Below are 461,373 nucleotides of genomic sequence, written 5' to 3'. Positions count from 1 at the left end.
CTGCTAATATCAGCATTAGTACATTCACTATAAATACTGTCACTGACCGATTTATTCCCCAAACAGCATCAACTAAAATAGAGATTCCTGTAGACCCTCCGGCCGCAATATTAATCGGGCCATAAAACAAGTTAATAGATACTGCAATAATTTCTAGACCTGCTAAAAATACAAGCCAACGCATCCAAGAACGTTTTTTTATATTTTCTTTCATTATCAACCGTCCTTTCTTTTTGTTAGTTATTATTGTATCTAAAAATAGGCTATTTACTCAATTAAATTATCAAATTATAATAATTTATTTAACTTTATAGTCAATTTGTTGATTTCCTTCATATGCTGGGAGCCCATTTTCTGCTCGATAAAGGGCTCTTTCAAAAGATTGATAGCCCTTACTAGAACTTACAGCAAACTTAGCACCATATTTGCTAGCAAATTCTCGAATATTCCAGGTTGAATCATGAGCCGCAAAAGCCGTTACTAAGATCACAATATCCAAGTCCTTGATTTGATTTTCAATGACCTTTTTCTTACCTTCAAAAGCATCAATTGGGATAGGAATACCATTATAGCGGGTCACAATACTTTCAAGCATAGCCTCGTTTTGATTATCGCCAATCGCAATTCCCACCCGCTGATAATGAAGATCCATATCTAGCTTAGTTAACTGCTCAGCTGTCTGCTTTTTACTTTTATCTTTTTTAGATTTATTTGCTTTTCTTTTAGGCTGATCAGTTTGATAAATCCAGCGAATTTGTACGGCATCAGCTGGATTTTTCTTTAAACGCACATCCCCACTATACCAGGCAAGATCGACAATTGAGCCATCTTCTAGATGAATATTTTCGCCTTGATAATAGCTGGTATCAACTGGAATCACAACAGCTTTACCTCTAATTTTCAACTTCTCACCATGAATATTACGAGTAATTGCTAAACTATTAGCCTTTCCTTGAACTACTGCGTACTTAAAATCTTCAATTTGATCATAATCACGCTTGCGTAATTTACGAAAACCAACCACTCGTAAAATCTCAGCCTCATAATTAGGATTATCCTTATCTTCTAATGCTTCAACTACATCCCCAGTCTTCAAATTTAAAGGATGAACCTGTGATTCTTTCACCGTATAAACCGTATCACCATTATCATTGATCAAATCTGCCCCTGATACTAAACGAATTACTGTATAACGCCGACCTTTACGATAGTCACGTTTAACTGCCTTTTTAGGCTTAACTGCATCTTCAAAAATCTTCTTATTAACTGCTTCTTTAGTCTCAACAGAATTTTGAATTGCTTGATCAAGCCTTCCTAATAAATCGCCATACTTTTTGCCAACCTCTGGTTCAAAAGTTAATTTATGAATAGCTGAAATTGATCGAGTTTTCGCATTTGAATCACCTGGCTTAGTAATTAACTCAGTTAAAGCAGACAATAGATTTCTAACTTGCTTACTATCAATTGACTTAGGATTTAACTCTCTAGGTGCATTTTTAATTTCATCCCCAGTCATATTAATAATAGCTTTAATCGCATTTAAACTATTCTGCAGACTTTTATCATCTGCACTTGTATTATTCAAAATCTTCTTTATATTATTTCGATAATCAAACATTCAACTTTCCCCTTCTTCAATCACAAAAAGATATAAGTATATCTATGTGTGCTAATATATTAATAAATAATAGTTATCCTAGAGGCAAAATATGCAAATTAATGATCACAAATCCAATTGGTGGTTAGCTGACATCGGCGACTATTTAAAAGTTCTTGCCAACGGTGTTGTCATGCTACAGCCAATCATTGCTTTGGCAATTACATTTCCACTTGATTTAAAAAAACAGATCTTTTTAGCTTCACTATATAACCTAGTCAAGTTTACTTCTCCCGCCTTTATTTTCGGGATTGTTTTTACCGTGACTAGAAAAAGCGATTCACAAAATAAGCTAAATCTGAAATCGTATTCTAAAACCCAATGGGACAATAATTTCTTTCCTACTTTTGCTTGGACCTTAATTTATTTAATTACAATGCCTAATTTGCAGCAACACGGTTTTTATCATAATGTAAGAACGTTTATCTGGCAATTCTTTAGTGGAAATGCTGCTCCGCATCTTTGGTATAGTGTAATGATGCTACAATTTCTACTGATTATGCCCTTAATTAAATGGGTTTGTAGTTTTGTTGGTCATAATTATCAGCGCCTATTTTGGGCAGTCATCATTATTGGAGCGATCTATTTTAGTTGGCTACTGTTTTATGATCATTTTGTTTTAAATGGAACACATACTAAAAATTGGTATCTACTAGATCGAGTTTTCATTAGCTTCCTTATTTTTGGTTTTTATGGCGGTTTAAGCTGGAATTTCCATGAAGAATTGCAAAACTTCCTGTTTAATTACTGGTGGCTAGTAGTAGCAATTTATCTTGCTACCTACTTTTGGACAAGACAAGTGTTTCTTTCCTCTCACCAAATTACAAACTTAATGAATGACAGCTATTATCGTCCTTCAATGGCAATTTATGCCTTAGCAGTTATCTTTTTGATCTATTTAATCTGTATTGCTCAAAAGGTCTTCAATATGAATCATTGTCTAAAAAGCATTCACTTTCTTGCCTTTTATGCTTACCGCGCCTTTTTAGCCAACGTTTTCTGGGATCGAATTCTGTGGAAGTTTTTCAATTTTCAAAATTTGGCTCATTTCAACATTTACTTAGGCGTTTTTGGCACTTGGATCTGTACTTGGATTTTGTCTTACTTATCAGTTTATCTAATTCACCAAATTTGGCTTAAAATCCACCCTTTAATGAAAAAGGTCATATAAAAACCTCGAAATTTAAGTAACAATTTCGAGGTTTTATACTATGTTAATAATTTTTCGATTTATAAATATTCTTTAAACAATGACTGTCATAGCGGCAGCACCAATAATAAGTATTAATCCTAAGATAGTAATGACCATTTCTTTCTTAGTTTTAGTTTCATGCAACATCCAAATTCCTGTTAAAGTTGCTAAAACTACAGAAGTTTGTGAAAGAAGGAATCCAGTTGCTAAACCATTCATATTTGGTTGAGCTGAAATCAAGTATGTTAAGGCTGCAAAAGCAAAGAAGAAACCGGAAATAATTTGCTTATATGACACTGCCTGTAAAAGCGCACATTTTTCGTCTTTGTTTTTTAACTTCAAGAATAAAGCATAAACAATAGCTACGATACACATTCCAATAGATTGTGGTAAAAATGCACGTGAGCCATCAATGTGGGCAGCTTGCGGAGCAGCTGAGTAAGCCCAATAACCAATTTCACCAATCAGTAAAACGATAACTGCCTTTTTCATTCTACTTGCTTTATCGGCAGTTTTATTTTCTGACCAAGTTGTCATCCAAGCACCAATTACAATTAAAACTAGTGCAAAGAAGCCAATACACTTGTCTGCCATAGTTGGCCAATCACCTAAAGCAAATACTCCCCAAAGTGAAGCACCTAAAAGCTGAAATGCAGTAGTAATTGGCATAGCACGTGATGAACCAATTAATGTGAATGAATAAAAAGTAATAATTTGTGCACTTGCCCAACCTATTCCAGAAATAATAGACCAACCAAGAGCTGCTCCCGAAGGAATACCTAGGCCCTGAATCAAATCATAAACTAGAGCAAAAATAAACGTTCCAAAGGTTGCCCCAATAATCTGATTTACAGGTTTACCACCAATTTTTGAAGCAATAGTTGGAAAGAAGCCCCAACCAATTAACGGCCCCAAACCAACTAAAATAGCAATACCATTCATATTATCACCTATTCTAAAAATAATCGTCTTACACGATTATTTAAATCAGTTTCAACTTTAAAAGATTACGCCACTTTCCAAAATAATGTTTGAATATGGTGTCTCTTCACCAGTCCGAATAAATGCCTTTGAAACTGATAAATCTTTCTTCAATTGTGAATGTGGAATAAATTCAATTTCAACATCTGGTAAGACCTTCTTAATTTCTTCAAGTTGTTTCGAATTTTCAGTCTTTATTTCTTCAGCAACATAAACTTTTTGTACTTCTAATTCTACTAAAACTTCCTTTAAAACATCAATAAAAGATGGTAAGCCTGATCTAACTGAAAGATCAATCTTTTCTGTGTCCTTTGGTACAGGAGTTCCTGCATCCCCAATCCCAAGCCAATCCATATGACCCATATCAGCAATTACGCGTGAAATATTTGAATTCATTACACCAGTCTTTTTCATTTTAAAATTCCTTTCCATATACTTCTTCAACTTTATCCTTCGTAGGAATTGATGGCATTGCACCTAAAGTCTGAACTGTAATTGAAGATGCCTTTTGGCCATAACTAATTGCTTTTTCAATGTTGGATAAATCCTTCTTTAGTATTGCAGTTAACCCTCCAATAAATGTATCGCCGGCTCCAGTAGTATCAACTGCTTTTACCTTGTGCGCCGGAACTAAAGCATGATGAGTTCCATTTGCATAAAATACACCGCGTTCACCTAAAGTAATTAAGGTAGTATTGACACCTTTTTGCTTAAAGTATTCTGCTGTTTTAAGCATATTTTCTTCATTATTTACTTCAATACCTGTAATCAAAGCACTTTCTGTTTCATTAGGAGCAATAATATCAGTTACAGCTAATAAAGCATCACTAACTTTAGTTGCAGGAGCGGGATTTAAGATCGTGACAACGCCATTTTTCTTGGCAATTTTGAAAGCTTCAATTGTTGCATCAATTGGGGTTTCAAATTGAGCGATAATATAATCACTATTTTTAATAGTCTCTTCAGCATTATCAATTTGATTCGGAGTAACTTCAGCGTTAGCTCCTGCATCAACTAAAATACTGTTTTGTCCCTTTTCATCAAGCATAATTGTTGCAGTACCTGTATCAATATTTTCTTTTATTAAAACTTGCGTTAAATTTATGCCTTCATTCTTCATAGTAGTAAGCATAAACTTACCACCATAATCACGTCCTACTGTACCAATAAAACTAACTTCTGCGCCGCTTCTTTGAGCAGCTACAGCTTGATTTGCTCCTTTACCGCCAGCGGCCGCAGTTTTCTTGGTAACATGAATAGTTTCACCAGGTAATGGAATATGATTAATATGCAATGTTGAATCTAGGTTAATACTACCTAAAACAGAAATCTTATTCATATTATTGTTCCCTTCTCTACTAAAATAGCTTTTAGACTTTGTTTTCCTTCTTTCTAAAATCATTATTCCATATGCTGTCAGCGCTTTCAATAATAACTAAAATAAAAAATCTTATTTTAGTTATTATTTTAGTTAAAGACTTTGTCTAACTATCAAATGAGTCCCTATCAATGACTTTTGTGCATCCCAATCACTCGTAGCCACCTGGGATTGCAATTGAAAAATAACTTGATTCACAATCTGATCTATTGGCACATGAATCGTTGTTAATGATGGACTAGCCAATTTTCCTTCACTAATATCATCAAAGCCCATAATTTTTACATCATCTGGAACCTTAATATTGTTTTTAGTTAAATCCTTAATAATTCTCAGAGCCATATAGTCAGTTTCACAGAATATTACCTCAGGTAAATTCTTGTAAGAAAACCCAGATAACGGTCCTATTTTAGTTAAAGAAGCAGGATCAATTTTATATAAATTTTGTAAAGAGATTTTCTTATTCTTTAATGCATCAAGAAAACCTGCTCGTCTTTGTAAAAAATTAGCATTTTCTTTAATAGAAGCAGCATAACCAATTTTGGTATAACCTTTTTCTAAAATATAATTAGCTGCTTCATAAGTTGCACGATAATTATCCATAGTTACAAAATCACAGTTTAATTCTTCAAAATAAGTATCTAAAAATACAACATGTTTAATTTTCGAAGAAATATATTTTACTTGTGTACTAGTCAAATCTGTGCCTAAAACTATCGCATTAGTAATCGACTTTGTTTGAAGTAAAAATTCTAAATCTTGAATTAAATGATTAATTTTCAAATTATCAATTCGCAAATCTGTACCAAACCCGGTCACACTTTGAGTAAGATTAGCAACTAAATGGTCAAAAAAAGGCAGACTGTAATAATGTCGATTAACAATCCCTTTTTCATCACTAATAATCATCAAGTCGCAACTAGCTACTTTTCGACTTCCTCCCTTACGTCTCTTGCGTAAAGGTTCATATCCTGTTTCATTAATTATTTTAAAAATTTTCTCTCGAGTTTCTTGACTAATTCCTGCCTTACCATTAAGAGCCAATGATACAGCACTAGTTGAAACATGAGCCATTTTTGCAATATTAGCCATTTTCAATGTCATAAATTCACTTCCAAACTAAAAAGCGTTAGCTTGCACTAACGCTTTAAATTTTAAGCTCGCCATTCACCATTATTACCGTATGAATGCTTATCAAGTTCATTAATAATTACATGAATATGTTCTTTAGGAGCACCTGTATCCTTATGAACTGCTTCAGTTACATCTTTCATCAACTTAGTTAATTGTTCGTCAGTTCGACCCTTAATTAACTCAATATGTACAAATGGCATAAAATTTCCTCCATAAGCTTTAATTCTTATTTAATTATACTCAAAATTACGCCTTTTTCATCACAAGTTTTAAAGCTGGCATAATTATCGGTGTTAACAGGCCCGTAAAAATCATTTCAACAATCCCATTGACACCTAGAGCTACAATTAAAATCATGATTAAAGGCTGACTCGTATTCACAGAGCCTAAGTATTTTGTCAAATGAGTTGGATCCCCCATAAATACTAAACTAGTCATAATAATTACAAAAGCAGTATTCATAAAGGAGGTCGCAAATCCGGCTAGCAGATAACTAACTTTTTGCATTTTAGGATTATCCGTTTTAAAAAGATTTACAATTATTCCCGGAGTTACTCCAGCTAAAACACGCGGAACGATCGAAATTAACGGATTCTGGAAAAGTAACAAACTTACCATATCACTTGGCATAGCATAAGTTGCGATAAAACGAGTAATTCCCCAAAACAGGCCGAAAATAAATCCGGCTTTAGTGCCCATCAGCGCCCCATAAATTGCAACTGTTAGAGGCACAGTAGTGATTGCAGGTAAGCCTGGAAAAATATGGATATAGCCAATATTAGGTACAATTGTCTGTAAGATTAAGATTGCTGTAAAGATCGCTGTAATTGTCAAACGAACGGTACTATTTCTCTTCATTGATTTCCCTCAACTCAAAATTTTCTTAATTATATCATGAAAAATAGTTCGGTGGTCAAAACGGTGGTCACTTGTAAAAGAGCAACAAAAAAGGCAACATATAAATGTTGCCTTAGTTGGTGATCCGGGTGAGATTCGAACCCACGACCCACAGTTTAGAAGACTGTTGCTCTATCCAGCTGAGCTACCAGACCAATGTATGTTTGTATGTCCTCAACAGAACATAAATTATTATAGGGAATCTTTTGGAAAAATGCAAGCATTATTTTTAAAAAAGTTAATTTTTTATTTTGAAGCAATTTTTGGGTTAAAATAGAATAAAATGAAAATGTTTTCAATATAGAAAAGAGATTCAATATGAGTGAAAACTATTTAAAAGAACTTATCAATAAATTTAGAAATGGTGCTAAAGCAAGCGACGATAAGCGTGACAGTGGATTGAATCCAAACGATCCTGATGTTGAACGTATCGATAATTTACAATATGGCCCAGATAAGCAATGGCATACCCTCGATGTTTATTTACCAAAACACATCGAACCTCCCTTTCCTACTATTATCAACGTTCATGGAGGTGGCTGGGTTTATGGCACTAAAGAAACCTACCAATACTATGGTATGGGAATGGCTAAACGTGGATTTGCTTTTATCAATCCTAACTATCGTTTAGCTCCCGAAGATGCAGAATATCCTGACGAATTAAATGATGTAAATGCCTATATTCAATGGGTAGATCAACATGCTGAGGAATATCGTCTTGATCGTAAAAATGTCTTCTTAATCGGAGATTCTGCTGGCGGACAGATGGTTGAGCAATATGCGACGATTCTTTCTAACCCAGACTATGCTAAGAAGTTTTCTTTTAAAGCCATCAATTTAAAGATTAGGGCCATTGGTTTAAATTGTTCTGCAGCTTTCGTTTTAAACGATTTAAACAGCCTAGAAGCTGCTTATTTTACCAAAAATGCAGTTGAAAAATATCATGAGCAATTGAATGTAGAAAAGTATATTAACCAAAACTTCCCTCCTACTTTCTTAATTACTGGAAATGAAGACTTCTTACGTGATGTTGATCATACTCTCTTTGGCTTCTTGCTAGGACGCGGCGTAGAGGCGGATCTTAGAATGTACGGTGATCAGCAGCATCCCTGCTACCATGTATTCTTTGTCGATCAAAAGAGTAAGATCGCAGCTAAAGCAACTGACGATGAATTAGAATTCTTTAGACACTTTGAGGAAAAATAATGATCAAATTTTACGGTTACAAAAAATGTTCTACTTCAAGAAAAGCTCGCAAGTGGTTTGATGATCATCAAATTAAATACGAATTTCAAGATTTGATAGAAGATCCTCCCACTAAAGTTGACTTAGCAAACTGGTTAAACACCCATCAAGACCGAGGGTTGCGCTATTTTTTCAATACTAGTGGCCAACATTATCGCCAAATGAAGAGAATTACGAAAAAACTTGGTTATCATCTACTGAAAACTAGTAAACTTAAGGTATAGATTTGAATAAGGAGAAATCAATGAAATACAATCAATATGCTTATGTAAAAACCGATTACCCTGAGCAAGCAAAGGAATTAATTGATATTAATTTTTTGCCTCGTAATTACCAAGAATGGTCATTTAGCGATTTATTAGCCAAGTTAATCAAAACCGTGATCGTCGAAGCTAAAAGTGACGAAGCAAAAACTGCTAAATTATCCGAATTTGCAGTTTCTGATGAACTTACTTTAGCTAATTTTTTAAAGCAAAATCCTACGCAAATTGGAACTAATCAATTTTACAATGTAGCATTGCAACTTCTGGGTTACCATGTTCATTATGATTACCAATTAGATAATCCTACCGGTTTTATGCAAAAACAAAACTTACCTGTAGTCAAAGATATCAACAACATTGAAAAGCTAGTTTTTGCCTTTTACCGTTTGCTTAATACTCGCGCTAAAAACGGTCAGCTCTTAATAGATGTAATGGCAGGAAAGGGTTATTTCACTCAATTCTGGGGTCAAAACAAGTTCATGTTCTTTAATGGAAAGTCATTGCCTGTTTTTGACACTAACAAAATTATTCGAGAAGTTGTTTACGTGGAAACTGATCTTGATACTGACCAAGACGGAAAAAGCGATCTAATTCAAGTTACTATTTTTCGCCCGAAGGAAAGCGATCAAGGACTCAAAGTTCCGACTCTATATACTGCCTCCCCATATTTTGGCGGAATTATTGCAAATGAAAAGCGCAACCACAACGTTGATGAAAATCTTTCAGATAGTACTCTCTGGACAGATCCTAAATATCAACCTATGCCAAAAGTTGACGCTCCCAAGCCCAACGGCGAAAATCATATTTCTACAGAAGAAGCCGTTCACAAATCTTCCTACCCACTAAATGAATATCTTCTTGCCCGTGGATTTTCTAGCGTATTTGCCGGCGGAATTGGTACCCGAGGTAGTGACGGTTTAAGAATCACCGGCTCTCCTGAAGAAACCGAATCGGCTAAAGAAGTCATTGAGTGGCTGCATGGTGACCGCGTTGCTTATACCGATCGCAGTAAAGAACATGAAATTAAAGCTGACTGGTGTAATGGCAACATTGGAATGACAGGTCGCTCTTATCTAGGCACTTTACAAATTGCTGTTGCTACAACTGGTGTTAAAGGCTTAAAGACAGTAGTTTCAGAAGCTGCAATTTCTTCTTGGTATGATTATTATCGCGAACATGGTTTGGTAGTGGCTCCAGAAGATTGTCAAGGAGAAGACTTAGATTTACTTGCTGAGACTTGCCAATCAAACTTATGGGACGCAGGCCAATATTTAAAGATCAAACCAAAATACGAAGCCATGCAAAAAGAACTTCTTAAAAAAGAAGATCGCGTAACTGGGCAGTATTCTGACTTTTGGGATGTAAGAAATTATCGCAACCATACTGATGGAATAAAATGTTCCTGGATTAGCGTTCATGGTTTAAACGATTGGAACGTTAAGCCAAAGAATGTTTACAAAATTTGGCAAAAGGTTAAACACTTACCAATTAAACACCATCTCTTCTTGCACCAAGGTCCTCACTATAATATGAACAATTTTGCTTCGATCGACTTTACTGATTTAATGAATCTTTGGTTTGTTCATGAGTTATTAGGTCTGGAAAATAACGCTTACCATCAATGGCCAACAGTTATGGTCCAGGACAACCTTCAATCAGATAAGTGGCACGAAGAAGATGACTGGTCTGATGAAATTGGCCAGACAGTCACTTATTACCCTACTGATGACCATGAACTCTTTAAAGATGGAAATGGTAAAGAAAAGCAAAAATTTACAGACGTTGGTGGAATCGACTTTAAAGAAGCTAACATTTCCGAAAATGAGTGGCAATATAAATTTATTTCTGGTGATGAAAAATGGGCTAAGCGGAGTTTACGTTATACAACTGATGAATTTATTCATCCGGTAACCATTGTCGGACGTCCAGAGGTGAAAGTTAGAGTTAGTGGTTCTCTGCCAAAAGGTCAATTATCTGTAGCTTTGGTTGATCTAGAAACTAGAAGACGCCTCACCCCTACTCCTAAATTTTTAATACGCGGTGGTCAAGAATTAGGCTATCGTTTTGGAACCGATACTTTGCAAGAATTTGTTCTTGATAAAAAGACCAAGGCTAAATTAATTACCAAAAGTCACATGAACTTACAAAACTACCAAGATCTGAGAAAACCAAGCAAGATTGAAGCTGGACAATTTGTTGATCTTACCTTCAAGCTGCAGCCTACTTACTATCATCTTCCAGTAGGTGCTCGTCTTTGCTTAATCATCTATTCAACCGACGAAGGAATGACTAAACGTCCCCTTGAAGAAGAAACTTATACTATTGACTTAGCTAATACTGAAATCAAGTTTAGTCAAAAATAAAAATGAATAAAAAAAGATGCGATAGGTATTTCTATCGCATTTTTTATCTAAAAAATCGAAGTTAAGATGGCACCAACTACAATCAAAGCCAAACCTATGCCAGTATAAATGTAGCCCTTCTTAGTTTTGGCTTCATGAAGAAAAATCATGCCTCCTAAAGTTGAAATCACTACACAAAGTTGTGACATAACAAAAGCTAAATTAACTCCATTATCTTTAACAGAAATAATATAACTAATCGCAGCAACCGCATATACAAGTCCCGCTGGAATAACTTGATAACTCTTCTTATCTTTCAACGCATCCAAATGTTTTGTTGCTAATAGGTAAATAAACACAGCAATAATCATTCCTACAGTTTCACCTAAGAAAATCATTACTCCTGAGCCTTTTAATACTTTTGGAATTGAAGAAGAAGAAATATACCCCAAGGTAGTCAAAACTAAAATGATCAAAGTAGAAACTTGATTTTTCTTATTTCCTTCACTGGTTCCTTCATCAGTTAAAGAAGTGAAAATTACCCCAACTACTAAGGCGATTATTCCTAAAAAACCAAATAACTTTGCTTGTGGGCTACTCCATTCACCAAAAATGATTACTCCAACTAAGGGTACCCCAATCAGCTGCAACCCTGTTGAAATCGGCATTGTCTCAGACACACCAATATTGGCATACCCCACATATTGACCAACTTGCCCAATCGTCCATAAAGCTCCAGCAAGCATGGCTAATAAAAAGGTAGTTGCATCAAAAGCAGGTCTTAAAATTGCAGTTACGATCGCTGCAAAGATGAATGCTCCAAGCACTGAACCAACAATTTGGTTGTAAATTGAACTTTTCTTAACACCTGCTACAAAAAGTGGCATTAAGCCCCAACCAATGGCTGGTAAAAACAAAAAAACGTACTTCATTATTTCTCTCCCTTTAAAAGTATATCGGAAAAGATTTTAGCAATGGAATACGTTTTCATACAAGCTATTTATTTTTACTAAGCCGTGTTGCTTTGAATAAAATAGACTGCCGTAAACATATTGATCAGCAATCCAGCAATGTAAATCAAACGATTTTTGCTATAACGATTAAAATACAAGGTTTGATATAGCCAAATTTGCATTACCACAATCACAACAAGTAAAAATTGCAAATATGTAATTAATGGTATTTTACCAGATATAGGATGATGAATCATTGCAGTAATTCTTGAAATAGCATAGACAAACACTAAGTCATAGAAAAGTTCAAGCATCCCCACGGCTTAGCAATTATTCTATTCATTTTTCTCCCTCCATCTACTACCATCTTGCCGAAAAATTCTTTCTAAAGCAAGAATTATTACCAAAAAAATAGGAGATAAATCTCCTATTTTTTATTAATCTAAACTTTCAGTAGCAAATGATCTATTTTCTAGTGCAGTTAGAAGTGCATCTGCTGTATCTAGAGCCGTCAAAAGTGGAATGTTTTGCTGAATAGCAGTTTGACGAATAATGAAGCCATCTGAATTCTTTTCTAAATCATGACCCATTGTATTAATTACCAAATCAATCTTTTCATTTCTTAATTCATCCAAGATGTTGTTATCAACTTGCTCATTAAGCTTTGCAACTTCATCAACATGTAAGTCATGTTCACGCAAAAAGTTTGCTGTACCTTTAGTTGCAAAAATTCGATAACCAATTTTTGCGAAACGTTTGGCAATTGGTAAAATTTCTTCTTTATCGCGATCTTCGATGGTTAAAAGCACATTTCCATTTTCCGGTAATTTCATCTTAGCTCCTGCAAAGGCTTTAAATAGGGCCTTGGCAAAATTATGATCACTTCCCATAACTTCACCAGTTGACTTCATCTCAGGCCCAAGGTATGAATCAACATCAGCTAATTTACTGAAGCTAAACACTGGAGCTTTTACACTAATCATTTCAGGTTCAGGCGCTAAGCCATCGCTATAACCTTGTTCGGCTAAACTTTCGCCCATAATTACTCGCGTAGCTACTTGAGCCATTTCAATTCCAGTAATTTTACTTAAAAATGGAACTGTTCTTGATGCTCTTGGATTTACTTCAATTACATAAACTTCCCCATCTCGAACGATGAATTGAATATTCATTATTCCAATACAGTTAAGCTTTAAGGCTAATTTTCTCGTGACATCCGTAATCTTTTGCTTAATTTCTTCATCAAAAGTTTGTGGAGGATATACAGCCATTGAGTCTCCTGAGTGGACTCCAGCATGCTCAATATGCTCCATAATTCCTGGAAGGAGGACTGTTTTACCATCAGAAATTGCATCAATATCACATTCTCGTCCATCTAAGTAATCGTCCACCAAAATTGGGTGGTCCGCCGCAATATCAACGTGATCATGAAGATACTCTTCAAGCTCATTTTGATTATAGACAATTTCCATCGCCTTTCCTCCAAGAACATAACTTGGACGAACTAAGACCGGATATCCAAGTTTATTAGCAGCTTCAATTACTCCTTCATGAGTAGTTGCAGTTAACCCTTGGGGTTGATTCAAATGAAGCTCTTTGATAATTTCATCAAACAATTCTCTATCCTCAGCACGGTTCAAATCTTTTACACTCGTACCAAGAATCTTAACGCCATGTTGTTCAAGACCAGCTGCTAAATTAATGGAAGTCTGCCCACCAAATTGAACAATTACTCCTTCTGGTTTTTCCAAATCGCAAACATTCAAAACATCTTCAAGGGTAAGAGGTTCAAAGTAAAGCTTATCTGAAATTGAGAAATCAGTTGAGACCGTTTCCGGATTAGAATTAATAACGATTGCTTCATAGCCCATCTTTTGCAACGCTTTAACACAATGGACAGTGGCGTAGTCGAATTCTACCCCTTGACCAATTCTAATGGGACCTGAGCCAATTACAATTACGGACTTTTTGCCACTTCGATGGCTTTCATTTTCTCCATCATAAGTAGAATAAAAGTATGGAGTTTGTGATTCAAATTCAGCGGCACAGGTATCTACCATTTTATAAACTGGGATAATACCATTTTCTTTTCTTAACTTGCGAACCTCGTCTTCATCTTCGTCCCACAAATTAGCAATAGTATGATCACTAAAACCATACTTTTTAGCAATCCGTAAAACATCCACATCATCTTCATGGTGTTCAATTGTTTTTTCCAATTCCACCATGTGCTTCACAATATCAAGGAAGTAGAAATTGATTTTAGTTAATTCATGCAAATCTTCTAAACTATATCCTCGTCTAAAGGCTTCTGCTAAGTAAAATAGACGATCATCTTGGGCTTTTACTAATTTTCTCTCAAGTCTAGCATCACTTGCTGCATGAGCTTCAGGTGAATATAAATCCTTTTCATCAATTTCAAGAGAATGAACTGCTTTTTGGAAAGCTTCTTCTGCTGTTCTCCCGATTGCCATAACTTCTCCCGTAGCTTTCATTTGAGTTCCTAAAGTACGGTCAGCCTTTGCAAACTTATCAAATGGCCAGCGAGGAATTTTACATACTACATAATCTAAGGCAGGTTCAAATTCTGCATATGTAGTTCCAGTAACTGGATTTTTAATTTCATCCAAGGTCATTCCAACTGCAATTTTGGCAGCCATCTTAGCAATTGGATAACCCGTAGCTTTTGAAGCTAAGGCTGATGATCTCGACACTCTTGGATTTACTTCAATTACGTCATAGTCAAAGCTGTTTGGATTAAGAGCAAGCTGAACATTGCATCCTCCCTCAATCTTCAAAGCTCGGATTAGTTTCAAAGAACAATCTCTGAGCATTTGATATTCTTTATCACTTAAAGTTTGTGACGGAGAAAAGACAATTGAGTCTCCTGTATGGATTCCTACTGGATCAAAGTTTTCCATACAGCAAACAATCATGGCATTGTCTTCACTATCACGCATTACTTCAAATTCAACTTCTTTATATCCAGCAATTGATTTCTCAATTAAACATTCCGTAACCGGTGATAATTCAAGCCCATTTTTACAAATTCGTGTTAATTCATCGCGATCGTTACAAATTCCGCCTCCAGTTCCGCCCATAGTAAAAGCAGGACGCACAATGATAGGGTAGCCAATTTTATCCGCAAAATCCAGAGCTTCTTGAACTTTATGAACAGTTAATGATGGGGGAACTGGCTCTCCTAAAGACTTACATAACTCCTTAAATTCCTCACGATCTTCTGCTTGTTCAATTGATTTTAATTTTGTGCCTAAAAGTTCAATATTTAATTCATCTAAAATTCCAGATTTGGCTAAAGCAAGAGCCATATTTAACCCAACTTGCCCACCTAAAGTTGGTAAAATCGCATCTGGATATTCTTGACGAATAATTCTTGAAATAGATTCAACAGTTAAAGGTTCAATATAAACTTTATCTGCAATAGTGGTATCAGTCATAATAGTGGCAGGATTAGAGTTAACTAAAACTACCTTGTATCCCTCTTCGCGGAGTGCTAAGCAGGCCTGAGTCCCAGAATAATCAAACTCAGCCGCCTGACCAATAATAATGGGACCTGAACCAATTACCATAATTTTATGAATATCTTCTCTTTTAGGCATGACGCTTTTCTTCCTTTCTTTGATCAATCATTGACATAAAGTCATCGAATAATGAATCTTCATCATGAGGGCCTGGAGTTGCATCGGGGTGAAACTGAACTGAAAAGGCAGGATATTTTTTATGACGCAGTCCTTCGACAGTATTATCATTTACTTCCATGTGGGTCACCATTAAATTATCTTTATCAATTGACTTAGCATCAACTGCATAACCGTGATTTTGTGAAGTAAAGCCAATATTACCTGTAGCAATTTCTCTTACTGGATGATTGAATCCACGATGGCCAAACTTCATTTTGTAAGTTTTAGCACCGTTTGCTAAGGCAAAAACTTGATGCCCCATACAAATTCCAAATAATGGAATATACTTTTCAACTTCGCGTACCATCTTAGTAGCTTCACTCATTTCTTCAGGATTACCTGGCCCATTTGATAAAAGCACACCATCAGGATGTAAAGCTAACACCTCTTGAGCAGTTGCTGTATATGGAAGCACAATACAGTTACAATCTCTTTGAGCAAGTTCACGTAAAATACTATGTTTAATTCCAAAATCAATTACCACAATATTTCTCTTAGATCCTGGAACTGGATATGGAGTCTTAGTTGAAACACGACTAATAATTCCTTGAGTAACATTTTTACTTTTCAATTCTGTCGCAATTTTCTCAGCATCTTCTTTAGAAGCTGCAATTTTCCCACGAAGAGTCCCGTGAATTCGAAGCTTTTTAACTAATTCCCGCGTATCAATCCCTTGAATTCCGGGAATGTCCAATTGCTTCAAAAATTCTGGCAAAGTAGTTTGCATGCGCCAATTATCAGGATGACGTGCTACTTGATGGCAAATCACACCCTTGATTTGAGGTTGAAGAGATTCATAATCAGCTAAAGTAATTCCATAGTTACCAATTAAAGGATTAGTAAACACCAAAATTTGATTGGCATAAGATTGATCCGTAATTGCTTCTTGATAACCGGTCATCCCAGTAGTAAAAACTACTTCTCCGATAGTTTCTTTATCCGAACCAAATCCTTCGCCAACATATATGCTGCCATCTTCTAAGATTAAGTATCTTAACACTTTCTTACCTCTCATATACAACTTTTCCGCTCACCAAAGTCATTACTGTTTCACCAAATACTTTATTTCCTGTAAAAGGAGTATTGACACCTTTTGATAAATAATCTTTTTCTTTTAATTCGGTTTCCTGCTCTAAGTCAAAAATTGCAATATCTGCTTCAGCATCTGGTTCCAAATATCCACAATTTTTAAGATTAAAAACTTTAGCTGGTTGATCTGTCATTAAGCTTAATAACTGTTCAAGTTTTAGCACTCCCGTTTTAACAAATTTAGTATACAAAGTGCTAAAAGCAGTTTCACTTCCGGTAATTCCAAAAGCTGCATCTCTCATATCGCCAGTCTTTTCTTTTCTCGCATGGGGAGCATGATCAGTTGCAATTAAATCAATCGTTCCATCAAGCATTCCCACAATTAGAGCTGCTTGATCTTTTTTACTTCTCAAAGGAGGATTCATCTTATAGTAAGGGTCATTTTTAGGAATATCACTATCTGTCAACAAAATGTGATGTGGTGCAACTTCGCAAGACACATTAATGCCTCGAGCCTTAGCCATCCTCACTAGTTCTACACTCATAGCTGTTGAAACATGACAAATGTGATAATGGACGCCCGTTTTTTGAGCTAAGAGCAAATCACGTGCAATTTGCGTAGTTTCTGCGAGTTCAGTAACTGGAGGTAAATCGAGTTCTTCTGCTTTTTCACCTTCATTTATTACACCATGATTGAAAAGTGAATCATCTTGAGCATGAGCTGCAATAATTAAGTCATTTGCTTGGGCTTTTTTCATAGCGAGATACATGGTTTGAGCTGTTTGAACCCCATGACCGTCATTACTTAAAGCAAAAGCTCCCGCTTTTTTTAAAGCTTTGTAATCAGGAATAATATCTGTCGTTTCATCATTAGTAACTGGTCCATATTGCAAGATGTGAACCATACCTTTTTCCTGATTTTCTTTGACCATCTTTTTCATTAAATCCGGAGTATTGGGCACCGGCGTAACGTTAGGCATTGCGCCAACTGTAGTAAATCCTCCGCAAGCAGCTGCCATACTTCCCGTACGAATATCTTCTTTATATGTTTGACCAGGATCTCGATAATGAACGTGTACATCAACTAAACCCGGAGTCACAAGCTTGTCTTTAGCATTAATTACTTTATCAGCCTTCAAATTTTGGCCAATTGCGGCAATTTTATTATCTTCAATTAAAACATCAGCATTAATTAACCGGCCATTTTGATAAACTGTTCCATTTTTGATGACTGTTTTCATTATCTTAATCCTCCTAATTTTCTTCCTCGCAAAACCGCCTCAATCATGGCCATCCTCATAAAGACACCATTTTGCATTTGACGATAAAACATACTCTTTGGAGCTTCAACCAACTTACCCGCAAGTTCCACATCATGATTAATTGGACCAGGATGCATGATAATTGCATTTTCTTTTAATTGATCGTAGCGTCTTTGGTTAATTCCGTACTTTTCATGATAACTTTCAGCATCAAACTTACTCTCGTTTGGATCTCCACTATGACGCTCATGTTGCACTCTGAGAAGCATTAAGATATCCATTTCTGGAAGCAATTCATCTAGTTCTTTATACTCTCCATATTTATCAAAACTATGATCGTACCAATATTCTGGACCTGAGAAATAAACTTTAGCACCTAATTTTGTTAAAAGTTCCATATTACTTCTTGCTACACGTGAATTAGTGATGTCACCCACAATAGCAACTTTGAGATTTTCAAAATGGCCAAAATGTTCATGAATTGTCATCATATCAAGCAAACATTGTGAGGGATGCTGCCCACTTCCATCACCTGCATTAATAATGCCAATATCTAGGTTTTGATTATCTTTAGGATGAATTAAATCGCGATAATACTCATTTTGTGAATGGCGGATTACTTCTATATCCACCCCAACTGCATCCATAATTAGCGAAGTATCATATAAAGTTTCGCCTTTATTTACAGAACTATGGGCCGAATCAAATGGGATAACTGTTAAACCCAACTTTCTTTCTGCCATTTCAAAACTTGTATGGGTTCGACTTGAATCTTCAAAAAACATATTAGCTACATAAACTGGCTTGTTTAAAGCTGGGGTTGCGCCACCTTCTTTAAAATATTCAGCTCTTTTAATTAAGGCTGTAACTTGAGCTTTATCCAGGTTTTCCACACTTACAAAATGCTTTAAATTAACAAAATTGATACTTTCCATTGTTTTTCCTCAAAAAAATAAGCTTGAAGCATTTAATTGCTCCAAGCTTAGGCTAAAAAGTTCATTTTTATACATCAAAAACGAACAACCCTTCTGGCCCTCTCTGGAGTCAATTAAATGGTTGATTTATTGATTGTTTTATTTATTTTGGCAAAGCCATTAATTCTACGCTGTCTTGATCATCGATTTCTTTAACCTTGACAGCAACTTGTTCATCATTTGAAGTCGGGATATTTTTACCAACAAAGTCCGCACGAATTGGCAATTCGCGATGACCTCGATCAACTAAAACTGCAACTGCAATTGAACTAGGACGTCCTTGATCCATCAATGCATCCATTGCAGCACGAATTGTGCGTCCAGTATAAATTACATCATCAATCAAAACAACATTTTTATCGTTAATATCTACACCGATTTCTTCAGAATTAACAACTGGATCTTGTTTTAAAGATGCATCATGACGATCATCACGATAAAGAGTAATGTCAAGTTCACCAAGAGGAACATTAACATTTTCTAGCTTTTGAATTCGATCATGAATTCTTTGAGCTAAATAAACGCCACGTGTTTTAATCCCAACAAGAACTAAATTATCAGTTCCTTTGTTCTTTTCAATGATTTCGTAAGTAATTCTGGTTAAAGCGCGTTTAATTGCAAGCTCGTCCCAAATTTCTTTCGCCATATTATTCTCTCCTGACTTCACAAAAAAATGCTCCCAAGTCTACATGAAACTAGGAGCATTCATAAAAGTTTAAAATAACTTAGTTGATTGCCTTACTAGCCTCACGGGACTAATTTTAAAGACATTTGTTGAATTAAATATACTGTTCTTAGTTGCCTTTGTCAACTACGATTCCTAATTAAATTCAACTTTTCCCACTAAATCATTGATATCATTAACTTCTAATTTTTCTAAAAGTTCTGGTAATTTTTCAGCTAAGTGCGGAATAATTAATTCATCGTGAAAATGAGCAGACCCGACTTCAACCGCACTTGCTCCAGCAAGAATAAATTCAACTACGTCTTCAGCCGTCTCAATTCCGCCCACACCAATAATTGGCAAAGAAGTAGCTTGATGAACTTGAGCTACCATGCGCACTGCAAGTGGCTTAATAGCATGGCCAGAAAGTCCACCCATATTGTTACCTAAAAGCGGTTTTCTAGTTTTAATATTAATTCCTAAGCCTAGCACCGTATTGATTAAAACTAACCCATCTGCGCCACCTCTTTCAGCAGCTTGAGCAATTTCCACTACATCAGTCACATTAGGTGTTAATTTTACATAAATTGGCGTGTCAACCGCCGACTTAATCTTTTTAGTTAAATCCTCTACTACTTGAGGATGAATGCCAAAGCTCATCCCTCCTGTAGCAACATTGGGACAAGATACATTAAGTTCAAGGGCATTAACCAAATTGGAACTAGCTAATTTTTTAGCAACTTCCACATAATCCTCTTCACTGTCTCCCCCGACACTAGCCACAATAGGTAAATTAGGATACTGCGCACGCAATTTTGTCAATTTTTGACTAATTACTGCATCAACACCGGGATTCGTCAAACCCACTGAATTCATTACCCCATCATCAAGTACTGCAATTTGCGGTTGAGGATTCCCAGTTGTCGCATTAGGAGTGGTGGTTTTTATTACCATAGCACCCATTTTATTTAAATCAAATTTCTTTGCCATAGCTACATCCCCAAAACCAAAAGTTCCACTGGCTGGCATAATTGGGTTCTTTAAATCAAGTCCTGGTAACTTTACACTAATCTTTGTCATAAAAATCCTCCAAAACGAATGCTCACTGTCATTCAATTATTTTTTGACTAATTGTACACGCATTTTTAATTTTTTCAATCAAAAAAGATTTGTCTTTTTGAAATTTAGGTGGTACACTCTCTTCAAACAAACTTTAAACGGTACAGAGAGACCGCAAGTTGAATATGACTTAAATTCACTAGTACAAGTCTATACTTGTTCGCTTTCTCTGCGCCAGTATAGGCTTTTTTATTAGTGGAGGAAAAATATGGAAAAACCTGTAATCGTGGCGTTAGATGTCGATAATGATCAACAACTTGATCGAATTTTATCCCAGTTGGGAGAGCCTGAAGAGACAACCATTAAAATTGGGATGGAACTGTTTTATCATTCAGGAGCTCAGCTTATCAAAAAATTAGCTGATCAAGGTTATGATATCTTCTTAGATTTAAAAATGCATGATATTCCTAATACGGTCTATAATGGGACAAAACAAGTTGCCCGATTAGGAATTAAATACACTACTGTCCATGCCTTAGGGGGTAGTGAAATGATCCATGCAGCTAAACAAGGCCTGATTGCAGGGACTCCAAACGATAAAAGTGTACCTAAACTTTTAGCTGTCACAGAATTAACTTCAATTTCTGATGATATTTTAAAACATGAACAAAACTGCATCCTTCCAATGGCTGAACAAGTAATTAGCTTAGCCAAAACAGCCAAAAATTCTGGAGCTGATGGCGTAATTTGTTCTCCTTTAGAAGTTCAAAACTTAAGAAAAGAGATCGGGGATGACTTTCTTTACGTCACCCCTGGTATTCGACCTAAAGAAAATTCAAATGATGATCAAAAGCGTACTGCTACCCCACAAATGGCAAAAGAATTTGGCTCAAGTGCAATTGTAGTCGGAAGGCCCATTATGCTAGCAAGTAATCCCCAACAAGCATATCAAGCAATTAAGAAGGAGTTTAACTAATATGTACCAAAATCAAATTATTAACAAACTAATTGACGAAAAAATTATCACTATTTCACCCGAAAAATCCTTTACCTATGCTAGTGGGATGAAATCTCCAATTTATACTGACTTGCGATTAACTATTTCTTACCCAGATTTAAGAGATTGGATCGAAACTGATTTAGCTAATTTAATTAAAGAGAAATTTCCAGATGTAACAATTATTGGAGGTGTGGCCACTGCTGGAATTCCTCATGCAGCTTTAGTTGCGGAAAAACTTGGTCTACCAATGATTTATGTTCGTCCAAAACCCAAAGATCATGGTAAAGGGCGTCAAATCGAAGGACGCTTTACTGAAGATGACAAAATTGTTTTAATTGACGATTTAATTACCACTGGCGGCTCAGTTTTAGACGCTGTTAAAGCCACCAAAAAAGAAGGCGGTAATGTAATTGGGGTAAGCTCAATCTTTACTTATTACTTACCAGACGCCAGAAAGAATTTTGAACAAGCTGCAGTTAAATTCGCTCCTCTACTTTCTTATCCGGAACTAATTAAAAAAGAGAACGAATCACAGCATATTACTGATGAGCAATATGCAGCTTTGAATACTTGGCACGAAGATCCATGGAACTGGAAATAAAGACAACAAAAAAGCTAGGAATTAAATCCTAGCTTATTTTTATGCTTCAGTTACTTCTGAGGCATCTTTTCTTTCGCGGTAATCATAGTAGATCCATGCGATTAAACCAAAGGCAACTGGCCCAATTGCGGTCCAGAATGAAGTTGAATAGTCTCCTGTAAAGAGCGGTTCAATACAAGTGAAGACAATTCCAATCGCAACCACTAACCAAACCACGATTGTTGTTGCCCAAACCTTCTTTTGTCCTTCAATAAAGACAAATGGACGATCAAGCCCCTTCTTCATCTTAAAGAATGGATATGCTGCAATTAAGAACAAGTAAGGTGCAGATGATGAAACATTCATCATATCCATTAAAATAGTATAGAATTGACTGGCTGCATTACCACCAAATGAAATAAATAAAATAATGACAGAAACGATTGCAGCTTGAATCCACATTGCACGTGCGGGCATCCCGTGCTTATTAACTTCAACTAACTTTTTAGGTAAAAGTCTTGGATCACACCCTTCGATGAAGGATTTGATTGGTGAATAAACCATCAAAAATGCAGCGGCGATTCCAGATAATACATCAGCAATTCCGGCAAAGTGTGAAAAAGCTGAACCTAAGGCTAAAGAGGCAGATTGAGATAATCCCAAACTATGTCCAGTCACAACACCTAAGTTATTGATCAAAACATATTCAACATTAGCTAAATCTACTCCTTTACCCCCTAATAACTTTCTCCAATTTGCAGCTACCCCACACATTAAGATGTTAACTACATATAGAGCAGTCATCATAATCATAGCAGTTACTAAAGCTCTAGGGTAAGTTTTTTCAGGTTTGTCAACTGAATCAATTACTCCAGAAGTAGTTTCAAGACCACCATATGCAAACAAAGCATAGACTATAAATGATACAACTGCAATTGGTGACTGAAAGGCAGTATTTGGTGAGTGAGTTAAAGTAGCAGGGTTAACTGGTTCCGCCAGTTGGCCTTTGTTTAAAATAAATACCAAAAGTGAAACAACAGTAAATCCAATAGCAATCGCTAAGGTAAAGACACCCCCGATGTTGTTAACAACTTCGATCTTGTCGATCCCTTTACTTGCACAAAGAGTAACTATTACTAAGAAAACTACTTCCAATACACCTAATAATTGAGTAGAACTCAATGCACCTAAATGCCAGCTTTGAGTAGTATCATGACCAAACACAGCTGTGGAAACAGAAACCAAGAAGAATTGAGTTGAAGATACTAACCAGATTACCCAAGCAGACAACCAAATGAAAGTTCCAATAAAGGCAACTTTTTCATTAGTTGAACCTTGAAGCCAAGAAAAGATTCCTCCCTTAGCTCCTTTAAAGGTAGCCCCATACTCTGCAAAAATTAATGCAGATGGTAAAAAGAACAAAATGGCAGTGACAATATACCAAATGATACTTGAATAGCCCATTTGGTAATATGCGGTCAATGAATTACTAAATCCAAAGATCGATGAGAAAATCATCAAAACTAAACTGCTAAGCTTAATTTTGACATCGACTTTATCTTTTTTCATAAAATTAAAAAAACTCCTTTTTCATTCAGACAAACATCTTTTATTATGCGCCTTTTAGACCAATTATTCAAAAAAACTTGGCAAATCCTTAAATCGATCTTGGATTTTTGTAAAAATAATATATGAAAAAGCTTGGAAATTCATCACACTTCCAAGCTTTCTTTTTATCTAAATGCACCGCAAATACCAGCTACGGCAACAATAATTAATATAACTCCGAAAAAGTATCCGTACCAATCCACAATTTCACTAAAAGTGATTGCACCCGATGCCTTTAAAGGTTTAGTACCTGCAATGGACATGCGGATTGCACATGCGCCACCAATTATAAACAAAACAGCAATAATATCTTCAACAATTATTTCCCAGGACATAATTTCCCCTCAAAAAGAAAAATCTTTGCTTTTTTATTAATAACTATTTCGACTTTATTATACAACCATTTGCACAAAAAAAGCGCTAGAAATCTCTTTCTAACGCCTTATTCCCTAGCCTAATTTAACATCCATTTCAACTACTTTAGCTAAAGTATTATAAACAGTTGAAACATGAAGAGCATGTCTTAAAAATTCTTCCTTTTCTGATTGAGGAATATTTCCTTCAAAACTTACCTTAATGGTCATCTTTGAAACAACATTTCTCTTAGTGTGGACAATAGGTTTTAATTCAACGTGGTTTTCAACGTGGAAATCAGTGATTGTTTGAGTATTTGCCTTTGCAAGTGCACCAGCGGAAATTGCGATACATGAGTTAACTGCTGTAGCCAAATATTCTACAGGATCTGGACCTGCATTTTGACCGCCCTCAGCCATTCTTTCATCACTAATTAGTTTATGATCTCCAATCTTGGTATCAACTTGAATAGTGCCATCCTTTAAATATGAATTTACAATATATTTTTCCATATTAACACTCTTTCCTAGAAAAACATTACGCCTTTATGCGCTTTCACACCTTAAGTATATCAGTCTTGATTTAATAAATATAATTTTATGACTTCAAAATTTAATGATTATCAATGGCAGCATTCAACCGCTTTTTATAAATAACATAAACAATGATCACCAAAGGGATTAATATTAATTCTACTGGGTAAAAGTATTGAATTGGTAAGATACTATCAATAAAGCCTGATAAAATTGGTCCCAAAGCCATTCCGATATCTAAGCCTAAATAGAATGTGGAGCTAGCAAGTCCTTGTTCACTAATTGGTGCTAATAAAAGCGCAGTTGACTGTAAAACTGAATAAATAATTCCATATCCCATAGCCATCCCTGCTGCAGCCAATGCCATCATCCAATTGTTAGTCATAAATGCTAACATTAAAATATAAAAGGCAGTTGAAACTGTACTAATCCAAAACCATACTCCAAATCTTACCGTATCAAAAAATCGCTTTAACCCGATTCTAATAACTAGTAAAACTACCGCATAAATCATAAAATACATCCCAACGGCAACATCAATATGCTTTTGTTCTACATAAGCTACAATATCGGCCTGCGTAGTAAAATATGGCAAAGCAAACAAAGTAGTTAAAATTGCAACAGGAAGCACATTCCATTGAATAATTTTAAAATGAGTGTGCTTAACCTCTTGAAGTTTTTGGTTAGGTTGAGCATGATTACCTACAAATTGAATAGAAACAATCATCAAAAAAGCAGCTATCGCTGAAGCAATTAAGGCTTCACGATAACCAATCTTTTGATAAATATTTATCGCAATCGCTGGTGCTAAAGCCATTGCTAAAGCATTCATTAAACCGTAAAATCCCATTGCTTCGCCAACACGTTGCCGCGGAACCAAAAAAGCTAACCAAGTTGTCATACAAACTGTACACAACACATAACCAGTTCCATTAATCAAGCGAAACAAAAGTAGCCATCCACTAGATGGCGTAAAAATATAGCCTAATATTCCAATTAAAATTAAAACTCCACCAATAAATGATAGCTTATATTTTGAAAACTTATCAGTTAAATTACCTGCTACAGGACGCAAAAACATAGCGGCAATACTCATAATCCCTACAATAAAGCCCGCAAATGCTGAGCTTGCCCCTAAGTCTTTAGCATAACCGTTAATCAATGGATTAACAAACATCGTACTAAACATAAAAAAGAAAGATGCAGCCATTACCAAAATTACATCTTTACTATAAATCGATTCTTTTTTAGCCATTTTTTACCTCATCTTTTTCTTCTCTATAGTTTAGCACTCATTTTAGAGTAAAAAAAAGAAGACTTTCGCCTTCTTTTTCATATTAATTTGCAGGTTGAAGATTATCAGCGATAGTCTCTTTTTCAGGTTCAGTCTTCAATTCCAAAATATTGTCCTCAGCTTGAACACTTTGGCCAGCTTTAGCAGTCATTTGAATGGTAGAGAATTTATCTGAATTTGTGACCACGACAATTACTGTATCATCAAGACGCGCCTTTTTAATAGTGGGATCCCAGAATTCAATCAACTCTTGACCCTTCTTTACTTTTTGACCTTGTTCAACATATGATACAAAGCCTGTTCCCTTTAATTTAACTGTGCCAAGTCCAATATGAATTAATAAGACTACTCCATTATCGCCAACTAAACCGACAGCATGACGCGTGGTAAAGACCTGTCTAACAGTTGCATCAAATGGGGCTAGCACCTTACCATCACTTGGTTTAATTGCAAAACCTTGGCCCACTGATCCTGAAGAAAATGTTTGATCATTAACTGAACTTAGATTCATTAACTTGCCTGAAATTGGAGTTGGAACAGCAATTTCGCCGCTAACTTGAGTATCATCAGTCTTATCAAATTGTTTGCCCCAAGTCTTTTCCAGTTCGTCAACGATTTCTGCGTGCTTCTTTTCGCTCAAAATAACCTTAGCTCTAAAAACTGCTACCGCAATAATTAACATAACAGCTGGCAAGCCAAACATCATTAACTTGAACTTAAATTGACCTGCAGCTGTAATTGAAGAAGCAGTTGCTCCTGTCGTCATGCCGGCAATGATAGCAATTTGACCAACAACACCGTTAGAAATAGCTCCACCGAACTTATCAACTAATGGTCTGATGGATAAAGCAAGTGATTCGTCACGGTGACCAAGCTTTAATTGACCATATTCAACTGAGTCGGTCATCACCATCAAGACGATCAAGAAGACCATTTGTTGAGGGAAACCGAACATTGAAGCAGCAAGTAAAACAAGTGGTAAATTGCTACCAGCAACGGCAAAGAGTGCAATTCCGATTAACATTAAGCCTAAACAGCAGGAGAATAAAGTCTTTCTAGTAATCTTTTTAGATAAAATTGGAAAGAGTGAAGTAGAAATAATTCCTAAGAAAATGTTGATAGTTGAGAAGATTGAGAAAGCTTTTGGCATCCCCATGATATAAGTGAAGTAATAAACTTCAAGAGAGTTAGTGATGTAAATTGCCACACAATAGAACAAGTATGCCAAAGCAACCCACATCAATTGATCGTTTCCAGACAAAGCTTTAAAAATGGCAATGATTCCTTTAGTATCCTTCTTATTTTCACGGATTTCGCTATGATTTTCACGGGTAAAAATTCCCACACCCCATGCAGTCAAAAGCGCAATCAAACATACAATTAAGGCAAAAATAAACCAACCACGATCGTCACCAGTACTGGTTGCTTTAGCGGAGAAAAAGATTGCTGCTGGCATAACTAAGACACCAACTAATCCTTGACCCACTGTCGAACCAATCCGAGCATAAGAAGCCGTCTTTTCACGTTCTCTTGAACTAGTCGAAAGTGATGGCAACATGGACCAGAAGCCTACATCTTTAAATGAGTAGAAAATATCCATTGTAATGTATAAAATTCCAAAGACAATTACATATAAAAGTGCATTCTTCTTATATAATCCGCCCATGTTAGTGAATAAAATCAACAGAATGATTGATGAAACTGTCCCACCAGCTACAACCCAAGGTCTGAAGTGACCCCAGCGAGTTTTGGTTCTATCAATCGCATTCCCGATAAATGGATCGATAAACAATTCCACAATTCTCAAAATCATAATTGTCATGGTAATGATACTGATCATCTTCGCATCAGTTTCCGCATTGCCTGTATTAAACAAGTGCGAAGTAATAAACATAATCAAGTATCCAGATAGCAGCGCAAAGAACGCGTCGTTACCAAAGGCCCCTAAACTATAGGCCCATCGTGCCGTTTTCGACATCGTTTTTTTATCATCCATAGAGATTACCCCTTCTCTATTTTCTAACTATTTAAATGACCAACAAATTTTGCGGTCAAATTTTTCAAATGGAAGCAAAGTGATTTCACCTAAGTCTGAATTTTCAGATGGTGGACATTGCGCTTCGAGCGTAATGCCATCATATTGGTCAATATTGTTTGCCACGCCCGTATGGTTAAAATGATTGGCCGTATAAGTGACAATAGCTGGCGCATTGGTCGTCATCGTCATTTGATGATTTTCACCAATTAAAGTAGCAGCTGGCCGATTGCCGTTTAAAATAAAAGGATGATCAAGACCATTACGCAATTTAATCTGCTTATCGCTAGAGTTTAGCGCTTCACCAATTTTCTTCACTTTTCTAAAATCAAAAGCTGTTTGATCAACACTCTTCATCCCTTGATTTGGCAAACCATCTTCACCTACCGGTAAATAGTAATCTGCGTTCAGCTGCATCTTTAAATCTTTAGCCTTCTCACCTAAAGTGAAGTAAGTATGATTGGCTGGATTAAAAATCGTCATCTTGTCGCTAACTGCGATCAATTCATAGCGTAAATTGTTATCATTATCTAATTCATAAATAGCGTGCAATTTTAAGTTTCCAGGATAGCCATTATTGCCATCTGGATCGACTAAAGTTAAGTCAGCTCGTGCCACTTGGCTACCAGCATAAAGTTTAAAATTCCAAACTTGCATATCTAAGCCAATGCCACCATGGATATGATTTTCACCATCATTTTGTAGAAGTTGCAAAATATTCGCACCCAATTGCCACTTTCCTTGGTAAACACGTCCACAAATTCGGCCGACCGTTCCACCCAAAAAATTCCGTTCTTTTGAATAATCTGCTGGTGAATTCAATGACAAAATTAGATCGTCACCAGAAAGAAGAACTTTTTCTAAAGTGGCACCATAATTGAGGATTTTGACTTCCATGCCAGAATCATTCAAAAGCATTAATTCACATAGATCGTGATTATCTTTGCGCCCATATTTCTTAAATGCTGTCTTCATCTTATTCGCCTACTTCTTTTGTCAAAGCATCGATGAATTCTTGCCAACCTTGATCACCATCAGTATTATTCTTAAAGACGCCTGCACATTGTAAAACTTCTTCAAAAACTTCAACTAAACCTTGATGCAAGATATTTTCTACATTGGCTGCTGTGATTTGATTGTTTTGCTTCAATTCATCAGCCCATTCCTTATGACTCTCAGCCATTTGATTGTCTTGATCAAGCAAGTATTTCTTAACTTCTTCGAGTTCGCTCTTTAATCTACCTGGTAAAATTGCGCGGCCCATTACTTCGATCAAGCCAATATTTTCTTTTTTAATGTGCCAAAGCTTTTCATGTGGGTGGAAAATTCCTAATGGATATTGCTCACTGGTATTGTTGTCCCGCAACACTAGGTCCAAGATGAACTTTTTGCCTTTACGGTGCATGATTGGCGTAACTGTGTGGTGACGAGTTTCACCATCAAAGGCCTTAATGTGACGCTTCTCATCGCTGTAATGATCCCAGAACTTAATAATCTGACTGCCTAAATCAATCAAAGCTAAGGAATTATCGCTACTTAAGCGCAAGTCACTCATCGGCCAATCAACAATCCCGGCTTCGACGTCTGGATAATTGTTAAACTTAACTGCCTTCTTGACCTTAGCTTTCATCATTGGGAAAATGTGTCGACCACCCTGATAGTGCTCGTGAGCTAACATTGACCCACCAACAATTGGTAAATCAGCATTTGATCCTACGAAATACTTAGGAAATTGCTTTTCAATATCAACTAAATTGATTAGAGTTTGTTGATTAATCACCATTGGAATATGCTTTTCATCAAGAAAAATACAATGTTCATTAAAATAAGCATACGGTGAATATTGAAAACCCCAAGGGCGTCCACCAACATTGATTCGAATAATTCTCAAATTAGAGCGGGCATTTTTACCATAGCCACCAATATATCCTTCATTTTCAAGACAAAGAGCACATTGGGGATATTTTTTACCAGTGGCATGAGCTGCAGCAGCAATTGCTTTAGGATCTTTTTCAGGCTTTGATAAATTAATCGTAATCTCTAAACCATGACCCTTTGAACTAGTCCCATCAAAGACAATGTTTCTAGCAATTGCTTCTTTTTTAACGTAGTTATTATCTACACAAAGCTTATAAAACCAATCAGTAGCTTTTTTAGAAGATTCTTGCATCTTATTCCAAAAAATATCATTCACTTGACTAGGAATTGGTGTCATTAAATCATAAAGCTCATCGTTCAAAACTTCTCTTGAAGTAATATCATCAGGAATCTTTTCACGCTTAACGGCTAAATCAACCAATTGCTTAACGACGGGCTTGTTCCCTTCTACTTCGGCATCATCATCACCAACCAAAGCCTTAACTTTATTGATGATATAAACACGATCCAGCTCCTTGTAGCTTCCATGTTCAATTACTTCATCTGCAAATTTTTCAAATAAATCCATTATTTTTGCCTACTCCTTTAAATCTTCTTAGTACCATCAACAATTTCTGCATCGTAAAAACTTGCATCATAGCCAATCGTATCACGATAAATTTTTCCAACAGCTTTCTTAAAGTCCTCAGCTTGATCTTTTTTGACAATGGCAATTGCTGAACCACCAAAGCCGCCGCCGATCATTCTTGCACCAAGGACTCCGGCTTGTTTCCATGAACTTTCGGCTAAAGTATCAAGTTCTTTACCTGTTACTTCATAATCATAATGAAGAGAAACGTGAGAAGCATCAATTAAACGACCGAGTTTCTCTAAATCGTTATCTTCCATCGCTTGAGTAGCACGAAGGGTTCTTTGATTTTCATTGACTGCGTGACGCGCACGCTTCAACTCCGTCTCATCATTAATAAGATAAGAGTATTCATCAAAAGTATCGCTATCAATTTCGCCTAAACTCTTAATATCAAGCTTAGTTTGCAACTTCTTTAAAGCATCGTGACATTCTTGAACGCGATCATTGTAAGCTGAATCAGCTAAGGTATGTTCCTTGTTAGTCGACATAATCACGATTTCATAATCACCGAGCTTCAATGGCTTATATTCATATTCCATCGTGTTGCAATCTAAGAAAATTGCACTATCTTTTTTACCCATAATGCAGGCAAATTGATCCATAATTCCTGAATTTAAACCGACAAATTCATTTTCAGTTTTTTGACCAAGCTTAGCCAAAGTTACACGGTCCACATCTAAATAGAATTCATCTTTTAGAATGATTCCCATCAACATTTCAATCGCAGCTGATGAAGAAAGACCTGAACCAGATGGAAGAGTTGCCTTGATGTATAAGTTAAAACCATGATCAATCTTGTTACCATCTTTTCTTTGACGAAGATATGTCAACATCCCCTTGAAATAATTGGTCCAAAAGCGATCATCTTTTTCAACGCTGTTATCATCTAGATCAAACTCAACAACATCACCATCGATATTACCGGAATACAATCTAACTTTTTTGTCTTCGCGTGGTCCATATACACCATATACACCTAAACTAATTGCTGCTGGAAATACATGTCCCCCATTATAATCAGTGTGTTCACCAATCACATTGATTCTACCTGGTGAGAAAAAGACATCCTTTCCTTCTTCACCATATACGTCTTGATAAGCATTAAGTAATTCTGTTTTATCCATTTTTATACCCTCAGTTCCGTTCTGTAATCGTTTTCATAAGTTAGTATAAATCTTTTTGCTTAATTAGTAAATAATTTACTTATAAAAATAAAACGCTTTATTTTAAGCAAAAAATAAGGAACTAAGTATTTTTACTCAATTCCTTATTCTCTAAGAGAGGGGAGATAATTTTTATTTGTTTAAGATTTCTACATCCCAAGCTTTCAAAGTTTGACTAGCTATCTTGCCAGTTAATAAATCTTGATAAGCACTAAATTTATCGGGCAATTTGCGCTTATCATTACTCATATTAAGAATGAAGTATAATTCTTTACCATCTTCCGTAATGCGTTTAGTGATTTCAAGTTCATTATTTTCATTGGCTAGGGGTTCAATATGAGTTATTTCAAGAATTTGATCAAATAAGTGACTTAAGCCAGCATGATCTAGCCAAGTGCCAACATACCAGGCATTTCCTTTACCATATTCATTTTGAGTAATTGCTGGGGTCTCTGCATAGCTGGCAATTTACTTAATAATTTACTAACCTTTTGGAACAAAACTTTTTCTTACAATGAGTTTAGTATTCATATTCACATCAATATGCGGCCGATCTGGTCGAATAATCAAAGATGTTAACATTCTAAGCGCCATATCAACCATTTCTTGTTGATCGATATCATATGAAGAAAGTGGCGGAGAAACATATTTAACAATATTGCTGTTATTAATACTTAAAATTTGCGTGTCACGAGGCACAATCACATTTTCTTCGTTAAAGGCTTGTAAAACTCCTACAGCCAAAGTATCAGAAGCCACCAAAAAAGCTTCCGGTAAGTCATCTTTACACTTCTTAAGAATTTCTTTTCCAAGTTTGTAACCATTATCAACACTAAATGGTCCATTTACAAACATGGGATGAGTATTTTTATTCAAAGATCGAACATATTCAGAAAAAGCAACTGCGCGAATGTCTCTTTCTTGGATATGATCATGCTTCACCCCGTCTCCACCAATAAAACCAAAACTCTGCAAGCCTTTTTCAATAAATAAATTAATGGCGTTTTTGACAGTTAAAGCCAAATTAGGCCGAATCAAATCAAATAATTCAGGGGCTGGATTAGTATCAACAAACACTCCATTGGGTAAAACCTTATGCAAAGTTTCTAATTTAGATTGCTCGATTTCATCAGCCCCTACTCCAATAAAACCTTGAAATAAATCAGCATGTTCGATCAAATCATCGATATTGTAATAGGTCTTCATTTTTAACGATTCATGTTCAACAGTTGAAATCAAAGCCTCTTTAAGAGAAGTAAAGTATTCATCTTGAATTTGCTCTTTATTATTTACGCGGTATAACAACGCAATAGTTGGGCGAATTCGCTTCTCTTGGTGATCCTTCCAATAACCAAGTTTATTGGCTATCTCCAAAATCTTATTTTTAGTATCAGCAGTAATTGATAAGTTTGGATCATTATTTAACAGTCGTGATACTGTTGCTGGCGAGTATCCCGATTCATATGCAATTTCTTTGATAGTTGTCATAGTTCATCATTTCCATTAAAAAATCTTTTCAACTTTATTATACAAAACATTTACTACTTTATTATACAAAACATTTACTACTTTCCAATAAATATCTAAATCAATTTTTAAATAATTTATCAAAATTAGTAAATTCTTTACCAGATATGTGCTATAATGTAATCGATTTCAAGAAAAGGAGCACTGCTTATGCGAGTTTTAGTTATCGGCGGAGCGGGCTATATTGGCTCTCACGCTGTTAAAGAATTAGTTAAAGAAGGCAACGATGTTGTTGTTTTAGATGCTTTGTACACCGGCCACAGAAAGGCTGTTGATCCTAAGGCTAAGTTTTACCAAGGCGATATTGAAGACACTTTTTTGGTAAGCAAGATTTTGCGCGATGAAAAAATTGACGCTGTTATGCACTTTGCAGCTTATTCATTAGTTCCAGAATCTGTCAAGAAGCCACTCAAGTACTACGACAACAATGTTTCGGGCATGATCTCACTTTTAGAAGCTATGAATGATGCCAATGTTAAATATTTGGTTTTCTCAAGTTCTGCAGCTACTTATGGTATTCCAAAGAAATTGCCAATTACCGAAGACACACCGCTTGATCCAATCAACCCATACGGCGAAACCAAGATGATGATGGAAAAGATCATGCACTGGGCTGACAAGGCTGACGGTATCAAGTCAATTGCTTTGCGCTACTTCAATGTGGCTGGGGCTTCTAGTGACGGCAGTATTGGCGAAGATCACGCTCCAGAAACTCACTTAATTCCAAACATTTTAAAGAGTGCAATTTCCGGTGATGGCAACTTCACTATCTTCGGTGACGATTACGACACCAAAGACGGTACCAATGTCCGTGACTATGTGCAAGTAGAAGACTTGATTGATGCTCACATTTTAGCTTTAAAGCATGTGATGGAAACTAACAAGTCTGACGTCTTCAACTTGGGGACTGCTCAAGGCTACTCCAACTTGGAAATCCTGGAAGCAGCCAAGAAAGTCACCGGCATTGACATCCCTTATACAATGGGACCAAGACGCGGCGGCGATCCAGATAGTTTGGTAGCCGATTCAACTAAGGCTCGCGAAGTTTTAGGCTGGAAGCCAAAGCACGAAAACGTCGAGGATGTAATTTCCACCGCTTGGAATTGGCACCAAGGCCATCCAAAAGGCTATGAAGACAAATAAATAATACCCTAATATAACTATTTTCTCCCTAAAAAAGGCTAGCAAAAATTTTGCTAGTCTTTTCTTTTATTCTTCACCAATCAATTTATTGAAAGCTTCATTAGTATCAACAACTTCACCCATCATCTTGTTGATCCAATCATTGAGCTTTTCATCATCATATGATTCAAGTCCAACCGAAGCAATATCAGCGATTCCATTATTAAAGTCAACCATTTCAGTAATCACAGCTTCAGCAAAAGTTTTAGTATCCCCAAAAAAGTTGTCTGCAAATTGATTTACATCGCCATATTCTTCAGTAATTTGAGTAAATGTATCAACTGCCTTTTTAAAAGTATCATTCAAGTTTTGAACATCTTCTTCATTAGGAACGGTAATTTCACCGTCGCCACTTAATTGCTCATTAAGTCTAAAACCGATGTCATTCAACACCAAGTGGCCATCATATAACTTGTTGAGAAGCTTCACACTACGCGGATTGCTAGCTTGAAATTCTACATTAATATCTTCCATTTATCATAACCTCGCTTTTTATTATTATGTACTATTTTACAGTTTTCTTTTCTTAACTACAAAAAATACGGTGAAAAAATCACCGCATTAGTTCTATTTGCTGTAGTTGCCATCATCTTTTACAAATAAAGCAATAATAAAACCTACTACCGTCAATGCAATCGTGAAGTACATTCCATAATGAATACCATTTGTAAATCTAAAAGCTTCAGCTCCACCAACACTGTTTCTTCCCAGAGTTAAGAAGCTTGTAGCTAAAGCTGTTGCCAATGCCCCAACAATCTGTTGCACAGTATTCAAAATTGCAGAGCCATCAGCCGATTCAATTCCTTTCAAGGAGTTCAAAGCAGAGGTTTGAGCTGGAGACATCGCAAGTGGTGTCCCAATCATCAAGATAATATGAGCTAAAATCACATACCAAATTGGGCTGCTGGTAGTAACAATACTAAGCAAGAATGCCCCAACAAAAGCAATCAAGAAGCCAATTCTAGTTGGCCACTTTGCGCCAAAATTGTCATACATTCTACCAGCTACAGCTGAGACCAAAGCATTTACTAAACCCCCTGGAAGCATAATAATTTCTGTTAGAGCAACAGCGACAAGCAAACCGTTTTGTAAATATTGTGGTAAAAGATACATGGCAGAAAGAATAATGCCAAAGTCAATCATGACAAGACCAGCACCCAAGGTGAAGTTGTAGTGCTTGAAGACTTTCATGTTTAAAATTGGAACATTTAACTTTAATTGGCGTCTAACATAAAATACCAAGGCGAGAATTCCAACAATTAAGCAACCTAATACTTGAATGGAAAGCCAACCTGCATGACTGGCGAAGCTTGTACCTGCAATCAAACCTGAAAAGCCAATAATTGAAAGAATAATTGATAAGAAATCAATTTTAGGTTTAGTAATTTGGTTAACATTTTCAACGGAAAAAAATGCGATAACTAAAGCAATTACCAAGAATAAAACAAAGGTATAGAAAATATCACGCCATGAACCCATCGCTAAAATAAAACCAGTAATAGTTGGACCAATTGCAGGTGCAAACATGATAACTAAAGCCAAGATTCCGTTAACAGAACCTAATTTATTTGGTGGGAACACAAGCATTGCCACTGTAAACATTAATGGCAAAATAATCCCGGTGCCCACACCTTGGATCATTCTTCCTACTAGAACCATAGAAAAACTTACTCCAAAGCCAGAAATTAGTGATCCAATAATGAAAAATGCTAATCCTGAAATGACTAATTGTTTGGTCGTAAACCACTTAGTCAAAAGACTTGAAAGCGGAAGGACAATGCCGATTACTAACATGTATCCAGTAACCAACCATTGAATTGAAGACTGACCAACTGCAAGAGCCTTCATAAGTTGCGGAAGCGCAATGTTAAGGGCCGTTTCACTAAACATACCCACAAAGGCTCCGAGCATTAATGGTAGAATTGCAAGCCAAGGGTTTCTAACCTCTACCCGTGCCTGCATTTCATTACTTACTTCTTCCATTAAAAATTCCTCCTTTTTTCAACAACGTTGATTACTTTACCAGAAAAAAATTTTCTTCGTAAGTAAAACTTTTCCATGTAAGCGATATTATTTTTTTAAAATAAAAAGGCTATCTTAGATAGATAACCTTTCAAATATTTTTCTAATCTTTATCTAAATATTCTTGAAGAACTTTGAAAACTCCATTCTCCGTATTAGCAGGAGCAACATATTTAGCATGATCTTTAACTTCTTGCATCCCATTAGCCATCGCATATGAATATTCCGCAAAGTCGAGCATGTCAATATCATTGCCGCCATCACCAAAGGCAATCAAGTCTTTTCCGGTCATGCCCAATTTTTCAAGCAATCTCTTAAGCCCAGTTCCCTTGCTAATCCCCTTTACGTTCACGTCAATAGCGGTGTTAGCTGAAGCAAAAGCAGAAATTTGGTTAACATGGGTCTTATTGAAAGCATCTTCAATTTCCTTAGCCTTACTGCTATCCATATTAAAAGTGATTTGATAAATATCGCCTTCTGGCAAATCACACCAAGCATCAACGACATCACTTTTACCAGCAAAATATGCCAAAAAGTCGCGCTCTTCTTTAGGAATCTCAGTATTTAAATATGCAATCCCTTCTTCAAAGACCATCGTTGCCATCTTACCATACTTATCATGAACCTCATGAATCAAGTCCAGCACGTCTTGACGATTCAAAGGATAGCCACCGGCATCTTTTCCTTCAATAATCAAACGAGAACCGTTTAAAGTCACAAAATCCATTCTATCAGCAAATTCACTAAAATCTTGCTTAAGTCGTGCATAAGGACGACCAGAAGCCACAATGAAGTGAACCCCCTGCTTTTCAAATTCAGTCAGAATCTTATCAAATTGCTCATGATTATATTGCTTTCTATCGTCTAAAAAAGTGCCGTCCATATCAACGGCAACTGCTTTAAATGGTAATGTCATGTTTTTCACCTCTATAAAATTTAACCATAGAAAAAAGCCGTTGCCAACTTTTTGACAGCGACTTTTTTATTGACCTAATTAATATTAGTAACCCATGTAACGGTCTCTTTCCCAATCTGAAACAGATTGAGTGTATTGTGCCCATTCTAATTCTTTAGAATCGATGAAACTTTGAGTTAAGTGTTCACCTAATGCACTTTGGATAAGTTCATCAGCCTTGAATGCCTTGATAGCATTGTGAAGAGTTGATGGAAGTGGCTTAATACCACGTTGTACACGTTCTTCTTCAGTCATTTCAAAGACGTTGGAAGTAATTGGATCCATAGGTCTTCTACCTTCCTTAATGCCTTGAAGGCCGGCAGTAAGACAAGCTGCAAGAAGCAAGTATGGGTTAGCAGTTGGGTCTGCTGAACGCATTTCAAGACGAGTATTAATTTCTTCAGCGTCTGGAATACGTACGAGTGGTGAACGGTTCTTTGAAGCCCATGAAATGTAAACTGGAGCTTCAAAACCAGGAATTAAGCGCTTGTATGAGTTAACAGTTGGGTTGCCGATTGCAGTAATTGCACGAGCATGTTCCAAAATACCGTTCAAGAAGTGAAGGGCAGTATCTGATAAGTGGAATTCGCCATCCTTATCATAAAATACATTCTTACCATCCTTGAATAATGACATGTTAGTATGCATACCGTTACCAGCTTCGCCTTGAATTGGTTTAGCCATAAAGGTTGCAAATAATCCATGCTTTCTAGCAACTTCACGAACAACCATCTTAAAGGTTTGAACACGGTCGGCAGTAGTTAAAGCATCATCAAATCTAAAGTCGATTTCTTGTTGACCGTCACCTACTTCGTGGTGAGCTGCTTCAACTTCAAAACCAATATTTTCTAAAGTTTCAACAATATCACGACGACATCTTGCACCTTCGTCATCTGAAGTCATGTCAAAGTATGATGCGTGATCTGGAACTTCGGTAGTCCAATTACCATCTTCACCTAATTTGAAGAGGTGGAATTCAGCTTCAAAACCAATATCGAAATCTGAGAAGCCCATTTCTTCCATTTCTTTAAGCACACGCTTCAAGTTATTTCTTGGGTCACCTTCAAATGGTTCGCCATTGGTCTTGTGAACTGAACATACCAAACGACCAATCTTGCCGCCACGTTCATCGCTCCAAGGAAGTACTGACCAAGTTGAGAAGTCTGGGTAAAGAACCATATCACTTTCTTCAAGACGAACAAATCCGTCAATTGAAGAACCATCAAAACGAATATCGTTAGTCAAAACTTTATCCAATTGGCTCTTTGGAACTTCAACGGCTTTTAAAGTACCGTTAACATCAGTGAAAGCCAATCTCAAAAAATGAACATCGTTGTCTTCAACACTTTTTCTAATATCTTCTGCTGTAACTGTTTTACTCATAATTTTTCACCTAAAAATTAAAAATAACTATTAATTGGTACGGTCCTATTACGATTTCTTTTCTCTTCGTAGAACTGTCTAATAGAATAGCAGACCAATTTAAAAAAGTCAAATTGGTCTACTGTATTTTTTAATATCTTTATAAAATGTTTAAAAAGATTAAAATTCTCGCCAAATCCGAACCTTTAGCTATTAAAGTCCAATTTAATTAACTAAAAAACATATCTTTAACCGCATTAATAATGGCAACTTTATCATGGGCATAGGTCAAACCGCCTTGCATATAAACCGCATATGGTGGACGAATTGGACCATCTGCAGAAAATTCAATTGTGGATCCTGAAACAAAATTGCCGGCTGCCATAATAACTTTGTCTTCATATCCGGGCATATGATAAGCCTCTGGATTTACAAAAGAATCTACTGGAGAATATTTTTGCACTTCTTTAACAAATTTTTGCATTTTATCCGGATCTTCAAAAATAATGGTTTCAATGACATCACTACGCGTTTCATCCCAACGTGGTGTGACATTCATTCCCATTTTTTCAAAGATGGCAGCCGCAAAGATCATTCCTTCTTCAGCCATTCCAACTACATTAGGGGCGATAAAGAATCCCTCATAAAAATCATGCAAATTGCTCATGGTTGCCCCTTCATCAGCACACCCGGGAGCCGTCAAAGCAATCTTAGTATTTTCAATCAAATCTTTTCTTCCAACCACATAGCCACCTGTCTGAGCAATACCTCCACCAGCATTTTTAATGAGGGAGCCTGCCATAAAATCAGCCCCATATTCAGTTGGTTCATGTTTTTCAGAAAATTCACCATAACAATTATCAATAAAAATCAGACTCTTTGGACTTGTTTTCTTGATAAAATCAATCATTTCTTTAATTTGACGAACAGTATAAGTTTTTCTAGTGGCATACCCTCTTGAACGCTGAATAGCAACAATCTTTGGTTTATTTTTTAAAAGAACCTTTTTAGCTTCTTGATAATCAATCTCACCATTATCTTTTAAAGGAGCATAAGAAAACTTTACTCCACGTTGCATCAAAGTTCCCCGCTTTTTAGGAGTTAACCCGATCACTTCTTGCATCGTATCATAAGGCATCCCCGTCAAATAGGTTAAGTTCTCCCCATAATTCAAATTGCCGTTTAAGGCAGTAAACAAGGTATGGGTGCCAGATACAAATTGAGGGCGTACAACCGCCGCTTCCGTATTAAAAACACGTGCATAAACTCGGTCCAGCTTGTCACGCCCCATATCATCGTCCCCATAGCCATTTGCACCTATTAAATCCGCCTCTGCCACCTCTTCTTTTCTAAAGGCATCCAAAACTTTAGCCTGGTTATAAACAATTTGATCATCAATTTCCTTAAGTTTAGGATCAATTTGTTTATCAACTTCTACAACTAGTTTTTGTAATTCTTCTGGAATATCAAACATTTAACCACTCTTCCACTTTTTCTAAAATCTCTTGCTCACAATTTGGATCTTCTAAAGGATCAAACCACTCCACCGGCAACTTATTACGAAAATATGTTAGCTGCCTTTTTGCATATCGGCGTGATGCTGTTTTTAAACTTTCAATACATTCTTCCAAATTTGCGGTTTTCTCAAAATAGGGAAAGAACTCTTTATAAGCAATTGCTTGCAAGATCTGATGCTCCTGGGCACGATTTTCATAAATGAATCTGGCTTCATCCAGCATCCCCAAATCCATCATTTTATCCACTCTTTGGTTAATTCGATCATAAATTTTTGCTCTTTTTGAATTCAAAGCAATAATCAAATAATCATAGCGAGGCTCAATTTTTTCTTGTTGTTCAGAAAACTTTTTACCAGTTCGATCAATAACCGTAAGGGCTCTCAGAGTCCGACGACTATTAGGAATGGGGATTTTTTCAGCTGCTACTGGATCCTTATCATGCAGTTGTTGCCAGAGCTTTTCAGCGCCATTTTCAGTTAAATAGTTTTCCCATTTTTGAGTAACACTTTTTTCTTGATCAGTTTTTTCACCCAATTGCATTTTATTAAGCAATGCATTTACATAAAAACCAGTTCCGCCAACAATTATCGGTAGCTTACCTTTTTTACTTATTTCAGTAATAGCCGCTGTTGCTTGATCAACAAAGTCCTTAACTGAATACGGCTCAAAAACTGAGCGTGTATTTACTAAGTAATGTTTTACTTCAGCTTGCTCTTCTTTAGTTGCTTTTGCAGTTCCAATTTCAACTTCTTGATAAACCTGCATGGAATCACCAGATACGATTTCCCCATTCAATTTTTTAGCCAATTTAATTGCTAGTTCTGTTTTTCCAACAGCCGTTGGCCCTACGATTGCCAATACTTTTTGCATATTAATTCCTTTTCAAGATACTAAAAAAGCACATTTGAAAAAATCAAATGCTGCTTATTCATTAATATTTAGATGCCTTAGTGCGGCCTTTCCAGTTTTCAAAGCCGCCATCAAGCCAATGAATTGACTTAAAGCCCTTCTTCTTCAAAAATCTAGCTGCTCTTAAAGTTACAGTCACAGAATCTGAATAAAGATAGACGGGCAAATCGCTTCTAAGCTCAGTGTAATTGTATTTAAGCATGGTATATGGCAAATTGCGTGCACCATCAATATGCTTACGCTTAAATGGTTGTTTTTCGCGTAAATCAACGATTTGAGCCTTTCTCATGCCGTCTTTAAATTCTTCGTTAGTGAGTGCGCCACCAAGACGTTTAGCTTGAATTTTGTTAAAAAGCCACACTCCACCGATTCCAAGAATAATAATGATTAAAACGGTATCTAAGATAATCAAAAATTGTGACATAAATTTATTCTGCCCCTCTAAAAAACTTATACTATTAATAATACACTAAAGAAAATTAAATAGAACGATTTTTAGGATCTTTTTTCTTTACGCTCTTCAATTTCATGCTCACGTTGCAAAATAAGCTTAGCTACCAAATAATCATGCTTATCGATTAAACCTGAATGGTTGATATTATCTAGTTCAATTGCCATTAATTCAATATCCCAAATTCTTTTTCCAACATGAACTAAAACGCCATACTTTTCTAGAAATTGTTGAACATCATATAAAGTCTTCATTAGAATTTGACTACCATTCCTAATCTAACAGTCCACACTACATAAACAATCAATACAGCCGCTGCAACGACACGCCATTTTGGATTATATTTACGCATTGTTCGATCACCGACAATAATTGCCAGCAAGAATCCTGCCACAAAACCACCAATATGGCCTTGAATATCAATGTTCGGCGCAAATAAATCTAAAGCAATATTAACAATGGCCAAAACAAAAGCCTGGCGTCCTAAATAGCTGATCATTGGGTTTTTCATATTACGCAAACCAATTGCAGTCATTGCCCCAAATAAGCCGAATAAAGCTGTTGAAGCACCGGCGCTAATCACCTTATCACTACCAAAAGCTAAACTGAGCAAGTTTCCGCCAATTCCTGATAGTAGGTAAACAAGCAAAAAGCGCAGATGTCCTAACATAGGCTCCATATATTGACCCATGTAGTAAATAATCACTGCATTTGAGACTAAATGTAGAACCCCAATATGTAAGAATTGTGCAGTAAAAAGTCGCCACCATTGATTACCAGCAACAACTGCATAATTACTCATCGCACCCATTTTCATTAAAGTGTAGTTATTTTCAGAACCACCCATAAAAATTTCGACAATAAATACGACAAGCAAAACAATCAATATTCCAAAGGTCACAAAGGTCGTATTAAAGTTTAGTTTTCGATTCATAGCTACCTCTACTTATAAATTTTAGTTGGAGTGATAATAGTCTGAATTGGAACATCAAAATTTTCTACTGGCCATTGAGCATGTTCAAAAACCATCCGTGAATTAGCTAAAGCAATTGTTTTAGTAGGGTACTTCTTTAAAAAGCGATCGTAATACCCTCCACCAAAACCTAGACGGGCATGTGAATCAAGTGCAAATGCTAATCCTGGTACTACAATTAAATCTAATTCATTATTGATTTTCGCATCAGGATTTGCTACTTCATCTACTCCAAACTTAGATTTTTTAAGTTTGGTCATATAAGTATATTCCAAAAAGTCTTGAGTATGATTAGGATCATTATTTGCTCTAGCTAAATAGACATCTTTTCCTTCATCCCACAAACGGGCAATTAGTTCTGAAGTATCAACTTCAATAGGCAAAGAAGAAGTAATTCCAATAGATTGACTATTTTTCCATAAATTTGTTGACATAAACTTATCTAAAAGTTTTTTATCCTCAATTTTTTTCTGATTTTCGTCAGCAAACTCTTTTAAACTTTCAATTTGTTTCTTGCGTAAATCTATTTTTTTCATTTTTTCACCAATAACAAAAAATAGCAGGCATCTAGACCTGCTATCTTGGGTTTATTACTTAGTTTCACGATGAAGTGTTACGTGTCTTTCGACTGGGCAATACTTCTTTAAACTTAAACGTTCCGGATGCTTACGCTTGTTCTTCTTGGATAAGTAACTTCTATCGCCACATTCGGTGCATTCCAAAATGATGTTATCTGCCATTTCTTTCACCACCTACAATTTATATTCTGACTGTATTAGAATAGCATTTTTCTGAGCATTTGACCAGTATTTTTTTATTTATGTAACTTAAAGTAATCTTGGACCATTTCTTTAGCTACTTGTAAAGTGTACGTTCCTTCCATATCTGGATCTAAACCGGGGAATACCACCGCAATGGCAAGCTTAGGGTTATTTGAAGGAGCATAACCAACAAAAGTAGCGTTAATTAATTCTGGTGGATTCTTACGGTTAGGATTATCTGGATCATAGTAGAAAGTTTGAGCAGTACCAGTCTTACCTGAAATTGATGGCTTTACATTCTTTAATGGGTGGGCAGTACCCCAGCCATTAGTTCCGTGAACTACACGCCAGAAACCTTGACGAACCACATTTAATTCATCTTGAGTCCAAGGAATTTGTTGTTGGACATTAGGTGTCTTATTGTAGTTAATGTAAATCTTCTTCCCATCTGAACTAGTCTTACCTACTGATTGAACCACATATGGTTGCATTCTATAACCACCATTGGCAATTGTAGAAACATATTGTACTAATTGAATTGGGGTATAAGCATCATAGTTTCCATATGCCAAGTCCAGTACAGAACCAGATAAAATTTGGCCCTTTGAATTAAATGACTTACCTTGAATACCTGAAACTTCTCCTGGTAAATCAACACCAGTCTTTTGGCCTAAACCAAACATATTGAAATTACGTCTTAAAATTTCAAAAGAATCATTAGGCATATTGATATAGGTCTTAGGTACGTATTTAGCCTTTACCCAGTTCATAGCCAAGTGCATCATATAAATGTTACTTGAGACTTCCAAAGCCGTTTCAGCATCCAAAGAACCGAAAGTTCCGATTGGGTAAACTGACTTCTTAACTGAAGACCCTGGTAAATAAATTGCCGTATCTGGCAAAGTATTATTAGTTGGAGTAATAACTTTATTAATTAAACCACCTGAAACAGTTGCACCTTTAACAACGGATCCCATAACAAATGATTGGTTAATTGCTCCCAAAGCATTTTCAGTAGTTTTATTCTTTTTCGGATCATGACTTAAACCCGCAATTGCCAAAAGCGCTCCAGTTTTTGGATTCATTGCGATTGCGTAAGCCCCATTAGAATAGCGAGCAGCTCCAGCTGACAAAGCATTATTGTATACTCGTTTTAAAGTAGATTGGACTTCTTTTTGATACTTAGCGTCAATCGTCAACATCAAACTAGCACCGGCTTGTCCTTTATAAACTGTCTTAGTTTGTTGGATATCGCCACTACCCTTAGTAGTAACTTCACTAGTTGACTTAGTTCCCTTTAAAAGAGGTTCATATTCTTCTTCAAGATATGATGTACCTACACGATCGTTTCTAGAATAGCCCTGAGTTAAGTAATATTGTAAATTATCACTTGGCAAACCTGACTTTTCAGTAGAAACTGATCCAATGATACTTTGAATAGATGAACCATTTGGATATGAACGTTGCCAGTCAGTCCCAATACCCACACCTGGTAATTCAGAGAGGTGTTCACCTACTTCAGCAATTTCTTTATTAGTCAAATCTTTATTCTTAATATAGATTGTTGAAAGTGTATATGCTCCTGAAATCTTATTAAAAATTAAAGCCGCTGTTTTTTGTTTGCTATTTAATTTAATATGTTCTTTACGAACCTGATTTTCAACATTTTGAGTAATTTGTGCTTGCTCCAATTTTTGACTCTTTTGCGAAGCCGGTAATTTGGCAAGTTCACGTTTTGAGACCTCCGGATCAGCTAAGTAATATTCAATTTCCTGCTGTTCAGTTGGTTTCTCATTAGTAATTTTTATATAATTACTCAAAGCATTAGAAATCTTATAAATCTGTTCACTTGAAGTCGAGGCACCTTTGGTGTAAGTTATAGCGTTATTAGCCTTGTTTCCAACTAAAACTCGGCCTTTAGCATCATACATAACTCCTCGAGGTACTTGACTTGAAACTACAGTAGAATCAGATTTTTGAACTTCTGATTTAAAACGAGATCCATAAGCCAATTGCAAGTATGCTAATTGACCAATCAATGTTGCAAACAGAATAAAAATTATCCCTAGAATGATCTTCATTCTAAGTGGTGTTGAGGCCTGTTTATTTGAACCAGTGCCACTATTTTTTCTAAAATAATTCACGTACATCGTCCCTTACTAAACTGACAATTATTTTAACAAAAAGATCTTACCATTTCTATAACTGAATAAGGAGCTTTGACAAATTTTAATATGCTACAAGAAAAAGTTAACTATTTAAAGCAAAATTTATTTACCAAGTCTAAAATACCATACTATTTGAGTTTTTTTATTCCCTTTATCATATTTTTTATGTATTTTGCTCTCCATAAATTTAATATTTTGACTGTAGATTTAGGACAGCAATATGTAGATTTCTTTTCATTCCTACGAAATTCTCTTTTTACTCATCCTTCAAACTTGATCTATAGTTTCCAAAATGGTTTGGGCAATTCAATGCTGGGCACAGATGCCTATTATTTACTGAGCCCGTTCAATCTTATTTTATTTTTATTCTCAAAAAATCAGCTTCCAATTGCTATTCTTTTACTCATCACTCTAAAAATAGGCGCAATGGGGTTAAGCAGTTTTTTCTATTGGAAAAAGCGCATCCCTGATTATTATGCTCTCAGTAGCAGCTTAGCCTATGCCTTATGCGGGTATGTAATTGCCAATCATTTCAATTTAATGTGGCTGGATTCAGCAATTTTATTACCTTTATTGGTCAATGAAATTGATCACTGTCTTTATAACAAGCCCAATCATCTTATCTTGTTAACTTTTTTGCTTTGGTTCACTAATTTTTATACAGGCTTTATGGTGCTTTTATTTGGATTTTTATACTTTTTAAGCCAATTAACTTTTACCCAATTTAAAAAAGAAGCTTTAATAAATTACTTTAAGGCAAGTATTCTAGGCTCTTTAATTAGTGCATTTATTTTATTACCAGTTCTTTTTGAAATGCTAGCTGGAAAGGCATCGTCGCCAGCTCGCTGGAGCTTCGGTTTTCAATTTCCTCCTTTTGAAGAACTAAGTAAGTTAGCTTTGGGAGCTTATAGTTTTCATGAAATGGAAGCAGGTATGCCTAATATCTACCTGACTATGCCATTTTTATTATTTATCATGGCCTACTTTACTAGTAACAAAATTGACTGGAAACCAAAATTAGCTAATTTACTGCTATTTATTTTCTTAGTATTTTCCCTATTTTGGACTCCATTAGTTTTAGTTTGGCATTTAGGGCAATTCCCAGTTTGGTATCCGGGACGATTTAGTTTTATCTTGATTTTCTTTAGCTTGAACTTAGCTACTTTATTTATTAAAAAACAAAGTCAACTATCTATCGCTCAGAAAATCTTTATTGCAATTTTAGCCACTGGACTTAGTTTCTATCTTGCTTTTATTACCAACAAAATTGAATTTCTTAACAATACCAATCTGATTATTTCTTGTTTGTTCTTAGCTTTAGCTGTTGTTTATATTTGCTTTTTATACAATCAAAATCGAATTAGCGGAAAACTTTTATTTGGAATTATCATTATCGAAATTACTGTTAACACTATTTTATCTTTAAACAATTTGGCTTATCAAAATAATGCAGATTATCAAAATTTTAGTAAAACTACTAATCAAGTAACCCAATACCTCAAAAAAACTCATCCCGGATTTTATCGAGTAGAGAAAACCTTCTATCGCTCAGATGACGATCCCTTTACCGCCAATTATTACGGCATCAGCAATTTTAACTCCATTAGTGATCAAAAAGTTTTAACCCTTTTGCAAAATTTAGGCTATCTCCACAATAGTAATTCTTACACCAACTATGGGGGCAGCCCCATTACAGATAATATTTTAGGTATCAAATATTACCTTACTCCTAATTACGCTTATAAGAAATTGAGTTTTGATAATCAAAATGAACGTCTTGATGTAAATGGGTATCATTTTATTAAGCAATTTTCGGGATTAAATCTTTATCAAAATCAAACAGCTTTTCCATTACTTTTTTTGACCTCAGCTTCAGCTACAAGAATTCATTTTGATGAAGATAATCCCACTAGAAATCAGGCTCTTCTTTTTAACAAAATAACTGCAAATAAAAGTCCACTATTTCATAGCATTATTCTTCCGTCAACTAAAACTATTAACGCTACTTCTAGCCCCGATAATAATTTAGAATTTACTCAAAAAAACATCGCTAAACATGCCAGCATCTCTTTCACCCTCACTCCCTCTACTCAAAATTCTTACTATTTAGAGCTTCCTGATACTTTAAATAATGATCAAACTGATTTATTCATCAACGGCGCAAGTATTAATATTGATACTCGTGATCCTCAAAGTCGGCTGATCAATTTTGCCTATCGCCAAAAAGGACAAAAAATAAAAATAACTTTCAATATAAAAAATAGAAAATTAGACCTAAATGGGATTAATTTATGGGAATTGAATAATTCAGCAGTATCACAACTTAGTCAGCAATTTTTACAAAATCAGCCTTCCTTTTTCCAAAAAGGATTAGTGGTACGCAGTCACTTTTCTACAGATAGAGCGCAAACCTTAGCTACTACAATTCCTTTCAATAGAAATTGGCTCATTTTTGACAATGGCCATTTAGTTAAAAAGAAGTTATTTGCAAATACATTCTTATCAATACAAATAACTAAAGGAAAGCATGATCTAAAGCTAGTTTATGTTCCATTTACATTGATCATTGGAGCAATTATTTCGTTATTTACTTTAATTTTTCTAAAGAAACGTAAGTGTTAACGCTATCATTGTAATTTTTACTAGACCTAACTATTCACTTTGTAATAAAATGTATACGTTCACAAAATTTTAAATAGAAAGAAGAGTAGCTATGACTCTCAAATACCAAATTGGTGTTGACGCTGGTGGTACTCACTCCACTGCTATTGCATATGACTTAAATGGCAAGGAACTCGGCCGCGCAGAAGGTGGTCCTGGCCAAATTAATGCTGATTACGAAGGCGGTATTAACAACATCGCTAATACTGTAAATGAATTGCTTGATAAGATTGATGGCGATTGTATGCGTGTTCTTGTAGGAATCGCTGGTTTATCTGTTGTCGGAAACGCTCCAGAAGTTGCAGCCACAATTTCTTCAAGAATCAACAATCTCCCAACCCGTGCAATTACCGATTCCCTTCTTGCCCTTTACAGCGGACTTGAAGGCGAAGATGGTGCTTTAGTTATTGCCGGAACTGGTTCTGTATTTAACGGTTTACAAGATGGCCATTTAATCGCAGTAGGTGGTTATGGTAACATTTTAGGCGATGAAGGTTCTGGTTATGCAATCGCTAAGAGCGCAATGCAATCTGCCCTTCTTAGTTGGGATAAGCGTGAAGATAACGCCTTGATTCCAATGTTTACTAAATTCTTCAATGTTGAACACATGGATGAATGTAATGCTAAGTTCTACAAGATGACTAACTCAGAAGTTGCTGGTATGGCTGTTCACGTGGCTAAGCTGGCAGATCAAGGTGATCCAGATGCTTCTGCCGTTATCAAGGAACAAGCTCATCTTTTAGCTCGTGATATCATTATTGGTTTAGATCGTTACGAAGATCCTAAGCCAATGAAGATTGCTCTTACTGGTTCCGTTCTTGCAAATAATGAAATGCTTCGTAATTTAATGGAAGACGAAGTTAAGAGTAAATATCCAAAGGCTGAATTCTCCGTTTCAAACGGTGAAAACGCACGTGGTGTTATGTTCGATAAGAGTAAAGATTACCGTTACTTCACTAATCACGAAGATCATTAATAACTTAATAAAAATCAATAAAACACCTCATAATTGTATACTTATATCTGCAATTATGGGGTGTTTTTGTTATTTTATTTAATCCCAAAGTCGCATTCTATCAAAATTAACAGCTTTAAAAATTAAAAAGCGTTTGTTATTGAACGGCTCACATTCGGGTGTATACTACATGGTGAATAGAGACGAAATTTTGGTTTTAGTTAAGGAGAGTATCACTATGTTGTCTAAAAACAATTTTAACGAAAAAATCAGACAAACAGACGAAAAAAAAGATCATTTTTCTATTCGAAAATTAACTATAGGAGCTGCTTCAATTTTAATTGGGATGACTTTTATCGGGATCAATAGTCATACCGCATATGCTGCAAACCAGAATGATACTGTTGTAAACACCCAAAATAGTGCAAGTACCCCATCAGAGGGCAAAACGCCTAACGCTACAATTCAGCCTAAAAATAATATAATCTCCACTACATCAACATCGACAAAGTTGCGAACTACTAAAACAAACTCAAGCAAACCAACTTCTTCCACTATTAAAGATAATAAAAAAGAGAATGACGCTCTAAATGATCAAGCTACTAACAGCACAAATCAAGAAAGCAATTCTAAAAAAATAGAATCAAAAAAACAGTTTACGAATGTTGCAACTAATAATGATAAATCTTTTGGCCAAAAACAGACAACTACTCAGCAAATCAAAAATAAAACTGAACAAAAAAATCAACCTACTAATATTGAAAAATCTGAAAACTTAAATGAAAAACAAGAATCTAATAAGATAAATCCATCCTCTCTTAATAAAATAGTTACTAAAGCTGTTTCTACACAAAATAATCTCAAATATAATGTCAATGATTGGGATGGTAATCTTGATAACACAAACCACGAATATACATTAACTAGCTATCATGGAGTAGACGAGCAAAATATATATATTCCAAATACATCTGATTTTAATATAGCTGGTAAAATTTCAGATACCGACAAAGTTTACATCACCAAAGATTTAATGCAAAGCATAGTTAAAGATGGAGCAACTAATATCACTATTGATAACCAAGGAAATGAGGATAACAATAAAGTTTATGCTAAGGGTAATTGGGCTGGAGCTTTTGCAAATTCTTCCAGCTTAAAGAAAGTTGATCTTAGTCATTTAGAGACAAGTGGAGTTACTAATATGGGCAGTGCTTTCCAAGAGGATACAGTTCTAGAAAATGCTAACTTAAGTAACTGGAATATTAATAAGATTACTAATTTTGATAATCTATTTTCGGGTGACAATTGGCTCTCCAGTATCAACTTAAATAACTGGAATTTTGCAAATAATCCTTCCATGGAGGGAATGTTTAACTGGACTTGGAGAGTAAATACTCTTGATTTAACAGGAGCTAAAAATATCAATGAAACCATCTTAAATAAATATGTTGAAAGCTTAAAAACATCTCACGCTACCTCATTAGACCTATCTAAGATTAGCCTCTCTCCAGAAATAACTAGTCTATCAGGTAAATTTAGTGGGATGTCTGACCTTAAAACTGTAAATTTCACAGGTTTCAATGCCAGTGATATTACCGATATGAGTCAAATGTTCTCTGGAGATAATAATTTAACTGATATTAATTTTGGTAATTTGAATTTTAAAAATATTAATACAAATGGAATGTTCGACTGGGCTGCTAATAATATTAAAAGTGTTAATATCACTCAAACTCGTAACATCACTTCTGAAATTTTAGCCGAATATGCATCAAGTCTTAGAAATAGTCACATTCCTTCTGTTAATCTAAATGGAATTAGTGTTTCCCCTAATGTCATCAGTATAGCAGGTCTATTGAGTAACATGCCTAACCTTAAAAATGTAGATTTGTCTGGACTTGATATAGCACATATTACTGACATGCATGATTTGTTTAGTGGTGATACAAATTTAACAAATGTTAATTTAAGTGGGTTAAACTTTGCGAATATTAATACATCTGGAATGTTTAACTGGGTTAATGACATTAAGAATGTCAATATTAAAAACGCCAAAAATATTACTCAAGACATTCTTAATCAATATGTTCAGAGCTTAAGAAATACCCATGCCACCTCAATCAACTTTACTAAAATTAATCTTTCTCCTAACATTACTAGCTTAGGAGGATTATTAACCAATATGCCTAACCTTGAAAATGCAGATTTATCTGGACTGAATCTTAACCAAGTTAACAACTTAGCAGGTTTATTTACCGGTGATCACAATCTTAAAAAAGTTAATTTAAGCGGTTTAGATTTGGCAAATGTTAATACCTCTGGAATGTTTAACTGGGCAGACTGGAATATCGAGAATGTGGATATTACCAATACTAAGAATATTACCTCTGATATTTTGAACGAATATGTTGCTAGCATAAAAATCAGTAAATCTCCTTCTGCTGATTTGTCTACTACTACCCTTTCGCCAACTATAACAAGCTTAGCAAACCTCTTTAGCAATATGCCCTATCTGGAAAGTGTCAACTTAACTGGACTTGATACAAGTCATATCACTAATATGAGTTACATGTTTTTTAATACTCCTAAATTAGTCAAAATTATTGGGATTGAGTACTTAAATACTCATAATGTAACTAATATGGCAGGGATGTTTGAAAGTGTAATAAACGAAACGAAAAATAATCAGGAACCATTACCTCTTGAAAGCAACGGAAATTTAATTGAACTTGACTTATCAAATTGGGATGTATCCAATGTAACTAACATGCTTTACATGTTTGGAGGACAAGACAAATTAATTAGAATTGGTAACTTATCAAATTGGAATCCAAGTAAAGTTACTAATATGGCGGGGATGTTTTTTGGCTTACAAAGTTTACCAGACGATGTCCTTAAAAATCTTAACTGGGATACTTCAAATGTCACTGATATGAGTTACATGTTTGCTCAAATGCATAAACAAGAAGATTTGAGTTTTGTTAATAATTGGAATACTGCTAAGGTAACAGACATGAGTTACATGTTCTTTGAAGATTATGCCCTTGAAAAACTAAATTTGGTTAACTGGAATACTGAAAGTGTCGGTTTAAAGAAAACTGAACAAAATTACAGTTTAGCTGATATGTTTGCCGCTGATGTAGCATTAGTTTCAGTGGGAGATATTTCACATTGGAATACCTCTAATGTCCATGATACTCGAGCAATGTTTTATGGTACTACTAGTCTAAGTCAAGTCGATTTAAGCGGATGGAATACTGGTAAATTAGAAATTGCTGAAGGAATGTTCAACAACAGTGGAGCAAAATATATTGGATTAAATAATTGGGATCTGAGCCACATTAAACGTCTTAATAATTATGGTTTCGTTCGTGAAGATGGTGAATTAGGCGGAGTGGAAAATATGTTTAAGGATTTAACTAATCCTGCAGTTATTTCTATGAATAATATTTCTTTACCTAATGCTACCAATGCGTTTAAAATTAAAGATTTCATAGGTAATAATCCAATCGTAGTAATTGCTAACGGGGTAAATGGGGAACCACTCCCAACATTACTTGCTATTAATAATCAGAACTGGAAAGATATTAAAGGTGAAACAATTACTGGACGTCAAAATGCTGATATATTAACTTTTGTTAGAGCTAGCAATAATCAAGAGCTTTCACAAGAAGGACTAAACTTTATTTTTACTAACTTAAAAGAGATGCAAAATTACTTTAATCAACAAACTAGTATAAATGTAGTTAAAAATAATTTAGGCAATTTAGTTTCTGATTGGAATATCAAAGAAGATACTGTAGATGGTCATATTAAGGTAACCAATCGCATTTCTCCAGCGCCTTCATACGATCCCTATAATAATCCAAATGGTATTAAAGCGATAGTAAATGGTAACAACTTAGCTAGTTTAATGACTAGCATATATCAATTACATATTATTAATCCTCAAATTACTACAGAAACAGTTTCTCCCACTAGAACTATTATCATTGAAAATCCAGATGGCACTACATCTACTAAAACTCAAATTGTTAAATTCATTCGGACTGTAATTAAATATGCTGATGGAACTATTGAGTATGGAGCTTGGACACCTGCTCAAGGACAATGGGATAAGTTCGAAATTCCCCAAATTAAGGATTATGATTCCTATGTCGGACAAAATAAGGTTTCTACTATTAATGCCGTCAATGTTAGCCCATCTACCTCTAATATTACTATCACGGTATCTTATCATCAGATTAACAATAATAATCAAGTTATTCCTCCTATAAATCCCAATCTTCCTCATCCCCATCCAGAAAAACCTGTTATTCCAGATGTTCCAAGTAAACCAAATACCCTAGATATTCCAGCTAAACCAGTTATTCCAAACAAATCAAAAGACAATCCGAACTATCCAAAACCTCATAAAGAAGACATGCCTTCGATAAAGCCTGCTAAAGATACACATGTTCAACCACTTAAACAAAAAATTGAACATATGGGAGCGCCTAAAACTACTCAAATTAACGAGACTATTCAATCTAAACATAACAATAACCAAACTAATATGGAAGCCGTAAATATTCCTAAAACCAAAGATAAATTATTGCTTACATCTAAAACCCCCCAAAAAGACAATGTTAATATGACTAAACGAAAGGATAACCATCCTACGCTCCCACAAACAGGCGAAAGTCAAAACAAAATGAACATAATAGGTTTACTTTTAATAGCTCTTGCAAATCTAGGTTTGATCGATCGAAAACGCCGAGATAAATAATCAATTACTAAAAAACCATGTTCCAATTACATATTTATACAGGAACATGGTTTTTTATTGTATTTTTAATAAATTATCTTAACTTTGAAAATTCTCTATATCAACTAATTATTCAATTGCTTCTCAATAGCTTCCAAAGTTACTTCTCTAGTATCACCAAATTTCACATCAGCATTTTTTAAAGTGTTTCCGATACCAATTGAAGTTTCTCCAGCACGATTGATAGAATCGATACCAACTTGAGCATCTTCTAAACCAGCAACTTGCTCAGGAGATAAATTCATAATCTTGGCGGCTTCTAAATAAATTTCAGGATCAGGCTTGCCATGAGTTAATTTAGCTGGATCAACTATTCCCTCAAAGTAATCGCTAATTTGCAAATATTTCAAAACCTTAGGAGAGTTTTTAGAAGCGGAAGCTAAAGCCAGATGATAACCTTTATTCTTTAAATCTTCTAACAATTCACGCATTCCAGGTAAAACATCATCAGGAGTTAAAGTTTCTACAAGTTTTAAATAGTTGTCATTTTTCTCTTTGGCAATGGCTTCTTTTTCTTCTTGAGTATATTCATTTTCATGATGACCAGATTTTAAAATCAATTCCAATGAATCCATCCGGCTCATCCCTTTTAGACCATCGGCTAATTCTGGTGTCCACTCAGTCCCAACCTTGTCAGCGATTTGACGCCAAGCCTGACCATGAAATCTAGCCGTATCTGCAATAACACCATCTAAATCAAATGCGAACCCTTTTAAATCAGAAAAGCTCATTTTATCCTCCTACTTTAAATTAAGTTTCTTACCATCAAGATCAATTGTAATTGGATCACCCGAAATCAATTCAATCTTAGTGCCTGTCTTATCAACAGTAACTTCTAAAATTCGACCTCTAAATGTTTGACGGAATTTATATGAATCCCACCTCTTTGGCAAGAATGGAGCATAATGCAATTCACCATTTCGAACCCTCATTCCAGCAAATCCTTGAACAATATCTAACCATGATCCAGTCATCGAAGTAATGTGGAGTCCATCATCAGTATCATTATTGTAGTTATCTAAGTCTAATCTAGCTGAACGTTCATACAATTCAACTGCCTTATCTTCATAACCAATATCAGCTGCAATAATTGAGTAAACTGATGCTGAAAGACTTGATTCGTGAACTGTAAATTGTTCGTAGAAGTCAAAGTTACGCTTCTTTTCTTCCTTAGTGAAGTCATCAATAAAGTCCCAAAGTCCTTGGATAACATCCCCCTGCTTAACGTATGGTGAACGTAAAATTTTATCCCATGACCAGTTTTGGTTCAATGGTAATTGATCACTAGGAATTTCTGAAACTGGTGTTAAATCTTTATCTAAGAAGCCATCATTTTCTGGGAAAATATCTTTTTGTGGATCATATGGTAGATACATATTATCCGCAATTCCCTTCCAGCGACGTTTTTCATCTTCAGAAACGCCAAGCTTTTTAGCTGTCTCTGCATCAACTTCATCTAAAATTTCCAATGTATAGTTCAAAGTCCACTTACATAATAAATTAGTGTACCAATCATTATTAACATTGTTATCGTATTCATCAGGACCAGTTACACCATGAAGCATATATTTATTTTGTCTTTGTGAATAATGAACACGATCAGCCCAGAAACGAGATATTTCAGTTAAAACTTTTGCACCTTCATGAAGAACATAGGACTTATCTCCAGTGTAATTAGTGTAAAGATAAATTGCATAGGCAATATCTCCATTACGGTGAATTTCTTCAAAAGTAATTTCCCATTCATTGTGACATTCAATACCATTGAAAGTTACCATTGGGAATAAAGCACCGTCTAATCCTTGTTCTTTAGCATTTACATAGGCACCATCTAATTGTTTATAGCGGTACATTAATAAGTTGCGGGCAATTTCTGGATTTGCAACCCCAAGATAAACAGGAAGACAGTAAGCTTCAGTATCCCAGTAGGTAGCACCACCGTACTTTTCTCCAGTGAATCCTTTAGGTCCAATATTTAAGCGGTAATCTTGACCGTAGTATGTAGAGAAGAGTTGGAATAAATTGAAACGAATTCCTTGTTGTGCTTCTTCATCGCCATTGATAACCACATCGGATTTAGTCCAACGGTTATGCCATTCTTCTTCATGAGGTTTAAGTAAAGCGTCAAAGCTTTCTGCATCAAGTTTAGCTGCTAATTCATCAAGTCTTTGTTCAATTTCATTTTCTGTATCAAAATCACGTGAAGTAGCTACTACTGTTCTCTTTTCAAAGTTGATTTCAGAATTTGGCTTAATTTCACCAGCAAAAACATTATAAGCAGTTTTATCACTAGTTCCATCTTCAATATGCTTTAAATCAGTAACTGTTGTAGTCTTCATTCCTACTGTAAATTGAGGAACCCCAAAGTCATTTGGCTTAGTCTTTGACATTACTTCGGCATGAGTACCATCAGCTTTTTTACTTAAAACATCCCAGAATTGTTCATCATGGTTAGAATCTTCATTGTAAACATCAGCATCAATCATGCTAGTGATTTCAACATTAACATTAGAATCGCTCAAGTTTTTAACAGTGACTCTTTGGCCAACTAATTCTTTTTGAACTACAGATACAAAACGTTCAAAAGTAAATTGTAATTCACTACCACCAATTTCTACCTTAAAGGAACGCTTTAAGACACCTGATTTTAAGTCTAAGTCTAAATTGAAATCCTTTGGTGTTTGCTTATTAAGGTCTAATTGTTCTCCATTAACTTTGATAATCAATTTCATAAAGTTAACAGCATTGATCATCTTACCAAAGTACTTTGGATAACCGTTCTTCCACCAACCTACACGAGTTTTATCTGGGAACCAAACCCCACCTAAGTAAACTCCTTGCATATGATCGCCAGAATAACCTTCTTCAAAGAATCCTCTCATTCCGAGATTTTCATTGGCTAAACTAGTCATTGATTCTTGTAATCTTTTATCTTGAGGATCCCATGCTTTAGTAGCAACGTTCCAAGGTGAAATATCAAAAGTGCGTTTCATTATTATAAATTCCTTTCGCTATTAAAAAATTAGTTTTCAAACGTTTCTTTAATTGTTCCAACTGATAAAGCACCAATTAATAATACAATTCCAGCTAAAACAAACATATTAACTTGAGAATTTCCAAGTAATGGGAATAAACCAAAACTTAGAACTGAGGCAACAATTTGTGGTAAACAAATTGAACCATTGAATAAACCTAAATAAGTACCCATGTGCTTACCAGATAAGGCATTTGTAACAATAGTTAATGGATAAGTATTCATTCCAGCCCAAGCAATTCCAATCAAAGTATAGGAAATGATCAATGCCCATTGGCTATGAATAAAGAATACTGAAATAAATCCAAGACTTCCTAAGAATAAACTACCTGCATAACCAAGCTTGTGGTATTTATTTGGAACTTTAGCCAAAACATATGACCAAACTACAGCTGCAATTGATTGAACCGCAGCTAAAACACCATACCAGTTACCGGCTGCTTGATAGCCTGCAGAAGTTGCATTAGTAGTATTCCATACATTTTTAGCAATTGCACCTGCTGAATAAGTCCATAAATATTGAAATGCAAACCAGCAGAAGAATTGAACTAAAGTTACAGTCCAGAATGCTTTAGGTGCATGCTTTAATAAAGTGAGCCAATTTCCCCCTTCTTTATTATCTTCTTCACTAATGCCATGATATTTAGCATAAGTAGTAGGATCATATTCATGAACTCGAATTACAGTAAACAAACTGGTTACTACTAACAATGCAGCTCCCACGTAGAATGAAATTACTACAGATTGAGGAACCACACCTTTAGGCGCAATATTTGAAACACCTAAAAGAGTTAACAAAAATGGGAAAATAGCTGCTAACACGGCGCCAATGTTTGAAAGAAAACTTTGGATTCCGTAGGCATAACTCTTCTGGTTATCATTAACCATATCCCCTACCATCATCTTGAATGGTTGCATTGCCACATTAGATGACAGATCAAGAAGAGCAACAGTAATTGCACCAAACCATAATGCAGCTAATGACCCATACCCAAATCCAAAACTCCCAGAATTAGGTAAAAGCAACATAACTATAACTGCTACTAACATCCCCAATAATAAATATGGTAAACGGCGTCCACCTAATTTAGGTGCCCAAGTCCGATCTGAATAATATCCAATAATTGGTTGAACAATTATTCCTGCTAACGGTGGTAAAATAAAAAACCAGCCTAAATTATTTGGATCAGCACCAATTGTTTGAAAAATTCTACTCATTTGAGAACTTTGCAAAGTAAAAGCGGTTTGTACCCCTAAATAACCAAAATTGATCATCCAAATAGTACTTTTAGCAAGTTTAGGTAAACCTGCAGTTGAAGTATTATTCTTACTCATCAAAAACAACCCCTATCTCAATTCTTTATTTTTGAAAGCGCTTTTCATTTGCTGTAAATAATATACCAATCTATAGATAAAATACCAGTTTTTTGCATTTTGCGCAACCGTTTGCACAAAAATAATAAAAAAAGTATGCAACTTTTTCTAAATCTAATTTTCTTGCATACTATTATCAGAAAACTTGAACTTGACTATTTTCCGATGAGCATTCTGATTAAAGAGTAATTTAACTGCTTGTTGCCCTAGTTTTCGGGGTTGCATATCTATCTTTTCACTATCGCCAAGAATCATCCCCATTAAGCGACTACTATTAAAACAGACTGTAGGTAATTTGAATTTTTGCAAAGAACTATTTAGCTTAGCAAACAAGATATCATCAGCACACACAATACCATCTATTTTCGCATGATCTTTTAAAAAATCATCTATTTTTTGGGACGAATCATCTATCCAAACATTACCCTCATAACCATTCTGCTTTAAATATTGCTGATATCCTTTTAATCTACTAGTCTCATAAGGCCACTTCTTACTTGATTGAATAAAAAGCGGATGAAGCACATGATAGTTGTCGATTAAACATTTTGCAGCAGCTTCTCCAGCAGCCACATTATTATTATCGACATATCTATCCCCACTGTTATCACTAGGGTCACCAATAATCACAAAATTCAATTTTTTCTTACGTAAATAGGCCGTAATAGGATCATTTTTAACAGCATAAAAAATCAAAAAGTTATGAACCTTTGCTTGATTTACCATAGATTTAACACTAGATAATAGTTCTTTTTCGGTTGCACTGATTGCAACAAGCATTTCATAATGCATGGGGGTTAAAGCAGAACTTGCTCCTCTCATTAAATCTATATGAAATGGGTTGGCTGGCGCATCCCTGCTAGTGACTGGAAACACAATTCCTACTATATTAGCATCTCCTCGCGTTAAATTCTGAGCCGCATAATTAGGATAATATTCCATTTCATTAGCCATTTTTTTAATTTTTGTGACAGTTTCCTTACTAATTCGCGAATTGCCATTTAAAGCACGTGATACAGTAGATGGCGAAACATTTGCTTTTTGGGCAATATCTTTAATAGTTGCGATTTCCCTCACCTCCCTCAGTTTTTTCTATTTAAGTTTATCAGTTATTAACAATATAATACAATTTTTCTAATAATTAAATTTGCCTAAATACAAAAAATCATATCCCAAGATTCTATGGGATATGATTTCAAATCAGTCTTTACTTACAATTTGTATTAACGTAATTGTTCAAGATGTTCCTTAATCTTATTAGCAGCCTTTTCTAGCTTTTCATTTTCTTCACTAGTAAGCTTCAATTCAATTAATTCTTCAATTCCGTCACGGCCAATAATGGCTGGATAACCAATGTAAGTCTTGTATTGAGGATCATATGCAGAAACGGGCGCATAGAAATTGGCATCGCTAAAGACAGCTTCCATCAACTTAACTGCACAAGTAGCAATAGCATAGCTGGTATAACCTTTTCCATTTGCCACAATAAATGAATTCTTATTTGATTGCTCACTAATTTCTTCTTGTTGTTCTTCACCAAACAATTGGTAAGCAATCTTGTTGTTTACACGAACAGTTGACCAAGCTGTAAATTGAAGAGAGCCATGTTCACCTAATACCCATCCTTCAACATTCTTAGGATCTTGGTTTAACTTTTCACCAACGATTCTTTGCATTCTAGCAGTATCAAGGAAAGTTCCAGTACCAAATACACGATTCTTCTTAAAACCAGTAGTTTCTTGCAAAATTGCAGTAATAGCATCACATGGATTAGAGATATTAATAATTACTCCATGGAAGCCACTCTCTTTAATTTTCTTACCTACTTCTTTGGCATTTTTAGCATTTAGATCAAATTCGCCAAATCTATCATTATTCTTTACACTGGCAGCAATATCACCAAAAGCAGTCACAATGATATCAGCATCTTCAAGAGCGTCCCAATCTTGCTTTCTAATATTTACGTAATAATTGTTTCTAGCTAAAGTATCATGTAAATCATTGTATTCTGCATTAACCTTATCTTCATTCTTATCAATTAAAACCATCTCATCAACAGTTCCATGAGTAAATAAAGTATAAGCTACAGTAGCACCAACATGTCCGACACCGATAATTCCTACTTTTCTCATAATTTCACCTCATAAAAACAAAAAGAAGATAAGGCAAAACACCCTATCTTCTTATACATCATTTTACTTCATTAATGACAACGTCAAACTTGCCACCTGGAGTAGTGATAGAAACAGTTTCGCCCTTCTTTTTACCAAGCAAAGCTTGAGCAATTGGTGAATCGTTTGAAATCTTACCATTTAATGGATCAGATTCATCGCTACCAACAATTGTGTAAGTTTCTGGGTCGTCTTCGCCCACTTCAGTATAAGTAATTGTTTTACCAACTGCTACTTCATTAGGAGCAACAGCATCAGCATCAACAACTTGTGCATACTTAAGCATTTCTTCAACTTGTGCAATTCTGTCTTCCAAGTGACTTTGTTCATCCTTAGCTGCATCATATTCTGAGTTTTCAGATAAGTCACCATAAGAACGAGCAACCTTTATTCGTTTGATAACTTCTGGACGTTTAACTAATTTTAAATCTCTTAATTCTGCTTCAAGTTTTTCTTTACCTTCAGCAGTCATTGGAAATGATTTTTCTGCCATAACAACTGACTCCTTAGAAATTCAATTTTTTCTTGCACTTGAAATGATATTGGTTTACACCACTAAAGTCAACCTTTAACGAATTTTTGCTTCAAGATCTTCCTTCAATGAAGCTGTAATATCATCCATGGCCTTATTTACCACTTCATCTGTTAGGGTATCTTTTTCATTCAAGAATGTTAAGTTATATGCCAAACTCTTCTTGCCACTTTCAATGTGGGAACCTTGGTAAACATCGATCACCTTAAGATCTACCAAATATTTACCTGCATTAGCATGGATTACATTTTCAATTTCTTGGTTATCAACGTCTTTATTTACCAAAATTGAAAGGTCACGGCTGATTGCTGGGAATTTAGGTGCGGGCTTAGCAGTCATACCCTTAGAAAGCATTGGGATAATCTTATCAAGATCTAATTCGTAACCGTAAATTTCACTACCACGGAGTGATTTTTCTGCCATAGTTACTGAACGAGCAATCATTCCGATCATTCCAACGTATTCTTTATTGATATAAATGCCTGCAGTTCGAGTTAAGTGCATTCCATCAATTTCTTCAGCTTTATAAACAACATCTTCATCTTTAATGCCGATTGCTCTAAACAAGTTAGTCAATTGACCCTTGACGAAGTAAAAGTCAACATCTTGATTTAAGTGTTGCCAATTTTCATTGAAAATACTGCCTGAGTATAAGGTGGCAATATGCTCGTGTTCATTGAAAGTATCGTTTTCATTATCATAAACACGACCTTGTTCAAATAAAGCAAGTTCCTTTTGCTTACGAGCCATGTTATAGCTAGCAGCGTCTACCAAGCCAGTCATCAAGTTTTCACGCATTACTGAACGACTTGAGTTAAGAGGCATTTGAACTTCAACTAACTTCTTTGGATCCTTAGTGTATCTTACGGCCTTTTCAGGAGAAGTAAGTGAATAAGAAATTGCTTCCATTAATCCTTGGCCTTGAACAATGGCCTTAATGCGACGGATGGCAGTTTCTTTAGCAGAGTAGCCACCGTGAGTTTCAGCTGAAAGTGGTTGAGTAGCCTTTAAGTTATCGTAACCGTAAATTCGGCCAACTTCTTCTACCAAGTCGGCTGGAATTGAAATGTCCCATCTTCTATTTGGAACATTAACAGTTAACTTGTCTCCATCCACTTTTGCTTCAAAATTCAATCTATCAAAGATCTTAAGCATTTCATCGGCGGAAATTTCAGTACCTAAAACTTTGTTAATGTAAGAAACTGTAGTTTCTACCACAACTGGATTACGCTTTTTGTCAGTAGCTTTAATAATGCCGGCCATTACTTGAGCATCTGCATCATTTCTAAGTAACAAAGCTGCCATATTGATAGCTTTTTCGGTGTTATCCCAGTTTACGCCCTTTTCATACCGACTTGAAGCTTCAGTACGGTTAGCATGACGAAGAGCAGCCTTTCTCACCAAGGTTGGATCAAAAATTGCACTTTCCAAAATTACATCTTGAGTGTCATCAGTAATTTCAGAATTCAAGCCCCCCATTACACCAGCCATCATTACTGGTTTTTCACCATCAGTAATAATAATGTCGTTTGGATCTAAATCAACTTCTTTTTCATTAAGTAAAGTTAATTTTTCACCTTTATTAGCTTTTCTAACTTCAAGCTTGCCGTTTTCAAATGCACGAGCATCATAAGCATGCATTGGTTGACCAGTTAAAAGCATTACATAGTTAGTTACGTCAACGACATTGTTAATTGGACGAATACCTGCATTCCAAAGGCGACGTTGCATCCAAAGTGGACTTTCCCCAATCTTAACATTCTTTAACTTACGAAGATAAAACTTAGGAGCAAGTTTTTCATCAACCTTTGCTTCTAAAGAATTGGTCCAGTCTTCGCCATCTTCTTTTAGAACAACTTCTTCAATCTTAGGCTTTTCATCAACGATAGCACCAACTTCATAAGCTGCACCTTCCATTGATAAAGTATCAGCACGGTTTGGTGTAATATCGAAATCTAAAATGTAGTCATCCATGCCAAGTGCTTCATAAACATCTTGACCGGGCTTTACATCACTATCTTCTGGGAAAACAAAAATACCATCAGCGTATTTTTCAGGAACAACACTATCAGAAAAACCAATTTCTTGAAGTCCACAGATCATTCCGTTACTCTTCATTCCACGAATTTTTCCACGCTTAATCTTTTCATTACCCGCAATTCTTGCCCCATGAAGAGCAACAATCACATCTTCACCAGCAGCAACATTTGGCGCACCACAAACAATTTGAATTGGTTCGTCTTCGCCAACATCAACATGAGTTAAGTGAAGGTGAGTTCCTTCTACATCTTCACAGTCAACCACATGACCCACAACAAGCTTCTTCAAACCTTCTGCTGGATGATTGACATCAGCAATTTCTACACCAGTACGGGTGATTTTTTCAACTAAATCATGTGGATCTTCATCTAAATTAAGAAAATCTTGTAACCAATTGTATGAAACGAGCATTTAATCTTCCTCCTTACGGAATTGTCTTAAGAAACGAACATCATTAGTGTAGAAATCACGAATATCATTGATACCGTATTTTAAAATTGCGAAACGATCTAAGCCAAGTCCAAATGCAAATCCACCGTAAACACTTGAGTCAACACCCGCGTTTTCAAGAACATTAGGGTGAACCATACCAGCACCCAAAACTTCAATCCAGCCAGTATACTTACATACAGGACATCCCTTACCATTACACTTGAAACATGAAACATCCATTTCAACTGATGGTTCAGTGAATGGGAAGTAACTTGGACGAAGACGAGTTTGACGATCTTGACCGAAGACGTGTTTAGCAATCATGTCCAAAGTTCCCTTTAAATCACTCATAGTAACGTTCTTATCAACCACTAAACCTTCCATTTGCATGAATTGGTGTGAGTGAGTAGCGTCATCATCATCACGACGGTAAACCTTACCTGGACCAACCATCTTTAATGGGCCCTTAGAAAAGTCATGCTTTTCAAGAACACGAGCTTGATCACCAGAAGTTTGCGTTCTAAGCAAGTTTTCTGAATCAATGTAGAAAGTTGCTTGCATGTCACGTGCTGGGTGGTCCTTTGGCAAGTTCATCATTTCGAAACAGTAGTGGTCCGTTTCGATTTCTGGGCCTTGTACAACTTGGTAACCCATACCGATGAAGTAGCTTTCCAAATCATCTAAAATGACATTGATGGGATGCTTTGATCCAAGATGACCTTCACGACCTGGTAAAGTCACATCGATTTTTTCTTCTTCAAGCTTCTTAGCAATTAAAGCTTTAACAATTTCTTCTTTAGCATTATCCAATTGTGCATTGAACAAGTCACGTAATTCATTAACCTTTTGACCTACTTCACGACGGTTTTCAGGCGCAACATCCTTCATGGAGTGTAAAATTTGAGTTAATTCACCTTTTTTACCAATAAGTTCTACACGAACTTCGTTCAACTTCTTCTCATCTGCAGCCTTTTTGATCTCTTCAAGGCCCTGCTCACGCAGTTGTTTTAACTTATCAAATAAGTCCATATATCTTTTCCTTTCAAACAAAAAAGCTCCATCCCCATCTAGGGACGAAGCTTCGCGGTACCACCCTTATTTAGACAGAATCTGCCTACACTCAAGTTTTCGATAACGGTGAAATACCGGAATTGATTAGATTCTACTCCCAAGATGAAATTCACAAATTTCACTTAAGCCTTTCTCTCAGCTCAATAAAAAGGCCTCTCTTTTAAATTCCATTTGTTACTAGTCTTGTTCTTCGTAATTAAATAATAGAATAATTCTTTTTGACTAAAACTGCAAGTTTTTTAGACCCATTTATCTGCCCAATTATGAACTTGATCAAATACAGGCTTTAAATCTGATCCTTTTTCAGTCAAACTATATGAGATAATCCCAGTTTCGCCATCAACTGAGCGTTTAACGATTTTTTCTTCTTCAAGTTCTTTCAATCTTTCAACTAAGACACGGTCAGAACAGGCTTCAATACAGTGAGCCAAATCCTTAAATCGCATATCCTCAGTATCACATAAAGAACTAATAATTAAACCATTCCACTTTTTACCGATAATTTGAAAAGCATTGATGAAATGCTTACATAATTCATAATCTTCTGGTTTACAAGGTTTTTTAGCTTTTACTTGAGTCATTATTAATTCCCCCAATTAATTTAGTTTTTAACTTTATAGCAAGCTTTGCCTTCCAATTAAGAATATTATAAATAAATCACTTACTAAATACAAGTACTTAAGCAAAATGATAAATCATTATTCCTGCTGCAACTGCGGCATTCAAAGATTCAGCTTGACCTTTAATTGGGATATAAAGCTTTTCATCACTTAACTTAGCAATAAAATCGCTCACTCCATGGGCTTCATTCCCAATTACTAAACCTAATTGAGGGACTTTTTCAAAATCAGGTAATTCTTTAGCACTTTTATCAAGCATACTTGCATAAACGGGGATATCATATGATTTAAGCGTAGTGATGACAGAAGCAAGATCTTGCTTAATAAGTTCAATATGGAATTGACTTCCTTGCATTGCTCGTTGAGTTTTTGGATTATAGAGATCAACACTTTCTGGAGAAAGCACCACCCCGTCAAATCCAGCAGCATCTGCAGTTCGAATAATAGTTCCAACATTACCAGGATCAGCTAGATTATCAAGCAAAACCCATTTGCCATAATTGAATGGAAATTCTTTTGGTTGATCAATTTTAAGCACCATAAAAATCTCTTGCGAATTCTTAGTAGAACTCAAATGGCGCGTAATGGCTTTATTGATCAAAATAACCGATTTACTTGAGAGGTCCACCCCGTATTCTTCCACTTTATTTAAAGCTTCATCAGTTCCAAGCAAATATTGAAACTTGCGGCCAGCTTGTAAGGCTTCTTCAATTAAATGAAAACCTTCGATAATGTACATGCCAGTATCTTCGCGATACTTTTTCTTATTGAGTTTGGCTAAATCCTTGATAGTTTTATTATTGACTGAACTAATTTGTTGCATGGCAATCCTTCTTTCTTAATCCTATTTTATAGATTTTTTGCAAAAATAACATGGTAGAATTGAAGTAATAAACTAGAAAAGAGATAATTATGAGTTTATTTGATAAATTTCGTAAAAATAGTGAACCAACAGAGTACGTTGAAGCTTGGAAAGTGATCGTTTCAGGCACAGTGCAAGGCGTAGGTTTTCGCTATAGTGTAGCAACACTGGCTGATGCGATGTCAATTCCTGGCACTGTCAAAAACAACCCAGATGGGACAGTCACTATTGTACTACAAGCAAATAAAGGAAAAGTAGACGAATTTCTAAAAGATTTGCCCCACAATCTTTCTCCTTTTGCTAAAATTACCAATATGAAGGTTGAAAAACTAGAAAATGTAGGAAAATTACACAGTTTTCGTGTATTATATTAAATATTAAAGTTTTATAGAAAATAAGTGGTGATTAATCTAAATGAAAAAATATCGTAAATATTTTGCTCTGCTTGCAGTAGTTCTTACTGTAATGTTGATTGTTAGTGGCTGTTCTAGTGGTAATCCAAATACTAGCACCCCACCTCATGGAGGACCTTATGGCTGGATCTTTAAATGGATAAGTTTACCGCTTCAAAACATCATGCTTCAAGTCGCTCATTCAATTAAAGGAGCAAATGGAGCTGGTTGGGCAATCGTTATTATTACTTTGGTAGTTAGAATCATCTTACTTCCATTGATGCTCACCCAGCAAAAGAAGAGCGTTACTCAACAAGAAAAGATGTCTCGTTTGCAACCACAAATGAAGCTGATTCAAAATGCAATGAAGCACAAAGGATTAACTCCTGAACAACAGATGACTCTTTCAACTTGGCAACGTGAACTTTACTCAAAGAACAACGTTTCTCTAACTGGTGGAATTGGATGTTTACCATTATTGATTCAAATGCCAATCATGCTTGGTATTTATCAAGCGGTAGCCTACTCTGCAGTTTTGAAAGACGCAACTTTCTTTGGAATCTCACTAAGCAGCAAGTCACTAGTTTTAGCAATTGTTGCGACCGTCTTCGCCGTAATTCAAGGTTACATTTCCTTAATCGGCATCCCTGAAGAACAAAAGAAGACCATGCAATCGATGATGTTCATGAACCCAATCATGACCTTATTCTTCAGTTTGTCCTTCTCAGGAGCTTTGGCTTTATACTGGGCTGCAGGTAACTTTGTGATGATTATTCAACAATTAATCGTTACTTTCTTTATTCAACCTCGTGAAAAGGCTCGTATCGCTAGCGAATTGAAGGAAAAACCTATCGTTCAAGTTGTAACTCAAGCTAAGGTTGATGATTTATTTAGTACTCACAGTGCTGCCGCTGGAAACGATAAGAAGACTCAAGAATTGCACCAAGATTTGCGTAAACGTAATCAAGGTAAACAAAAGAATAAGAAATAACCTATAAAATAAAAAAGAACTAGGAAAATCCTAGTTCTTTTTTAATGCTCTAACTTCTTCTTTTGATCTAATTTCTTAAGTCTTTCAGCTTCTTTTTTAGTCAGAACTGGAAATTCCAACTTAAATTGGCTTCCTTGACCTTCAACAGAATCAACGCTAATTGAACCATGATAGCTAGTAACAAGTTTTTGAGCAATTGAAAGCCCCAAACCATTACCACCCTTTTCACGGGTTCTAGCCTTATCAACTCGGTAGAAACGATTGAAGATCTTTTCTTGATCTGCTTGAGAAATTCCTTCCCCAAAGTCCTGCACAATGATAGTAACTTCATCGTTAGAAACTCCAGCAGAAACATTAATTTGTTTTCGGGTAGTTGAATACTTAATTCCGTTATCAATTAGAATTACTAGAAGTTGCTCTAAGTGACCATGATAGATTTGGATTTCTGTATCGGGTGGCAAATCATCTGTATCTAGCTGAATCTTGAAATCTTTGTGAACTAAGGCCAAATCTGCTACCACACGTGTCAAAACGTCATAAACATTTGTGACTGCATTTGGATATTGTACATTAATTTGTTCAGCACGAGTTAAGTCAAGCATTTCTTGAATAAGGTGCTTCATCCGATCAGCTTCCTGCAAAGAGGCTTTAATAGATTCATCCAAGATTTCTGGATCATCCTTCCCCCAGCGTTCAAGCATGTTAAGATGTCCTTCAATGACGGCTACCGGGGTTCTCAACTCGTGAGAAACATCCCCTACAAATTCTTTTTGTTGATCAATATACCGCTGCATTCGGTCCAGCATCTCATTAAAAGTAATCGCTAATTCTTCCAATTCATCGTTTCGATGAAGCTCTTTGATTCTCATTGAACTGTTTGGATCATCATTAACTTCACGAGCAACTTTTGAAATTTCTTTAATTGGTTGAACTACATCCTTAACTACCACAAAGGCAATCCCGATAAATATTATAACTGCTATTAACGAAATAATTAGCATCCAGTGCAGTAAATTCTTCATTAGACGGTTATAATAGGTCATCTGGTTAGAAACCACGATATAGCCGATGATTTTGCCCGTACGGCTAGATTTAACTGTATGGTAGGTTAAAAGCTCCGCATGAGTACCATGCTGGATTTTTTCGACTTTATTTTCACCTTTAAATTTACGATATTTCGGGGTCGTATCTCCATTAGAAAAGACAACTTCATTATGTGTGTTATAGACAGCAACACTAATATCCGGATTAGTAATTGAAGCTAATAAATCATCATTAAATGCACTAGTTGCACTATTTTGATCATTAATTGCAGGTACTCCTCGCAATACTCGCTTAGTTGACGGTGAAAGCGACGGAATCACATTCGATATTTGCAATTCATTAGGAATGGATTCGAGCCGATTCTGCAAAGTTACTACCACATTATTAGAGGTCTCTTCCTGCTGATTTAAAGATTGCTGACTAACAATCGAATATATTACTACGGAGAAAATAACAAAAGAGACCATAATCGTCAAAGTAACGATACTGACCCATCTTGCAATTAAGGATGTGTGCTTGGTCTTTTTTTGCTTTTTATCTTTATTGGTCATCATCTTCATCTCTTACCATATATCCAGTTCCACGAACAGTCTTGATATATGAAGGACGGCCAGGAACGTCGATCTTGTTGCGCAAGTAACGAACATAAACTTCTACAACATTGGTTTCAATATTAGATTCAGGTCCCCAAATCTTATTTAAAAGTTGATCGCGACTAACCACATTGTTCTTATTTTGAATCAAAGTCATCAATAAATTATATTCGCGTTTAGTTAAGTCAATTACCTTACCATCGCCACGATGTACAATTCTGTTAGCTGTTTCAATAGTTAAATCTTTAAACTTAACAATCTTTTGTTTGGCTACAGTAGCACGAGAAGCATCCTTTTCAATCTTTACTCGGCGAAGAACAGCACGTAAGCGGGCAAGCAATTCTTCAATTGCAAATGGCTTAACAATGTAATCATCTGCTCCATGATCTAATCCAGAAACTCGATCGATCACAGAATCGCGTGCAGTCATCATAATAATTGGAGTAGTCTTTACTTGACGAACTCGACGTGCAATTTCCAAACCGTTTAAGTCTGGCAACATCAAATCAAGTAGAATAGCATCAAAATCTTGATTTAAAGCATCTTCCAAACCTTTACGGCCATTGTTCTCAACGACTGTTTCATAGTTTTCGTGTTTAAGTTCTAATTCTACGAAACGAGCCAAATTCTTTTCATCTTCAATAATTAAAATCTTTGCCATGTCTACCCTATTCCTCTTATATTTTTAGTTGTACTAAAATTAGATTAAAAAATGTTTTTATAATTAAAGGATACTTTAAAAATCGTTTCAAGACAAGACAAAAAATCACTCAAAGTGAAATTTACTTTGAGTGATTCAAAAATTATTTATTTATCTGAATTTTTATCATCTTGATTATCCAAAAGAATCTTCAATTTTGCAAAGGCTGGATTTACTTGGTTCTTTTTACCTTCTTCAAAACTTGATTCTGATACAACTTCCCAGCCATTGCCTTCTGGAAAAATATTATCTTTTTCTTCTTCAGGAGTAAGAATAGTTGTAGGAATATGAAGCAAAATATTATCTTCAATTGCAGTTTGCAAGTCAATCACATCATCCTCAACTTTAACAATTGGATCAGGATTGTCTTCAAGTTCTTGCTTGGTTGGAGTAGTTTCTGAATAATTTTCGGTGAAAGAAAAATCTTCATGATACTTCACTGGATCTAAGCTTCTACTTGATGGTACTACCAAATCTGCTGTGACATGGAAGTTACCTGTCACATATGGCTCATCGTAAAATAGATCTCCACTCACATGAACATTTTCAGCTTCAATCAAAAGGTCCTGACTTCGATTAAAGAACTCCGGACGCATTTCCAAATCTTTATCGATATGAGTTAAAGGATTTGGACTATTTTTAATATTAGAAAAGTTAATTGTTAACATCTTATTGATTACACCTCCACTGGACGTCGACCAAAGTTTTGATCGACATGTAATAATTCTTCAAATAAACGGTCTACACGGACTTGCAGACCTAAAGAGCCATCTTTGGCACTTCTCTTATCAACTTTAGAAACAATTTCAGTTTGAATATTCTTGCGATTTTTCTTCAAAAATTGTCTTCCAGTCTTACTGAATCCCAATAACATCAATGATTCATCATTAAAGCTATTGATCATATCGTCTTGAGTAACATTTAATAAAGTGTACAAACTAAGTCTTCGCAAACGCGAATATGTATATCGCTTAGATTTTACATGACGCAAAAATTCTGTGAATGTCTGGGCAAGATGAATCTCTTGCTTCATCTTATACTCAAGTCCTTCACTCATTTGATAAATCTTCTGTAATTCTTCAATTGAAGAAGACTCTAAGCGATATTTTAAAAATGGAAAGAGAATATTCCAATTTGGATAAATGGGCTGCTTAATTAATTCACTAGCTTCTAATTTAGGAAGCCAAGTTTTTAGTTCTTCTTTATCTTCATTATGTAATAGAATGTTCCGAATTGCACTCGCACTTTGGACAATATGCTCGCGATTAAGCAAATCATCATGACCCGCGCCAATTCGATTAATTGGATGAAGCTTTAACGGTTCACCCAAATTGTAATTGGCTACTGCATAGGCCAAGCCTAAAATTGCATTTGGCTGATTCACTTCATATCCCACTTCTCGAGCAATCATTTGATTATACTGAGTGGAATAAGTTTGACTATAATCCTTAAAATCCATATGATTTCGAGGAATTTGAGCAATTTTTTGACCTAAATAAGTAAAATTCAAATTGGCATCTTCCACGCCAAATACTAAGTCGGTTACACCAAGCTTAGCTAATTGATTAATGCTTCCTAATGAAAATAAATCAGCAGCTTGTACAGCAGTAGAGAATGGCAATTCAAACACTAAATCTGCTCCAGACTGCAAAGCAGCTTTGGCCCGAGCCCATTTATCCATGATTGCCATTTCACCACGTTGAACATAGTTTCCAGACATTACTACAATAATAGGATCTTTGCCCGCAATTATCCGAGCTTGATTCATTAAAAAATCATGTCCACTATGAAAAGGGTTGTATTCTGCAATTATTCCAACTGCGCCCATAATTTACTAGTCTTCCTTTATTTCAAGTTGCTTGCCATTGGCCCACAATTTTTCAAGGTTATAAAATTCACGAGCTTCGGCGGTAAAAATGTTTACTACTACATCTCCTAAGTCAATCAAAAGCCAGTTAGAATCACGAGTACCTTCAATTCGGTAATCAGTGTAGTTATTTTCATGAGCTTCATCAATAATTGCATTAGCAATCGCGTGTAGCTGACGGTTAGAACCAGCACTAGTTACTACATAGTAGTCAGCTAAGATACTGACACCGCGCATGTCAAAAGCTTCGGTATCTTCACCATGACGATCACTAACTGCTTTTAATGCAAAATCTAAAACTTGTGTACTATTCAATATATTTCTCCTTATTTAACACTCCACACATTGTACGCTGCAAGCGTGCGTGGGTATATCTTGTTTCTATTTTTAACTAAAAATTCTAATGTGTGAGCTAATTCATATCCCACCCCATCATCTAAATTATTGTAAGCGACTTTGCGAGCTTCATCTACACCAGGAAAATCGCGTCCAGGCTCGATAAAATCTGCCACAAAGACAATTTTATCTAAGGTAGTCATTTCTACATCAGCTGTCGTATGACGCCATACAGCCTGTAAAATTTCAGGATCAGTAATTTTCAAATCCCGTTTAATAAAATAAGTCCCAACAATTCCATGCCAAATTGCTCGATTCCAATTAAGCAAATCTGAATCAAAGCCTTGTTCTTTAATTACTTTGCGGTATTCTTCTACAGGAACCCGTTTAGCATAATCATGAATAAATCCAGCCAAGGCCGCCTTATCTTCATCGTACCCATTTAATTTTGCTAATTTACGCGCTGTTTTGCTGACCCCAATGCAGTGCTCAAAACGCTTTTTATCCATATTAGCTTTTTCTTTAGCGATAATTTCATCACTAGTTAAAGGAGAATAGGTCTCCTTGAAAAACAGCTTAGTCAAGATAAAGCCCCTTTTCTTCAATATATAATCTTACAGGCTCTGGAACCAAATATCTAATTGAAGTTCCTGTAGCTACCGACCGGCGAATTGCGGTTGAACTCAAACGGATATCTGGTGCATCTACCCAAATCATTGGATATTGTGGATCTTGCGGATAACCAGGGCGCCGAATTCCCACTAACGTTGCCATCTTAGCTAATTCTGGCGCTTCTTTCCAAGTATGGAAACTGTTAACCTGGTCACTCCCCATAATTAAATAGTAATTATTTTGAGGAGCTTTTTCTTTTAAATAGCGTAAAGTATCAATTGTATAGGAAACCCCACCACGGAATAACTCAAGCAACTTTACTCTAAAATGAGGATTGTCACGAGTAGCTAAATCTAACATCGTAGCGCGATCCTTAGCTGAAGTTAAAGGCGCGTTCTTATGGGGTGGAATATTATCGGGAATAAACCATACTTCATCAAGATGCAATTTAGTTAAGGCTTGTTCTGCAGCCACTAGATGTGCGATATGGACAGGATTAAAGGTTCCACCCATAATACCAATTTGTTTTCCTTTGTTTTCACTTTGTTCAAATTGGGGTTCCGCTTTTGCTGTAGGGATTTTTTCAACACATTTAGAATTTGTCATAATAATGTCCTCTAGATCAATGCTCGTCGAATACCTAAACCAATACCATCAGGAGTGTATGTCTTTACTACACAACCTTTTGGTACAGTAACAAAACCAATTCCACCAAAAAGCAAATCGCTCTTATAATCAGTATGGAATTCTTGACCCTTTAAAGGTGCAATTTTCTCACCTTTATTTGGTGGAGTTAAAAGTTCACCCACATGCTTTTTATAAAATTCATCGGCATTTTCAGTTTTAGTACGGTGAATATAAAGACCACGCGCCGTGTAAACTGTGAAGCTAGTTGGCTCACCCTTTAAATAGTCGATTCTTCCTAAACCACCCAAGAATAAAGTATTACCAGGCTTAAGTTGGTAAGTAGCAGGCTTAAGCGGCTTTTTAGGAGAAATCAACTCTAAGTCTTTTGGACTAAGATGGGTAGCCAATTGATTTTGGGTCATAATCCCAGGTGTATCAATTAAAAAGTGACCATTTTCAAGTGGAATTTCGATTTGATCAAGAGTAGTGCCAGGAAAACGTGAAGTGGTAATTAAGTCCTTTACATCGCCCATTTTATCAATAATGGCATTAATTAAAGTTGACTTACCAACATTGGTCATTCCCACAAAATAAATATCCTTATCTTGAGAAGCTTTGTCTAAATAAGCAATCAAGTCATCAAGATTCTTTTGTTTAGCTGCACTAATTAAAAAGATTTCCTTAGGATGAAGACCCATCCGATTAGCTTCTTGACGCATCCAATCCTTAATCTTTGATTGACGCGAATTCTTAGGAAACAGATCAAACTTGTTCCCTACTAAGATAAATTCATTATCACCAACAAAACGCTTTAATGAAGATAAAAGTGAATTGGAAAAGTCAAATAAATCAACCACATTCACAATCAAGGCCTTCTTATTAGCCAAAGAATTAAGCAAAGCTAAAAATTCATCGTTGTTTAAGTCAACTGGCATAATTTCGTTGTAATGTCTTAAGCGAAAACAACGTTGACAATATACTTCTTCACTTTCGCCTTCTTTAGCCTTTTTTAAAGCGCTAGCTGGTAAATAACCTGCTTTTTTAGGATCATCTGATTGCAAGACGGCCCCACAACCAATACAAATAATATCCTCATCCATTTTTCAAAGTCTCCTTAAACGTTACACGATGTGAAAATGATAAAAAGAAAAAGATGAACTTTTCTAAAAAACGATTAATTCTCGTATTCCATTTATCAGTTTCTACTAATGGTTTAACCAATACTGATTCTACACCTGCCAAGTTACCTGCCTGAATATCAGTAATTAACTGGTCTCCAACCATCATAACTTGATCTTTCTTTAAGCCCAAACGCTCACGTTCTTTAGTAATAGCAAAAGGAAGCGGCTTGCGTGATTTAGCTACAAAAGCAATGTGATAAGGATTGAGCACCTTCCCAACACGCTCAGCATTATTATTAGAAATCACTACTAATTTAATATTAGCCTTTGCGAGTCGCTGATTCAATTTATTCATCTCTTCTGCTGTTTCAAACTTATTCCAAGCCAATAAAGTATTATCTAAATCAGAAAAGACTGCTTTGATTCCCATTTCATGTAATTTATCTGTATTTAAATGATAAATTGTGTCGATCGTATATTTTGGTCGAAATAGCATTCAGTATTTTCCCTTCATAAAATTGCATAACTTTAATATACCAAAAAAATAGCAATTTTTGCATAAAAAAAGACGCGCCAGTAAACGCGTCATTTTTATCAGATTAGTTTAAAGCTTTCTTAGCAGTTTCTGCTAATTGAGCAAAAGTTTCTGCATCGTTGTAAGCAATATCTGCTAACATCTTACGGTTCATGTCAACACCAGCCAACTTCAAACCGTGCATTAACTTAGAGTAAGAAATGTCGTTTTGTCTTGCTGCTGCATTGATACGAGCAATCCATAACTTTCTGAAGTCACTCTTACGTCTCTTACGGTCGCGGAATGCGTATCTGTAAGATACAAATAATTGAGTGCTTGCAGCCTTAAATTGCATGTGCTTTGCGCCACGGTAACCCTTGGCAAGCTTCATAACCTTCTTACGACGTTTACGTGTTACAGTTCCACCTTTAACTCTTGGCATCAGAAATTCCTCCTAATATCGTTCTTAATTAGTAATAATTAACGCATTTGGGCAAGCATCTGTTTGATGCGCTTCATGTCACTGCGTGAAACCATAGCAGCTTTTCTCAAATGACGACGTTGTTTCTTAGTCTTACCGTGGAAACGGTGACCAGTAAATGCGTGGTGACGCTTCAAACCACCATTAGCAGTTCTCTTAAAACGCTTAGCTGAAGCGCGGTGTGTTTTCATTTTAGGCATTTTCTATTTCCTCCAATTAACTACTTTTTCTTTTTGTCCTTTTCACTCTTAGGTGCAAGCATCAAGAACATTGAACGGCCTTCCATCTTAGGTCTGCTAATTACATTAGCAATATCTGAGGTAGCTTCAGCCATTTTTTCTAAAACTTGTTGACCTAATTCCTTATGAGTGATTGCACGACCTCTAAATCTAATTGAAACACGGACCTTAGCTCCTTCTTTAGTTAGGAACTTACGAACATGCTTCAACTTAGTATCAAAGTCGTTACCCTCAATAGTAGGGCTCAAGCGGATTTCTTTGACACTAACTGTCTTAGACTTTTTACGGGATTCCTTAAGCTTCTTTTGTTGTTCAAAGCGGTACTTCCCATAGTCCATAATCCGGGCAACTGGTGGTTTAGCATTTGGTGAAATTAAAACTAAGTCCAAATTTGCGTTACTTGCTCGTTGCAAGGCATCATTTTTAGACATAACACCAACTTGCTCACCATTTTCATCAATTAAACGAACTTCGCGTGCGCGAATTCTATCGTTTAAAATCAAATTCCTTGGTATGATTCTTCACCTCCGTGTTAATTTGAGGACAAGAAAAAGGCGGGTAAAAGTTTTAACACCCGCCTTTAATCAACAGAAATTATCGATCAGCCTAGAGGTTAACTTAACTTAGGCGAGAAGCGGGAGCTTCTTCTTGTTCTCAACTAGTCGTATTATACTCGCTTCATAATTGTCCGTCAACTAAAATTTTAAAGTTGAAATTGATTATTTCTTTCAAACAAATATATTTACATTTTTACTAATTTAGCAAATGCTTCTTCTGGATCATGATGATCCGAATTTTTGATAAATTCTTCATATGAATCAAAAGATTGAATTTTTCCATCATTGAGCAAATGAATAAAACATTTTCCTCCAATCAAATAATCCAATTCATGTGTAGTTACGATGACATACGTATTTTCTTTCTTAGCTAAATCACTAATAATCTCTTCAATTTGAATTTTAGAAACAGGATCCACCCCACTAAAAGGTTCATCTAACAAAAACAATTTTTTATCTAATTTACTTTCTAAAAATAATAAAAGCCATCTTCTTTCACCAACTGACATTTCCCCAACTTTTTGCTTCATCAATTTCATATACAAATCACGAAAATGTGGGGATAATTTTTCTAATATTACCGGTTCATGGGTATTGGCAATTCCAAAAACAAAGTTTTGTAAGTCTTTCCCAGTTAAAGTTCCAAATACAACAGGATTTTGTGTTTGATATAAAATTTCATCTATGGAAGGTAGACCTTGAATACTTCCAGAATAATCCGTTCGTAAATTACTGAGAATATCAAATAAAGTACTTTTACCTGCACCATTATAGCCAATCAGATAATTTACTTGTCCGGGATCAAATTCAACATTTAATTTTTGAAAGATAGGAATTTGTCTATATTGAAAACTCAAATCTCGAATTTTAATACTCATGTCGTTCACCTCACCTTAGTTACGCATATTAAGAGAATTTAATCTCACTTTAGAAATTGAGCCAATGCCAATTCCTCCAAAAATAATTAACAAAATTAAGACTGCTAGTATCTGATAAGAAGCTACACTAGCTGCATTCCGAAATGCTTGATTTATTGTTAACAAAACTTGGCTTACATAATCTATAGGATTAAGGCCATACACGATTTCTCCTAAAATACTATGGGTATCATTTCTTAAGATCGAAAGCCATCCCATTCCAAATAAGCCAATATTTGCTACTGTACTGATTGTATTAATTTTTACCGGTAAAGTTCCTAAGAGAATGGCTAACAAGAAAACAGGAATGCCTGCGAATAAGTATGAAATAGTGTAGAAAGTCAAAATTAATAGTAGATTCTTTAAATAAAATAATCCGATCACAAATCCAAAAATAAAAACACTTAAATAGCCAAATAGCATTTCGCTTAACACTAATCCAATGACCCCATATTTTTTATTTCCACCTGAAATCATCGTATAAGTCTTTAAAAATCCACTTTCTCTAAAACTGATTAACTGCATCCCTACACCATTAATCGCTACAGAAACAATAATATAGCCTACATAATTTACGGTTTGATTTAATAATTGAGAAACAGACCAAGTTGAGGAAACCAAATTTTCAAAGTTGTTAAACATAAATATACATACAGGCACAACAACTGAATAAATAAATGGGATTTTTTCAGAAAGGATGACTTTATTGAATGTCTTAAAATAGTTAAAAATCAATTTCATACCTATTCCTCCTTATCATTTTTCTTTTTCAATTTAGTATTAATTTGCTTCACATCATTCCATAAGTTAAAGAAGTAAGTTCCATATGCAATAGCATACATGAGAATGAAATCCCCAATTACGATCGGCCATCGTTTTTCTATAACCGTTAATCCATTTACAAAGAAATTAAAAATTAACCAAGCAACTAAGCAAACAAAAAAGTTAATAATAATTTGTTTTCTTAATGACCAATTATCATTATTAAAAATCCAAGTAGCCAAAGCGAAGAAAATACCAATTAGAAAAGACGTTAAAACCCAAAATAAGAATTCTGAGAGCTGGAGTGTACTATTAGCTAAATTTTTCCAAGGACATTCCATAAGAATCTGAACAACTATCCAAGCCATCCCGATTCCAATTCCAATTAAACCACTTACTAATAATTGACCAATTTTTTTCATAATCCCAGTCTCTCCTTCAAAACTTTAATCTTTCTTCTTGCAACTTGAATGCGTAAACCATTCTCTAAAATTGCATCAATATTTCCACTACTGATAATCTCCAAATGATCAATAAAATGGTAATTAACAATTGAACTTCTTGAAGTAGTAACAAAATTACTAGGTAGAAGTTTTTCCACTTGATAAAGTCGTCCCTTAAAAATATAAACATCCCCTTCAGTACAAATCATTGTCTTCTCATCCTCTACTTGAATGACAAGAATTTCTGAAAACTTGATCGCATACGCATCCCCATCTTGATAACCCCAAAGAAAATCTTGCTTTGATGTTAATTCGTTTGTAATCCGCTTTATTTTACTGGTCATTTTTTTCAGCCAAAATTCAGCCTTTTCCTCGGATAAATTAGGATCAATATTAAACTCAACCTTCATTGTTTTTCCTCCTTACTTGGTTATTAAGTATAACGATTCACCTCTTAAAAAACAGAGATTTTCGGTAAACGGTAAAAATCTAGTGTTGAATGGTAATTTTACATAAAAAAATCCGCCAGGATCTTTTTCCTAGCGGATTTTTATTGTTTATTTTATTAAGACTAGTTTTCTCTTGAATATGACTTAACGTCTGCATCAATTTCGTTGATAAAGTCGTCAAGACTCTTAGAAATTTCTTCGTCAGTACCGTAGCGACGAACGTTTACTGAACCGTTGTTCATTTCGTTGTCACCTAATACTAAAGTGTAAGGTACCTTTTGGGTTTGTGATTCACGAATCTTGTAACCCATCTTTTCATTTCTATCATCAACTTCTACTCTGAAGCCGCGCTTAGCAAGTTCTTGACGAACTTTTTCTGCGTATTCGCCGTGAGCTTCATTGTTAACTGGAATGATTTCTGCTTGAACAGGTGCAAGCCAAGTTGGGAAGGCACCCTTGTAGATTTCAGTTAAGTAGGCAATAAATCTTTCCATAGTACCAACAATACCACGGTGAACCATAACTGGACGGTGTTCTTCACCATCTTTACCAACATAAGTTAAACCAAATCTTTCTGGAAGCATGAAGTCAAGTTGGATAGTTGACATAGTTTCGTCATTACCCAAAGCAGTCTTAGTTTGAATATCAAGCTTAGGACCGTAGAATGCAGCTTCACCTTCAGCTTCAACGTAATCAAGGCCAAGGTCATCCATAGCACCCTTAAGCATCTTTTGACTTCTTTCCCACATTTCATCGTTTGCAAAGTACTTGTCAGTGTTCTTTGGATCACGGTATGAAAGTCTGAAGTAGTAATCAGTAATATCGAAGTCTCTGTAAACGTCCATGATTAACTTCAAGATCTTAGCAAATTCGCTTTGAACTTGGTCAAGTTCTACGAAAGTATGACCGTCGTTTAAAGTCATTTCACGTACACGTTGAAGACCTGATAAAGCACCTGACTTTTCATATCTGTGCATCATACCAAGTTCAGCAACACGAAGTGGAAGATCACGGTAGGAACGAATGTGGTGCTTGTAGATTTGAATATGCGAAGGACAGTTCATAGGACGAAGTTCAAGCATTTCACCATCACCCATGTCCATTGGTGGGAACATGTCATCACGGTAGTGTGCCCAGTGACCTGAAGTCTTGTAAGCATCAAGGTTCATAAGTACTGGAGTGTAAACGTGCTTGTAACCATCGCCAACTTCACGGTCAATAATGTAACGTTCAACAACGCGACGAATAGTAGCACCCTTTAGCATCCAGTAAGGAAGACCTGCACCAACCTTAGGATCAACGAAGAATAAGTCAAGGTCACGACCAATAGTACGGTGGTCTCTTTCCTTAATTTCAGCACGACGCTTCAAATCTTCATCCAAAGCTGCTTGCTTAAAGAATGCAGTACCAAAGATTCTTTGAAGCATTGGGTTTGAAGATTTACCAAGCCAGTAAGCACCAGCAACTGATAAAAGCTTGAAGTGCTTAATCTTACCAGTGTTTGGCAAAAGTGCTTCAAAACCAAAGTCGATGAAATCGCCAAGGCGGTATGCATCAACCATTTCGCTATCAATTTTCTTCAAAAGTTCACTCTTGTATGGGTCATCCTTGAATTGTTCTTCAAGTTCTGATTTAGCTACTTGAACAAATTCAATCTTTTCGCCGCTCTTAACAGCTTTTTGCATTGCCTTTTCAAGTCTTGGTAATTCACCAACCTTAATTTGGTCGTCCTTATCAGTATCTACGAAAAAGCCACCTTCATCAGCAACATGTTCACCAAAGTGAAGGTCAGGGTAAAGTTTTTTAGCAACTGCTTCAAATACAAATGCAGCACTTGCACGTAAAACGTCTAAAGCTTCTTCATCTTTATCAGTTAAAATTGCAACTTCAGCATCATTATCTAAAACATAATCCAATGGTCTTAATTGGCCGTTAACCTTACCTGCTACAGCTGCTTTTCCAAGTGAAGTAGCGATACTTGAAGCCAACTTTCCAACAGTGATGCTTGAATCAAAATCTTTTTTTGAGCCATCTGGCAAAGTAATTGAAAAACTCATATTTACCTCCAAAAAATAGAAAATAAAAAGTCCCAGTGCCGGTAATAGCACTGGGACGTTAATTAGCGTGGTTCCACCCAAATTCAGATTATATAAATAATCTCTCATATACGGACTGATATTGGAGTCCAACCATTAATTATCAATTTGGGAAATAACGAGTGGGGTAGCTCTTTAATGGGAGCTTTCAGAACTAGGCCCCTCTCTCTGAGTCAAGAACTATCATGTTCGTTCATTTGAAATCAATTATACGCGTAGATTTTTGGGAATCAAGTCTTTTTTGAAAAAAATTAGATTCTTCTGTTTTCCCCTGAAACGACAACTTCTTTTGCTAAAAATCTTACTCGTTGCATCAAACGAGCTGCTTTTACAGGATCAACAGCATTTTTTGTTTCAGCAAAGTGCTTTTCAAGTTTATCCATGTCCAAATTAGATGAGAAAAATGTCGGAAGCACATTATCCATTCTTGCTTGCAAAATTACGCCTAAAACGTCATCACGCGACCATTGGCTGAGAGTTTCTGCCCCAATATCATCTAAAATCAAGACATCACACGCTGAAACGCGCTTGATTTCTTTATTTAGGCTGTTGTCTTCAAAGTGACTCGAAAGGCTTGCAATAAAAGTCGGCACATGTAAAAAGATGACGTTTTTGTTCGTAGCAGCAATCGAATTTGCAAGCCCAGCTAACATGTACGTCTTTCCTACTCCAAAATTACCACTTAAATAAAGACCTTTTTGATGATTATTTTCTTTATAGCTATTTAAAAACTGTCGAATAAGAATCATAACATCTGAACGTTCATCAGAGATATCAAGATTGCTTAATTTTACTGAGCGCAGGTTCTTCGGTAGATCAATTAATTCCAAGTGCTTTTGAGTATTTATCTCTTTATCCGCCTCAATTTTAGCTTTAGTTGGCGCATATCGAATATCAATTACATCCCCACTAATAAACAACTCTGGTTGGTAACCATTCATTACATGATCAGATTTTTGTTTTTGGGAATAATATTCATATAAATTAGCAAAACTTGTTTCTACAATTTTTTTATTCAGTTTATCTTTATGAGCTGCTAAAAATTCACGAACATCTTTATCATGTAAAACCTCATTTTGAATCTCTTGCAAAGAAGCTCCAAAATTTCGTTTTTTTACTATTTTTTTGAGAGTATCACCAATTGGCTCCATTTTTATCACCTACTTCATGCCATTTTGTTCTTCAAAATTCTTAAAGAAATTTCTTAGTTCTTCAGCACTAACTGATTTATTAACCTTAGCTTTCTTCTTACTCCAATCAGTTCCTTCTTCAACTCGCTTCTTACCATAAGATGTTTTCTTAGTCTCTTGCGTCTTAATCAGCGGTTCCTTATGGTTATCTTGCTTGCGCGCATTAATCCGCTTTAAGGCAGTTACGGCATCCCCAACTTGATTTTCAGTCCAATCCTCTGCAATTCTCTTAGCTAAATTGTACGACACAACCGAATTATAAGTTAAGCAAGTATAGACAACCATATTTAAAACAGATACAGGTAAGTGATATTTTCTATTAATCACATTAACAGTATAGCTTTCACTGGAATAAACTTGCCCTCCATACTGCTTTTTAACCTTATGCAAAAAGTCATAGGGCGATAGATTCATCGCATTTTTAACAATTTCTTGCTCATTGTGAGATAAACCGCTCAAATCCAGCTTTTCTTCTTTAGGGTTTTCCTTATTAGCCAAAAAACGCACATTTTGAGATTCTTCTGCAATCTTCTCTTCAATCAGCTGCATATTCAACTCATACTGGGTTGGCGCTTCCCGCATGGCATACATTGCTTTATCAGAAAACTCTTTTTCGTTCAAATTGTAAGTGGTCATGAGAGATGCAATCTCACGTTGATGAAGAGTTACTTGCTCGGGCGGAATTTGATACATTTCAAATTGTTGTTTCAAAAATTCCCAATCAATATTACTGTGATCATTGACTTGAGCTGGAACAATTTTTTGACCCGTATTTTCACTAGCAGCTTTTTTCACATCATCAGATGGAGTAATTGCTTCTGCTTGTGATAGATGGAAGACGTCAAAAAAAGATGCAGAAACATCTTGTGCATCTTTAATGGGTTTTTGAGCTCGTTTAAGTTCCTTAGCAAAAGCATGACTTAAAGCATGAAACTTAATTGCCCCTATTTTTTCTTTTAAAAGACTCGCTAAAAGCGCAGTTGAAAAGAATTCTTGTGCACTAGGCACATTCATCAACTGAAAAATAAGAATTTTATTAATAATACTATCAGCGAGATACGTCTTCACTAAACCGACAGCTTCCAGTTTATGCAAAGCAGAAAACATGTCTTTTAAACTGCAATCTAGTTCCTCCTGCAGAGAATAAATCCCCTGCGAATCTGAAACTATTGCATACGCATCATAATCCTGAATCAAAGTTTGATATAAAGAAACTGCCGTGGCGCCAACAATGGGCTGATAGAGTTTAATCAAAACCTTGATATCTCCTGGGAACAAATTGATTTTGTTAGCAACGTAAAATGGCTGCTTAGGATTAGATGTTTCAAACATCTCTAATTTCCTTTCTCACGCTTTGCCATCATATCTTCCATCGTCTTCATAAAGCTAGACATATCTTTAAATTCACGATAGATAGAAGCAAAACGAATATAGGCTACATCATCGATGTCAGCTAATTCATCCATGACAAATTGACCAATTTTCTTAGATGAAATTTCACTAACACCTTGCTTACGAACTTTATTTTCAACATGGTCCACCAACTGCTCAAATTGTTGACTAGTAATTGGTCTCTTTTGACAAGCAGCCATGACCCCATGCAAAATCTTCTTACGACTAAATGGCTCAAGCGTTCCATCATTCTTAATAACAAGTAATGGTGCAGTTTCAATTCTTTCAAATGTAGTAAAACGAAAGCCACAATTTTCACATTCTCGGCGACGTCTAATAGCTCGATTTTCATCGCTTGGACGAGAATCAATAACGCGTGAAGCATTTTGATGACAATTTGGACATTCCATAATTAAACCTCATACTTAATTTTCGTTAATAACTCATTCAATTTTTTATATAAATCTTCTACAGAACCAGTATTTTCAATCACATACGTGGCTCTAGCTTCTTTTTCTTTTAATGACATTTGACTGTTAATTCTACTAAGAGCTTCTTCTTTAGTCAAATTATTTCGTGCCATTAATCGTTTAAGCTGTAGGTCTTGAGGCAAACTAATTACTAAAGTTTCGTTATAATATTTTTCACTATGAGATTCAAACAAAACTGGGGCATCGACGATAATCAAAGAATAGCCTTCAGATTTATATTGTGCGATTTGTGATTCCATTTCTTGAAAAATCCGCGGATGAGTAATTTCATTCAAAATTTTCATTTTTGTGGGATCATTAAACACTAATTTGCCCAACTTTTTTCGATTAATGGTTTGATCTTCATTTAAATATTCATCACCAAAAACCTCTTTAATATCTTTCCAAGCCGGCTTATTAACATTCATGATGTTGTGGGCTATCTCATCACAGTCCACAATTGGAATATTTTTTTCCTCAAAAAATTTATCAGCAGTACTTTTACCAGTCGCAATTCCGCCGGTTAAACCTAACACAAGTGTCATTTATATATCACCTGACAATGCGGGCAAAATGTTGTTCCTCGCCCATTTACTTTGATTTTTTCTAATATTGTATTACATCTAGGACATTCTTCGCCACTATGACCATATACTTTAAGCTTATCTTGAAAACCGCCATAGTTTCCATTAGCATCAAGATAAGTATGGACTGTGGTTCCATGCAATTCAGTTGCCCATTTAATCGTATGATTAATATTTTTACGTAGTTCTTTTACTTTGTCTGCAGGAATAGCCCTTGAAACACTAAGCGGATGAATCTTTGCTTGCCATAAAACCTCATCCACATATATATTTCCAAGTCCTGCTACAATCGTTTGATCTAGCAGAGTATTTTTAATATTCTTTTTCTTTGTTTTGAGTTTAGAAATAAAATATTGATCAGTAAAATCAGCTGAATTTGGCTCTACGCCCAATCTTCCAATTGCAGTTGCTGTCTTTTCACTTCCGGTTAAAATAAGCTGCATTCGGCCGAATTTACGAACATCATTATATCTAAGTGCAGTATGATCAGTGAATTCAAATTGAACATGATCATGCTTATCTTTAGGCGTATCCACATCAACTAAGTGATACTTACCTTCCATCCGCAAATGAGACACAATAGTTAGATTATCACTTAATCTAATCAAGAGATACTTGGCATAACGATCGATGCCAATCACCTTTTTATTTACTAAATCATGAACAAATTCACTTTGATCACTGGCTACAATATTGGGATACCACAATGTTACATTTTTTATAGTTTTCCCTTTAATTAAAGGAATCAGCGATCTTCTCACTGTTTCCACTTCTGGCATTTCTGGCATAGTGTCACCTACTTTGCATCATACCAATTATGACCATAACCTGAATCTGCCACTAATGGCACATCAAGTTTGACTGCAGATTGCATTACTTCTGGGACAATCTTTTTAATAGTTTCTAATTCTTCTTTTGGCACATCAAAGACCAATTCGTCATGAATCTGCAAAACCATTTTAGTCTTCAAATGAAGCTCCTCAAGTTTCTTTTGCATATTAATCATTGCTATCTTAATGATATCCGCCGCTGATCCTTGAATCGGAGAATTAATTGCAGTTCTCTCAGCAAAACTACGTACATTAAAGTTCTTAGCATGAATATCAGGCAGATATCTTCTTCTATGCATGATAGTTTCTGCATAGCCATGTTCACGAGCAAACTTTACAGCCTTATCCATGTATTCCTTAATCTTAGGATATTGTTCAAAGTAATTATCAATAAATTCCTTAGCTTGTTTACGAGAAATTCCCAAGTTTTTAGCTAAACCATAATCAGAAATACCGTACACAATCCCAAAATTAACAGCCTTTGCATGTCGACGCATAAGGGGTGTAACTTGATCTGGAGAATCAAGATGGAAGATTTTCATGGCTGTATGAGAGTGAATATCATAGCCAGTCTTGAAGGCTTCTTGCATATTTTCATCCCCTGAAACATGGGCCAAAACACGCAATTCAACTTGAGAATAGTCACATGAGAAAATATAGCCATCTGGATCAGTTGGTACAAAAGCCTTTCTAATTTGCTTTCCTTCTTCAGTCCGAGTTGGAATATTTTGCAAGTTAGGATCAACTGAGGATAAACGACCAGTGGCTGTTAAAGTTTGGAGATAACGAGTATGAACGCGACCATCTGATTGAATTACATCAAGCAACCCCTTTACATAAGTTGATTGAATTTTTGCAATTTGACGATAATCCAAAATTTGATTAATGATCGGACTTTCCGTCTTCAACTTATCCAAAACTTCTACAGAGGTTGAATAGCCGGTTTTAGTTTTCTTAACAGGGGGCAGACCAAGCTTTTCAAATAAAATATGTCCCAACTGCTTAGGTGAATTAATATTAAATTCTTCTCCTGCTTGCTGATAAATCTTATTTTCAAGATCCTTTAATTTTATTGCAAAATCATTTTCTAGTTGCAAAAGTGTACTTGGCAAAACTTTCATTCCACTAATTTCCATTTTTGCAAGAACAAATGCAACCGGAATTTCAATTGCATCATAAAGATCATCTTGCTCATGATCTTTCAACTTTTTAAGTAGTTCAGGTTTTAACTTTTGAATCACGCTAACTTTAGCCGCTAAATGCTTGAAAAGGTCCGCATCCTCTGGCACAGCCTGCTTTTTGCCTTTACCATAAACTTCAAGATCAGTTTTTACGGAATATTCATCATATAAATGGGCAATCTCGCCTAAATCATTAGAATTATTTTCATTATTAACTAAATAGGAAGCTAAAAGCATATCATAATCAAAACCACCCGCTTCAATATTTAATCGATGTAGCCCTACATAGGTTCTCTTAAGATCAAAAACATTTTTCTTGATAGTCTTATTTTCTAAAATTCCTCTTAAAGGCATTTCTTGTAAAAGAGCTATATCTTTTGAAACATAGTTCTTTTTACCAACTCTTAAACCAAAACCAACAAACGGAGCAACATGATAATTATCGCCAAGCATTTCTAAATAAAAATCGACTTCTTTTTCTTTTATGTCAGCCAATTCGTCTAGATTATCTTTAGTTAACTCCACATATTCATATTGCTCTACCCCGGTATTTTCTCCTTGAGCATCAGCTGAAGAATTAAGTTCAGCCAAAAACTTCTTGAATCCCAAACGTTCATAAAGTTCACGCAACTTTTCATAATCGATATCTTTTTTCTCAGTATCTTCAAGAGTAACTTCAACTGGAGAATCACGATCAATTGTTGCTAATTTTTTTGCTAAAAAGGCCTTGTCCTTGTCATTGATCAAGTTTTCTTTTAGCTTTGACTTTTTCATTTCTTCTAGATGGGCGTAAAGATTTTCAATTGAACCATATTTTTGAATCAAGCGTGACGCTGTCTTCGGGCCAACTTTAGTAACACCGGGATAATTATCAGAATTATCGCCCATCAAAGCCTTCATATCAATGAATTCAATTGGTGTAACCCCATTAACTTCTTTCATGTGTTCAGGGGTGTAAGCTTCTGTATCACCAACCCCATTTTTAGTAATTAAAACTGTTGTCTTGTCTGAAGCCAGCTGAGTTAAATCTTTATCTCCTGTGACAATGGTCACTTCATAACCAGCTTTTTCACCCATCTTAGAAAGGGTTCCAATAATATCATCTGCTTCATAATTAGCTAATTCATAGCTTTTAATGCCCAAATCTTTCAACATTTCTCGAATTACCGGCAATTGTTCAAGTAATTCACTTGGTGTTTTTTGACGACCACCTTTGTAGTCCTCATACATTTTGGTTCTAAAAGTTACTTTTCCCGCATCAAATGCAACTAAGACGTTAGTAGGATCAACTTGTTTTAAGATTGCATCGAGCATATTTTTAAAAGTATAGATTGCATTAGTATGTAAACCATCAGGACTTACAAAACGATCAAGCTGACGGTATAAAGCATAAAAGGCACGAAAGGCCACTGAATTTCCGTCAATTAAAAGCAATTTCTTTTGTGCCATAAAAATCTCCTTAAAATAAAAAACTGTTCAATAGTACGTAACTATTTTAACAGTTTTCTTAGTCTTATATCATGGATTAGCAGTATTTTTAGTAGATCTTAGTTATCTTGAATAATTTCATTAATTCTATCTAAAGGTGTTTTATGTAAAAAGTCAAAAATGCTCTGTCTAACATCATAAGGAGATAGACGATCATCATACTTTAACAAAACACTTACCAAATCGATCATACAATGAACAAATACTTGAACATTTATATCAAAAAGCAATCTTTGTTTAGAGGATAACTTAATGCCAGAGGTACTCTTCATAGTAGTAGCTCTTTTTAAAAATTCATCACAACTAGTCTTATATATTAAATTATAGAATCTAATATCCCCATTATCAGAAAGCAAAGTTTGGATCTCTTCTTTTCGTTCAAAACAAAAAGCAATTGTATTTTTAGCCGAATTTAATACTGTTTCAAATTGTTTCTCTATAGGCAAACTATAATCAACATCCAAAATTACATCACGATCTTTTTCAATACTCTTCCTATAGCCCTCAATGAATTCTTTTTCAATTTCTTCAATTAAGTTATCTACATCTGAATAATACTGATAAAAAGTCCGAGTACTCACTCCTGATACTGAAATTATATCTTTAATTTTAACCTCTCTCAGGCTTTTTTCCTTTAAACATTCAAATAATGCTGCTTTTAATTGGCTTTTAGTATTAATAATTCTGATATCTACCATGCGAAATCTATTTATCCACCTTCCACTTAATCAAAATTTCTTTTAATAACTAAAAGAATCTTTTAGTTATTATTATAATCTTGTTACTTTTTCTTCAAAATTGCAATACCATTGAAAACAATCAAGACAAATTTAATAATATAAAGTAGATTATGAAAGCGCTAAAGGGGACTTTATAATGAATAACTTAACTCAAATCAAGGGCGAAGATTCAACTTTAACTGGGCTTCCTCAAAAATTCAATTTAAAATCACAAGATCAACATCAATTAAGTAAATTTGAAGAAATTTTGTTTAGCGATTCAATTTATTATCCATTTTCACCACTTCGACATATTAATGAAAAATTTGTCGATTTCATTACTGAATCAGGTAAAAACTTAATTATTGATTTTGTTTTTGCTCCAGAAACTAGCAATAAGATTTTAAATGAATTAATTTGGATAAGTAAAAAATATTTAGCAGCTAATAAGCAGCTGATCGATTATGATAAAATCAAGAACAATTGGATTTGGATCTTAAGTTTATCATTTTCTTATATTTCAAAAAGCATTCCATTTACCAAAGAAGAATTTTTAAATAAGATCAAAAACAACTAAGAAACAAAATGAGCCGTCAAAGCATCACAGCTTTTACGACTCATTTTTTATATTTAAATAATTATCAAATTACTAAAGCAACTTTTCAAAAGCATCTTCATACTTTGGAATATCACCAGCACCCATGAAGACAACTACAGAGTTTCTATTCTTAGTTAAATCAGCAATATTATCCAAATCAATTACTTCAGAATTTGGAATATTGTCAACCAAGTCTTGGCTAGAAATGTCACCACTTGCTTCACGTGCTGAAGCATAAATTGGCGTTACGTAAGCCTTATCAACATCACGTAAGATTTCTTCAAAGTCTTTTTGATATTTCTTAGTTCTTGAGAAAGTATGTGGTTGAAAGACAACAACCAACTTTTTATCTGGGAATTTTTGACGGGCAGCTTGAATAGTAGCTCTCATTTCTGTTGGGTGGTGAGCATAGTCATCGATTACAGCAATATCATCGAAGTCTTTTTCGCTAAATCTACGCTTAGCCCCCTTAAAAGTTAATAGTCCCTTCTTGATATCATCCATTGGAACTTTTTCAGTGTAAGCCACAGCAATTACAGCTGTCGCATTTAAAATACTGTGATCACCAAACAAATGAATTCCAAAACGACCCAAATCTTCACCGTGAGCTAAAACATTGAAACTTGAACCATCAGTAGTTTTCTCAATATTTACAGCTTGGAAGTCATCAGTATCTTTAAAACCATAAGTATACTTAGGAATATCAGTCTTCAAACTTTGCAAACGCTTGTCGTCACCCCAGACAAAGAGAGCCTTCTTAGTTTGATCAGCTGCAGATTGGAAAGCGGAAGTATAATCATCTTGATCCTTGAAGTAATCAGGGTGATCAAAGTCAATGTTAGTCATAATTTGGTAATCTGGATGATATGCCAAGAAATGACGACGATATTCATCTGCTTCATAAACAAAGAAACGTGAATCTTCTACACCCTTACCGCGACCATCACCAATCAAGTATGAAGTTGGTGCTACTTCACCTAACACGTGAGCCAAAAGACTAGTGGTTGAGGTCTTGCCGTGAGTTCCTGAAATACCAATTGAAGTATGCATTTGAACAATTTCTTCAACAGTATCTGGGTAACTTTGCCACTTAACATCCTTATCAAGGCAAGCTTTTACTTCTGGGTTATCTTCCTTAAAGGCATTTCCTTTAACAATAACTTGTTCATCATTTGACTTGATATTTGCTGGGTCAAAACTCTTAACTTCAATGCCAGCTTTTTCAAGAGGAACTTGAGTAAAAGTGTACTTTTCAATGTCACTACCTGCAACATTATAGCCTAAGTCATGCAATAAAAGTGCAAGTGAGGCCATTCCTGTTCCCTTAATTCCAGTAAACCAAATTTCTTTATTTTTATCTAACATAATTATTTCCCCGCAATGTCAAAAAATATTCGTCTTTCATTTTAACATTTTTTCGGTTTCATAAATCACTTAGGACCTATTTTTCAGTAGCAAAATCAGAAAAATTCAACAGTTTCTTCTTAGCTCCGCCACTTGGAATTAAGTAGTACCTAGTCTTATCGTTGCCTTTCCAGCCTTCTGCGGGATAATATCCTGGCTTGTGAGCCCATTTTTGATAAACACTCACCATTGGATAGTTCTTACCACTATAGTAAGCTTGGCGAATCACATTCAAGACTTGAGCTGCTTCAATAGCAGTTAAATTATTGATATCCTTAACCTTAACTTTAGCACCCTTTAAGTTTTTCTTAGCAAAGTCAACCTGCCACAAAGCTTCCTTAACTGCCATCTTGGTAGCATTTTTATCCTGAGCAATAGTTTGAGCATTTTCTACAGCTTGATCATATAGACTGCGATCGACCCAGTTATCTAAGCGATACTTGATTGAATCCTTAACGCTAGCTGCATCAGAAATTGCTTGCGTAAGTTCAGCTTTTTCTGAATTAGTTGCTAATTTACTATCTGCTTCAGCTTCAGAGGCAGTATTGAGAGTTGTAAGCTTTTGACCACTAATTGCGACATCATCAGCCTTTACATAAAGATTGCTAATTGCTGTATCATGACGATCATCTTCAGCTCCAGTTTTATAAACTAATGAATTTTGAACATGATAATATAGCTCTGCCTTATTTTCTTTGGTATTCCAAAGGTAAATCTTTTGGTTAACTGCTAATTGATCGCCGTCAGTCTTATAGTTCGTCTTTTCGCCATTGACATTGTAAAAGGCTACATTATTTCCTTTAAAGCTAGCTACGGTGTAGATCAAATCATTGTAGCTTTCAGGAAATAGATATTGCTTAGCTAAAGTTGGACCTTGATCCCCACTCCAAACATATGGGCTATCGGCATCTTCTTCATATAAGCCAGTGTTAATGTAAACAGGATCTTTACTTGTTCCTTTTACACGGAAATAACTTGCTTGAAAATCGCCCATGCCAGTAGTAATCATTTGATCGGCAGTTACTGTTTGGCCTTTACGATACATTTTATCGATTTGGGTAAGATCCTTATTGTAAGCATAGGTATCGGTAATTATCTTAACTTTAATTGGTTGCTTAGTATAGAGGGTTTCACCATTAATAGCATTGATATTGTTGGCCTTAATATATTGGTTCTTACCAATTCTAAAATAGTAGTTGCCTTTGATCTTGTAGTTTTTAATAGAATAGAAATTAGGTTGACGGTCTTTGTACTCAGTATAGAAGTATTGATTAGACTTATTCACTACTTTTCCAGTGTAAGGTACTAATTCTCCAGCCTCAATTAAGCGTTTTTGATGTTGACCCTTAGAATTATAGACATAGGAATTTTGGGAAACGAATAAAACCCCCTTGCCGTTTACTTTGCTGATTTGGCCACTGTTTACATAAGTGTTGTTGCCAATTCGGTAGTAAACATAAGGTTTGCGGTAGAATTCCTCGCTACCTGTATACTTAACTTTGGAATTGGTTGTGAAGTAGGCCCTCCCTCCGCGGAAAGTCTTTAGCCTTTTTCCATTTTTATCGTAAACATAAGAATTTTGGTTTAAGATAAAGAGTTTCTTTTGAGGTTGGACGGAAGCATTTTGCGCTTTTATATAGCCGCCATCGCCTAAATAGAAGTAATCATCACCATTGATGGTATACATTGTGGTGGAATTCGCATAAACAAATTTGCTACCAGCTGTTAAAGTAGGTTTGCCGTAGTATTTATAGTTTTTAACTTTAATTGTTTTATTAGCGGACGTAAATTTACCCTTTTGTCTAATATAAGGCAGCACGGTCTTATCATAGGTCTGATGAAGAGTCACGCTTTGCGCATGAGTTGTTTGCGCAGTTAATAAACCTGCAGAAGCTGTAGCAAGTAAAGCAACTGCACTAGATATAATTTTACGATTGAGCTTCATTTTTAATTCTCCTTCATCTTTATCTAAATTTTACTCTCTCTAACTTTTTTGGAAAACTTAATATTTGTACACAAAAAAGCGCTGAGATTAACTCAACGCTTTTTAAAAAATTATAAAGTAATTTCGCCACTAGCGATTAATTCATCACACTTAGTTGGTTCAAATTCAGCACCAACTTCAAAATCGTCAGGTACAACCATGATGCCGCGCTTTTGAGGTGCGTGTGGCAAACCAAGTTCTCTAGCTGAACAAATCATGCCATATGAATCAACTCCACGGAGTTCACCTGGCCAAATTTGCGCACCATTTGGCATTAAAGTACCAGGAAGTGCAACAACAACCTTTTGTCCTTGAGCAATATTTGGTGCACCACAAACAATTTGGTGTTCTTCTCCACCTACATCAACAGTAGTTACATGAAGGTGATCTGAATCTGGGTGCTTTTCACAAGTCTTAACGTAACCATATACCAAAGTTGGCTTGCCATATGCAAGTTCATCGTTAAAGCCATTTTCCTTTAAACGATCGTTCAACTTCTTAAGTTCATCATTGCTTAACTTAACTTGGCCGTTTGGCAACTTATCGTAATCGATAATTTCATCAACATTGAAGAAATTAAAGCCGATTAAATTACCATCTTTATCAGTAACGCGAGTTACATTATCCTTTTCTTCAAATTCACTTCTGCCGTTGTCTTGGCCCAAGATAACGATCAAAGTATTTGGATAAGCTTCTTTATTAATACTAGTGATCATTTTTTCTAAAAATCTCCTCTATGTTAGTCAAGTGACCGCAAGAAATCTTCAACTTGTTGTTTAGTTTTACGGTCCTTATTTACTAGTCTACCAATTTCTTGACCATCTTGGTAGACAACAAATGAAGGAATTCCCATAATATTTAATTTCTTTGCGATGTCAATTGAGCCATCACGGTCGATCTTGTAGAATTTAGCATTTGGAAAATCTTTTTCAATTTGTGGCATAAATGGATCCAAGAAACGGCAATCTGGGCACCACGCAGCCGAAAATTCCAAGACGGTACGTCCATTCTTAGTGATTTCATCTAATTTATCTTGTGTAAGTTCTTTAATTTCTTCCATTTTTCGCGCCTCACTTTACTTACTATTTATAAGTATTTTAAATGTTAAAGTGAAATTTTACAAGTTTTTTGTTTCAAAACTTGCATGAAGAGCATAAATCGGATTACCTTTAGCTGCAAACTTGTGCTCATATTCGGTTTCAATATTCTTTTCCAAAATTTCAGGCTTTTCATGATGTAGATCAACTGATACAAAATCAAAGTGCATCCCAAAATTATTCATACTTTGAACTGAATAAGCATAAAGTCCTGAATTATCTGTCTTAAATTCCAAATGACCTTCCGGCTTCAATACTTGTTGATACTTTGCCAAAAAGCTCTTATAAGTGAGTCTTCTTTTTTCATGACGGCTCTTTGGCCACGGATCACTAAAGTTTAAATAAACCACGCTAGTGCTGTTTTCATCAAAGAAATGATTAATTTCTGCCGCATCCCCGCGCAAAATTTGTAAATTATCTAAGCCTTTTTCCAATTTAGTTCTCAAAATAATTCCTGCAGCAGTGGTTTGCAACTCCAAAGCCACATAATTTTTATCCGGATTATTCTCTGCTAAAGTCGTAATAAAGTGGCCCTTTCCAGATCCAACTTCAATTTCAATTGGATTATTATTTCCAAAACGTGCAGCCCAATCAATATTCTTTTCTGGATCAGGATTTTGCAATACGCTTTCTGGATGTTCATTAACAAGCTTCACAGCCCATGGTTTATTTCTTAATCTCATGTTCTTCCCCTATTTCTTATTAGTTTTCACTTTATAAGGCAAATATGCCACTGTTAAGACCCATACAAAGACGAACAGGCCAGCAATTGCTTCAAAGACATTCAAGTTAATCGGTAAAATAATCAGCCAAAAGACACTGATAATGCCCCATTGTAAGAACAAGGCAGAATTTAGCACTTTAACTAAACTACGACCGCGATGCTCAGTAGAAATTGGATAAACGCGATACATAATATTGCCGTCAAATTCTGTTGCCATTGGTAATAATTGGTAAACTGTCAAAAATACTACTAGTGCTGAAAGACCTAAGGCCCATTTCCAATCTTGCACTAAGAATGAAATCAGCACGGCAAATGCAGTCATTCTTACCAGTAAGTTTAAATATTCTGGATTTCTCAATAACGATCTGCGATACAAGAATGAATTTGGATTTTCTTTCCCCAAATTCTTTGGCAGTAAGAAATCAAGATACTTTCTTCGTTTAATAGTAACTTGTTTTTCACTTACATCGGTAAACATACTGAAAATCGAATAGACACGATCTTTTCTCGCCTTTTCACTATCAACCGCATAACGCCAATCAAAGAATTTTTTGACATTCATTCTTTTGCCAAACATGGGTTGAAAGTTAGGCTCAATAAACATTCCGCAAATCGAAATTACCAAAGCACCAGTTTGACTATAAGCCGCTAAAATGGCCACAGCTAAGGCAAGAAGGCAGCTAACCCAAAAATCGATCTTTTTGCCAAAATATAGATTGCGCTTTTCTATAATTAACTGATCATCTTTCAAACTTAACATTGTAATGATCATTAAAATATAGCCCCAAACTGAAATTCCAGCCTTCACTGTCGCAAACGGAAATAGAATTCCCGCAACCAAAAACTCCAATATAAATGGCAAAATTAGACTATAGCGATACATTGGGCGTAAGTAGTCTTCCATCTTTTCATCTTGAGTAAACAAGAACTGCATATCCGCATCTTTAATTAAAGTCACTAAATGTCCTGTTAAAAGTGGCAAGAACAAAATTATACCAACTAATGGCTTATAAAACCACAGGTTATTAGGTATTGTTTTCATTGCTTGCGCATACCAAAACATCAAGGCTCCAAATAAGAAAATCAATGCCAAAATAAAGAAATCGTTGAAGACAAGCGTTAAATACTTAATTGACTGCTTAAGATTTTCGCTTAATCTTTTATTCGCTAACTCACGCATGGCCATTATCCTCTCTATTCAAAGCTAAATATAGTTGATCAAATGGATCGTCCGGCTTCAAGCCATAATGCGTGCGAATTTCTTTCAAACTGCCGATAATTTCAATTGTGCCGTTATTCAAGACGGCATAATTTGAAATTGCTTGTTGAGCATCAGCTAAAACGTGCGTAGTCATCAAAACCATTTTTTTATCCGCAATGGCCTTTTTGATCAAATCAATCAAGTTAGCCACTGCCAGTGGATCTAGCCCGGTGAATGGCTCATCAATTACCAAAAGACTTGTATCTGCTAAAAACGCACACACAATCATCACTTTTTGCCGCATTCCTTTTGAAAAGTGGATTGGCAGCCATTCCAGTTTGTCATCCAATCTAAACATCTTCAAAAGTTCATGTGCTCTCTTCCAAGCTTTTTCCTGGTCTAGATTGTAACTAAGCATAGTTAATTCCAGATGCTCTTTCAAAGTTAATTCCGGATACAAAACTGAAGTTTCCGGGATATAAGCTACTTCTTGCTTAAACTTGGTGGGCTGTTGTCTTAAAACTACGCCATTCAAAGAAATCGTCCCTTTTTGCGGACGAAGTAAACCTAAAATGTGTTTAATGGTCGTTGATTTACCTGCCCCATTCAAACCGATCAGTCCCAAAGCTTGGCCTGGTTTAATTTCTAAATTTATGTCTTTAATTACAGGAACGCCTGTATAGCCTCCTGTTAAATGTTCGATTTTTAAAGCCATTAAATATTCCTTTCTTTATTAATGCAAATATCTTTATATCATGATTTCTTCTATTTTGCGTCAAGAGGGTCAGCTTTAAGAAAAAATTATCTTCAAATTTACCAATTTTTACTAAATTGATAGTTTTTCTATAATTCTTTTCCACTAAACTCCCATTCCAGTTAAAGATATTGCCAGATTTATGATAGCATAATAACTATAAGATTCTAAAGACAGTGAGGATTTAACATGGAAAATAATAATTTAGTCGACGACTGTTTATTCTGTAAAATCATCCGCGGTGAAATTCCAAGCTACACCGTATTTGAAAACGATGATGTGAAGGCCTTTCTTGATATTTCTCAAGTAAATCCTGGTCATACATTGATGGTACCAAAAAAGCACATCGTTAACTTATTCGATTACACTAAAGATGATGCTAAACAATATTTGCAATACATACCAGAAATCGCCAACGCAATTAAGAAAGCTTTCCCAAATGTTACTGCAATGAACATCACCACCAACAATGGGAAGGCAGCTAACCAAGTGGTAATGCACTCACATATCCACTTCATTCCTCGCTTTGAAGGGGATGGCTTAAAGCTCATGACGCGTAACAACGCTGACGAATACGATGATGCAAAATATAAAGAAGTTGCAGAAAAGATTAAGGAACAATTTTAACTAGAAGTAATAAGGGGCAAACAATGAGCATAAGCAAGTTTGGATTTGGATTAATGGCTGGTTTTGCAGCCGGGATGGCTGTTTCACTATTTAAAGACGAAAACGGTCAACGTTTAGGAGCTCCGCTAAAACGAGATTTAGAAAGTTTCCAGCATGACGCAATGAGTCTTTTGGATGGAATCAACAAGGCTAAACAAGCTAGCGCAGATTTAATGGCAAATATGCCAGCTGCTGAAAGAGCCATTAGTGATATTGGTGACGATGTTCATCATTATGAAGAAAGAACCGCACCTATCATTAATAATATTAAGCGCGATGCAGATGAAGTAGACGATGATTTAGAAAATCCAAAATCTGAATAAAAGTTTAACTTTTCTGTGAAAATTTGCGATATTAAAAACGTAAAAGTTTAAATTATGGTATATTAGGTGACAGTTACTTAATTTTATTAAGGATGTGGAGAATTTAATTTATGAAGAATTATATTAAAAAGGCTGCTGCAGCAGTTGCAGTAGCTGGTGTTGCTTTATCATTATCTGCTTGTTCAAGTAACAGTAAGACTGTTGTTTCTTACAAAGGTGGTAAGATCACCCAAGAACAATATTACGATGAAATGAAGAAGTCTCAAGCAGGTCAATCAACTTTAGCTAACATGATTATCAACCGTGCCTTGGAAGAACAATACGGTAACAAAGTATCTCAAAAGCAAGTTGATAAGCAATACAACAACTACAAGAAGCAATATGGATCACAATTTAGTGCTGTTTTGCAACAAAACGGTATGACTCCATCAACTTTCAAACAAAACTTGAAGACTAACTTACTTTCTGAAGCTGCTCTTAAGAGTGTTAAGAAAATAACTAAGAAGCAAGAACAAGAAGCTTGGAAGAGCTACCAACCTAAGGTTACTGTTCAACATATTTTAGTTGCTAAGAAATCAACTGCAAACGACATCATTAAGCAATTAAAGGATGGTAAGAGCTTCAAGAGTTTAGCTAAGAAATACTCACTTGATACTGCAACTAAGAACAATGCTGGTAAGCTCCCTGCATTTGACTCAACTGATACTACTTTAGATTCATCATTCAAGACTGCTGCCTTCAAGCTTAAGAGTGGTGAAGTTACTGATACTCCAGTTAAATCACAATCCGGTTACCACGTAATCAAGATGATCTCTCACCCAGCTAAGGGTAAGTTTGCTGACCACAAGAAAGCAATTGATAATGAAATTTACGCATCAATGGCTCAAGACCAAGAAACTATGCGTGCTGTCATTGCCACTGTTTTGAAGAAGGCGGACGTTTCTATCAAGGATAATGACTTGAAGAACGTATTGTCATCATACGTATCAAGCAGCCAATTAAGCAAATAAGACTTATGACTAAGAAAAGCTTTGGAATAATCCAAAGCTTTTTCTTTTACTCTAATTTTCTTGAATTATCTAGTGCTTCATCCACTTTAGGACGATAGAATCGCTTGCCGTCTTGACTCATGAGTGGCTCGGTAAAGTTGCCCGGTTTAGTATGTTGTAGCGCATTTGTCACGGCATAAACTGTCGCATCTAAATCATCGATTCTATGCAGGAGTTCTGCCTCAAGGAGCCCAGGCAACTTTGGTGAACCATATTCAAACTTACCATGGTGAGACAAGACCATGTGTCTAAGCAAAAGCAAATCTTCACTTTCAAGATCAAGATGAAGTTTTTGCGCAGCCATCATAATTTGTTCATCAATTAAAACCAAGTGGCCAATCAAGTTTCCTTCTGCAGTATATTGGGTAGCTGCTGGACCACTTAATTCTAGAACCTTCCCCATATCATGCAAAATACATCCCGCAAAAAGTAAAGATTGATTTACTTGCGGATAATTTCTACTAATCCCATCTGCATCCCTAAGCATGGATAAAGTATGATATGCGAGACCACCTCTTACTGCATGGTGGTTGCTTTTTCCAGCAGGATAATCATAAAACCGCTTGCCCCACTTCTCAAGCAAGTAGCGTACAATTCGATTCCAGGTAGGATTTAGAATCTTAAACACATAATTATTGATTTCTTCCTTCATGTCGTCGACTTTTTCAGGGGCCGATTTTACAAATTGGTTCAAATCATATCCTTCATCAGGTCCCACCACTCTCAAAGAATAAATCTTAATTTGAGGGCGTCCTTGATACTCTTCTCGCTTACCATTCAGCTCCACAATTGTCCCTGAACTAAAGCTATCAGCATCGCGCTGGTCTGCATCCCAATAATTACCACGGATATCTCCTGACCCATCTGCAAAGGTCAAAGCCAGATACAACTTATTATTTTTGGTATGACGAAGTTGCGAATTCTTGATATAAACAACTAAATCTAGCTCCTCGCCATCATTATAGTCGATTAACCTTTTAAGCATCTTTCTATCCTTTCTTATAAGTTAATGGAGTTCTATTAAGTTTATCTACTAGGTTTTTCTGTGCGGTAAAGATCAAGACTTGATTATTTTCTGCAATTTTTTCTAGCAAATCCTTAATATAGCTAATTCGTTGATCATCAAAGTTAACAAAGGAATCATCAATTAAAATTGGCAAGTTAATTTGATCTTTAATCTGATCAATAAAGGCTAACTTCAAGGCAAAGTATAATTGCTCACTGGTTCCCCGCGACAAATACTTAACCTCAATCTTTTTGCCATCTTGATTGACAACTTTTAATTTTTTATCCAAAACTAGATCAACATATCGCCCACCTGTTAAAAGCTTAAGATATTCTTTTGCTTCCTGCAACATTTTTGGAAAACGTTCATTTGAAGCAATATCTAGGGTTCTTTGAATTAATTGCGCCGTCATTAAGTTAGATAAATATTCCTTGCTAGCATTGATAAATAAAGTCTTAGTATTAGCCAATTTTTGCTTAGCTTTAAAGAGAGCATCTGAATCGGCCAAGTTGGCTTTTTGGACTTCAGCTTTAGCAAAGCTAGCTTGAAGTAGATCAAGTTTATCCTTAACTTCTTGCATAGTGGTGGTAGCTTCACTCAATTTAGATCTGAGCTCATCAGGCTTGAATTTAGTTAAATCCTCTAAATCTCCCTCTAAACTATTTTCTAAAGCCACGATCTGTGCATCAAGCTTAGTTTGAACCAATGACTCTTGATATAAATCATCAAATTCTTCTAAAGTCCGAACTTTATTTTGGACTAAAATATCTTTCAATTCTAATTGCAATTTCATCAATTTCTGCGAGCTTGTCTTCAAACTTGCCTGAATCTCGTCTTTTCGTTGCTGCTTTTGTTGCAAACTCTTTAATTTAGTATCCACTTCGTTAATGGCATTAAGTTCATCATTAAAATCTACGTTTATAGGCTTTTCAAGAAGCTTTTGTAACTCTGCGGCCAATTTATCAAGTCGAGTCTTAATCTCGCTTATGTGAGCTTGATTATTCTTTTCTGATCGTTTTTTAAACTGATACTGGGTAAGTTGACTTAATAAGTTATTGAGGTCTAATCCTAAGGGAGAAATTCCATATTTTTCTTCAAATTTCTTCTGACTCTTATCTGAATTTGCCTGGAACTGATCAACAATCTTATTTTGCTTTACTACTTGATTAAGATTGTAATAAGCTCCTCCCATCATCAGAATTCCAGCAGCAATCAAAGTCCATCCAGCTGTAGGAACTCGAAGTAGTAGTCCTAAACCTAAGATAAAGATGGGCAATCCTAAATAAAAAATAGTCTGTGATACCACCGACTTAGGTTTCTTATCAGGAACTTCTTGCTTAACCCAATGTTGATAGTCTTCCTTCATTTGCGTAATTTTATCTTGATCAAAAGAAGCCACTTCTTTAACTTCAGGAGTTATAGCCAAAATTTGATCAACTTCACTTTCAAGCTCTTGCTCCTTCTGCAAGCAAGACTTGTAATCCGTTTGCCATTGCAAAAGCTCTGGCTTTTTCTGAACAATCTTTTCTGCCTGTTCGACATTTAAGTCAGACACTAAATCTAGTTGCGACATTTGATTTTGCAAAGAATCAATGCTCGTATTTAAGCTGCTAACCTTAGAATTTAAATTTTGCGCCTTTTGATAAGCCTTACTATCAAAGTCTAAGTTTTTTTGTTTCCTTTTAAGAGATTCTAAATCTGTAAAATTCCGTAGCTGCTTCTGCAAATTAAGCAAGTGATCCTTAGTTTTATTTAGTTGCTCTAACTGCTTTTTTTCTTGATCAAGTTGCTTTTTGAGCTTCTGGCTTTCTTCATCAATCCGTTTGTATTGATCGAATTCATGCTCAATTTCAGTCAATTCATGTTGCTCATCATCAATTTGCTTAAGAAGACGATTCACCTCAGGCTTTTTCCCAGTCTTTTTAAACAAATTATCGGCTTCTTTTTCAAAATTATTCCTAAGCTCAATTAACTCACTACTATTGCTAGCTCCCAAATAATAAATGCGCTCAAGTAAATCTTCCTGATTTAATTTAGCAATTTGACCTAAAGTTTCCTGATTAAAAATAAAACTATCGGCATAAAAATTACCATCAATGTTGTGGATCTTATCAAAAAACTCTCTCTCTGGCACAACTTCGCCATTCTTTTTAACGGTTAAAATCCCTTTTTTAGTCTTATCGCCTTTCGCCCACAAACGCTCAAGCTGATATTCATCTCCCTGATCTTCAAAAAACAAGGATCCTCCCATAGGGCTAACATGCGTAAGTGGTTTATAATCTTCAAAAAATGGGGAAGCACTGTTTCTTAAATAAAAGCCAAACATAATCTGTTTAATAAAGGCTACCGTTGTGCTTTTTCCAGCTTCGTTTTCGCCAAAAAAGACACTCAAATTGTCATTAGATAAGTTAAAAGTTAGATTAGACAAATGACCAAAATTGATGATATCAATTTTCTTCAATTTCATAGCTAACACCTCGCAACTTACTACTCAACTTAACCTGACTCATCTCTTTAATTTCCGTTAAGAACTCTGGATCATCAGCTAATTCTTGGGTTAAAGTACTCTTTTTAACCCAGCCAGCAGCAATTTCCTTTAATGCAGAATTAGTAAAAATCTCTTCTGATGCCTGCTTAGAAGTAGCTTGATCTTCTACACTTAAGCTTGGGAGAGATTGGGTTTTAAAACGAACATCAACAAGTTGAGAATTTTGACTCAATTCCAACGAAATTCCTTGCCAGTAACTGCTATCTTGAATCAATTCACGTTCTTCTTCAGTCAAATATTGGGCATTCTCAATAGTTAAACTAAAGTAAGTAGTGAAATTATTAGACTTTAAAGTTGCTAAAATTTTCTCGTGCAAAGTCTTTTTACTTACAGGACCAGCTAATTTAAGAGTAACTTTTTCCCAGACAATTGGACTCATAGGCTTAAATGAAATAGTTGTTTGTCTAGTCTTTTCATCAATTTCACCCAGGTAGCATCCCTTAAGAGCTGTTTCATTAATGTGACGCCCTTGAATATTGCCAGGGTAAACAACCCATGGCTGATCACTCAAAACGCGGCGCTGATGAATATGCCCCAAAGCAAAGTAATCATAATTTAAATCCGTCACTTCACTTAAAGCAAAAGGCGCATACACGTCTTGATGATCAGTTTTTTGCTGGGCATGCATGATCCCAAAAGTATAATTATTACTTTTCTCTGGAAAATCTGGAATTAAATCATGCGTAATATGATTATTCAAATATGAAAAACCCACTACATCATATTTAAAACCAGACCTAGTTTCATAACTAACACTTTCAACTTTTTCATCAGGGCCAAGCAGCTTAAAGTATGGACTAGGAGTTATTAACAAATCATCAACCTTCATATGATCGTGATTTCCAAAAATCATTACTACTTGAATTCCAGAGTCTGTCAGCCGCTTAATTTGCTTAGCAAAAAACAACTGACTATGCGGAGAAGGTTGATTACTGTCAAAAGTGTCTCCCGCAATTAAAACTAGATCCACCTTTTCTTTTAAGGCAAGATCTATAATTCTCTCAAGAGACTGATTGGCAGCTTGATATATTTGATTAAAACTATTAGATGGCAAAAAAGATAGCCCATGAAATGGACTATCTAAATGCGCATCTGCGAAATGAATAAATTTCATAATTGCTATTTTCTAAGATCTGCATAAAGATCGTTAATTGGGTTGGTGATTTCCTTTTGCAAATCGTTAATTAACTTGTAAATAGCTTGTTCACTTTGTAAAAGTGCGATGATCTTAGCATTCTTTTGAACAGTTTCGTTCAATTCTTGGTATGCCTTTTGATCTTCTTCTGCAAGTGGTTGACCTGATTGTTGAGCAGTCAAAATCTTAGTTTGAAGTGCATCCATCTTCTTGAATAAGTCAGCACTTTCTTGATCGTTTTGAACGTCAGCAATTGCCTTTTTCAAATTCTCGTATTCTTGAGTTTGTTGTAAGTCCTTTGCTAATTGGTTAGCAGAGTCATAAATATTTACCATAGATAAAAATCCCTTCTAAAATTAATTGCCAAAAAGGCCTTTGATACTATTATACCATTCATTTAGTTTTTCTCCGGCTGAACCGATTCCTTTTTGCAATTTATTTCCTAAATCACCAGTCCAATCCGAATTTGAGCCATTTTGTTTAATCAATTGGCTAGGTGCTTGCTCACTAAATTTGGTCTGGGCAGTGTACGGCAAGACTCCTTCCATTTCTGCTTTATAAAGACGCGTAATTCCAGTTTCTGAAACTCCATGCATATAATGATCCTGATTAGTTCGGTCAAATCCTACCCACGTAGCCATGACAATATCTGGAGTATAACCAACAATCCACTGATCTTTTGTCCCAAAGCCATATGAATTAGGCACTTCTGTTGAACCGGTTTTTCCAGCAACACGAAAGCCATTTGGTTGAGCGGACTGAGCAGTACCATTTTGAAAGACACCAAGCATCATGGTGGTCATTTCTTTGGCAGTATTAGCAGAAATGATTCGATGGGTGCCAGTATTATTGTTTTCGGCTAAAACCTTTCCGCTAGCATCCGTAATTTTAGTAATAAAGTATGAATTATTTGGCAAGTTTCCTTTATTAGCAAATGCGGAATAGGCACGTGCCATTTGCAGTGGCGACACCCCACTAGAGAGACCACCTAAAGCTAAAGCAAGATTTTGATCATCTTTTGGCACTTTAATCCCAAAGTTTTCCACCGATTGTACACCCTTGTTGACGCCAATTTTATCAAGAAGCCAAACTGCTGGAACATTCTTACTTTGAGCTAAAGCTTGATACATTGGAATTTTATCAGAATACTGATTGTCAACATTCCGAGGTTCATAATTATTCTTGCCAAATTTTTGCAATTTGTTAGAAAGCTCAGAATCATAGTGATAGCCATTTTGAAGAGCTGGTGAATAAACCGCCAATGGTTTGATAGAAGAACCAGGCTGACGCTTCATTTGCGTAGCTCGATTATAACCACGGAAGACATGCTTTCCTCGTCCTCCGATAACCGCTCTTACGGCTCCAGTGGTCGGATCCATGACTACACTTGCACCTTGAACTTGAGTACCATCAGTAGCTGATTGGGGGAAAAGCCAACTTTGCTCAAATTTATCTTGAAGTTGTCCTTGATAATTTTGATTCAAAGTAGTGTAAATCTTCAATCCGCGATTCATGACGTCTTCTTCTTTTAAACCATACCGATTAATTGCTTCGTCCACCACAGCATCAAAGAAATACGGATAACGATAACCATCTTTATTCTTAAAAGTATCATGTAATTCAAGTCCCGTTTGAGAAGCAGCCTTTGCTTCTTGCTGGGTAATTTTACCATTAGAAGCCATTAAGCTTAGAACTAGATTTCTTCTTGATAAAGCATTTGCCATGTGATCAATTGGATTATAGTAACTTGGGCTTCGCAAAATCCCTGCTAAAGTTGCTGCTTCACCTACCGTTACATCACTAGCATTTTTACCAAAATATTTGCGACTAGCGTCCTGCACGCCCCAAACACCATTCCCAAAATAAGCATTATTGAGATACATGGTCAAAATGTCTTTTTTGGAATAAACATGATTGATTTCAATCGCAAAAAACAACTCTTCGAGTTTTCTTGAAAAAGTTTGTTGCTGTGTTAAAAGCGAGTTCTTAGCTAATTGCTGAGTTAAAGTAGACCCCCCACCGGTGATTTGACCATGATGAATAATCAAATTAACTCCGGCCCGAGCCATCCCTTTAATACTAAAACCGGGATTAGTCCAGAAAGTGCGGTCTTCTGTTGAAATAACCGCATTCCGAATATTAGGTGAAATTTTATTATATTCTACAAACGATCCCTTTTGAGAATAGAGCGATCCAGCTTTTTTTCCCTTATAATCATAAATCGTAGTTGTCGTAGAAAGTGAAGCTTTCAAATTTGAAATATTGGAAGTTTTCACTTTGATTGTATAATATGTACAGGTAAAAAGGACCAAGGTAAGCAGGATTAAAATAATCCAGCGTCCAATGTAAAAGCGGTGGTCAAAACGGCGCCACGCACCTTTTAAACCACTCTCTTTTGGCTTATTAGATTGCATAAATCTTCTCCTTTAAAAACACTTACGATTGTATCATATTTAGAAAGTATATCTTTTATTCAGATTAGATTTAAGAAATATTTATGGCTTATAATTATACACTTATTTACCCAAACAATATCAACCCGATGTCAGTGAGTGAACTTTTACAAAAGTTGCTTATTCCACGCAAGTGGCGTCACTATTTAAGAAAAGATCAGAATGTAAAAATTAATGGTGAATACCGCTACTTTAACCAATTAGTTTATCCAGGCGACAAAATTTCACTCAAGCTTGATTTTGTCGAATCGCAACAACAATCTTATCCTCCAAGTGGTCATCTTCCAAAAATTGTCTACGAAGACAATGATTTGCTTGTCATTGATAAACCTAAAGGGCAAAAAACACATCCCAACCTATTTGAAACCGACACCGCCCTTAACGATTGCACCACTTATTTAAAACAAAGTCCCTACATTGTTCATCGTCTGGATATGCTTACAGGTGGCTTGCTTTTGGTTGCCAAAAATCCAGCAGTTGTGCCAATTTTAAATCGTGAATTAACAACCAAAATTTTTCATCGCGAATACATAGCGACAGTAGATAATGCTAATAAGTTAAAAGAAAAAGGAACTATTAATCTTCCAATTGGTCAAGATCCCACTGATCAAAGAAAACGCATGGTGCGTGCAGATGGTTTAAAATCAGTTACACATTATGAAGTCGTGCAGAAAAATTCTGATAATACGGCTCAAGTTAAACTCGTTTTAGAAACTGGTCGAACTCATCAAATTCGAGTTCACTTGGCTACACTTGGAACTCCTATTGTCGGAGATCCTTTATATAATCCAAATTTTAAAGAAACTGAAGAATTGCAATTGAAAGCTTATCAAATGTCCCTAATCAAGCCCTACACCTTTGATCGCATTCAAATTTCTCTTGAACAAAAAAATAAAGCCTAGCAAATTGCTAGACTTTATTTTTTATTAATTAGAAGATTATTCTTCGTTCAATGATGAACGGTCGAATGAAGCATCCTTGATTTCTTCATCGATAGTCTTAGTACCTAACCAAGCAATCATTTCCTTCATCTTGTCAGTGATTGCTTCAGTACCTGGCAATAACAACTTACGTGGGTCGTAACCCTTGTTTGCCTTGTCTTCGTCCTTGCCTTCTTCGATGTACTTACGAGTAGCTTCTTGGAATGCTAATTGGAATTCAGTGTTAATGTTAACCTTTGAAATACCAAGTTGAATAGCCTTCTTAATTTGGTCTTCAGGAATACCTGAACCACCGTGAAGTACAAGTGGAGTTTCAGGAACAGCTTCTGCAATTTCCTTCAAACGGTCAAAGTTAAGACCCTTCCAGTCTGCTGGGTAAACACCGTGGATGTTACCAATACCACAAGCAAGCTTATCAACACCAGCTTCAACGAATGCCTTAGCGTCTTCAACAGAAGCTAATTCACCACCGCCTTGGTTTTCACCAATCTTACCGATTTCTGCTTCAACAGAAATACCACGTTCGTGAGCCAACTTGATGATTTCCTTAGTCTTAGCTAAGTTTTCTTCAGTTGGAAGTGCGTGGCCGTCAAACATAACTGATGAGTAACCAAGTGCAATACATTCCTTAGCTGATTCAAAGTCACCGTGGTCCAAGTTCAAGATAACTGGAACAGAAATGTTCATAGCATCCATTTGATCTTCAACCATGTCCTTAACGAACTTGTAACCACCCATGTACTTAGCAGCACCAGTTGAAACTTGAATCAAAAGTGGAGTTCTAGTTTCTTCTGCTGCACGTAATTCTGCACGAGTCCATTCCAAGTTGTTAGTGTTGTATGCACCTACTGCGTAGTGGTGTTTACGAGCTTCTCTGAAGATTTCGTTACCGTTTACAAAATAAGCCATTAAAAATACCTCCTAAATATCTTACAGACACATTGTACCCTTTTAATAAGAAATGAACAATCTTTTTAATTAATGTAAGCGCTATTTTTAGATATTTGCTTATAAATTACATTTCTTCTGGAGCATTTACGCCTAAAAGTCTAAGTGCTTCAGTTAAAACGATAGAAGTTGCCTTAACTAGTGCAAGACGAGCGCCAATTTTTTCATCTTTTGTCAAAATCTTCACATTTGCATAGTACTTATTAAACTTCTTAGCAAGATCTAATGAGTATTTAGCAATAACTGAAGGTTCAAACTTTTCTGCACTTCTTCTAATAATTCTTGGGAAGTCTGCGATGTCCTTAGCTACGGCAAATGCCCAATCATCATCTAAGGCAAAATCAGTATCTGATGGCTTTTCACCCATAGCAGCAGCTTTTCTCAGTACACTTTGTGCACGTGCATTAGTGTATTGAACATAAGGACCAGTATCTCCTTCAAAGCGAACTACTTCATTTAAGTCAAAATCAAAGTTATCAAGACGATCGTTCTTCAAATCGTGGAAAATAACTGCCCCAACACCAACATCATGAGCTACTTGATCTTGGTTAGCTAAATCTGGATTCTTTTCTTCAATTTGCTTCTTAGCAAGATTTACAGCGTCTTTTAATACTTGATCCAAGAAGACAACGTTACCTTTTCTAGTTGAAAGTTTCTTACCGCCTTGGGTAATTAAGCCAAATGGTACATGGTGAATTTCATCTGACCAATCATAGCCCATTTTCTTCAAAACAGTCTTCAATTCTACAAAGTGTTGAGCTTGTTCGTTACCTACAACGTAAAGCATCTTCACAAAGTCGTATTCCTTCATTCTCCATTCAGCCGCAGCTAAATCACGAGTCAAGTAAATTGAAGTACCATCAGACTTAACAATGATTGCTGGGTTTTCATCTTCACCCATATCTACAACTTGCGCACCGCGAGATTCGTGAAGAAGACCCTTGTCCTTTAATTCATCAATTACTGGTTGCATCTTATCATTAAAGAAAGCTTCACCATTATAAGAATCAAAAGTTACGCCCAATTCTTTATAAATGCGGTTGAAGTCAGCTAAGGAAACTTCACGGAACCATTTCCAAAGTTTAACAGCTTCTGGATCGCCATCTTCAAGCTTCTTAAACCAGTCACGACCTTCTTGGTCTAATTCTGGGTTTTCTTCAGCTTCCTTATGGAATCTTACGTAGTAGTGGAAAAGACTCATGATTGGATCTTTCTTAACGTCTTCTTCATTACCCCAGTGCTTATAAGCAGCAATCAACTTACCAAATTGAGTACCGTAGTCTCCCAAGTAATTAATCTTGATTGGAGTATAGCCAACTTTTTCCATAGTTTTAGCAATTGAGTTACCAATTACAGTTGAACGAAGGTGCCCCATTGACATTGGCTTAGCGATGTTAGGACTAGACATATCGATTGGCACATTGCCGTGACCTACTTCTTGGTCACCGTAGTGGTTATTTTGTGCTAAAACATCCTTCAAAGTTGAAGAAACAAGCTTTTCATGGTCAATGGCAAAGTTTACATAAGGACCAACTGCCTTAATGCTAGCAAAGTCATCACTTGAGATATTGTCGGCAATATTTTTAGCAATTTCAACTGGATTCTTGTGTAATTCTTTAGCTAAAACAAAGCATGGAAATGCATAGTCACCCATTTTCGCATTCTTAGGACGTTCAATTAAAGCCGCAATTTTTTCTTTTGGCAAATCAACTTGACTTGAAATTAATTCAACAACTTCATTTTTAAAATCCATTTTTTACCCCTTTTCAATAAAAAAAGCCCCTTCCTACAACTTGTAGAAAGAGACGAGTTTAAACCCGCGGTACCACTCTCGTTGATACAAAGTATCCGCTTTATAATTATCAAACTTTTTAACTAAACACGCCTTCATAAGCGCCCTTGCCTACCTTGCACCAAATATAGACTCGCTAAAAAGAGCTAACTTATTACTACTTTTAGTCAATTCTTAGCATGATTATAACAGGTATTACCAAACTTGGCTAATATTTTTGAATTATTTGTCTTTAATGATTACTTTAGTGCCTGGTTGAGCATGTTCCATGAGCCAGCGTGAATCAGGAACGCTGAGTCTAATACAGCCATGTGAGCCTTGAGTTCTACCTAACTTCTTTGCTTCCTTTAAGTTGTAGTCTCCTAAAGCCATAGTTGGAACTGAGTGGAACAAGTAAACATTGGCATCCTCTGGATCCCAACTCACCCAATTATTGGCACCCTCATTTAAACCTTGGTTAAAAAAGCTTTCTCCCCGTCCTTCTTGAATACGATAAGTACCAGTAGGAGTGGCTGATTTACCATGTTTATAAACTCCAGCAGTTGAAAGCATGGTATAAGCTACCTTACCATTTTTCAAAACATAAACACGGTTGCCTTTAAGCGAAACACGCAAAACAACTTTTTTTGGATCGCTAATATCCGGATACTTTTTCTTTTCACTGCGTGATTTCCAGCTACCTGCTTTTCTTAAATCTTTTGGATCCTTATATGGACGTGCTAATTCAGCTTGAGATTTCGTCTTTTTAGGTTTTGATTTTTTATGTTCTACTTTATTCTTTTGTGCTTGATTATCCTGTGTGGTACTGGAAGCAGGGGAACAAACTTTTGCAAGTCCCACAATGCATAAAAGTCCCACTATTGTCGCAATAATATATTTTTTCATATAAACATCTCTTCATTAGTTTTCAATCCTAAATTTTAACAGTTAATCCTGTTCTTGGCTATCAAAAAAGACATGATTTACATCATGTCACAAAAACTTAATTTAAGCTTGAATATTTCTTCATAATCTGCGGCAGTAATTTAGAAATCTGCGTTGGTTTCACCACATAATTAGTTTGATAAATTATATCACCAGCCAGTGAATGAATATAAACAGCAGCCAAAATTGTTTCGAATTTTGCTCCAAATTGCGCACAAAAACCGCCGATAATTCCGCTGAGTGTATCGCCGCTGCCGCCAGTCGCCATCCCAGGATTACCAAGTGGATTGACCATCACTTCGCCGTTTTCACTATAAACATGCGTGTGGTTGGACTTTAAAACTAAGGTGATATTCTTTTTGGGACATAGACTAGCCAAAGCCTCTATATTAGCAGCGTCAGTTTGATAAGGAATCTTAATTTGGCTAACTCGCTGCCACTCCATCTGATGAGGTGTCATAATAATATGACCAGCATTTAGCGGTAAAAGACTATGATCTTCACCGATTAGGTCAAGTGCACTAGCATCAAGCACGATAATTTGCTTCTCATTAGTATTATTCTTTAACATTAAAAGAATCCGCTTAGCAAAATCACTCATTCCTAACCCCGGGCCACAAACTACCACGTCCATCTTTTTAATTAAATCTGCCAGCTTAGGATCACGATAGTCAATATACATGGCTTCTGGATCACGCGCATGAAGAGCAGTCAAATTGATTGAATGAGTCGCTGTTGCAATCAGACCTGCACCAGCATTCAAAGCTGCTTCAGTAGCCATAATAATGGCACCTCCGTAGTTTTCACTACCTCCAATCAATAGAATGCGACCATAATTTCCTTTATGTGAGTCGCTTTTTCTAACTGTAATTACCTGTTTTAAAACATCTTCAGAAATATCTGTCATTTTAATTTTCCCCTGTAATCCAGCGCCACACTTTTACAAACCAGTTTACTTCAGCTGTTGAGCTCATCGCTTGTGCCTTAACTGTCATTTGCTTAGTATTTGAAATTGAAACCAGCTTTTCTTTACCAGATTTAAATTCATAGTAATTGGCAACTTGCCCCTTTTTAACAGGAGCCTCAATTGCATCATATTTCAAACTAGCAGAAATTGACTTATTGTCTTTTGGATCCCACACAGTAACAGGAGAATCAATACCAATTTTTACACTTTGCTTATCTCCATTAATTACCTTAGTTGTAGTGGCACCCGTAATAGCCTCACCTGTTTTAAAAGTTACTGGAGTGTAGCTGTTATAAATATAATTTATGAGCTTTTTGGTTTCAATAAATCTTGAAGGATCAGTTCCATCTTGGTGACGCGCACCCATTACTACAGTGATGATTCGACCACCATTTTTAGAAACAGTTCCAATAAAACAAGCTCCAGCCTTATCAGTAGTTCCCGTCTTTAGACCATCAACTTGAAGATTGGAATCATATTGAGATAAACCTTTAAGCATCCAATTGAAATTATCCATCTTGGTGGTTTTATTTTCATCTTTAAAATCTTCATGGGCAAGCTTGGTAGTATTTAATACTTCTGGATAATCATTAATCAAGTGCATCCCAATAATCGCCATATCCTTTGCTGACAGGGTGTTTTCGATATTTTTAGAAACGCCTGGATAAGCATCAGCACCTACATTTCCATTAGGTAGACCGCAACTAGTGTAAATCTTGGCATCCTTAATTCCCCATGACTTAACTTTGTCACGCATTTGATCTACAAATTCTTTTTGATTCCCTGCCACTGCATTAGCTAAACACATTGCTGCTCCGTTAGCTGACTCGATTAAAGTCGCTTCAAAAAGTTGTCTAATGGTATAAGTATGATTCTTTTGCAAAGGCACATTAGAGTATTCGCTATTATTAGCCACCTTTAAAATTGCATCAGTAGGTTTGATAGTTGTATTCCAAGAAAGGCGTTTGTCTTTAATTGCTTCTAAAGTCAAATAGATTGTAATCAGCTTTGTCATGGAAGCAATTGGTAAATCCTTATCTTCGTTTTTGGCATATAAAATTTGTCCAGTTTGGCTATCAACAGCAATTGCCGATTTAACGTTTAAATTTAATTGGTTTTCACTATACTGACTCGCTAAAACAGGGGCGCTAGTAAAAGCACCTCCAACTCCAACTAAAGAAATTACCGCTACAAGGCTAATCAAAGTTTTCTTTATTCTGTTATGAAAAAACATAAAATCGCTAAATTCTCCTTTTTTAGTCAATAGATTCTAAATTAAGTAATTTTATGCTTACATTTTACCAAATATTTGGTATGATAATTCAAGAGCTATCAAATTATTCTAGCCCCGATGGCGGAATTGGCAGACGCGCAGCGTTCAGGTCGCTGTTCAGGTAACTGAGTGAAAGTTCGAATCTTTTTCGGGGCATCATTAAAAAACTGGTCGTCTGACCAGTTTTTTCTTTCTTACAAGTAGTATAATTTTAGTGAAAAAGTGAGGGATAAAAAATGAAAAAACAACTAACTAAATCACGGGATAAGATTGTTGCTGGGGTATTTGGCGGAATTGCTGATTATTTTGGCCTAGATAAAGCTTGGGTTAGAATTTTGGGTGCAGCCCTAATTATTTTTACGGGCTTCTTCCCAGGGGTCTTACTTTACATTGTAGCCGCAATCGTGATGCCGGATGCACCAACTCGTTCAAACACAATGGATGGTCATTATCGTAAAAAAGATTAGTTTTTTAAAGAATTTCAAAAAAATCCAAATTCTATGCTTCAGAGTTAAATTTTCATTATAAAATATACTTAGAATTTGAGTATAAGGGGTAATGGAAATGAAAGCTGCTAGAATTTTTAAGAAAGTATTTCTAACTGTTGTAGCTGTTTCAACTGTCGGTGCGACTCTCTTATGTAGCGAAACACAAATAGTTCAAGCTACGGGCTCAGAAAATATCAAAATTGAAAATTATAGATAAAGCAACAAATCCTAGGAGATAATTTCTAGGATTTTTTTGATACAAAAAATAGGATTGGGTGTTACTCGCTCAATCCTATTACACTTTCTTGATATGTTATGTGAATATCAAGAAACTCTGTTATGTGTGTGTAGTAATTCTAAGTGCGAATTACTTTTTGAAAATCTGTGGCAGGCAATTTTTATTCTTACTCATATCTTTTTATATTTCAGCCAACCTACATGATGATATTATCTTACCATTTTTTAAAATTTATAGCAATCCCAAATTTTAAACTTGACGATATTGACGGATATCATTTTTCACACCAGCAAAATACCAAACACCTTGACGTTCATCACTAGTAAATTCTCGATTATTAGCTACTGGCTCTAGGGCTTCGGTAAATACCTTTTCGTATTCTTCAACTGTTAATCTCTGACGATCATCAAGCAAAGCTGCATCCCCCTTAGGGTTAATCCATTCTTTATAACCATCAACAACATTTCCTGAGAAAAATTCCGCCATCGCACCTGAACCATAAGAAAATAGTCCAATTAAAGAATTAGGCTCAAGATCATAGTTTTCAAGCAAGCTTAACAAGCTCATGTATAAAGATGCAGTGTAAATATTCCCTACTCGCATACTTAATTGCTTAGAAGCTTCAAAAGTTTCACTTAAACGATCCTTAGTCACATCATCTTGATCTTCAATTGCAAGGCGATTAGCTTTTAATCCTTGCTTAGTAAATGGCAAATGATAAATCAAAGCACTAAAGTCACGGGTACTCCAGTCTTTTTGCTCTTTATAAGCATCAAAGGTCTTTTTGAAGAAGTCTAAATAAACTTGAGTTGAATACTTACCATCAACTTTAGCAACTGCAGAATCGTTAGGACGCCAAAAGTCATTAATATCCTCACTGTATGCACTGTGGCCATCATTTAAGGATAAAATCCTCGGTTCACTCTTTACTAATAAACTAATGCTTCCCGCACCTTGGGTAACTTCACCTGGCGTTTTAACACCATATCGAGCAATATCACTCCCAATAACAATCGCAGTTTGATCGGGATGTACCCTGACGAAATCACGGGCAGTCATTAAAGCTGCCGTTAAACCAAAACAAGCTTCCTTTACTTCAAAAGTTCTAACTTCTGGACGTAAATGCAAGGCAGACTTCACGAACAAGGAAGCTGACTTAGATTGGTCCACACTACTTTCAGTACCAAAAATTAACAAGCCAACCTTATCTTTGTCAATTTGATCTAAATATCTTAAAGTGGCATTAATCCCCATCGATACAGCATCTTGAGTCTTGTCAGCTACACTCATTTGTCTTTGACCAATCCCAATTAAAAACTTATTAGGATCTTCCCCTCTCGCATGAGCTAAATCTACCATGTCCACATATTTATTAGGAGTATAAAAACCTATCTGATCAATACCAATTCGCATTATTTATCCTCACTTATTTCTTTTAGTATTTCTTGAACGTGCTCTTTTGTATAAATCTTATCTTTTATCAATTGCTTAAGGACTTTTTCTTTTTCAGATTCAGGCACATTTAAACTTGCGACCAAGTTACGCGCTTGCAATTTCATATGACCTTCTTGAATCCCAACTGTTGATATTGCAAGTAGTGCCGCTAGATTATTAGCTAAACCAATACTCGTAATCACATTAGCTAAATCTTTTACAGAAATGCGATTTGTAGGATTTAAAATATTGAAAGCCTGCTTCACATCACTGCGAGCATTAATTGAACCACCAACTGCACCAATTGCCATTGGCAAAGTCAATTCGCCAACCAATTTTTGATCTTTAATCCTCCATCTGCTTAAACTGGTATAGCCATTTCGACTAGCTAGAACCGCACTTGCTGCTTCAATGGCCCGGTAATCATTTCCAGTGGCCAATAAGACCGCGTCCACGCCATTCATGATCCCTTTGTTATTGGTAACTGCACGGTAGGGATCGATTTGACCGATTTTACTTAATAAAACCACTCTTTCAGCAACTTTTCTGCCGCCCACACTGGCAAAATCAAGTTCTACTTTAGCAGTAGTGAGTTGACTTGGATAATTAGACAAAATTGCATAAAGTTTTTCACTGATTCCTCTTACGGCCAGCAAGTTTTGAGCTAAAAATTCTAAAATCGAATTAGCCTTGTTTGCCCCCATGGCTTCTGCTGGATCAATCAAGCACAAAGCATAGAGCAACTTTTGTTGATCGCCATTTTTTAAAGAAAATTCGATCTTGCACAATCCACCACCATGGTTAACTAAAGAAGAAAATTTATCATTGGCCTCTTTAATTAAAGCTGATTTTTTCTTTTCTACTAAAGCTAAGTCAAAATCATCTTCAATCGCCATCACAATCTGGCCATAAATTCCACTTCGATCACTTGAAGCAACCACCCCACCATTTTTATTAAAAATGCTAGCGCCGTGATTGGCTGCAGCAATCACTGAGGGTTCCTCAGTTGCCATTGGCACCATGTAATTTGCGTCATTTACATTTAAACTCTGAACGACGCCCAAAGGTAAACGAAGCTGACCAATGACATTTTCACTTAAGTTATTGAGCTTTTCTAAAACTTCCTCATCGATTTCTTCAAGTTCAATTCCTTCATCATCTAAAATCTTCCGACGATCCTTAGCCGACAATTGATAAAATTTCATCTTTAATCCCGCTTAATTTCATAAGCAATTGCTTGACCTCCACCAATACACAAGGTCGCAATTGCTCTTTTACCATTTACTTTATTTAATGCACTAATTGCAGTGGCGATTAATCTAGTACCGGTTGCTCCTAATGGGTGACCCAAAGCAATCGCACCACCTAAAATATTAAGTTTATTAGCCGGAATTTTCAAATCACGTTTTAAAGCTACTGCTTGGGAGGCAAAAGCTTCATTGACTTCGAAGACATCATAATCATCAACAGTAGTCTTATTTTTATCAAGTAATTTTCGAACAGCGTAGTAAGGAGTATATCCCATCAAAGCTGGATCAAAACCTGCTTCAGCGAAGGCACCTAGTTTGGCAATCGGCTTCAAATTGAGTTCTTTTACTTTTTCTTCAGTTGCTAATATCAACATACTAGCTCCATCATTCAAAGGTGAGGCATTCCCAGCGGTTACTTTACCATCTTCTTTAAAAACGGTCTTTAATTTACCCAATGCTTCTAAATTAGTGTCACTTCTTACACTTTCATCATGAGTCAAAGTTTGACCATTAATAGTAATTGGTAAAATTTCATCAAAATTATCTTCTTCAATTGCCTTAACGGCTTTTTGATGAGAATCCACACTAAATTCATCCATTTCTTGGCGAGTAATATTATATTCTTCAGCCACATTTTCGGCAGTGATTCCCATATGTTCACCAGAAAAAGCATCAATTAAAGCATCCACCAACATTGAATTTTTCAAGTGATTTTGAGCATCATCTTTATACTTTTTCTCAACAATAAAAGGAGCGTTGGTCATGCTTTCACTTCCACCGATGTTTCAAGCTATGGGGATGGCTTTGAATCAACGGGTAAAGTTGAAATTGTCAGCGATGTGGCAACTGATGTGAAAGATCGCGATGTTTTGATCGTAGAAGATATTGTTGACAGTGGTTTGACTTTGAAGTTTATGAAGATTTATTCAAAGAGCGCGGTGCTAAGAGTGTCAAGTGTTGCGTAATGCTCAACAAGGAAGCTAGAAGAACTACTGATGTTGAGATTGAATACTACGGTTCAAAGGTTGGCGATGAATTTGTTGTGGTATTGACGAAGTTCATCTTTAATTTCAGGGTGAGAAAGACCATATTCGATGGAAGTTTCAAGATAGCCTTCCTTGTTACCAACATCGTGACGTTCGCCATTAAATACATGAGCAAAAACTCGTTGAGTCTTATTCATCGTATCAATGGCATCAGTTAATTGAACTTCTCCACCACGACCTGGTTTTTGATGAGCCAAAATTTCAAAGATTTCTGGCGTCAAAAGGTAACGACCAATAATTGCGTAATCACTTGGAGCTTTATCAATATCAGGCTTTTCTACAAAAGACTTAACATTAATCAAGCCCGGTTCGATCTCGCTGGCTGGTTCAATTACCCCGTACTTTGAAACTTCTTCATGTGGCACTGGCATAACTGCAATAGTTGAAGCGTGCGTTTTATTATATCTGTTAATTAGTTGTTTAGTAAGTGGAACCTTATCGTCCATCAAATCATCACCAAGCATTACCGCAAAAGGTTCGTCTCCAACGAAGCTGCGTGCTCGTAATATTGCATCCCCCAAACCAGCTGGATGAGGTTGACGAGTAAAGTATAAGTTAATCCCTAAATTAGTAATTGATTGAGTTAAATGAAGCAAGTTCGTCTTGCCCTTTTCTTCCAAATCTTGTTCCAACTCAGGATTAGCATCAAAATGATCTTCGATTGAACGCTTATTTTTACCAGTTACGATTAAAATATCTTCAATTCCAGACTTCTTAGCCTCTTCAACAATAAATTGAATAGTCGGCTTATCAACAATTGGCACCATTTCTTTAGGCATTGCCTTAGTTGCAGGCAAAAATCTTGTACCTAAACCGGCTGCCGGAATAACAGCTTTTCTAACTTTCATAAAAAAACACTCTTTCTATTTTCTACCCTAAAATTTATCATACCAGAAATCGCTTACCTCATCTACGACTTTTTTGAATGTATTCTACCAGCCTTCCCGCGGAATAAGGAACCTTACCCACTCGCATTTGAACTATGGCTGCATTGATACAAGTTCCAAATAACAGCAACAATGCAGTTAAGTTCAGCCACAGCATAAACATAATAAACGTTCCTACAATCCCGTAGTTTTCCCAGCTAATATGGAAATTATGCAAGTAAAAACTAAACAGATAGGATAAAACAAACCAGCCAAACACTGTAGTCAAGGCCCCTGGCCAAATGACTCTCTTTTTAAGCTTAATATTTGGTAAAACATAATTAAGGTAAAAAACTGCAATCATCATGATGATAAAGACTACTGGATAGCGATAATTTAAAATTCTTTGGATTTCACCAATTGAAAAACTAAAGATTGGCTTTAGGAATTCCAAAACTTGTTGACCAAAAATAAATACTAAAGCTACTGCAGTAAATACAATAATCATCAAAGTAGTTAAAATCACTGTAATAGAGCGCGTCCAAACCACAATTAAAAGCTTCTGCTTAAGCTCAGCTTGATGAACACCATAAATTCGATTCATTCCAATCCTAATTGCATTAACTAAGGAAGAAAACGACCAAATCGCAAAGATAATACCAAAAGAAATGTATCCTGTTGAATTGCTTTTCAAAAGAGAATTAATGATTGGCATAATGAATTCTGAAACTTGATCCGGAAAAACTAACCTTAAATACTCCGCAATTGGGGCAGTATTGATATGAAATAAAGGCAAAATGTTTCCGACAATAATAATGATTGGAAAGATCGAAAATAAGATATAGTAGGCAATCACAATAGAACTGACCACTATTTCTCCATTAGAGATTTTACCTGAGAGTGTTTTATAAAAAAGTCCTATATTTTCACGAACTTCTTTATTAGATTTCATTCAGTTTTAGTCATCCATCTCATCAAAATGAGGCAAGTATTTTTCATAACCATCATATGGCTTTTGAAGGGTTAAAATCTTTGGACCATCCTTAGTAATAGCAAAGGTGTGTTCAAATTGAGCTGCATTTGAGCCATCTGGAGTTGCATAGTATACCCAGTCATCATTTGGATCATCAACTGTTCTTTGATCGATATGCCAATCTCCACCAGCTTCAACCATTGGTTCACAAGTAATGGTCATCCCTTCACGAAGACGAAGACCATGACCAGCCTTACCCCAGTGAGGAACTTCTGGATCTTCGTGGATAGTGGGTTGAATACCGTGACCCACAAGTTCACGAACATCACCATATGGGTGTTCAACTTCAACAAAGTGTTGAATAGCTGCACCAATATCCCCAATTCTGTTACCCAAAACAGCTTGGTCAATTCCAAGGTACATTGCCTTCTTAGTAGTTTCGATCAAGTCTTGGTCAGCCTTTGAAATCTTACCTACTGGATAAGTAGTGCATGAGTCAGTTTCATAACCGTCTAAATTGCAAGTAACATCAACCTTAACGATGTCACCTTCCTTTAAAATACGGTCTTTTCTTGGAGTTTGGTGGGCAATTTCATCATTAACTGAAACACAAGTACCGTACTTATAGCCTTCAAAGCCTTGTTCTGAAAGACGACCGCCACGGTCCTTGACGAATTTTTGACAAAATTCTTCAATTTCCCAAGTAGAAATACCTGGCTTAATTACATCGCGTAAGCCTTCAAACATTGAAGCAAGCAAACGACCGGATTTTTGCATGCCTTTAAGTTCACGAACAGATTTTATAGTAATCAAAATAAATTCCTCTCTTCATTTGCAATAATATACTCTTCTTATTATACATTTTTTGTAAAATTTGCTAAAGCAATACGAAAACTTGCCAAAGTTATGTATAATAAGACAAAGTGACTACTAATTTAAGAGAGGTTGAAGAGTATTCATGAAAGCAAGAATTGTCTACGCTAGTATGACTGGTAACGATGAAGACATGGCAGATATTTTAGAAGAGGACTTACAAGACTACGGCTTTGAAGTTGAAAGTAGCGATGTAAGTTTCACCGATGCTAGCGACTATTTAAAGAGTGATCTCTGTATCTTTATTACCTATACGTATGGCGAAGGCAAGATGACAGACGAAATTGCCGACTTTTATGAACAATTAAAGACTTTAGATTTAAGCGGCAAACATTTTGCTGTAATGGGTAGTGGCGATAAGACTTATGGTGAACACTTCTGCGAGAATGTTTTTGATTATGAAAAGGCATTTAAAGAAGCTGGCGCAATTGAAGCTACTGCTCCGGTAACTATTGAAAATGCACCGGATGACGATGCAATTGATAAAATTGATAACGCTGCAAAGGAAATGGCTGATTTATTAAATGGATAAAAAGAAACAAGCAGTAGTTTCTGATGAAGCCAATATTCGTAAGTTAGGTGAAAAGTTAGTCAAAAGACATCGAAACTTATGGGTTTACATGATTTTTGGCTTTGTTGCTGCTTTAATAAACACGGTTGCTTTCATGGTGCTTCATCAATGGTGGCATAGTGCAGTGGTGATTTCCAACACTATTGCCTTTATTATTTCTAACTTAGCTTCCTTTTTCTTTAATCAAAAGGCAGTATTCATTAACAATGTTGACCATGAGCACACAACCTGGCACAAATTAATCGTATTTTTCACCTATCGAATCATTAGTTTAATCCCTGATACTCTAATCATGTTGGTGGGACTCTCATGGCTACACCTTAATGCCCTTCTTGTTAAAATTATCGATCAAGTTTTAGTAGGAATTTTCAATTATTTAACTACTAGATCCGTTTTCCAAAAGCAAGAACACACTATGATTGAACGAGCAAAAATGCGTCTTCACGAACATCAAAAAAATATAAAAAAGTAAAAATGCTTAGTCATCATGACTAGGCATTTTTATTTATGTTATTTATTTCACAATTTATTCATATTTATCTGTTAAAATCATAGCCAAGGGAGTTGAATTTAATAGAAAGTGAACAATTAAATGACTTCAACTACTAAATTCGGACTACATACTAATGCACTTAAGAACTTAGCTGAACAAACAGATACACATTTAATCCAAAACAAGCTCCAAGCACAAGAAGCAAGGGATTATCAACTAGTGGAACATAAGGTTCGTGTGGCTGATTTTGAGAATTTAACTACTTATGAGTTGGTGAAGATTTACGAACGTTTATTGGAAGCAAATCCTCATGCAGATGCCATTAAAGTAAACAAAAATGGCGAAGCTTATCTATACTTTGAAGATAGATTTCCAGTTCACATTCCTTCTTGGGAGAATATTATTGGTCAGGCTAAGAAAATTCGCTTGCGCTATAACAAACGCACCGGCAAGCATGTTTTAAACTTGAAGGTTCAACCAGGAGTTCGCGTGCAAGTTCACCACCCTGCTTTTGGAAAAATAGCTTCACTAATTTCCAGTGACGAAAACATGTCAATTCCATTGAACACAAAATATGAGCTATTAAAGGGTAGTATTTTGACGATTAAAGTGAACTGTCTTAATGGGCAAAACGGATTTGATGTATTTTATCCAATTTAATGAAAAAAGCTGATGCATTATTACATCAGCTTTTTTCGTTATTCAAAATTCAAATTAATATGTCTGGAAACCACTAATTTTGAAGATCTTATTTTTATCTGTAAGTAAACTTTTATTTGCATGATGATATGCAAAACTGTTAAATATAAACTGTCTTCATCAATTACTTGAACACCTTCAAATTCAGTGTAGTAGCCTGAAATATCTAAATCAGAATTATATCCATCATAGTTTGCGACATACCAATTACTACTTCCAGTTTCACCCCATGGAATTTTTACAATTTGGCGAGGTCCGCGTTGACCTTTTGGCCAAACTGGATGAGGTTGACAAGAAACATAAATGTTATTCCTATTATCAATATCAAATCCTTGAAGAGAAGGAATAGTATTTGTAATTGCCGGAATAGTAAAAGAAGCTAAGGAAGTCACCTCATTTAATGGCACATGTCCTTGTTTAGATCCACTAGTTTGAACTCCATTGAGTCGACTATTAATGGTAGCCAAATCAAATAAACCAAAATGGGCATTTTTACTGTCATCAAGCGCTACAATCATTAATCTACGATAATCTGATAATCTGGAGTAACAGCTGCTTCAGTTCTATAAGCAGCACCGTCAAAGCTAGCCGTTCCTACCTGATTTAAATGCGAAAGTCTTACTAATTGCGTATTATCATTAGCGCTAGTTGGAAAATGAATTCTAGCTAGTTGAATATCCCAATCATATCCATCTGAAGCTCGTTGACCCTTAGTTCCAATAAATCAATCACCATTAAAGTTGTTTTGAGCAGCGCTTCCCGCATATTCCCATGTTTGAGTATGACCGCCTGCTGAACCAGTCAAATCGACTTCCTGAGACCTATTTACTTTTACAGTAGAAGAATTATCATTCCGACGTCCTCTTAAAACACAAGTATGACCTCTGTATAATTGTAAAGCATATACATAACTGGTTCCTACATTTCCTTTTTGAACCACTCTATCATATTCACCCTCAAAGGTAAATCTAGGTTTACTCAAAATTGTAGTGTTTAAGTTAATCATGATTATTCTCCTTTTCTATTTAATATCTTAAAGCTTGAATCGGATCCGACTTCAAATCACTTTGCGCAATATACTTATCAGTCCCTTTTACTCGATAAATCATCTCACCATCACCATCCTCTCCAATAGTGGCACGATCTACAATAATTTTTTGACCTTTTCTATATGGAAATACTTCATGAGTAAATTGGCCTTTACTATTCCATACATAATATTCACTGCGCCTACCGTAATCTGGGGTTCCAAGCGTAACTGTTGCTTCGGCAGTAAACAATTCTTTTCCGTTAATATATCCAATATTAGCTGCTTTAATGTAGCCACCGGAACCAATATTATAATATTGCTTACCTTTAATTGTTTTATAGCTTACCCACAACATTTTATCTGACTCGCGTTGAATATAATTATTAAAGTAATAAAACTTAGGCATGTCTTTATCCGTATTTGGCATTTCGTTTATCTTGCCTACATAATTTACAGCCGTTCCTTTTCTAATCAAGGTGTTTGACTTACTACCTTGATATTTCTTCAACCGTTTGCCATTTTTATCATATACATAAGCATTATGATAAACGCTCAAAACGCCTTTGCCATTCATTGAGGCAATGTTATAACCTAAGATATAGCCACCATCTCCAATATTATAAAAAATAGCTTTTTTATAATTTCTCCATCCTACATCATATTTATTCATATATAGTGGACCACTATAGTACTTCACCTCATCTCCTTCCTTAAGGTAGGGCTTACCTCCACGATAAGCGTTCAATTTCTTACCATCTTTTCCGTAGACATGTGCACCATCTCTTCTAATAGTAAGGGTGCCTTTTTCTTTCTTATTTTCTGTGCTAGCAGCCTGAACGGGAGTAGGATGTTCAGCCATTGCAAGCACCGGTGTAGTCGCCATCAATACGGCCACTGAACCAATTACTATCTTTTTAAAATTCATCTATCTGCTTCTTTCTAATCATTAATAACTATTATCTAAAGCAAGTATAACAGAATCCTGAAATTATTGCCTAAAATAACGACTCCAATTAGAGAAAAATTAATAAGTATATATTAATAGTGATTGAATACAAAAAAGCTGATGCACTATCACATCAGCTTTTTTCGTTATTCAAAATCTTCTGGTCTTTCTGCTGTATCTTTATTAAAGTAATAGTAAATTGCATCCATAATGCGCTCACTGGCACGACCATCACCATATGGATTCTTGGCATTCGCCATCTTATCATATTCACTCTTATTTTCGAGTAGCTTGACCATTTCATCATGCACTTTATCAACTTCAGTGCCAACAAGTTTCAAGGTTCCAGCCTTCACTCCTTCTGGACGCTCAGTTGTATCTCGTAAAACTAGTACAGGCTTACCTAAACTTGGCGCTTCTTCTTGAACTCCACCTGAATCAGTCATGATAAAGTAGGATCTTTTAGCCAAATTATGGAAATCCACCACATCTAGCGGATCAATTAAGTGAATGCTCGGATCGGCGCCTAATACTTCCTTAGCCACTTTTTGTACGCGCGGCGACAAGTGCACCGGATAAATAATCTCTACATCATCATGCGTGTCCACTACTTGCTTTATTACTTTAAACACTCGTCGCATTGGTTCACCTTGGTTTTCCCGGCGGTGCATCGTTACCAAAATCACGCGATTCCCTGGTGTAATTTCATCCAGCACATCATGATGATAATTTTTTTGAACAGTTTCATGCAAAGCATCAATCGCAGTATTGCCCGTCACAAAAATATTATCGGCATTATGATTTTCCTTAATCAGATTACTGCGGCTAAGTTCAGTTGGTGCAAAGTATAAATCAGCCAAATCATCGGTCATTTGACGATTCATTTCTTCAGGAAACGGTGAATACTTATTCCAAGTTCTTAATCCTGCTTCTACGTGGCCGAGCGTGGTTTGTTCATAAAAAGTAGCCAAACTAGCCGCAAAGCTCGTCGTAGTATCGCCATGAACCAAGACAATATCGGGCTTCTCTTTCTTAATTACCCTCGCCAAATCAGTCATTACTTTAGAAGTAATATCTTCCAAAGTCTGATTCTTATGCATAATGTTAAAGTCATAATCTGGCTTAATCTTAAAAATGTCGAGCACCTGATCCAGCATCTCACGGTGTTGAGCTGAAACAACTGTTACTTCTTCAAAACGTTGGTCTTCTTTTAATTTTAAAACTAATGGCGCCATCTTGATTGCTTCAGGACGCGTACCAAAAACTGTCATTACTTTTATCTTTTGCATAATTTCCTCAATTATCTCAGTGGATTCATCATAATTGCTGTTACAAGCCCCCATACAATAAAGACACAAATCAGTGCCGTATAAAGTAGCCGCTTTCTAGTCTTGAAAGGACGAGACTTATCCAAGCCAAATACTAAACAAAAACTACCAATTACAATTACTAAGGCAGCAGTCAATAAATATAACATGTTAGTTCACTTTCTAAATCTTGCTAGTTTAATTAAACCATACTACCAGCAAACAAAAAAGACTGGAAAAATCCAGCCCTCATAAATGATCCTGGTGAGATTCGAACCCACGACACACGGTTTAGGAAACCGATGCTCTATCCAGCTGAGCTACAGGATCATACCTAATTAACTTTATCAAAAAATCATGATAAAAGCTAATTATTTTTTACTAATATTGAGTATTAAAGAAAGTTTTTGGATTGTTAACGTCAGCAATCTTATCAGCCGCAAAAACAAACGGTGCCCAAATTGCCAGTCCAATTAACATATTCACTACGCTTAAAATAATCGCGCGCCAATCATAATTGCAGGCCAAGTATGGTCCAATCAATGGTGGCATGATCGAAGGAACAGCTACTTGCACTGGATTAACGAGCCCCATTTTAGTAATCCAATATGAGAAAGCCACATTAACTAATGGCGCTATTACAAATGGAATGAAGTAAACTGGGTTGAGCACGACTGGCAACCCAAAGACAATTGGCTCATTAATATTAAAAATTCCCGGAGCTAGGGCTACTTTAGCAATTGTACGATAATCACTTCTTTTAGAAAAAAGCAAAATCGCCACAATCAACATCAATGTTCCACCGGCGCCCCCAATCCACGCAAAAACTTCAAATGAGCCTTTAACCCAGAGATAGTTGGGTACTTGACCATTTTGCGCAGCAGTAATATTGACATTTTGCGCAGTTAGCCAAATTGAATCCATAATTGGTGACAAAATGCTCAACCCATTGATCCCAAAGAACCAAAAAACTTGAACTAGCAAAGTTACCAAAAGTACTACACCAAATCCTTGACCCAAGTTTACTAATGGAATTTGAATCGTCTTTAACAGCCAACTACCAAAATATAGACCGGTTGAAAGTTGAAAGACGTAATTGATTGCCCCCACACTAAAAATTGAAATAATTCCTGGAATTAAAGAATCAAAGGCTGCTTGTTCCGCATGGGGCATATTGGCCATCATATGCAAGCTAATGCGAGCTTTTACACATAGCACATAAATCCCCACCCCAATTGAACAAAAGAGGATCGCGGTAAAAATACCCGTTGATGAAAACTGTGAAATATCAAAAGCATTTTTGACAATCACATTATCCCCGTTCATCTTCAACTTCATGTAGTTGGCCACACTCATCATAAATGATGCTAGCGAAACAATAGAACCTGCTAATCGATTCACCTCAAAGGTTTTAGACAATTGATAGCCTAATGCCAATGCCAAAAACAAGGCAAAAAGAGAAAAGGTTCCGCGCCACACAATATCGCTAATTGCAACTAGTGGCTGCATTGCAAAAGCAAAAGTCTGCCAGCCCAAATGGTCGCGAGCTGCCTGAATCAGACTTTTAATTAAAACGGCTAAAGATCCCGCAATTGTAATCGGCATTATCGATACAAAAGCATTTCGCAAAGCTACAAGCCACCGTACTTGACCGAGGCGGCTAGCAATCGGCAAAATATAATCTTCAAGCCATGCTACTAATCGACTCATTTCTTACCTTTCAAATAATGAGGGTGATAACCCTTATTTTTATTTTTCCGCTTTTTATGCTTTTTCTTAGCCTTAGGCGTCACTTTCTGCTTTTTATTTTTAGCGGATTCATCATCATTTTTAGCCTTCTTCTCTTTTTTAGCTAAAGTTGTCGATAACTTGTAACCCGCAAAATATACTCGTTCAAGCTCAACTTCACCAGCTAAAAGTTTTTTCAAATCGCGGAAATCATGATCGTTTCCGAGTGTCACCACATAGCCCTCAGCATTCATACGTCCAGTTCGGCCGGCACGGTGAAGATAAGTATTAACTTCACTTGGAATGTCAAAGTTGATGACATGGGTAAGATCTGGAATATCGAGACCGCGCGCAGCTAAATCTGTTGCCAAAAGCAACTTAGTCTTGCCTACTTTCAAGTCATGCAAGGCAGCTTCGCGCTTTTCTTTACCAAATTCATTTGCTAAAATTTCAAATTTAGTTTTACTATGACCAAAGATTCCCGCAAACTTCATCATCGTCTTGTTAGAATCAAAGAACAAAATACCCTTGAAGTTATCCAATTTAGTCATTCTTTGCAAGAACTCAATCTTGTGAGAATTATCAACTTGTAAGAAATAGTTCTTACGTTTAGTAGTTTGTTCCCCGCGCACATCAATTAATAAGAAATTACGGTCAAACAAGCTCTCTGCATCCCTAGTGATTTCAGAATCAGTCGCACCAAATAATAAAATCTGCGCTTGTGAAGACAAATTTTGCCCAAGAGATGCTAAAAGTTCCTTTTTAGCAAATTCCAAAATATCGTCTGCTTCGTCAATGATTAAACTATGAATCTGATTAGTCTTAATCCTTCCACTTGAAAAGAAATCAAAGAAACGACCAGGCGTTGCGACAACTACTTCGGGATGGCGCTTTTTCAAATTTTCTTCTTGGCGTTTGCGATTCCCGGCTCCAACTAAACTTACACCTTTTAACCCTAAAACGTGCAAAAATGGATTAATCACATGCCGAATTTGTACTGCCAGTTCAGTGGTTGGTGCGATAATTACCGCAGAATTAGCTTCCCCTGCTTTTACATTTTCTAAAACTGGTAAGGCATATGCCAAGGTCTTCCCAGTTCCTGTCTTTGCCAACCCTACTACGCTAGCGCCATTCTTGATGGCGTCATAAGTGTTTTTTTGAATCAGTGTTGGCTGTGTTTTATGTTGTTTTGATAAAATTTCTCTTACTTTTTCTTGATACATTATTGTGTCAACTGCCCATACTTTTGTTTATACTGCTGAACCGTGCCGTTATAAGTAAACATTGTAACGCCTTGGTCCAGATTGCTTACATTTTTAACTCTACCATCTGTTGTATATTGCCAAAAGGAATATTTCAACTTATTAGGCGCCTTATTGCCAGTCTTCATGAATAAGGTTCCTTGAGGAAAATATCCATGATATTTGTAATTTTCTTCGACCATCACTGGCTTGCCAAGTTGCTTTAGCATCCCCGCAAAGCGTCCCATTGATCGTAAATATTTAGAACTAGTAGAACTGCTAGCTGGCCGAATTAAGATTGGCAAGGTGCCTGTGTTTCTGCCCACCTTTTTTAAAAAGTAACGGTAATGTTGATTGGAAGTCGATTCATTGCTATAGGTCACAATTACGCCGTATGCCAGTTGGGTGCCTAAAATCTGATCCCGATATAACAAAAAGTCATCATCAAAATATGACCGTCCCTGAGTTGCTTTCAAATAAACAAAGGAGACACCATTGGCTTGCAGCTTATGTAAATCAACATAATCTTGACTTTGATTTAACTCCACTCCAATTGCGCTACTATTTGAATTCGGTGGCAGAGTGGTTTGCTTTTCATAATTAAAATATCCAATTAATAAGCCAGCAATTGCTAAAACTAAGAGGGTTAAAATTGCTGGCAAGGTGAATTTATGATGAAATCGTTTCATCGGGCCTGTCCTCCTAAATAACCATTTTAACCAAAAACCAGCCATTCTCCAACAAAATAAATCAAAAAAAGAATCAGATGCACTAATCATCTGATTCTTCTAGATCATCAAAGCTTTTGCTTTTGACTATGTTCTTTAAGCCAATCTGCAATTTTTTGCATATTCTCCTCTGAATCTTCTTCATTTGTTGCAAATAGTACTATGTCAATTGCTTCTTTATTAGTAATTACTAAATCATAATTATTCTTATACAAAAAATAGGCTGTTGCTGTTAAACTAGTACGTTTATTACCATTTGTAAAAATATGTTTTTTGGTAATTTTCTGCATGATAAAAGCTGCTTTAAGCCATAACGTTGGATACAATTCACGCCCGAACAGAACCTGTTGCGGTTGCATCACTACAACATCAATTCCAGGAGCATATTGTACTAATTCATCTGTAGGAACTTCGGGTCGAATATCATGATTTAGTCTAATTAGTTCATTTCGGGTCAAATAAAGTGTCATTTACATATCCTTTAGAATATCAAAAGCTTTTTTATGATCCGCCATGAATTTCTTAGCAAAATCATCAACTGCTTGATTTTCATCATTAGAATTAATTACTGTAAAAGAAATAGTTTTATGATCTGGACTAATAGTCTTCACTAAATTAGTATCCTCATCAATGCCTAAATCTAGGCGATCTTGTTTACTAATACGCAGTGCATATGAATTACCGTTTTTAAAAATGTGTTTTGCATTATCTACCATCATAATTCTACCTCCTTGTACATACATTTTATATTTTTTGTACGTATAAAACAATCAGTTTGTTAGAAAATCAAAAAAGAATCAGATGTACTAATCATCTGATTCTTCTAGATTCTAATTCAAAAACTACTTAATGTACTTTTCGATAATTTCTGGCTTCAAAACGCCCACGTAAGGGATGTTGCGGTACATGTTCAAGAAATCCATGCCGTATCCCACAACAAATTCATCGCCAACCTTTGAACCGTAGTATTCAATCTCAACATCAGTAGTTCTTCTAGCTTCCTTGTTGAGCATTACGCAACACTTGACACTCTTAGCACCGCGCTCTTTGAATAAATCTTTCATAAACTTCAAAGTCAAACCACTGTCAACAATATCTTCTACGATCAAAACATCGCGATCTTTCACATCAGTTGCCACATCGCTGACAATTTCAACTTTACCCGTTGATTCAAAGCCATCCCCATAGCTTGAAACATCGATAAAGTCCAATTGTTCTTCAACATCCATTTCTCTGGTCAAATCAGTCAAAAAGTAAACTGCGCCCTTCAGTGCTCCAATCACTAATGGCTTCTTACCAGCGTAGTCTTCGGTTAATTGCTTACCTAGACGCTTGCACATTTCTTGAATGTCGTCTTCTGAAAATAACTTGTGATCAATAATTCGATTAATATCGTCGCTTTTTGCCATTTATTTACCCTTCATTTATTACCTTTTCATCCATTATAAAAATGATTATAACATCTTCAAACAAAAAAAGCGCTATTTTTTGCGCTTTCTTGTAGGCTAGGCCCTACTTTTGATCTGTTTTTTCTTCTGAATCGTCATCATCTTTTTCAACTGGCTTAACAATAAACCAACGCATAAAGCCTTGCTCAATGCTATCTAGCTTAAAGATATAACCTTCAAGTTCGACGCTTTCATCCTTTTTAAGGTTTGGATAATGTTCCATCATGTAACCACCAATGGTAATGATGTCGCTATCTTGAAAGGCCTTCAAGTCGGTGTGGAAGTAGCGTTCAAAGTCATACAAAGTCGTCTTTCCAGAAACATGAATGTTACCATTCTTATCCTTGATAATGTAGTCATCAGAAACATCATCAATTTCGTCTTTAACAGAACCGAAGAGTTCTTCATAAATATCCTTATCAGTCACGATTCCGCTCGTACCACCATATTCATCTACCACCAAAACAATTGGCGTATGCTTCTTAATCATCAAATGCAAGATATCTTGAATTGGCATTGATTCAGGCACTGTAATGATGGTGCGGATGATTCTAGTTACGGGAACGTTAGGATCAATTTGATCTTGTTGAACGATATCATAAGCATACACATAACCTACAACGTCATCCTTATCGTTGTCGCGAACTACTGGAAAACGGCTATAACCATCCTTTAAGTACATCTCAAGGGCGGTCTTGATAGTATCAGTTGAATTCAAAACCTTCAACCGTGTTCTATCAGTCATGATGTCTTTGGCAACTTTATCGTTTAACTCAAAGGCACGTTCCATATAAGTTAAATCGTACTTATCAAGGGAACCACCATGAACGGCATTCCGAGAAAGTTTGATAATTTCGGATTGAGAATAGACTTCATTTTCTTCATCAGCTGGTTCAAAGCCGAGCAATTTAAGTAGGCCATTAGAACTGGTATTAAGAAGCCATACGAATGGATAAACCAAAGTATGGAACCATTGAAGTGGAGTTACAATTCCCATCAGCATCTTGACTGGCATATCAATCGCGATATTCTTGGGCACAATTTCAGTTACAACCACTTCTAAGTAAGTTAATAAAATCACACCCAAGATAGCACTAACTGATTTAACCAGAGAATGACTCATCGGAGTTAAGTTAAACAACTTAACAAAAATTTGCGAGAGTGTATCTGCTGAAAACCAACCAAGAACTACACCTACAAGCGTCGTACCAACCTGTGTAGTTGATAGATACTCATTCAGATTATGCACCATATGAAGTGCACGTTGTAATCTTTTCTTATTGCCTTGTCCATTTGCAAGCATATCTTCAAGCTGACTCGGTCTAGTTTGTACTAAGGCAAATTCGGCAGCTACAAAGAACGCCGCAAACACGAAAATAACTAATGTGGCAATTAAATTAGTTATTATCTCAGCGTTACTCAAAGTATTATCACCTTTTTATATAAAATTATTCTAAACATATTTTACCATTTTAAGGATTAGACAGACGCTTTTTACGCTTGAAAAAGGATAATTATAAGGATTATTTTGTTAATTTATAAATTTTTTCAAATGGAACACGATCTGGAACGTACTTTAGATCGTTAACTTCGGCAGATTTATCTGGGTAACCCAAGCCAATTGCCATACCCACCATTTCACCTTCAGGAATACGAGCATATTTACGCACTAAATCTGGATAAGAAACTAATGAGTGAGCTGGCATAATCGACAACCCATTGTCAATTGCTAAAAGCATGATACTTTGAGCAAAAATTCCTAAGTCAAATACAGACCAAGCTGGAGAAGTCTTTGGAATTGTTAAAAAGACAATTGCAGGCGCATTGAACATTTCATTATTGGCTTTAGTAAATAAATTGAGCTTATTACGGAAGAAATAAGTTTGTGAAGCACCCATCGTTGCCATGTTTTGACTTGGAAAAGTATCCCAATTAAGAGAAAGCATTGACGCAAAATCTTCATTAGCCTTAACGCCAGCTTCAATATTTTCTTTGGAAGCTTTTTTCAACTCTTCAAGTGGTTCACCCATCAAAGTATATGCACGCCAAGGTTGTGAATTAAGCAAAGATGGCGATTGCTGTGCTTTTTCGACAATTTTAGCAATAAGTTTCTCATTTACCCTTCTATTGGTAAACTTACGCGTAACACGTTCTTTATTAAAAACTTCTTCAAAATCCATTATATATTTGCCCCTTTCGGAAGTTGTATTTAATTAAAACGTTTTCATCCCTCTATATTCTATAACACTTTTTACTTTTCCATTATAGTAAAAAAATTCACAAATGTGGTGAATTTTTATATATTTCTTTCAAAAAATTAGTAAAAACAAAGAAGGTGACTTTCGTCATCTTCTTCATTCTAAACTATTTAGCTTTAGTTCTTCTTCTTGCGATCAATTGCCAAACTAATGATCCCTGATAAGGCAAGAGCGGCTAAACCAACAATTGCAGATTCAGAAGTCTTCTTTTGGCCGGTTTGTGGCAAAATTCTGTCTGATTGTGGAACTGCACTTCTGCGGTATTTAGGAGTCTTGTGAGCCGCAATTGTATCTTCAGCCAAGGCTGCATTAGTTGAAGTAGACTTCTTCTTAGCATTTACATTTTCAAACTTAGCCTTATTAGTGTCAGTGTAACTTTCGTGGGATGGAGCTACATCGTTATCAAAGTTAGTCTTCTTGGCTGGCTTAGATGGAGTTGCTGGTTCATCGGGAGTTTCATCTGGAGTTGATGGAGTATCAGGTTCAGACGGAGTAGTTGGTGTTGAAGGTTCACTTGGAGTAGATGGCTGTGTTGGATTAGTTGGCTCTGTTGGGGCAGTTGGTTCACTTGGTGTTGAAGGATTAGTTGGCTCTGTTGGAGTTTCAACTTCCTTGTAAACATAAGTAATTACAACATCCCTACCATTAATAGTTCCAGTTGGCTTATCATCTTCTACACGAATGTAAGTGTAAGTCTTGCCACCCTTAGTAATCGTTGTTGGATGATCACTTTCATTGTAGTCAGTGCCATTCTTATGATCTGAACTATGACGTGGATCTTGCAAAACATTACCATGTTCATCTACAAAGTTTACAGTTACATTGTAAGTATTTTCTGATGGTGGAGTTACTGGGGTTTCCTTCAACTTGTAAACGTAAGTAACGTCAACATCCTTACCTTGGATAGTACCAGCTGGGACGTCGCCTTCTTTTACTCTAGTAAATTCGTAAGTCTTACCATCATGTTTGATAGTAGAATCTTTTCTGTTGTTTTCGTCGTAAGATTCGCCATTCTTGAAGTCAGCCGGATCCTTAACAGGATCTTTGATAACATTACCTTCTTCGTCAACATAGTGAACTGTTACGTGGTAAGTTTCCTCAACAGGAGGAACCACTGGGGTAACAGGGTTCTTCTTCAATTTGTAAACGTAAGTAACGTCAACATCCTTACCTTGGATAGTACCAGCAGGAGAATCGCCTTCCTTGACGCGAGTGAATTCGTAAGTCTTGCCGTCATGTTCGATAGTAGAATCTTTCTTACTGTTTTCATCGTAAGATTCACCGTTCTTGAAGTCAGCTGGATCCTTAACAGGATCTTTAATGACATTGCCGTCTTCATCAACATAGTGAACTGTTACGTGGTAAGTGTTCTCTACTGGTGGAGTTACTGAAGAAATTGTGTAAGTTACAACGGTAGTTCCTAAATCTGTCTTGTCAGAATTTGGATCTACTGTTATGGCAGAAACTGATTCAATATCTACCTTGTCGTAACCAACGTCACTTGGTTTCTTAGAATCTACTTGTCCCATCGAATCTTGAGTCTTCCATGGAGTAGTTTCAAGAATTATTACCTTACCATCCTTGTCAGTAGTTGAGAAAATATTTCTAGTAAAGGTTACAGTTTGCTTGTAAGTGTTCTTCCCGTCTGGTGAACCATTTACGTCTTCATAGGTTTGACCACCATCCTTAGTTCCGCGGTAGACAACGGTTCTAGTGAAGGTCTTGGTTTCCTCTTTAACGTCAACATTTGGTAAGTCATAATCAGTTGATGGGCCTGTTTCATGCTTTGGCTTCATGCTGTAAGTTACGATAGTTTCACCCAAGTTTTCAGGATCCTTATCTGGATCAATCTTATGAGCATCAACCTTTTCAATGTCAACTACTTCATAGCCCACTGCACTAGGTGTCTTAGAAACAACTTCGCTTAAAGTATCGTCTTTAGCAGTCCATGGAGTGGTTTCAAGAATCGTTACCTTCCCATCTTTGTCAGTGGCCCTTAAAATATTTCTAGTAAAGGTTACAGTTTGCTTGTAAATGTTCTTGCCATCTGGAGAACCGTTAACACTTTCAAAATGAACACCGCCATCCTTAGTACCACGGTAGACAACAGTTCTAGTGAAGGTCTTGGTTTCCTCTTTAACGTCAACATTTGGTAAGTCATAATCAGTTGATGGACCACTTTCACCTTTGTTCTTTTCGTAAACTAATTCAAGATCCTCAGGATTATCTGAAGTTGGCTTCAGAGTGATTTCGTTAGCTACACCGCTAATCCAGTGCCAAGTACCAACCATATCATCAGAAGTTGCGTACTTGTCGCCCTTGTTCAAAGTAATGTACTTCTGAACTACTTCATCCATAGTTTGAGTGTCATGGTTCCATTCAATATTACCAGCTTTAGTAGTTGCAACTTGCGTCGTTTTACCATTTGCATCCTTAACAGTCTCTGGAGTGGTGGTTTGACCAGTTACCATATCTACATAAATATGACCATCAAACTCAACCTTTTGGGGGATGCTATCCTTCAAAGGACTCTTGGCATCGTTATTTGCAACAAAGGTAATAGTGCGAGTAAATTCCTTATGTAAACTCTTCGGATCAATAGTTGGATTACCATCTGGATCTTTTGGCACGTCCTCGACTGGAGTGTTTGGTGTAATGTCCTTAACTGCGTGTCTTAAATATACATTGAAATGACTATCTTCTTTGCCATACTTATCACCATTATGATAGTCAGTATCTACAAAGACATATCCTTCATTTTCAAGATCTGAAATACGCTTTTCATTATTATTAAAGTGGATTAATTCACCAGTTCTACCTTTATCATCACTTGCAGGATCAGTATCACCAAGTTTAATCTTACGATTCATCCCATAAGTAATGTCCCAATAAGTAATATCAGCATTTACATTTTGAACATACTTAAGAGTTACATCGTAAACTTCTTTAAAGTTTGGATCGCTTGGATCTGGAACCTTGAATTCAGGTGCGTTATTAGCAGTAGCTTCAGTTACAAGCCACTTACCAGCAAGCTTACCATCAGTAATCACTGGCTTAGTTACTTGGTCAAAACTATCCTTGCCATCCACTACCCAAGCTGGGGTAGTGTCAGTATTATCAGAAACTTGAACAGTATTGCCATTTGCATCCTTAACTTCCTTAAGGCCAACTGTCTTATGGGTAATTCTATCAGTGTAAGTAGTCTTAGCGAAGCTTACCTTATCCTGAGTAGTTGGATCAAGAAGTACTTGGTCGCCATCGTCAGTTACATAATGAATGATTCTAACAGATGACTTATGTTCAACGTTCTTATCTACGCCATGAACAAAGTGAATTTCGTAGTGACTGTCAGTATCGCCGTACTTTTGACCATTTCCAAAGTCATCACGAACTAAAACGTAGCCTTGATTTTCAAAGTCCGCAATAGTCTTTTGTGGATCTTGAGCAAAGTGAACATCTTGACCAGGCTTACCGTGTTCATCAGTGTCGTTAGCAGTTGGAATTAAAACTTTGTTATCAGTGTCATCAATGTAAATGATGTCAGCATTAACGTCCTTGGTGTATTCCAAAGTTACTTCACGGTGTGGATCAAAGTTCTTGCTTGCTGGATCAAGGTCAGTTCCATCTTGCTTAGCATTATTAGCAGTTCCGTCAGTTACTGTCCAAGTACCTGCAACCTTACCATCAGTAATTACAGGTTTAGTGACTTGATTGAAACTTCCCTTATTGTTATCAACGGTCGAACCATCGCCAGCAGTTGCAGTCCAAGTAATAGTACCAGGAGTAGTAAGAGCAATTAATACCTTTTGACCAGTAATAGCATCAGTGCCTTCTACAGTCTGTACATTCTTACCGTTTACTACATCTACATAAGCAGTACCTTCAAAAGTAATCTTTTGAGTAGTGTCGTCAAGTAATGGTGTCTTATCCTTTTCAGTTACGTAGTGAATAATACGATCTGCGCTCTTACTTAAATCTTGAGGATCAACACTTGAATTCTTTGGTGGATTTGGTGTCTTTGAAGTGATTTCTACGGCCTTATGCTTCAAGTAAACGTATTGATCTTGAACATCCTCAACAAGTTCTTGGTTAGCAAGTTTACCATCTTCCGCATTTGTAGATAAACCAACGGCAACATATCCTAAATCGCCATATCCTGAATCTGAATCATTATGTTCGCCCCATAGCTTGCTTGTAGCGTTTGGAGTGTCACCTACATCCCCATGCACGTCTTTCACTTCATGAGAAAGGAATTCATTACCATCATTTGGATCAAAGTTGCTGGTCTTATTTGAATCACTAACATCAATATAGTGAATGTTATACCCAGCTGTAGCCTTATTGTAAACAAGGTAAATGTCGTTGTACTTTTGAGCACTAACATTAGCAACTTCTGGAGCAAAATTGCTCTTCAACTGAGTTCCTTCTGGATCATCGTAGTTAGCACGTTCAATTATCCAAACACCAGTAACCTTACCTTCATCCTTGTTAAATCTATCTTTTTGAATTTGAGCAAAGGTATCAGTTCCAACAGCTTTCCAAACCTTCTTGAAGTCAGCGGGCAATTCACTGTAAGTACCATCTGCATTCTTAATAACTTCTTGCTTAGTAACTTGGTCAATATAAGCAGTACGTTCAAAGTTAACAGTTTGAGTATCTGGGTCCTTCAATACTTCATACTTGCTATTGCCTTCATCAGCCACGTAGTGAATGTTACGGCTTACTGAGGTCGTCTCAGTTGTAGGTTTTACATCATGAACAAACTTGATAGTGTAAGCTTTGTGAACTAGTTGATCATTCTTCCAAACACCATCTTTGTCATAGGTTAAGTTGATTTGACTGTTGTCTTTTAAATCTTTTTGAGAAGCATCGTCATCGTTAGTAATTGAAACAAGCTTGTAACCCTTATCTTCAATACTCTTGATTACGTCACTTAAGTTCTTGCCGTCTTTATTTAATGCGCCATATACATCATATTGGTTAGAAGCAGTATTATCATAAGTTAACTCATTGCTTGCTTCATAGTTGTTCCCACTTAAATCTTGAGGAGCTACGGTTGAAATATCTTCAAATGAAAGATCTACTGGTTGATTGTGGTAGTAAGTAACAGTCTCATCTTGAACTGCATCAACATGTTTATTTTTGTAAAACAACCCTGGAGCATTTTGCCAGAGAGAATATCCTGTTCTTTGACTATTACCAGTAGGATCAACATCTTTATCAGGAACCCACCCTGCTAGTTGAGAATATTCTGATCCATCAGTAGCGACTGGACTCTTTTGTCCATCAAAAACAAGGATAAGTCCACGCCAATTAATAGAAAATGTCGTTAGATTATTTTGTGCTCCTGTAGCCATATCCCAACTATAAACTACGTCTGCAATATTAACCTCATTATGATTAGTAGCTGGATTAATTCTATTGTAATTTTTACCGTTTTGAGCTTGTGCAACGGCATATTGAGTAACGGTTGTGGGAGCAATAGATTGATCATCTAAACCATACATTTTATAAGTTATTTGACGAGTATATGCTTTATAAAAGTATTTATCCTGCAATACTGACATTCTATGAATTAAATTAATATTGTAAGTGGCGTTATTCGTTATTGCAGCATGAAGATTATCATTATTATCAGTAGTTATTGTATAACCCGCTAATGTTGGTTTATCTTTTAATGTACTTGGATCCAAATTAAAGAGTCGTGTCTTATCATCCAAGGTAGCAATAGGAGCATGCTTATAGGTTCCTGTTGCTACTGGCGTGTAGGCAGGGCGGCCACCAGCAGTACTGTCAAGTTTTGGATCAGGTCCATAATAATCTTCAGTAACTGAATCTAGATCCTTCTTTATTTGATTAATAAGATCCGTTACAGTAGCTCCAGAGTTTAAAGTATATGTCTTAGTAGTAATAGTGTCTCCAGTACCAAAGTTTGTATCATCATCAATCAAATTAACATTAGCAGTAACTGTATCTTGGTTTTGCGCTTTACTTTCAGTTAAAGCTTTAGCTGAAAGTGGAGTTGCACTAGCTAATTTGAGAGTTTGAGTTTGAATCTCTTGAGTTTTAGTACCCTTCTTATCAGAAGTTAAATCTTCGTGCGACTCGGATTTAACTTCTGGTGGAGTTGTTTTTTCAACTTTAGATTTATCAGTCTTATTTTCTAATGGAGTCTTTGACTCTTCTTTACTATCCGTTGTGGTAGAACCAACAGATGGTGCCTTCTTTTCTAATGATTCAGTCTTCTTATTATTAATTTCTTGAGTTAAGGTAGATTTATTCTCAGGAGTAGCTTTTTTATCCCCTGTACTACTCTTATCGTTAGAAGTTTTATTTATTTCACTTTGAGTAGTATAGTTGTTAGAAGTAGCTTGCTCATTATGCCTCTGTACATCACTTGCACTGGTATCAGTAGAATTTGCATCCCCACTACCGTTACCATCACTATTTGTATCCGCATGTGCTATTTGACTCCCAGCTCCAAACATCAATGATGTTCCAAGCAATACACTTGCAACTCCAACACTAAATTTTCTAATGCCGAAGCGTTGCTTTTCATCAGCTAAATTCTTTTCCAAATCACTATTTCTCTTAGAACTCATTCTTAATCCCTCCGCCATATCAGTTTATCAATATCAATATTATAATAAAATAACAGTTGTTGCTTTTCAACTTTTTTCGATATTTTTTGTATACAATTATTTGATATATATGTTAATTAGTCCTTTATATTTACTCTTCCACCCTAACTTATCACTTTCTGTAAAATAAGCAATCTATCATTAAAAAGTACAAAAGATTCCCGCCTAATTTGACGGAAATCCCTTGTACTTTTGTTTTCTTTACTTTAATGATAGCACGTTTCTTCTATATTTGAGTAACTGAATCACTATCAAATTATTTTTGACTTTTTCGAACTTTTTTGTTGCTTTTTTCTTCCAAAGCTGATAAAGTATTATAGCTATTTAATACTATATGCTTATATTATAATTGTTAGTTTATACCATCATAATTAATAACTAAAGGAGGGAATTTTCTAAATGACTAACCATAAAAAAACTGATGATATCATGAATTTACCAACAGATAAGGAACATTTCTACTGGACTAAAGACAAGATCGTCCGCGAAATCGATAATCCAGAAATGCAAAAGCATATCACCTACATGAAGAATTACGAGATCAACAAGAATACCTTATGTGTTTACAACTTCTTCGAAGATCCCATTAAGGGAAAGTATCTTTCTTGCATCTTTGATGTAGCACTCGGAATTGTCTTTTCAACTCAATCTTCAGCGGCTTTAGTTGAAAGTTTGATTCGCAAAGGCATCTATCCCAGCTACTTCGCCCAAAAGGAAGCCAGCCGACGACTAGATTTCAATCACTTCAATTCAATTATTGTCGGTTATGGTCTCTACTTCACTACGCGCGGAACAACCACCCGGCGTTTTCACTTGCTTGCCTTGCATCATATGAAGGATTACCATATGCTTAATTCAACCGTTAGTGTCTTTACTACGCTGGCAATCAATGGGTTTAAATATGAATTCGAGCTCGATGATTGCCACCAGCAGCTTCCTACACTTCTCAATCATGGCCTTTACTTATACAAGTCTGTCCACGACAGTCTACTTGATCATCTTCACGCCCACACTCATCACGAACGTCTGAAGTTATCCTTAGTCAACAACGAGGACCATTTAATTCACCACGACAAAGACATCAACTTTGTTGCAACCTTAAGCGACGTAATCGAGCAGACATTTTCTGCTTGGCTCAGCCGTGTGAACTACGAACTCAACATTTGCATGGATTGGGCATTTCTCAATATCAAATTTCTTTAAAAAGCTAAAGAATTGACTAGCTTTATTTTTTTACACTTTTTTAGAAAAAATCCACCCCTCATCCGTGCGATTATTGTAAGCTTTCTAACTTTGTTCACCTTTGATAAATGTTGTTAAATCAATAATCGAGCCTGTTAAATTTTAATTTCGTATATTTTTGATTTCTTGCTAATATACTTTCTGCACAAGCGCTTGTGACATTTTTCAAAAGGAACTTAAGAAATGAGAATATCACAAGAAAATTTTTTAACAGCATTTAACAATAAGAAGCTAATTTGCGGCGCGCTCAAGTATGCGCACGTGTATCCCAGCTCTAGCAATTATGAAGACTACTTTCAAGAAGGCGTCTTAGTGTATGCTCATCTCCTAGAAATATACAAGGATAAGGAACGCAGCGAAATCGATAAGCTTGCTTTTAACAAGATTGTTTGGAAAATCACCGATGAACTGCGCAAACTGATGCGTAATAAAGAGCGCAATGTTAACTTCGATGATGCGATGGAGGTCGCTGAGAAGATCAGCTGGGATAACTTGGTTTGGCTAGAATTCGAAGTCGAAAAGATGACAGAACTAGAGAAGACTATTTTCTTTGAGCATTTAATTGGTCGGCGCACGATCACGGCTTTAGCCACAGAATGCAACGTCACGCGCAAGCATCTGCAGACAATCAAACGCAAACTGCTAACTCATTTAGCCCAAGCAATGAAGTAAAATAAGTAAAAAAGTATCAAGACCAAGTAGTAGCACTACAGCATTATGTAGTCCTACTATCCAAATATAGAATGTCCTTGTTTTCTTCCCTTCATAATCACATGACCCCTTCCTAATTAACTTATCGTCTAAAACAAAAATAGGATTAAGCAATTTCGTTGCTTAATCCTTATTTCTTATTTTGTAGCTACCTTTTTAGCCGTCTCCTTTGATTTCTTAACCTTTTTCTTTGAAGTCTTCTTAGTTACCTTCTTCTTGCTAGTCTTTTTACTAGTTTTCTTAGTAGACTTCTTGGTGGTCTTCTTTTTAGCAGCTTGGGCTTGCTTTTGAGCATCAGCCTTAGCTTGATCAATTATATTTTGAACATTTTTTTGGTAAGCTTCATAGTCAGTGTTGAATTGAGCCATTGTTGAAACTTGTGCATTCTTATCTTCTAAGTCAACATAGTCAGTTGGAATAAACAAGACTTGGTTCTTGTCACCATTTGGAACAAGAATCATATAAGTTTTAATAGTTTGTTTCTTTGAAGGATCTTGTTTGTCGGTGGCTTGCAAATCTTCAGTAGCGTAAATAGTTACTTCCTTACCCTTGTTCCAAGTTACAGGATTACCATTGGCATCCTTATATTGAGCAATTGTAGAAGTCCCGTTATTATTTTGAATAGTTACAATTTGATCAGTATCCTTATTAATAGTACCCTTCCAAACCTTAGTGTACTTAGGGATATTTACTGTAACTTGTTGGTTTTGTGGCTTTTGAGCTGTAGCCTTTTTACCATAATTAGGAATCTTCTTACGATTCTTAATACTCAAGTCTTTAGATGAAACATAAACACTGTGCGTCTTACCAGTCTTAGAAGTAAGGGTACCTAAGAAGTAGTACTTAGCACCTGAATTTACAGTTAAAGAGAAGAAAACACTCGTCTTTGAGCCCTTCTTAAACTTAAGATTCTTGTTCTTGTACTTCACAATCTTTTGGTAAGTTTGACCGTTACTCTTAACTTCTACGGCTTGATAGTAAGTTTTAGGCTTTCTCTTAAAAGTAACCAGATATCTTTTAAGTGGAGCTACCTTTTTGGCACTAGTCTTTTTCTTGGTAGCAGCTTGGGCAACTGCATTATTATTTGGCAAAACTGTGCTCCCTGTTCCCACTAATAAAGTTGCTGCAGCTAAAACTGCAAATAATTTATTTTTCTTCATCGATTTTCCCTCTCTTATTCTACTGCTACTATCATACTATGATTATCGTATCTTGTCATGAAACTTATCATAATGATTGCAGGAAGTAATATTTTTCTGTAAAATACGATCAAAAAGGAATGATCAAGATGACAGACATAATTGTAACTACAACTGAAAATATCCCTGGTAAAAAGTACGAAATTATCAGTGAGGTTTTTGGCGTAACCACTCAATCTCGCAACATGATTTCTGATATTGGTGCAGGACTCAAGAGCATTGTCGGTGGCGAAATCAAGGCATATACTAAGATGCTTCACACCTCACGTAATGAGGCAATCGAGCGTTTGCGTGATGCCGCTAGCGAAAAAGGCGCCGACGCCGTAGTCATGATGCGTTTTGACTCAGGTTCTATTGCCAACGATATGCAATCTATTGTTGCTTACGGAACCGCCGTTAAATTTATTAAAGATTAACAAAAATCCGTTAGAACTTTTCGTTCTAGCGGATTTTTTAGAATAAGTCTATGGATCAATAAAGCACATAATTTCAAATACAAAAAGCCCTATTCATTGCGAATAGAGCTTTTATTGTATCAAATTTTAAGATTAATCACGCTTGCGCTTTCTGTCGCCTGCAAGACCAAGTAAACCTGCTCCTGCAATCAAACCTAAGCCAATCAATGCGGATTCATCTTTTTCACCAGTTTGTGGCAATTTACCGTTTCGACTATTTCCATTAGTTTCATTTGCGTTCTTAACCCCAGCTAAACCGGCGCTCCGAACTGCTGAATTTGAAGAATTAGCTAACTCATTTTCGCCATGTGGTGCAATAGTAACAATTCTGCCTTTGCCATTGCTTGCCTTGTAGTAGTTTAAAACTTCTCCATGAGGGCCAACAGCTACAACATAACCATGACTTGCAAGCCAACGAGCATTGTTGGCATGAGCAACAGTCATACCAGAATTTCCAGTAGTGGCGTGACTATTTGATGAAGTATGTAACTTATGACGCTTTGGTGTGATTTCATGGCTGTCATCAGTATCGTTATCATCATAATCATCGCCATTATCACCAGAATTATCATCTATGTTAGATGAGTTATTACCGTTATTTGGCTTGTTTTCATTAGTAGAATTGTTGGTATTACTACTTTGATTATTGTTTGAATTATTAGCATTACCGTTATTGTTTTGATCGTTATTGGTATTGCTATTATTTGAGTTATTGCTGTTATTTCCTGAATTATTATTGTCAGGATTTACTGGATTTGGATTATCTGGATTTACAGGGTTAGTGTTGTCACCTGTATTCGTATTATCACCAGTATTACTATTATTGCCGCTATTGGTTCCATTATCACTTGTGCCCTCTACATTAACCAAAATTGTAATTGGTTTCGTAGTTGGTCCAGTAATATCAATATCTTTAGTTGGCAAACTGCTCTCGACAATTTTGGCATTCTTGTATTGAGCATCACTAGTAATATCACCAAATAAGATTTCAATTGCTTGTTTCAATTTATCTACACTCAAAACAGCATGTCCATCAGTCAGCTTTCCTTCAAAGGTGTAAGACTTAATCTCTTTATTATCCTTTTGATTTACAAAGATAATCTGTTGGGTATAAGTACTGCTTTGCTTATCTTGAACAGTAATTGTGACTTTAGTTGTAGTCGTTGATTTATCTGGATAAGTGATCTTGACACCAACATCTTTATAAGTGCCTGCCTTCTTCAAATCTTGAGCAACTTGATCTGGATTACTCCATTCAATAGTTGTACCCTTTGGCAAACTATCCTTATTACTAATGACATCCTCTGGCTTCAAATCACCGTTAACATCAACACTTACAGAACCATTATTTACAACATTTGGAGTGTATTTATTACTATCAGTTTGTTGACCAGTAACTTTGGTGTAAGTGATTGTTAAAGTTTGATTACCGTAATCAGCACTTGGCTCAACTTCATCGACGTTGCCACTTGCCTTATAGCTATCAATCACAGGAACCGAAATTGCATTAAAGACTTTATTTCCTTGAGCCTTCCAGTCACCGTAAGTAATTTGACCGGTAGCAATTGATAAAGTTGCATCCCTACTAAACTCAACTTTTTGAACTATCGTCGTTGTCTTACCATCTGGTGAAACGATATTCACAGTTCTAGTAACCGTCTTATTCAAATCATTTGCCGTCAAACCTGCTGGATAAGTTTGTCCACTTGAATTGATTGGTGTACCGGGAGTTACAGGCTTAGAAGGATCAATTGTAACAGTTTCAGAAACTACCTTCACTGAAATTGGAGTATCAGTATTTTGAATAGTAACTTGACTTGGAACGCTAGCACCATCAGCAAGTTTCCAGTTAATTGGTAAACTTGCCTTAACATCAACTGTTTGACCAATTGTACCAATTACGTATTGGCTACCCACCACTTGACCACTTGGATCAACATAGTTGATAGTTTGTTTTTGTTGGCCACTTGGAATTGGCGTTACTTGAATAGTTAAAGTCTTTTCAGTATTAGCACCAAAAGTAATTTGAGTTGGATAATTTACATTAGCTGCAATTTCATATCCATCTGGAAGTTCAAGTGGAACAGCTACAGTTTGTCCTGTCCGACCACTCAACTTCTGGGTCTTAATCAAATTATTTCCATTTACATAATTAATCTCAACAGTTTGTTCATTGCCGACATAGTTAACAACGATGGTATTAGAAATTGGAACATTTTCGTTGTTACGAGCCACTTGAGTAGCAGGAACATATTGCTTACCATCTTTGGTAATTAATCGAACATCGCTACTTGTTGCAGTATATCCATCCAAACTTACATTTTGTTCTGGATATTCGTTAATAACTTGTTTGTCAGCATTTACGCTGTTAGAAGTCCAATCAGTGTAAGTCACTTTACCAGTGACTTCATCAGTAGTTTGAATTCTATAGAACTCAAGTGTGCTGGTAGCTTCACCAGCTTTTTGATTTGGATAATTCATGACAATCGTTCTAGTTACCTTTTGATAAAGATTACCGTTAGATTGATCATTACGTCCATCAACTGTAACGAGTTTGTGTTCAATATAAACCGTTCTATCCTTGGCATCAGGAGTAATCGTGATGCTAGTTGGAACTGAAGTGTTTGGAACAACTTGCCAGTTCTTTGGTACTTCTAAGTTAACTGGAACTTGTTCACCTGTCTTACCAGAAATAGTTTGAGTAGCAATTACCTTGCTGTGATCATTATTATCAACATAATTGATCTTCACACTTAAGTTTTCGGGAGCGTAAGTAATGGTAATGGTTTGGTTTTCTGGCTCACCATTTGCGTTCAAAGCGGCTTGGCTAGGTATGTAACTTGCACCATCTTTAGTTACTAATTCAAGAGCCTTTCCATCTTTTTGAACATTGACTGTGTAACCAGAAAGTTGAGTAACCTTTTGTTCCTTAAAGTCATAAACTAATTGATCAGCTGTTCCACTATTTGAAGTCCACTTGCTATAAGTAGTTTGACCATCCTTAGTCGTCTTAGTTCTATAGAAAATCAAACTATTAGTTGTAGATTGAGGTTGTTTATTTGGATAAGTTACCGTAATAGTTTGAGTAACTTTACGGTAAAGACTTGGATCATCCTTATGATCAAGACCGTTAATGGTTTGACCAGGATTATCTGGAGTAGTGTCTTTAACAACATTAACCGTAGTTGAAGCATTTTGAGTGCCAAAAGTATAAGTAGTTGGGTATTGTCCGTTTACCTTGTAGCCATTTGGTACATTCAAAGTAATTTGAACTGTTTGACCTGACTTACCAGTGACGTTTTGAGTACCAACATTTTGACCATTATCAACATAGTTAATGGTATAAGTGTAAGTTTGATCTGGATTATCTGGATTGGTACTCTTCTTAGTTACATTAACATTTGTAGAACCATTTTGAGTGCCAAAAGTATAAGTGGTTGGATAACTGGTACCATTTGCAAGTTGATAGCCATTTGGAAGACTCAAAGTGATTTGAACGGTTTGCCCTGACTTACCAGTAACGTTTTGAGTGCCGACATTCTGACCATTATCAAGATAGTTGATGGTGTAAGTGTAGGTTTGGTCTGGATTTGGAGTTTGACCATTATCTTGAACAACTTGGACATTAGTTGAAGCATTTTGGTTGCCAAAGGTGTAGCTGGTTAGAACTTGTGCTCCATTTGCAAGCTTGTAGCCCTTTGGTACGTTCAAGGTGATTTGAACGGCTTGACCTGACTTACCAGTGACGTTTTGCATCCCCACATTTTGACCATTGTTCATGTAGTTAATGGTATAAGTGTAGGTTGATTCTGGATTATCAGGCTTACCCGTATCCTTATTAATGTAAGCAACATTGATAGTTACATTTGTAGGACTACCCTTTACAAGTCCAGAAACATTTTCGATAGAAGCAGTATTGCCGTTGATTACTGGAGTAATTGTTCTACCATCACTAGTTTCAACCTTAAAGGTGTAGCCGTCTAAGTTAGTAAAGCTTACTGGGCTGAAAGTAGTAGCTTTATTAGACATGTTAGATTGCCATTCACCATACTTCCAATTACCAGTTGATGGATCAAAAGTCTTGCTTCTGTAGAAGGCCAAGTTCTGCGTTCTAGTTTGAGTGTCACCATTAGGTCCAGTAATGTTAATCACTTCATTTACGGTTCTGTAAAGATCAGGATTATCTTGGTTTCCTTGTTGGTTACCGCTGATAGTTTGAGGCTCAATTAAAACATTCATGTCACTTGGAGCAACATTACCAAACTTGTAGTCACCTTCCTTTGGTACAGTTTGGCCAGCAACTACTTGCCAGTTCTCTGGAATTGGGGCGTTGATCGTTACAGTTTGATCAGGCTTACCTGAAATGGTGTAGGATTGAACAACTTGATTATTAGCTTGGTTGATATAGTTAATCTTGAAACTCAAAGTTTGCGCAGTGTAGTTGACGTTGTAAACAGTGTTGGCGCTGTTTTCGTTGACTGCTTCAGCTGGAATTTGACCATTAACTAGTTGAACTACTTGCCCGTTACCATTAGTTACTTGAACAGTGTAGCCAGGGATGTTTTGAACTGGACGAGCGATAAAGTCGCCTCCGGCAGTTACCCACTTAGTGTAAGATATTTCACCAGTAACTTCATTAAGATTACCGTTTCTCACGAAGATTCTGTGAGAAATTACTGGATCTGTCTTTTGATTTGGATAGTTGTAGTTAATGGTTTGGGTGATGTCGCGATAGAAGTCGCGGTTGTTGGTTTCTTTACTGCCGTCAATTACCGTGATCTTTGGTGTTACTTGCGCAATGATTGGCTTAGCGTTTTCCACAAAGGTAAATTGACCAGTAGTTTCTTGCTTAGTCAAAGTATAGTATTCAGGAATATTTGGCTTAATACCGTTGCCAGTGTTCATCCAGTCAATATCTTTAGTTGTGCCAATTTTACCAGTTAAAGTTTGAGTTCCAACAGTTTGACCATTATAAACATAATTGATAACTTGCTTAACTTCTTGGTTTGGATCAACAGGGGTTGTGTTATCCTTTTCAACTTGAACATCAGTTGAAGCATTTTGATTACCAAAAGTATAACTGGTTGGAACTTGTGCTCCATTTGTAAGCTTGTAACCATTTGGTACATCCAAAGTAATTTGAACTTGTTGACCTGCTTTACCGGTGATGTTTTGGCTGCCCACATTTTGACCATTATTCATGTAGTTAATGGTATAAGTGTAGGTTTGATCAGGATTATCTGGGTTAACCGGTGTAGTTGAAGTATAAGTTACAACTACAGGATTAGTATCATTTTGACCTTCAGCAGTTACTATCCACGCTGGAATTTCAGAAATATTAGGCTTAAAGCCATTTTGTTCTTTAAGCTGAATTGCGTTAAAGGTATATGTTCCGTTATTGCTCCAATCGCCATAAGTGATCTGACCCGTTACAGCATTCTTATAAGCCAAACGCTTGAAAGTAATTGATTGATCGGTAATTTGATCAGCTTGACCTGGGAACTTGTAGACAATTTGTCGACTGACAGTCTTTTCAGTTTGTTCTTTCAAACTTGGATCATCAGTTACATTAACTTGCTTGGCTTGAACATAAATCAAAGCAGGAGTTGAATCAGTGTTGCCAAAGGTTACTTCAGAAATCACGTTGCTACTTGGAACAATTTCATAGTTTTCAGGGATATTCTTATTAATATCTGCAGTAAGTTGAATGGTTTGACCAGACTTGCCACTAACCGTGAAGCTGCCCACTTGCTTATTATCTTGAGCATTGATGTATTCAATTACCATTGAATGAGTTCCATCTGGATTAGTTGGCTGAGTGCCATCTGCAACATAGTTTGCGACAACAGTAATATTAGAATTACTAATTGGATTACCATCCTTATCGAAGACAGAAACTGCTGGGATTTCTGTTACTTCTTTGCCATCAATTTCAGCTTTGTAACCTGTAATTTGTGGAAGAGCAATGGCTTCAAAACTGGTTACTACTTTACCATTTGAATCTATAGAATTTGATTGCCATGGCGTGTAAGTTTTTTGACCTGTTACTTCATTAGTAGTTTGAGTTCTGTAAACTGTAATAGATTGAGTATTAGTATAACTTGAAGTACTATTTGCAGGTTCTGCATCAAAGGCCATTAATGTTACAGTTGCTGGTTGATTTGCATTTGGATAATTAATCTGAATAGTACGGGTAATTACACGATATAAATCAGGGTTCTTAGTTTCTAAACCGTTAACTGTAGTAATCTTAGGTTCAATTTGAACATCAGTGGAGCTATCTTGATTACCAAAAGTTACACTACTTGGAAGTTGTTGACCACCTACAAGTTGATACTTTTCAGGCACATTCAAAGTAATTTGAACTGTTTGGGCAGTCTTACCAGTTACCTTTTGGCTATCAATAGTTTGACCATTGTTCATGTAGTTAATAGTGTATGTGTAGGTCGCATTTGGATCCACTGGATGATCAGGATTAGTTGAAGTAAAGGTTACAACCACAGGTTTAGTATCATTTTGACCTTCAGCAGTTACTGTCCACGCTGGAATCTCAGAAATATCAGGTTTAAAGCTATTTTGTTCTTTAAGCTGAACTGCATTAAAGGTATAAGTTCCGTTATTACTCCAATCACCATAAGTAATTACACCTGTTACTGCATTCTTATAAGCTAAACGCTTAAAGGTAACGGATTGATCAGTAGTTTGATCTGCTTGACCTGGGAACTTATAGATAATTTGACGACTAATAGTCTTCTGAGTTTGATTCTTCAAAGTTGGGTCATCGGTTACATTCTCTACTTTTGGTTGAACATAAATTAAGGCTGGGGCCAAGTTAGAATTACCAAAAGTGATCGTAGTTGGAACTGAAGAACCGGAAACAATTTCGTAATTTGCAGGAATATTCTTCTTAATGTCTTCAGTTACATTAATGGTTTGACCAGCTTTCCCAGAAATTGTGTAGCTACCAACTTGAGCGTTGTTGTCTGCCGCATTCAAATATTGAACTGGCATGGTGTAAGTTGCATCAGGATTATTAGGGTTAACGGGGTTAGTACTGTCATTCTTTACAACTTGAACTGTAGTTGAAGCATTTTGATTTCCGAAGGTATAGCTAGCTGGATATTGCGCGCCGTTGGCAAGTTTATAGCCATTTGGAACATTCAAAGTGATTTGAACTTGTTGACCAGCCTTACCCGTTACTTCTTGAGTACCAACATTTTCACTACCATTCATATAGTTGATGGTGTAAGTGTAGTCAGCTTGAGGATTATCGGGTTTACCCGTGTCCTTATTTACATAAGTAACATTGATAGTCACGTTAGCAGGTGTACCATTTACCAATCCAGAAACATTTTCGATAGAAGCAGTGTTACCGTTGATTACTGGGGTGATAGTTCTATCATCGTTGGTTTCTACCTTAAAGGTGTAACCATCAAGATTAGTGAAACTTACTGGGCTGAAAGTTGTTGCCTTGTTTGACATGTTAGATTGCCATTCACTATAGTTCCACTTATTAGTTGATGGATCAAAAGTTTGACTTCTGTAAAATGCTAAACTTTGATCTCTAGATTGAGTTTCACCATTTGGACCAGTAATATTTACAGTTTCGGTGACTTTTTGATAAAGATCAGGATTATTTTGTTGACCTTCTTGATTCCCACTGATTGTTTGTGGCTGGATCAACACATTCATATCGCTTGGAGCTTGGTTACCAAACTTGTAAGAACCAGCTGGAATCTTTTGCCCAGAAACGACTTGCCAGTTTTCAGGAATTGGAGCGTCGATTTGAACAGTTTCATCAGGTTTACCAGAAATTGTATAAGATTGAACAACTTGGTTATTAGCTTGGTTGACGTAGTTAATCTTGAAGCTCAAAGTTTGCGCGGTGTAGTCAATGTTGTAGGTGGTATCAGGACTATCAGCATTAACAGTTTGAGCTGGAATTTGGCCGTTAACAAGTTGAACCACTTGCCCATCACCGTTAGTTACTTGAACAGTGTAGCCAGGAATGTTTTGAACTGGACGAGCGATGAAGTCACCACCAGAAGTTACCCAGTCAGTGTAAGTTACTTCACCAGTTACATCGTTACGACTACCATTTCTCACGAAGATTCTATGAGAAACTACTGGATCTGTCTTTTGATTTGGATAGTTGTAGTTAATAGTTTGGGTGATATCTCGATAGAAATTGCGGTTGTTAGTTTCTTTACTGCCGTCAATTATAGTAGTTTTAGGTTCTACTTGCGCAATGATTGGATCCGCATTTTCATGGAAGGTAAATTGACCATAAAGCTTTTGAGCTACCAACGTATAGTGCTCAGGAATTTTGGGTTCGACACCCTTACCAGTATTCTTCCAATCAATATCTTCAGTTGTGCCCATCTTACCAGTTAAAGTTTGGCTGCCAACAGTTTGATCATTATAAACATAATTAATGACTTGTTTTACTTCTTGGTTTGGATCAACCGGAGTGGGATTGTCCTTGTCAACTTGAACAGTGGTTGAAGCATTTTGGTTGCCGAAAGTGTAGCTAGTTGGATATTGCGTACCATTTATAAGCTTGTAGCCATTTGGAACATTCAAAGTAATTTGAACTTGTTGACCAGCTTTACCAGTGATGTTTTGACTGCCGACAGTTTGACCACTATTAGCATAATTGATCGTATAAGTGTAAGTTTGATCAGGATTAGTACTGCTCTCTTTTTCTACTAAAACTGTACTTGCGGCAGGATCATTTGAACCAAAGCTGATCGTTCCTCCTGGGAGAGTTTGAGTAACATTAGCTAACTTGTAGCCATTTGGATATTGTAAAGTATAGGAAACCTTTTCACCAGTCTTACCCTCAACTGTTTGACTACCAACAGTTTGCTTAGTGGTATCATCAATATAATTAATTACATATTTATGACTGTTAGCAGTATAAGTAACTAAAACATCTTGGCTCTTAGTGTCTGGAGTCACATTAACTTGAGGCAACTCAACCTTGCCATTTTCATTAGTCAAGGCAACTGCGGCATTATTGCTATCACGATCAATTGCAGTTGGCGTGTAGCCTGCTTGGGTTAAATTGTAGGCAGCCCAAACTTGATCAAAAGGCTTGTTGGTTTCAGAATTAGTTGCTACCTTCCATTCCCCATAAGTAATTGTGCCAGTAACATCATCTTTAGTACCATTTCTATAGTAAGTCACACCTTGAGTTCCCATATTTTGTGCAGCTTGACCTGGCATTTGAATGGTAATCTTACGAGTAACTTGACGAATTTGATTTTGGGGATTCTTATTTGGATCAACTGGGGTTTGTTGAGGTTGAACTTGAACATTGACTGGATCTGGATTTTCATTCCCAAAAGTAATTGTACTTATGACTTTAGTATTTGGAACAATTTCATAATTAGTTGGAACATTATCTTCAATTTGTTTAGTGACATCATTTACAGTTTCACCGGCATTACCAGAAATTGAATAAGTTCCTACGTTAGTTGTACCATTCACATAATTAACAACTTGCGTGAATTTCACATTTTGATCAGCAGTATAAGAAACAGTCACATTAGTATTAATTGGCTTGCCTGTTGAATCAGTTTCCGCATTAGCTGCAGCTAAGTAGTATTTGCCATCTTTATTGATGATTGAACCTTTATCAGTCGTAGGGATGTAACCAGTGTAGCTGACATCAATTTCAGAATATTGGCTGATTGGATTGTTATTATTATCAACAGTATTTGATTTCCAATTGGTGTAAGTAGTTTGACCAGTTACTGGATCGGTAACTTGATTACGGGTAAAGGAAAGAGTTTGAGTTGCAGTTCCAATCCTCTTGTCTTGAATCTTCTTTGTGATAGTTCTAGTAACTTGAACCTGTTCAGGAGTAGTTGTCGTCGCATGTTCAACGTAAATATTAGCACTGGCATTAGGTCTAATAGTGATTGAAGTTGGATAAGTCATATTTGGAACAATTTTCCAATTCTTTGGAACATCAATCTTAGTTAAGCCGTTTGCACCATCAAGACTTAAAGCAACTTCATCACCGGTTTTACCAGTAATTTCTTGTGAGCTTACAATTGTCTTCTTATCGTCATTTGCGATGAAATTTAACTTAGCAATTTCTTGTAAAGCATCAAAGTCAACAGTATATTGACTATCCTTTAAATTACCATCGGCATCCTTTTCAACGTCGGTTTCAGGGATATAAAACTTTCCTTCATCTTCTTCAATTTTTAAATTTGAACTAGTTGGCTTATAACCTGGGAAAGTTTGAATTTCTTGCTTAGCAAACTTGCCGTCTGGGTGATTTTGATCGGCAGTCCACTCACTAGTAATAGTCCATTTTTTAGTAACCGTATCTTGTTGAGCACTTCTAGTGTAATTAATAGTATCGGTTTGAGTTGTTGTATTAGTCTTATTACCGTTTTTACCAGTGTAAGAGCCACCCTTTGGTGCATTCAAAATGACAGTTCTGGTAACTGACTTAGAAAGATCAGGTTGAGTGTCATATTCTTTTTGATCACTATTACTTTGAGTAGCATTTTCTGCATTTTGCTTCAAAGTCTGATCAGCTATCTTTTGATCCTTAACAGCTTGTTCACTCATCCCTTGAGAACCAGCACCTCTTACATCAAAGGTTTGGGTGGAACTATTTTGTTCAGTTTGTGTATTAGTTTCAGCTTCAGTTGGAGTTTGTGCACTATCATTTTCACCTTGTGCATTATTTGCAACTTTATTCCCCTCACTATTTTGGGAGTTGCTTTTATATACAGAAACGACAACTGTAGCATTTTTATCTGAAGTATTAACGCCGTCAGTTGACTCGCTCCTTACCGTCGCTTCATGATTTTTATCGTTTGAAGCTGGGTTGGTGTCAGCCTTTACAACTTGAGAATTAGCCATTCCCATAAAGCTAATCCCAATCAATACTGACGCCGCTCCAGCCGAAAATTTTCTAATAGAATATCTTTCACGTTTTTCTTCTATATTCTGAATTAGTTCTTTATTTTTAGATCTTGGTATCATTTTATCAGCCTCATTAAAAAGTGTACATTTTCCTTTGTGACCATATTACAGTATTAATAATAACATAGATAAATAACTATCGTTACCATTTGTTTATGCCTATGGATAGAAAAAGACGACGTTTATTCGCAATGTCATTAAGTTAAAACATTCCGTTAATTCGCCGTCTTTTATTCTTTACAACTATTTACGTTTTCCAGTCAATCCAATCAAACTAATTACAGTTGCAGCTACACCTAAAACCATAGCAGCTGTATTTGAACCACGATCTTGATGAACAGGTTGTTGTCTAATTCTATCAGATTGAGGAGTGTAATGACTTCTTTGGTTATATAGACGTTGTCTTTCACTCATCTGTGAAGCAGATGAAGTAACATCTGAGCGTTGAGAGGTACGCTTTTGACGTTTATTATTGTCCTTTTTATCGTACTTCTTATTAGAATTCTTTTGTTTCTTTGTTTGCTTCTTTCTTACACCAATAGTGAAAATCTGGGTCATTAAATCATTATTATCAAAGCGTTGAACTACACCTTCACGATCAAAATTGTTGAATACAATTTCATAACCAGCATCTTTGATGGCCTTCAAAGGAATTTCAGTACTGTATAAATCGTTAATGCTTTCACCTGGCTTACCTACCAAAGGACCAGATGAAGTCAATTGCGCACCATTTTTATCAACATCAATAAAGTTAATGATGGCAACTTGATCGTGAGCTTCTTCTGCAGTAGTCTTAACTTCATTAGCATTATCAGTTTTAGTTTCTGTATCTGTTACTGAAGTTTGGGTTTCCATCTTAGGCTGTTCGCTAGTTTTTGCTACTGTCTGTTCATTAGCTTTAGCAACAACGGGTTGGGTAGTTTCCGGCTTTGAAACCGCCGACTTTTCAGGAGCTTTAGAATTTTCCTTTTCAGGTTCAATTGCATTTGAACCCACTACTTCAGGAGTAGGAGCAGGCTCGTTAGTCATTTTAACCTTAGTACTCTTCTTTTCTTGCTTCTTATTTTCACCAACAGGGATTACTAAGACATCATTGCGCTTCTTAGCCTTGTAAGTTACACGCACATCTTTTGCAGGATTGTGAGGAGTGATTGTCATCAAATCACAAGTGTAGCCGTCAACATCGGGAACAATTTCATCAGCCATTACCTTTGTTGGATCATTCTTTAAAGTAATAAAACGAGGCTGTTTAGCTCCTTCAATTTCTTTACCATCTTCATCAACCGGAATAATGCGACCGTTTTGGACATAATTAACATTCACAATTCTGTCTTCACGAGTAATCGGTTCCGCACTAACTTCTTTAACTTCGGTATGATAGCCCGCGATCACAGGTACTTTTACATTATGGAATTGACTAGGATCTACAGTCCAGTCAGTGGTGTACTTACCATTTTCAATTACTTCGCCAGTTGGAGCCACGACTGTAATTGAGCGCATCCAAACTGCTAGTTGGACATCATTGACTGGTGTATTATCTCCTGCCCCTTCAAAATCTACTGCGAAAGTAGTTTCTTGATAATATTCATTTTTCTTAACTTTATCATTTGGATGATCAACATCAACTTTGATTAGTTCATGTTTCATTGTCATGATAAAAGTAGGAACATAATCTTCTTCACTACCAAAGAATTGAATATTATCATCCGCATTAAAGCCATTATTAACTAAAGCATAACCCTTTTCCTTTAGTTCATTAACCTTTTTTACAGGATCATAGTTGATTGGCATATTGGCTTTACCAGTTAAAGTTTCAGATGCGATTTCATGATTATTATCAGTAATATCAACAAATTTGATTACTGCAGATTGATCACCGGCATCCGGATCACGATTAATATCATATTCAACACTGTATTCACGATCAGGATCTCGGGCAGTAACTAATTCTCCCCCCACTACACTCTCATCAGGAACAAAACCAGGTAAAGTGGGCACACCAATTAGGAAGTGACTTTGACTTTCAGGCTGCCACCCTTCATCCTTGATCATTTCTTTAGTAACTTTATCAACCACAATGGTATGATCAAATGTTACATGAGTTACTGTATCATCAGGCGTACGATTTCCTGCACCACTATAATGGACAGTTTGTGTACCGACCTTTTGAAGATCATCTTTATTAAATCCGTAACCTGGATTATTTACATCTACTACTTCATGACCATGACGAAAACTAATTACATAAGGCGTAGTTGATTCATCACTAAATAATGGCTTTTTACCGTCAGGATCAAAATTATTTTCGACAAGTTCATAGCCCTTGTCTTCTAATTCCTTGATCTTTGCGGCACTGTCATAATCAATGACGGAGTCCTTACTACCTTCTAATTCACCAGAGGTGCCTATATTAGCCAAATCATCATCTATATCTATGAAGTTTACAACTGCTTTTCGTCCCTTACCAAAAAGAGACATCTTTCTTGTTAACTTATTCATCAGACTCTAGCCTTTCATATATGTCCATTATAATACGATTATTTCATTTTCCAAAATCCTATACAACGAAATCATGATCCTAACAACCAATTAATTTAGTCGAATCCTGCAAGCTATTGCTATTTTGAAAGCGGTTGAAAAATATAAATTCGTATCAAATCAGTCTCTTGTATATATAATAACACACATTATTTAATAAAACTTATATTTTTCTAAAAATAACACATAGATAAAAAAGAACATAACCCAAATTTGAGTTATGTTCTTTTTCTATTTATTTATAAATATTAATTAAGTTTAACTATTTTTTATTTTTTCTGCTTTTTAACACCGGCAAGTCCAATTAAACCAAGTCCTGCAGCTAAACTTCCAGCTACAATCGCAGCTGAATCATTAGCTTGGCCAGTTTGTGGTAATGCTTGTTTAGTCGAAGCAGTTGATTGTACAGTTTGTTTATTTGAAACTACAGTGTTCTTTGCTGGAGTCTGAACATTAGTTCTTACAATTCCCGTTCTACCAATTACATTAGCAGCATGAGGTTTTACAGTTTGAATATGTTCATCCTTCTTTGACTTATTTTCTGTCACAGTATGAGTAGCTGGTGACTTTTTAGCCTTAGTAGGAATGTTTTGTGGGAGTGGACGGATAGTTTCGATTGTTTTTGGCTTCTCATAAACTACTGGTGTATCTTCGATTGGAGACTGTGGAATCACGGTCTTTTCAGTTGGCGTATATCCTGGAACGTCGGGAGTTGGCTGGTTTGGCACCACCTTAGTTGGATCAGTTGGATCGTTTTGATACTTTGGAGCAGGTACATCGGAAATCGGATTATGATTTGGATCTACCGGAACAATCTTACCAATCTTATGGTAAACCACAACTACACTAGCATCCGGATTTGCGGGAGTTACAGTCTTCCCCCCAGCGATAGTTACTTCTGCTACATAGCCATCGATTACTGGAACGTTTATTGTACCAAAGGTATAGCTCGATTCGCCATTAGTAAACTTGTGAGTTTGAATCTCTGGATTACGAAGTTGAGTATTATTATCTCCATCAACGAAGGTAATTGTTTGCTTCCCAATTACAGTTTCTGGAGTTGGCACTGCGTTCTTCTTATAAGTTACAGTATAACTTTTATCAATATCCCCATTTCCATTTTGATCAAGAGTGACGGTTTCTCCACCAACACTATTTTTATCTGGAGTATAGCCATTAATGGTTGGAGTGGTAATTGACTTGTAGGTTTGACTTGAAGTCCAACCATTATCTTTAATAATCTTACCAGTTACTTTATCAACCAAAACTTCATGCTTAAACTCTACTGTTGATACATTGTCCTTTGGAGTTTGACCATCTGCGCCTTGATAGTGAACAGTTTGAGTACCAATCTTTGTCAGACTCTTAGAATCGGTCCCTTCTGGCCACTTAGGTCCATTTGGATCATTAGGATTGATTGGCTGACCAGGATTGCCTGGCTTATCTGGAGTAACTGGAACTATACCATGTTTCAAGATAACTGTATAAGTTTGGGTAGTTGCATCATCATGATCATAAGCCGCACGAACTGGGAAGCCATCGTTTACAAGAACGTAACCCTTATTTTCAAGATCTTTAATCGTTGAAGCAGTTGAATAGTCAATTTTTTCGCCAGCTTTACCGGTTAAATCACCCGAAGTAATGATAAGTTTATTATTTTCATCACTATCAATGTAATTTACAATTGCAACTTGATCCTTTACTGGATTAATTTGACCATTTTTACTGTAAACCACATTTACTACGTAATCTTGATCAGTATGACTCAAAGTTACTGAATTGATACTCTTTACACCGTCGCCATCCTTAGAAATGTTAACTACATGATATCCATCAATAAATGGAACATCCATACCGTTAACTTGTTGATCTGGTGACCAAGTCAAGGTCTTAGTCCACTTGCCTGTTACCTTATCAAGTTCACCAGTTGCAGTGAAGATGATAGTTTGATCAATTGAGGCACGTAATACAGTTCCATCATCATTAATAAAGTTAATAGTGCGCGTTACGCGACGTGTTAAATCAGTTGTATCAGTGCCGTTTGGATACTTAGGTCCATTTGGATCATTAGGGTTAATTGGTTCTCCTGGCTTACCTGGGTTAGTTGGGTTTACTGGAACAACATCATGTTCTACGTAAATAGTTACGTTAGTAGTACCCTTGGCAATCTCACCTGGAATAGTTACATCTGGGTTAATTACCTTGTAACCCTTGTTAGTAAGTTCAGTGATTACCTTATCCTTGTCGTAGCTTATCTTTGTACCAACATCTTCTGAACCAGAGTTGTAACCATAATCAGTAAGGTTTTGACCAGTAGTGTTGTCATGTACAAAGACATTTACTTCACCCTTGTCGTTAACAACTGGATTGTATGGTACTGGAGTATCCTTGCCTGGATCAGTTGGCGTTACTGTTGGAGTTGATGGAGTCATTCCTGGAATAGTTGGAACTGGCTCATCTGGAACTACCTTAGTTGGATCAGTCGGATTGGTTGGGTAAGTTGGAGTTGGTACATTTGGAATTGGCTTACCACTTGGATCAACTGGAATAATCTTACCGTTTTGGCTGTAGTTTACAGTTACAGTCTTGTTCAAGTCTTCGGGAGTGATGGTTGTTCCACCTGCAGTACGCTTATCTGCATGGTAGCCATCAATTACTGGAGTATCAACGTTGCCGAAGGTGTGGCTAGTTACATTCCATGAACCATCAGTGATTACCTTACCAGTTACATTATCGATCACCATGGTCTTAGTGAAGTTGAAATTATCTACGTGATCCTGAGGAGTTTGATCACCTGCACCAGTGTAATGGATAGTTTGTGTACCAGTTCTCTTAACGCTGTTTTCATCAGTGCCTTGTGGGAACTTAGGACCATCTGGATCGTTAGGATTAATTGGTTCTCCCGGCTTACCTGGCTTGTCTGGAGTAATGGTTGTAGTACCGTGCTTCAAAACAACTGTGTAAGTTTGAGTAGTATTGTCATCGTTATCGTAAACTACCCCTGCTGGGAAGCCATCGTTTACAAGAACGTAACCTTTGTTAGTAAGGTCTTGAATGGTTGACTCAGTTGAGTAGTCAATCTTAGCACCAGCATCCCCAGTTAAATCGCCCGAACTAGTAATTAGCTTATTGTTTTCATCACTATCAACATAATTTACAACAGCTACTTGATCTTTAATTGGGTTATAAATCACTGGCGTATCCTTACCCGGATCAGTTGGCGTTACTGTTGGGGTTTGGGGAGTCATTTTTGGAATAGTTGGGACTGGTTCATCTGGAGTTACCTTAGTTGGATCCGTTGGATCATTTGAATAAGTTGGAGTCGGAACATCTGGAATTGGCTTACCAGATGGATCAACTGGGATGATCTTACCTACCTTTTGGTAAACAACTTCAGCAACCACATTTAAATTATCACGAGTTGAAGTTAATCCTCCAGCTACTACTTGATTATTTTTCTTACTAAAACCATCAATTGCCACATAACCATCAATAACTGGAACAGTTACTGTATCAAAAGTATGTGAGTCCGCATTCCATGAACCTTCCTTAAGCTGTTTACCAGTAAACTTATCATAAGTATCTCCACTATATTCATAATTAAATCTTGGAGAAACAACGGCTTGCTTAAGCTCATGTCCTTCTTCATCTACAAACTTTACAGTTTGAGTTGATGGCTTAGTATCTTGACCACGAAGTGCAGTACCATTTTCGATATAAGTAACAGTTACTTCAACTTTTGAATTATCAGGAGTAACAGTACTTCCCTTCACATTTTCTTTATCAGGATGATAATTTTCAATAACTGGAGAAACTACATTTTCAAAAGTGTAACTTTCTGGCGCCCAGCTACTTTCAATAACCTTCCCATTCACAGCATCAGTTTTGGTAGTCTTTACAAAAGTAATGGTTTGTTCATTGTCATTCGCAGCTTTACTTCCATCTGCATAAACATAATGAATTACTTGATTACCATCTTGAGATACAGTTGTAGTTTCAATTTTATGCTTCAAATGGACAGTGAACTTATTCTTATTTTCATCTGCATTAAAAATCTTTGCTCCGTTTGAAAAATCGTCACTAACTAATTCATAACCTTGTTTTTCGTAATTAGCGATTTCATCCGTAGTACTATAGTCAATATTAGAACCAATTTTTCCATTCAAAGCAACATCTTTAAGATCTTTTTGGTCGGTATCATCAATATAAACTACATTTCCGCTAGTTTGATTGGTATAAACATAAGTTACAGTGTAATTAAAAGTTGTAAACTTTCCTTCAGTGGCACCACGAACAGTTTTTAAATTATAGCCATCAAAACTCTTTTGTTCACTCTTCCATTCACCATTTGGATACCAGTTTGCCTTAGGGTTAACACCATTATTAGTTTGATTCGGATTTTCTTTATTAAAAGAAAGTTCTACTGAATCAGCTAACTTTTTTCCATCTTGATCAACATAATTAACAGTTACTGACTTGTGTGGTAAAAAGTGAACGGCTACATAAGATTCCAATCTATTAGTTAAATCGCTATCTTTATGATCATTTAATACGCCGATATAACTAAATCCTTGCTTAGTATATCTTTCGTCCATATTATTAATGGTTTTTTCAAAAGAATTATCACCATAGGTTTTATTAACCAAATCAATACTTACCCCACCTGGCAACTTACTCCAGTTAATCCCATAGTCTTCACCAACACCGGTAATGCCAGCTCCTCCACCATCTGGAAGCCCTTGTTCTGCATTTTTAGCAACTTTCTTATAGACAAATTTAATAATCATTGGATTTAAATCGTCTTTAGTTGAAACTTGTGTAATTGGTTTTTCAACGACTGGATCGGATACTAATTCATACCCTGGAATATCGATAGCACGAGCCATAAACTTTGAATCTTCAATTCCATCTTGATCACTATATGGACTCTTTGAAGTAGAAGCCTTAGAAGAATCACTAAACTTAGTCAATAAATTACCATCTGTATCTACATACTCAACAGTAGTTGGAGCAAGTGGAGCAAAATGCAAAGTCAAATTCACATCACGATCTGGAACGACCAAATTTGCATGACCAAATGCAGGATATTGAACTTCATAACCTTCCAGTGCTTCCGGATTCATCAATTTATAACCAACATAACCAGTATAAATTCGATGGCTTTTATCTCCTGCTTTAGCTTTAAAGGAATCAGTTCCATACAAAGTTTGCCCTGTACTATCATCGACATTGGTAATATTAACCGAATATTCTTCGTTCTTATCAGAAACTTGTGGAGTTTGTGCTTGCTTTTGATTAGTGACAGTCTTATTTTGATCTTCAAGCTGTTTATTATTTTGTTCAGTGGTTGGTGAAGCAGTTTCTACTTTATTATTCTCCACAACAGATGTATTATTTGGCTTTTCTTCTTGCTTAGTATTTAATTCTCCACTTGTTACTTGTGAACTTTCAACCTTATCTTGATCTTGCTTTTCAGATAAAGTTGTTTCATTAGAATTAACAACTGGAGACTTAGTTTCTGAAGATTCAGTCTTTTGAGTCTCAGCTGGTTTTTCAGCAGCCTTTTGAGTTTGTGCTTGATTATCTGCATTAGTATCAGCAGTTGGAGCATCATTGTTTGAAGGGACATTATTTGTAGTAGATTGTTGAGTTTCTACTACAACCTTATCAACTTTCTGAGTGTTAACGGCTTTATTACTTTCAGAAACCACATCGGCATCTGAATTTTGATCATTGTTTTCTTGAGTGTCAGCTTTTGCAACAGCATTAGTTGAGCCTAGCCATAGACTTGTACCTATTAGTACAGAAGCAGCACCCACTGTAAGTTTTCTAATAGCAAAATGATCTTTTCTTTCTGCTAATTTTTCATTATTAGTCTTAACATTCATAATTCTTTTCCTCGATAGTTCTAAAACTCTGTTATGTTCTTAATAACATACGTTATATAATCTTCATAAATATATAATAACACAAATTATTTAATAATGACTATTCTTTCAAAAGTATTTGAAATTTATTTTGATACATAAAAAAGACATGATCTCATAGAAATCATGTCTTTTCATTTAAGCTAACGATTAAAGGAATCTATTCTTCTTCCTTTTTACGTTTCTTTACACCTGCAAGTCCGATTAAACCTAATCCTGCAGCAAGTCCACCGGCTACGCCGGCAACTTCATTATCCTTCTCACCAGTTTGTGGAAGAGTCTTAGCTTCATTTTGCTTTTGAACTGGAGTACTTATCTTCTTAGCGTTTCCAGCAGTAGGAGTTTTAACTTCTTCTACTGGTTTAGCACCATGAGGTTTTACAGTATCTTGGGCGCCATCCACATCAGTTGCATGAGGTGGAAGAGTTTCATTTTGCTTATTAGGAACATCCTTCTTAGCTGGTTTTGCAGGTTTTACTGGAGTTGGTTCATCATCTTGAGCATGAGGTGGAATAGTATCTGAATTATCTGGCTTAGTGTAAACAACCTTCGTATCCTTAGTTGGATCTACTGGAGTTACACTATTTTCACTTGGAGTGTAGCCTGGAAGTTCCGGAACTGGTTCGTTTGGTACTACTCTAGTTGGATCAGTTGGATCATTCTTGTAACTTGGAGTTGGAGCATCCGGAATTGGATTTCCATTTGGATCTACTGGAACGATCTTACCAATCTTGTGGTAAACAACTGTTACGTTTGCGTCAGGATTATCTGGAGTTACTGTCTTACCGCCGGCAGTTTTAACTTCTGCAACATAACCATCAATTACTGGAACAGTTATTGTGCCGAAGGTGTAACTAGATTCACCATTGGTAAACTTGTGAGTTTGAACATTTGGATCACGAAGTGGTGTATTACCATTATCACCATCTACAAAGTTAATAGTTTGTTTACCTGTTACTGTATCAGGAGTTGGTACATCTGGTGTTGGAGTTACATTCTTGTTGTAAACCACAGGCGTATCCTTACCTGGATCAGTTGGTGTTACCGTATTTTGACTTGGAGTGTAACCAGGAATAGTTGGAACTGGTTCATCTGGTACTACTCTAGTTGGATCAGTAGGATCAGTTGGGTATTGTGGTGTTGGTACGTTTGGAATTGGTTTGCCACTTGGATCAACTGGGATGATCTTTCCATTTTGACTGTAATTTACTACATCAGTCACTTCTGGATTTTCAACTGTTACAGTTTTACCGCCTGCAGTACGTTTGTCCGCGTGGTATCCATCAACTACTGGAGTATCAACGGTGCCAAACGTGTGGCTACTTGGAGTCCAGCCGTTATCCTTAACAATCTTACCCGTTACCTTATCAACTATTACTTCATGATTAAATTCAGTAGTAGTTACATTATCCTTAGGAGTATTGTTGCCTGCACCAGTGTAATGAATAGTTTGTTTTCCTGTCTTCTTCAAACTATTTTCACCAGTGTTGTCTGGCCACTTAGGTCCATTTGGATCGTTAGGATTAATTGGTTCTCCTGGCTTACCTGGGTTAGTTGGGTTTACTGGAACTAAGTCATGTTCTACGTAAATAGTTACGTTAGTAGTACCCTTGACAATCTCACCTGGAATAGTTACATCTGGGTTGATTACCTTGTAACCCTTGTTAGTAAGTTCAGTGATGACCTTAGTCTTGTCGTAGCTTACCTTTGTACCAACATCTTCTGAACCAGAGTTGTAACCATAATCAGTAAGGTTTTGACCAGTAGTGTTGTCATGTACAAAGACATTTACTTCACCCTTGTCGTTAACAACTGGATTGTATGGCACTGGAGTATCCTTGCCTGGATTAGTTGGAGTAACTGTTGGAGTTGATGGAGTCATTCCTGGAACAGTTGGTACTGGTTCATCTGGTGTTACCTTAGTTGGATCACTTGGATCTGTTGGGTATTGTGGTGTTGGTACGTTTGGAATTGGCTTACCACTTGGACCAACTGGAATAATCTTACCGTTTGGTGTGTAAGTTACAGTTACAGTCTTGTTCAAGTCTTCGGGAGTGATGGTTGTTCCACCTGCAGTACGCTTGTCTGCGTGGTATCCATCAACTACTGGTGTATCTACGTTGCCAAATGTGTGGCTAGTTACGTTCCATTTACCACTATCAACTACTTCACCGGTTACTTTATCTACAACCATGGTCTTAGTAAACGTGAAGCTTTGAACATCATCCTTAGGAGTCTTGTCACCCGCACCAGTGTAATGAATAGTTTGTGTACCAGTCTTCTTCAAACTATTTTCACCAGTATTGTCTGGCCACTTAGGTCCGTTTGGATCGTTAGGATTAATTGGTTCTCCTGGCTTACCTGGCTTGTCCGGAGTTACTGGAACTAAGTCATGTTCTACGTAAATAGTTACGTTAGTAGTACCCTTGGCAATCTCACCTGGAATAGTTACATCTGGGTTGATTACCTTGTAACCCTTGTTAGTAAGTTCAGTGATGACCTTAGTCTTGTCGTAGCTTACCTTTGTACCAACATCTTCTGAACCAGAGTTGTAACCATAATCAGTAAGGTTTTGACCAGTAGTGTTGTCATGTACAAAGACATTTACTTCACCCTTGTCATTTACAACTGGATTGTATGGTACTGGCGTATCCTTACCTGGATCAGTTGGCGTTACTGTTGGTGTCGATGGAGTCATTCCTGGAATAGTTGGAACTGGTTCATCTGGAACTACCTTAGTTGGATCAGTCGGATCGGTTGGGTAAGTTGGAGTTGGTACATTTGGAATTGGCTTGCCACTCGGATCAACTGGAATAATCTTACCGTTTGGTGTGTAAGTTACAGTTACTTCCTTAGTTAAGTCCTCTGGAGTAATTGTTGTTCCACCTGCAGTACGCTTGTCTGCATGGTAGCCATCAATTACTGGAGTATCAACGTTGCCAAAGGTGTGGCTAGTTACGTTCCATTTACCACTATCAACTACTTCACCGGTTACTTTATCTACAACCATGGTCTTAGTAAACGTGAAGCTTTGAACATCATCCTTAGGAGTCTTGTCACCTGCACCAGTGTAATGGATAGTTTGCGTACCAGTCTTCTTCAAACTGTTTTCACCAGTATTGTCTGGCCACTTAGGTCCGTTTGGATCGTTAGGATTAATTGGTTCTCCTGGCTTACCTGGCTTGTCCGGAGTTACTGGAACAACATCATGTTCTACGTAAATAGTTACGTTAGTAGTACCCTTGGCAATCTCACCTGGAATAGTTACATCTGGATTAATTACCTTGTAGCCCTTGTTAGTAAGTTCAGTAATTACTCTATCCTTGTCATAAGTTACCTTTGTACCAACATCTTCTGAACCAGAGTTGTAACCATAATCAGTAAGGTTTTGACCAGTAGTGTTGTCATGTACAAAGACATTTACTTCACCCTTGTCGTTAACAACTGGATTGTATGGTACTGGAGTATCCTTGCCTGGATCAGTTGGCGTTACTGTTGGTGTCGATGGAGTCATTCCTGGAATAGTTGGTACTGGTTCATCTGGTGTTACCTTAGTTGGATCAGTCGGATCTGTTGGGTATTGTGGTGTTGGTACGTTTGGAATTGGCTTGCCACTTGGATCAACTGGAATAATCTTGCCATTTGGCGTGTAAGTTACAGTTACTTCCTTAGTTAAGTCCTCTGGAGTAATTGTTGTTCCACCTGCAGTACGCTTGTCTGCATGGTAGCCATCAATTACTGGAGTATCAACGTTGCCAAAGGTGTGGCTAGTTACATTCCAACCAGTTTGACTGATAATTGCACCAGTTACCTTATCAACTACGGCACTCTTAGTGAAGTCAAAGCTTTGAACATTATCATCCTTAGCCTTACGTCCATCAGAGTAAACATAGTGAATGGTTTGTGTACCAGTTTTCTTCAAGCTATCTTCCCCAGTTCCGTCTGGCCACTTAGGGCCATCTGGATCGTTAGGATTAATTGGCTCTCCTGGCTTACCTGGCTTGTCTGGAGTAATGGTTGTAGTACCATGCTTCAAGACTACTGTGTAAGTTTGGATAGTGTTGTCGTCGTTGTCGTAAACTGCACCTGCTGGGAAGCCATCGTTTACAAGAACGTAACCCTTGTTTTCAAGATCCTCAATAGTTGGGGCGGTTGAGTAGTCAATCTTTGCACCAGCCTTACCAGTCAAGTCACCTGAAGTGGTGATAACCTTGTTGCCTTCGTCACTATCAACGTAGTTAACAATAGCTACTTGATCCTTAGCTGGAGTCTCTGGTGTGTATGGCACTGGAGTGTCTTTGCCCGGATTCGTTGGAGTAACTGTTGGTGTTGATGGAGTGTAACCTGGAATAGTTGGAACTGGCTCATCTGGAGTGACCTTAGTTGGATCACTTGGATCGGTTGGGTATTGGGGTGTTGGTACGTTTGGAATTGGCTTGCCATTTGGATCAACTGGAATAATCTTACCGTTTGGTGTGTAAGTTACAGTTACTTCCTTGGTCAAGTCTTCTGGGGTAATGGTTGTTCCACCCGCAGTACGCTTGTCTGCGTGGTATCCATCAACTACTGGTGTATCTACGTTGCCAAAGGTGTGGCTAGTTACGTTCCATTTACCACTATCAACTACTTCACCGGTTACCTTGTCTACAACCATGGTCTTAGTAAACGTGAAGCTTTGAACATTATCATCCTTAGCCTTACGTCCATCAGAGTAAACATAGTGAATGGTTTGTGTACCAGTTTTCCTCAAGCTATCTTCCCCAGTTCCGTCTGGCCACTTAGGGCCATCTGGATCGTTAGGGTTAATTGGTTCACCCGGCTTACCTGGGTCAGTTGGAGTTACTGGAACAGTACCATGCTTCAAGACTACTGTGTAAGTTTGAGTAGTATTGTCATCGTTATCGTAAACTGCATCTGCTGGGAAGCCATTGTTTACAAGAACGTAACCCTTGTTTTCAAGATCCTTAATAGTTGGAGCGGTTGAGTAGTCAATCTTATCTCCCGCCTTACCAGTCAAATTACCTGAACTAGTGATTAGCTGGTTGTTTTCATCTGCATCAACATAGTTAACAATAGCTACTTGATCCTTAGCTGAAGTATCCGGTGTGTATGGTACTGGAGTATCTTCAGTTGGAACACTTGGAGTTACTGTTGGAGTTGATGGAGTGTAGCCTGGAATAGTTGGGACTGGTTCATTTGGTGTTACTTTAGTTGGATCGGTTGGATCATTTGGATAACTTGGAGTTGGAGCATCTGGAATTGGAGTTTTTCCATCTGGACCTACTGGAACTATCTTACCAACCTTCTTGTATACAACTGTAAAGATTCTATTTCGCTGAGCATCAGAAGCTTCAGGAGTTGTTGTAAATCCACCAGCAGTATACTTGCCATTATTATTGGTATAACCAGATACTGCAACATAACCATCAATTACAGGAACATCTGCAGCGGTAAAGTCATGGCTAGTAGCGTTCCATTTACCATTTGAAATTAAAGTATTGGTTTGCTTGTCATAAGTATCACCAGAATAGCTAAATTGGAAAGTTTGGGAAGCTGAAGCATGAAGTTCATTTCCTTGATCATCAACATACCTTACAACTTGTGAAGCATCCTTTTGATCTTTATTTCTAATTTCTTCACCATTCTTAGTGTAAGTTACTGTAGTTTCACTTGTTGGATTATCTGGAGTTACTGTTGCACCTTCAACAACTGTTTTATCGGCATGGTAACCATTGATGGTTGGTGAAGTTACATCATTAAACTTATGATTTTCAGGACTCCAACCCTTATCTTCAATTTGCTTACCAGTTACATTGTCAAAGACTAAAGTATGATCAAATTTAGTATTTTGAACATTATCATCAGCTGCCTTAGTGCCATCACTATATACATAATGAACAGTTTGTGAACCATCCTTAGTTAAACTCTTAGCATCTGTTCCATCTGGCCACTTAGGACCATCTGGATCGTTAGGGTTGATTGGCTCTCCTGGCTTACCTGGCTTGCCCGGAGTAATAGTAGTTGTATTATGAATAAAGTGAACTTCATAATTACCACCATTTTCAGGCATCGTTGTTACATTAAAGTTATCACTTACCAACTTGAAGCCTTTATTCTCAAGTTCAGTAATTGAAGGTTGAGTAGAGTAGTCCAATGGAGTACCGGGCTTACCAGTAATGGTCTTATCATATGAGCTTAAGTTTTGTTTACCTTCACCCACCGTATCATCGAAGTACTTAACTGTAACAGTTTGATCTTCTGGTGTAGGAGTTGGCTTAGTATAAGGAACATTAGTATCCTTAGTTGGTACTTCTGGAGTTACATTTGGAATATTTGTACTCCAGCCTGGTACATTTGGTGTTGGCTCGTTTGGTGTTACCTTGGTTGGATCGGTTGGATCATTAGTGTAACTTGGAGTTGGTGCATCCGGAATTGGTTTTCCTGATGGATCAACTGGAATGATCTTACCTACCTTATGATAAATAATTGTAATTTCCTTATTTGGATCAGTTGGAGTTGAAGTTTGACCTTCATAAGTTCTTTTTTCTGCAACATAACCATCAATTACTGGAGCATCAACATTTTCAAACTTATGACTATCTGCATTCCATTGACCAGTTTGACCTGACTTAACAAAAGTAAAAGTGCCATTAGTGCTATCTTCACGAAGAGCAGTATTAGTGTCTCCATCAATATAATGAACCGTCTGTTTACTATCAACAGTTTTATCTTCTGAAGCTGGCTTAGTATAAGGAACTGGCGTATCCTTACCAGGATCTGTTGGTGTGACTGTTGGCACACTAGGAATATAACCTGGAACATTTGGTACGGGTTCATTTGGAGTTACTTTAGATGGATCTGTTGGGTCTGTTGGATATTGTGGAGTTGGTGCATCTGGAATTGGGTTTCCTGATGGATCAACCGGAATAATCTTACCATTAGGAGCATAAGTTACCGTTACGGTAATATCTCCACTGTCTTTAGTCAAACCAGTAATTGCTGCAACATTATTACCATCACGGTGACTTGAAACGTCTACCAAGTGATAATTTTGTTCTACTGGAGAAACAACCATATCAAATGAAGTCTTATCGCTAGTCCAAGTAATTTGTGGAGTTGCGGTATTATTTTCATCGATTACCCACTGACCATTTTGTTGAGTAGCATTAACTAATTGACCAGTAACCTTATCTACATAAGCAGTTCCAGTGAAAGTAGCAGTTTGCTTAGCATTAGCAGGAACAGTAGCAGTAAAGGTTGAACCATCATTATTTACGTAGTTAACAGTTAAGTTAACTTTTTTAGTTAATTGATCAGGTTGAGCTTCTGCTGGAGTGTTCTTTGGCACATCTGGTGTTGGTGTATCTGGAGTTACTGGTTGAACACCATGTTTCATATGAACAGTTACCACTACATTTTGGTTACCTTCAATAGTAGAAGGAATGGTACCATCTGTTGTTACATACACATACCCTTGACTTTCAAGGTTAGTAATAGTTTGGGTAGTAGTATAAGTAACAGGAGTACCGGCATCTACTGATCCAGTAGTGTATTGAGTATTTGGAATAGTGGTATTAGTTGTATCATCATGGTAGTTAACAGTTACAGAACCCTTTTCCGCTGCCTTTTTGTAAACAACTACAGTTTCATAATTGTTTGGAATTCCAGTAATACCCTTATCTCTATAAGCTGCTGAAAGCATCCCATTTTGAACAACATCATTAGCTGCATCTAAAGTAAAGTTAGCCTTTACACTTGATCCATCGCCGCCAACAGTAACACCTGGGGCATTAGTTGATTGAATAGTTGCAGTGTAACCCTGTTCTACTGGAGAAGTCACTGCAGCATATGGATTAGTAACAGTTTGGCCTTGATCATTGGTCATCTTCCAACCAGAATCTTGAGTTACTGAATATCCACTTCTGATATAATCTAAAACTTCATCAGCACTGTGATTTAAAGCATAATCTTGAACTGTTTTAATTTGATCGGCAGTTAAATCCAGAGTTAAATCACGAGTCAAGTTTAAATCTTGAGTTACAACGAGTGGTTGACCATTTGCATCAAGAACTGGAGAACCATCTTCGTATACATACTTAATAGTGTTAGTATGAGTACCCTTAATTTGAGTTGAAGTTTCGTGAGGAATCCAAATTTGGTGACTAGCACGCATAGTAGAAATACCATAAGCTGGACTATTTTGTAATCCACTTTGAGTTGGATTAGTTTCATTGTCACGAATTTGGTTAGCACGAATGCCACCAACTAAGCCTTGACCATTAATGGATAAGTCTGGATTAGCACCATTATTATAAATATCACCGGATGCGAAACCATGCTTATTAAATTGAACGCTATTTACATCTGTCCAAATTTGTTGAGCACCATTTGATTTAATTTGTTGGTAAACAACATAATCAGTACCACCAATAGTTAAAATACCTTTGGTACCACCCATATAGATCAAGTTAGCGGTATATTGACTTGAAGTTGAATTAATGTCAGTACCACCAATACCAGCCATCCAACCAGTAGTTGCTCCACCAGCAGAATAACGTTGCAAGTTAAGAAGTAATGGATCTTGAATATTAATTCGTGAATTTGAATTTCCTAATGGGAAGGAAATTAATTCGGCATAGAAGTTAGTGTTATCATCACGAATATCGACAATTGCACCCTTCTTAGAAGTAAAGGCAGCGTTAGTATTTGCATTACGCGAATCTAATTGAACTACATCATCCCATGGATTATCGCCACGACCTTCAAGAATAACTCTGAAAGTAGCGTCTTCACCAACTGTAATATTACCGGCTTCGTTTACTCCGATATAGTTATAACCATCATAACTACCTGAAGTTCCAGTCTTACCTACTGAATGGAAGTAAGTTACAGCGTGATCACCGATATTAATATTGGCGTTATTTGCTAAATCAAGTGCAACCCCACGACCTCTGTTTTCAAAGTGAACATTAGCGTATTCACCCACGTTAAAGTTAGAGTTATCACCTAAGATAACCCCATCACGACCTGTAAAGTTAAAGGTTGAGTATTGGCCTAAATTGATTTGACCAGAACCATTTGGTCTAGATTGAGCTGTACCATATCCACCAAATCGATCAGAATCTTTAGAAACTGGTCTAGTTCCCGTCATTGCAATACCTTGACCACTACCAGTATTCAAGTTAAGAGTAGAATTACGTCCAGTTGTTACACTACCATTACTATTAGCATAAATACCTGCTACGTGATAACGTTCAGTACTACTTGAATTATTACTTAAGTTAATGTTTAAAGTAGCATTATCTCCGACATTAACACTACCGCCACTAGTTAAGTTAATACCATCATTAATTTGAGAACTATTAATATTTAAAGTAGCACCATTTTCAACGTTAACTCGACTAGCAACAATGTTAGAATTTGAATAATTATTTCTATTTCCCTTGTAACCTTGGGCACTAGATTGATCGCTAGTTGGTACAGTTTGAGTATTAACATTAGAAGTAACAGTACCTTGAATATTAACAGTACCATTACCCATAATTGACCCATTAATAGTTAAATCTTTAAGGGTCAAATTACTATTATTAGTAATAGTGTATTGACCTAAGTTAAGAGTGGATCCATTAGTACCACTAATAGTTGCATTTCCGTAAACATTTACATTGCCATAAGCAGTAATATTACCATCAATGTTAACTTGCTTACCGGAGTTTAATGCACTTTGGAAACTGTTCCAGTCCTTAACGGTTACGGCATCATTATTATTAGAACCAGTAGAAGTTGGAACTGCCATTAAATTTAATCCAAGAGTTGCCAACTTACTTGAAGCTAATTCTTTACTTGGATCAATACTTCTATTTTGAGCAAAAAGAGCATTAATGGTAGCTCTATCTACTAACGCTTCATTCCCCTTAGTCAAATTAGCCTTAAGGGCATCCGCATTTAATCCTGAAGTTAAATCACCAATCTTAAGTTCTTGAGTCTTATTATCTTTTTGTGAATCTTGATTGGATTTAGTTGTTTTAACAACTTGACCTAATCTTGCAGTATCTGTAGTTAAATCATTTTGACTAACTTCAGTATTTTTACCAGCTTGAGCAGCTTTTTCTAACTCTTGACTTACAGAAGTGGAATTTGTTTCTAAATTCTTTCCATCTTGAGCTGCATTGTTAATTGTTTTTGTAGTCTCTTTAGCAGCTTGAGTTTGAGTTTGCTGTTCAGCTTGTTTATTTTTAGTATTTTCAGTTGCATTAGCTACATGAACATCGGCAGCTTTTTGAGTTGCATCTTTATCCGTAGTAGCTTTTTCAGCAGCCTTATTATTAGTCGTGTCTGATTGTTTAGTCCCACCTAAATCTTTATCAGACTTTTCAGTTTGCGTTTGTGCAGAATTTGCATTAGCTTCTTCAGTCTCTACTTTAGCAGTATCATTTGCTTCTGAAGTTTGAGCTGCCTTTTCTGCATCATTCCCATTAGTTACATTACTACTATTTGTAACCTCATTTGAATCTGACTTCTCAGTTGCATCATTATTCTCTTCAATCTTATTTTGATCAGTATCAACTACTACCTTATCAACACTTTTAGTGTCGACTGTGGCAGTGTGCGTACTTTCTTGAGTATCAGCTTCACTATTATCTTTTATAGTATCAGCACTGGCGACATTTGCATTATTTCCAAGCCATAAAGTAGTCCCAAGAAGAACAGAAGCAGCACCAACTGTCAATTTACGAATCCCAAAATGAGATTGACGTTCAGCAGTCTGTTCAATTCTTTGGATACGATTGTTTTTTGAAACCATAGTGTTTCAGCCTCCAATTCCTATTACGAACTGTTATGTTTTTAAGTTATTTTATTTTTTGCACAACTTAATAATAACATGTATTATTTAATATGCAATAACTATTTTTTAAAAAGTGTTTATTTAATTTTTTTAATATAACTTTTTAATCCAGACCATACTTTTGCTATAAAAATGTTTATGCACCAATCTTTATATGGCGCCAAAAACAATAAACGATCCAAATGTTTCCATTTTAAATAATGCCTAGTCCTCTTTTTAAATATTCAAAATATAACAAAAAATAATTGCGAACTTTCTATTTTTTGCTTTTGTTTTTGTTATTTTAAACACAAAAATGCCCCATAATCGTTAGACTAAATCTAATAATTATGAGACATCTCAAACTATATTTTTACCTTATAAAACTAATCTTCTCGCCGTTTCTTCACGCCCATAAGTCCTAACAAACTTAAACTTGTTGCGACTGCTCCAATCATAATGGTAGAATCTGAATCTTTTTCACCTGTTTTTGGTAATTGTTTATTGTCCGAATTGCTACGCTTGTAATTCATTTCATAAGCTGTATTTCCCGAACCAACAATTTCAGTCTTTGGAGAAATAACATTTCTAGAAGGAGCTGTTATTTCTTTATCAATATTTGTGAAATTATTTCCTTTCAAAGAATGAGGTGCACGATTCTTATCATAATAATTATCGTTGCTCTTTTGTTCAGAAGATTGTGAAGCAAAATCAGTTTCATCATTTGAATCTGAAAATTGATGTGATGGAGATTCATTCTCATCATTAAGATCTTCTCTATTATCTTCAGTGGAAGCGGCTTGAGAACTGTTACTACGTGTAGTAGTTTCGTCTGAATTTATAGTAGAAGCTGATTGATTAGAAGTTTGATTTTCATTCGAAGTATTTAACGGTTGATCTTTAGTTGCCGTTTGGTCGGTTAAAGCGTTATTGGAAGAAGTTTGACTATTATTTGATGTGTTTCCAGAAATATCATTACTTGATTCGGAATGGTTTTGAGTTGAATTTGTATTAGTGGCTTTTTCGACATAAACGGTGATGTTAGTTGTACCTTCAGTAATTTCTGATGGAATATTTACATCTGCATTAATTACTTTATAACCTGCAGATTGGAGTTTATTAATCAAACCAGCCTTATCAAAATCAACCTTAGTACCAACCTTTTCCTCACCAGAATTATAAGTATATTGAGTTAAATCTTTCTTACTCTCACTATCATGAACAGTAACTGTCAAAGATCCCTTCTTCTCTTTTACTGGTTTTGGCGTTTCGACCTTTTCGACATAAATGGTGATGTTGGTTGTACCTTCAGTAATTTCTGATGGAATATTTACATCTGCATTAATTACTTTATAACCTGCAGATTGGAGTTTATTAATCAATCCAGCCTTATCAAACTCAACCTTAGTTCCAACCTTTTCCTCACCAGATATGTAAGTGTAATCACTTAAAGCTTGCTTACTATCGCTATCATGAACTGTAACTGTTAGTGATCCTTTCTTTTCTTCGACTGGCTTTGGAGTTTCGGCCTTTTCGACATAAATGGTGATGTTGGTTGTACCTTCAGTAATTTCGCTTGGAATATTTACGTCATCATTGATTACCTTATAATCAGCGGATTGAAGTTTATTAACTAAAGCAGTCTTATCAAACTCAACCTTCGTACCAACTTTTTCTTCACCAGAAGTATAAGTATATTGAGTTAAATCTTGCTTACTATCGCTATCGTGAACAGTAACTGTTAGTGATCCTTTCTTTTCTTCTACTGGTTTTGGAGTTTCGGCCTTTTCTACATAAATGATGACGTTAGTTGTACCTTCCACAATTTCGCTTGGAATACTAATATCATCATTAATTACCTTATAACCTGCAGATTCTAGTTTATTAATCAAGGCGCCCTTATCAAAGTTGATCTTTGTACCAACTTTTTCTTCACCAGAATTATAAGTATATTCAGCTAAATCTTGCTTACTATCACTGTCATGAACAATAACAGTTAAAGATCCCTTCTTTTCTTCTACTGGCTTTGGAGTTTCGGCTTTTTCGACATAAATGATGACGTTAGTTGTACCTTCCACAATTTCGCTTGGAATATTAATATCTGCATTAATTACTTTATAACCTGCAGATTGGAGTTTATTAATCACACCAGCCTTATCAAACTCAACCTTTGTACCAACTTTTTCTTCACCAGAAGCATAAGTATATTGAGTTAAATCTTGCTTACTCTCACTGTCATGAACAATAACAGTCAAAGATCCCTTCTTTTCTTCTGCTGGTTTTGGTTCTTCGGCTTTTTCAACATAAATAGTGATATTAGTTGGGCCTTCCACAATTTCGCTTGGAATACTAATATCATCATTGATTACCTTATAACCTGCAGATTGTAGTTTATTAATCACACCAGCCTTATCAAACTCAACCTTTGTACCAACTTTTTCTTCACCAGAAGCATAAGTATATTGAGTTAAATCTTGCTTACTCTCACTGTCATGAACTGTAACTGTCAAAGATCCCTTCTTTTCTTCGACTGGCTTTGGAGTTTCGGCCTTTTCTACATAAATGGTGATGTTAGTGGTACCTTCAGTAATTTCGCTTGGAATATTAATATCATCATTGATTACCTTATAACCTGCAGATTGGAGTTTACTAATCAAACCAGCCTTATCAAAGTTGATCTTCGTTTCAACTTTTTCTTCACCAGAAGTATAAGTATATTGAGTTAAATCTTGCTTACTATCACTGTCATGAACAATAACAGTCAAAGATCCCTTCTTTTCTTCTGCTGGTTTTGGTTCTTCTGCCTTTTCGACATAAATGGTGATATTAGTTGTACCTTCACTAATTTCTGATGGAATATTTACATCAGAGTTAACTACTTTGTAGCCTGCAGATTGGAGTTTACTAATCAAACCAGCCTTATCAAACTCAATCTTTGTTCCAACCTTTTCCTCACCAGAAGTATAAGTATATTGAGTTAAATCTTTCTTACTCTCACTGTCATGAACAATAACAGTCAAAGATCCCTTCTTTTCTTCTGCTGGTTTTGGTTCTTCGGCTTTTTCGACATAAATAGTGATATTAGTTGGGCCTTCCACAATTTCACTTGGAATATTTACGTCATCATTGATTACCTTATAACCTGCAGATTGGAGTTTACTGATCAAACCAGCCTTATCAAAGTTGATCTTTGTTCCAACCTTTTCCTCACCAGAAGTATAAGTATATTGAGTTAAATCTTTCTTGCTTTCACTATCGTGAACAGTAACTGTCAAAGATCCCTTCTTTTCTTCGACTGGTTTTGGCGTTTCGGCTTTTTCGACATAAATTATGATGTTGGTTGAGCCTTCCACAATTTCAGCCGGAATATTTACGTCAGGGTTAACTACTTTGTAGCCTGTAGCTTGGAGTTTACTGATCAAACCATCTCTATCAAACTCAACCTTAGTTCCAACTTTTTCTTCACCAGAGTTATAAGTAAATTCAGTTAAATCTTGCTTACTATCACTATCATGAACTGTAACTGTTAGTGATCCTTTCTTTTCTTCGACTGGTTTTGGCGTTTCGGCTTTTTCGACATAAACGGTGATGTTGGTTGTACCTTCACTAATTTCTGATGGAATATTTATATCTGCATTAATTACCTTATAACCTGCAGATTGGAGTTTATTAATCAATCCAGCCTTATCAAACTTAACCTTTGTACCAACCTTTTCCTCACCAGAAGCATAAGTATATTCAGTTAAATCTTGCTTACTATCACTATCATGAACTGTAACTGTCAAAGATCCCTTCTTTTCTTCGACTGGTTTTGGCTCTTTGGCCTTTTCGACATAAATGGTGATGTTAGTGGTACCTTCAGTAATTTCTGATGGAATATTTACATCCCCATTAACCACCTTATACCCTGCAGCTTGGAGTTTACTAATCAAGGCAGCTTTATCAAAGTTAACCTTAGTACCAATCTTTTCCTCACCAGATGTGTAAGTGTATTCACTTAAATCCTGATTGTCAGTATTATCATGAACCGTAATTACCACAGAGCCATTTTTAGTTTTATCTGGTTTATCATCAGGCTTCTGCGCGCGAGCATCTTTAACAGCTTTAATAATTTCCTGAGCCGAAGTATAAGCATCCTTAAGCACGCTAGGTCCGTAATGAATAACATCAATAAGTAATTTTGGAGTATTACCTGTTACTACATCCATTACTAAATTACTTACTCCAGGATTAGTTATTGCACGATTTACCGCATTTTTGGCCGCAGTCTTTTCTTCATCGGTAAAAGATGGAATTAAATTCTTAAACTTATCAAACCAACTTGTCGGATGATCAGTATCTGGTTTAGTATGATCTCCCTGTTGTCCCTTGTCACCAATAATTTTGTTAATAATATCTTGCACATTTCCAAAGTTCTTAGCTAAAGTTGGACCAGCTTTGATTAAATCAGGAATAATATTGGCAGTGTTTCCTGAAATTAAATCTTTAGCTAATTGTTGAACTGCTGGATCCTTAACAGTCGATGAAATTCCTTGAACAATTTTGTTCAATTGATCCATATCCACTTTAGGTAAATTAAGTTTTCCTAACTTATCTAGCCAACCAGTGCTATCCGTATTGTCAGTAACTTGTTGAATAATATCCTTTACATTATTCAAATTTCCATTTTTACTTGCATTAATAATATCTGGCAAAATCCCAGCGGTATTACCAGTCATCAAATCTTTGGCTAACTTTTGAATAGCAGGATCTTGTGCAATATTAGTTGCATCTTGTGCAATTTTTTCCAATTTGTCAGGATCAATATTTGGTAATTTTAAGTCTTTTATCTTATCTAAAATTGCACCACTATTCTTATCACCAGTAATTTCTTGAAGAGCATTTTGAAGGTTACCAGCATTCTTTGTAATAACTGGAATAGCTTTAATTCCATCAGAAACTAATTTAGCTGTATTCCCTGTTACTACGTCCCCCATCACATTTTTAATAGCAGGATCTTGCAAAATTGATGACACGCTATTAAAAGCATTAAGTGCTTTTTCTGGATCAATCTTGGTAATATCTTTTAATTTATCCAGACTTGCTCCCGCGTTTTTATTACCTGTAATCTGTTGAGCAATACTTTGAACATCATTTAGGCTATTTTCAATTTGGTTTTTTGCAGAAATAGCTGCCATCCCAATCTTAATTGGATTACCTGAAGACAAACTATTAATTAAGTTTTGAATTTGGGGATTCTTTAAATTATTGGATAAATCTTTTACAGCACCACTAATCTTAGTAGGATCAATATTTGGTAATTTAAAATCCTTTAACTTACTAATTAAATCACTGCTACCATCAGTTTGGGCAGGATCTGTCGGATCCTTTTTAGTTTCATCATTAGTTCCTGTCACTTGCTTGATGATATTTTGCATTTCATCAATGCTATCAGTGAGCTTATCTTTTGCTTTGAGTCCATCAATTAATAAAGAGCCTGTTTTTCCAGTAAGCAAGTCATTTGCGAACTTCTGCACATCAGGATCACTTAGATTTGTTTTAACTTGGTCAATTGCTTGCTTAACTTGTAATGGATTTAACTTCTTTATATTATCTAAAATACTGCCAAAACCATTTTGTTGAACAAAATTTACTCCATATAAATTAGCAGCAATCTTAGCTTCATTTTCAGCTTTTGGGGTTAACTCAAAAGTTGTTTTGCCCGTTTCAGGAATAGTGATGTTGGTATTTTCAGCAATATTTTTATTTTCAGTTCTATCAGACGGATTATCAGCTTTACTAGAGGAAACATTATTTGTCTTTACTCCCTCTAAAGCAATCTTTGATAAATCCGTAGCCTTCTTTAATTGCTTCCCAGCTTGAGCAGCTTGATTAATTTTTGTTGCTTCATCTGATGAATTATCTTCGTGGGTAACTGGAGTTGATTGTTGGGTATTTGTTATTGCATGTTCAACTTGAGTTTGGGCAGCTTTTTCTAAATCGGTAGTATTATCTGGTGATTGCTCTGAAGTAGCCTGCGATTCAGCAGTTGGGGTAGAATCAGCAGATTTTTCACTATTATTCTGGGGAGTACTATTTACTGCATCGTTATTATGCGAATTGGAAGTAGTAGCTTTAGGAATTGAAGGAGTGGTAGAATCAGCATTTTTAACCACAACCACTTTCTCCGTCTCATTTATTCCAGATGAAGTAGAGGTACTGGTTTGTTCACTTGCTTGATCTAAATCGCCATTATCGTTATTTGTATCAGCCTTGGTAACATTGGCATTACTTCCAAGCCAAAGGGTAGTACTTAACAGCACAGAAGCTGCACCAATTGTCAATTTACGAATACCAAAATGGGACTGTTTTTCTGCATCCTTTTCTATTCTCTCTATACGGTTATTCTTCGAAACCATATTTTTCCTCCAAAATATCAATAATTTATGAATGATAAAAACACTACTATTTATTAGCAATTATAGAATAACATTTATTATTTAATTTGTAACTATTTTTTTATAAGTAGTGTATACAAAAAGCAAGATGCTCTTTGCATCTTGCTTCTTTCTTAACTAATTTTCATTAGTCTTCTTTTCTACGGCGCTTCTTCACACCTGCAAGTCCGATTAATCCTAATCCTGCAGACAATCCGCCAAGTACGGCTGCTGCATCGTTAGTCTTCTCACCGGTTTGTGGTAAAGTCTTGCTCTTTTCTCCACTCTTGGTGTAGTGTGGATTGCCGTTTGCATCTACATAGCCAATGATTTCTCCGTTTGGTGCAACAATGTTGCCATTTGCATCTACTGTTTCGCCGTGAGGGCCAATATTGTTGGTCCACCCATTTACGCTGGTTGCGTGTGGTGCAATATTGTTGTTCCAGTAGCCGTTTTGGCTATGTGGAGCAATATTATTGTTGTAGTTTGGCGTTGGTTTTGGTGTAGTTGGTTTTGGCTTATTGTTTTCCTTCTTTGGAGTAGTTGGCTTCTTTGGCTCTTCTGGAGTGCTTGGTTCTTCCGGAGTCTTTGGTGTTTCAGGTTTCTTTGGTGTTTCCTTCTTAGTGTAAATTACTTGTGTATCCTTAGTTGGATCTACTGGAGTTACACTATTTTCACTTGGAGTGTAGCCTGGAACATTTGGAACTGGTTCATCCGGAACTACCTTAGTTGGATCAGTTGGATCATTCTTATATTGTGGTTGATCTGCACCTGGAATTGGATCTCCAGATGGATCTACTGGAACGATCTTACCGATCTTATGGTAAACAACTGTTACGTTTGCGTCAGGGTTCTCTGGAGTTACTGTCTTACCACCGGCAGTCTTAACTTCTGCAACATAGCCATCAATTACTGGAACGTTGACCGTGCCAAATGTATAACTAGATTCACCATTGGTGAACTTGTGAGTTTGAACATCTGGATCACGAAGTGGTGTATTGCCATTATCACCATCAACGAAGATAATTGTTTGCTTACCAGTTACAGTAACCGGAGTTGGCTCAGGAGTTGGAGTTGGGGTTACATTTTGGTTGTAAACTACTGGAGTGTCCTTTGCAGGATCAACTGGAGTAATAGTATTTTGACTTGGAGTGTAACCTGGAACATTTGGAACTGGTTCATTTGGAGTTACCTTAGTTGGATCAGTTGGATCATTCTTATATTGTGGTTGATCTGCACCTGGAATTGGATTTCCAGATGGATCTACTGGAACGATCTTGCCGATCTTATGGTAAACAACTGAATCTTCAATGTTCTTTTCAACTGCCTTTTCACCTGGAAGCGTCTTACCAACAGTATTACCATTCTTAGACTTGGTGTCGGCAACATAACCATCAATTACTGGAACCGTAGTTGACTTATAAGTGTCAATGTTAGGCTTCCAAGATTCATCTGGGTTAGTAATTTCACCAGTTACCTTATCAATGATTAAAGTACGAGTCCAAGTTGAAGTTTGAGTTTTATCAGGCTTCAATTGCTTGCCTTGATCATCTACAAAGTGAACCGTTGAAGTGTAGTCCTTAGAGTAGTTATCCTTTGCAGGCCATTTTGGACCATTTGGATCGTTAGGGTTAATTGGAGTATCTGGCTCGTGTGGGTTGTTTGGACCTACAGGAGCTGTAGCATGTTCAAGAGTTACAGTAAACTTGTTACCGTCCTTAGTAAAGGTTTCTTGACCATCCTTAAAGGTATTTTCAACTAACTTGTAACCCTTGTTTTCATAGTCAGCGATTGTACCAGCAGTAGTGTAGGTAATCTTGTCACCGACATTACCCTTCAAATCATCAATCTTCAAGGTCTGACCAGTAGTCTTATCAATGTAGGTTACAGAACCTGTTGCAACAACAGCATCAGTATTCTTAGTGTAAGGAACATTGACATTGTCACCTGGGTTATTTCCTGGATCTACTGGATCACCTGGCTTACCAGATTCAGGTTGGTAACCTGGAACTGATGGCTTAGTACCTGGGATAGTCTTTGAAGGATCTGATGGATCAGTTGGGAATTGTGGTTGTGGTGCATCTGGAATTGGGTTGCCATTTGGATCAACTGGAATAATGTGACCATTTTTACCATAAACTACATTTACTGAGTAATCCTTGTCATTGTGGTTAAGAGTTACAGAAGTAATACTCTTCAAACCATTGCCATCCTTTGAGATGTTAACTACATGATATCCATCAATAAATGGAACATCCATACCGTTAACTTGTTGATCTGGTGACCAAGTCAAGGTCTTAGTCCACTTACCCATTACTTTATCAAGTTCACCAGTTGCAGTGAAGGTGATAGTTTGGTTGATTGGTGTACGTAATGCGTTGCTGTTACTATCCACAAAGTTAATAGTCCGAGTTACTTGGTGACTTAAGTTCTTAGCATCAGTATCATCTGGCCACTTAGGTCCATTTGGATCATTAGGATTAATTGGTTCTCCTGGCTTACCTGGGTTAGTTGGGTTTACTGGAACTAAGTCATGTTCTACGTAAATAGTTACGTTAGTAGTACCCTTGGCAATCTCACCTGGAATAGTTACATCTGGGTTGATTACCTTGTAACCCTTGTTAGTAAGTTCAGTGATTACTTTATCCTTGTCGTAGCTTATCTTTGTACCAACATCTTCTGAACCAGAGTTGTAACCATAATCAGTAAGGTTTTGACCAGTAGTGTTGTCATGTACAAAGACATTTACTTCACCCTTGTCGTTAACAACTGGATTGTATGGTACTGGAGTATCCTTGCCTGGATCAGTTGGCGTTACTGTTGGTGTTGATGGAGTCATTCCTGGAACAGTTGGTACTGGTTCATCTGGAGTGACCTTAGTTGGATCACTTGGATCTGTTGGGTATTGTGGTGTTGGTACGTTTGGAATTGGCTTACCACTTGGATCAACTGGAATGATCTTGCCGTTTTGGCTGTAGTTTACGGTTACAGTCTTGTTCAAGTCCTCTGGGGTAATGGTTGTTCCACCTGCAGTACGCTTATCTGCATGGTAGTCGTCAACTACTGGTGTATCAACATTGCCGAAGGTGTGACTAGTCACATTCCATGAACCATCAGTGGTTACCTTACCAGTTACGTTATCAACTACCATGGTCTTAGTGAAGGTGAAGCTTTGGACATCATCCTTAGGAGTCTTATCACCTGCACCAGTGTAGTGAATAGTTTGCGTACCAGTTCTCTTAACGCTATTTTCATCAGTGTCTTGTGGGAACTTAGGTCCATCTGGATCGTTAGGATTAATTGGTTCTCCTGGCTTACCTGGTTTGTCTGGAGTAATGGTAGTTGTACCATGCTTCAAAACAACTGTATAAGTTTGAGTAGTATTGTCATCGTTATCGTAAACTGCACCTGCTGGGAAGCCATCGTTTACAAGAACATAACCCTTGTTTTCAAGATCTTGAATAGTTGCCTTAGTTGAGTAGTCAATCTTTGCACCAGCATCCCCACTTAAATCGCCTGACGTAGTAATTACTTTGTTGTTTTCATCAGCGTCAATGTAATTTACAAGAGCCTTTTGAGGAGTGTTGTAAACAACAGGCGTATCCTTACCTGGATCAGTTGGAGTAACTGTTGGAGTAGTTGGGGTCTTACCTGGAACAGTTGGAACTGGTTCGTTTGGAGTTACCTTAGTTGGATCACTTGGATTAGTTGGGTAAGTTGGAGTTGGCATATTTGGAATTGGTTTGCCAGATGGATCAACTGGAATGATCTTACCGTTTTGTGCGTAAGTTACGTAAACATCGTAATTGTTAGTATCTTGACTTGGAGTTGCAAGATCTACATTTACATTGTCCTTACTATCACGATCAACACTTACTAAGTGGTAACCTTCAACAACTGGTGATTTAACACCAGCGAAGTCCTTGTCACCCTTTACGCTCCACGTTAATGGAGTCTTCCATTGACCAGTTACATTGTCCAGAACACCTTCACCATCAAATTCAACAGTTTGTGAAATTGTTGGATGATCCTTCAATTCTTGTTTGTTGTTATCAACATAGTGAATTGTACGAGTTACCTTCTTGGTTACTTGATCCGAACCATTTGGATACTTAGGACCATCTGGATCGTTAGGGTTGATTGGTTCTCCTGGCTTACCTGGATGGTTTGGTTTTACTGGAGTTGTACCATGTCTCAAGACAATGTTATAAACAGGAACCTTAGAATCAAAGTTTGGAATGTTGTTATCTGGATCATAGCCGTTAGTTACAACTACATAACCTTGATCTTCCAAAGTCTTAACATCCTTGGCTGAACTGTAACCAATCTTGGTACCTTCCTTACCAGTCAAGTTAGGTGAGGTAAAGATTAGTTTGTTACCTTCATCTTGATCGAGATAATGAACAACAGTAGTTACATCCTTTTCATCTGGAACATACACAACTGGAGTATCTTTGCCCGGATCTGTTGGAGTGATTGGGTTTGGATTTTGTGGGTGATAACCAGGAATAGTTGGTATTGGTTCGTTTGGAGTTACACCCTTAGGATTTTCTGGATCAGTTGGGTATTGTGGTGTTGGTGCATCTGGAATTGGCTTATTATTTGGATCAACTGGAACAATCTTACCGTTTGCGGCGTAAGTTACAGTTACAGTTTCTTGACCGTTTTGGTGACTAATTGTCTTAGCATCAACGTTAATACCATCAATACTATCCTTATCAACACTTACAATATGGTAACCGTTAATAATTGGCGTAGCCTTAGCGGATAAAGTTTGATCTGCTGACCAAGTAAGTGGTGTAGTCCATTTACCTGTTACTTTATCAAGCGTACCTTGAGCAGTAAAGTTAACAGTTTGAACAACATCCTGAGGAGTCTTATCACCAGCACCTATATAGTGAATAGTTCTAGTATAAGTTTGAGTCAAACTCTTATCATCAGTACCGTTTGGCCATTTAGGACCATCTGGATCGTTAGGATTAATTGGCTCGCCTGGCTTACCTGGTTTGTCTGGAGTTACTGGAACAGTACCGTGCTTCAAAACAACTGTGTAAGTTTGGATGGTACTATCGTCGTTGTCATAAACTGCACCTGCTGGGAAGCCGTCATTTACAAGAACATAACCTTTGTTTTCAAGATCCTTAATAGTTGAAGCAGTGCTGTAGTCAATCTTAGTACCAGCTTTACCAGTCAAATTACCGGAATCAGTAATCTTCTTGTTATTTTCATCAGCATCAACATAGTTAACAATCGCTACTTGATCCTTGGCTGGGGTGTCCGGTGTATATGGGACTGGAGTGTCCTTGCCTGGATCGGTTGGCGTTACACTTGGAACTTTTGGAGTATAACCAGGAATAGTTGGAACGGGTTCATTTGGTGTTACCTTAGTTGGATCATTTGGATCTGTTGGATATTGTGGTGTTGGTACGTTTGGAATTGGCTTACCACTTGGATCAACTGGAATGATCTTGCCGTTTGGTGCGTAGTTTACAACCTTAGTGATATCCTCTTGAGTTACAGCAGTTGCTGGAACACTTGCTTGATCCGCATGGTAACCATTAATTATTGGAGTATTGACTTGATCGTAAACGGTCTTTTCACCTTTAGGAATTGACCAATCTGTAGTGTATTGACCATTTTCAACAATCTTATTAGTTACAGTATCCACAGTTACTGTTCTCGTCCACTTAGAATTTTGAACATTATCACCCGGTGTGTTGTCACCTGCACCAGTGTAGTGAACAGTTTCCTTAACATCCTTTTCAATTTGATTTGGATCTACTCCATGCTTATCTGGAGTATTTGGATTTATTGGAATTTGACCATGGTGGAAGGTAACCTTAAAGATTTGAGTATTATCCTTAACATTATCAAAGATTGGATTACCACTAAAACCATCATTTGCAAGAACATAGCCTTGCTTTTCGTAGTTTGCAATATCAGTTGCCGTTGAGTAATCAATCTTGTCTCCTGCTTTACCAGTCAAAACATTTGATTGAGACATTACTTCGTTATTGTTATCAAGGTCAATGTATTGAACTTGAGCCTTTTGTTCATCAGCTTGACGGTAAATTACTGGAGTATCCTCAGTTGGTTTATCTGGAGTTACTGTTGGTTTATCTGGAGTATAGCCTGGAACAGTTGGAGTTGGCTCATCAGGTGTTACCTTAGTTGGATCATTTGGATCGTTGGTGTAAGTTGGGGTTGGAGCGTTTGGAATTGGATTACCAGTTGGATCTACTGGGATTATCTTACCCACCTTGTGGTAAATGACAGTAACTTCAACATTTGGATTCTCTGGAGTAGCAGTCTTACCTTGGTAAGTCTTTTCTTCAGCAACATAGCCATCAATTACCGGAACATCTCCATCAGCATACGTATGAGAATCTTGATTCCACTTACCATCTTGACCTTGCTTAGTAAAGGTAAAGCTAGTAGTAGTATCTCGATAAATGGATTGCTTAGTATCACCATCAATGTAATGAACTACTTGAGTACTTGGGACATCTACTTCACCTGGAGTGTCTTTAGCATAAGTAATTACAACATGAATATCATTTGAGTTGCGGTTTACAGTTTCAGCTCCTACACTACCGTCTTCGTTAGCGTTTGAAGTTGAAATTACGTGGTAACCATCAACCTTCTTTGCATCTACAGACTTCAAAGTGCCGTTTTCTGGATTCCATTCCATCTGACCAGTACCGGTAATATTACCGTCTTTATCAATAGTTACATATTGACCAGTAACCTTATCAAGTACAGCGTTACCAGTGAAGGTTATACTTTGTGGATCTTCCTTAATATCTGGGTGACTAGAATCATCGGTAAACTTGTAAGTGAAATCACGTGTTACTGTCTTAGTTAAGCTCTTAACATCAGTACCATCTGGATACTTAGGACCATTTGGATCATTAGGATTAATTGGTTCACCTGGCTTCCCTGGAGTAGTTGGAGTTATTGGCGTTGTACCATGCTTCAAGTGAACTTCAAAGTTGTTACCAGTTTGCTTAAAGGTTTCATCATTATCCTTAAAGTTATTTGAAACTAAGAGATACCCCTTGTTTTCGTAATCAGTAATCTTATCTTGAGTAGTGTACTCAATCTTGTTTCCAGGAAGGCCGCTAAAACTATCTTCCTTTAAAGTTACCCCATTATCACTATCATCAATATACTTAATGTGACCAGTAACTTCTGCCGCATTCTTCTTGTAGATAACAGTGTGTTCTGTAGTTGGATGATCCTTAGTTACTGTATCACCCTTAACACTCGCTTGATCTGGAGTGTAGCCAGGAATTTCTGGGGTAGTAATATCTTTAAAAGTAATATAACCTGGAGTCCAGCCATGATCTTCAATTTGTTTACCAGTTACCTTGTCAAATACAAGTTCATGATCAAAGTGACCTGTTTGAATATTATCATTACCTGCAGGTTTACCATTTTCAAATACATAATGAATAGTTTCACTAGCTGGCGTTCTCAATGAATAAGCATCAGTACCGGTTGGCCATACTGGACCGGTTGGATCAGTTGGGTTAATTAAAATACCCGGATTTCCTGGATGATCTGGGTTAATGGTTTGAGTAGTGTGCTTTAAGTGAACTTCATAAGTTCCACCCTTTTCAGGCATCTTGTTACCTAAGTTAGCTTGAGTATAAGCATCATTTACTAATTGATAACCCTTATTTACTAATTCAGCAATTGAACCCTTAGTATCGTAATTAAGTGCATCGCCTGGTTCAGCGTTGATTGTAACGTTGTATGAACTCAAGTCTTGAGGATCATTTGGACCATCATCAATGTATTTAACCCTTAAGGTTTGATCGTCCTCGTTCTTTACATAAACTACAGGTACATCATTACCTGGATTAGTAGCATCTGGATTTACAGGATCACCTGGCTTACCAGTTTCAGGGTGATAACCTGGAACAGTTGGCTTAGTACCCGGGTTAGCCTTAGTTGGGTCACTTGGATTGTTAGGGAATTGTGGATGATCTTGACTAGGAATTTGATTACCATCTTTATCAACTGGAATAATATGACCGATTGGCTTATAAGTAACTACCTTATAAATGTTATCTTGGGTAACCGCAGTTTGTGGGACGTTAGCTTGATCTGCGTAATAACCGTTTACTACAGGAGTATTTACTTGATCGTAGTTCTTCTTTTGACCATCAGGAATTGCCCATGGAGTATCGAGATCACCATTTGGAATAATTTGATTAGTTACGGCATCGACGGTAACTGTGCGCGTCCATTGAGAAGTTTGAGTATTATCGCTTGGAGTTTGAGCACCAGCACCTTCATAGTGAACAATTTCTTGTACGTTCTTAATTACTTGATCTGGATTTATACCATGCTTATCAGGAGTGGTTGGATTTACAGGAACATGTTTGTGCTTAAGAACAACAGTATAAGTCTTACCGTTATTATCTTGAGTAAAGTTAGTGCTCCCCGGCTTATAACCATCACTCACTAATTCATAGCCTTGACCTTCAAGGGTAGTAATTTCTGGTGTAGTTGAGTAAGCTTGGCCACTTGCATTGTTAATTGGATCGTCAATCTTACCATACAAATTATCAGTGTGAAGAACAGCATTGTGACTGTCTTGGTCAACATAGTTTACGGTAATTTGAGCATTTTGCTTTTCTGGAGTTTGACTTTCCAAGATTACCTTATAGGTAGGACCATTAGTTGGACCAACAGTAGTTTGACCAGCTTCAGCAGCCTTTTGAATATCAGCTTTAGTTAAGCCGGTAATGTCATAAACATTAGTCTTATTGTTAACTGCATCTTGCCAACCATCGTTAACTACAACAATATCCTTTGCATCTGGATGAGCAGTTTTGGCTTGAGTTTTAGCATCATTCAAATCCGGAGTTTCATTATAAGTAATGGTGTTAGCAGTTGGGTTACCTTGAGCATCAAAGATTACATTGCCATCGCTATCAGTTACAACTGGTGAAGCAGCGTCTGGTTTCTTTGAAGAAATTTGAGTTTGGCTACCATTAGTATCTTGATAAATGTAATTTACAGTGGCTTGTTGCTTACCGATGTAAATAATTTCATCTTGACGCTTAGAAAGAACTTCTGTCTTAGTAGAATGACCATTATCACCTTTAGTAGTATCAAGAGTCTTGCTACCATCGGCAGGGTTCACATTGTAGTAAGTAGTGGTCGTAGTTCTCTTTAAACCATCAACACCCTTTTGAACAAGTTGAACTGCACCGGGAGCTAAGCTATCAACGTACTTAATTTGAACTTGATATGGATCCTTTTCTTGCTTAGTATCATCTTCCTGAGTTGGAATAATAGTAGCAACTAAAACCAAACGTTGTGAGTTCAACGGGTCAAATCCAGTCGTGTTCCCATTATCACCGTCACCGGTATTGTAGTTACTAATTGGAGTACCAGTCTTATGGTCAACGGGATTATAACCAGAACCTGATCTAATATCACTACCGCTAACTACGTGTCCTGGCCATTCAGCAGTATTACCAGTTTGACTATATTTAGTAGCTAAGTGTTCAATATCAGTCCAATATTTATCTGAACTATTTACGAAGTTTTGAATAGATTGTTTAGTTGCATCTGGAGTTGAATCATCAAAAGTATAATTATTGTCGTTTAAGTTCTTGTTGTTCCACTTAAATACAAAATATTTTTGGTTAGTTGCATCAATCAAACCTGGTCCCATTGAGTAGTAAAGGTTACCTGCACCACCGTGTCCAATAACTTGAGAATTCTTTTCCCAGTTAACATACTTAGCACCATCAATTTGGAAGACAGTAGAAGTATTGGCACCAGAAGTTAATGAATATGCAAAGATTTCACCATAGTAATCATCATAGTCACTTTGACCATCGAAAGTTGCGTTAGGCCCTACATACACTTCTGGATGGGTGTTAGAAGCTTGAGAAATAATGTTAAAGTTATCAGCATAAGGACGTTTTTCATTATTAGCTGAATTAATAACTTTATAACGGAAAGTAGCATCGTGTTCTACACGGAATTGTGCGCTTTGTCCCATACCAATGTAGTTACCACCACCGTAGTAACCTGAAGCATTCTTACCATCGGAGGTCATTAACAATTGTGAATGAGGTGATACTTCTACTCTACTATTAGCATCAAGAAGTAAACCTTCACCATTACCTTGGTTATCAATGTGAATAATACTGTGATCACCAGTTACAAAAGTGGCGGTATCACCCAAAACAAGACCACCACGACCAGTGATGTTCATCTTCGTACTATCGCCTAATACTACTTGAGTACGATGACTAGCAGCTCTGCTAGAATTGTCCCCAGTACGCCCATTTTCCCAGCCTTCAAGACTAGTATTATTGGCAACGTTACTATCACCACCAAATGGTTCATCAATTACAATTGCACGACCGTGACCTGCATGAATATTAACTTCAGCACTATCACCAGTGGTAATAGTACCATTGTCTAAAATTCTAATACCGGCATTAGCATTTTCAATGTTAGAACTTTGTTCATTAGCACGAGAAGCATATTGTGCATTCTTCAAATTGATATTTAAGTGTGAGTTAATACCTGCATTTACAATACCGTGATCCGGTTCGTTAATACCATCACCATCAATATCACGATTAATATTTAAAGTTGCACCTTGTTCAACATTAACTTTAGAAGCTTGAATATTAGCAGCCTTCCAGTTATCTGTAGAAGCACCATGCATGTTATTACTTAAACCAGTTTGTTGCTTTAATTGATCATTAGTTAAAGTTTTAGAATTAAAGACATTAACAGTTGAGTTAACAGTACCGTCAATGTTAAGAGTACCATTACCCATAATAGTACCAACAACATTAATATCTTTAAGAGTTAAATTACTATTGTTAATAATAGCATTGCTACCTAAAGTAATAGTTGCATCTTTAGAAGTACCATTAATAGTAACTTCACGATTTACATTAATATCACTAGCAGTTAAACCGCCCCATAGTTGGCCCCAGAATGATGAAGAACCAGAAGTAGCACTAATTTGACCATCAACATTAATTTGCTTAACAGATAAATCGTTTAAAGCGTCTTGTAATTCTGAAAGACTCTTAACAGTCTTTGTGCTTCCTTCATCAGCTTGGGTAGTTGCTGCAGTTGGAACAGCAGCCAAAACATTATTGAATCCAAGTGCATTAAGTTTAGCAAGTTGAGCCGTAGTTAGTTGCTTAGTTGGATCAATTGTCTTTGATTGTTCGAGTAACTTAGTAGCATTGGCATTATTAACTAAAGCTGTATTCCCACGAACAATATTTGCTTGGAGTTCTTCTGCAGTTAAACCTGAAGATAAATCTCCTAACTTCAAGTCTTGAGTTTTATCAGTTTGATTGTTCTTAACTGTAGTTTGAGCACTATTGGCATTAGTATTAGAAGCAATTTGATCCTTAGCAATCAAATTAACCCCACTATTAGTTAATTGACCTGCAGATTCACTCTTACCTTCTTTTGCTGCCTTATTTAAGTCTTGGCTAACTGTATTAGTAGCTGTTTGTTTACCACTTTGAGCAGCATTATTAATACTTTCCGTAACTTTATTTGCGGTAGATTGTTGTGCACTTTGCTCTGTTTGCTTTGTTTGTGTGTTCTTAGTACCATTTTCAACTTGAATGTGGGTACCTTTTTTAAGAGTTTCATTTATGTTTTTATCAGCTGAAACTACATTAGCATCTTTTGAAGCATCTTTATTTTGTGATGCGTTAGCTGATGATTGAATAGTTTGTTCTTGTGAAGTTTTTGGAACTTCATTTATTGTATTTGCATCCTTGGCAGTTTCAGCGATTTTAGCTGAATCATTATTTGCAACGACAACCGCTTTCTTAGCGCTTGCAGCACCAGATTGAATCGAATTTGCCGTTTCCTGATTAGCATTATCTATATCACCGTTATCTGCATTTGTGTTAGCCTTTGCGACATTAGCATTATTTCCAAGCCACAAAGTCGTACCTAAGAGCACGGAAGCCGCACCAATTGTCAATTTACGAATACCAAAATGTGATTGACGTTCGGCAGCTTGTTCCATTCTCTCAATACGGTTGTTTTTTGAAACCATATTCAGCCTCCAAAGTTTTTTACTAAATAATTAGAGAATTAACTTTTCTTGTCATCCTCACTTACTCGACATCATTAGAATAACACTTATTATTTTATTTGTAATTTCCTTTTTTTAAATATTTTTATGTTATTTATTTTATATCTGTAAAAAACGTACATCATCTAATACCTTGCAGCTGTAAGAGTTATATACATTTTTACGTAACAATTATGATTTTATAAATTATATTTGATTTTTGAAATATATAGTTTAAAAAGTAAGTTTTTTTATAATAAATAGACTTCTCAGCAATTAAATAACAGTGATTGTTGTTATTTAAAAAGTATTAAGCAACAAAAAAGCAAGATGCTCTTTGCATCTTGCTTCTTTCTTAACTAATTTTCATTAGTCTTCTTTTCTACGGCGCTTCTTCACACCTGCAAGTCCGATTAATCCTAATCCTGCAGACAATCCGCCAAGTAGGGCTGCTGCTTCATTAGTCTTTTCACCGGTTTGTGGTAAAGTCTTGTTCTTTTCTCCACTCTTGGTGTAGTGTGGATTACCGTTTGCATCTACATAGCCAATGATTTCTCCGTTTGGTGCAACAATGTTGCCATTTGCATCTACTGTTTCGCCGTGAGGGCCAATATTGTTGGTCCAGCCATTTACGCTAGTTGCGTGTGGTGCAATATTGTTATTCCAGTAACCGTTTTGGCTATGTGGAGCAATATTATTGTTGTAGTTTGGCGTTGGCTTTGGTGTAGTTGGTTTTGGCTTATTGTTCTCCTTCTTTGGAGTAGCTGGCTTCTTAGGCTCTTCTGGAATGGTTGGTTCTTCTGGAGTCTTTGGAGTTTCAGGTTTCTTAGGAGTCTCATGCTTTCTGTAAACTACTTCAGTATCCTTGGTTGGATCTACTGGAGTGACAAAATCTTGATCAGGAGTATATCCATCAATAGTAGGAACTGGTTCATCCGGAACTACCTTAGTTGGATCAGTTGGATCGTTATGGTAACTTGGTTGATCTGCACCTGGAATTGGGTTGTGATCTGGATCAACTGGAACAATCTTACCGATCTTGTGGTAAACAACTGTTACGTTTGCGTCAGGATTTGCTGGAGTTACTGTCTTACCACCGGCAGTCTTAACTTCTGCAACATAGCCATCAATTACTGGAACGTTGATTGTGCCAAATGTGTAACTAGATTCACCATTGGTGAACTTGTGAGCTTGAACATCTGGATCACGAAGTGGTGTATTACCGTTATCGCCATCAACGAAAGTAATGGTTTGCTTACCATTAACTGTTTGTGGAGTTGGTTGTGGTTCTGGTGTTGGAGTAGGAGTTGGGGTTGGAACTTGATTCTTAGTGTAAGTTACAACATAGCTCTTATCAATATCACCATTACCATTTTGATCAACTGAAACAGTTTCTCCACCAACGTTAGTCTGATCTGGAGTGTAACCATCAACAGTTGGAGTTGCAACAGTTTCGTAAGTTTGACTTGAAGTCCAGCCATTATCCTTAACAACCTTACCAGTTACACGGTCATAAGTAATGCTATGTTCAAACTTAACAGTTGAAACGTTATCCTGTGGAGTTTGGTTTCCTGCACCTTGGTAGTGAACAGTTTGAGTACCAGTCTTTGTCAAGCTCTTAGCATCAGTACCATTATTCCACTTAGGTCCGTTTGGATCGTTAGGATTAATTGGTTGACCTGGAGTACCTGGCTTGTCTGGAGTGATTGTTACAGTGTCATGTTCAACAATCATGGTCAAAGTCTTGTTAGAACCATCAACAGTTGAAGGAACCGCAATATCTTGAACAAGCTTGTAACCCTTATTAGTCAAGTCAGTCACAGTCTTGTCATGATCATAAACAACCTTGCTGCCTTCATCAACTGTACCAGTAGTGTAGCCATAGTCAGTTAAATCAGTGTTAGTAGTCTTATCATGAACCACAATAGTTACTGAACCTTGAGCTGGAGTTGGAGTGTTCTTAGTGTAAGGAACATTAGTATCCTTAGTTGGTACTTCTGGAGTTACATTTGGAACATCAGTAGTCCAGCCTGGTACGTTTGGTGTTGGTTCATTTGGCGTTACCTTACTTGGATCGTTTGGATCATTGTGGTAGCCAGGTGTTGGCGCATCTGGAATTGGATTTCCGGATGGATCTACTGGAATGATCTTACCGATCTTGTGGTAAACAATGGTGATTTCCTTGTTGGCATCTTCTGGAGTTGCAGTTTGACCTTCGTAAGTCTTTTGGTCTGATACATAACCATCAATTACTACTGCATTTGCATCTGCGTACTTATGGCTAGTTTCATTCCATTGACCAGTCTTACCTGGCTTAGTGAAGACGAAGGTCTCGTTAGTATTGTCATCACGTAACTTATTACCTTGTTCATCTACATAGTGAACTACTTGCTTACCAACTACAGTTTGATCTGGTGGGGTTGGGGTAGTCTTCTTAGCGTAGTTGATTGTAATTACAATATTGCCATTTGCATGGTTGATTGTCTTAGAAGCAACTGTACCTGTAGTTGAATCAATATCACCCAAGTCTTCATTTGATGAAGAAATGTTAGTGATGTAGTATCCGTCGGCCTTTGGTCCGTCAACTTGTTCGAAGTTGCCGCTGTCGCTGTCTCCACCCTTGACTGTCCAAGTTAATGGAGTAGTCCATTGACCAGTTACCTTGTCAAGTACTCCGCTGCCAGTGAATTCAATTTCAGTATGGCTTGCTGGAATGTTCAATCCATCTCCAACGTAGTTAATAGTACGAGTTACGGTCTTAGTCAAATCAGTTCGACCAGTACCGTCTGGGTACTTAGGTCCATTTGGATCGTTTGGATTGATTGGTTGACCTGGCTTACCTGGATCCGTTGGAGTTACTGGAACAGTATCATGAACTAATTCAACAGTGTAAGTTTGAGTACCGTTAGTGTAAGTTACATTTCCTGTTGGGTAACCATCATGACTAAGCTTGTAACCTCGGTTAGTGTACTTAGTGATGGTGTCCTTAGTACTGTAGTTTACGTTTGATCCTTCATTACCAGTTGAAGTTGCAGTTTCCAAAGTATTACCAGTAGTCTTATCAACGTAGTTAACAATTACTGTACCCTTTTCCACTGGAGTTGGAGTTACAGGTTTCTTAGCCAAAGTAATTACAACTTTACTATTTTGACTGTTCGGATTGATAGTTTCACTAGCAACTACACCATTACTCATATCAACATTAGCTGAAGTATTGTTTTCACTAACCTTAACAATGTTGTATTGAGTAGTATCAATTGCCTTAGTTGCATCAAAGTCGTGATTATCCGCATTCCAAGTAATCTTACCTGCACCAGTGATCTTGCCATTTTCTACAGTTACCAATTGACCAGTTACAAGATCGACAATACCGTTACCGTTGAAAGTAAATGTTTGGTGAACTGGAGTTTCAGCTTGACTGCCATCTTCGTAAACGTAAGTTACATCACGAGTTACAGTCTTAGTCAAAGTTTGTGGTACGAAGTTGTCCGGAATCGTATGTGGATTGTTTGGATCATTTGGATTTGGAACTTCTTGACCCGGCTTACCTGGATTTTCTGGAGTAATTGGGGTAGTTGCATGAACTAAGTGAACTTCAAACTTGTTTTCACCGTTAGTAAAGGTTTCCTGACCATCATGGAAGTTATTTGATACTACGTTGTAACCTTTCTTCTCGTAATTTGCAATTCTATCAGCAGTTGTGTAATTGATCTTATCACCTACGTTACCGCCAAAGTTTGCATTTTCAAGAGTGGTACCAGTAGTGTCATCGATATAAACGATTGAACCATTTGCTGGAACTGGAGTTACAGGAGTCTTAGCGTAAACAACCTTAATAGTTGAACTTGGAGTATCCTTGCTTACAGTTTGAGCAGTTACAGCACCATCTTGACTAACAGTGAAGCCTGAGATGCCGTTACCACTTACAGAAACTACGTGGTAACCTTCTGCAGTCTTAGCTGCAATTGCATCAAAGTTGGCATCCTTATCTGGAGTCCAAGTTAAGCCTTGAGCTAAACCAGTGATCTTACCATTTTCAACAGTTACCCACTTACCAGTTACATTGTCTAAGTAACCTGAACCTTGGAACTTAGCTTCTTGATGTTCAGGAGTTAACCCTGGCATCTCATTACCTTTTTCATCAACATAAGTTACGTCACGAGTAATTGTGCGGTCAAGGTATTTCTTAGTGTAACCATCCTTGTCATCTGGATGATCTGGATTTACTGGAGTTACACCATGAACTAAATTGATTACCCACTTTTGACTGATATCATTCTTATCATCAGTGTTGTCGTAGTTACCAAATTTAATTCCAGCATAATTAGTAGCATCTAAGTTAGTACCGTTGTATGAAGCACCATCCCAAACGTAGCCCTTGTTCAATAAGTTTTGAATAAATTCTTGAGCATTACCAAAACTAATTGCATCTCCTTCAAGACCAGGTTGAGTGTAACTACCTAAATCTTGCTCTTGACCTGGAGTCACATCGCGAATAGTCAATTGAGCATTTTGTTGAGTCTTAGGAGCTTCTGGATTCTTAGTCAAAGTAATAACAATTGTACTATTTTGACTTGATGGAGTTATGGTTTCCTTAGCTACTGCAGTGTCAGTAACTTGAGCACTAGTATTAGTTTCACTTACATTGGATACGTAGTAACCATCATGGTTAATTGCATCTACATTACCAAATTCTTGTGAATCATGGTCCCAAGTAATCTTACCTCGTTGATCAACAATGTTGCCATCCTTATCAACATTTACCAAGTTACCAGTTACCAAGTCAATAGTACCTTGTCCCTTGAAGCTAACAGTTTGAACTGAATCATCATTAGCCTTAGCGCCATTTGCGTACTGGTATTTAACAGTACGAGTGATGCTCTTCTCCAAATCAGTCTTTGATAAGTTTGGATTGCTTGGTGTTGGTGTGCCTGGATGTTGTGGATCTACAGGATCAGTTGGATTTGCAGGTTTTTCTGGAGTTACTGGACGTGTACCGTGCTTTACATTAATTACAATTCGTTGATCGCCATCAGTGTATTTAGTTGGAATTGTTGGTAATTCACCGTCTAGTACATAGCCCTTGTTTTCAAGTGCAGGCAAATCCTTATCATTTGGATTGTAACTGTATGAGGTTCCTTCATCTTCCTTAGTTTGTGTTCTACCATAACCTGGAATATCAACATTATCAGTTGTGTCGTGGTAAACAACTTCAATAGTTCCTTGCTTGATTGGAGTTGGAACATCATTCTTAGTGTACTTAACAGTTACTGTGTAGTCTGCACCAGTGTGACTAATCTTAGCACTATCAACGTTTTGGTGATCAGTTGTATCCTTATCAACACTTACTACGTGGTAGCCTGGGATCTTAGGTGTAGTTACACTGTTGAATGTTTGATCTCCTGACCAAGTTAATTCCTTAGTCCATTCACCAGTTACCTTATCAAGAACACCCTTAGCAGTGAAGTGTACTGGTTGTTGTACATCATTTGGAGTGTATTGATCTGCTCCTTCGTAGTGAACTGTACGAGTAATGTCCTTAGTAAGATCAATTTCACTAGTACCAGTTGGATACTTAGGTTGTTCATCCTTTGGACGTGGATCATTAGGGTTGATTGGCTTATCTGGAGTACCTGGATTGTCTGGGGTTACCGGAACAGTGTCATGTACCAAGTGAACTTCAAAGTCGTTCTTAGAAGCATCCTTGTTAAAGACTTCTTTACCATCAGTAAAGTTGTTAGATACTAACTTGTAACCCATGTTGATGTAGTTATTGATCTTATCTTGAGTTGTGTAATCAATATTAGCACCAACATTACCACTGAGTGAATCAGTCTTCAAAGTAGTCTGAGCAGTATCATCGATGTAAGTTACCTTACCAGTTGTAGTATCTGGAGTTGGAGCTGCATCCTTAGCGTACTTAACAGTTACTGTGTAGTCTGAACCAGTGTGGCTAATCTTAGCACTATCAACGTTTTGGTTATCAGTTGTATCTTTATCAACACTTACTACGTGGTAGCCTGGGATCTTAGGTGTAGTTACACTGTTGAATGTTTGATCTCCTGACCAAGTTAATTCCTTAGTCCATTCACCAGTTACTCGATCAAGTTCGCCCTTAGCAGTGAAGTGTACTGGTTGTTGTACATCATTTGGAGTGTATTGATCTGCTCCTTCGTAATGAACTGTACGAGTAATAGTCTTATCAATAGAAGCCTTGTCAGTGCCTGATGGATACTTAGGACCATCTGGATCATTAGGATTGATTGGCTTATCTGGAGTACCTGGATTGTCTGGAGTTACTGGGACAGTACCATGTTTTACGTGAATAGTTACAGTCGTTGTACCCTTAACAATTGATGGAGGAATATTACCATCAGTTGATACGTAAACGTAACCCTTATTTTCAAGGTTAGTTAAATCAGTACTTGGGTTGTAAGTTACTTGAGTACCAACATCTTGAGTACCAGTATCAGTACCTACCCCAGGCAAGTCCTTGTTATCAGTATCATCGTGGAACTTAACAATTAAGTTACCTTGTTCAGCAACAATTGGGTTGTATTGAACTACAACGTTAATATTGTCACTTGTATGAGTAATACCAGTGTAACTCTTAACGTTACCGTTGCCATCGTCAGCACCGTCAGTTACAACCTTTGAAGTGTAACCATCAATATGCTTAGTTGGAACTAAGTTAAAGCTACCTTCATCCTTAGTACCATCAGTGATTGTCCAAGTAATACCCTTAGTTTGATCACTTAGTTCCTTACCATCTGCATCAGTCCACTTACCAGTTATCTTGTCTAAGTAACCTGTACCTTGGAAGTGAAGAGTATCAGTTACAGGACTTGGAGTCTTATCGCCTGCACCTTCGTAAGTAACAGTACGAGTTACGTTCTTAGTTAAACTAGTCTTATCAGTGCCTGATGGGTACTTAGGGCCATCTGGATTATCAGGATTAATTGGTTGATCTGGAGTACCTGGAGTTGTTGGAGTTACTGGTTGAATACCATGCTTAAAGGTTACATAGAAGGTTTGAGTATTACCGTTAATATTGTCAAAGCTTGGCTTAGTACCATTTGCGTCAAAGCCGTTTGATACTAATACGTAACCTTGTTTTTCATATTCAGCAATCTTATTAGCAGTGCTGTAGTTAATACTATCGCCTGCTTCACCAGTTAATTGATCACTATGGCCTAAATCAATCGGGTGAGCTGGATCGTTTACGTCTTGGTAAACAACTAAGGCATTTTGCTTATCTGGAGTTGGAGCATCCTTAGTGTAAACAACGTTTACTACTTGGTCAGCACCACGTTCTGGAGTAGCAAATTTTACAGTCTTAGTGCCTGGAGTGTACCCAATTACTGTTGGTGAATCAACATCAGTAAAGGCATTCTTATCAGAAGACCAAGTACCTTCCTTAACGACTGCACCAGTTACTTGATCAACTGTGTTAGTTCTAGACCAATTAATAGTTTGAGTTGCACTATCATCAGGAGCCTTAGTACCATCTGCCATGATGTAGTGAACATGAGCAGTAGTAGTTGCAGTTTCCTTCTTTTCACCAGTTGCGTGTTTCAAGTAAATCTTGAAGCTTTGGTTAGTCTTAGAATTATTGTCAAAGCTTGGGTAAGTGAAGCCGTTAGCTGCATCCCCACTCATACCTTGACCTTCGGATTTTTCAAATGTGTAACCATTCTTCAAGTAGTTTTGCAATTGAGTATTTGAACCATCGAAGCTAATTTGCTTACCTGATTCGCCACCTGCTGAGTAAGTTGCCAATACACGTTGGTTTTGTGGATCATTGTCATCAATGATTTGTAAATCAGCAGCTTGAGCAGAACGGTTGTAAACAACAGTTACACGTTGGTTTACATTACGTTCTGGCGCATTGAATTGAACATTTTCAAGACTTGGAGTGTAACCATCTTTAGAAAGATCTGGTGAAGTTACATCAGTAAAGGCACTCTTATCAGCCTTCCATTCACCTTCATTTACAACTGCACCAGTCACCTTGTCTACTTTATTAGTTTTAGTGTAAGTAATAGTTTGAAGGTCACTATCTTTTGGAGCTTGTACACCATTATCAGCAACAACATAGTGAACTTGGGCAGTGGCTTGAGCAGTTTCAGTCTTATCTTCAGTATCGTGAATCAAGTAAATCTTGAAGTCTTGAGTAGTATTACCGTAAGTTGGGTAAGTGTAACCACTTTGTGCATCCCCACTAAGGTTACCAGCAGTCTTTTGAACCTTGTATCCTTGGCTTAAGTAGCTTTGAAGGATTTCATTTGAGTTAGCAAAAGTAATTTGATCTTCGCTCTTACCTTCGTTACTAAATGAAGCTAATTGCTTAGGTGCGTTAGCATCGTTGTTATCGATAATTTCAAGGGTTGCCTTTTGAGTAACTTCAGGTGACTTGTTCTTAGTGTAAGTTACAGTTACATCGTTCACCTTTTGACCTGGGTAAACAGTTACGCCACCAACAGTTGAAATGTCAACCTTGTCGTAACCTACTTCACTAGGAGTCTTAGAATCAACTGAACTCATATTTTGAGTTGTTGGAGTCCAAGCACGGTCCTTATCGGTAGTAGTTACATTGGTAGTTCCATCAGTACTGTAGCCTAAGATTTGACCAGTTACCTTATCAATAACGGCATTACGTTCAAAGGAAACGGTTTGAGTGTAAGTATTCTTACCATCTGGTGAACCATTTACTGGAGTAGTAGTTCCGTCTTCATTTACACCAACATAGTTAATGTGACGAGTTACTTCAGTAGTTAAAGCTTCCTTAGTTAAACCATCTGGGTAAACTGATGGCTTATTACGTGGGTCGTTAGGGTTAACATTTCTACCAGGATTATGTGGATTGTTTGGTGTAATTACTTCAGTTTGGTGACCGTAGTAAACATTAACCACAGCATCCTTGGTGTTTGCATCAACAGTTACATGATCCGCTTGTGCCAAATCAGGAGCAGTGTAACCAGAATTTGAAAGATCTGGTGAGGTTACTTGAGCCCAGTCACCAGTGTTCCAACCATCAGCAGTTGGTGCCTTAGTAAAGGTCTTACCATCATCGGTAACGCTGCCGTAACCCATATCTTGACCAGTTGATGAAACAACGTGCGTACGTGATAAAGTTACGTTTTGAGTAGTTGGATTTTCCTTAATTAATTCATTAGGAATCTTTTCACCGGTTACCTTGTCGTAGTAGTTAATTGTACGAGTTACAGTCTTAGTTTCAGTAGTACCAGTGTAAGTCGGTGCTTCTGGAGTTTTAGGATTGTAAGTAACAACAGTTGTTGGGTTTTGATTTGGATCTGGAATTGGTCCTGGAACATTAGTCTTGTCTGGAGTGTATCCATCAAGGTTTGGTGTTGGTACATCATTGTAGTGATCTGGAGTAGTCCAATTTCCAGTTGGAGTTGTTACACCAGTTACCTTGTCCTTAGTTCCTGGACGAGTCCAAGTAATAGTTTGAACGTTGTCTGTTGGCGGAGTAGTCTTACCGTCTGAAACAACGTAGTGAACAGTTGAAGTAGTAGTCTTCTTGTCAGTTACATTTTCAGTGTCGTGAACTAAGTACAACTTGAAGTGTTGATCACTGTTGCTGTCGTTATCAAAGTTGCTAAAGTTGATTTGATCATATGAAGTTGGGTTAGAAGTTTGGTTTTGATCATTTACAAAACTATCGATCTTGTAACCTTTAGCAATTAAATCAGCAACGTAGTTTGCAGAACCACTGAATGAAATTGGGGTACCAGTCTTACCACTATTGTTAAAGTTGTTAAGCTCCTTGTTATTATCAGTCTTGTCATAAATAACAAGATCAGCTTTTTGATCAACTTGAGGATTTGGATTGTAAACAACAGTTATTACTTGATCACGGTTAGGTTGTGGTGTAGTAAAGTTAGCTACAGCTTGATCTGGAGTGTAACCAGTAAGCTCAGGTGAAGTTACACTAGTAAAGCTGTTCTTGTCTGGAGTCCAAGTTCCTTCAGTAGTTGTACCAGTAACTTTGTCAGTAGTGTTAGTTCTAGTCCAATTGATTGTTTGAGTTGGGCTATCTGCTGGAGCAGCTGGCTTGTTAGCTTCGTTACCTGCTACAACATAGTGAACGTGAGCATTAGTAGTAGCCTTTTCAGTCTTAGTATCAGTTCCGTGAACCAAGTAAATATTGAAGCTTTGAACATTGCCATTAATACTATCAAAATTACCAAAGTTAATGTTTGAAGCAGTTCCAATTGAATTGCCATTTGCATCAGTTGCACTATCAAATACGTAGCCTGAGTTCAAGTAAGCTTGAAGGGTTTGTGGTTCACCGTCAAAGCTGATTGCACTACCCTTGGTACCATTGTTATTTTCAAAATTAGATAATTGCTTATTATTTTCAGTCTTATCGTAAATAGTAACCTTGGCTTTTTGTGGAGTATCTGGAGTCTTAGCATCTGGAGTGTAAACAATAGTTACATCGATATCACCAGAATCTGGATTTACAGTAACTGCATCTGCACTACCATCAGCGTTAGCATTTACATAACCTGTGATGTGGTAGCCAGCAACAGTTTGTCCAGCAACGTGAGCTAATGTACCAGTTGAGGGACTCCAAGTTGTAGGACCTGTGGTACCAGTTACCAAGTCCTTAGTAGCAGTTCCAGTAAAGCTTACCTTTTGATCTGCTTGTGGGGTCAAGTGACTTTCTGGCGTAGTACCATCAGTAAAGATGTAGTGGAAACGACGAGTTACATCTTCATTAGTAGTTACTTGTTTAGTTTGGTGACCGTAGTAAACATTGTAAACAAGATCTTGAGTATCTGGTGTTACATCATGTGCTGCCACAATGCTTGCATTATCTCCATTTTGGAATTCAGGAGCAGTGTAGTTGAACGCACTAAGATCGCTTGAAGGCTTGGCATTAAATTGAGTACTACTTTCACCATCAGCAGTATGCCAATCTTGGCGTTTAAGGATTGACTTTCCATCTGCACTAATCGTACCGTAACCTACAAACTTACCATCTTGATCCAAAATTTGAGTACGAGTGAAAGTTACTGAATCAGTGACTGGATTTTGTGAAATCAAGTTAGATGGAATCTTTTCACGGGTCACCTTATCGTAGTAGTTAATTGTACGGTGAATAGTCTTAGATTCTTCAACGCCTTGGTGGTAAGTAGGAGTTTGAACTGGATTCTTAAAGTGAACAACAAATGCTTGGTTGGTGTTGTCATCATTATCGTAAACTGGGAAGCCAACACTAGTAAAACTACCACTAGCTGCACCATTAGTTACATCACCAGTTGTACCATTGTAAACATAACCTTGGCTAATCAAGTTAGCAACAGTAGTACCTGCATTGTCAAAGCTAATTTGACTACCTGCATCCCCACTTGCATTTTGTTGTGGACTTAAACTTGCACCATTATTATCATCGTTAACAAAAGTAATGCTTGCCTTTTGCTTGTTAACAACAGGAGTAGCAGCCTTGTAAAGAATAATTACATCTTGGTTACCATTAGTTGCATTATTAACAAATTCAGATTTAGCACCATCAGCTATCCCACCTGACCTTAAAGTAGGACGAGCCATATCACTAACATACATAGCTTTCCAATCAGTACCATTATAACGTTCTGCGTCATAAGCATTCAAAGTTACAGTACCCTTGGTGTCTAATTGTTGGGTTACATAGAGTCTATTGGGACCAGTATTAGTAACAGTAAAGTTAATATCACCGGCACGATAGTTTTTAATTTGACCAGTCAATGGCGTATCTAATAAGTCCGATGCCTTAATTGCTACACCGTTATTAGTAGTTAAAGTACGATCAGTAGCCAATTGACTTGCATCATATACTCCATTATTTCTCTTAACTAGATCATAAGTTTTACCATTAGCAGTAATTTTGTCATATTGAGCACCATTTAAGTTGTATTCTTGTCCTGAAATGGTGTCAGCAGATACTTTATGAGCTAGTAATTCACCAGTATCTGCATCTACATACCAAACATTTTGCTTTACTTTAATTGGAACTAATCCACCAATACTTTGCCAATTACTGCTTTCAACAGTCTTACCGCCGTTATTCCAGATCATTTGTAAAGTACGAGCAGATTGATCAGCAGATCCACTAGCTCCATTAGTAACTGGACTTTTACCGTCTCCATCAGTTACATCTATACGAGTAAAAGTATTTAATCCTGTGCCTGGAAGAGAACTTGTAATTGTCTTAACATAATTATAAGTTCCTCCCTGGTAAGTGTTTCCATTTGTTTGGTCAATAGTTAATTTACCACCAAGAGTAGGTTTACTTGGGGTAGTTGACTGTGAAGAGCTTGCGACTAGTTGTCCATTAGCATAAAGATAAAGCGTTTGTCCCGGATTAGATCTATCAGTAGCGAGGACATAAGTTATCTTTCTAGATGTATCATAGTCAGCCACATATCCATATTTATCAGCTGGAATACCAGTTACAGTAGTGTTATATCCACTTGGATCAGTAAAGTTAAAATCGATAGTAGTATTAGCAATATCTGTTGCATCACTGCTTCCACTTCCACTAGTAGTTTGAACAAATGAAGCACCAAACAATTGTGCTAATGTTTGTGAACTAAATTGTTGTACATTAACTTCGTTACTTTCTAAATTTTGAGTATTTGCACTAAGTAATCTGTTAACTGCAAGAGAAGTCTTTTGAATTCCTTTATCAGTTGTACCAGTTACTCCAAGCTTAGAAAGATCCACGCTAACTGTGTTGTCATTAGACTTATTGTCTTTTTGGTTGGTATTACCTTGAATACCAGCAGTCTTTAAAGTTTGACTTGCTGCAGCTACTTCATTAGTAGTTGCTAAAGTAGCGTTACTATTATCAATAGCCTTAGTTACATTACTTTCAGCACTTTCGGCAGCTTTAGTTGCTTCTTGAGTACTTGATTGTTTTGCACTTTCAGCACTAGATTCCTTATTAGTAGTTTCAGTCTTGCTATTTGAGTTTGTAACATTTTCTGCTTTTTGCTTTTGAACTTCAAAAGCCTTTTTAGCATTTTCTGCTACTTGATCCTTAGTAGTTTGATTTTTATCACTTTTTGCAGATTTTTCAGTATTTTGTTCAGTTTGTTGAACTGAAGTATCTGCTTGAGCACTTTCAGTTTGAGCCTTTTCTACAGCAGAACTTTCAACTTTATTTTGATCTGCTGGAGCTTCTTGTGATTGTGCATTGTCATTAGTTTGATTTTGTGATTGTGCTTGCGCTGCTTTAGCAGCATCATCACTTTTTTCGATAACAACTTTAGTATCGTCAGTAATCTTTGGCATTTCAGTCTTGCTATCATCAGCAGCATGATTGCCATTATTACCATCATTGCCATTATCGCTAGCTTGAACGACATTTTCATTACTCATCCAAAGAGTCGTACCAAGCAATACAGAAGCCGCACCAATCGTCAATTTCCTAATTCCAAAATGAGATTGACGTTCAGCGGCATTTTCCATTTTTTTAATACGGTTATTCTTCGAAACCATATCTCAGTCTCCAAAATTCTTAATTGCTAGTAAAAACAATTTCACTCTCTTACATTTTTTATCTAACACCATTAGAATAACACGTTTTATTAAAAAACATCAATTATTTTTTAGCATTTATAAAAAAACTTAATGTGTTTACGTTTACGCCCTGTAGCGATTAACAAGATAAAAGGTAACTAAGTTCTCATCTATCTTTTTAGTAATTAAATAACATTACTTTTAATTATTATACGTATTTTTTATAATTTTATTCTCTACAAAATTGAAATCTATACTTATTTCTTTACTGATAGCAATATTCATTTTCTATATAAAAAAACAAGATGTATAAACATCTTGTTTCCTTATTAGTAATAACTAATACCTTCAATATCTAATCCTTACGACGCTTCTTTACCCCAGCAAGTCCAATCAAACCGATTGAAGCAGCTGCGGCACCTAAGATTGCGGCGGTAAGATCATCTTTTTCACCAGTTTGTGGCAATTCGTTATTAGCAGCTTTCTTTTCTGCAACAGGAGTTTGAGAGCTGATACCTTCAATATAATGAGGTTCATTATTTTGAACATAGCCAACAACTTGACCACTTGGAGTTACGATTTGACCTTCAGAGGTAATTCTTTGGCCATGAGGAAGTACAATCTTAGTTCCACCATTGTGAGTAGGTTGAACCTTTGGAGTTTGTGGCTTAGCTTGCTTCTTAGTTGAAGTTACTTGTGGGTGCGGACGAACCGTTTCATTCTTCTTAGGTTTATTGTTGTTTGGAACCACCTGTGGGTGTGGACGTACCGTGTTATCTGTCTTATTGTAAACCACCTTAGTATCTTCAGTTGGAGAAGCTGGGGTTACGGTATTTTGACTTGGAGTGTAACCTGGAACGTTTGGCACCGGCTCGTTTGGAAGGACCTTGGTTGGGTTATTTGGATCGTTTTGATATTGAGGAGTGCTTGCACCTGGAATTGGGTTGCCATCTGGAGTTACCGGAATGATTTCCCCAATTTTATGGTAAACAACTACAACCTTAGCATCAGGATCTTGCGGAGTAACCGTCTTGCCACCAGCAGTTTCAAGGTTAGCAACATAGCCCTTAATAACTGGAACTTTAATTGTGCCAAAGGTATAGCTTGATTCAGTTGATACACCATTGTTCAAAGTAAAGGTGTGAGTTTGAACATTAGATGGAAGAAGTTGAACGCCATCGCCATCAACAAATTCAATTGTTTGTTTAGCCTGAATGGTAGTGACATCAGGGGTTACAGGAACATTTGGATTATTTGGTGTGTAAACAACCGGCGTATCTTTGGTTGGTGAAGTTGGAGTTATGGTGTTTTGACTTGGAGTATAACCTGGAACGCTTGGCACCGGCTCGTTTGGAACGACCTTGGTTGGGTTATTTGGATCGTTTTGATATTGAGGAGTGCTTGCACCTGGAATTGGGTTGCCAGTTGGGGTAACTGGAATAATTTTACCAATTTGATGGTAGATTACAGAGTCACTGATATCTTTTTGAACCACTTTTCTTCCTGGCAAAATGTTGCTTACGGGGTAACCGTCCTTTGACTTAGGATCAGCGACATAACCTTTGATTACTGGAACTGGAGTGTTTGCATAATCGGTCTTGTTGCTAGTCCATGGCGTATCAGGATTAAGAATTTTACCAGTTACTTTATCGATAGTAAGCGTCCGCGTCCAAGTTGAAGTTTGAACGGCTGGCTTGGCGAGCTCTTTGCCATCTTGATCAACGAAATGAACTGTTGAAGTGTAATTCTTGGTGTAATTATCCTTTGCAGGCCACTTTGGTCCGTTTGGATCATTTGGATTAATTGGAGTTCCTGGTTCATGCGGATTGTTTGGCCCTACAGGAGCAGTTCCATGTTTTACGTCAATGGTAATAGTTTGAGCGGTCTTACCAATTACACTTGGAATTTGAACGTTTGGAGTTACGATTTGATAACCCTTATCTTCAAGATCAGTCTTCACCTTGTGCCAGTCATAGGTAACTTTGCTGCCACTTTCCTTATTACCAGAATTGTAGCCGTATTGTGGCAAGTTAGTATTGGTGGTTTGATCGTGGACAGTAATGGTTAAAGAACCCTCGGTTGGAGTTGCTGTGTAAACAACCTTGGTATCTGTCCCTGGGTTAGTTGGAGTAACGTTTGGTGTTTGTGGAGTGTAACCCGGAATTGTTGGTACAGGTTCATTTGGAGTTACATTAGTTGGGTTGTCTGGATTAGTGGTATATGGAGGATTTGGCACATTTGGAATTGGATTACCATCTGGAGTTACTGGGATTATCTTCCCATTTGGTGAGTAAGTTACGTTGTAAGTCTTTGTTGGATCATTCGGCGTAGCTTTGAAACCACCTGCTTCAGCAGTGCTTGCGTGGTAGCCTTTGATGACTGGAGTTTTAACAGTGCCAAAGGTATGCTCGCTTGGAGTCCAGTCAGTAGTTGAGATAACTTTACCCGTTACATTATCGACTGTGGCCGTTCTAGTGAAGGTAGTTGTTTGAACATTGTCCTTTGGAGTTTCGTTTCCTGCACCTTCATAATGAATGGTTTGAGTACCTGTCTTTTCAAGACTATCTTTACCAGTATCATCAGGCCACTTTGGACCGTTTGGATCGTTAGGATTGATTGGTTGGCCCGGTTCGCCAGGTTTATCTGGGGTTACCGTGGTTGTACCATGAATCATGTGAATGGTGATGTCATGTGCACCCTTAGTAATTTCCTTTGGTACATTGATGTCTTGACCTGGAACTAACTTGTAACCCTTGTTTTCCAGATCTTTAATTGTGGTATCTGGATTATAAGTGATGGAAGTACCAACATCTTTCTCACCTGATTGGTAGCCAACACCTGGAATGGTCGTGTTAGTTGTATCATCGTGGAAGGTAACCGTGACTGAACCAGTTTCTGGAGTTGGTGTTTCATTCTTGTGATAGATCACTGGAGTGTCCTTGCCTGGATTTTCTGGAGTGATCGTGCTCTTATCTGGGGTGTAACCCGGAATTGTTGGTACAGGTTCGTTTGGTGTTACATTAGTTGGGTTATCTGGATTAGTCGTGTATGGAGGATTTGGTACGTTTGGTATTGGAGCCCCATCTGGTGTAACTGGAATAATTTTACCGTTTGGTGAGTAAGTTACGTTGTAGGTCTTTGTTGGATTATCTGGTGTTGACTTAAAGCCACCTGCTTCGGCTTTATTTGCATGATAACCCTTGACAACTGGGGTCTTCACAGTGCCAAAGGTATGCTCGCTTGGAGTCCAATCAGTTTCTGAAATGACTTTACCAGTCACATTATCAACAGTGGCCGTTCTAGTGAAGGTAGTTGTTTGAACATTGTCCTTTGGAGTATTTTCACCAGCACCCTCATAATGAATGGTTTGCTTACCATCCTTCTCTAAGCTGTTCTTACCAGTATCATCTGGCCACTTTGGTCCGTTTGGATCATTAGGATTGATTGGTTGGCCTGGTTCACCTGGCTTATCTGGAGTTACCGTGGTTGTACCATGAACCATGTGAATCACAATATCATGAGCCCCTTTGGTAATTTCCTTTGGTACATTGATGTCTTGACCTGGAACTAACTTATAACCTTTATTTTCCAAATCTTTAATGGTTGGATCAGGGTTGTAATTTACTGGGGTATTGACGTCTTTAGTACCTGATTGATAGCCAACACCTGGAATGGTCGTATTAGTCGTATCGTCATGGAAGGTGACTGTAACTGAACCAGTTTCTCGAGTTGGAGTTTCATTCTTGTGATAAATCACTGGAGTATCTTTGCCTGGATTTTCTGGAGTGATCGTATTCTTGTCTGGGGTGTAACCTGGAATTGTTGGCACTGGCTCATTCGGTGTTACTCCAGTTGGATTATCTGGATTAGTGGTATATGGAGGATTTGGTACATTTGGTATTGGAGTTCCATCTGGTGTAACTGGAATAATTTTACCGTTTGGTGAGTAAGTTACCGTGTAAGTATGAGTTGGATCACTTGGCGTAGCCTTAAAGCCACCAGCTTCGGCTTCATTTGCATGATAACCTTCGACAACTGGGGTCTTCACGATATTAAAGTCGTGTTTCTTTGGCGTCCAATCAGTTTCAGAGATTACATCCCCAGTTACCTTATCGACAGTCTTAGTTCTAGTAAAGCTAGTAGTTTCGACATTATCCTTAGGAGTCTTCTCACCTGCTCCTTCATAATGAATAGTTTGCTTACCGACTTTTTCAAGACTATCTTTGCCAGTATCATCAGGCCACTTTGGTCCATCTGGATCATTTGGATTAATTGGCTGACCAGGTTCGCCCGGTTTATCTGGGGTAACGGTTTGAGTACCATGAACAAAGTTAACCCTAAAGTCATTAGCACTTGCATCCCGTGAGAAAGTTTCTTCCCCATTCTTAAAGTCACTATTTACAAACTTATAACCTTGATTTTCATAATTAGCAATCGTAGCCGTTGTAGTGTAAGAAATCTTCTCACCAACGTTACCCTTCAAATCAACCGTTGATAAAACTTTCTTAGCAGTTTCATCATAGTAAGTTACCTTACCTTCAGCCGTGATTACATCGGGAGTTTTAACATAAGGAACCTTCACATCATCGCCTGGATTATTGCCCGGCTTGACTGGATCACCTGGTTGACCACTTTCTGGTTTATAACCTGGAACGTTTGGCACTTTCCCATCAGTAGTTGTGGTTGGATTATCTGGATTAGTTGGAAAATGAGGGGTTGGTGCATCTGGAATTGGGTTGCCATCTTTATCGACTGGAATAATTTTTCCGTTTGGTGCGTAAGTAACCACATTTCTAAGATTCTCCATGGTTACCTTGAGAGCAGGGATTTCTGCCTTATCTGCGTAATAACCTTGAACAACTGGAGTTTTGACTAAATCATAATCTTCCTTGTTAGCCTTCCAATCAGTAGTGTATTGACCATTTTCTACTACTTTTTGAGTTACATCGTCAATCGTCACTGTTCTAGTCCATTGAGCATGTTGAACATTATCAGCTGGGGTTGCACTACCTGCACCTTCATAGTGAACAGTAGCAGTGACATCTTTTTCATATTCACTTGGACTGACATTCTTATTTGGATGGTCTGGATTTACTGGACTCATTCCATGAACCATGTGAATGACAATATCATGGTTACCTTTAGTAATATCCTTTGGAATATTGATATCTTGACCTGGAACCAACTTGTAACCCTTGTTTTCCAAATCTTTAATCGTTGGATCTGGATTATAGTTAATTGGAGTACCGACATCCTTAGTACCCGATTGATAACCAACATCAGGGATAGTGGTGTTATCGGTATCATCATGGTAGGTGACAGTTACTGAACCAGTTTCCGGAGTTGGAGTTTCATTCTTGTGATAGATTACAGGAGTATCTTTACCTGGATTTTCTGGAGTAATTGTATTCTTTTCCGGAGTATAACCAGGAACGTCGGGCACAGGCTCATTAGGAGTAACCTGAGTTGGATTAGTCGGATTATTTTCATATGGAGGATTTGGTACATTTGGTATCGGATTACCATCTGGGGTTACAGGAATAATTTTACCAAGTGGTTTATAAGTTACGGTGTAAGTATGAGTTGGATCATCTGGTTTTGCTGTAAAGCCACCGGCTTCAGCTTCATCAGCATAGTAGCCCTTAACTACAGGAGTTTTAACTTTGGAATAAGTATAAGTTTCCGCATTCCAACTCCCCATCCGAATAATTTGTTTGGTAGTAGTGTCATAAAGATCGCCTGAATAAGTGAATGTAAAATCACTTTGAACATTATCCTTTGGAGTTAAGTCACCCGCACCCTCATAATGAACAGTTTGCTTAGTAACGATAGTCCGTTTATTTATAAGTTCAGTTCCATTAGGGGCATAAGTAATCACTACATTAATATCATTAGAATTGTGATTGACCGTAATTTCGTTAACGGTTCCGTTATTTTGAACATTGGCGCTTGTAACATCTTGACCATTTGAATTTGCTTCTACCTTAGTTACATGATAACCCTTGATAGAAACTGCTGGAATTTCGTTCAAACTGCCACTTGCTGGCGTCCAAGTTAAACCTTCAGCTGCTTGGCCATCTTCAGTGACCCACTTACCAGTAACTTTATCAAGATAACCTTGAGCCTGGAAAGCAACACTTTGGGTTTGATTTTTTGGAGTTAAGTCGCCAGCGCCCTCATACTTGATCGTCCGCGTGATAGTTTTAGATAAATCAGTTGCACTGGTGCCATCAGGGTACTTAGGGCCATTGGGATCATTTGGATTAATTGGTTGACCCGGCTTGCCTGGATTAGTTGGGTTAACTGGTTGAATGCCGTGCTTCATGTTAATAACGATGTTTTGGTTTTTAGATGGAATTGCAATTGGCAAAGGTGGAACTTTTTTATCTGGATAATCAGGAACATAGCCTTGATTTTCCAAAGTCTTCACATTGTTATCGTAGTCAGTTGGCGTATATTTAGTATTAGTCAATGGAGTTTCAGGATCATAGTCGCCAGTATTCCCACCAACATTTGGAATTGTGGTATTAGTGGTGGTATCGTGGAAGACAACTGTCACATTATGTTTTTCGACAGCTCTCTTTAAAACAACCTTGAAAGTTGGACCAGGAACATTTAATTGAGCACCCTTTTCAGCAGCTTGAATGATGGCATCTTTAGTTAAACCATCAATGTTATACTTGTGCGGTTTAGTATCCCATTCATTAGAAACAATGGTTGGATAACCAGCAGCTTCAGCTTTTGCCAGGTCAGGAGCCTGGTTATAGTTAATGGTGTTTGCGGTAGGGATGCCATCTGCATTAAAAATCACATCCCCATCTTGATTAGTTTCAACAGGAGAAGCCGTTGCAGTACCAACAATCGGTTGATTATTATCCTCAATTGGTTGACCCTCAGTATTGACATAGTTAATGGTGGCAGTTTGAGGCCCAATAGCGATAATTTCTGGAACTGATGGAGTTACTTCCTTAGTGATAAGTTGATGACCATTATCTCCCTTGCTAGTATTAACTGTTCTTATAGGATCATCTGGATTTGAAACATTAACGTTGTAATAGGTCCGAGTAACAGTGATCGTTCTCCCTGGAGTACCTTTTTGTAAAACTTTCGTTTCACCAGGCTTGAGTGAATCATCATACTTAACAATAACCTTCATGGCATGATCATCATTGGTTACCACATCATCTTCAGTTGGAATATTTGTGGCAATTAGGGCGACTCTTTGTGAGAATTCTGGGTCGAAGCCATACCCTTGACTGTTTCCCGCAAGCCAGCCATGCTTTACCCCAACTTGACTATTTGGCGTAATATCTTCAAGGTGTGAACGGTGCATGTTATAGGCCAAGGTTAAATCTTGAACACCCTTCCAATACTCACTTGATGAATTATTCAAATCACGAATAGATTGCTTAAAGGTATCAAAATCTTTGTCATTAAAGGTATCAGCAGAAATATCTTCATCCATCCACTTATAAGCATTGTAAGTATTGCCGCCTACATTCCAAAGGTTGTGCGGCCAGGAGTAGAACAAGTTACCAGTGTGTTTGCCTTCTGGATCCATTGGCACAACATTTTGGAAGGCACCAGGAGTAGTGACGGAATTCTTTTGGAAGTTAACATATTTTGCACCTTCAATATTTACGGCAGTCCCTGTTGGAGCATCGTTGTAAGAGAAGGAGACAATTTCACCAAAAATATTCCGATAGTCACTTTGACCATCAAAAACAGCATTATTGCCAATTGTAATAGATGGGTGGGAACTATTTTTAACAGAAACAATGTTAAAGTTGTCGACGTAATTTGGTGAGCCATTCTTCCAAGCATTAGTTAAGTGATACTTAAATGTCGCATCATGATCAACAACCATTTGCGCATTTTCACCTAAACCAATGTAGTTACCACCATTCCAAATCCCAGCCATATCTTTACCATTAGACTGAAGATCTACAACGGAGTGTGGTGAAATTTCAACTCTAGCCTGCGCATCGACGTCAATAGCGACCCCATTACCACCATTTCTAAATTTCAAAATACTGTGTTCACCAGTCACAAATTGAGCATTATCACCAATTAATACCCCATCACGACCATATAAATTGAAATTAGTAAAGTCACCGAGCTTAAATTCATTTTGATTATTTCCTGAACGAGTAACAGTCCGGTCATTGTACCAATTGTTCATGTTATAGGCACCATAAATAGTAGTATTACCACCAACTGGTTCTTCAAAGACGATACCACGTCCATGACCTACATTTAAGTTAATCGTGGCACCAACACCTGTAGTAAATGAACCATTTTTATAGGCTCGAATAGCTGTATTAGCATTTCCAATACTAAATTGGCTTTCACTTGCACGTAAATCTGGTTGATTTCCATTCTTCAAATTAACCGTCAAAGTGGCATTATTATCAACTTTTACGTGGCCCATTTGTGATTGATTATTCCCAGCAGTAACTACAATCCCATCACCATCAACTTGACGATTAACAGTTAAGTTGGCACTTTCATCAACATAAACATTTGAGGCAACGATGTTAGCGTTGTACCAGTTATTTTGATTAATTCCTTGCCAGCTATTACCAATTTGATTAGTAATTTGAGAAGAAGTTGCATGTGGAGCTCCATAGTCAACACTTGTAGTAGTGTTACCTTTAATATGAACATCCCCAGAACCAATATACAAAGAAGAGCCTGAGGATTTAACATTATCAAAAGTTACCTGCGTACCTTGAGAGGAACTAACAGCCCCATTTTGACTCAAACTAGTAATGTTCATATTGGCAAAAGTAACATTACCAGTCGCAGTTAAGGTTCCCGAACCTAAATTAAGACTTGCCCCATTTACACCATTAATCGTAAAGGTTTGGCCATAGCCTAAATTCAAATTTCCATTCGCATAAATTGTGCCTTGAATATTTACTCCTTTGGCATCATTATTAATGGCATTTTGAACTCCCGACCAATCCGTTACAGTTTGGTAGTCATTGTTAGACTTAGTTTGGTCATTTTTATTGTTAGTATCAACCTCTTCATCTGGGGTTGCCACTAATTTAGCATCTAATGCCAACTTAGCTAGTTCACTATTTAAATTATCTAACTTGACATTAGTTCCTTTTAAGGCAGCTTGGGTTAAATTGTAATTTTGTGAATTTTCTTTTTTAGTAGTTTTACCCAAATTACCCGATTGAGCTGAGATTTGAGGAGTTTTAGCTACTGCTTGAGTTTGAGTTAGATTTTTAGTATTAATTGTGGCATCTTGTTTTAAAGTGATGTTGGCTTTTTGACTTTGTGTAGTATTACCTTGAGAAGTCGGAGTTTCAACTGATTTTTGTACTGGTTGTGATTGTTTAGTATTAGCCACTCGTGCAGCTTGAGTGGTACTTGTTTTAGGTGAAACTGGCGCCTTCGATTGACTACTTGCTGGAACTGAAGCAGTTGTAGAAGCTGCTTGAGTTTTTGAAGTATTTGAATTTGTGTTCCTTGAAGTAATATTTGACTGTTGAGTATCTTTATTAACTTGAGCCTCTACTTTTTGTTTAGGCTGAGTAATAGTTTGTGATTGTGCTTGCTGTGGAACCTTAGTTTGAGCAGTATTAGCTGAATCATTCTTTGAAACTACAACTACCTTTTTTGCATTTTCAGTATCAACAACTTGAGCATTAGACTTTTGTTCTTGATCTCCTTCACCATTAGTATCAGCGTGAACTTCTTTGGTCTGTGTCCCCACCCAAAGAGTAGTTCCTAAAAGTACAGAAACCGTACCAATCGTTAACTTTCTAATTCCAAAATGAGATTGCCGCTCAGCGGTTGCTACCATTTTTTGACTACGATTATTCTTCGATAGCATAATCATTGCCCCCTACTTAATTCTTCTGTTATGTTTGCGTTTGTTATGTTTTTTACATTGTTATGTTTTTATGTTTTCACATGTTGATGACCCTCTGTCAAAATCACCTTCATACTCAAATAATAACATTCTTTATTTTATTTGCTAGTATTTTGATACGTGTTATTTAATATTTTTATAAATATTTATAAACTCTTTTCTGTATATTGCTACTAGGAGTAAGCATTCAGCCTGATTCATTAAAAATAAAAAACAGGTAACTTTTTTAGAAAATTACCTATTTTTTGTTTTTTCATTGTTATGTTATTACTTATTTTCCCCACAAGAATTTGATTAACAATTTATCAACTTCTGGGTTTTCATGTAGACGACTATGTTGAGCACCAGCTCCTGTAATTAGATGTTCTTCATAATGCTTGGCTCTTGGGGAAACAAGATATTTCAAACTTTTAGCACTATGAATAGTAACGTCTTTATCAGAATGAGTGCCATCCTGCAAATCACCATGAATATTCATTACACTGGCGGTCTTAGGATAAGTTTGACGTAATTTCATCAATTGCTTATAGTCACTATCCATCTTGCTTAGACGACCAGCCTTATTTACATGAGCATAAGCAGTGGATTGAATTCCACGAATTCCATTAAAGTGACCAGCAATATCAACTTGACGATTTACTTTAGGGAAATTCTTGTTTTGGCCATAATACAAAAGCATGAACATGATATCCATGTTACCCAGTGAATGGCCAACTAAGTTCATCTTCTTGAAGTTATATCTGCGTTGAATAGCTTTTACAGCATTATAAGCATAACGTGCATCGGTGCGATAGTTACCATTTCGATTATCTTGATAACCCACCATAATAATTGGATTTTTTGCATTTTTAGAAATTCGACCACTTAAACTTACTTGGCCGTTTCTCTTAACAATTGCAGTGACTACATCATTGGTTACTCCTCGATTCTTTGCCGCATTTACCATATGACGTTCTGCATTAACACTTGATCCCCAACCATGGAAGAAAAAAGTTGGAATAGAACGGCTACTTCCATTTTGAACATGTTTAGTATTGATACTTTTTGCACTACCTTTTGTGCATCCTGTAATAATCAAAAGCAAAAGTACAACAGGAAAAACCAATGACAGCCATATTTTCTTCATATTTTTCACCTCGGTCACATATTTTATCTGCTTTAGACTCACTTTTGAAATACTTATTAATTTGCAAATTCAATAACTTTTTATTATTAATGTCACAATAGTAAACGCTTCCATTTTATTTTTAATCATGCTATATTAAAAGTGTAAAGAAAAACAAAACGTATATTATTTAAGGAGATGAGCTCCTATGATGATCTCAACTATTATCGGTGGTTCTTTCTTAATCTGTGAACTCGCCGGCGTCATTACCATGTCAATAGTTAATCCATATTAAAATGGTTTTATACTTTTTCCTGTTGATGGATATATATGATATTCTATCGACAGGATTTTTTATTGCATAAATAAATAAGAATACTTGTTTTTATGCAACAAAAAAAGAAGAGGCCTCTAGTCTCTTCTTTCTTTGTCTATATTTAGAATTAAACTTTACAATATTTACTTATCTCTACGCTTCTTACCAGCAGCTAATCCGAATAGACTACCTACTGCAGCAATAGCTAAACCTAAGATACCAGCTGTATTTTCAGACTTAGCACCTGTTTGTGGCAAAGTAGCCTTTTCAGAATGTTTAATTTGTTGTGCTGGAGTTGCAGAAGTCTTCTTTTCATTAGTTTCCGCAACATGCTTAGTGATAACTTGAGCAGTGTTGTTGCTGTTGTTTTCCTTTGCGACAGCATCGACATATACCTTAACTGTCAAGTCTACGCTTGAACCATCTGGGTAAGTTACTGTAATAACGCCAGTGTGTTCACCAACGGTATTGACATTCGGTACTTCTTTCCAAGTGTACTTAGTACCTGCTGGCATTTCATCCTTGTTCTTAATAGCATCTGCTGGGTTTGGAAGAACGCCTGGAGTAGTGTGAATTGGTTGTGTTTCTGGTGTTACATTGTTTGTATTAACAATTACCTTCACAGTTACTTCGTCCTTTGAGCCATCTGGGTAAGTTACAACAATCACACCAGTACTTTCACCTGGCTTAGTTACATCCGGGGTCTTCTCCCATGTGTACTTAGTGCCATCTGGTAAGTCACTCTTGTTCTTGATGCCTTCTGCTGGATCTGGTACGACACCGGTCTTAGTGTTTACATCTTGACCTTCTGGGGTGTACTTGTCTGCATCAGTTGGAGTTGTTGGGTTGGTTACGTGAATGGTTACTGGTACTTCATCCTTTGAACCATCTGGGTAAGTTACTACAACTACAGCTGGTTTATTACCTTCAGTAGTTACATCTGGAGTGTCTTTCCATGTGTACTTAGTGCCATCTGGTAAGTCACTCTTGTTCTTGATGCCTTCTGCTGGATTTGGTACAACACCGGTCTTAGTGTTTACATCTTGACCTTCTGGAGTGTAGTTGTCTGCATCAGTTGGAGTTGTTGGGTTGGTTACGTGAATGGTTACTGGTACTTCATCCTTTGAACCATCTGGGTAAGTTACTACAACTACAGCTGGTTTATTACCTTCAGTAGTTACATCTGGAGTGTCTTTCCATGTGTACTTAGTGCCATCTGGTAAGTCACTCTTGTTCTTGATGCCTTCTGCTGGATTTGGTACAACGCCAGTCTTGGTGTTTACATCTTGACCTTCTGGAGTGTACTTATCTGAATCAGTTGGAGTTGCTGGGTTGGTTACGTGGATGGTTACTGGAACTTCATCCTTTGAACCATCTGGGTAAGTTACGACAACTGTAGCTGGCTTGTCTCCTGCAGTAGTTACATCTGGAGTGTCCTTCCATGTGTACTTAGTGCCATCTGGTAAGTCACTCTTGTTCTTAATGCCTTCTGCTGGATTTGGTACAACGCCAGTCTTGGTGTTTACATCTTGACCTTCTGGAGTGTACTTATCTGCATCAGTTGGAGTTGCTGGGTTGGTTACGTGGATGGTTACTGGAACTTCATCCTTTGAACCATCTGGGTAAGTTACGACAACTGTAGCTGGCTTGTCTCCTGCAGTAGTTACATCTGGAGTGTCCTTCCATGTGTACTTAGTGCCATCTGGTAAGTCACTCTTGTTCTTAATGCCTTCTGCTGGATTTGGTACAACGCCAGTCTTGGTGTTTACATCTTGACCTTCTGGGGTGTACTTGTCTGCATCAGTTGGGTTCTTAGTTACAGTTACGGTAACCGGAACTTCAACAGTTGAGCCACCTGGGTAAGTTACTACAACTACAGCGGGTTTATTACCTTCAGTAGATACATCCGGTGTTGTCTTCCATGAGTACTTAGTACCATCTGGTAAATCATCTTTGTTGGCAATTCCTTGCCCTGCATCTGGTACTTCACCGACCTTAGTAGTTACATTTTGACCAGTTGGAGCTACTGGAGCATATTTAATGTCAACAGTGACATTCTTAGTTTCAGCAGTAACTTCTTCAGCTGCTACTTTAGCTTGACTTGGAGTGTACCCTTTAACAGTTGGTGCATTAAATTCTGCCCAAGTACCATTTGCTTGGTTAAGTTCACCTGCCACATGCCATGCGTTCCAAGTAATCTTGCCAGTCACTGGATCAGTGTAACCGGCATTACCTTGAGCATCTTCACGAGTAAAGTGAACGGTTTGATCATGACTTACTGGATCTTGACCTGGTTCATGAACCACAATCGTACGAGTTACGTACTGGTTCATGTCATCGTTTACGCCTTCTTGACCTGGCTTGTATGGTACTGGAGTATCAGCTTGCTTTTGGTAACTTACTGTGACGTTTGCCCCATTTTGTGGTTCGCCATCTTTTTCTGTTACTGCAGCTGCTGGTACTTCGGTTGACTTTGTACCATCTACGTATGAATCGTAACCCTTAATTTGTTCTACACTAGCTGAAGCAAATTCGGCTTTACCACTCTTAACGTGCCATGCGTTCCAGGTAATCTCGCCAGTCACTGGATCCTGGTAACCTGCGACGCCATTAACATCACGAGTGTAGTCTACGGTTTGCGTTACTGGGGCAATTGCTTCATGTCCTGCTGGTACTTCGTAGTTAATGGTACGGGTTACTGACTTATTCATATCCTTATTTGAAGGATTATAGGGCACTGGAGTTGCATTTTGTTTTACGTAAGTAATAGTATCAGTAATGTTTTGTGAATCTGGATCTACAGTTACTGCTGCTACTTCTGTTGCTTTAACACCATTTACGTAACTGTCGTAGCCCTTTTGTTCTTTAATGTTGTAAACTGGGAAAGTTTCGCTGTTTGAGTTCCATGCGTTCCAAGTAGTCTTCCCAGTTACTAAGTCCTTCACACCAGTACGTTCAAATTCAACTGAAGCAGTTCTTACAACATGCATATCGGCATTAGTCTTGCCAGCTGGTACTTCTTGGATGGTTTGGGTAATCTTCCGGTAAGTATCCTTGTTGGCCTTGTCAACTGGAACAACCTCAGTACCGTGTTCAACCTTGTAATTTACAGGTTGTGGATCATCTGAACCGAATTTGTAAGATCCGATAAATTTTTGGCCTGGAACTAGTTTCCAGTTAGTTGGAACATGTCCATATACATCAACATTAACAGTTTCATTAGTCTTACCAGGAACCTTGTAAGTACCTACCAGAGTGCCATCACCGTCAACATAATTAATTACTAAAGTATGTTCGTTAGCAGTGTAAGTTACATTAACAGTTTCATTTGATGAATCTGGAGTAATTGTTGCTGAAGCTGGAACATATTGTTGACCATTAACAGTTTCAATGGTTGCACCAGTTGCAGTAGCAGTGTAGCCAGGTTTAGTTACTTCATATTGTGGGAAGTTCGTTACTGCTTGACCTTCACTATTCTTAGCAGGTGCCCAATCAGTGTAACTGATTTGTTGACCTGCTGGCTTAGAAAGATCAGTTATCTTAGCGCGACTGTAAATTACGTGTTGAATAACTAGAGTACTTTCGCCTTCAACATTAATCGTACGAGTAATATCACGATAAATGTCGTGGTTAGTCTTATCATCAACACCTTGATCAACCTTGATTACATTTACAGCTACTGGAACATCAAGATAACTACCATCAGTGAAGTTAATTCGTACTGTTGCAGGAGCCTTAGCATTAGCTTTATCAAGGCTTGGTAAAGTTTGCCAGTTAACTGAACTAAATTCAGAATTATGATCAGCAGTTAAATCCTTAGTATTTACAAGCTTTGAAGCATCTCCTAAAGCAGTCTTCAAATCCCTAACGTCGACGTCGGAGTTAACACTTGGAATAGTACCGTTAGCTTCTGCACCATAAATATAAACTGATGGGAATGGATAAGTTGATACTGGACCTTTACCATAAATTGGCCAGTTTACACCTGAGCTGTTAACAACAGCTGAATACCAAGGATAACCAGATTGATCATTTGTCCAGTTAGTATAAGTAATCGTCTTGGTTCCACCATTGTTGTCTGATACTAAGCTTGATGGTTGACCATTACCTTTGATTGCACCTAATGCATTATTGAATAGAACCTTACCTGCTTCAGTCCAACTAATCTTAATGCCACTAGCATTAATAGATTGTGGAGCATTAACAGTTACACCAGCCGGATTATCACCAGTTTGGGTAAGAACATATGCAGTCTTGTCGGCATTCAAAGTGTAAATGTATGGATTGCTGTAGTTTTGACCACCTTGGTAGTAGCTTAACTTGAAGTTTTCAATTACGGGCTCACCAATGATGTTCTTGTCAGAAGTCTTGTGAGTTACAACATTATTGGCATGAAGGCTGAAGACATGACCATTATCGATAACAGTAACATCACCTTGACCATTTACAGCAACAGGAATTGTTACTGTTTCAGTAGTACCATCTGGATAAGTTACAGTTGCCGTGCCAGTAGTTGCACCCGGTTTTGAAGTATCTGGTTTAGTAGTCCAAGTTGCACTTGTTGGATAACCATCAACTGGAGTAGTACCACCATTATTCAAGTTGGCAATTCCTTCAGTGGCAGCTGGATCTCCACCAACAGTTGTAGTAATCGTCTTAATTTCTGGGTTAGCGTTAACAACTACATTAGTTGAAACTTCGTCCTTAGAACCATCTGGGTAAGTTACTACAATAACTGCTGGTTTCTTACCTGGTTTAGTGGTATCTGGAGTGTTTTGCCAAGTGTAAGTTGTGCCGCTTGGTAAACTATCAGGATTCTTGATGCCTTCGGCTGGATTTGGAACTTCTCCAACCTTAGTTGAAACATCTTGCCCTTCTGGCTTGTACTTGTCTGCATCAGTTGTTACCTTAATTGAATTTGCTGGAATATTAATGTTCAAGTAAGTTGGTTGACCATTTGCAGCCTTATCAGTAAAGGTGATCTTAATTACGCCGCCTTGGCCTTGTTCATTAGGCTTAGTTTCCCAAGTAGTAGATACAATTTCGTCAGTTGGGATCTTGTTTTCCACTAATTGATTAAATTGTTCATTAGTTAAGGCTGAGCCAAGTGCCACATTAACTGGAGTAGCGACATTTTTAGCACCTGCACCTTAGCATCAATAGTAAATGGATTAGTAGTTACAACACCATTCTTTGAACCTAGGATGTTATTAGCGGCATTATTGTTAGTGAGGTCAATCTTAATAGTATTATTTTCAATTTCCTTACCAGCTGCAGTTGCAGTCTCAACATTAGTATTTGGAGTTGTAGTCCAGCTAACAGTTGATGGATCAATCGTAATTGGCGTAGCAGTAGTTGAAAGCTTCCCATTTGTTAATTCGTAGCCTTCTGCAGTTACAACAGTTGCTGGAGAAAGTACTTGTGAATTTTCAGTAGTTTCGTGAGCGTTAAGTTTAGAGGTATCAACAGTAGTTACAACTGCACCATTATCACCCCAAGTTACTGTTTGACCAGCCTTAGTAACAATTACTGGCACAGTAGTCTCATCGGTACTCTTATCTGGGTAAGTTACAGTTACTGGAACATTGTAAGCACCTGGTGTTACCTCAGTACTTGGCTTAACAGTTACAGTACCTGTTGATGGATTAATAGTTGCCCACTTAGGTGTATCCGTATCAGTCGTAAAGGTGGTTCCAGCTGGAGCAGTTACATCCTTACCAGCTTGATCAGTAAATGCTGGATCATCAGTAGTAGATTGACCTTGTTCAACACTTACTGGCTTGTATGATGGAGTGTAAAGCTTTGCCATTGGTTCAGTAATCTTCAATGGAATATTTGCAAAGTCAACAGAACCATCAGTGTAGGTTACTTTTGCCCAAGCTGATTTATCACTAGTCTTAAGATTGCCGATTGGGTTAGTTGGTGCTGCTTCATTGCCCATTACGCTCTTCCACTCATTAGCATCAGTAGCTGCATCATACCAACTTACGCTCTTAACAGAAGAAAGATCATCTGTCTCTGTACCATTGCTAGAAAGCAAGCCCTTAATACCATCTTTAGCAGTTAAATCCTTCAGAGTTTGGCTAGTATTACCATCAATAGTTTGAACTACTGGTTGATACTTGTCAGCATCAGTTGGTGTTACTTTAGTTTCTAGGTTAGTCCCCATAGAAATTTGTTGTGGTGTCCACCAATTAAAGTTATTCAAGAATTGATTTAAGTATGGCGTTTGATAATGTACACCCGGATTTGGTTGTCCTTGGGTAATTGTACCGTCAGTGTATTGATATTGGTTCAATCCTGCTTGGCTACCACCCATGGTAACAGTACCGTTGGAGTGAAGGAATTTAGCTTCACCAGCCTTATTTGCACCAACAGTTTGACCTTCACCAGCAAAACCACTGATTGAGTTGTTACCCCAGTTATTTTGAGTTGTGAGGTTGTTAATATACCAGTAATATGATGGGTTATTATAGTTACCTTCATCCCATTGAGCAAGAGGCAATGGATTGCGGCCGCCATTACTTTGAATGTTGACATGGTTTACTTGGTTTTCAAGACGAAGTAACGTACCAGTTTGCTTTCCTGTCCGTTGGAAGTTTACATATGCTGGATTAGTAATGTTAATAGTATCAGAACTAGTTGCGCTACCATTTCCACTTCCCCACATTGTAATTAAACCGATGTTAGGGGTATTAGTAGTTGCACCGGCGATTGAAGATTGAGCTGAATCTTGAAGATCCAAGGTAGCACCATTTTGTACATTCACAGTAAAGATAGATCCAGTACCATTACCAGAACCAAATGAAATCAATGGTGAAGTAGACTTATTGTCACCAGTACGTTTAATTACTAATGTACCTGCATTATCTAAAACGTTTGAATCAGCATTAGTAACATTAAAGGCAAAACCAACACCTAATGAAATTGGAGCATAGTGATAACCATTGTAATTAGTTACACCGTTAGCACCAGTACCATCATTACTTTGCTTGGTATCAATATTAACAACACCAGTCTTACCAATGTTTAAATTACCAGCCCAAATAGCTATTGAATGACCATCTGCCATATTAGCATTTAAATTACCATCGACTTGAACCGTACCAGTAATAGCACTATTTACAAGCATACCTTTAACATCGGTAGACTTACCATTTAAGGTAACAGTAGCACCTTGTTGTACATCGATTGCTGGAGCTGTATCGTTTTTCTCATCTTCAACCTTAGCACGCAAGATGTTTCCACCAGGATTTTGATCATTGTTGGTTTTCGCACTGCTTACATTAAAGATAGTATTAGTGCCATCCGCAAAAATAATGTGGGAAGCTGAAACAGCACTTGAATAATTATAAAGTTGGTTACCTTTTACGTTTACTGCTTCACACGTAATATTATTGTTACCTTTGAAAGTTACGGTAGTGTATGGATCATCACCGGTTTGCAATGCCATAGTAGTGGTGTAAAAGGCACCGTTTTTAACATCAGCAGTCACATTTTCAAAGGTAACCTTGTTCTTAGAAAGATTAGTCTTAATATCATCTCCGCCCATGTAAATTGGACTGAATGCGCCACCTAAAGTTGACCAGCTATTGTCATAACCATCAGCATTGATAGTTAAGTTCTTGAAATCAATGTCCCAAGGATTACTATCTTTTTGATTATTAGTATCAAAACTTAAGTAGTTAGCACCGAAGTTAATGGCGTGTCCTTGACCGTCAACATCTAATCCACCAGAAATGTTAGAGCCAGTTAAATTCATCTTTCCAGAGTTAATTAGCGGTTGTGGACGATGAATGCCGTTAACATTAGTACCCTTGTTAGCAACAGTAATATCACTAGTTAAATTAATAGTACCAACACTAGAATCATTCATAGCGTTAACAAAGCCTTGCCAGTCTGATACATCTTGAGTTTGTGTACCACGCAAAGTCTTTGTTTGAGTTTCTTGAGGAGCAACTTTTTCTTCTCTAACAAAAAATTGAGTTGCTCGTACCTTACTAAGATCTGTTGCTCCTACCCTATTAAGATTTAATGTATTAGTATTTTTAGAAGCTTCCGTCTTAGGAGTAGCTTCGTCGTTCTTAGCCTCTTTTGAAGCAGCTGCTTCTACAGGAGTAGTTTCTTTTACTTCCTTATTAGCAACGTCTTTTGATAAATTTTGATTACTATTAGCAGCAGGAGATTGAGTAACTTTGCTATCAGTAGAATTTTGATTACTTGTGGTAGTTGTCTTTACCTTCTCTGCATCAGCTGCTTTGCTATTTTGTGCATTAACTGCAGCTGCACTTGATTGAATCTTATTTGATTGCTGTTCAGCACTTTGAGCATCATTAGTCTTTGATTGTTGCTCAGCACTTTGAGCACCATTAGTCTTTGATTGTTGCTCAGCATTTTGAGTCACTACTACAGAATTCTTTTCAGTAGCGGCTTGAACTTTTTGATTTCCAGCCATACTCATAAAGCTGAAACCAATTAAAACAGAAGCGGCACCAATAGAAAACTTTCTAATTGAAAACCGTTCTTTTCTAGGCTCCATTTTACGAAGCTTTTCGTGATAATTGTTTTTTGATAACATTATTTACTTTCTCCTTAGTAAATTATAAAAACTACACTTTCATTATAATCTCGTTTCTCATCATTGTATAATTTTACGTGTTATATAACACTAACATATAAAAGTTCAAAAAAATATATTTGAGAAAAAAGCCTGTTTTTAGTTAATTTTGGACTTTTACTCAAAATAAAAATTCTATTAAATCAAGGTTTATCGACTCTATACTTTTTCCTGTTGATGGATATCTATGATATTCTATCGACAGGATTTTTTTATTACATAATTAAAGAGGCCATAAGCCTCACTGCATTAAATCTTCTGATTCCACTTTAAAGAATAAAGGTGATTGCTTATGCCCTCTAACAATGGTTGTATTAAATTTCATCTCAATATTGAAGATCAAAACATTATTTTTACTGATTATTTTAAAAAATTTATCAACGGCAAGTTCCATAAGGTCTACTTAACTGAATTGGTTCAATCTGCTTGTCCTTACTGCCATTCTAATAATCTTAAGCATAATGGTCACTATACTTCTAACGTGCGCTTTATTATTGCTGATGCTAGCAAGCCGATTACTATCAGACTTAGAAAGCAACGCGTTCTTTGCAATGAGTGCCTGAAAAGATCTATGGTTCAATCTAGCCTTGTTAATAAATATTGCCATATCTCTAACGCATCTAAACGTAAAGTATTAACAGAAAATCGTTCTATGACTGACATTTCAAAGACTATCTGACTCAAGAGCATGTTATTTTAGATGCTTAGAATGCAATCAAGAGCTTGAAAACACATATTGGGTTATGCAGGACTTTATGACTGCTATCCAAAACAAAGACGAAAAGCAAATTATTAACTTTTAAACGTAATTATACTGACGTTCTGAATGGTATCTCCTCCAGCTATTCTAACGGCTGTCTTGGAGGAGTTAATCGTAAGATTAAGCAAATCGAACGAACTACTTACGGATACAGTAACTTTAAACATTTATTAATTAGAATCAGACTTGAAGAAAATATCATCAAAGAAAAAGAACCAAACAACTATTTTCAAGTTGCTTGATTCTCATTCAAAACTATTCATCAACAGGATTTGCAAAACAGCCATTAAAATTTAATTTTAGTTACTAAAAAAACTGCCACTATCTGTGACAGTTTTTTTATATCTCTAAATTACACATTAATGTGTAATTTATCTAAAATTCGAGTTACTTTGCTTCCTAAAATCTTCTGGGCTAAATGGGTCTTTACACTTACATAACCATAGAAGATAACTCCAGCAAATACCGCGATCAGCACAATTGCAAAAGCAGGGAAACGGCGTGCCGGACTCAGGAATAGCTCTAGAATGCTTTCAACCCCAGAAACAACTAAGAACATCCCAATTGAAAAAGTAGTAATTCCAACAAAACGGCGTCCTGTTCGATTTAAGTTAAAATCATAGCTAATTTCTAGATGTTTTAAGGCAAGTAAGATAATTGCAATCATCCCTAAATTAGTTGAAACCAATGGTCCATATACTTTAAACATCAAAATCATCGGGTATTGCAAGATGGCCTTAATGATTAATCCCAACATCAAATATTTAATGGCCAAGCCATTTTCAGATAAACCCTGTAAAATTGCCATTAAAACTGTGAACAGTCCTAAGCTAATTGCAGTAAATGATGAAAGATATAGCACACTACTACCTAATGGATCATAACTGTAAAAAATAGTATAGATTGGAGTTGCGATTGCAGCCATTCCAAAAGATGCAGGAATCATTACAAATAAGAACAAATCCAAAATATTACTAATTTGTTTAGCAATACTGCGGTAATCTCGTTGAGTATGAGCAGCTGACAAAAGTGGAATTGCAGTTACGGCCATCGCACTAGCCAATGAAACAATAATCATGATCAACTTGTTAGCATTCAATGCAAACAAGGCATACCAACTTTCGATCATATCTGAGCTGGCACTTACCAATCCTGCAATCATTGGGTGGAAAGTATACTGATCTACTAAGTAGAAAAGTTGAATACCAGCATCAATAATGATGAAAGGGATGGCTTGTTCGATAATTTCTGCAAACAAGGAACTAGTTGAAACTTCAATCTTATGATCAGAGTGTTCGACTAAATTATTTAAATATTGTCTTCTTGAGAATAAGAACCAGGCTAGGATCGCAATCCCAAACAAAGCACCAATTGCGGCAGCTAAGTTTGATTGAACTACAGCATGTACATACGAGCCGTGTTGCAGTTGCATAATTACAAAAGCAGTTAAAAGCATCCAAAGTACACGTGCTAATTGTTCAATGAATTGAGAAAGCGCCGACGGCATCATATCTGCATAACCTTGGAAGTAACCACGCATGATACTCAAAATCGGAATCAGCAAAATCGCATACGATAGACTTCGCATTACCGCAACTTGACGCGGATCACTCTTCGCTCCATGCAAAATTGCCCCGACAAAGTCATTGGTGGCGAGGATCGGTGCGGCAAAATACATCACTGCTGCCGACAAGACCCCCAAGATCGTCATCAAAATTAAACCCTTGCGAAACAGCTGTCGACCAATGCCATATTCATTTAAAGCATTATACTTAGCTACCTGCTTGGCAATTGCTCCTGGAATTCCTGCAGTTGAAATCAGAATAAAAATACTATAAATATTATAGCTTTTTGCAGTCAATGCATTGGCAATGTTGCCATAATTCCCCATCCAGGCGTACCACGGAATGATATACAAAGCACCCAGAATACGAGAAGTGATTGACCCAATTGTCATCCACGCAGAACCTTTTAGAAAAGTATCCTGCGAGTTCTTTGCATTTAATTCGTTTTCTTTTTCCATTTAATTTTCCTAATTCAAAGTACTAACTAATTTATTTTGAAATTATTCAGGACAATAAACAATAATATTTTTGCCCTCTTTAGGAAAAATTAAACTTATTTAGCAACGATGTTAACAATCTTGTTAGGAATTACAATAACTTTCTTAACGTCTTTACCTTCTAAGAACTTTTGAACGTGTGGCACAGCTAAAGCTGTCTTTTCAAGTTCATCTTTTGGAGCATCCTTAGCAGCTTCAAACTTACCTCTAAGCTTACCATTTACTTGAACCATAATTTCAACAGTTGATTCAACAAGCTTAGCTGGATCATAAGTTGGCCATTTTGCGTAAGAGATAGATTCATCATGACCAAATACTGACCAGATTTCTTCCATCATGTGTGGTGCAACTGGAGCTAAAAGCTTTACAAAGCCTTCTGCGTATTCGCGTGGAATTGTTTTAGCTTTTTGAGCCGCGTTGACAAAGACCATCATTTGACTGATAGCAGTGTTGAAGTGAAGTGCATCGAAGTCTTCAGTAACAATCTTAACAGTTTCGTTATAAACCTTATCAAGTTCACCATCGTTTTCGTCAACAATCTTTTCTTGAGGAATTGCCTTCAAGTCAAGATCATTAACCATCATTCTCCATACACGGTCTAAGAACTTCTTAGTTGATGCAGGACCATTATCATCCCAATCGATTGAAGCATCAAGTGGACCCATAAACATTTCATACGTTCTAAGTGAGTCTGCACCGTATTCTTCAATTACATCATCAGGGTTAACAACATTACCACGAGACTTAGACATCTTTTCATGATTCTTTAAAATCAAACCTTGGTTATAAAGACGTTGGAATGGTTCCTTGGTTGGTACAACACCAAGATCATAAAGAACCTTGTGCCAGAATCTTGCATAAAGAAGGTGACGAACGGCGTGTTCTGCCCCACCAATATAAAGATCAACTGGAAGCCATTGCTTTAATAAATCATAGTCGGCAAGTTCCTTATCATTATGTGGATCAACGTAACGTAAGTAGTACCATGAAGAACCAGCCCAGTTAGGCATAGTATTAGTTTCACGCTTACCCTTGCGGCCATTTTCATCAACCACATTTACCCAGTCAGTCAAGTTAGCAAGTGGACTTTCTGGAGTACCAGAAGGCTTGATATTAGTTGCATGTGGTAAACGAAGTGGTAATTCATCTTCCGGAACTAAAGTAGTTTCGCCATCTTCCCAGTGAATTACAGGAATTGGTTCACCCCAGTAGCGTTGACGACTGAAGTCCCAGTCACGAAGCTTGTAATTAACCTTTGGACCACCAACGTGGTGTTCTTCAAGCCAATCAATCATGCGCTTTTTAGCTTCTTCATTGTGAAGACCATTTAAAAATTCGGAATTGATATGAGGACCATCATCAGCGAAGGCCTCTTTTTCAATATTGCCACCTTCAATAACTGGATTAATTGGTAAACCAAACTTACTTGCAAATTCATAATCACGTTCGTCATGAGCAGGAACAGCCATAACTGCACCGGTACCATAACTTGCCAAAACATAGTCAGAAATCCAAATTGGAACTTCTTTACCGTTAACTGGGTTAATTGCATAAGCACCAGTGAAGACACCAGTCTTATTCTTGTTTAAATCAGTTCTTTCAAGGTCAGATTTTGATTCAATTTCTTTAATATAAGCATTCACAGCTTCTTTTTGCTCTGGAGTGGTAATCTCTTGCACAAGCTTGTTTTCAGGAGCTAAGACAGTGTAAGAACAACCAAATAAAGTATCTGGGCGAGTAGTAAAGATGTCAAAGCTCTTATCGCTATTTTTAATCTTGAAAGTAACTTGAGCTCCAACAGATCTACCAATCCAGTTTCTTTGCATTTCCTTAACTGGCTCTGGCCAATCTAAGTCATCTAAATCTTCCAGCAAACGATCGGCATAAGCGGTCATCTTAAGCATCCATTGCTTCATATTTCTACGGTAAACTGGGTAGCCACCACGTTCAGTTTTACCATTAACGATATCTTCGTTAGCAACTACCGTACCCAAATCTGGTGACCAGTTAACTGGAACTTCGGCTTCATAAGCAAGTCCCTTTTTATACATTTGCTCAAAAACCCATTGAGTCCACTTGTAGTAGTTTGGATCACTGGTTCTAATTTCACGATCCCAATCATATGAAAAGCCAAGGGTATTCAATTGACGCTTAAAGTTAGCAATATTTTCTTCAGTAACTTTAGCTGGATCTTCACCAGTTTTTAAAGCATATTGTTCAGTTGGAAGACCAAACGCATCCCAACCCATTGGGTGAAGTACGTTATAGCCTTGTGCTCTCTTCATTCTTGAAACAATATCGGTTGCAGTATATCCTTCTGGGTGGCCTACATGAAGACCTTTACCAGATGGAAATGGGAACATATCTAAGGCATAGTAATTCTTCTTATTTGGATCAGTACCAGTTTTAAAAGTATCATGCTTTGCCCAATAATCTTGCCATTTCTTTTCTACAACTTTGTGATTATACATTAATTAATTCCCCCTAAAATAAAAAAGTCCTATGATTTCCAAAAAATCATAGGACGAATTATCGCGGTACCACCTAAGTTCTACATTGCTTAATGTAACACTTATTGCCCCTTAACGCGGATAGCAACACGACAGCCTTTTAAAATAGGACAAGTTCACGATTTACTTTTAAGATTTCTCAGCAACCAATCTCTCTCTAAAAAAAGCGCCTCGTTACTACTTCCTAGCCTTTATTTTCTTATGGATAATGATTATAATTTACCACAAATACTAAAAATTACAAGGGAGACTTTATTTTTGATAAATACAAATCATCCCCCAAAGGATACTTTAATCCCTGGGGCTATTTTTCTGGTGATTTATGCAGTTTGGGCATTTTTAGTATCGTCTAATGCCGCATTCATTCATCACTTTGACCAAGCCGTCATCAGCGTTGTTTGCAATAACAACCCCGCCAATGTGGCCTTTGCGACGACTTTTACTAATCTAGGCAATACGAGCACAATTACAATTGAAACAATTATTGTTTTCATCCTACTCTTAGCATTTAAGCAATTTGCATATGCATTTTTTACAGCAGGGGTCATGATTGCCGCTAATGGTTACAATTGGATTATCAAACATGCCGTTCAACGACATCGTCCATATGTCCACCATTTAGTTTATGCGGACGGGTACAGCTTTCCTTCGGGTCACTCAGTTGGAAGCGCAGCGTTGTTTGGAGTTTTAATAATTTTAACTTTATTACTTGTCAAAAGTAAATTTTGGAAAACAGTTTTAATTATTCTCTGGACACTTTTCCCACTAGTAATTGGATACACCAGAATTTTTGTTCATGTTCATTATCCTTCCGATGTATTTGGTGGGTGGCTGGAAGGAATTACCTTTGTTTTAATCGGCTATTCCTTCCTCTACCACTTTTATGTTGAACCGAAAATGGAAGAGCGGCAACAATAAAAATAAGCGCCTTTGAAGAGCATTACTTTTCAAAGACGCTTATTTTTATACTTTTTTATTTTTTAAAAACTCTCGATCTTGATAAATCCGATTTAGTAAAATCGATAAGCCAATCACGATCAAAGAAACCACATAGACTCCCTTTAATCCGTTAAATAAAACTTGTCGAAGTTGCGGAATCACACTAGAACTCAATTCTTTTGCTTTTTGTGCAGAGACTATTTTATTCATCATCTCTTGAGTTAAATGAGGATAGTGAACGAGCCCTTGCGCTATTAAAGTGTTAAAAGTAATTCCGTAAAATGATACCATCATTGTTTGACCCAAATACTTCATTAAAGTGTTAAAAGATGTGGCTACTCCAATATCTTCTTTATTTACAATAGTTTGAGAGCGAAGCTGCGACGCAGTCATAATTGTTCCAAAGGCAGTTCCATTAAAGGCCGCAATCACGCAAAATACCCAAAACGGAGTATAAATTGGGACCAAAATTAAAGCAATATCAGCTATCAACAGAACTAATAACATATAGTCATAAGTTCTTTTAATCCCAAACTTTCCTAGCATTCCTCCAATGATAAAGGAACCAACAATCCACATCAATGAACTTGGCGTTACCGCAAAACCCGCAAGAGAAGCACTGGTCGCATTAATTCCTTGCATCCAAGTCGGAATATAAAATTCAAAGCCGATTACTACTCCAGAAATAAGAAGCGTAATTAGGTTAATTGCTAAGAACTCTTTATCTTTTAGCATCGAGAGCGGCATAATTGGATCTTCTGCTTGTTTTTCAGCTTTAAAGAAAGCAATGATACTAATCACAATTAAAAGCCCTAAAACAGCCATTATTGCTAATCCCACGTTTGCATCTAATTCTTGCAAGAAAAACATCAATGATAATAACAAAATTATTAACCAGATTGTGCCTTTTAAATCTAACTTTGATTTTTCGCTATACTTTGGCTCTTTTAAATAAAAGACCACGAGCAAAAAGGCAATAATCCCAATTGGCACATTAATATAGAATACCCAATGCCAAGATAGATGTTGAACAATAAATCCACCAAGTAGCGGTGCAATAACTGAAGCTACTCCCCAAAAGCTAGAGTTTAAGCCTAACATCTTAGCCCGTTTTTCAAGTTTATATAAATCCGCAATGATGGTTACTGCCACTGGCTGAACCGCACCAGAACCGAGCCCCTGAATTACGCGGAAAAATATTAACTCAATCATATTTTGTGATAGTCCGCAAAGTGATGATCCAATGACAAATAAGCCTATCCCAAACAAAAAAACTGGCTTCCGCCCAATGCTGTCTGCCAGTTTTCCGTATAAAGGAGTTGAAACTGCCGTCATCAAAAGGAAGATTGACACTACCCAGTTCATAATTTCAAGTCCATCTAAGTCTGAAACAATGGTGGGCATAGCTGTAGAAACAATTGTCCCTTCAATCGCAGTCATAAAAGTTGTCATAAAAATCGCAAGCGTGATTAACGGCACGTTTGTTTTTTTCATTCTTACTTCTCCTTATTTATTCTCTTTAATATAATCAAGCAAAGCTTGAACCTTATCAGTCTTTTCCCAAGGTAACTCTACATCAGTTCTACCAAAATGACCGTAAGCAGCTGTTTGTTCATAAATAGGACGACGCAAGTCAAGCATTTCAATAATTCCAGCCGGACGAAGGTCAAATACATTGCGAACTGCTGCAGTTAATAATTCGTCGCTGACCTTACCAGTACCAGCAGTATCAATCATTACAGAAACTGGGTGAGCTACTCCAATTGCATAGGCCAATTGCACTTCAAAGCGATAAGCAAGTCCAGCAGCTACAATATTTTTAGCAACATAACGAGCTGCATAAGAGGCACTACGGTCAACCTTAGTCGCATCTTTTCCAGAAAAGGCACCACCACCATGACGTGCATAACCACCATAAGTATCGACGATAATTTTACGTCCAGTTAAGCCGGAATCTCCCTTAGGTCCCCCAATAACAAAGCGACCTGATGGATTGATCAAAAACTTAGTTTCATCATCTAAGTATTTTTCAGGAATAACTTCACGAATCACCAAATCAATCATTGCTTTACGAATTTCTTCATTTGAAACTTCGGCATCAGTTTGAGTAGAAATAACTACTGTATCAACACGCTTAGGCTTATTGTCTGCATCATATTCGACGGTAACTTGAGCTTTTGCATCAGGACGAAGCCATTCTAAAGTCTTGTCTTTTCTAAGCGCAGCAACACGTCTCATTAAACGATGAGCTAATGAAATTGGAAGAGGCATAAGTTCAGGAGTTTCCTTGATGGCAAAACCAAACATTAATCCCTGGTCTCCAGCCCCAATTTTATCTAATTTATCATCATCTGACTTGTTTTCTCGAGTTTCAAGTGAGTGATCAACCCCACCTGCAATATCTGGAGATTGTTCATCAATATCAACTAAAACTGCACAGTTATTACCATCAAAACCTAATTCGGGACGATCATAACCAATCTTAAGGACAGTTTTTCTAACTACTTTTTGAATATCAACATATGCATTAGTAGAAATTTCACCAAATACATAAACCATCCCTGTCGTCACAATAGTTTCACAGGCAACGTGAGCATTTGGATCCTTTTCCAAAAGAGCATCTAAAATTGCATCTGAAATTTGATCCGCAACTTTATCTGGATGACCTTCAGAAACAGATTCTGAGGTAAATAAACGCTTTTCCATAATAGTCCCCCTATATAGACACTTGCTATTCGGTTACAAGGCATCTTCGTAAATTCTACGAATCCTCTCAGGACTTGAACCGATATAATAATTTCCCTCGTCCTGCAATTAAGCATAAAAAAAGACTACCAACTCTGGTAGTCTTTTGAACGATGGAGGATACAGGGCTCGAACCTGTGACCTCCTGCTTGTAAGGCAGATGCTCTCCCAGCTGAGCTAATCCTCCATGAGTGACCCGTACGGGATTTGAACCCATGTTACGGCCGTGAAAGGGCCGTGTCTTAACCACTTGACCAACGGGTCGTTATCTCAAGCACATTTATTAGTATACTGGATAATCTATAAAATGCAAGCATTTTTTCGAAAAAATTTTAATTATTTTTTATTATGCGCTTTCATTACTGATGTATCAACAATTAAAATTCCAAAAAAATAAACATTTTTTTACTTAAGAGACAACTAATTAGTCTTCAAATTATAAAAATAATAGTAAAAATATTTATTATTGTTGCAGACTATCTAATTTTCCCATGAAAAAAGACCATAGTCGTTTATTGACAATGGTCTTGCATCTTAATCTAAAATCTATATCTTTCTTAGCAGAAATTCTCTTCCGCAACCTCTGCTGTGTTTTAACTCTGTCTATTTTGCTTCTCTACAATATTATAATCTCAAAAAATATAGAAAATTTCAAGCTTACAATAAAAAATATCTGAAACGAATTAATTTCACTTCAGATATTTTAGAATCGAAATATTAAAAAATGGAGGATACAGGGCTCGAACCTGTGACCTCCTGCTTGTAAGGCAGATGCTCTCCCAGCTGAGCTAATCCTCCAATTCATTGAACTGACTTTTAACCAATCCAACGGAGTCTGAGGGATTTGAACCCTCGATACAGGTATAAGCCCGTATACATGATTTCCAATCATGCTCCTTAAGCCACTCGGACAAGACTCCATTAGCTCCGGCTGTCAGACTCGAACTGACGACATCTTGATTAACAGTCAAGCGCTCTACCAACTGAGCTAAGCCGGAATATTAAAAAAAGAGCACGGCAGTTGCCTACCCTCGCAGGCAGTTGCCCACCAACTACTCTCGGCGTTAAGAAGCTTAACTTCTGTGTTCGGCATGGGAACAGGTGTATCCTTCTTGCTATCGCCACCGCACTCTTTTTTGAGCTACTACGCTCAAAACTAAATACATTCCTCGCAAAAACCGTTTCGATTGCTTCGCTTTGGTCAAGTCCTCGACTGATTAGTACTGGTCCGCTCCAAGTATCACTACTCTTCCACTTCCAGCCTATCTACCTCATAGTCTCTGAGGTGTCTTACTGCTTACGCATGGGAAATCTCATCTTGAGGGGGGCTTCGCACTTAGATGCTTTCAGCGCTTATCCCTTCCGCACATAGCTACCCAGCGATGCCTTTGGCAAGACAACTGGTACACCAGCGGTGCGTCCATCCCGGTCCTCTCGTACTAAGGACAGCTCCTCTCAAATTTCCTGCGCCCACGACGGATAGGGACCGAACTGTCTCACGACGTTCTGAACCCAGCTCGCGTGCCGCTTTAATGGGCGAACAGCCCAACCCTTGGGACCGACTTCAGCCCCAGGATGCGACGAGCCGACATCGAGGTGCCAAACCTCCCCGTCGATGTGAACTCTTGGGGGAGATAAGCCTGTTATCCCCAGGGTAGCTTTTATCCGTTGAGTGATGGCCCTTCCATACGGTACCACCAGATCACTAAGCCCGACTTTCGTCCCTGCTCGAGATGTATCTCTCGCAGTCAAGCTCCCTTATACCTTTACACTCTGCGAATGATTTCCAACCATTCTGAGGGAACCTTTGGGCGCCTCCGTTACACTTTAGGAGGCGACCGCCCCAGTCAAACTGCCCACCTGACACTGTCCCTGGCCTGGCTTACAGGCCGAGGTTAGAGCATCCTTCAAACAAGGGTAGTATCCCAACATTGCCTCCGGTAAGACTAGCGTCCTACTTTCTCTGGCTCCTACCTATCCTGTACATGTTTAAAAGATACTCAATATCAAGCTACAGTGAAGCTCCATGGGGTCTTTCCGTCCTGTCGCGGGTAACCCGCATCTTCACGGGTATTATAATTTCACCGAGTCTCTCGTTGAGACAGTGCCCAAATCATTACACCTTTCGTGCAGGTCGGAACTTACCCGACAAGGAATTTCGCTACCTTAGGACCGTTATAGTTACGGCCGCCGTTTACTGGGGCTTCAATTCGAACCTTCGCTTACGCTAAGCTCTCCTCTTAACCTTCCAGCACCGGGCAGGTGTCAGCCCCTATACGTCGTCTTACGACTTTGCAGAGACCTGTGTTTTTGATAAACAGTTGTTTGGGCCTATTCACTGCGGCTGATCTTGCGATCAGCACCCCTTCTCCCGAAGTTACGGGGTCATTTTGCCGAGTTCCTTAACGAGAGTTCTCTCGCTCACCTTAGTGTTCTCCACTCGACTACCTGTGTCGGTTTGCGGTACGGGTACGTTCTCTCTGGCTAGAAGCTTTTCTTGGCAGTGTGACATCAGCACCTTCGCTACTTTAGTTCGCTCCTCGTCGCGCCTTGCCTTCATCAAGAGCAAGCATTTGACTCACTCTCTGGCTTGACGCTTAAACATGGCTTCCGGCGCCATGCGTGCTTAGCCTCCTGCGTCCCTCCTTCGCTCATAACGATTAAACGCAGTACAGGAATATCTACCTGTTGTCCATCGACTACGCCTCTCGGCCTCGTCTTAGGTCCCGACTTACCCTGGGCGGACGAGCCTGCCCCAGGAAACCTTAGTCTTTCGGCGGATAGGATTCTCACCTATCTTTCGCTACTCATACCGGCATTCTCACTTCTAAGCGCTCCATCAGTCCTCTCGATCTGACTTCGCCGCACTTAGAACGCTCTCCTACCACGTGCTCTTTAAAACACATCCACAGTTTCGGTACTATGCTTAGCCCCGGTAAATTTTCGGCGCAGCGCCACTCGACTAGTGAGCTATTACGCACTCTTTGAATGATGGCTGCTTCTGAGCCAACGTCCTAGTTGTCTACGCAACTCCACATCCTTTTCCACTTAGCATAGATTTGGGGACCTTAACTGGTGATCTGGGCTGTTTCCCTTTCGACTACGGATCTTATCACTCGCAGTCTGACTCCCGTGTATAGATATCTGGAATTCGTAGTTTATCTGGATTCAGTAACCCCTGACGGGCCCCTAGTCCAAACAGAGCTCTACCTCCATTATCCTCTACCACGAGGCTAGCCCTAAAGCTATTTCGGAGAGAACCAGCTATCTCCAAGTTCGTTTGGAATTTCACCGCTACCCACAGCTCATCCCCGCAATTTTTAACTTACGTGGGTTCGGTCCTCCAGCGCGTTTTACCACGCCTTCAACCTGGCCATGGGTAGGTCACTTGGTTTCGGGTCTACGTCATACAACTTTTCGCCCTATTCAGACTCGCTTTCGCTCCGGCTCCGTCTTTTCTGACTTAACCTCGCTATATAACGTAACTCGCCGGTTCATTCTACAAAAGGCACGCCATTACACTTGAATGTGCTCTGACTATTTGTAGGCACACGGTTTCAGGTTCTCTTTCACTCCCCTTCCGGGGTTCTTTTCACCTTTCCCTCACGGTACTGGTTCACTATCGGTCACTAGTTAGTATTTAGCCTTGCGAGATGGTCCTCGCAGATTCAACCGGGATTCCTCGTGTCCCGGCCTACTCAGGATTCTGCTAGCTGCTCTTGCAATTTCGCTTACGGGGCTCTCACCCTCTCTGGCTTACCTTCCCAGATAATTCTGCTATCGCTTAAGCTCACATGTCGCAGTCCTACAACCCCAGATGATAAATCATCTGGTTTGGGCTCTTTCCTCTTCGCTCGCCGCTACTAAGGAAATCGATCTTTCTTTCTCTTCCTGCAGCTACTTAGATGTTTCAGTTCACTGCGTCTTCCTTCATATATCTTAACAATACATGATAGTGCATCGCTGCACTGGGTTCCCCCATTCGGATATCTCCGGATCATAGCTTACTTACAGCTCCCCGAAGCTTTTCGTAGTTTGTCACGTCCTTCATCGGCTTCTAGTGCCTAGGCATTCACCGTGCGCCCTTTTCTACTTGACCTTACTCAAGTTCTTTTCTCTCTTCTCGGTCGCTCTACAATCTGTTCAATGATTGTCTCGGTTTTTGCTTGGTTTGTATTCAGTTTTCAACGTACTATCTCTTTTGAGGTATTACCCTCAAAACTAAACAAAGTTTCTTTAGTGTGCTTCCGTTTGCCGTTTGCGACTTCTTTTAGTATTTCTACTCTCCGTCACTTTGGCTTCCTTAGAAAGGAGGTGATCCAGCCGCAGGTTCTCCTACGGCTACCTTGTTACGACTTCACCCCAGTCATCTGCCCTGCCTTAGACGGCTCCTTCCACATAAGTGGTTAGGCCACCGGCTTCGGGCATTGCAGACTTCCATGGTGTGACGGGCGGTGTGTACAAGGCCCGGGAACGTATTCACCGCGGCGTGCTGATCCGCGATTACTAGCGATTCCAGCTTCGTGCAGTCGAGTTGCAGACTGCAGTCCGAACTGAGAACAGCTTTAAGAGATCCGCTTGCCTTCGCAGGCTCGCTTCTCGTTGTACTGCCCATTGTAGCACGTGTGTAGCCCAGGTCATAAGGGGCATGATGACTTGACGTCATCCCCACCTTCCTCCGGTTTGTCACCGGCAGTCTCATTAGAGTGCCCAACTTAATGCTGGCAACTAATAACAAGGGTTGCGCTCGTTGCGGGACTTAACCCAACATCTCACGACACGAGCTGACGACAGCCATGCACCACCTGTCTTAGCGTCCCCGAAGGGAACTCCTAATCTCTTAGGATGGCACTAGATGTCAAGACCTGGTAAGGTTCTTCGCGTTGCTTCGAATTAAACCACATGCTCCACCGCTTGTGCGGGCCCCCGTCAATTCCTTTGAGTTTCAACCTTGCGGTCGTACTCCCCAGGCGGAGTGCTTAATGCGTTAGCTGCAGCACTGAGAGGCGGAAACCTCCCAACACTTAGCACTCATCGTTTACGGCATGGACTACCAGGGTATCTAATCCTGTTCGCTACCCATGCTTTCGAGCCTCAGCGTCAGTTACAGACCAGAGAGCCGCCTTCGCCACTGGTGTTCTTCCATATATCTACGCATTCCACCGCTACACATGGAGTTCCACTCTCCTCTTCTGCACTCAAGAAACACAGTTTCCGATGCAATTCCTCGGTTAAGCCGGGGGCTTTCACATCAGACTTATCTTTCCGCCTGCGCTCGCTTTACGCCCAATAAATCCGGACAACGCTTGCCACCTACGTATTACCGCGGCTGCTGGCACGTAGTTAGCCGTGACTTTCTGGTTGATTACCGTCAAATAGGGGCCAGTTACTACCTCTATCCTTCTTCACCAACAACAGAGCTTTACGATCCGAAAACCTTCTTCACTCACGCGGCGTTGCTCCATCAGGCTTTCGCCCATTGTGGAAGATTCCCTACTGCTGCCTCCCGTAGGAGTTTGGGCCGTGTCTCAGTCCCAATGTGGCCGATCAGTCTCTCAACTCGGCTATGCATCGTCGCCTTGGTAAGCCGTTACCTTACCAACTAGCTAATGCACCGCGGGTCCATCCTTTAGCGACAGCTTACGCCGCCTTTTAAGCAATAGCCATGCAGCTATTGTTGTTATCCGGTATTAGCACCTGTTTCCAAGTGGTATCCCAGACTTTAGGGCAGGTTACCCACGTGTTACTCACCCATCCGCCGCTCGCGTTCCCAGCGTCATCACCGAAGTGAATCTGCTGGTTCAGCTCGCTCGACTTGCATGTATTAGGCACGCCGCCAGCGTTCGTCCTGAGCCAGGATCAAACTCTCATTTTTAAAAGTTTGAATGATTGCTCATTCCTTTTTTTAAGATCTTTGTCTCAAAATTTATTGCTTGCGAATTGACTTCGCTCTTTGTTTGGGTTTTTACACCCGCACATTTTAGCGAAACTTTGTTCAGTTTTCAAGGTACTGCCTCTGTCCGATCTTTTACATCAGACAGCTTTTATATTATATCAAATTCGTTTGTCCTTTGTCAAGAACTTTTTTGAATTTATTTTTTTGCCTTCAAGTTCTTAACTTGACAACAGTTAAATATATTACCAGAAGTTTTTCTCTCTTGCAAGCTTTTTTTGAAATATTTTTTATTTCTTTTTGCTTGCTTACTTCTGTTTCGCTTTCTCTCAAAAGCGACTTTATTAATATACCTGATTTATTCTTTTTTGGCAAGTCTTTTTTTGCAAAAAATTAAATGCTTGTTACTATAATTCATGGTAAAGTTTATACAGCAATATTTTAAGGGAGGTTTTATTTATTAAAAAATTTGATTTAGCAATTATCGGTGCTGGTCCAATTGGACTATTTGCAGCCGACTTTGCTCATTTACATGGTTTGAATACTATTATTTTTGATTCTTTAAATGAAGTTGGTGGGCAACCAAATCTACTCTATCCTTTCAAACAAATTGCAGATATCCCTGTTTTTAATACTATCAGCGGTTTAGATTTGGTGAAAAATTTAAAAGATAATATTCTTAACAAAGTGACTATTCAAACTGCTCATCGTGTTGATAATGTCAAAAAAGAAAATGATTCTTTCATTATTGATGAAGAATATGAAGTAAAAACACTTATCATTGCTACAGGAACCGGATCGTTTAAGCCAAAAAAGTTTCCGCTCAAAACTAATGAAGAAATGGAAAAAAAGATTCATTACTTCATTAAAGATCCTGCTGACTTTAAAAATCAAACTGTCGGCGTTTTTGGTGGTGGCGATTCAGCCTTAGATTGGGCTAACGAATTAGCTAGTTATGCCAATGTTAAGCTAATTCACCGTCGTGATCAGTTCCGAGGGCTAGAAAGCAGCGTTGAAAAGCTCAAAAAAGCTCCCAATGTAGAGCTTCTCACTCCTTACTTACCTAAAGAAATTTCTATTAAGAATGACCAGCTTTCAATCGGCTTGAAAAAAATGGGCGAAGATCAATTAAATTATCAGCTTTTTGATCAAATTATTGTTGCTTATGGTTTCAGGGCAAATAATCGCTTCGTTAGAAATTGGGGTGTAGAGTTAGAAGGACCTCATATTAAAGTAAATTCTGAGATGGAAACCAATCTTGATGGTATTTTTGCAATTGGCGATGCAATCAATTATCCTGGAAGAGTTCCTTTAATTGGTGTTGGATTTGGAGAAGCTCAGATTGCAATTACTGCGATTATGCGCAAGCTTTTTCCGGAAAAAACCCTCACCATTCATTCAACAAGTATTTAGGAGTAATTTATGGCGTTAATTGACTTTATTCTTCATATTGATGATCATTTAATCACGATTGTCAATCAATTCGGCGGATGGACTTATTTAATTTTATTTGCAATTATCTTCATTGAAACTGGATTAGTTATCTTTCCTTTTTTACCAGGAGATTCGCTAATTTTTGCAGCTAGTGCCATGGCAGCCAATCCCCAATATGGATTAAACATTTGGGTAATTTATGCTGTTGTAGCAATAGCGGCTATTGTGGGTGATACAGTTAACTATGAAATCGGAGCCTGGTCAACCCGAACCGGAGAAAAACATGCTTGGTTCAATAAATTAATTAATCAAAATAATCGACTAGCAGCTGAGAAATTCTTTGAGCGGCACGGCCCAATCACAATTGTAGTAGGAAGATTTATTCCTTTCATCAGAACTTTTGTCCCATTTATTTCTGGAGGCAGCAAAATGCACTATGGTCACTTCATCACCTACAATATTTTAGGTGGTTTGCTTTGGACAGGGCTTTTTACAATTATAGGATTCTTCTTTGGTAACATTCCATTTGTAAAAGATCACTTCTCAATGATCGTAATTGCAATTATTTTAGTTTCTGTAGTGCCAATTGCAATTGTTGCTTTAAAGAAAAAATTAACATTAAAAAAGGAATTCCATTAAGGAACTCCTTTTTTATTTATGTACAATTTTACTTATAAAATATAATTCATAGATAATCCCAAATACACCAAAACATGAAGCGAAAAATTCTTCGGTTAAAACATTAATGATGGGATCGGTATTAGGATCGAATAGCCAATTACTACTAGCAAAAAACAAATGATGGAAGAAAATAAAGAAACTATCAAAATTCATAATCGCGAAAGGCAAAACAATAATTGGAAGCAAAAGAAAAATCCATGCTTCAATCTTACCTATTTTCAGCAATTCTTCTTCATTACGCCTTTTTGCTATTATATAAATCGCTAAACAGATAATAAAGACTAAAACTGCTAAGATAAGTAATCTTTTTACATCAGCAAAGTGCTCAGCCGCACTTTTAGAAGTAGGAAAATTATCCATTTGTAATTTATTTTTAAATGGCCAAAGTAAATACAACATTAATTGATTATAATTATGCATTACTTTTAAAACCGACATATTTACTATTTGGTAGGTTTTTTGCACAGTTACAAAAATAAACAAAAGAGGCCAACTAAAAACAATCGCACCCACAATGCTTGCAGAAAGTGCAAAAAAGAAATTATATATACTAGCTCCGAGATTTTTTTGCATTATTAGTTAAATTTAAATTCACTCAAATTGTCTACAGTAATAGTAGGTTGACGTTTACCTTCAATATCAGCACGAGTAGTAACTCCAGTTAGAGTCAACATCTGATCCACTCCACTGTTAAAGCCAGCACGGATATCGGTATTGTAATTATCACCAACAATAATAGTTTCATCTTTAGAATGATGGATCTTTTTTAGAGCATAATCAACAATGATTGATTCAGGCTTCCCAATATAGAGTGGTTGCTGACCAGTCGCAGCTGCAATCATCGCACATTGAGAACCATTTCCAGGAATTAATTCATGACCTAAAGGTAAATTCAAGTCGGCGTTTGTTCCAATAAAAGTTGAGCCGTTTCTAATTGCCCTAGTCGCTGTACGAACTTTTTTATAAGTTAAGTCTTGATCCATCCCCACCACCACATATTCTGGCGTAATTTCGTTTAACTTAAATCCAGCAATATTTAACAACTCATTTTTTAAACCAAACTCGCCAATAATATAAACTTCAACGTCATTAGTATGCTTTTTATTAATAATATAGCTTGCAGTCGCCATACTTGGGGTGTAAATATGGTTAACATCAGTTTCTACCCCATGTTTTTTTAGTTTCTCAACTACCATTTCTGGCGTCCGAGTAGTGTTATTAGTTAAAAAGAGATAGTCTTTATGGGCCTCTTTCAAACGATGAACAAAATCTACCCCTGTTTGAATAGTTTCATCCCCACGATAAATGGTCCCATCTAGGTCAATCAAGAATAGATTATAATCTTTCTTCATTCTTTTTACCTCTTTTCTTTTTCTTAATTACAAAGGCCTGATGCTTTCCTCGCGATTTTTTAACAGCTACAGTCTGACGTTTTTTGAATTTAGTCCGATGAACCTTCTTTTTCTTAAAACTAAATTCCATATTTTTCTTAGAGTAACGTTTTTTATGATATTCGCGATTTTGTTTTTCGTGTAAATGAGTATTGGTATTGTAATGATGAACTGGACTGATTAGCTGTAAAACAAAATAGGCTCCTCCAGGATTACAATATTCAGTTAAATAATCAGCGATAGCTTTTTGTTTACGATCAATTGAAGTACGCACATTATCCTTATAAAAACCCTTCAATCGTAAATGGTCGCTAGAAATATCCCCTACTAAGAAATCATATTGATTTAGGTAAGGATCATATTTTTCACGCAACATTTCAACATCGATTGCATCAAATTTATCGATCACGATCTTGTAAAGTTGCTCGTTGATTTTAATTTTGTTTTCGTCAAGCACAATTTTTGCCAAGGGATGGCGGATTGGCTGTTTTTGTTGATACTTATTTTCCTCGGGGGCAAACTCTTCCTTGGAGTTCTCCTTTTTCTTCATTTACTTTTTCTTCACTTCCTGTTTAACGGGATAATTTTTAGCTAAATAATCACTAATTACTTCTCTTAAAAATTGTGGGAAAAGAAATTCATTATCCCCTACAATCGATAATGTTGGGAAAAATGGCACTAAAACATAGTGGTCTAAACCAGCAATTTGATATTCTTTTTCAGGGTCTATTTCTTTTCCATTTACATATACAATGCGTCTTCTGTGATCGACCTTAATTCCTTTATAGTACATTTGGCCGAAAATTTTTCCTCTAAAACTCATCCCTTGTAAAGGAAAGTGCTCTAGATAATGGCGATTTTTTTCAATTTCCATAACCAATCGCCATAAATCTGTCCCTTTCAAAGTAGATCGTACAACATGCATGGGATGTGGCAAAGCTTTTTGCATATCATATTTAGTGAGCTTTCCCGCCTTAAATGGTGCAAGAAAAAGTCCCGAGCTCAGCATAGCTAGATCAGTCCCAGCAAAATTCGCAATCGCATCTAGAGACACTTGAATTGCTGCTGTCTTATCATCTTTAAATTTTTCTGGAAGTTCGGCCACCGTTTGCTGTTCAAGAATTTCTTTTCCTTTTTCACGATAACCTTGAATAACTTCTTCATCACCGGGTATTTCTGGCATAGAAGCAACTGGAACGGTGATTGGGGTGATTTTTCTTACTTTATGATCATCACCAATTTCAACATGAATGTCACCCACATAATTTCCCCATTTACCAGTCTGTGTAATCCAAGTATTGTTAACCTTTTCACCATTTGGAATCAAATCATGACTGTGACCTCCCACAATCAAATCAATTTGCGGATAATTTTTACTTAGCCAGCGATCCATTCTTAAACCAATGTGGGTAAGCATAATCAACATATCATACTTGCCTTTAAGTTTTGGCAATAAATCATCCATTGTATTTTTGAGCATTTTAACATGCCAATGATTAGGCCCATAAGTCATCGGATAAGCTGCCGTTAAACCAATTAAGGCAATACGAGTTCCTTTCTTAGTAGTAATAATTTTATCTTGAGTACACCATTTTGGCATTGATTCATCTTCTTCGCGCAGATTAGCTAAGACTACAGGAAAATCCGCATGATCAAAAAGTTTTTCCAAAACCCAATGTGGATTAGAGATTCCTTCATTATTTCCAATGGTAATAGCATCATAATTAAATTTATTCATTAATTCAATATTTGCTTGACCTTCTGTCGCATCACTGAAAGGATGAGAACGATCCATAAAGTCACCAGCATCAAAAGTATAAACTTCAGAAACGCTTTTATCTGCTTGGGCCTTCTTTAAATAGCGGCCAATCTTTGGAAAATGTTCAAAGTGTGAATGAAGATCATTAGTGTGTAAAATTCTTAAAGTTTCCATTGTACATTCAACTTTCTAGCCAATCTTATTGGCCTTCAATACCATATTATAAGCATCTAAAATCTTACCTTTGGGTTTATCCCATTCAACCCACTTAGGATTTCTCCAATCATCTTCATTAAGTAAAGTCTGAAGATTATAATTATCATTGATATATTTTTCATAGGTAATTAATGGTTTAGTGCGAGCAATATTAACTTGTAAAATTTTCACACTCTTAATATCTCCCCGATCGGCCGCGAGTTCCGCAATCCCGTTTTGGTCAATATTAGAAATTTCAAAATACTTACTACCATCATTACGAGTTACTTCTTCAATTAAATCCAGTTGTTCATACTGTTTACTCATATAATCTACACCTTTATAAAAATAGAAAAAAATATGCAACCATGCTATTGTAGTTATTGCGAGGTGCACAATTCAATGGAACGTAAACGCCACTTTTTACTGGCAATTTTTAGTTTAATTTTTTTAATGACTAGCGGCTTCACAGTTGTTGGTCATCGTGGCGATCCCGTCAAGTATCCTGAAGAAACTATCCAAAGTGATAATTCGGCTTTTAATTCAGGAGCGGATTATGTGGAACTTGATCTTCAACTATCAAAAGATGGGGTTTTAGTTATCAGCCATGATGATGATTTATACCGAGTCACTCATACACATGCAATTGTATCACAAAATGATTTTAGTTCGCTTCATCAGCTAAAATACGACAACGGCGAACATGTAATGAGTTTGAGTGAATTATTTGAACACTATAAAAACAAACCCAATACTAAATTTGTTTTAGAAACAAAAATTGATCATTCAACAGATTCTTCATATGAACTAGAAGACAAAATTGCGGAAACTGTAAAAAAATATCATATGGAAAAACGCGTCATGATTCATTCTTTTTCGGCAGCGAGTCTATTCCATTTTAGAAAAATCATGCCCAATGCTTATTTGATCTTAATTGTAGGCAGCTTAAAAAGAATCAATTTCAGTATTCTCCCACAAGTCAATGCTGTTAACGTTTCTTCCGATATCGTTCAAGATCATCCTTGGCTAATTCGCTGGTTACATAAGCTGAATAAACAAGTCTTTGTTTGGGCCGAAATGGATGAATCCCCCGCTCTATGGCATTGGTTAATTAACCGTAACGTCGATGGAGTAGTTACTAACTTTCCAGCAACTGGCTTTAAATACAAGCTAGCTAAAATGGGGACACGAAAGTACGAAATCGATCGCGATGGAACTTATTTTGGTAAAAATAAAACTCCGATTATGATGAATCCTTATGTGCGCATCCCCCAAAAGAAACACATTTATCCTGGGCAAAAATTACATGTCAGTTATGGCGTGCGAGTTGATGATCAGCTTTATTATCAAGTCGGCGAAAAAACCTTTATTTCCGCAGAATTCGTAAATCTTGATCTAACCAAAAAAGACATCGCTGCTTATGAAAATAAAGAAATTCTCGCCAAACCTCAAGTGGAGGTTCCTACTTATTCTCAACCTGATAATCAAGCAAAAACTGGTAAAGTTTTACCCGCTAACAAATTGTATAAGATTTTGAATTTCAACGGTTCTCCAAAAAGTATGTGGCTTTACACTAAGGCTGGCTGGGTAAAAGCAGACGACATTCTCTTTTATGGTTTTTTCAATTCGGAAAGTTTCAGCGACTATCGTGATTTACCTAAAATTAGTCGTTATAACAATATTGCGCTAGTCAGTTATAAACTCCCTACTAGCGAAAAACAGACTTATTTCGATAATTTACAAAATACTCTAAAAATTACTAAAGAAGCTTTTTAATTTAGAAAAGCTTTTTTTTTCTGGTACAATCTTTCTTAACATATTAATAAAAGGGAGAAATCATGATAGATTTAGATTACAAGAAATTAGCCGAAGCTAAAAAAGATGATATTTTACGCGATCTAGACGAATTAATTGCAATTGATTCTTCAGAAGATTTAAACAATACTTCCAAAGAATACCCAGTTGGACCTGGTCCTGTTAAGGCAATGAAAAAATTTTTGTCATTCGCTGAACGTGATGGTTTCCACACTAAAAACGTTGATAACTATGCTGGGCGTGTTGACTTTGGGGAAGGTGACCAAACTTTAGGAATTATTGGCCACATGGATGTTGTTCCAGCTGGAGACGGTTGGGAAACAGATCCTTTCAAAATGCTTATTAAAGATGGGAAGATCATCGGCCGCGGAAGTGCTGATGACAAAGGGCCTGCCCTTGCTGCTTACTACGGAATGCTTTTATTAAAGGAAGCTGGTTTTAAGCCTAAGAAGAAGATCGACTTCATTGTTGGTACTAACGAAGAAACTAATTGGGTTGGTATTAACTATTATTTAAAGCATGAGAAAACTCCAGATCAAGTATTCTCTCCTGATGCTGAATATCCAATTATTAATGGAGAACAAGGAATTTATACTTTAGAACTTAATTTTAAAGAGGATAAAGATCAAGGCTCAGTAAAGTTAAAGAAGTTTACTGCTGGAATTGCTGCCAACGTTACTCCACAAAAAGCTTACGCTACCATCGAAGCAGATAATTTAGACGAAATTAAAACTGCTTTTGAAAAGTTTTTAGCTGAAAACAAGCTTGAGGGACGTTTTGAAATTGACGGTAACACTGCTAACTTAGAACTTACTGGTCAAGGTGCTCATGCTAGTGCTCCGCAAGTTGGGCGCAACGCTGCAACTTTCTTAGCTTCGTTCCTTGATCAATTTGACTTCAAGGGTCGCGATAAGAATTACTTACATTTTTTAGCTGATGTTGAACACGAAGACTTCCAAGGTAAGAAGTTGGGTGTTTTCCATCATGATGAGTTAATGGGTGATTTATCTAGTGCACCAAGTATTTTTGAATATGAAGAAAACGGTCCTGCTATCTTAAAAGATAATATTCGCTATCCTCAAGGTACTAATCCTGACAAGATGGTTAAGCAAGTTGAGGAAAAATTTAGCGATATCTTAACTGCTTCTTACGACTCCTTCGAAGAACCTCATTACGTTCCTGGTGATGATCCATTAGTTAAAACTTTACTCAAGGTTTATGAACATCAAACTGGTAAAAAAGGACACGAAGTTGTCATCGGTGGTGGTACTTACGGTCGTCTCTTTAAACATGGGGTTGCCTTTGGTGCTCAACCAGAGGATGCGCCAATGGTAATGCACCAAGCAAATGAATACATGATGGTTAAAGACTTAATTGATTCAATTGCAATTTATGCAGAAGCAATTTACGAATTAACTAAATAAACAAAATAAGCGGTTCGAAATCGAACCGCTTATTTTTTTACTTTACTATTGGTTTAACGTACTTTGCTTTTTAACAAGTTCGTATGGCAATTCAATATGCACATCTTCTACTTCTTCATTGTTCATCAACTTAGTTAACATTCTCATCGCAACAGCTCCCATATCATAAAGAGGTTGCTTGATTGTAGTTAAAGCAGGGCGAACAACAGAAGCAATTTGAGTAGCACTAGCAGTCACAATTTCAAGATCTTTTGGCACATTCTTACCAGCATCCATTGCAGAATTCAAGATTCCCACTGCACTGCTATCACGTGTTACAATCACACCATCAACGCCATCTTTAGCAAGTTGAGAATAAAGATTGTAACCATCTGAGTAATCCATCACATTAGTGTAAATATGAGCCTCACCCAAATCATGTTCCTTAATAAATTCCTTGTAAGCAGGAATACGATATTCACTGTTTACTACGGCATCAGGATCACCAACTACAATTCCTAAATTCTTCTTACCATCGTTAAACATTAAGTTGAGGGCTTCAGTATCAGCCTTCTTATAATCGATAGTAACTGAAGGTAAATCTTCGCGATTATCCTTAGTACCAGCAAGCACAACTGGAGTATCGGTTCTTTCAAAAGCATCTATTACCTTTTCTGGTAAACGGTTTGACATGTAAATTACACCGTCAACTTGCTTATTTAACAAACTTTGGATTGCTTGATCTTCTTTCATCAAGCGATTTTCGATACTTGTAATAATAATGTTGTACTTGTACAAAAGGGCAATATCATCAATCCCCTTTGAAAGTTCAGCAAAGTATAAATTAGTAAGATCAGGAACTACAAGTCCTACAGTAGTGGTTCTCTTAGATGCAAGACCTTGAGCTACAGCATTTGGTTGATAGTGCAAACGCTTGATAACTTCCATTACACGGTCTCTAGTTTCTTTTCTTACATTGTCATTTCCGTTAACTACACGGGATACAGTCGCCATAGAAACCTTGGCTTCTCGGGCCACATCGTAAATAGTTACTTCTTGTTTATGCATATGTCATTCCCCAGCTCTCTTTAAAATGTCTACATAGCAATATAACATGAATCGCTCTTAGGTGCAAACGTTTACAGCTTTTCTTTCATTTTTTCACAAAAAATCATGTTATACTTTGATTGATTATACCTAAAATTAAGAAAGGAAAAATATGAATTTAAATAAATTACAAGAATGGTTGCAAGCTAACGATACTGATGTGGCTTACATTTCAAATCCAATCTCAATCGCTTACTTTACGGGTTATTCGATGGACCCACACGAGCGAATTTTTGCCCTACTGGCCTTCAAAGACGCTGAAAGTTTTGTGTTTACTCCAGCACTGAATGTTGAAGAAGCTAAAAACTCCGATTGGGATGGCGATGTTTATGGTTACCTTGATTCAGAGGATCCATGGGAAGTTATTTCTAATACTATTCGCCAAAGAACCAAGGAATTTAAAAACTGGGCAATTGAAAAAGATGACCTTTCAGTCGCTCATTACCAAAACTTGCGCAGTAAGTTTCCAGATGCTAGCTTCACTAATGATGTCTCAGCCTTCATTGAAAGAATTAGACTTTACAAGACTCCGGAAGAAATTGAAAAATTAAAAGGAGCCGGTGAAGAAGCTGACTTTGCCTTTCAAATTGGTTTTAACGCTATTAAAACTGGGGTTACCGAAAGAAGCATCGCTGGACAAATTGATTACCAATTAAAATTACAAAAGGGTGTCATGCATGAAAGTTTCGAAACTATTGTGCAAGCTGGTGCAAATGCCGCAAATCCACATCTAGGTCCAACAATGAATACCATTAAACCTAATGATCTTGTTTTATTTGATTTGGGAACAATGCATGACGGCTATGCTTCTGATGCTAGTCGAACTGTAGCATATGGGGAGCCCAGTGCTAAGCAAAGAGAAATTTATGAAGTAGACCGAGAAGCCCAACAAGCCGCAATTGAAGCTGCTAAACCTGGTATTACTGCCGAAGAGCTTGATAATGTTGCGCGTGATATTATCAAAAAAGCTGGCTATGGTGAGTATTTCATTCACCGTTTAGGCCACGGAATTGGTAAAAATGTTCATGAATTTCCATCTATTGTCGAAGGAAATGACTTAGTAATCGAAGAAGGAATGTGTTTCTCCATTGAACCCGGAATTTATATTCCAGGATTTGCTGGGGTTCGGATTGAAGATTGTGGAGTTGTAACTAAAGATGGTTTCGAACCATTCACTCACACTGATAAAGAATTAAGAGTCATCCCTATAGAAGAATAATCAAACAAAAAGACGTGTTAGATCTAGCTAACACGTCTTTTTTGCTTTACTAAGAAAATTAAGCTTCTGAATTAGTGTTTACAGAAGTATCATCATCTTTTTCAGCATTGTTTAAATCATCAACTGAGTCCTTAGCGTTATCACCGCTAGCAACATCATCTTTATCCTTTGAGTCGTCGATTACAATATCATCAAAATCTTTCAATTCTGAATCATCTTCAACGCTCTTTGGGAATGAAGCTAATTGGTTCTTAACAATTTCAGTACCGTTGTCATACTTCTTCTTCAAATCTTGAAGAGCATCATTATCCTTGATTTTCTTCTTTACATCATCGATTTGTTCATCACTAATTAATAATGAACCTGCAACAAAACCAGCTGCAGCACCAACAATTGTACCAATTACAAAATTTGAAAACTTACTCATAGTGAAATCCTCCTTTTATCTTTAATCTTCACCTTTACGACGTTTGCGTCGAGCAAGAGTCGCAGCTAACACTGAAGAAACAATCCCAGCGCCGCTAAAACGACTGCGGTTGTTAAAACGCTTTACCATTTTCTTGGAAGAAGTATTAATTTCAGAAACACTTTCTCCCAGATCTGCAGCTGCTTTAACTACTGGCTCTATTGTCTTCATTTTACCATTAACATCTGCTAATAGTAGGTTAGTTTTATCTAATAAATCACTAGTTTGACCCATTAGGCCATTAACATCTTCTGATATCTTTTTAATTGATTCATTAGTGGTTTGCATCGTCTTATTGGCTTCTTCAATAGCCTTTGTGGTATGTCTAAGCACAGGAATTGTAAAAAGCACTAAAACTAGAAATGCGATAGCGGCGATGAGGCCTGCTAATGCACCATAAGAAATTACCATCTGTCACCCTCCAATAATACACCTAAAAAAAGTCTAGCATGAAAACACTTTATTCTCAATGAATACATATTTTTTGTTATTCTTATTTTATCAAAAAATAAGAAATAAGGAGTAATCAATGAAAACATCTATGAAAATAAATCCTAGTGATTTCACAGTCGACTGGTCTAAAATCAGTAATAATTTATTAGGAACCATTTGGCAATTATTTTTAACAACTCTTATATTTTATTTAATAAATCGGATTGGTAAAAAAGTCATTAATCAATATGTAAATGATCGTAAAACTAAAAATAAACGTACCAAGACGATTACAGCTTTAATCAACAGTATCTTTCACTATACAGTCTTATTCTTTTATTTATTTGCGGTATTATCCATTTTAGGCATCCCTGTTGGCACTTTACTGGCTAGTGCGGGTATTTTCTCTCTTGCTCTTGGAATGGGAGCACAGGGCTTTGTAAGCGATCTAGTAAACGGCTTTTTCATTTTAAGTGAAGACCAATTTGATGTAGGTGATACTGTAAAAATTGATTCCCAAGTCGGCACCGTAGTTCAACTCGGTCTGCGAACAACTCGGCTTAAAGGATCGGACGGTTCTATTATTTATATTCCCAATCGAAACATTTCTATTGTTCAAAACATGGCCCACGGCGGCATCAGTTTAAATATTAATTTAGAACTTGATGCTAGCAACGACTTTGAAGAGGTTAAAAAGATCATTAAACAAGTTAATTCCACTATTCAACCTGAGAAAAAGACATTGGTTCAAGGACCTACAATTGTTGGGATCAGTAATCAAAACGGAAATGACGTTACCTTTACCGTCCATTTCCAAGTAAAACCAGGCAAAGAATCTGCTATCCGAAATTTATATTTAAGTAATTACATCGCCGCTTTGCAAAAAAATGACATCAAATTCGCTCCTACTAATACTAAGCCGGCTGTTGTTACAAGTAAAAAATAATAAAACTCCTAAGATAATTCTTAGGAGTTTTTTCCTAATTAAATTGAGCAAACCAAGCTGGAAGTTCCGCAATTAGTTTCTTAACAGCCTTCCCCCGGTGAGAAATTTGGTTCTTTTCATCAGTCGTCATTTGCGCAAAAGTTTTGCCCTTTTCAGGAATATAAAACAATGGATCATAGCCAAAGCCATCTTTTCCGCGAAGAGAAGATAAAATTCTTCCTGGACATTCACCAGTTACTACCAAATCTTTATCAAATTGATGAGGCATTGACGCCACAATAGTAGTGTTAAACTTTGCCCCACGCTCATCTTCAGGAACGCCGCCAAGCTCAGCTAAAAGCTTGGCATTATTATGTTGGTCATTATGAGCTTCTCCTGCAAATCTGGCAGATCTGACTCCTGGCTGACCATTCAATTTATCAACCATCAAGCCTGAATCATCGGCAATCGTTGGCAAATTACTGAAGTTAGCCAAGGCATGAGCTTTCAACTTGGCATTATCTTCAAAAGTCCGTCCAGATTCTACTACATGAGGAGGATTGTCTAGATCACTATTGGTTAAAATATCCACATCAAGTCCAGCCTTATCAAAAGCCTTCTTTAATTCTCTAACTTTACCTTGGTTATTAGTTGCAAACAAAATCTTTTTAGTCATTACAAATTCTCCGTATCCACTTGCTTAGAAATTAAGTTTTCATCACCTAAAAATGCACGCCCCATTTCGGAGAATTTTTCTGGATCGCCTGTGGTGTAATATTCATGGCTGACTTCATTTGAATCATTAAACAAACCATCCCGCCTCATCACATTATAAGTATATTGTGCTACTTGATCGGCAGGATCCACAATTTGAATTTTTTCTCCTAAAGCTTGGGCAAATTCATCACGAATAATTGGATAGTGTGTACATCCTAAAACTAAAGTGTCAAAATTTTTCCCTTTTAATGGTTGAAGACTATCTTTAACTGCCTTTAAATTAGTATCAAAATCTTTTTGTGCTTCAATCAGTGGTGCGAGTTCTGGAGCTGCTACTTCACTTACTTCAATTTCAGGATTGCGGAATTGAATTTCTTTTTGATAAGCATGTGAATTTATGGTAACTGGAGTTGCTACTACGGCCACCTTTTTATTCATGGTTGTTCTAGCTGCCGCTAAACTTCCCGATTGAATTACTCCAATGATTTGCTGGTCCACTTCTTTTTGTAAAGTTGGCATAGCAGCTGCAGTGGCAGTATTACATGCAAAGATGATCAATTTAACATTCTTACTTAATAAGAATTTTACACTTCGGCGAGTAAGTTCAATTATTTGTTCTTGAGATTTATTTCCATAAGGCATATTTGCACTGTCGCCAATAAAAATTGTTGATTCATTGGGTAGTTTATTAATTACTTTTTTAACAATGGAAAAACCACCAACGCCTGAATCAAGTAGTCCGATAGGACGATTATCCATAACTTATAGCCCCCTAAAGAAAAAATATTTTCTACTTCTACTAGTTTAAGGTAAAATAAAAAAGAATAAAAGGGATGAAAAACATATGCAAAATAACACAGAACACTCTAATGAACATGTATATTTTATTAATCAGCTCTACCGGGACTTTTTATTACCAACCATTTTAGGTAATGATAATGCGACTATTCTTTATTGGGCTGGCAAACGAATTTCTCGCCATTATGATATTGCAAGCTTCGATGATTTGGCAGAATTCTTTAATATGGCGGAATTTGGCCAATTATCTCGAACTAAAGAACGCCGCTCATCAGTGACTTTTGAATTAACCGGTCAAAGTGTAGAAGATCGTTTAAATAGCGACAGTAAGGAATTTGCCTTAGAAAGTGGCATGATTGCCGAAGCTGTTCAAAAAGAAACTGGCAAAACTTGCGAAAGTGAAATTACAATTTTAGATAGAGAAAACAAAGTTCAATTTTTAGCACGTTTTAGCTAATTTCTAGCCTATTGTATTTTCTTCCTGTATACTTTAAATATATAAAACAGGAGGGATACAGGCAATGTTTAAAGAATTCAAACAATTTATTGCACGTGGCAACGTCATTGATCTAGCTGTTGGTGTCATCATTGGAGCTGCCTTCACTTCTATTGTGAAGTCTCTTGTTTCCAATATCATCAATCCGCTAATCGGAATATTTATCGGTAAAATTGATCTATCGAATCTGGTATTGAAAGTGGGAGACGCCACTTTCAAATATGGTAGTTTTATCAATTCGGTAATTAATTTCCTAATTATTTCCTTCATAGTATTTTTAATTGTAAAAGCAGTTAATAAAATTACTAAAAAAGAAAAGAAGGAAGCTGGTCCTACTGCAGAGGACTACTTAAAAGATATACGTGATTTATTAGAAAGCAAAACAGAGTAAAACAAAAAGACGGAGTGGTTAAGCCGCTCCGTCTTTATTTTTCATTAATCTGTGTATTGATCTAAGATTTGGTTAAGCTTTTCCTTTGGAGTGTAACCAGTCAAACGATCAACAATTTGACCATTTTTCTTAATAAGCAAAGTAGGAATCGCCATAATACCTAAATCTTTAGCAGTTTCTTGATTTTGATCAACGTCCATCTTAGTGAACTTAACATCTTGTCTTTCTTCTGCCAATTGGTCAATAACTGGTGATTGCATCTTACATGGACCACACCAAGTTGCCCAAAAGTCAGTCAAAACAACACCATTATCAGTTTCTTCAGCAAAATTTTGGTCTGTAATTTCTTCAACCATGATTATTACCTCTCATCAATTATATAGTTCTTTGATTAAACTATAACAGTATTGCTTACTTTTCACAAGTAAAATGCTTACTTTAATTGAACAATTGTGGCTCCGTTTCCACCTTGATTTGCCGGAGCGTAATTAAAGCTCTTTACATGGCGGTTGCTGCGTAAATATTGCCACACCCCAGTCCTAATTGCACCGGTACCGATACCATGAATAATGGTCACTATATCAAGTCCAGCCAAAAGAACTGAATCAAAGTAACGGTCTAAATTAGTCATCGCTTCATCATAGCGTTGCCCTCTTAAATCGAGCTCGCTACGCGCATTGCTTCTTCTCAAAGCACTGGTTGCTCTAACTTGCGGAGCTTGTTTCTTAGGAGCATCAATTTTTTCAACATCACGATCGCTAACTTTTACTTTCATGATTCCCATTTGAACTTCATACTCATGATCGGAAAGCTTCTTTGTAATAGTCCCTGTTTGCCCATATGAGAGGACTTTTACCTTATCCCCTACACTTACATTATGACGTCTCTTTTCACGCTGTAAAACCTTATTATGAGCCAAATTCTGGGCTTGACGTTCTAGGCTATTCAATTCACCTTTTGCATCAATAATCTTATTTTCTTTAATTTGAACCCCGTTTTTGCGTTCATTTTCAAGGCGTTCAATAATTTGGTCTGCTTTCTTTCGTCTTTTAGCAACGATTTCGTTAGCACGCTCTTGAGCAAAATCAAGCTGCTTTTGAACTCTTTGATTGTACCAATCCAAGGCATCCTGCAACTTCTTCTCAAGTTTTTGACTGCGATCAAGACTAGTTTCTAAGCGACTACGTGCGCTAGTTGCTGCCTTTGTTTGTTCATTTAAGCGCTCAATCATATTGTTAATGTCAGAATCTTCATCCTTCATCAATTTTTGAGCATTTTTTACTACATCTTCACGCATCCCTAAACGACGCGCAATTGCAAAAGCATTACTATGGCCGGGAATTCCAATTTGCAAACGATAAGTTGGCGACAAAGTCTTTAAGTCAAATTCCATCGAAGCATTCGTGGTTCGCTCTCGATTATAGCCATAAAGCTTCAATTCAGGATAGTGCGTAGTAACCATAATTTTGGCATCTTTTTTACGTAAAAAGTCCAAAATACTGATGGCCAAACTAGCCCCTTCTTCTGGATCAGTCCCGGCTCCAATCTCATCAATTAAAACCAAGGTTTGATCATTAACGTTTTTCATAATGGCAATAATGTCATTAATATGTGAAGAAAAAGTACTCAATGATTGTTCAATTGATTGTTCATCACCGATATCGGCATAAACCTGCTTGAAAACTCCAACCTTACTATTTTCTTCAGCTGGAATAAACAAGCCAGATTGAGCCATCAATTGAATCAAGCCAGCCGTCTTTAAAGTAATAGTCTTACCACCAGTATTAGGTCCAGTAATTAACATTGTGTCAAATTCTTCACCCAAGTAAATATCATTAGGCACAACTTTTTCAGGATCAATTAACGGATGGCGTGCCTTACGCAAATAAAGCGAATTATCATGGTTTAAGCTGGGTTCGGTTGCTTTCATTTCCTTGGCAAGTTTAGCCTTAGCTTGCAAAAAGTCGAGCTCAGATAAGGAGAATGCAATTTCATTCAAATTTTCAATATCTTCACGAGCCATTGAAGACAAATGCTTTAAAATATTGTGAATTTCTTGTCGCTCTTGAGCCATCAAGTTCTGTTGACGGTTATTTAAATTCAAAACTGCTTCAGGTTCCACAAACAAAGTTTGACCACTGGCACTTTGATCGTGAACCACTCCACCAAATTTACCTCGATATTCTTGCTTAACCGGAATAACATAACGATCGTCACGAATAGTTACAATTTGTTCAGACAGATATTTACTGCTATTACCTTTAGTGTAGCTATCCATCTTATTCTTGATTTCTTCTTCATTACTTTTAATGTCATGACGAATTCTAGCTAAGGCACTCGAAGCACTATCAAGAACTTCCCCATCAAAGTCAACTGACTTTTTTAATTGGTTGAATAATGTGTCTGGAACAACCAATTTGTCTAAAATTTCATCAATTGCCGATAAATCGATATCTTCATCTAAATCTTCCAAAAAGCCATTAATTTCACTAGCTAGACTTAAAATCAATAAAATATTACCAAATTCTTGTGCATTCAAGTTTGCCTTGACACTTAAACGCTTAGTACTTGGCTTTACATCTTTAAAATCTGTTAGAGGAAGTTGTCCTTTAATTCTCAATAAATTTGCCAAAGCTAAAGTTTGCTTCAAGCTTTTTTCTACTTTATCAAAATCTGTTTTTGGCTTTAAATTGGCAGCTTTTTCTTTAGCAGGAGCAGTAATTGCTAAAGAACTCAAGCGATTAGTAATTTGTTCAAATTCTAGGATCTTTAAAATTTTACTGTTCATTTATTATTTTTATTCCTTATTAACAAAAAGAGGCCGGCTAAGCCAAACCTCTTCTTTATTCACCACTTAAACGGTCATCATCAAGGAAAGTATTCAAAACTCCTTGAACCATGTCCCATTCTTCATCTGATGTAATTTCATGCAAGTCACTACTTGTGACGTCTCCTGCATCATCTGCATCGTAGCTGAAAGCTTGAACTTCAATGTCTTCGCCTTCACCTACAGCTGCAGGATAGAGAAGAACATATGACTTATCATAATCATCAGAATGGAAAGTGAATAAAATTTCGTATAATTCTTCATTGCCTTGATCATCAACCAAGGTAATCTGACGATCCTTATCGTCACCTTTATTAACTTCTACCATAATTAATCCTTTCGGTGTAAGTCTAAATAATTTTGCAAGATGAGTACAGCTGCCATTTGATCGATCACTTCTTTACGTTTTTTACGATCGTGAATTCCAGCTTCTTCGATTAATACTCTTCTTGATTCAATCGTCGTTAGGCGTTCGTCAGAATAATAAACTGGTAAGCCAAATTTATCTTCAAGTCTTTTTCCATAAGCTTTACTTCTGGTAACAGATGCCCCATCAGTTCCATCCATATTTTTAGGTAAACCTAGGACAAAACCTTCAGGATCATATTCACGCACAAGTTTTTTAATTGAGCGCATCCCAAAATTAAACTTACTTTCATCAATTTGAATGGTTTCTAGTTTTTGGGCAGTATATCCCAGTTCATCACTTACCGCCACGCCAACTGTTTTAGAACCAACATCTAATCCTATTAAACGCATTATTTATCCTTACCAAGATAACTCTTCACAAGTTCCTCAATAATTTCATCACGTTCATGCTTAAGAATTAAATTACGGGCATCATTGTGCCGTGGGATATAAGCCGGATCGCCAGAAAGTAAGTATCCTACAATCTGGTTAATTGGGTTATAGCCCTTTTCTTCAAGCGCATTGTAAACATCTTGCAGAGTATCATAAACATTTTTTCCTTTATTTTGATTAAAGTCAAAATGCATTGTCTTATCTAGCGAGCTCATAATTATTCCTCCTGTCACAATTTTACTTGAAAAAAGAATTAAACTCAATTAATTAATTTTTAGAAATTTCATTAATTACAGCTTCAATAGCGTCATTTAAGCCTTCTGGCTTCTTACCACCAGCTTGGGCCATATTTGGACGACCACCGCCGCCACCGCCAAAGATTGGAGCAGCGATCTTAATTAAATCTCCAGCTTTAAGGCCCTTATCCAAAGCCTTATCGCCCAAGCTAATAATCATGTTAGCTTTACCATCATTTTCAGCAGCTAATACTAAAACGTCTGACTTATTTGAACTCTTCCAGTTATCAGCAAGTTCACGTAAGTCCTTCATTCCATCAACATCAGCTACTTCTGCAATAACAGTAAGATCGTTAACATCCTTCACATTGTTAAACAAGTCTTTTGACTTAGCGCTATTGATTTGCTTGTTTAATTCTTCAACTTGCTTTTGGCTGTCGTGCAAGTCACTTTCAAGTGAATCAATCTTATCAATAATATTTTCAGCCTTAGTTGCTTTAACTTCTTCTTGAATATCATCAAGTAAGCTTGAACGTTCTGCTAAGTATTCATAAGCCTTCTTAGAAGTTACAGCTTCAATTCTACGCATCCCTGCACCAACTGCAGATTCAGAAGTGATCTTAAAGATACCAATTTGGCTAGTGTTAGAACAGTGAGTTCCTCCACAGAATTCAGTTGAAAAGTCATCTATTTGAACTACCCGAACCTTGTCACCATATTTACCATTAAACAAGGCTAAAGCACCCATCTTGCGTCCAGTTTCTGGATCGGTAATAGTAGTTTCTACATTGATAGCTTCCCAAATCTTTTGGTTTACTAATTCTTCAACTGACTTGAGTTCACGTGGAGTCATTGGATCCATAGCAGTAAAGTCAAATCTTAAGTAGTCAGGTTCTACAAGTGAACCAGCTTGGTGAGTATGATCGCCTAATACTTGACGAAGAGCTGCGTGAAGCAAGTGAGTTGCAGTGTGAGAATGACGAAGTCCCTCACGACGTTCCTTGTCAATCTTAAGAACGTATTCTTGACCCTTTTCAAGTGGCAAAATCACATCAACAAAGTGTAAGTTTTGATCATTTGGTGCGTGTTGAACATCAGTAACTTTAGCGACTAACTCGCCATCTTGGTTGTAAATATCACCATGATCAGCTACTTGTCCCCCACGTTCTGCGTAAAATGGAGTTTTATCAAAGACTAAGGTAGCTTGTTCACCTTCAGCTTTATCAACTAGCTTGTCATCAACAACAATATCAATCAATTTAGCGTGTGGTTCTTCATAAACACCATATTCAAATTCTGACTTATCCTTTAAGTTCATTAAAGTTAAATCTTGTGAACCCATTGATTGCAAGTCACCACGTGCCTTTCTTGCACGATCTTTTTGAGCTTGCATTTCCTTATCAAAGCCATCTTTATCAACATTTAAGCCTGCATCTTGTGCAGATTCAAAAGTTAATTCATATGGGAAACCATAAGTATCAAACATCTTAAAGGCATCTTTACCAGAGATAGTCTTTTCTTCTGAATTTTGAGCTTTATCAATTAAATCATCAAGCAAACTCAAACCAGTATCAAGAGTTGATTGGAATCTTTCTTCTTCGTTTTGAATAACGTTTTGAATGAATCCTTGTTGCTCCGTAACTTCTGGATAGTGGCTTTCCATAATTTTGCCAACAACTGGAACAAGCTTGTAAAGGAAAGCGCCCTTGATGCCAAGACGTTGACCATTTAAATCAGCACGACGGATCAAACGACGTAAAACGTAACCACGGCCAGAGTTTGAAGGAAGAGCACCATCAGCAATTGCAAAACTTACTGCACGAACGTGGTCAGCAATAATCTTAAATGCAGTGGTATCTTCATCATTTTCACCGTATTTCTTACCGTCAGTCATTTCTTCAGTAGCGTGAATGATTGGCAAGAAGAGGTCAGTTTCAAAGTTAGTTGGTGCATCTTGCAAAATTGAAAGTACACGTTCAAGACCCATACCTGTATCGATGTTCTTATGAGGTTGATCAACGTACTTACCGTTTGGCAAGTGGTTGTATTGTGAAAATACGATGTTCCAAATTTCAAGGTAACGAGCATTTTCACCACCTGGGAAGTTTTCTGGATCGTCTTCAGCAACATCATTGTTTTCTTGACCACGATCATAGAAAATTTCAGTATCAGGACCACATGGACCTTCACCAATATCCCAAAAGTTATCTTCAAGCTTCACAATATGATCTTCTGGCATCCCTGCTTTTACCCAAACCTTGAATGAGTCTTCATCTTTTGGATAAACAGTACAGTAAAGCTTTTCCTTTGGTAAACCAAGCCAATCAGGACTCGTTAAAAATTCCCATGCCCAAGGAATAGCTTCATCTCTAAAGTAGTCACCCACAGAAAAGTTACCAAGCATTTCAAAGAAAGTTTGGTGACGAGCAGTTTTACCAACATTTTCGATATCATTAGTTCTAATTGACTTTTGTGAACTAGTAATTCGGTGATTCTTTGGCACAACTGAACCATCAAAGTACTTCTTCATAGTAGCAACCCCAGAGTTAATCCATAAAAGGGTTGGGTCGTCTTCTGGAATAAGTGATGCACTAGGCATAATCATGTGACCATGATCTTTGAAAAAGTCTAAAAACATTTGACGAAACTCAGAACTAGTTAGTTTCTTCATATTTTTTATCTCCCTAAAATAAAATAAAAAACACCATTGCTTAATTCAAGGACGCAGATTCACGCGGTACCACCTTGATTGCAACAGTGCTTGTTACCTCTTAATTATCTTAATTGAAAACTTAAAGGAGCATCTTGTTAAAGTATATTAAGCTTTTCTCACCCTTCAGCTCTCTCTTTGAAATATACATTTAAAAGACATATCTTAAGCTGAAAATAATTGTACTACTTGCTCGTTTTTTGTCAACGTCCTTGTTCACGGCGACGCTTTCTTTGGCGCTTAGCTTTTCTGATTTCATGACGTTGTTCAAGCTTACGTTTTTGACGATTGTCTTCGGCAATTGCACGCTTGATCTTCTTCTTGTAACCAGGCTTACGTTTTCTCTTTTCTTTTTTAACGTAGCCAACAAGCTTCGTATCAAGCTTGCGGTTCTTAGATTGACGATTATCGCGACGACGATAGTGCTTTCTAGGAACCAGTTCACCATTTTTAATTTCTACAAAGTCAAAATGAACGCCCATTTTTTCAAGCTCTTCAATGCGGCCCATTTCTTCTTCACGCATTAAAGTAATGGCATGACCTGACAATCCATTTCGACCAGTACGGCCAATTCGGTGAATAACAAATTCCAAATCTCTTGGAACTTCGTAATTAATTACCAAACTAACCCCGTCAATATCAAGACCGCGCGCAGCCAAGTCACTAGCTACCACGTATTGGAATTGACCTTGTTCTACTTGGCGCAAAGTTCTTTTTCTTTCACGTTCGGTAATTCCGCCGTGAATTTTGGCTACTTTCATCCCTTGACTTTGCAAATAATCAGTAATTTCATCAACTTTTTGCTTAGTATTTGCAAAAACTAAGGCTAAATATGGTTGTCCCATGGTCAAAAGCTCTTGCAAAACGCGCTTTTTATCTTTTGAACCGACATCAAGCAAATCATTTTTGATCGTTGGCGCAATAATTGCTGGATTATCAATAATGATTTCATCGGGATGAGCCATATATTTACGTAAAAAGTTAGAAAGCTTAACTGGAATAGTTGCAGAAAAGGCCGCAAACAAAACATCCTTAGGAAGTTTAGAGGCAACTTTATCGATGTCTGCCAAGAAGCCCATATCTAACGTCATATCGGCTTCATCGATTACAAAGACTTTTACTTGATCAACACTAAAAATCTTCTTTTCTACAAAGTCAAGGAGTCTTCCGGGAGTTGCAATAATCAGTTGTGGCTTCTTATTTTGAATTTTTTCTAATTGACGTTCACGATCAACTCCACCAGCCAAGTGTTCAATTGAAATATCTAAGCCAGAGTTATCGCGCAATTGACGCGCTACTTTATATAATTGATCAGCTAATTCTCGACTTGGCGCAGTGATAATAGCTTGAACGTAGTCAGAGTTTTCATCAATTTTATTTAAAACAGGTACTAAATAAGCATGGGTTTTTCCAGAACCAGTAGCAGCTTGTACCACTACATTTTGGTTAGAAAGCATAGCTGGAATAACCTCTTCTTGTACCTTAGTAGGTTTATCAAAATGAATCTTCTTTAAACCAGCTTGTAATTCTGGTCTAATTCTTGAATCAGTAAAAATATTATTCATGTTCCTCTTTATACTTCTTAGTTACATCAACTAACTCATCAAATATTTGCTTAACTTCATCCATATCCTTGGCATTTGCACCAGATGCTAAAGCATGACCGCCGCCATCGTGCTTTTCGGCCAATTGGTTAATAACTGGGCCCTTTGAACGGTAGTGAACACGGAAAGTGCCATCTGGCTTTTGAACAAAGAGATTCCAAGCTAAGATATCCTTGATTCTACCTGGTGTAGAAACTGCGACTGAAGTTTGTTCATAATTTACACCTAACTTCTTCAAGTCATCTTGAGTAAGTACAGCATAAGCAGCTCCATCTTTAACAGTCATGTTTTCAAGAACCATAGCTTGAAGCTTAGCTTGTTCAAAAGTTACATCGCTCAAGCGACGGGCAATTTCAGTAATGTTAATGCCAGTTGAGGCAAGTTCGGCTGCAATTTCAAAAGTATGAGCTGAAGTTTCAGGATACATAAAACGTCCAGTATCGCCCACAAGCCCTGCGTAAAGTGGGTAAGCAATTTCCTTATTCATTGGTAAGTTTTCTTTATTAATAAAGTCAACAATGATTTGACAAGCTGCTGGCGCATCAGGATCAACGTAACTCATATCAGCATATGGATCAACGTCTGGGTGGTGGTCGATCTTAATCAAAAAGTCACCTTGGTCATAAAGCTTGTTAGAAATACGTGGAGTATTAGCTGTATCAGTAGTAATTACTAAAGCACCTTCATAATCAGCTGCCTTTACTTCATCCATGTGATTAATCCAAGCTAAATCGCCTTCATCATTTTCACCAGCACAAAGAATCTTCTTTTCAGGAAATTTTTCGCTTAGTGAACGTGCCAAACCAGCTTGTGAACCAATTGCATCTGGATCTGGACTGGTGTGACGGTGAATTATAATCGTTGGATATTGTAATATTTTTTCATAAATGTCATCAAAACTACTCATGATTTTCTTCCCTTCCTTGAGTCTGTTCTACTACTAGTTTACCAAAAAATGAGCCAAGTTAGTCTTCTATCGCATTGAACAAATTAATTTGTGAATATGATTCTTGTTCCAAATTTGTTGCAGAAACTCCTAAAAGACGAATTCCAATATTTAAAAATTCCGGCAACGCCAAAAACATCTCTCGTGCTAGATCAAAAATGACATGGCTATTTTGAGTAGGATGTTTGAGCATTTTTCTTCGTGTCATCGTCCTAAAATCCGCATCCCTAATCTTCAAAACCACACATTTTGTCGACAAGCTTTGCTTATTTAATGCTTCTGCAACTTCGCTACTAAATATTCGCAAATTAGTTAGTGCTTTTTGCTGGTCAAAGATTAAAGGCTCAAAAGTACGTTCCTTCCCAATTGACTTACGTTGGCGTTCGCCTTGAACTGGGCTCAAATCAATTCCGCGCGAGTGCATTGCTAAAACATATCCCTGCTTTTTAAAGCGATCTATTAAGAAATGTACACTCTGTTTTTGTAAATCGGAGCCAGTATTAATTCCCATTTGACGTAAAATCTCTTGAGTTTTCTTACCAATTCCAGGGAATTTTTTAATGTCTTGCATTCCTAAAAAATCTAAAGCTTCATCTGGCAAGATAACAGTTTTTCCAAAAGGCTTGGCATATTCAGAGCCCATTTTAGCTAAAAACTTATTATAACTTACTCCAAACGAACACGTTAATTTCAATTCTTCATAGATCTTTTTTTGCATATAATTGCCAAGCTCGATTGCTGTACAATCGCCGAGCTTGTTTTCAGTTACATCTAAATACGCTTCATCTAAAGCCACTGATTCCACTCGATCAGTAACTTCATGCATAATTTTGTGAACTTGGGCTGAAACTGCTCGATATTTTTCAAAATTAGGTGGCAAAAAGACTAATTTATCGGATGGGATCCTTTTTATAGCTTTAATAGCTGGCATCGCACTTCCAACTCCATATTGACGAGCAAAATAATTTGCGGTAGTAATTACTCCGTGGCCGTTATGTTTACGCGGATCACGAGCAATAATTAAAGCCTTGTGGCGATATTCAGGGTGATCACGCATTTCTACAGAAGCGTAAAAGGCATCCATGTCGAGATGGATAATCCGACGATGGATGTCATTTTTAGGTAATAAATTTTCTGAATGATCTATCTTACTCATAAATCCAATGTCCAGTTGGAGATTCAAAAATGCGATCAGCTTCTTTTGGTCCCATTCTGTATGGAGGATATTGAACAATATCTGGGTTGCCAGCTTCGTTTTCTTTCTTCCAGGCATCTTCAACTGCATCAATAAATTCCCAGTATCTCTTTAATTCTGCCCAATGAGTAAAGTTGGTCGAATCATTAACGAAGACGTCATGAAGCAATCTTTCATAACCATCTGGAACCTTGGCCATCTCCTCTTTTGAAAAGGCGTAGGTTAGGTTTTCACGCCGGATGCCGTCTGTATCAATCTTCTTACCATTGATAGTAATGTAAAGCTTACTTTGAGGATCAATTTCAATCGTAATATTGTTTGAATGTACACCACCATATGGGGTATTAGCATGCTTTAAAACAATATCAATACGGTTTTTCTTTTCCTTAAATTCCTTACCAGTTCTAAAGTAGATTGGGACATCTTTAACAGGACCCTTCTTGAATTTAGTTTCACCAGCAACGAAAGTTTCAGTAGTTGAATTTTCATCGACCTTAGGTTCTTTACGATAAGCAAAAGTAGTATCACTACCCGCATATTGGCCCCGCACAAAGTGCTTCTTTACATCCTCTGGGGTTGGAATAACTAAACTATCAAGCAACTCTTGTTTGGCTTGGTGGATACTTTCGGCGTCAATTGCCTTAGGTTCTGGCATTGCCAACAAGGTAATAATTTGGAAAATGTGGTTTTGAACCATATCGCGAAGGGCACCTGATGTTTCATAATATTCACCACGAGCTTCAACACCAAGTCTTTCAGCCAAGGTAACTTGAATATTCTTGATGTTGTCACTATTCCAAATATTTTTAATTAATGGATTGGTAAAACGAAGTGGCAAGATATTTTGAATCATTTCTTTACCCAAGTAGTGATCAATTCTAAAGATTTCATCTTCTTTGAATGAAGCAGTAATTTGCTTATTTAATTCTTCAGCTGACTTCAAATCACGACCAAATGGCTTTTCAACAACAATTCTGTTAAAGCCGCTACCAGTTAACTTTTGATCATTAATATGGGTTGCAATAGTCCCAAAGAAGCGTGGAGCCATTGCCATGTAGAACAATCTATTGCCTTGAGCGCTATAACGATCATCCAGCTCTTGAGCCAAATTCTTCAAAGTTTCATAGTGTTCAACATTAGTAACATCATGAGATTGATAGTAGAAGTGGCTAGCAAAGTTCTTCAAACTGTTTTCATCAACCTCGTTATGAGTTTCATGAACAGCATCAACTACTTGTTGACGCAAATAGTCGTGTGACCATGGGCGACGAGCCGTTCCAATTACAGCAAAATTATCATGAATTAATCCTTGTTCATACAAATTGAACAAAGCCGGGTACAATTTTCGATGAGCCAGATCCCCACTACCACCAAAAATAATCATTACAACTGGAATATTCTTCATAGTCTAAGTACTTCCTTCTTAAATTTAGTGTCTAACTATTTTTATTTTACAACAAGCTTTATTTTAGAAAAACAAAAAAAGCGTTGTTCAAACGCTTTTTGAATTACTTAGTAGCAGAATCCGAATCTTGGGTCTTTTCTGCTTTAGCTTTTTCTGCAGTTTCTTTAGCTGCATCAGCCTTTTCTTCTACTGCTGGTTTTGCTTCTTCAGTAGCTTGCTTTTCTTCTGCTGGCTTTTCAGCAGTTGCTTCTTCAGTTGTAGTTTCGGCAGCTGGGATAATTTGACGGACAGCCATTCTACTAAAAGTTAAGTAGATCCCGTCAGCATCAACAACAATAGTCTTGTCCTTGTTGTTAATTGAATCAACCTTAGCATGCAAACCGTCTACCAAGATAACTTTGTCACCTTTTTTCAATTGATCCATCATTTGCATTCTCTTTTGTTGTTGCTTCTTTTGAGGACGAATCATCCCGAAGTAAGTAAATCCAATCAAAACTACAAATAATAAGATCATCATCATATTGTTGCCAGCGGCTCCGCCGTTAGCTGCTAAAAATAAAGTATTCAAATTAGACACCTCATAAATTTTTTTACCTGTATAGTCAATTATACCTAAAAAAACAACTTTGTACTACTTTTTACCAGGAATAGGAAGGCCTAATTGCAAATATGCTTTTTCCGTGACGACTCTTCCACGCGGAGTAAGTAAAATAAATCCTTGTTGAAGCAAATATGGCTCGTATAAAGATTCAATTGTTTCAATATCTTCACCGATATTAGCAGCTAAAGTTCTAATACCAACAGGACCTCCACGATAACCTTCAATCATAGTTCTTAAGATACGACGATCCGTTAAATCGAGTCCCTCATCATCAACTTGCAGCTGTTTTAAGGCATACGTTGTGGTTGCAAGGGAAATTGTATCTTCGCCTTTAACTTCCGCAAAATCTCTAACTCTCTTTAATAAACGGTTAGCCACACGCGGGGTCCCTCTTGATCTTCTCGCAAGTTCAATGGCTGCTTCGGGGGCAATTTTTGTATGGAAAACTTCACTAGATCTTTCAACAATTTCTTTAAGTTCTTTAACAGTGTAGTACTGCATATGCTCCACAATTCCGAAACGATCACGCAAAGGTGCAGATAATTGCCCAGCAAGAGTGGTGGCCCCAATTAAAGTAAAGGGTGGTAGTGGGACGTGGACTGCGTGCGTAGTTTGTCCTTCACCAATCACGATATCGATATAATAGTCTTCCATTGCCGAATAAAGTACTTCTTCAACCGGCTTAGCTAAACGGTGAATTTCATCAATAAATAGAACGTCTCCAGGATCTAAATCTGACAAAAGTGCTACTAAGTCACCCGCTTTTTCAATAGCTGGTCCACTAGTACTTTTCAAGTTTACCTCTAGTTCATTGGCAATTACAAAAGCCAACGTAGTTTTACCAAGTCCTGGCGGTCCATACAAAAGAACGTGATCGAGTGCTTCATCACGCTGTTTAGCAGCTTTGATATAAATTGCCATTTCTTTTTTTACACGTTCTTGGCCTAAATATTGGCTTAAACTTTGCGGACGCAAAGTCAATTCCATCTGTTCTTCTGAAGCATTTTCAACTTCGCCTGAAGTCACAGAATCATCTTTTGGTGTCATTTTTTCACTTCCTCAACTTTACAAACTTGTGTTCATTATAACAGATTAATTACTTCTTAAGTAATAAAGCCAAGCCTTTTTTAATATATTCGTCAGCAGTCTTAGCATTATATTCTGCAAGTTTTGGCGTAATCTTATCGACCTCTTTTTTAGTGTAGCCTAACGCAATCAAAGCCAAAAGTGCATCATTCAAAGCTGGAGAAACACTTTTATCTACTTGACGATCAAGTTTTTGAACATAGTCACCGAGCTTGCCCTTTAAATCAAGCACAATTTGAGAAGCAGTCTTTTTACCCACTCCTGGAAAGCGTGTTAAGTATTTAACTTCCCCTTGTTCGATGGCTTCGGCCAAAGAATCACTATCTTCAGCCGCCATAATTGCTAGGGCAGATTTTGGTCCAATGCCACTTACACTAAGCAGCTTTAAAAATAGTCCTTTAGCCTCCATACTTTGAAAACCATAAAGAGTAAAGCCATTATTATCACTAAAGTTTTGTTCAATATATACTTTAGCTTTTTCTCCCTCTTTATAAGCAAATGGAGTTGGACTGAACACTTTATACCCTACGCCATTTACATCTACGACAATGTAACTTGGAGTGACAAGTTCAATTACACCTTCTAAATATTCATACATCTTTTTTATCCCTTTTTAAACATTTTTTGGATTTCGTTTTGTCTGATTCTAACGATGATTAAATTACCTTCCGGATCATGATAAGGATCAGAACTTTTTCGTAATTTAGTCAAAATATTCTGCGCTTCAACCGCCGAAAGTTTAATTCTTCCGCTAACTTCCTTATGAGCTTGCTTTATCGCGATATCCTTAAATAAATTGGTAGCCTCACTCTTATTCACATTTAGATATGAATCTAAAATTTCACGCAAACTACTCTCAACATCTCCCTGAATCCAAGTTGGATAGGATCTAATAATGAAGCTATCCTGACCAAATTCCTCTAGATGAATCCCAATCTTAGCGATTTCATCTAATTTGTTCTTGATCTGAATAAAGTCTAAATTGTTAAAATCGAGCACAATTGGGGCTAACAGACCTTGTTCATAGATCTTCTTATTTAAAATTGTCTCTTGAATTTTCTCAAAAGATAAACGGCGCCGAGCAGCAACTTGATCTACCAAATAAAGATCATCATTATTTTGAGCAATAATATAAGAATTAATCTGGCCAGTAAAAGTCAGATACGGCAAATTATTAGCCAAAGTTTCATCCCCAACTGAAACTAAATCTGTTGAAGCAATTTCATTAAAAGGCGACAGCTGCATTTGCTTTTGAACATTTTCCTGCCAAGTGCTAGTAATAATGTAGCGACTATCTTCGCGTGGAGTGTTCAAATCAACATATTTAGCTTTTACCATCGGCTTTATTGGCACTTTTTCTTCATGGACTTCAGGCTTACGCTTGGTTGTCACCACGTCTTTATTTAAATTAAATTTCAACTGATCAACCAAAGTTGGCTTAGAATTCGTCTTTAAATTATCTAGCCCACTTTCCGCATTATTAATAAAAGCGTCACTAATTGCGGTAGTAATTAAGCGACTAAGCTCCTTTTCCTTAGACAAGCGTACTTCCTGCTTGGTTGGATGAACGTTGACATCGACTAGCAAAGGATCAACATTAATACGAACAATGGCGACAGGATAATGCTTAGTTCCCAGGCGTGAACCATAACCATCCATAATTGAGTTAAGCAATTTAAAGTTTTTGATATAGCGTCCATTCAATAAAATTGACATAAAATTACGCGTTGATCTGGTAAGCTCAGGTTTTGATAAAAGACCATTAATCTCAAAATCCGGATCGTCTGCTTTGAATTCAACCATTTTTTCGGCAATATGGCGCCCATAGACATTGGCTGCGGTCTGCTTCAAATTACCGTTCCCAGGGGTTCTTAACAAAACTTTCCCCTTATTCGACAGAGTAATCGAAATTTGCGGATAACCTAAAGCAATCCGATTCACGATGTCTACTATCTTCATAATTTCCGTACGCGGACTCTTTAAATACTTCAGACGAGCTGGTGTATTAAAAAATAGATCCCTAACAGTAATCTGCGTACCTTTTCTTGCAGCCGCATCTTCTTGACTCTTTTTAACTCCACCACTAAAAGCGGCTCTAGCACCAATATGCTCGCCATCACTAGTTAAAATTTCCGCATGACTAACAGCCGCAATCGAAGCTAAAGCTTCTCCTCTAAAGCCCAAAGTTGCAACTTTAAAAAGATCGTGTTCATTATTAATTTTACTAGTAGCGTGACGGGTAAAGGCCAATTCAATTTGATCAGGGCTAATTCCTGAGCCGTTATCTTGAACTACAATCTGCTTTAACCCAGCCTCAATAAAATCAATCCGAATTCGTGTACTGCCAGCATCGATTGAATTTTCGATTAATTCTTTAACCACACTTGCGGGACGTTCAATTACTTCTCCGGCCGCAATCTGGTTGGCTAAATTTTCAGATAATTCATGAATCTGTGCCACTATTTTTCATCCTTTAAATCTTTTTGCCAATCAGCCACTAATTGCATTACTTCAAGTGGCGTTTTATCTGCTAAGTACAAATTAGAAATTTCATCTAAAATATCTTTTTCAGCTTCGCTCGTCTCATCTACTTCTGGCTCTTCAACTTTCGGTGCAGGCTCATTAAACAAGTCAAGCTGCTGACTAGCTGGAGCCAGTTCACTGCCTTGAGCTTCAAGGCGCTTTAAAAGCTTAGTTGCTTCACGCAAAACTGCCTTGGGTAAACCCGCAAGCTGGGCAACGTGAATCCCGTAACTTTGATCAGCGGGGCCTGGCAAGATTTTATGCAAGAAAATCAACTTGCCATTTTCTTCAGTAGCACCAACATGGATATTCTTCAGATGGTCTAAACTATCCTCCAAATCAGTCAATTCATGATAGTGCGTCGCAAACAAAGCCTTAGCACCAACCTTGTCGTGCAAGTATTTTACAATCGCACCCGCGAGTGCCATGCCATCGTAAGTTGCGGTTCCACGACCGATTTCGTCAAACAAAACTAAACTGCGCTTAGTTGCATATTGCAAGGCATCATTTGCTTCGCTCATTTCCACCATGAAGGTACTTTGACCAGAAATCAAGTCATCGGCCGCACCAATTCGGGTAAAAATTTGATCAAAAATTGGTAAATCAGCTTGCTCAGCTGGCACAAAAGAGCCGACTTGGGCCATAATCGCAATCAGCGCCATTTGACGCATGTAGGTACTTTTACCGGACATATTAGGTCCTGTAATTAAGAAAATATTGGTGCCATTATCCATTTCGACATCGTTTGGGATGTAGGAGCCGGCAGTCATGACCTTTTCAACAACGGGATGTCGCCCAGCAATGACGCTAATATCTTGATTGTCTGTGTGGAAGTTAGGCTTAACGTAATCATTTTGCTCGGCAACAGTCGCAAAGCCGCAGTAAACATCTAGAGCTGCTAATTGATTACCCAATTTTTGTAAAGCGGGGATATACTTCTTAACTTCCTCACGCAATTTTACAAACAAATCGTATTCCAAATCAGTTGAACGCGTTTGAGCTTCCATGATTAAATTTTCATGTTCCTTAAGCTCTGGGGTAATGTAACGTTCAGCATTGGTCAAAGTCTGCTTGCGTGTATAACGATCAAGCGGCACCTTGCTCTTATTACCGTTAGAAACTTGAATATAATAGCCAAAGACCTTGTTGTAGCCAACCTTTAAATTGTCAATGCCAGTCTTTTGACGTTCATCAACTTCCATTTGAGCAAGCCACTTCTTACCGTTATTCATTGCATCCCGATAACGATCAAGTTGTGCATCAACGCCTTCTCGAATTAAACCACCTTCTGTAGTCAAAATTGGTGGATCCTTTACAATCGTAGTTGAAATCAATTCTGCCACACCCTTTAAAGGATCGATTTGATCAGCAAAATTATTCAAAGCTGGACTGTTGTCTTGCTTTAAAGCTTCCAAAATGACCGGTACCGCATCCAGGGACCGTGATAATTGCAAAAGCTCCCGCGCATTCACATTTCCAAAGGCAATCCGCCCTGTTAAACGTTCCAAATCATAAACACCCTTGAGGGCATCAATCACATTTTCACGCGTGAAATAACCATCAAACAGAGCTTGTGTCATCTCTTGCCGCTTTTCAATTTCTTCAACTGATAAAAGTGGGCGCGCTAGCCATTGTTTAAGAAGACGTCCACCCATGGCGGTGTGAGTTTTATCTAAAACCCAGAATAAGGATCCCATCTTTTTGCCAGTTTTAGCAGAAGCAATCAATTCCAAGTTGTTTTGCACAGTATGTGACATCTGCAAGTATTGGTTAACTTCATAGCTTTTGGCAATTTGCAGGTGGGCTAGGCTTCTTTTTTGTGTAGATAAAAGATAGCTAATCAATTGACGCGTTGCTTCTTTTTCAGCATTGCTAGTTAAGCTTTGTTCGACGTAAGAAATTTCTGCATGCTCGCCTTCGAGCTTCACTGGTTCAGAAACGGTAATGTTAGCCTTATGCATGAAATCGCGATCTTTTTCCGAAAGTGGGCCATTATACACCACTTCGCGCGTTCTAAGTGATAAAAGTTCATTAGAAACAGCCGCAAAATCCTTCAAATGGGTCGCATACACTTCCCCAGTTGACAAGTCGCTGTAGGCTAATCCAAAACCGGACTTGGTAGTAACCACTGAAGTTAAATAGTTAGAATCCTTGGCATCATTTGGACCTTCATTCATCATGGTACCAGGAGTGACCAATTGGATGATTCCACGCTTGACCATTCCTTTGGCCTTTTTTGGATCTTCAAGTTGCTCGCAAAGTGCCACCTTGTAGCCTTTTTCAACCAAAGTATTCACATAGTTGTCGACAGCCATATGCGGCACACCAGCCATTGGGATTGGATTTTCAGTTTTGTTAGAACGGTGGGTCAAGGTTAATTCAAGAATCTGCGCACCTTTGACCGCATCATCTTCAAACAATTCATAAAAGTCACCCACACGATAAAAAAGAAAAGCATCAGGGTACTGCTTCTTAATTTCATAATATTGCTCCATCATCGGAGTAGTACTTGACTTAGCCAAATGAATTCCTCTTTCTTCAAAATAAATAGTGCTGTTAACTATTATAAGGCAATGGCAAAAAACAGCAAAAATAAACCAACGCATTATTTGTACGTTGGTTTGGTATTGTTATTTTTTCTTTTTATGTTTTTCCCTAATTACGGCGATGAGAGCTAAGCCATTTACAACAAGTAGAAATAACCCGCCAAATAGAAGCTCACTGCTCCAAAATTCTTCTGTTGCATTGGCAAAGCTTGTCTTGTAAAGCATCATTCCGTAACTATCATAAAGATTTTCAAAAGTAATGAAAATAATTCCCACAATGTTAACTAATAGTAGGAATCCTTTCCCACTTTTGGTTAATTTTAAAAATAGATTCTTTAAGTGTTTCATAGATTTTTGGAAGACTTTTTATCCTTTTTAAATTTTCTGACTTGAACTACAAGTCTAATTTCAATAACAAATAATTCAATAGCTAATATTCAACAGAGAGCTTTAGCAAAAATGATTTTCAAGAAATATACTTTTTACAAAAAATACACTCTAGCATTTCACTAGAGCGTATGAAGAATTATTCAAAATTTGAAACTCTTACATAACGCTTATGCGTCTTCGTAGCTCCTTCGATTCGGTAGTAACGTTTACCATTCTTGAATTTGTAAGAACCACCATAAGTAGTGACCTTTGTGCCTTTCTTCAAGACCTGACGATCAGCCCGACGCGTACTTGTTGCGTAAACATAAGCATTATGCTTTAAAGTACGCTTGATTCCATCAATATTAGACACCTTCAAATAATCGCTAGTATAGGTACCATCTTTTTCAAAAACTTGATAATATTTTCCACCTTTAAACTCTACTGGTGTACTTTTTACGTAAATCTTCTTAAAGGCTGGATAGTGACGATACTTGCTTCCACCACCCAAAGAATATGCTAATGCACGATGCATGATGGTCTTTTCAACAATTTTAGGTGCTGGATAAGGATTTGCAAGATACATAGTTTGAAACCAGACGCCGTCTTTTTTATTCGAAGTGGGATAAATACGCGTATAAGAAACGCCATTTTCAATTTTAGTTTCATTGCCTATGTAATATTCTGCTCCTTGAACAAAAGTCCGATACCCTTCAGGTGCTGCCACCCAGTCACTTGGCATAAGATTTAACTTTTGCTTACCTTCAGGACTAACCAAGATTGTGAAAGAGATTATTGAAGATTTTCCTTCAGAATTAGTTGCTTGTAATTGTACCAATCCAAAACTGCCCGATTTCGTGGTATCAACATCATTTTTCAATACTTTAATATTTACGTTTTTAGAATCACTTGCAGACCCAGTAGCCATAATTTTATAAGTAGACCCGTTGCTTCCAATAAAATTTAATGAATTAAACTTAGAAGTTTTAGCAATTTGGAAAGTCATGCTATTAGGATTAAGAGTTTGCTTCTTTCCATCTTGGATATATTCCAATTGGAACTGAGGTGCATTCTTAACTTCACCCGTTCCAAATGGTACTTTCACAGTCGTATTTTTACGATCGCCTGCTTTATTAACATATGACCCCGTAAGCTTTAAAGTAAAACCCGTAATTGGCGCAATAATTTTAGCAGCAGATCTTTCTCCACCTACAAATGAAACATTTTGGTCACGCAACTGATTTGCAATCTCAGAAGGATCATAATTTACATCTGTTGTAGAATTAGGGCCAGTCAATTTTACTGTTTCTTTAGCAGCCTGGTAAATTTCATAAAGAGTTTCTCCCTCCTTAACAGGAAGTCCCTGTTTTAATGGGACAATTCCATTATCTGGAATTTTTTCATCATTATAAGTAAAATATATTTCACTATTTTTAACAGAATTTGACGTCATAGTCGCATTCGTAGCCGCACTTACGGGGGTAGTTATTAATGGACTAATTGTAAGTAATGCCGCACTTGCTAAACTTATTATCTTTATTTTCTTATTCATATAAATTTTCCTTTCAAAAAAATGTAATCGACAAATATTTGTCGATTACATCATTATAATTAATGCACTTCTGTCTTACCAGCTTACTCTATAAATTCGATTCATGACAGTTAAATTATCTCCAACTTCATGATATGCAATAGTTACGTATACATCATTATCACTAATTAATTGTAGTCCTTCAGGTTCAATAATATAGCCATTTTCATTGGTTCCATCTAAAGGAATCTCACTCCATTGATACTTTTCTGTAGTATTCCATGGAATCTTTATAATTTTTCTTGATTTATCTGTTTTATAACCATCAGTCCCAGGACCAAATCCACTTGAAACATAAATATTATTAGCTCCATTATCAATATCATATCCTTGAAGAGAACCAATTTTTGAAGAATCAGTAATATTAGGAATTCTAAATGATTTCTGTAAATCTAAGCTTCTAATATCTACATCAGGAATTATTCCATTAGAAACATGATATTGAGAATCTGTCAACTTATCATTGGCTTGTTTCATACTATAAACTGAGAAGTAGCCATTTCCAGTTTGATCCACACTGGCAATTAATAAGCTTTGATAGTCTGGTGAAACCGCTGCTTCTACTCTTTTCATATCAATATGGAATTCTCCAGCATAATTTAAGTGAGACAAGCGTGGAAGTTTAATATTTTCATAAATTCTTGTTCCATCAGGAATATGAACACGAGTAATTTGAATAGTCCAATCGTCTTTACTTGGTTTTGTACCTACTAACCAATCTCCAGATCGACCTGCATATTCCCAAGTTTGAGTATGTCCGCCAGCAGTATAGTCCCCTTGTCCAATAAGTCTTAAAACCGGATCATTTTTTGCAAATGCAACGTCAGTCTGACGCCGACCACGAAATACATAAATATTATGCCCATTATGAAGCAACTGTAGAGCATAAACGTAGCTTTCTCCAACATTTCCTTTTTGAACAACTACATGATAGAGATCATCATCTCCATCGCCCGGTAGACTGGGCTGATAGTGATTCAGATTATAAGCCAAACTTATATTAGGATTAGTAATTCTTACCACAATAATGCCTCAGAAATGTATTTCTTTACATAACAATATATTAAGCTAGCTGTCTAATTCATTATGTTTGGAACTAGCTTCTACTATAAATATTACATAAATTTAGCGAAGTATTGAGCAAAATTCTCGCTAGTGAGAATTTGTTTTATTTTTATTCTTTACCTATGAAAAAATATCACTAGATCATTACTTAGATTGCGTATATTTCTTTAATTTGAGAAAAACCAAATTTGAAATCGCTAAGTAATTGATCAAACGAAGGTAAAACTGCTAACTTAGAAAACAATGTTTGTAATTTTTTATCCTCTTTAGTCTGCGCATATGCCAACAGTCCTTCTACATACTTTAAACGATAACTTTCTAACAGATGATAGCCTAGCAATTCCAATTTACGAGAAATCTTTACTACTTCTTGAGCTTGTCTTACTAACTTACTCTTAATCAGTACACAGGCTGCATTAATCAAAGCGTTGAAAACATATTCAATATTCACTTCATTTTTTCTATCATAAATTGAACTATTAATATTTCTGCTAAGATGATACACACTAATTGGATTCAACAATAACTGCACATTACCAAAGTAAATAATGTCGTTATCATACCATGTTTCAATCTTTTCAAGCTGAAGTTCAATCTCACGAGCATCAGAAATTGCTAGTAAATTTTCATTAGTTAGATCTAAATAGAAATTAGCTATAATTGCGGCCTTTTTCAAGATTTCTCTATGATTGGTATTTTGATGATATTGCGCTAAAAGATCTTTAGCCCATTCTTTTAGCTCCGCAGTTTTGTTATCAATATATAGATCTTGCACCCGCGCTAAGAAATGACTCTCTTTTTCAGAATCATCCCTCATAAAGTCTGCATAAGACATATTGATATTTTTTAATAACTGCAACACTAACTCAAAAGGCATCGTCACCTCTCCTCGCTCCCACCGCGATAAGCGAGCGCGCGAAGTCACATTTTTACTAGCTTCTTCTTGAGAAATTCCCTTTTCTTTTCTAGCAGTTTTATACTTCAAACCAAAATTATTATATTTATTCATGGAGGTCACCATTATGTCAAAATTTAAATTTATTAAACTTATCTCTTCAATCGTTTGGGGTGGCGCATTGGTAGTTGTTGGCGCCAATGTCATCAACTCACTTGCACAGCGCTTCTTATATTAGTAGTCTTGCATATATGCACTAACTTTAGCAAATATAATACCTATTTTTAAGCAAAAAATACGCTCTAGCATTTCACTAGAGCGTATTTGTGTATATCTTTTAAACTATAAACTTATTCTATTACATTCCCATTGGAGCGCCGGCACCTGGTACACCACCAGCTGGGTTTTGTGGCTTATCTTCAGGAATCTCTGCAACAACAGCTTCAGTAGTAAGGAGAAGTCCTGCAATTGAAGCAGCATTTTGAAGGGCGGTACGAGTTACCTTGGTTGGATCAATAATACCAGCATCAACCATGTTTACCCATTCATCAGTTGCAGCATTGTAACCAATTTCTGGCTTTTCATTTTCAAGCTTGTTCAAGATGACTGAACCATCCTTACCAGCGTTGTCAGCAATTTGACGAACGGGGGCAGAAAGTGCTCTCAAGACAATATTGATACCAGTTTGCTCATCAGGAGTGTCACCCTTAGCTTCACGAACTGCGCTTTCAACATTTACTAAGGCAGTACCACCACCTGCAACGTAACCTTCGTCAACAGCAGCACGAGTTGAGTTCAAAGCGTCTTCAATTCTGTAACGACGTTCCTTCAATTCGGTTTCAGTAGCAGCACCAACGTGGATAACAGCTACACCACCAGTTAACTTAGCCAAACGTTCACGTAACTTCTTCTTGTCGAAGTCTGAAGTTGAGTCTTCAATTTGGTGCTTAATGGTTTCTTCACGTTCCTTAATAGCGTCCTTTGAACCAGCACCATCAACAATAGTAGTTGAATCCTTAGTTACAGTTACACGACGAGCTTGACCTAATTGATCAATCTTGGTGTCCTTTAATTCAAGGCCTAAGTCTTCAGAAATTACAGTACCACCAGTAAGAACAGCGATATCTTGAAGCATTTCCTTACGACGATCACCAAAGCCAGGAGCCTTAACAGCTACAACGTTGAAGGTACCACGAATCTTGTTCAATACAAGAGTTGGAAGAGCTTCACCAGTAACATCGTCAGCAATGATTAACAATGGCTTACCTTGTTGAACGATTTCTTGCAATAATGGCAAGATGTCTTGAATGTTAGAAATCTTCTTGTCAGTGATCAAAATGTATGGGTTGTCAAGGTCTGCTTCCATCTTGTCGTTGTCAGTTACCATGTATTGTGACAAGTAACCACGGTCAAATTGCATACCTTCAACTACTGAAAGTTCAGTGTCAATACCACGTGAATCTTCAATAGTGATAACACCATCATGACCAACCTTTTCCATAGCGTCAGCAATCAATTCACCAACTTCTTTTGAAGCTGATGAAACTGCAGCTACGTTAGCGATTTGTTCCTTTGAATCTACTGGGTGACTAATCTTGTGCAATTCGTCAACTGCAACCTTAGTTGCTTTTTCAATACCGCGACGAAGACCTACAGGGTTTGCACCAGCAGTTACGTTCTTCATACCTTCACGAGCGATTGCTTGAGTCAAAACAGTAGCAGTAGTAGTACCGTCACCAGCAATATCGTTAGTCTTTTGTGCAGCTTCTGAAACAAGTTGTGCACCCATATTTTCGAAGTGGTTCTTCAATTCGATTGACTTAGCGATAGTAACACCATCGTTAGTAATGTCTGGAGTGCCGTAGCTTTGTTCCAAAACAACATTTCTACCCTTAGGACCAATAGTAGTCTTAACAGTATCAGCTAACTTGTCTACACCTTTTAATAATGAACGTCTTGCGTCTTCTGAGAATTTAATATCTTTAGCCATAAACCTTTTCTCCTTAGATTTATCTTTTTCTTCTATAAATATGTAAAAGAATTATTTAACGATTGCTAAAACATCCTTTTCGTGAAGGACTAAGTACTTTTCGCCGTCGTATTCTACACTTTCGCCAGCGTACTTATCGTATAAAACAACGTCGCCTTTCTTAACAGTCATTGGCAACTTTTCACCGTTGTCAGCGTATGCGCCGTCACCAACGGCAACGATTTCGCCTTCAGTTGGTTTTTGCTTTGCATTAGAAGCAAGTACAATGCCGCCAACAGTCTTTTCTTCTTCTTCTTTAACTTTTACGATCACGCGATCACCAATTGGTTCTAACACGTTTGTCCCTCCTAATAATAAGTTTATAGTATTAATTTCTTTCTTACTTAGCACTCTTATTTATCAAGTGCTAACTTACAAGTATGATAATAACTTGTTTTGAAATAGAATGCAAGCAAAAAGCACAAAAAATTAGCAGTCAGTTATAAAAGGTGCTAATAAATGCTTATAGTTAATCAAAAAACGCCAAGAAATTAATTCTTGACGTTAATGGGATTCAATTATTTATAATTTGCGATATCAACTTTTTCATCTGCAAATGACATGACTACATCATCGTGGGTAGCAACGATTACAATTTTGCCTTCATCTGCAAATTTACGTAAACTTTGTAGAACCAAATCTCTATTCTTATGATCTAATGCCCCAGTTGGTTCATCTGCCAGAATAATTGTCGGATCTTGCAAACTCAATCGTGCAAGTGCTACACGTTGAGCCTCCCCTCCAGATAAAGTAAATACTTTTCGATCTAGATATTCAGCAGATAAATTATACCGCTTTAGTACAGAACTTAACTCACGTCGATTATGCTTCTTTACTATATTCAAATTTTGCAAAATAGTTTCATTGATTTCTCCTTCTAGGCTGATTAAGCAAGGATACCCCGGATTTTAATCCGGGGAGGAATTGCACTTTCAGCCTTTTTATATTTTGTCTTTTTCTCCTCTAATTTCTATGATATAATCATTTTCAAACGCTTGTTTGGAGGTGAATAATTTGGATCAGGCAGTAACGATTAAAGCCAAGCTCCTTAATATTGATGATGAGACTGAACACGCTTTTATAAAGACCATGACTGCATACAGAGATGCCTGCAATTTCGTCTCGCAGTATGTTTTTGACCATGATTTTGAGTTTCGGTTTTCTCGGTTAAATCATGTCCTTTATCATGATTTGAGAGACCTGTTTGGACTTAAAAGTCAAATGGCTCAATCGGTTATCAGAAATGTTGTTGCTCGCTATAGAACCATCAAAACCCAATTAAAGCAAACACCGTTTCGCTATAATACTGGCGAAAAAGATGCGCAGGGCCATGCTATCTGGTCGCAGATTCCGCGTGATCTCACTTGGCTTTGGCGTCCAGTTAAGTTTAAGCGTCTTCAGCTTGATCTTCAGCGCAATCGCGACTGGTCTTATTTAAATACAAGCACCCAGCTTTCTTTGAATACCTTAATGGGGAGAAAGAAAGTTGATTTTGTCTGCAAAAATTTCGACCAGTATCTTGATTCTAGCCACTGGAAGTTTGGCTCAATTAAGCTGCTTCAGTTCAAAAATAATTGGTATATCCACCTTAGTGCGACCACGTCCTTTTCTGAATATGAATTAAAGCAGACGCAGCACATCGTTGGGATTGATCGCGGTCTGCGCTTTTTGGCTGCCTGCTATGACGAACAGGGCCAGACTCTGCTTTGCAGCGGACAAAAAGTATTGCGCACCAGGCGCAAATATAAGAAACTCCGTGCTCAGCTTCAAGCCAAAGGCACTAAGTCTGCCAAGCGAAGACTTAAAAAGATCGGTCAGCGAGAGAACCGTTTTATAAGCGATGTTAATCATCGCCTTACCAAGACACTCGTTGATCATTACGGTCCCAATACTATCTTTGCTTTAGAAGACTTAACCAATGTCCGCTTTGCGACTGAGAAAGCTGCCAAAAAGCGTCGCTATGAAATGGTTTCTTGGACTTTTTACCAGTTTGAGCAGTTTTTAGCTTACAAGGCTAATTTGAATTCTTCAACTGTAGTCAAAGTTTCTCCAAGATTTACCAGCCAGCGCTGTCCTAAGTGCGGAAGAATCCGCAAGGAGAACCGCAACCATGAGTTGCACCTCTACATTTGTGATAAGTGTGGCTACAAATCCAATGACGATCGCCTAGCGGCCATGAATATCCAGTTTTTAGGAGACCAGTACCACAAAGGTGTTAAAATACCTAAATTTACTAAATTAAGATCTGCCGAGTAAACTTGGCAGGTAAACGGGTATTGTCAACTGCCCGACGATGCAGCCTCGGAGGCGGAAGTCGCAAGACGCTATAACCGCTATCTAGTAAAAATAGATGAGAGCTGCAAACCCTAGAATTTATTCTAGGGTAGTTGATCATCTACTAAAGCATAATTTTGAAAAAGATAGCCAATATAGTTGCGATAATACTTCAGAATTTTGATTGAGGAAACATCTTTATTATCTAACAAAATTTCTCCATCACTTGCATCGGTTAATCTTCCTATGCAATTTAACAAGGTGGTTTTTCCTCCTCCAGAAGGTCCTGTTAAAGCGTAAATCTTTCCTGATTCAAATCTATAATTTAAATTCTGAAATACCCAGTAATTATCAAATCTCTTGCCCAAATTGTTGACATTAAGTTGATGAACCATTTTATTCTCCCTTTAAGTAATCCCAAGTATGTTTATCTAAATGCATCCCTTGTACAACCAATAAAATCCACTCCAATATATTGCTTACAATAATTAATCCTAGCGAAATAGTCCCACTTCCAGTGAACATGAACACAATTAAGGCTTCAATTAAGCTCAAAATAAAAATCAGCTTAATGAATTTACCAAAACGTAAGGCCGCACTTCCTCCAAAAATTCTTTGAATTGCTAGTTTCTTACTATTGTTGTTGAAATAAACACTGTTAAAAGCCACATTTTCAACTAAAGCGATAGCAAAAGCTACCAAAGTTACTACTAGAGACAGCAACATCCCCGTTTGAATAATCTCCAATTGCTTAGCTGCATAACTTTTAGTATTCAAAATACTTCCAATATACTTTTTAATATTAGTTTTTTGAATTCCAGTTTTCACTGCCGATAGTGTTGGACTCAAAAACGCAGAATTAGACATATAAGAATCCCAATTCATATTGCTGTCAAGTTTTGAATTTAAACTGCCTAAGGAATTATTCGAAATCACCACTAAAACTGCATTTTTTACGGCACCTGAATAATTACCTAAACTAAGTGCATAAGTACTGTAGGTAAACAATTTCTGATTATTTTTAATATTGATAGCTTTAGTTTCAAGTTTTCGTCCTAATTGTTTTTCTGTATCATCCAGGGCAAGAGATCTGCGATATGACTTAATCAAGTTAGCACGCTCAGAATAATATTGTTGAGGGATCAAAACATAAGTAACAGGTGAATTCTTGGGTAAAATTATACGATTACCATTTTCTCCCACCACTCTATTTTCTTTCAAATACTGAGCATTGACGGTCATCACATTTCCATTATTGAGATCACCGACATCTTGAGGACTATCCCAACCTTGATAATCAACTAACATTCCGCCCTTTTGATCCAAATAGTGAAATAATTTCATGGATTGGCGATTTAAATATGTAGTTTCTGAACCCTTTGTCATAACTGCATTTTCACTAACAGTATAGAAAGTTTTATGATTCATCCAGACATTCAATTGATCACTTAAAGCTTTTTCACTCTTTTGAGTATTTAATAAAGAAAAGAGAGAAATACAAATGAAAACTTCAATCAATGCTTTGATAAAGAGGTTCAAATAGAACGAGAACTTACTCTTTTTATCACCTTTTATTGCACCCATAATGGTATATCGGGAATGAATCAATCCGCGAATTACCGCACTAATTATCATCACTAAAGTTACTGTTAAATATAAAAGCAAGCTAAAGTAAAGCATAATTTTATATGCGTAAAGATACGATTGCATTTTCATATATAGAGCTAACAAAATGAGTCCAATTCCAAATGCAGCAGTAAAAATAAGCTGGTCCTTTCCAAAACTTATTGCTGCATCTTCAAAGTTCGATATCCCCAATAGGGCCTTAATGTTTATTTCTTTCATTGCATATAAATTTGTCAGAACTAACACAATAAATAGAACCAATAAAATCAGCAATACAATGTAAATAACATTATTAGTAGTTAAGAAGACTAGAATATCGGTGTTCCAATTTTCATGAATCGGACTATATTTAATCCCCTCACGTTTAAACATATTTTCAATAGTAGTTTTTTTAATATCTCCCACAAAATAAATTGGATATCTCAAATCACTAGTTTCAAATTCAGCTGTAGTTGCTTGTGTTTTTGCCGGTAGTGCTATCTTTTTACCATAAACATGCATTTTGGTAACAATATCTGTACTAGCTCCTCCTTCTACCACATTAAAGACTTTTATGGCGGATATATTATGTTTGTCTGAAAATTCTTGAATGATGTTATTAAATTCTTGAGTATTATTTCCACCTTTCATGCCGTTAATTTCATAAGATGTAGAACTTGACTCAATATAAGTCGAACCCAGTAATCTTATAAAACTGAAGGCAATTATGGAAAAGAGTATGCCAACAATAAAAATTATAATGGTACGTATATTTTTCATTTCATCCAATCCCTTTTGTCAAATATGATTTTTATATTTTAACAAAAAAGATTCTTTTGTTTGACGGTTAACTAATTTTAGAAGGTTATATATTAGCTGTCTAACAAAGGGAGTAATAAATAAGAAAAATAGAATGCAATATGTATTCTATTTTTTATCAATGATTTTTTAAATATCTTATTAAAAAATATTGACAAAGTTAATCTAAGATTATAATATAATGTCAAATCAAGATAACAAGCGACGAAGAAAAGATAAGTAGTTAGCGTGTACCGTCAAAGAGAGCTGCGAATGGTGAAATGCAGTACGAGAGAACCTGATGAAAATGGTCTTGGAGTCTATTGGATTGCAAGCAATAGTAAGCAATTCACGGGGGATGCCCGATATAGCATACGAGTATAATTTCTTAATTAGAAACGTACTTAGTAAGGATATTAATGTGAATTAATATCGAATATGGGTGGTAACACGCTGAAGCGTCCCTAGGTTAGTATAGCCTTGGGACGCTTTTTTTCGTCATTTTTAACATATAGGGAGAATGAGAATATGAGTAAAACTTTAGTACATTATGACATTGTTGGTAGTTTTTTAAGACCAGAAGAATTGAAAAAGGCACGTGCTGATTTTGCAGCGGGTAACATTTCAAAAACTGACTTGAAAAAGGTTGAAGATGAAGAAATCGCTAAATTAGTTAAAAAAGAAGAAAAATCTGGTTTAAAGATTGTAACTGATGGTGAATTCAGAAGAAGTTATTGGCACCTTGATACTTTTTGGGGCTTCGGTGGAATTAAGCACACTACTCAAGAACATGGCTACCTCTTCCACGATGAAGAAACTCGTAATGATTCTGCTCAAGTTGAGGGAAAGATTAAATTTACAGGTGATCATCCAGATTTAGAATCATTTAAGTTTTTGAAGAGTTTAACCGATAGCAGTGATGTAACTCCACGTCAAAGCATCCCTTCACCGGCCCAATTTTATGCAGAACTCGTCCGTGGCCCAGAAAACGTTGCAGCAGTGAAGAAAGTTTACGATAGCGAAGACGAACTTTTAAACGATATTTCAAAAGCATATCATGATTTAATCATCGCACTTTACAAAGCAGGTTGTCGCGATGTGAAATTGGATGACTGTACTTGGGGAATGGTCGTAGATGATGATTTCTGGGCAACAATGGTTAAACAAGGTTTTGACCGTGACGAACTTCAAGAAAAATACCTTCGTGTTAACAATGGTGCACTCAAAGATCTACCAGCTGATTTAAAAACTTCAACTCATATCTGTCGAGGCAATTACCACTCAACTTGGGCTGCTAAAGGTGGTTATGGACCGGTTGCCAAATATGTTTTTGCACAAGAAAATGTCGATGCATTCTATCTTGAATTTGATAATGAAAGATCAGGTAGCTTCGATCCAATCAAAGAAATTCCTGCTGATAAAGAAGTAGTACTTGGTTTAGTAACTAGTAAGAAACCTGAATTGGAAAAGCCAGAGGATTTGATTGCTCGTATCAATGAAGCAAGTAAGTTCCACGATTTAGCTAACTTAGCCTTAAGCACTCAATGTGGTTTTGCATCAACCGAGGAAGGAAACCAATTGACAGAAGACGATGAATGGAAAAAGATCGGCTTAGTAATTGATACCGCTAAGCAAGTTTGGAAGTAATTTATAAAAATAATTAAAAAAGGAGAAATTAACATGGCAAAAGTAGAAAGCTTCACACTTGATCACACTAAAGTTAAAGCACCTTACGTTCGTTTAATTACTGTTGAAGAAGGTCCTAAAGGCGACAAGATTTCTAACTATGACTTACGTTTAGTTCAACCGAACGAAAATGCAATTCCTACCGGCGGCTTGCATACTATTGAACACTTACTTGCCAGCTTACTTCGTGACCGTCTTGATGGTGTAATCGATTGTTCACCATTTGGTTGCCGAACAGGATTCCACCTAATCGTTTGGGGTGAACATTCAACGGCCGAAGTAGCTAGGGCATTAAAGTCATCTCTTGAAGAAATTCGCGATATAATCACTTGGGAAGACGTGCCTGGAACTACAATTAAGACTTGCGGTAACTATAAAGATCATTCCTTGTTCTCTGCGAAGGAATGGTCAAAAAAGATTTTGAGCGAAGGCATCTCTGATGATCCTTTTATCCGCAATGTTGTAGAGTAATTTAATATTTATAAAATACAAAAAACGCCAAGAAATTAATTCTTGACGTTAATTTTTGATCTATTTTTTGAGGAGTTTAAGTAATATTAGCGATTTGCTGTTACGGCAATCAAGTCATCGCCATGCTTGTCGCCGGCATCAGTGATGCGAGATACACTTGCGTAGTTGGCAGTGTTAGTAATCACAACCATCACAGTTGTGTCATAGCCAGCCTTCTTAACTGCGTCTAGGTCCACAGTTCCAAGCTTGTCGCCCTTTTCAACGCGTTGGCCTTGTTTTACAAAGCTTTCGAAATGTTCACCCTTTAAGTTAACTGTATCAAGACCAATGTGAATCAATACTTCTGCTCCATCATCCGACTTAATACCATAAGCGTGCTTAGTTTCATAAGCAATTGTAATTGTACCAGTAACTGGTGCATAAATTGTGCCATCAGTTGGGATCACGGCAGCACCGTCACCCATTAACTTAGCAGAGAAGACTTGGTCGTTAACCTTGGTCAAGCTTTCAGGAGTACCGTCAACTGGTGAAGCAATAACTTCATCCTTCAAGCTCAATACTTCTTTACCAACTTTTTCTGCTTTTTGAGTTTCTTCAGCGTAATCAGTTGCGTCGTTTACTGGAACATCTTGTTCACTAACTTCTTCCTTCAAGTGGCTCTTGCCGTAAACATAAGTTAAAACAAAAGCAACTACGAAACTAATTAATACTGAGACTGCCCACATTGGAATGGTCTTTGGTACCATTGATAAAAATCCTAAAAGTCCAGCTGAGCCAAGAGCTGCAGCAGTTACGTGCATAAGTCCTGCAAAAGCAGCTGCGACACCTGATCCAATTAAAGCACAGAAGAATGGGAATTTATATTTTAAGTTAACCCCAAACAATGCAGGTTCAGTAATACCTAAAAGTGCTGAAATACCAGCTGATGATGAAAGTCCCTTCATCTTTTCGTTCTTAGTTAAGAAGTATACGGCAAAAGTAGCGGCACCTTGTGCAACGTTAGCCATACATGCAGTCACAAAGATAAAGTCCCCAGATCCGTGTCCTTGTGCAAATTGAGCTAACAATTGAGTTTCTACAGCTGGGAAACTTTGGTGAAGTCCTGTAGTAACGATTGCAGAATATGATAAACCAAAGATACCCATACCAAAGGCACCAGTAGTGTTGTAAAGCCATACAATTGCATTAGTAATTGCATCTGATACACCCTTGAAGACTGGTCCAATAATTACAAAAGTAAGGAAACCAGTAATCATAATTGAAAGAAGTGGTGTAAAGGTAAAGTCAACTGCAGAAGGCAACCATTTGTGGAATCTCTTTTCTAAAATGGAAAGTACCCACACAGCAACTAAAACTGGAATAACTTGATATTGATAGTTAGTTTGAGAAACATGGAGTCCAAAAATGTTCCAATAATGACTAGTAGCCCCAAGTGCTGGAGTCGTCATTATCATCCCAATGGTGGCACCTAAGAACTGGTTCGCCCCAAACCTTTTAGCTGCCGACATCCCCACCAGAATCGGCATAAAGATAAATGGTGCAGCCGACATAATTTGAATTATGCTTGAGAGGCCGGCGATACTTGGTGCCATTTGAACAACTGACTTAGGGCCGAATAGTCCAGGTGAAGTCAAGAAGTTGTTCAAAGCCATTAATAAACCACCAGCAACTAAAGCTGGAATGATTGGTACAAAGATATCAGACAAAAGCTTAATAAAGTCCATAATTGGATTTTTCTTTTGTCCTTCGGCTGCTACCTTTTTAAGATCATCTGTAGATAATTCCTTAAGTCCTGTAATCTTAATGAATTCATCGTACACATCATTAACATCTCCAGGTCCAATAATTACTTGAAATTGACCATTAGTCTTAAAAGTTCCTTTAATATCTGGATCATTGTCTAAAGCCTTTTGGTCAACCTTGGAATCATCCTTCAACACAAGGCGTAAACGAGTAGCACAGTGAGCACCGGCAATAATATTGTCACGGCCAACGTCTTTAATTACTCGCTCAGCCACTTTCTTATGGTCCATATAAATATTCCTCCCCTTAAGCTTGTAAACGCTTAATGTTATGTTCATGAATAATGATAGCGTATTCTAAAAATATGTCAATCGTTTGACACAAATTTCTTTATTTATTTTTTAGATAACTTTATATTTACCGTTTTATTAGTAAAATTTATAGTAGTAAATATATGTCAACCGTTTGACATAATTTTCATATTTGATTACAATAATAAAAAAATAGAACCGCTTTCATAGGAGGATTTATTATGGAATGGACTACAGAAAAACGTTATTTACCTTATAGTAAATGGGGTGCAGATACTTTGCTTCATCTTCAAGCTCAAGCTGCAACTTCAACTTATCAAATGCGCTACCATTTACGGCCAATTTCTGGTTTAGTTAATGATCCAAATGGTTTTTCTTATTTTAATGGTGAATACCATGTCTTTTATCAATCATATCCATTTGGTGCAGTGCACGGATTAAAGTCTTGGGTACACTTTAAGTCAAAAGACTTAGTCCACTGGGTCAACTTGGGCTTAGCCGTAGAACCTGATTGCAAACTTGATTCTCACGGTGCTTATTCCGGTTCAGCTAAGCAGATTGGCGATAAACTTTTCCTAATGTATACAGGTAACCACCGCGATGAAAGCTGGACCCGCCACCCTTACCAAATTGGCGCTTGGATGGATAAGCATGGCACAGTTAGCGACAAGCACTTACTTTTTAAAAAGCCAAATAATGTTACTGAACACTTCCGTGATCCTCAAATTATGGAAGAAAACGGTACTTACTACGCTATTTTAGGTGCTCAAGACGCAGCTCAAAAGCATGGCCATATTGATGTTTGGAAGTCAAGTGATTTAAAGAATTGGGAAGAAATCGACTTTTTGAACTTTACTAATCATGAAATGGGTTACATGATTGAATGCCCTAACCTAGTTAAAGTTGATGGAAAATCTGTGTTGATTTTCTGCCCACAAGGTTTAGATAAGAGCGTTGCTAATTACCAAAATATTTATCCAAATATGTATGTGATTGGGGATTCGGTGGATTTAGATAAGGCTCAAATGACCAATCCAAGTAACCTGAAGAACTTAGATGAAGGATTTGATATCTATGCCACTCAGGCCTTCAATGCACCAGATGGTACTGCCTATGCGATTAGCTGGGTGGGCTTACCTGACATTTCTTACCCAACCGATAATGAAAATTGGGCAAATTGCTTAAGCCATGTTAAAAAGCTTTCCATTAAAGACGGCAAGCTAATTCAACAACCTGTTGAATCTATCAAAACTCTTAGACATAATGAAGAAGATCTCAACTCACAACTAATTAAGAATTCCACTTCTGGTCAATATGAACTCGAATTGACTATTAAGGAAAACCAAACTGGTAATTTATACTTAGCTGCAAATGATGATTTAAGTGAAAATCTTCGTCTCGAATTTGACACTAAAAATGGTAAACTTATTTTAGATCGATCAAAAGCTGGCGACGTAGCTGTGAAGTATGGTCAAACTAGAAGCGTTGAACTTGACGCAAACAAAGAAGTTAAGTTGGACATTTTTGTAGATCGTTCACTTATTGAAATTTTTGTCAATGATGGTGAACATGTTGTCAGCGGAAGATTCTTTGCCAATGCAAATAATGCAATCAAGTTTGATCAAAAAATTAACTATGATGGTAAATTCTGGAACATGGAATCTATCATGTAGAAGGTGTAAAAATGACAGCAAAGCTGACTGATGTTGCCAATTTGGCAGGAGTGTCTGCAACCACGGTTTCTCGCGTAATCAATAATCATGGCTACTTAAGCGAGAAAACTAAGCAAAAAGTATTCGATGCCATGCGCGAATTAAATTATCAGCCCAACTCTTTGGCGCGATCTCTTCAAGGGAAAAAGATGAAGCTGATTGGGATAATTTTCCCCAGTATAACTAATCCTTTTTTTGCGGAATTAATCGAAGATATTGAAATGCAGCTATTTACTCAAGGCTATAAAATCATTCTCTGTAATGCTGGAAAAAATAAGCAAAAAGAGAGCGAATATATTAAAATGCTGCTAGCTAACCAGGTCGACGGGATTATTGCTGGTGCGCATAACTTAGGAATTGATGAATATCAGCAGTTGGGTTTACCCATCGTCTCCTTTGACCGTAAGTTGTCTGACAATATTCCAATTGTAAGTTGCGATAATTATCAAGGAATTGAGCTAGCAGTCCACGATCTATTGCAAGCCGGGTGTAAGAAGATCACCTTTGTCGGGGATAAACAACTAAAAGGTAATCCAACTGATGAGCGTTTGAAGGCATATTGCGATACGATGGACAAATTAAATTTAGATGCTCACATCTGTTCTGTGGCCTTTTCGGATTCACCTTTACTCAAAAATATGACGATTCGAAAAATGTTAATAGAAGATAAGCCAGATGGCATCACCTGTACAGATGATTTAACAGCGATTTTAGTTTTGCAAGAAGCTAAAAAATTGGGTATTCGGGTCCCTGAAGACTTGAAAGTGATTGGATTTGATGGAACTAAGCAAATCCAAACCTATCACTCGGAGCTTTCGACAATTGCTCAACCAATTTCAGATATTTCGACTCTTTTAGTAGATTTGCTTCTTGAGAGAATCAATGATCCAAAGAAAGAGCCTAATCAAATGCACTATAAGTTACCTGTTAAGTTAATCAAAAACGAAACAACCGCATGAAAATAAACCACACGATCTAGATCCAATGTCATTAAGTTAAGGCATTGACAATTAAGGGTGCTTTTTTAGAGGTCGAATCATTTGGATTCGACCTCTTTTTTTGCATAAAATAAAGACAAAAAGAGCTGCCTTTTCGCCTATCTTGTACATTTTAAACCTTCAAAATTATTGCCAGAAAGCTGGCGTTAATTATGAAAGCCCTTCATAAGGATATTCTAGAACGTCTTGATCGAAAAAATTATCCGCTGAAAAGAATTAAAGAGCTCTATCATCTGCGTTGGGGTATTGAGACCTCCTTCAAGAAATTGAAGTATTCCTTAGGCAGCGTACAGTTCCATTCAAAACAAGATAAATTTATGCCCATACGATTATGTTTAATGCAATCAGTCAAATTGATGCACAGGCCTATATTCCGCAAAAGCATTGCAAGTATCAATATGCCATCAATTTCAAGTAATCATGCTTGATTATTCAGAGCATGTATTTGGCTTCTTCTTTAACGCAAGACTTTGAACGGATCCTTACTCAGCTCAGCTATTATACCACTCTAATTAGACCAGGCCACAAGGACAAGAGAAATATTAAGCCCAAATCAGCTGTATATTATTTATATCGCGTAGCTTAAAAAAGCAGAATCTGTGCTACGCCTTATTTGTTGTACGAAAAAAGCACCAATTTAACCAATTAAATGTTAAATCAGTACTTTAAAGGTCTAGTATTAATTGTCAATTTATTTTTTAAATAATAGTTGGATTTGTCTCAAATTCCTTTTTAATACTCCTTGTTTTTCAAGTAAAACAAATTTACGGGATAAAGTTTCTGGTGTAGTTCCTAAATAAAGTGCTAAATCTTTCATTTTTAATGGTAGTATAAATGATTTGTGCCCTACTTTTTTGGCATAAGTCTGCAAATAGTTAAGCAGTCTATCCTCTACTTTAGGAAGACTTAATAATTGGATTTGTTTATGCAAAGCACGTACTTTAATGATGTTTTGTTCTAAGAGCTTTATGCTTAATTCTGGTTGTTTTTTCATTAAAGCTAAAAAGTCATTGCGATTCAATAAACAAATTTCACTATCTTCTGTGGCTTCAACGTAGGTATTGGTATTAGCCTCACCAAATAACCAATTTTCACCAGCATAATCTCCGGTTTTCAAGACTTGAATAACATTTTCATGTCCCTCTTTGTTCAGGGTATAAAGACGAGCGCTACCATGAGCCAGAATTATTAAATTATTATTTGAAGTGGGGGCCAAGACTAATTCGTTTTTTCGATAATTTTGGTGATGAATTAGCTCTTCTATTTGCATTTGCTCATCTATAGGCAATGCATTAAATAGTGGGACTAAGTTAATACATAACTCTGCCATTTAAAGACTTCCTTTATTTAAAAATCGTCATTATCATCGTCTTCTTCAGTATATAATCCTTCACGCAAATCGTGATTCAAAAAGTTTTGTGATTGGCGAATTTGTTTTTTAATCCATGATAATAATTCTACTAAGTTCGCACTTAATTCTGGCCAATCTTCATTTTGGGCTAGGGTAATAGCCTTAGTAATAAAAAGAATTTGTGTATCAAAGTCTTTTACTAATGTAAATAATTGATCATTACCCTTTTCGTATTTTGTAGCTCCATTTTCTTTGAGCATAGTATATTCTTTAAATTGATCGGTGGTTGTAGGAATACTTTCGCCATTATTTACCAAAATTTGATTTAACTTGTTGAATTCCATTTGTTCGTATTCAATCCACTTAGGAGCATATTGATCTAAAAACAAACCAGCATTTCCTTTAGTAAAGAATTTAGCTTGGCTAATTTTTAAGGAGTGAATTAATAAGTTAGCAATGATATGACCAACCATCGCTCCGGCTGTGGGAGTGTGATGGTCTATTTCACTTTGCTTTAGTTCTGCTTGGTATGCTTCTTCTGGATTCATTTAATTAATCTCCTTTTCTTTAATGCCCATAACTTCATAACCCATCTTTTCGATAGCATTCTTTACATCATCTGTATTGGTCTTGTTTGAATCCATCACAAACTTTAATTTGCCAGCGTTGAACAAAACCTTAATTTGATCAGTGCCATCAACGTTTTCTACGGCTTTTTCAATTTTGGTCAAACAAGATGGACAAGTCATGCCACCTAACTTCATCATTACTTTTTGCATAAATATCTTCCTTTCATCATTACATATTAAATTCTAAATCTTTTTTCTTCTTAGAAACTTGACGGTTATCAAGTTTTGAATGATTTTTAATTAAGCGCATTCCATTTAAGATAACGACTAAAATACTAAATTCATGAATAAACATACCACTAGCCATTTCAACATAACCTGCAAACAATCCAACGAACAATAGCAGTACGGTTAATAATGCAATTGCAATGTTTTCATTCATATTCAAGACAGTTCGCTTAGAAATTGCTAAAGCATAGTCAATTTTGCGTAAGTCATTTTTCACTAAAACAATATCTGCCACATCAACTGCTACATCGGTACCACTTCCGATAGCAATAGCAACGTCAGCATTAGCTAGAGCAGGACTATCATTGACCCCATCGCCAATAAAAGCTATATGATGACCATTTGCTTGTTCTTTTTTAACAAATTGTGCTTTATCTGCAGGTAACATTTGTCCATGTACTTCATCAATTGGCAACTCTGCTGCAATTTGTTTTGCTGTTTCTTGATTATCGCCTGAGAGCATCACTAGTTTTTTAATCCCAAGTTGTTTTAATTTAAGCAATGCAGCCTTAGATTCTGGTCGAAGTCGGTCCTTAATGCCAAAGGCTGCTAACATACTTTGATCAGTATTAGAAAAAATAACAATAGAGTTACCTAAGTTGCCTAATTTATTAACTACTTTAGTTAGTTTGGCATTAACAAAAGTATGCTCTTCAATTAATGCTAAATTACCTAAATAGTATTTATCATTTTCTAAAGTAGCAGAAATTCCTTTCCCTTTAATTGTATTAGTAGTAATATGATTTATTTTTTCATCACTTAATTTAGCAATTGCTTTTGCTAACGGGTGATTACTTCGAGCTTCAATACTTACAGCTAAATTAATAATTTCATTTCTATCACCATTTAGAATATGAATTTCATTGACTTCGGGATAACCCACTGTTAAGGTTCCAGTTTTATCAAAGGCAATCTCATCAACTTTACGTGTTGCATCCATTACTTGAGATCCTTTAAACATGACACCATTCTTGGCACCATTTCCGATACCGGCAACCGTTGAAACCGGTACACCAATTACCAATGCACCAGGACAGCCAAGGACCATCACGGTAATAGCAAGTTTAAAGTTTTTAGTGATTAAGCCAACGACAATAGCAATAACTAACACTGCTGGAGTGTAATATTGGGCAAAATGATTAATTAATTTCTCCGTGTGAGATTTGGAATCCTGCGCTTCTTCTACCATTTCAATAATTTTGCCAAAAGTTGTATCCTCTCCTGCAGCTGTAGTTTCAACGGTTAGAGTACCATCGTCTAAGATTGTTCCAGCATAAACTGAATCGCCCTTCTTTTTATTAGCAGGTTTTGATTCACCATTAACGTTAGCTTCATTTAAGTAGCCTGATCCTGATACAATTTTGCCGTCTACTGGAACTTGATCCCCAGTTTTGATTAAAATCTTTTCACCAGGATCAACAAAATCTACATCCTCTTCTTCAGTAGTACCATCGTCTTGTAAAACTAATGCAGTTTGTGGTGCCATTTTAGTTAAGTCTGCCACAGCTTTTCGCGTTTTCTTAAGAGTAAGCTCTTCTAGTACTTCTCCTAAAGAAAAAAGCCAAGTAACAATTGCAGCTTCATTGTATTCACCAATAATGATTGCTCCTATTACTGCTAATGAAACTAGGACATCAATTGATACGAGTTTAACCTTCAGTGATGAAATGGCAGTCATTAAAATTGGAATTAATCCGATAATACCTATAACTAGCATTAAAATTTGATAAGCAATATTTATATGAAATAACCATTTAAATGCTTCCGCCAGTAATATCATGATTGTATTAATTGTTAAAATTATTCTTTGATACTTGATAAAAAACTGTTGCACTTTAATCATTTATATTTCTCCTCGCTTTACATACTTAATTTTAAGAGAAATACAATTAGCAAAAATTGATAACTATCAAAAAAACTTAACTTTGAAATCAATATCTTAACTTAATGACATTGGATCTAGATCGCGCGGTTTTTAGTTTGCTCAAAACATATTTAATTTTTATCATTGCTTTAAAGAATCCATTAATTCATGGTTGAACAAATATATACAAAGCACCATGAAAAGGATTATAGGTCCATATACAGACAACACTAGCGAAATATGGGGATTCCCTAGGTCTGAGTGAATAACTTGCGGAGAAAAGTCTTGCAAGAAGTGAAAAGCTATACACCAAAATATTCCATTAGACAGGATGTGCAAGTAGCTCAAAATTAGCCCTAAGCCAATAGCAAAAATAATTTGTCCAATTGTGGATGTCAAGGGTTGATGAACCAAATTAACCAAATGCAATAAGCCAAATAAGACAGAGTTGCCAATTGAAGCCCATAACAAATCATACTTACTTTTACGAAAAGCAACTACAAATAAGTTGAACAAAACTCCTCGAAATAGGAATTCTTCACAAATTCCGGCATCTAAAGCAATCAAGGCAATTTCGATAATCTTTCTTACAGGCAATTTCCAAACAGAGAAAGTTGTCAGTAGATTACCGAAAAACAAAAAGCCTACCAGCACCCAATATACAATCGTTAGCAATTTTGCTAATCCATAGCGTTTTACTGAAAAATTCAGCACTTTAGTTGTATAGCCAAATCTAATCGCTACCCCTGCTAAGACTACTATCAACAAGGCTAATATGAATTCGCGTAAATTATGGTTATGCAATAGTTTTATTAGAACGGGCCCAAGTTGATACAAAACTTGTAAGCCAATTTCAAGAATTAATAATCGGATGATGACTTTTCTTATCTGGGCTTGATTATCAAAGTCTATTTCTTCCGATAAAGCTAAATATTTATCTTTTTTCACATTTTCCCTCAATCTATCTTCGATTTCTTATAAGAATGTCTATCACAAACGAAACAAGCATAGCCAAGAACATAACCGCATAAATTATTTCACCGATAGTGCTTTTTGGATGCCAAAACATACTAATCAAAAGAATAGCATTCGCTAAGCCAAACTGTACAGTAACTTTTTTATCTTCCATTACTTTATCCTCATTTCTTTTAGATATAGTCTATTCTCCTTTAGAAATATTTTTCAAAATTATCATATTTTGTATGCATTGGTGTCAAATTTAGCTAAAAATAATATTTCACTTTCAAACTCTTTCAGTAGTAGGTAAAAAAGAGTCTGTTTCAATAAATATTGAAACAAACTCCTTTCTTTATTCAAAAAAACTTGCAACAGTCTTAATGATATTATATGCAGCAGCTGCGCCTTTGAATCCTCTACCACTTTGATAACCATAACTATAAGGAACAGAATGACGACCACCAATAGTATTTTCTAGTTCTTTCAAATTCATTGTTTTAAACTTAGTAACCATTTTTTCTCCTTCTTAGATTAATTTTTTATAAATTATACTTACTTGCCAATCCAGCAAGAAAACCACGTCCAAATTCTTGGATACTCCAATACCAAGGATGATGTTTTTTTCTTTTTCCACCTACAATCTTACTCAACTGATTACAGTCAAGCTTTTCAAATTTAACTGTGTCTTTCATTTCAATACCTCCGACAAATTTAAGCATGTATCACTTAACACTTCTAAGTGTTCCATCAACTTACATATATAATTTTATAGAAATTTCGGTAAAAATACCGAAATAGTCAAAACTTATTACCGTATATCTCATATTTAGTTAAAATCCAAATAAGATCCAATAACACCATTATGTGATAAATAAGACCAGAATCTAAAAATATCTGGTCTTATATACTATTTAGTGTTTAAAATTTTTGACTTTAGATAATTAAAATAACTCAATTTTCCAGTAATAATAGAGCAATTTCCTTGCATCCCATATCTAAGTATTTTTAATTGGGAGTTTGTAGCCATTATTTTCACATTTACTTTAAATAAACTAGCTTCCTTTTGATAAGCAGGATATTCTCCTACTCTAATAACTTTACCTTTTAGAAAAATTGACCCACCTTGATCCCCCAAAATTTGAAATTGCCCTTGTTGACCTTTCTTAATCATAGCTATTTGCTTGCCTGGAATGTAAGTTTCTATCATTACATTTTTATGGTTTGTTATCTCTGGAAACAACTGAACTTCTCTTCTATCGATATGAATAAATCCTTTATTTTTTAAAGTGGTCTGTTCCCCATTAGCTAAAGTTACATGTGTTCCTGTACCTAGATGTTGCCCTTCAACAAAATGATTATCTTTCAACACGTGATACGACGAAGGAACTATTACTCCTATACTTTTAACCGTATTTTCTCGCATTACAAAAAATGAACTTATGAGTATACCTATTACAAAAAGAAATGCTGGGAAAATAATCATAGTAGAAAAGTTTCGAAATTTATACGAATAGAATTTACTACTTTCTAACTCTTTACTGTCCATAACTATTTCACCTAACTTTTTACTAAATTATAATAATAGCCCTGTGCTGCCATCAGTTCTTTATGACTCCCATGTTCAACAATTTGGCCTTTACTTAAAACTATAATGTTATCTGTTTTTTTAGCGATAGATAAGCGATGGGCTATAAAAATAATAGTTTTATCTTTAAGCTGAAGTAAGTTATTTACTACCTTTTTCTCAGTAATAGTATCTAATCCACTAGTCGCTTCATCTAAAATCAATACCTTAGCAGGTGTTAAAAGAGCTCTAGCAATCGTTAAGCGTTGCTTTTGACCTCCTGATAGTACCTTTGCATTTTCATCAAGTGGAGTGTCATATTGCAACGGTAATTTTTCAATATCATCTTTAATTTCTGCAATTTGACATGCTTTTTTTATTTCTTCATCAGAAATATGAGGTCGACTACCTAATAACAAATTTTCTTTAATCGTTCCTGAAAATACACATGGAATTTGCGGTACATAATTTACATAAGAGCGAAGAATATGCTTATCAATATTACTTACTGCTTTATTATTAAAGGTTAGCTTACCTTTTGTAGGACTATAAAAAGCCACCAATAATTTAACTAATGTTGATTTACCAGAACCACTCATTCCCACAATAGTTAATTTTTCACCAGGGCTTATTTTAAGACTTATATTTTGTAAGACATCACTCCCATATCCATAGCGATAATAAACATGCGTCAAATGAATATCTCCTTCAATTTGTTGAATTTTATTAATAGAGGCTGTTTTATTAAATTCGCTTTTAACTAAATAAACTTCATTTAAACGATTTTGAGCCACATTGGCAGCTTGAAGAGTAGGCTGTAAATTAATTATATTCTGCAATGGATCAACAAAATAAGCTAATAATGCATTAAAGGCCATTAATTGACCAATGGACATTTGGTTATGCATTACAATAATTGCCCCTACCCACAAGACAACTATATTTAATGCCAAGCGAACAAAAGTCTTCAGTACTGTTTGTAAGGTCTCATTCTTACTATACTTGAAAGCCTTTCTTAAATAATCAACAAATTGCTCATCAATTTTACGATATCGAATCTGTTCACTGTTTAATGCTTTAATAGTTTCTATTCCTTGAATATCTTCAATAATTGAAGAACTTACTACTGCATTACTTTCCATTTGATCATTATTTAGCTTTTCAAATTTTTTCGTAAATCCGAGAATAATGATTGCATAGATTGGAATAGAAAAAAGTGTAATTAAAAATAAAGTCATATTTTGAAGTGCTAAAACTATTCCCATCAAAATTACAATCGATAAAGCAAGAAATAAAGAGATCACCATTCTGGCCAAAGCATCAATAATCCTACTAGCATCAGAAAATCGAGATGTAATCTCTCCTGTTTTACGCGTAGTAAAAAATTCCATTGGAAGTTCAAACACATGCCTAATGTATTGCAAGTTAAGATCTATAGACAAACGTTGCCCTAATATATTTAACAAAACTTGTTGGCCATATTGAAAAATAGAATTAAATACATATGCTATTAATAATCCAATAGCTAAAATAGATAAAATTGTGTAGGCTTCATTTGGAATATAAGTATCAATTAGGCCTTGAACAAAATACGAAGTCCCTATACTAATTAAAGTTACGAGTATCGTGGCTAAAATAATATTTTTAATTAAAGTTTTCTGCTTAAACAAATAAGGTAAAAGAGATATAAGATTAGTCTTCTTTTCTTTTATTACTTTAAAATTAGATTTTGGAATCATCAATAAAGTGACACCTGTCCACTCCTTTTCAAATGCTTTTTTAGATATCTTTTTAATTCCACTAGTAGGGTCCGGATCAGCAATAACAATCTTATTCTTAGTACTTTTAAGTACAACATAATAGTGTAAAAGACTTCCCTCTTTTACCACATGAACTATAAAGGGATATTGAATGTCTTCCATATTAAATAAAGACATATCTGCCTTTACTGCTTGTACCTCCATATTAAAACTTTCAGCAGTCTTAACTAGTCCAAAAGCCGTCGTACCTTCAGTATTAGTTTTAGCGATATGTCTTAAATGAGCTATAGAAATTCGTGAATGATAATATTTTAAAATCATTGCTAAACAGGCAGCTCCACAGTCGGTTTCATCAACTTGCGGAATATAGATTGACCTATATTTGAAAATATTCATTCTATACTGTCCTCTCGTTTAGCAAGTTCTTCAGTCGTGTAATTGTACTTAGTAAGTAATTCTCGCATTCTTTTAATGCTGGAACGAGCGAATGTCTCTACGTCTCCATTAATAAATAAAACTTTACGTTCCAATAAGTCTATTGATTGGATATTCTTAGGGTTAGCTAAACAAGACTGACTTATCTTCTCCAACATTGGATTTTCATTGTCGAATTGATTAATGCTACCTAATAATTGAGATTCTCCGGTCTGTCTAATCATTAAGAGTTTGTGTGGAGTTGGCGTTGTAGTTAAGTAAATAATGTCATCAATATTCACATTTCTTACTAAACGACCAATTTTATAAGAAAAGGTCATGGCCTTCATGTAGTTGAACTTATGTAAATTATAGATAGCCACTTCAACGGTCTTTACCATCGTCTTACGAAATTCATCAATATCGCCAGTTTTGACAATATAATCAATTGGCCCTAATCGTCTTCTAAATGTAATTAATGACAAATCAGCATGACTAGTTACAAAGATAATCTGGGCACGTTCGTCACGCTTCTTAATGAGAGCAGCCAAATCAAAACCGCTATCATTTTCAGTACTTTCACCTAGTTCTACATCTAAAAAATAAATACCTCCATCAAGCTTTTGCTCTTTTAGGTAATTAACAGCATCTAAATAATTAGTAGCAGAACCAATATCGAACTCAATTTTTTCATCGTCCGATAAGATCATTTCAGCTGCACCTAAAATCTTCTTAGTTAACTCGATTTGTTGCTGATCATCATCGCAAATAAATACTGGATACTTCATCACTTACTCCTCAATTCCATCGGGTAAAATTGTTAGATTGAATATAAACCAACCGTCTTCTACCGAATAATCAATAATCATACTTTCTTCGTACTTATGCGCTATCTCTTGCACATTGACCAGACCCAAACCCATATGATGCTGTTTAGTGGTGTAATTCTTTTGACTAATTTTATCAGCATTAATTTTTGTAGCTCGAATTTGATTACGAATCTCAAATTCAAAGTCTCCGTCTTCTTGATAATACATTGCATCTACTTGTGCACTTGATTGATCTCCAGTTTCCTTAATTAGTAACTGACTTTCTTCAACAGCATTATCAAAAGCGATACCAATAATTCTAATCAGATCTAAGGAATCTACACTATGCGGAATTTGATCTATCTCTTTCTCACACGCAAAACTGTAGTTAATATCTGCATTATAGAGTTTGGATAATTTAGCGATTGCGATACTCTTTAAGTTTTTATCTTGGATATGATTCACACCTTTATATTTACGGAGAGCTTTTTGATTAAATTGAGTGTTAGTATACTTGGTCAATTCATCTACAACTTCTTGCGTATTACCTTCCTCAGCACTAATTTTTAGACTGTTTAAGATATTTTGATAATCGTGTTTAAACTTACGCAGATCGTCTTCGTTCTTATCTAGATAATCAGTATATTCTTGCAATTGTTGCATTTCTGACTTCAATTGATCTTGCTTCAATGTCAGCTCGCGATTTTTAGCTTCTTGAGCCTTTCTGTCTGCATTAGCAAGCTCTAATTGTAATTTTTGCTCACGCTGTTCTTGTCGAGTCATGAGCTTTTTTTGAATTCGAACCGTCGTAGTATAGGCTAAAACAGCAAAAAGTATTTGAAGTATTAACAAACTTGCATAAACTTCAAATACTAGTCTTATTGCTTTTTCTTTATCCGCAAAATATGAAATAACTTCTCCGGATAAATAAATATAAATCATTAAATAGATAAATATTACATTATTGTCATCACTTAATAATTTATAGATATTTTTATGATACTTGTGTACAAAAATAATTATTACAGTATAAATTATAAAAAATGATAAAAATAGAAAATAGTTTTCACTTGTAATGCCAAAACCATAAATGCATAAAGTAACAATTATAGAAAATAATAAATCAATTACTTCAACTACAGAGCTTGCACCCAAAATTACCTTATTTTTATGAAGAGGCAAATAAAATCCACAAAGGATTAAAATTTGAAGTAAACTAACTCCTACATCATTCTCAATTAAATTAGCCAATAATACAGAACCAAATACAAATCCAATAGAAAATAGCAGATCTTTTTTATTGTATTTTATATTACTAATTTTATAAAAAATCCATAAATCAACTATAGGGGATAAAAATGATTGGATTTCCAATACTTTCATTCTATTTCACCTAAAAGAACCATAAATGATGCTTTTTAGACTTTTTTATTCTTTCTTTAAATTCTTTACAGCTGTATAAACTTACAGTAGGATTAAAAATTCCCCCTTGAACAAATCCTCCTTTAATTTTATTCAATTCCTTTTCTTCAATTTTGACAAACTTTGTTTCGTTCAACTTTTTCATAACTTTTCTTCCTTTCAGCTCACTAAATTTTGCATTACATATTTTACTACATCCCTAATACTTATAATCAAGATCGTCAAATAATGTTATATTTCGATCATATTCGGTAAAAAATAAAATGAACTGAGATCAAATCTTCGTTCATTTTATTAATAATCTTTACTTTTAAAACTTATATTCCATGGAAAAAGCCACCATATATCGCTCCCATGCCGATACCAGACCGTAAATCGCCAGGCTTGCCAATGTTACCGGCAACAATATCACAGTATAATTTTCCCATTCCAGGTGATAACTTACTTCCAATTGCCAGTGGGGTCAAAATATTTTTCAAATGCCAGATCAAATTTGGCAAATAAACATGATGCTCTAATTGATGCTTGGCATACAATAAAATCTCACGTTCATTATTTTTGGTGTCATTGTCCATTAATAAGTCTGTAACTCTATTTAATAAAGCAATCTCTGGATGTGATTTATTTTGACTCATTATACTCATCTCTCTTAAAATTTATCCTACATCTGTAGTTCCCCACCCATAAACAATGGTATCCCATGTAGCTTGACCAATATTTTTTGTAACTCTATAGTGAAATCTTCCATGGCTATCTCTATAACAATATCCATTTGATCCATATCCTACAATTTCTATCTTATGACGTTTATGAGATTTTCTAGATCTTCTAGCAAATGAAACAAATGGGAAATCGCTGACTTCATCCTCACCAGAATCATCAGAAATTAATACAGCACCATTCTCTTTTACCATTCTATTAAAAACTGTTAAAACTTCTTGTTCAGCTTGAACAGCAGATTTTGGTATTCCACTATCTTCTGGCACTTGTAAGACATATTGATTATTTACAATACGAATATATTGACTCATAGAACGCAACTGAGAAGATGTTAATTTTTGTCCATCTTTTATAGCTTGTTCTTTTGTGACACTTTCAGTTGTTACTTTTTGATTAGTAGCAACCGTAGTTTGTGTTTGAGCATGAACTGGAATTGATTTTAAGTTCATAACAGGAAGTAATAAAACCGATGCTAATAATATTTTACTACACTTTGTAAACTTGTTTTTCTTCATAATTACACTCTTTCTTAGTTAATTTCATTAACTAAGAAGTATTGTAGCCAACTATCAGACCTATACCCAATTTCGTCATAAAACGTCCTCCTCGCATCATATTCGGTAAAAAAACTACAAAAAAAGCGAGGAACTAATCCTCGCTAATTTCTATTTAATTGCCGAAGCCTTCAACTTTGTAAATTCTATTCTTTAAAGTAGTTAAGTCACTCTTGCGGTGGTAGGCCACTGTCAAATAAATGTTATTGGCATCAAGAACTTGAACACTTTCAAATTCAGTCACATAGCCTAAAGAATCAAGCACATGGGCATGGTCCAAGTTAGCAACTTCCCACTTGTTTGGATCTGCGCATCCCCATGGAATCTTCACAATTTCACGTGGCTTACCTTCCTTAGCAAGCCCTAAGAAGTCCGTTGTTGGTCCCAATTGACAAGAAACATACACATTATTGTTTTCATCAAGATCATAACCTTGAATTGAAGGAATAAGTTCTCCATCAAAGTTAGGAACATTGAAGGCACCTAAACATTCAAAGTTTTGAATATTCACATCAGAGCCATCAGCTTCTGCTTCGTCCAAAGCCGCATTGATTTGATTCAAATCATACAATGCAAAGTGACCAGTGTGCGATAAGTCGATACTTGCAATCAAAAGCTTAGAATAATCTGGTGAAACTGCAGCCTCAAGCCGTTCTAAGTCTTTTCCAGGATAAGCGACACTATTATCGCCGTAGCCGTAACCTGCACGGTTTAAATAAGACAAACGCGGCATTTCAGTATTGCTATCATATTGCAAAGTACCACTTTCTGGAAGGACTACGCGGGCAATTTGCGTGTCCCACAGAGTGCTACCATGCTTCTTAGGCTTGGTCCCTACAAACCAGCGATCACTTTCACCGGAATAAGTCCAGGTTTGCGTGTGACCTCCAGCCATTCCAGTCAAATAGACTAAAGGACTATCTTCATCAAAGAAAACATGGTCGCCATTTGGTGTTGCTCGATAAACAATAATATCAGTTTGTTTATGAAGTAATTGCAAAGCATAAACATACTTTGAACCTACATCAGAAGCTTGAACGACAACATGGTGTAAGTTTTCAAGTTCGTACATCAAACTAAGATTAACGTCTTTATTTATCATAATAAAACCTCGATGTATAAAAATAACCTTTTCTTTATTTTACACCTAGCTTTATTATTCATGACTAAATATACTTAATCTTAATATCGGAAAAGCGGGCGCGCCCATTAATTACTAGTTGAGGCCCACCACCGTTTGAAGCTCCTTCGATTCTCAAATCGCCGATTCCAGGATTAACATAATTAACCACTTGCCAAGACAAGGGCACAAAGATATCCAAATCGGACATCATAATGTCCAAATTCATGTTAACAATGCCGTTTTTGCTTTCCGCATCATCAAGATAAATGTTCACATCCCCAAACTTGGAGGTCACATCAATAGTTTCAAGCTCTTTTGAATGGATATAACGTGAGACATCCGATAAAGTTTGATTAATTACTACATGATCACCTTGATCATTGGTCACCGTCTCAGTAAAGAGATTATTAGAAAAATCCTCTCTCTTTTCCCTAAAGTCTTTAATTTTCTTATTTGCATAAACAATCGTATGAAATCGATTACGAAAGATAATCCCCAATCCAATTGAAATCAAAATCGCAGCTAAGAGAATTGTCCATGGCACTAAACGGGTGATATGCAACGGTTGTGCATAAATCATCAGTAAAAATGCGACTGAGAAGACACCTTCCGTAATTCTGCGATTAACAATCCCGTCAATTAAGCTAAGAGCAAAGACAATGGTTCCAATAATTGCCCAAAAACCTAGTTTATAAGTCCAAATCCCCATCTGATTGAGCACAACAAAGGTTGCGGCAGCGATAAAGAAAACGCCCCAAAAAATGCGCGAAACTTTATTTCTCATAGTACTTCCTTCTTTCGTCTAGTCGATTACGCAGATCACGATAATAATGACGCGATACATAAACTACCTTATAAGAATCTTGAAATTTTACCTGGCAATTTGAAATCGACCTCGTAATTGCGTAAATCTGATTCAAGTTAAGAATAGTCGATTTTGAAACGCGCATGTAGTTAGCACCCAAAATATCTTCAAGTTCGTAAAGCTTATACTTGACCTGATAAGCATCCCTAGTCGTGTGAGCCATCACTACCTTACTATCAGTTTCAAAAAAGAGGATATCTACCAAATTCAAATAATAGGAAACTTTATCTTTAAATCCTTCAATTTGAGGAATTTTTTCTTGATTTTGCAAAAGCCGATAAAGTTCCTGAATCTGGTCATTCATCTCAGGCGCCGAGATCGTAACTTCAGTTTCTTGATGATCTGGATTAATGTCCAATTTAACTTTCACAATCTCGCCTCCTCTTTCTTATTTCTTAACTTAAGCTTATTTAACTATGATTACGTTTCAGAAGCTACTTATTTTAACTAAGAGGTTAATTTTTGTTTCTAAGTGGTAAAAAAAGCCGCTTTAAACGGCAGCTTCTTAATCGTTATCGTTTTCCTTTACAGACGATTTTCAAATCGCCGATTCCAGGTTCACATAATTAACCACTTGCCAAGACAAAGGCACATAGATATCTAAATCGGACAAGGTTTGATTAATTATCATATGACCGTCTCAGTAAAAAGATTATTAAGAAATTCTCTCTTTTCTGATATTTTTCACTTATGATATAAGTTGGTGTTATTTTACCTTATTTACAAAGTCTTTCTTAGATATATATTTAATCGATTTCACATATTGGCCCCTATGCCTAATCGAAATATATTCTCTTGATGGATCATATCCACCAACATTGTGAAGTCGGTATGATTTTAGCTTGGTGATTTTATGATTATATATTTTTACATTTTTATACTTTTGCGTTCCCGTAGGTACTTGAGCATAACTCACAGTTTCAGAAATAAACGGATTAAATCTATCAAAAACTGCCGTATGACTTATTAATAGGCAACCTAAGATTACTACTACGATGATACTTCTAAATTCCCAAAGTTTCTTTAACATACTTAAACCTCAATTATTCTACGACTACCATTTTTAATTAATTCAATTTTTTGATTCTTGATCTTAATCATGTAGTCGCATTTTTCCAAAATCAGTTAATAATAGTAGACAAGACAAAGAGTTTTTTGTAGTGAATTTCGAAATATCGAATTAAATAAATAAATGATCTGCTATATTCTTCATTCCACTTCTTATAAAAATGCTTCTTAATTCTTCGCTATATGTTTCTTTTCCGTTGTATACATCACTTAGGTAACGCGCTATTATCTTTTTTAATCCAAAAACATCGTCAGCCGGGAGCTCATTAATTAATTTAAAACATTCCTCAATATGCTTATCAATTTTTCTATTTAAAATTGCGTCATACAAATAATTCATACAAATTGTAGAAATCCTAATTTTTATATTTTTCGGAAATTCATTAATATCTTTATACCTACGCAAAAGTTGACCCATTCTCATAACCAAATTTTCTTTATTAAGTACTGGAATTGAGTTACCAAAGATTATTAAAGCCTCATTATCATTTACCCAATCATTTGATTGATAGATATATCGATCTATTTCATCCTTTACTTTCTGATCTAAAGACAGCATATTGTCTTTTAAATCTGCAGTAATAAGCGATGCGCAATATCTTAAAGATTTTGGAATATTAGGCATTTGTACTATCTCTTTTTTTATTTTATCCGCTTTTTTATAATCCTTATTCGTAAAAGCAATATATAATTCCTCAAAAAGTTGTTGAGCTACCGTTGTGCTTTCACTAACAATGTATGAATCCTGAACCAAATCAAAAAAATCATTGATATTAACATGGTTTGATTTCAGTAAAAGAATCAAATCTTCACTATCAATATCTGAGCTAACTCCATTTCTTACATATCCCGATTCTATTTCTGAATAATGTGAGACTGACATATTTATATCTTTAATCCATCTGGCTTGTGTTTTATGTTGAGCCAATCTTTCTTTTTTTAGCGCTTCATTAATTTTCAATTTCTTTCACCTTTTAATCACATATTTGGGAATGAAAAGCATGAGAGGGATTCCCTGTATATTATGCTTTTCTAGCAATAATATATCTAATTTACGTACAAAAAGCGACAGTATCGCTTATGAAATTATCTAGGAACCGATCAGCTACACTCCTGAGGGTAATTAATCTCTATCTGACAAAAAAGCCGCCTTAAACGGCAGCTTCTTAATCGTTATCGTTTTCCTTTTCCGAATCAAGGAAATAAATTAAAGTTTGTAATTCAGTAGCTAAGTCCACGTTTTGAACACGTACAGTTGATGGTGCGGAAAGACGAATTGGCGTAAAGTTCATAATTCCCTTCACTCCAGCTTCAACCATTTCATTAGTTGTAACTTGAGCTGAGCTGGAAGGAACTGTTAAAATTGCAATTGAAATTTGTTGATCACTCAATTGCTTCTTTAATTCGCTCATGTCATAGACTGGTACACCACTTAAAATCTTACCAGTAATGTCCTTATTGATATCAAAGGCACATGAAATTCGAATATTATTGCTACGCTTAAAATTATAGTTAAGTAGCGCTCTACCTAAATTACCAACCCCAACTAATGCTACATTAGTTAAAGTATCTTGATTCAAGATCTTTTTAAAGAATTTTAAGAGATTCTTTACATCATAACCGTAGCCACGTTTACCTAAAGCACCAAAATATGAAAAGTCTCGTCTGATTGATGCACTATCTACTTGTACAGCTTCAGATAATTCTGTGGAAGATACCTTGTCTTTCCCCTCTTCATTAAGGATAATAAGGTAGCGGTAGTAAAGTGGCAAGCGTTTGGCTGTTGCCTTAGGAATTTTTATTTTTTCCATTTGTGAAGCCCCCATGTATTTTATGTTTGTGAATGAACAATCAAGCATTTATATCATACCTGTAAAGTTAGTAGGCTTGCAAGTATATTTTTCACAATCTTAATCTTCACTTCCAATTATACCGTATTTTCACAATACAATTACAAGTCAGACAACTCATTATGTTAGAATATTTTTAGGTGAAAAAATTATGATTATTGCACAAGGGCACGATTTAGAACAACAATTTGGTGCCAATACTCTATTTAAAAATGTTAACTTTTCAATCGATTCAAATGCACGAATTGGACTTGTTGGACCAAACGGTGCGGGAAAGACTACTTTATTAAAGATTATGACCGGTCAAAGAGAACCTACTCAAGGTGAATTTACTGTTAATAAGGGAATTCAAGCCGGTTATATTGCTCAGGAAAACGCACTGGATGAAGATAAGACGATCTGGGATGAAATGGAGGAAGTTTTCACTCCTTTAATCAATAAAGGAAAGAAGCTTGAACAACTCCAAGAAGAAATAGCGGATCATCCCGAAGATAAGGACCTCCTCAAGCGCTACGATCAAATGCAATTCGACTTTGAGCAACAAGGTGGCTATACTTATCCATCTGATATCAAGAGTATTTTGAATGGATTCAAGTTTCCTGAAAATACTTGGCAAAAGAAGATTGGCAGTCTTTCTGGTGGAGAAAAGACGCGCTTAGCTTTTGTAAAGCTGCTCCTTAAAAAGCCACCTTTGCTCTTGCTCGACGAACCTACCAACTACTTGGATATGGATACGTTGGATTGGCTAGAAGGCTTTTTGAAAAACTACGCAGGCGCAATCTTAGTTGTATCCCACGACCAGTACTTCTTAGATCACTTAGCTAACCAAATTTTCGAATTACAATTTGGAACTTTGACTGCTTTTAAAGGAAATTATTCTCAATACATTGCAGAACGCAAATTGCGCGATAAGCAACAACAAGCTGCCTATGAAAAACAACAAGAAGAAATCAAGAAGGACGAAGAATTTATCCAAAAGAACTTGGTGCGTGCCACAACTACTAAGCGTGCACAAAGTAGACGGAAAAAGCTAGAAAAAATTGACCGTATCAAGCCACCAAAGCATAAGTCTAAGGTCAGAATTCACTTTAATAGTGAACGCCCTTCAGGAAAAGAAGTCCTTATCTTGAATGATTTAACCATCGGTTATTCTGATAAAACAATGGTTAAGGACATCTCTTTCCAAGTCAACAAAGGCGATCGCGTAGCAATTATTGGACCAAACGGTATTGGTAAATCTACTTTGCTTAAAACAATTATGAAGCAATTGACGCCAAAAGATGGTTCCATTAAATATGGTGCATCCCTTGACATCGGCTACTACGACCAGGAATTGCAACGACTGGACCCTTCAAAAACCGTCCTTGATACAATTTGGGATCGCCACAAGACAATGCCTGAGCGTGATGTACGTTCAATTTTAGCTAGTTTCTTGTTCACAGCCAAGGACATCGACAAGACGGTTGGTCAATTATCCGGTGGGCAAAAGGCACGTTTGACTTTGACAGTGTTATCACTTGAATATGATAACTTCTTGCTTATGGACGAGCCCACTAACCATTTGGATATTGAAGCAAAAGAAGTTCTTGAAGAAGCTTTAAGCAATTATGATGGAACTTTACTCTTTGTTTCTCACGACCGTTACTTTATCAATCAATTAGCAAACAAGATTGTTTCTGTGCGCGATGGCCATGCCAAGATTTACGAAGGAAACTACTCCTACTATCTTGACGAAAAAGCTAAGCAAAACGCTGGTTTAACTCCTAGTCAAACTGAGGCCGTCCCAGCTGAACCGGTCAAGCAAGTTAGCGAGCAAAAGTTGTCTTACCAAGAACAGAAGCAACGTGATTCACAAAAGCGTAAGCTTCAAAGAGCCGTTGATAATGCCGAAAAAGAAATTGAAGATTTAGAAAATCAACAAACTGAGATTCAAAATGAAATGGCAAATCCTGAAATTGCCACTAACTTTGATAAGCTGGGGCCTCTGCAAGAAAAGCTGTCTGCCGTTCAAGAAAAGCTCGACCAAGCTAATGATGAATGGGAAAAGGCATTGACTGCTTTGGATGAATTTGAATAAACAAAAAACTGCCTTTGAAGGCAGTTTTTCTTATACTAAAATCCGTAAGATGAGTAAAATTATCAAAATGATTGTAGCTCGAATGTATTGATTTAATCTTTTGAAAGGGCAAACGGCTAAAATTAGCCAAATTACTAGCCAAACAAATAGCAAAATGCTAGAAAGAAGAAAATTTTGCTTATTGAAAAAGCTTAAGTGAATAATAAGAAAAGGAACTAGATAAATAAGCAAATTTTTCCAAAATATGGTGAATCTATGTAAGGTGGTAATTTTCCTAATTACTAGAAAATCTTCCACCATTTCCATTTTAGTGCGCGCTAAAAGAATAAAAATCAAATCATAAGCGCTAAGATACACATTTAAGAAAATGAGCCAACGAGATTTATGGACTATGCCAAAATTCACAGCTACCATCTTATCACCAGGTAACATTCCTAAATGTGTTCTAAAGAAAAAGATAATCAAGAAAGTAATTACGGAATACAACCAAAAGATAGAGCTATTTTTCTTCAACTAAGACACCATCTTTTAGTTTTAATTCTCGATCATAAACCAAGTTAGAAATATCATCATGACTTGCGATGATGACAGCGCGCTTTTGCTCTTTAAGTTGCCCAAGTATTTTCACAAAGGTCTCAATACCTTCTTTATCAATTCCGCGCGTTGGTTCATCTAACAAAACGATATTCTGATTTTCCATAATCGCCTGAATAATGCCTAACTTTTGACGCATTCCGATCGAATATCTAGAAACTGGCTGACTATCCTCAGGATCCAAAGAGAATTCTTCCATTAATTCTTTTACTAATTTTTCATCATAGTCATGATTTAGTTCAGCTAAAAATTTCAAATTTTCAAGACTAGATTCATATTCTAAAAATCCTGGATTTTCAATCACGGCACCAATTACATCATCTGTCCCAATTTCAACTGTGCCATCATTCTGCTTCAATATGCCGGTGATAATCTTAAAGATTGTTGATTTGCCTGAGCCGTTTTTACCAATAATATGAATTCTCTGGCCGGGACTAAGAGTAAGGGAGACGTCTTTCAAGACTTCCTTTTTACCAAACTTTTTATTTAAATGTTCTATCTTCAACATATTTTTCTCCTAAAAATAGATTTGATGAATTGCGCGATAAGTGGGATCAAAAATAGGACTGTAGTGTGGTAAAAAACAATTTAACTCAATCCCATAATGATAACCCCCAGTAATTGCCAAAACTAACAATAAAATCAAATAAGGATACGGTAACTTATAAGCACTGAGAAGCAAGAACATCCCTAAAAACATAGCCACCATATTCAAGCCCAAAATTAGAATACCTAAAGTCGGAATGCCAAATTTAAAGCTAGTCTTTAAATTTAAAAGCCAATATGGAACTAATGCACATATCCAAAAGATTGCCCATTCACTTACCACAAGTTGAATCAACTTACCTAAGACAAAATCTGTCTTATTTCGAACTTCAATTGCATCCCTAATACGCCGAATTTTGATCACTTCAATGAAAACCAAAATATAAATTATCGGTTCAAAATAAATCGACATACTATTTTGATAAACAAAAACGAAAGGAATATCACGAATACTGTCCGGGCGATTGTTTAAATACATTCCCGCAACTAATCCCACCATAGCTGATAAGAAGAGCATTAATTTAATAAAGGAACTCGTTCTACTTTTCGTCATTAGGCCCCTCTTTCTTGCTTTTTATGCCAGAATTTAATCAAAGCGAAAATCAAAAGAGCATATATTCCTACAATAATCACATAAGTAGCCCATAATCCTAATGGCGGATTCTGTCCTCCAATAACTAATTGGCCAGGAGAAAATAAATTCGGGGCCGCGAGGATATTAGCAAATTGGATTGTTCCTTTATTCATCGAAATTAATACGACCTCATCAAGTAAAATGGTTCCTAACCCAAAAACTATTCCTAAGGGAACATACAAAGCATTTTTTCTGATAAATAATCCCAGTGCCAAAATAAACACTGTATAGATTCCCCAACCAATTGCCGCTAAAACAATATAAGTTAGGAGATTAACCCATCCATTTGAAGAAAAGTAAATCAGTTTACTTGTAAGTAAGAATTGACTCTTACCACTAAAAGACAATGGAGCATAAAACCAATTAATTAGTATTAGTTGATAAATATTTACAATCAAACTAAAAATGCTTGCTATTAAAAAGCTTTTTCCAACCATTCTTTGAATAAATTTTTGATAGCCAATTCTTTGCAGAAGATGGATCAATTCGTTGTTATTCTTCATATGAATAAAATAGTAGGTACTCAAAATCGGAACAATTGCAATTGAGCCAAAATTGATAAACAGTGAGTCTCTTAGTCCAAATGGTTGAAGATAGAAAAACATATACAAGGCATTATCTCCATTCACCTTCAATCCGGGATGTATTTCTTGACGGATGGTTGTAAGTACAACATATGTGAAAATAACTAAATAAATCAGAAATCCTCCAAGTATGATCTGTTTAGTCCGTTTGGGCATTTTCCCTACTCCCCTTCACTTAAAAAATTATTTTTCAGTATACCACATTCGGTTTTCAAATTTACTCACTAAAACAGTTATTAGTTCATAATCTATTCAAATCAAGTATGCGATCAGTTTTCTCAGCTTCTTCCATATTATGCGTAACCATAATAATAGTTTTGTGATAATGATCCCTTAAAAGTTTAATTTGATCAAATGCTTCTTCAGCTCTCGACGGATCAAGGGCACCCGTAGGTTCATCGGCTAACACTAAATTTCCTGGTTTTAAAATACAACGAGCTAAGGCCACTCTTTGTTGTTCCCCTCCAGACAAAGTGTTCACTCGACTATTTTTTAATGGTACTATATCTAAATCTTCCAATACCTTATCAATTTTTTGATTTATAATCCGCGAACTTTCTTTATTAAATTTCACTGCAATTTGTAAATTCTGTAAAACTGTCAAATCACTAATTAGAGCATATGACTGAAAAAGATAATTAATCTTATTTCTACGTAATATGGTAGCTTTTCGACTGTTGATTGAAGGCAATTTTTGATTAGACAAATAAACTTCCCCACTGGTTGGCTTTTCAAGCATCCCTAAAATATTAAGCACAGTTGACTTACCTGCTCCGGATGGACCAACAATTGCCACGAACTCACCCTCATTAATAGTAAAGTTTATCTTATTTAATATAATTCGCTCTCCATATTTTTTAGTTAAGTTTTCTACCTTGATTGCTATCATGATCTATCCCCTTTAAATACTTTCACGATTCGTTTTAGTTTATCGTGTTGTACATAATAATAAAAAATTACGGCTTGAATCACTAAACTCACTAACACTATCAAAATTCCAATTTTACTTTTCTTGAATAACACAAAAATTAGATCAAAAATATTAATACCTAAAACGCTCAGAACTATTTGCCAATAAATTCTTAAGATGGAATAGCCTAAAAATGTCTTAACTGCAATTTTCTCTTTATTAGCTACCTTAAAAATAGTAGCAATAATAATTAAGGCAAAAATTAAGAGGACTAGCAAAATCAAAAAGATGAAATAGAACCATTGAATGGTCTGAAGCAATTGTTTTTGCAATCCATTAATGTATTCCTTAATTGGTAAAAACTCTAGCTTGTTGTCTGCTAAATTATATTTAGACATAAAGTGTGAATTAACATACCGCTTTTGCACTTGTTTATCTTCAAACTTTAAATATCCATCTAGACCACTAGCACTCAAATTACCAATTTCAAAGTAGGTCATGTTTTGCGGAGTAACAATATAAATGATTGGTTTACTAGTCAAAATCGGTTCATTGACCGCTGTATTCCAAGTAAAAAGCTTTCGCGGTTGATAATTATCAAAGCTAAATTTTCGATTTTTCAAAAACTGAGTTGGAATATCGTCGTTGCTTACTCCATTTAAATCTTGATATTGAATATACTTTCTCATTACCTGCGTATTGCGACTTTTAGGTAGAAGATATAAGCGGACACCCCGATATGCACTTGCTAGTTGCTGTTTTGATAACTTAATACCCAATTTTTTAGCATAATTAGGAGATACTTGATAAATCCAGAACGGCTTAGAAAGTTGCGGCGCATGAAGATTAATCCATCTTTGCGAAGTATAATCTGTATGAATGATGTATACTCCAGTCTTCTTACTAATTGCCGAATAAAAATTATACATATCTCTATTAAAGTCCGAATTTGCATCGTACATTTGGGCACCGTCGCTACCAGAATTAGCCTTATTCAAGATTATCATTTTTTCGACTTGTTCCCATTGCTGAGCTTGAATCTGATTATTAACTACAGATTGCATCGGCTTATCTAATGCAATTGAAGTTACTATAATTCCTATGTTCACTCCAAAATAAAGAATGTTAGCAAAAAAGTATAGTATTTTTTCAGGGAATCTATTCTTGATTAAATCAATATTTTTAGAGAAGAAAATCGGGCTGAAAGATATCGTAAGTAGCAGCAAATTTAGAATTACCATTAAAATACTCAACCCAAACACATAATTAAATATTTCACTTAAAAATTCTCCCTTATTGATACTCCAGATTGCACCAATACCAAGTACAAAGGTAAAAATAAATGTAGTCGCAACATAAGGGATAGTTTCGTAAATAAATATTTTTGCTTTTGACCACCCCAATAAAATCAAAGTTCCATATTTTGAGAGTGATCGAATAAAGCAAATTACAAAATAGCAGAATAAAAGCAATAATATGGCAAGATTAAAAACAATTAAAGCAAGTTGCAGTATACCCTTATCTGTTCCAGACCCACTTTTTGCAATTGTCAAATCTTGTTTAGATTTATGGCTAACCTTAGCAAGTCCTTGTAAGAAATTCTGATAATCTTGACCATTAAGATTTCCGATTAGTTGATATTTTCCCGTAATCCCACCATTTTGTTTATTATAATAATTCATCTTCTGAATGGTGACATTGCTGGAAAAGGGAAAACTAGCAATTTTCTTGATTGTATTCACTGAGCCTTGTCCTACTCCTAAAGTTACTTTTTCGTTTTTATCATTAAGAAGTTGAACAACGTCTTGCGTAGTGATGATATCTTGACCAAGATAGTTAAAATTAAGTTTTTTATTTTTAGCTATTCCCCACAAACCAATATTTATTTGCCCATTAGAAACACTATCTGTAGTAAAATTCTTTTTAGCTATTAGAAGATTATATTTTTGTGCACTTATTTCGAGATAATTTTCAATTTGATTAGCTTTATCATTCGCTACATTATTTAGATAAATAGTATGTTGCGTCTGCCTGTCCAAATAGTCTTTCCAGGCATCTGTACATCTATCTCCCAGAATCTGCAAAAATAGTGTGATGATTAATATACTTTGCACTAAAAGTAAAGCGTACCCGAAGATACGAGTACGCCAACTTGAAAACTTTGTTTTCATTCAAAACTTCCTTATTTACAATCCCAATAAGCTTCTACATGACCATTACCAATGAATTTCTTGGCAGAAGCTAATACTCCTGGGCGTTTCCAACCAGAGTTTGTACCATTAACAGTGGCTCTATGAGTAAAGTGACCCGTTTGAACTTCAGAATATCCCCATAAACCACTTGGTGTCCGCCCATAATTCCATTCAACTGCATAACCTTTATAATGGACGGTTTTAGCTAGAGCCGGCGTGGCACTTAAGGCTAATGTAACTGTTAGTGTAGTCAAAGCTGTTAACTTCTTAATCTTTTTATTTAATTTAATCATGAAAATATACTCCTCTTTTTTATCATACTTCCTAGTGAAAGTTATTAATACTTCGGTTCAAGAATTGGTAAAATGTTAAATACCCACTTTAAAAACATGAAAGGTTGTCCTCCTTATGATAAATTCTTTTGGAAAAACATTTAAAAAACTACGTACTGGTCAAAATATAACTTTACAAAAAGCAACAAGCAACATTAATGGGCTTTCTCCTTCCCGTCTCTCCCATTGGGAAAACGAAGGAGGTAATATGCCCTTAGAAAAACTAGATCAACTTCTTTACAATATTCATGTCTTACCTACTGAATTTGCAGAACAGACAGCTCTAAGATTCTCTAATCCATTTGCCTTAAAGTTTAAGCAAGCTTTTAAAGCTAACGATATTCCGAAGCTACGCCAATTAGCTACTCAACAACTGAAAGTTTATGAGCAAACACAAGATGATGCCGATTTCTTCCTTAGCGCACTTGGTTGTAATTTCTATTTTCTAAAAACTAATAAAAATCTATTTTCTCCAAGCGCTAAACAAAAACTAACCTCAATTCTTTTAAAGGCAAAAGTTTGGAATAATTACTATCTTACTGCTTTTGGAAATGCAACTAATTTACTGGATACCAAAACAATTTACAAAATTAGTAATAGAATTATCGCTAATTTTGATCAAATTAAAGCTGATGGCGACACAAATCATCTTTTTGCGCTAGGTGCTCTCTTAAACACAACCACCACGTTGCTCCTTGCTGATCCTCAATTAGCTAAAAAGCTACTTGAAAAAATAAATAAATTAGAAATTCCATCGCTAGATCACTATACTGGCTTATACAAAAAGTTTTTGCAACACTTAATCAATTATCGCTTTACTCATCGTGAGCAGGATCTCAAATTAGCTACCAAAGCTATTGATATTGCAAACTTTATTGATCGACCAGATACAGCTGATGAATTTCAAAATATTCTTTCTCAGGTACTTAGAGTTTCTAAATGATCAACTTTGATTTAGTATACTGACTTTGAAAGTAATTTCTATAAATATTGCGTGAGACGCAAATTTAAATATGTAAACGAAAAAGAAGATTGATCTACACAATGTAAATCAATCTTCTTTTTTTGTTTATTTCACTTTAATTCAACATGCTATTTGCATATGGAAGTTCAAGTGATGGATCTGCATTCAAAGTTAAGTCTGCAAACTTGCCTTCATTATACAAGTTGTAAGCAGCAGCTCCGATCATGGCTGCATTGTCACCGCAGAGCTTAAGATCTGGCAGAATCACCTTTGGTTGTTCATCCTTAGGTAACTTAGCAATTTCTTCACTCATGCGATCACGCAAACCTTGGTTAGCCGCAACTCCACCGCCCATGATGAAAGTCTTAGGCTTGTATTGCTTGATTGCACGAATCGTCTTATGAGCAAGCACATCAATTACCGCAGCTTGGAAACTTGCTGCCAAATCATACTTGTTCAATTCTTGGTGAATTTGATCGGCATGGTGGCAAGTATTGATGAAGGCACTCTTTAAACCTGAGAATGAAAAGTCATAATCATCATCTTCCATCATCGCACGTGGGAAGTTGAAGGTATCTTTTCCTTCATGAGCCCACTTATCAATCGTCTTACCCGCTGGATAATTCACACCAAGCACTCGGCCGATCTTGTCATAAGCTTCACCAGCCGCATCATCGCGAGTATCACCAATAATTTCAAAATGGGTTGGATCTTTCAATAATACAATTTCAGTGTGACCACCAGAAACTTGCAAGGCTAAAGCTGGATATTCAATTTCATCCTTTAATTGAGCTGCCATAATGTGCCCCATGATGTGATCAACCCCAATTAATGGAATTCCAGTTGCCATAGAAGCAGCTTTGGCAGCACTAACTCCAATCAAAAGTGCCCCAACTAAACCTGGTCCATAAGTTACTGCAATAGCATCAATGTCATCCCAAGTAGTACCAGCTTCTTTTAAAGCTTCCTTAGTAATTTGACTAATCACTTCAATATGGTGACGACTAGCAACTTCCGGCACTACCCCACCAAAACGTTGGTGACTCTTAATTTGGGTTGCAACAATTAAACTTTCAATTTCGCGTCCGTTTTTAATGACTGCAGTTGAAGTTTCGTCACATGAACTTTCATAAGCTAAAATTCGAACGTCCTTTTTTTCACTCAAAATGTAAACTTCCTTTTCTTAACTCGATGTGGCTTCAGCCATAACACCATATTTAATGCATCAGTATGAGTATCTTTATAATAATCTTTTCTGATAAATGTAGATTTAAATCCTAACGAACTATACAATTTTTGGGCAATATTATTGTCAATTTTGACTTCTAAACTAACGACTTCGCAATTGGTTTTTCTTGCCCGATTAATCATCCATTGCATCAAGTAGGTACCAATATGCTTATTTTGATACTTTGGCGACACTGCAATATTAGTAATATGAGCCTCACGCGGATTAAAGCGCGCACCAATAAATGCCACTAAATCTGAGGCGTGATAAACGACTAAATAAAGAGAATTTTTTCTTTTTCTTAATTCCGTTTCAAAAGAAAACTTGCTCCATGGAGTATGACCAGAATAAACTTGACGCTCCAAAACAAGCAAATCAGGAATATTTTCATCCCCAGCTTGCATTACCTGTAGAGTAAGTCCTCCAATCGTTGTAATAAACGGAGAAAAACTCATATCAACTTTATTTTCTTCTGGATGAAAGAATTGATTTAATAATTTAAACTTCTTCAACATAATCACTATCTGGCCCAAACGGATTACCAGTCCTCTTATGCCAGTCAACTTCAGCTTGCGTACGACGTAAGTAGCGAGGTAACAGTTTATCTGGATCAACTGGTTCTTCTTCAATTGCAAGTTGACCAATTAATCCAGCGTGAACTATGTTTTGTTCATCAGTACCATAGCTATACTGAATATCGAGTTCCTTAATTAATTCATCTTGTTTTTCAAAGCCATTTCCTACAAAAATGATCTTCTTATAGTCTGAATTTTCAATATAGGCTTTAACATTTTCCAATAAAACATCAATATGATAATGGCCATCTGCAATTACATTAACTGGGATTTGATTTTCATCTAAAACATATCCACCAGCAAAATAATTTTCGTTTCTGGCATCAAGACCTGCAATAATCACGGTGTCGTTATCAGTTACTGATTTTGCCAAAGCTTGAAGAGTTGAGACTCCGACAACTTCTTTATTTAAAATACTGCCGAACATTTTCACAGTAGTAATTCCAATTCTTAAACCAGTGTAAGAACCAGGGCCAATTGCAACTGCAAAACGATCAATATCTTTTAAAGTTAAGTTGTGATCGACCAAAATTTCATTAATTAATGGATCTAAATGTTCACTATGGTTTCTCTCATCGTGTTCATTCTTCTCAACAATTATTTTTTCATTCTCATTCAAAGCTACACTCAAATTACTTGTAGCAGTTGATACACTCAAGATTTTCATCTATCTTCAAATCCTTTTTATTTTCTACTTATACATTTTAACACGAGAAATGGCTTGCAAAACAAAGTAAGTGATTACCATTTGTATCCAAGGAATAATGGTTTCCTTGGGTAATCTTTGAATTAATGCCACCTTAAAATCTACTCCATACAATAAATGAAGCCAAAGGGTATTCATCCCAATGTTTACAATTACTGTAACAAGGATAGTAGCTGCAATTATTCGCCAAATTTTGACTTCTTTATTGTAGAAAAAGAGTCCATAAATAAGTGGTCCAACCATCGCGGTTAAAGTAAACCCAATGAAGAAGCCGCCTTGATTACCAAAAATTGCTGATGATACTAAATCGCTAATTCCACCACCAACACTTCCCCAGATAGGACCAAAAATGTATCCCAACATGACACTTCCAATGAAGCCCAGACCAACTTTCACCATTGCGGGTCCAAAAGAAAATTGAGCTAGGATTACCTTCATCGCAATAATAATTCCTAAAAGGATTAAGTCACGTAATTCTAAATGAACTAAATTTTTTGTCTTCATTTCAATCCCCTTCATTCAACAAAAAAACATGACTTCCGTCATGCTCTCTATTTAATCATTTTTTCGCCAAATAAGCTCGCAAATTGCTTGCTCATTACCCTGCTCATCTTCAATCGCATGATATGACTTGATTTGATCTTCATTTTCAATTTTTATAAGAGAAAGCGGAGTTTCTCCATAGCGTACTTCACGATCAAACTTTAAATCAATCGTTTTTACTACATGATCTTTCAAGAAATCGCGATCAAACATATCAATAAACCAATTAAAGTAATGACCATTAGTTAAATGATGATTTGTGTCTAAATCATCATAACGAACGCGATATTTTCGACTTGAATCATATTCTTTTTGTGCTCTTAAACGTGGAAACCGTGGCATCTTTTTAAGTTCAGGTGCACCAAATCTTTGCATTAATTCTTCATCAGTTGGCACCATTTTTCTATTTTTAATATCAAATAGCACCCATTGACTCTGTGCAGTGACTAAAGCTTCCCCATCGGACGTTGCAATTTCAAAATCACGATATTCAAAAAAGCGATTATAGCCACTTGCTTCAGTACTTAATACCACTTGCTCTTGCGGATGAGGCAAACTCTGAATATCAAAATGATATTGAGTTACTACCCAGCCCAGACCTCTTTTCATCAAATCGTTCGTTCCAGCTGCGCCATTTTCTAATTGATGCTCAGAAACCTGCATTAATAAATCAACCATAGCCGGTAACTTTAAGCGTTGATTTTCATCACATTCACTAAATTCAATTGTATGATTTTCACTATATTTCATTTTTAGTCCTGATGATATTGATCATAAAGTTCATTTTTAGAAACACGATGCTTTTTAGCGACTTGCTTAATGGCATCTTTTTTACTTTTACCTTGGTCAACTAAATCATTAACCAGCTTGATTAATTCCTCCCAAGAAAGTTGCTCAGGAACTTCTGTATTAGGTGAAACTAAAATAACAAATTCTCCCCGAGGAGCGTTGTTATTAAAGTAATCCGTTACTTCTTCCACGCTTCCACGGACAAATTCCTCATGAATCTTAGTTAATTCTCGAGCAGCCACAATTTGTCGATCTGCCGGTAAAACTTCCCCCATCGTCTTCAATGTCTTAGCCAATCTATGGGGTGCTTCATAAAAAATTGAAGTAGCTTGGGCTTTATTCATTTTTTCAAAGAAAACCTTTTGTTCAGAAGCTTTTCTTGGTAAGAAACCATAGTAAGTGAATGGTTGCGCGTCAAAGCCAGACGCAATTAATGCTGTCGCAAAGGCAGAAGGACCTGGAAGAGGTACAACGGGGATATTGTTTTTAATACATTCTTGGACCAAAATGTAGCCGGGATCAGAAATCACTGGCATCCCTGCATCACTGATTTCCGCAATTGTCGCACCCTTTTTCATTAATTCGATTAATTCCGGTGCTCTTTCCTTAGAATTATATTTATGAAAGGAAATCATTTTGTTGTGAACACCAATTTTTTCAAGCAAAATGCCACTAGTTCTGGTATCTTCGGCCGCAATATAATCGGCATCAGTTAAGATCTTTTTGGCTCTAATCGTAATATCTTCCAAATTACCAATCGGAGTGGGTACTAAATATAACTTGCCTCCGTTATCCGCATAACTACTCTGTCTTTGCATTTTATCGATCTCTCTTTACATTCTTTTTTTCGCCAAAATTATCTAAAATATCTAAGCAAAACATACAATCCGAACTTGGATCTCGATGAGAGCCATAGTACATATTACAGATGTGATAGCCAGAATCATAAATTTGCTTCAAAGATTCAAGGCCACTTTGAGTCTTCACAGCAGGCTCATTGTGATTATTCAGTTTATCTAGCTTTTTACGTAGCAGCTGATTTTCTACCTTTAACTCTGTATTTTCCTTGAGTGTCTCCAAAATATCATTTTCCAAGCTCTCAATTGTTTTTGTCATCTTTTCCATAGAATCATGGAGTTGTTGCAATTTTGAATAAGGATCCACTTCTAACACCTACCGTTTCCATTGTAAAGCAACGTAATCTAATAGATTTCGAAAATTAACATTACTATATCGCATTTTATCTATTTCTATTAAACATTTTAGCATTCTTGCTGCTACTAATCGCTTATTGTTTTGATTTAAATCTTTTTCTGCCAGCAATTTCAAATTTATCAAAATATACTTTTGAATGGCAATCGTTTTGGCCTGATCAGCTAAATGATGGGCACTGATTAAAGCTAGACTATTTCTTTCGAGCATTTCTTGATAAAAATACTTGATTGCTTGATCAAGACTTTGAGTATCGCCTAAATCTTTAATCTCTTCAGTAGATAAACCACTATTTAATAAAAGGCTACTCTTACTGTCAGCTTCTTTTTCATCAAAATTAATAGTTTGAACCCGAGATCTTATTGTTGGCAAAATTTGATCACTATTATTAGTAATCAAAACTGTTACCACTGGAGCAATGGGCTCTTCAAGAAGATTGAGCAATCCATTAGCGGCTGAAAGGGTTAGCTTTTCTGCTTTATTAATTAAGAAAAACCTGATAGTACTCTCAACGGGACTTTTAGCAAGTTCTTCTTTTAAAGGTCTAATCTGATCAATTCCAAGAGTTTGCTTTCCCTCAGGTTCTACTAATAAAACATCCGGATGGTTTCCAGAAATAATTTGTTGGCAATTTCTGCATGTTCCGTCAGGCTTATTTTCTCCAGTACAATTAAACAAACACGCTAACCAATAAGCTGTATTCAAAGCCCTCTTCTCATCATTATCAACAAAAAGATAACTATGGGCCAACTTGTTTTTATCATATGCCTTTGCCAAAAGATTAGCGGGTCCGTGACCAATGTTCGAAATATCAATCATTAGAATTGTTTAAACTCATCAACTGGTACAACAAAACAAGTTGCACCCCCAACTGTGATTTTTACAGGTTGACTAATTTCATAACCTGTAGTGACCATACTTGGTTGAGCAAATTCTTCACGTGCCTTTGATTGGCCCTTGATAATGTTCAATACATCTTCAACATGATCATCTTCGGTCCCAATTAAAAATGTAGTATTGCCTTCACTTAAAAATCCACCTGTAGTTGCCAACTTAGTTGCACGCACGTTGTTTTTTACAAATGCTCTTTGCAACTTATTCGAATCTTCTTTTTGAACTATTGCAATAACTAACTTCATTGATTTTCCCCTAAAAAATATCTGGCAATCTTTTCTTAATAATCGCTACACAACTTGTTACTACATCATCCAGACTTTGACTAGCATCAACAACCGCAATTCTATCTGCATAGCGCTTATTTACTTCTTGATAGCCTGCATAAACTTTTTTATGAAAGGCTAATTTCTCTTGTTCTAAACGATCTTCCTGACCTGCTCGTAATTTTTCAATTCGAGCTAATCCAATTTCAGGTTTAACATCTAAGAAAATAGTAAGATCTGGCATGATACCGCCGGTAGCGAAATCATTAATTTCCTTAACTTCATCAATTCCTAAATTCCGTCCTACTCCTTGATAAGCAAGAGAACTATCAATAAAACGATCAGAAATTACAAGTTTACCTTCTTTTAAAGCAGGGTTAATGATTTCCGCCATATGTTGACTTCTTGCCGCGGCATATAAAAGTGCCTCAGTACGATCATCCATTTTCACATTTTTTGGATCAAGAATTATCTGTCTAATACTTTCAGCAATTTTTGAACCTCCAGGTTCTCGCGTCACAAGATATTGTGTCTTAAGAAGTGGCTCAATTTCAGCTAAAACCTTCTTTAAAACCGTACTTTTTCCTGCTCCATCCGGACCTTCAAAACTAACAAAATAACCTTTCATAAAATCCTCCATGTGTCTATTCTACAGAAGTTTATTAGAGATTAACAGCCTTGATAATTTTTAATTTTGAAAAATAAAAAAGGTTCCCTTCAAATGGGAACTTTTTATTGCGTTATGGCATTAGTGATACCACTAAATCTTGTATGCCGATAACGAGCTTCATCGTACAAAAATGTATATTTTGCTCGCAAAATTTTGCTTGCTACCAAATTATCATCAGACATATCTAATGTATTTTGATCTAGCCCGTTTTGGAGAGCAATTTCATTTTGCAGTTTTTCAACTAAAGTAATTAACTTTTGGTCGCCTTGTTCTTTAATTTTATTATGTTTTGACATTATAAAGACGTTCTTCCTTGTACAGCGCGTTTCAATGTAATTGAGTTCGCATATTCAATGTCACTTCCGACAGCAAGTCCGGCTGCAAGACGAGTTACTTTAATACCAGCTGGTTTAATTAACTTGCTGATATACATAGCTGTAGATTCACCTTCGGGAGTAGAATTAAGAGCTAAAATAACTTCTTTGACTTGATCTTGTTTTTGAAGACGAGTAATTAACGATTTAATGTTAATTTCTTCTGGTCCTACTCCATCCATTGGAGACAAGACTCCATGCAAAACGTGGTAAAGACCATTATATTCACCCATATCTTCAAAAGCCATTACATCTTTAGGTTGTTCTACAACCATAATCGTAGTCTGATCACGATCAGAATCCGCACAAATATCACACGGATCCTTTTCTGTGATATTGCCACAAATTGAACATTGATGTAAATTCTCTTTTACTTCTTCAAGTGCCTGAGAAAAATCCTCTACATCTTCTTGTGGCATATCTAAAGTATAAAATGCTAAACGTGTGGCGGTTTTTTCACCAATGCCTGGCAATTTCATATAAGAATCAATCAAATGTGCAATTGGTAATGGATATTGCAATTACATCAAGCCTTTCGTATATTTACCTAAACTTGCTTGGGTAGCCTTATCAATTTGAGATAGTCCTTTGTTTACAGCATCAATGATTAAATCTTGAAGCATATCAGGATCATCTGGATCAATAGCTTCTTTATTAATCTTTAAATCTTTTAATTGACGGTCTCCACTAAAAGTAGCAACCACTAAGTCATCAGCAGATTTTCCAGTAAATTCTTGAGCAGTAATATTTTCTTGTTCTTCTGCCATTTGGGCTTGAAGCTTCTTTGCTTGCTTCATCATTTGTTGCATATTCATGCCACCCATACCACCAAAATTAGGTCTTCTACTCATATTTATTATTCCTCTCTTTGCTTAATCTTTAATATTAACTGTATCACCAAATAAGTCCTTTGCCTTATTAATAATTTCATTATCCTCATTTGGCTGATTATTATCAGTTTCAGCAGCCGCTATTTGCTTTTTCTTTTTAGCTAATAGTTCCTGCTTATGACTATTAACAAATTCTTGTCTAACAGTTAACCAATCATTATCTGGTACTAATACAATACCATAAGAATGCTTAGTAAATCTCTCAATATAGCTTGTTAATTTATTTAATAAATCTCCGTCTGCACTCGCTTTTTCAAACCAGAGTACATACTTACATTTCATGACCACTTCATCAGGACTAGCAGCAACTGGTTCTAAGACATCAAGAACAGCTTTTTCAGATACATCTAATACAGATAATAAATCAGGCCAAATCTCTTTTATAGCTTGTAAATCTTTCTTAGTAGCATTTTCGAGTACACGATAAACTTGTTTCTTATTTTGAGTAGGTTTCTTTTTGACTGTAGCCTTAGTAGGCGCAGTACTCTTTGCTGTCTTTTTAGAATTAGAAGTACTTACATTATTAATATGGAAACTTGACGATGTTGATCTAATCGGTTTAGATGAAAGCTTATTAATCTGCTGAGTTAAATTATCAATTTGCTTTTTTAAAGCAGCAATTTCACCCTCAAGTCTTGAATTATCAACTTCACCCACTTGCTTAGTTGCCGTAGGTTGAAAATTACTTACTTCAACTAAAAATACTTCTAATGGAATTTGTTGTTGATTAGTGTAGCGCAAATCTTTCAAAGCATTATTTGCTAAATTGATTACATTAAAATATTCATCAGCTGAAACATTTTGAATCTTTTCAACAAAATCATCACTGATAAAACTACTCTCATTGACACTCGCAGCTTTTGAAACTGTCAAAGCGGTTGCCGTCATATCAATAATTTCATCTAAAATATTTTTAACGCTAGCTCCTTTATTCAAAGAATCCTTAGCGATATTCAATGATTCTTGAGCATTATGATCAAAGATAGCTAGCAATAGTTTTTCAATATTTTCTTTCTCAGCAAAACCAGTAATTTTAAGAGCATCATCATAGTTGACCTTACTCTTTTCATAACTAAGTAGTTGATCTAAGATACTTAGAGCATCTCGCATCCCACCATCAGCCACTTGAGCAATCACTGCTAACGCTTTTTCATCATATTCAATCTTCTCTTGATCCAGAATATACTTCATCCGTTTTTCAAGATCTGCTTTTGAAATACGTTTAAAATTATATCTTTGCGTTCTTGAAATAATTGTGGCTGGAACTTTTTGCAGTTCTGTAGTTGCTAAAATAAACACCACATGTTCTGGTGGTTCTTCCAAGGTCTTGAGTAACGCATTAAATGCCCCCATAGAAAGCATATGAACTTCATCAATAATATAGACCTTATATTTTCCTTGGGTTGGGGCATATTTTACTTTATCACGAATTTCACGAATTTCGTCGACACCATTATTAGATGCAGCATCGATTTCCATGATATCCGCCATTGAACCATTATCAGCAGCACGACAATTTTCGCATTGATTGCAAGGTTCTCCATTTTGCAGGTTAGTACAATTCAAAGCTTTAGCAAAAATCTTCGCACAAGATGTCTTTCCTGTACCACGTGGTCCTGCAAACAAGAAAGCATGTGAAACTGTACCTCGTTCAATTGCATTCTTTAGTGTGTCTGTAATGGCTTCTTGTCCGATAACACTGTCAAAATTGCGCGGACGCCATTTCCGATATAGTGCTTGATAAGCCATAGTTCTCTTTCCTAAGTAAAAAACTCCTAACTCTTTGAAAGAGTTAAGAGTTTGTAATTTTCTAACAAAAAGGCACATGCTTGAACGACCTTAGTGCTGCTATCTCCCGATCCTGACACAATTCAGAGGTCAAACATTGCCCAATAAGTATGATAACTTATTTTGAAATAATTTTCTACTATTTAATTTAATTTTTCTACTTGTTTTTTGCTTCTTTTTGTTTCTTACGAATTTCTCTAAAAAAATCCTTCAACATTTGACTAGATTTTTCTTGAAAAAGCCCACGAATTACATGAGGATGATGATTAAACTTTTCAACACTAAATAAATCTACCACACTTCCACATGCACCCGCTTTAGGATCCATTGCACCAAAATATACATCCTTGATCCGAGAATTAATAATCGCTCCAGCACACATTGGACACGGTTCTAGCGTTACAAATAAACTACAATCAATTAATCTCCATAGACCAATATTTTTACATGCTTCTCTAATTGCAATCATTTCTGCATGTTGAGTAGCATCTTGATCTAGTTCTCGCCGGTTATATCCCTTCCCAATAACTTTTCCATCAGGATCGACCACAATTGCACCAATTGGTACTTCATCTTGCTTGAGAGCCTTGTTAGCTTCCTCTAAGGCTAATTCCATATACTTCTTTTTATCTTCACTTGAAAACAAATTATTTTCTCCTCAAAAAGTTCTTTTAACTATAGTACCAAAAAAGTGCAAAAAAATATCCTGATTTAGCCCAAATTGGCTAGTCAGGATAATTATTATAAAGTTCCAATGTTACGATTTCTGAAATAGTGATAGAAGAAAATACCCTCAACAATCATATATAAAGCTGTTAAACCTGCAGGAGTGGCAGTTTCATTATCACCTAAGATCCAGCCGATCATAAAAATTCCACCAATAATAAACAATGCGGCCACAATATATTTCATAAGATTTTTCATAGTTATGCCCTCTCATTTCTTCATCTTTAGTATTCGCTTACATTATAGGGCATATACTATTGATTAAGCAATAGTTTTTACAAACTCTAATCTCACTCTCATCAAGGGTTTATCCACTTTTTTCTTATCTATTTTTTAACTGATTTTAAGATATAGTATCCCTTATCACGACCTAAAATTTCGCAGTTACCATAAGTTTCTTTCATCAGCTTACGCGCACTAGGCTCGCCCTGCTTTTTCTGGATTACTACTACCAAAACACCACCTGTTACTAAATGATTAGTTGCACCAGCTAAGATTTCAGAAACCACCTTTTTTCCAGCTCTAATTGGTGGGTTTGTTAATATTAGTCCAAATTTTTTATCAGCTTCAACGCTTTCATAGACATCAGAAGCGTAAATATTAACATTATTAATACGATTTAATGTTGCATTTTTCTTAGCCAAGGCTAATCCACGTTCATTGACATCGATCATATCAACTGTTTGATCTGGCCAAAACTTAGCAGCAAACAATCCAATTGGTCCATATCCTGTTCCTACATCTAAAATGTTGTTCTTAGGAAACTGCAGCCCCGTAATTGCTTTAATTAATACTCCTGAGCCATAATCAACACGCATTTTTGAAAAAACACCTGCATCAGTAGTAAACTTCAAATCAATATCATTCACATGATAGTCAATTACGTGTTCATCATGAGCTGCTTCAGGATTAGTCGCAAAGTACATTTGATTCTTATCTTTTGCCATTTTCCTCATCCTCACCTTTTTTTTCTCAAGCCAATTTTTAAATTCGGTCCACTTTGTCGCATCATGCTTTTGTTGCAAATTTTGAATTTGCTCTTCCATCTTTTTATTTTGCTGAACTAAATTCTTGTTCTGCTCCTCTAAATTATCTAATTTCTTTAAAATTAGACGAATATCATCACTATTCTTGTCACGTTTTGGCCACATCTTCTTTCTAACAAAATAAGCAGTCAAAGAACTAGTTACCATTCCCATTACTGCCACTCCAACTAAAATCATTACTAGGATTACGATTTTTCCAATTAAAGTATGTGGTGAAATCGTCGATGTGGAAATATCTCCATACCCTACCGTACTGGCAGTCGTAATCGCCCACCAAAACGCATCATCCAAAGAAATATGCTCAGTAATTGAAATTGCAATAGAGCCTAGCATGATAAATGTAATACTAAAATAAAACACATATAAAATGCCGTCTGTATGTAAAATGTGGCGTAATTTACCAAACAAGCCTGCTAGTCTTACTAAACGAATAATTCGAAAATATAAGCCAATATTTGCCATATTCATTAACATCATTAGTGATGAAATTACACTAACTGGAATAATTGATAATAAGTCAAAAATATTATTACTAAAAAATTGAATTTTATCTTCTGATTTAAATAAACGATAAAAATAATCAATAGCAAAAATTATCAATATTCCATTGTTAATCCAATACCATTTATTAGTAGGACTGTTGATATTAATAACAGCAGCAAAATCTAAAATTATTAGCGCGATCGATATAACTGCCAAAGTGGCCATTGTCCATTTATATATTTGTTTTTTATGTATAGTAGCCATGAATCTATTTTAAGCAAAAAAATAGGACTCTGCAAAGCAGAGTCCATATTTTATTAAATAGTCGCCCAGTTGGGCAGTAACTATTTAAGGGTTACAGTAGCACCAACTTCTTCAAGCTTAGCCTTGATGTCGTTAGCTTCGTCTTCTGAAACGCCTTCCTTAACGTTCTTAGGAGCACCATCAACAAGGTCCTTTGAGTCCTTAAGGCCAAGACCAGTGATGTCACGAACTGCCTTAATAACCTTAACCTTTTCTTGACCTGGTTCAGTCAATTCAACATCGAATTCTGACTTAGCAGCACCTGCGTCTGCAGCACCTGCAGCAGCAACTGGAGCAGCAGCAGTAACGTCAAATTCTTCTTCAATAGCCTTTACAAGGTCGTTCAATTCAAGAATTGAAGCACCCTTTAATTCTTCAATAATCTTTTCAGTATCTAAAGCCATTTATATATCCTCCGAAAAATTAGAATTTAGATATTAATATAAATTATTCAGCTGATTCTTCATCCTTAGATTCAGCAACAGCCTTAACAGCATAAGCGAAGTCGCGGATTGGAGCTTGCAATACAGAAACAAGCATTGAAAGTAAACCTTCGCGACCTGGAATTGAAGCAAGTTCCTTGATTTCGTCCTTTGAAGTCAACTTGCCTTCAAGCATACCACCCTTGATTTCAATAACATCAAAATCATCTTCGTATTTAGAAACAATACGAGCAGGTTCAGTAATGTCGTCAGCGTTATCAGTGTAGATAACAGCAGTTGGGCCAACAAAAGTATTGTCAAGACCTTCAATACCAGCCTTAGCAGCAGCACGTCTTAAGTAAGTGTTCTTGATAACCTTCATCTTAACGTCGTTATCACGAAGTTCCTTACGCATGTTTGTTACTTCTTCAACAGTCAAACCTAAGTAGTTAATAACTAAGATAGCCTTAGCTGACTTAAGTTCTTCAGCAAAAGCGTTAACGAGCTTTTCCTTTTCAGCAATAGCAGCTTTACTCAATCGAATTCACCTCCATAATTACTTTAATCAAATTTCACATAAGATCAATTTGATTTAATAAATTCTATAAAGGCCTAAAAAAACTCCATGCCGAAAGACATGGAGCATTAAAATCTTCATTATCTTCTGGCCTCGGCGGGATTTTGAGGCGTCATGCCACCCGAGTCTTAGGTAGAATTTACTTTAAATAGTATAGCAAGCTCATCGATAAGATGCAAGCACTATTTACATTTTTTTGCGTAAAAGTTATAGTTAGAATTAATTATTTTGAAAAAAGAAGGGGGCATTTTATGGATAATCAAGAAGTAAAGCAGAGAATTTTAAACAAATTGCGTAATATTGTCTTTTTATTATTAGGAATCACAGTTTTATTCCTTAGTATTGAAAGTATTGCGCAAGCAAAAGGTAATCTTGGGGGAATTTTAGGAAATGTAGTTTGGCTTTTACTAAGTTTAATCGTCTTAGTGCAAGCCGTCATCAGTATCATCCGTGAATTAAAAGAACTGCCGTCAAAGCAAAGACTTTACCAACTTAGTGACTGGGCTATTTTGATTTCAGGGATAATCTTAGGAAATGCAGGTTATTTTGCTAAGCAAAATTCTCTATTACTCATTGGAGTCGTTTTATTTATTGCTGGGTGCATCCCTATCCATGACAAACCAAAAAAGAAGTAGCAATTGCTACTTCTTTTTTAAATGGTCTTTTCTTCAGTTGGATTAACTAATTCATTCAACTCACCTGTGGTCTTATACACGACCCACATTGCCAAATTAACAATATGGTCTCCAATTCGTTCAAGCAACCTAGTAACTACAAAGTAACTCGATGAAGCGACGGCCTTGGATGGATCATTTTCGATTCCATCTACGATTAATTTTCGAGCTTTAACATAAGCTTCATCAATCTTAGTGTCTTTAGCAGCTACTTCTTTAGCCATCTTTTCATCATCTTGAACATAAGCAGTCAAAACTTGAATAAGCATGTGACGCACATCATGAGTCATGGAAGAAATAATTTCTTCCACCTCAGGAATTCGAGGATTCCCTTTTACTCGAATAGTTTCCCATGCAATACTCATCGCATTTTCACCGATTCTTTCCAAATCAGTAGTTGCCTTTAAAATACTAATTACCACCCTAAAGTCAGTTGCAACTGGTTGTTGAAGTGCCATCAATTTTAAAGCCTTTTTTTGAATATCTAAAGACTCTTCTGGAATACGCTCTTCATCATCGACCATTTTTTGAGAAGTTTTTTTGTCATGATCTACAAAGGCTCTGGTAGCATGATCAATAGCATCATTTACGGAGACACCCATTTCCATAAACTGAGTGTTCAATTTCTTTAATTCATCTAAAAATATTTCGTGCATAATTTTACCTCAAAAATTAACCAAAACGACCGTTAAGATAATCACTTGTAATTTGTTTTTTAGGGGCAATAAACATTTCTTCAGTAGCACCAACTTCAATCAAATTACCGTTCATTAAAAAGGCAGTTTGATCTGAAATCCGTCCTGCTTGCTGCAAATTATGAGTAACCATGATAAAAGTAAACTTAGTCTTTAAATCCATCAAAGTTTCTTCGATTTCACTACTTGAAATTGGATCTAGTGCACTTGTTGGCTCATCAAGCAAAACAACTTTAGGACGCACAGCCAAAGCGCGTGCAATACAAATTCTTTGTTGTTGTCCTCCAGAAAAAGCCTGAGCATTTCGATTTAAATTATCTTTAGTTTCTTCCCAAATTGCAGCTTGTTTTAAACTTTCTTCTACTCGCTGATCAATTAATTCCTTATCTTTAATCCCACTTAAGCGCAATCCATAAGCAACATTGTTATAAACAGAAAAAGGAAAGGGAGTTGGTTGCTGAAAAACCATTCCTACATCTTTTCTCAACTCTACCAAATCCATTTTTGGATCGTAAATATTTTTACCTTCAAATAGAATTTCTCCAGTAATGTTGATATTCTCGATATCGTCATTCATACGATTTAAGCAACGCAAAAAAGTGGATTTTCCGCACCCAGATGGTCCAATTAAAGCCGTTAGCTCTTTTTCATGAAATGAAAGATCAATTCCATGTAACGCTTCATAATTTCCGTAGCTCAACTTAACATTTTTAGCTGTAACAATTTCTTTATTCATGCTCTAACCAAAACTTCCTTGAATATAATCTTCCGTCAAACTACCCTTTGGATTAGTAAAAATATTCGCAGTACTATCATACTCTACCACGTGACCTAAATGAAAGAATGCAGTATAGTCACTAATTCTAGAGGCCTGTTGCATGTTGTGAGTAACCATGACCATTGTGTATTCACTTCGCAGTTGTTTAAGAGTATCTTCCAACTTTGAAGTAGAAACTGGATCCAAAGCACTAGCTGGTTCATCTAAAAGCAAAATTTCGGGCTTAACAGCTAAAGCGCGTGCAATACACAAACGTTGTTGTTGTCCTCCAGATAAAGCAAGTGCACTCTTATCAAGTTTATCTTTTACTTCATCCCATAAAGCTGCGGCACGCAAACTTTCTTCAACAATTCGATCCAACTCTTGCTTGTCAGTTTGACCATCTGCTTTTAAAGCATAAATAATATTTTCTCTAATTGATTTTGGAAAAGGATTTGGTCTTTGGAAAACCATCCCAATGCTTTTTCGTAATTCATAAACATTAATATTAGGTTTATTAACATCTAATCCATGAAACATGATTTTACCATTGATGGTAGCCACTTTGTCATTCATCCGGTTCAATGATCTTAAAAAAGTAGACTTGCCTGAGCCTGAGGCTCCAATGAGCGCTGTGATAGTATTCTTCTTAAAGCTCAAACTAGCATCAAATAGCTTTTGAACTTTACCACCATATAAAACACTTAAATTATCTGTAGATAAAGCTACCTCATCTTTTGGAAATGTTTTAACATATGATTCTTTAATATCCATAAAACACCTCTATTTTGCGGCTGTAAGCTTCTTATAAAGCTTATTACCTAAAGCACGCGCACCCAAATTAAATACAATTACAACAATTACAAGTAAAGCAGAAGTAGCTGCAGAAACCACAGTCGCATCTGGGATAATTCCTTCAGTATTTACTTTCCAAATATGAACCGCCAAAGTTTCAGCTGGACGCATCACATTTAAAAAACTAGTTGGGCTAAAAGGATTCCAGTTTGAATAATCAATTGTTGATCCACTTTGACCAGCAGTATAAATCAAAGCCGCAGCTTCACCAAAGATTCGACCAGCACTTAAAATAATTCCCGTTAAAATTCCTGGAAGAGCAGCTGGTAAAACAATTCCCCGAATAATTTTCCAATTGGAAAGTCCTAAAGCAAGTCCTGCTTCTCTCTGAGAATCGGGAACACCCTTGATGGCTTGTTCAATATTACTTGTTAAAATTGGTAAATTAAAAAATGTTAAGGCTAAGGCACCAGAAATAATTGAAAAGCCAAAACCGAATTGAACAACAAAGAGTAAGTAACCAAACAACCCAACAACAATTGATGGAAGTGAGCTTAAGATTTCAATTGTGGTTCTAATCAAATTGGTAAACCAATTGTCCTTAGCATATTCAGCCAAATAAATTGCGGCTCCTAAAGCGATCGGAAGAGAAATAACGATTGTCAAAATCAACAAATATATCGAGTTGAAGAGTTGATCTCTAACACCGCCCCCTGCTTGGTAAGAAGAAGCTTCCGAACTCAAAAAATGCCATGACATATGAGGAACTCCAGTAATCAAAATATTTCCTAGAATTCCAGCTAAAATCAAAACTACAATTGCCACCAAGAAGTAAATTACTCCTGTAGCAATCTTATCATTGCGCTTTGCTTTCATCTATTTTTGTCCTTTCTTTCCTACTAAGCGGACCAAAAAGTTAAATACAAGAGACATAATTAAAAGAAGTAGGGCCAATGACCATAGAGCATTATTGGGCAGCGTACCCATAACTGTGTTTCCCATTTGACTTGTTAATTGACTTGTTAAAGTAGCAGATGGACTAATTAAGTTTTGTGGCATCAAAACAGCATTACCAATTACCATTTGTACAGCTAAGGCTTCCCCAAAAGCTCTAGCCATCCCAAAAATTACTGCAGTCAAAATTCTAGGAGTTGCTACTGGTAACACGACTTTATAAATTGTTTGCCAATGTGTTGCTCCCAAGGCTGCTGAAGCTTGTCTAAAGTGCTTAGGGATTGCTTTTAATGCATCAACAGTTAATGATGTAATCGTGGGTAAAACCATGACAAACAAAACTAAAGTCGCAGCCAAAATCCCAAAACCAGTTCCGCCAAAAATAGTGCGAATAGCTGGCACAATAATCGTCAATCCCAAGAATCCGTAAACTACTGAGGGAATTCCCACTAATAGTTCCATCACAGATTGCAAGAAATTAGCACCTTTTTTGGAAGTATATTCTGTCATAAACAAGGCAACTGCAATTGCAAAAGGTGTGGCAACTAAAGCCGCCAGCAGTGTTACTGCAAATGAAGTTACAATCATTGCTGCTGCCCCTACGTGATTTTTGCCATCGCCTGGATCCCAATCAGTAGAAGTTAAGAAGTGAAACACATTAACATGGTCTACAAAGAAAGTAGACAATCCATGAGCCCCAATAAAGCCAATAATTGAGACCACCAAAACGATGATGAGTCCAATTGCGAAGTAAGTTAAACCTTTTCCCCAGTATTCTTGGCGAGTTTCTTTAGATGGCTTAGTTAATTTGTCAACATCCACATCATCAGGGCCAATTTTGTTTAATTTAACGTGTGGAACTTCTTGGTTAGCAATTGCTTCATTCACAATTTGCTTTAATTCATCTTTTCTCTTGTTCATCGGCTGTTACCTATTTTCGTTACTTTATTTTGACTATTTCTAATAACTTTCATGTCATTAATACTCAAATATCCAATTTTAGGAATTAAGTCTTTTTGAACTTTATTGCCTAGCATATATTTAATAAAGGCGCGTGTTTTCTTATCTGGGTTCTTTTTAGTATACATATGCTCATATGACCAAAGTTGCCACTTATTAGTAGTGATATTTCTGTTAGTTGGCTGAACATGATCGATACTAATTTTTTGAATATGCTTGTCGTTTGCATATGGGAAAGAAATGTAGCTAATAGTACCAGGCGTTGAATTAACAATCTTTTTTACCGTACCATTTGAATCTTGTTCTTGTGAACGGATAGCTTTTTTGTTGTCTAAAATAAGATCTTCAAAACTCTTTCGCGTACCACTACCCTTTGATCGATTAATAACAGTAATAGCTTCGTTTTTACCACCAACTTCTTTCCAGTTAGTAACTTTTCCGGTAAAAATATCACGCAATTGAGCTTTAGTTAAATTTTTGATGCCGACATCTTTATTTACGATTGGCACTATTCCTACAACTGCAATCAAATGATCTTGCAGCTTTTTAGCATTAATCCCATTCTGAGTTTCTGCATAAACATCCGATGTGCCAATTTGAACTGCACCAGCTTGGACTTGACTTAGCCCTGTACCTGATCCCCCACCTTGAACAACAATATTGCTATTAGGATGTGACAAACGATAGTCATTTCCTGCTTGCTCAGCTAAGAGCTGCATAGCACTAGATCCAACAATAGTGATTTTTGAGCTATTATTCGCACATCCCACTACAAAAAACAAAATTAAGAATAATAAAGCAAGCAACTTGCTTACAACTTTTTTAGGCATGAAGTTTCCCCTTACATGTATTGTGTTCAATAAATCAATTAATGATAACACAGAAAAAAAGCACCCCGCAACACTGCGAGGCGCTTTATACGTCTAATTTTAAAAATTAAACTAAGTTTAATGGATCAAGCTTGATCCCTGGGCCAAAGGTTGCAGCAACTGCAACACTCTTAATGTATTGACCCTTAGCTGATGCAGGACGTGCACGTAAAATTACGTCACGTAAAGCGTCAAAGTTTTCAGTTAATTGTTCATCAGTGAATGATACCTTACCGATAGCGGTATGGATAGCTGCTTGACGGTCAACACGGTATTCAACTTGACCAGCCTTAACGTTCTTAACAGCCTTTTCGATGTCCATGGTTACAGTACCAGTCTTAGGGTTTGGCATCAAGCCCTTAGGTCCAAGAATACGACCTAAACGACCAACCTTAGCCATCATCATAGGTGTTGCAACAACAACGTCAAAGTCCAAATAACCGTTTTGAACCTTTTCTACTAATTCATCTGAACCAACTTCGTCAGCGCCTGCTGCCTTAGCTTGTTCAGCTTGTGGACCTTCAGCAAAAACGATAACCTTTTGGGTCTTACCAGTACCGTTAGGTAAAACAAGTGAACCACGAATTTGTTGGTCAGCTTGCTTAGGGTCAACACTTAAGTTGTATGATACTTCAACTGAAGCATCAAAGTTTGCGTATGAAGTTTCCTTAACAAGCTTCATAGCTTCTTCAACTGAGTACAACTTATTTGGATCTACTTTTTTAGCAGCTTCTAAATATTTCTTACCATGCTTTGGCATGTGATTTCCTCCTTGATAATGTGGTCAAACGAGCCTTCTCTAAGCTCTCCCACCTAATAGTTACCTAAAATAACAGGATTAGTCTTCGACTTCGATACCCATACTTCTAGCGGTACCTTCAACCATGCGCATAGCAGCTTCGATATCAGCAGCGTTAAGGTCTTTCATCTTAGTCTCGGCAATTTCCTTGACTTGATCCTTGGTTACCTTACCAACCTTCTTGGTATTAGGTTCACCAGAAGCCTTTTGGATCTTAGCAGCTTGCTTAAGCAATACTGGTGCTGGTGGAGTCTTAGTAATGAATTCGAATGAACGATCTTCATATACAGTGATGACTACAGGAATAATCATACCCTTTTGGTCAGCGGTTCTAGCATTGAAGTCCTTAGTGAAACCTACAATGTTAATACCAGCTTGACCCAAAGCAGGACCAACTGGAGGTGCAGGGGTTGCAGCACCAGCTGGGATTTGTAACTTAACTACGTTAATAACTTTTTTTGCCACGGTCAAAACCTCCTTGATTCCGTGATGCGGTTAAAATGGAGAATTTACCTACTTCTCCTCCCACAATGATAAAACGTACTTTTAGTATGTTACCATCGTTTCTATGCAATTACAACATTATTTTTGAATTAGTTTTCATCAAACTTCTTTACTTGGTCATAGTCAAGTTCAGCAGTAGTTGCACGACCAAACATATCTACTGAAACGTATAACTTGTACTTATCAGGTTGAATGTCAGTGATCTTACCAACCATGCCGTTAAATGCACCTTCAGTAATAGTTACTTCTTCGCCCAATTCAAAATCAACATCAGGTTGTTGCTTAGCAGGTGCACCTTGATTCTTAAGAAGACGCTCTACTTCTTCTGGAAGAAGTGGGGATGGTTTAGAACCTCCACCATGTGAACCAACGAATCCAGTTACGTTTGGGGTGTTTCTTACAATAAACCAACTTTCGTCAGTCATTACCATTTCCACTAAAACGTATCCTGGGAAAATCTTTTCTTCAACGTCTTGCTTCTTACCACGAACAGTTTCTACCTTTGATTCTTCTGGAACCATTACGCGGAAAATATAATCTTGCATCCCCATACTTTGTGCACGTGAAAGCAAGTCTGACTTAACCTTATCTTCATAACCAGAGTAAGTATGAAGAACGTACCATTGTTTCTTTGCTGTTTCTACCATGATTTCTAACTCCTTAAACTTTTGCAAACAAAAAAGCCTCTATGCGAGGTCTTTTCTTAAGTGACTTTATTATACCATACAGCCACTTTAAATTCTATCATTACAGCTACATAACTACTTGAGTTAATGCGCTAAATGCCCAATCAAGTGCACCTAAGTAAATTGCAAACAATACGGATGAGGTAATAACGACACCAGTATCATGACGGTTTTGCTTAGCAGTTGGCCAAGTTACTTCTTTCATTTCTTGGACAACGCTCTTTAAAAACTTGAACATTCTTTCAATTACCTCGTTTCTTTGTGTAAAGTCATTTTACCGCAATGTTTACAAAATTTCTTCAGTTCAAGACGCTGAGTTCGATTCTTACTTGCGGCGATTGAGTAGTTACGTGAACCACATACTGTGCAGGCTAAAGCTGCTTTTTTCACTGCCATAATCTCACTTCCAAACTTTAGATATTTTAACAGGAAATTGACCTCAACGCAATTGTAGCAGACAAGTAATCTAATTGCCTACTATTATTGCTTTTGAGGATTATTCCTTTGAAAAATGGTAATTATAACGGCTAAAAGCAAATTAATCAACACAATGCTCAAAACAGAGAGAATGATATTCAAACTCGTCCATTTTGGAATTCCAACTATTGAAAGCATTGGCAGAGAAAATCCTAGTACTAATTCAATCAGAATTCCTAACAGTAAACCAAAGCCAATTAAACTGCTAATGAATTTCTTTAGCTGCATTTTGGTATCTTTTCTTATTAAGTATTTAAGTAAGACAACAATCACAATTAACAAGATAATTATGCCCACAGCAAGCTTGATAAGTGCTGATTTAACAATGCGAGCTTCTTGGTCAATGCTGCTTTGAACGGTATAGAACTTCACATTTAAGTCTTGAGATTTAAAGAATTTTTCTAATTTAAAGATTTGATTCTGATTAGTGTTGAAAATTAACAAGTTTTGGACACCATTTGCTATTTGGGGTAAATTAATATGAGCTCTAGTGTACGTAGTGAGAGGGACAATAATTGTGTTATCTAAGTAGTTTTGATTTTGAAATAAATATGGTGAAGGAATGCTAGAAGAAGCGGTTAAAATTCCAGCTACTTGGTAAGATTGACGCTTTCCTGTAGAGCCATCAAGATAAGTGAATTCATGATGAAGGGGATATTTTTTGGCCAACTTACTTCCAACTAACACTGGAATAACTTTATTTCGGTGAAAGTCTCTTACCTTCAAGTTTTGACCTTGAGCTACTTTAATGGGATACATTTCAAGTGATTTTTGGTCCATTGTCATGGCATTAACGTGACTGCCATTACTTGCATCCCAGGAAATTGCGTAATCGTAATTCTTATCTAAATAATTAAGAATTGATTTAGCTTTAGTATTGTTGACTTGGCTTTTAGTAATCAACTTATCTTGATTATCCGTAATTTGATCATTACCCAAATAGACCTTTTGCTTGCGTAATTTATTTAAAGCTGAATAGCCTTCCCAATAGCTGATTCCGTTTGAAACTGTGTAAACAGTCAGAACATTTAAAAGCGCAACTAAAATGATTGCAATGATACTAATGAAGATATTTTTACGTTTCATATGCTGATCTTCCTTACTAAAAAAGATTCTGACAAATCAGAATCTTTCCTAAATTATTATCTGTTAAGATTATACTCTATCTGAATCCGTAATGGAATCTAGTTTTAGGATCATTCCATCCTAAACTATCATGAATTGATTTAGTAGCTTGAGCTTTAGTACTCTTCTTATGACTGTAAGGATGGTAATAATACGTCGTTTTTGCAGATCCAACATTTCTACCAGCTCGCGTAAACTTGAGCCATCCTTGATGAATACCAGTGCGTGCAGGATAGAAGAAGACTCCACCTTTAAAGAAAAATTGAGCTGTTTCTGTTACCCAAGCACCTTTGTATTTAGATCCCATTTTATGGGTTCTATGAAGTGACCAATATGCTTTAGAATCATTTAAAGAATCTAAAGAATATACATGACTTTCCTCATTTTCATTTGAATTATTAATCACTAATGTATTAGTACTCTCTTCGCTTGATTGTTCATCATCGGCAAACACAGTGGTAGATGTTCCAAGGGCTAATCCACTAAGAGCAATTAACATTGATCCTAATTCTACTATCTTTTTTAATTTCATCAGTATTTTCTCCTCTCTATCTCATAACGTTACTCTACTAGAATTGATCAAACATTGTACATCACTACCATTCACCTCTTCATTTGCCTTCTAAACTTCATTTTAATCATTACTTCTACTTTGTTATCTAAGTTTCCTACAGGAAACTAATCCATTTTTTCACTCATATTTTCATAACCCGAAAATTTTAAAGCGTTTTTGATAGTGTGCATTTTATCAAAGTCTCCATCAAATCTAGCTTTAAAATACGTCCCCACTAATTTATACGAAGTCAAATCAGGAATGGGCGGAAGTGCTTTTATCATTTCAAATATTAGCTTTGTATTGTTATTTTGGACACGTTTATCATAATTAAACAAATAATTCAAACTTATTTCGATTATTCGAATTTGTTCTTCTTTTTCAAAACTTTGAATCTTTTGATATCTTTGCAAAACTGACTCCATCAAGATATCTCTTATGTCGCTATCTAGATATTTCATCGAATTGCCAAATAATCTTAAAGCATCCCTACTCTGCGTCCAATTATCAACACTAAAGATCTCCTCATTTATCTTCTTGCAAATTTTAGTGGCCACTTTACTATCAGTTAATTCTGCTTCTACTAAATCCGCATGATATTTCAACTCTATCGGGGTATCACTTTCTGCAATTTTCTCTTTTATTTCTTTTGCTCTCTTTATATCACGCTTATAAAAAGCAAAATCTAATTCATGAGTTAATTTCTTTACATCATCTTCATACCCATAATCTTTTGCTATCTCATCGAAGAAACTTTGATAATCGATCTTATTATTTGCCAACATCTTCATCAAGTCATCAGCATAAATTCGGTGAACTCCTTTTTCAATTAACGAGTAATGCGATTTTGAAATTTTCAATCCGCGAATCATATCTTTCTGCAAAAGATTTCTCTTAATTCTTTCCATCTTTAACGCTTCACTTATCTTCAATCATAATTCCTCTATCCTATTTTGTTATTTCCATTATGCATTTTACTTATTTTAAAATATACTAACAAATTATTAGTAACTTTCATGATTTTCGACTACAATAACTCTAGTTAATTATTATTACGAGGCGAAAAACATGAATAAACATCCAGAATATTTATTAAATCAAATTTCTTCTCCAGCTGATCTGAAGAAGCTTGACATTAAGCAAATGCAAAAATTAGCTGAAGAAATCAGAACCTTAATCCTAGAAAAAGATGCAGCCGAAGGTGGTCACTTAGGTCCAGATTTGGGAATTGTTGAAGCAACGATCGCTTACCACTATGTTTTCGACGCACCAAAGGACAAGATTATCTGGGACGTTTCTCACCAAACATACCCTCACAAGATGTTAACTGGCCGTGTACTCGCGTGGCTTGACCCCGATCACTACCAAGATGTAACTCCTTATACCAATCCTGATGAAAGTCCATATGACTATTACGCAGTCGGCCACACTTCAACTTCAATTGCCCTAGCAACCGGAATGGCTAAGGCACGTGACTTAATGGGCAATCATGAAAACATTATGGCTTTAATTGGGGATGGTTCAATGACTGGTGGTCTTGCTTATGAAGGCCTTAATAATGCCGCAATTGAACCTCACAACTTAGTCGTTGTTGTCAACGACAACCAAATGTCAATTGATGATAACATCGGTGGCTTAGTCACAGTTTTAAAGAAGCTTCGTGATTCCAATGGTGAAACTAAAGAAAACCCATTTACAGCAATGGGCTTTGATTACCGCTATGTTGCTAATGGAAATGACATTGAATCAATGATTAAGGCATTTGAAGCAGTTAAAGATGTAGATCACCCAATTTTACTTCACATCAATACTTTAAAAGGTAAAGGCTATCAACCAGCTATCGACAACGAAGAAGCGCACCACTGGGTAATGCCTTTTGACCTTAAGACTGATAAGACTACCGTTCCAATGCCTGAAGGGCCCACCGCAAATTCAGTTGCTATGGACGTGATGAAAGAACATATTGAAGACGGCGACAAGATTATGGCAATCAATGCCGCAATTCCGGGTGTCTTCGGTCTTGATGAAATCAAAGAAAAATATCCAGCAAACTACCACGATGTGGGAATCGCTGAACAAGAATCAGTTGCTTTCGCTGCGGGAATGGCTAAAGAAGGCGCAATTCCAGTTTTATTTGAAAATTCTACTTTCTTGCAACGTGCATTTGATCAGTTATCACACGATGTTGCCGCTAACGATTTACCAGTAGTGATGATGGTCGCGGGGGGCGGAATGTCTGGTACTAGCAAGACTCACTTAGGTATTTTTGATCAAGTAATGGTTTCCAACTTGCCAAACTGGATTTACGTTGCCCCAACCACTTTAGCTGAAGAAAAGGCCATGATGGAATGGGCAATCAAGCAAAGAAAGCATCCCGTTGCCATTAAAATGCCTACTAAGCGTGTCCCTGAAGGCCAAGAATTCAGCCATGATTACTCCGAAATCAAATATGACATTAAACCAGGTAAAGATGTCGCAATCTTAGCTCTTGGCGACATGTATTCCATGCTGGGCGAAAGAGTTGCCGATAAACTTGGTGCAAGCTTAGTGAACCCAGTTTCTGCAAATATTCTCGACAAAGATACTCTTGATAAACTGGCTAATGAAAACAAGGTTATCATTACCTTAGAAGATAACCTTCTTGATGGTGGCTTTGGCGAAAAGGTTGCTTCTTATCTTGGAGATAAAGATGTCAAGATTTTGAACTATGGTCAAAAGCGCGTTTACACTGATCAAGTTCCACTAAAACAAATTTTGAAAGACAATCGAATGACAGTTGATCAAATTGTCGAAGACGTTAAAAATACTTAACTAAAAGTCACAAAAAAGGCAGTCCATCTCGGACCGCCTTTTTTATTGCAACTTATTTTGAAGATTGGCTAATTTTTCATATGACTTAGCTAAATCATTTTCAATTTCGCGATAAACAGGAAGAATTTTTTGATAACGAGTCACATTTTCCGGATCAGGAAAATAAACTTTCTCTTCACTTACAAATTTTCGAATTTCACTTAGATCTCGACTGAGTCCTAGTGCTTGCCTTCCTAAAAACATCGCTGCCAGCGTACCACTCTCACTATTCTTCATTGCAATAATCGGCAAATTATACACATCAGCGAGCATTTGCCGAATAAAATCACTCCGCACAAAGCCACCGGTGATTCGGATTGCGTGGGGCTTGCCAGCACTTTGAATAATTTCGTGCGACGCATCATACAGGTTAAAAACTATTCCCTCAATTACACTTCGGGCCATCTCGGCCTTAGTATGACTTCTGGTTAGTCCCACAAAGGATCCGCGAGCATTCGCATCCCAAATCGGCGCTCTTTCGCCGCCCAAATAAGGATGAAAAATTAAGCCTCTATTTCCAACGGGTGCACTTTGTGCTAAAGTCAAAAAATTTTCTGCACTTTCATTAGGACCAAGTAACACTTTTCGTGCCCATTCAAAAACAATCCCACCATTATTTACCGGTCCGCCAATCAAATAACCTTGATCTGCTGGATAACAGAAAAATTGCGCCTTTTTATCGATTACGCTCTTTTTTGCTAAGCATCTCACAGCCCCCGAAGTCCCAACATTCATCGCAAAATCGGCCTCATCAATCGCACCCACGCCAATTGTTGACAAGTAGCCATCACTAGCACCAGCAATTACTTTGGTATTTTCATCTAAATCAAGCTTTCGGCGATATTCTTCTTTAACTGATCCTACAACATCACTACTTTTTACTAATTTAGGAAGAGCTTGCTCAGTAATTCCCACTTGCGAAAGTAACTCCTGATCCCAAGTTAAAGTTTTTAAATTTAAAAGCCCGGTGCCTGCAGCCATCGATAAATCTTCGACTAGTTTCCCGGTTAAGCGATAAATCAAGTATTCTTTGATTCCTAACCAATATTTTACTTCAGAAAAAATTTCAGGCTTTTCTTGTTTAAGCCAAAACAGCTTATAAACTGGTGCCATTGGGTGAATAGGCATCCCTGTTTGTTGGTAAATTTTCTGTGCTAAGCCCTCTGCTTTAGCCTTTTTTACTACATTCTTAGCGCGGTTATCAGCCCAGGTAAGACTATTAGTCAGTAATTCCTTATTCCCATCAAGTCCAATTAAACTATGCATTTGACTCGACCAAGAAATTGCCGTAATCTTTCTCTTTCGTGATAAAGAAAAAATCACATCCTGAACGGCATCAAATATTAACTTAGGATCTTCTTCAGCTTGATCCATCTTTTCTTGAATCAAAGGATATTCTCTTTGGGCACTGGCAACTTTTTGGCCATTTTCATCATAAAGCACAACCTTAGTCGCGGTTGTTCCAACATCAATTCCAATTATATATTTCAATTTTGGCAGGCTTCTTTCTTACATTTGTTTGACGAGTATAACAAAAACAAATTCAATCTACAAAAAAACAGCTACCGGAGAGTAGCTGTCTTGGTGGTCAAAAATGCGTGACCACGGTGCGTAGAACATTGTTTATTAGTCGGATTTACTTCTTAAGATTTTCGTCAACGAAGGCTTCGATCTTATCGTCAGAGTCTTTTAAGAACGGAAGCATATCTTCCTCCGTCTTCATGGTATCTCTACCATTCTTTTCCATGAAGTAGTCCCAAAGGGCATCTCTAACTGGCATATCTGAATCACTCCAGTCAAATACTTCCTTCATGTGACGGTCCAACAATGCAGTCTTAATAATTTCGTCTGCCATCTTAAATTACCTCCTAAAATATTCTACAAGATATATTATAACGCAATTTATCCTTCCTAGCGTAAAAACTCACTCAAATAACACATCTCTAAATTTATTCATCATCCTAGATTTGGCTCTCTGCATAACTTTTTTATCAATATTTAAATTCATAATAACTCTCTCTTCATCAGCTTGACCTAACACAATCATTAAAGCTGCCAATTCTAAATTAGATAACTTTTCGACAATTTCAGTATACAGATCTCCAAGCGGAACAATTAATTCACTTATTCCACACTCAATCTCTCCTACACCAAATTCACTGATATACTCCCATGACGCTGCCGAATTATTGATTTTACTCTTCAATGACCAATGCTTTCTAATCAAACTTATTATATGATTCGTGAGTCTTCTTCTAAAATAACCAGCAAAACTTCCTCTTTCTCTTGAAAAACTTTGTGCACAACTATAACACACAATCATGGCTTCTTGCTGCCAATCTTGATAATCATAAATTCGCAAAAAGTAATTATTACTAATTGACCTAATTAAAGGTTGATAAATATTACATAATTGCTTTAAAGCCTCACTATCCTGAAGCTTTATTTTTTCAATTAATTCGAGCTCTCGTATTTCATTACTATTCATTCGTACTTCTCTTTACTTTGCTTATTCAGAAAAAGCATACAAAGAGAGCTAACGCTAATTAAGTTGAACGAATGTTTAAACAAACAAAAAGGCACTTCTAATTATTTTCAATCAATAGAAGTGTCTTTTTCATTTTCACAAAAGTTATTTCATTAACTATTTTAACGGATGGCGACTATTTAACATTTGATAAAGCATTACCCCAGTCGCCACACTAGCATTTAAGGATTGAACATGGCCTACCATTGGAAGGGTCAAAGTTTGATCCATTTGTTTCTTAAGAAGTGGGGAGATTCCTTTACCTTCGTTACCAATTACTAAAACTGTCTTACCATTTGCATCCCATTTACGATAATCGGTACCTTCCATATCTGTACCGAATATCCAATAACCTCGCTTTTTAAGTTCTTTAGTAGTTTGAACTAAATTATTAACTCTAGCTACAGGTACGTAATCGATTGCTCCAGTGGAAGTTTTAGCAACAACTGATGTTAACCCAGTTGCATGACGCTTAGGAATAATAATTGCATCCACTCCTGTCGCATCGGCTGATCTTAAAATCGATCCCAAATTGTGAGGATCTTCAATTGAATCCAGCATCAACAAAAATGGTTCTTTGCCTTCTTGCTCAAACTTATCCAATAGGTGATCTAAATCCGCATATTCAAAACTTGATACGGCCAACACTAATCCTTGGTGATTTCCACCTTGAACCAAATTATCAAGCTTACTTCTAGGCACAGTTTGAACCACTAAGCGTTTCTTTTTAGCTAAAGAATAAACTTGATTAGCAAAATCTTCCTGTACTCCATGCTGGAGAAATACTTTATTGATTCGATCAGCACCTTGAGTTTTTAAGAAATCAATTCCCGCATGTCGGCCAAAGACAAAATCTTTATTATTTGAAGTCATAATTACTAATCCCTCCATCTTCTACAGTTTGAATGCACCAAAGGGTCAATTCTTCAACGCGATCAGTTTTACCTGCTAAATCCAAGTAACCCCAAATAGCTTCAAAGCCAGTAGACATTTGATATGTTTTTAAGCTAGTATTTTTAGCTTTAGTGTGAGTCTTCGAATTACGTCCTCGTCTAAAAGCAGCTAACTCTTCATCCGTTAGCAAATCATCATCTTGTAATTTGGTAATCAAAGCTGCTTGAGCTTTGGCAGAAACATAATGAGTAGCGTCTCTTTGAAGATTCTGTGGTTTCACAATTCCACCCTTAATCAAATGACGCCGAATATAAATTTCATATACCGCATCCCCCAAGTAAGCCAAAGTCTGACCACTTAAAGTATTTGGATTTACATTTTCTTCAGTCAATTTCTTTATTTTATTCACGAGTCCACCTTGTTCCTTGAGGAGTGTCTTGAATGGTAACGCCTAGATCTTTCAATTGATCGCGAATTTCATCACTTCGTGCCCAATCCTTGTTCTTACGAGCTTCATCACGCTCTTTAACTAAAGCGTCGATTTTATCATCATCAGCACCTGCTTCTTTTTTGATCAACTTTTCGCAATCAATTCCAAAAATGCTGAGCCACTTAATAAATTCTTCTTTAAAGTTTGAAAGGGCATCCTTATCAACATTATCTAAAGCCGCATTGGCATTAATTATTGGCAAAAGATCATAGATTGCGGCTAAAGCATTTTGAACATTAAAATCGTCATCCATTGCTTTTTCAAATTCTACTTTAGTATTTGCGATAGCTTCAGTAAGTTTTGGATCAGCTTTAGTTTCAGTATCCTCTTCTAAACGATAATTGATATTCAATAAAGTATTCTTAAAACGATCAAGAATAGTTTTGGCTTGAGCCAAGTTTTCTTCTGAATAATTAATTTGGCGACGATATTGCACACTTGCCATGAAGAAACGTAAAACTTGAGGATCAACTGTTTTAATCAAATCATGAACCGTGACAAAGTTGTGAAGTGATTTAGACATTTTTTCTTCTTTTTTACCAACTGTCACAAAACCATTATGAAGCCAGTAGTTAACAAACTTTTTACCAGTTTTAGCTTCACTTTGAGCAATTTCATTTTCATGGTGCGGAAATTCCAAATCTTGCCCACCACCATGAATATCAATGGTATCACCTAAGTATTTAGTAGACATTACGGAACATTCAATATGCCAGCCTGGACGACCTTTACCCCATGGAGAATCCCAAGCAATTTCATCCTCTTCTTTTTGAGCTTTCCAAAGAGCAAAATCAATCGGGTCTTCCTTGCGGTTTTGTTCTTCATCATTAATATGCTCAGAAGCCCCTTCTTCAAGTTGCTCAATATTTTGATCGCTTAATTCGCCATAATTTGGAAACTTCTTTGCTCGGTAGTATACATCTCCATCAACTTCATAAGCATAACCTTTTTTAATTAGATCTTCCACAAATGCAATGATCTCACTGATTTCATGAGTTGCGCGGGGATGCAAAGTTGCCTTTTCAATATTTAAAGCTTCAGTATCTTCTAAATAAGCACGAATATACTTATCAGCAAGTTTTGGAACAGTGGTATGTTCTTCTCTTGCTTCATTGATCATCTTGTCATCTACGTCCGTAAAGTTAGAAACGTAGTTTACTTTGTAGCCTTTATATTCGAAATAGCGTCTAATTGTATCAAAAGCAATCACGCTACGCGCGTTACCAATATGGATGTAATTGTAAACGGTCGGCCCACAGACATACATGTTAATCTGTCCTGGAGTAATTGGCTTGAAATCTTCTTTTTGACGCGTCAGTGTATTAAATACTTTCACGGCTAACACATATCCCTTCTTTTAAATATACTTTTATTTTACCAATTTTGAAGACATAAAAAAGCACTAAGCCTCAAAACTTAGTGCCTTTCGTATTTTTAATTAAAGACCGTTTTCTTCCATTTGCTTCAAGGTTAAGTCTAAGTGTTCAAGAACTCTTTCTTTACCCAAAAGTTCCATAGCTTCACCAATACCAGGTCCTACCATCGATCTAGTACCTGCAATTCGAATTGGCATAAAGAGTTTTCTTCCTTTAACGCCAGTTTCACGACGAGTAGCTTGGATTGCATTCATAATTTGAACAGCAGTAAAGCGTGGGATAAGATTCAATTGCTTCTTGAATTCTTCAATTACTGGACGAGCGTCGTCTTTCTTGATTTCTTCAAGTTCTTCTTCAGATAAATCTTTTGCCTCTTCAAAGAAAATTTTTGCCATTTCCACGATTTGTTGGGTGTATGACATTTGAACTGAGTAAATGTTAACCAATTGACGAATCCATTCCATCTTTTCTGGAGTTGGATGTTCATCAACAAGACCAGCTTCTTGCAAATTGTTCAAAGCTAAATCAAGCAAGGTATCACGATCTGCCTTCTTAATGTATTGGTTGTTTACCCATTCAAGCTTCTTTTGGTCAAAAGCAGCTGGAGATTTTGATAAACGCTTTGGATCAAATTGCTTAATGAATTCACGTTGAGTAAAGATTTCATTTTCTCCAACTGGTGACCAACCAAGAAGGGTAATAAAGTTAAACATAGCTTCTGGTAAGTAACCAAGGTCACGATATTGTTCAATAAATTGAAGAACAGATTCATCACGCTTTGATAACTTCTTACCCGTTGCGGCATTAATAATCAAAGTCATGTGACCAAACTTAGGTGCTTCCCAACCAAGAGCTTCATAAACTACCAATTGCTTTGGAGTGTTTGAAACGTGGTCATCTCCACGAAGAACATGGGTAATCTTCATCAAGTGGTCATCAACTACAACGGCAAAGTTGTAAGTTGGCATTCCATCACGCTTTTGAATAACAAAGTCGCCGCCGATAGTATCAGATTCAAAGCTTAAGTGACCCTTAACCATATCGTCCCATTCGTAAGTTTCCATCTCTGGAATATGGATACGTACAACTGGCTTTAAACCTTTTGCTTCAGCATCTGCTTGTGCCTTTTTAATTTCATCAGCAGTCATGCCTTCATATTCGTAGGTATAGTGAGGAGCAATTCCCATCGCACGTTGTTCTTCACGTTGTGCTTCAAGTTCTTCTTCAGTCTTATATGAGTAGTAAGCCTTACCTTCATCAATCAATTGCTTGATGTATTTATTGTAAATATCTTTTCTTTCTGATTGACGGTATGGACCATAATCTCCGCCCTTGTCAGGACCTTCATCCCAATCAATACCTAACCAGTGAAGGTTTTCCATCTGTGACTTAGATCCACCTTCAACATTACGCTTTTGGTCAGTATCTTCAATTCTTAAAACGAAGGTACCCTTGTTGTGACGAGCGAATAAATAGTTAAAAAGTGCAGTACGTGCATTACCAATGTGTAAGTGACCAGTTGGACTTGGTGCATATCTTACACGAATCTTTTCTTTAGCCAAAATTCATGCCTCTTTCAAAAATAGTAGATTTTAACATTCTTAGTTTACGCGTAATAAGGAAAAAGTTCAATTCTTTAACCAAAAACAAGTTTCAAAGCTTGTGGAATGCTGGAAACTGGAATCACTTCAATTCCTAAATCAGTTAAGCTTTTATCCATATTATGTCGGGGAATAAAAATCCTTTTAAACCCCACTTTAGCAGCTTCAGTAATTCGCGATTCAATTTTATTAACGCGTCGTACTTCCCCAGTTAAGCCCACTTCGCCGACAAAACAATCAGTTGGTGAAATTTCCTTGTTGTTATAGCTGGATGCGACAGACATTGCAATTGCCAAGTCAATTGCAGGTTCATTCAACTTAATCCCACCAGTTGCAGTCAAATATACATCCTGGTTTTGAAGCATTAAGTTGCCTCGTTTTTCTAAAACCGCTAAAAGAAGTGCTGCTCGATTATAATCAATTCCGGAAGTAGTTCGCTTAGCATAACCAAAAACTGTCGGCGTCACTAAAGCCTGAATTTCTGCTAATAGTGGGCGCGTTCCTTCAAGTGAAACTACAATCGCCGACCCAGTGGATTGGGGTAATCTTTGATCAAGAAAAATTGAAGACGGATTGCTTACCTCTCTTAATCCTTCATTGACCATTTCAAACATTCCAATTTCATTAGCAGCCCCAAAACGATTCTTTACTGAGTGCAAAATTCGGTAGGAATGGTGTTCATCTCCCTCAAAATAAAGCACCGTATCCACCATATGTTCCAAAATCTTTGGACCAGCAATTGCCCCTTCCTTAGTCACATGGCCAATTACAAAAACAGTAATTGCATTCATCTTGGCAATTTTCATAAGTTCACTAGTTACTTCACGTACTTGAGATGCTGAACCAGTCATGGAATCTAAACTTGGTTCATTCATAGTCTGAATCGAGTCAATTACAACAAAGTCAGGCTTTAAATCATCAATTTGCTCGCGAATGTCATGCATATCTGTTTCCGGGTATAAAAGCATGTCGCTTTTACCAACGCCCAAACGATCTGCGCGAAGCTTAATTTGATTGGCAGACTCTTCTCCAGAAACATATAAAACCTTATATTTTTCGGCGATATCGCTCATGATTTGCAGCATCAAAGTGGATTTACCGATTCCAGGATCTCCCCCAATTAAAACCAGTGATCCGGGAACAATTCCTCCTCCTAAAACTCGGTTTAATTCTTCAGACTTAGTTTTAATTCGGTCTTCTTTTTCTGCCTTGATATTTTCTAATTTAACCGGCTCACTCAATCCAGTCTTTTTAATCAATTGACTAGGTGATTGCTTAGCTGAGCGTTTTTGAACTTCTTGAGTTTCTTTTTCAAATTGATTCCATGCACCACAATTAGGACAACGACCTAAATAGCTAGCCGAAATGTAGCCACAAGAGCGGCATTTATATTGAGTTTTTACTCGAGCCATTAATTTTTCCCTTCTTTATTAGTAGATCCAAAGCCACTCAAACGTTGACGGCTAATTGGATCATCATCATCTGTTTTAAGATACTTCATAAAAATTCCCTGAGCAATCCGATCTCCTTTTTTAATATGAAGTGGACGAACGCCATAATTTAAGACTTGGACAAATAATTCGCCCTCATTATTAGGATTATTATAGTAATCCGCGTCAATTACACCAATTCCATTTGGAAGTGCCAAATTCTTTTTAAAAGTATTAGATGAGCGATTAGCTAAAATTAGCACTTCATCTTCTGGCATGTAAACTTTAAGACCAGTAGGCACCAAAATCGGCTTCAAAATTTCATCGGCAAGCTTATAATCCCGTTCATATAATTGGTGGCCATTGCGAATAAGGCGAAAAATTCTCACAAAATTTAAACGCCAAATACTTGGAATCACAATATCTTCAGCCGCCTCAATATCATAACCTGCACTAGCCAAAGTTTGGCGTCTAGGCAAATTAATCCCTTTATCTTGATATTTACTTACAACTTCAAAACCACGCGTCTTCATAATTCTTTTTACTCCATTTACTACTTTTCTTTTTACAAAGATTTATTTTACAATGTTTTGAGTAAACACAAAACATTATGCTTACATTATTAATTACGTGAAAAATAAGCAAGTTTCTTAGAAAAGGTAAATTTTATGTTTGATATTAAAGACCCTCACCAAGACTTTAAAACTTATGATGATAATAACGTTTTTGAAAACGCGTGGACCATGGATAAAATTGAACGCAAAGATGGACCTGTTTGGGTCATGAATCACTTTTTTGTAAATCCAGATTTTGATCTTGAACAAGAATTAGATCAAGAAATGCCAACGGCTTTATTGATTGCAAAAAAATCAGATATTCCCGTTTGGCCACTTGATCCAATTGTAATTCGCTATTTTAAGACTCACCCTGCCTTCCACTCAATTTGGTATCATGCGCCATATTAAAAATAGACAGAATATTTTTAATAGTTTAAACTATATTTAAGGAGGACAATTTTATGTCAAAAGAAATCACAAATGATAACATCGATAAATTTACCCAAGATTTATCAAACCATCCCGTTTACAATGTTGCTAGTCATGCAGCTCAAGAAAACGGAATTTACAAAGCTAGTCAAAACTTGCAAACTAAGATTGACCTTGATCCAACTTTCTCAATTGAAATCGAAACTGGTAAGCCAGCTGATCAAAAGCAATCTGGGCGCTGCTGGATGTTCAGTGCTCTTAACACTATGCGTCATCCTCTTCAAAAGAAATTCAGTTTGAAAGACTTTGAATTATCTCAAAACTATACTAATTTCTGGGACAAATTTGAAAAATCAAACTGGTTCTTTGAAAATGTCATTGCAACTGCAGACAAAGATCTTGGTGATCGTAAAGTTTCATTCTTATTTGCTACCCCTCAACAAGACGGTGGCCAATGGGACATGCTTTGCGGAATTATTGAAAAATACGGTATTGTTCCAAAGAGCGTTTATCCAGAAACTGCCAACGCTATTAATTCTAGTGCATTAAACGATACTTTAAATACCTTACTTCGTAAAGATGGTCTTAAATTACGTAAATTAGTTAACTCGGGCAAGTCTATGGATGAAGTAGAAGCAGTTAAAAACGATATGCTTAACGATGTCTTCCGTATTTTAGCTACTTCACTTGGTCTTCCACCAAAGAAATTCAACTTTGAATACCGTGACGACAACAAAGAATACCACATCGACAAAGACATCACCCCTAAGGAATTCTTTGATAAATATGTTGGCATGAATCTTGAAGATCATATTTCTACTATTAACGCTCCAACTAGTGACAAGCCATTCCACAAAGTCTTTTCAGTAGAATACCTTGGAAATGTAGTTGGCGGTCGTCAAGTCCGTCACTTAAACTTGAAAGTCGATGAAATGAAAGATTTAATCATCAAGCAATTAAAGAGCGGCGAAGTTGTTTGGTTCGGTTCAAACGTTGTTAAAGACTCTGAAAGACGCGCAGGTTTACTTGATACTAACCTTTACCGCCGTGATCAATTATTTGATACTGATTTTACTATGTCTAAAGCTGACATGCTTGATTCTGGTGAAAGTATGATGGACCACGCCATGGTAATCACTGGAGTGGACATTGTTGATGGCAAGCCAACCAAATGGAAGATCGAAAACTCCTGGGGTGAAAAGCCAGGCTTCAAAGGTTACTTTGTAATGAGCGATTCATGGTTTGATTCATTTGTTTACCAAGCGGTTATTAACAAAAAATTCTTGCCAGATGATTTGAAGAAGGCTTACGAAGATGGAAAAGATAATCCAATTCAACTTCTTCCTTGGGATCCAATGGGAGCTTTAGCTTTTGAATAATTTTTCAAGCAAAAGAAAATCATCTAGGAAAAACCTAAAATAAAGCAAATACTGATAGTCAGCATTTAAACGCTGATCTATCAGTATTTTTGCTTTCTAAGAAATTATATTTTGCCAATTATAAAAAGTTCAGAATACTTTTAATCATAAATTGTGCTTCAAATATTCGAAATATGTACTCTTACCTGTGATAATTGTTGCATTGCCTTCCATTCCATATTTTAAATTTTCCTTAGACGTGGCTTGGCAAACTACTTCATAGACATTATTGCCATGTAGATTAACGGGATACACTCCAATTTCTTTCACTTTTCCTATCAATCTATCCATTGTTCCACTAGCATTGGCTACCTGAAAATATAATGGTTGGCCTTTTTTAATTGCACTAATTTTATTACCCGGGAAATAGGTAACCACATTGATCGCTCCCGTAGCCTTAATCATCGGAAATAAGTGAACTATATTTTTCTGCTTACCATCAATATGAACCAGCCATTTCTTTTTATTCCTTCTAATAACCTGTCCTTCATGATAATTTTTATTGGCGATATTAAGTGTATTTTGTGGTTCTACAATTCCAATAGATGTAACTGTACTTTGTCTAGTTGCAAAAAAAGAACCAACTATTAAGATTAGAACTAAAATTGCCATAGGAATAATAATCATAGTTGAAAAATTCTTGAATTTATAAGAATAGAATTCGGTACTCTCATAGTTTTTATTATTCATAAAATTGCTCCTAATTCTCAACTAAGTTATTGTAAAAGCCATGTTTCTGTATTAATTCATCATGACTTCCTTGTTCAACAATTTGACCATGATCTATAACCACAATATTATTAGTCCTTTGTGCAATTGCTAAACGATGGGCGATGAAAATAATAGTTTTATTCTTTAGTTTCATTAAATTATCTACTACCTTTTTCTCCGTAATGGTATCAAGAGCACTTGTAGCTTCATCGAAAATCAAAACTTTAGCCGGGGAAAGTAATGCGCGTGCAATAGTTAGCCTTTGCTTTTGTCCACCAGATAAAATCTTAGCATTTTCATCCATCTTAGTTTCAAATTGCAGTGGTAATTGGCCTATTTCAGACTCAATCGCTGCTATCTGACACGCTTCAAGCATATCCTCTTCTGTAATGTTTGGTCGACTGCCCAAAAGCAAATTCTCTTTAATTGTGCCCGAAAAGATATACGGTGTTTGAGGAACATAATTTACATATGAACGTAATACATGTTTATCAACTTTAGTAGAATCAAAACCGTTAAAAGTTAGCTTGCCTTTACTTGGAGAAAAGAACTCAACCAAAAGTTTGACCATAGTCGACTTCCCTGAGCCACTCATTCCTACGATCGCCAACTTATCATTTGGTTTGATTGTTAAATTAATATCTTTTAAAACGTCAACACCATAACCATAATGATAATCAACATCATGATATTCAATGTTTCCCACTAATTGCTTTGCATCCCTAATTTGGGCATCTCTCTGAAATTCACTCTTAACCATATATACTTCATTCAATCGATTTTGCGCTACATTAGCTGATTGCAACGTTGGTTGAAGATTAATAATATTCTGAAGTGGATCTACAAAATAAGACAGCAGTGCATTAAAAGTCATTAATTGACCAATGCTCATCTGTCCGTTCATTACAACTTTAGCCCCTACCCAAAGGATAATCACATTGAGAGATAACTGGATAAAAGTCTTTATAGCTGACTGCAAGGATTCAGTTTTACTGTAACGAAAGGATTTTTTAAGATAATCGACGAATTGACTATCAATCTTGCGATACCGTGTTTGTTCACTATTTAAAGCTTTGATTGTTTCGATCCCCTGAATATCCTCAATTACTGAAGAACTTAAAACCGCATTACTCTCCATTTGATCATTATTCATCTTTTCAAACTTCTTAGAAAAGCTAAGAATCACTACAGCGTAGATTGGCAGAGCCAACAGAGTAATTATAAATAAAGTAGAGTTTTGAATTGCTAAAACAATTCCCATTACGATTACAATTGAAAGATCAAGAAATAATGAAATAACTGTACTGGCGAGTGCGTCAATAATTCGGCTAGCATCAGAAAATCTTGAAGTAATTTCCCCTGTTTTACGAGTCACAAAAAATTCCATTGGTAACTCAAAAATATGACGAATGTACTGCAAGTTAAGGTCAATACTCAATCGTTGACCTAGAATATTCAACAGAAAATTTTGCCCGTAAGAGAAGATGGAATTAAAAACATACGCTATCAATAATCCAATGGCTAAGATCGACAAAGTTTGATAAGTCCCACTAGGAATATAAGTATCAATTAAACCTTGCAAGAAGTATGAACTACAAACACTAATAATTGTCATCAAAAGAGCAGCCAATATAATATTAATGACTAATTTCTTTTGTTTAAATATGTATGGAAACAGTGACCACAGATTCTGCTTTTTCTCTTTAATCGGCTCAAAATTATCATTAGGCACCATAAAAAGGGCAATTCCAGTCCATTCTTGAGAAAATTTTTCTTTAGACATTTTGGTTAAACCAACGCTAGGATCTGGATCAGCAATGATTAAATAATTTTTAGTTGCCTTAAGTACAACATAATAGTGAAGTTATAGGTTTAAAACTGTTACTCTTTTCTATGTTTATAGACATAGGAAAGAAAACATACGGCCCCACCACCGACAAATCCACTAATTAAGTAAATTGTACTAATGATAGAAAAATTGCTTTTATAAAAATCCATTGATACATACCCTATTTTTAGAAATAGGAGTAAAGTCAAGAATAAACAACTACCGAAAAAACCAATAAAAAATGAACCTAAAGGATTAATTTTATACTTTGATCTTGATCTGACATTATCACTTTTTAATAACCAATACATAAACAATCCGAATGCTATCCCTTCTCCAATATTTTCAATAATTGAAGTAATTGCTAAATTATTATCAATACAGTCAAATATTATTCCCAAAAGACAATATAGGATACTGGCTGCTATTCCTTTAATAATCAATTTATTTCTAATCATATTTTTTGCCTTTCTAGTTTTAATTAACGATGTCTATTACGCGTTAAATAACCTACACATTGTGCCGAACCTTTAATAGCACCCATGCTCCCACCAAAAAAACTAGGATAACCCCAGTCTTTATCTACTAACTTTGATATTCTCAAATTTAGCTACAAGCGTTTTAATCACAGCTTTATACGCTCTAGAATAGCTTACCATCTGATCATCATTAAATATAATAGTGCGTTCCTTTGTATCAATTGCATTAATATTCTTAGGATTCACCAAAGCAGATTGAGAAACTTTTACTAAGAATGAGTTTTCTTGATCAATTTGACTAATATTTCCCTTATACTCTACCTCCCCATTTTCAGTAACCAGATGTACTTTATGTTGGGCTGTACTGTGTTCAATGAAAAGTACATTATCTTCAGCCACTTTACATATACGGCGGCCAATTTTATAAGTAAAATCACGCTGACCAAACTTAATTCTATTAGATAGATTATCAATGGCATTACGCAATGTTTCCTCAATACGCTGAATAATCTTATCAGATGACATAGCTTTACTAATATAGTCAATTGCACCGATACGACGGCGATATGTTAATGGGGCGTATTTATCGTAGGCTGTTACGAAGATGATTTGAGCATTTTCATCATTCTTCTTGATGAATTCAGCTAAATCCACCCCATTCTTAGCTTCAGACTCACGACTTAATTCAATATCTAAGAAGTAAATACCATTCTTAATATCATTTGCAACAACATATCCTACTGCTTGAGCAAAATTATTAGCAACGAATGTAACACATTCATCTAATTCCCCATAACTTCCATTATCATCGGTTAAATTTTGAATAGATGCATTAATATTCTTAGCTAACTGATTAGCCAAATCTTCATCATCATCACATACAATAATTGGGAACTTACTCATTTTCTTCACCATCTTCCGTATCAATTGTCATGTAAAAGTCAAACCAGCCATCTTGGATGGTATAAGAAATTGACATATCAGGATATTTATTCTCTATTTCTTTAATATTAGCTAATCCGAGCCCTTTATGATTCTTCTTTGTAGTAAAACCACGTTGTTGAATTTGACTAGTTAAGATCTTTTTATTTTGGATTCTGTTTCTGATTTCATATTCAAATTCACCAGGACCATCAGAATATACCATTATTTGGACTTCAGCACTTCGAATATTATGCTTTTCGGCAATTAATGCTTTACTTTCCTCGATTGCATTATCGAAAGTGATGCCAATAATCCGTACCAGATCCAGTTCATCTATATGGTGTGGCAAATTATGGATATTATTCCGACATTCAAAATTATATGGAATATCCAAATTATACAATTCTGTTAGCTTGGAAATAATAATGCTCTTAATTAACTTAATGTAAATATGATTTACGTCTTTATATTTAAGTAAGGCTTTCGAATTCAAAGTAGTTTCAGTATACTTGTCTAATTTTTGAACAACTTCTTGAACATTTCCTTCTTGAGCACTTACCTTTAAAGAATTAAGAATATTCTTATAATCATGTCTAAAAGCCCGGAGATCATCTTGGCTTTTTTCAAGATAATCTGTGTATTCCTGCAATTGTTTTTGTTTTTCAATCACTTCTCTTTGTTTATGTTCTCTTAATAACCGTTTTCTAATGCGCACTAACGTCCAGTATGCTACTACACCAAATAAAACTTGAGAAGCATATATTACTCCGACAAATATAACAAATGATCGATATGATTTAATAAGTAGTGGTATTATTAAAATTAATTCACTCGTTACTAGTAAGTAAGTAAAAATCATTAATAAAATATTACTATCTTTACCAGTCAAGATGTTTTTGATTTTTAGATAATACTTATTAGTAAATAAAATTATACTTCCAAGTACAATAATCGACCCATACTTTTGTAAATTACTATTTTCAAAAGTGATTATTTCAGACACAATATTACCAAAAACATCTATAGTGCAAATAAATAAAATAGAGCCAACTACTAATCGAGCATCAATTTTATCTTTATATATTAAATAAAATCCTACAATTTCTATAATACTCGCTACTAAAGATCCAAAAATGTTTAAATTAACATATACTATTAGATCAATTCCCATAACTAAAAGTGACAATAATAATTGAATATCTAATTCAAGCTTTACTGTATTAATTTTAAAAAACATCCAGAGATCAACAAATAGAGAAGCTACCAAAATACATACTGATAGAGTTTCTGACATATTTTAACTCTAATTAATGCTTCTTCTTTAAATTGAAAATTTGGGTAATTCTTTTAGTATTCTTTCCAAATATAGCTACAGCTGAGTTTCTTCCGCCTATAATCTTCTTTAGTTCTTTTTCATTTAACACCTGTTTTTGTATATTTTCCTTTTTCATTATACTTTTTCTCCTTGATTATAATTTTGATATTTTTAATATTATCATGATATTTCAACGTATATCAAAAAATACCAATTCAGTCCATTACATGACTAATTTGGTATTATTTAGAATTTGTCTAGGTATTATAAGACAATAACGATTAATCCATAAAGCATACTAATAAGCCTTATGATACTATCATGTTTAATAACTAAGTATCTTAATTTGGAACTAAAAACTAACGCAGTTGTAAAAATGCATGCACCTAATACTAAGCAAACTAAAATTATATTCTTAACAGAAAATAAATCCGCAAAATTATTATTTGACAGCTTAATACAAAGATAAGTCACCAATAATATGGCAATTACTCCAAACCTAATGAGGATACTATTTTCTTCGTTTGTCATTTTTAACTCCATATTTTTTAGCTATTAACCTTTACAATTATTCCAAGCACCTAATCCACCAGAAAGTACGGCACCAGCAACTGCTCCTTGCCATCCAAATCCACTTAATCCTCTTGCTCCAGCAAGAGCACTACCTGCAGTTCCTACAAAGCATTTACCTGCATTAAATTTTGGCTTTTTCTTTCCACCTAAAACACTTTTTAATTCCTTATCATTTAATCTTTCCATGAAATATCTTCTCCTAAAATAATAAATTTTAAACTAGAAACAATTAGAAGCAGCAGATGTCAGTCCTGCAGCAAGTCCACCCCAAGGGCTTAAAGTCGTTGCTGAACCAATTAGCATCCCTGCGGCCACACTCATAGTACATTGCGTACTTCCTAATTTTGACTTTCTTCTTTTTGTACCCTTACCTTTGGCACCTCCAACAATATCACATAATTCTGCATCACTTAATGTAGAAATATTTTCCATCTTCTTTCCTCCTTAATCTTAAAATCTTGAAGTGATAGTTCATCTCAACTTGTAGTTTCATGATACAGAATTTTCCACTTCAAAATTCAAAATTTACCAATTCTACAGGTTATTAAACCTATTAGGGATTTTTTACTGATTCTTGATACCAATTTTGACAAACCATAATAAAAACCTCGAAATTCTTATTAGAAATTCGAGGTTCATTTTCATTAAGTTAAGTTAATCAGTACCATATATATTAGCCAAACAAGCGCCATAATGTAATCGTGGTTATCCACTTTATATCGCAAGCTAGAACTAATCATTAATCCAAACGCAAAAATCCACGAAAGACTTATCAAAATCATTATGTAAATCCCGTGAAGAGAAAGAATATTCTCAAACCCATGATTAGAGAGATTTATACACCCTAATAGGGAAGATGCTAGGGCAATTACAAAATAATTACTTACAAGTTTTCTTTCACTTTTTACCATTTTCAACACCATATTTCTTTGTAATTTTGCACTGTAGCAATGTTTTTTTCCGTAAAACTATCTTACAGATAATTCCATCTTAAAAGCTAAAAACTACCAATTATGGAAATTACAGGACCGATTTGGTGCATTTTTATAAAAAATCAGAGTATTTCTTCAACATGAAATACTCTGATTAACTCTATCCATCCCCGCATTAAAATACGGGGATTTCTGGGTAGGTTTTATTAAAATCTATTTTCTAAGCACTTTTTACCAAATATGAAGCAAGCGTGTTGGATCAAGTTTGCTCAAATTGAATTGATGAACATGCTGGTTCTTGTTTTCCGGGAACTCCTTTAAAAAGTCGGCCACATTATACAAGCCCGTGTTGTAGGTCCAAACTCCCTTGCTTTTTCTAATTGGATCAAGCATTTCATTTCTAATTGGATATGCAGAAATAAGGAAGTGTTTGTGGTGAAATTTAAATACAAAATAGGGCAATTTAAATTCTTCAATTGCTTCTTCACGAGTCTTAGCAATTGTCACCACATTACGATAAGTTCCATATTTCTCGGTAAATTTATTATTGAATGAAAAGTAAAAATTAGAAATGTGCACATGAGGAAAGTCTTCTTCCTTAACTCCATCCGGAACGGCAATCACATGTGAATAATGATCCAAGTTACTTTCTCTTTGAGAGAGTGCTTTATCCATTTGAGTTGGTACAATTCTATGAGCCCAATCAGGAACTTCGGGATGAGCTTCATATGAACGATACATCTGCTTAACAACTTCGGGTTTTACCCAATCATAATGCATCCTAATTTCGTTACGCTTAAGCAAACTCTCCAGCGTATTATGTTGCATTAAGTCAACAACAAACAACTCATAATGATATTTATCAACTAGTGGCTTAAAATGTTCAATCGCACTTGGGACAATATGAGTCCCATCAACGATAACAGTTTCTCCATATGACATTTTATGTTCCACGAGATTATCTACCATTTGCTCAGTACGCACAGTAACATGGCGTGGGATTACCTGATGTAAGTAATCTTCATTTTCTTCATAATATACAGTTAAATCCGCTAATAGTAATCGAATTTGATCCCGACTAATTGCATATGGTTGTAAATGATGTCGGGCAATAAAAGAAGATTTGCCTGAGCCTGGTGCACCTCGGAGTAAAAATATTTTACGCATGCTAAAATACCCCAAACTAAATCTTAAAAATACTTAATATATCGTAGTAATTTTAACATGAAGTGCACTATGATTAAAATCCCAAGTTTTCATATTACAAATCGAAAAAAGAAAAAAGTACAGAAAAACCGTACTTATCTAAGAATCTTTTTATCAATAATATTCAATTGTTTATCCATTGTATATACTATTGGCTCTGCATTAGGAACTTCTAAATTAACAATATCATGATCATTGATATTTTCAATCTTTTTAATTAAAGCTCTCAAGCTAGATCCATGTGCAACAATTATTTGATCTTCTCCTCGAAGCATTCGACTAGCAATCTTGTCATAATAATAAGGCATTAAGCGTAGCTGAGTTTGATATAAACTTTCTGCACGTGGCATTAAATGTTGATCACACAGTTTATATCGTCGATCAATCATTGGTGAACCTTGCTTTGGCGGAATAGAATAAAAACCACGTCGCCACTCTAATACTTGATCTTTACCAAACACCTTGCGTGAAACATCCTTATTAAGGCCCCTTAAAGCCCCATAATGACGTTCATTCAAGCGCCAAGTCTTAGTAATAGGCAAATATAAAAAATCGCACACATCACTTACAATATTAGCTGTAACAATTGCCCGAGATAAAACTGAGGTATGAATATGGGTAGGATAAAAGTCTGCTAATTGTTTAATTCTTTCTCCCGCCATTTTGGCTTGTTCGCGCCCTTTTTCAGTTAAAGGAACATCATTCCATCCTGTATACACATTAGCGGCATTTGCAATACTTTCACCATGTCTTACTAAAACTAACTTTACCATTTTAGCCTCTTAAACAACTTATTAGTAATATAATTCCTGCAATTGTAAAAATCGTTCCTAAAATCGCATAGGCTTTGACACCCTTTTTATTATTCGGCTGTCTTCTTCGATTCCAAGCACATGCCAAATCATATAAACCAACAATTAAAACAATAATTGACGTAAATATATTTACTTCAAAAGTCATTCCTATCACCTAATTTTCATGCTTTGAATCTGAAACAATCATATCATCATTTTTTCCGCGTTCACATTCCGCCTGCAAATTAATATGATTCACACCGAGTTCTTTTTTCAATCTTTTTCCTATTTCCTGGGTAATTTTTTCAAATTGACCCGCAGTAAGATCCTTTGAGACATTTACATGGGCATCTAACATAATGTAATCATCGCTGTAGCGCCAAACATGGACATGATGAATATTTTTTATTTCAGGAAATGATAATACAATCTTATTAACCTTGTTTAAATCAATATCTGGGTTGGATTCCATTAACACATTTGCAGCTTTCATTGTAATTTCATAAGCTTCATGCAAAACAAAAACAGAAACTAGCATTGTTAAAAGCGGATCTAGCCACGTTACATTCCAAAAATAAATAAAGATGGCTCCAATTACGACTGCAATACTTGATAAAGCATCACTCATCATATGAACAAAAGTTGAACGCACATTTAAGTTCTTTTTAGCATCTTTATGCATTGCCCACATAGAAATAAAATTAGCTGCTAACCCGATCAAAGCTACTACCAGCATAATGCCACCCTTAATGGGTTCTGGTTTCCAAAAGCGCTCAATAGCTTCTACAAATAACACTATACTGATAACAATTAAGATAACTCCATTAGTAAAAGCTGCTAAAGTTTCAGCTCTTTGATAGCCAAAGGTCTTATTTTTATTACGACTTTTTCTACTAATTAAATGGGCAACAAAAGATAGAATAATCGCCCCTACATCACTCAAATTATGGACAGCATCAGATAATAATGCGAGTGAGCCAGAAATTATTCCTCCAAAGAATTCCGCAATTGTAATAATTACATTCAGTAACGTAACAAAAATATAGCGCTTAGTTGTATGATCTTTATTCATTACAAATTTTCCTTTCGCTTCTTAGTGTACCAAAAAAAGTCCTGCTTCTGCAGTAGGACTTTTTTATAGATTTTCTGCGTTTACATTGTAATCAACAATTTCAAATTTACCATCATCATGAAGTATTCCACGAGTAACACTTCCATTATCAGGAAATGGAACATCATGCAAGCCATCGCTTTTTTCCCAATATTTGATAGCAAGAGTCTTTATGAAATCACCATGTGATACTAAAAGGACTCTTTTTTCATTTTTGGTAAGGTCATGCAAGACATCAATTGCGCGAACCATTCTTTCATCAAGTTCTTGCTTATTTTCTGCTAAGTGACGAGGATCTGCTTCTTTAGTAGCTTCTCTAAATTTATAAATCCCTATCTGATTAATGATTTTCTGCACATCATCTACAGGACCAATTCCTGCAGCCAGTGCTACTTGTTTCCAAGTTTCATTGATATCATCACCTTCGAAACTGCCAAAGAATACTTCTCTGAATTCGGGTAACTTTTTAATCTTACCAATTTTAGAAACAATATTAGCATTCTTCATCAAATGAACTGTATCAATTGCTCTTTTTAAATCTGAAGAATACATATTATCAAAGTGAACCTGTGCTAATGCATCAGCAGTTCTTTTTAAATCATCAATTCCCTTTACTGTTAAAGGTGAATCGCACCATCCTTGAACTTTGTTCAATTGATTAAACATTGTTTCTCCATGACGTACTAAATAAACCTCTGTTGCCAAGTACAAATCCCTTCTTCCTTACTTAATTATTCTCAAACAACTACTCTTATTTTACCAAATCTATTGTAAATATGCGGTATAGAATAAGTATCCTGCTAATACTAAAGATAAAGCTGCAGTGATCCATCTAACTAAAGTTGGCGACATATACTTAATACTCTTTTGACCTAGATACCCTCCAACAAATAATCCAACTGCTAAAGGAATTGCCATTTTCCAATCTACTTTAGATCCAACAATGAATACAATTAAAGCTACTAGATTTCCAAGCGAGCCTAAGATATTCTTCATCGCATTTACAGTGACAAAGCTAGCATCACTAACGTAAGTTAAAAAGATTAAGTTTAACACTCCAGCAGCTGCTCCAAAGTATCCGGTATAAATCCCTGCAAAGAACATCCCAATGTAGGCTGCAATAGTTTTACCTTTAGAATGTTCGCCATCTAAATCAAAAGATTTTTTACTTCCACTTAAAACTAGCATCCCTCCTGAAAAAATCACGAAGAAAGGAACTAATTTTTCAAAAACCGTCCCCGGAAAACGCAAAAGCAAAATACTCCCAAGCAGCGCTCCACTTAAGATAAAGAGTGCATATTTAGCCGCTTCCCGCCAATGTCCCTTCATATCCTCTAAAGATGACAAAGCAGATCCAAAACCTGTAAAAATCAAAGCTGCTGTATTAGTAATATTAGCCATTACAGGAGGAGCGCCTGCGATTAACAGTGCTGGATAGGAAACCAAAGACGCCATACTTGCCACTGCAGAAACGGCTCCAGCTAAAATGCCTGCAAAAATTAAAAAGATGATTGTCCCTATTGTTCCCATTATTTCTTATTTCCTCGTCTATTATAGTTTCATCAATTATACACCACTTCAAATGTCTAAATTCTATCTTTCTAGATTTTTCAAATAAAGACTATAATTAACTTATAGTTTTTAATTGAAAGGAAGATTTTATGACAAAAGTTGCTGTAGTTTTCGCAGACGGCTGCGAAGAAGTCGAAGGACTTAGTGTGGTCGATGTTTTACGTCGCTTAAACGTTGAAACAGATATGGTTGGTTTAAAGAGCATTAATGTACTAGGTGATCACAATATTAAATTGACTTGTGACAAAGTAGTCGATGATAGTTTACTAGATTATGACCTAGTAGCTTTTCCTGGAGGAAGAACCGGCGCTGAAAACTTACGTGATGACAAAAAATTAGCTGACTTAATGGTTAAACGTCATAAACAAGGCAAGTGGGATGCTGCAATGTGTGCAGCTCCAATTGCTCTTGGTCGCTACGGCGTTTTGGACAATGCAGATTATACCTGTTATCCAGGTTTTGAAAAAGAAATTGAAAAAGATGCTCCTACGAGTCATTTTAAAGAGACGATCACCGTGACTGACAATAGCAAAAAGGTGATCACTAGTCGTGGTCCTGCCACTGCCTGGGCTTATGCTTATGCAATTGCAGAGGCGTTGGGCATTGATACCACCGAAATCAAAAAGGGCATGCTTTATGATTATTTAGCTACTCATATTCAAGAAAGCCTTTAACCATCAAATAGCTTGGAAGTAATTTCAAGCTATTTTTTTACAAAAAAAGACTAAGAAAAAATTTTTTCTCAGTCTTCCGCGCTTTACTTTATACCAATGTGATTTTTAAAGTCATAATTATTAACACTTGTTATCAAGTTGTACTAACCCTCACTGAAGAGTTCAAAGATTCAGTTTATTCAAAAATATTATTTCTATTAGAGCGTTTTGGGGTGAACAAATTTAATATAACAATAATCAAGTTGAAGGAGGAATAATGCAATAATATCATCATGTTTAAATAAATCCACTTAAACATGTACATTAAGAAAATTGCTAATTCAAAATATTCATAACGAACTCACACACTGGGGAATGTGTGAAAAATATAATATCGTTTGAGTAAACCATTAAGTAAAATAATTTCAATCAAGGTAGTTAGCCATGTAATAGAGAGTGATTGTTTAAAATTTTATCAAAAGTATTTTTAAAAATAATATTTAACAGCAACATTGATCTTAAGAAGGAATAAATGAATTTAAATCGAACCTAGATTGAGTATGGAGTAAAAGATAGGGGTAATATCTAGGTTCATTAAGCTCGCTAAAATTTACAACAATCAATATAAGTTAACTTGACTAAAATATTAATATTATAACAGCAAATATAATTATAAATAACTAATTCACTATTATTTTAATTATAACTTTAACTTGATGACATAAACTTTTTGTTATAACTCAATCTCTTTTTTAGCAAAGAGATCTACAAAGGCTTCAGGTCTTTTGGGTCTCTCCTTTTCTAAAAGAAATTATTTAAATTTTTAACCAGCTTTTATAAAGCTAGTATTAGCAAGTACTTACTAATACTTAATATAACACGATAAGAGTTATATTAAAAGATATAAGTAAATAATTTTTTTACTTTATGATACTTTTATTTTACGTTATTTTAATTTGCAACTTATATTTACATAAAAAGGTAACAAAAAGCACTCTTTTATGAACATGTAATATATTACTACACAAATATCTCAAAATTTTATATAAAATTATCACTTACAAATAATTACTATATTATTTTTTAAAAATATAAAAAAGTATTCAATTAGAATACTTTTTCTTAATTTATCATCTTCTTTCAAAATCTACACTGTAATCAGCAGTTTCACCATGCTCTGCTAGATCAAGTCCCATTAATTCACTTTCTCTTGAAACTCGAATTGGGATTAATTTCTTCAGAGGTAAAACAATGGCTGTAGTCATGATTCCAACAAATACAATTGTAAAGAAAGTTCCTAAAACCTGAACCGTAAGTAAGTGCCAACCTCCACCATAGAATAGACCATTTTCAATATGTGAGTTAACAATCTTAGTAGCAAACAATCCAGTTAAAATTGAGCCCATAATTTCGGAAATTCCGTGACATCAAGAGGATCGTCTAATTTTATCCAAGATTTGATGACATGGATAAAGGTATAACTTGCCAAAGTACAAATCAATCCAATTGCAAAAGCACCCGCTACAGTCACATAACCTGCTGCTGGAGTTATACCAACTAATCCGCACAGACATCCAGTACATAATCCAACCATAGTTGTTTTTTCTTCAAGAAAAATATCTAAAAACATCTAAAGCAGATCCTACGTTGAAACCATACCATCCTAACCATAGAATACTGGTCCCCATTAATATCCATGGTAAGTTATAGTGCTTAATTTCATCGTTAGAATCAAATCCAATTCGCGGTCCTACAAAAACATTAATGCTGTAATCCCTATATTGATATCAACTACGGTGCCACCAGCAAAATCAAGCATCCCTGTTTTAGCTAAAATTCCACTTGGACTCCACACCATATGAACCATAGGATAATGAAAACAGAAATCATTGTATTCACAACATTCTTTTTGGACACCATTCCCCCATAGAAAAATGCAAGTCCTGGCGTCATAAAGAAAACTAAAATACTAGCAATGAAAACAAATAAGGTGTTTGTTTGATTAATCATTTTGCCCTCCATGTTGTGAACTCAATTTTTAATATTTATTAATCAAAATTGGTATGGTTAAATAAAAAGCTTTATATTGCTGTTTATGCTAAATTAAATAATATTGGTTTATAATTTAGGGCTAATTATACACTTATTCTTTCCTTTGTCAGCATTTTTTTAAAAAATAAAGATGATTCGTCATATGTCTACGAATCATCTTTACATATTAATCATTTTCAATTTTATTAATTGCAGCTTCGACTAAAGCATAAGCTTGTTGAGCTTGATTCTTCACTTGAACATAATTGTTTAAATTGCTGTTATCATCAGTAAGTATTTGAGCAAAAGCAATTTGTTCCGCCATTACCAAGTTAAATAAAGAATCCCACTTCTTATCTTCAAATTTTATCTTTTTTGCAGTAATTTCGGGCATCATTTCGCGAGTAGTATTAAAAGATTTTTCCAAAATTTGTTCATCCGCATCAGTTAACTCTCGTACTAGATATGCTTGATGAATTTGGTGAACTTTAAGCAAATCTTTCAATAAAGTTCTCGTCTTAGCATCTTTAGAAACGGTTTTATCTATCTTAAGTGGCATATTTATCTTCTTTCTATATTTTATCGTCGGTAATTATTATAACAAAGCCTAGATATATTTAGAGTTTTAATCTCAACTATATATCTTCTAGTTCTTTTATAGCTGCTATATATAACATAGAAATATGTAGAAGAATACGAATTTTCTATATATCAGAAAAATATATTTTTCCCTTTCTTTTTTTCATTGATTTCTCCTTCTAGGCTGATTAAGCAAAGATACCCCCCCGATTTTAATCCGGGGAGGAATTGCACTTTCAGCCTTTTTATATTTTGTCTTTTTCTCTTCTAATTTCTATGATATAATCATTTTCAAACGCTTGTTTGGAGGTGAATAATTTGGATCAGGCAGTAACGATTAAAGCCAAGCTCTTTAATATTGATGATCAAACTACACACGCTTTTATAAAAACCATGACTGCATACAGAGATGCCTGCAACTTCGTTTCACAGTATGTTTTTGACCATGATTTTGAGTTTCGATTTTCTCAGCTAAATCAAGCCCTTTATCATGATTTGAGAGACTTGTTTGGGCTCAAAAGTCAAATGGCTCAATCGGTTATCAGAAATGTTGTTGCTCGCTATAAAACCATCAAAACCCAATTGAAGCAAACACCGTTTCGCTATAATACTGGGGAAAAAGATGCGCAGGGCCATGCTATCTGGTCGCAGATTCCGCGTGATCTCACTTGGCTTTGGCGTCCAGTTAAGTTTAAGCGTCTTCAGCTTGATCTTCAGCGCAATCGCGACTGGTCTTATTTAAATACAAGCAGCCAGCTTTCTTTGAATACCTTAATGGGGAGAAAGAAAGTTGATTTTGTCTGCAAAAATTTCGACCAGTATCTTGATGCTAGCCGTTGGAAGTTTGGCTCAATTAAGCTGCTTCAGTTCAAAAATAATTGGTATATCCACCTTAGTGCGACGATGTCCCTTTCTGAATATGAATTAAAGCAAACCCAGCACATCGTTGGGATTGATCGTGGCCTGCGCTTTTTGGCTGCCTGCTATGACGAACAGGGCCAGACTCTGCTTTGCAGCGGACAAAAAGTATTGCGCACCAGGCGCAAATATAAGAAACTCCGTGCTCAGCTTCAAGCCAAAGGCACTAAGTCTGCCAAGCGAAGACTTAAAAAGATCGGTCAGCGAGAGAACCGTTTTATAAGCGATGTTAATCATCGCCTTACCAAGACACTCGTTGATCATTACGGTCCCAATACTATCTTTGCTTTAGAAGACTTAACCAATGTCCGCTTTGCGACTGAGAAAGCTGCCAAAAAGCGTCGCTATGAAATGGTTTCTTGGACTTTTTACCAGTTTGAGCAGTTTTTAGCTTACAAAGCTAATTTGAATTCTTCAACTGTAGTCAAAGTTTCTCCAAGATTTACCAGCCAGCGCTGTCCTAAGTGCGGAAGAATCCGTAAGGAGAACCGCAACCATGAGTTGCACCTCTACATTTGTGATGAGTGTGGCTACAAATCCAATGACGATCGCCTAGCGGCCATGAATATCCAGTTTTTAGGAGACCAGTACCACAAAGGTGTTAAAATACCTAAATTTACTAAAATAAGATCTGCCGAGTAAACTTGGCAGGTAAACGGGTATCGTCAACTGCCCGACGATGCAGCCTCGGAAGTCGCAAGACGCTATAACCGCTATCTAGTAAAAATAGATGAGAGCTGCAAACCCTAGAATTTATTCTAGGGTAGTTGATCTCGATCATTCTTGTAGCCACATTCTCATTGGATTTTAATCCATAATATTCCATATAATTTTTATTCAAATTACATATGATATGGAAGAAACTTAAACAAAATTCTTGTAGTTGGAAAACTTTGTCACCAATTGTGACCATTTTACCGATTATCTTACTGAACTTCATCCTTTTTAGGATGGAGCTTTTTTAATTTTAAAAATTTATATTGTAAAGATAATAGTTCGCATAATATCAACACAAATCCACATACAATTCCTACTCGTAACCACTCCCAAAGAATTACATTACGAAAAATCACACCACATAAAAAGAGAAAACAAACGAAGTAGCCACTATATAACTCAATTCTTAGATCGCGTAAGCTTTTTCTTGACTTCATCTCATTTTTCCTCCCCATAAAATATATTTCAGTAGTATATCATAGTATGGTAGATAAATCCATCCTTATAAACTCCTATAAATTTTCAATCAAATTTGTCTAACAAAAAAAGCATCCCACTTGGGAATGCTTTTTGTATAAACGTAAATTCGAAAATTAACGCTTTGAGAATTGAGAAGCTTTACGGGCCTTCTTCAAACCTGGCTTCTTTCTTTCCTTCATTCTTGGGTCACGAGTTAAGAAACCGGCCTTCTTCAATGGACCACGGAAATCTGGGTCTACTTCAAGAAGAGCACGTGAAATACCGTGACGGATAGCACCGGCTTGGCCAGAGAATCCACCACCATTAACGTTAACTAATACGTCGTATTGACCTTCAGTTTCAGTTAAAGTTAAAGGTTGCTTCAAGTCCTTTACCAAGTTAGGGAATGGAATGTATTGATCAACATCTTTATTATTAACAGTGATCTTACCGTTACCTGGTACTAAACGAACGCGCGCAACTGAATCCTTGCGGCGACCAGTACCTGCGTATGCAGCTTGTTGTGCCATTATTTAACCTCCTAGATTAATTTGTTAATGTCTAACTTTTCAGGTTGTTGTGCTTCTTGCTTGTGATCTTCACCAGCATAAACATGCATCTTCATGAATTGCTTATGGCCAAGAGTGTTGTGTGGAAGCATACCTTTAACTGAAATTTCAACCATCTTAACTGGATTTTCAGCAAGTAACTCACCGTATGATACGGACTTCAAGCCACCACGCCATGATGAGTGGTGGTAGTAAAACTTGTCAGTTGCCTTCTTACCAGTCAACTTAATCTTAGAAGCGTTGATGATGATAACGTTGTCACCTGTATCAACGTTTGGGGTATATTGAGGCTTATTCTTACCTCTCAAAATAGTGGCTACAGCAGTTGAAAGACGACCTAAAGATACGTCAGTTGCATCAACAATGTACCACTTACGTTCAATTTCACTAGATTTTGCTAATGGTGTAGTACGCAATGTAAATTCCTCCGTTTATTTGCAGTTTGAAAACAATAAGTTTCCGGGGCCTATCGTGGACAAACATACTATACTAGAGTACGTCCTTTTTAGGAAAAAGTCAATTATAAATCAAGATCTTGGCGGTATTTTTTGGGTAATTCATCATAAAAAACATGATATAAATACAAACCACTTGCTTGAGCCGTTTCTCGGACTTCCTGGCGATTTTTAGCAGCAATTATTCTAGGAAAATCATCAACTGGACGTTTACCGTTACCAATTTCTAAAAGTGCTCCTACTAAAATTCTAACCATGTTATACAAAAATCCTGAACAAATGAAATCAAAAACGATTTCATTCTCCTTTTCATCTTTTTCTATGTTCACATAATACATGGTTCTAACTTTATCAATAATTTGACCTCCACTAGCTGCAAAACTAGTAAAATCATGCGTCCCTATTAAATCCTTAGCCGCTATCTGCATTCTTTCCACTTCTAAAGGATAAGGATAGTGTCCCGTATAAAATCGCTTAAACGGGTTTACAAAGCGATCTAAGCTTACTCGATAACGATACCACTTGCCCTTTGCACTATATCTTACATGGAAATCTTCACTAACTATTTCACATTCTTTAAAAATAATATCCATTGGCATCATTGAATTCAGTGCCAAAATCATTCTATCAGCTGGAATTACATTCCCTGGATAATCAAAGTGAATTACTTGGCCCAGTGCGTGAACACCAGCATCTGTTCTTCCAGATCCTTCAACTATCACACGCTTTCCCTTAGTCATTTTTTGAAGTGCTTTCTCAATTTCTCCTTGAACAGTCCGCTGATTAGGTTGCATTTGAAAGCCATGAAAAAGATGACCATCGTAGGCCATCGTCATTTTATATCTTGTCGTCATCTCTACCTTGTCCTAAAAACTAACAATAATCCAACTAAAATCACAAAATATCCCAGACAGATCAAATCATATTTAGACCATCTTAAAATTCGATAGCGGCTTCTTCCTTCGCTTCCTCTGTATCCGCGCGCTTCCATTGCTGTTGAAAGTTCAACTGCGGTTTCTAAGGATTCAATAAAAAGCGGAACTAACAAAGGTGCGATAGCTTTAGCACGTTTAATCAGTCCCCCATCATTAAAATCTGCTCCTCGCGATCGTTGCGCATTCATAATTTTTACAGTTTCATCAAACAACGTAGGCACAAATCTCAGCGCTATTGACATCACCAGCGCAATTTTATCGACAGGAACTCTCAAATATTTAAGTGGCGTTAGTAGCCATTCCATTGCATTCGCAATTTCCAAAGGCATTGTCGTCAAAGTCATTACTGTGGATATTAAAATTATCAATGTAAATCTAATAAAAATATAGATCGCATTGGTAATTCCGTAACTTGAAATCGTAAAAATGGACCATTTCCAATACGTCGTTCCTCCACTAGTGAAGAACAATTGCAAAAGCGACGTAAAGAATATCAACCAAATTAAAGGTTTTATTCCATCCCAAAAAACCTTTGGTCGCAATTTCGTCGCATACACCGCTGCTAAACTAAATATTATTAAAATGCCATAGGTAATCCAATTATTTGCTAAAAAAATAATCAAAATAAAGAAAATTGTTGCAAGTAATTTCCCTCGAGGATCCATTTTATAAATAAGCGAGTCGCCTGGGATATAGCGCCCAATTAAAATTTTACTCACAAAATCATCCCTTCACATTTTTCTTTATTTCATTAACCAATTCATCTAAAGTTAATGGTTCATTTTCAAATTTATAATTTGATAATTTAGATGCAAACTCGGTTGCTGTTGGTTTTAAAACTTGATGTTTTTTAAGCCATTCATTATCTGAAAATACTATTTTAGGACTCGCATGTTTAATTAATTTACCATGTTCCATAATTAATACATCATCGGCATAATTGGCAACATCGTCCATATTATGGGTAACTAAAATAACCGTATGACCAGCTTTTTGATATTCTTTGAATAATTGCATCATTTGTTTTCTTGCATAAGGATCAAGTCCAGCTGCTGGTTCATCCAAACATAAAATATCCGGTTCATAAGCCATTACCCCTGCAATTGCTACCCGGCGCATCTGACCTCCTGATAATTCAAATGGGGAACGAGAAGCTATCTCCTCTGGAAGACCTACTTTTTTCAACCACTTCTCAGCTAAGCTATAAGCTTCTTTTTCAGAATAGCCAAAATTTTTAGGACCAAAAGCAATATCATCGATTACAGTATTCTCAAATAATTGAGATTCAGGAAATTGAAATACCAAACTAACATGGCGTCGTAAATTTTTTAAATGCTTATTTGTTGTTGCAGGAGTAATGGTGTAACCTGCAATTTTTATTTCACCTTCGCTAGGCTTAAATAAGGCATTAAAATGTTGCATTAAAGTGGATTTCCCACTTCCTGTGTGACCTATAATAGCAGTAAAATTACCATCTTTTAATTCAAAATTGACATTATCCAATCCCTTTTTTTCTAAAGGAGAATTTGGTGAATAAACGTAACTTACATTTTTGAATTCAATTGACATAAAAACTTCACCAACTTTTCTTCCGAATTTACATAATCAGGAACTGAAATTCCAGCTTTGGATAATTTATGTTTTAATTTAAAAGCAAATGGAACATCTAAGCCCAATTCTTTTAATTGATCTACTTTATTAAAAATTTCATTTGGAGTTCCTTGGTCTACTTTTATTCCATCATTCAAAATGATAACTTGATCAGCTAATTGGGCTTCATCAATATCATGAGTAATAGATAAAATAGTAAGATTGTCACGTTTTTTTATTTTTAGAATAATATTTAAAATATTTTGTCTACCTTCAGGATCAAGCATCGAAGTAGCCTCATCTAATATTATAATTTTAGGATGAACTGCAAGAACTCCAGCAATAGCTACACGTTGCTTTTGACCACCTGAGAGATTACTTGGTTCACTATTAATATAATCTGACATGCTCACACTTTTAATAGCTTCTGGCACAATTTTTAGCATTTCATCACGAGGAATTCCACGATTTTCCAATCCAAAAGCAACATCATCTGCAACGGTAGCACCTACAAATTGATTATCTGGATTTTGAAATACAATACCTACAAGATCTCGGATCTTCCATACATTTTTTTCACTTAGCGGGATATCATCTACAATAATTTTTGATTTTTCTTGATCATCAGGAATCAACAATCCATTAATAAGCCGTGTTACGGTTGATTTTCCACTTCCATTACGACCTAAAATTGTTGTCCACGATCCTCTTTGAATGTTCAAATTTACATTTTTTACTGCAGATTTTGTGGCTTCAGGATAAGTAAAAGTCACATTTTTAAATTCTATAATATTTTTATTCAATATTTTCACCGCCTTAAAACTCCTTTAATTGTACCAGAAAAAAGAGCAAAAAAAATCACCCATGAAGAGGGATGATTTTCATCATCTAAGCTAGACTAAGCAAAATTGCCATCATCATCGCGCTTATTCTCACTTTCATGGATAATTCTTAATAGCTATTAAGTTGTTTGGTATTCAAAAATTAAACTAATTCAAGAATAACCATTGGAGCAGCATCACCTTTACGAGCTAATGCTAACTTCATAATTCTGGTGTAACCACCATTACGGTCTTTGTAACGAGGTGCAATATCGCTGAAAAGTTTTTGCAATGCTGACTTAACAACAACTGCATCTTCTTCTTCTTTAACATCTGCGATTTCATCACGTACAAATGCAGCAGCCTTTCTTCTTGCAGCTAAATCGCCACGCTTACCTAAGGTAATCATCTTTTCGGCTGTCTTACGAATTTCTTTAGCACGTGCTTCAGTTGTAACAATGCGTTCATTAATGATCAATTGAGTAGTCATTTCTCTAAGCATTGCTTTTCTATGTGCACTATCGCGACCTAATTTACGGTATGCCATGAGTTTGCCTCCTTTATTTGCCTACTTAGTTAATCTTCTTGACGAAGTGAAAGTCCTAAGTCAGCTAATTTGTTCTTAACTTCTTCCAATGATTTACGTCCTAAGTTACGTACGCGCATCATATCTGCTTCAGTTTTATCAGTTAACTCTTGCAAAGTATTAATTCCCGCACGCTTAAGGCAGTTATAAGAACGAACTGAAAGGTCAAGCTCTTCAATAGTCATTTCAAGCTTCTTTTCCTTCTTATCGTCTTCTTTTTCCACCATAACTTCGCTAAATTTAGTATTTGCATCTGCAGATTCAAACACTTTAAAGTGTTCTACCAAAATTTTAGCTGCAAAACTAAGGGCGTCATTAGGCTTGATTGAACCGTCAGTCCAAATCTCTAAAGTGAGCTTGTCAAAATCGTCTCTCTTACCAACACGAGTTGATTCTACTTGATAGTTAACCTTTTTAATTGGTGAGAAAAGTGAATCAACAGGAATAACGCCAATTGGCATGTCTTCACTCTTATTGTCACTTGCAGGAACATAACCGCGGCCATTCTTAACTGCGATTTGCATATGCAAATGTCCACCTTCAGCAATGGTACAAATATATTGATCCGGGTTCAAAACTTGAACGTCTGCATCAACTTTAAGATCATCAGCAGTAACAGTGGCAGGACCTTCAACGTCCAATTCAATAACTTTTTGTTCATCTGAAAGAGACTTTAACTCAAGTTTCTTTAAATTCAGAATGATCTTAGTTACATCTTCTCTTACGCCAGGAACTGTTGCGAACTCGTGTAAAACGCCATCGATTTGTACATAAACAAGTCCTGTACCTGGAATAGAAGTAAGTAAAACTCTACGTAAAGAATTACCTAAAGTTGTACCAAAGCCTCTTTCAAGTGGTTCAACAACAAACTTACCGTAAGAATCTTCTTGTTCAACAACGGTAATATTTGGTTTTTCAAATTCAATCATACTAGGCCCCTTTCAAAACGTAATGTCCCATTAGGACAAAATTAAACACGACGACGTTTTGGTGGTCTAGAACCATTGTGGGGAACTGGCGTAACGTCACGAATTGCAGTGATTTCAAGACCAGTTGCTTGAAGTGATCTAATTGCAGATTCACGACCAGCACCAGGACCTTTAACTGAAACTTCTACATGTTTCATGCCTTGGTCCATTGCACTCTTAGCTGCTGCTTCAGCTGCCATTTGAGCTGCAAATGGAGTAGACTTACGACTACCCTTAAAACCTAATGCACCGGCTGAAGACCAAGCAACTGCATTACCTTGAACGTCAGTAATCATGACTAAAGTATTATTAAACGTAGAATGAATATGAGCAACGCCGCTTTCGACATGCTTCTTCACACGACGCTTACGTGCTGTTTTAGGCATCAATAAACCTCCTTATAACTAATTAACGGTTTCTCTTAGTACCCTTACGAGTACGAGCATTGTTCTTGGTATTTTGACCACGAACTGGAAGTCCGCGACGATGACGCATACCACGGTATGAACCAATATCAACTAAACGCTTGATATTCATGCTGACTTGACGACGTAAGTCACCTTCAACACGGTACTTGTCAACTTCTGAACGAAGCTTTTCTTGGTCTTCTGGAGTCAAATCCTTTGAACGAATGTCTTCAGAAACACCTGCATCTGCACAAATTTTCTTAGCTGTTGGTTCACCAATACCATAAATGTATGTTAAAGCGACAACGACTCTTTTATCTCTTGGTAAGTCAACACCAGCAATACGTGCCATAAATTGCACCTCCTATTTCATTTTTAACCTTGACGTTGCTTGTGCTTTGGATTTGCTGGGCAAATAACCATAACACGGCCATGTCTCTTAATAACTTTACAATGTTCACACATTGGTTTAACAGATGGTCTAACCTTCATGTTTACCTCCGTTATTACTTTATAAATCGATACGTAATTCTACCTTTAGTTAAATCGTATGGAGATAGTTCTACAGTAACACGATCTCCAGGCAAAATTCTAATGTAGTGCATTCTAATTTTACCGGAAACGTGTGCTAAAATAATAGCTCCATTTTCCAATTCAACTTTAAACATAGCATTAGGTAAGGTATCTACTACCTTACCTTCTACTTCAATGACATCATCTTTTGCCAAAGTTGTTCCTCCGCAATTAAACAGTCATACTTTGAAATTATAACACGGATTTATAAATATACAAGCACGAAGCTACTGTTCTTTACTTAATACCGCATCAATATCTTCAAAGACTTTTTCTGGAGTTTGTTCACCGTTAATTACAGTAAGCAAACCTTTATTTTTATAGAAGTCCTTCAAAGGTGCATTCATCTTTTCATTCACTTCAAGACGATTCTTAACTACTTCTGGCTTATCATCTTCACGTTGATAAAATTCATGACCACCACAGCGATCACAAGTACCTTCTACTTTAGGTTTCTTTGAAAGCTTATTGTAGGTTGCGCCACAATTCTTACACATGAATCGAGCTGATAAACGTTCAACTAAAACATCTTCGTCTACTTCAAGCGCAATAACATTAGTTAAAGGCTTATTTAAACGTTTAGTAATTCCATCTAAAAGTTCTGCTTGGACAGTAGTTCTTGGAAAACCATCTAAGATAAAGCCTTCTTTAATATCAGGTTGACTTAAACGTTCTTCAACTAATTTAGCAGTAACTTCATCTGGCACCAAGTTACCCTTGTCGATATAACTTTTAGCTTCAAGACCAACTTTGGTCTCATTAGCCATTGCTTCCCTAAACATATCCCCAGTTGAAATATGAGTTAAGTGATATTTATCAACAATTCGCTCGGATGCTGTACCTTTACCAGCACCTGGCAAACCTAAAAGAATTAAGTTAATCATTTTTTCGTTCCTATCTGATGAATCCAACATATTCTCTCTTCATTAACAATCCGTTAATTTGGCGAGATAATTCTAAGACAACACCTATTACAATTAATAGACTTGTTCCTCCCAAACCAATAGAACTTGGCAAGTTCCAGAAGTTTGTAGCCAACTGTGGTAAAAGTGCAACTAAGCCTAAGAAAACTGAACCAACAGTTGATAATTTCATTAACATTTTTGAAATATAATTTTGAGTATCTTTACCTGGCCAAACACTTGGAATATAAGCACCTTGTTTTTGCAAGTTTTCAGCTAGCTTCTCAGGGTTAACCTGAACAAAAGCATAGAAGAATGTAAATAAAATAATTAAAAGTGTATATATAATTACTCCAGGGGTGGTCTGTAAACTAAAAATATTAGTTAGCACTTTGAACCATTGTTGATCGCCATGGTTTCTTTGAAAGGCCATTAAAATGGTTGCCGGTGTAATAATGAATGAACTGGCAAAAATAACCGGAATAACTCCAGATACATTAACTTTTAATGGTAGAAAACTTTCTGAACCACTGATAGTCGCTCTTCTAGTATATTGAATTGGAATACGACGAACAGCTTGTTCAACCCATGTAACAAGTTGAGTTACGATAAGGATTGCTACAATAACCGCGATGAAGAACAAGATACCTTGCCAACGATCACTAGCACTATTATTAATAATTTCTTCCTTATAAATTTGCCATAATCCCGCTGGAAGACGAGCAATGATACCTGCAAAAATTATTACTGAGATACCATTACCTAAACCTTTATCAGTAATTTCATCACCCAGCCAAGTTAACAACATTGTTCCTGCCGTCATGATAATAGCAATTTCAATATAAGTTTGAGGAGTTTGATTTTTAACTAGCCCCATTTGGGTTAATGCATTGAATCCTAACGTAATCCCAATACTTTGTACAAAGGCAACACCAAGTGCTAACCATCTTGTAACTTGATTAGTTTTACGACGTCCAACTTCACCTTGTTTACCCCATTCAACCAATGTAGGAACAATGTCCATTTGCAACAATTGAATAACAATTTGTGCGGTAATATACGGGGAAACACCCAATGAAAAAATTGAATAATTGTCCAATCCCCCACCAGATACAGTATCTAACATAGGAACCAAACCAGTTTGTGCTACTTGAGTGATCGCCTTTGCATTAACACCCGGAACAGTAATATTAGCTCCGATGCGATATAGCAAAAGAATAAAGAGAGTGAAGTAAATCTTCGTTCTAATTTCTTTATCCTTAAAGGCGTTCTTCAAGGTCGAAAACATTAGATCACCTCAACAGTTCCGCCAGCGGCTTCAACTGCTTTTTTAGCAGCTTCAGAAGCTTTGTTAACCTTTACAGTTAACTTAACTTTTAATTCACCGTTAGCAAGTAACTTAACACCTGATAATTCTTTCTTTACCAAGCCGTTTTCCTTAAGGTTTTCAATGGTTACTTCTGAACCATCTTCAAACTTGTTCAAATCGTCTAAATTAATGATTGCATATTCTTTACGGTTAACATTATTGAAACCACGCTTAGGCATAGTTCTGAATAAAGGCATTTGTCCACCTTCAAAACCTAAACGAGTATGACCGCCTTGACGAGCTAATTGACCCTTTTGACCACGGCCAGAAGTTTTACCGTAACCACTTGAAGTACCACGACCAACACGCTTTCTTGCGCGACGTGAACCTTCAGCAGCATGTAATTCATGAAGCTTCATTAAATCGGCACCTCCTTGATATTCTATTTATTAATCTCTTCAACAGAGATTAAGTGAGCAATTTTCATTAACGCACCACGGGTAGCAGCGTTATCTGGAAGAACAACGGTACTGCTTACTCTACCTAAACCAAGAGCTTTAACGATCTTTCTTTGGTTTGGTAGACGGTGGGCAACACTTCTAATTAAAGTAACTTTTAAATCAGTCATCTAAAATCTCCCTAATCTGCGCTCTTTACTTGGCGAAGCTTTTCAACTTCTTCACTAGTTCTAAGCTTCTTTAATCCATCAATAGTTGCACGAACAACGTTGATTGGAGTGTTGGAGCCTAGTGACTTAGAAGTAACATCTGAAATACCAGCCATATCCATAACGATACGTACGGCACCACCAGCTGCAACTCCAGAACCAGCTTCAGCAGGCTTTAATAAAATGTTACCTGAACCATAGTGACCGATAACTTCATGAGGAATAGTAGTACCAACTTTAGGAACGTTGATCATTTTCTTCTTACCATCCTCAACGGCTTTACGGATTGCTTCTGGGACTTCTTGAGCCTTACCAGTACCAAATCCTACACGACCCTTTTTATCACCAACGACAACTAAAGCAGCAAATCTCATACGTTGTCCACCTTTAACAACCTTGGTGACACGATTAATAGCTACTAATTGATCTTCGATATCGTCTTTGTTTCTACGATTATTGCGAGAATCGTTGCGGTTTGCCATCTGTTATTCTCCTTTCCTAGAATTCTAATCCGTTTTCACGTGCGGCATCTGCCAAAGCTGAAATACGGCCGTGGTATAAGTAACCACTTCTATCAAATACAACGTTTGAAATGTTTTTAGCCTTAGCTGCTTCAGCAATAGCTTTACCAACAGCTGCAGCTTGATCTACTTTGTTTGCATCTTCTGATACAGTCTTATCCAAAGTTGAGGCACTTGCAAGCGTTACACCCGCTACGTCATCAATTAATTGAGCGTAGATGTTTTTGTTTGAACGAAAGATACTTAAGCGTGGGCGCTCAGCAGTACCAGAAATCTTACCACGAATACGTTTATGACGCTTTAAGCGTAATTTGTTTTTATCTGGTTTTGAAATCACAATTTCACCTCAAAAATAATTAACTATTACTTACCAGTCTTACCTTCCTTACGACGTACATATTCGTCAGTGTAACGAATACCCTTACCCTTATAAGTTTCTGGTGGACGTACATCGCGAATTTCAGCTGCAAATTGACCAACATTTTGCTTAGAGATACCTTCTACTTCGATATCAGTTGCTGAAGTTGTTTTTACAGAAACGCCTTCAGGAGCAGTCAATACAACTGGGTGAGAATAACCAACATTTAAAGTTAACTTGTTACCTTGAGCTTGTGCACGGTAACCAACACCGATTAACTTCAAAGTCTTCTTGTAACCATCAACTACACCTTCGATCATTGATGCTAAGTTAGCTCTTTCGGTACCGTGAAGAGCCTTATCACTTTCACTTGAACGAGTGAAGTTGATCTTACCATCTTCTTGATTGAAAGTAATCTTTGGATCAAAATATCTAGTTAATTCACCTTTTGGACCCTTAACAGTAATGTCATCACCATTCTTAGTAACAGTAACACTGTCAGGGACTTCAATAGTCTTTAAACCAATACGACTCATTGAGTGTTCTCCTTTCTGTCAGAATTACCAAACGTAGGCAATAACTTCGCCGCCAACGTTCTTTTGTCTAGCTTCTTTATCGGTAATTACACCAGCAGAAGTAGAAACGATGGCAATACCTAAACCGTTAAGAACCTTAGGTAAGTCTTCAGCACTTACATAGTTTCTAAGACCTGGCTTAGAAATACGCTTTAAGCCTGAGATGACACGTTCTCCGTCTGGACCATATTTCAAGAAAATCTTGATAATACCTTGCTTGTTATCATCTGCAATTTCGTAATCGCGAATGAAACCTTCATTCTTCAAAATTTCTGAAATAGACTTCTTCATGTTTGATGCAGGAATTTCAACTGAATCATGCTTTGCCATGTTGGCATTTCTAATTCTAGTCAAGTAATCTGCGATCGGATCTGTCATGACCATTTATGCTATCCTCCTAACCGTATTACTACCAACTAGCCTTTTTAAGACCAGGGATTTGACCCTTGTGTGCTAATTCCTTTAAGCAAATACGGCATAAACCGAACTTACGGTATACGGAGTGTGGACGACCACATCTCTCGCAACGTGTATATTCGCGTGAAGAGAATTTAGCAGGACGACGATTTCTAATTTTTTGTGATGTTTTAGCCATTAATGTCCTCCATTATTTTGCAAACGGCATACCAAATTGACCTAAAAGTTCACGAGCTTCTTCATCAGTGTTGGCAGTAGTAACGATAACAACATCTAAACCTCTAGTACGGTTTACCTTATCGAAATCGATTTCTGGGAAAATCAATTGTTCCTTGATACCCAAAGTGTAGTTACCACGACCATCGAATGAACGAGTTGAAACACCGCGGAAGTCACGAACACGTGGAAGAGAAACATTGATTAACTTGTACAAGAAGTCGTACATTCTATCGCCTCTAAGGGTTACCTTAGCACCGATAGACATACCTTCACGTAAACGGAAGTTAGCGATTGATTTCTTAGCCTTAGTAATTAATGGCTTTTGACCTGAGATCAAAGTCAATTCTTCAACTGCTTCGTCTAAGTTCTTAGCGTTGGAAACAGCATCACCAACACCCATGTTCAATACGATCTTGTCGATCTTTGGTACTTGCATAATTGAATCGTAGTTAAACTTTTCTTGTAATGCAGGAACTACATTTTCTTTGTAATCTTGAGCTAAATAACTTGCCATTTGTGTCCTCCCCTCTACTTCTTATCTTCTGCCTTTGAAATTACTTTAACGTTTGATGCGTGGATTGAACCTTCTGATTCAACTACTCCACCATTAGCATCAGTTTGTGAAGGCTTTTGGTGTTTCTTAATCATGTTTACGCCTTTAACAACCACACGGTTCTTCTTAACGTTAACAGAAAGAACAGTACCTTCTTTACCTTTATCTTTTCCGGCAATAACTTTTACCTTGTCACCAGTTTTAACAAACATCAGTGCACCTCACTAACAATTATAAAACTTCAGGAGCAAGAGAAACGATCTTCATAAAGTCGTTCTCACGCAACTCACGTGCAACTGGCCCAAAGATACGAGTACCACGTGGGCTCTTATCTGCATTAATAACTACGCCAGCGTTTTCGTCAAATTTGATGTATGAACCATCTTCACGACGTGCGCCTGATTTTGTTCTAACAATGACAGCTTTTACGACGTCACCTTTTTTGACAACGCCACCTGGTGTTGCTTGTTTAACAGTAGCTACTACGATGTCACCGATGTTACCGGTCTTACGCTTAGAACCACCTAAGACTCTAATAACCAAAAGTTCTCTAGCACCAGAGTTATCAGCAACCTTTAAACGAGATTCGTTTTGAATCACTGTATAATCCTCCCCTCACTAAATCCGCAAAATTAAACAGATTTCTTAACAATCTTAACTAAACGGAAGCGTTTTGTACGAGATAATGGACGGGTTTCCATGATACGAACAGTATCGCCAACTTTAGCTTCATTATTTTCGTCTTGTGCATAGTATTTCTTTGAATACTTAATACGCTTGTTGTAAACAGGGTGGTTCTTGTAAGTATCAACAACAACAGTAATAGTCTTGTCCATCTTATCAGAAACTACACGACCTTGATATACGTGACGACGATTTCTTTCGTTTGATTCGCTCAAGTTAATAGCTCCCTTCCACTAATTTTCTTCTAATGCTTTTTCGCTAAGAATTGTCTTAATTCTTGCGATATTCTTACGGACTTTGTTCAAGCGAGCGGTATTTTCTAATTGACCCGTTGCTTGTTGGAAACGCAAATTGAAGAGTTCTTCTTTATATTGCTTTTCTTTTTCTAACATTTGATCAGTGGTTAATGATCTGATATCTTTAGCCTTCATTAGAATTGCCACCTACTTCCGAACTTTTAGTCACAAATTTAGTCTTGATTGGCAACTTAGTTGAAGCAAGTCTTAAAGCTTCACGAGCAACTTCTTCAGAAACGCCACCAATTTCAAATAAAATCTTTTCTCTCTTAACTACAGCTACCCAACCAGCTGGTGCACCTTTACCTGAACCCATACGTACACCTACACCTTTAGCAGTGTATGACTTTTGAGGGAAAATTCTAATCCAAACTTTACCGCCACGCTTCATGTAACGAGTCATAGCTACACGAGCAGCTTCGATTTGACGGTTAGTAATCCAATGTGATTCGAGGGCTTGTAAACCATATTCACCAAAGGCAATGGTCTTACCACCTTTAGCAGCACCACGCATCTTACCACGGAATTCACGACGGTGTTTTACTCGTTTTGGTACTAAAGGCATTACTTATTTCCTCCCTTCGCTGGCTTTGAAGCATTCTTATTCTTACGAGTAGGCAATACTTCGCCACGGTTGATCCATACTTGGACACCAATTTCACCATAAGTAGTGAATGCATTTACCCAAGCATAATCAATATCAGCTCTTAAAGTTTGTAATGGAACACGTCCTTCTGTGTGCCATTCTCTTCTTGCCATGTCGGCACCGTTCAAACGACCTGAAGTTTGAACCTTAATACCCTTAGCACCGGCACGCATAGATCTTTGAGTAGCTTGACGCATAGCACGTCTGAAAGCAATACGAGCTTCAAGTTGACGAGCAATACTATCAGCAACTAATTTTGCATCAAGATCTGGCTTCTTAATTTCAACAATATTAATGTGAACTTGCTTATTAGTCAAGGCATTTAATTGCTTTCTAAGGGCTTCAACTTCAGAACCACCCTTACCAATTACCATACCTGGCTTTGAAGTATGAATAGAAATGTTAATTCTATTAGCTGCACGTTCAATTTCTACAGTGGAAACAGAGGCATCCTTTAATTTTTCTGAAATAAACTTTCTAATCTTAAGGTCTTCATTTAAGGTTTCCTTGTATCCTCTGTCAGCATACCATTTTGATTCCCAATCACGGATTACGCCGAGACGAAAACCATTTGGGTTAATCTTTTGACCCATTAATATACCTCCCTTAATCGTTCTTTTCTGAAACTACTACAACCACGTGGCTAGTTCTCTTGTTAATTGGAGAAGCCATACCCTTGGCACGTGGACGGAATCTCTTCAAAGTTGCACCTTCGTTTACGTAAGCTTCAGATACGTAAAGGTTAGCACTTTCAAGATCATAGTTGTGTTCTGCGTTAGCAATAGCTGAACGAAGAACCTTTTCAACGATTGGGGAAGCAGCTCTAGGCGTAAATTCCAAGATTGCTAATGCTTCAGCAACGCTCTTGCCACGAATTAAATCTACTACTAAGCGAGCTTTTCTAGGAGCGATGCGAACAGTTCTTGCTTCAGCCTTAGCTGAACTAATTTGTTCTGCCATTTAGATGTTTCTCCTTCCTCTAAGCCTTTCCTGTGGCTTTATCATCGGTGCTTCTGTGTCCATGGAAAGTTCTAGTTGGAACAAATTCACCTAATTTATGACCAACCATGTCTTCAGTAATGTAAACTGGGACATGTTTTCTACCATCGTAAACAGCTATAGTCAAACCAACAAAGGAAGGGAAAATAGTTGAACGACGTGACCAAGTCTTAATAACTTGTTTCTTGTCTGCATCTTGTTGAGCATCAACCTTCTTTAATAAGGATGCGTCAGCAAAAGGACCTTTTTTAATACTACGGCTCATTAATTAACCCTCCTTCTATTACTTGCTACCTTTACGGTGACGAATGATTAACTTCTCGCTAGCCTTCTTAGCATCTCTAGTCTTGATACCACGAGCCTTCTTACCCCATGGAGTCATAGGTTGTGGACGACCAACAGGTGCCTTACCTTCACCACCACCATGTGGGTGATCGTTAGGGTTCATTACAGAACCACGTGATTGTGGACGCTTGCCCAACCAACGGCTACGACCAGCTTTACCTAATTGAATTAATGAGTGTTGTTCATTACCAACAGTACCGATAGTTGCACGGCATGATGATAAAATCTTACGAACTTCACCACTTTGTAATCTTACTAAAGTGTAGTTACCATCATTACCTAAAACTTGTGCACCAGCACCAGCACTTCTCACAAGTTGGCCACCCTTACCAGGCTTTAATTCAATATTGTGAATTGAAGTACCAGTAGGGATATTCTTTAATGGTAAAGTATTACCTGGCTTAATATCTACATTTTCACCAGATTCAACTACAGCACCAACTTTTAAGCCCTTAGGTGCTAAGATGTAAGCCTTAATACCATCAGTGTAGTGAAGTAAAGCAATGTTAGCAGTTCTATTTGGATCATATTCGATTGCCTTAACAACTGCTTTTGCATTATCCTTGTTACGCTTAAAATCAATAATACGGTACTTTTGCTTGTGACCACCACCACGGTGTCTACTTGTAATATGACCGTATGAGTTACGACCTGCAGTGTGTGATTGTGATTCAAGCAAGGTACGTTCTGGCTTGCTCTTAGTAATCTCAGCAAAGTCGGAAGAAGTCATATTACGGCGACCATTTGTGGTTGGCTTATAAACTTTAATAGCCAATTGACTGACCTCCTATTACTTGTTGTCTTCTTTATTTTCGTCTTGGAAAATCTTAATGTCGTTTGAGTCGTTAGTTAAAGTAACGATAGCCTTTCTACGGCGAGCAGTTTTACCAAAGTAACGACCAACACGCTTATCCTTGCCGCGAACGTTCATAATGTTTACGCTCTTAACCTTTACATCAAAGATTTCTTCAACAGCATTACGAACTTGAGTCTTGGTAGCAGTTAAGAGCACGTCAAAGGTGTACTTCTTATCATCCATCAAGTTCGTAGACTTTTCGGTAATGACAGGTCTTAAAATGATATCACGTGCATCCATTAAGCCAATACCTCCTCAATCTTCTTCACAGCATCTTGAGTTAAGATTAACTTGTCAAAGTTAACTGCATCTTCAACATTTAAGCCGTTAACTGGAACAACCTTAACATTAGTTAAATTTCTAGCAGAAAGTTGTACGTTTTCGTCGTCAGAAACAACTAAAACCTTGCCTTCAAGCTTTAAGTTAGTCAACATTGAAACTAATTCTTTAGTCTTTGGAGCTGACATAGTCAACTTATCCAATACAACTAAATCATTGTCAATTAACTTTTGGGAAAGAACTGACTTAATAGCCAAACGACGTTGCTTTCTTGGCATTGAGTATGCGTATGAACGTGGAGTTGGTCCAAATACAACACCACCACCACGCCATTGTGGTGATCTGATAGAACCTTGACGAGCACGACCTGTACCCTTTTGTCTCCAAGGCTTCTTACCACCGCCACGAACGGCAGATCTGTTCTTAACTTTTGAAGTACCTTGACGCTTACCAGCTCTTTGTCTAATAATTGCGTCAAATACAACACTTTCATTAGGTTCGATACCAAAAACGCTATCGTTTAAAGTAACTTCACCAGAATCCTTACCGTTTTGATCAATAAGTTTTAAATTAGCCATTCTAGTCCTCCTTCCTATTTATCAGCTTTTACAGCCTTTGAAGCAGACTTAACAGTGATTAATGAATTCTTAGCACCTGGAACGTTACCCTTGATCATTAATACGTTCTTATCTGCAACAACTTTTTCAATTACTAAGTTTTCAATGGTAACTTGCTTTACACCCATGTGACCTGGCAAACGCTTGCCCTTTGGTACACGGTTAATGATTGAACCCATTGAACCAGGAATTCTGTGGTATCTTGAACCGTGAGTTTCTGGTCCTCTTGATTGGCCCCAACGCTTAATGTTACCTTGGTATCCATGACCTCTTGTAGTACCAGTAACGTCTACGACGTCACCTTCCTTAAATGTATCCACAGTGACTTCTGAGCCTACTTCGTAATCCTTAAGCTCAACACCGCGAATTTCTCGAATGAAGCGCTTAGGTGAAGTCTTTGCCTTTGCAGCATGACCTTGTTCTGGCTTGTTGCTCAATACTTCACGCTTGTCTTGGTAACCTAATTGAACTGCTTCGTAACCATCTGATTCAACAGTCTTAACTTGCATAACAACGTTAGGAGTTGCTTCAACAACAGTTACAGGAACAAGGATACCATCTTTAGTAAAGATTTGAGTCATACCAACTTTTCTTCCTAAGATTCCTTTGGTCATGTTTACACCTCTTTCTATTTAAATTACAATTTAATTTCGATATCTACACCGCTTGGAAGATCAAGCTTCATTAATGAATCAACAGTCTTAGGTGTTGGATTCAAAATATCAATTAAACGCTTATGTGTACGCATTTCGAACTGTTCACGTGAATCCTTGTTCTTGTGTGGTGAACGAAGAACAGTGTATAAAGTTCTTTCTGTTGGAAGAGGAACTGGACCTGAAATTTCTGCTCCAGTTCTCTTTGCAGTAGCTACGATCTTAGCAGCTGATTCATCGAGAATACCATGTTCGTAAGACTTTAGTCTAATACGAATTGATTGACTTGCCATTAAATTACCTCCTTAAACGTCTTCTTTAATAAGATGACTAGCTCGACAAAAATTCCCCGCACGCCTCTGTGGCAATGCAGCCTGGCGTGCCGCAACCTTTTGCGTCAACGCATTACAACAATTGTGCCCCGAGGATAGACGTACCCTTCAAATGCACAAAGACTATTGTACTTGGTATAACCTTAAATATCAAGGTTTTCATGTACTTTTCTTGATTTTTTTAAATTAAAAAAGAGATATTGGATTTACCAAATATCTCTTTTAGTATCAAAATGTTTTAATTATTCTGCGTTAGTTCCACGCTTTTTAATAATTTCATCTTGAATTGATTTAGGAGTTGGAGCGTAGTGGTCAAATACCATAGTGAAAGTACCACGACCTTGAGTTGATGAACGCAAAGTAGTTGCGTAACCAAACATTTCAGCAAGTGGAACCATAGCATTCAATACCTTAGCACCAGCTCTATCTTCCATACCGTCCATAGTACCACGACGAGCGGTAATTGAGCCCATAACGTCACCTAAGTATTCTTCAGGGGTAGTTACTTGAACCTTCATAATTGGTTCTAAGATTACAGCACCGGCCTTAGAAGCAGCGTTTCTAAGAGCAAGTGATGCAGCAACCTTAAATGCAGCTTCTGAAGAGTCGACTTCGTGGTAACTACCATCGTAAAGCTTAGCCTTAACATCGATTAATGGGTAGCCTGCAAGAACACCATTCTTCATAGCTTCTTGTAAACCGGCGTCAACTGAAGGAATAAATTCACGAGGAACAACACCACCAACGATAGCATCTTCAAATTCGTAACCTTTACCTTCTTCATTTGGAGTAAAGTCAATCCAAACATCACCGTATTGACCCTTACCACCTGATTGACGAACGAACTTACCTTGAGCCTTAGCTTCCTTAGTGAAAGTTTCACGGTAAGCAACTTGTGGTTCACCAATAGTTGCTTCAACGTGGAATTCACGCTTCATACGTTCTACTTCGATATCTAAGTGTAATTCACCCATACCTGCGATCAAAGTTTGACCAGTTTCTGGGTTAGTTTCTGCACGGAAAGTTGGGTCTTCTTCAGTAAGCTTTTGTAAAGCAACATCCATCTTATCACGGTCAGCTTTTGACTTAGGTTCAATAGAAACTTGGATAACTGGATCTGGAATTTCCAAACTTTCCAAAATAAGTGGGCGCTTTGGATCAGTTAATGAGTCACCAGTAGTTGTGTTCTTCAAACCAATAGCACCGGCAATATCACCTGAAAATACTTCTGGAATTTCAGTTCTTGAGTTTGCGTGCATTTGAAGCAAACGACCAACACGTTCACGAGAGTTCTTTGAAGAGTTCAATACATATGAACCTGATTCAAGAGAACCAGTGTAAACACGGATGAAAGTCAAACGACCAACAAATGGGTCAGTAGCAATCTTAAATGCTAAAGCAGCAAATGGTTCATTGTCGTTAGCTCTAAGTTCTACTTCATCGCCAGTCTTAGGATCATGAGCAACGTAAGGCTTTACGTCTAATGGTGATGGTAAGTAATCAACAACACCATCAAGCATCATTTGAACACCCTTGTTCTTAAATGCTGAACCAGCAAATACTGGGAAGAATTCCAAATTAATGGTTGCTTTACGGATAGCAGCCTTCAATTCATCATTAGAAATTTCTTCACCACCAAGGTATTTTTCCATGATGCCATCATCAACATCAGCAACTGCTTCAATTAATTCGTTACGACGCTTAGTTGCTTCTTCCTTGTATTCATCAGGAACTGGAACAGTATCCCACTTTGAACCAAGCTTATCTTCGTCATAGATATCAGCAACCATGTTGATTAAGTCGATAACACCTTCAAAAGTATCAGCTGAACCGATTGGCATTTGAACTGCATGTGCGTTTGCGTTTAAACGTTCATGTAATGATTTAACAGACTTATCAAAGTCAGCACCAATCTTATCCATCTTGTTAACAAAAACAATACGAGGAACACCGTAAGTTTCAGCTTGACGCCAAACATTTTCAGTTTGTGGTTCAACACCAGCTTGCGCATCAAGAACAGTTACAGCACCATCAAGAACACGAAGTGAACGTTCTACTTCGATAGTGAAGTCAACGTGTCCTGGGGTATCGATAATGTTAATTCTGTAATCTTTCCATTGAGCTGTAGTGGCAGCTGAAGTGATAGTGATACCACGTTCCTTTTCTTCATCCATCCAGTCCATTTGTGAATCACCTTCGTGAGTTTCACCAATTTTGTGGATCTTACCAGTGTAGTAAAGGATACGTTCAGTAGTGGTAGTCTTACCCGCATCGATGTGGGCCATGATACCAATGTTACGTGTCTTTTCTAATGGAAATTCACGCTTATTAGCCATAAATAAAGTCTCCTCTTAAAAATACAAAAGAACAAATTAGAAGCGGTAGTGTGCAAATGCACGGTTTGCTTCAGCCATACGGTGAACATCTTCACGTTTTTTAACTGCTGAACCAGTGTTGTTTGAAGCGTCGATGATTTCGTTAGCTAAACGTTCATCCATAGTGTGTTCATTACGTAAACGTGCGTAAGAAACAAGCCATCTTAAACCTAAAGTAGTTCTTCTTTCTGGACGAACTTCAACTGGGATTTGGTAGTTTGAACCACCGATACGACGAGCTCTTACTTCAAGAACTGGCATAACGTTGTTCATTGCTTCTTCAAAAACATCAAGTGGTTCCTTACCAGTCTTGTCCTTAACAATAGTGAAAGCATCGTAAAGGATTGAAGATGCCTTAGCTCTCTTACCGTCGATCATTAAGTGATTGATCAACTTAGTAACGAGCTTTGAGTTGTAAACTGGATCTGCTAAAACGTCTCTCTTAGTTACATGTCCTTTTCTAGGCATTATTTAACTCCTCCTTAACCTTTCTTAGTACCGTACTTAGAACGGCTTTGCTTTCTACCATCAACACCAGCAGTGTCAAGGGCACCACGGATAATGTGGTAACGTACACCAGGAAGGTCTTTTACACGACCACCACGAATTAAAACAACAGAGTGTTCTTGCAAGTTGTGGCCTTCACCTGGAATATATGCAGTAACTTCGATCAAGTTTGAAAGACGTACACGGGCATACTTACGTAAAGCTGAGTTAGGCTTCTTTGGAGTCATAGTACCAACACGAGTTGCTACCCCACGCATTTGTGGAGCTGGGTTGAATACTAATTCCTTCTTCATACTGTTGTAACCGTAGTTCAAAGCTGGTGACTTTGATTTAGTCGTCTTTGAGTGACGGCCTTTTCTTACCAATTGGTTAATGGTTGGCATTAATTGTTTCCTCCTAAAAATAACTATTTTGTTCACACATCCGGGAGTTTCTTTTTACCCAGACAGATTGTTCAAAACATACATTGACCATTGTACTCGCTTTTTACAATAAATCAAACTCTTTTGGATAAAAAAAGATAAAATTTATTTTTTTGCGTATTTATAACTGAGGTGATTATTTGTTTTTTGTAAATTTCATGATTGGTGCCTGTTTAGCTTCGCATGCAGGTGTAATTTGTGATCGATATTTAAAAGAAGATTTTCTCTTCACTCGTTCTAAATGCAATTTTTGCCAAACAGAACTCTCCTTGTTAGCAGAAATTCCCCTAGTATCATATATAGTTTTAAAAGGAAAATGCAGTTATTGTGGAACCTCCATTCTACCTCTATATTTTTTCATCGAACTTATTGGAGGATTGGCTTTTTTAAAACTAGATCTTTTAAATTTATCAAATATTTATTTAGCCACTTTCTTATTCTATTTATTAGTAATAGTTTGTTTTGATTATCAAAAGCAGGAGTTTCCTAGTATCTTTTTAATTCCACTTTTTTCAGTCGTTTTTATTTATTGGCTTCAAACTTCTCATGCATATTCTTTAATTGATGCTCTTGAGTTTTTCCCAATTTGTTTGATTTTATCAATTTACACTTTTTTTCATAAATTAGGAAGCGGAGACTTGATAATCTACATTTTATTAGCCCTACTGTGGGATCCGCATTTTGCTAATCTTGCTTTTTTAGTGGGATCCATTTTTTCTTTAGTTCATTACTTTCTAGAATATAAGTACCGTCCAAGAACACAGCCTTTTGCCTTTATTCCTTATATCTACTTAGGATTAGTTAGTAGTTTACTTTCTTTCTAAACAAAAAAGCACCTATTCGAATTGAATAGATGCTTTTATTATTACCTAAATTTAAGCTTCAGGCTTTTTATCTTTATCATTCATTTGCTTTTCAATGTCAGCAATTGAATAAACAGATTTTGATTTTTCAACGTCAGCTTGTGGTTCCATGCTACGGTAAACTGGCATACCAGTACCTGCTGGAATAATCTTACCGATAATAACGTTTTCCTTAAGTCCAAGCAATGGATCATTCTTACCTCTGATAGAAGCATCAGTAAGCACACGAGTAGTTTCTTGGAATGAAGCAGCAGACAAGAAACTGTTAGTTTCAAGGGCAGCCTTTGTAATACCCAAAATAATACTTTGTGCAGTTGCTGGAATTCCACCAGAAATAATAACTTCCTTGTTACGGTCACGGAATTGACCAATATCCATAACTTCACCTGGTAAGATGTCAGTTTCACCTGGATCAAGAACACGAACCTTTTGAAGCATTTGACGAGTTAATACTTCAACGTGCTTATCAGAAATATCTACACCCTGCATTCTGTAGGCCTTTTGAACTTCAGCTAAGATGTACTTTTCAGTAGTCAAAGTATCAGTAACTTGAATTAATTCCTTAGGATCAACAGAACCTAAAGTTAATTTGTCACCACGGTGAACTTCGTCACCTTCGCCAACGGCAACTGAAGCAGTGTAAGGAACACTGTAACTTCTTGTATCAATCTTACCCTTAACAGTAATTTCGCGAGTGTGTTCAGCTGGATTTTCTTGAATAGAATCAACGATACCATCAACTTCAGAAATTGTAGCACGACCCTTAGGGTTACGAGCTTCGAACAATTCTTGCACACGAGGCAAACCTTGGGTAATATCTTCAGCACCGGCAACCCCACCGTTGTGGAAAGTTCTCAAAGTAAGCTGAGTACCAGGTTCACCAATTGATTGAGCGGCAACAGTACCTACTGCTTCACCAACTTCAACTTCTTCGCCGGTTGCTAAGTTTATACCGTAACACTTACGGCAGACACCGTGAGGAGTATCACATGTTAAAATTGAACGAATTTCAACGTGAGTTACACCAGCATCACAGATCTTACGGGCCATCTTTTCGTCCATCATTACATCAGGACCAACTATAACTTCACCGGTCTTTGGATCCTTAACAGTTTCAGCAGTGAAACGACCAAGCAAACGGTCAAATAATGGTTCGATCATTTCATCACCTTCCATGATTGCATGAACGGTAATGCCACGATCAGTGCCACAATCATCTTCACGAATAATTACATCTTGGGCTACATCAACAAGACGACGAGTCAAGTAACCTGACTGGGCAGTCTTCAAAGCGGTATCAGTCATACCTTTACGAGCACCGTGAGTAGACATGAATAATTCCAATACAGACAAACCTTCCTTGAAGTTTGAAGTAACAGGAATTTCGAACAATCCACCGTTAGGAGTGGCCATCAACCCACGCATACCAGCTAACTGAGTAAAGTTTGAAATGTTACCACGGGCACCTGAGTCGGCCATGATTGTAATTGGGTTACGTGGATCATAAATTTGAGCAATTTCATTTTGAACTTCATCTTTACATTGATTCCAAATGTTAATTACTCGATCATGACGTTCTTGTTCAGTAATAAGTCCACGTCTAAATTGCTTAGATACCACATCAACCTGCTTGTGAGCCTTAGCTACCTTATCATCCTTATCAGTAATTTCTGGAACATCATTCATACCGATAGTAATTCCAGAAATAGTTGAACTAGTGTAGCCTAAAGTCTTCAAATCATCAAGATATTCTGAGGTTCTTTGAACCTTGTAGTACTTGTAGATAGTAGCAATAGAATCTGACAAGAAGCCCTTCTTGAATGGATTTGCAATTAAATCATCGGCAACTTCATTAATCTTAGTGTGGATATCTTCACCTTCGTTTAAGAAGTACTTAGCGCTAAGTGGATTATTCAAGTTTTCCTCGGTAGGTTCATTAATGTAGAAGTAATCTTCAGGGAAAATTTGATTGAATACAATCTTACCGTAAGTAGTAATGAAGATTCCATGTTCATGACCCTTAGGCCATGGCTTTTCAGGCATTGAATCTGCAGACATACCAATAATTGTATGGTAGTGAATGTCGCCATTTTCGTAAGCTACAGCTGCTTCTGCAGGAGAGCTAAAGATCATACCTTCACCTTCACGGCCCTTTTCAGCTTGAGTTAACCAGTAGTTACCAAGCACGACGTCCTGAGATGGAGTTACGATTGGCTTACCATCCTTAGGTGCCAAAATGTGGTGAGCTGCGAGCATAAGCAAACGTGATTCCGCAACAGCTTCATCAGATAATGGAACGTGAATGGCCATCTGGTCACCATCGAAGTCGGCATTGTAAGCTTCACAAGCAAGTGGGTGCAAACGAATAGATTTACCAGGTACCAATACAGGTTCAAATGCTTGAATACTCAAACGGTGCAAAGTAGGTGCACGGTTCAAAAGAACTGGACGTTCCTTAATTACATCTTCAAGTACATCCCAGATATCATCATCTTCACGATCAATCTTGCGCTTAGCATTCTTAATGTTAGATGCAATCTTACGCTTAACCAATTCATGCATTACAAATGGTTTGAATAATTCAAGAGCCATTGGGCGAGGAACACCACATTGATAGAATTTCAATTTTGGTGAAACATCGATAACTGAACGACCAGAGTAGTCAACACGCTTACCAAGCAAGTTTTGACGGAAACGACCTTGCTTACCTTTAAGCATGTGTGAAAGTGACTTAAGTGGACGGTTACCTGGTCCAACAACTGGACGACCACGACGACCATTGTCGATCAAAGCATCAACAGCCTCTTGAAGCATACGCTTTTCGTTTTGAACGATAATGTTTGGTGCGTTTAAATCAAGCAATCTCTTTAAACGGTTATTACGGTTAATTACACGTCTGTACAAATCGTTCAAATCAGAAGTAGCAAAACGTCCACCTTCAAGTTGAACCATTGGACGCAAGTCTGGTGGGATAACTGGAACAGCATCCATAATCATCCATTCTGGCTTGTTACCAGAATTCTTAAATGCATCCAAAATGTCCAAACGACGAATTGCACGAGTACGCTTTTGACCAGTTGCAGTTTGAAGTTCTTTCTTTAAAGCTGCAACTTCTTTAGCCAAGTCAACTTTCTTAAGCAATTCACGGATAGCTTCAGCACCCATTTTTGCTTCAAAACGATTGCCATACTTAGCTTTTTGTTCACGGTATTCTGCTTCAGTTAACAATTGCTTTGGTTCAAGATCAGTATCACCTGGATCAATAACAATGTATGCAGCAAAGTAAATGACTTCTTCAAGAAGTCTTGGAGAAATATCCAAAACTAAACCCATTCTTGAAGGAATACCCTTGAAGTACCAAATGTGAGTTACTGGGGCAGCTAATTCAATGTGTCCCATTCTTTCTCTTCTTACTTTAGAAGAAGTAACTTCAACACCACAACGATCACAAACAATTCCGCGGTATCTAACACCCTTGTACTTACCACAAGCACATGACCAATCTTTAGTTGGTCCAAAAATTCTTTCATCAAATAAGCCATCTTTTTCTGGCTTTAAAGTACGGTAGTTGATGGTCTCAGGCTTTTTAACTTCACCATATGACCAGCTTCTGATCTTGTTAGGTGATGCAAGACCAATTTGCATACTTTCAAACTTATTTACGTCGATCAAAAGTTTAACCTCCTACTATTTAGAAACCTTGTCGTCTGAATTGTCTACAGGTGTATTTTCTGGCTTATCTGCAGACTTATTATCTTCTTTTGTAGTTTCTTCGGCTAACTTCTTCTTTTGTTGTTCTTCTGCCATACGTGACAAAGTATCAATATTCAAATGTTCATTTGAATCATCATTCATATCACGTAACTCAATTTCCTTATGATCTAAGTCAAGAACTCGAATATCTAATCCAAGAGATTGTAATTCTTTAACAAGAACACGGAATGATTCAGGAACACCTGGCTTAGGAATTCTTTCACCCTTAACAATAGCTTCATATGCCTTTACACGTCCAACAACGTCATCTGACTTGTAAGTCAAGATTTCTTGCAATGTGTAAGCTGCACCGTAAGCTTCAAGAGCCCAAACTTCCATTTCACCAAAACGCTGTCCACCAAATTGAGCTTTACCACCAAGTGGTTGTTGAGTAACAAGTGAGTAAGGTCCGATTGAACGTGCGTGAATCTTATCATCAACCATGTGAGTAAGCTTCAAGTAGTGCATGATACCTACAGATACACGGTTATGGAATGGTTCACCCGTACGTCCATCGTAAATAACTGTCTTACCATCTTTATCAACACCAGCTTGACGAACAGTGTTCCAAACATCTTCTTCAGTTGCCCCATCAAATACAGGAGTAGCAACGTGAATACCTAAATCATTAGCTGCACGACCTAAGTGAAGTTCAAGAAGCTGTCCAATGTTCATACGTGAAGGCACACCCATTGGGTTCAAGCAAATATCAACTGGAGTACCATCTGGTAAGTATGGCATATCTTCTTCTGGAGCAACCATGGCAACAGTACCTTTGTTACCGTGACGACCAGACATCTTGTCCCCGACTTGAATCTTTCTCTTTTGAGCAATGTAAACTCTAACCATAGTGTTAACACCTGGTGAAAGTTCATCACCTGCTTCACGAGTGTAAACCTTAACGTCTTGAACGATACCGCCACCACCGTGTGGTACACGAAGAGAAGTATCACGAACTTCACGAGCTTTTTCACCAAAAATAGCGTGAAGCAATCTTTCTTCAGCAGATAATTCAGTCACACCCTTTGGAGTAACCTTACCTACCAAAATATCGCCATCGTGAACTTCGGCACCGATACGAATAATACCTTCAGCGTCTAAGTCCTTCAAAGCATCTTCACCCACGTTTGGAATTTCACGGGTGATTTCTTCTGGACCAAGCTTAGTATCACGAGCTTCTGATTCATAGTCTTCAATACTAATTGAAGTGTAAACATCATCCTTTACCAAACGTTCTGAAAGCATGATGGCATCTTCATAGTTGTACATGTTCCAAGTCATGAAGGCAATAACTGGGTTTTGACCCAATGCAAGTTCACCATGATCCATAGTCGGACCGTTAGCAATAACATCGCTCTTGTCTACATGATCACCTAACTTAACATTAGGAGTTTGGTTGTATGACTTAGAGTTGTTTGAACGACGGTACTTTTCAAGAACATACTTATCTAAAGTACCATCTTCACGTCTAACGCGAACTTCATTAGCATCAACATATTCAACAGTACCAGCAGCCTTAGCAACTAAAGCAGCACCAGAATCGTGAGCAGCACGGTATTCCATACCAGTACCAACAAGGGAACTGTGTGGATTAATTAAAGGTGCAGCCTGTCTTTGCTGGTTGGCACCCATCAAAGCACGGTTAGAGTCGTCGTTTTCAAGGAATGGAATACATGCAGAAGCAACTGACACAACTTGCTTAGGAATAACGTCCATGTAGTCAATCTTATCTGGAGTAACTTCGACGTTATCTTCCTTATGACGAGCTAAAATCAAGTCATCCTTGAATGAACCATCATCATTTAAACGAGTGTTAGCCCCGGCAATAATGTAGTTATCTTCAACATCGGCAGTTAAGTAGTCAATCTTATCAGTAACTTTGTGAGTTTTCCATGATACACGACGGTATGGGGTTTCGATGAAGCCATACTTGTTGATGATTGCATAGGAAGCAAGTGAGTTAATCAAACCAATGTTAGGACCTTCAGGTGTTTCAATTGGACATAAACGACCATAGTGAGTGTAGTGAACGTCACGAACTTCATATCCGGCACGATCACGAGTCAAACCACCAGGCCCTAAAGCTGACATACGACGCTTGTGGGTCAATTCACCTAATGGGTTGTGTTGGTCCATGAATTGTGAAAGTTGGGAAGAACCAAAGAATTCCTTGATACTTGCAACAATTGGACGAATATTAATCAATTGTTGTGGTGTAACAGTTGAAGGATCTTGGATTGACATTCTTTCACGAACGACACGTTCCATTCTTGCTAAACCAATTCTAAATTGGTTTTGAAGAAGTTCACCTACACGACGAATACGACGGTTACCAAGGTGGTCGATATCGTCAGTAGTACCAATCTTATCTTGAAGAACTAAGAAGTAGTTAATTGAAGCCAAAACATCGGCTGGAGTTAAATGCTTAACTTCCTTATCAATATGACCATTTGACATTAACTTAACTACACGTTCAGGATTTACCTTTGAGTAAACCTTAATTTCTTGAACTGTAATTGGGTCTGGCAAAACACCTTCCTTTGAAGGTTGGTAAGTTACCATCTTAAAGTCATCACGATCAAGGTACTTCTCAAGAGTATCCATTACTTCATGAGTAACTACAGTACCCTTCTTAGCAATAATTTCACCAGTATCTGGATCAGCCAAAGTTTCAGCTAAAGTTTGTCCGTATAAACGGTTCTTAAGCGAAAGTTTCTTATTAATCTTGTAACGACCAACTGGAGCTAAATCGTAGCGACGTGGGTCAAAGAATCTAGCGTACAAAAGAGAACGAGATGAATCAGTAGTCTTAGGTTCACCTGGACGAAGTCTTTCGTAAATGTCCTTCAATGATTCAGCAACACGTGAATCTGCAGGATTCTTATGAACATCTTTATCTAAAGTAAATTGTAAAGTGTCACTTTGACCAAACATTTCAATAATGTCACTGTCTGAACCAATACCCATAGCTCTAATAAGCACACTAAGTGGAAGCTTACGAGTACGGTCTACACGTACATAAGAAACATTCTTGGCGTCAGTTTCGTATTCAAGCCAAGCACCACGGTTAGGAATAACAGTAGCGCCAAAGATTTGACGACCATTTTTATCATAATCACCTGAGTAATATACACCTGGTGATCTAACTAATTGAGAAACAATGACTCTTTCAGCACCATTAATAATAAATGAGCCTGATTCAGTCATTAATGGCAAATCGCCAAAGAAAACATCTTGAGTTTTAATTTCACCAGTTTCTTGATTAGTTAACTTCAAAGTAACGTGCATAGGTGCAGCATAAGTTGCATCATGATCACGTGCTTCATCAACTGTATACTTAGGCTTTTGAAGCTTATAACCTACATATTCTAATGAAAGCTTACCTGAGAAGTCACCAATTGGCATAATGTCATCAAAGACTTCCTTAATACCTTCATCAAGAAACCACTTATATGATTCGGTTTGAACATCAGTCAAGTTAGGTAGTCTCAATACTTCTTTAATTCTTGAAAAACTACGTCTTGTACGATGTTTACCGTAGTTCACTACGTGTCCATTTAACAAGGAAAAACATCCTTTCTGTTAGAGAAAGCAAATATTACATTTCTGTTACAAAATCAAAAAGCATGAAATTTGGGCATAAAAAAGACAAAAACAACTAAAAGTCGTTTTTGCCATTATCATTTTGCTGGACAATAGATCAGCAAAATCCTGAACTTCAGCCTTTTAAATCAGCAACTAATATACTATAAATTTATAGATTTGTCAATAATTAACTGTTAACTTTTGACTGTTTCTTTTTTATCAGTTACAACTTCAAATTTCAACTTATCGTGTGAGCTACCAATCTTCAAAGTCGAACCTGGTTTTAATTCTCCGCCGATTAACATCTCGGCAATTTTATCCTCAATATCATTTTGAATTGCACGACGAAGTGGACGAGCACCCATTTCTGGGTCATAGCCATCCTTGGCAAGTTTATCCAAAGCTGCACGTGAAATCTTCAAGTTTACGCCTTGTTTGTTAAGACGAACTGCCAGCTTATTAGTCAAAAGGCTAACGATTTGACGAAGTTCTGTCTTGTTCAACTCATCAAAGATAATTGTTTCATCAATTCTGTTTAAAAACTCAGGACGGAAGAACTGTTTGAGTGCCTGACGAACACGATCTTGACGCATCTTGATTTGATTTTCATTATCTGCATTAAATCCAACTGCGCTAGTTTCAAAAATACTTCTGGAACCCAAGTTAGAAGTCATGATGATAATTGTATTTCTAAAGTCAACTTTTCTACCTTTAGAATCAGTCAAGAATCCTTCATCAAGAACTTGCAACAATAAGTTAAAGACATCAGGATGAGCCTTTTCAACTTCATCGAGTAAAACTACTGAATATGGATGACGACGAACTTGTTCAGATAGTTGGCCGCCTTCTTCATAACCAACATAGCCTGGAGCTGAACCAATTAATTTGCTGTTGGCAATTTGATCCATGTATTCAGACATATCAATTCTAATTAAATTGTCTTCTGAGCCAAACATTGCGGCCGCCACAGACTTGGCAAGTTCTGTCTTACCCACCCCAGTTGGTCCAAGGAATAGGAAAGATCCAATAGGACGTTTTTCATCCTTAATTCCACTTCTACTACGACGAATCGCACGGGAAACTGCTGAAACAGCCTTATCTTGGCCGATAACACGCTCATGTAAAATTCCTTCTAAGTGAGCGAGTTGACGACTTTCATTACGTTTCATTTGAGTAACTGGCACACCGGTCCAACTAGATACCACTTTAGCAATATCTTCTGGTTTTACAATGGCCTTTGAACTAATTTGTTCATCCACTTGTTCAGCAATTTGTTCACGTTTCAACTGCAAACTATTTTGCTTATCTTGAAGTTTAGCAGCTTCTACAAAGTTTTGATTAGAAGCAGCTTCATTTTTTTGATCGATAATTTTCTTAATTTGTTCGTTGATCTGGTTTAAACGAATATTGGAGCTAGCATTATTTTGGATCTTAACAGCCGCTGCAGCTTCATCAACTAAGTCGATGGCCTTATCTGGCAAGAAACGATCAGAAATGTAACGTGAAGAAAGATCAACCGCATCTTCCAAACTAGCATCTGAAATAGTTACATGATGAAATTTTTCGTATTTTGGTCTTAAACCGTTCAAAACTGCTAAGGCATCTTCTTTTGATGGTTCATTTAAACGAACTTGTTGGAAACGGCGAGCTAAAGCCTGATCTTTTTCAATATACTTCTGATATTCATCAAAAGTTGTCGCACCAATCATTTGAATATCGCCACGAGCAAGAGAAGGTTTCAAAATATTAGCCGCATCAATTGAACCTTCCGCACCACCAGCACCAATTAAAGTATGCATTTCATCGACAAAAAGAATAACTTTGCCGTCTTTAGCGATTTCTTTCAAGATCTTCTTAACACGATCTTCAAATTCACCACGGTATTTTGTACCAGCAACTAAGCTACCCATATCTAGCGCCATTACTCGCTTATTGAGCAAATCTGCTGGCACTCTCTTGTTCACAATTTCGGTAGCAATAGCTTGAGCAACTGCGGTTTTACCCACACCGGGTTCTCCCACTAAAACAGGATTATTCTTAGTTCGACGAGAAAGAATTTGAATCACGCGTTTAATTTCCTTATCACGACCAATGACAGGATCAATGCCGCCATTTTTTACACGTTCATTCAAATTGACGCCCACACTATCCAAAGTTGGCGTTGTACTCTTCTTTTGTTTAGATTGATTTCCATTTAAAGAAGAATTGTTTAGCCAATTAGAAGAATCTCCAAAATCATTATTATCTGGATTAGTCCCTAAGCTGTTCTTGATATCTTCTCTTAAATGATCCAAATCTACATTCAAGCTCTTCAAAATCATTGCAGATAAAACTTGCTCGCTCGCAATTAAGCCATACAAAATATGGTTAGTTTGAATTTCACGAGAGCCATCATCTTGAGCAGTTCTTTTTGCAAGATTCAAAGCTAAATTAAGTCTAGGTGACATTTCCATATAACTAGCATTAGCAGCAGAACCATAGCCTGTATAACGCTCAATTTCTTCACGAATTGCAGTTGGAGTTAAATTCCAAGAACGTAAAATCTTACCAGCTTCCCCATCTGATTCAATTACCAAAGCTAATAAAACATGTTCTGTTCCGATTAAGCGATGATGAAAATTCTGCGCTTGTTCACGTGCAATTTCCAAAACTTGATTAGCACTTTTACTATAAGAGTTTTCCATACAACCACCACCTTATAAAATTAACGATAATATTTTAATCGTTTCTATCTATAGAGTAAAACAATTTGCTTAATGATTAAAAATTAAGCTCGCTATTTTTTCTAAATATTTCTGATCTTCTTCACCAAAGTTGGCAATTTCTGTGGAATCAAAATCAAAAACGCCCCATAATTTATCATTTTTAAAAATTGGCACAACAATTTCCGAATTTGAAGCACTGTCACAGGCAATATGACCTGAAAAATCATGAACGTTTTTCACAATTTCTGTTTTTTCATTTTTCGCAGCAGTGCCACAAACCCCTTTTCCTAAAGCTATGTGTATACATGCTGGTTTACCTTGAAAAGGACCTAAAATTAACTCTCCATTTTCGTAGCGATATACTCCAGCAAAATTAACATTTTCAAGACTATTAAACAATAAAGCTGAAAGATTGGCTGTGTTAGCAATCCAATCGTCTTCACCAATCATGAGTGCCTTAGCCTGCTTTTCTAATAATGGATATTCTTTACTTGCTGTCATCAACTTCATTCCTTTCAAACATTTACGCTATTATAACAAAGAGATTTAAGTTAATCTAATAAATTTGCTAACTTTTTATAAGCATTTATTTCAAGCAACAAAAAAAGAGGAATCAACTCCTCTTTTTCATCACTATCGGGAAAACCGGATTTGAACCTGCGACCTCTACGTCCCGAACGTAGCGCTCTACCAAGCTGAGCTATTTCCCGCAAAAAAAGACCCACCAATGGTGAGTCTTTTATCTTAGAGCGGAAGACGGGATTCGAACCCGCGACCCCGACCATGGCAAGGTCGTGTTCTACCACTGAACTACTTCCGCAAGACAAATATTATTATAGCAAAGATGTTTTTCATTGCAATAGTTTTTTGGAAAAAAGTTCAAAAAATTTAAACTGATTTTTGAAACAAAAAAGACTCACAAATGTGAGCCTTCAATCTAGAGCGGAAGACGGGATTCGAACCCGCGACCCCGACCATGGCAAGGTCGTGTTCTACCACTGAACTACTTCCGCAAGACAAATATTATTATAGCAAAGATGTTTTTCATTGCAATAGTTTTTTAGAAAAAAGTTGATATTTTTCAAAATAAAAACCTACTTTCATAGATGGGACTATAAAAGTGGGTTGTTTCTTCTATTTGGTCAAGGAATCTAAAGGAAGCAACGTTAACTATACCTTGATTTTATTAACCAGCATTCCTAATCCATAGCTAACCATACTTGCAATAATGAGCGTCATCACTCCTGAGACAAAAGTTATCTGCGCATTATGATACTGCACAGAGATTTCTCCGGAAACCACATTTATCGCATTGAAGTAAGTAGTCGGTAGCCACATCGCTAATTTTTGTAAAGGCTGGATAACTGTAGTTGAAAGATTTAATCCGAGTAATAAGACAAGGGAGATAAATAAGCTGGAAAATTTATCTCGCACAATACTTGAAACTAATTGAACAAAATTAATCACGAATAATCCCACAAAAATCTGAATAATGATTATTGGAACCATAACTCTGCTTGTAGGAATATACTCATTAATCGTCTGCCCAATCAAACTCTTATATAGATAAAAAGGATAATTTAGATTACCCGTTTTGAAGATAAGGGATGCAATGACAAACACTAAAATATTAACTGAATAGAAGATACCAGCACTAATTATCACACCACTCAAATTGTCAAAAATGTATTTTTTACTGCTATTAATTGGCAACAAGGAACTAATATCTGCTCTGTTTCTATATTTTGAAGTATAGAGTTGATTTAAAACGAAAGTAATCACCAAGGTGAATAAAAATGGCAAATACAATTGATTCAGATTTAGCAAAAATTGAATCCCGGTAACAGGCGGATTCTCTTCATAGGGTACGGGATGCCGATTCAAATACTCGAAAAACTTAGCATTTTTTATTAAAGCATTCTTTTCATCATGACTTACATGATCATTTTTTATTTGAATATCCTTAGCTAAGTTTACCGCCTTCAATTGATAGTAATAGATGGTCTTCCAATCTTGCCGTTTAAACGCATGCAGTAGTTTTTGACTATCTTGGCGTTGCTTTTTAGTATCAGAAATACTTTGCTTAGTTAAAGTATATGCTTCTCCACCTTTTTTATAATGCTTTAACGACCCTTGCATTTGAGTAATAGCATTATTTTGCATAGTCAAATTACCCTTGGCTTGACTTTCTAAAGACATATTCTTCGCCGTGCTGCTATTTAGCGCTAAAACAGCAAGGGAAATTATTAACAACAAAGCACTCGTAATTAAGAAAAGACTATTTTTAAAAACCTTTTTTAACTGAAATTCGATATATGGCATCTAATTTACCTCATTCATACTTAAATTTTCCAGCTTGAGCGTAGTAAGATTATGCAACTTTTTTATTTCGTTTGCGTAATGCGAGGTTAAAATTATACACTTATTGTTTCTATCGATTAACTCATTTAACCTAAAGTAGAATTTCTCTCTAGTTTCTTGGTCTAAACCATTAGTAATTTCATCCATCAATAAATATGGAGCATCACTAACAAAATACATTGCGATAATCAGCTTTTGTTTCATCCCTAAGGAGTATTTCTTTATTGGTAATTTTCTAAATTCGTCAATTCCCCAAAACTCAATTTCTTTAGTAATGCTATGCGTGGAATGCCAGAGCTTTTTCGTAAGATCTAAATAATCCAACGAATTTAAATCATCGCTAAACCAACTGTTGTCCTCAAAGAAAAACACCTTTTCCTTGCTTTGTTCATATGACTTATTATCATAAACGATCCTTCCCTCATACTTGACAAGCTGTGTTAAAGCTCTCAAAAAAGTACTTTTGCCAGCACCGTTTTCTGCCATAATTTGATAAATATTGTCCTTTTCAAAATTGAAGGAGAATGCTTTTAAAATTGGTTGTCTACTAGTAATGGTAAGATTCTCGACTTTAATCATAATTATCCTTCCAAAAAAGAAGCACGGCCGTATAATGCCGTGCCTTTAACTTATTTTAATAACCGCCTGAATAGAAATTGGTATGAAGATACGTAATGAAATTCCAACCTCCATTTACTTGTTGATTTTGATAACCAGTTTGACGAGACCATGCTGGAATACGCTCATATCGATAACTTCTGAAGTTACTTTCAGCCTGACTAATAGTATTCCTATCAAACTTATAAGATTTTACTGCCTTTCTGGTTGCAGCTTCTGATAATTGATTGAATTGTTGACTTACTTCAATTCCGGCTGTAGCCAATACCGACACTACAGCAAATGCCGTTAATAGTCTTTTCACCACTCAATTCTTCCTATTCTATTTATTATTTTGAGTGATATGGGAATATTACTGGTAATTGCCACCACATCATCTTAAAATTTCCTCCTTATTAAACGAATCGATATTAATATTACTCGATAGTAAATATGATCGACAATTATGTATCACATATAACACAAAATTATTCAGGCCAATTTTTTACTAAATTCTGATAACCATATTCCTTCATATCATCTTTTACCTTTTGAGCCTCCGCTTTACGATCTAAAAACAGATACTTTAAATAGAGAGCCGCAATTTTATAGAGGGCAAAGTGAACCGGGGAAGACAATTTAAGAATGCAGTTAAATGTTCGTTGAATATTTTTAGCTGTACTGATCCCATTCTGCGCTCTTCGTTGATAGCAAATGGTTAAATAATTTTCTAAAATACGCAGATATCTTTCTTGATTTAATTCAGTTATTTTTTTGCTTTTCTCTATCCTGTTAAGCAGTCTTTCAACAAAAAATGATAAATTTTCTTGAGACCATATTGGCATCGTATTAGTAAATAGACGTAAAGAACTAGAATTTGTCATCCAGTTTTGCTCTTTTGAAAATTCAATAAACAGCTTTTGTTTCACCTTGGGATCAATCAAACTTAGTTCATTCTTCAAATAGGCTACCGTAATCATTGATCTTATTTTTAAACTTTTGGAATCAGACTGTTCTAAAATATCGTGGTAGCATTGTTCTATTAATTCTATCCTCCCACTGTTAAACGCTTCGTTCATTTTTTGATTCAGGTTTTCATCTATTTGTTTTGATTTCGGCATGTAAGTTTTACGAAGTAGCTGATAAAAGTAATTAATATCAACATCATGACTAAAAAGAATCTCGGCCAATTTATCAGCACTAATCATACTTTTCCCACTTTCAACTTTGGCATAAAAGGATCTAGTCACAATTTCAGCACACATTTGTTTTTGCGTCAGGCACAATTCACCTCTAATTTGTTTTAACGCTTCCCCAATTGTCATTTGTTTTCCTCCTCCTTTTTAAAAATTTGCATTCTCACTAAAGATAATAAAGAATCTTATATCAATGTATTTAAGCATAGATATAAGATTCAAACATACTATATTTTTATTAAACTATCTTCTTTGCCCTTTTTCAAATTCCTAATTGGAAGAAGGGATCAGATTTACTACTAGATAGATACTCTTTGAAAAATCATCTAGGATCTATTTGAAAAGTACATAGACCCTATCACGAATCCGATTGAGGTCACAATACTTTCAAAAGCACTAATTCCTATCGTCAACACAATCGTCGAATCTACTTTGTAAAATCAACACTAGAATCCATACAACAACGCTAATTCCTGCAAAAAATTCGATAACTTTCAACCTGAATATTAGCTTTTTGATCTTCACTCTCATGTTGATGAACCTTTCGAAGAATCAATTGTTGTATCCCAAAAATCAAAATTAGTATTATTCCATTTATCAAACCTAGTCTAAAATCATGCAGCCATACAAATCCGCTAATCAGTTCAATTACTTCAATGATGAGGAGTAATGCCCAAAAAAGCTTGTTCACAAATTTATAGGTTTGGTATTTGATCGTTAATTCTCTTTCCATAATGTTTTTCCTAAAACTATCCTCCTAAAAGTCATTATCACTTATCTTAGCAAATTAATAATGACTTTTATATATCCCACTTAAAACAAAAAGCATAATCAATAGAACACGATAGCATCCTATCAATTATGCTTTGATCAATTATACTGAAAATTTAATTATTTATTTTTCTTCTTCAAGTCTTCCTTAACTTCAGCTTCAATGCTTTCAACACGTTCTGGACGCATTGTTGGGAAGAGAAGAACATCACGAATAGCTGGGGCATCAGTTAAGAGCATTACCAAACGGTCAATACCGATTCCCAAACCACCTGTTGGAGGCATACCGAATTCCATTGCACGAAGGTAATCTTCATCGATCATATCAGCTTCATCGTTACCAGCATCACGTTCAGCCATTTGAGCTTCGAAACGTGCACGTTGGTCATCTGGATCGTTCAATTCTGAGAAGGCGTTACCGTATTCTTCACCCATAATGTAGATTTCGAAACGGTCAGTGAATCTTGGATCATCAGCATTCTTCTTAGCAAGTGGTGAAATTTCAACTGGGTGACCGTAAACGAAAGTTGGGTCAACGATAGTTTCTTCACAGTACTTTTCAAAGAAGGCATTGATTACATGTCCAACCTTCCAGTAGCTTTCGCAGTGGATATCATGGTCTTCCGCAATCTTCTTAGCTTCTTCATCAGTCATTGGCTTCCAGAAGTCTACGCCAGTTTTTTCCTTGATCAAATCAACCATGTGAACACGGCGGAATGGCTTACCTAAGTCAATCTCAGTACCTTGGTAGGTAATCTTACCATCATCAGTAACGACCTTAGCAGCAGCACGAATAATGCCTTCTGCTTCGTCCATTACATCGTGGAAGTCCCAGTATGCTGCATAAGTTTCAAGTTCAGTAAATTCTGGGTTGTGGTGAGTGTCTAAACCTTCATTTCTGAATACACGACCGATTTCGTAAACACGTTCCATATCACCAACAATTAAACGCTTAAGTGGCAATTCAAGAGCAATTCTCATGTATAAATCAATGTCCAAAGCGTTGTGGTGAGTAATAAATGGACGGGCTTCAGCACCACCTGGAATATTGTGAAGCACCGGAGTTTCAACTTCTAAGAAGTCCATACCGTTTAAGTAGTCTCTAATTGCTTGGATAATTTGAGTACGGTGAACAAAGCGCATGTAACTATCACGGTTAGTGATTAAGTCAAGGTATCTTTGACGGTAAATTTGTTCAACATCCTTCAAGCCATCCCACTTGTTTGGTAATGGACGAAGAGCTTTAGATAAGAAAGTAACGTGAGTAGCACGGATGGTCAACTCACCGGTATCGGTTTTCATAACTTCACCATCAATACCTAAAAAGTCACCGATATCTGCACGTTTGAAAATCTTGTAGTTGTCTTCACCAACAATATCCTTACGTACATAAATTTGGATCTTACCAGTACGGTCATAAAGATCTGCAAATCCTACTTTACCTTTACCACGCTTTGCAAGCATACGACCTGCAATCTTGGTCTTAGGCATATCTGCATTTAATTCATCTTTATCTTCCTTACGGTACTTTTCTTCCAAAGTAGTTGCTAGATCTTGACGATCAAACTTTCTAACGCCAAATGGTTCAATACCATTTTCACGCAATTCGTTCATCTTTTGGCGACGAGCGATCAACTGGTCGTTCATTTCTTTCTTTGCCAATGTAATCTTTCCTCCATCTTAATTATTCGCTACTGCACGTCTTGCTTCTTTAGCAGCTTGACGTTTTTCATAATCTTCAACAAAACTGTCAAGCAAATCATAAACCTCTTGACGTGTCCAGACCTCATTTATTTTAGCACGAGTACGAGCCGAACGGGGAATTCCTTTTAAATAGTATGCAGCTTGTTGACGAAATTCTGGAACTGCAATTTTCTCGCCCTTTAATTCTACCAAACCATCAAGCTGATGTTCAGCAGTTTCAACACGCTCTCTGACAGTTTGTGGACGTAATTTTTCTCCCGTCTCAAGATAATGAACCATATCTTTCAAAATCCATGGGTTTCCAAGAGCAGCACGTCCAACCATCACAGCTGTTGAGCCAATTTCATCAAGAGCTTTTTTAGCCAGCTCAGGAGTAGTAATGTCACCATTTGCGACAAAAGGTATATCAAGCACTTGAGCGACATCATGCAAAGTCTCCCAATCCGCTTGTCCTTGATACATTTGCTTACGAGTTCTGCCATGCATTGCAATCATGGAAGCTCCAGCTTCTTGAGCAGCTAAGGCATTTTCCACTGCAAAAATATGCTTGCGATCCCAACCAATTCTCATTTTAACAGTAACTGGTTTAGAAACATTTTGCACTACTGCGTGCACCATTTGATAAATTTTATTGGAATCAAGTAGCCACTTAGACCCGGCATCAGTCTTAGTAACTTTAGGAACAGGGCATCCCATATTGATATCAATAATATCCGCATCCGTATTTTGATCAACATATTGAGCAGCTTGAAGCAAAGTTTCCTCAGTTCCACCAAAAATTTGAATGCTCATTGGGTGTTCTCTAGGATCAACTTGCATCATACGCAAAGTCTTTTTATTACGATAAATAATTCCATGATCAGAAATCATTTCACAAACAACTAGCCCAGCACCGAATTCTTTACAAACAACACGAAAAGCAGAATTTGAAACTCCTGCCATAGGTGCAACTACAACTCGATTAGGAATAGTAATATCGCGAATTTTCCAGCTATTATCCATCAAATCATCCCTTTCAAATCACTTACTTATAATAACAAAAAAGTCCCTAGTGGCAAACTAGAAGGGACTTTTTCACAGAAATTAATCTTTTTCTGCTTTTTTCTTTGCCAAAATGTCTTTTAATTCATCTTCATTAAATGAGTACTTGTTTCCACAAAAGGCGCAAGTAAGTTCAGCTCCATGATCTTCATTAATCATGTCTTTAAGTTGTTTAGTATCTAAAGTTTCCAAAATTTTGGCATATTTTTCTTTAGAACAATCACATTTGTAAGCAACATCTTGCTTTTCAAGAATCTTACAATCAGTACCTAAAATTTTGCGTGCTAAATCTTCTGGAGTCATTCCATCTAAAAACGAAGTTGATAATGCAGGCAATGCGTTGATTCTCTTAATAGTTTTATTAATCAATTCATCGCTTGCACCAGGAAGAGCTTGAAGCATAAATCCGCCAGCCTCACCAATGGAATTATTTGGATTAACAAAAACAGATAATCCAACTGCTGAAGGAATTTGTTCAGATTTAGTTAAATAATAAGCAAAATCTTCTGCAATTTCACCTGAAACAATTGGCACTTGACCAGTATAAGGTTCTTTCAACCCTAAATCCTTTGTAACTTCAAACCAACCTTGACCCACAGCTTTTTTAACATCAATATGGCCATTCTTTTTAGGTGGTAATGCAATATGCGGATTTTTGATGTAACCTTTTACCGTTAAATCTGCCTTAGCAGTTACTACAGTTGGCCCAACTGGACCATTACCCAAAAGACGAACTGTTAATTCTTCCTTATCAGTTAATTGAGCTCCAGCCAGAAGAAGGCCTCCGACTAAGGTTCTCCCTAACACCGCAGAAGAAGCAGACCATGTATCTTGAAGTTTTTGCGCTTCGCTCACAACTCCTTTAGCGGTAATTGTTAATAATCTTAAATTTTTAGTTTTATCAATTGCTTTTACTAAATAATCTGTCATTTTTCTCACCTCTAAAAAAATAGAGCCTCAACGGGCCCTATCTTTTTTATTTTACTCATTAGAATCCTTAGAATCTGAAGAATCATCAGACTTAGTATTTGCATCTGGAGTTTGCTTTTCAGTCTTATTATCGACATCTTTTTCAGATGGAGTTTCTAATTCGTGATCAGCTTGTTCAGATTTTTGCAAATCATCGTCTTTCTTTTCTGCTTTAAGAACTTCTTTCTTTTCAGCAGCAGCCTTAGCTTCTTCATAAGTTGAAGCCTTAGATTCACTTGGATATTCTTCTTCATTCTTTTCAGGCATTTCACCAGTCTTATATAAAGCTAAGATTTGCTTTTCGTTCAAAGTTTCATACTTAAGCAAAGCTTCAGCAATAATCCGGTGCTTCTCGCGATTATTTTCAACGATTTCTAATGCCTTACTATGTGCTTCATCTAAGATCTTCTTAACAGCTTCATCAATCTTAGCAGCAGTAGCTTCACTATATGGTTTAAAGCCGTATGGATTGGTTTCGCCTTCTTTTTCAAGTTCAACCATACCAAGAGATTCAGTCATACCATAGTTAACTACCATGCTATGAGCAATTTGAGTAGCCTGTTCAAAGTCATTTGATGCACCAGTTGACTTGTCACCAAGAGTTGCTTCTTCACCGGCACGACCACCCATCAAACCAACAATTTGTTCAAACAATTGCTTCTTAGTCAAAATGAATTGGTCATCCTTTGGAAGCATGATGTTGTATCCACCAGCACGGCCACGTGGTACGATAGTAACTTTACGTACAGTACGTGAATCACTTAAAACTAACCCACAGATTGAGTGTCCAGCTTCGTGGAAGGCCACACGACGTCTTTCCTTTTCAGAGATAAGGCGATCTTTCTTAGCAGGACCCGCAATTACACGGTCTTCAGCCTCATCGATATCTGAAGCAGTAATTTCAGTACCGTTTCTACGAGCGGCTACTAAAGCAGCTTCGTTTAAAACGTTAGCTAAATCAGCCCCTACAAAGCCTGGAGTTTGACGAGCAACTTCTTTCAAATCAACATCAGGAGCAAGTGGCTTATTGCGAGCGTGAACCTTCAAGATAGCTTCACGACCACGCACATCTGGACGACCAACTAATACCTTACGGTCAAAACGACCTGGACGAAGTAAAGCTGGGTCCAAAACATCTGAACGGTTAGTTGCGGCAATAACGATAACGCCTTCGTCACCTTCAAAACCATCCATTTCAACTAGTAATTGGTTTAAAGTTTGTTCACGTTCATCGTTGCCACCACCAGTACCATTTCCACGCCGACGACCGATAGCATCGATTTCATCGATAAAGATAATACTTGGAGCGTTCTTCTTAGCATTATTAAACAAATCACGTACACGGCTAGCGCCGACACCAACGAACATTTCTACAAAGTCAGAACCTGAAATTGAGTAAAATGGTACATTAGCTTCACCAGCTACGGCACGAGCAAGTAAAGTTTTACCAGTACCAGGAGGACCCTCAAGCAAGACACCTGATGGGATTCGCGCACCTAGTTTGGTATATTTTGCTGGATTCTTTAAGAATTCAACAACTTCAACTAATTCTTGTTTTTCTTCTTCTTCACCAGCTACATCAGAGAAACGAACCTTGTTCTTAGAAGGATCTTCCGGTTTCACATGGGAGCGACCAAAATTCATAATACCGCCGTTTCCACGTCCACCGCCACTTTGATTCATCATCATCCAAAGCATAACGATGAATAAAATAGTTGGCACAATCATAACAATTGTAGAAATCCAATTACCTGATTGCGACTCTCCTTGTGTAGTCATCCGAGCATTACTCTTTTGTGCCAAGTTTTGCACATTGGATACACTTGAGTCATTTTGAAGCATCGTTGTTGAGAAACGGGTTACTTCTCTATTTGAACTACCATTAAAGAAGTCAAAACTGTTACTTTGTTGACTCGTAGTCTTTTGTGCTTTCTTGTAGTTACCTGACACAGTGTAAACACCATTAGCAGGTTGCACACTAAAGTTTTTAACTTTGCCTTGGCGTAAATCTTTAATAAATTGAGAGTAGCTAATGTTTTCACTACTGCCAGAGTTATTAGATCCGCCGAGTGCCCAGTTGATTCCCCATAGGAGTAGAAGGAACACAACTATATAGAACAGGCCATTTGACAATAGCCGATTCCGGTTATTCTTCATAAAAAACCTCCGCAAAGTTTCTAAAGATATACGCTTAAAAGTTTAACACAAATAAGCGTTTAGCTCTAATTTTTTAGAACAACTTATTTAATTTTTAACTAAACTATTCGAGATCATTAATCAATAATCTCATACACATAGTAATGTATAAATTTATCAGATTTTAGCTGAGATTGGTAGGTCTTTTCCACAAAAACTGGTATTTGATTTGCATAAATAGTTAAGCAATACGGGCGCAAATATTGTGGGATGCCAGCTTGAGCAAATTTCTTCTTGCTTTTAACGTGATGACCATTTTTTAAAGGAAGTTTAGTTTGGAGCAAACTTCCTGCCCAAAAGTCAACTTTCTGCATCCAAAAATCTCCTGCCATAGGATAAGAAAGCTGTTTTTCACTTAAGACAAACTTTCTTCCTTGATAGTCAAACTTTCGATCAACTTCTATCTTAAAGACTTCAGGCTTAGCTTGTAAAGAATGGCGACTTAGATAGTAGTAGCCTTGATATTCAAGTAATAAATAACCATTCAAATTCTGATTAACTCTTTCGTGCCAAGTACGCCAAATAAAATTTTGCCAGAAATAAATTCTCTCTTCCACATTAAAAGACGCCAATTTTTCTTTTTCTAATCGATAAGCAACTTTCAAGAATTTTTGAGGTGTGATTTTTTGAAAATTATTATCCGCTAGCTCTTTAAAGCGACTCATTTCATGAGAATAGCGGAGTGCATTTTCTAACAAATCCGGATTTTCTGCTTTTAAACACGGAACTATGTGATGGCGCAAACGATTACGCATGGTGGAATCTTCTTGATTAGTCGAATCTTCAATAAAATTGAGTCGATGAGCTTTATCATATTCAAGTAATTCTTTTTTACTATAAGATAATAACGGTCGTAAAAGTGGTACCCCATTCATCTTTCCGACTTCCTGCAGGCTATTCATTTCTTCTGGATTTCCGGAGCGAATAAGTTTCAATAAAATATTCTCAAGCAAATCATCCCCATGATGGGCAGTTAATAAATAATCCGCATTGATTTCTTTTACAACTTTCGTCAAAAAATCATAGCGTGCAATTCTAGCCGCAGCCTCAATTCCTTGAGCAGGCTGCAATTTTTTAGCCCATTTTTTATTAAAAAATTTAATCCCATGTTGGTGACAATACTTTTCAAGCAATTCTGTTTCAGTAAAAGAATCATCCCTCAATTGATGATCAAAGTGTGCCAGCACCAATTGATAGCCAAGTTTCTCTTTTTGGCTATTTAGCATCTCAGCTAAAGCCATCGAATCTGGACCTGCGCTAGAAGCCACAACTAAGATTTTATCCTTTAAGTCTATATGATGGTTCTTAAAAAAATCGATTATTTTCATTCTTCCCCTAGAAAAAAGTGATCCAAAATTGGATCACTCTTTGTTAATTATTATTAAGTACCTTTTTTAATTTCTCTATTTCTTTATGTGCATCCCTAGCGGTATCATTCAAAACCTCAGCAAAATCTGCTTCTTTAGTTTTTGAAAACTGATTCTTAGGATCAATCAATTCCGAATCATTAACTCTCTTTAAAGAAAGACCTAATTTTCCTTTTCGGTTATGCACAATCACTACATGTAATTCTTGCCCTTTTTGATAACGATTTCTCTCACGAAGCCAATTATCACCAAAATCACTATAGTGAATTAATCCCGTGTGTCGATGAGGCAAAGTTAAAAATATACCCAAATCGGTAATATTATTAATCACTCCATTGACCCGTTCACCAACTTGATACTTCATTTAGTTATTATCCTGTCCTTGAGGTAAATTATAAATCTTTTCGTTTGGCTTAGAATAATAAAACTTATAACGGACCATCTTCGCAACATAATCCGGATCTTTTAAATCATCTCGATGTGTAGAAAGATCTTTATGCTCTTGTGTTACTTTCTTTAAAGTCTTTCTTGAAGCTTGAGCTTCACTTTCAATTCGCTGAGTTTGAGCAATTTTTACTGAAATTTGAATTCCCAAAATTACAAAAATTGCCGCAAAAACAGAAATTATTCGACTACGTCTTTTACGATGGACTGCTTTTTCTCTTAAAAGCTGCTTTCGTCTTAATTGAGCTTTTTGAACTTCCGGACTAACAGCATTGAAAATACGTGGACCCTTACTCATTTTTATCCCCTATTATCATGAAAACCTTCTCTTCATTATAACAGCGCCTATTCTAAAAGTCATTATTAATCCACTAACTCATAAAGATCGCTTGCTTCGGCCTTCTTAGTAGTTTCACGAATATTAATCACTTTTGCCTTAACTACTCTAGTTCCATAGCCAACTTCAATTACATCGCCTAATTTAACATCGTAGCTAGACTTTACAACACGACCATTAACCTTAATTCTACCTTGGTCAGCCATTTCTTTAGCAACAGTTCTTCTTTTAACTAAACGTGATACTTTTAAAAACTTGTCAATTCTCATATTCTACCTCACTATTTTTGTACAATTTCACTAGCATCTTCTAAGAATGTAGTCAATTCATTAAAGAGCATACGATTATTTAACTTATCTGGCAACAATAATAGAACAACCATCTTTTTATCTTTGGTCATACTAATTCTTGCCTTAAAGCTAACATGTTCTAAAGCTTTAAAAATATTTGGTCCTTCTAGTTCCTTTGAAGCCCTAATATCAAACTCAACTTTAATTTTGTCGTCTTTTTTAACTACATTTAAAGCTTGAGCATTATCAGCATTTAATTTCAATTTAGAACTAGCCAGTAAATTTTCTACTGAAGTTGGATAATCTCCAAATCGATCAATAAGCTCATCTTCAATTTGGTCCAGCTCTTCTTCACTAGTAACTGCTTTAATCTTCTTATAAAACTCGATCTTTTCTTCTTGATCGGGAATATAGGAATCGGGAATATAGGATTCAAATCCCAGATCAATCTCGGCGTTTGATTTTTTAATAACCTTTTTATTTTTCCGAGCTTTAATGGCATCACTCAGCATCCGTGAGTAAAGATCATATCCCACACTATCAATAAAGCCATGCTGTTGTGACCCTAACATATTACCAGCGCCACGAATGGATAAATCTCGCATCGCAATTTTAAAGCCGCTTCCTAATTCCGTAAAATCACGAATAGCATCGAGACGTTTTTCGCCAACTTCAGTGAGCACCTTATTAGGTTGATATAAAAAGTAAGCATACGCAAGTCTGGCGCTTCTTCCTATTCGGCCCCGGAGCTGATACAACTGACTCAAGCCATATTTCTCAGCATCTTCGATAATCATCGTGTTCACATTCGGCATGTCGATTCCAGTTTCAATAATAGTTGTGGTCACCAAAATATCAAATTCACGATTTAAGAATCGATATAAGATATCTTCAATTTGATTTTGACTCATACGTCCATGAATACTGGCAATACGCGCATTGGGCATTAACTTTTCTAATTTATTAACAACTTCGTCAATATCACCGATTCGGTTATGTAAATAAAATACTTGGCCGCCTCTTTGCATTTCACGCTGACAAGCATTTTTAACTACACTTGGTAACTCTTCCATTACATATGTCTGAATAGGATAACGATTTTGAGGAGGAGTTTCCATTACTGACAAATCTCTTACCCCTACCATTGACATATGTAAAGTTCGCGGAATTGGAGTGGCCGTTAAAGTTAAAACATCAATATTAGCCTTTAGTTGCTTCAAGCGCTCTTTGTGCTTTACCCCAAATCTTTGCTCTTCATCAATAATCAACAAGCCTAAATTCTTAAACTCCACATCTTTTGACAAGATTCTATGAGTTCCAACTACAATATCGATTTCGCCTTTTTTCAACTTTTCGATAATTTCTTTAGTTTCAGCCGGAGTTTGAAAGCGTGATAACATTGCGACATTAACTGGAAAATCCTTAAACCGATCTAAAATAGTTTCGTAGTGCTGTTGAGCCAAAATAGTAGTTGGCACTAAAAATGCTACTTGCTTATTATCTTGAACTGCTTTAAAAGCAGCACGAAGGGCAACTTCTGTTTTTCCGAAGCCAACATCCCCAACCACTAAACGATCCATTGGCTTGGAGTTTTCCATGTCCTTTTTAATTTCCTTAGTCGAACGCAATTGATCGGCAGTTTCCACGTATGGAAAGGCATTTTCAAATTGTCTTTGTAAATCATCATCAGGAGAAAAAGCAAAACCTTTTTCAGACTCTCTTTTTGCATAAAGTTCAATTAAATCATCGGCGATATCTTCAACCTTTGATTGAACCTTACGTTTAGTTTTTGCCCATTCACTTCCACCAAGCTTGTTAAGATGGGGGCGTTTCCCTTCAGATCCGACATATTTTTGAACTAGTTTTAATTGATCAGCCGGAACAAATAACTGATCGCCACGTTGGTAAGTAATAGTGATGTAATCACGCTTTACGCCATTATTTTCTAGAGTTTTAATTCCTTCAAAACGACCAATTCCATGATTAACATGTACTACGTAATCTCCAGGCTTTAATTCAGTGTAATTACGCAGACGCTGAGCATTTTCAAGCGTTTTAATCCGCTTTTTATGATGAACTCGTTTATTAAAAAGTTCTCTTTCAGTTAAGTAAATGAGGTTAATATTCGGAAGATTAAAACCTTCACTAAATTCACCAACTACAATTTGAGTTCTCTTTTCAATCAGCTCATCTTTATTCACAATCGGAATATCCAAACCAAAATCTGCAAAATTTTGGCTCATTTGCTTAGCTCTCTTTTCATTATCAGCCTGCAAAATCACAGTTTGGGTATTCTTTTGATAAGATTCAATCTCTGTCTTAATAAGTGGCATTTGACTGAAAAATTGTTCCGGTTCTCGCGTTTGCCAATCTAGCATCTGGTCTAGTTTAATTCGACCTAAACTTCGTTGAAAAAGTGAAAAATAAATTCGATGGTGGCTATCTTTAGACCAAACTCGTTTAAAGTTAAGACGCAATTCTTGACCTGGAAGCATGGCGCCAGTTTTTAGCTCATCATCAATAAAAGCTGCATTTTCACTATCAACATTTTTAACAGATTGATTAATGAGTGGCCAATCATCAATAAACACTGACCCATCTTTAGATAAATACTCTAAAAGGCTACTTGGCTGTGAAATTAAATAATCAACCAAAAAAGCATAATTATTCGGCAAACCACCAGCATCCAGTTCATCCAAACTTTGAGTAAAATGGTCCTTCACAGCTTTTTCAGGAGCGGGTGCGTCAGCCATTGCTTTTCTAATTTTGTTGGCTGCTTTTTTTAAATTTTCTCCGGAAAAGACACGATCTTGTGCAGCAAAAATAGTTAATTTATCAAGTTCTTTTTGGCTACGCTGAGTAGATAAATCAAATTCTTTAATAGAATCAATCTCATCCCCAAAGAATTCAATCCTAACTGGATTTTCACGGTCAAGGGGATAAATATCCAAAATATCCCCACGAATAGCAAATTCTCCACTTTTTCCGACTAACGATTCCTTATGATAGCCTGCACGCACCAGCCAATCATTTAATTCTTTTAAATCGTACTCACTATCTAAATCAAAAGTTTTCTTAAATGCCAAATACTCTTCGGGTTTTGACAATTTATATTGTAATCCCGCAGGAGTCGTCACTACAATTCCTGGTTTATTGGATAATAAAAAATTAAGAGTCTGGATTCTGCTACTTAATTCATCTGGAGAAGTTGTGGCAGTCTGTGTCGCAATCATATCATCTACAGGAAAAATTTGAACTTGTCCTTCTGGCAAAATTGCACTGAGTTTTCCATATAAATCTTGAGCTTTATGTTCATTTTCTTCTATTAAAACAAGTGGGGCCTTTCGCTCATTCACAATTTGTTTTAAGAGTAGACTAAAAGCACCGGCGTTAGCGCCAATGATCATTGAGTTCTTTACATCTTTTGTTTTATCAATAAAATTGTTTAAATCTTTGTCTTTTTCTAAATAATTTGTCAAACGCATTTTAATTATACTTGTTCATCAAATATTGACTATCGTGTCCTTCAATAAAGTCATCGATAATCTTTACACTTGTATCAAATGCATCATCCATCAATTTTTGTTGTTCTGCATTAAATGGGGTAAGCACCCAAGAAACAACGCTCGTTTTTTCTGGATGACGAATTCCAATTTTTAAACGATTAAACTTATCCGTGCCTAAATCGCGAATAATACTCTTGATCCCATTATGTCCACCAGATTTACCATTAGCACGAATTCTAATTTTGCCGATTGGCATATCCATATCATCTTGGATGATCAAGATGTCTTCTGGCTTAACTTTAAAAAAGTTTGCAATTTGAGCAACTGAACGACCAGATTCATTCATAAAAGTTTGTGGTTCAAGCAAAATGACATCCTCGCCATTAATTTTTTGTTTAGTCCAATGACCTTCAAACTTGTCCTTATCTAGCGACAAGTTTTTACTTTTTAGGTAATCATCTAGTGCCATAAAACCAGTATTATGTTTTGTTCTATCATACTTTTTACCTGGGTTTCCCAAGCCTGCAATTATCTTCACTTTTAACGTACCCCTTTTCTTAATCTTACTTATAATAGCACATACTTTCAAAAAAATAGTAAGATCTGCTTATTTCAACACTAAGTATTGTCATTTTAGCAATATTTCATGTTATAATGCTTATTGTTAAAACTATCACTAATAAAAGGAGATTTTTATTTATGGCAAGAGAAGAAAAACCTCGTAAAGTTATTTTAGTCGGTGACGGTGCCGTAGGTTCTACCTTTGCATTCTCAATGGTACAACAAGGTATTGCAGAAGAATTGGGTATTATTGATATTGCTAAGGAACACGTTGAAGGTGACGCAATCGACTTAGCTGATGCAACTCCTTGGACTTCACCAAAGAACATCTACGCAGCTGAATACGCAGACTGCAAGGACGCAGACTTAGTTGTTATTACTGCTGGTGCTCCACAAAAGCCAGGTGAAACTCGTCTTGATCTTGTTAACAAGAACTTGAAAATTTTATCATCAATCGTTGAACCAGTTGTTGAATCAGGTTTTGAAGGTATCTTCTTAGTAGTTGCTAACCCAGTTGACATCTTGACTCACGCAACTTGGAAGATGTCAGGTTTCCCTAAGGATCGTGTTATCGGTTCAGGTACTTCACTTGACACTGGTCGTCTTCAAAAGGTTATCGGTGAAATGGAACACGTTGACCCAGCTTCAGTTAATGCTTACATGCTTGGTGAACACGGTGATACTGAATTCCCAGTATGGAGCTACAACAATGTTGGTGGCGTAAAGGTTAGCGACTGGGTTAAGGCTCACGGTATGGATGAATCTAAGCTTGAAGACATCCACAAGCAAGTTGCTAACATGGCTTACGACATCATCAACAAGAAGGGTGCTACTTTCTACGGAATCGGTACTGCTTCAGCAATGATCGCTAAGGCAATCTTGAACGATGAACACCGTGTACTTCCACTTTCAGTACCAATGGATGGCGAATACGGTTTACACGACCTTCACATCGGTACTCCAGCAGTTGTTGGACGTAAGGGTCTTGAACAAGTAATCGAAATGCCATTAAGCGACCACGAACAAGAATTGATGACTGCTTCAGCAGATCAATTGAAGAAGGTTATGGACAAGGCCTTCAAAGAAACCGGCGTTAAGGTTCGTCAATAATTTCTTAATTAATGTCTAAAAAGCATCTAGATCTAGATGCTTTTTTATTTTGCACTAATATTTAAGCTATCTTTAATTTAGACCATAGCTATGCTATAATGATTTGAAACATTTTTCACGTTTGGAGGCCGCGAGATGCTTATTAAATCTTTAGTTCTTAAAAAAGATTACCTAACCACAGTCAATGAAAAAGCCACTTTGGAAGAAGCATTAAAAGTCCTTGAAGACTCTGGTTTTAGATGTGTGCCTATCTTAGATGACACCGGCACCATCTTTAGAGGTAATATTTACAAGATGCACATTTATCGTCACAAATCTCAAGGTGGCGAAATGGATTTACCTGTTACTTATTTATTAAAAAATGCAACCAAGACCATTAAGGTTAACTCACCATTTTTCAAAGTCTTCTTCAACATTAAAGACTTACCTTACATTTCAGTTCTTGACGAAGAGAACAAATTCTATGGTATTTTAACTCACTCACGTTTACTTGATATGTTATCGGATGCTTGGAATATTAAAAACGGTTCCTATGTTTTGACTGTTTTATCAGATAATAGTCGTGGTAATCTGGTTAAAATGTCTAAGATCATTTCAAAATACACCAATATGGCTAGTGTAATGACTTTAGATGCTTCCGCTAGTGAATTAGGTGGCGATTTTGTTCGTAGAACCTTGTTTACTCTTCCATCTGGAGTTTCAGAAATTACGATGAAGACAGTTGTAGATAAGTTGCAACGAAAAGGTTATGTAGTTGCAGAAATTGAAGACTTACAAGCTGGAATGACAATCATGAGCGATGAAAATCCGGGAGTCTTTATTCAAAAATAAGTCCGTATAAAAAGCACCTCAATTGAGGTGCTTTTTTTATTCATCATAATAATATACACGTGGTAAGCGATCGCTCAACAAACATGCTACTTCATAGTGAATCGTATCTACATAATCAGCAGCCGCCTTAATATTGTTAGGATCATCTGGATTGTCCGAAATCAGGGTGACACGAGTTCCAACCGGCATTTCTTTAGGCATTAACACCATAAATTGATCCATACATACTCGGCCCACAATTGGACAATATACATCGCCTACTTTTACCTTGAAGCCTTGGAACTTACGAATCCATCCATCTGCATACCCAACAGGAACTGTCCCAATAATTACATCATCATCAGCTACATAAGTGGAGCCATATCCTACACCATCACCTTTGTGAATAGTTTTAACATGGGTTAATTCGCTCACAAAAGAAAGCGCAGGTTTTAATTCAACATTAGACTTTAGATCGGGAGAGCTTGGATTAGATGATGGATTCAAACCATAGATCCCAATTCCAAATCTTACCAAATCACTGTGCACATCCTTATCAAAGATGCTAGCAGCAGTATTGTCAACATGAATCCATTTTGGCTTAACAGTCAAAAGCGACTTCATGTGCTTGAACTTCTCTACCTGATGTTTAAAGTAAGTATCATCGCTACTATCAGCTGAAGCGAAGTGAGCAAACATCCCTTCTACAAAGAAATTAGGGTTGTTTTCTAAGAACTTATTAGCTTCGATAAATTCGTCATCTTCACTAAAACCAATCCTGCCCATTCCTGAATCAATACCTAAGTGAATCTTTAATTGCAAATTTTCTCTTTCAAGAGCTTCTTGAGCCATGTGAAGCCACTCTAAGTTAGGCACAGTTAATGAAATACCATTTGCGGCAGCTACTGGAGCATATTCTGGTGAAACTACACCCAAAACTAAAATTGGCTTAACGACGCCATTTTCTCTTAACTCTAAAGCTTCATCTAAAATTGCCACACAAAAACCGCTGGCTCCGGCTTCTTCAGCAACCTTAGCTACTTGAATAGCTCCATGACCATAAGCATTTGCCTTTACTACAGCAAAAAGCTTCTGATCTGGATCAAGATGATTTACTTCATTTTCAATATTTTGCTTAATTGCACTTAAATTTACCCGTACAACAGCTGGACGATGTATTCCTGGAACCATCTAATTGTCCTCCAATACAACAAATGTAATAATTTCATGATTATCATGTGTGATGCTGGGAAAAATATTTCCTGAATATTTAGTAGAAGTCATAACAGGATGACCTAAATCATCCCACAAAGTCTCTACGTCTTGGAAACCAACTGCTTTACCCAAGCCGGTTCCCATAGCTTTAGAAAAAGATTCCTTAAGTGAGAAACGACCACCTAAGTATTCCACCTTGCGTTTGCCCTTCATCTTTTGATATTGTGCAAATTCATTAGGTGTTAAAACTTTTTTGGCAAAATTGTCTCCACGTTCAACGATTTTCTTAACTCTTTCAACTTCAATTGAATCGATTCCTACACCTTTGATCATAATTTTTCATCCTCCACACAGAATTTAATTATAATACAAAAAATGAGCTGCAAAAGCTACAACTCATTTTTCTATCAAAATTTAACCTTTTTTATTTTTAATGACAAATTCATGTCCATTTCCGTGGCCACGCCTAGTACGCCCTTTTTGATTACGCTTGTTAAAATTGCCATGACGGTTGCGATCATGACCGCGACTCTTACCACGTCCGCGACCATGATTCTTACGTCCATTACCCTTATATGGCAATGGCTTTTCTGGAGTAATCTTAACTTTTACTTCGCTAGAATCTTTAGATAAATTCTTCAAAAATGCTGCAACTAAATCAAGAGCTGAGTAGTTTTCTAAAAGTTCGTTAGCTTCTTTTTCATACTTACTTAAATCACCCTTTAAAAGCTCTTCAATTTGAGCTTTAGCAGCTTTTAATTGACCATGAAGTGCTTGATCATCTGTTGGTGGACGAAGAGGTAACATTTTCTTCTTAGTCAGTTGTTCAATAGTTCGCATATAGCCAATTTCATTTGGAGTTACGAAGGTAACTGAAATACCATTTTGTCCAGCACGACCAGTTCTACCAATGCGGTGAACATAAGAATCTGGATCTTGAGGAATATCGTAATTGTAAACGTGGGTAACTCCAGAAATGTCAAGTCCACGCGCTGCCACGTCAGTGGCTACCAAGATGTCAAGCTTACCGGAACGGAATCTCTTCAAAACGCTCATTCTACGTACCTGAGAAAGATCGCCGTGAATTCCTGCAGCATTATATCCCCGAGCTTGCAAACCACGTGTAAGCTCATCTACACGTCGCTTAGTACGACCAAATACAACAGCCAGATCGGGACCTTGAACGTCAATTAAGCGACACATAATATCGAATTTTTCAGATTCTTTTGCTCGGACAAAGTATTGATCAATTAAGTCTGCAGTTAATTCTTTAGCCTTAATTCGTACAATTTCGGGATTGTGCATAAACTTTTCGCCAATTCGCAAAATTGGCTTAGGCATTGTAGCACTAAAAAGTAAAGTTTGAGTACGATTTTTAGCATAATTCAAAATACTTTCAATATCACTAATAAAGCCCATATCAAGCATTTCATCAGCTTCATCAAGAACTATGGTCTTAACTTCATCTAAACTAATAGTTCCGCGTTTTAAGTGGTCAAGAAGACGACCGGGAGTCCCTACTAAAATAGCAGGTACATGGTTTTTCAAAGAGCGAATTTGACGACCGATATCTGCTCCTCCGTACACAACTTGCACCCGCGCATTTTCATCACGGCCCAAGCGAAAGAGTTCTTCTTGAGTTTGAATAGCTAATTCACGAGTTGGTTCAATTACAACTGCCTGAATTGTTTTATGTTGTTTATCTAAATTTTGTAAAATTGGCAAGCCAAAAGCTGCAGTTTTACCAGTTCCAGTTTGAGCTTGACCAATTACATCTTTTCCCTCCAAGGCAAGTGGAATAGTTTGTTCTTGGATGGGGGTTGCTTCTTCAAAGCCTGAACGTCTAATGGCCTTAAGAAGCGCATCATTTAATCCTAATTCCGAAAATTTCACTAAATTAAATTCTCCTATCTAAGCCGCTCTACTACTTTTTCAAGGTGCATCCCATGAGATCCCTTTAATACCACGATATCATGCGGCTTAATATCATTCTTTAAATCTTCAATCATACGTTGCATTTGATCTCTATCATAATAATGCAAGTGTTCAGCATCATATTTATCTTCTAATGCATCATAGAGATTCTTCATCTCTGTTCCATATAAATAAACTTCATTAATTACTTGTGGGTCAAGACAGTCCTCTAAATTACGATGAAGTTCGGCTGACTTTTCACCAAGTTCAAGCATATCACCTAAAACTGCAATTCTGCGATTACCTTCAGGGACTTCAATTTGACCAAAACTAGTGATTACAGCTCTAACAGCAGTTGGGTTAGAATTATAAATATCACTCATAATGTCTTCGCCCACATCGCCTTTTTCCCATTCCATTCGGTTAGCAGTTGGGGTGAAGTTTGAGAGTGATGCAGCAATTTCTTCATCACTTTCACCAAAATGGCGCCCCACACTCAAGGCGGCCATCGCATTTGAAACATTATGCTTACCAATCATTGGAATTGAAAATTGTTGTTCTGAATCATTGACAGTGAAAGTAGCATGATGCTTATAACTCTTAAAGCCAGTTGCATAAACAGTGTCATCTTTTTCAAAACCAAAAGTAGCTTTTGCTTGGCTAAGCTTTTCAGCACGTTCTCTTAAAAGCGGTTCATCTCCGTTATAAATGAATTCACCATCTTCACGTAAAAAGTCTGTAATTTCCATCTTAGCATCTGCAATTTTATCACGAGTACCAAAGAATTCGATATGAGCTTCACCGATCATCGTAATTACAGTCACATCAGGATGAGTTAATTCACTCAAATGGTGAAGTTGACCAGGACGATCCATTCCCATTTCTAATACTAAAATTTCAGTATTTGGCTTCATTTCCAAAATAGTCATTGGAACACCAATTTCATTATTAAAGTTAGCCTGTGTTTTATGCACATTAAAACGCTTAGACAAAACTGCTGCAATCATATCTTTTGTAGTAGTTTTACCATTTGAACCAGTAATTCCCACAACAGTTGGATTTACTTTACGCAAATAATAACGCGCTAAATCTTGCATAGCTTGAAGCGGATCGTCGACTTCTAATACTGCAATATTTTCAGGCTTATTTGGATGACCAGTTTGCCATAAAGTTGCGGAAGCACCGTTATTAATAGCACTATTAATAAAATCGTGTCCATCTCTGTCGCCAACTAAAGGAACGAAAAGTCCTCCGTCAGTAATCTTTCTGGAGTCAAAGGCAACGGATGTAATTACAGTTTGCTCGTCGCCCACACAAGTTGTATTTAAAGCTTTGGCTATTTCTGCCAGTTGCATTTTCATCTAATTTTTACTCCCATTAAAACATAATTTAATACAGGAACAATTATACGTTCTTTCATCTAATCTGCCAAATAAAATTATCAAACAAAAAAGCAGTCCCAATGGGACTGCTTCCACCAGACAAAAGGCTTACTTCTTCAAGCCGTACTTCTTGTTGAATTTTTCGATTCGACCATCTGCTTGAGCAAACTTTTGCTTACCAGTGTAGAATGGGTGTGAATCTGATGAAACTTCAACACGAATTAATGGGTAAGTTTCGCCTTCAAATTCTACAGTTTCGTCTGACTTCAAAGTTGAACCAGCTAAGAACTTAGCACCAGTTGCTGAGTCCATGAAAACAACTTCTTGAAATTCTGGATGGATTCCTTGTTTCATAATTTAATACTCCTTTTGCCATGATCGTTTTACAGACCATAGATTAATCGATTAACGTAGACTAGAATACCATCTTCAAGGGTTATTTTCAAGCATTCCTTAGGAAATTTACTCAGATAATATCTAGTCATTAACACGTTCATTAACTTTTTTAGCGTAAGAATCAATTTCAGTACGACTGCTTTTAACTCCCCACCAATAAAATAGTAAGGAAGCAACAATTATCACCACAAAATCAAGTGGGTACTTAATAAAATCACGACCACCAAAACCGGTACTTCCCACATAAGACATGATAGATATGAAAATCATGTAAACAATTAGCCACCATGCATGTTTTAATTGATCTTTAAGGTTTGAATGTTGATAACGAATTTCATAATAAATATAAACTGGCAAGCCTAAGGTAATTACAAAGATGACTTGAATGGTGGTTGGCCACATTGACCAATAAATAGCTAAACTTGTTAATACAAAAGCTGTTGGGGCAAGCCAACCCATATACTTAGGACCAAATGGTCTCTTCAAATTAGGTGCAATTTTTCTTAAAGCAATGGTAGTTACGGGACCGGTTAGATAAGCGATTAAAGTTGCAGCCGCAATTACTGTAGCTAATAAGTTCCAATTTCTAAATACACTTACTAAAATCACCGCCAAAATCAAGTCCGCAATCATCGCAAATCTTGGAATCATGTATTTACGATTCAAACGACCAAGCCAGCTAGGTAAATGCTTAGTATGGGTCATAGCTGCTAAAGCACGTGAAGCAGTTGCTACAAATGCCACACCTGTTCCAAATGGAGATACAAAAGCATCCATATACAGCAAGATCACAAGCCAATTAATTCCTAAAATAATGGCAATGTCCGCAAATGGAGAAGTAAAGTTAATTCCATGCCAACCCACTTTTTGTAAAGTTGATGGTTCGATAGCTCCAATAAAAGTAACCTGCAATAAAACGTAAATGGCAGTTGTAATTAACATCGAAATAATGACTCCACGCACAATATTTTTACGCGGATTCTTTAATTCTCCACCCATATTAATCACTGTTTGAAAGGCATCATAGGACATAATAATTCCAGATACTGAGGTAGCTTCAAAAATAGACCGAGTCCCATAAGGCATGAATTCGTGAATATTACTACCAAAATTTTGTGAATGGAAACCACTTAAAACTAAAACAATCACAGTTAAAGTTGGCAATGCTATTTTAAAAATTGAAATCAAATTAGTAAAATGCGTCATGATCTTCACTGACCAATAGTTAATCAAAGTGAAAATCACCATAAATAAGAAAACAACCAGTAGTCCTTTTGTAGTAATTTCCCCATTATTCATATAGCGATGAGTCCAGTTAGCCCACGACCATGGCCAACTAGACATATATTGTACGGCAGCAACGGCTTCCATAGGTACCAAGGTCACCAAAGAAATCCAATTAGCCCATGCAGCAATAAATCCTAAAAGCGGTCCATGACTGTATTGAGCATACCGACTCATTCCTCCACTTTCCGGAAACATAGAGCCTAATTCAATATAAGTAATGGCAATTGAAATAATGATTACTGCACCTAAAATCCATGAAATAATGGCAGCTGGTCCAGCAATTTTAGCGGCAGATCCCGAGCCAAAAAGCCACCCTGATCCAATTAAGGAATTCAACGCAAGCATAATGGCAGAAAATAAGCCTATTTTATGTATGTTTGGTTTTTCCACTCTACAATATCCCCTTCTTTTTCAACTTAACAACAAGTTCTTTCCTATTAAGAAAGTGTCATAGATAGAATTATACTTGGATTTTAGGCATTTTTCATCAAATTATTGTAAAGTGAGCCAAAACAATGTAATCTGAAGATAGATAAACAGAGTTATTAAATTAAAAAAGTAGGGGAATATTTATGGAAAATCAAGATTCAATGATTAGATTAAAACTAATTCGATGCGCGATTGCCTGCATTGATGAAAAAGGGTTACATAACTTTTCAATTCGTGAATTAGGAAAAAGAGCCCGCATGACATCGACTCCAATCTATAATCGTTTTACTAATAAACAAGAAATTATCAGCATTGTTTATAATTTAATCACCAATTCTTTCATAAAAAAAATCGATTCCTATAAGGATTTACCAACAGATGAGCAACTTATTCAAGTAGTGGCACTTTACCTAAGAGAAATCAACAAACATCCAAATATTGCAGAGTTAATTTTTCTTAATCCGGAAAAAGTCGAGTCTGATGGACCATCTGCTCAAACTGTATTTAAAGAAAAAGTCAATTCTTTAATTGAAGAGCTCAATCACAAACATAGTGAAGAATTTTTCTTAAAGATTTGGTCTCAGATTCATGGAACAGCAATGATGATCAAAAATGGTATCATTTCCTATAATTATGATGAGATTTACAAAAGTATGATTACTACCATTAAAGAAGCTGCTTAAAAAACGAGGTTCAAAATAGCTTGAGCCTCGTTTTTTATATTTTTCTTACGATTGTTCTTATAAATTGACACTGTGTCACTTTAACAGCTATAATTAAACCATAAATTAATTAAGGAACTGGTAAAATTATGAAATATAGTAAATCTCAAAGAAAAAGAATTTTAAATACCGCAATTTCAATCATTGAAAAAGATGGTATAGATAAGCTAACCATTAGGGAATTAGTGAAAAAAACAAATGTAGGTACTCAATCTGTTTATAAACATTTTCCACATAAAGATGAATTAATTAAAACTATTGCTTCCAAATTAACCACTGACTATTTGGATGAAGTTAATAAATCTGCTTCACTAAATCCCAAAGAAAAATTGATCCATTCAGCTTCTTTTTTCTTAAAGAAAACAAGTGAACATCCCCACTTGATGGACTTTCTTTTCTTTAACCCTAAAATTGAAAATATTTTGCCCGAAAACACTGTAAATATTCCAACTCATTTCATTGGTAGAATTAATTCTGCTTTAAATGCAACTCAAGTTAAAGAAGATCGACAAGAATTATTTTTACGCATTTGGGCAATAATTCATGGGTTAGCAATGATGATCAAAAACGGACTTTTAGAATACACACCGGCTTTAGCACAAAACAGGCTTGCGCCGATGATCTAAAAAGGCTCTCTATTTCAAGAGAGCCTTTTTTATTAATATTTTTCTTTATCCAAACATATGAGCTAAAATTGGCAATAACCAAATCCAGAAGATACAACTTACTGCAAATACTACAGTTGAGACAGCAACAGAACTTGCTCCCTCTTTAACGTAAATATTGTAACGACTTGAAATGATAATTCCTGAAAATGCAGGTGGAAGTCCCGTTGCCAAACAAAGCATTGAAATCTTTTCTGGATCAGATCCCATGCCGCAGATATAAGCTGCTGCAACAATAATAGCTGGAGTTAAGAACAAACGGAAGAAAGTATTCCAAATAACTTCTTTATCAATTGAGAATTTAACTGTCGATAAAGCTAACCCAGCTGCTAAAACAGCAACCCCAGCATTGGCTTTGGCAATCAAATCAAAAGTTGGAGCCCAAGAATCTGGAATTTTAATCCCGATCAAAACAAAGATAACCGCTAACAGTGGAGCTGCCGCAACTGGTTGCTTGACGGCATTCAAAACTGACTTTAAGGTTGAGTTCATTGGCTTATGAGCAGTGTTAGCATGGTTAGCAATTTCGGCATGAGCCAAATCAATCTCTCTTTTAATCCCTTTTTCTTCAAGTGCTTTTGCTTCAGCATCAGTAACTGGTACATCATCCGGAACAGTTACCATCACTTTTTGCTTGGTTTTATGAGTTCCCTTACCACTTACTTGATCAACTTTTACTTGAGTACCCTTGTTATTAGAATTAGATGCAGCTTTTTGCCTTACCTTATCCTGACCCTTATTAATTAAAGCTAAACCAAGAGGAATAGTGATCGCATTAACCACAATAGATACAATCCCAATAACTAAGTTAGTAGTTACATTATTGCCATAAATTGGATCCAAAACGGCAAAACCAAGGAATCCAATAGTTGGAGATCCTGCAATCAACGCACAAACCGCAGCTTGTTGAGTATTTCTGTGGAAGAATAATTTATCTAAGAAAAAGCTCAACATAAATAGACCAGTAACGCCGATGATTGAGATTAATGTCAACACAATATCTTGTGCAAACATAGATCTCGTTGCCTTTACAATTGAAATAAATAAGGCGGCAGGCAAAGCAATATCAAGAACTAATTTATTAAGTCCCTGACGTTGGTCATTATCAAAGAAATAAAACTTGCCGCAGAGGTATCCCAATAACATGATAACCAGAATCGGGATAACATCATTGATTAAAATGCTAACCATCATTAACCTCCTGTTCAGTTAAATTAAAAAACAAGCATTAAAATTTACACGTCTAATATAGGCCTAGTTAATCAAATAAGCAAATAAAACAAATTATATTTTTATAAATAATATTGCTTGCTAATTAATAAAAAAAAGTTTATAACGAAAGCGTAAACTATATTACATGCTTATATGTAGGAGGATCAAAATATGGTAGATGATTCTTTAAATAGGACCGGCGCTAGTCTTTTAATCGAGGCTTTGCAAAAAAATGGTATTAATAACATATACGGAATTGTTGGTATTCCTGTAACCGATTTAGCTCGTTTAGCTGAATTGCGCGGAATGAAATATTATGGTTTCCGTCGAGAAGATGCTGCTGTAGATGCTGCTGCAGCTGCAGGCTTTTTAACTCAAAAACCAGGTGTAGGTTTAACCGTTTCAGCACCCGGATTTTTAAATGGATTAACTGCCTTAGCTCAAGCCACTAAAAACTGTTTTCCACTTATTATGATATCTGGATCTTCAGAACGTCACATTATTGACTTAGCCCAAGGTGATTACGAAGGAATGGATCAATACAACAGAGCCAAGCCTTTCTGTAAAAAAGCTTATCGTGTGGACAGAGCCCAAGACATTGGAACAGCAGTTGCTCGTGCCGTCCGCACTGCTGTTTCTGGTCGTCCTGGTGGTGTCTACCTTGACCTACCTGCTGATACCATTTCTCAATTTGATACTGAAACTGATCAAAAAGATATGGGAATCTATAAAGTAGTTGACCCTGCTCCAAAGCAAGAGCCTAGTGATGAAGCGGTCAGCCGCGCTGTTGACATAATTAAAAATGCTAAGAAGCCTTTGATCATCCTTGGTAAAGGTGCCGCATATGATCGCACTGAAAAGCAAGTTCAAGAATTGGTTAACAAGACCGATATCCCATTTTTGCCTATGTCAATGGCTAAAGGTGTTGTTCCAGATAACGATCCTCACTCAGCAGCTGCAGCTCGTTCACTATCACTTAAGAATGCAGATGTAGTTATTTTAATTGGTGCTCGTCTCAACTGGATGCTTTCCTATGGGGATGCTCCTGAATTCAATCCTAATGCAAAATTCATTCAATTAGATATTGATGCTACTCAATTTGATTCATCACAAAAGATTTCAGCTCCCCTTCAAGGTGACTTACAATCAATCTTGGCAAAATTAGTTCCAGCTTTAACTGCAACTGGCTACAAAGCAAGCTCTGATTGGCTTGATGCTATTAAAGCAGATACCGAAAAGAACGATGCCAAGTTTGCTAAGAGAATTTCTGCAGGCGAAACTAATCCAGAATTTGGTTACTATGGCGCTATTGAACCAATTAATGAATACTTCCAAAAGCATCCTGATACTTACTTAGTCAGTGAAGGTGCAAATACTTTGGATATTGGTCGTGACATGATCGGTATGCAACTTCCTCGTCACCGTCTTGACACTGGTACTTGGGGTGTTATGGGTGTCGGCATGGGTTATGCGATTGCTACAGCCATTGAAACCGGCAAACATGTTGTTGCCTTAGATGGGGACAGTGCCTTTGGTTTTGATGGTATGGAAACTGAAACTATGTGTCGTTATCATCTTCCAATTACTGTCGTAATTATCAACAACGGTGGTATTTACAATGGTGTTTCTAATCCAGTACCAAACCAACTGGGTCCAACTACTCTTGATCCAACTGCCCGCTATGAATTAATGGCTAAGGCTTTTGGCGGTGACTACTACTTTGTAAGCAATTATGAAGAAATGAAAGCAACCTTTGCCAAAGCTGTCGACTCAGGTCGTCCTAATATTATTAATGTTCAAATTGCTCCATCAATGGGTAAGGAATCAGGACACATTGGTAATTTGAATCCTACTTTGAATTTAAAGCCACTTGAAGAAAAGGAAAAGAACGAAGATAAGTAAAAAGGAGTAAATAAAATGACTGAAAATGAGAAAAACGAACAGAATGCATATGCTCCATTAAAAGGTATTAAAGTTGTTGACTGGACTCAAGTTCAATCTGGTCCTTCATGTACCCAACTTTTAGCTTGGCTTGGTGCCGACGTTATTAAAATTGAACGTACTGACACTGGTGACCCAACTAGAAACGAATTACTTGATATTAAAGACGCATGGAGCCTTTACTTCTTACAATTAAATGCTAACAAGAAGTCTCTAACTGTCGATATTAAAGCTCCAGAAGGCAAGAAGATTATGTACGACTTAATTAAGAAAGCCGACATTTTCGTAGAAAATATTGCTCCTGGTTCAGCTGATAGAAACGGTTTTGGCTGGGAAAAGCTTCATGAAATGAATCCTAGATTGATCTACGCTTCATTAAAGGGATTTAACCAAGGTTCACGTTTTGAAAATGTTAAAGCCTTTGAACCTGTAGCTCAATCTGCTGGTGGTGCTGCTTCTGCAACTGGTTGGAATACTGGTAAGGATAATGTTCCTACTCAATCTGCAGCTGCCCTTGGTGACTCAAACACAGGAATGCACTTAGCAATTGGTATTTTGGCAGCTTTACTTCAACGTGAACGCACCGGTGAAGGTACTTTTGTTTACCAATCAATGCAAGATGCTGTATTGAACCTTTGCCGTATTAAGTTACGTGACCAAATTATGTTAGACAACTTAGGTGCTCTTCCTCATTACGCAGTTTACCCTGACTGGAAATGGGGTAAAGCTATTCCACGTGCTGAAAATACTGAAGGCGGACAAGTTATTGGTTGGTGTTACAAAGCTAAAGGTTGGGAAACTGATCCTAATGCTTATGTTTACATTGTTGTACAAAATGAAAACAAGAAATGGGATAAGCTTTGTGAAGCCATGGGTCACCCTGAATGGGAAAAGGATCCAAGATTTGTTGACTGGGAACACCGTCAATTACACAAGGAAGAACTTTATCCATTAATTGAAGCTTACACTAAGCAATATGACAAATACACCTTAACTAAGGAATTAGGTAAAGCTGGTGTGCCAGTTGGTCCTGTTCTTGATTGGCACGAACTTGAAAATGATCCTGACTTAAACAGCGATGGTACTATTGTAACCATTGATCAAGGTGGTAACCGTGGTGACTTTAAGACCATCGGTTTACCATTCACCCTTTCAAACTACAAGCCAAGTTACGACAGAGCACCAGACCTTGGTGAAAACAACAAGGAAATCTTGAAGTCACTTGGTTACGATCCAGAACAAATTGATGAATTAGCTGAAAAGGGTGTTATCTCTAAAGCCAGAGGTCCTAAGAACCCAGCTGTTCACGTTATCAAAGGTGAATAATTTTAATATGAATTCAATAAAAATAAGGCTCATTGAGCCTTATTTTTATTGCAAATATTAATACTATTTTTCAAAAACATTATTTATCCGTAATTTTCTTTAAATCGAAATCAGGAACTTGGAATTCAAGCCAAATGCGTCTATAATATTATTTCATACAGAGGGTATAGAAAAAGGGGTGAATTCTGATCATGAAAGGTGTAAATTACACTAAAAAACATCACATGTATTTAATGAACCACAAAAATGGTGACGTTATTGAAGTAAGAATGGACAAAAATAACAAGTCCTTTGAAAAATTACGTCTTTATCGTCAAGATGGTTTAGGAAACTATTATTTAGATCCACATGCAGAGTTAAAAGATCGGAAGGATTTAGCCACTAAAGAGAATATTATAAATGCTGGCAAAAAGATGAGTCATCATGTTGCAAAAGTTGATGACTGGCATCACAAAGTTACTCCGATTTTTAACGCTGATCATAAGATCATTGATTTTGAACCAAGACTGAATTTGAAGCATCACACCCAAATTCAAAACGCAAAAAGATACCTGCATCATCTTGAAAATCATCATGCTGACTTCCTCTTCCGTAAAAATAATCGAGGTACATTAAAAGTGCCTTGGAATTATATCAAGGATGTCATCTATGAAGATCGAAACAAAGAAATGGTTTTGGCTCATAAAGTACATAAATTAACTAAATAAGAAAAAGGCTCCCGTTCATGCGGGAGTCTTTTATTTGACTTTTTTCATTTTATATAATAATGTATCAGCAAAAGATACATTATCTATTTAGGAGGATTTTAGATGAAAGATACCAAATTTTCCATTGCAATCCATATTCTATCTATGATTGCGCTTAGTCCCCACCCTATCAACTCAGTTGACATTGCGAAAAGCGTCGGCACGAATCCAAGTTATATTCGGAAAATAATGAGTTTTCTCAAAGACCATAAAATCATTGAAAGCCATCGTGGAAAAACTGGAATTCAATTGCTGGTCGATCCCGCTCAATTAGATCTCCTCACTATTTACAAAATTGTTGAAGAAGACGATCCTCATATCTTTCAAGTTCATCAAAATGCAAATGCAGAATGTCCTGTCGGTCGTAATATTGTTAATGCCGTCTTTCCTTTTTTAGATGATGCCGAAAAACAATTCCAGCATTCTTTGCAACACGATACTTTGGCAGACGTAATTGAAAGACTAAAGCAATTAGAAAGAAGTAGAAATCATGAAAGCAGCTCAACTAATTAAATATGATAAAAAAGATCCTTTAATTGAAATTCGAGATATTAATTCTCAACTACTTGGTGCACATGACTTACTTATTAAGACCAAAACTGCAGCTGTCAATCCTTTGGACAACCTTATCTCTCATGGGGATCTTAAATTAGTTGTTCCGTACAAGTTACCTCAAACTATGGGAAATGAATTCGTAGGAACTATAGAAAAGGTTGGCCCTGAAGTTACTAAATTCAAGATCGGGGACCGTATTTTTGCACGTAACCCCGTCGATAACATCGGCGCCTTTGCTCAAAAAATTGTTATCAACGAAAAAGCTGTGGCTAAAGTTCCTGAATACTTAAGTGATCAAGAAGCTGTTGCTGTTCCTTTAACTGCCTTAACAGCGATGCAAACTTTTCAACTTTTGAATCTAAAAGCTGGGCAAACTCTTTTCATCTCTGGAGGATCGGGAAGTTTTGGCGCAATGGCAATCCCTTTAGCGATTGCGCAAGGCTACAAAGTCATTACTACCGGAAACGAAACTAGTCGTGCTCGTTTAGAAAAATTGGGCGTTAAAAACTTTTTCAATTACAAAACCGAAGATTATACTAAAGCTGTAGCTAATGTAGATGCAGTAATTGATACCATTGGAGGAGAAGAAACTATTAAGCAACTTTCTATTCTTAAAGATGGCGGCGAGATTGTTTCGCTGAAAGGGATGCCAAATAGGGAATTTGCTAAGAAAATGAATATGGGATTGGCTAAGGAACTGCTTTTTAATGTAGCTGCTCGCAAAATTGAAAAAGAGGCAAAAAAACGCAACCAAAATTACCACTTCATCTTTGTTCAGGCTAATGGTCAACAACTCGAGGAAGCTGCTAAGATTTTAGAGAAGAATCAAATTCATCCCCTCATTGGAAATCAATATTCTCTTACTGAAGTCAATGCAGCCTTAGCGGATGTTGCCCATAGAAAAAGTCTTGGGAAAGTGATTATCAATTTTTAGAAGACAGATACTAATAACAAAAATCTCATGTTACTAACTTAATAGCTAACATGAGATTTTTATTTTACTCTTCTTTTTCTTTACAATGACTCTGACAAACGCACTTTTTCTCACTTACCATGGAACAATGACAAACACCATCTTTACCAGCACATGGACATCCCTGTTGACATTTCATTCCATTATGACAAAATTCATTGCTCATAGTCAGGACCTCCTTTTATCACCATTATAAATCTCTCTTTATTTATTTCCAAAAATTTACTTTTTTATCTCTCTCACCATATTGTAGCTATTTACATTTTCTGGATCAGGGATATCATCACTGGTCTTGCCTTCATTGACAAAACCGCGCGTTTCATAAAAATGGAAGAGCTTAGGTAAACAAGTCAGTGTAACTGCACCTCTATCCTGCGCTTGAGCAATCTTGCATAATTCCTCAATTAAAGCTGATGCAATCCCTTGCTTACGATATTCTTTTCTAGTCGCCAAACTCAAAATCGTCTGATAAGGATACTGTGCATTATTAGGCTGATTTTTGAAATATAGTTCATCCTTAATGTAGCGATCTTTACTTGCTGGACCAAAAGCGTGCCCCACTACTTTTCCATCAACTTCCGCAACTAAAAAAGTATCTGAGTAATTTTCAATCCGCCCGATCATATCCTTACGCGTCATTTCTTCTGACATATGAAAAGCACTTGATTCAAGCTTAACAATTGCATCTAAGTCATCCATTTTTACAGTACGAATATTTAATGTCATCTGTTTTCCTCGCAGTTATGTTTTCTATTTTAGATTTCTTTTCTTAATCCTATCATTGATTCGGTTTACTGTCTTTTTTTGTTCTAAAAGACAAATGAGCCAAATTATAACGTAAATAAGAACAAATACTACAATCGTACTAATATTAATTACCCAGCGCGGATTAATCAATGCCATCACAACAAATAAGCAAAAAGTACCCACAAAGTGAATTATTATGGCAATGCTCATAGGTAAGTCTGTTTCAAAAATCATGGAAATGAGTCCAATAAAGCCGGATATGACAAGAACTGAAGTTGTTTCTTTAACAGTTGGTGCAATTCCAGGATAAAGAAAAGTCAAAATACATACATAGCAGATTGCTCCAAATCCCATCCCTGTAAAAAAATAATCTACGCATTTTCCAAACCATTTCATTCTAAAGTCCCAGCTCTCTTTCTAAATCTGGCAAATAACGGCGTGAAACATCCGTCTTTAATCCTTCTGCTAAAATCGCGACCATGTTCCCAGCGAAGCCACTTTCTAATGATTCCAAATAATTCAAATTAATAACAGAATGACGTGAAACTTGGACAAAATCATCATTCAAGTTTTCCAAAACCTGATATAGTCGCCCCGTCGTTTTCACTACTTCACTTACTGTGTAATAAGTTAGACTGGTGCCCTGAACTTCAACTTTGATCAATTCATCCCTTTTAACGGTAACTATTCGTTCACTAGTTTTCACAGGTAAAAGGTTTCGCTCTTTCTTTCCAAACTTATTCAAGTAAGTTAGGAGTCTTTTAACTGTTATATTTTCATCGCTTGCTCTAACTTCGACCTCTATTTCATCTTCCAAAGATGGGTCTGCTTGAAACTTAACTTTCAATTTGAACTTTTCTCTTTCCTATTATTAGTGAAGCCAAGATGATCACTAGGCTTAAAAGTAAAATCATCCCAATCATCACATAGCCTGTATCTGCACGCGTTAACTGATAACCATTAATTTTGAAATGAATTCCTAAATAGTTAACCATTGTACTTCTTACACTCGCTGGCATTTGACCTTCACTAATTTTATTTAAAAATAAACTTCTCAAAGCAGAAGCTTCATAACTACTTGGGACTAATTTTACCAAAGTTTGCGCCGTAGAAGACAAAGTTCCATAAGGAAGATAAGTAGCGACAGCAAATCCAGCGATTGCCCCGATGACTGCGGATAAACGACTAAATGTAGTTGAAGAACGAATAAAGAGCACAATTATTTCATTGAGTAAGGTTGCTCCAATTGCACCTAATGTCATGAAAATTAGCGCTAATAAGCTATTTTTAAGAGAGATATTAATTTTATCAACAGCTGTAAAGTAAATATCCATTACTACGAAAGTAATAATTTGCATTAAGAAACTGACAATTGAACTAGACAAAACATAAGCTAAATTTTGCTCTGAAAGAGAAAGATCAGTCAAACGCATATCATCAGCAGTGCGCGTTTCTCGATCTTTGACTAATTGGCCTAACGCTTGAAAAGAAGTCGTAATCCCTGCAATTGCTACAATTCCCGTAATCATCCATAAATCAAGCATTTGCTTGGCATTGGCAATTTGAGGCCATGAACTTTCTAAATTTTTCTGTAAAAATCCCACATAGATAAAAAATGAAATTAATGCTCCAAAGCATGACATAATTACGCCCGGGATGTTAGAAAAATAAATCTTGATATTTCGTTGAACTAAAGCAAACATTATTGAAGTTCCTTTCCTGTAATCTTGATAAATGCATCATTGATTGAGCCTTTGTGATATTCAAAGTCCTCAATCTGATTTTTATTTTTAGTCAAAAAATCAAGTGCTTGATTTGAATCTAGTGCATCGAGCTCAAAGTTATTATCCTTAAGAGTTTTAGAATGAAGTGGTGGCTTATTATCTTTCATCTTCACTACCAATTTACTTGGTGCGTATTTTTCTTTAATTTGACTCGCAGATCCCTTAGCCAAAATATTGCCATTTTCTAAGATGTACATTTGATCAGCATTTTCCGCTTCTTCAAGATAATGCGTAGTTAAGAAAATCGTTAACCCTTGTTCTTTCTGCAATTTTTGGAGCAGATTCCAAATTACCAATCTTGTCTGTAAATCAAGTCCTGTAGTCGGCTCATCCAAAAACAGCAAATCTGGATGATCAATTAAAGCTCGCGCAATATCAACTCTTCTTCTTTGACCACCAGATAAAGTTCCATATTTTTGATTTAGAAACTTCTTTATCCCAATCAAATTAATTAATTGTGCTAACCAATCTTTAGAAAAAGTTTTGTACATTTTGGCTCTTAGATACAGATTATCTTTAACCGTTAAATTGTTATCTAGAACGCTATCTTGAAAAACTACTCCGATTTTTAAATTAGGGGCATAGGTAATTGTTCCAGAAGTTGGCTTCAACAGCCCCGTCAAGATATTAATTGTCGTAGATTTCCCTGCGCCGTTAGTTCCAAGATAGGCAACCAATTGACCCCGATCAATTTTGAGATCAACATTATTCAAAGCTAATTTTTTGCCGTAGTTTTTAGTTAAACCATAAGTTTCAATAAGCATGTGATTACTTCCTTTATTTGATTTAAGTAAAGAATACTTAAATAAGTCGGAATAGTATCATCATTTTAAATAAGTGGTACGGATTTAGTTATAAACGGTAATTTTGATGATACGAAAACTCAAAGCTATAACACTTCTTAACATTTCCTAAAATTAACAATTTTGTAATTCTGTTGCCAAATATATAATTTACAATATTATTATCATTTGAAACCCTAATTGGGGCAATTCTAATACAAGGGAGAGTCATTTTAGCAATGAAGAAACTAATCTTTTGGGGTGCGATTTTTGCAATGTTTGTTTTAGGTGGTGGAGGTGCCGGCGCTTATATCAGCCACGCCAATAACGTGCGTCAAAATAACGATACTACAAAGGCTAAGAATCAAAATTCAAATTCTGAGAGCACTGATAAAACTGGTAAAAAGAATGATCCTTCTGATCCAAGTGCTGAGAATTCTACTGCTGATCAAGACAGTAATTCTTCTAGCTCCAGCAGTGAGGATAAAGATCAAAAATCAAAAGACGAAAGTTCTTCCTCCTCTGATGAAGATAAGCAAAGGGATCAATCAAAGAGTGACGAAGATAACAGTGACAAAGAATCAAGCACTGACGATAGTACTAGTGACAATAGCGATGACGGTAATGATTCTAAGTCTGATACCGAATCATCAACCCAATCAAGCACTACTCAATCTTCAAATGCTACAGAATCCAATACTGCCGATACTAACAAATAAAACCATGTAAAAAGCCCGCGAAATTAATCGCGGGCTTTTTTATTGAGAGCTAATTCGCTATAATTATATCCGCAGAAAGTTTTATGAGCGGTGGCTGTTTTTCCTCCTGAAGGTGAGGCCTATGGACCGACATCAATTGGAAAGGGTTCAGCCAGATGAGCGTATACGAGGCTATCTCGTTAATGCTGTTGTTTGGTACTTTTGTGTTAGCTTTGCTAACATATATCGATCATCACAACAAAAAATAAAAAACGCCGCTCAATTTATAACTTTTGACCGAGTTATTGAGTAGGCGTTTGCCAAAACTATAATTTTGTCACCGCTCTTAAAGCGGGCTGCAAAGGAGATCATAGGATCTCCTTTTTCTTTACCTAAATTATAGCATATTTTTCAAAAAAGCCCGCGAAATTAATCGCGAGCTTTTATCAATTACCTTCGATGCTTATTGTGCTCTGCTTGGAACTGAAATCGTAGCACTATCAACTATATGACCTTCCATTTCACGCAAAAAGTCGTTTAACCAGTAGCCTTCTTTTAGATCAAGTTTTGTATCTAATGCATACACGGTTAAAGTGTAATAGTGCGTCTTATCAGGAGGCATCGGACCTGTATAGCCTTCAACTGGGCCAGAATCTTCACCTAAAAACTTGCTAATATTGCTATTATTTCCTTGGACGAAATCAAGGCTAGTATTCTTAGAATGACTAATATTAGCTGGCACATCTCGAACCGGAAGATTGGCAGCTAACCAGTGAATCCAAGTAAATCCACAAACTGGAACTGAATCAAAATCTCTAAAATACACAGCTAAAGTTTTTGCCTTATCAGGTGCATCAGTAATAAAAATTGGGAAAGATCTACTAGGCTTCCCTTCAATTTTTTGATCTTCATTAGCAAATTTACTATAGCAATCTGGAATGAACCCATTCATAGTTGGAATTTCTATTTTCATTGACGTATCCCCTAAAACTGAGTTTTTTAATTACTATTATTCTCATGCTACTTCATATTTAAGTACAATTATTTCTCAATTGCCAGTAAAAAAAGCCAACTATCGTGTAGGCCAGACTAATATACTGTAAATTATTTATACTATCTATTTTTTATTTATATTCATAGAAGCTACCGGTGATTCACGTAAAAATGTAAGTATACTCTGACGAACGTCATATGGAGCTAACCTATCGCTGTATTCAAGCAAGACTCTTACCATGCCAATAATGCTATGTACAAATACCTGTACGCTAATCATCATTCTCATTTGCTCTTTTTCGTCCATTTTTAACTCATCAATATTTTTCATCTGGCTCATACGCTTCATAATTTCCTCACAACCAGTCTGGAAAATCATATTATAGAAACGCGTATCCCCATTGTCAGATAACAAAAGTTGAATCTCTTTTTTATGTGCATAGCAGAACTCAATAGTATTTTTTGTTGCATTTAAAATAGTTTCTAACTGATCTTCAAAAGGTGTATCTAAATCAAGATCTCCTAGTGAATCACGATCTTTTTCAACATTTTTTAGATACTCTGCAACAAAACTATCTTCTGTATCTCTTAGTAGATCATTGACATCTGAATAATATTGATAAAACGTTCTAGTACTTACGCCAGCTTTATCAATAATATCCTTTACTTTTAACTTATGCACACTCTTATTTTCTAAGCAGCTTAAAAGAGCAGCAATCAAATTATTCTTTGTATTCTGTACCCTAATATCACTCAAACTTGTTCCTCACTTCTCTTTCCTAGATATTTATCATCTGTAACTTTCTTTTACTTAATTATTAAAAAAATTATATCAAAAGTAAAATAATTTTTTACTTTCGATATGAAAAGTTTTTCTTTTTCAACTTAGTTAACATTCATTGTTTTTACTTTTTTCAATTTATATACTTTAGGTGCAATAGTAAGAATAGGAATTGATATACGATGATTAATTTAAACAACAATAATTATCAAATTAGTAAAAAAGATCAAAAATTACTTAGACAATTTGAAAAACAAGTATTAAATTCTCAAATTTTATATCCTTTTCATCCGATTAGACATATCAATTGCGAATTTTTTCACTTTATTAAAGGTTCTGGAAAAGATCTATTACTGGATTTCGTTATGCAGCCTCAAAAACGTAATTTGATTTTTTCTGAACTACTATTTATTAGTTATAAATACTTAACTAAAGTTAGATACGACATTGACGACTATTTTCTTAGAAAAAATTGGGTTAATGTGATTAATGTTTCATACACCAATGATATTATTACTGATGTTTCATCTTTCCTAACTAAGATCGATGAAGCAAATAAGCTTGAGTTTAATTAAATACTATAAAAAGCCTATTAAGTCTGAAGTGCCATAGAAAAGTTAGCAGAGCACAGAGTTAGGGAAGGAAATCGTCTTCTTCAAAGGTTCAATCGGCACAGTGAATGGTATTCTGATAATCAAAAAATTAATACTTTTATATCAATTCTAACCAAACTAATTGACTCTCTTTCATAAAAAGTCTAATATGAGTCATGAGGAAATAACGGTTAGACCGTTAGCTAATTAAGACATTAGTTAAGATTGGTTATAGAAAAAAAGCTCCAACGTAAGTTGGGGCTTTTTTTGCTTGGTGTATTTTACACTAGGTTTGCAAACATATAGTGATTAACACAACTAAAAATAATTAAAATGCTATTCATTGTTTTTATTAATTTCTACCAGTCTAGCATTAGTCTTAAAAAAGCAAAAAAAGGCCCCTAGCTTGTAAACTAATGGTCACTGGCAAACAATTAATGCTTGTAAGAACTATCTTAATTATTCTCCCAGTCAGAAACCACAACTTTTCCAGTCATGTGACCACTTTCCACTAATTTATGAGCCTTGCGTAAATTTGTTGCATTCAAAGGTGTTAATGACTTAGTCATAGTGCATCTAAGTTTACCACTATCTAACATTTGCGCGATTTTGTCTAAAATATCATGCTGAGTAATCATATCATCTGTTTGATAATAGGATTTTGTATACATCCATTCCCATGAAAAGTGTGCTTTCTTTTTAGTTAACAATCTCAAATTAATTGGACGATGGTTTTCAGTAATTGAAACAATGTGTCCTTCAGGCTTAATTAATTCACACATTTCTTTCCAGTGACCATCTAAATCTTTTAATTCCAAAATATAATCAACATACTTGAAACCTAATTTTCTCACTTGTTTTACCAAATCTTCACGGTGATTTACTACATAATCAGCACCATGATCTTGTGTCCATTTGATACTGTCTGGGCGAGATGCAGTAGCAATAACTGTTAGCCCTGCTAAATGTGCTAGTTGAGTTGCAACAGACCCTACTCCTCCAGCACCATTAATAATTAAAATTGTTTTATGTTGATTATTCTCTTGATTCCAGGTTAAATCCATTTGTTCAAATAAGGCTTCGTATGCGGTAAGAGAGGTTAAAGGCATTGCGGCTGCTTCATTATCTTTTAAAGTTTCTGGAGCATGACCAACTATTCTTTCATCAACCAGTTGATACTCACTATCACTACCTGAGCGAATAAATGAACCTGCATAAAATATACGATCACCAGGTTTAAAAAGGCTAACCTTAGATCCTACTTCTTCAACTACACCACATGCATCCCAGCCAATTACTTTTGGAGTCTTTAAAACTGAATGTCCTCCTTTTCTTACTCCAATATCTACCGGATTGACTGATACTGCATTTACTTTTACCAGCAAATCATGTCCCTTAGCAGTAGGCTTTTTCATTTCAAAGTCAATCAGGCTTTCAGGATCATCAATTTTCAAATGTTTTTTAAATCCAATTGCTTTCATTTTTATCTCCTTTTCTATTTACTAATTAATTGTAAGTGGAATATAAATAAAAACAAGAAGTGAATTTTTTCTTACTAAGTAACAAATTCTTCCCTAGCTAGATCCAATATAAAGATTTAAAATGAATTATTATATCGAGGTGAGAGAATGCCACATCATATTTATAATTGTGCCGAAGGTTGTCCTGTTGAAAGCACACTTCAAATTATCTCAGGCAAATGGAAAAGCGTAATTATCTATCATTTAATCAAAGAAAAGAACTGTCGCTTCAATGAATTGCAGAAGTTGATGCCTAATTGTTCAAGACGAATGTTATCACTGCAATTAAAAGAATTAGAAAACGATCAAATTATTGCTAAAACGATCTTTCCAACCGTGCCGCCTAAAACCAGTTATCAATTAACATCATTAGGTAAAACTCTTACTCCATTAATTCTAGAAATGGAAAAATGGGGAAATAAGTATAATCAATTACATGAATAAAAGCCCTTAGTTTTTATACTAAAGGCTTCTTATTTTGGCATACTTTGGCAAACATGATACTTCTTCGAATCAAATATCATCTTCTCCAATTACTGCTATTACAAAGGTTTTACCATGCATCCCTATTTATATTTTTGGCATATATTTTGGCATACAACCTTATCTTTTTTTATTATTTTTGAGCTGGTTTCATTCCTTTAAATGCTTTTAAATCAAGGTTTACCATTCAAATTACATTGTCCGCTTATTCCCATTCAATAGTGGAAGGTGGCTTACTGGTAATATCGTAAACTACGCGGTTAATGTGGTCACATTCATCTACGATTCTAGTAGAAATCTTGCTCAAAACATCCCATGGAATTTGGGCAAAGTCAGCAGTCATACCATCAATTGAAGTTACGGCACGAATACCGATGGTGTAGTCATAAGTACGACCATCCCCCATAACACCAACTGAACGAATACCTGGTAAAACAGTGAAGTATTGCCAAATATCTTCTTGAAGACCAGCATTCTTAATTTCTTCACGTAAAATCGCATCTGATTCACGCACAATCTTAAGCTTGTCTTCAGTAACTTCACCAATAACACGAATACCAAGACCTGGACCTGGGAATGGTTGACGCCATACCAAATCATGAGGAATACCGAGCTTTTCACCAAGTTCACGAACTTCATCCTTGAAAAGTTTACGAAGTGGTTCAATTAATTCAAAGTGCATGTCCTCAGGAAGGCCACCAACATTGTGGTGTGACTTAATAGTTTGAGCAGTGTTAGTTCCTGACTCAATAACATCTGTATATAAAGTACCTTGAGCTAAGAAGTCAACATCTTTTAACTTTTTAGCTTCTTCGTTGAAGACTTCAATAAATTCTTTACCAATGATCTTACGTTTTTGTTCAGGATCAGTTACTCCCTTGAGCTTATTCAAGAAACGTTCTTGTGCATTCACGCGAATAATATTAACGCCAAGATCCTTGTTCAAAGCTTGCATTACTTGATCGCCTTCATCTTTACGAAGCATCCCGTGATCAACAAAAATCGCAGTTAATTGATCGCCAATTGCCTTATGAAGAAGAGTAGCAGTAACACTAGAATCAACCCCACCAGAAAGACCTAAGATGACCTTCTTATCGCCAACTTTTTCACGAATTTCTTCAACTTGCATTTCAATAAAGTCATCCATGGTCCAGTTTGCTTCGGCACCACAAACCTTAAATGCGAAGTTTTTTAAAATATCTAAACCATATTCAGAATTGCGAACTTCGGCATGGAATTGAATTCCGTAGAATTTCTTCTCATCGTTAGCAATTGCAGAAATTGGGCAGTTCTTACTCTTAGCAGTTACAGTAAAGCCTTCTGGAGCCTTAGTTACTAAGTCACCGTGGCTCATCCACACATATTGCTCTCTTGGCAAGCCGCTAAACAAAACTGCATTAGGATCAGTCACTTCGATATCAGCGCGACCATATTCTGAGTTATCAGCCTTTTCAACCTTACCACCCAAGTCGTAACTCATAAGTTGCATTCCATAACAAATCCCCAAAATTGGAATACCAAGCTTAAAAATCTCAGGATCAACTTTTAAAGCACCCTTGTCGTAAACACTGTTTGGACCACCAGAAAAGATGATTCCCTTAGGGGCCATTTCTTTGATCTTTTCAATGCTTAAGTCATGTGGTAAAAGTTCTGAATAAATACCAAAATCACGAATTCGACGAGTAATCAATTGATTGTATTGACTACCAAAATCTAAGACAATAATTTTATCAAAATCGCTTAAATTCTTCTTTGCCACTATTTTTGCTCCCTCTTCTCGTACACATTTTTAATTAACTTTACTAGGAAAATTAAAAAAGGTCAATTAGAAAATACGAATGTTTTTCTAATTACTAAAATTAAGAAATCGAACATTATTATTCAAAATTCCTCTTGTGTTCGGCAATATAATTTGTTAACATAAAAGCAACTTAAAACTTATATATCGTCGAAATAAGGTCGACAGTTTCTACCCTGAACCATAAATTCAGGACTATAAGTGGTTTGAGAATGCTTTTTAAACATGAGGATTTCTTTTACCCTTGTAGCAATACTGGGTAGAAGAAATCCTTTTTTCGTTTTCAAGGGAGCTTATAGAGTGAAATTACTAGAAGATAGAATTAAAAAAGATGGACAAGTTTTACCTGGGGATGTCTTAAAGATCAACTCTTTCTTAAACCATCAAGTAGATCCGGAATTGATGATGGCAATTGGGGATGAATTTGCTCGTTTATTTAAAGATGCTGGTGTTACTAAGGTTTTAACTTGTGAAGCCTCAGGAATTGCCCCAAGTGTTATGGCAGCTTATAAGTTAGGTGTGCCAATGGTTTTTGCCAGAAAGAAAAAGCCATCAACTTTAAATGATGCAGTTTACTGGGCAGATGTCTTTTCTTATACCAAGAAGGTTAATAACAAGATCTGCGTCGAAAAGAAGTTTTTATCAAAAGATGATACAGTTCTTATTCTTGATGACTTCGTTGCTCATGGTGAGGCCGTTAAAGGAATGGTGCAAATTGCTCAAGATGCTGGTTGCAAGATTGCCGGTGTCGGAGCAGTAGTTGCCAAAACTTTCCAAGGTGGCAGCGACTGGATTAATGAACAAGGTTTACATTTTGAAGCACTTGCAAACATTGATAGTTTTAAAGATGGACAAGTTCACTTTTTAGGGGAAGATTAAGATGTTAGCAATCACCAAAGAATCTACTAGCAAAAAAGTTAGCGCCAAAAATGAAGTCAGTCATAAAAAAGCAGCAATTTTAGGTTTACAACATTTACTTGCCATGTATTCTGGAGCAATCGCTGTTCCTCTTTTAATCGGTGCAGCTCTTAAGTTTAACTCCACTCATATGACTTACTTAGTATCAATCGATATTTTTATGTGTGGACTTGCAACTTTGCTTCAATTATTTAGAAATCGTTACTTTGGTATCGGGCTTCCGGTGGTTTTGGGATGTGCATTCAAGCTGTTGCTCCACTTGAAATGATCGGTAAAAAATTCACCATTAATACTATGTATGGGGCAATCATTGCAGCAGGAATTTTTGTTTTCTTGATTGCAGGATGGTTTTCAAAAATAAAGAAGCTCTTCCCACCCGTTGTTACAGGAACATTAATCACTGTAATTGGCCTAACTTTGATTCCTGTAGCTTTTCAAAATATGGGTGGCGGCAATGCAGCTGCTAAAGACTTTGGTGATGGTAAAAATTTAATTACAGCTTTTCTTACAATCTTGATTATTATTGCCGTTGAAGTCTTAGCGAAAGGATTCTTAAAATCGATCGCTGTTTTGATCGGTTTAGTAGTTGGAACTTTAATTGCCGGTGCAATGGGTATGGTTTCCTTAACTCCCGTTTCCAGTGCTAGTTGGTTCCACTTGCCACAATTTTTCTACTTTGGGGTACCAGAGTTTGAGTGGTCATCCTGTTTAACAATGATGATTATTGCTTTAGTTTCAATGGTTGAATCAACTGGGGTCTTCTTCGCCATCGGCGATTTATTAAACAAAGACATCACCGAAGAAGATCTTAAAAAAGGTTATCGTGCTGAAGGGATTGCCCAAATCTTTGGCGGACTTTTTAACACTTTTCCTTACACTACCTTCTCTCAAAATGTCGGTTTACTTCAATTGTCCGGTATTAAAACCAAGCGCCCAATCTACTGGGCAGCTGGAATGTTAATGGCGATGGGCTTGCTCCCTAAAATTGGAGCTTTGGTGACAATCATCCCTACTCCAGTTTTAGGTGGAGCAATGCTGGTAATGTTTACCATGATTGCCGTCCAAGGAATTAAAATGTTGGTCAAAGTTGATTTTAGTGATAACAACAATATCTTGATTGTCGCTTTATCTATCGGTTTAGGACTCGGTGTCACAGTTTACCCTCAAATTTTCCAGACCTTACCTCAAACCGTCCAACTATTCCTTGGTAATGGCATCGTAGTCGCCAGTTTAAGTGCTACGCTACTCAATTTAATTTTGAAAGGAAGAAGTGGTTTAAAATAAGCTCAAATTAAATTTACCTTTTCTACACAGCCTCATTAAATGTTACACAAAAAGCGCCCTTACGGACGCTTTTTACTTTACTACTTCTTCTTTTGTAAAATAGCCAATGCGGATATCTATTTTAGCTGGGGGTATCAACTAAAATAAACTGACACAAATAGGAAAAGTAGAGGAGTTTTACAAAAGAAAGCATTTAACTAATTCTAACGGGCATCAAGAAACTAGTTTATCGCTTTAAAGTGGTAAAGGTGAGCCATGAAGTCACCGTGTTCAACTGGATCATAGATACCAAGATTCATTAATTCATCTCCACCGTAGACTTCATGACTTGCTTGATCCTCGTATTGCTTTTCAGGATCAAGTCCAACCAATTTTGTCTTAGTTAAACATGGCTGGGCACTTGCCATCACTTTAACTACAGAAAGCACAACTTCATTTTTATCAGGAGAAACGGTCTCCCAGGCACATTGATTACTGGTTTGAGCATTCTTTAATCTATAGAAAGTACCATATTGAGTAACTTGGCGAATTTTCTTGTATTCTGCTACTTGATTTTTAACTGCTTGACGATCTTCTTTACTCATCTTAGTTAAATCGAGTTCATAGCCCAAGTCACCCCACATTGCGACTACTCCACGCGTATTAAATGGAGTAAGCCGACCGTTTTGTTCATTTGGACTAACTGAAACATGTGAGGTCATCATTGATTGAGGATAAACTAAGCTGGTGCCATATTGAATACTTAAGCGGTCAATCGCATCGCTATCATCACTGACCCAAATTTGAGGAGTATAGTATGCCATTCCAGCATCAAATCTGCCACCACCGCCAGAGCATCCCTCAATCAAAAGATCAGGATAAGTATCTACAACTTTTTCCAATAAATCATAAAGTCCCAAAACATAACGATGATATACCTCACCTTGTCTAGCACTTGGCAAATCAGCTTCATAGATATCAGACAAATGTCGATTCATATCCCACTTAATGTAATCAATTTTTCCAGAAGATAGAATATTATTCATTTGATCAAAAATATTGTCACGGACTTCTTTTCTACCAAGATCTAGAACATATTGATTACGGGATGGGCTTGGCATCCGTCCAGGAACATGCATCAGATAATCAGGATGCTTTTTATATAAATCTGAATCCATCGAAATCATTTCTGGTTCAAACCAAAGTCCAAACTTTAGTCCTTGCTGATGCACATAATCTGCAAAATGATCTAAGCCATTTGGAAACTTCTTTTCAAAAACGCTCCAATCACCTAATGAAGAATTATCATCATCTCGATGACCAAACCAGCCATCATCTAAAACGAACATTTCAATGCCCATTTCTTTAGCATCATCAACAATTGGTTGAAGCTTTTTTTCATCAAAATCAAAGTAGGTTGCTTCCCAGTTATTAACCAAGATTGGACGAACTTGATTTTTATATTTACTTCGAATGACACGCTCATGAATTAAACTATGGAAGGCTTGACTCATCTTGTTTATGCCTTGGTCTGAATAAACCATGAAGACTTCAGGAGTTTGAAAACTAGCAGTTGGATTAAGTTCCCAATTAAAGTTAAAATCATTAATCCCAATATTCACATGAGTTTGTGCAAATTGATCTCTTTCAACTTCAAATTTATGATTCCCTGAATAAACTAAGGTAAAACCATATGCATCCCCCACAAATTCAGTTGTATCTGGATCAACCAAGGCCATAAAGGGATTCATCTGATGACTGGACGTCCCTCGGTGACTTGAATAAACATGGATACCTTGATTGATTTCACTCCGTTCAACTCGGCGCTCATGCGCATGAGCCCCGGGCAAAGTAATTGACTCAAAATTACGATCTACAAAATCAATTTGCATGGAAGCAACTTTTTCAATATTTACTTTTTCATTACCGTTATTAATCACTTTCACTGAACGTGTGATTACAGGACGATTACGGTAAATAGTATAAGATAGTTCAAACTCAACTTGGCTTTTTTCATCAATTAAAGTGATGATCAAAGTTTGCGCTTCATCTTTACTCTCAACAAATGAATGTGGCAATCCTTCAAGATCTGGCTTACTATCGACAATTTTATAGCCTTCATAAGTTAAAAATAGTGCATTAGAACCATCACGTTGTCTGATAACAGCTGCCGGAGTATGATAGTCCATTTCTCCAGCGGAGCTATATTCTTTTGGTAAAGAATCTCGAGAAAAAGTTCGATCTAGTGACCCAGGTAAGTTTCCTGAAAATCCACGATCTACTCGAGGATATCGCATCTGCCCATGATAGTTTTTGATTGCTTTTCCAAAATATAAATGAGCTAAAGTTTTTCCCTCTTCTACTGCAAGCAAATAGGAAATTTGATCATTATGTAAATGAAAGACTCTATTTTTCTCATCATAGTTAATTAGCTGGTTCAATTTGGCCGCCTCCTAGTGCAGTTTCTTCTTCATTTTTTACTTTTAGTTCTAACACATTATCTTCAGCTTGAACACTTTGACCATCTTTTACCGTCATTTCAAATTCTGAGAATTTATCCGAATTTGTAACAATCACAATTACGGTATCATCAAGACACGCTTTTTTAATAGTAGGATCCCAGAATTCAATTAATTCTTGTCCCTTCTTAACTCTTTGACCTTGTTCAACATAAGAAACAAATCCTGTTCCTTTTAATTTAACGGTACCCAGACCAATATGAATGAGTAGGACAACACCATTATCACCCACTAGACCAACGGCATGACGCGTAGTAAAGACTTGTCTAACTGTTGCATCAAAAGGTGCAAGGACCTTTCCGTCACTTGGCTTAATAGCGAACCCTCGGCCAACAGAACCTGAAGAGAATGTTCGGTCATTAACTTCACTTAAGTTCATCAGTTTTCCTGAGATTGGAGTTGGAATCAATACATCTCCATCAACGGTATTTTCACCGCTTTTATCAAATTTTTTACCCCAAGTCTTCTCAAGTTCGGCAACAATTTCAGCATGTTTCTTTTCGCTTAAGATAACTTTACTTGCAAAGATAATAATTGCAATTACTAGCATGACAGCAGGCACAGCAAACATCATAATCTTGAAGTTTATTTTTCCACTGGCAGTGATTGAAGAGGCAGTAGCACCAGTAGTCATCCCAGCCATGATTGCAATTTGACCTACAACACCGTTAGAGACAGCACCACCGAATTTATCAATTAATGGACGTACTGACAACGCCAAGGATTCATCACGGTGGCCTAATTTAAGTTGACCATATTCCACTGAGTCTGTAATTACCATTAACACAATCAAGAAGACCATTTGCTGTGGAAAACCAAATACTGAAGCAGCTAGTAAAACTAAAGGCAAATTGCTTCCTGCCACAGCAAAGAGTCCCATCCCGCATAACATTACAACTAAGCAAGAAGTAAATAAGACTTTACGACTGAGCTTCTTTGACAAAATTGGGAACAATGAAGTAGCAATAATTCCCAAGAAAATATTGATAGTAGAAAAGATTGAGAAAGCTTTAGGCATCCCCATAATATAAGTAAAGTAATAAACTTCCAGTGAGTTAGTAATATTAATAGCAATTCCATAGAATAAGTATGCTAAAGCTACCCACATTAATTGGTCATTGCCAGATAAGGCTTTAAAAATACCTACAATTCCTTTAGTATCTTGCTTGTTTTTACGAATATCACTGTTAACTTCGCGTGTAAATAACCCAACACACCATGCAGAAACGAAGGCAATTGTACAAATTATTGCCGCAAAGATAAACCATCCGCGATCATCCCCAGTACTTGTGGCCTTAGCAGAGAAGAAAATAACAGCTGGCATTACCAAAATACCAACAAGTCCCCCACCTACAGTGGAACCTACACGAGCATATGTAGCTGTTTTTTCACGTTCTCTAGAACTCGTAGTCAAAGATGGAAGCATTGACCAAAAACCTACATCTTTAAATGAATAGAAGATATCCATTGTGATATATAAAACTGCAAAAACAACCATATACAAAACAGCATTCTTTTAATAAAGTCCACCTAAGTTCGTGAAGAGCATCAATAGAATTACTGCAGAAACACTACCACCAACTACAACCCAGGGCCTAAAATGTCCCCAACGGGTCTTGGTTCTATCAATCGCATTCCCAATAAACGGATCAATAAATAATTCTACGATTCGAAGTGTCATAATAATCAAAGTTACCATACTAATCATTTTGGCATCTTCAGCCGCATTTCCTGTATCAAATAGGTGCGACGTAATAAACATGATCAAATATCCAGATAATAACCCATAAAATGAATCATTACCAAATGCCCCAAAGCTATAAGCAAGTCGAGCTCCTAAGGACATTTTCCCTTCATCTTTATCCTTCATAATTTTCCCTCACTTTTTATGTATTCGCTTTCGTCAATGATTATTATGCCTTATGAATCCGCTTTAACGAATAGCGTAATTATTTAAAAACATGTCATTTTATTTAGCTACAAATTGACATATTATCAGTTAAAAATGCTATTATTTAAATATGTAAGCAAAACAAGTAAAAACATAAAGCCATTGATAATATGTTTTTTTGAAAGGAAAATTTAAGATGAATGGAGAATATCGTACCCTTAGCAATCAAGGTATTGAAAGTAATGTGCTATTTTTCGGGCAAGAAAAATGTTTACCTAATTATTTTTTCAAAGGCAACAATGTGCGTAACAACTACATTATTCACTACGTTCAATCCGGCAAAGGAACCTTTTCAGTAGCTAATCACCACACTGTAAACTTAAAAGCTGGTGATATTTTTATTTTGCCAAAAGGAGTTCCTTGTTTTTATCAAGCTGATGGAAAGCAACCTTGGTCATATTTTTGGATTGGATTTTCTGGGGTAAAAATCAAAACCATGTTGAACAATTCAAAACTGGTTAATAAGTATTACCTGCGCCAAGTCCAAGAAAGTCAAACATTGGCTAGTTTAAAGGAACTTTTTAAAGCAGTCCACAATCAAAATTCCTTAGTTAATGATGTGCTCATTGAGTCATTAATTTATAAATTTTTCTACCATTTGCTTACTGAATATCCTGAACAAACCAAGTTGAAGTCCAAAAATTCCAATGAGGAATTGCAACTGGCTATTAATTATTTAGAACAAAATTATATTAATCCAGCTTGTACCATTACTTCTGTCTGTCATGAATTAGATATTTCACGCAGTTATTTGTACAATATTTTCAGGCAAAATTTAAATCTGACTCCTTCTCGATTTTTGACTCAATTACGTATGGAAAAAGCTAAGCAAAACTTGCTCAATAGTTCCTACACTGTTCAACAAATTGCCAATACTATCGGCTATGGAGATGAGTTTACTTTTTCTAAAGCCTTTAAACGCTATACAGGTCTAAGTCCTAAGTTTTACCGTAAGAAAAAGTAATCATTAGCGCATTCCTTCACTAAGAGGTGTTTTTTCGCGTACAATAGTAGTAAAGAGTTATCAGAAAGGAATTTTTTCATGAAACAAACAGAATGTACTACTATTCTTGTCGGAAAAAAGGCAAGTATTGATGGTTCAACGATGATTGCCCGAAGTGAAGATGGTGGCCGCACTATCATTCCTGAAGGTTTCAAAGTTGTCATGCCTAACGAACAACCCAAGCACTACGAAAGTGTCATCAGTCATCAAAAGATCGATGATTCAGATTTAGCCCAAACTCCTCTCCGTTACACCAGTGCTCCCGATGTTTCTGGTAAAAATGGTATCTGGGCAGCTGCCGGTATTAACAGTGATAACGTTGCTATGACCGCAACTGAAACCATCACCACTAATTCTCGCATTCAAGGCGTCGATCCTCTTCTTGATCCAAAGGATGGCGGACTTGGCGAGGAAGATTTCGTTACTTTAACACTTCCATATCTTCACTCAGCCTTTGACGGTGTAAGGCGCGTGGGTTACTTAGTTGAAAAGTATGGTACCTACGAAATGAATGGAATGGCCTTTTCCGATAAAGATACTATTTGGTACCTGGAAACCATCGGTGGTCATCATTGGATTGCTCGTCGCATCCCTGATGACGCCTACGTTATCGCACCAAACCGTTTAAATATTGATGAATTCGACTTTGATGATCCTGATAATTTTGCGGCTTCAAGTGACTTGAAGGACTTAATCAAGAAATACCACTTAAATCCTGATCGCGAAGGCTACAACATGCGTCATATCTTTGGTTCTTCAACCATCAAGGACGCTCACTACAATAACCCACGTGCTTGGTACATCCATAATTACTTTGATCCAGACTTCGGTGGCAATCCTGGCGATCAAGATCAAGCCTTTATCTGCCACGCAAATCGCTTGATCTCAGTTGAAGACATTAAGTGGGCTGAAAGTTCTCACTACCAAGACACCCCGTATGATGCTTACGGCGACCAAGGTACTCCTGAACAAAAGAAAACCTTCCGTCCAATCGGAATTAACAGAAACTTCGAAACTCACATCTTGCAAATCAGAAACGATGTTCCTGCTGGTCTTGCTGGGGTACAGTGGCTTGCATTTGGACCAAACACTTTCAACAGCATGGTTCCTTTCTACACTAACGTCACTGAAACCCCTGAAAGCTTCCAAACTACTCCTAAGTTCAACTTGAGCAAGATCTTCTGGCTTAACAAGTTAACCGCTCAACTCGGTGATACTAATTACCGCGTTTACGGTGAACTTGAAGATGCTTTTGAACAAAAGAGCCTTGCTCAATGTCACAAGATTGAACATGACACTGATGAAGCAGCCAAGGATTTGAAGGGTGAAGATTTAGAAAAAGCTCTTAATGCCGCAAACGATAAGATGGCCAAGACCGTTTACAACAACACAGTTGATCTTTTAGGTCAAATGGTTGAAGAAGGTCATGGCTTAATGACTTTGAAGTACGACTTGCTTGATTAATTCAATAATATTTTAGATATGAAAAACCACATGACAAAATTGATGTCATGTGGTTTTTTCTCTGCGCTACATAAATCTTATGCCACTCCACCCACTATTTTCGTAAGTATCATTAATGATGCTTAAATAAAACTGACTAACACTAGGTGTAAGCTGAGATTTAAGTGCTAAGCTTTTAACATCAGCTAAAAAATCATTCAGGACTCTTTATAAATACTCTCCCTTTTCCAATCTGGTTTTTACGCGCTTTAGCGATTTACGTTCAACATCCTTGATATTAGGATCCCTCAAAATTTCATCAATTTGATTAAGTAGCTGCTTTTGTATTCTTGCCTGCTTTTTTCTTCCAAACATAAAAGCCTCATAATTATTTTCCAATTAGGCCAATTCCAGCAAGCATTACTTTATTGCAAACCAAAGAGTAACAAATTGACACCTTCGTCATTCATGCCGTCTTTTTGCAATTTCTTCAATGAACTTACAACCAAGCTTCTCTGTGAACCCTTAAGTTTCTTAGCAGCCTTCATTGCTTGATTGAAGTCACGCTTATTGTTAGCTTTCTTCAAATCGCGATCTTGTCTATTGGCAATTCTCTTCAAAGGCTTAGTTACACTTCTCATTGACTTGTCGTTGAGATAATAATATTGCAAACCAGATTGCGTGGTCCAAGTACTATATTTCTTATCTTTTGAAACGACTAAGTATGCGGGAGCCCCGGCAACGCGCTTACTTACATCTAATACCTTTTCCACTCTAAACTTAATGTTTTGAACTTTCTTAGGGCTAATGGTTTTAGCATTTTTAAGTAGTGTTGCGTTTTTAACTAAACGATTGTAATTGGCCTTACCAATGTAAATGGGGGATGCTTCTTTATTATCAAGAACGCGAAGAATATAACCCTTCTTGGTTAAAGGAGTATTCTTGATTGAGCTTGAACTCTTCTTGGAAACGGTGGTTACATGTGCCTTAGTAGCAGCTTGCACATGGTTTGTTCCAAACAAAAAACCAGTACCAACAACAGCAGTTAACAATAATGCACTTTTACGTAAAGACTTCATTTTATAGTTCTCTTTTCTTTCAAACTCATTCAATTCCGGCAAGCATTAAGTTATTACCATTTTCGTCAATCATGTCAACTTTGCCATCTTTTTGAGATTGTTTCAACGAAATCATCACTTGAGCTCTTAAACTGCTTGGTAACTTTTTAGCAGCTTTCATGGCTTGAGCAAAATCGCGCTTGTTTTGAGCATTTTTAAGGCTAGTGTTCTTGCGGTCAGCGATTTTCTTCAATGGTTTAAGAACTGGTTGGAGAGTCTTGTCGTGTAAGTAGTAGTATTCCATTCCGGCGGGAGTGGTCCAGAAACTGTACTTCTTATCTTTTGAAGCCAATAAGTAAATTGGAGCGCCAGCTGGGTGATCAACTACATCAAGTTCCTTCTCTACTCTGAACTTGACGTTCTTCAATTTCTTGTAACTAACAGTCTTACCTTTTTTCAAGAATTTGTCTTGGCTGGCTAGCTTCAAGGCACGGTTGTAATTTGCCTTCCCTACAAAAATCTTAGAAGCTGTGTTACTTGTAGCGCGCAAAACGTATCCTTGCTTAGTTAATTGAGGTTGATTCTTCATAACTGGAGTTAACTTCTTAACTTTTGCAGTAGTTTCAGTTTTAGCTGTAGCGGCATGAACGTGTACTTGATTTGATCCAAACAAAAATCCTGTTCCAACAACAGCAGTTAACAATAATGCCTTTTTACTTAAAGACTTCATTTTTATATTTCTCTTTTCTTTCCAAATTATTCAAATATATTTTAGTTCATTTTATAAACAGTGACACACTAAATTTAACCAATATTCGCCCAAAAACAAAAAAGCAGAACAGCAATTCTGCCATTCTGCTTATTAGTTTGCGACATCATCCATAATCCCTGGAACTTCTGGATCGTCTACAATTTTTACATCCGCACCAAGTTGACGGAGCTTTTCTTGAATTCGATCATAACCACGCAAGATGTTGCCAGCCTTATCAATAACGGTTGTGCCATCTGCCATCAATCCAGCAATCATTAAACAAGCACCTGCGCGAATTTCTCCAGCAGTAACTTCTGCTCCATGAAGTTCCTTAGTTGGATGTGCCAAAATAATGTTATCTTCGGCTTTAATATTTGCACCCATCTTTTGGAGCTCAGCAATATGACCAATTCGCTTAGGATAGATATTATCAATTACTACCCCTTCACCGGTCTTTGCTGTAAGCAAAAGCGGTGTAATTGGTTGCTGCAAATCTGTCGCAAATCCAGGGTAAACATCGGTCTTAACCTGAACCATCTTCAAATCTCCAGCCGGATAAACATACAAAGAATCTTCATCCGCATCAATGACCACACCCATCTCTTCTACTTTAGCTAGATAAGAATCAAGGTGTTCTTCAATGATATTGTGAATTCTGATTCCATTTCCAATACAAGCAGCCAGAGCTACATAGGTTCCAGCTTCAATTCGATCAGGAATGATTGTATGAGGAATTTGTGCTTCTAATCGTTCAACGCCTTCGATTCTAATTGAATCAGTACCAGCACCACGAATAGTTGCTCCCATATTATTCAAAAACGTTGCTAAATCAATAATTTCTGGTTCCTTAGCAGCATTTTCAATAATAGTTTGTCCCTTAGCAGTGACACTAGCCATGATAATATTCATGGTTGCACCAACTGAAGGCATCTTAAGATGAATCTTAGCACCGTGAAGTCCATCTTCAGGAGCAGTTATTATAATTTGATCATTTTCATTTTTTACACTTGCGCCCAAGGCTTCAAAGCCCTTAATATGTTGATCGATGGGACGAGGGCCAATATCGTCACCACCTGGAAAACCTACAATTGCTTTACCAAACCGGCCAAGAAGTGCCCCCATAAAATAATATGATGCACGTAAACTCTTAATCTTGCCAGCGGGCAATGGGCTCATCTTAATGTCTTGTGGATCAATGCGCAAAGTAGTTTCATGAAAATCACAATGTACATCCATCTCGTTCAACAAGTCCATTAAGTTATCCACATCAGCAATTCTTGGGACGCCCTCCAAGATTACTGTTGTTCTCGATAATATTGATGCTGGAATAAGCGCAACAGTGGAGTTCTTTGCGCCACCAATCCAGACATCGCCCTGCAGGGGCTTTCCACCATGAATTATCATCTGCTTCATTGGCGAAAACAAATCCTTTTCTACTTTCAATAATCATAATAATGTTATAAGAAATTGAGGAAAAAAACAAGAGGATCAGCTCGCCAATCCTCTTATTTTTCAGCTTTTTGTATAATCCAACTAGAATTCTTGGGCAGGTAATCCGCTAGCTGCACCAATGAATGATTTAAATAATCCTTCAGGTCTTTGTGGACGACTCAAAAATTCTGGGTGATATTGAGCAGCGATAAAGAATTTCTTATCTGGAATTTCGATAATTTCTACTAAGTGGTTATCAGGTGAAACTCCACTGAATACCATACCAGCTTTTTCAAATGCTTCACGATATTCATTGTTAAATTCGTAACGGTGACGGTGTCTTTCTTGGATAACATCTTGATCATCGTAAGCTGCACGAGTCTTAGTTCCCTTCTTAAGACTTGCTGGGTAAAGACCTAAACGAAGAGTACCACCAATATTTTCTTCATCACGCTTGTCAGCCATAATATCAATAATGTTGTTCTTAGTATCAGGATCTGCTTCAGCTGAGTTTGCATCTTTAAGGTTAAGAACATTACGAGCAAATTCAACACTGGCCATTTGCATTCCTAAGCAAATACCCAAGAATGGAATATCATTTTCTCTTGCGTACTTAATAGCAGTAATCATGCCTTCAAGACCACGAGTACCAAAACCACCAGGAACGATCAAACCATCTGAATCCTTCATGATTTCAGCAATGTTGTCTTCAGTTACATCTTCTGCTTGTACCTTATCTACTTCAATCTTAGTATTGTAAAGGTAACCAGCATGTTGAAGAGCATCAGTAACTGAAATGTAGGCATCTTCAAGTTCTACATACTTACCAACTAAAGTGATCTTTGTAGTGTGTTTCAAGGTCTTAGCACGTTCATCAAGCTTCTTCCAAGCTTCCATATCGGCTTCTTTCTTTGGACTTTCAAGGTGAAGGAAGTCGCAAACCTTTTGATCCATACCTTGAGCTTGGAAAGCAAGTGGCAAGTCAAATAGTGAAGGTGCATCGATTGATTCAATAATTCTATCTACAGGCACATCAGTAAAGGTAGAAATCTTGTCCTTTAATTCTTGGTTAATTGGCTTTTCAGCACGTAAAACAAGCATATTTGGTTGAATACCAATACTACGAAGTTCTGCTACTGAATGTTGAGTTGGCTTAGTCTTCATTTCATGGGCAGCGTGAAGGTATGGTACCAAAGTACAGTGGATGTACATTACATTGTCTTCACCAACTTCACGTCTCATTTGACGAATTGCTTCCATGAATGGAGTTGATTCGATATCACCAACAGTACCACCAATTTCAGAAATAATTACATCTGAATCAGTAGTGAGTGCAGCACGCATGATCTTCTTCTTAATCATATCAGTGATATGTGGAATTACTTGAACAGTTGCACCATGGTAGTCCCCACGACGTTCTTTTTCAAGGACTTCTTTGTAAATTTTACCAGTTGTAACGTTAGAATACTTGCTGGTTCTTACATCTACGATTCTCTCATAGTGTCCCAAATCGAGGTCTGCTTCAGTACCGTCATCGGTTACATAAACTTCACCGTGTTGGTATGGATTCATTGTACCTGGGTCAATGTTAATGTAGGGATCAAATTTTTGCATAGTAACTTTCAATCCGCGGTTTTTAAGCAAGCGACCCAAACTTGATGCAGAAATACCTTTACCAAGTGAAGATACGACACCGCCAGTAACGAAGATGTATTTTGTCATTAGCCAAACTCCTTTTTCTTTTAACTCATTATAAAAATAAAAAAAGCTCCCTCAGGGGAGCTAATACACACAGGGTGCCCAAGAAAGATATTATCCGCTTTTGACTCTTAAGTCAAGCAAATTAATTATCTTCGTCGTCATCATCGTCATTTAATTGTGATAATTGACCTTCAATACCGTCTGGTAAAACGTCATCATCATCATCATTATCTTCATCAAATTCTGAATCA

At 36.5% G+C, this 461,373-nt stretch carries 385 protein-coding genes, 11 tRNA genes, 3 rRNA genes, 1 other RNA gene, 11 pseudogenes, 2 riboswitches and 3 other annotated features (2 of these 416 running past the window's edge); of the genes and pseudogenes, 69 read left to right on the top strand and 342 right to left on the bottom strand.

Going from position 1 to position 461,373, the window contains the following annotated elements; all coding sequences use genetic code 11:
• On the bottom strand, positions 1 to 214 hold the start of the coding sequence (locus KBW87_RS03155) for a YitT family protein (protein ID WP_057810032.1). Its footprint begins 626 nt before the window's first position; the window shows 214 of its 840 coding nt (coding positions 1-214); the start codon lies at positions 212 to 214; its stop codon lies beyond the left edge, outside the window.
• A gap of 84 nt (positions 215 to 298) precedes the next feature.
• Complete coding sequence (locus KBW87_RS03150; RefSeq protein WP_057810030.1) at positions 299 to 1,618, bottom strand: DUF2325 domain-containing protein; 1,320 nt, start codon at positions 1,616 to 1,618, stop codon at positions 299 to 301.
• Between the two features lie 91 nt (positions 1,619 to 1,709).
• On the opposite strand from KBW87_RS03150, the gene KBW87_RS03145 reads away from it, so the two are divergent.
• Complete coding sequence (locus KBW87_RS03145; RefSeq protein WP_236695255.1) at positions 1,710 to 2,828, top strand: acyltransferase family protein; 1,119 nt, start codon at positions 1,710 to 1,712, stop codon at positions 2,826 to 2,828.
• A 72-nt stretch (positions 2,829 to 2,900) separates the two neighbouring features.
• Here the strand turns inward: KBW87_RS03145 and rbsU are convergent, their stop codons facing one another.
• The 7 genes from rbsU to KBW87_RS03110 all read right to left on the bottom strand — a co-directional run bounded on the left by rbsU (position 2,901) and on the right by KBW87_RS03110 (position 7,394).
• Positions 2,901 to 3,791, bottom strand: a complete 891-nt coding sequence (gene rbsU, locus KBW87_RS03140) for a ribose/proton symporter RbsU (protein ID WP_057810029.1) — start codon at positions 3,789 to 3,791, stop codon at positions 2,901 to 2,903.
• Between the two features lie 57 nt (positions 3,792 to 3,848).
• Positions 3,849 to 4,244 carry a D-ribose pyranase gene (gene rbsD / locus KBW87_RS03135; protein WP_057810026.1) on the bottom strand — a complete coding sequence of 132 codons (396 nt, stop codon included), beginning with the start codon at positions 4,242 to 4,244 and terminating at the stop codon, positions 3,849 to 3,851.
• Between the two features lies 1 nt (position 4,245).
• A complete protein-coding gene (gene rbsK, locus KBW87_RS03130; protein ID WP_057810024.1) occupies positions 4,246 to 5,169 on the bottom strand; it encodes a ribokinase in 924 nt (307 codons plus the stop codon).
• 132 nt (positions 5,170 to 5,301) lie between these two features.
• On the bottom strand, positions 5,302 to 6,312 hold the full coding sequence (locus KBW87_RS03125) for a LacI family DNA-binding transcriptional regulator (protein ID WP_057810022.1): 1,011 nt from the start codon (positions 6,310 to 6,312) through the stop codon (positions 5,302 to 5,304).
• A gap of 50 nt (positions 6,313 to 6,362) precedes the next feature.
• A complete protein-coding gene (thmT, locus tag KBW87_RS03120; RefSeq protein ID WP_057810020.1) occupies positions 6,363 to 6,542 on the bottom strand; it encodes a 2-hydroxymuconate tautomerase in 180 nt (59 codons plus the stop codon).
• 46 nt (positions 6,543 to 6,588) lie between these two features.
• Positions 6,589 to 7,200, bottom strand: coding sequence for an ECF transporter S component (locus KBW87_RS03115; protein ID WP_057810018.1), 612 nt, complete (start codon positions 7,198 to 7,200; stop codon positions 6,589 to 6,591).
• 117 nt (positions 7,201 to 7,317) lie between these two features.
• Positions 7,318 to 7,394, bottom strand: a tRNA-Arg gene (locus KBW87_RS03110).
• A gap of 163 nt (positions 7,395 to 7,557) precedes the next feature.
• Between KBW87_RS03110 and KBW87_RS03105 the strand changes: the two genes are divergently transcribed.
• The 3 genes and pseudogenes from KBW87_RS03105 (at position 7,558) to KBW87_RS03095 (ending at position 11,110) form a co-directional block, all read left to right on the top strand.
• A complete protein-coding gene (locus tag KBW87_RS03105) occupies positions 7,558 to 8,445 on the top strand; it encodes an alpha/beta hydrolase (protein ID WP_057810016.1) in 888 nt (295 codons plus the stop codon).
• Positions 8,445 to 8,645, top strand: a pseudogene (locus KBW87_RS03100) (thioredoxin domain-containing protein); the annotation flags it as partial. The gene KBW87_RS03105 and the pseudogene KBW87_RS03100, both read left to right, overlap by 1 nt.
• Before the next feature lie 83 nt (positions 8,646 to 8,728).
• Positions 8,729 to 11,110, top strand: coding sequence for a Xaa-Pro dipeptidyl-peptidase (locus tag KBW87_RS03095; RefSeq protein ID WP_057810014.1), 2,382 nt, complete (start codon positions 8,729 to 8,731; stop codon positions 11,108 to 11,110).
• Between the two features lie 47 nt (positions 11,111 to 11,157).
• Here the strand turns inward: KBW87_RS03095 and KBW87_RS03090 are convergent, their stop codons facing one another.
• From KBW87_RS03090 to KBW87_RS03055, 8 genes are all read right to left on the bottom strand, one after another.
• Positions 11,158 to 12,021, bottom strand: a complete 864-nt coding sequence (locus tag KBW87_RS03090) for a GRP family sugar transporter (RefSeq protein WP_057810011.1) — start codon at positions 12,019 to 12,021, stop codon at positions 11,158 to 11,160.
• Between the two features lie 77 nt (positions 12,022 to 12,098).
• Positions 12,099 to 12,356 carry a low temperature requirement protein A gene (locus tag KBW87_RS03085; RefSeq protein WP_083478856.1) on the bottom strand — a complete coding sequence of 86 codons (258 nt, stop codon included), beginning with the start codon at positions 12,354 to 12,356 and terminating at the stop codon, positions 12,099 to 12,101.
• Between the two features lie 123 nt (positions 12,357 to 12,479).
• Positions 12,480 to 15,662, bottom strand: coding sequence for a carbamoyl-phosphate synthase large subunit (gene carB, locus KBW87_RS03080; RefSeq protein WP_057810009.1), 3,183 nt, complete (start codon positions 15,660 to 15,662; stop codon positions 12,480 to 12,482).
• Positions 15,655 to 16,758: a glutamine-hydrolyzing carbamoyl-phosphate synthase small subunit gene (gene carA, locus KBW87_RS03075; RefSeq protein ID WP_057810007.1), complete on the bottom strand. Its 1,104-nt coding sequence runs from the start codon at positions 16,756 to 16,758 to the stop codon at positions 15,655 to 15,657. The genes carB and carA overlap by 8 nt, the downstream gene beginning before the upstream one ends.
• Positions 16,748 to 18,013, bottom strand: a complete 1,266-nt coding sequence (gene pyrC, locus KBW87_RS03070; RefSeq protein WP_057810005.1) for a dihydroorotase — start codon at positions 18,011 to 18,013, stop codon at positions 16,748 to 16,750. The genes carA and pyrC overlap by 11 nt, the downstream gene beginning before the upstream one ends.
• On the bottom strand, positions 18,013 to 18,969 hold the full coding sequence (locus KBW87_RS03065) for an aspartate carbamoyltransferase catalytic subunit (RefSeq protein ID WP_057810003.1): 957 nt from the start codon (positions 18,967 to 18,969) through the stop codon (positions 18,013 to 18,015). The genes pyrC and KBW87_RS03065 overlap by 1 nt, the downstream gene beginning before the upstream one ends.
• 142 nt (positions 18,970 to 19,111) lie before the next feature.
• On the bottom strand, positions 19,112 to 19,654 hold the full coding sequence (gene pyrR / locus KBW87_RS03060; protein ID WP_057810000.1) for a bifunctional pyr operon transcriptional regulator/uracil phosphoribosyltransferase PyrR: 543 nt from the start codon (positions 19,652 to 19,654) through the stop codon (positions 19,112 to 19,114).
• A gap of 174 nt (positions 19,655 to 19,828) precedes the next feature.
• Complete coding sequence (locus KBW87_RS03055; protein WP_057809998.1) at positions 19,829 to 20,752, bottom strand: dihydroorotate dehydrogenase; 924 nt, start codon at positions 20,750 to 20,752, stop codon at positions 19,829 to 19,831.
• Between the two features lie 247 nt (positions 20,753 to 20,999).
• Between KBW87_RS03055 and pyrF the strand changes: the two genes are divergently transcribed.
• Both pyrF and pyrE read left to right on the top strand, forming a co-directional pair.
• Positions 21,000 to 21,707, top strand: coding sequence for an orotidine-5'-phosphate decarboxylase (gene pyrF / locus KBW87_RS03050; RefSeq protein ID WP_057809997.1), 708 nt, complete (start codon positions 21,000 to 21,002; stop codon positions 21,705 to 21,707).
• Between the two features lies 1 nt (position 21,708).
• Positions 21,709 to 22,332, top strand: coding sequence for an orotate phosphoribosyltransferase (pyrE, locus tag KBW87_RS03045; protein ID WP_057809995.1), 624 nt, complete (start codon positions 21,709 to 21,711; stop codon positions 22,330 to 22,332).
• A 39-nt stretch (positions 22,333 to 22,371) separates the two neighbouring features.
• Here pyrE and yjeM read toward each other — a convergent pair whose 3' ends face one another.
• The 10 genes from yjeM to KBW87_RS02995 form a co-directional block, all read right to left on the bottom strand.
• Positions 22,372 to 23,880 (bottom strand): glutamate/gamma-aminobutyrate family transporter YjeM, encoded by a 1,509-nt coding sequence (yjeM, locus tag KBW87_RS03040; protein WP_057809993.1) that lies wholly within the window; start codon positions 23,878 to 23,880, stop codon positions 22,372 to 22,374.
• Positions 23,881 to 24,044: 164 nt separating this feature from the next.
• Positions 24,045 to 24,254 (bottom strand): hypothetical protein, encoded by a 210-nt coding sequence (locus KBW87_RS03035; protein WP_057809991.1) that lies wholly within the window; start codon positions 24,252 to 24,254, stop codon positions 24,045 to 24,047.
• 114 nt (positions 24,255 to 24,368) lie between these two features.
• Positions 24,369 to 24,785, bottom strand: a complete 417-nt coding sequence (locus KBW87_RS03030) for an OsmC family protein (RefSeq protein WP_057809990.1) — start codon at positions 24,783 to 24,785, stop codon at positions 24,369 to 24,371.
• Positions 24,786 to 24,885: 100 nt separating this feature from the next.
• A complete protein-coding gene (locus tag KBW87_RS03025) occupies positions 24,886 to 26,061 on the bottom strand; it encodes an MFS transporter (protein WP_057809988.1) in 1,176 nt (391 codons plus the stop codon).
• An 82-nt stretch (positions 26,062 to 26,143) separates the two neighbouring features.
• Complete coding sequence (locus KBW87_RS03020) at positions 26,144 to 28,096, bottom strand: sugar MFS transporter (RefSeq protein ID WP_083478855.1); 1,953 nt, start codon at positions 28,094 to 28,096, stop codon at positions 26,144 to 26,146.
• Between the two features lie 27 nt (positions 28,097 to 28,123).
• Complete coding sequence (locus KBW87_RS03015; RefSeq protein ID WP_057809984.1) at positions 28,124 to 29,110, bottom strand: aldose epimerase family protein; 987 nt, start codon at positions 29,108 to 29,110, stop codon at positions 28,124 to 28,126.
• A gap of 1 nt (position 29,111) precedes the next feature.
• Complete coding sequence (locus KBW87_RS03010) at positions 29,112 to 30,581, bottom strand: UDP-glucose--hexose-1-phosphate uridylyltransferase (RefSeq protein ID WP_057809982.1); 1,470 nt, start codon at positions 30,579 to 30,581, stop codon at positions 29,112 to 29,114.
• A 17-nt stretch (positions 30,582 to 30,598) separates the two neighbouring features.
• Positions 30,599 to 31,768 (bottom strand): galactokinase, encoded by a 1,170-nt coding sequence (locus KBW87_RS03005; protein WP_057809980.1) that lies wholly within the window; start codon positions 31,766 to 31,768, stop codon positions 30,599 to 30,601.
• Between the two features lie 171 nt (positions 31,769 to 31,939).
• Positions 31,940 to 32,248 (bottom strand): Beta-galactosidase C-terminal domain, encoded by a 309-nt coding sequence (locus tag KBW87_RS03000; RefSeq protein WP_255807258.1) that lies wholly within the window; start codon positions 32,246 to 32,248, stop codon positions 31,940 to 31,942.
• A 42-nt stretch (positions 32,249 to 32,290) separates the two neighbouring features.
• Positions 32,291 to 33,295 (bottom strand): LacI family DNA-binding transcriptional regulator, encoded by a 1,005-nt coding sequence (locus KBW87_RS02995; RefSeq protein ID WP_057809978.1) that lies wholly within the window; start codon positions 33,293 to 33,295, stop codon positions 32,291 to 32,293.
• A gap of 189 nt (positions 33,296 to 33,484) precedes the next feature.
• Between KBW87_RS02995 and galE the strand changes: the two genes are divergently transcribed.
• Entirely contained in the window at positions 33,485 to 34,477 is a 993-nt protein-coding gene (gene galE, locus KBW87_RS02990; protein WP_057809976.1) for a UDP-glucose 4-epimerase GalE, read from the top strand.
• A 66-nt stretch (positions 34,478 to 34,543) separates the two neighbouring features.
• Here galE and KBW87_RS02985 read toward each other — a convergent pair whose 3' ends face one another.
• The 12 genes from KBW87_RS02985 to KBW87_RS02930 all read right to left on the bottom strand — a co-directional run bounded on the left by KBW87_RS02985 (position 34,544) and on the right by KBW87_RS02930 (position 45,610).
• Positions 34,544 to 34,990 carry a hypothetical protein gene (locus KBW87_RS02985; RefSeq protein WP_057809974.1) on the bottom strand — a complete coding sequence of 149 codons (447 nt, stop codon included), beginning with the start codon at positions 34,988 to 34,990 and terminating at the stop codon, positions 34,544 to 34,546.
• A 93-nt stretch (positions 34,991 to 35,083) separates the two neighbouring features.
• Positions 35,084 to 36,499 (bottom strand): DHA2 family efflux MFS transporter permease subunit, encoded by a 1,416-nt coding sequence (locus KBW87_RS02980; RefSeq protein ID WP_057809972.1) that lies wholly within the window; start codon positions 36,497 to 36,499, stop codon positions 35,084 to 35,086.
• Between the two features lie 142 nt (positions 36,500 to 36,641).
• A complete protein-coding gene (locus KBW87_RS02975; protein WP_057809970.1) occupies positions 36,642 to 37,454 on the bottom strand; it encodes a Cof-type HAD-IIB family hydrolase in 813 nt (270 codons plus the stop codon).
• Positions 37,455 to 37,538: 84 nt separating this feature from the next.
• Entirely contained in the window at positions 37,539 to 38,876 is a 1,338-nt protein-coding gene (gene glnA / locus KBW87_RS02970) for a type I glutamate--ammonia ligase (protein WP_057809968.1), read from the bottom strand.
• 208 nt (positions 38,877 to 39,084) lie between these two features.
• Complete coding sequence (locus KBW87_RS02965; protein ID WP_057809966.1) at positions 39,085 to 40,329, bottom strand: methionine gamma-lyase family protein; 1,245 nt, start codon at positions 40,327 to 40,329, stop codon at positions 39,085 to 39,087.
• Positions 40,322 to 41,242 carry a tRNA (adenosine(37)-N6)-dimethylallyltransferase MiaA gene (gene miaA / locus KBW87_RS02960; RefSeq protein ID WP_057809965.1) on the bottom strand — a complete coding sequence of 307 codons (921 nt, stop codon included), beginning with the start codon at positions 41,240 to 41,242 and terminating at the stop codon, positions 40,322 to 40,324. The genes KBW87_RS02965 and miaA overlap by 8 nt, the downstream gene beginning before the upstream one ends.
• 61 nt (positions 41,243 to 41,303) lie before the next feature.
• Complete coding sequence (locus KBW87_RS02955; RefSeq protein WP_057809963.1) at positions 41,304 to 41,705, bottom strand: rhodanese-like domain-containing protein; 402 nt, start codon at positions 41,703 to 41,705, stop codon at positions 41,304 to 41,306.
• A 71-nt stretch (positions 41,706 to 41,776) separates the two neighbouring features.
• Positions 41,777 to 41,986: a YqgQ family protein gene (locus tag KBW87_RS02950; protein ID WP_004046086.1), complete on the bottom strand. Its 210-nt coding sequence runs from the start codon at positions 41,984 to 41,986 to the stop codon at positions 41,777 to 41,779.
• The gene (locus tag KBW87_RS02945) at positions 41,986 to 42,666 is read right to left on the bottom strand and encodes a rhomboid family intramembrane serine protease (RefSeq protein WP_057809957.1); all 681 of its coding nucleotides are present in this window, start codon (positions 42,664 to 42,666) and stop codon (positions 41,986 to 41,988) included. Before KBW87_RS02945 ends, KBW87_RS02950 begins: the two co-directional genes overlap by 1 nt.
• A gap of 8 nt (positions 42,667 to 42,674) precedes the next feature.
• Positions 42,675 to 43,241: a 5-formyltetrahydrofolate cyclo-ligase gene (locus KBW87_RS02940; protein WP_057809955.1), complete on the bottom strand. Its 567-nt coding sequence runs from the start codon at positions 43,239 to 43,241 to the stop codon at positions 42,675 to 42,677.
• A gap of 54 nt (positions 43,242 to 43,295) precedes the next feature.
• Positions 43,296 to 43,445, bottom strand: coding sequence for a 50S ribosomal protein L33 (gene rpmG / locus KBW87_RS02935; RefSeq protein WP_004046092.1), 150 nt, complete (start codon positions 43,443 to 43,445; stop codon positions 43,296 to 43,298).
• Positions 43,446 to 43,519: 74 nt separating this feature from the next.
• Complete coding sequence (locus tag KBW87_RS02930; protein ID WP_057809953.1) at positions 43,520 to 45,610, bottom strand: peptidoglycan D,D-transpeptidase FtsI family protein; 2,091 nt, start codon at positions 45,608 to 45,610, stop codon at positions 43,520 to 43,522.
• Between the two features lie 90 nt (positions 45,611 to 45,700).
• Here KBW87_RS02930 and KBW87_RS02925 point away from each other — a divergent pair, with 90 nt between their 5' ends.
• The 3 genes from KBW87_RS02925 to KBW87_RS02915 all read left to right on the top strand — a co-directional run bounded on the left by KBW87_RS02925 (position 45,701) and on the right by KBW87_RS02915 (position 54,018).
• Complete coding sequence (locus KBW87_RS02925) at positions 45,701 to 48,256, top strand: YfhO family protein (RefSeq protein WP_057809951.1); 2,556 nt, start codon at positions 45,701 to 45,703, stop codon at positions 48,254 to 48,256.
• 91 nt (positions 48,257 to 48,347) lie between these two features.
• Positions 48,348 to 49,271 (top strand): N-acetylglucosamine kinase, encoded by a 924-nt coding sequence (locus KBW87_RS02920; protein ID WP_057809949.1) that lies wholly within the window; start codon positions 48,348 to 48,350, stop codon positions 49,269 to 49,271.
• Between the two features lie 217 nt (positions 49,272 to 49,488).
• Positions 49,489 to 54,018, top strand: a complete 4,530-nt coding sequence (locus KBW87_RS02915) for a BspA family leucine-rich repeat surface protein (protein WP_057809947.1) — start codon at positions 49,489 to 49,491, stop codon at positions 54,016 to 54,018.
• A 104-nt stretch (positions 54,019 to 54,122) separates the two neighbouring features.
• On the opposite strand, the gene pgmB is transcribed toward KBW87_RS02915, so the two are convergent.
• The 10 genes from pgmB to KBW87_RS02865 all read right to left on the bottom strand — a co-directional run bounded on the left by pgmB (position 54,123) and on the right by KBW87_RS02865 (position 66,154).
• On the bottom strand, positions 54,123 to 54,788 hold the full coding sequence (pgmB, locus tag KBW87_RS02910; protein WP_057809945.1) for a beta-phosphoglucomutase: 666 nt from the start codon (positions 54,786 to 54,788) through the stop codon (positions 54,123 to 54,125).
• 9 nt (positions 54,789 to 54,797) lie between these two features.
• Positions 54,798 to 57,050 carry a glycoside hydrolase family 65 protein gene (locus tag KBW87_RS02905; RefSeq protein ID WP_057809943.1) on the bottom strand — a complete coding sequence of 751 codons (2,253 nt, stop codon included), beginning with the start codon at positions 57,048 to 57,050 and terminating at the stop codon, positions 54,798 to 54,800.
• Between the two features lie 29 nt (positions 57,051 to 57,079).
• On the bottom strand, positions 57,080 to 58,426 hold the full coding sequence (locus tag KBW87_RS02900; RefSeq protein WP_057809941.1) for an SLC45 family MFS transporter: 1,347 nt from the start codon (positions 58,424 to 58,426) through the stop codon (positions 57,080 to 57,082).
• Between the two features lie 153 nt (positions 58,427 to 58,579).
• Positions 58,580 to 59,533, bottom strand: a complete 954-nt coding sequence (locus KBW87_RS02895; RefSeq protein WP_057810080.1) for a LacI family DNA-binding transcriptional regulator — start codon at positions 59,531 to 59,533, stop codon at positions 58,580 to 58,582.
• Positions 59,534 to 59,688: 155 nt separating this feature from the next.
• Positions 59,689 to 60,597 (bottom strand): L-lactate dehydrogenase, encoded by a 909-nt coding sequence (locus KBW87_RS02890; protein WP_004046109.1) that lies wholly within the window; start codon positions 60,595 to 60,597, stop codon positions 59,689 to 59,691.
• 58 nt (positions 60,598 to 60,655) lie between these two features.
• Positions 60,656 to 61,129 carry a transcription elongation factor GreA gene (gene greA, locus KBW87_RS02885; protein WP_057809939.1) on the bottom strand — a complete coding sequence of 158 codons (474 nt, stop codon included), beginning with the start codon at positions 61,127 to 61,129 and terminating at the stop codon, positions 60,656 to 60,658.
• Positions 61,130 to 61,204: 75 nt separating this feature from the next.
• Entirely contained in the window at positions 61,205 to 63,619 is a 2,415-nt protein-coding gene (gene pheT, locus KBW87_RS02880) for a phenylalanine--tRNA ligase subunit beta (protein ID WP_057809937.1), read from the bottom strand.
• Positions 63,620 to 64,669 carry a phenylalanine--tRNA ligase subunit alpha gene (pheS, locus tag KBW87_RS02875; RefSeq protein ID WP_057809935.1) on the bottom strand — a complete coding sequence of 350 codons (1,050 nt, stop codon included), beginning with the start codon at positions 64,667 to 64,669 and terminating at the stop codon, positions 63,620 to 63,622. It lies immediately after the preceding gene.
• Between the two features lie 37 nt (positions 64,670 to 64,706).
• Positions 64,707 to 64,911, bottom strand: a binding site (T-box leader).
• Between the two features lie 39 nt (positions 64,912 to 64,950).
• Entirely contained in the window at positions 64,951 to 65,292 is a 342-nt protein-coding gene (locus tag KBW87_RS02870; RefSeq protein WP_004046115.1) for a winged helix-turn-helix transcriptional regulator, read from the bottom strand.
• A 97-nt stretch (positions 65,293 to 65,389) separates the two neighbouring features.
• A complete protein-coding gene (locus KBW87_RS02865; protein ID WP_057809934.1) occupies positions 65,390 to 66,154 on the bottom strand; it encodes a TrmH family RNA methyltransferase in 765 nt (254 codons plus the stop codon).
• An 89-nt stretch (positions 66,155 to 66,243) separates the two neighbouring features.
• On the opposite strand from KBW87_RS02865, the gene KBW87_RS02860 reads away from it, so the two are divergent.
• A complete protein-coding gene (locus tag KBW87_RS02860; protein ID WP_057809933.1) occupies positions 66,244 to 66,567 on the top strand; it encodes an acylphosphatase in 324 nt (107 codons plus the stop codon).
• 40 nt (positions 66,568 to 66,607) lie between these two features.
• A complete protein-coding gene (yidC, locus tag KBW87_RS02855) occupies positions 66,608 to 67,576 on the top strand; it encodes a membrane protein insertase YidC (protein WP_057809931.1) in 969 nt (322 codons plus the stop codon).
• 41 nt (positions 67,577 to 67,617) lie between these two features.
• Here yidC and KBW87_RS02850 read toward each other — a convergent pair whose 3' ends face one another.
• From KBW87_RS02850 to KBW87_RS02735, 24 genes are all read right to left on the bottom strand, one after another.
• Entirely contained in the window at positions 67,618 to 69,180 is a 1,563-nt protein-coding gene (locus KBW87_RS02850; protein ID WP_157055125.1) for a HAMP domain-containing sensor histidine kinase, read from the bottom strand.
• Complete coding sequence (locus tag KBW87_RS02845) at positions 69,161 to 69,874, bottom strand: response regulator transcription factor (protein WP_004046125.1); 714 nt, start codon at positions 69,872 to 69,874, stop codon at positions 69,161 to 69,163. Before KBW87_RS02845 ends, KBW87_RS02850 begins: the two co-directional genes overlap by 20 nt.
• Before the next feature lie 146 nt (positions 69,875 to 70,020).
• Positions 70,021 to 70,581, bottom strand: coding sequence for a DUF177 domain-containing protein (locus KBW87_RS02840; RefSeq protein WP_057809927.1), 561 nt, complete (start codon positions 70,579 to 70,581; stop codon positions 70,021 to 70,023).
• 8 nt (positions 70,582 to 70,589) lie between these two features.
• Complete coding sequence (locus KBW87_RS02835) at positions 70,590 to 71,741, bottom strand: nucleotidyltransferase (RefSeq protein ID WP_057809925.1); 1,152 nt, start codon at positions 71,739 to 71,741, stop codon at positions 70,590 to 70,592.
• 6 nt (positions 71,742 to 71,747) lie between these two features.
• Entirely contained in the window at positions 71,748 to 72,095 is a 348-nt protein-coding gene (gene rsfS, locus KBW87_RS02830) for a ribosome silencing factor (RefSeq protein ID WP_004046130.1), read from the bottom strand.
• An 11-nt stretch (positions 72,096 to 72,106) separates the two neighbouring features.
• On the bottom strand, positions 72,107 to 72,700 hold the full coding sequence (yqeK, locus tag KBW87_RS02825) for a bis(5'-nucleosyl)-tetraphosphatase (symmetrical) YqeK (RefSeq protein WP_057809923.1): 594 nt from the start codon (positions 72,698 to 72,700) through the stop codon (positions 72,107 to 72,109).
• Positions 72,693 to 73,334 carry a nicotinate-nucleotide adenylyltransferase gene (locus KBW87_RS02820; RefSeq protein ID WP_057809921.1) on the bottom strand — a complete coding sequence of 214 codons (642 nt, stop codon included), beginning with the start codon at positions 73,332 to 73,334 and terminating at the stop codon, positions 72,693 to 72,695. Before KBW87_RS02820 ends, yqeK begins: the two co-directional genes overlap by 8 nt.
• An 11-nt stretch (positions 73,335 to 73,345) precedes the next feature.
• Positions 73,346 to 74,455, bottom strand: a complete 1,110-nt coding sequence (yqeH, locus tag KBW87_RS02815) for a ribosome biogenesis GTPase YqeH (protein ID WP_004046136.1) — start codon at positions 74,453 to 74,455, stop codon at positions 73,346 to 73,348.
• A complete protein-coding gene (locus tag KBW87_RS02810) occupies positions 74,448 to 74,972 on the bottom strand; it encodes a YqeG family HAD IIIA-type phosphatase (protein WP_004046137.1) in 525 nt (174 codons plus the stop codon). The genes yqeH and KBW87_RS02810 overlap by 8 nt, the downstream gene beginning before the upstream one ends.
• Positions 74,973 to 75,075: 103 nt before the next feature.
• The gene (gene rplT, locus KBW87_RS02805) at positions 75,076 to 75,432 is read right to left on the bottom strand and encodes a 50S ribosomal protein L20 (RefSeq protein ID WP_057809919.1); all 357 of its coding nucleotides are present in this window, start codon (positions 75,430 to 75,432) and stop codon (positions 75,076 to 75,078) included.
• A 38-nt stretch (positions 75,433 to 75,470) separates the two neighbouring features.
• Positions 75,471 to 75,671, bottom strand: a complete 201-nt coding sequence (gene rpmI, locus KBW87_RS02800) for a 50S ribosomal protein L35 (RefSeq protein ID WP_004046139.1) — start codon at positions 75,669 to 75,671, stop codon at positions 75,471 to 75,473.
• Positions 75,672 to 75,691: 20 nt separating this feature from the next.
• Positions 75,692 to 76,213 carry a translation initiation factor IF-3 gene (gene infC / locus KBW87_RS02795; protein WP_004046140.1) on the bottom strand — a complete coding sequence of 174 codons (522 nt, stop codon included), beginning with the start codon at positions 76,211 to 76,213 and terminating at the stop codon, positions 75,692 to 75,694.
• Between the two features lie 37 nt (positions 76,214 to 76,250).
• Positions 76,251 to 76,366: a sequence feature (ribosomal protein L20 leader region), on the bottom strand.
• Between the two features lie 86 nt (positions 76,367 to 76,452).
• A complete protein-coding gene (locus tag KBW87_RS02790) occupies positions 76,453 to 77,145 on the bottom strand; it encodes an ATP-binding cassette domain-containing protein (protein WP_057809917.1) in 693 nt (230 codons plus the stop codon).
• 15 nt (positions 77,146 to 77,160) lie between these two features.
• Positions 77,161 to 77,925 (bottom strand): hypothetical protein, encoded by a 765-nt coding sequence (locus tag KBW87_RS02785; protein WP_004046142.1) that lies wholly within the window; start codon positions 77,923 to 77,925, stop codon positions 77,161 to 77,163.
• Positions 77,926 to 77,927: 2 nt separating this feature from the next.
• Complete coding sequence (locus KBW87_RS02780) at positions 77,928 to 78,368, bottom strand: DUF3021 domain-containing protein (RefSeq protein WP_057809916.1); 441 nt, start codon at positions 78,366 to 78,368, stop codon at positions 77,928 to 77,930.
• On the bottom strand, positions 78,365 to 78,799 hold the full coding sequence (locus KBW87_RS02775; RefSeq protein ID WP_004046145.1) for a LytTR family DNA-binding domain-containing protein: 435 nt from the start codon (positions 78,797 to 78,799) through the stop codon (positions 78,365 to 78,367). The genes KBW87_RS02780 and KBW87_RS02775 overlap by 4 nt, the downstream gene beginning before the upstream one ends.
• A gap of 161 nt (positions 78,800 to 78,960) precedes the next feature.
• Positions 78,961 to 80,895, bottom strand: a complete 1,935-nt coding sequence (gene thrS, locus KBW87_RS02770; RefSeq protein ID WP_057809914.1) for a threonine--tRNA ligase — start codon at positions 80,893 to 80,895, stop codon at positions 78,961 to 78,963.
• Between the two features lie 290 nt (positions 80,896 to 81,185).
• A complete protein-coding gene (dnaI, locus tag KBW87_RS02765) occupies positions 81,186 to 82,085 on the bottom strand; it encodes a primosomal protein DnaI (protein WP_057809912.1) in 900 nt (299 codons plus the stop codon).
• Between the two features lie 9 nt (positions 82,086 to 82,094).
• On the bottom strand, positions 82,095 to 83,456 hold the full coding sequence (locus tag KBW87_RS02760; protein WP_057809910.1) for a DnaD domain protein: 1,362 nt from the start codon (positions 83,454 to 83,456) through the stop codon (positions 82,095 to 82,097).
• Positions 83,457 to 83,458: 2 nt separating this feature from the next.
• Positions 83,459 to 83,926, bottom strand: coding sequence for a transcriptional regulator NrdR (nrdR, locus tag KBW87_RS02755; RefSeq protein WP_057809908.1), 468 nt, complete (start codon positions 83,924 to 83,926; stop codon positions 83,459 to 83,461).
• 2 nt (positions 83,927 to 83,928) lie between these two features.
• Positions 83,929 to 84,531: a dephospho-CoA kinase gene (gene coaE, locus KBW87_RS02750; RefSeq protein ID WP_057809906.1), complete on the bottom strand. Its 603-nt coding sequence runs from the start codon at positions 84,529 to 84,531 to the stop codon at positions 83,929 to 83,931.
• Positions 84,528 to 85,358, bottom strand: coding sequence for a bifunctional DNA-formamidopyrimidine glycosylase/DNA-(apurinic or apyrimidinic site) lyase (gene mutM / locus KBW87_RS02745; protein ID WP_057809904.1), 831 nt, complete (start codon positions 85,356 to 85,358; stop codon positions 84,528 to 84,530). Before mutM ends, coaE begins: the two co-directional genes overlap by 4 nt.
• A gap of 8 nt (positions 85,359 to 85,366) precedes the next feature.
• Positions 85,367 to 88,030, bottom strand: coding sequence for a DNA polymerase I (polA, locus tag KBW87_RS02740; protein WP_057809902.1), 2,664 nt, complete (start codon positions 88,028 to 88,030; stop codon positions 85,367 to 85,369).
• A 98-nt stretch (positions 88,031 to 88,128) separates the two neighbouring features.
• Complete coding sequence (locus KBW87_RS02735; RefSeq protein WP_004046157.1) at positions 88,129 to 88,767, bottom strand: TetR/AcrR family transcriptional regulator; 639 nt, start codon at positions 88,765 to 88,767, stop codon at positions 88,129 to 88,131.
• A gap of 178 nt (positions 88,768 to 88,945) precedes the next feature.
• Between KBW87_RS02735 and KBW87_RS02730 the strand changes: the two genes are divergently transcribed.
• Positions 88,946 to 89,365 carry a hypothetical protein gene (locus KBW87_RS02730; protein WP_157055124.1) on the top strand — a complete coding sequence of 140 codons (420 nt, stop codon included), beginning with the start codon at positions 88,946 to 88,948 and terminating at the stop codon, positions 89,363 to 89,365.
• 72 nt (positions 89,366 to 89,437) lie between these two features.
• On the opposite strand, the gene murC is transcribed toward KBW87_RS02730, so the two are convergent.
• The 7 genes from murC to KBW87_RS02695 form a co-directional block, all read right to left on the bottom strand.
• Positions 89,438 to 90,751 carry a UDP-N-acetylmuramate--L-alanine ligase gene (murC, locus tag KBW87_RS02725; protein WP_057809900.1) on the bottom strand — a complete coding sequence of 438 codons (1,314 nt, stop codon included), beginning with the start codon at positions 90,749 to 90,751 and terminating at the stop codon, positions 89,438 to 89,440.
• A 76-nt stretch (positions 90,752 to 90,827) separates the two neighbouring features.
• Complete coding sequence (locus KBW87_RS02720) at positions 90,828 to 92,735, bottom strand: SLAP domain-containing protein (protein WP_057809897.1); 1,908 nt, start codon at positions 92,733 to 92,735, stop codon at positions 90,828 to 90,830.
• Between the two features lie 110 nt (positions 92,736 to 92,845).
• The gene (gene ytpR / locus KBW87_RS02715; RefSeq protein ID WP_057809895.1) at positions 92,846 to 93,490 is read right to left on the bottom strand and encodes a YtpR family tRNA-binding protein; all 645 of its coding nucleotides are present in this window, start codon (positions 93,488 to 93,490) and stop codon (positions 92,846 to 92,848) included.
• Between the two features lie 23 nt (positions 93,491 to 93,513).
• Positions 93,514 to 93,834, bottom strand: coding sequence for a thioredoxin family protein (locus KBW87_RS02710; RefSeq protein WP_057809893.1), 321 nt, complete (start codon positions 93,832 to 93,834; stop codon positions 93,514 to 93,516).
• Positions 93,835 to 93,891: 57 nt separating this feature from the next.
• The gene (gene trmB, locus KBW87_RS02705) at positions 93,892 to 94,554 is read right to left on the bottom strand and encodes a tRNA (guanosine(46)-N7)-methyltransferase TrmB (protein WP_057809891.1); all 663 of its coding nucleotides are present in this window, start codon (positions 94,552 to 94,554) and stop codon (positions 93,892 to 93,894) included.
• Positions 94,555 to 94,563: 9 nt separating this feature from the next.
• A complete protein-coding gene (locus tag KBW87_RS02700) occupies positions 94,564 to 95,775 on the bottom strand; it encodes an ABC transporter permease (RefSeq protein ID WP_057809889.1) in 1,212 nt (403 codons plus the stop codon).
• On the bottom strand, positions 95,768 to 96,511 hold the full coding sequence (locus KBW87_RS02695; protein WP_057809887.1) for an ABC transporter ATP-binding protein: 744 nt from the start codon (positions 96,509 to 96,511) through the stop codon (positions 95,768 to 95,770). The genes KBW87_RS02700 and KBW87_RS02695 overlap by 8 nt, the downstream gene beginning before the upstream one ends.
• Positions 96,512 to 96,739: 228 nt before the next feature.
• On the opposite strand from KBW87_RS02695, the gene KBW87_RS02690 reads away from it, so the two are divergent.
• From KBW87_RS02690 to KBW87_RS02680, 3 genes are all read left to right on the top strand, one after another.
• Entirely contained in the window at positions 96,740 to 97,177 is a 438-nt protein-coding gene (locus KBW87_RS02690) for an HIT family protein (protein WP_004046171.1), read from the top strand.
• 23 nt (positions 97,178 to 97,200) lie between these two features.
• Positions 97,201 to 97,539 carry a hypothetical protein gene (locus tag KBW87_RS02685; protein WP_057809885.1) on the top strand — a complete coding sequence of 113 codons (339 nt, stop codon included), beginning with the start codon at positions 97,201 to 97,203 and terminating at the stop codon, positions 97,537 to 97,539.
• 110 nt (positions 97,540 to 97,649) lie between these two features.
• Positions 97,650 to 98,549 carry a peptidylprolyl isomerase PrsA gene (locus KBW87_RS02680; RefSeq protein WP_057809883.1) on the top strand — a complete coding sequence of 300 codons (900 nt, stop codon included), beginning with the start codon at positions 97,650 to 97,652 and terminating at the stop codon, positions 98,547 to 98,549.
• Between the two features lie 46 nt (positions 98,550 to 98,595).
• On the opposite strand, the gene KBW87_RS02675 is transcribed toward KBW87_RS02680, so the two are convergent.
• From KBW87_RS02675 to KBW87_RS02655, 5 genes are read right to left on the bottom strand one after another with little or no spacing between them, the layout of a single operon-like run.
• Complete coding sequence (locus KBW87_RS02675) at positions 98,596 to 99,573, bottom strand: 3'-5' exoribonuclease YhaM family protein (protein ID WP_057809881.1); 978 nt, start codon at positions 99,571 to 99,573, stop codon at positions 98,596 to 98,598.
• Positions 99,574 to 99,577: 4 nt separating this feature from the next.
• Positions 99,578 to 102,061 carry an ATP-binding protein gene (locus KBW87_RS02670; protein WP_057809879.1) on the bottom strand — a complete coding sequence of 828 codons (2,484 nt, stop codon included), beginning with the start codon at positions 102,059 to 102,061 and terminating at the stop codon, positions 99,578 to 99,580.
• A complete protein-coding gene (locus KBW87_RS02665; RefSeq protein ID WP_057809877.1) occupies positions 102,042 to 103,256 on the bottom strand; it encodes a metallophosphoesterase family protein in 1,215 nt (404 codons plus the stop codon). The genes KBW87_RS02670 and KBW87_RS02665 overlap by 20 nt, the downstream gene beginning before the upstream one ends.
• A gap of 5 nt (positions 103,257 to 103,261) precedes the next feature.
• A complete protein-coding gene (locus KBW87_RS02660; protein ID WP_004046185.1) occupies positions 103,262 to 103,612 on the bottom strand; it encodes a YlbF family regulator in 351 nt (116 codons plus the stop codon).
• A 21-nt stretch (positions 103,613 to 103,633) separates the two neighbouring features.
• Positions 103,634 to 105,691 carry a PBP1A family penicillin-binding protein gene (locus tag KBW87_RS02655; RefSeq protein WP_057809875.1) on the bottom strand — a complete coding sequence of 686 codons (2,058 nt, stop codon included), beginning with the start codon at positions 105,689 to 105,691 and terminating at the stop codon, positions 103,634 to 103,636.
• Between the two features lie 83 nt (positions 105,692 to 105,774).
• On the opposite strand from KBW87_RS02655, the gene KBW87_RS02650 reads away from it, so the two are divergent.
• Entirely contained in the window at positions 105,775 to 106,632 is an 858-nt protein-coding gene (locus tag KBW87_RS02650) for an RluA family pseudouridine synthase (protein ID WP_057809873.1), read from the top strand.
• A 36-nt stretch (positions 106,633 to 106,668) separates the two neighbouring features.
• Here the strand turns inward: KBW87_RS02650 and KBW87_RS02645 are convergent, their stop codons facing one another.
• The 5 genes from KBW87_RS02645 to KBW87_RS02625 all read right to left on the bottom strand — a co-directional run bounded on the left by KBW87_RS02645 (position 106,669) and on the right by KBW87_RS02625 (position 112,536).
• Complete coding sequence (locus tag KBW87_RS02645) at positions 106,669 to 107,580, bottom strand: class II fructose-bisphosphate aldolase (RefSeq protein ID WP_004046192.1); 912 nt, start codon at positions 107,578 to 107,580, stop codon at positions 106,669 to 106,671.
• Between the two features lie 106 nt (positions 107,581 to 107,686).
• On the bottom strand, positions 107,687 to 109,372 hold the full coding sequence (gene argS / locus KBW87_RS02640) for an arginine--tRNA ligase (protein WP_057809871.1): 1,686 nt from the start codon (positions 109,370 to 109,372) through the stop codon (positions 107,687 to 107,689).
• Between the two features lie 261 nt (positions 109,373 to 109,633).
• Complete coding sequence (locus KBW87_RS02635; RefSeq protein ID WP_057809869.1) at positions 109,634 to 110,296, bottom strand: L,D-transpeptidase; 663 nt, start codon at positions 110,294 to 110,296, stop codon at positions 109,634 to 109,636.
• Positions 110,297 to 110,393: 97 nt separating this feature from the next.
• The gene (locus KBW87_RS02630) at positions 110,394 to 111,242 is read right to left on the bottom strand and encodes an NAD(P)H-hydrate dehydratase (RefSeq protein WP_057809867.1); all 849 of its coding nucleotides are present in this window, start codon (positions 111,240 to 111,242) and stop codon (positions 110,394 to 110,396) included.
• Position 111,243: 1 nt separating this feature from the next.
• On the bottom strand, positions 111,244 to 112,536 hold the full coding sequence (locus tag KBW87_RS02625) for a serine hydrolase (protein WP_057809865.1): 1,293 nt from the start codon (positions 112,534 to 112,536) through the stop codon (positions 111,244 to 111,246).
• A gap of 111 nt (positions 112,537 to 112,647) precedes the next feature.
• Here KBW87_RS02625 and KBW87_RS02620 point away from each other — a divergent pair.
• From KBW87_RS02620 to KBW87_RS02610, 3 genes are all read left to right on the top strand, one after another.
• Positions 112,648 to 112,731: transfer RNA gene (locus KBW87_RS02620), tRNA-Leu, on the top strand.
• 80 nt (positions 112,732 to 112,811) lie between these two features.
• Entirely contained in the window at positions 112,812 to 113,042 is a 231-nt protein-coding gene (locus tag KBW87_RS02615; RefSeq protein WP_004046203.1) for a PspC domain-containing protein, read from the top strand.
• A 97-nt stretch (positions 113,043 to 113,139) separates the two neighbouring features.
• The gene (locus tag KBW87_RS02610) at positions 113,140 to 113,280 is read left to right on the top strand and encodes a hypothetical protein (protein WP_157055123.1); all 141 of its coding nucleotides are present in this window, start codon (positions 113,140 to 113,142) and stop codon (positions 113,278 to 113,280) included.
• A gap of 270 nt (positions 113,281 to 113,550) precedes the next feature.
• On the opposite strand, the gene KBW87_RS02605 is transcribed toward KBW87_RS02610, so the two are convergent.
• The 3 genes and pseudogenes from KBW87_RS02605 to KBW87_RS02595 all read right to left on the bottom strand — a co-directional run.
• Positions 113,551 to 114,714, bottom strand: coding sequence for a hydroxymethylglutaryl-CoA synthase (locus KBW87_RS02605; protein ID WP_057809863.1), 1,164 nt, complete (start codon positions 114,712 to 114,714; stop codon positions 113,551 to 113,553).
• Positions 114,714 to 115,940 carry a hydroxymethylglutaryl-CoA reductase, degradative gene (locus KBW87_RS02600; protein ID WP_057809862.1) on the bottom strand — a complete coding sequence of 409 codons (1,227 nt, stop codon included), beginning with the start codon at positions 115,938 to 115,940 and terminating at the stop codon, positions 114,714 to 114,716. The genes KBW87_RS02605 and KBW87_RS02600 overlap by 1 nt, the downstream gene beginning before the upstream one ends.
• A 2-nt stretch (positions 115,941 to 115,942) precedes the next feature.
• Positions 115,943 to 116,767: pseudogene (locus tag KBW87_RS02595) on the bottom strand (thiolase family protein); the annotation flags it as partial.
• Here KBW87_RS02595 and KBW87_RS02590 point away from each other — a divergent pair.
• Positions 116,762 to 117,030: pseudogene (locus tag KBW87_RS02590) on the top strand (phosphoribosyltransferase); the annotation flags it as partial. The pseudogenes KBW87_RS02595 and KBW87_RS02590 overlap by 6 nt on opposite strands.
• On the opposite strand, the gene galU reads toward KBW87_RS02590, so the two are convergent.
• The 3 genes from galU to map are packed head-to-tail and all read right to left on the bottom strand — an operon-like array spanning position 117,004 to position 119,683.
• Positions 117,004 to 117,879, bottom strand: a complete 876-nt coding sequence (galU, locus tag KBW87_RS02585) for a UTP--glucose-1-phosphate uridylyltransferase GalU (protein ID WP_255807189.1) — start codon at positions 117,877 to 117,879, stop codon at positions 117,004 to 117,006. The pseudogene KBW87_RS02590 and the gene galU sit on opposite strands and share 27 nt — an antisense overlap.
• A gap of 58 nt (positions 117,880 to 117,937) precedes the next feature.
• Positions 117,938 to 118,849 carry a YihY/virulence factor BrkB family protein gene (locus KBW87_RS02580; protein ID WP_057809858.1) on the bottom strand — a complete coding sequence of 304 codons (912 nt, stop codon included), beginning with the start codon at positions 118,847 to 118,849 and terminating at the stop codon, positions 117,938 to 117,940.
• 6 nt (positions 118,850 to 118,855) lie between these two features.
• Positions 118,856 to 119,683 (bottom strand): type I methionyl aminopeptidase, encoded by an 828-nt coding sequence (gene map, locus KBW87_RS02575; RefSeq protein ID WP_057809854.1) that lies wholly within the window; start codon positions 119,681 to 119,683, stop codon positions 118,856 to 118,858.
• Between the two features lie 145 nt (positions 119,684 to 119,828).
• Here map and KBW87_RS02570 point away from each other — a divergent pair, with 145 nt between their 5' ends.
• The 3 genes from KBW87_RS02570 to KBW87_RS02560 all read left to right on the top strand — a co-directional run bounded on the left by KBW87_RS02570 (position 119,829) and on the right by KBW87_RS02560 (position 121,467).
• Positions 119,829 to 120,275 (top strand): flavodoxin, encoded by a 447-nt coding sequence (locus KBW87_RS02570; RefSeq protein WP_057809851.1) that lies wholly within the window; start codon positions 119,829 to 119,831, stop codon positions 120,273 to 120,275.
• Positions 120,268 to 120,786: a GtrA family protein gene (locus KBW87_RS02565; protein ID WP_004046221.1), complete on the top strand. Its 519-nt coding sequence runs from the start codon at positions 120,268 to 120,270 to the stop codon at positions 120,784 to 120,786. The genes KBW87_RS02570 and KBW87_RS02565 overlap by 8 nt, the downstream gene beginning before the upstream one ends.
• Positions 120,787 to 120,906: 120 nt before the next feature.
• Positions 120,907 to 121,467: a hypothetical protein gene (locus tag KBW87_RS02560; RefSeq protein ID WP_057809849.1), complete on the top strand. Its 561-nt coding sequence runs from the start codon at positions 120,907 to 120,909 to the stop codon at positions 121,465 to 121,467.
• Positions 121,468 to 121,505: 38 nt separating this feature from the next.
• Here KBW87_RS02560 and KBW87_RS02555 read toward each other — a convergent pair whose 3' ends face one another.
• The 15 genes and pseudogenes from KBW87_RS02555 to KBW87_RS02485 form a co-directional block, all read right to left on the bottom strand.
• The gene (locus tag KBW87_RS02555; protein ID WP_057809847.1) at positions 121,506 to 122,024 is read right to left on the bottom strand and encodes a helveticin J family class III bacteriocin; all 519 of its coding nucleotides are present in this window, start codon (positions 122,022 to 122,024) and stop codon (positions 121,506 to 121,508) included.
• A pseudogene (locus KBW87_RS09705) lies at positions 122,024 to 122,512 on the bottom strand (helveticin J family class III bacteriocin). The gene KBW87_RS02555 and the pseudogene KBW87_RS09705 overlap by 1 nt, the downstream one beginning before the upstream one ends.
• Before the next feature lie 19 nt (positions 122,513 to 122,531).
• Positions 122,532 to 123,461, bottom strand: coding sequence for an SLAP domain-containing protein (locus tag KBW87_RS02545; protein WP_236695253.1), 930 nt, complete (start codon positions 123,459 to 123,461; stop codon positions 122,532 to 122,534).
• A gap of 167 nt (positions 123,462 to 123,628) precedes the next feature.
• Complete coding sequence (wecB, locus tag KBW87_RS02540; protein WP_057809843.1) at positions 123,629 to 124,771, bottom strand: non-hydrolyzing UDP-N-acetylglucosamine 2-epimerase; 1,143 nt, start codon at positions 124,769 to 124,771, stop codon at positions 123,629 to 123,631.
• Positions 124,772 to 124,782: 11 nt separating this feature from the next.
• A complete protein-coding gene (locus KBW87_RS02535) occupies positions 124,783 to 124,959 on the bottom strand; it encodes a hypothetical protein (RefSeq protein ID WP_034976210.1) in 177 nt (58 codons plus the stop codon).
• 86 nt (positions 124,960 to 125,045) lie between these two features.
• Positions 125,046 to 125,119, bottom strand: a tRNA-Arg gene (locus KBW87_RS02530).
• A 51-nt stretch (positions 125,120 to 125,170) separates the two neighbouring features.
• Positions 125,171 to 126,499 carry a PTS sugar transporter subunit IIC gene (locus KBW87_RS02525; protein WP_057809841.1) on the bottom strand — a complete coding sequence of 443 codons (1,329 nt, stop codon included), beginning with the start codon at positions 126,497 to 126,499 and terminating at the stop codon, positions 125,171 to 125,173.
• Positions 126,496 to 127,740, bottom strand: a complete 1,245-nt coding sequence (locus KBW87_RS02520) for a DEAD/DEAH box helicase (protein ID WP_057809839.1) — start codon at positions 127,738 to 127,740, stop codon at positions 126,496 to 126,498. Before KBW87_RS02520 ends, KBW87_RS02525 begins: the two co-directional genes overlap by 4 nt.
• A complete protein-coding gene (locus KBW87_RS02515; protein ID WP_057809837.1) occupies positions 127,740 to 128,447 on the bottom strand; it encodes a GH25 family lysozyme in 708 nt (235 codons plus the stop codon). Before KBW87_RS02515 ends, KBW87_RS02520 begins: the two co-directional genes overlap by 1 nt.
• A gap of 107 nt (positions 128,448 to 128,554) precedes the next feature.
• The gene (locus KBW87_RS02510; RefSeq protein ID WP_004046233.1) at positions 128,555 to 128,956 is read right to left on the bottom strand and encodes a type II toxin-antitoxin system death-on-curing family toxin; all 402 of its coding nucleotides are present in this window, start codon (positions 128,954 to 128,956) and stop codon (positions 128,555 to 128,557) included.
• Complete coding sequence (locus KBW87_RS02505) at positions 128,957 to 129,205, bottom strand: hypothetical protein (RefSeq protein ID WP_057809835.1); 249 nt, start codon at positions 129,203 to 129,205, stop codon at positions 128,957 to 128,959.
• 123 nt (positions 129,206 to 129,328) lie between these two features.
• On the bottom strand, positions 129,329 to 129,895 hold the full coding sequence (hpt, locus tag KBW87_RS02500) for a hypoxanthine phosphoribosyltransferase (protein ID WP_004046237.1): 567 nt from the start codon (positions 129,893 to 129,895) through the stop codon (positions 129,329 to 129,331).
• 103 nt (positions 129,896 to 129,998) lie between these two features.
• Complete coding sequence (locus KBW87_RS02495; RefSeq protein WP_057809833.1) at positions 129,999 to 131,357, bottom strand: hemolysin family protein; 1,359 nt, start codon at positions 131,355 to 131,357, stop codon at positions 129,999 to 130,001.
• 100 nt (positions 131,358 to 131,457) lie between these two features.
• Positions 131,458 to 132,114, bottom strand: coding sequence for a nitroreductase (locus KBW87_RS02490; protein ID WP_057809831.1), 657 nt, complete (start codon positions 132,112 to 132,114; stop codon positions 131,458 to 131,460).
• A gap of 194 nt (positions 132,115 to 132,308) precedes the next feature.
• On the bottom strand, positions 132,309 to 138,794 hold the full coding sequence (locus KBW87_RS02485) for a mucin-binding protein (RefSeq protein WP_057809828.1): 6,486 nt from the start codon (positions 138,792 to 138,794) through the stop codon (positions 132,309 to 132,311).
• Positions 138,795 to 139,232: 438 nt separating this feature from the next.
• Here KBW87_RS02485 and KBW87_RS02480 point away from each other — a divergent pair, with 438 nt between their 5' ends.
• Together KBW87_RS02480 and KBW87_RS02475 are read left to right on the top strand one after the other, a co-directional pair.
• Positions 139,233 to 140,036 (top strand): hypothetical protein, encoded by an 804-nt coding sequence (locus tag KBW87_RS02480; RefSeq protein ID WP_057809826.1) that lies wholly within the window; start codon positions 139,233 to 139,235, stop codon positions 140,034 to 140,036.
• Between the two features lie 222 nt (positions 140,037 to 140,258).
• A complete protein-coding gene (locus KBW87_RS02475; RefSeq protein WP_057809825.1) occupies positions 140,259 to 140,747 on the top strand; it encodes a sigma-70 RNA polymerase sigma factor region 4 domain-containing protein in 489 nt (162 codons plus the stop codon).
• A 176-nt stretch (positions 140,748 to 140,923) separates the two neighbouring features.
• Here KBW87_RS02475 and KBW87_RS02470 read toward each other — a convergent pair whose 3' ends face one another.
• Positions 140,924 to 141,946, bottom strand: coding sequence for a hypothetical protein (locus KBW87_RS02470; protein ID WP_057809823.1), 1,023 nt, complete (start codon positions 141,944 to 141,946; stop codon positions 140,924 to 140,926).
• A gap of 128 nt (positions 141,947 to 142,074) precedes the next feature.
• Between KBW87_RS02470 and KBW87_RS02465 the strand changes: the two genes are divergently transcribed.
• Positions 142,075 to 142,401, top strand: coding sequence for a heavy metal-binding domain-containing protein (locus KBW87_RS02465; RefSeq protein ID WP_057809821.1), 327 nt, complete (start codon positions 142,075 to 142,077; stop codon positions 142,399 to 142,401).
• A gap of 132 nt (positions 142,402 to 142,533) precedes the next feature.
• On the opposite strand, the gene KBW87_RS02460 is transcribed toward KBW87_RS02465, so the two are convergent.
• The 11 genes from KBW87_RS02460 to KBW87_RS02410 form a co-directional block, all read right to left on the bottom strand.
• Entirely contained in the window at positions 142,534 to 153,450 is a 10,917-nt protein-coding gene (locus tag KBW87_RS02460; protein ID WP_057809819.1) for a mucin-binding protein, read from the bottom strand.
• 183 nt (positions 153,451 to 153,633) lie between these two features.
• Entirely contained in the window at positions 153,634 to 155,889 is a 2,256-nt protein-coding gene (locus tag KBW87_RS02455; RefSeq protein ID WP_057809817.1) for a mucin-binding protein, read from the bottom strand.
• Positions 155,890 to 156,197: 308 nt separating this feature from the next.
• A complete protein-coding gene (locus KBW87_RS02450) occupies positions 156,198 to 161,816 on the bottom strand; it encodes a mucin-binding protein (protein WP_057809815.1) in 5,619 nt (1,872 codons plus the stop codon).
• A 199-nt stretch (positions 161,817 to 162,015) separates the two neighbouring features.
• On the bottom strand, positions 162,016 to 172,659 hold the full coding sequence (locus KBW87_RS02445; RefSeq protein ID WP_255807185.1) for a mucin-binding protein: 10,644 nt from the start codon (positions 172,657 to 172,659) through the stop codon (positions 162,016 to 162,018).
• Between the two features lie 407 nt (positions 172,660 to 173,066).
• Complete coding sequence (locus KBW87_RS02440; RefSeq protein WP_255807184.1) at positions 173,067 to 179,078, bottom strand: YSIRK-type signal peptide-containing protein; 6,012 nt, start codon at positions 179,076 to 179,078, stop codon at positions 173,067 to 173,069.
• A 166-nt stretch (positions 179,079 to 179,244) separates the two neighbouring features.
• A complete protein-coding gene (locus KBW87_RS02435) occupies positions 179,245 to 191,172 on the bottom strand; it encodes a mucin-binding protein (protein ID WP_255807183.1) in 11,928 nt (3,975 codons plus the stop codon).
• A gap of 387 nt (positions 191,173 to 191,559) precedes the next feature.
• Positions 191,560 to 204,702 carry a mucin-binding protein gene (locus KBW87_RS02430; protein WP_057810325.1) on the bottom strand — a complete coding sequence of 4,381 codons (13,143 nt, stop codon included), beginning with the start codon at positions 204,700 to 204,702 and terminating at the stop codon, positions 191,560 to 191,562.
• A gap of 376 nt (positions 204,703 to 205,078) precedes the next feature.
• Positions 205,079 to 214,573 (bottom strand): mucin-binding protein, encoded by a 9,495-nt coding sequence (locus KBW87_RS02425; RefSeq protein ID WP_255807182.1) that lies wholly within the window; start codon positions 214,571 to 214,573, stop codon positions 205,079 to 205,081.
• Positions 214,574 to 214,883: 310 nt separating this feature from the next.
• Positions 214,884 to 215,738: an alpha/beta hydrolase gene (locus tag KBW87_RS02420; RefSeq protein WP_057810321.1), complete on the bottom strand. Its 855-nt coding sequence runs from the start codon at positions 215,736 to 215,738 to the stop codon at positions 214,884 to 214,886.
• Positions 215,739 to 216,176: 438 nt separating this feature from the next.
• Positions 216,177 to 221,147 (bottom strand): Rib/alpha-like domain-containing protein, encoded by a 4,971-nt coding sequence (locus KBW87_RS02415; protein ID WP_255807181.1) that lies wholly within the window; start codon positions 221,145 to 221,147, stop codon positions 216,177 to 216,179.
• On the bottom strand, positions 221,126 to 224,611 hold the full coding sequence (locus KBW87_RS02410) for a pectate lyase-like adhesive domain-containing protein (protein WP_236695257.1): 3,486 nt from the start codon (positions 224,609 to 224,611) through the stop codon (positions 221,126 to 221,128). The genes KBW87_RS02415 and KBW87_RS02410 overlap by 22 nt, the downstream gene beginning before the upstream one ends.
• Before the next feature lie 331 nt (positions 224,612 to 224,942).
• Between KBW87_RS02410 and KBW87_RS02405 the strand changes: the two are divergent.
• A pseudogene (locus KBW87_RS02405) lies at positions 224,943 to 225,652 on the top strand (transposase family protein).
• 110 nt (positions 225,653 to 225,762) lie between these two features.
• Here the strand turns inward: KBW87_RS02405 and KBW87_RS02400 are convergent.
• Positions 225,763 to 227,433, bottom strand: coding sequence for a putative polysaccharide biosynthesis protein (locus KBW87_RS02400; RefSeq protein ID WP_057810092.1), 1,671 nt, complete (start codon positions 227,431 to 227,433; stop codon positions 225,763 to 225,765).
• A gap of 95 nt (positions 227,434 to 227,528) precedes the next feature.
• The gene (gene leuS / locus KBW87_RS02395) at positions 227,529 to 229,943 is read right to left on the bottom strand and encodes a leucine--tRNA ligase (protein WP_057810091.1); all 2,415 of its coding nucleotides are present in this window, start codon (positions 229,941 to 229,943) and stop codon (positions 227,529 to 227,531) included.
• A gap of 297 nt (positions 229,944 to 230,240) precedes the next feature.
• Here leuS and KBW87_RS02390 point away from each other — a divergent pair, with 297 nt between their 5' ends.
• Entirely contained in the window at positions 230,241 to 230,900 is a 660-nt protein-coding gene (locus tag KBW87_RS02390) for a phosphatase PAP2 family protein (RefSeq protein ID WP_057810097.1), read from the top strand.
• Positions 230,901 to 230,945: 45 nt separating this feature from the next.
• Here KBW87_RS02390 and KBW87_RS02385 read toward each other — a convergent pair whose 3' ends face one another.
• The 10 genes from KBW87_RS02385 to KBW87_RS02340 all read right to left on the bottom strand — a co-directional run bounded on the left by KBW87_RS02385 (position 230,946) and on the right by KBW87_RS02340 (position 239,541).
• Positions 230,946 to 232,415, bottom strand: coding sequence for an MDR family MFS transporter (locus KBW87_RS02385; RefSeq protein ID WP_057810089.1), 1,470 nt, complete (start codon positions 232,413 to 232,415; stop codon positions 230,946 to 230,948).
• A 12-nt stretch (positions 232,416 to 232,427) separates the two neighbouring features.
• Positions 232,428 to 233,627 carry a methionine adenosyltransferase gene (metK, locus tag KBW87_RS02380; protein ID WP_057810087.1) on the bottom strand — a complete coding sequence of 400 codons (1,200 nt, stop codon included), beginning with the start codon at positions 233,625 to 233,627 and terminating at the stop codon, positions 232,428 to 232,430.
• Positions 233,625 to 233,712: riboswitch (SMK box riboswitch) on the bottom strand. It overlaps the preceding gene by 3 nt.
• 68 nt (positions 233,713 to 233,780) lie before the next feature.
• Positions 233,781 to 233,853: transfer RNA gene (locus KBW87_RS02375), tRNA-Val, on the bottom strand.
• A gap of 5 nt (positions 233,854 to 233,858) precedes the next feature.
• Positions 233,859 to 233,930: transfer RNA gene (locus KBW87_RS02370), tRNA-Glu, on the bottom strand.
• A gap of 461 nt (positions 233,931 to 234,391) precedes the next feature.
• Positions 234,392 to 234,464 (bottom strand) — tRNA-Val (locus KBW87_RS02365).
• A 31-nt stretch (positions 234,465 to 234,495) separates the two neighbouring features.
• Positions 234,496 to 234,586 (bottom strand) — tRNA-Ser (locus KBW87_RS02360).
• Positions 234,587 to 234,591: 5 nt separating this feature from the next.
• Positions 234,592 to 234,664, bottom strand: a tRNA-Asn gene (locus KBW87_RS02355).
• A gap of 14 nt (positions 234,665 to 234,678) precedes the next feature.
• Positions 234,679 to 234,795 (bottom strand): 5S ribosomal RNA (rrf, locus tag KBW87_RS02350).
• Between the two features lie 68 nt (positions 234,796 to 234,863).
• A 23S ribosomal RNA gene (locus tag KBW87_RS02345) occupies positions 234,864 to 237,765 on the bottom strand.
• Positions 237,766 to 237,973: 208 nt separating this feature from the next.
• Positions 237,974 to 239,541 (bottom strand): 16S ribosomal RNA (locus KBW87_RS02340).
• Together the 16S, 23S and 5S rRNA genes with 5 tRNA genes alongside form the textbook arrangement of a ribosomal RNA operon.
• A 501-nt stretch (positions 239,542 to 240,042) precedes the next feature.
• Here KBW87_RS02340 and KBW87_RS02335 point away from each other — a divergent pair.
• A complete protein-coding gene (locus KBW87_RS02335; protein WP_157055130.1) occupies positions 240,043 to 240,972 on the top strand; it encodes an NAD(P)/FAD-dependent oxidoreductase in 930 nt (309 codons plus the stop codon).
• A gap of 9 nt (positions 240,973 to 240,981) precedes the next feature.
• On the top strand, positions 240,982 to 241,632 hold the full coding sequence (locus KBW87_RS02330) for a VTT domain-containing protein (protein ID WP_057810266.1): 651 nt from the start codon (positions 240,982 to 240,984) through the stop codon (positions 241,630 to 241,632).
• 12 nt (positions 241,633 to 241,644) lie between these two features.
• On the opposite strand, the gene KBW87_RS02325 is transcribed toward KBW87_RS02330, so the two are convergent.
• The 5 genes from KBW87_RS02325 to KBW87_RS02305 are packed head-to-tail and all read right to left on the bottom strand — an operon-like array spanning position 241,645 to position 245,346.
• A complete protein-coding gene (locus KBW87_RS02325; protein ID WP_057810264.1) occupies positions 241,645 to 242,247 on the bottom strand; it encodes a TIGR01906 family membrane protein in 603 nt (200 codons plus the stop codon).
• 2 nt (positions 242,248 to 242,249) lie between these two features.
• Entirely contained in the window at positions 242,250 to 243,026 is a 777-nt protein-coding gene (locus tag KBW87_RS02320) for a TIGR01457 family HAD-type hydrolase (protein ID WP_004045383.1), read from the bottom strand.
• Positions 243,010 to 243,615: a YutD family protein gene (locus tag KBW87_RS02315; RefSeq protein WP_057810262.1), complete on the bottom strand. Its 606-nt coding sequence runs from the start codon at positions 243,613 to 243,615 to the stop codon at positions 243,010 to 243,012. The genes KBW87_RS02320 and KBW87_RS02315 overlap by 17 nt, the downstream gene beginning before the upstream one ends.
• A complete protein-coding gene (locus KBW87_RS02310; protein WP_057810260.1) occupies positions 243,616 to 244,998 on the bottom strand; it encodes a bifunctional metallophosphatase/5'-nucleotidase in 1,383 nt (460 codons plus the stop codon). It abuts the gene before it with no gap.
• 15 nt (positions 244,999 to 245,013) lie between these two features.
• On the bottom strand, positions 245,014 to 245,346 hold the full coding sequence (locus KBW87_RS02305) for a hypothetical protein (RefSeq protein ID WP_004045388.1): 333 nt from the start codon (positions 245,344 to 245,346) through the stop codon (positions 245,014 to 245,016).
• A 75-nt stretch (positions 245,347 to 245,421) separates the two neighbouring features.
• Between KBW87_RS02305 and KBW87_RS02300 the strand changes: the two genes are divergently transcribed.
• Both KBW87_RS02300 and pepV read left to right on the top strand, forming a co-directional pair.
• On the top strand, positions 245,422 to 246,795 hold the full coding sequence (locus tag KBW87_RS02300) for a glycerophosphodiester phosphodiesterase (RefSeq protein ID WP_057810258.1): 1,374 nt from the start codon (positions 245,422 to 245,424) through the stop codon (positions 246,793 to 246,795).
• 65 nt (positions 246,796 to 246,860) lie between these two features.
• Positions 246,861 to 248,258 carry a dipeptidase PepV gene (pepV, locus tag KBW87_RS02295; RefSeq protein ID WP_057810269.1) on the top strand — a complete coding sequence of 466 codons (1,398 nt, stop codon included), beginning with the start codon at positions 246,861 to 246,863 and terminating at the stop codon, positions 248,256 to 248,258.
• 45 nt (positions 248,259 to 248,303) lie between these two features.
• Here pepV and KBW87_RS02290 read toward each other — a convergent pair whose 3' ends face one another.
• Entirely contained in the window at positions 248,304 to 249,305 is a 1,002-nt protein-coding gene (locus KBW87_RS02290; RefSeq protein ID WP_057810256.1) for a substrate-binding domain-containing protein, read from the bottom strand.
• Between the two features lie 151 nt (positions 249,306 to 249,456).
• Here KBW87_RS02290 and KBW87_RS02285 point away from each other — a divergent pair, with 151 nt between their 5' ends.
• Positions 249,457 to 250,563, top strand: a complete 1,107-nt coding sequence (locus KBW87_RS02285; RefSeq protein WP_057810254.1) for a M24 family metallopeptidase — start codon at positions 249,457 to 249,459, stop codon at positions 250,561 to 250,563.
• A 58-nt stretch (positions 250,564 to 250,621) separates the two neighbouring features.
• Here the strand turns inward: KBW87_RS02285 and KBW87_RS02280 are convergent, their stop codons facing one another.
• Entirely contained in the window at positions 250,622 to 250,990 is a 369-nt protein-coding gene (locus KBW87_RS02280; protein ID WP_057810252.1) for a hypothetical protein, read from the bottom strand.
• 21 nt (positions 250,991 to 251,011) lie between these two features.
• Complete coding sequence (locus tag KBW87_RS02275; RefSeq protein WP_057810250.1) at positions 251,012 to 251,440, bottom strand: DUF948 domain-containing protein; 429 nt, start codon at positions 251,438 to 251,440, stop codon at positions 251,012 to 251,014.
• A gap of 118 nt (positions 251,441 to 251,558) precedes the next feature.
• On the opposite strand from KBW87_RS02275, the gene KBW87_RS02270 reads away from it, so the two are divergent.
• Complete coding sequence (locus tag KBW87_RS02270; protein WP_057810248.1) at positions 251,559 to 252,407, top strand: mechanosensitive ion channel family protein; 849 nt, start codon at positions 251,559 to 251,561, stop codon at positions 252,405 to 252,407.
• Between the two features lie 34 nt (positions 252,408 to 252,441).
• Here KBW87_RS02270 and KBW87_RS02265 read toward each other — a convergent pair whose 3' ends face one another.
• Together KBW87_RS02265 and murI are read right to left on the bottom strand one after the other, a co-directional pair.
• Positions 252,442 to 253,062: an XTP/dITP diphosphatase gene (locus KBW87_RS02265; protein ID WP_057810246.1), complete on the bottom strand. Its 621-nt coding sequence runs from the start codon at positions 253,060 to 253,062 to the stop codon at positions 252,442 to 252,444.
• Complete coding sequence (murI, locus tag KBW87_RS02260; RefSeq protein ID WP_057810244.1) at positions 253,062 to 253,862, bottom strand: glutamate racemase; 801 nt, start codon at positions 253,860 to 253,862, stop codon at positions 253,062 to 253,064. Before murI ends, KBW87_RS02265 begins: the two co-directional genes overlap by 1 nt.
• 85 nt (positions 253,863 to 253,947) lie before the next feature.
• Between murI and KBW87_RS02255 the strand changes: the two genes are divergently transcribed.
• Together KBW87_RS02255 and mscL are read left to right on the top strand one after the other, a co-directional pair.
• On the top strand, positions 253,948 to 254,358 hold the full coding sequence (locus KBW87_RS02255; RefSeq protein ID WP_057810242.1) for a YslB family protein: 411 nt from the start codon (positions 253,948 to 253,950) through the stop codon (positions 254,356 to 254,358).
• 64 nt (positions 254,359 to 254,422) lie between these two features.
• Positions 254,423 to 254,788: a large-conductance mechanosensitive channel protein MscL gene (gene mscL, locus KBW87_RS02250; RefSeq protein WP_057810240.1), complete on the top strand. Its 366-nt coding sequence runs from the start codon at positions 254,423 to 254,425 to the stop codon at positions 254,786 to 254,788.
• 44 nt (positions 254,789 to 254,832) lie between these two features.
• Here the strand turns inward: mscL and trxA are convergent, their stop codons facing one another.
• From trxA to KBW87_RS02140, 22 genes are all read right to left on the bottom strand, one after another.
• Positions 254,833 to 255,144, bottom strand: coding sequence for a thioredoxin (trxA, locus tag KBW87_RS02245; RefSeq protein WP_057810238.1), 312 nt, complete (start codon positions 255,142 to 255,144; stop codon positions 254,833 to 254,835).
• A 77-nt stretch (positions 255,145 to 255,221) separates the two neighbouring features.
• Entirely contained in the window at positions 255,222 to 257,576 is a 2,355-nt protein-coding gene (locus KBW87_RS02240) for an endonuclease MutS2 (protein WP_057810236.1), read from the bottom strand.
• A gap of 55 nt (positions 257,577 to 257,631) precedes the next feature.
• Positions 257,632 to 257,943 (bottom strand): DUF1292 domain-containing protein, encoded by a 312-nt coding sequence (locus KBW87_RS02235; RefSeq protein ID WP_004045415.1) that lies wholly within the window; start codon positions 257,941 to 257,943, stop codon positions 257,632 to 257,634.
• A gap of 2 nt (positions 257,944 to 257,945) precedes the next feature.
• Positions 257,946 to 258,374 carry a Holliday junction resolvase RuvX gene (gene ruvX, locus KBW87_RS02230; protein ID WP_057810234.1) on the bottom strand — a complete coding sequence of 143 codons (429 nt, stop codon included), beginning with the start codon at positions 258,372 to 258,374 and terminating at the stop codon, positions 257,946 to 257,948.
• Positions 258,374 to 258,631, bottom strand: coding sequence for an IreB family regulatory phosphoprotein (locus tag KBW87_RS02225; protein ID WP_004045418.1), 258 nt, complete (start codon positions 258,629 to 258,631; stop codon positions 258,374 to 258,376). Before KBW87_RS02225 ends, ruvX begins: the two co-directional genes overlap by 1 nt.
• 52 nt (positions 258,632 to 258,683) lie before the next feature.
• Positions 258,684 to 261,323 carry an alanine--tRNA ligase gene (gene alaS / locus KBW87_RS02220; RefSeq protein WP_057810232.1) on the bottom strand — a complete coding sequence of 880 codons (2,640 nt, stop codon included), beginning with the start codon at positions 261,321 to 261,323 and terminating at the stop codon, positions 258,684 to 258,686.
• A 242-nt stretch (positions 261,324 to 261,565) separates the two neighbouring features.
• Positions 261,566 to 262,927 carry a DEAD/DEAH box helicase gene (locus tag KBW87_RS02215; protein ID WP_057810230.1) on the bottom strand — a complete coding sequence of 454 codons (1,362 nt, stop codon included), beginning with the start codon at positions 262,925 to 262,927 and terminating at the stop codon, positions 261,566 to 261,568.
• A complete protein-coding gene (locus KBW87_RS02210; RefSeq protein WP_057810228.1) occupies positions 262,920 to 263,873 on the bottom strand; it encodes a DHH family phosphoesterase in 954 nt (317 codons plus the stop codon). The genes KBW87_RS02215 and KBW87_RS02210 overlap by 8 nt, the downstream gene beginning before the upstream one ends.
• Before the next feature lie 58 nt (positions 263,874 to 263,931).
• On the bottom strand, positions 263,932 to 265,068 hold the full coding sequence (gene dinB, locus KBW87_RS02205) for a DNA polymerase IV (protein WP_083478864.1): 1,137 nt from the start codon (positions 265,066 to 265,068) through the stop codon (positions 263,932 to 263,934).
• On the bottom strand, positions 265,061 to 266,512 hold the full coding sequence (gene zwf, locus KBW87_RS02200) for a glucose-6-phosphate dehydrogenase (protein ID WP_004045425.1): 1,452 nt from the start codon (positions 266,510 to 266,512) through the stop codon (positions 265,061 to 265,063). The genes dinB and zwf overlap by 8 nt, the downstream gene beginning before the upstream one ends.
• Positions 266,513 to 266,615: 103 nt before the next feature.
• Positions 266,616 to 267,080, bottom strand: coding sequence for a preprotein translocase subunit YajC (gene yajC / locus KBW87_RS02195; RefSeq protein WP_057810224.1), 465 nt, complete (start codon positions 267,078 to 267,080; stop codon positions 266,616 to 266,618).
• Between the two features lie 63 nt (positions 267,081 to 267,143).
• Complete coding sequence (gene ruvB, locus KBW87_RS02190; RefSeq protein WP_057810222.1) at positions 267,144 to 268,160, bottom strand: Holliday junction branch migration DNA helicase RuvB; 1,017 nt, start codon at positions 268,158 to 268,160, stop codon at positions 267,144 to 267,146.
• A 49-nt stretch (positions 268,161 to 268,209) separates the two neighbouring features.
• A complete protein-coding gene (gene ruvA, locus KBW87_RS02185; protein ID WP_057810220.1) occupies positions 268,210 to 268,797 on the bottom strand; it encodes a Holliday junction branch migration protein RuvA in 588 nt (195 codons plus the stop codon).
• A gap of 5 nt (positions 268,798 to 268,802) precedes the next feature.
• Complete coding sequence (gene mutL / locus KBW87_RS02180) at positions 268,803 to 270,659, bottom strand: DNA mismatch repair endonuclease MutL (protein ID WP_057810218.1); 1,857 nt, start codon at positions 270,657 to 270,659, stop codon at positions 268,803 to 268,805.
• Positions 270,659 to 273,220 (bottom strand): DNA mismatch repair protein MutS, encoded by a 2,562-nt coding sequence (mutS, locus tag KBW87_RS02175; RefSeq protein WP_157055133.1) that lies wholly within the window; start codon positions 273,218 to 273,220, stop codon positions 270,659 to 270,661. The genes mutL and mutS overlap by 1 nt, the downstream gene beginning before the upstream one ends.
• Before the next feature lie 132 nt (positions 273,221 to 273,352).
• Positions 273,353 to 273,616, bottom strand: a complete 264-nt coding sequence (locus tag KBW87_RS02170) for a hypothetical protein (protein WP_057810214.1) — start codon at positions 273,614 to 273,616, stop codon at positions 273,353 to 273,355.
• 178 nt (positions 273,617 to 273,794) lie between these two features.
• Entirely contained in the window at positions 273,795 to 275,189 is a 1,395-nt protein-coding gene (locus tag KBW87_RS02165) for an SLAP domain-containing protein (protein WP_057810212.1), read from the bottom strand.
• A 75-nt stretch (positions 275,190 to 275,264) separates the two neighbouring features.
• Positions 275,265 to 276,251 carry a helveticin J family class III bacteriocin gene (locus tag KBW87_RS02160; protein WP_057810210.1) on the bottom strand — a complete coding sequence of 329 codons (987 nt, stop codon included), beginning with the start codon at positions 276,249 to 276,251 and terminating at the stop codon, positions 275,265 to 275,267.
• A gap of 190 nt (positions 276,252 to 276,441) precedes the next feature.
• Entirely contained in the window at positions 276,442 to 277,302 is an 861-nt protein-coding gene (locus tag KBW87_RS02155; protein WP_057810208.1) for a helix-turn-helix domain-containing protein, read from the bottom strand.
• A 244-nt stretch (positions 277,303 to 277,546) separates the two neighbouring features.
• Complete coding sequence (gene groL / locus KBW87_RS02150; RefSeq protein ID WP_057810205.1) at positions 277,547 to 279,178, bottom strand: chaperonin GroEL; 1,632 nt, start codon at positions 279,176 to 279,178, stop codon at positions 277,547 to 277,549.
• 51 nt (positions 279,179 to 279,229) lie between these two features.
• The gene (groES, locus tag KBW87_RS02145) at positions 279,230 to 279,514 is read right to left on the bottom strand and encodes a co-chaperone GroES (protein WP_004045439.1); all 285 of its coding nucleotides are present in this window, start codon (positions 279,512 to 279,514) and stop codon (positions 279,230 to 279,232) included.
• A 221-nt stretch (positions 279,515 to 279,735) separates the two neighbouring features.
• The gene (locus tag KBW87_RS02140) at positions 279,736 to 280,071 is read right to left on the bottom strand and encodes an ATP-binding cassette domain-containing protein (RefSeq protein ID WP_255807173.1); all 336 of its coding nucleotides are present in this window, start codon (positions 280,069 to 280,071) and stop codon (positions 279,736 to 279,738) included.
• 160 nt (positions 280,072 to 280,231) lie between these two features.
• Here KBW87_RS02140 and KBW87_RS02135 point away from each other — a divergent pair, with 160 nt between their 5' ends.
• Positions 280,232 to 281,473, top strand: a complete 1,242-nt coding sequence (locus tag KBW87_RS02135; protein WP_255807069.1) for an RNA-guided endonuclease TnpB family protein — start codon at positions 280,232 to 280,234, stop codon at positions 281,471 to 281,473.
• Positions 281,474 to 281,595: 122 nt separating this feature from the next.
• Here KBW87_RS02135 and KBW87_RS02130 read toward each other — a convergent pair whose 3' ends face one another.
• Together KBW87_RS02130 and KBW87_RS02125 are read right to left on the bottom strand one after the other, a co-directional pair.
• Complete coding sequence (locus KBW87_RS02130; RefSeq protein WP_236695245.1) at positions 281,596 to 281,886, bottom strand: ATP-binding cassette domain-containing protein; 291 nt, start codon at positions 281,884 to 281,886, stop codon at positions 281,596 to 281,598.
• 1 nt (position 281,887) lies between these two features.
• A complete protein-coding gene (locus tag KBW87_RS02125; RefSeq protein WP_057809176.1) occupies positions 281,888 to 283,747 on the bottom strand; it encodes a DUF1430 domain-containing protein in 1,860 nt (619 codons plus the stop codon).
• 675 nt (positions 283,748 to 284,422) lie between these two features.
• On the opposite strand from KBW87_RS02125, the gene KBW87_RS02120 reads away from it, so the two are divergent.
• On the top strand, positions 284,423 to 285,541 hold the full coding sequence (locus tag KBW87_RS02120; protein ID WP_057809178.1) for a 5-methyltetrahydropteroyltriglutamate--homocysteine S-methyltransferase: 1,119 nt from the start codon (positions 284,423 to 284,425) through the stop codon (positions 285,539 to 285,541).
• A 33-nt stretch (positions 285,542 to 285,574) separates the two neighbouring features.
• Positions 285,575 to 286,051, top strand: a complete 477-nt coding sequence (locus tag KBW87_RS02115) for an S-ribosylhomocysteine lyase (protein WP_057809180.1) — start codon at positions 285,575 to 285,577, stop codon at positions 286,049 to 286,051.
• Between the two features lie 86 nt (positions 286,052 to 286,137).
• Here KBW87_RS02115 and KBW87_RS02110 read toward each other — a convergent pair whose 3' ends face one another.
• Complete coding sequence (locus KBW87_RS02110; RefSeq protein WP_057809182.1) at positions 286,138 to 288,084, bottom strand: sucrose-specific PTS transporter subunit IIBC; 1,947 nt, start codon at positions 288,082 to 288,084, stop codon at positions 286,138 to 286,140.
• Positions 288,085 to 288,326: 242 nt separating this feature from the next.
• Between KBW87_RS02110 and KBW87_RS02105 the strand changes: the two genes are divergently transcribed.
• From KBW87_RS02105 to KBW87_RS09635, 3 genes and pseudogenes are all read left to right on the top strand, one after another.
• The gene (locus KBW87_RS02105) at positions 288,327 to 289,778 is read left to right on the top strand and encodes a sucrose-6-phosphate hydrolase (protein WP_057809184.1); all 1,452 of its coding nucleotides are present in this window, start codon (positions 288,327 to 288,329) and stop codon (positions 289,776 to 289,778) included.
• Positions 289,779 to 289,789: 11 nt separating this feature from the next.
• Entirely contained in the window at positions 289,790 to 290,776 is a 987-nt protein-coding gene (locus KBW87_RS02100) for a LacI family DNA-binding transcriptional regulator (RefSeq protein ID WP_057809186.1), read from the top strand.
• Positions 290,777 to 290,988: 212 nt separating this feature from the next.
• Positions 290,989 to 291,401: pseudogene (locus KBW87_RS09635) on the top strand (transposase); the annotation flags it as partial.
• 105 nt (positions 291,402 to 291,506) lie between these two features.
• Here KBW87_RS09635 and KBW87_RS02090 read toward each other — a convergent pair.
• The 21 genes from KBW87_RS02090 to KBW87_RS01990 all read right to left on the bottom strand — a co-directional run bounded on the left by KBW87_RS02090 (position 291,507) and on the right by KBW87_RS01990 (position 307,954).
• Positions 291,507 to 292,145 carry a Crp/Fnr family transcriptional regulator gene (locus tag KBW87_RS02090; protein ID WP_057809190.1) on the bottom strand — a complete coding sequence of 213 codons (639 nt, stop codon included), beginning with the start codon at positions 292,143 to 292,145 and terminating at the stop codon, positions 291,507 to 291,509.
• A gap of 17 nt (positions 292,146 to 292,162) precedes the next feature.
• Entirely contained in the window at positions 292,163 to 292,714 is a 552-nt protein-coding gene (locus KBW87_RS02085) for a hypothetical protein (RefSeq protein WP_004045447.1), read from the bottom strand.
• Positions 292,715 to 292,945: a heavy-metal-associated domain-containing protein gene (locus KBW87_RS02080; RefSeq protein ID WP_057809192.1), complete on the bottom strand. Its 231-nt coding sequence runs from the start codon at positions 292,943 to 292,945 to the stop codon at positions 292,715 to 292,717.
• A gap of 19 nt (positions 292,946 to 292,964) precedes the next feature.
• The gene (locus KBW87_RS02075) at positions 292,965 to 294,866 is read right to left on the bottom strand and encodes a heavy metal translocating P-type ATPase (protein ID WP_057809194.1); all 1,902 of its coding nucleotides are present in this window, start codon (positions 294,864 to 294,866) and stop codon (positions 292,965 to 292,967) included.
• A 162-nt stretch (positions 294,867 to 295,028) separates the two neighbouring features.
• Complete coding sequence (locus KBW87_RS02070) at positions 295,029 to 295,835, bottom strand: CPBP family intramembrane glutamic endopeptidase (RefSeq protein WP_057809195.1); 807 nt, start codon at positions 295,833 to 295,835, stop codon at positions 295,029 to 295,031.
• A 13-nt stretch (positions 295,836 to 295,848) separates the two neighbouring features.
• Entirely contained in the window at positions 295,849 to 296,016 is a 168-nt protein-coding gene (locus KBW87_RS02065; RefSeq protein WP_157055110.1) for a hypothetical protein, read from the bottom strand.
• 180 nt (positions 296,017 to 296,196) lie between these two features.
• Entirely contained in the window at positions 296,197 to 296,358 is a 162-nt protein-coding gene (locus KBW87_RS02060) for a bacteriocin (protein WP_157055111.1), read from the bottom strand.
• Between the two features lie 25 nt (positions 296,359 to 296,383).
• Positions 296,384 to 296,536 (bottom strand): hypothetical protein, encoded by a 153-nt coding sequence (locus tag KBW87_RS02055; protein ID WP_157055112.1) that lies wholly within the window; start codon positions 296,534 to 296,536, stop codon positions 296,384 to 296,386.
• A 215-nt stretch (positions 296,537 to 296,751) separates the two neighbouring features.
• Positions 296,752 to 297,390, bottom strand: a complete 639-nt coding sequence (locus tag KBW87_RS02050) for an HlyD family efflux transporter periplasmic adaptor subunit (protein WP_057809197.1) — start codon at positions 297,388 to 297,390, stop codon at positions 296,752 to 296,754.
• 11 nt (positions 297,391 to 297,401) lie between these two features.
• Positions 297,402 to 299,564, bottom strand: a complete 2,163-nt coding sequence (locus KBW87_RS02045; RefSeq protein WP_057809199.1) for a peptide cleavage/export ABC transporter — start codon at positions 299,562 to 299,564, stop codon at positions 297,402 to 297,404.
• On the bottom strand, positions 299,561 to 300,370 hold the full coding sequence (locus KBW87_RS02040) for a LytR/AlgR family response regulator transcription factor (RefSeq protein ID WP_057809201.1): 810 nt from the start codon (positions 300,368 to 300,370) through the stop codon (positions 299,561 to 299,563). The genes KBW87_RS02045 and KBW87_RS02040 overlap by 4 nt, the downstream gene beginning before the upstream one ends.
• 3 nt (positions 300,371 to 300,373) lie before the next feature.
• Complete coding sequence (locus tag KBW87_RS02035; RefSeq protein WP_201779824.1) at positions 300,374 to 301,774, bottom strand: sensor histidine kinase; 1,401 nt, start codon at positions 301,772 to 301,774, stop codon at positions 300,374 to 300,376.
• A 10-nt stretch (positions 301,775 to 301,784) separates the two neighbouring features.
• Positions 301,785 to 301,958, bottom strand: coding sequence for a hypothetical protein (locus KBW87_RS02030; protein ID WP_157055113.1), 174 nt, complete (start codon positions 301,956 to 301,958; stop codon positions 301,785 to 301,787).
• A gap of 172 nt (positions 301,959 to 302,130) precedes the next feature.
• Complete coding sequence (locus KBW87_RS02025; protein ID WP_057809203.1) at positions 302,131 to 302,448, bottom strand: bacteriocin immunity family protein; 318 nt, start codon at positions 302,446 to 302,448, stop codon at positions 302,131 to 302,133.
• Positions 302,449 to 302,469: 21 nt separating this feature from the next.
• Positions 302,470 to 303,048, bottom strand: a complete 579-nt coding sequence (locus tag KBW87_RS02020) for a garvicin Q family class II bacteriocin (protein WP_057809205.1) — start codon at positions 303,046 to 303,048, stop codon at positions 302,470 to 302,472.
• A 154-nt stretch (positions 303,049 to 303,202) separates the two neighbouring features.
• Complete coding sequence (locus KBW87_RS02015) at positions 303,203 to 304,189, bottom strand: class III bacteriocin (RefSeq protein ID WP_057809208.1); 987 nt, start codon at positions 304,187 to 304,189, stop codon at positions 303,203 to 303,205.
• 64 nt (positions 304,190 to 304,253) lie between these two features.
• The gene (locus KBW87_RS02010) at positions 304,254 to 304,994 is read right to left on the bottom strand and encodes a LiaF transmembrane domain-containing protein (RefSeq protein WP_057809210.1); all 741 of its coding nucleotides are present in this window, start codon (positions 304,992 to 304,994) and stop codon (positions 304,254 to 304,256) included.
• On the bottom strand, positions 304,984 to 305,445 hold the full coding sequence (locus KBW87_RS02005; protein WP_057809212.1) for a LytTR family DNA-binding domain-containing protein: 462 nt from the start codon (positions 305,443 to 305,445) through the stop codon (positions 304,984 to 304,986). Before KBW87_RS02005 ends, KBW87_RS02010 begins: the two co-directional genes overlap by 11 nt.
• Before the next feature lie 336 nt (positions 305,446 to 305,781).
• On the bottom strand, positions 305,782 to 306,105 hold the full coding sequence (locus KBW87_RS02000) for a YxeA family protein (protein WP_057809214.1): 324 nt from the start codon (positions 306,103 to 306,105) through the stop codon (positions 305,782 to 305,784).
• A 150-nt stretch (positions 306,106 to 306,255) separates the two neighbouring features.
• Positions 306,256 to 307,104, bottom strand: coding sequence for an Rgg family transcriptional regulator (locus tag KBW87_RS01995; RefSeq protein ID WP_083478833.1), 849 nt, complete (start codon positions 307,102 to 307,104; stop codon positions 306,256 to 306,258).
• Positions 307,105 to 307,309: 205 nt separating this feature from the next.
• On the bottom strand, positions 307,310 to 307,954 hold the full coding sequence (locus tag KBW87_RS01990) for a redox-sensing transcriptional repressor Rex (RefSeq protein ID WP_034976054.1): 645 nt from the start codon (positions 307,952 to 307,954) through the stop codon (positions 307,310 to 307,312).
• Positions 307,955 to 308,144: 190 nt separating this feature from the next.
• On the opposite strand from KBW87_RS01990, the gene KBW87_RS01985 reads away from it, so the two are divergent.
• Positions 308,145 to 310,070, top strand: coding sequence for an ABC-F family ATP-binding cassette domain-containing protein (locus tag KBW87_RS01985; protein ID WP_057809217.1), 1,926 nt, complete (start codon positions 308,145 to 308,147; stop codon positions 310,068 to 310,070).
• A gap of 499 nt (positions 310,071 to 310,569) precedes the next feature.
• Here KBW87_RS01985 and KBW87_RS01980 read toward each other — a convergent pair whose 3' ends face one another.
• The 6 genes from KBW87_RS01980 to KBW87_RS01955 form a co-directional block, all read right to left on the bottom strand.
• A complete protein-coding gene (locus KBW87_RS01980; protein WP_057809218.1) occupies positions 310,570 to 311,172 on the bottom strand; it encodes an ATP-binding cassette domain-containing protein in 603 nt (200 codons plus the stop codon).
• A gap of 9 nt (positions 311,173 to 311,181) precedes the next feature.
• Complete coding sequence (locus KBW87_RS01975; RefSeq protein ID WP_057809220.1) at positions 311,182 to 311,763, bottom strand: hypothetical protein; 582 nt, start codon at positions 311,761 to 311,763, stop codon at positions 311,182 to 311,184.
• Positions 311,763 to 312,584, bottom strand: a complete 822-nt coding sequence (locus tag KBW87_RS01970; protein WP_057809222.1) for a hypothetical protein — start codon at positions 312,582 to 312,584, stop codon at positions 311,763 to 311,765. The genes KBW87_RS01975 and KBW87_RS01970 overlap by 1 nt, the downstream gene beginning before the upstream one ends.
• Before the next feature lie 85 nt (positions 312,585 to 312,669).
• A complete protein-coding gene (locus KBW87_RS01965; protein ID WP_057809224.1) occupies positions 312,670 to 313,317 on the bottom strand; it encodes an ABC transporter ATP-binding protein in 648 nt (215 codons plus the stop codon).
• Entirely contained in the window at positions 313,314 to 315,509 is a 2,196-nt protein-coding gene (locus KBW87_RS01960; RefSeq protein ID WP_057809226.1) for a bacteriocin-associated integral membrane family protein, read from the bottom strand. Before KBW87_RS01960 ends, KBW87_RS01965 begins: the two co-directional genes overlap by 4 nt.
• Positions 315,510 to 315,520: 11 nt before the next feature.
• Positions 315,521 to 315,823 (bottom strand): hypothetical protein, encoded by a 303-nt coding sequence (locus KBW87_RS01955; RefSeq protein ID WP_057809228.1) that lies wholly within the window; start codon positions 315,821 to 315,823, stop codon positions 315,521 to 315,523.
• 115 nt (positions 315,824 to 315,938) lie between these two features.
• Here KBW87_RS01955 and KBW87_RS01950 point away from each other — a divergent pair, with 115 nt between their 5' ends.
• A complete protein-coding gene (locus tag KBW87_RS01950; protein ID WP_057809230.1) occupies positions 315,939 to 316,805 on the top strand; it encodes an Rgg/GadR/MutR family transcriptional regulator in 867 nt (288 codons plus the stop codon).
• A 136-nt stretch (positions 316,806 to 316,941) separates the two neighbouring features.
• On the opposite strand, the gene tsaD is transcribed toward KBW87_RS01950, so the two are convergent.
• From tsaD to rplJ, 21 genes and pseudogenes are all read right to left on the bottom strand, one after another.
• Positions 316,942 to 317,991, bottom strand: a complete 1,050-nt coding sequence (tsaD, locus tag KBW87_RS01945) for a tRNA (adenosine(37)-N6)-threonylcarbamoyltransferase complex transferase subunit TsaD (RefSeq protein ID WP_057809232.1) — start codon at positions 317,989 to 317,991, stop codon at positions 316,942 to 316,944.
• The gene (gene rimI, locus KBW87_RS01940; protein WP_057809233.1) at positions 317,988 to 318,569 is read right to left on the bottom strand and encodes a ribosomal protein S18-alanine N-acetyltransferase; all 582 of its coding nucleotides are present in this window, start codon (positions 318,567 to 318,569) and stop codon (positions 317,988 to 317,990) included. Before rimI ends, tsaD begins: the two co-directional genes overlap by 4 nt.
• A complete protein-coding gene (tsaB, locus tag KBW87_RS01935; protein WP_057809236.1) occupies positions 318,553 to 319,296 on the bottom strand; it encodes a tRNA (adenosine(37)-N6)-threonylcarbamoyltransferase complex dimerization subunit type 1 TsaB in 744 nt (247 codons plus the stop codon). Before tsaB ends, rimI begins: the two co-directional genes overlap by 17 nt.
• 24 nt (positions 319,297 to 319,320) lie before the next feature.
• Complete coding sequence (locus tag KBW87_RS01930; RefSeq protein ID WP_057809237.1) at positions 319,321 to 319,839, bottom strand: folate family ECF transporter S component; 519 nt, start codon at positions 319,837 to 319,839, stop codon at positions 319,321 to 319,323.
• A gap of 51 nt (positions 319,840 to 319,890) precedes the next feature.
• Complete coding sequence (locus tag KBW87_RS01925) at positions 319,891 to 320,628, bottom strand: acyl-[acyl-carrier-protein] thioesterase (RefSeq protein ID WP_057809239.1); 738 nt, start codon at positions 320,626 to 320,628, stop codon at positions 319,891 to 319,893.
• A 2-nt stretch (positions 320,629 to 320,630) separates the two neighbouring features.
• On the bottom strand, positions 320,631 to 321,485 hold the full coding sequence (rsmI, locus tag KBW87_RS01920; RefSeq protein WP_057809241.1) for a 16S rRNA (cytidine(1402)-2'-O)-methyltransferase: 855 nt from the start codon (positions 321,483 to 321,485) through the stop codon (positions 320,631 to 320,633).
• Position 321,486: 1 nt separating this feature from the next.
• Positions 321,487 to 321,831 (bottom strand): DNA replication initiation control protein YabA, encoded by a 345-nt coding sequence (gene yabA / locus KBW87_RS01915; RefSeq protein WP_057809323.1) that lies wholly within the window; start codon positions 321,829 to 321,831, stop codon positions 321,487 to 321,489.
• A 9-nt stretch (positions 321,832 to 321,840) separates the two neighbouring features.
• Positions 321,841 to 322,698 carry a DNA polymerase III delta subunit-related protein gene (locus tag KBW87_RS01910; RefSeq protein WP_057809243.1) on the bottom strand — a complete coding sequence of 286 codons (858 nt, stop codon included), beginning with the start codon at positions 322,696 to 322,698 and terminating at the stop codon, positions 321,841 to 321,843.
• On the bottom strand, positions 322,698 to 323,018 hold the full coding sequence (darA, locus tag KBW87_RS01905; RefSeq protein WP_057809245.1) for a cyclic di-AMP receptor DarA: 321 nt from the start codon (positions 323,016 to 323,018) through the stop codon (positions 322,698 to 322,700). Before darA ends, KBW87_RS01910 begins: the two co-directional genes overlap by 1 nt.
• A 10-nt stretch (positions 323,019 to 323,028) precedes the next feature.
• On the bottom strand, positions 323,029 to 323,667 hold the full coding sequence (gene tmk / locus KBW87_RS01900; RefSeq protein ID WP_057809247.1) for a dTMP kinase: 639 nt from the start codon (positions 323,665 to 323,667) through the stop codon (positions 323,029 to 323,031).
• A 104-nt stretch (positions 323,668 to 323,771) separates the two neighbouring features.
• Positions 323,772 to 324,005: a YaaL family protein gene (locus tag KBW87_RS01895; RefSeq protein ID WP_057809249.1), complete on the bottom strand. Its 234-nt coding sequence runs from the start codon at positions 324,003 to 324,005 to the stop codon at positions 323,772 to 323,774.
• On the bottom strand, positions 324,005 to 324,604 hold the full coding sequence (gene recR, locus KBW87_RS01890) for a recombination mediator RecR (RefSeq protein ID WP_057809251.1): 600 nt from the start codon (positions 324,602 to 324,604) through the stop codon (positions 324,005 to 324,007). The genes KBW87_RS01895 and recR overlap by 1 nt, the downstream gene beginning before the upstream one ends.
• Complete coding sequence (locus tag KBW87_RS01885) at positions 324,605 to 324,934, bottom strand: YbaB/EbfC family nucleoid-associated protein (RefSeq protein WP_057809253.1); 330 nt, start codon at positions 324,932 to 324,934, stop codon at positions 324,605 to 324,607. It abuts the gene before it with no gap.
• Between the two features lie 21 nt (positions 324,935 to 324,955).
• Positions 324,956 to 326,722, bottom strand: coding sequence for a DNA polymerase III subunit gamma/tau (gene dnaX, locus KBW87_RS01880; protein WP_057809325.1), 1,767 nt, complete (start codon positions 326,720 to 326,722; stop codon positions 324,956 to 324,958).
• Between the two features lie 60 nt (positions 326,723 to 326,782).
• An RNA gene (ffs, locus tag KBW87_RS01875) (signal recognition particle sRNA small type) lies at positions 326,783 to 326,870 on the bottom strand.
• A gap of 48 nt (positions 326,871 to 326,918) precedes the next feature.
• Complete coding sequence (gene tadA, locus KBW87_RS01870; protein ID WP_057809255.1) at positions 326,919 to 327,407, bottom strand: tRNA adenosine(34) deaminase TadA; 489 nt, start codon at positions 327,405 to 327,407, stop codon at positions 326,919 to 326,921.
• A 95-nt stretch (positions 327,408 to 327,502) separates the two neighbouring features.
• Positions 327,503 to 327,685 carry a hypothetical protein gene (locus KBW87_RS01865; protein WP_004045491.1) on the bottom strand — a complete coding sequence of 61 codons (183 nt, stop codon included), beginning with the start codon at positions 327,683 to 327,685 and terminating at the stop codon, positions 327,503 to 327,505.
• A 128-nt stretch (positions 327,686 to 327,813) separates the two neighbouring features.
• Entirely contained in the window at positions 327,814 to 328,434 is a 621-nt protein-coding gene (locus KBW87_RS01860) for a class I SAM-dependent methyltransferase (RefSeq protein ID WP_057809327.1), read from the bottom strand.
• A gap of 15 nt (positions 328,435 to 328,449) precedes the next feature.
• Positions 328,450 to 329,280, bottom strand: a pseudogene (locus KBW87_RS01855) (ion channel); the annotation flags it as partial.
• A gap of 80 nt (positions 329,281 to 329,360) precedes the next feature.
• The gene (rplL, locus tag KBW87_RS01850) at positions 329,361 to 329,723 is read right to left on the bottom strand and encodes a 50S ribosomal protein L7/L12 (protein WP_004045494.1); all 363 of its coding nucleotides are present in this window, start codon (positions 329,721 to 329,723) and stop codon (positions 329,361 to 329,363) included.
• Between the two features lie 43 nt (positions 329,724 to 329,766).
• Positions 329,767 to 330,279 carry a 50S ribosomal protein L10 gene (gene rplJ / locus KBW87_RS01845; protein ID WP_057809257.1) on the bottom strand — a complete coding sequence of 171 codons (513 nt, stop codon included), beginning with the start codon at positions 330,277 to 330,279 and terminating at the stop codon, positions 329,767 to 329,769.
• A gap of 68 nt (positions 330,280 to 330,347) precedes the next feature.
• Positions 330,348 to 330,469: a sequence feature (ribosomal protein L10 leader region), on the bottom strand.
• Positions 330,470 to 330,569: 100 nt separating this feature from the next.
• Between rplJ and KBW87_RS01840 the strand changes: the two genes are divergently transcribed.
• A complete protein-coding gene (locus KBW87_RS01840) occupies positions 330,570 to 330,953 on the top strand; it encodes a hypothetical protein (RefSeq protein ID WP_057809259.1) in 384 nt (127 codons plus the stop codon).
• A 17-nt stretch (positions 330,954 to 330,970) separates the two neighbouring features.
• Here KBW87_RS01840 and phoU read toward each other — a convergent pair whose 3' ends face one another.
• From phoU to KBW87_RS01770, 14 genes are all read right to left on the bottom strand, one after another.
• Complete coding sequence (gene phoU, locus KBW87_RS01835; protein ID WP_057809261.1) at positions 330,971 to 331,648, bottom strand: phosphate signaling complex protein PhoU; 678 nt, start codon at positions 331,646 to 331,648, stop codon at positions 330,971 to 330,973.
• Between the two features lie 16 nt (positions 331,649 to 331,664).
• Entirely contained in the window at positions 331,665 to 332,423 is a 759-nt protein-coding gene (pstB, locus tag KBW87_RS01830; protein WP_057809263.1) for a phosphate ABC transporter ATP-binding protein PstB, read from the bottom strand.
• Between the two features lie 3 nt (positions 332,424 to 332,426).
• Positions 332,427 to 333,218 carry a phosphate ABC transporter ATP-binding protein PstB gene (pstB, locus tag KBW87_RS01825; RefSeq protein ID WP_004045499.1) on the bottom strand — a complete coding sequence of 264 codons (792 nt, stop codon included), beginning with the start codon at positions 333,216 to 333,218 and terminating at the stop codon, positions 332,427 to 332,429.
• A 9-nt stretch (positions 333,219 to 333,227) separates the two neighbouring features.
• Positions 333,228 to 334,115 carry a phosphate ABC transporter permease PstA gene (gene pstA / locus KBW87_RS01820; protein WP_057809265.1) on the bottom strand — a complete coding sequence of 296 codons (888 nt, stop codon included), beginning with the start codon at positions 334,113 to 334,115 and terminating at the stop codon, positions 333,228 to 333,230.
• Positions 334,116 to 335,114, bottom strand: a complete 999-nt coding sequence (gene pstC / locus KBW87_RS01815) for a phosphate ABC transporter permease subunit PstC (RefSeq protein WP_057809267.1) — start codon at positions 335,112 to 335,114, stop codon at positions 334,116 to 334,118. It abuts the gene before it with no gap.
• Positions 335,111 to 335,983 carry a phosphate ABC transporter substrate-binding protein gene (locus KBW87_RS01810; RefSeq protein ID WP_057809269.1) on the bottom strand — a complete coding sequence of 291 codons (873 nt, stop codon included), beginning with the start codon at positions 335,981 to 335,983 and terminating at the stop codon, positions 335,111 to 335,113. Before KBW87_RS01810 ends, pstC begins: the two co-directional genes overlap by 4 nt.
• A gap of 106 nt (positions 335,984 to 336,089) precedes the next feature.
• On the bottom strand, positions 336,090 to 336,782 hold the full coding sequence (gene rplA, locus KBW87_RS01805; RefSeq protein WP_004045504.1) for a 50S ribosomal protein L1: 693 nt from the start codon (positions 336,780 to 336,782) through the stop codon (positions 336,090 to 336,092).
• A gap of 78 nt (positions 336,783 to 336,860) precedes the next feature.
• Positions 336,861 to 337,286, bottom strand: coding sequence for a 50S ribosomal protein L11 (rplK, locus tag KBW87_RS01800; protein ID WP_004045505.1), 426 nt, complete (start codon positions 337,284 to 337,286; stop codon positions 336,861 to 336,863).
• Positions 337,287 to 337,414: 128 nt separating this feature from the next.
• Positions 337,415 to 337,972: a transcription termination/antitermination protein NusG gene (gene nusG / locus KBW87_RS01795; protein ID WP_057809329.1), complete on the bottom strand. Its 558-nt coding sequence runs from the start codon at positions 337,970 to 337,972 to the stop codon at positions 337,415 to 337,417.
• A 106-nt stretch (positions 337,973 to 338,078) separates the two neighbouring features.
• Positions 338,079 to 338,249, bottom strand: a complete 171-nt coding sequence (gene secE, locus KBW87_RS01790; protein ID WP_004045507.1) for a preprotein translocase subunit SecE — start codon at positions 338,247 to 338,249, stop codon at positions 338,079 to 338,081.
• Positions 338,250 to 338,257: 8 nt separating this feature from the next.
• Positions 338,258 to 338,407, bottom strand: a complete 150-nt coding sequence (gene rpmG / locus KBW87_RS01785; protein WP_083478836.1) for a 50S ribosomal protein L33 — start codon at positions 338,405 to 338,407, stop codon at positions 338,258 to 338,260.
• Positions 338,408 to 338,491: 84 nt separating this feature from the next.
• Positions 338,492 to 339,574 carry an ABC transporter permease gene (locus tag KBW87_RS01780; RefSeq protein ID WP_057809271.1) on the bottom strand — a complete coding sequence of 361 codons (1,083 nt, stop codon included), beginning with the start codon at positions 339,572 to 339,574 and terminating at the stop codon, positions 338,492 to 338,494.
• A gap of 76 nt (positions 339,575 to 339,650) precedes the next feature.
• Entirely contained in the window at positions 339,651 to 340,145 is a 495-nt protein-coding gene (locus KBW87_RS01775; RefSeq protein WP_057809273.1) for a hypothetical protein, read from the bottom strand.
• A gap of 146 nt (positions 340,146 to 340,291) precedes the next feature.
• Positions 340,292 to 341,098, bottom strand: coding sequence for a helix-turn-helix domain-containing protein (locus tag KBW87_RS01770; RefSeq protein ID WP_236695246.1), 807 nt, complete (start codon positions 341,096 to 341,098; stop codon positions 340,292 to 340,294).
• Positions 341,099 to 341,234: 136 nt separating this feature from the next.
• On the opposite strand from KBW87_RS01770, the gene KBW87_RS01765 reads away from it, so the two are divergent.
• A complete protein-coding gene (locus tag KBW87_RS01765; RefSeq protein WP_057809274.1) occupies positions 341,235 to 342,977 on the top strand; it encodes a 1-deoxy-D-xylulose-5-phosphate synthase in 1,743 nt (580 codons plus the stop codon).
• 42 nt (positions 342,978 to 343,019) lie between these two features.
• Here KBW87_RS01765 and KBW87_RS01760 read toward each other — a convergent pair whose 3' ends face one another.
• The 9 genes from KBW87_RS01760 to KBW87_RS01720 all read right to left on the bottom strand — a co-directional run bounded on the left by KBW87_RS01760 (position 343,020) and on the right by KBW87_RS01720 (position 351,867).
• On the bottom strand, positions 343,020 to 344,507 hold the full coding sequence (locus KBW87_RS01760) for a gluconokinase (RefSeq protein WP_057809276.1): 1,488 nt from the start codon (positions 344,505 to 344,507) through the stop codon (positions 343,020 to 343,022).
• 145 nt (positions 344,508 to 344,652) lie between these two features.
• Positions 344,653 to 344,871, bottom strand: coding sequence for a P8 family protein (locus tag KBW87_RS01755; RefSeq protein WP_004045514.1), 219 nt, complete (start codon positions 344,869 to 344,871; stop codon positions 344,653 to 344,655).
• 69 nt (positions 344,872 to 344,940) lie between these two features.
• Entirely contained in the window at positions 344,941 to 345,504 is a 564-nt protein-coding gene (locus KBW87_RS01750; protein WP_057809277.1) for a sigma-70 family RNA polymerase sigma factor, read from the bottom strand.
• Between the two features lie 156 nt (positions 345,505 to 345,660).
• Positions 345,661 to 346,416 (bottom strand): 23S rRNA (guanosine(2251)-2'-O)-methyltransferase RlmB, encoded by a 756-nt coding sequence (gene rlmB / locus KBW87_RS01745; RefSeq protein WP_004045516.1) that lies wholly within the window; start codon positions 346,414 to 346,416, stop codon positions 345,661 to 345,663.
• Positions 346,403 to 346,846: a Mini-ribonuclease 3 gene (locus tag KBW87_RS01740; RefSeq protein ID WP_057809279.1), complete on the bottom strand. Its 444-nt coding sequence runs from the start codon at positions 346,844 to 346,846 to the stop codon at positions 346,403 to 346,405. Before KBW87_RS01740 ends, rlmB begins: the two co-directional genes overlap by 14 nt.
• On the bottom strand, positions 346,839 to 348,263 hold the full coding sequence (cysS, locus tag KBW87_RS01735) for a cysteine--tRNA ligase (protein ID WP_420896549.1): 1,425 nt from the start codon (positions 348,261 to 348,263) through the stop codon (positions 346,839 to 346,841). Before cysS ends, KBW87_RS01740 begins: the two co-directional genes overlap by 8 nt.
• A gap of 102 nt (positions 348,264 to 348,365) precedes the next feature.
• Positions 348,366 to 349,865, bottom strand: coding sequence for a glutamate--tRNA ligase (gltX, locus tag KBW87_RS01730; RefSeq protein ID WP_004045519.1), 1,500 nt, complete (start codon positions 349,863 to 349,865; stop codon positions 348,366 to 348,368).
• Between the two features lie 74 nt (positions 349,866 to 349,939).
• Positions 349,940 to 351,316, bottom strand: a complete 1,377-nt coding sequence (gene radA / locus KBW87_RS01725; protein WP_057809284.1) for a DNA repair protein RadA — start codon at positions 351,314 to 351,316, stop codon at positions 349,940 to 349,942.
• Positions 351,316 to 351,867, bottom strand: a complete 552-nt coding sequence (locus KBW87_RS01720) for a dCTP deaminase/dUTPase family protein (protein ID WP_057809287.1) — start codon at positions 351,865 to 351,867, stop codon at positions 351,316 to 351,318. Before KBW87_RS01720 ends, radA begins: the two co-directional genes overlap by 1 nt.
• 135 nt (positions 351,868 to 352,002) lie before the next feature.
• Here KBW87_RS01720 and KBW87_RS01715 point away from each other — a divergent pair, with 135 nt between their 5' ends.
• Both KBW87_RS01715 and pepC read left to right on the top strand, forming a co-directional pair.
• The gene (locus KBW87_RS01715) at positions 352,003 to 352,299 is read left to right on the top strand and encodes a hypothetical protein (RefSeq protein ID WP_057809289.1); all 297 of its coding nucleotides are present in this window, start codon (positions 352,003 to 352,005) and stop codon (positions 352,297 to 352,299) included.
• 53 nt (positions 352,300 to 352,352) lie between these two features.
• Positions 352,353 to 353,699 carry an aminopeptidase C gene (gene pepC / locus KBW87_RS01710; protein ID WP_057809291.1) on the top strand — a complete coding sequence of 449 codons (1,347 nt, stop codon included), beginning with the start codon at positions 352,353 to 352,355 and terminating at the stop codon, positions 353,697 to 353,699.
• Between the two features lie 144 nt (positions 353,700 to 353,843).
• Here pepC and KBW87_RS01705 read toward each other — a convergent pair whose 3' ends face one another.
• The 14 genes and pseudogenes from KBW87_RS01705 to KBW87_RS01640 form a co-directional block, all read right to left on the bottom strand.
• Entirely contained in the window at positions 353,844 to 354,428 is a 585-nt protein-coding gene (locus KBW87_RS01705) for a hypothetical protein (protein ID WP_057809293.1), read from the bottom strand.
• A 10-nt stretch (positions 354,429 to 354,438) separates the two neighbouring features.
• Positions 354,439 to 356,313, bottom strand: a pseudogene (locus KBW87_RS01700) (peptide cleavage/export ABC transporter); the annotation flags it as partial.
• Between the two features lie 17 nt (positions 356,314 to 356,330).
• Complete coding sequence (locus KBW87_RS01695; protein ID WP_057809295.1) at positions 356,331 to 356,735, bottom strand: hypothetical protein; 405 nt, start codon at positions 356,733 to 356,735, stop codon at positions 356,331 to 356,333.
• Between the two features lie 120 nt (positions 356,736 to 356,855).
• The gene (locus KBW87_RS01690; protein ID WP_057809297.1) at positions 356,856 to 357,659 is read right to left on the bottom strand and encodes a LytR/AlgR family response regulator transcription factor; all 804 of its coding nucleotides are present in this window, start codon (positions 357,657 to 357,659) and stop codon (positions 356,856 to 356,858) included.
• Positions 357,652 to 358,974: a GHKL domain-containing protein gene (locus KBW87_RS01685; protein ID WP_057809299.1), complete on the bottom strand. Its 1,323-nt coding sequence runs from the start codon at positions 358,972 to 358,974 to the stop codon at positions 357,652 to 357,654. Before KBW87_RS01685 ends, KBW87_RS01690 begins: the two co-directional genes overlap by 8 nt.
• 13 nt (positions 358,975 to 358,987) lie before the next feature.
• A complete protein-coding gene (locus KBW87_RS01680) occupies positions 358,988 to 359,131 on the bottom strand; it encodes a bacteriocin (protein ID WP_083478837.1) in 144 nt (47 codons plus the stop codon).
• Positions 359,132 to 359,550: 419 nt separating this feature from the next.
• The gene (locus tag KBW87_RS01675; protein WP_057809301.1) at positions 359,551 to 359,754 is read right to left on the bottom strand and encodes a Blp family class II bacteriocin; all 204 of its coding nucleotides are present in this window, start codon (positions 359,752 to 359,754) and stop codon (positions 359,551 to 359,553) included.
• A gap of 33 nt (positions 359,755 to 359,787) precedes the next feature.
• The gene (locus KBW87_RS01670) at positions 359,788 to 360,000 is read right to left on the bottom strand and encodes a hypothetical protein (RefSeq protein ID WP_057809304.1); all 213 of its coding nucleotides are present in this window, start codon (positions 359,998 to 360,000) and stop codon (positions 359,788 to 359,790) included.
• Positions 360,001 to 360,731: 731 nt separating this feature from the next.
• Positions 360,732 to 361,667 (bottom strand): AAA family ATPase, encoded by a 936-nt coding sequence (locus KBW87_RS01665; protein ID WP_057809306.1) that lies wholly within the window; start codon positions 361,665 to 361,667, stop codon positions 360,732 to 360,734.
• Between the two features lie 134 nt (positions 361,668 to 361,801).
• The gene (locus KBW87_RS01660) at positions 361,802 to 362,479 is read right to left on the bottom strand and encodes a 2,3-bisphosphoglycerate-dependent phosphoglycerate mutase (RefSeq protein WP_057809308.1); all 678 of its coding nucleotides are present in this window, start codon (positions 362,477 to 362,479) and stop codon (positions 361,802 to 361,804) included.
• 1 nt (position 362,480) lies between these two features.
• Entirely contained in the window at positions 362,481 to 362,666 is a 186-nt protein-coding gene (locus KBW87_RS01655; protein WP_057809310.1) for a hypothetical protein, read from the bottom strand.
• A gap of 9 nt (positions 362,667 to 362,675) precedes the next feature.
• Positions 362,676 to 363,572, bottom strand: a complete 897-nt coding sequence (locus KBW87_RS01650; RefSeq protein ID WP_057809312.1) for a cation diffusion facilitator family transporter — start codon at positions 363,570 to 363,572, stop codon at positions 362,676 to 362,678.
• Positions 363,573 to 363,635: 63 nt separating this feature from the next.
• A complete protein-coding gene (locus KBW87_RS01645) occupies positions 363,636 to 364,316 on the bottom strand; it encodes a histidine phosphatase family protein (RefSeq protein ID WP_057809314.1) in 681 nt (226 codons plus the stop codon).
• Positions 364,317 to 364,376: 60 nt separating this feature from the next.
• Positions 364,377 to 365,141: a sulfite exporter TauE/SafE family protein gene (locus KBW87_RS01640; protein WP_057809315.1), complete on the bottom strand. Its 765-nt coding sequence runs from the start codon at positions 365,139 to 365,141 to the stop codon at positions 364,377 to 364,379.
• A 131-nt stretch (positions 365,142 to 365,272) separates the two neighbouring features.
• Here KBW87_RS01640 and KBW87_RS01635 point away from each other — a divergent pair, with 131 nt between their 5' ends.
• Positions 365,273 to 365,857, top strand: coding sequence for a DJ-1 family glyoxalase III (locus KBW87_RS01635; protein ID WP_057809317.1), 585 nt, complete (start codon positions 365,273 to 365,275; stop codon positions 365,855 to 365,857).
• 1,109 nt (positions 365,858 to 366,966) lie between these two features.
• On the opposite strand, the pseudogene KBW87_RS01630 reads toward KBW87_RS01635, so the two are convergent.
• Together KBW87_RS01630 and KBW87_RS01625 are read right to left on the bottom strand one after the other, a co-directional pair.
• Positions 366,967 to 367,846, bottom strand: a pseudogene (locus KBW87_RS01630) (ammonium transporter).
• 208 nt (positions 367,847 to 368,054) lie between these two features.
• Positions 368,055 to 368,426, bottom strand: a complete 372-nt coding sequence (locus KBW87_RS01625) for a hypothetical protein (protein WP_057809319.1) — start codon at positions 368,424 to 368,426, stop codon at positions 368,055 to 368,057.
• A gap of 338 nt (positions 368,427 to 368,764) precedes the next feature.
• Between KBW87_RS01625 and KBW87_RS01620 the strand changes: the two genes are divergently transcribed.
• Positions 368,765 to 370,006: an RNA-guided endonuclease TnpB family protein gene (locus KBW87_RS01620; protein WP_255807155.1), complete on the top strand. Its 1,242-nt coding sequence runs from the start codon at positions 368,765 to 368,767 to the stop codon at positions 370,004 to 370,006.
• Positions 370,007 to 370,290: 284 nt separating this feature from the next.
• On the opposite strand, the gene KBW87_RS01615 is transcribed toward KBW87_RS01620, so the two are convergent.
• From KBW87_RS01615 to rpsL, 39 genes are all read right to left on the bottom strand, one after another.
• Positions 370,291 to 370,518 carry a hypothetical protein gene (locus tag KBW87_RS01615; RefSeq protein WP_057809494.1) on the bottom strand — a complete coding sequence of 76 codons (228 nt, stop codon included), beginning with the start codon at positions 370,516 to 370,518 and terminating at the stop codon, positions 370,291 to 370,293.
• 156 nt (positions 370,519 to 370,674) lie between these two features.
• The gene (rpsI, locus tag KBW87_RS01610; protein WP_004045548.1) at positions 370,675 to 371,070 is read right to left on the bottom strand and encodes a 30S ribosomal protein S9; all 396 of its coding nucleotides are present in this window, start codon (positions 371,068 to 371,070) and stop codon (positions 370,675 to 370,677) included.
• A gap of 11 nt (positions 371,071 to 371,081) precedes the next feature.
• On the bottom strand, positions 371,082 to 371,525 hold the full coding sequence (gene rplM, locus KBW87_RS01605; RefSeq protein ID WP_004045549.1) for a 50S ribosomal protein L13: 444 nt from the start codon (positions 371,523 to 371,525) through the stop codon (positions 371,082 to 371,084).
• A 104-nt stretch (positions 371,526 to 371,629) separates the two neighbouring features.
• Entirely contained in the window at positions 371,630 to 372,418 is a 789-nt protein-coding gene (gene truA, locus KBW87_RS01600; protein ID WP_057809496.1) for a tRNA pseudouridine(38-40) synthase TruA, read from the bottom strand.
• Between the two features lie 2 nt (positions 372,419 to 372,420).
• Positions 372,421 to 373,218, bottom strand: coding sequence for an energy-coupling factor transporter transmembrane component T family protein (locus tag KBW87_RS01595; protein WP_057809498.1), 798 nt, complete (start codon positions 373,216 to 373,218; stop codon positions 372,421 to 372,423).
• 4 nt (positions 373,219 to 373,222) lie between these two features.
• On the bottom strand, positions 373,223 to 374,068 hold the full coding sequence (locus tag KBW87_RS01590) for an energy-coupling factor transporter ATPase (protein ID WP_057809499.1): 846 nt from the start codon (positions 374,066 to 374,068) through the stop codon (positions 373,223 to 373,225).
• The gene (locus KBW87_RS01585) at positions 374,044 to 374,892 is read right to left on the bottom strand and encodes an energy-coupling factor ABC transporter ATP-binding protein (RefSeq protein ID WP_057809501.1); all 849 of its coding nucleotides are present in this window, start codon (positions 374,890 to 374,892) and stop codon (positions 374,044 to 374,046) included. Before KBW87_RS01585 ends, KBW87_RS01590 begins: the two co-directional genes overlap by 25 nt.
• A gap of 181 nt (positions 374,893 to 375,073) precedes the next feature.
• The gene (gene rplQ, locus KBW87_RS01580; RefSeq protein ID WP_004045555.1) at positions 375,074 to 375,457 is read right to left on the bottom strand and encodes a 50S ribosomal protein L17; all 384 of its coding nucleotides are present in this window, start codon (positions 375,455 to 375,457) and stop codon (positions 375,074 to 375,076) included.
• Between the two features lie 29 nt (positions 375,458 to 375,486).
• Positions 375,487 to 376,425, bottom strand: coding sequence for a DNA-directed RNA polymerase subunit alpha (locus KBW87_RS01575; protein WP_004045556.1), 939 nt, complete (start codon positions 376,423 to 376,425; stop codon positions 375,487 to 375,489).
• Positions 376,426 to 376,466: 41 nt separating this feature from the next.
• Positions 376,467 to 376,850: a 30S ribosomal protein S11 gene (gene rpsK, locus KBW87_RS01570; protein ID WP_004045557.1), complete on the bottom strand. Its 384-nt coding sequence runs from the start codon at positions 376,848 to 376,850 to the stop codon at positions 376,467 to 376,469.
• A gap of 22 nt (positions 376,851 to 376,872) precedes the next feature.
• Positions 376,873 to 377,223: a 30S ribosomal protein S13 gene (rpsM, locus tag KBW87_RS01565; protein WP_004045558.1), complete on the bottom strand. Its 351-nt coding sequence runs from the start codon at positions 377,221 to 377,223 to the stop codon at positions 376,873 to 376,875.
• Positions 377,224 to 377,246: 23 nt separating this feature from the next.
• A complete protein-coding gene (rpmJ, locus tag KBW87_RS01560) occupies positions 377,247 to 377,363 on the bottom strand; it encodes a 50S ribosomal protein L36 (protein ID WP_002878160.1) in 117 nt (38 codons plus the stop codon).
• Positions 377,364 to 377,377: 14 nt separating this feature from the next.
• Positions 377,378 to 377,599, bottom strand: coding sequence for a translation initiation factor IF-1 (gene infA / locus KBW87_RS01555; protein ID WP_004045559.1), 222 nt, complete (start codon positions 377,597 to 377,599; stop codon positions 377,378 to 377,380).
• 72 nt (positions 377,600 to 377,671) lie between these two features.
• Positions 377,672 to 378,328, bottom strand: coding sequence for an adenylate kinase (locus KBW87_RS01550; RefSeq protein ID WP_004045560.1), 657 nt, complete (start codon positions 378,326 to 378,328; stop codon positions 377,672 to 377,674).
• Positions 378,329 to 378,338: 10 nt separating this feature from the next.
• A complete protein-coding gene (secY, locus tag KBW87_RS01545; RefSeq protein WP_004045562.1) occupies positions 378,339 to 379,634 on the bottom strand; it encodes a preprotein translocase subunit SecY in 1,296 nt (431 codons plus the stop codon).
• A complete protein-coding gene (gene rplO / locus KBW87_RS01540) occupies positions 379,634 to 380,074 on the bottom strand; it encodes a 50S ribosomal protein L15 (RefSeq protein ID WP_004045564.1) in 441 nt (146 codons plus the stop codon). Before rplO ends, secY begins: the two co-directional genes overlap by 1 nt.
• 23 nt (positions 380,075 to 380,097) lie before the next feature.
• Positions 380,098 to 380,283: a 50S ribosomal protein L30 gene (rpmD, locus tag KBW87_RS01535; protein ID WP_004045566.1), complete on the bottom strand. Its 186-nt coding sequence runs from the start codon at positions 380,281 to 380,283 to the stop codon at positions 380,098 to 380,100.
• A gap of 11 nt (positions 380,284 to 380,294) precedes the next feature.
• Positions 380,295 to 380,804 (bottom strand): 30S ribosomal protein S5, encoded by a 510-nt coding sequence (rpsE, locus tag KBW87_RS01530; RefSeq protein WP_004045568.1) that lies wholly within the window; start codon positions 380,802 to 380,804, stop codon positions 380,295 to 380,297.
• A 16-nt stretch (positions 380,805 to 380,820) separates the two neighbouring features.
• Complete coding sequence (rplR, locus tag KBW87_RS01525) at positions 380,821 to 381,180, bottom strand: 50S ribosomal protein L18 (protein ID WP_004045569.1); 360 nt, start codon at positions 381,178 to 381,180, stop codon at positions 380,821 to 380,823.
• A 26-nt stretch (positions 381,181 to 381,206) separates the two neighbouring features.
• On the bottom strand, positions 381,207 to 381,737 hold the full coding sequence (gene rplF, locus KBW87_RS01520; protein ID WP_057809503.1) for a 50S ribosomal protein L6: 531 nt from the start codon (positions 381,735 to 381,737) through the stop codon (positions 381,207 to 381,209).
• 24 nt (positions 381,738 to 381,761) lie between these two features.
• Entirely contained in the window at positions 381,762 to 382,160 is a 399-nt protein-coding gene (gene rpsH / locus KBW87_RS01515; protein ID WP_004045571.1) for a 30S ribosomal protein S8, read from the bottom strand.
• Between the two features lie 25 nt (positions 382,161 to 382,185).
• A complete protein-coding gene (locus tag KBW87_RS01510) occupies positions 382,186 to 382,371 on the bottom strand; it encodes a type Z 30S ribosomal protein S14 (protein ID WP_003549037.1) in 186 nt (61 codons plus the stop codon).
• 12 nt (positions 382,372 to 382,383) lie between these two features.
• A complete protein-coding gene (rplE, locus tag KBW87_RS01505) occupies positions 382,384 to 382,926 on the bottom strand; it encodes a 50S ribosomal protein L5 (RefSeq protein ID WP_004045572.1) in 543 nt (180 codons plus the stop codon).
• 14 nt (positions 382,927 to 382,940) lie between these two features.
• Entirely contained in the window at positions 382,941 to 383,177 is a 237-nt protein-coding gene (gene rplX, locus KBW87_RS01500) for a 50S ribosomal protein L24 (RefSeq protein WP_004045573.1), read from the bottom strand.
• Positions 383,178 to 383,196: 19 nt separating this feature from the next.
• On the bottom strand, positions 383,197 to 383,565 hold the full coding sequence (gene rplN, locus KBW87_RS01495) for a 50S ribosomal protein L14 (RefSeq protein WP_004045574.1): 369 nt from the start codon (positions 383,563 to 383,565) through the stop codon (positions 383,197 to 383,199).
• 32 nt (positions 383,566 to 383,597) lie between these two features.
• Positions 383,598 to 383,864 carry a 30S ribosomal protein S17 gene (gene rpsQ / locus KBW87_RS01490; RefSeq protein ID WP_004045575.1) on the bottom strand — a complete coding sequence of 89 codons (267 nt, stop codon included), beginning with the start codon at positions 383,862 to 383,864 and terminating at the stop codon, positions 383,598 to 383,600.
• A gap of 18 nt (positions 383,865 to 383,882) precedes the next feature.
• Positions 383,883 to 384,080 (bottom strand): 50S ribosomal protein L29, encoded by a 198-nt coding sequence (gene rpmC / locus KBW87_RS01485; RefSeq protein ID WP_004045577.1) that lies wholly within the window; start codon positions 384,078 to 384,080, stop codon positions 383,883 to 383,885.
• The gene (gene rplP, locus KBW87_RS01480) at positions 384,070 to 384,510 is read right to left on the bottom strand and encodes a 50S ribosomal protein L16 (RefSeq protein WP_004045578.1); all 441 of its coding nucleotides are present in this window, start codon (positions 384,508 to 384,510) and stop codon (positions 384,070 to 384,072) included. The genes rpmC and rplP overlap by 11 nt, the downstream gene beginning before the upstream one ends.
• Positions 384,510 to 385,184, bottom strand: a complete 675-nt coding sequence (gene rpsC / locus KBW87_RS01475; RefSeq protein WP_004045579.1) for a 30S ribosomal protein S3 — start codon at positions 385,182 to 385,184, stop codon at positions 384,510 to 384,512. The genes rplP and rpsC overlap by 1 nt, the downstream gene beginning before the upstream one ends.
• A 13-nt stretch (positions 385,185 to 385,197) precedes the next feature.
• Entirely contained in the window at positions 385,198 to 385,551 is a 354-nt protein-coding gene (gene rplV / locus KBW87_RS01470) for a 50S ribosomal protein L22 (RefSeq protein ID WP_003625788.1), read from the bottom strand.
• 19 nt (positions 385,552 to 385,570) lie between these two features.
• Positions 385,571 to 385,855 carry a 30S ribosomal protein S19 gene (gene rpsS, locus KBW87_RS01465; protein WP_057809505.1) on the bottom strand — a complete coding sequence of 95 codons (285 nt, stop codon included), beginning with the start codon at positions 385,853 to 385,855 and terminating at the stop codon, positions 385,571 to 385,573.
• 18 nt (positions 385,856 to 385,873) lie between these two features.
• The gene (gene rplB / locus KBW87_RS01460) at positions 385,874 to 386,710 is read right to left on the bottom strand and encodes a 50S ribosomal protein L2 (RefSeq protein ID WP_057809507.1); all 837 of its coding nucleotides are present in this window, start codon (positions 386,708 to 386,710) and stop codon (positions 385,874 to 385,876) included.
• A 15-nt stretch (positions 386,711 to 386,725) separates the two neighbouring features.
• Positions 386,726 to 387,031 carry a 50S ribosomal protein L23 gene (gene rplW, locus KBW87_RS01455; protein WP_004045582.1) on the bottom strand — a complete coding sequence of 102 codons (306 nt, stop codon included), beginning with the start codon at positions 387,029 to 387,031 and terminating at the stop codon, positions 386,726 to 386,728.
• Positions 387,031 to 387,648, bottom strand: coding sequence for a 50S ribosomal protein L4 (gene rplD / locus KBW87_RS01450; protein ID WP_004045583.1), 618 nt, complete (start codon positions 387,646 to 387,648; stop codon positions 387,031 to 387,033). Before rplD ends, rplW begins: the two co-directional genes overlap by 1 nt.
• Before the next feature lie 14 nt (positions 387,649 to 387,662).
• Positions 387,663 to 388,301, bottom strand: a complete 639-nt coding sequence (rplC, locus tag KBW87_RS01445; protein WP_004045584.1) for a 50S ribosomal protein L3 — start codon at positions 388,299 to 388,301, stop codon at positions 387,663 to 387,665.
• A 23-nt stretch (positions 388,302 to 388,324) separates the two neighbouring features.
• Entirely contained in the window at positions 388,325 to 388,633 is a 309-nt protein-coding gene (gene rpsJ / locus KBW87_RS01440; RefSeq protein WP_057809509.1) for a 30S ribosomal protein S10, read from the bottom strand.
• Between the two features lie 281 nt (positions 388,634 to 388,914).
• Entirely contained in the window at positions 388,915 to 391,008 is a 2,094-nt protein-coding gene (gene fusA / locus KBW87_RS01435) for an elongation factor G (RefSeq protein ID WP_057809511.1), read from the bottom strand.
• Positions 391,009 to 391,044: 36 nt separating this feature from the next.
• A complete protein-coding gene (gene rpsG / locus KBW87_RS01430) occupies positions 391,045 to 391,515 on the bottom strand; it encodes a 30S ribosomal protein S7 (RefSeq protein ID WP_004045587.1) in 471 nt (156 codons plus the stop codon).
• A gap of 14 nt (positions 391,516 to 391,529) precedes the next feature.
• Positions 391,530 to 391,937: a 30S ribosomal protein S12 gene (rpsL, locus tag KBW87_RS01425; protein WP_004045589.1), complete on the bottom strand. Its 408-nt coding sequence runs from the start codon at positions 391,935 to 391,937 to the stop codon at positions 391,530 to 391,532.
• A gap of 179 nt (positions 391,938 to 392,116) precedes the next feature.
• Between rpsL and KBW87_RS01420 the strand changes: the two genes are divergently transcribed.
• Positions 392,117 to 392,800 carry a prepilin peptidase gene (locus KBW87_RS01420; protein WP_083478842.1) on the top strand — a complete coding sequence of 228 codons (684 nt, stop codon included), beginning with the start codon at positions 392,117 to 392,119 and terminating at the stop codon, positions 392,798 to 392,800.
• A gap of 51 nt (positions 392,801 to 392,851) precedes the next feature.
• On the opposite strand, the gene rpoC is transcribed toward KBW87_RS01420, so the two are convergent.
• The 22 genes from rpoC to pth form a co-directional block, all read right to left on the bottom strand.
• On the bottom strand, positions 392,852 to 396,511 hold the full coding sequence (gene rpoC, locus KBW87_RS01415) for a DNA-directed RNA polymerase subunit beta' (RefSeq protein WP_057809515.1): 3,660 nt from the start codon (positions 396,509 to 396,511) through the stop codon (positions 392,852 to 392,854).
• Positions 396,512 to 396,526: 15 nt separating this feature from the next.
• Positions 396,527 to 400,156, bottom strand: a complete 3,630-nt coding sequence (gene rpoB / locus KBW87_RS01410; protein WP_004045595.1) for a DNA-directed RNA polymerase subunit beta — start codon at positions 400,154 to 400,156, stop codon at positions 396,527 to 396,529.
• Positions 400,157 to 400,371: 215 nt separating this feature from the next.
• A complete protein-coding gene (locus KBW87_RS01405) occupies positions 400,372 to 402,861 on the bottom strand; it encodes an ATP-dependent Clp protease ATP-binding subunit (protein WP_057809517.1) in 2,490 nt (829 codons plus the stop codon).
• A gap of 69 nt (positions 402,862 to 402,930) precedes the next feature.
• On the bottom strand, positions 402,931 to 403,383 hold the full coding sequence (locus KBW87_RS01400) for a free L-methionine (R)-S-oxide reductase MsrC (protein ID WP_004045599.1): 453 nt from the start codon (positions 403,381 to 403,383) through the stop codon (positions 402,931 to 402,933).
• Between the two features lie 135 nt (positions 403,384 to 403,518).
• A tRNA-Pro gene (locus KBW87_RS01395) sits at positions 403,519 to 403,592 on the bottom strand.
• Positions 403,593 to 403,630: 38 nt separating this feature from the next.
• Positions 403,631 to 403,702: transfer RNA gene (locus KBW87_RS01390), tRNA-Gly, on the bottom strand.
• 121 nt (positions 403,703 to 403,823) lie between these two features.
• A tRNA-Gly gene (locus KBW87_RS01385) sits at positions 403,824 to 403,895 on the bottom strand.
• A gap of 157 nt (positions 403,896 to 404,052) precedes the next feature.
• Positions 404,053 to 405,081 carry a hypothetical protein gene (locus KBW87_RS01380; RefSeq protein ID WP_157055118.1) on the bottom strand — a complete coding sequence of 343 codons (1,029 nt, stop codon included), beginning with the start codon at positions 405,079 to 405,081 and terminating at the stop codon, positions 404,053 to 404,055.
• A 123-nt stretch (positions 405,082 to 405,204) separates the two neighbouring features.
• Positions 405,205 to 405,822, bottom strand: coding sequence for an ATP-binding cassette domain-containing protein (locus tag KBW87_RS01375; RefSeq protein ID WP_057809521.1), 618 nt, complete (start codon positions 405,820 to 405,822; stop codon positions 405,205 to 405,207).
• A gap of 55 nt (positions 405,823 to 405,877) precedes the next feature.
• Complete coding sequence (locus KBW87_RS01370) at positions 405,878 to 406,168, bottom strand: hypothetical protein (RefSeq protein ID WP_135960626.1); 291 nt, start codon at positions 406,166 to 406,168, stop codon at positions 405,878 to 405,880.
• Between the two features lie 160 nt (positions 406,169 to 406,328).
• Complete coding sequence (locus tag KBW87_RS01365) at positions 406,329 to 407,165, bottom strand: helix-turn-helix domain-containing protein (RefSeq protein WP_057809523.1); 837 nt, start codon at positions 407,163 to 407,165, stop codon at positions 406,329 to 406,331.
• A 337-nt stretch (positions 407,166 to 407,502) separates the two neighbouring features.
• Entirely contained in the window at positions 407,503 to 407,769 is a 267-nt protein-coding gene (locus KBW87_RS01360; protein ID WP_004045610.1) for a hypothetical protein, read from the bottom strand.
• 158 nt (positions 407,770 to 407,927) lie between these two features.
• On the bottom strand, positions 407,928 to 409,469 hold the full coding sequence (lysS, locus tag KBW87_RS01355; RefSeq protein WP_004045612.1) for a lysine--tRNA ligase: 1,542 nt from the start codon (positions 409,467 to 409,469) through the stop codon (positions 407,928 to 407,930).
• 18 nt (positions 409,470 to 409,487) lie between these two features.
• Positions 409,488 to 410,513: a tRNA dihydrouridine synthase DusB gene (gene dusB / locus KBW87_RS01350; protein WP_057809525.1), complete on the bottom strand. Its 1,026-nt coding sequence runs from the start codon at positions 410,511 to 410,513 to the stop codon at positions 409,488 to 409,490.
• Positions 410,514 to 410,594: 81 nt separating this feature from the next.
• Positions 410,595 to 411,482 (bottom strand): Hsp33 family molecular chaperone HslO, encoded by an 888-nt coding sequence (gene hslO, locus KBW87_RS01345; RefSeq protein ID WP_004045615.1) that lies wholly within the window; start codon positions 411,480 to 411,482, stop codon positions 410,595 to 410,597.
• A 51-nt stretch (positions 411,483 to 411,533) separates the two neighbouring features.
• Positions 411,534 to 413,678, bottom strand: a complete 2,145-nt coding sequence (gene ftsH / locus KBW87_RS01340) for an ATP-dependent zinc metalloprotease FtsH (RefSeq protein WP_057809527.1) — start codon at positions 413,676 to 413,678, stop codon at positions 411,534 to 411,536.
• Between the two features lie 116 nt (positions 413,679 to 413,794).
• Positions 413,795 to 415,045 carry a tRNA lysidine(34) synthetase TilS gene (gene tilS, locus KBW87_RS01335; protein WP_057809529.1) on the bottom strand — a complete coding sequence of 417 codons (1,251 nt, stop codon included), beginning with the start codon at positions 415,043 to 415,045 and terminating at the stop codon, positions 413,795 to 413,797.
• Positions 415,046 to 415,088: 43 nt separating this feature from the next.
• On the bottom strand, positions 415,089 to 415,448 hold the full coding sequence (locus KBW87_RS01330) for a S1 RNA-binding domain-containing protein (RefSeq protein ID WP_057809532.1): 360 nt from the start codon (positions 415,446 to 415,448) through the stop codon (positions 415,089 to 415,091).
• Positions 415,449 to 415,826 (bottom strand): FtsB family cell division protein, encoded by a 378-nt coding sequence (locus KBW87_RS01325; RefSeq protein ID WP_057809534.1) that lies wholly within the window; start codon positions 415,824 to 415,826, stop codon positions 415,449 to 415,451.
• Positions 415,827 to 415,891: 65 nt separating this feature from the next.
• On the bottom strand, positions 415,892 to 416,134 hold the full coding sequence (locus KBW87_RS01320; protein ID WP_057809536.1) for an RNA-binding S4 domain-containing protein: 243 nt from the start codon (positions 416,132 to 416,134) through the stop codon (positions 415,892 to 415,894).
• An 11-nt stretch (positions 416,135 to 416,145) separates the two neighbouring features.
• Positions 416,146 to 419,640, bottom strand: coding sequence for a transcription-repair coupling factor (gene mfd, locus KBW87_RS01315; protein WP_057809538.1), 3,495 nt, complete (start codon positions 419,638 to 419,640; stop codon positions 416,146 to 416,148).
• 1 nt (position 419,641) lies between these two features.
• Entirely contained in the window at positions 419,642 to 420,199 is a 558-nt protein-coding gene (gene pth / locus KBW87_RS01310) for an aminoacyl-tRNA hydrolase (protein WP_057809540.1), read from the bottom strand.
• 161 nt (positions 420,200 to 420,360) lie between these two features.
• Between pth and KBW87_RS01305 the strand changes: the two genes are divergently transcribed.
• The gene (locus KBW87_RS01305; RefSeq protein ID WP_057809543.1) at positions 420,361 to 421,332 is read left to right on the top strand and encodes an L-lactate dehydrogenase; all 972 of its coding nucleotides are present in this window, start codon (positions 420,361 to 420,363) and stop codon (positions 421,330 to 421,332) included.
• A gap of 135 nt (positions 421,333 to 421,467) precedes the next feature.
• Positions 421,468 to 422,163, top strand: coding sequence for a cyclic di-AMP binding protein CbpA (gene cbpA, locus KBW87_RS01300; protein WP_004045624.1), 696 nt, complete (start codon positions 421,468 to 421,470; stop codon positions 422,161 to 422,163).
• Positions 422,164 to 422,199: 36 nt separating this feature from the next.
• Here cbpA and alr read toward each other — a convergent pair whose 3' ends face one another.
• From alr to KBW87_RS01270, 6 genes are all read right to left on the bottom strand, one after another.
• Entirely contained in the window at positions 422,200 to 423,333 is a 1,134-nt protein-coding gene (gene alr / locus KBW87_RS01295; protein ID WP_057809545.1) for an alanine racemase, read from the bottom strand.
• A complete protein-coding gene (gene acpS / locus KBW87_RS01290) occupies positions 423,334 to 423,690 on the bottom strand; it encodes a holo-ACP synthase (RefSeq protein WP_004045626.1) in 357 nt (118 codons plus the stop codon).
• 81 nt (positions 423,691 to 423,771) lie between these two features.
• Entirely contained in the window at positions 423,772 to 425,250 is a 1,479-nt protein-coding gene (gene cshA, locus KBW87_RS01285; protein WP_057809547.1) for a degradosome RNA helicase CshA, read from the bottom strand.
• A 14-nt stretch (positions 425,251 to 425,264) separates the two neighbouring features.
• The gene (locus KBW87_RS01280) at positions 425,265 to 426,632 is read right to left on the bottom strand and encodes a UDP-N-acetylmuramoyl-tripeptide--D-alanyl-D-alanine ligase (RefSeq protein ID WP_004045629.1); all 1,368 of its coding nucleotides are present in this window, start codon (positions 426,630 to 426,632) and stop codon (positions 425,265 to 425,267) included.
• Positions 426,633 to 426,761: 129 nt separating this feature from the next.
• Entirely contained in the window at positions 426,762 to 427,007 is a 246-nt protein-coding gene (locus tag KBW87_RS01275; RefSeq protein WP_004045632.1) for a type B 50S ribosomal protein L31, read from the bottom strand.
• Between the two features lie 123 nt (positions 427,008 to 427,130).
• On the bottom strand, positions 427,131 to 428,726 hold the full coding sequence (locus KBW87_RS01270) for an APC family permease (RefSeq protein WP_057809550.1): 1,596 nt from the start codon (positions 428,724 to 428,726) through the stop codon (positions 427,131 to 427,133).
• A 182-nt stretch (positions 428,727 to 428,908) separates the two neighbouring features.
• Here KBW87_RS01270 and KBW87_RS01265 point away from each other — a divergent pair, with 182 nt between their 5' ends.
• Positions 428,909 to 429,448, top strand: a complete 540-nt coding sequence (locus KBW87_RS01265; protein WP_057809552.1) for a TetR/AcrR family transcriptional regulator — start codon at positions 428,909 to 428,911, stop codon at positions 429,446 to 429,448.
• 128 nt (positions 429,449 to 429,576) lie between these two features.
• Entirely contained in the window at positions 429,577 to 430,113 is a 537-nt protein-coding gene (locus KBW87_RS01260) for a TetR/AcrR family transcriptional regulator (protein WP_057809554.1), read from the top strand.
• A 45-nt stretch (positions 430,114 to 430,158) separates the two neighbouring features.
• Here KBW87_RS01260 and KBW87_RS01255 read toward each other — a convergent pair whose 3' ends face one another.
• Positions 430,159 to 431,343, bottom strand: a complete 1,185-nt coding sequence (locus tag KBW87_RS01255) for an AEC family transporter (RefSeq protein WP_057809556.1) — start codon at positions 431,341 to 431,343, stop codon at positions 430,159 to 430,161.
• 192 nt (positions 431,344 to 431,535) lie between these two features.
• On the opposite strand from KBW87_RS01255, the gene oxc reads away from it, so the two are divergent.
• From oxc to KBW87_RS01230, 5 genes are all read left to right on the top strand, one after another.
• A complete protein-coding gene (gene oxc, locus KBW87_RS01250) occupies positions 431,536 to 433,266 on the top strand; it encodes an oxalyl-CoA decarboxylase (protein WP_057809558.1) in 1,731 nt (576 codons plus the stop codon).
• Positions 433,267 to 433,281: 15 nt separating this feature from the next.
• The gene (gene frc, locus KBW87_RS01245; RefSeq protein WP_057809560.1) at positions 433,282 to 434,631 is read left to right on the top strand and encodes a formyl-CoA transferase; all 1,350 of its coding nucleotides are present in this window, start codon (positions 433,282 to 433,284) and stop codon (positions 434,629 to 434,631) included.
• Between the two features lie 191 nt (positions 434,632 to 434,822).
• Positions 434,823 to 435,338 (top strand): hypothetical protein, encoded by a 516-nt coding sequence (locus KBW87_RS01240; RefSeq protein WP_057809562.1) that lies wholly within the window; start codon positions 434,823 to 434,825, stop codon positions 435,336 to 435,338.
• A gap of 102 nt (positions 435,339 to 435,440) precedes the next feature.
• Positions 435,441 to 435,890 carry an Rrf2 family transcriptional regulator gene (locus KBW87_RS01235; protein WP_057809564.1) on the top strand — a complete coding sequence of 150 codons (450 nt, stop codon included), beginning with the start codon at positions 435,441 to 435,443 and terminating at the stop codon, positions 435,888 to 435,890.
• Positions 435,868 to 436,866: an NADP-dependent oxidoreductase gene (locus tag KBW87_RS01230; RefSeq protein ID WP_057809565.1), complete on the top strand. Its 999-nt coding sequence runs from the start codon at positions 435,868 to 435,870 to the stop codon at positions 436,864 to 436,866. Before KBW87_RS01235 ends, KBW87_RS01230 begins: the two co-directional genes overlap by 23 nt.
• Before the next feature lie 261 nt (positions 436,867 to 437,127).
• Here the strand turns inward: KBW87_RS01230 and KBW87_RS01225 are convergent, their stop codons facing one another.
• From KBW87_RS01225 to KBW87_RS01205, 5 genes are read right to left on the bottom strand one after another with little or no spacing between them, the layout of a single operon-like run.
• A complete protein-coding gene (locus KBW87_RS01225; RefSeq protein ID WP_057809567.1) occupies positions 437,128 to 437,631 on the bottom strand; it encodes a GNAT family N-acetyltransferase in 504 nt (167 codons plus the stop codon).
• A gap of 24 nt (positions 437,632 to 437,655) precedes the next feature.
• A complete protein-coding gene (locus tag KBW87_RS01220) occupies positions 437,656 to 438,006 on the bottom strand; it encodes a DUF3021 domain-containing protein (RefSeq protein ID WP_236695250.1) in 351 nt (116 codons plus the stop codon).
• A gap of 43 nt (positions 438,007 to 438,049) precedes the next feature.
• Positions 438,050 to 438,499 carry a LytTR family DNA-binding domain-containing protein gene (locus KBW87_RS01215; RefSeq protein ID WP_057809571.1) on the bottom strand — a complete coding sequence of 150 codons (450 nt, stop codon included), beginning with the start codon at positions 438,497 to 438,499 and terminating at the stop codon, positions 438,050 to 438,052.
• Positions 438,489 to 439,355: an ABC transporter permease gene (locus KBW87_RS01210; protein WP_057809573.1), complete on the bottom strand. Its 867-nt coding sequence runs from the start codon at positions 439,353 to 439,355 to the stop codon at positions 438,489 to 438,491. Before KBW87_RS01210 ends, KBW87_RS01215 begins: the two co-directional genes overlap by 11 nt.
• Positions 439,355 to 440,200 (bottom strand): ABC transporter ATP-binding protein, encoded by an 846-nt coding sequence (locus KBW87_RS01205; RefSeq protein ID WP_057809575.1) that lies wholly within the window; start codon positions 440,198 to 440,200, stop codon positions 439,355 to 439,357. Before KBW87_RS01205 ends, KBW87_RS01210 begins: the two co-directional genes overlap by 1 nt.
• Positions 440,201 to 440,457: 257 nt before the next feature.
• Between KBW87_RS01205 and KBW87_RS01200 the strand changes: the two genes are divergently transcribed.
• Together KBW87_RS01200 and KBW87_RS01195 are read left to right on the top strand one after the other, a co-directional pair.
• Complete coding sequence (locus KBW87_RS01200) at positions 440,458 to 440,937, top strand: hypothetical protein (RefSeq protein ID WP_057809577.1); 480 nt, start codon at positions 440,458 to 440,460, stop codon at positions 440,935 to 440,937.
• Positions 440,938 to 441,092: 155 nt separating this feature from the next.
• The gene (locus tag KBW87_RS01195; RefSeq protein ID WP_083478843.1) at positions 441,093 to 441,185 is read left to right on the top strand and encodes a putative holin-like toxin; all 93 of its coding nucleotides are present in this window, start codon (positions 441,093 to 441,095) and stop codon (positions 441,183 to 441,185) included.
• 194 nt (positions 441,186 to 441,379) lie between these two features.
• Here the strand turns inward: KBW87_RS01195 and KBW87_RS01190 are convergent, their stop codons facing one another.
• Positions 441,380 to 441,889, bottom strand: a complete 510-nt coding sequence (locus KBW87_RS01190) for a YbhB/YbcL family Raf kinase inhibitor-like protein (protein ID WP_057809579.1) — start codon at positions 441,887 to 441,889, stop codon at positions 441,380 to 441,382.
• Between the two features lie 144 nt (positions 441,890 to 442,033).
• Positions 442,034 to 442,666, bottom strand: coding sequence for a TetR/AcrR family transcriptional regulator (locus KBW87_RS01185; RefSeq protein WP_023599172.1), 633 nt, complete (start codon positions 442,664 to 442,666; stop codon positions 442,034 to 442,036).
• Between the two features lie 206 nt (positions 442,667 to 442,872).
• Between KBW87_RS01185 and KBW87_RS01180 the strand changes: the two genes are divergently transcribed.
• A complete protein-coding gene (locus KBW87_RS01180; protein ID WP_057809581.1) occupies positions 442,873 to 443,265 on the top strand; it encodes a hypothetical protein in 393 nt (130 codons plus the stop codon).
• Positions 443,266 to 443,738: 473 nt separating this feature from the next.
• On the opposite strand, the gene KBW87_RS01175 is transcribed toward KBW87_RS01180, so the two are convergent.
• Positions 443,739 to 444,764: a zinc-binding alcohol dehydrogenase family protein gene (locus KBW87_RS01175; RefSeq protein ID WP_057809583.1), complete on the bottom strand. Its 1,026-nt coding sequence runs from the start codon at positions 444,762 to 444,764 to the stop codon at positions 443,739 to 443,741.
• 147 nt (positions 444,765 to 444,911) lie between these two features.
• Here KBW87_RS01175 and KBW87_RS01170 point away from each other — a divergent pair, with 147 nt between their 5' ends.
• Positions 444,912 to 445,247 carry a winged helix-turn-helix transcriptional regulator gene (locus tag KBW87_RS01170; protein WP_023599169.1) on the top strand — a complete coding sequence of 112 codons (336 nt, stop codon included), beginning with the start codon at positions 444,912 to 444,914 and terminating at the stop codon, positions 445,245 to 445,247.
• A 244-nt stretch (positions 445,248 to 445,491) separates the two neighbouring features.
• On the opposite strand, the gene guaA is transcribed toward KBW87_RS01170, so the two are convergent.
• Complete coding sequence (guaA, locus tag KBW87_RS01165) at positions 445,492 to 447,045, bottom strand: glutamine-hydrolyzing GMP synthase (protein ID WP_057809585.1); 1,554 nt, start codon at positions 447,043 to 447,045, stop codon at positions 445,492 to 445,494.
• A 159-nt stretch (positions 447,046 to 447,204) separates the two neighbouring features.
• A riboswitch (purine riboswitch) is annotated at positions 447,205 to 447,302 on the top strand.
• Positions 447,303 to 447,384: 82 nt separating this feature from the next.
• Here guaA and KBW87_RS01160 point away from each other — a divergent pair.
• Entirely contained in the window at positions 447,385 to 447,963 is a 579-nt protein-coding gene (locus KBW87_RS01160; protein WP_057809587.1) for a xanthine phosphoribosyltransferase, read from the top strand.
• A gap of 1 nt (position 447,964) precedes the next feature.
• Positions 447,965 to 449,286, top strand: a pseudogene (locus KBW87_RS01155) (nucleobase:cation symporter-2 family protein).
• A 221-nt stretch (positions 449,287 to 449,507) separates the two neighbouring features.
• Here the strand turns inward: KBW87_RS01155 and KBW87_RS01150 are convergent.
• Both KBW87_RS01150 and KBW87_RS01145 read right to left on the bottom strand, forming a co-directional pair.
• A complete protein-coding gene (locus KBW87_RS01150; protein ID WP_057809589.1) occupies positions 449,508 to 451,706 on the bottom strand; it encodes an alpha-galactosidase in 2,199 nt (732 codons plus the stop codon).
• Positions 451,690 to 453,654, bottom strand: a pseudogene (locus tag KBW87_RS01145) (sugar MFS transporter). Before KBW87_RS01145 ends, KBW87_RS01150 begins: the two are co-directional and overlap by 17 nt.
• Before the next feature lie 217 nt (positions 453,655 to 453,871).
• Here KBW87_RS01145 and KBW87_RS01140 point away from each other — a divergent pair.
• Together KBW87_RS01140 and KBW87_RS01135 are read left to right on the top strand one after the other, a co-directional pair.
• Positions 453,872 to 454,699 carry an AraC family transcriptional regulator gene (locus KBW87_RS01140; RefSeq protein WP_057809591.1) on the top strand — a complete coding sequence of 276 codons (828 nt, stop codon included), beginning with the start codon at positions 453,872 to 453,874 and terminating at the stop codon, positions 454,697 to 454,699.
• Between the two features lie 78 nt (positions 454,700 to 454,777).
• Positions 454,778 to 456,202 carry a C69 family dipeptidase gene (locus KBW87_RS01135; RefSeq protein ID WP_057809593.1) on the top strand — a complete coding sequence of 475 codons (1,425 nt, stop codon included), beginning with the start codon at positions 454,778 to 454,780 and terminating at the stop codon, positions 456,200 to 456,202.
• Between the two features lie 207 nt (positions 456,203 to 456,409).
• Here KBW87_RS01135 and KBW87_RS01130 read toward each other — a convergent pair whose 3' ends face one another.
• The 6 genes from KBW87_RS01130 to rpoE form a co-directional block, all read right to left on the bottom strand.
• Positions 456,410 to 456,556, bottom strand: a complete 147-nt coding sequence (locus KBW87_RS01130) for a bacteriocin immunity family protein (protein ID WP_255807133.1) — start codon at positions 456,554 to 456,556, stop codon at positions 456,410 to 456,412.
• Positions 456,557 to 456,606: 50 nt separating this feature from the next.
• The gene (locus KBW87_RS01125) at positions 456,607 to 457,260 is read right to left on the bottom strand and encodes a hypothetical protein (protein WP_057809594.1); all 654 of its coding nucleotides are present in this window, start codon (positions 457,258 to 457,260) and stop codon (positions 456,607 to 456,609) included.
• Positions 457,261 to 457,285: 25 nt separating this feature from the next.
• Positions 457,286 to 457,969, bottom strand: a complete 684-nt coding sequence (locus KBW87_RS01120) for a hypothetical protein (protein WP_057809596.1) — start codon at positions 457,967 to 457,969, stop codon at positions 457,286 to 457,288.
• Positions 457,970 to 458,101: 132 nt separating this feature from the next.
• Positions 458,102 to 459,403: a UDP-N-acetylglucosamine 1-carboxyvinyltransferase gene (gene murA, locus KBW87_RS01115; RefSeq protein WP_004045717.1), complete on the bottom strand. Its 1,302-nt coding sequence runs from the start codon at positions 459,401 to 459,403 to the stop codon at positions 458,102 to 458,104.
• A gap of 120 nt (positions 459,404 to 459,523) precedes the next feature.
• The gene (gene pyrG, locus KBW87_RS01110) at positions 459,524 to 461,143 is read right to left on the bottom strand and encodes a CTP synthase (protein WP_004045719.1); all 1,620 of its coding nucleotides are present in this window, start codon (positions 461,141 to 461,143) and stop codon (positions 459,524 to 459,526) included.
• Positions 461,144 to 461,264: 121 nt separating this feature from the next.
• A protein-coding gene (gene rpoE / locus KBW87_RS01105; protein ID WP_004045722.1) for a DNA-directed RNA polymerase subunit delta crosses the window boundary here: on the bottom strand, positions 461,265 to 461,373 show its 3' end. 446 nt of this gene lie beyond the right edge of the window; only the last 109 of its 555 coding nucleotides appear in the window; its start codon lies beyond the right edge, outside the window; its stop codon occupies positions 461,265 to 461,267.

The organism is Lactobacillus intestinalis, from assembly GCF_024397795.1.
Taxonomy (GTDB): domain Bacteria; phylum Bacillota; class Bacilli; order Lactobacillales; family Lactobacillaceae; genus Lactobacillus; species Lactobacillus intestinalis.
The sequence above is the reverse complement of the archived record's forward strand: the minus strand, read 5'-3'. Positions and strand labels throughout refer to the sequence as shown.

What these genes read in the sequence shown, in the direction of transcription:
- KBW87_RS03150 (WP_057810030.1), bottom strand. Translation starts at nt 1,618, where the DNA reads ATGTTTGATTATCGAAATAATATAAAGAAGATTTTGAATAATACAAGT.
- KBW87_RS03145 (WP_236695255.1), top strand. Translation starts at nt 1,710, where the DNA reads ATGCAAATTAATGATCACAAATCCAATTGGTGGTTAGCTGACATCGGC.
- rbsU (WP_057810029.1), bottom strand. Translation starts at nt 3,791, where the DNA reads ATGAATGGTATTGCTATTTTAGTTGGTTTGGGGCCGTTAATTGGTTGG.
- rbsD (WP_057810026.1), bottom strand. Translation starts at nt 4,244, where the DNA reads ATGAAAAAGACTGGTGTAATGAATTCAAATATTTCACGCGTAATTGCT.
- rbsK (WP_057810024.1), bottom strand. Translation starts at nt 5,169, where the DNA reads ATGAATAAGATTTCTGTTTTAGGTAGTATTAACCTAGATTCAACATTG.
- KBW87_RS03125 (WP_057810022.1), bottom strand. Translation starts at nt 6,312, where the DNA reads ATGACATTGAAAATGGCTAATATTGCAAAAATGGCTCATGTTTCAACT.
- thmT (WP_057810020.1), bottom strand. Translation starts at nt 6,542, where the DNA reads ATGCCATTTGTACATATTGAGTTAATTAAGGGTCGAACTGACGAACAA.
- KBW87_RS03115 (WP_057810018.1), bottom strand. Translation starts at nt 7,200, where the DNA reads ATGAAGAGAAATAGTACCGTTCGTTTGACAATTACAGCGATCTTTACA.
- KBW87_RS03105 (WP_057810016.1), top strand. Translation starts at nt 7,558, where the DNA reads ATGAGTGAAAACTATTTAAAAGAACTTATCAATAAATTTAGAAATGGT.
- KBW87_RS03095 (WP_057810014.1), top strand. Translation starts at nt 8,729, where the DNA reads ATGAAATACAATCAATATGCTTATGTAAAAACCGATTACCCTGAGCAA.
- KBW87_RS03090 (WP_057810011.1), bottom strand. Translation starts at nt 12,021, where the DNA reads ATGAAGTACGTTTTTTTGTTTTTACCAGCCATTGGTTGGGGCTTAATG.
- KBW87_RS03085 (WP_083478856.1), bottom strand. Translation starts at nt 12,356, where the DNA reads ATGCTTGAACTTTTCTATGACTTAGTGTTTGTCTATGCTATTTCAAGA.
- carB (WP_057810009.1), bottom strand. Translation starts at nt 15,662, where the DNA reads ATGCCTAAAAGAGAAGATATTCATAAAATTATGGTAATTGGTTCAGGT.
- carA (WP_057810007.1), bottom strand. Translation starts at nt 16,758, where the DNA reads ATGAGAGGTAAGAAAGTGTTAAGATACTTAATCTTAGAAGATGGCAGC.
- pyrC (WP_057810005.1), bottom strand. Translation starts at nt 18,013, where the DNA reads ATGAAAACAGTCATCAAAAATGGAACAGTTTATCAAAATGGCCGGTTA.
- KBW87_RS03065 (WP_057810003.1), bottom strand. Translation starts at nt 18,969, where the DNA reads ATGGAAAGTATCAATTTTGTTAATTTAAAGCATTTTGTAAGTGTGGAA.
- pyrR (WP_057810000.1), bottom strand. Translation starts at nt 19,654, where the DNA reads ATGGCGAAAGAAATTTGGGACGAGCTTGCAATTAAACGCGCTTTAACC.
- KBW87_RS03055 (WP_057809998.1), bottom strand. Translation starts at nt 20,752, where the DNA reads ATGACAAAGATTAGTGTAAAGTTACCAGGACTTGATTTAAAGAACCCA.
- pyrF (WP_057809997.1), top strand. Translation starts at nt 21,000, where the DNA reads ATGGAAAAACCTGTAATCGTGGCGTTAGATGTCGATAATGATCAACAA.
- pyrE (WP_057809995.1), top strand. Translation starts at nt 21,709, where the DNA reads ATGTACCAAAATCAAATTATTAACAAACTAATTGACGAAAAAATTATC.
- yjeM (WP_057809993.1), bottom strand. Translation starts at nt 23,880, where the DNA reads ATGAAAAAAGATAAAGTCGATGTCAAAATTAAGCTTAGCAGTTTAGTT.
- KBW87_RS03035 (WP_057809991.1), bottom strand. Translation starts at nt 24,254, where the DNA reads ATGTCCTGGGAAATAATTGTTGAAGATATTATTGCTGTTTTGTTTATA.
- KBW87_RS03030 (WP_057809990.1), bottom strand. Translation starts at nt 24,785, where the DNA reads ATGGAAAAATATATTGTAAATTCATATTTAAAGGATGGCACTATTCAA.
- KBW87_RS03025 (WP_057809988.1), bottom strand. Translation starts at nt 26,061, where the DNA reads ATGGCTAAAAAAGAATCGATTTATAGTAAAGATGTAATTTTGGTAATG.
- KBW87_RS03020 (WP_083478855.1), bottom strand. Translation starts at nt 28,096, where the DNA reads ATGGATGATAAAAAAACGATGTCGAAAACGGCACGATGGGCCTATAGT.
- KBW87_RS03015 (WP_057809984.1), bottom strand. Translation starts at nt 29,110, where the DNA reads ATGAAGACAGCATTTAAGAAATATGGGCGCAAAGATAATCACGATCTA.
- KBW87_RS03010 (WP_057809982.1), bottom strand. Translation starts at nt 30,581, where the DNA reads ATGGATTTATTTGAAAAATTTGCAGATGAAGTAATTGAACATGGAAGC.
- KBW87_RS03005 (WP_057809980.1), bottom strand. Translation starts at nt 31,768, where the DNA reads ATGGATAAAACAGAATTACTTAATGCTTATCAAGACGTATATGGTGAA.
- KBW87_RS02995 (WP_057809978.1), bottom strand. Translation starts at nt 33,295, where the DNA reads ATGACAACTATCAAAGAAATTGCATATGAATCGGGATACTCGCCAGCA.
- galE (WP_057809976.1), top strand. Translation starts at nt 33,485, where the DNA reads ATGCGAGTTTTAGTTATCGGCGGAGCGGGCTATATTGGCTCTCACGCT.
- KBW87_RS02985 (WP_057809974.1), bottom strand. Translation starts at nt 34,990, where the DNA reads ATGGAAGATATTAATGTAGAATTTCAAGCTAGCAATCCGCGTAGTGTG.
- KBW87_RS02980 (WP_057809972.1), bottom strand. Translation starts at nt 36,499, where the DNA reads ATGGAAGAAGTAAGTAATGAAATGCAGGCACGGGTAGAGGTTAGAAAC.
- KBW87_RS02975 (WP_057809970.1), bottom strand. Translation starts at nt 37,454, where the DNA reads ATGACATTACCATTTAAAGCAGTTGCCGTTGATATGGACGGCACTTTT.
- glnA (WP_057809968.1), bottom strand. Translation starts at nt 38,876, where the DNA reads ATGAGTAAAACAGTTACAGCAGAAGATATTAGAAAAAGTGTTGAAGAC.
- KBW87_RS02965 (WP_057809966.1), bottom strand. Translation starts at nt 40,329, where the DNA reads ATGTTTGATATTCCAGAAGAATTACAAAAACTAGTTGTAGAAGTTGAT.
- miaA (WP_057809965.1), bottom strand. Translation starts at nt 41,242, where the DNA reads ATGCAAAAAGTATTGGCAATCGTAGGGCCAACGGCTGTTGGAAAAACA.
- KBW87_RS02955 (WP_057809963.1), bottom strand. Translation starts at nt 41,705, where the DNA reads ATGTCACAATTTTTGATTATCTTAGATACCGTTTTAATCATTATTATT.
- KBW87_RS02950 (WP_004046086.1), bottom strand. Translation starts at nt 41,986, where the DNA reads ATGAAGACTTTATATGATGTTCAACAATTTCTAGAAAAGTATGGCGTT.
- KBW87_RS02945 (WP_057809957.1), bottom strand. Translation starts at nt 42,666, where the DNA reads ATGAATCGAAAACTAAACTTTAATACGACCTTTGTGACCTTTGGAATA.
- KBW87_RS02940 (WP_057809955.1), bottom strand. Translation starts at nt 43,241, where the DNA reads ATGAAAAAAATAGATTTACGCAAGAAACAAATTGAAAGTTTAAAAGAG.
- rpmG (WP_004046092.1), bottom strand. Translation starts at nt 43,445, where the DNA reads ATGGCAGATAACATCATTTTGGAATGCACCGAATGTGGCGATAGAAGT.
- KBW87_RS02925 (WP_057809951.1), top strand. Translation starts at nt 45,701, where the DNA reads ATGCTACAAGAAAAAGTTAACTATTTAAAGCAAAATTTATTTACCAAG.
- KBW87_RS02920 (WP_057809949.1), top strand. Translation starts at nt 48,348, where the DNA reads ATGACTCTCAAATACCAAATTGGTGTTGACGCTGGTGGTACTCACTCC.
- KBW87_RS02915 (WP_057809947.1), top strand. Translation starts at nt 49,489, where the DNA reads ATGTTGTCTAAAAACAATTTTAACGAAAAAATCAGACAAACAGACGAA.
- pgmB (WP_057809945.1), bottom strand. Translation starts at nt 54,788, where the DNA reads ATGAGCTTTTCTGATTTAAAAGGGTTCGCATTTGATTTAGATGGTGTT.
- KBW87_RS02905 (WP_057809943.1), bottom strand. Translation starts at nt 57,050, where the DNA reads ATGAAACGCACTTTTGATATTTCACCTTGGAACGTTGCTACTAAAGCA.
- KBW87_RS02900 (WP_057809941.1), bottom strand. Translation starts at nt 58,426, where the DNA reads ATGAGTAAGAATAATACTTCAACTGCAGGTTTACCTAAACTTGCTAAA.
- KBW87_RS02890 (WP_004046109.1), bottom strand. Translation starts at nt 60,597, where the DNA reads ATGAGAAAAGTAGGAATTATCGGTGTCGGACATGTTGGTGCTACTGTA.
- greA (WP_057809939.1), bottom strand. Translation starts at nt 61,129, where the DNA reads ATGGCAGAAAAATCATTTCCAATGACTGCTGAAGGTAAAGAAAAACTT.
- pheT (WP_057809937.1), bottom strand. Translation starts at nt 63,619, where the DNA reads ATGCTCGTTTCATACAATTGGTTACAAGATTTTCTTAATTTAGATGAA.
- pheS (WP_057809935.1), bottom strand. Translation starts at nt 64,669, where the DNA reads ATGGACTTATTTGATAAGTTAAAACAACTGCGTGAGCAGGGCCTTGAA.
- KBW87_RS02870 (WP_004046115.1), bottom strand. Translation starts at nt 65,292, where the DNA reads ATGACTCAAGTAAAAGCTAAAAAACCTTGTAAACCAGAAGATTATGAA.
- KBW87_RS02865 (WP_057809934.1), bottom strand. Translation starts at nt 66,154, where the DNA reads ATGCAACAAATTAGTTCAGTCAATAATAAAACTATCAAGGATTTAGCC.
- KBW87_RS02860 (WP_057809933.1), top strand. Translation starts at nt 66,244, where the DNA reads ATGAGTTTATTTGATAAATTTCGTAAAAATAGTGAACCAACAGAGTAC.
- yidC (WP_057809931.1), top strand. Translation starts at nt 66,608, where the DNA reads ATGAAAAAATATCGTAAATATTTTGCTCTGCTTGCAGTAGTTCTTACT.
- KBW87_RS02850 (WP_157055125.1), bottom strand. Translation starts at nt 69,180, where the DNA reads ATGAAGATGATGACCAATAAAGATAAAAAGCAAAAAAAGACCAAGCAC.
- KBW87_RS02845 (WP_004046125.1), bottom strand. Translation starts at nt 69,874, where the DNA reads ATGGCAAAGATTTTAATTATTGAAGATGAAAAGAATTTGGCTCGTTTC.
- KBW87_RS02840 (WP_057809927.1), bottom strand. Translation starts at nt 70,581, where the DNA reads ATGTTAACAATTAACTTTTCTAATATTAAAAATAGTCCAAATCCTTTA.
- KBW87_RS02835 (WP_057809925.1), bottom strand. Translation starts at nt 71,741, where the DNA reads ATGGGCGCAGTTGGAATAATTGCAGAATACAACCCTTTTCATAGTGGA.
- KBW87_RS02820 (WP_057809921.1), bottom strand. Translation starts at nt 73,334, where the DNA reads ATGACAAATTCTAAATGTGTTGAAAAAATCCCTACAGCAAAAGCGGAA.
- yqeH (WP_004046136.1), bottom strand. Translation starts at nt 74,455, where the DNA reads ATGGATGAGGATATTATTTGTATTGGTTGTGGGGCCGTCTTGCAATCA.
- KBW87_RS02810 (WP_004046137.1), bottom strand. Translation starts at nt 74,972, where the DNA reads ATGCTATTTCGACCAAAATATACGATCGACACAATTTATCATTTAAAT.
- rplT (WP_057809919.1), bottom strand. Translation starts at nt 75,432, where the DNA reads ATGCCAAGAGTTAAAGGTGGAACTGTAACACGTAAACGTCGTAAGAAG.
- rpmI (WP_004046139.1), bottom strand. Translation starts at nt 75,671, where the DNA reads ATGCCTAAAATGAAAACACACCGCGCTTCAGCTAAGCGTTTTAAGAGA.
- KBW87_RS02790 (WP_057809917.1), bottom strand. Translation starts at nt 77,145, where the DNA reads ATGAGTATTAAAATTCGAGATTTGAGTTTTCAATATAGACAAATTCCT.
- KBW87_RS02785 (WP_004046142.1), bottom strand. Translation starts at nt 77,925, where the DNA reads ATGAAATTGATTTTTAACTATTTTAAGACATTCAATAAAGTCATCCTT.
- KBW87_RS02780 (WP_057809916.1), bottom strand. Translation starts at nt 78,368, where the DNA reads ATGAAAAAAATTGGTCAATTATTAGTAAGTGGTTTAATTGGAATTGGA.
- KBW87_RS02775 (WP_004046145.1), bottom strand. Translation starts at nt 78,799, where the DNA reads ATGAAGGTTGAGTTTAATATTGATCCTAATTTATCCGAGGAAAAGGCT.
- thrS (WP_057809914.1), bottom strand. Translation starts at nt 80,895, where the DNA reads ATGAGTTTTTCAATTACTTTGCCAGATGGCTCAAAAAAAGATTTTGAT.
- dnaI (WP_057809912.1), bottom strand. Translation starts at nt 82,085, where the DNA reads ATGGAGCCAATTGGTGATACTCTCAAAAAAATAGTAAAAAAACGAAAT.
- KBW87_RS02760 (WP_057809910.1), bottom strand. Translation starts at nt 83,456, where the DNA reads ATGTTTGAAACATCTAATCCTAAGCAGCCATTTTACGTTGCTAACAAA.
- nrdR (WP_057809908.1), bottom strand. Translation starts at nt 83,926, where the DNA reads ATGGAATGTCCAAATTGTCATCAAAATGCTTCACGCGTTATTGATTCT.
- coaE (WP_057809906.1), bottom strand. Translation starts at nt 84,531, where the DNA reads ATGACACTTGTGTTAGGTTTAACCGGCGGAATTGCGACTGGTAAAAGT.
- mutM (WP_057809904.1), bottom strand. Translation starts at nt 85,358, where the DNA reads ATGCCAGAAATGCCAGAAGTGGAAACAGTGAGAAGATCGCTGATTCCT.
- polA (WP_057809902.1), bottom strand. Translation starts at nt 88,030, where the DNA reads ATGGCACAAAAGAAATTGCTTTTAATTGACGGAAATTCAGTGGCCTTT.
- KBW87_RS02735 (WP_004046157.1), bottom strand. Translation starts at nt 88,767, where the DNA reads ATGGTAGATATCAGAATTATTAATACTAAAAGCCAATTAAAAGCAGCA.
- KBW87_RS02730 (WP_157055124.1), top strand. Translation starts at nt 88,946, where the DNA reads ATGAATAACTTAACTCAAATCAAGGGCGAAGATTCAACTTTAACTGGG.
- murC (WP_057809900.1), bottom strand. Translation starts at nt 90,751, where the DNA reads ATGTTAGATAAAAATAAAGAAATTTGGTTTACTGGAATTAAGGGAACA.
- KBW87_RS02720 (WP_057809897.1), bottom strand. Translation starts at nt 92,735, where the DNA reads ATGAAGCTCAATCGTAAAATTATATCTAGTGCAGTTGCTTTACTTGCT.
- ytpR (WP_057809895.1), bottom strand. Translation starts at nt 93,490, where the DNA reads ATGATCACTAGTATTAATAAAGAAGCTTATCCAAATACTTTGATCGTT.
- KBW87_RS02710 (WP_057809893.1), bottom strand. Translation starts at nt 93,834, where the DNA reads ATGGAAGAAATTAAAGAACTTACACAAGATAAATTAGATGAAATCACT.
- trmB (WP_057809891.1), bottom strand. Translation starts at nt 94,554, where the DNA reads ATGAGATTAAGAAATAAACCATGGGCTGTGAAGCTTGTTAATGAACAT.
- KBW87_RS02700 (WP_057809889.1), bottom strand. Translation starts at nt 95,775, where the DNA reads ATGCGTGAGTTAGCGAATAAAAGATTAAGCGAAAATCTTAAGCAGTCA.
- KBW87_RS02695 (WP_057809887.1), bottom strand. Translation starts at nt 96,511, where the DNA reads ATGGCTTTAAAAATCGAACATTTAACAGGAGGCTATACAGGCGTTCCT.
- KBW87_RS02690 (WP_004046171.1), top strand. Translation starts at nt 96,740, where the DNA reads ATGGAAAATAATAATTTAGTCGACGACTGTTTATTCTGTAAAATCATC.
- KBW87_RS02685 (WP_057809885.1), top strand. Translation starts at nt 97,201, where the DNA reads ATGAGCATAAGCAAGTTTGGATTTGGATTAATGGCTGGTTTTGCAGCC.
- KBW87_RS02680 (WP_057809883.1), top strand. Translation starts at nt 97,650, where the DNA reads ATGAAGAATTATATTAAAAAGGCTGCTGCAGCAGTTGCAGTAGCTGGT.
- KBW87_RS02675 (WP_057809881.1), bottom strand. Translation starts at nt 99,573, where the DNA reads ATGCTTAAAAGGTTAATCGACTATAATGATGGCGAGGAGCTAGATTTA.
- KBW87_RS02670 (WP_057809879.1), bottom strand. Translation starts at nt 102,061, where the DNA reads ATGAAATTGAAGAAAATTGATATCATCAATTTTGGTCATTTGTCTAAT.
- KBW87_RS02665 (WP_057809877.1), bottom strand. Translation starts at nt 103,256, where the DNA reads ATGAAATTTATTCATTTCGCAGATGCGCATTTAGATAGTCCATTTCAT.
- KBW87_RS02660 (WP_004046185.1), bottom strand. Translation starts at nt 103,612, where the DNA reads ATGGTAAATATTTATGACTCTGCTAACCAATTAGCAAAGGACTTACAA.
- KBW87_RS02655 (WP_057809875.1), bottom strand. Translation starts at nt 105,691, where the DNA reads ATGCAATCTAATAAGCCAAAAGAGAGTGGTTTAAAAGGTGCGTGGCGC.
- KBW87_RS02650 (WP_057809873.1), top strand. Translation starts at nt 105,775, where the DNA reads ATGGCTTATAATTATACACTTATTTACCCAAACAATATCAACCCGATG.
- KBW87_RS02645 (WP_004046192.1), bottom strand. Translation starts at nt 107,580, where the DNA reads ATGGCTTATTTTGTAAACGGTAACGAAATCTTCAGAGAAGCTCGTAAA.
- argS (WP_057809871.1), bottom strand. Translation starts at nt 109,372, where the DNA reads ATGGATTTTAAAAATGAAGTTGTTGAATTAATTTCAAGTCAAGTTGAT.
- KBW87_RS02635 (WP_057809869.1), bottom strand. Translation starts at nt 110,296, where the DNA reads ATGAAAAAATATATTATTGCGACAATAGTGGGACTTTTATGCATTGTG.
- KBW87_RS02630 (WP_057809867.1), bottom strand. Translation starts at nt 111,242, where the DNA reads ATGACAGATATTTCTGAAGATGTTTTAAAACAGGTAATTACAGTTAGA.
- KBW87_RS02625 (WP_057809865.1), bottom strand. Translation starts at nt 112,536, where the DNA reads ATGTTTTTTCATAACAGAATAAAGAAAACTTTGATTAGCCTTGTAGCG.
- KBW87_RS02615 (WP_004046203.1), top strand. Translation starts at nt 112,812, where the DNA reads ATGAAAAAACAACTAACTAAATCACGGGATAAGATTGTTGCTGGGGTA.
- KBW87_RS02610 (WP_157055123.1), top strand. Translation starts at nt 113,140, where the DNA reads ATGAAAGCTGCTAGAATTTTTAAGAAAGTATTTCTAACTGTTGTAGCT.
- KBW87_RS02605 (WP_057809863.1), bottom strand. Translation starts at nt 114,714, where the DNA reads ATGCGAATTGGTATTGATCAGATAGGTTTTTATACTCCTAATAAATAT.
- KBW87_RS02600 (WP_057809862.1), bottom strand. Translation starts at nt 115,940, where the DNA reads ATGAAATTTTATCAATTGTCGGCTAAGGATCGTCGGAAGATTTTAGAT.
- galU (WP_255807189.1), bottom strand. Translation starts at nt 117,879, where the DNA reads ATGAAAGTTAGAAAAGCTGTTATTCCGGCAGCCGGTTTAGGTACAAGA.
- KBW87_RS02580 (WP_057809858.1), bottom strand. Translation starts at nt 118,849, where the DNA reads ATGAAATCTAATAAAGAAGTTCGTGAAAATATAGGACTTTTTTATAAA.
- KBW87_RS02570 (WP_057809851.1), top strand. Translation starts at nt 119,829, where the DNA reads ATGAAAGCAAGAATTGTCTACGCTAGTATGACTGGTAACGATGAAGAC.
- KBW87_RS02565 (WP_004046221.1), top strand. Translation starts at nt 120,268, where the DNA reads ATGGATAAAAAGAAACAAGCAGTAGTTTCTGATGAAGCCAATATTCGT.
- KBW87_RS02560 (WP_057809849.1), top strand. Translation starts at nt 120,907, where the DNA reads ATGACTTCAACTACTAAATTCGGACTACATACTAATGCACTTAAGAAC.
- KBW87_RS02555 (WP_057809847.1), bottom strand. Translation starts at nt 122,024, where the DNA reads ATGATTGTAGCGCTTGATGACAGTAAAAATGCCCATTTTGGTTTATTT.
- KBW87_RS02545 (WP_236695253.1), bottom strand. Translation starts at nt 123,461, where the DNA reads ATGAATTTTAAAAAGATAGTAATTGGTTCAGTGGCCGTATTGATGGCG.
- wecB (WP_057809843.1), bottom strand. Translation starts at nt 124,771, where the DNA reads ATGCAAAAGATAAAAGTAATGACAGTTTTTGGTACGCGTCCTGAAGCA.
- KBW87_RS02535 (WP_034976210.1), bottom strand. Translation starts at nt 124,959, where the DNA reads ATGTTATATTTATTGACTGCTGCCTTAGTAATTGTAATTGGTAGTTTT.
- KBW87_RS02525 (WP_057809841.1), bottom strand. Translation starts at nt 126,499, where the DNA reads ATGAGTCGATTAGTAGCATGGCTTGAAGATTATATTTTGCCGATTGCT.
- KBW87_RS02520 (WP_057809839.1), bottom strand. Translation starts at nt 127,740, where the DNA reads ATGTATCAAGAAAAAGTAAGAGAAATTTTATCAAAACAACATAAAACA.
- KBW87_RS02515 (WP_057809837.1), bottom strand. Translation starts at nt 128,447, where the DNA reads ATGAAACGATTTCATCATAAATTCACCTTGCCAGCAATTTTAACCCTC.
- KBW87_RS02510 (WP_004046233.1), bottom strand. Translation starts at nt 128,956, where the DNA reads ATGACACTTTATTTGACCCGAAATGAACTAATTAGACTAAATCATGAT.
- KBW87_RS02505 (WP_057809835.1), bottom strand. Translation starts at nt 129,205, where the DNA reads ATGATGGTAGATAATGCAAAACACATTTTTAAAAACGGTAATTCATAT.
- hpt (WP_004046237.1), bottom strand. Translation starts at nt 129,895, where the DNA reads ATGGCAAAAAGCGACGATATTAATCGAATTATTGATCACAAGTTATTT.
- KBW87_RS02490 (WP_057809831.1), bottom strand. Translation starts at nt 132,114, where the DNA reads ATGGATTTTGAAGAAGTTTTTAATAAAGAACGTGTTACGCGTAAGTTT.
- KBW87_RS02485 (WP_057809828.1), bottom strand. Translation starts at nt 138,794, where the DNA reads ATGAGTTCTAAGAGAAATAGTGATTTGGAAAAGAATTTAGCTGATGAA.
- KBW87_RS02480 (WP_057809826.1), top strand. Translation starts at nt 139,233, where the DNA reads ATGACTAACCATAAAAAAACTGATGATATCATGAATTTACCAACAGAT.
- KBW87_RS02475 (WP_057809825.1), top strand. Translation starts at nt 140,259, where the DNA reads ATGAGAATATCACAAGAAAATTTTTTAACAGCATTTAACAATAAGAAG.
- KBW87_RS02470 (WP_057809823.1), bottom strand. Translation starts at nt 141,946, where the DNA reads ATGAAGAAAAATAAATTATTTGCAGTTTTAGCTGCAGCAACTTTATTA.
- KBW87_RS02465 (WP_057809821.1), top strand. Translation starts at nt 142,075, where the DNA reads ATGACAGACATAATTGTAACTACAACTGAAAATATCCCTGGTAAAAAG.
- KBW87_RS02460 (WP_057809819.1), bottom strand. Translation starts at nt 153,450, where the DNA reads ATGATACCAAGATCTAAAAATAAAGAACTAATTCAGAATATAGAAGAA.
- KBW87_RS02455 (WP_057809817.1), bottom strand. Translation starts at nt 155,889, where the DNA reads ATGAATAAGTTAACAAGAAAGATGTCTCTTTTTGGTAAGGGACGAAAA.
- KBW87_RS02450 (WP_057809815.1), bottom strand. Translation starts at nt 161,816, where the DNA reads ATGAATGTTAAGACTAATAATGAAAAATTAGCAGAAAGAAAAGATCAT.
- KBW87_RS02445 (WP_255807185.1), bottom strand. Translation starts at nt 172,659, where the DNA reads ATGGTTTCAAAAAACAATCGTATCCAAAGAATTGAACAGACTGCTGAA.
- KBW87_RS02440 (WP_255807184.1), bottom strand. Translation starts at nt 179,078, where the DNA reads ATGGTTTCGAAGAATAACCGTATAGAGAGAATAGAAAAGGATGCAGAA.
- KBW87_RS02435 (WP_255807183.1), bottom strand. Translation starts at nt 191,172, where the DNA reads ATGGTTTCAAAAAACAACCGTATTGAGAGAATGGAACAAGCTGCCGAA.
- KBW87_RS02430 (WP_057810325.1), bottom strand. Translation starts at nt 204,702, where the DNA reads ATGGTTTCGAAGAATAACCGTATTAAAAAAATGGAAAATGCCGCTGAA.
- KBW87_RS02425 (WP_255807182.1), bottom strand. Translation starts at nt 214,573, where the DNA reads ATGCTATCGAAGAATAATCGTAGTCAAAAAATGGTAGCAACCGCTGAG.
- KBW87_RS02420 (WP_057810321.1), bottom strand. Translation starts at nt 215,738, where the DNA reads ATGAAGAAAATATGGCTGTCATTGGTTTTTCCTGTTGTACTTTTGCTT.
- KBW87_RS02410 (WP_236695257.1), bottom strand. Translation starts at nt 224,611, where the DNA reads ATGTTATCAAAAAACAATTATCACGAAAAGCTTCGTAAAATGGAGCCT.
- KBW87_RS02400 (WP_057810092.1), bottom strand. Translation starts at nt 227,433, where the DNA reads ATGGAAAAAGAAAACGAATTAAATGCAAAGAACTCGCAGGATACTTTT.
- leuS (WP_057810091.1), bottom strand. Translation starts at nt 229,943, where the DNA reads ATGTATAATCACAAAGTTGTAGAAAAGAAATGGCAAGATTATTGGGCA.
- KBW87_RS02385 (WP_057810089.1), bottom strand. Translation starts at nt 232,415, where the DNA reads ATGAAAAAAACAAACGTGCCGTTAATCACGCTTGCGATTTTTATGACA.
- metK (WP_057810087.1), bottom strand. Translation starts at nt 233,627, where the DNA reads ATGGAAAAGCGTTTATTTACCTCAGAATCTGTTTCTGAAGGTCATCCA.
- KBW87_RS02330 (WP_057810266.1), top strand. Translation starts at nt 240,982, where the DNA reads ATGGCGTTAATTGACTTTATTCTTCATATTGATGATCATTTAATCACG.
- KBW87_RS02325 (WP_057810264.1), bottom strand. Translation starts at nt 242,247, where the DNA reads ATGCAAAAAAATCTCGGAGCTAGTATATATAATTTCTTTTTTGCACTT.
- KBW87_RS02320 (WP_004045383.1), bottom strand. Translation starts at nt 243,026, where the DNA reads ATGAAGAAAGATTATAATCTATTCTTGATTGACCTAGATGGGACCATT.
- KBW87_RS02315 (WP_057810262.1), bottom strand. Translation starts at nt 243,615, where the DNA reads ATGAAGAAAAAGGAGAACTCCAAGGAAGAGTTTGCCCCCGAGGAAAAT.
- KBW87_RS02310 (WP_057810260.1), bottom strand. Translation starts at nt 244,998, where the DNA reads ATGGAAACTTTAAGAATTTTACACACTAATGATCTTCATTCACACTTT.
- KBW87_RS02305 (WP_004045388.1), bottom strand. Translation starts at nt 245,346, where the DNA reads ATGAGTAAACAGTATGAACAACTGGATTTAATTGAAGAAGTAACTCGT.
- KBW87_RS02300 (WP_057810258.1), top strand. Translation starts at nt 245,422, where the DNA reads ATGGAACGTAAACGCCACTTTTTACTGGCAATTTTTAGTTTAATTTTT.
- KBW87_RS02290 (WP_057810256.1), bottom strand. Translation starts at nt 249,305, where the DNA reads ATGCATAAACAAGAAGTAACTATTTACGATGTGGCCCGAGAAGCCAAG.
- KBW87_RS02285 (WP_057810254.1), top strand. Translation starts at nt 249,457, where the DNA reads ATGAATTTAAATAAATTACAAGAATGGTTGCAAGCTAACGATACTGAT.
- KBW87_RS02280 (WP_057810252.1), bottom strand. Translation starts at nt 250,990, where the DNA reads ATGAGTAAGTTTTCAAATTTTGTAATTGGTACAATTGTTGGTGCTGCA.
- KBW87_RS02275 (WP_057810250.1), bottom strand. Translation starts at nt 251,440, where the DNA reads ATGGTAATTTCTTATGGTGCATTAGCAGGCCTCATCGCCGCTATCGCA.
- KBW87_RS02270 (WP_057810248.1), top strand. Translation starts at nt 251,559, where the DNA reads ATGAAAACATCTATGAAAATAAATCCTAGTGATTTCACAGTCGACTGG.
- KBW87_RS02265 (WP_057810246.1), bottom strand. Translation starts at nt 253,062, where the DNA reads ATGACTAAAAAGATTTTGTTTGCAACTAATAACCAAGGTAAAGTTAGA.
- murI (WP_057810244.1), bottom strand. Translation starts at nt 253,862, where the DNA reads ATGGATAATCGTCCTATCGGACTACTTGATTCAGGCGTTGGTGGTTTT.
- KBW87_RS02255 (WP_057810242.1), top strand. Translation starts at nt 253,948, where the DNA reads ATGCAAAATAACACAGAACACTCTAATGAACATGTATATTTTATTAAT.
- mscL (WP_057810240.1), top strand. Translation starts at nt 254,423, where the DNA reads ATGTTTAAAGAATTCAAACAATTTATTGCACGTGGCAACGTCATTGAT.
- trxA (WP_057810238.1), bottom strand. Translation starts at nt 255,144, where the DNA reads ATGGTTGAAGAAATTACAGACCAAAATTTTGCTGAAGAAACTGATAAT.
- KBW87_RS02240 (WP_057810236.1), bottom strand. Translation starts at nt 257,576, where the DNA reads ATGAACAGTAAAATTTTAAAGATCCTAGAATTTGAACAAATTACTAAT.
- KBW87_RS02235 (WP_004045415.1), bottom strand. Translation starts at nt 257,943, where the DNA reads ATGGTAGAAGTTAATAAAGGTGACGATAAGGATCGTCAGATTACCTTG.
- ruvX (WP_057810234.1), bottom strand. Translation starts at nt 258,374, where the DNA reads ATGCGTTTAATAGGATTAGATGTTGGTTCTAAAACAGTTGGCGTGGCG.
- KBW87_RS02225 (WP_004045418.1), bottom strand. Translation starts at nt 258,631, where the DNA reads ATGAGCTCGCTAGATAAGACAATGCATTTTGACTTTAATCAAAATAAA.
- alaS (WP_057810232.1), bottom strand. Translation starts at nt 261,323, where the DNA reads ATGAAGAAACTAACTAGTTCTGAGTTTCGTCAAATGTTTTTAGACTTT.
- KBW87_RS02215 (WP_057810230.1), bottom strand. Translation starts at nt 262,927, where the DNA reads ATGAATAATATTTTTACTGATTCAAGAATTAGACCAGAATTACAAGCT.
- KBW87_RS02210 (WP_057810228.1), bottom strand. Translation starts at nt 263,873, where the DNA reads ATGAGTAGTTTTGATGACATTTATGAAAAAATATTACAATATCCAACG.
- dinB (WP_083478864.1), bottom strand. Translation starts at nt 265,068, where the DNA reads ATGAGTAAGATAGATCATTCAGAAAATTTATTACCTAAAAATGACATC.
- zwf (WP_004045425.1), bottom strand. Translation starts at nt 266,512, where the DNA reads ATGAAGAATATTCCAGTTGTAATGATTATTTTTGGTGGTAGTGGGGAT.
- ruvB (WP_057810222.1), bottom strand. Translation starts at nt 268,160, where the DNA reads ATGACACCAAAAGATGATTCTGTGACTTCAGGCGAAGTTGAAAATGCT.
- ruvA (WP_057810220.1), bottom strand. Translation starts at nt 268,797, where the DNA reads ATGTATGAATATTTAGAAGGTGTAATTGAACTTGTCACTCCAAGTTAC.
- mutS (WP_157055133.1), bottom strand. Translation starts at nt 273,220, where the DNA reads ATGATGGAGCAATATTATGAAATTAAGAAGCAGTACCCTGATGCTTTT.
- KBW87_RS02170 (WP_057810214.1), bottom strand. Translation starts at nt 273,616, where the DNA reads ATGAAACACTTAAAGAATCTATTTTTAAAATTAACCAAAAGTGGGAAA.
- KBW87_RS02165 (WP_057810212.1), bottom strand. Translation starts at nt 275,189, where the DNA reads ATGAATAAGAAAATAAAGATAATAAGTTTAGCAAGTGCGGCATTACTT.
- KBW87_RS02155 (WP_057810208.1), bottom strand. Translation starts at nt 277,302, where the DNA reads ATGAATAAATATAATAATTTTGGTTTGAAGTATAAAACTGCTAGAAAA.
- groL (WP_057810205.1), bottom strand. Translation starts at nt 279,178, where the DNA reads ATGGCTAAAGATATTAAATTCTCAGAAGACGCAAGACGTTCATTATTA.
- KBW87_RS02130 (WP_236695245.1), bottom strand. Translation starts at nt 281,886, where the DNA reads ATGGTTCATCAACTTAATGTCAACAATTTGGGCAAGAGATTTGATAAT.
- KBW87_RS02125 (WP_057809176.1), bottom strand. Translation starts at nt 283,747, where the DNA reads ATGAAAGGTGGAAATAATACTCAAGAATTTAATAACATCATTCAAGAA.
- KBW87_RS02120 (WP_057809178.1), top strand. Translation starts at nt 284,423, where the DNA reads ATGAGTAAAACTTTAGTACATTATGACATTGTTGGTAGTTTTTTAAGA.
- KBW87_RS02115 (WP_057809180.1), top strand. Translation starts at nt 285,575, where the DNA reads ATGGCAAAAGTAGAAAGCTTCACACTTGATCACACTAAAGTTAAAGCA.
- KBW87_RS02110 (WP_057809182.1), bottom strand. Translation starts at nt 288,084, where the DNA reads ATGGACCATAAGAAAGTGGCTGAGCGAGTAATTAAAGACGTTGGCCGT.
- KBW87_RS02105 (WP_057809184.1), top strand. Translation starts at nt 288,327, where the DNA reads ATGGAATGGACTACAGAAAAACGTTATTTACCTTATAGTAAATGGGGT.
- KBW87_RS02100 (WP_057809186.1), top strand. Translation starts at nt 289,790, where the DNA reads ATGACAGCAAAGCTGACTGATGTTGCCAATTTGGCAGGAGTGTCTGCA.
- KBW87_RS02090 (WP_057809190.1), bottom strand. Translation starts at nt 292,145, where the DNA reads ATGGCAGAGTTATGTATTAACTTAGTCCCACTATTTAATGCATTGCCT.
- KBW87_RS02085 (WP_004045447.1), bottom strand. Translation starts at nt 292,714, where the DNA reads ATGAATCCAGAAGAAGCATACCAAGCAGAACTAAAGCAAAGTGAAATA.
- KBW87_RS02080 (WP_057809192.1), bottom strand. Translation starts at nt 292,945, where the DNA reads ATGCAAAAAGTAATGATGAAGTTAGGTGGCATGACTTGTCCATCTTGT.
- KBW87_RS02075 (WP_057809194.1), bottom strand. Translation starts at nt 294,866, where the DNA reads ATGATTAAAGTGCAACAGTTTTTTATCAAGTATCAAAGAATAATTTTA.
- KBW87_RS02065 (WP_157055110.1), bottom strand. Translation starts at nt 296,016, where the DNA reads ATGGAAGATAAAAAAGTTACTGTACAGTTTGGCTTAGCGAATGCTATT.
- KBW87_RS02060 (WP_157055111.1), bottom strand. Translation starts at nt 296,358, where the DNA reads ATGGTTACTAAGTTTAAAACAATGAATTTGAAAGAACTAGAAAATACT.
- KBW87_RS02055 (WP_157055112.1), bottom strand. Translation starts at nt 296,536, where the DNA reads ATGAAAGACACAGTTAAATTTGAAAAGCTTGACTGTAATCAGTTGAGT.
- KBW87_RS02050 (WP_057809197.1), bottom strand. Translation starts at nt 297,390, where the DNA reads ATGGACAGTAAAGAGTTAGAAAGTAGTAAATTCTATTCGTATAAATTT.
- KBW87_RS02045 (WP_057809199.1), bottom strand. Translation starts at nt 299,564, where the DNA reads ATGAATATTTTCAAATATAGGTCAATCTATATTCCGCAAGTTGATGAA.
- KBW87_RS02040 (WP_057809201.1), bottom strand. Translation starts at nt 300,370, where the DNA reads ATGAAGTATCCAGTATTTATTTGCGATGATGATCAGCAACAAATCGAG.
- KBW87_RS02035 (WP_201779824.1), bottom strand. Translation starts at nt 301,774, where the DNA reads ATGAAAGTATTGGAAATCCAATCATTTTTATCCCCTATAGTTGATTTA.
- KBW87_RS02030 (WP_157055113.1), bottom strand. Translation starts at nt 301,958, where the DNA reads ATGAAAAAGTTGAACGAAACAAAGTTTGTCAAAATTGAAGAAAAGGAA.
- KBW87_RS02025 (WP_057809203.1), bottom strand. Translation starts at nt 302,448, where the DNA reads ATGAGTCAAAATAAATCACATCCAGAGATTGCTTTATTAAATAGAGTT.
- KBW87_RS02020 (WP_057809205.1), bottom strand. Translation starts at nt 303,048, where the DNA reads ATGAAGAAAAACAAGTTTACAAAGTGTAGTAAAATATTATTAGCATCG.
- KBW87_RS02015 (WP_057809208.1), bottom strand. Translation starts at nt 304,189, where the DNA reads ATGATAAATAAAGACGTTAATCTTAGTTTGATGTACGAACTTGAAAAC.
- KBW87_RS02010 (WP_057809210.1), bottom strand. Translation starts at nt 304,994, where the DNA reads ATGAGAAATAAAGTTTCGCGCATTTTTTGGGGCGTTTTCTTTATCGCT.
- KBW87_RS02000 (WP_057809214.1), bottom strand. Translation starts at nt 306,105, where the DNA reads ATGTTAAAGAAACTTTGGGAATTTAGAAGTATCATCGTAGTAGTAATC.
- KBW87_RS01990 (WP_034976054.1), bottom strand. Translation starts at nt 307,954, where the DNA reads ATGGAAAAAATAAAAATTCCTAAGGCAACAGCCAAACGCTTGCCACTT.
- KBW87_RS01985 (WP_057809217.1), top strand. Translation starts at nt 308,145, where the DNA reads ATGATTATTGCACAAGGGCACGATTTAGAACAACAATTTGGTGCCAAT.
- KBW87_RS01980 (WP_057809218.1), bottom strand. Translation starts at nt 311,172, where the DNA reads ATGTTGAAGATAGAACATTTAAATAAAAAGTTTGGTAAAAAGGAAGTC.
- KBW87_RS01975 (WP_057809220.1), bottom strand. Translation starts at nt 311,763, where the DNA reads ATGACGAAAAGTAGAACGAGTTCCTTTATTAAATTAATGCTCTTCTTA.
- KBW87_RS01970 (WP_057809222.1), bottom strand. Translation starts at nt 312,584, where the DNA reads ATGCCCAAACGGACTAAACAGATCATACTTGGAGGATTTCTGATTTAT.
- KBW87_RS01965 (WP_057809224.1), bottom strand. Translation starts at nt 313,317, where the DNA reads ATGATAGCAATCAAGGTAGAAAACTTAACTAAAAAATATGGAGAGCGA.
- KBW87_RS01960 (WP_057809226.1), bottom strand. Translation starts at nt 315,509, where the DNA reads ATGAAAACAAAGTTTTCAAGTTGGCGTACTCGTATCTTCGGGTACGCT.
- KBW87_RS01955 (WP_057809228.1), bottom strand. Translation starts at nt 315,823, where the DNA reads ATGATTAAATTAAATAAAAAGATTAAGAAGTTAACAGCTTTGACTACA.
- KBW87_RS01950 (WP_057809230.1), top strand. Translation starts at nt 315,939, where the DNA reads ATGATAAATTCTTTTGGAAAAACATTTAAAAAACTACGTACTGGTCAA.
- rimI (WP_057809233.1), bottom strand. Translation starts at nt 318,569, where the DNA reads ATGTTGAAGAAGTTTAAATTATTAAATCAATTCTTTCATCCAGAAGAA.
- tsaB (WP_057809236.1), bottom strand. Translation starts at nt 319,296, where the DNA reads ATGAAAATCTTGAGTGTATCAACTGCTACAAGTAATTTGAGTGTAGCT.
- KBW87_RS01930 (WP_057809237.1), bottom strand. Translation starts at nt 319,839, where the DNA reads ATGAAGACAAAAAATTTAGTTCATTTAGAATTACGTGACTTAATCCTT.
- KBW87_RS01925 (WP_057809239.1), bottom strand. Translation starts at nt 320,628, where the DNA reads ATGAAATATAGTGAAAATCATACAATTGAATTTAGTGAATGTGATGAA.
- rsmI (WP_057809241.1), bottom strand. Translation starts at nt 321,485, where the DNA reads ATGCAAAGACAGAGTAGTTATGCGGATAACGGAGGCAAGTTATATTTA.
- KBW87_RS01910 (WP_057809243.1), bottom strand. Translation starts at nt 322,698, where the DNA reads ATGATTGATATTTCGAACATTGGTCACGGACCCGCTAATCTTTTGGCA.
- darA (WP_057809245.1), bottom strand. Translation starts at nt 323,018, where the DNA reads ATGAAGTTAGTTATTGCAATAGTTCAAAAAGAAGATTCGAATAAGTTG.
- tmk (WP_057809247.1), bottom strand. Translation starts at nt 323,667, where the DNA reads ATGAAAGGTTATTTTGTTAGTTTTGAAGGTCCGGATGGAGCAGGAAAA.
- KBW87_RS01895 (WP_057809249.1), bottom strand. Translation starts at nt 324,005, where the DNA reads ATGTCAAAACATAATAAAATTAAAGAACAAGGCGACCAAAAGTTAATT.
- KBW87_RS01885 (WP_057809253.1), bottom strand. Translation starts at nt 324,934, where the DNA reads ATGAGTAGAAGACCTAATTTTGGTGGTATGGGTGGCATGAATATGCAA.
- dnaX (WP_057809325.1), bottom strand. Translation starts at nt 326,722, where the DNA reads ATGGCTTATCAAGCACTATATCGGAAATGGCGTCCGCGCAATTTTGAC.
- KBW87_RS01865 (WP_004045491.1), bottom strand. Translation starts at nt 327,685, where the DNA reads ATGAAAAATCTTATGAAATATATTGTGGCCGCATTGTTTATTATTGGT.
- KBW87_RS01860 (WP_057809327.1), bottom strand. Translation starts at nt 328,434, where the DNA reads ATGGCAAAAGATAAGAATCAAATGTACTTTGCGACTAATCCTGAAGCA.
- rplL (WP_004045494.1), bottom strand. Translation starts at nt 329,723, where the DNA reads ATGGCTTTAGATACTGAAAAGATTATTGAAGAATTAAAGGGTGCTTCA.
- KBW87_RS01840 (WP_057809259.1), top strand. Translation starts at nt 330,570, where the DNA reads ATGGATAATCAAGAAGTAAAGCAGAGAATTTTAAACAAATTGCGTAAT.
- phoU (WP_057809261.1), bottom strand. Translation starts at nt 331,648, where the DNA reads ATGCACGAAATATTTTTAGATGAATTAAAGAAATTGAACACTCAGTTT.
- pstB (WP_057809263.1), bottom strand. Translation starts at nt 332,423, where the DNA reads ATGAATAAAGAAATTGTTACAGCTAAAAATGTTAAGTTGAGCTACGGA.
- pstB (WP_004045499.1), bottom strand. Translation starts at nt 333,218, where the DNA reads ATGGATATTAAAGAATCATATGTTAAAACATTTCCAAAAGATGAGGTA.
- pstA (WP_057809265.1), bottom strand. Translation starts at nt 334,115, where the DNA reads ATGAAAGCAAAGCGCAATGATAAGATTGCTACAGGAGTAATTTACTTC.
- pstC (WP_057809267.1), bottom strand. Translation starts at nt 335,114, where the DNA reads ATGAACAAGAGAAAAGATGAATTAAAGCAAATTGTGAATGAAGCAATT.
- KBW87_RS01810 (WP_057809269.1), bottom strand. Translation starts at nt 335,983, where the DNA reads ATGCCTAAAAAAGTTGTAAGCAAGTTGCTTGCTTTATTATTCTTAATT.
- rplA (WP_004045504.1), bottom strand. Translation starts at nt 336,782, where the DNA reads ATGCCAAAGCATGGTAAGAAATATTTAGAAGCTGCTAAAAAAGTAGAT.
- nusG (WP_057809329.1), bottom strand. Translation starts at nt 337,972, where the DNA reads ATGGTAGAAACAGCAAAGAAACAATGGTACGTTCTTCATACTTACTCT.
- secE (WP_004045507.1), bottom strand. Translation starts at nt 338,249, where the DNA reads ATGTTCAAGTTTTTAAAGAGCGTTGTCCAAGAAATGAAAGAAGTAACT.
- rpmG (WP_083478836.1), bottom strand. Translation starts at nt 338,407, where the DNA reads ATGGCAGTGAAAAAAGCAGCTTTAGCCTGCACAGTATGTGGTTCACGT.
- KBW87_RS01780 (WP_057809271.1), bottom strand. Translation starts at nt 339,574, where the DNA reads ATGAAACGTAAAAATATCTTCATTAGTATCATTGCAATCATTTTAGTT.
- KBW87_RS01775 (WP_057809273.1), bottom strand. Translation starts at nt 340,145, where the DNA reads ATGAAATTAAAAAAGATAGTAGAATTAGGATCAATGTTAATTGCTCTT.
- KBW87_RS01765 (WP_057809274.1), top strand. Translation starts at nt 341,235, where the DNA reads ATGAATAAACATCCAGAATATTTATTAAATCAAATTTCTTCTCCAGCT.
- KBW87_RS01755 (WP_004045514.1), bottom strand. Translation starts at nt 344,871, where the DNA reads ATGGCAGACGAAATTATTAAGACTGCATTGTTGGACCGTCACATGAAG.
- KBW87_RS01750 (WP_057809277.1), bottom strand. Translation starts at nt 345,504, where the DNA reads ATGAATAGTAATGAAATACGAGAGCTCGAATTAATTGAAAAAATAAAG.
- rlmB (WP_004045516.1), bottom strand. Translation starts at nt 346,416, where the DNA reads ATGACTTCAAATAATAAAGATTTTGTCTTTGGCCGACATGCGGGAATT.
- radA (WP_057809284.1), bottom strand. Translation starts at nt 351,316, where the DNA reads ATGGCTCGAGTAAAAACTCAATATAAATGCCGCTCTTGTGGCTACATT.
- KBW87_RS01720 (WP_057809287.1), bottom strand. Translation starts at nt 351,867, where the DNA reads ATGAAGACGCGTGGTTTTGAAGTTGTAAGTAAATATCAAGATAAAGGG.
- KBW87_RS01715 (WP_057809289.1), top strand. Translation starts at nt 352,003, where the DNA reads ATGTTTGATATTAAAGACCCTCACCAAGACTTTAAAACTTATGATGAT.
- pepC (WP_057809291.1), top strand. Translation starts at nt 352,353, where the DNA reads ATGTCAAAAGAAATCACAAATGATAACATCGATAAATTTACCCAAGAT.
- KBW87_RS01705 (WP_057809293.1), bottom strand. Translation starts at nt 354,428, where the DNA reads ATGAATAATAAAAACTATGAGAGTACCGAATTCTATTCTTATAAATTC.
- KBW87_RS01695 (WP_057809295.1), bottom strand. Translation starts at nt 356,735, where the DNA reads ATGATTAGAAATAAATTGATTATTAAAGGAATAGCAGCCAGTATCCTA.
- KBW87_RS01690 (WP_057809297.1), bottom strand. Translation starts at nt 357,659, where the DNA reads ATGAGTAAGTTCCCAATTATTGTATGTGATGATGATGAAGATTTGGCT.
- KBW87_RS01685 (WP_057809299.1), bottom strand. Translation starts at nt 358,974, where the DNA reads ATGTCAGAAACTCTATCAGTATGTATTTTGGTAGCTTCTCTATTTGTT.
- KBW87_RS01680 (WP_083478837.1), bottom strand. Translation starts at nt 359,131, where the DNA reads ATGAAAAAGGAAAATATACAAAAACAGGTGTTAAATGAAAAAGAACTA.
- KBW87_RS01675 (WP_057809301.1), bottom strand. Translation starts at nt 359,754, where the DNA reads ATGGAAAGATTAAATGATAAGGAATTAAAAAGTGTTTTAGGTGGAAAG.
- KBW87_RS01670 (WP_057809304.1), bottom strand. Translation starts at nt 360,000, where the DNA reads ATGGAAAATATTTCTACATTAAGTGATGCAGAATTATGTGATATTGTT.
- KBW87_RS01665 (WP_057809306.1), bottom strand. Translation starts at nt 361,667, where the DNA reads ATGCGTAAAATATTTTTACTCCGAGGTGCACCAGGCTCAGGCAAATCT.
- KBW87_RS01660 (WP_057809308.1), bottom strand. Translation starts at nt 362,479, where the DNA reads ATGGTAAAGTTAGTTTTAGTAAGACATGGTGAAAGTATTGCAAATGCC.
- KBW87_RS01655 (WP_057809310.1), bottom strand. Translation starts at nt 362,666, where the DNA reads ATGACTTTTGAAGTAAATATATTTACGTCAATTATTGTTTTAATTGTT.
- KBW87_RS01650 (WP_057809312.1), bottom strand. Translation starts at nt 363,572, where the DNA reads ATGAATAAAGATCATACAACTAAGCGCTATATTTTTGTTACGTTACTG.
- KBW87_RS01640 (WP_057809315.1), bottom strand. Translation starts at nt 365,141, where the DNA reads ATGGGAACAATAGGGACAATCATCTTTTTAATTTTTGCAGGCATTTTA.
- KBW87_RS01635 (WP_057809317.1), top strand. Translation starts at nt 365,273, where the DNA reads ATGACAAAAGTTGCTGTAGTTTTCGCAGACGGCTGCGAAGAAGTCGAA.
- KBW87_RS01625 (WP_057809319.1), bottom strand. Translation starts at nt 368,426, where the DNA reads ATGCCACTTAAGATAGATAAAACCGTTTCTAAAGATGCTAAGACGAGA.
- KBW87_RS01615 (WP_057809494.1), bottom strand. Translation starts at nt 370,518, where the DNA reads ATGAAGTCAAGAAAAAGCTTACGCGATCTAAGAATTGAGTTATATAGT.
- rpsI (WP_004045548.1), bottom strand. Translation starts at nt 371,070, where the DNA reads ATGGCACAACAAGCTGCATACGCAGGTACTGGTCGCCGCAAGGATTCA.
- truA (WP_057809496.1), bottom strand. Translation starts at nt 372,418, where the DNA reads ATGACGACAAGATATAAAATGACGATGGCCTACGATGGTCATCTTTTT.
- KBW87_RS01590 (WP_057809499.1), bottom strand. Translation starts at nt 374,068, where the DNA reads ATGTCAATTGAATTCAAAAATGTAAGTTACGTTTATTCACCAAATTCT.
- rplQ (WP_004045555.1), bottom strand. Translation starts at nt 375,457, where the DNA reads ATGGCATACCGTAAATTAGGTCGCGATAGTGCACATAGAAAAGCAATG.
- KBW87_RS01575 (WP_004045556.1), bottom strand. Translation starts at nt 376,425, where the DNA reads ATGATTGAATTTGAAAAACCAAATATTACCGTTGTTGAACAAGAAGAT.
- rpsK (WP_004045557.1), bottom strand. Translation starts at nt 376,850, where the DNA reads ATGCCTAAAACAGCACGTAAGCGTCGTGTGAAGAAGCATGTCGAAAGC.
- rpsM (WP_004045558.1), bottom strand. Translation starts at nt 377,223, where the DNA reads ATGGCACGTATTGCTGGTGTTGACTTACCAAGAGATAAAAGAGTCGTT.
- rpmJ (WP_002878160.1), bottom strand. Translation starts at nt 377,363, where the DNA reads ATGAAGGTTAGACCATCTGTTAAACCAATGTGTGAACATTGTAAAGTT.
- KBW87_RS01550 (WP_004045560.1), bottom strand. Translation starts at nt 378,328, where the DNA reads ATGATTAACTTAATTCTTTTAGGTTTGCCAGGTGCTGGTAAAGGTACA.
- secY (WP_004045562.1), bottom strand. Translation starts at nt 379,634, where the DNA reads ATGTTTTCGACCTTGAAGAACGCCTTTAAGGATAAAGAAATTAGAACG.
- rplO (WP_004045564.1), bottom strand. Translation starts at nt 380,074, where the DNA reads ATGAAGCTTCATGAATTACATGCTGCTGAAGGTTCACGTCGCGCAAGA.
- rpmD (WP_004045566.1), bottom strand. Translation starts at nt 380,283, where the DNA reads ATGACTGATTTAAAAGTTACTTTAATTAGAAGTGTTGCCCACCGTCTA.
- rpsE (WP_004045568.1), bottom strand. Translation starts at nt 380,804, where the DNA reads ATGGCAAACCGCAACGATTCTCGCAATAATCGTAGAAACAAAGACGAT.
- rplF (WP_057809503.1), bottom strand. Translation starts at nt 381,737, where the DNA reads ATGAGTCGTATTGGTTTAAAGACTATTGAAGTCCCTGACAGTGTTACT.
- rpsH (WP_004045571.1), bottom strand. Translation starts at nt 382,160, where the DNA reads ATGGTCATGACAGATCCGATCGCAGATTACTTGACTAGAATTAGAAAT.
- KBW87_RS01510 (WP_003549037.1), bottom strand. Translation starts at nt 382,371, where the DNA reads ATGGCTAAAACATCACAAAAAATTAGAAATCGTCGTCCTGCTAAATTC.
- rplE (WP_004045572.1), bottom strand. Translation starts at nt 382,926, where the DNA reads ATGGCAAGTTATTTAGCTCAAGATTACAAAGAAAATGTAGTTCCTGCA.
- rplX (WP_004045573.1), bottom strand. Translation starts at nt 383,177, where the DNA reads ATGTTTGTTAAAACTGGTGACAAGGTAAAAGTTATTGCCGGAAAAGAT.
- rpmC (WP_004045577.1), bottom strand. Translation starts at nt 384,080, where the DNA reads ATGAAGGCTAAAGATATCAGATCATTAACCACTGATCAAATGTTAGAA.
- rplP (WP_004045578.1), bottom strand. Translation starts at nt 384,510, where the DNA reads ATGCCTTTAGTACCAAAACGAGTAAAACACCGTCGTGAATTCCGTGGT.
- rpsC (WP_004045579.1), bottom strand. Translation starts at nt 385,184, where the DNA reads ATGGGTCAAAAGATTAACCCAAATGGTTTTCGTCTCGGCGTAATCCGT.
- rplV (WP_003625788.1), bottom strand. Translation starts at nt 385,551, where the DNA reads ATGGCAGAACAAATTAGTTCAGCTAAGGCTGAAGCAAGAACTGTTCGC.
- rpsS (WP_057809505.1), bottom strand. Translation starts at nt 385,855, where the DNA reads ATGAGCCGTAGTATTAAAAAAGGTCCTTTTGCTGACGCATCCTTATTA.
- rplW (WP_004045582.1), bottom strand. Translation starts at nt 387,031, where the DNA reads ATGGATGCACGTGATATCATTTTAAGACCTGTCATTACCGAAAAGTCT.
- rplD (WP_004045583.1), bottom strand. Translation starts at nt 387,648, where the DNA reads ATGGCTAATTTAAAACTTATTGATCAAAACGGTAAGGATTCTGGTGAA.
- rplC (WP_004045584.1), bottom strand. Translation starts at nt 388,301, where the DNA reads ATGACCAAAGGAATCTTAGGAAGAAAAGTTGGTATGACTCAAATCTTT.
- rpsJ (WP_057809509.1), bottom strand. Translation starts at nt 388,633, where the DNA reads ATGGCAAGTCAATCAATTCGTATTAGACTAAAGTCTTACGAACATGGT.
- fusA (WP_057809511.1), bottom strand. Translation starts at nt 391,008, where the DNA reads ATGGCTAATAAGCGTGAATTTCCATTAGAAAAGACACGTAACATTGGT.
- rpsG (WP_004045587.1), bottom strand. Translation starts at nt 391,515, where the DNA reads ATGCCTAGAAAAGGACATGTAACTAAGAGAGACGTTTTAGCAGATCCA.
- rpsL (WP_004045589.1), bottom strand. Translation starts at nt 391,937, where the DNA reads ATGCCAACCATTAACCAATTGGTAAGAAAAGGCCGTCACTCAAAGACG.
- KBW87_RS01405 (WP_057809517.1), bottom strand. Translation starts at nt 402,861, where the DNA reads ATGGAAAACTCTTATAGTAAAAGTGCTAATCAAGTTTTGGAAATTGCA.
- KBW87_RS01400 (WP_004045599.1), bottom strand. Translation starts at nt 403,383, where the DNA reads ATGACAGCAAGTAAAGAATATCCATTATTAGAAAAGCAGGCTAAGGCA.
- KBW87_RS01380 (WP_157055118.1), bottom strand. Translation starts at nt 405,081, where the DNA reads ATGTCTTTAGAAAGTCAAGCCAAGGGTAATTTGACTATGCAAAATAAT.
- KBW87_RS01375 (WP_057809521.1), bottom strand. Translation starts at nt 405,822, where the DNA reads ATGATTAAAGTCGAGAATCTTACCATTACTAGTAGACAACCAATTTTA.
- KBW87_RS01365 (WP_057809523.1), bottom strand. Translation starts at nt 407,165, where the DNA reads ATGACAATTGGGGAAGCGTTAAAACAAATTAGAGGTGAATTGTGCCTG.
- KBW87_RS01360 (WP_004045610.1), bottom strand. Translation starts at nt 407,769, where the DNA reads ATGGAAAGAGAATTAACGATCAAATACCAAACCTATAAATTTGTGAAC.
- dusB (WP_057809525.1), bottom strand. Translation starts at nt 410,513, where the DNA reads ATGGATAATAGCTGGAAAATTCGCGATATTACTATTCCTAATCGAGTT.
- hslO (WP_004045615.1), bottom strand. Translation starts at nt 411,482, where the DNA reads ATGACAGATTATTTAGTAAAAGCAATTGATAAAACTAAAAATTTAAGA.
- ftsH (WP_057809527.1), bottom strand. Translation starts at nt 413,678, where the DNA reads ATGAAGAATAACCGGAATCGGCTATTGTCAAATGGCCTGTTCTATATA.
- tilS (WP_057809529.1), bottom strand. Translation starts at nt 415,045, where the DNA reads ATGAAAATAATCGATTTTTTTAAGAACCATCATATAGACTTAAAGGAT.
- KBW87_RS01330 (WP_057809532.1), bottom strand. Translation starts at nt 415,448, where the DNA reads ATGAAGTATCAAGTTGGTGAACGGGTCAATGGAGTGATTAATAATATT.
- KBW87_RS01325 (WP_057809534.1), bottom strand. Translation starts at nt 415,826, where the DNA reads ATGAGTAAGGGTCCACGTATTTTCAATGCTGTTAGTCCGGAAGTTCAA.
- KBW87_RS01320 (WP_057809536.1), bottom strand. Translation starts at nt 416,134, where the DNA reads ATGAGAATTGACAAGTTTTTAAAAGTATCACGTTTAGTTAAAAGAAGA.
- mfd (WP_057809538.1), bottom strand. Translation starts at nt 419,640, where the DNA reads ATGCGTTTGACAAATTATTTAGAAAAAGACAAAGATTTAAACAATTTT.
- KBW87_RS01305 (WP_057809543.1), top strand. Translation starts at nt 420,361, where the DNA reads ATGGCAAGAGAAGAAAAACCTCGTAAAGTTATTTTAGTCGGTGACGGT.
- cbpA (WP_004045624.1), top strand. Translation starts at nt 421,468, where the DNA reads ATGCTTATTAAATCTTTAGTTCTTAAAAAAGATTACCTAACCACAGTC.
- alr (WP_057809545.1), bottom strand. Translation starts at nt 423,333, where the DNA reads ATGGTTCCAGGAATACATCGTCCAGCTGTTGTACGGGTAAATTTAAGT.
- acpS (WP_004045626.1), bottom strand. Translation starts at nt 423,690, where the DNA reads ATGATCAAAGGTGTAGGAATCGATTCAATTGAAGTTGAAAGAGTTAAG.
- KBW87_RS01280 (WP_004045629.1), bottom strand. Translation starts at nt 426,632, where the DNA reads ATGAAAATGCAACTGGCAGAAATAGCCAAAGCTTTAAATACAACTTGT.
- KBW87_RS01275 (WP_004045632.1), bottom strand. Translation starts at nt 427,007, where the DNA reads ATGAAACAAGGAATCCATCCAGAATTTCAAGAAGTTGTTTTCATGGAC.
- KBW87_RS01265 (WP_057809552.1), top strand. Translation starts at nt 428,909, where the DNA reads ATGGAAAATCAAGATTCAATGATTAGATTAAAACTAATTCGATGCGCG.
- KBW87_RS01260 (WP_057809554.1), top strand. Translation starts at nt 429,577, where the DNA reads ATGAAATATAGTAAATCTCAAAGAAAAAGAATTTTAAATACCGCAATT.
- KBW87_RS01255 (WP_057809556.1), bottom strand. Translation starts at nt 431,343, where the DNA reads ATGGTTAGCATTTTAATCAATGATGTTATCCCGATTCTGGTTATCATG.
- oxc (WP_057809558.1), top strand. Translation starts at nt 431,536, where the DNA reads ATGGTAGATGATTCTTTAAATAGGACCGGCGCTAGTCTTTTAATCGAG.
- frc (WP_057809560.1), top strand. Translation starts at nt 433,282, where the DNA reads ATGACTGAAAATGAGAAAAACGAACAGAATGCATATGCTCCATTAAAA.
- KBW87_RS01240 (WP_057809562.1), top strand. Translation starts at nt 434,823, where the DNA reads ATGAAAGGTGTAAATTACACTAAAAAACATCACATGTATTTAATGAAC.
- KBW87_RS01235 (WP_057809564.1), top strand. Translation starts at nt 435,441, where the DNA reads ATGAAAGATACCAAATTTTCCATTGCAATCCATATTCTATCTATGATT.
- KBW87_RS01230 (WP_057809565.1), top strand. Translation starts at nt 435,868, where the DNA reads ATGAAAGCAGCTCAACTAATTAAATATGATAAAAAAGATCCTTTAATT.
- KBW87_RS01225 (WP_057809567.1), bottom strand. Translation starts at nt 437,631, where the DNA reads ATGACATTAAATATTCGTACTGTAAAAATGGATGACTTAGATGCAATT.
- KBW87_RS01220 (WP_236695250.1), bottom strand. Translation starts at nt 438,006, where the DNA reads ATGGGATTTGGAGCAATCTGCTATGTATGTATTTTGACTTTTCTTTAT.
- KBW87_RS01210 (WP_057809573.1), bottom strand. Translation starts at nt 439,355, where the DNA reads ATGTTTGCTTTAGTTCAACGAAATATCAAGATTTATTTTTCTAACATC.
- KBW87_RS01205 (WP_057809575.1), bottom strand. Translation starts at nt 440,200, where the DNA reads ATGCTTATTGAAACTTATGGTTTAACTAAAAACTACGGCAAAAAATTA.
- KBW87_RS01200 (WP_057809577.1), top strand. Translation starts at nt 440,458, where the DNA reads ATGAAGAAACTAATCTTTTGGGGTGCGATTTTTGCAATGTTTGTTTTA.
- KBW87_RS01195 (WP_083478843.1), top strand. Translation starts at nt 441,093, where the DNA reads ATGAGCGTATACGAGGCTATCTCGTTAATGCTGTTGTTTGGTACTTTT.
- KBW87_RS01190 (WP_057809579.1), bottom strand. Translation starts at nt 441,889, where the DNA reads ATGAAAATAGAAATTCCAACTATGAATGGGTTCATTCCAGATTGCTAT.
- KBW87_RS01180 (WP_057809581.1), top strand. Translation starts at nt 442,873, where the DNA reads ATGATTAATTTAAACAACAATAATTATCAAATTAGTAAAAAAGATCAA.
- KBW87_RS01175 (WP_057809583.1), bottom strand. Translation starts at nt 444,764, where the DNA reads ATGAAAGCAATTGGATTTAAAAAACATTTGAAAATTGATGATCCTGAA.
- KBW87_RS01170 (WP_023599169.1), top strand. Translation starts at nt 444,912, where the DNA reads ATGCCACATCATATTTATAATTGTGCCGAAGGTTGTCCTGTTGAAAGC.
- KBW87_RS01140 (WP_057809591.1), top strand. Translation starts at nt 453,872, where the DNA reads ATGAATGGAGAATATCGTACCCTTAGCAATCAAGGTATTGAAAGTAAT.
- KBW87_RS01135 (WP_057809593.1), top strand. Translation starts at nt 454,778, where the DNA reads ATGAAACAAACAGAATGTACTACTATTCTTGTCGGAAAAAAGGCAAGT.
- KBW87_RS01130 (WP_255807133.1), bottom strand. Translation starts at nt 456,556, where the DNA reads ATGTTTGGAAGAAAAAAGCAGGCAAGAATACAAAAGCAGCTACTTAAT.
- KBW87_RS01125 (WP_057809594.1), bottom strand. Translation starts at nt 457,260, where the DNA reads ATGAAGTCTTTACGTAAAAGTGCATTATTGTTAACTGCTGTTGTTGGT.
- KBW87_RS01120 (WP_057809596.1), bottom strand. Translation starts at nt 457,969, where the DNA reads ATGAAGTCTTTAAGTAAAAAGGCATTATTGTTAACTGCTGTTGTTGGA.
- murA (WP_004045717.1), bottom strand. Translation starts at nt 459,403, where the DNA reads ATGAAGCAGATGATAATTCATGGTGGAAAGCCCCTGCAGGGCGATGTC.
- pyrG (WP_004045719.1), bottom strand. Translation starts at nt 461,143, where the DNA reads ATGACAAAATACATCTTCGTTACTGGCGGTGTCGTATCTTCACTTGGT.